Origin of the sequence: Clostridium perfringens ATCC 13124 (assembly GCF_000013285.1) — a bacterium.
GTDB lineage: Bacteria > Bacillota > Clostridia > Clostridiales > Clostridiaceae > Sarcina > Sarcina perfringens.
In genome coordinates this window covers 57,672-519,044 of record NC_008261.1, presented here as the reverse complement: position 1 = coordinate 519,044, position 461,373 = coordinate 57,672, and the positions used below count along the sequence as shown (strand labels likewise).

Sequence of the window (461,373 nt, the reverse complement as noted above, 5' to 3'; positions counted from 1 at the left end):
ATTAAATAAAAAATCACACTTAAAAATAAAAAATTTAATACTCTTTTCTGTAATAGTTTTTTTAGGCTCTTATTTTTTAACCAATTACCTAATTTTCAAAGCTTATATTCCTACTGGTTCTATGAGACCTACAATAATGGAAGAAGATGAAGTAATTGTTAGTAAAATTTACACTAGTATAAATAGAGGGGATATCTTTGTATTCAGTCATGAATCCTCCGAAGAATTGCTTATAAAAAGAGTTGTTGGTCTTCCTGGCGAAAAAGTTGAATTAAAAGATGGGCTTTTATATGTAAATGATGTTTTTATTGATGAACCTTATGTGAAAAATAATGAGTCAATGAATAAAACTTTTTATGTTCCTGAAGGAAACTACCTATTTTTTGGTGATAATAGAGCAAGATCAGAAGATGCAAGAAGATGGGAAAACCCCTATGTTCCTAAAAAAAATTTAGATGGGAAAGCTCTTTTTACTGTATACCCTAAAGACAGAATTGGATTTTTAAAATAAATCTCTATTTTAAGCTATTGTTGATTTTCAATTAATAAAATTAGTTAAAAATCAACAATAACTTAAAACATCTCTAAAACTTTCATCTTACTTTTCATTTATAAAAACAATCGTCATATAAATTGCATATATGCTTAAAACCAGCATTAATGCAGTAAAGACTGACATTAGCATTTTCATCCAATATATATAAGATGAATTTTTCTCTAAATTTTCATTTACTTCCTCTTTTATCTGTTTAACACATTGATTTACTTCTATTTTTTCATCTTCATTAAGTTTCGCTCCATTTTTTTCATTATTTTTGGATAAAACATATTTTTCAACTTCAGGTAAAACTTCTTCTATGTTATATCCCTTAGTATTTGCTAAAACATCTAAAGTCATCATTTCTTCTGGAGTTAAAGAATTATATTTATAATAAATATTAGGAACTCCTGTTAATTTCTTTTCCTTAATATAGTCTCTATATACCTTCCCTCTTTTAACAACTTTAGAATTTATATCCCAACTTGAATTTAAATAATAAAGATCATAAACTCTAAAAGTTATAGGTACCAATATTAAAATTAATAAAAATATTTTTGCTAGTATGCCAAACTTTTCATTCACCATAATAAAGCCTCCATTAATTTTCAATATATAACAAAAAGTCCTATAAGCTAAGGGATACTTATAGGACAAATGCATATATATATGAAATATAGGGAAATTAGGTTTATGCTTTAACCTGTTAATATTATATTAACATACTGTTACTTATTATTCAAGTATTTTTTCAAAAATTAAACATTTTTTGATTCTAATTCCTATAAATAAAGGAAGTTTTTATTTAAGCTTTCTTTTCTATATTTCACAAGTGAACTACTCTCCACTTATAGAAGTGGAAGCTTCTTGGTCAATATACCCAACGGTACAAGTTTTCTCAAGCTAACCCCGTCGCACCAGGGGTTTATACAAAACTAATATATGACTAAAACCATATTTTAATATAGAAGATTATATGTTAGTTTATGTGAGGACTTTGGAATCCTTCTCTCTTTACAGAATGTTTTTTTGCTGTTCTATTATGATTTTTTCCTTCTTCACTAGTTATTGGAGTTTGAAAGTTACATTTCTCCATTCTTGCTACCTTATTATCTGGTTGACTATCCTTTGGCATAAATATATTCCTCCTTAGTTAGTTAAATTCAATTTTATTTTTCTCATAAAAAGAAAATATTATTATGGTAAATAATGAAATAACACTAATATAAATATTCTCTTTTAAATTATAAAATTAAATTTTTTATGTATAATAAAGTTTTTTATCTTTAAATTATTAGTATAATATCTTCATAAAAATCTACAAAATAATTAATGTTTAAGTAGAATATATTTTTCAAACAAATTTTATTTTAAACTATATTTATCTTTATAAAATATATCAGAAGAATCCTTATATACTCCAATTACTAATACTTCATCAAATCTTTTTAATTCCATTGCCTCCTGAGCTTCCATATCTAAATTTTCTCCTTCTTCACATAAGTAAGCTATGGCATAAGCTTCTCTATCATTAAAGTTAACAGTGTCTATTATAACTGGGAATTTAACTATGTCCTCTCCTATTAACATATCTACTGACCTAAAGGCATCAGAAATATCCTTAGCACTTTCACCTCTATCTCTAGCCATATTTATAAACCAATTTTCATATTCCTCTATGGTCTTCTTTGGAACTTCAAAATCTTTTAAGGTTTTATCATTATAAAAATAAGTTTTTAAATCTTCTTTCTTTATTTTCGTATTACTATTTCTAAACTGTTTATACTTATCTTTCGATTGTATTGTTATATCTCTTTTCTCATTTTCTTCAACTTCAATTTCATTATCAATAAAATTTATGGCAATTTCATTTCCTTGTGCTCCACAAGCTATTAAGTTACATACTAAGATTATATTTATTAAAATTAGGCTTACCTTTTTCATAAATTCACCTCAGTATATTTTTACCTTTTTACCCAAACTCTATTCAAATAAAAAAACTCAAAAGAAAAAGCTTTAAAAATAATAAAAAGCTGTATAAAAACAACTATAAAACTTATAAATATATTCCGAGAATTACTGAATTTCGCTAAGAATTTATAGCAATTACTCCGAAGATTTTACTAAAGCGAAAAACTCCCTTCGGTCAAACAGTTTCGCTTCTTAACGTAAAATCTTCTACGTAATAGCTTAAATTCTAAAGCTTATTCAGATATTCTCTTCATACTATTTATAAGTTTTAATGTAAGTTATTTTTTATACAGCTTATTAAAATCTATAAATATATATTTAACTTAATTAGAGGATTATTAAGAGTAATAAAATTTTATATTTTAAACAACACTGGAGATAGTATTAAAGAGTATAACTCTTTAAAATAACCACTAATTAAGTTAAAACAAGCAAATTTATTATTTTTTATTTATAACTTTCTCATAGATAAAGTGTGAGAATAATGAGTTTGACCATGCAAACCAATCTCTTGTAAACTTAGTAGGGTCATCTACATGGAAACCTTCATGCATATATCCAGTCCCTGCATCAGTTTCTTTTAATAATTTAATTAACTGATCTATTTCCTCTTGATTATTTGTTGTTAACCCTTGCATTGATAAAGCTATGTGCCAAATATACTGGTCTGGAGTATGTGGACTTCCAATTCCTTTAGCAGCTTTTCCTTCAAAGAAGAATCTATTATTTTTGCTCAAAATAAATTTTCTAGTATTTTGATAAACTTCATCTTCAATTCCTTTGTACTCTAAGTAAGGAATTGATAGAAGGCTTGGTACATTAGCATCATCCATGAAGTTATAGTTACCCATACCATCAGTTTCATATGCATAAACTTCTCCAAATCCTTCTTTATAAACTTTTCCATGCTTTTCTATAGCATTATCTATTTCTTCTCTTAAACTATCAGCTTTTTCTTTAAGCTCTTCATCCTTATAAACCTTCTCTGCAATTTCTGAAATATATCTTAAGGCAACTACAGCGAACATGTTTGCTGGAATTAAGTATCCATATTCACAAGCATCATCACTTGGTCTAAATCCTGACCATGTCATTCCTGTGTAAGTAACTGGAGTTCCTAATCCTTCATGGCTTAAAGTGTCAGTTACTGAACAATTTAATCTTTGGAAGCTATAATCTGATTTTTCTCTATGATACTGCTCCACTCTCCATAAATCTATTATCATATTGAAAGCTTTTTTAATATCATCATTAAAGAAAGTTTCATCACCAGATTCTTTCCAATACTTATGTATTAATCTAACTGGATAACATAGTGAATCTATTTCATACTTTCTTTCCCAAACCCAAGGGCTATCCTTAGTTATATCATTGTCCCATTTTTGTCCATTAGGCTCTTTATTAAAGGCATTTGCATATGGATCTATGAATATACATTTTACTTGTCTATTTATTAATCCAGTAAAAATAGCCTTTAATTCTGGATATTCCTTAACAAATGGTAAGTAATGCTCTACTTGAGAAGTGGAATCCCTAAGCCACATTGCAGGAATATCACCAGTAATTACAAAGGCATCTCCCTCTGAAACCTCTACAGTTGTATCCATTGTATTTATAAAACAATTATAAAATAATTCTTGTAACTTCTTGTCCTCTATTTTACCTGATAAATCTTTACCAATTTTTCTGACAATCTCTTTTAATTCGTTAGTTGATAAACTCATTTTCTTTACCCCCAAGTTCAAGTATTTATTATTTAGCTATTTTCTAAAGGAAAACTACATTTTTATTTAATGTGATCCTTAAGTGATAATTAAAACTTAAGTAATTTTTTAATCAACACTAATTAAAAACTAAATTTATTTAAATTCTATGCTTTACTATTTAACTAAAAGTTGACTTAATTTTATAGAATTCCTAAGCAACTTCAGATACATTGTATACCATTTCATTCCTGTAATAAATATACTTTTTTAAAGTTCTTTATGTTTCTAAAATTTATCACTTAAATCTAGAAACTAGACAAGTTCAGAATAAACAACTTATAAATAAAACTTATAAATATATTAATTAATTCTGTGAATATATTTATAAGTTTTATATGAAAGTTTTGATACTATCTAGATTAAAACAAAAGAGCTAAAAGATTTGAAAATTTATTTTAAATTCCTAAAAATCTTTTAACTCTCATATTATTAAATTCTCATATTTAATTCTTACGCTCTAATATTCTTAAGTAAAATTATAGCTTTTTAGCTATTAAAAACTTTATTTTTATTCCTTGTTTTGAGAACATTTCTTCATGCTCTGTTACTACATTGTATTCATATCCACTGTTATGTAGATCACGAGTTATGTAAGTTATCTCAAAATTACACTCTTTAAAATACTCTAAAGATTCTTCAAAAAGCTCATCATCATCAGTTTTAAAATGGATTTCTCCACCATCAACTAAGAAATCTCTATATTTTGTTAACTGTCTTGTGTGAGTTAATCTTCTCTTCTTGTGTCTATCTTTAGGCCATGGATTACAGAAGTTTATATAAATTCTTTCTATCTTGTCATTGCTATCTAATATAGTATCTATTAAAGCAATCTCTTGAGGCATTAATTTAACATTATCTAAGGCTTTATTTTTCTCCTCATATGCTTTTTCTATATTTCTTTTAGCTAAAACAAGAACTTCATCTTTTATGTCTATTGCTATATAGTTTATGTTTGGATGATCAGAACCATGTACAGCCATAAATGTTCCTTTTCCACATCCTAATTCTAAATATATTGGGTTTTCTGTATTTTTAAAAGTATTTTTCCAATTACCTTTATTCTCTTTTGGATTAGCTACAAAGAAGTCACATGCTTCTAATTCTGGTCTAGCCCAAGGCTTTCTTCTCATTCTCATCTTAAAATCCACTCCATCCTTTAGTTTCAGAATTATTATACAGATTTATATGAAGTATATCAACCTTAGGCTTTTCCTAATCTTCTAAAATTTATATATAATCCCTAATTACCTCTTAAAATAATCTTTCATCTAAAAAAATCAACAAACCTTTAAACAAAAGTCTATTATAAAAATTATATAATTTTAAAGAACTCCTTTGGAATATAATTTATAAACTGACTTATTTCATTTCTATGTCCATATTTTCCTTGAGAATTATATGTTATAACTAACCTTTTCTTTGCACGAGTTATTGCCACATAAAATACCCTTTTTTCTTCTGATAGATTTCCCTCTTTAATAGACATATAAGAAGGAAATGTATTATTTTGAATACCTGCTAAAAATACAGTATCAAACTCTAAGCCCTTTGCTTGATGCACAGTTATTATTGGTATTCTAGGCTTTTTAGTTCTATTTATTATTAAAGATTCTAGCTCTCCATTAGAAAGACCTGTTATTCTTATAATATCTAACAAGGCATCTCTATTCCCTTTACTCTTATCATCTAAATCTCTAAATAAAGCATATAAATCTCTTAATCTATTTAACTTTTCTTTGTTTTCATCTCCAGCATACATACTCTTAATATTAAAGCCATTCATTACACAGGCAACTAATTCGTAAGGTCTTTTACTTTCTGCTATTTGAAAAAGCTCATTTAACTTTTTACTAATAGCCGTAAATGCTTTTAGATGTTTTGACATTAAGGCCATTCTTTCCATTGAAGTTGGAATTATCTTTTTATTTATTGCCCTAACTAGAAGCTCACCTGTAGCAATAATATCATCCATAGCATCATGGCTAGGCTTATGTTTAGTATCATAAACCTTACTTAGATTTTCTAACTTATAATTTATATTTCCAGGATAAAATCTTCTATATATATCTAAAGTATCATAAAAAGTTTTAAACTTAGGCTTTCCTAAATTATTTCTTTCAAGCTCACTACACAGGATATTTATATCATATTGAACATTGTGACCTACTATTATAGAATCCTTAGAATACTCCACAAATTCCTTTAAAACTTTTTCTTTGTCTTCTCCAATTCTTTGAAGCATTTCATCTGAAAAACCATGAACATAATAGGAATCCTTAACTGGTTTCTTATTCTTTAGAAATTTTTCAAACTTATCTACTACTTCTCCATTTTTATTTAATTTTATGGCTGCTATTTGAATTATCTCATCCTCTGTAACATCAACCCCTGTACTTTCCACATCAAAAACTATTATATTCTCTTTTTCAAACTCATTTATTAGTAGTGAAAATTTTTCTCCATATTTTAATACAAGAGGATCTATATAATCTGCTAATCTTATGCCAACCTCTTTGTACTTATAAGATTCTATAGTCTCTAAGGTTCTCATACCAATTCCTGTTGGAAGTCTATTGACTATTCTCTTTAAACTTAGTGAATCATATCTATTAGCTATTAGTTTTAAAAAGGCTAATATATCTTTAACTTCTTGTCTCCTAAAAAACTTAAATTGATCTACAAGTATAAACTCAAAATCTGATCCCTCATATCCACCAATTTGATAAAGCTCTTCACTAAGTCCTATATTATAGTTATTATCCCTTGTAAGAACACATACTCTTTTTAAATCTTCACCCTTTTCACATAGCTTATTTACATAATCAAAGATAAACCTAGCCTCTTCTCTTAATCCTCTAGTTTCCTTTAATAATATTTTCTCACCATCTTCTTTTGATTCTGCTAAAATACCATCTTTATACATAGTAGAAACTTTACTAGAAAAAGCATTGTTCAAAAATTCTAAGGAAGCTTTATTTAAATTTTTGGTTGCCCTATAATTCTTAGAAAAAACAATTTCTACAGGATTATATTTTTCTTTAAATTTATTAAAAATTATTTCTGGATCAGATCCACGCCAACTATATATGGTTTGAAAGAAATCTCCACATATAAGAACATTGTTTCCTTCAAAAATCTTCTCAATTATTGAATACTCTATAATGCTTGTATCCTGAACCTCATCTATATTTATATACTTAAATTTATTTTTAAGAGCCCTAACAACTTTTTCATCCTTAAATAATTCCTTAGTAAGTATTATTAAATCATTAAAGTCTAAAGCATGGTCCTCTCTAAGCTTAGAATCATATAGTGTTACTAATTCATGGCCATGAAATTTAATATAATTTTTAAGATTTAAATTTAAGTTTCCTTTGTTAGTACAAACTTGATTTATTTTTTCTTCTCTAAATTTAAAAATTTCATCAATTACAGTTTTATATTCATCTAAAACTCTATCCTCTAAAGTTTCTATTCTTGCTCTTTCAACCTTTATAAAATCAATAACCTTTTGAATTTGCATATTAGTAGCCATTAAATTGCTTGTAGCATAGTAATAACTTAATTTACTTATAACTTCTCTACAATCATCTTCATCAAATATTGTGAAATCTGAAAAAATATCTGTATTTCTCTTTGCATAAGTTCTAACTACATCAAAGCAAAAACTATGAAAAGTTCTTATGGTTATATCCTTAGCCTCTCCCCCAACTATTTTCATTACCCTATCACTCATCTCTTTACATGCCTTATTGGTAAAAGTGATACATAAAATTTCTGAAGGCTTTGAATTTCCATTTTTTATTATGGAAGTGACTCTCTCTGCTAAGGTATTAGTTTTTCCTGTTCCAGCAGAGGCAAGCAAAATAATATTATTTTTTTGTTCATTTACAACCTTTTGTTGCTCTTCATTTAAATTAATCATAACAGCCTTCCTTTCCATATAAAATTAGCTAAAAGTTTTATTTATATGTTATTAATTTTAAAATAAAAATCTTTATAAATAAAATTATATTCTTACATATAAAAAGGTTAGTTTATATTTATTATAGGCATAATTATGTATTTATTAAAATCTATGAACAATTGTTATATTTGATATATTTTTAAAAATGTAATAATTCCAAAAATTTCACAACAAATTTTATAAAATGTAAAACCATAATAAAATAAAAAAAAGGCGTGTATCAAAATAATTTTTTATAAAACTTACAAACATTATGAAGAGAATATCTAGATGAGCTTTAGAATTTAAATTATTACGTAGAAAATATCACGTTAAAAAGCTGAGACTGTTCGAAGCGTAGCAAGTTTCGAAGCTTTAGTGATATTTTTGAAGTAATGATTATAAATTCTTAGCGAAATCTAGTAATTCTCGGAATATGTTTGTAAGTTTTATTATATTTTGATACAACCCCTTTTTTATTATGAATTAAGCTTTGCTACTTCAAGCTCCTTTTCTCCTACACTTTCTTTTTTCTTAGAATAAACTAATTTATAAAGGACAATTCCACAAATTAATCCTATTACGCAAAGTGCTATCATTGATAAGAATATAAGATTATATCCCTTTATTCCTGGATGTGAATCAAGAAGTCCTCCATAGTAAGAGTTTATAAACATATCTGGTACATATCCTATAAATGAAACTATACCAGCTGCAATACCTGTATATTCTCTTGGAACTCTAACTTCATCAAGTGGCGCAAAGAACACACCCTTCATTCCAAGTAAAATTATTGATAAGATTAACATATTAATAAGTACAGGTATTATAAATGCACTTTTTCCTGGCATAAATACATATACTAAAGTGAATATTATTGATAAAGTAAGTCCTATTATCATAAATTTAATAGTTGAATGCATTTTATCTGCAATAACCCCTGATATAGGTGGAGCAAGCATCATAATTACATAACTTCTTATTATTCCTATAAATGCTCCTAAGGCTACTGACATACCAAATATTTCAGTTACATAAGGTGTTAAGAATGCAAGTCCTGAAAATGCTGCATAAGTTGTAAATACTAAGGCTGCTACTAACCAAACTTCTGGCATTTTTACAACCTTCTTTATACCATGAACAATATCTCCTCTTGTTTGTTTATTTATTTCCTTTTCTTCTTTAGAATCATCTAATAAGAAATAAGCTATAATTCCAATAACTATAAGTGCTACTGAGTAAAATATTATTATTGATCTAATTCCTAATAAACCTTCTCCAAGTTTTGCAAGCATTCCTAAGGCTATAAATGAAACAACTGTAGAAGCTGCTCCTCTACCCCCTTCTAAAATACCAAATAACTTACCTTGCTCTGAACTATCTCCAAGCATTCTGACAGCCTTAACCATAGTTGGCCAAAATGTAAATACTGTTGTTATTGCCCAAGCTCCATTTATGATTAAACATACTGTGTATGATGGTATTGTTGCATACCAAAATCCTAAAAGCCCTGTGGCTATAAGAGAAAATGGAACTAGTATCTTATAAGAAAATTTATCTGCTATAACTCCACCAGGTATATATAGTAAAAAGTTAACTATTCCATACATACTTGTTAAAAAACCCATTTGAAAATTTGTTAAATGAAAAGCTTGTTGCATTGGTATATAAAAAACCTCTCTTAAATAAGGTAATCTATAAATAATTCCTCCACCAGCACATAAAACTAAAAGAGTAATCCATTTTTTAGCATTATTATTTTTCATCCCTTTCTACCCCCTCTTTTGTTATTTCATCTACCATAGTTAAAATTTTATCTCTTAAATCTCTATAAAAAATAAATTATTAAACCCTTATTATATTTATTTATTTTTATTTTCTAAAACTTCTTTTAAAATATTAGGATAATTGGTTATTATCATATCAACGTTTAAATCTATCATTTTTTCCATATCTTTTTTCTCATTTACTGTGTATACATTTACTTGTTGAAAATCTTCATGGGCATCCCTAACTATTTCTTCTGTTATACTATTAAATTCAGGATGAAGTGCTGAAGAACCAACTACCTTACAATAATTATGTGGTTCAAAAATACAATCCCAATAAAGTATTCCTGTTTTTATATTTTTATTAAGTCTTATACATTTTCTTATTGAATAGTGATCAAAGGATGATATTATAACTCTATCCTCAAATCCATAATTCTCTATTTCTTTATATACCTTTTCTTCTAAACCTTCATAATGTATGATGCTATTTTTAAGCTCTATATTTATAAGTTTGTCATTATCTTTCATAAAATCAAAAAACTCTTTTAGTGTAGGTATTTTTTCTCCCTTAAATTCATCAGAAAATTTTATTCCAGCATCTAAGTTACATAATTGTTCATAAGTAAAGTCCTTTACATACCCACTTCCATTAGTTGTTCTATCAACTTCTTCATCATGAATTACAACTGGAACTCCATCCCTTGTAAGATGAACGTCCATTTCTATACCATCACAGTCTGCTTCTATTGCTTTCCTAAAAGCTATCATAGTATTTTCTGGATATAATCCACTTAATCCTCTGTGTGCTACGTTTAATATTTTTTTCATAGTTATTCCTCCTATACTTTTTCGATTATTACTGGAATTATATTTGAAGTTTATAGTTCCCTAAAAATAAATAAAGCTCAACCTAAATAATTTTAAGTTGAACTTTCTCTCAACATCTCTTAGTCTAACTTAATTTTGTCTTAAATGTTTAGTTACAATTTCATTATAACAGTTATGAAAACATTTACTAAAAATTCAAATTTATTCATATGTTAAAAAAAGGTACTATTTTCTTAAAATTTTACCTCTGAAATTATGTATGATTTTTAAATAATAAAAAATCTTTGTATTTTTTATTAAAATTTGTATTTTTAATACAATTTTCTAAAGAAAACTCATTGTTATAAGGACATAAAATAAATTTTATGAATTAGAAATATTATTTTATCTTTCTTTAATTTCTAAAGTATTCTAGTAATTTTTTTCTTTCCCCTAAAAATTATTCTAAAAAAATAAAAAGTTCCTCTTAAAAACAAAAATAGTACAAGTAACTTTTATTACTTGTACTATCTTTCTTAAAACTATTTTCTAATACAATATTATATAGTTAAAACAGAATTAACAGAAATAATTTAATTTATATTTTCCAACAAAATATTATATTATTATACTAAAATCCAAATTTTACTTTCCACAATTAAAATTTTAAATCACTTTACATAGTTTCTATTTCTAATCCAAAATGATCTGATACAACTTCTTTATTTTTTCCATTAAATATAACCCTACTATCATAAACTTTTGTGTTCCTATTAGTAAAAATTATATCTATTCTTAATTCTCCAGTGTTATCTTCCCATCCAGCTATATTTTTATTAACTGTAACACCAGAATCCTTATTTTCCGCTAAATTATAAGTATCAATTAACCCATTACTCTTAAGAAAATCATATCCTTCATTCTTTAAAAAGGCATTATTATTGAAATCCCCCATAAAGAAGGCTCTATTTTTGCTTTCCTTAGCATGTGCAAGTAAGTTTTCAACCTGAAATGTGAAGCTTTCCTCTTTATCATGCCACCATCCCATGTGACAAGAATAAAAATCTATATTTTCATTTTTAATATCTATTGTTGCTTTTACTATTTTTCTTGATCTCCAAAAAGTTTTACAGTGACTTTTTGATATATAAAAGCTTTCACTATTTACTATTTTATGCTTAGTTAATATGCACAAACCTTCCTCATATATATCATATCCAATATGAGAGTAATCCCAAACTAGGTGGTATTTTTCTCCACCTAGTTTGTTTATTTCTTCAATTAATACTAATCCATAATTATCTTCTTTTAAATTTCCTTCTTTAATACTAGCCTTAATACTTTGACTAGCCTCTTGAAGAGCTATAACATCATATTTCTCTTCAACTATTGTTTTTGCTAAGTATTTTATTTTGTATAATTGTTCTTCCTCTAGCCAAGAATGACAGTTTAAAGTAAGTAATTTCATTTTTAATCTCCTAAATACCTAAGATATCTTGAATATCTGATTTTAATACATCTGCTTTAGGACCATATATAGCTTGAACCCCTTTATCTTTAACTATAAGACCTAAGGCTTTATTATCTTTCCAAGCTTTTTCATCTCCAACCTTTTCAATCTCTTTAACAGTAACACGAAGACGAGTCATACAAGCGTCTACATCTACTATATTTTCTTTTCCACCTAGTAATTCAATAGCTTTAACGGCTAATTCATCCATTGAAGCCTTGCTATTTGATGAAGCTTTGTTTGTATTTTCATCTTCATTATCAATATAATTACCCATACGTCCTGGTGTAGCTATTTTGAATTTCTTAATTAAGAAACTAAATACAAAGTAATTTAAGAAGAAGAATACTACTGCAACTATTATAAAGTTTATTAAATCCTTAGTTAAGCCTGCATTTATCATAAGTGGTGAACGAGTTATAAGCTCTATGAATCCAAAAGCATGAACTCTTAAGTTTATTATATCAGCTATGGCAAATCCTAAACCTGCAATTACTGCATAAACTACATATAATATTGGTGAAATAAACATGAACATAAATTCAATTGGTTCAGTTACACCAGTTAAAAATACTGCTATAGCTGCTGAGAAAAATACTGATTTATATTTTTTCTTCTTATCTGGATCAACATTTTTATACATAGCTAATGCTACACCTATTAATGAAGCACTTGAAAGTATTACTTGTCCTGCTTTGAAACGAGCAGGTACCACTGACCCTATAAGTTGATTGTATGAAGTTATATCTCCTGCTTGCTTAAAGTTATTTAAATCAGTTATCCAAGCAAGCCATAATGGATCTTGTCCTGCAACTACTTGTCCTGCTGTTGGACCTGTAAGTATATGATAAACTCCACCAAGCTCTGTATAGTTTACTGGAACTGTAAGCATATGGTGTAATCCAAATGGTAATAATAAACGCTCTAATGTACCATATAAGAATGGTGCTATTATTGGAGCTGTATCCTTAGATGTAGCTATCCATTGACCAAAAGTATTTAATCCGTATTGTACAAATGGCCATACAAAAGAAAGTATTATTGCTGAAATTGTTGAGCCTATTATAACCATGAAAGGTACAAAACGTTTACCATTGAAGAATGCTAATGCATTAGGTAATTTATTATAATTATAGTACTTATTATATAATGCTGCTCCTAAGAACCCTGAAATAATACCAACAAATACACCCATATTAAGTGCTGGAGCACCTAACACTGAAACAAAGTAATCTTTAACTAAAAGTGTTTGCCCTGTAAAGGATTGAACTGTAGCAGTTGAGTCACCAGCTAACATAGCATTGCTTACGCTAAATATTACACCAGTGATTCTATTAATAAGAACAAATGCTATGGTACCTGCAAAAGCTCCCCCAGCACGTTCTTTAGCCCAAGATCCTCCTATTGCAACGGCAAATAGTAAGTTTAGGTTACCAATTATTGCCCAACCTATATCCTCCATAACTCTCGCTATAGTTTTTATGAAATCTACATCAATGTAAATTCCCATTACTTTACCTATTGAAATCATAAGTCCGGCAGCAGGCATTACAGCAACAACTACTAATAATGCCTTACCAAACTTTTGCCAGAAATCAAAAGACCCTAATTTAAACTTCTTCATTCTCAAAATCCCTCCATTTATTATTCTTATAATATTCATTCCAAGGTTATTGGTTATATAAACTCCAAATATTAAATTTTTTCTTTATATAGATCTAGCTAAAATACAAAACTAAAAATCAATCTTAAGTTTATTTTAATCTTTTTATATTTATTTTTATTTAATATAAAAACCTCTAAAAAAACTTAGATTACATTCATTTCTAAAGTTTTAATTTAAATTTTTAGAATTATTATAAATAAAAATATAATAATCTCTTTAAGAAAGCTTATATACTCTGCATTCATAAGGTTTTAATGTAAACTCTGTTAAGTTTTTATGTTCACAAACCTCATAATTGTTAAGAATTAAATCCTTAGAATTAAGTTTTTCTTTCTCATACATGTACTTGGCATTTTCTCCAGTTAAATTAGCCATTATCAAGAACTTTTCATTATTTAAAGTTCTTGTATAAGCAAAGATATTTTCATCCTCTTCAAGGATTAAATCATATACACCATAGATTAAAGCTTCATTAGACTTTTTAAGTTTTATAAGCTTTTTATAGAAGTTTAAAACTGAATTTTCATCCCTTTCTTCAACTTCTACATTTATTGTTTTATAATTTTCATTAACTCCTATCCAAGGTTTTCCACAAGTAAACCCTGCATTCTCACTTGAATTCCATTGCATAGGTGTTCTTGAATTATCTCTTGAAGTTACCCAAGCTTCTTTTAATGCTATTTCCTCTGAAACACCACTTTCAATTCTTTCATTGTAAGTATTTATAGTTTTAACATCATCATACTCAGATATGCTATGATATTTAACATTTGTCATACCAAGTTCTTGCCCTTGGTATATGAAAGGGGTTCCCTTTTGTAAGAAATAAATTGCTCCAAAAGCTTTTGCACATTCAGTTAAATATTCCTTGTCATTTCCCCAAGTTGAAACAACTCTAGGTATATCATGATTTTCAATGAAAAGTGCATTCCATCCTTTACCTTCTAAAGAATTTTGCCAATTTGTTAAAACATCTTTGTATGCCTTCACATCAAATCCTTGTCCCTCTTCATAATTCCAAAGATTAAGATGCTCAAATTGGAATATCATATTAAATGTCCCCTCATCTTCAGCTACCCAGTGATCAGCTTCATTGGCACTAACTCCATTTGCTTCTCCAACGGTAACTATATCGTACTTTGAAAAAGTTTCTTCTTTTAGTTCCTTAAGATGAGAATTTATTCCCTCTACATTCATATGTTTTTCAAAGGATGAAACATATTTAAGTCCCTCTGGATTATCCATATCCTTAAGACCCTCTTCTTTTTTTATGTGACTTATGGCATCAACTCTAAACCCATCAATACCCTTATCAAGCCACCAGTTTATCATCTTATATAGTTCATTTCTTACCTCTTTATTCTCCCAGTTTAAATCTGGTTGCTCTTTAGCAAATAAATGCAGGTAATACTCTTCACTATTCTCACAGAATTCCCAAGCTGAACCTTTAAATATACTTTCCCAGTTATTTGGTTCCTCATCCCCTTTACCTTCTCTCCAAATATACCAATCTCTTTTAGGATTATCCCTAGAAGCTCTTGATTCTATAAACCATGGATGTTCATGACTAGTATGATTTATTACTAAATCTATAATAAGTTTCATCCCTCTATTATGAACCTCACTAAGCAATTCATTAAAATCATCCATAGTTCCAAATTCATCTAAGATATCTTTATAATCACTAATGTCATAACCATTATCATGATTTGGTGATTTATACATTGGACATAGCCAGATTAAATCAATACCTAAATCTTTTAAATAATCTAATTTAGATATTATCCCTTGAATATCACCTATACCATCACCATTAGAATCCATAAAGCTCTTAGGATAAATCTGGTAAGCAATTAATTCTTTCCACCACTTTTTATTCATATTTTCTCCTTATGTTTACGTATATTGATTGAATTTTAAATTCGAACTATGTGCAAACGTTTGCCCACAATTCAAAAAAATTTGTTTTTTAGAATCACCTAAAAAACAGATTTTAAAATAAGGCTAAAATCCAAAGTTCACTAAGCTCCTTTGAATTAAGTCTCTATTTTTCCTATTGGCTATCAATTCTAAGATTCCAGCTTATTCAAGCTGTCATCAAGAATTGCTAAGCACTAGATAAATTCGGCTAAAATTCAAAGTTCGCTAGGCTCCTTTGAATTAAGTCTCATTTTATATTTTTATAATATCAGATAATTAAACCCTTTACAAAATTGATTTAAGAGAAAATTTATATTATTTTCTCTATTTATCTTTTATTTTCTCTTATATACTTAAATTCTTATGCAAACGTTTGCCCAAATTCCATGAGGAATTCTATCCTCTATCAATTAATTCAGTATCTACTATACAATATTTTTTTCTACCTACTAAATTTCCATTTAAATAATCTATAAGCAGCTTAGTTGCCTCATACCCTAATTCTCTTGCATTAATATCTATAGATGAAATTGGTGGATTTTGATATTTAGTCATAGGTGTATTGTTAAAACCTACTATTTTTACTCCTTCAATTCCATCTTCATTTAAAAATTTATTTGCCCCTAAAGCAAGTAAATCATCTGTTGTAACAACTATCTTAGGAGTTCTTTTTGATATTATCTCCCTCATAGCCAAATACCCACATTCTTCTGAAAAATCTATCCCCTCAATAACCATAGTTTTATCATAATTTAAATTATTTGCCTTAAAAGCATCTTTAAATCCACTTAATCTATCTTTGGAAACATTCCAACTTTTCTTTCCCCCAATAAAAGCTATGTCACTTTGTCCATCTTTTATAAATTTATCAACTAATTTAAACATTGCTTGAAAATTATCATTATCAACCCATAAAATATCCTCTTCATCTGGTCTTCCAATAACTACAAAAGGGAAATTTATGTCTTTTAAATATTTTATAGTCTTGTCCTCTTCCCTGACAGATAATAAACATAATCCTTCTAATAGATTATTACTTGAAAATTCCTTTATAGTCTTTAGTTCGTCCTCATCATTTTTACTAAAAGCATACATGATATAGTATCCATTTTCCTCTGCTGACATACTCATACCTCTCATTGCTTCTACGAAAAAAGGATTTTTAAATGAATCATCTGCCTCATTAGGTAAAACTACACCTAATATTTTTGTTTTATTGTTAACAAGACTTCTAGCTATTGCATTAGGTTTATAATTTAATTTTTTTATAGCCTTATTTACTTTTATTTTAGTTTCTTCACTAATTTTGGGGCTATCAGATAAAACTCTTGAAACAGTTGAAGGGGCTACATTGGCTTCTCTAGCCACATCTTTAATTGTAACTTTCACAAAATCACTCCTTCACACTTTAAAATATACCATAAAATCCTTCTGCAATCTACAAAGTGATTTAATTAAGAAATACCACTAGCTTAGCTAGTGGTATTTTTTCACTATAAGAATATTCATTAATTTAATTTTATTATTAATGAAACTGAATTTATATTTGTACTTAATTTTTATAATAAAAATTATCTACATAAATTTTAAAATGTTACTAAAAAACATATCAGAAATTATAGATCCTACATTTTTGAAAACAAACCACATATTTATTAAAGCAATAACAACCAAAGCTGTTGAATATATATATATAAGTTTTTCCTTTAATATTAATAAACTATTTAATAAACTATACATTAATATTATTAATAATATCATGCTAAATACTTTTAATATCACCCATGGTATTACGCCTAAAAACAAAACTATTGCAGCTATTATCTCTAATAACATATTAAATGTTGAAATTGTAAGCATTATATCCATAGCATTTGTTTTATCAATTTTATCCTTCATGAGGGATTTAAACAAAATATATATTATTCCCAATAAGAGTACATAATTAATAATATAGCTTCCTAAGTTTAAAATGTAAACTTTTTGCATAGGTATAGAATTTATTATATATTTAACCAAACCAGAACCATAGGTTTTAAAAGAAAAGATTGTTATTAATGGTGTAATCAATGAAGTTATTATAATATATATTAATTTATTTTGAGATGATAATTTAATTGCCTCATTTTTCACAGTGCTTATCGGATTACATATTACTTTTGTTATAAGTTCTTTGATTTCTATTGCACTTGTTTCTCTTATTTTATTATCCATATCTGATTTACATTTACATCCACACTCTGGACAAAAAACTGATTCATTTGGTATCTCCTTACCACATTTAGAACAATACATAAAATCACTCCTTATCTCTCATTAAACATAAACAATTTAATTCAATTTATTTAAATACCTCATATTAGTTAATTCATAATTTTTACTTGTATTATTAAACTTAAACTCATAAATTGAATTAAACACCTTTTCTTTTTCTTCATTATTTTGTTTTATATTGTATTTTTCAATAGTCTCAACAGTACCACTTAACTCTTGTTTATCTAGTATATTGATTTTTTCAACACTTACATCTAGCAATTCTTCTTTTATTCCATCATCAAAAAATTGCTTAATTACATTTGGCTGTGATTTATATAACTCCTTTCCTGGATATAAGTATTTTTTTATTGCTCCAAAATCATTATTATTAACTGCAACAGTAAAGTTATAAGTATAATCTTTTACTAAGTTTTCAACACTATAATATAAATCACTATAATCATCATTAAAACTAATTGAATTTTTCTCACTTTGATTTGCTTGTTTGTTATTTTTTACTTCATACTCATATAATTTATTATCTAAATCAATATATAATTCACTTCTTTCTCCTACTTTAATCTCATCAGATTTTAATACACTATCCCCTTGTTTAATTTCAATACTAATTTTTGTATCTTCTAAAATTGGTCCTAAGTTACTCATTTCATCAACTTTTTTTCCAGTATTCTTACCATTAACACATACTATAGCATCTTTTGATTTTTCACTTGTTTTTAAGGTAACGTACTTAAGTTCATTCCCTATTTCATAATTAAATTCATTATTATGAATACTTTTATTTTCTATAAAATCAATAGTTTCAGATTCTTCTAAATTAACAAATTCACTATCAAATTTATATGATAACTCATATTCTCCAGGAACAAACGGTCCCGCCTTGAAACTAAAGTCATCTTTATCTGATTCACATATTTCATTGTTATTTACAAAAAATTTAACTCCTGAAACATTTGAAGTTACATTTATAAATATAGGTTTTACATATACCTTGACCTTATTTAACCCTAAAAAACTCTTTTTTGAATTTTCAATATAAAATATTTTTTTCTTTTCATCACTATTTAAATTAAAAATATTGATTAATGCATCATTTTTATTAATGGATTCAGCATCTTTATTAATGGATTCAGCATCTTTATTTAAACTATTTATTGTTTCATCTAACTCCTTTGGATTTTTATTAAAATAATCAATTATAACTTTTGCGCTTTCTTCATTTATTTGTAAAGCTGAACTTTCTGTCTCTAATGAATCAATTAATTTTTGTTCATCATTCTCTAATATAGCAACTTTAAAATTTTCAATAACATTTTGAGGATTACTCATGTAATTTTTTAATTGATTATACGAAAAAAATAAAATAATTATTAAAATTATAGGAATTAGAATAATCTTATTCCCCCTCTTTTTCTGAGGCTCATTATTATTCTTTTTTGAATTGTCATAAGAATTATTTTCACTTTTTGAATCATTTTCTTGAAGTTCTTTTAATTCTTCTGTTGAAACTTCTAAGTTTTCTTCTTTATGGCTTTTATCATCCGTTGTTGTATTATTATCTAAATTCTCATCAACATCCTCTATTTTTGCTCCACACATTAAGCAAAAACGATTATTTCCTTCAATGGCTCTTCCACAAGATTTACACTTTCGCAAAAAATCCCCTCCAATGTTTTATTAATAAATATATATACTCTCTAGCATTCTATTAGCTTTTATACTTAATTGTTACACTCAACTATAAATCTTTTGAAATCACACTTTTTCATATATATAAGTGAATTTAATAATATTTTTCTATTTGTCTTGGGATTTTTTGAATTTTAAATTAATATTTTTTTCAACAAAAAAAGCTACACCATTATTTGATGTAGCTTTTAAAATTATTTCATTAGTTTACATATATCATTTGTGAAGTCTACAGGATCTTCAATGCTTAAACCTTCAACAAGTAAAGCTTGGTTATAAAGTAATTTTGTATATAGGTTAAATTTATCCTTATCATTTTCAAGGGCATCCTTTAATGAGTTAAATACTTCATGATTTGTATTAACTTCTAATACTTTTTGTGCTTTAACTCCTTGATTATTAGGCATAGCACTTAATATTTTTTCCATTTCTATTGAAACTTCACCTTCTGAAGATAAACATACTGGATAATTCTTTAGTCTACTTGAAGCTTTTACTGCACTTATTTTTTCTCCTAAAGCTTCCTTCATAGCTTCAAATATACCCTTGTTTTCTTCATTTTCCTTTTTGTTTTCTTCTTCTGATTCTATTCCTAAATCACCACTAGATACTGATTTAAATTCTTTTTCTTTGTAGTTCATAAGCATTTTTATTGCAAATTCATCTACATCCTCTGTGAAATAAAGAATTTCATAGCCTTTATCTAATACCATTTCAGTTTGTGGCATTTTCTCTATTCTTTCATTTGATTCACCAACAGCATAATAAATATATTTTTGGTCTTCAGCCATTCTTTCAACATATTCAGCTAGGCTTACCATTTTCTTTTCTTTAGATGAATAGAACATTAATAAATCTTTTAATTCATCTTTATTCATACCAAAATCATCATAAACTCCGTATTTTAACTGTCTACCAAATGATTTATAGAATTTTTCATAACTTTCTCTATCATTTTTCATCATAGATTCTAATTCATTTTTGATTTTAGTTTTTATATTTTTAGCAATACGGCTTAATTGTCTATCATGTTGAAGCATTTCTCTTGAAATATTAAGTGATAAATCTTGAGAATCTACTATACCTTTTACAAATCCAAAGTAATCTGGTAAAAGCTCTGAGCATTTTTCCATTATTAAAACACCATTTGAATATAATTCTAATCCTTTTTCATATTCCTTAGTGTAATAATCATATGGTATATTTTCTGGAATATAAAGAATTGAATTATAGCTTATCATACCATCAACACTTATGTGCATATGTCTTAAAGGTTTATCAAATCCAAATCTTTTTTCAACATAAAAATTATTGTAGTCATCATCAGTAAGTTCATTTTTATTTCTTCTCCATAAAGGAACCATGCTATTTACTGTTTCTTCTTCTACATATTCTTCATGCTCATTTTCTGTTCCCTCTTTAACTCTTGATTTAGTAACATCAAGTTTAATTGGATATCTTATAAAATCTGAATATTTCTTAATTAATGATTTTAATTTATATTCTTCTAAAAATTCATCATAATTTTCATCCTCATCATTTGCTTTTAGGTGTAAAATTATATCAGTTCCAAAAGAATCTTTTTCAGCTTCTGAAATTGTGTATCCATCCACTCCATCTGATTCCCATTTATATGCTTTATCTGCTCCAAAAGCTTTTGTTATTACTGTTATCTTATCTGCAACTAAGAATCCTGAATAGAATCCAACTCCAAACTGTCCTATAATATCAAAACCATCTTTGATTTCATTTTCTTTTTTAAACTGTAAAGAACCACTCTTAGCTATAACCCCTAGATTCTCATCAAGTTCCTTTTCTGTCATACCAATACCTTTATCTGATATTGTAAGAGTTCTTTCTTCTTTATTTGGTTTTATTTTTATATAATAATCATCTTTATTGAAAGTTAATGAACTATCTCCTAAAGTCTTATAATAAACCTTATCTATTGCATCACTAGCATTTGAAATTAATTCTCTTAAAAATATTTCTCTGTTTGTATAAATAGAGTTAATTACAATGTCTAATAGTCTTTTTGATTCTGCTTTAAATTCTCTTTTTTCCATTTTGAACTATTCCCTCCCAAAACAAAAAACTTTTTGTTAGCACTCTAACAACTTGAGTGCTAATCTCTATTTTTATATATAACACTTTTTGAAATTAATGTCAATATTTAATCCAAAATGAGGTTTTAACCTTTTTAATATTATTTTAAATAGCAAAATGGGTGTATAAAATTAACTTTTATCTCCCCTACAAATATTATAAAAATAATATTTCTTCAGGTTTTATAATTAATTTAATACACCCATAAATTTAAAGTCAAACTCCTATATATTTAATTTTCAAATAAAAAGTCTTAAATATTTAAATATGTACTTATCAAATTGATATGCACTTAAATTTCACTTCCACAATAAGGGCAATAATTATAATCTCCCTCTGCAGTTTTTCCACAGTTAGGACAAACTTTTTTCACTGCTCTTTTTCCATAAACTTGCCCCTCTTGAATAAGAGTCATATCTTCTAGATTAACTTCATTAATTTCTCCATTTTCTATGGCTTTTCCCTTTTCCTTTGAAATTTCATATATTGAGTTACATCTTTTACACATAACATAATACTTTTCATTCCATCTAAAAATAGGAATAAAGAATATATGAAAATACTCATAACTCTTTATTAAAGCTCCCATAGTTCTTGTTGAACAAGTTTTGCAATATATATTTTCTAATTGTTTTACTTCTTTTTGTTTATTTTCAATTCCAAATATACCAATAAAAAACATGCCATTCTCCTATAAATTTTATTATTACTTAAATATCATATTAGGATATATTTTTTTCAAAAATTCATCTGTATATTTCTTATCAAGAAATCTATCTAATGCATTTTTAGCTTTTATCCCATTCATCCTTGCTACTTCTCTCCTTACAGCTAAAGATGATATTATGATATCTGGTATTAAAAGTACTAAAAATATTACTGTGATTATTTTTACTGTTTGAAAAGAAAATAATCCCATAAACTTATCAAATAATGGATAAATATCCCTTAAGAAAAATACTCCAAGAATTCCCCAAAAGACAGAATATTCAACGCTTGTTCTTCCATGTATGCTTAGAGCTTTACTATTATACTCCCAAGAAACACTACCAAACACCTTTTCTTGAACCCAGGAGCATAAATATTCAAAGGCTCCTCCAATAATTGCACTTATAAAAAATATTATTATTCCATTATAATCAATAAATCTATAAAGTAATAATGTAAGAGCAACTCCTCCTATGCCATATACAGGACTAATTGGTCCATAAATTAATCCTTTTCTACTTTCAAAGTGTCCATTTCTTACATAACACCAAATCATTTCTACACAATATCCTAAAATAGATCCAATGGTAAATATCCATATTATTTTATAAATATTTATGGTATTACTTATCTCCATACTATCTCCCCCTATATTAATTTATATAATAATATAACTTCCATAAAAAACTTATCTATAAGTGAATATTAAGTATTTTGATTAACCGTCCAAAAAAACACTTGCTTTAAATAAATTAAAGTAAGTGTTTTTTAACTTTTATTTTATTCGTATCCATTTACTATAACCTTAAGTTCTCCTGTGTGTGGATCAATTACAAGTCCATGCACATTTACATCACTAGGCATTAAGGGATGATTTTTTAATGATGTTACACTTTCTTTTACAGATTCCTCTACACATCCAAATCCATGAAGCCATTTTTCCACATCTATTCCACAATGTTTGATAGTTAAGATTGTCTCCTCTGATATCCCCCTATCTTCCATTTTGCTTATCATATCTTTAGAATTTAAATTACTCATACCACAGCCATGATGTCCTACAACTAAAACATCTTCTGCATTAAATTCATAAATAGCAACAAGTATACTTCTAACAATACTTCCAAAGGGATGCATTATTGTAGCCCCAGCATTTTTTATTATCTTTGCATCTCCATTTTTTATATTCATAGCTTTTGGCAATAACTCAGTAAGCCTAGTATCCATACAAGATAAAATTACTAATTTTTTCTCTGGCTTTTTAGTTGCTTTATATTTCTCATATTCCTTATTTTCCACAAAACTCTTGTTAAATTCTAAAATCTCTTCTAGTCTTCTCACATTCTTTTCCATACTAAATACCTCTAAATAATATTTATTATTCTTTTAAATTAATTATTTATACTACTATACCACAAAGATTTAATTATATCCTAAAAAACTTTTTATATAAAAAAATTGATTTAAAGTCTTTACTCTAAACCCACTTAAAAATTCTCTCTTTATCACTTCTTATCTTCATTTAATTATACAAGTTGATATATTAACTTATCTATTATTGTTTAATATTAATAAATAATACCCCAGTCCTCATATCCCTTATTTATTATATCTAGATATCTTTTATCTGGAGTTTTATCTCCTTTTTCATTCATAACATAAGCAAAAGCTTCATATGAAATTCCATTTATATCTTGTACAATAAGATCAATCTTCTCATATAAATCTGGATATTCTTCATACTTATCTAAATTCTTTAAATCATTTAGAGAAATTTCATAAATTGCACCATAAACCTTTTCACCTTCACAAGGTATTATATCTGCATATTTATTATAAACTAATTTATAATTATTAAGATGTACACTTATCATAGGAATAGCTTCTGGACATCTTTTTTTCATTTGATCTAAACATAAATTACTTCCATAAGCAAAATAGACCATATACCCTCCACCTTTTCTTAAATATCACTACATATTATTCCATAATAACTATAATACGTTAATTAATTTTAACATAATATAGCAAATTAACTCTACCAAAATTTAAATTTCAGTAAAGTTAATTTCTTTGTTTTATAAAAATCTATGTAATATTGCCAAATACTACTTCTTGATAGATTTAATATATGATCTATATTCCTATTTTAATATCTTTTAACACATAAAATAGGAATATAATTTTTAACTTATAGTTTTAATAAGCTTTTTACACTCATCTTCAATTTCTTCTATTGATTTGTGAATGTAGATTGCATTTCCACAAGCATATATATTTTTGCTTGAAGTTTCTAAATTTTCATCTACAGCTGGACCAGTTGTACTTGGATTTAATTTAAGTCCACTTCTTAATGCAACTAATCCATCTGAAATCATTGGATAAGCAAAAATTACTGTATCACATTTTATATTTTTCTTTTCATCATCATTTTTTATGGTTACAGAGCTTACTCTTCCTTCTCCATGTATAGAGACAATTTCATATCCAGGGTATAAATTTTCACTTAAATCAAAAACTTCATTTTTATTTTTATCTGTTATGATTCCAGAAACCTTAATATTATGCTTTTTTAAATCCTCTTGAATCATATAAAGAGTGCTATCTCCTACTATGAAGATATTTTTTCCTGGAACCATATTTTTAATTCCAAAAATCTTTTTAGCCATTCCTACAGTTAAAACTCCTGCTGTACGATCCCCTGGAATTTGAACTGCATTTCTACTTTTTTCTTTTCCACCATTAGTAATTATTATGTTTTTACCTTTTATTTTCTCTACACCATATTCACTGCTTGTACAAAGTATTTCATTTGAATCTTCTATTTTTAAAACCATAGTGTTTAATTTAACATCAATATTAAGCTCATTAAATTCTTTTAATAAACTTTCTTTATATTCTATACCTGTTAAATTACCCTTTTCGCTTATATTGTAATCAGCTGAATTTAAAGCTCCACCTAAAATTGGATCTTTCTCTACTAAAAGAATATTTTTTATTCCGTCCTTTTTACCATTAATAGCTAAAAGAAGACCTGATGCTCCTCCACCAATTATAATTAAATCATATTCTCTCATAGTCTTAATCCTCCTTAAAACCAATTACTGGTGAACCTTCACTATTTTTATTTATATCACTTATGTCTATTCCTAGTTCTCTACTTAGTATTTTGCTTATAGGAAGTGTGCATCCAATCCCTTGACATCCTCCCATTGAAGCTCTAGTTCTTCTCTTAATAGCATCAACTGTAAGAGCTTTTATAGGTCTATGAATAGCTTCTACTATTTCACCTTCAGTGACAAACTCACACTTACAAACCATATGTCCATATGCAGGTTTTTCCTTTATTAATTTATTTTTTTCTTTTAAAGAAAGTTCTGCAAATCTAACTATCTTCTCCCTAGTTTTTTTGAAGTTTTTCTTTTCAACTAAATCTAATCTTTCTTTAATCATATTAACCACATATACTCCTATTGCTGGAGCTGCAGTTAATCCTGGTGAATCTATTCCTATAACATTAATAAAGTTTTTAGCATCCTCTACTTCTTCTATTATGAAATCTCCACCTTTAGTCTTAGGTCTTATTCCTGAGAATGTATTTAAAATTCTAGCTACTGGTAATTCTTCAAGGGATTTTTTGCTCTTATCTAAAATTTCATCTATACCCTCTCTAGAGGTTTCTAATGTTTTTCCTTCTACTGCATTAGGACCTACTAAAAGATTTCCTTCTGCCGTTGGAGTTACTAAAACTCCCTTACTTAATTTATTTGGAACTTGAAATAAAGTTTTATTAATCATAGCTCCTGCTACTTTATCAAATAAACAATATTCCCCTTTTACAGGATTTATTTCTCTCTTAGTCATGCTTACAAGATTATTTAAGAAAGCTCCTTCTAATCCTGATGCATTTATTATAAGTTTTCCATTTACTACTTCTTTATTATTTAAAGTTACTTTATATCCTTCAGATATTTTTTCTATACTAGTGACCTTTGAGTTTAATTTAAATTCAACTCCATTTTCTGCAGCATTTTCTGCTAAAGCTATTGTCATTTCATATGGACTAACTATTCCAGAGGTTTTTACATTTAAAACTCCAACTATTTTTTTATTTAAATTAGGTTCAATGTTTAAAGCTTCTTCTCTAGTTAATATTTCAAGGCCTTCAACTCCAAGCTTTTCTCCATTTTCTTTTAAACTTTCTAAAGTCTTCATCTCTTCATCTGAAAAAGCTAAAATAAATGCACCATTTCTTTTAAAAGGAAATTGTAAATCTCTTGATAAATCATCAAAGATTTTATTTCCTTCTATGTTTAATTTAGCTTTTAAAGTACCTATTTTTTCATTATAGCCTGCGTGTACTATACCACTGTTTCCCTTTGATATTCCCTCTGATACATCACTATTTTTTTCAACCACTAAGACATCTAAGTTATATTTTGATAATTCTCTAGCTATAGAGCATCCAACTACTCCAGCCCCTATTACTATAATATCTCTCATACCGTATCTCCTTTTAAAACAAATTTTACTTTAATAAAAGATTATATTTTCCAAGTTAACAACACTTTTACTAATAACTTTATATACCTAAAACTCTCCCTAGCTTTAAACGGAATTTAATAAAATATATTAAGCTTGTCTACAATTTTAAAGTACAAATTTTCTTATAGCCTCTGCAACGCCTCCATGCTTATTGTCTGATGTTACATAGTTTGCAAACTCTTTCACTGAATCTATAGCATTTCCCATGGCAACACCAGTTCCAGCCCAAGTTATCATTGATAAATCATTTTCGCTATCACCTATACACATTACTTCCTCTTGAGAAACACCTAAATATTTTGCAAGCATTTGAACAGCTTCTCCCTTTGAACTTCCCTTTTTCATTATTTCAAAGTTATCATCCCAAGAAGAAACAACTTCTAAATCAGTTGTACAAGCTATTAATTCTTCTTTTGCTTCTTTTAATTTATCTTTAAATTCTTTTTCTACACAAACACCCTTTAATATTTCTCCCTTATACTTTTTGAATGCTTCATCTAAATCCTTAACAACCTCTAATCTCACTTGTTTATCTTTAGGTAAAGTTTTATTTAAAACCTTATAAACATGATTTTCTGGTAATTCTACTGTTGAAACAATTCCCCAGTTTGTAGTTACATATGTAAATAAATTATTTTTCTTAGTTATTATATTAAAATCCTCTAAATCACTTTGTTTAAGAGGATTATTATATATTTCTTCGTCATTTACTCCTCCAATATAAGCTCCATTACTAGCTATAATTGGAGTTTTTAAACCTATTGTGTCTGAGTACATTCTTGCACAATCATAAATTCTTCCTGTGGTTATGGCTACTATTGCTCCCTTTTTTACAGCTTCTTTTATTGCATTTTTATCTTCTTCTGCAATATTTTGCTGATCCATAAGTAAAGTACCATCCATATCAATGCATATTAATTTTATACTCATACTAAACACTTCTTTCTTTTGTATATTATTTCTTTCTGCATTTTTATTATAAATCTATGTCCTAAATAAGTTAAATACTTGTTTTTTATAATTATAATAATATTTTACTTATATATTTAATAATAAAAATAAATTGATTATATAAAAAACATAGAAATTATTGAAAATTCTATGCTTTTAGGCTTTAAATATTTTTATTTTATTTCCACATCTTCAAAAATTGTATTTGCACTTGTCCATTGTTGAAATCTAATCTTTACTACAAGCCCATATAGACCAAAAGTTATTACAATAAGTATCCACCAAAATATCCAATGTCCTATTAATTCCTTAGGATTACCTATAAATTTTAATCTTTTCCCACAAATAACTGTATGTTTACAAGTAGCTTCATACTTCATGCAAATAATCCATGGGTATGCCAATCCTAAAGTTAATATTCCTAATAATAAACATTTCAAATGATGAACAATTGAATTTTTAAATGTATTATCAAAATATGAGTCATATTTTTCTTTATTTAAAATAATTGATGATTTATAGGCCATTTTAATTCTCCTTTCCTTTATTAATATTATTCCTTACCTAAACTTCCAGATTTTCTAAATATATTATAATTTATTTAGAAAACTTATCAATAAAGTCTAATTATCAATATTTCTAAAATAGATTTAAATATAAATCATATGAAAAATATATAATTAAATATTAATCAATATCTTAAAATTAATGCATATATGTAAAAAGCATAGAAAACTTTTTAAGTTCTCTATGCTTCTTTATATAATATTATTTTATTTCTGTACAAATTGGAGTACACTGTCCACAGCTACCCATTTGTCTAATCTTATTTTATTCCCTGCTCAAAGGCAAAGAATTTATTTTCATCATATTTTTTTCTAATCTCTCTTAGCTTGTCCTTATTTTCTCCATAATATTCTTCTTCATAATCCTTAAGGTCTTTAAAAGGAAAGTTTATAAATGATCCAGTAGTTATGCTTTCTATGTATTTAAAATTATTTTTAATCCATTTTATATTTTCTTCTGCAAAGATATCATCTTCCCAAACAGATTGTATTCCCATAATAAACCTTGCATCTCTATAGTAAAAAGCTGATGAATTCTTATGAACATCTTTTACTGCGCCACCTAGGCCATAAAAGGATATGGCAGTATAATATGCTCCCTCTGCTCTATTTGAAACTATATCTATAAGTTTCTCTATTTCACAGTTATCATAATCTCTAAATACAAATCTTCCTGTTGATTTGTATTTTTCATAAGGAGGATGACTATATTCAATCTTTCTATTAGCTTCTAAAACTCTCATATAACTTAAATTAAAATTAACCCTTGTTGGTAACTTAAATGGAAGTAATATTTCATTAGCTTCTTCTTTATGTCCATAAAATAATCCTGTAATCTTAACTCCAATTCCCTTATCCTTTGAATTGTAGATAGCTGTTTTTAAGTTCATTCTCCTATCTAAGTTCTTGAACTTTTTTTGTAATGTTCTTATTACATAAACAAGTTCTTCTTTTTCCGCATTAGGGTAATCTATATCTATTAAAGTTGCCATTTCTATTTTTTGAGGAATTTTAAAGGTCATTGAAATAACTACTCCAAAATTTCCACCTCCACCCCCTTTGGCAGCCCAGAATAAATCAGAATTATCATATTCATTAGCTATAACAATTTTCCCTTTGCTATTTATAAACTTTACTTCTAGAAGATTGTCGCATCCAAGCCCAAGTAATCTACTTGAATATCCCCAACCTCCACCAAGAGCAAAGCCTACAACACCAACTGTAGGGCATCCCCCTCCTGGAAATGGATATCCTAAAACACCTAAGGCTTCATATATTTCTTCATTTTTAACGCCACCTTCTATAGTAACTTTCATATTTTCTTCATCAATGATTATATTATTCATTTTACTTAAATCTATTACTAATACATCATTTCCTATGGAGTATCCTTCATAGTTATGACGTCCAACTCTTATTCTAAATGGAATATTATTTTCTTTAGCCCATTCTAAAGCATTTTTTACATCATCAATATTATTACAAAAAACTATCCCTAAAGGATATTTTTTTATAGCTCTATTCCAAGATTCTATACTTTTTTCATACTCTATATTTTCTCTAGTTACTAAATCACCAGTAAATTTAGAAAAATCAACCTTTTCCATACTCTCACCTTCTATAATAAATACTCTATTTAATGATGATATCATAAGTTCTTTATTTATAAAATAAAAAAAATAAGTGAAAGATTATAACTTTAGTTAATTTAACTAAATTAATCCTTCACAACTTAATTTATATAAGAGAGATTTCATTTGAATATATTTGTTATCTATAACCATGTAATTAAACTTCTTATGTTTTTCTAAGAACTCTTATAGTTAACCTAAAAAATTCTTTCCTTTATCATCATATGTTTATTATTACAAGTTAATCATTCCCACAAATTATAAAATTAATTATAAATCAGTTGATTCTTCCCAGTTTATATTACAATCAAATACCTCTGATTTATAAAAATCATCATTTTCCTCAATCATTTCAATAAGCATTTTAGCAGCATATTTTCCCTCTTCATAAGTTGGTTGATCTATTGTAGTTACAGATGGACTTGCATACATTGTCCAATCCCATTTATCGAATCCAATTATTCCAACATGATTTGGAACATCAAATCCTTCCATTTTTACAGCCTTAAAAACCTTTTGAAGTATTTTACCATTTATAGCAAATATAACAGTTTTCTTATTATTGCTTATATTTATTTTAAGCATCTCAGCAATTTCATCAACCTCTGTATTTTCATTTATAATTTCAATAAAACTTTTGCAATTTATCTTATTTACAGCATCTTCAAAACCAGTTTTTCTTTCCATTCTTGCTGCTAATTTATCTGGAGCTTCTGTTACTAAAATAAACTCTTCATATCCCTTTTCAGCTAACTTTAAAACTGCTTCATAGACTATTTCGTAGTTATTGGTTTTCACCCATTTTCCAGTGTACCTTGAAGAAACACTATCTAATACTACGATTTTCTTACCCTTATTTTTTATTGCTGGATATAACTTGTCAAAATTTTTAGTAGGTTGAACTATAAAGCCATCAACCCCCATATCTAGCATCTTTTTAAAATACTCTTCTTCATTGTAATAATCTAAATTAGTGCTACCTACTAATATTTGATAACCCTTTCTTCTAGTAATCTCCCCAATTCCTTTAACTATATTACTACTAAAAGGATTTGTTATATCTGCAACTACAACACCTATTAAATTTGATTTTTTTAATTTTAAACTTCTTGCCATTATGTTTGGACTATAATTTGTTTCTTCAATAACCTGTTCTATTCTTCTTTTTGTATCCGGGGACATTTTATCAAATTTACCATTTAAATAAAATGATACCGTAGTTTTTGAAGTTTTAGCTTTTTTAGCAATATCATTTATGGTTAACTTAGCGCCTTCATTTACCACAATTTACCTCCTTATAAAAAATAGTTATTTATCTTATGCTTTCAAACGAATTATTTCTCTCTTGTCTTTAACTCTATGCACAACAATAACCTTACCATATAAAGCCAAATCGTCATACATATATACCTTAGCCCCTTTAAATGTTTCTTTATTAAATATTATAACAGTATAACTCTCATTTTCGTTTATTACAAATTCTTTAGTTATTGCCACACTTGTATCAATCTTTTCTTTTGAATTATATTGTACAATACTAGGATCCTTTATTTCTATACTTTTTAAATTCTGCCCTAAAATTATATCATAGTTCACAAAATTATTTTCAAAAGTACCTTGTGTTACTATCTTTTTACTATTATTTATACTATTATAATTTGTTGAAATTAAAGTATTTTCTATATATTTCTTATCTACATTGTTATTATAAATCTTAATTTCACTTTCTTTATTTACACATCTAAAATAACCCTCTTCTTTAATCACCTTAACCTTATAATCTAAATTATAATAATTTTTGCATATATGCTTTCCACTACATCTTATATCATTAACTATTACCCATATATCTGGAGATATAACTAACACCTTTCTAATAACCGTATATGGTGTTCCATCACTTAAAGTTGCTAAATAAGCCATTTCAGCATAAGCTATATTATCTTTTTCATTAAAATAATTTTTCATAACATCTGGATATTTATTATATTTCCATGAATTCTTAGGAATAGCAAAAGGAGAATCATCAATTACAGATACATTATGAGCCTTAACAGATTTTAAATATTCCCTTAAAAGATCACTTTCAACATAGGTATACCTACCTGAATCTATTAAAAATGGTTCTCCACCATAATGAATTGAAAAATGGCATAAATCTGAATGTCCATGTCCACTTCCAAGAGTACCATTTTGTAAATAAGTAAAACTTGCCTCTTTGTCCCATCCACTTCTTATATAAATATTACCAGAGTCTATAAAGGACTTATTAAGCTTTGTAATTTCCTCTGCATCCATATTTGTATATTTTAAAAATCCATCTCTTCCAAACAATAATATACTGGTTAAATCCATAGTTTCATATGCTCTAAATTTTAAATGAGGATCATTAAATAATATAGATGCCCTAAGAAGAACATCTCTAATATCACTTCTGTCACTGTCCCCTTGAGCAACTTGAATTGAATTTGAATCTCCACAGTAAACTAAATATTTAGCCATAGAATGTATTTTTTCTAAGAACTCCTCATCTAAATCAACATTAAAATACTTAACATAGTGTATAGTTGCCATAGAACAATTTAGTACTTCAATATGATACATTACAGACTGCTCCCAATGTGAACCATCTTCTAAAACTTGAAGATTTATTTCCCTGTATAGTTCCTCAAGTGCCCACTTATATAATTCCTCATCCTCAATAAATTCTTTTAACCATAGTGAGCAAGTAATTATTGCTGTTGTCTGTAATACTCCCCAATTGCTAAGAACATATTTATCAATATAAGATTTTTTCAAATACTCTAATTGTTCTTTTATACTAGAAATTATTTTTAATATTTCTTCATCTTCTAATTTATTTTCATGAATCAAGTGTAAAAGAGACTTCATCCAACTAAAACATCTTATTCCAGTATCTATTGTTCTTATTGTTGGTCCTCCACACTCCTTTATTTCATTCTTTTCAATCCAATTAAATATTAATTCCTTTAACTTATCTAAATATTTTTCATCATTACTAAAATAATAGGCTGCAATTAATTTTTCAAAGTATTCATGTCTATTAAGCATAAATACCCATTCCTCATCTCCATTAGGAGTAAAGTTCCAATCTAAATCTCTATTTAAATATGGAATTTTACATTGTTCCATATCCCATTCATCATCAAATATAAAAGAATTATTAAGAATTAAATTAGAACCTATTAACTTTTTATCTACTTCATTCTTACAATTATGATTTATATAATACCTTACAAACTCAGCATCATATACTTGCATATACTCATTAACCTTTGCTTTTAATCCCTCTATTTTATTAGAATAATTACTCATAATATCTCCACCTTATAAATAAAATAAAGACCACTTATATTAAGTAGTCTTCTTTTCAAATTAATATTTTATTATCCATGAAATTCGGCATTTATGCCACTTACTCTAATAAGTATTATTTTTATTAAATATTCTGCTTTTAATTTAAAACGCCCATAATACTTTCTTTATCGATTTCTATTATAACGCCCTTTGAAATTTCTAATTTAACTATATTATTGTTTATTCCTTTAATTATCCCATATATGCCTGATATAATAATAACCTTGTCTCCTGGTTTTAATTTTGATAAATAAATGTCTCTAGCCTTTTCTTGCTCTTTCATTCTTTTTTTGTGTATCATTGGTGAAACAAAAGATATTATAATAGTATATGTAGCCAGTACTAATATTATTAACCAAAGCACTCTATCATTCATAGTTAACCAACTAAGTCCTTTCTACAAATAACTGATGACATTTCAGGTAATTTATTTAAAGCTTCTTCAATAACTCCTCTATGATTTTCATTGTTTTCTAATACTAATGTATTCATAACAACTTCTAAAATACAAGCTACTGAAACTCCACCAACAACATATTGATTTTCTGATTTTTCATTTAATAATATTTCTCTTGATGTTATTTGGAAAGGTGCTCCCCCTGTTATATCTGCAAAAACAATTAGATCATTATTATCTTCTATGTAGTTTTTAACTTTAACAGTAAACTCATCATGAGTTAATTCTCCATTTAAATTTATTGCATCAATATTTTCTTCTACTCCAGTTAGTAATTTTATTACTGATTTTATCCCAGTTGAATATTCTCCATGTCCTACTACTAATATTTTCATCTCTTAATACTCCTAATCTTAATTTATTTTAGAGAGTAGTATTTTAAAATACTACCCTCTACACATTTACTAAGCTAAAATTTTTAAAACTGATCCTAAAATACCTACTACTATTGTTAAGATAACTAAATGGTAAGTTGTCCATTTACGTTTCTTTATAAGGTAGAATATAAGTATTGTATATAATGCTGGTAAAAGAGCTGGTGCTATTTTATCTAACATTTCTTGTATTGATACAACTTTTTCAGCTCCATCTGGCATTTGAGCTGTGTATTTATAAGCAATTTGTATTTTTGTGAAAGAAACTGCTAATCCTGATATAACAGTAACACCGATCATACTAGCTACAGCAGAGATTTGAGCCATTTTTTCACTTAAAACATCTATAATACTAGTTCCTAATTTATAACCATATATACCTGTTAATAATTTAATTGTTAATAATATAGCGTTCATAGCTACAAAGAATAATATTGGTCCAGCTATTAAACCATCTTGAGCTAAACTAGCTGCTATTGTTGAGAATAATGGTGCTAAACAGAATTGTGAAAGTGAATCACCTATTCCTGCTAGAGGTCCCATTAATGCAAGTTTTATTGTTCTAGCCTCTTCAGATGATCTTCCTGAGTCAAGCATTACTAAATGTAAACTTGTGATGAAAGGAAGAAAGTGAGGGTTAGAGTTAAAGAATTCTACGTTTTCACCTAATGCTTTCTTAAAGCCTTCTTCATTATTTCTATAAATTTTCTTTAAAGCAGGATATAGTATATTTGCATATCCTAATCCTTGATAGTTACCATAGTTAAATCCATTCTGTAAAAAGAATGCTCTAAGAGATGTTTTTATATAATCACTTTTGGTTAATACTCTAGATTCCACCTTCAAATACAACCTCCTCATCATTACTATCGCTTGAATTGTTAGAATTATTTCCTCTGAAATGTTCTATTAAAGCGAATATTGCTCCTACAAAAGCTACTCCCATTACTGGTAAGTTTAAGTATCCTATACATACATATCCTAATAATACAAATGGTATAAGTTCTGTTTTTGCCATTATTGATAATATCATTGCAAATCCTATTGCTGGTAACATTTTACCCGCTACTGATAATCCACCTATTAACCAAGCTGGTATCATTTCTACTGCTGCTTGTAATCCAGTTGTACTAAATGCTCCTGCAAATCCAATAATAAATCCTACTATAGCGAATACCCAAATAGTTGCATTAGCACCTATTTTAAATTTAATCCAGTTTCCTTCTTCAATACCCTTATTTGCAAATTGAGTTAAACCTGTTGCAAATGTATAAGTTGCTGTAATTAAGAATTGGAAAGCTACTGCGAATGGAAATGATAAAGCAAGTGCAGTTGCTGGATCCATTCCTTGACCTTTCATAGTAATTGCCATTAATGTACCTATAATTCCTGGTCCCATTGGGTTTGGTGGCACTGTTCCACCAGCTCCTACTCCAAAGCCCATGAAAGCTATTTCTGAAACCGCCCCCATAGCTAATGCAGTTGGAATATCACCTAAAATTATTCCAACTCCAAAAGCTAGGATAATACAACGGTTTGTATAAAGTCCAAGTAACATACCTGCTAAACAAAAGGCTGTCCATAACCCTATTAAAATACATTGAATTAATGTAATTTCCATATAATATTACCTCCGCTTTTTCTAATAACCCTTATTAAATTTATTTACTATAGATATTTAGTTATATCTACTTGCATTGCTCCATCGTCACCTCTAGGTGTTGTTTTTGTATTAAACTTAACATTATACTTTTCTGATAATTCTCTTAATGCATCTTTATCTTCTTTTCCTAAGAAAATTGAACGAGTAACTTGCTCTTTACCTTCAGCATTGTGTATATTTCCTATGTTTATTTCTTTAACTGGTACTCCACCTGCAATTAGTTTTAATGCATCCTCTGGAGTTTTACAAACTAAGAAGATTTTTTGTTGTGGTGATGCTTTGTGTATTAACTCACAAGTTTTTTGTATTGAGAAAAATCTCATAGCTATTGATTTTGGTACAACAGTTTTCATTAATGTTTGTTGTATTTTATCTTCACTAGCAATATCGTTTGCAACTATTACAGTATTAACTCCTAATGAATTTAACCACATTTGTCCTTGTCCATGAATTAATCTTTCATCAATTCTCATCATTTCAATATTTACGCCCATTTTTCAACACTCCTTTTTACCAATAAAGGTTCCAATCTTTATAAAATCTTATTAAGGCTTCTAAGAAGAAATAATCTCCCCATATGTTTCCTTCATCTACACCTTTTCCTGAATGCCATGAATATACTCCATGTAATAAAACCGGTTTTCCAGGTTCTATTTCAGGATTCATATAATTTTCCATTAATGATCTTAAAATATTATGCATTGCATATTTATATACTTCTTTATTTTCGTCAACTTCTGGTAAATATTTATTCATTTCATGCATACCACAAACAGCTATTGCTGCTGCTGAAGAATCCTTTGAATGATCATCACCATCATTGAAAATCAAATCCCAATAACAAACGTTATCCTTAGGTAATCTATTTAAGAAATAATTAGTCATCCCCTCATAAAGATTAAAACAACTTTCATTTCTTGTATATCTATAATTTAATGGAATACCATAAACTCCCCAAGCTTGTCCTCTAGCCCAAGCTGAATCATCACTATATCCTTGTCTAGTAACTCCTCTTAAAGGTTTTCCAGTTTCATTATCCATATAGAATGTATGGAATGCAGATGCATCATCTCTTATAACATTATTACAAGATGTAACAAAATGTTTATTTGCTATGTTTCTATACTTTGCATCTCCTGTTTCATCACTAGCCCAGTATAATAATGGTATATTTAATAAACAATCTATTATAAATCTGTAGTGATCTTTGCTACCTAGCTCTCCCCAAGCTTGAATAAACTCACCTTTTTCTTGGTATCTAGAAATAAGTTTATTTGCAGCTTTTATTGAAGCTTCTCTTGCATCCTCAGAGCCTGTTAATTTATAACCACTTACTGTAGCTAATGAATATAAGAATCCTAAATCATGATGATCTAATTCTATATCTTTTTCCACTCTGTTTTTAAAAGATGCAACATTTTTATCTGCTAACTCTCTATATTTTTCATCTCCTGTGTACTCATAAGCAAGCCATAATAAGCCTGTCCAGAATCCATCAGTCCACTCTATATTTTCTATAATTCCATACTGATTATTTTTTGTTGCTGATGATGGAAATTTTTCTTTGAAATATTCCATATTAGCATCTATTTGTTTTATAACTAAATCAATAGCATTTTTAACCTCAGCTCTAGTTAATAACTTAGTTTTCAGAAATTCATCTTTCTTTGCAATCTCTTCAACTCTTATTTCCTTAATCATAAATACCCCTCTCAAATTATCTTAAGACATCCATTGGAATATTATCCATATCATCAAAAGTTTTATTTTCTCCACACATACCCCATATAAATGTGTAATTGCTTGTACCTACTCCAGAATGTATTGACCAACTTGGTGATATTACACACTCTTCATTCTTAACAACTAAATGTCTTGTTTCTGTAGGTTCTCCCATTAGGTGGAATACTCTTGTGTCTTCGTCCATATCGAAGTAGAAGTAAACTTCCATTCTTCTTTCATGTGTATGGCAAGGCATTGTGTTCCAAGCATTTCCTGGTTCTAACATTGTTAGTCCCATTAATAATTGACAACTTTCACATACATTTGGATGTACATATTGATATATTGTTCTCTTGTTTAATGTTTTGTTGTCTCCTAATCTAACTGGATTAGCCTTTTCTATATCAATCTTAACGGTTTCATATTCCTTATGAGCTGGTACTGAGTTAACATATAACTTTGCTGGTTCTTCTGGATTTACTGATTTAAAGCTTACTTCTTTATTTCCTTTTCCAACATACAAACCATCTTTTTCTTTTAATTCATACTCAGTTCCATCAATAGTTACGATAGCTTTTCCGCCTATATTAATTATTCCTAGCTCTCTTCTTTCTAAGAAATAATCAACACCCATCTCTTTACCAGCTTCTAATTTAAGCTCTTTATAAACCGGTTTTATTCCTCCGAAAATTATTCTATCTACATGACTATATACAAGTTCTATTTGATCATCTTTAAATATGTCTTCAACTAAGTAATTTTCTCTTAATTCCTCAGTATCATATCTTTTTGAGTCCCTTGGATTATTAGCATATCTAGTTCTCATAATTTCCTCCCACCTTTTATTAAAACGTTTTACATAAACTGTTTTACTAACTTATATTTTTATTATATTATCCTAAAATATTATTGTCAACGTTTTCTTTTTCTTTTTATAGTTTTTTTACAACATTTATACTTCAATAATATTTAATTACATTTATAGAAAATTTATCTATTTACACTACCTAAATTCTTATTATTAATTAGATCTAAAACCTCTTCCTTTGAAGAAATACTTACATCTCCAAGCTGAGTTTGTTTTAATACTGCAGCAGCTGTTCCAAACTCTATAACATGGGATAAGTCCTCCCCTTTATTTTCAATTAGAGTTCTTATAACCCCTGCGGCAAAAGCATCTCCTCCACCAATTCTTGAAATCATACTAAAATCATATTTTGAGGATTTATATACTCTTTCCCCATCATAAAACACGCCTTGTAAAGTATGATAATTATATGGTGTTCCAGACCTTAAGGTAGTTACTATATTTTTAACTTTTAAATCTTCAATTGTATATCTAAATCTTTCAATAAAATCCTCATCTGAAAGTTCTGTAGTTGATGCATCTAAAACCTTAAAAGGCTCATCCTCTCTATTTAACCAACCAAAGCATAAATAGGCATCTTGGACTACAGGCTTCATTATTCTAACAAACTCCTCATAACTTTCAAACAATTTTGATCTATAGTTTAAATCAACACTTATCTTTATACCTCTTTTTTTAGCCTCATTAACTAATTTAAGGGCAACTTCACTTACTTCTTCAGATAAACCAAAAGTTATTCCAGATATATGTAATAACTCAACATCTTTAAATAAGCTTTCAACATCTATATCTTCATATTGTAACTCAGTAATTGAAGAATGTTTCCTATCATAAACAACCTTAGCTTTTCTAGCAGAACATCCTTCCTCATAATAGTATAGTCCAAGCCTATCCCCTTTTGAAATTATGAAATCACAATCAACATATTGTGATTTCAAAAAAGATTTCGCAAAGTTTCCAATTTCATTATCAGGTAAAGCTGTTAATACTCTAGTTTCAATTCCTAAATTACTTAATCCTACTGCCACATTTACTTCGGCTCCACCAAAACACACATTAAAGCTATTTGCTTGTCCTATTTTATTGTTGTTTGGAGGAGTTAGCCTCATTAACATTTCTCCCAATACTAAAACTTTCTTCATTCTCTAACCTCGTTGCATACGTAATTTTTTAACACGCTCTATATATTTTCTAGTTTCTGCCTCTATTTTTGCAGGATCTTTTAGTTTTATAATAGCACTTCCAATACTAACTATATCGCAACTATTATTAAACCATTCATCCATATTTTCAAAGCTAACTCCACCAGATGCCATTACTGCAATACCTTTTATAGGAGCCTTTAAATCTTTTACTATAGTTGGCTTGAAAGCTGATCCTGGGAATAATTTTATTACGTCTGATCCACATTCTCTAGCTTCCTTAATTTCTCTTGGTGTAAAACATCCTGGAATATAAGGAATTCCATATCTATTACATAGTGTAGCTGTTTCTTTATCAAAGCTTGGACTAACAATAAATTCTGCACCTGCAAGTATTGCAATTCTAGCTGTTTCAGCATCTAAAACAGTACCTGCTCCAATAACTACTTCTTCATTCTTATCTTTAATAAGCTCTTCAATCACCTTATCTGCATTTGGAATAGTAAATGTAACCTCTATAATATTACATCCTCCCTTTATTGCAGCCTTTGCAGTTTCTATACCTTCATCTTTTGTATTGGTTCTAAGAACCAATACAAAAGCTTCATTTATTAAATTTGTTAATGTTTTTATTTTCTTTATCATCTCACTAACCACCCACCGTCTATAGCTAATATGTGTCCATTTAAGTAATCAGATGCTTTACTTGATAAGAATACAACTGTTCCCATTAAATCTGAAACTTCTCCCCATCTACCTGCTGGTATTCTTGAAAGAATTTCTTGGTTTCTAGCTTTATCTGCTCTAATTGGTGCAGTGTTAGCAGTTTTTATATATCCAGGTGCAATAGCATTTACTTGTATATTTAAATCTGCTAATTCATTAGCAAATGCCTTTGTTATTCCTGCAACTCCATGTTTACTTGCAGTGTATGGAGGAACAAATTTTCCACCTTGGAATGATAACATAGATGCTATGTTTATAATCTTACCATATCCTTGCTTAGCCATTACTTTAGCAACTGCTTGTGATAAATAGTAAACTGAATTTAAGTTTATATCCATTACAGCTTGCCAATCTTCATCTTTGTACTCAAGTAATGGTGCTCTTCTTATTGTTCCTGCATTATTTACTAATATATCTATTTTTCCAAATTCCTCTAAACAAGTTGATACAACCTTATCTCTTGTTTCTTTTTTAGTTAAATCTCCTTGTACAAATACAATTTTTCTTCCTAATGATTCAACAATATTTTTTACCTCTTCAGTATTGTTATCAAAAGTTGTTACTAAAACATCAGCACCTGCTGCTGCAAGAGCTTCTACATAAGCCATTCCTAATCCAGTGTTTCCACCAGTTACTATAGCTACTTTACCATCTAATTTAAAAAAGTCTAAAGAAAATTTCTCCATATTCATCTTAATCCTCTCCTTTTATCTTAAAATATCCATTGAGATATGATCCATATCATCAAAAGTTTTATTTTCTCCACACATACCCCATATAAATGTGTAATTGCTTGTACCTACTCCAGAATGTATTGACCAACTTGGTGATATTACACACTCTTCATTCTTAACAACTAAATGTCTTGTTTCTGTAGGTTCTCCCATTAAGTGGAATACTCTTGTGTCTTCGTCCATATCGAAGTAGAAGTAAACTTCCATTCTTCTTTCATGTGTATGGCAAGGCATTGTGTTCCAAGCATTTCCTGGTTCTAACATTGTTAATCCCATTAATAATTGACAACTTTCACATACATTTGGATGTACATATTGATATATTGTTCTCTTGTTTAATGTTTTGTTGTCTCCTAATCTAACTGGATTAGCCTTTTCTATATCAATCTTAACGGTTTCATATTCCTTATGAGCTGGTACTGAGTTAACATATAACTTTGCTGGTTCTTCTGGATTTACCGATTTAAAGCTTACTTCTTTATTTCCTTTTCCAACATATAAACCATCTTTTTCTTTTAATTCATACTCAGTTCCGTCAATAGTTACGATAGCTTTTCCGCCTATATTGATTATTCCTAGCTCTCTTCTTTCTAAGAAATAATCAACCCCCATCTCTTTGCCGGCTTCTAATTTTAATTCTTTGTAAACCGGTTTTATTCCTCCGAAAATTATTCTATCTACATGACTATATACAAGTTCTATTTGATCATCTTTAAATATGTCTTTAACTAAGTAATTTTCTCTTAATTCCTCAGTATCATATCTTTTTGAATCCTTTGGGTTATTAGCATATCTATTCCTCATAAACTCTCCTCCTATTGTTAAAACGTTTTATATAAACTGGTTTACCAACCTTACGTTAATTATATAATTCCTTACTTATATTGTCAACGCCTTTAATCACTATAAATTATTTTTTTCTTTTCTTAGTAAACATTGTTCCAACAGTAGCTAGAAGAACACCTATTGCTCCAAGGCTTAGATTACTTGCTCCTCCAGTGTTAGGTAGCTTTTCAGTATTATTATTTGCTTGTGGATTTTCCCCTTTATTTTCTTCACTTTCTGGTTTTGTTGATTGATTTTCTTGATCCTCTGGTTTAATCTCTGGTTTATTCTCTTGATTTTCCGGTTTATTTTCTGGCTTGTTCTCTTCCTTTTCTTTAACTAAAACATTAAGCTTTTTCTCTGCTTTTTTCCCATTATTATCACTTACTTCAAAAGTAACTGGATATGTCCCAGGCTTTGTAACTTCAAATTGATCATTTAAAGGAATTTGATTATCCTTAATCTTAATATTTTTAGTTAAATCTCCATCCTCCTTATCTTTAGCCTTAAGTTTGTGAAGAGATTTATCCCACTTATCTCCTACAAATAAATTAGCATCTTCTCCTTCTATTACAGGAGCTTCATTTTTAATTTCATTATTATTTTCATTGTTTCCATTATTTTTGTCGCCTAATTTTACAAGAAGCTCTAAAGGTGCCCCTGAAAGGTTTTCTGTGTTTGCATCAAATTTTATTTTTCCATTTTCTAAATTTATATTTGATATTCTTTTATCTGATTTTATTACTTCCATTGCTGGTTTATTTATTTCTATAGAAAGATTTTTTTCTAAGAAAGTTGGATCTGACACAGCTATGCTTAAGGTATTATCTTTATTTTCTTTTATTATTATAGATGATTTTCCTGTTGATGTTATATTTCCAGCAGTATTTTTTCCCTCTTTCCAGAAGTTAGCTGCTTCAATATTTAATTTTTTATGCTTAACACTATGAGCTACATCATCATTTTGAATAATTTCAACATTTGGATTCTCAGAATATTCTTTTACCTTATCCTCAGTCTTATTTGGTAATAATACATAACTATATTTTTGATCTTTTATAGCTTTTCCATGATCTATATACATAGTTAAGTAATTATCTTTAACCACCTTATCTGCTTCTGGTTTAGAAGAGTTTACATTAATCCAATTACCTTCTCTTTCATCTTTTATTAAATTAATATTTGCTCCCTCTGGGAAATAATATCCTATATTTGATCCACTTACATTTCCTTCTAAGTAAGCCCATTTTGCATTATCAACTTTATCTTTTTCTTTTAATTTACTTACTCTTTCTTTTCCATCTACTATAAATTTATTTGATCCATCACTTTTTATCTTTCTATTTTCAACTATTGTTTCAGTTTCAAAATCTTCTGGATTAGTTATTCCTGAACCTAAGGCAACTATTTCATCATCAAACATAAACCAAGATTTCTTAGCTTTTAAGGAATCGTACTTATTATCTATTTCCATTCCAGCTACTCCGTAAGCTCCTAACTTACTTCCACCAGACCAATTACTCTTTCCTAATTCATAATAAATTTCATTTTGTTGTGATGCTCCTGGATCTAACCCTGGTAATATTTCTTTTGGTTCTCTTTTTCTAGTGTCTACAGTTGTACCTGGCATTCTATATGGATCTACTGTAGCCCAAAAATTTCCTGAGAATTGATTTAAATCATTATTGAATAAATAAGTCATTCCATCCCCTTGGAACCATGGTGTTAAATTTTCCTTGTTCATGAATTCATATTTACTAATTCTACTTGAACTTCTTGATATACCTAAAGCGAAGTTCTCTCTTTTATGAACAGTCTTGTCCATACTATTTAATGCATAATGCTTATCACCTTCTTCTAAAGGTTTTATATTGTCATTATTCATAATTCCATAGAATTCACCTATTACATTAATTGACTTAAATCTTGCTCCAAAATCTAATACACTCTTAGCTTCTGTAGCCCATTTTTTAACTAGAGCATTTATTTCACTAGCCTTATCTCCATCAGAAATCATTCCAATTTTAATCATACCTTCAATAATTCCAGATGCTTGTAAGTATCCATTAGCATTATATCTTGATATTGCTCTTCCTCTAACCATGTCCATAACGTATCCTTTATATATAATTGGATTGAAACTCTCAAAAATCCACTTATAAACGTTATCTTTACTTTCAGATTTTATTGACCATGGAGTTTTTTCTAATAAAAACATTATATTAGATATTTTCTCAATAAGAACATTTCCATATGAACCTGTGTATGCTACCATTCCATGTTGAAGATATGAACCATCCTTATAGAATCCATCCCCACTAGTTACATAATCAAAAACTCCAACTATATCCTCTGATGCTTCTTTAATTTTTTCTGGATCATTCTCATTGACACCTTGCAATAACTTATTCATACATACATCTGCTAAATTTGCTCCTGTATGATATTTACTTCCAGGCTCAATACTTGGTAAGAATTTTTGTATTGCATTCATATAATTTTTAACTTGTTCTTCAGTTAAATCATCATACATTAAAACAACAATATTATTTAATCTTGCTGGTATTCCAATCATCCAATCCCACCAGTTGCCATACTGGTCAATATTCTCATTGTAAGCATTTTTATTGATCCAGTCTAAGGAATATATTATCTTATTTTTCAAATCTTCATTTTTGTAATACTTATTATTAGGTAAGCTATATGCCATAGACATTGTTACTAAGTTATTGAACATAGATGTTATTCTAGCTGGATTTTGTTTATAATCTTTTAAATCTTCCCAAAGCCATTGAGCGTTAGGATCCATATTAAGTTTTGCTACTAATTTGTCTGTATTATTTGTATAACTTATTATCTTCTTAGATATTGTAGCATTACTTGTATCTAAAGAAGAATTACCTACTAAATCCTCCTTCCATCTTAATCTAATGTTTTTAATATACTCAGCTTCGTTGTCATATTTCACTACCTTTTCAGAATTATTTTGACTCTTATTTTCAAGTGCCAAAACATTCTCATAGGAAGCTCCCATAACCATACAACTTACAATTGCCGTTGATATAAGTCTGTTAAGTTTTTTTCTAGATTCTTTCATAAAATCTCCCCCTTATTTTTGTAAACGTTTATAAACGTAACAAGACTATTATATCTTTTTAGTGAATTTTTTGTCAATAAAGTATTTATTTTTATAAATACCTAATTATTTTCAAAAAACACTTAGATATTTCATCTACTTTAATAATAAAGTAATATTAATTTGAGGGTATTTATATTTTAAATTAAGATAATTATTATTTGAGCTTACTAAATTATCGTTCAATTTAAATAAACACTAAAACAAAAAAGAGCCACATAAAAACTAGTAAATAAAGCTTATTTTCTAGTTTTTTATGCAACTCTTTTCCTAATTATATTAATGAATTATCATAAAAGTTTCCCATAACCTCAACAGTTGGTTGTATATTTACAAATGCTTCTGGGTCTATATCCATAACATTTTTCTTAACAATTAATAATTCATGCTTTGAAATTACTGTGGTAATTGAGCTTAATGGTTCATTAGTATATCCACCATAAAGATTTCTACCAATTGTAACTCCTCTCATTTGACTCTTAATTAAACTATCAACAACCTCTTTTTCTTTTTTAGTATAAATTGTTACTGTAAGCTTGTATTGTTGAATGTAAAATAAGTCTATAACCTTAGTAGTTACGTAAATTGAAACTAAGCTATATAAAGCTAATTCCCATCCATAAACTAATCCTGCAACTAATAATATTATTCCATTTACTATAAATCCTAGTTGACCAACTGACTTTCCTGTCATTTTTTGAACAACTAAAACTATAATATCTGTACCTCCAGTAGAGAAGCCTGCTCTAAAGCACATTCCAACTCCAGCTCCCATAAGAACTCCTCCAAATATGGAATTTAAAAGTTGGTTATTAGTAACCGCTCTTGTTGGAATAACCCCTATAAAAAATGATAATGAAATTATAGAAAGAAAACTATAAAGGGTAAATTTCTTTCCTAATTTTCTATAGGATAAATAAGCAAGTGGTAGATTTAAAATTAAAACCCATGTTGAAATATCAATGTTTATATTGAAAAAATCTCCACCGATAGATGATAATAGCTGTGATACTCCTGTAACACCTGATGAATAAATATGTGCAGGTGTTAAGAAAAAGTTAACCCCAATTCCAGCTAAAGCCCCAAAAAGAATTATAGCAGTAATTCTGTAGGCTACCTGATAAATTCTTCCGTTCTTTTTATTCACTGAATTCACTCCGTTCAAAATTATTTTTTCATTGTAAATTATTGCTTGTGATTTTGCTTAATTTATTATATCACCAATAAAATTCTTTTAAAGTGTTTTATTTACTCTTTTTGCAATTTATGATATTTTGTGCTTTTTAATATCTATTTGTTATTTTATATACATTTAAGTTTAAATATTAATATTCGATACTAGTTTATTATTTGTATCTAAAGAAAAAATTTACGAAACAAAGTGAATTATTCTCTATTTTATTTAACTAACTTCTAAAACTTCTTCTTTATTCTTTTCAAGAAATGATTTTAAAACTAGTCCTAATCCTAAACCAAATAGGGCTGGTAATACCCATCCTAACCCCTCTGAATAGAAAGGTAAATTTTCAAAAATTCTATTTAAAAATTCTATATTAATACCTGTACCACTTAAAGCATGAATAACACTAACTATTGTTGTAAATGCTATGGTTGTAGTATAAACCACTGAGTTTCCTTTTATATATTTATCTAACATTGCTAAGACAATAAGCATTATTGCCATAGGATAAATTGCATTTAAAACTGGAACTGATACTGCTAATATTTTATTTAATCCCATATTAGCTAAAACCATACTTGTTAATGTTAATATTCTAACCCAAGAAAGATAATTTATTTTTTTAGTCAAAGTTTGAAAGTATTGGCTACAAGACGTAATAAGACCTACGCAAGTTGTTAAGCAAGCTAATGTAAATATTACTGCTAACAAAATAGCTCCTGGTTTTCCAAAAATATAAGTGATTATATTACTAAGAGTTTGTGCTCCATTTTCAGTTAATCCAAATCTTCCACCACTAGTTGCTCCAAGATGAGCAAGCATTGAATATATTACTATTAATAATCCTCCAGCAATTATTCCTGCTTTTACAGAGGTTTTCACAACAAATTTTTCTTCTTTTACTCCCTTAGACTTTATTACAAGTGCTATTACAATTCCAAAGTTTAAGGCAGCTATTGTATCCATAGTCATATATCCATCTAAAAATCCACTTATAAATGGTGATTCTTTATAAACTCCTGTAACCTCTCCATATGCTCCTAAAGGTTTAAAAATACTTGCTACGAAAATTAATCCTATTAATACAAGTAAACTTGGAGTTAATACTTTCCCCATTCTATCTACTAACTTTGCTGGTGATAAAGATAGCCAATATGCAACTGCGAAAAATACAAAAGTATATATAAATAATGCTAAATTATTAGATATAAGTCCTTCTGGTAAAAATGGCGCAACTGCCATCTCAAAGGGAAGACTTCCTGCTCTAGGTATTCCTAAGCCAGGTCCTATTGAAATATAGATAAGAACTGTGAAAAACGTTGCAAAGACAGGATTTACTCTACTTGCTAATGCATGTAATCCTCCTGATTTTGCCACAGCAATTACCCCTAGTACTGGAAATCCTACTGCCGTAACAAAAAATCCTAAAATAGTAATCCAAGTAGCATTTCCAGCCGCTTGCCCTAAGAATGGTGGAAAAATTAAATTCCCTGCTCCAAAAAATAATGAAAATAACATTAAACTTACTAATAATAAATCTTTTCTTGATAAATCTTTCATAAACAATGACCCCATTTCTTTTTTATTAACTATATTTTTTCCGTAAAAATATAGTTTTTAATTATTTAATCGCTATAAAAAATTATAATTTCTCCTTCTATGTCCATAAAAAAACCTCCTTTAAAAATAAAAAATACCCCGTCCCTATAAAAGGGACGAGGTTTAATCGCGTTACCACCCTAATTCTATAAATATAACCTAAAAAAATAGATTTAATTTATAGCACTCTTAAAATACGTACTAAATAATACGCTTTTCCTATAACGGTGAAAATCCGATAAAACTTACTAAAATATAGCTTCAGCTTTACTTCTCCGAGATGATTTTCAGATATACCTTGAACATTGACTTTCAGCAACTTGTCAACTCTCTGTGGATCAATAAATATGCCCTACTTTTTCTCTTCATAGAATTTAATTTTGAATTTATAAGTATATTATCTCTTATTTTTCCAGCTGTCAACCTTAAGTGTATTTTTTATTTATTTTTTATTTTTTCCCATAATACATTAATAAAAAATAAATTATACCGAATTTTCTTTTTCAATTTAAAATAAAATTTAACTAAAAAATTTTTTCTAAAATTATATTAATACATGAAAATAATAAATATTTTCGTGGAATATTTATTTTAAACTATCCCTTATAAAATATAAAAAATAAAAGGTACTGTATAAAAATAAGTTTATTACTATATTTTCATACATACCTTTTATAATCTTATATTTTAATATATTATTTAAAAAGTTTTTTATATTTACGACCTATTTTTCCTGTTAATAAATTTCTTAATTCATCTACCAATGAATCCTCTAAATCAATCTTTCTTATTATTGAAGCCTGTCTTCTGTTGAAATATATTATAAAATAGTTTTTAGTCTCTATTACCTCATAAAATTTATAATATTTGATTTTGCTTTTACCTTTAAATGCTGTGCTTTTAATAACTAAAATATCCTCAAAAAATTCTAAAGTTTCTATGGATTTTAAAATACCAGATTTATCAGCCTTTTCCCTTTCCCTACTTTGAAATTCAATTTTCACAACTATTGCAAATAAAGTTATGATTAATAATATTAACCAATAAATTAAAAAGCTTTTTAATTCAAAAATCCTATTATTATAAGAAACAAATCCAGCCATTAAAGCTGTAATTACTATAATAGCAGGAATTGTAAATTTCTTTCTTAAGAAAGTTGCTATGTACAAAAATCTACTATAATCTTTTTTATTTATAGATGTCTTTATTGTGAATAATTTTTTGTCACTCATACCTTGCTCCTTACCTCTTCCATTAGTATATGTAGAATATTTTATCAAAATATATAAAAGTAATAAATACAAAAATCATAAAGTCAGATAAAAATATATAAAAAGAAAACCTATAAATATATCTAGAAAATTATATACTCTTTTTTAAATATTCTCTTTATAATATTTATAAGTTTATCTTAAATTTCTTTTAATATAATTATGTATTACCTGCAACAAACATTACATGGATCACTTTTACCACTTTCAGCCTGTGTTCCACTGTATATTGTTTTACTTCTTTTTAAGGTTGTACAATTAGATCTTTTATGATAGCTTTTTCCACCACTTGTCCAATAAACTATTTCTCCTGAACCAGCTGTTTTAGGTGTTGAATCTCCTGAAGAATTAGCTAAATTTGATGGATCACCAGAGGATTTGTTTGTATTCTTACTGTTATTATTTGATGTGCTATTACTATTTTCAACCCCTTTATTTTTAGAGTTTTCTTCTGCTTTTTTTGATTCTTCCTGTGCGATTTTCACTTGTTCCTCTTTTTTAGCTCTTAAATTATCTAACTCTTTTTGTTTATCTTCTACCTCTTTACTTAAGGTATTATTTTCATTTTGTAATTTATCTATTTCTTCCTGAATTGATTTAAGCTCTGTATTATTTTTTAAGGCAGGTATTTTATATTCTAACTCATTAACTTTAGGAGCTACTTCATTAAATTCCTTTGAATAATCTTTAACCATAAGATTAGGCGAAATCCCTAAAATCAATGCTAGTATAAGAGCTATTTTATGAGTTTTTATAAATTTTATAATTTCTTTTATCATATGCTCCTACTCCTAATTCAAACTTTGTATTTCTTTATTTAATGAATTTAATTTATTTTGTAAATCTTCATTACTTTTAGTTAAATCTTCTTTTTTAGAATTTAAAGCATTGGTATCCTTACTTATTTTTTCATTTAAGGAATCATACTCTTTTTGAAGATTATCATACTTCTCTTTAATAAAAATATATTCACTATGTGTTTTATAAACTCGTGGCTGTAAAAAACTAAATACAATAGCAAAAACCATAGTAAAAATAAAGAAAGTTCCTATTTGTTTAAGAGCTCTTATTACAAAATTCTTTTTAACTTTTTCATCTGTAATTTGCATTTTTATCCTCCTCTCAATACCACTAACATTTTATAATAATTTATACATATTTTTATTATAATATACTTTTAAAACTTTTTTGTAATAAAATGGATTGTACAATTTACTTTTTTTATAAAACTTCTTTTATTGTCTATAATATACTAATTATAAAAAAATGAAAAAGGTGCATCTAAAATCTTAATAATGTAAGATTTTATGCACCTTTTTTAATATTATATCTCTTAAGGCTTATAATAATTAACTTCTTCTTTAAGTTTTTCTATTGATTTAACTTTTATTTTACCTGAATTATAATCAAGAATTCCTTCTTCTATTAATTGATTTATTATTCTATTTATACTTCTAATATTAGAACCTACCCCTTCAACTAATAAATCCTTAGTAATTCCTAAATTATTTTTATGAAGTGTATTTAATATTATGTACATTACCCTATATCTTAAATTATAAAAGGCATTAACTCGTTCTCTTTTGCAACATTCATAATTTCTCTCTGCTATAAGCTTACTTATAAATAATGAAAATTTATTATCTAATTCTATCCACTTAATAAAAGATTCTTTGCTTATCTCTAAGGTCTCACATTGTGATAGAGCCTCCACTGTAGTAACTACTTCCTTATTAATTAAGGCTTCTAGTTCACCAAATATTGTAGCTTCACTATCAATATCTTCTAGATATATAGCTCCTGTAAAATCACAATGATATGTTTTAATTTTTCCCTTTAATAAGATATATACAAAATCACAATTCTCATTTTGAACTAATAACTTTTCTCCATATTTAAAACTTCTATTCTTTAATTCTTTTTTAATTTCCTTTGGACAGTTATTTATAAACTCTATTAATTCATAACTCTTCATACATAATCACACCCATAAAAATAGTTTTATCTATTATAGTGTTAATTTATTTTCTCCTTGCTCCTTAAAGCTTGCATACCATTCTAATAAACCTGATATTGATAAGATTAATTGAATAGCAACTAAAATTAACATTACATAGTATCCATTTAGTATATATATAATTATAAATAATATGTTACTTAATATCCATAAAATCCAATTTTCATATAACTTTTTACTTAACCAATATTGGGCTACTAATCCAAGTACTGCAGTTAAACTATCTAGAATTGCATTTTGAGCATGTAATATATTTATTTCTACATATCCCCAAACTGCCCAAGCTGCCAATATAATTATAGTCCATAATATCTGTCCCTTTTTAGTTAACCCTGATGTTACTACATTGTCCTCTTGATCTGAATTTTTAACCCAATAGTACCAACCAAATATGTTGAATCCAACTTGGAAACATGCTAACACAGCTAATGCATATAATCCAGTATTGTAATATATGTATAAATATGCTACTACTGTTATTATCCCAAATATAAAATTGGACACTTTTTCTCTAGATAATAACCAAACATTTATTATTCCTATTACTGAAGCAAAAATTTCTATAATACTTGAGTTTATTGAAAATCCCACTAATAAACATATAGCACATGCTACTACAACGAATATTGGGCTACAAGTATATGAAGTGAATTTTTTCATTAATTCCATAAATAATATCCTCCTAAATTTAAAATATTTCTCTTAAAAATTCTTTATAATCATTTGTTCTTGATAGCAAAATACTAAATATTTTTTATCTAATATCTCTTTAAAAATTCTTTTACTATACTTGTACACTTCTCTGTAATACTCTGGAAATTTACCATAGCTTCTTCATGAGTTATTTCAGCTTCTGAATAAGCGGCAGCTAAACAAGGTACACCAGAAAAACCTAATACTTTTATTCCACAATGATTAGCTACTATAACTTCTGGAACTGTAGACATTCCTACTACATCTGCTCCTAAGGATGCAGCCATTAAGGTTTCCACTGCTGTTTCATAACTTGGACCTGAAAACATTGCATATACTCCCTCTTTTAAATTTATATCTAAATCTTTAGCAATATTTTTAACTTCTTCTCTTAAATCTTTGTCATAAGGATAAGCTAAGTCTGGAAATCTTTCACCAAACTCTAATAAATTCTCTCCTCTCAAAGGATTATCTCCAGTGAAGTTTATATGATTTCTTATTACAACTAAATCTCCAGCTTCAATAGATTCTTTAGCCTGTCCTGAACAATTAGTTACTACAAGAGTTTCAACTCCTAAAAGTTTCATTACTCTAATAGGTAATGTTATCCTTTGCATTGAGTGCCCCTCATAATAATGGCATCTTCCTTTCATAGCAATAACTTCTCTACCATGTAACTTTCCAATTATTAAAGTTCCTTCATGCCCAGCAATAGTAGGTACTGGGAAATTAGGTATATCCATATATCTATAATATTCTGCCTCTTCTATTTCATTTGCCAAATCTCCTAATCCAGTTCCTAAAACTAAGCCTATTTTAGGAGAATATTTACTTTTAGATTTTATATATTCATAAGCTTCTTTAATTTCTTTTGATAAGTTCATTTTAAATTCTCCTCTCAATGTATTTCTTACAAGCTTATTATCAAATATTAAGTAAATGTTTTCAAGGACATTTGTCCAAGACTTTCATATAGGTTTTATACTAAAAAATATACCTTTCAAACTAAAAGTATTTTTAAATTAATAAAAAATCCTTAGAAATAAGAGATATTTCTTTTTTTCTTATACTTATTTTAAAATTTCTTAATACAAAGTAAAATCCTTACATATACTTCCATTAAAAATAATTTAAAAATAAAATAAATTTATTATAGCGAACAATATAAACTATTGATATTTGAATTTTTCGTGATATAATAAGTGTATTAAATTTTAACTCGTATATAATCGGTAATATGGTCCGAAAGTTTCTACCTGCTAACCGTAAAATAGCAGACTACGAGGAGTTGTACTATAAATTCTAGTAATTCTAGTTTTAAAGCAACACCTCTAAAAAGGTGTTGTTTTTTTATTAAGTATAACTTCCTAAAAGTTATAAGAAACCTTTCTTTATATGAGTTTTAAGATTTAAAGTATATTATTCCAATAAAAAATTCTCTTAAAATACTTTTAATAGAACTCATATTTTTTATTTTAAAACTTATAGGGAATTTTTATTTTGGATATAAATTTAAATCTTAATATGTAAATTCTAAAAAACTATAAGGAGATGAAATTATGGAAAAGCAAAACTTAAAAAACACGGAAGTTAACTTAATCTATGGAGTAGATGATGATTTAGATTTGCCCAAAAAAGTTCTCTTTGGACTTCAACATATATTTGCTGCTTTTGGTGGAATTATAGTAGTACCCTTAGTTATTGCAACTTCTCTTGGCTTTGATAGTAAAGTAACAACAGCCTTAATAAGTGCTTCTATACTTGGTTCTGGACTAGCTACCATTATTCAAGCTAAAGGAGTTGGAAAAGTTGGAGCAAGAGTTGCCTGTATTATGGGTACTGATTTTACCTTTGTATCCCCTGCAATTTCAGTTGGTTCAGTTCTTGGATTACCTGGAATAATTGGAGCTACAATACTCGGATCTTTATTTGAAGTTATTTTAAGTTTCTTTATAAAACCTTTAATGAAATTTTTCCCACCACTTGTTACAGGTACCGTAGTTGCCTTAATAGGATTAACTCTACTTCCTGTATCAATTGATTGGGCCGCAGGTGGTGCTGGTTCAGCTAATTATGCTAGTTTAGAAAACTTAGCTGTGGCTATGTTTGTATTAGTAATAACTCTTTTACTTAATAACTACGGAAAAGGTATGATTAGTAGCGCCTCAATACTTATAGGTATAGTTGTAGGATATATAGTTTGTATTCCTCTTGGACTAGTTGACTTTACTCCTGTAAAGGAAGCAAGTTGGCTATCATTCCCTAAGATCCTTGAATTCGGAGTAACTTTTGATGCTAAAGCAGTTATGGCCTTTATACCTGCTTACTTTGTAGCCACAATAGGAACTGTAGGATGTTTAAAGGCTATTGGAGAGACATCTAATATTGATATTGGTGATAAAAGAGTGGCTGCTGGAGTATTATCTGATGGTGTAGGAAGTGCCTTAGGTGGACTAGTAGGTTCTTGTCCTAATACTTCTTTTAGTCAAAATATAGGTATTATTTCTCTAACTAAGGTAGCTAGCCGTCATGTGGCTGTAATGGCTGGGATACTATTAGTTATCCTTGGATTCTTACCTAAAGTGGCTGCCATAATAACAGGGATACCAAATCCAGTTCTAGGTGGCGTAGGTATAATGATGTTTGGAACAGTTGCGGCAGCTGGTATTAGAACACTAAGTAATATAAAACTTACAGAGCGTAATCTTTTAATAATAGCTATTTCTATGGGACTTGGACTAGGAGTTACATTTAGACCTGATGTAATTCATAACCTTCCAGAAGCAATTAGAATGATCTTCTCTTCTGGAATCTCAACTGGAACAATAGCTGCCCTAATCCTAAATGCAGTATTAAAAGAAAGTCCAACATCAATGGAATTTGAAAATATGTATGATGAAGAAACAAAGGCTAGTTAAAAAGTTTTAAAGTTAATAAATATAATAATCTTAACTATTCACTATTAATAAATAAAATCTAATTAAAACTAAATATATTTTTATTACATAATATACAAATAAAACTTATAAATAAATTCCGAGAATTACTGAATTTCGCTAAGAATTTATAGCAATTACTCCGAAGATTTTACTAAAGCGAAAAACTCCCTTCGGTCAAACAGTTTCGCTTCTTAAGGTAAAATCTTCTACGTAATAGCTTAAATTCTAAAGCTCATTCAGATATTCTCTTCATATTATTTATAAGTTTTATTTTAGTTTTAATATAAACAAGTTTTTAATCTATATATCTAAAGTTTTTCATGCTTATGTCTAATACTTTAAAGGAATGGGTAACTGACCCTGTTGATATAAAATCAACTCCTGTTTCAGCTATTTCCATAATGTTATCTAAGGTTACATTTCCTGAAGCTTCTACCTCTGCTCTATTGTCTATTAACTTTACAGCTTCTTTTAAGGTTTTTATGTCCATATTATCTAACATTATTATATCTGCCTTTGCTTCTAAAGCCTCATTTAATTGCTCAATGCTTTCAACTTCAACTTCTATTTTTCTAACAAAAGGAGAATTTTTTCTTGCTAGGGAAACTGCATTCTTTATTCCACCTGCTGCCTCTATGTGATTATCCTTTATCATAACCCCATCATTTAATCCAAATCTATGGTTAGTTCCTCCCCCAACCTTCACTGCATATTTCTCAAAAATCCTCATATTAGGAGTAGTTTTTCTTGTGTCTAAAAGCTTAACTTTTGTTCCTTCTAATCTTTCAACAAATTCTCTAGTAAGGGTTGCTATTCCACACATTCTTTGCATATAGTTTAAAGCTACCCTTTCTCCCATAAGAATTTTTTTTGCATCTCCAGAAACCTGACCAAAGTGCTGCCCTTTTTCAACTTCCTCTCCATCATTTACTGAAAAATCAACTTCTACATCTCCTAAAATCTTAAAGACCATTTTGAAAACTTCTGTACCTGCTATTACCCCTTTTTCCTTAGCTATAATATCAACCTTAGCTATTTTATGATCTAATACTACTGACTCTGTTGTTATATCTCCATATTGTAAATCCTCATTAAGAGCTCTTTTTACATTCTCCTCCACAAGTAACCAATTCATCCTTAATATCTCCTCTCAGCCTACAGATTTCATCAATTAATATTTTCCTGTTTAACAATCTGTATTTATCTAAATCTTCACATTCTCTCTCTTCTATAATAAGCTCTAAATTATCTATATAACTATTAATTTCTAAGGCCCCTCTTCTTGAAAAGACTAAAGCTTCTAATAAAGAATTACTAGCAAGTCTGTTAGCACCATGAACTCCTGTGCAGCTTGTCTCACCAAAAGCATATAAATTTTCCATAGAAGTTTTTCCATTTAAATCAACCTTAATTCCTCCCATGAAATAATGCTGGGCTGGGGCTACAGGTATTGGCTCCTTACTTATATCAATTCCTTCCTCTAAGCACTTATTGTATATGTTAGGGAACCTATTTTGTAAAAAACTCTTTTCCATAAAGGACACATCTAAAAACACATTATTAGAATTTGTTTTTTTCATTTCTTCATATATTTTTTTAGAAACTATATCCCTTGGTAATAACTCATCTACAAATCTTTCTCCATTACAGTTTATGAGTTTTCCTCCTTCTCCCCTAACAGATTCAGAAATTAAAAATCTTTTTTCCTCTGACTTTTTTGAGAAAAATGCAGTAGGGTGAATTTGTATATAAGAAAGGTCCTTAATTTCTATATTATTTCTAATTGCAACCCCTATGCTATCTCCAGTTATGATTCTTTCATTAGTAGATTTTTTGAATAAACCACCAATTCCACCTGTGGCTAAAATCACAACTTTAGCATAAATACTTAAAGTCTCTCCATCTTTATTAAATAAAGCTCCTATACATCTATTATCCCTATGATATATATCAACCATTTCACAATCTTCTATTATTTTTATATTTTTTCTTCTTTTAACATTTTCTAAAAGAATATCTTCAACATGCTTTCCAGTGATGTCTTTGTGATAAACAATTCTATTTATTTCATGTGCCCCTTCTTTTGTAAAAAGAACTCCATTTTCATCCTTTTCAAAATTAGCCCCTAAATCAATAAGTTTATTTATATTATCCATTGATTCTTCAACTAAAACCCTAACAGAATCAATGTTATTTTCATACTTTCCAGCTTTTAAAGTATCTTCAATGAATGACTGGAAATCTTCTTTTCCTCTAGCTACTGCAATCCCCCCCTGAGCTAGGGAAGAATTGCATAAATTAACTGACTTTTTTGAAACCATAATTATTTCTAAATCTTCTCTTAAGTTTAATGAGGCATATAGTCCTGCTACCCCACTTCCAACTATTAATACATCAGCTACCCTTTTCATAGTTTTAGCCCCCAAGTTTATGCATATTTTTTAATGAATTATATGCCTTTAATCTTAAATCCTCATCTATTTCAATTTTATTTTCCATTTTTAAAAGACTTTCATAAAGATCCTTTAAGGTAGTCATTTTCATATTTCTACAAACCATCTTTCCATATGGAATATAAAATTCTTTTTCCTCTCCATTTTTTCTCAACTGATGAAGTACCCCTTCTTCTGTTATTATAATAAATTTTTTATTTGAAGAATTATTTACAAAATTTATTATTTCACTAGTACTTCCTATGAAATCAGAAATATCTCTTATCTCCTTACTACACTCTGGATGAGCTACTGTTAAAATTCCTTCATGCTCACTTTTTAATCTTAAAATTTCTTCTTTTTGAATAGCTTCATGAACTATGCAAAAGCCATTCCATAATATAAACTTTTTATCCGGTGTTTTTTCCTGAATATAAGACCCTAAATTTCTATCAGGTAAAAATATAATTTCTTTTTCTTCTAAATTATTTATTATGTTCTCAGCATTAGATGAAGTACAGCAAACATCAGATAATGCTTTTACTTCAGTTGAAGAATTTATATAGCAAACAACCTTGGCATTTGGATGTTCCTCTTTCAATTTAGCTAGTCCATCTGCTGTAGCCATGTCTGCCATAACACAGCCTGCTTCCATAACTGGTAATATAACCGTTTTTTCTGGTGAAAGTATCTTTGCACTTTCTGCCATAAATTTAACCCCACAAAAAACTATTATATTTTCTTCACAATCCTTTGCTATTTTACTTAAGTAATATGAATCGCCTACATAATCAGCAATTTCCTGTATTTCAGGAATTTGATAATAATGTGCTAATATGATAGCCCCCTTCTCTTTTTTTAACTTTAATATTTCATTCCTTATATCCATTTTGTCTCCCTCAATTTATGTATTTTAATTTATAATATCACCATATTTATACAATTTCAATAAAATACGAATATTCATTAACATTATATATATATTGTTTTCATTTTGTTAATTATAATAAAAAAGACTGTATAAAAACACCTTAAAAATAAAGAAGCTATACCAAAATAATTTTTGATAAAACTTACAAACATTATAAAAACAATATTTAATAATTCTCCAAATATGTTTGTAAGTTTTATTATTATATTTGATACAGGCAATTTATTTCTTAGTTCTTATACAATCCTTATAAATAAACTTAAATTATTTATTATAATGCTTTATTAAAGCTTGAGTTCCTAAGTCCCCGAAACCTTCTCTTTCTAGATCCTCATAATTCTCTAAAACTTTACTTAAAATATCTAAATTCACATTATCAGCTAAAGCTTCCTCCTTAGCTAATTTCATATCTTTGATGAAATGTTTTATAAAGAATCCTGGTGCAAAATCCTCCTCTAAAATTTTAGGAGATACTAATTCTAGTTGCTTACTTCCAGCAGCTCCAGTAGATACTGAATCAAGCATTTTTTTCACATCTAATCCTTTATCCTTGGCATATGCCATAGCTTCACAAACCCCTGATATAGCCCCTGCTATCATTATTTGATTTGCTAACTTAGTATGTTGACCAAAGCCAGCTTTTCCCTCATAGTGAATATTAGTTCCCATTGCTTGAAAAATAGGTAAACAAGCTTTATAATCCTCTTCTTCTCCTCCAACTAAAATAGTTAAAGTCCCATTTTTAGCTCCAATATCTCCACCTGTAACGGGAGCATCTAAGGCTTTTAACCCTTTTTCTTTTGCTTTTTCAAATATTTCAACTGCTAACTTTGGACTTGATGTTGTCATATCAATAACATAAGTTCCTTCTTTAACATTTTCAAGTATTCCATTTTCTTCAAAATAAACTTCTTCAACATCCTTTGGAAAACCTACTATGGTTATTACTGCATCACATCCAGAAACACACTCTTTTATAGTGGGATAAAAATTTGCTCCTTCTGAAATTACATCTAAAACTTTTTCTTTATTTCTAGCAAAAATAGAAACCTCAAAGTAATTTTTCATAAGGTTACGAACCATTGATTTTCCCATTATTCCTACACCAATAAAACCTATTTTCTTCATAAACTCTTTCCTCCTAATATTAAATCCACTTAATTTAGCTATAAAAACTTTATCTATACCATAACAACCTGCATTTAGTCTTTCATAGTAAAATAAATAATTATATTTATTCTAGACCTAAGAGCGTGTATCTAAATAACTTTTTATACAGCTTACAAACAGTATGAAGAGAATATCTAGATGAACTTTAGAATTTAAATTATTACGCAGAAGATATCACGTTAAAAAGCTGAGACTGTTTGAAGCGTAGCAAGTTTCGAAGCTTTAGTGATATCTTCGAAGTAATGATTATTTAAATGACTCCAATGTAACTAAAGTTCCATTGGATAAGTTCAAGTTTCCAAATTAAAATTTGGACTTTCACTTAAAATCTAGTAATTCTCGGAATATGTTTGTAAGCTGTATTATTATATTTCCATACAGCCTATTTCTCTTAAGATTTCAATAAAAACATCTTTAATTAGACTTTATTTATCAAATAAGCCTCCACCATTGTTGCTCTTTCTTCCCCCTTGAGCAAAGCCAATAGTTTTTTGAGCTCTAACATTAGCTTTAGTATTCTTCCCTTTATTCTTTTTTTCTTCTATTAGTTTTTTCATCATTTCCATGTTCTTGTTCATTAAAAACTTCTCCTTTTAATTTCATAATATATAATAAATTTTAATATATTCTTTAAAAGAAATCATCCTAGTTTAAATAGATATGTTGCATATTTTAAACAAAACTTAATTTTTAAATTATCTATTATTTAATCTTAACATTCACTATTTCAGGTCTATTAAATAATCTTGTTATTTTAGTACTGTTTCCAAGACCTCTACTAATAATAAGTTTATTTTTATTTCCATGCATTCCTTCAGTGTATTTAGGAAAGATTCCTTGTCCAGGTGCAATTAATCCTCTTTTTACTATAGGAATTCTAAATTGACCTCCATGTGCATGACCAGAAAACATTATATGAAAATCATATTTTAAATATTCAGCCTCAAAGAGTTCTGGATAATGACTTAAAACAATTTTTAATCCCTCTAAGCCTTCTAATCTTTTAAAAAGTTTATGAGAATCCTCATATGCATAGCTTCCATTAATTTTTTTAAGTGAAGAATGTAAATCTCCCTTTGGCTTTTCAAACATACCTAAAATATTCACTTTAACTCCATTTAAACTTAAAGTTATAATTTCATTTCTTAAAACTATAACTCCCTTTGACTTTAAACTTTCAAAAATATATTCAGCTTTTTTGCACCTCTGTTCATTGTTTCCTGAGATATAAACAACTTTAACACACTTACTTAAGTCACTTAAAAAATCTATTACACCCTCCATATTTTTAAGACTTGAATCTATCATATCTCCAGTGGCAACAACTAAGTCTGGCTTCTCCTTTAATATTGACCTTTTAAGTTTTTCATTATTTTTTCCAAACTCTTTTCCATGAAGATCTGATAAATGAACCACATTTATATCTTTCCCAATTCCACAATCAACTTCATAATTAGTTGTACTTATTCCATTGTTTTCATAATAAAAAAATCCTGTTACTAAGGTTATACCTAATGCGCCTAATAAAATCTCCATAATATCACACCTATACTCTTAATTAATTTCAGAATAATATTTTTATTTATCTTATTAATTTTTATTAAATTTGGCTCTTTATTATTTTTAATTTATAAAATTCTAAGGTTTTATATACTTATAATCTTATAAAATATTTTTATTCTATCACAAATAATTACTTAAGTCTTTAAATATATTTTAGTTAAAATAAGCATAAAATTTTTTCATATAAATACAAATAAATTTATAAACCTTGTATACATTAAATTCATTATTTGTTAATATTTTAAAGTTTAACTCACTTTTATACACAACTAAAAAAATTTCATATGAAAACTTTTAAATACTATAAATGTTAAATTTGTAACAAATATTTAAAGTGCTATAATTTTACATAATGAAAGGTAAATTATTATTTGGCCAAATAATATATTTTTATTCTAAAAATTTAATAGTTAAATTTATATTGTTTAGGAGTGATTTAAATGAATAAAAATCTTGAAGCAAACAGAAACAGGACTCTTTCTGAAGGAATACATAAAAATATAAAGGTAAGAGCACCTAAAATTGATAAAACAGCTATAAGTCCTTATGATCGTTATTGTGATGGCTACGGAATGCCAGGGGCTTATGGTAATGGATATGTATCAGTTCTTAAGGTTTCCGTTGGTACAGTTAAAAAGACTGACGATATATTACTAGATGGTATAGTTTCTTATGATAGAGCTGAAATAAATGATGCTTATGTTGGACAAATTAATATGCTTACAGCTTCATCATTCTGTGGGGTTGCAGGTCAAGTTTGGGGACATGATTTAGCAACACATGATTCAATTGCTAATGATGAAATCAAACCTTTATATGAATTAAAACAATTTGATGGAACTCCACTTAAAGTTTATGATGCTAAACCTTTATTAGAAGCTGGTATAGAACTTTTCGGTACAGAAAAAAATAGACGTTTTACAACTGCTCCAGGTGCCCATGTAATATGTGCAAATAAGAGTGCTACAGCTTATAGACCAAAGGAAAATAGACCTTTAAAAGAAGGAGAAGCTTATGGTGTATGGTCATTTATAGCCTTATCACTATCAAATGATAGAGATCACTGTGCTGATTTATTCATAGAAGATGCAGGACTTTGGACAAAAAATGATAATCCAGAAGACTTAAAGAAATTCCTAGAAGATCATAGAAAAGCTGTAACTTGGTCAGTAGTTGAATGCGGTAGAGATTCTCATGTTGTTTTTGAAAGAACTTACATAGGTTTTGCTTATGTAATAATGAAACCTGGTGAAATTGGAAACGCTTTAACTTGCGCTCCTTATGTAACCTTAGCAAGAGATGCTGTTCCTTCTGAAGGTTTCCCAAGTTTAAATAGAATTTCTCTTTCTCAATGGTTAGATGATATGAATTTTGATTCTTTAGTTAATCCTAGTAAAAAATAATCAATAATAATTTCTTAAAACAAAATTATTCTAGGAGGAGTTATTATGAATGATAATAAAAAATTAGGTGTAATTGCTCTTGCTGGGGTAGTAATTAGTGCTATGCTGGGTGGAGGTGTTTATAACCTTCCCCAAAACATGGCCCAATCCGCTTCTGCAGGTGCAATATTAATATCTTGGATAATAACTGGGATAGGAATTTGGTTCATAGCTAACACCTTTAGAATCCTTGCTGCTGCAAGACCTGATGCCACAACAGGTATATATACCTATGGTGAACTTGGTTTTGGGAAATTTACAGGATTTTTAATGGCCTGGGGATATTGGATATGTAACTCTTTTGCAAATGTTGGCTATGCCGTACTTTTAATGGATTCACTAAACTACTTTTTCCCACCTTACTTTAAAGGGGGTAATAACTGGCTTTCAATAGCATGTGGATCTCTTGTCCTTTGGATTATATTCTTTATAGTATTGGCTGGTGTTAAACAAGCAAGTGCTTTAAATGTAATAGGAACAATAGGAAAATTATTACCTTTAGCAATTTTCTTACTAGTTTTATTATTCTCATTTAGATTTTCTACATTCTTTACTGACTTCTGGGGATTAAAAACAGTTGCAAAAGTTCATGATACAAACTTAGGAGGAATATTGCCTCAAGTAAAAAGCACAATGCTTGTAACCTTATGGGTATTTACTGGTATTGAAGGTGCCGTTGTTGTTTCTGGAAGAGCTAAATCTCAAAAAGATGTTAGTAAAGCAACATTTTTAGGATTTATTACTTGTCTTTTAATTTATACACTACTTTCATTATTACCACTTGGTGTATATTCACAAGGAGAAATTTCTAAAATGGCTCCACCATCAACAGCTGCAGTATTAATGGATTTAATAGGAAACTGGGGAAGTGTAATAATGAACCTTGGTGTAATTATAGCAATATTAAGTTCTTGGCTTATTTGGACTGTAATGCTTTCAGAATTACCTTTTGCAGCAGCCCAAAGCGGAACATTTCCAAAAATATTTGCTAAAGAAAATAAAAATGAATCACCTTCATTTTCTTTATTAGCATCAACAATCATTATGCAAATAATATTAATACTTGTTCACTTTGCAGGTAATGCATGGAATATGATGCTTAGTATAACAAGTGTTATGGCACTTCCTTGTTATCTTGTTTCTACCTTATATTTATTTAAGATAACATATAAAAACGAAAACTATCCAACAGATATATTTGCCAAAAGAAAATATGCAATGATTACTGCCATATTAGGATCAATTTATGGTGTTTGGTTAATTTACGCTGCTGGAATCAACTATATGCTTATAGCTATAGTTATATATGCTTTAGGAATTCCTGTATTCATAAAAGCTAGACGTGAAACTAGTCCTAATGAAAAAGAATTTACTAAAGTTGAACGTTACTTTGCAATAGTTTTGATAATACTTGCCTTAATAGGCTTAGTATATTTATTTAAATTTATGTAAACTACTCACATATCAAAACCCTATCCAAAATTTAAAAGACTTTGGTCCATTTTGAGATATTGATTTATTAATCAAGCTTCAAAATTCACCAAAGTCTTTTTTAACCTTCTTACATTTATAAAAAAGTGATTTGTAAAAATAACTTTTAATAAACCTTACAAACATATTTAGAGAATTACTAGATTTTAAGTGAAAGCCCAAATTTTTAATTTGGAATCTTGAACTTATGCAATCGAACTTTGTGAGATTGTATTCCAAAGAAATTAACAGTCTCAGCTTTTTAACGTAATATCTTCTCCATAATAATTTAAATTCTAAAGCTCATCTAGATATTCTCTTCATATTATTTGTAAGGTTTATTATCTTTATAAGAAAAGCTATATCAAATATAAAATTTGATATAGCTTTCAGATATTCTTACAAATTATTAAACTAATTTATTTAGAACTGATTCACCAATTGTTCCTTCTGGCATTTTTAATCCAAAGTTATCAGCAATTGTTGCTCCAATAGTTGCAAATGTTTTTGGAGTTTCTAATTGTCCATGACCTTTCATTGATGGTGAATAAGCTAAGAATGGTACATACTCACGAGTGTGATCTGTTCCAGTGTATGTTGGGTCATTACCATGGTCAGCTGTTATTATTAATAAATCATCTTCATGTAACTTTTCTAATACTTTTCCTAAGTTAACATCGAATTTTTCTAATTCTTCTGCATAACCTTGAGGATTTCTTCTATGTCCCCATAAAGCATCAAAGTCAACTAAGTTAACAAAGCAGAATCCAGTAAAGTCTCTATCCATTATTTCTAATGTTTGTTCCATACCGTGAACTGAACTCTTAGATTTATTTCCTTCTGTTATTCCTTCTCCATCAAATATATCTTTTATTTTACCAACTGAAATAACATCAAAGTTGTTATCTTTTAATTCATTAAGAACTGTTCTTCCATATGGTTTAAGAGCATAGTCATGTCTATTGCTTGTTCTCTTGAATTCACCTTTTTTAGTTCCTAAGTAAGGTCTTGCTATGATTCTTCCAACTTTCCATTCATCTTTAAGAGTTAATTCTCTTGCGATTTCACAGCATCTATATAATTCTTCTAAGCCGAAAGTTTCTTCTTGACCACAAATTTGTAAAACTGAATCTGCTGATGTATAAACTATCATATCTCCAGTTGCAATTTGGTGTTCTCCTAATTCATCTAGGATTTCTGTTCCACTAGCACTCTTGTTTCCTACTATTTTATGACCAGTTCTTGCTGTTAACTCATCTAATAATTCTTGTGGGAATCCAGTATCTGTGAAAGTTTTAAATGGCTTAGTTATGTGTAAGCCCATCATTTCCCAGTGTCCTGTCATTGTATCTTTACCAACACTTGCTTCAGCCATTTTAGCTTGGTATCCTATTGGATTCTCAACTGGAGCTACGTGTTTTATTGGGTGTAAGTTTGCTATACCCATTTTTTGAAGATTAGGTATATTAAATGTGTCTACTGATTCAGCAATGTGTCCTAATGTATCAACATTAACATCTCCATATTTTTCTGAATCATTCATTGCACCTATTCCTAATGAATCTATTACTATTGTAAAAATTCTTTTATATTTGCTCATTGTTAAAACCCCCTAAGTGTATTTCCGTATCTATTATAATTTTTAAGATTTTATCTTATGCATTAAGCTTTAATTTCCCTAATAACTAGTAATTCTAAAGCTAAATCAAAAAGATTTTACTAAGAATTACTAAGCTATTAGATAAATTTATAGGTCTCTTAAGCTCCTATGCATTATTTTTCATTTTATCTTCTTTAATTAAGTTTCTTATTCCTTCTATTCCTGCTTTTATTGCAAGTTCTGTATCATGTACTTGAGGATTATCAAGTCCTTCTTTTTCTCTTTCTTGGTTAGCTATAGTTAGGAAAACAGCTCCAACTCTTACTCTTAAATAGCTTCCTACTATAAATAATGCTGCACCTTCCATTTCTGATCCTAAACATCCACATCTTTTCCATGCTTCCCATTTGTTTAATAAATCATAGCTTACAGGTTTAGTTTCTGGTGAGTGTTGTCCATAAAAAGAGTCCTTTGATTGAACTACACCAGTATGATAAGGAACTTTTAATTCTTTTGCTCCTTTAACTAAAGCGTTTATTACATCTAAGTTTGCTACTGCTGGGAATTCTATTGGAGCATATTCTCTTGAAGTACCTTCTGCTCTTATAGATCCAGTTGCTATTATAAGATCTCCACCTTTAACGTTTAAATCTATTCCTCCACAAGTCCCTACTCTGATGAAAGTGTCTGCTCCACATTTAACTAATTCTTCTAATGCTATTGCAGCTGATGGGCCACCAATACCAGTTGAGGTAACGCTTACTTTTTCTCCATCTAAATATCCAGTATATGTAACATATTCTCTTTTATCTGCTACTAACTTAGCATTGTCTAAGTATTTTGCTATTTTAGCACATCTTTTTGGATCTCCAGGCATTATTACGTATTTTCCAACTTCTCCTGGTGCTACGTCTATATGAAACTGTTTGTCTGAACCTTGTGTATAAATCATTTACATTTCCTCCTAAATCCTTGTTTCCTTATAACAATTTTAAACTTGTCTACTTAGTTGTCTATTTTATATTTATATAATACTACACTTTCTAGAAATTATCAAACGTTTACAGAAAATTTTTTAAATTATTTGTTGGTTATTAATATAAAATCTTTTATAATTTAAGTAAATAATACTTTGTCCTACCCCAACTTGTTTGTAACTTGTCTATTTTTAGGAAGGTGATTATAAATGGAAATATTAACTGTAAATAAACATAAAGAACTCTTATATGTTACCGTATACGATAAACTTTTTAAGATGATTAACGAAGGAACTTTCCCTGAAAATAGTAGACTTCCTTCTGAACCGGAACTAGCTAAAAGATTAGGTGTTAGTAGAAGTACACTTAGACAAGCTTTAGCCCTGCTTCAAGATGATGGATTAATAAAAAACATTAGAGGTAAAGGAAATTACATAATTAAAGAAAATAAAACTGATACAACAGGTTTAGAAAAAATAGGACATCCAGTATATAAGTGTTTAGATGTAGAGACAAATAATATTGAATTAGATTTTAAAATAGATCCACCCTCAGATTATTATAAAAAGATATTAGGAGATAGTTCTGTTGCAACGGTTTGTATTGATAGATGGTATTTAAATGATAATTTAGCTCTAGCTTATTCTTACACAATAATATCTATTGAGGCAATTTCAAAATTTAATATAGATCTATCAGATAAAAATAATTTATTGAAATTCATTGAAGAAGAATCTTATAAAGAATGCTCAAAGATAAAAAGTACTATTAAATTCACTACATCTGGTAACTTCGTAACTAAGCGTCGCCCAATTCCAGATGAAAGTCAATTTTATTTAATTGAGGAAGCTATATATTCTAATTCAGAACTTCCAGTTATTTTTAATAAGCATTATCTCCCAATGAAACACAGCACCATAAAAGTAAATCCTATGAAATAATATTTCATAGGATTTATTTTTATTAAAATGCTGTAAAACCACCATCTACTGGCATAAATATTCCAGTTACATTACTTGCTTCTGGTGATGATAAGAATAATATGACATCGGCAACTTCTTCTGCTCTTGCCACTCTATTTTGAGGAGAAGTAACTTTTCCTGATACTATTCCCCCTTCAATTTTAACTCCTGCCTTTTCAGCAGATTCCCTTTTATTTTTCAAAAATTCTAAAGCTTCATGATACATTGGAGTATCTGTAGTTCCTGGATTCACTGCATTTACTCTTATACCATATCTAGCATAATCCAATGCCATATTTCTAGTAAGTCCATTTAATCCATGTTTAGATGTTACATAAGCAGAATGTCCTGGAAATCCAGTTAAACCTGCAACAGAAGAAACATTAACAATAGCTCCTCCTTTATTTTGCTTTATCATCTCTTGAATTCCATAATGAGAACAATGAAATGCTATCATTATATTGCAATCTAAAACATTTCTAAACATCTCTTCACTCATCTCGTGTACTGGTGCTGGTGTTCCTGTAATTCCAGCATTATTTATTAAAATATCTAAGCCACCAAATTTTTTAATAGCAGTATCTATTACTTTCTTACAATTTTCTCCTTCTCTTAAATCACATATTAAAAACTCAACATTAGAAGTTATTTCTCTAATTTCTTTTAGAGTTTCTTTACTCATCTCTTCTTTTCTATCTGCTAAAACTAATTTAGCTCCTTCTTTAGCTGCTCTTAAAGCCACAGCCTTTCCTATTCCTCCAGCTGCTCCTGTAATAATCATTACTTTGTCACTAAATCTTCCATCAATTATTTTACTCATAAACTTCTGTTATTAAAAAATATATTTATATTTTTTAATAACAACTCACCTCCAATAAACCCATTATATTATTAAGTAATATATACTCTAATAAATCTAATGTCAACACTTCTTAAAAGGGCTTATTTACTTAGATTTGCACATTTTTATAATAATATTTGTCTCCTAACATATTTAAAAATATAACTCTTTATTAAAGTTCTTTTATTAATGAATATTTCTAATAATTAGACCAATAATAAACTTTAAAATATTTAATTATAAATTTATTAAAATGATGATTTTTTTCAATTATTTGAGAAATACCTAGAGGTTATCGTAATAATAAAGTAACCTAAATTTTACTTTTTTTATGATATACTAAATTATTGTAAACAAAATTTATTAGTAAGGAGATTTAAAAGATGAGAAAAATAAAACACAAAGGATTTCTAATAGCTCTAGTTTCTGCACTAATTATAAGTTCATCTTTCATTGCTTGTGACATGAAAGGTAACAAAAGCAATGTGGAAAGTGAAAAAGCTAATTTAGAAAATAATACTCAAAAAGATGAAGCTTCTAGCAATAAGGAAAATCCTACAGATAATACTAGTGAAAAATCAAATTCCAATGCTGAAGCTACTAATAATAGATTTGAAGGGTTAAAAACTACTTCTGAAGATATGAATATTCCTGTTTTATGTTACCATGATGTAACTCCAAACAATCCAAATAATAATGAACTTTTAGTAAACCCTGAAAAATTCAAAGAACAACTTCAATATTTAAAGGATAATAATTATACACCTATAACTTTAGATGAACTTTATGATTATCTAAGAAATAATAAACCTATTCCTGAAAAATCTGTTGTTATAACTCTTGATGATGGATATAAAGGAAACTATGAATATGCTTATCCTTTACTAAAAGAATTCAAATTTCCTGCTACAATATTTGTAATTTCAAATTATGTTGGAGCACAGGATTATATGACTGCTGATCAATTAAAAGAAATGTCTAATAACGGTATAGAAATAGAAAGCCATACTTTTAAACATGATGACTTATCTACATTAGATGAATCTAAACAACTTGAAACTCTAAAAGATTCTAAAGTAGCTTTAGAAAAAATCATTGGAAAACCTGTAGATTTTGTTGCTTATCCTTTTGGAAGATATAACTCTAGTACTAGAGTTGCAGCAGAAAAAGCTGGATATAAATTAGGTTTTAATTTAAATGGAAACTTTACTGACAGAAAAGACAATAATTTTAACATGGATAGAATTTATGTTAGTAATAATGATTCCTTACAAAAATTTGAAAGTAGATTAACTGGTAGATAATTTTTTAAAGCTGTAACAAAATAACTTAAATATAAAATTTATAAATAATCTAAAATAGTATATTTATAAATTTTATTATTTAAACTTTGTTACAGCTTTTTTATATCCAAATCATTAATTACTTTATATCGAAAAACAATAAATATTTATTGATTATTTTTATTTTTGATGATATACTATGCTAAATTTAATAAGTAATTATTTCTTAAAACAAAAAAATTATTGTTAAATTATATATAATGAAAAGGAAGGAAAATTTTATGAATTCCATGTATGATGTTGCTATTATAGGACTTGGCCCTGCAGGCTCTACATTAGCACGATTACTTTCTAAAGAATTTAATATTATTGCTATAGATAAAAAATATACTATTAACAATGGTTTTCAAAAGCCTTGTGGTGGATTACTTTCCTCCCATGCTCAAGAAGCCTTTGCAAAATTTGATATGACTATCCCTAAAGATATTTTAGTAGATCCTCAAATTTTTGCTGTTAAAACTATAGATTTAGATAGTAACTTAATTCGTCACTATCAAAGATTTTATTTAAATCTTAATCGTCATAAATTTGACTTATGGTTAAAATCCTTAATTCCTAGCAATGTTGAAATCCATAATAATTCTACTTGTTCAAAAATAGAAAAAGTTACTGATGGCTATAAAATTACTTTTTTTGAAGATGGATCTGAACACATAATAAAAGCTAAATATTTAGTTGGAGCTGATGGTGCTAACTCTATAGTTCGCCGTACTATTTATCCAACTAAGAAAATTCGAACTTATATGTCTATCCAACAATGGTTTGCAGAAGAACATGAAAATCCTTTCTACTCCTGTATATTTGATGAAGAAAATACTGATTGTTGTTCTTGGTCAATTTCTAAGGATAATCAATTTATTTTTGGTGGTGCCTATCCTTTAAATAATCCTAGGGAGAAATTTGAAAACCAAAAGAAAAAGTTAGAAAAGCTTGGTTTCAAATTTGGTGAACCATTAAAAACAGAAGCTTGTTTAGTTTTAAGACCTTCTAAATATTCTGATTTCTGTTGTGGAAAAGATAACGCCTTCTTAATTGGTGAATCTGCTGGTTTTATTAGTCCAAGTTCCTTAGAAGGAATAAGTTCAGCAATAAATAGCGCAAATTACCTAAGTGAAATTTTAAATTCCAATAGTAAAAACCCTAATAAAAAATATAGATTTAAAACTTTTAAAATTAGGCTTAAAATATTTTCAAAGTTATTTAAATGTCCTTTTATGTACAATAGATTTTTACGTAAGATTGTTCTAAAAAGTAGATTGCAAAGTATAAGTATAATTTCAAGTAAAAAGTAAAGAAGCTGTATTTATACAGCTTCTAAAAAATAATTTATTTAATATCATTTTTTATTATTTAACTGTTTCAACGCTTGTTTTAATTTTTCAGGTATAGGTACTCCTAAGGCTGCACAATTTTCTAATATACTTATACCCTCATTCATTATATAGAAATAAGCTATAAGTGTTCTAAACATCCAAGTTCCATTATCTAGTAATCTATCTAGCATAACAGCAACTAAAAGAACAACTAATATAAGACCCTTCTTAGTTATTCCCCTTAATCCTATATTCGAACATAATTCCTTACTTTTACACCCCTTAATTACCCCAGTTAAATAATCTAAAAAAATAAATACTAATAAAGTTATTAGTGGAATATCCCATGCACCAAATATCCAAGTGAATAAAGTTCCTAAGGATACAATCCCCCACTTTATATAATTTATTATATTCTCCATAAGAACTATACCTCTTAAACTTAATTTAACTTTTGTTACCTATATCAATATATAATATTTATAATTCTCTTTAATTGTCCTTATTTTTCAAATATACTTTCACTAATAATATTTAATTCATAATCACATTTTAAAATTTTTAAAAGAGTTTAATTAATTCTCACCTTAATAGAACTTATACCAAAAAAATACATAAAATTTATATCAAATTCCCTAAATATTTATTGATTCATCTTCTCTTAATATAAGAACTATAACTAAATCTTTTTAACAAAGTCAGCCTTAACAAAACCGTTTTTACCATACTTAGTTGTTATTCTATACCATCCAATATAATCTGAGTCTACCCAATCAATTCTAAATATTTCTCCATCATCTATAATTGCAACTACTTTTGAATCTGTAGTTCCTCTCTCCCTTACATTTAAGAAATCACTTACATTGTAGGTGGTAGCCATTTGAAATTTTTCTACATATTTAGAACTTACATATCCAGTAATATTTTTGTATTCAATAAGGTACCATCCTAAATAATTAGAATCTACCCACTTTATCATAAATTTCTCTCCGGCTGGTATCTTCCCTATAATCTTAGAGTCTATCTCCCCTTTTTCTCTTGTATTAAGATAAGTTGATACATTCTTAGTGGTTGCATTATACAATTTAAAATTATTTTTTACATCTAATATTTCTTCTTTAAATTCATTCATATCACAATTTCCTGATACACCAGCTACATTCCCTTTATCTGAATATTGAAACCCAATCCAACTACTCCAAACTCTATTATCCTTTGGTGCTTTTACTCCATATTCAGCTATCCAAAGGGGATAAACTCCTAATCTATTATCTAAATTATTATTTGCAAAGCTTGTATAAGTGTAAACAACAACCTCTCTATTTGTTATCTTTCTTACTTCTTCTAAGAATTCTATACACAAGGTGGTTAGTTCATACGCACTTCTACCCTCTGTAGTTTCAACATCTAAGGCTAATTTACAATCATAATCAGTAGCCCCTATCTCATTTAAATAATCAATAAAATATTTAGCTTGTCTTTTTGCATTTTTATTAGGCTTAAAGAAATGATAAAAACCAACCTTTAAGCCCTCAGCTTTTGCTCTTTCATAATTTTGTTTTGCATATGAATCCTTAAAATAGTCTCCCTCTGTTGCCTTAATATAAACTACTTCAATCCCCTCATTTTTTACACTTTTAAAATTTATATTACCTTGCCAATTTGACACATCAATTCCATTTAAATTATTACTATTTCTTCCTTCCATAAATTACTCCTTCTTTTGTATATTTTTTTATATTACATTCTATGATTTTCTTTACTAAAGCTACATAACTTTAATTATTCTTTTTAAGTTTTTATTTATTAAACCCTATCTTCATAATATAAAAAGTGAGTCACTTAAAATTTGTAAACTTATATTTTATTTTTAAAAATTATTTGACAGAAGCTTATAAAAGATATAAAATTAATTTATACAATTTAATTGTATACAATTAAATTTAACAAAACAGATTTAGGAGGATTTTATTATGAAACAAAATGAAAATGAAGTTTTATTAAAATTACAACAAGGAGAATTAGATGCAGTTCTTGTTTATAGAAAACTTGCTGAACTTGCTAGTTCTGAAGAAGAAAAAAATGTTTTATTAAGCATAGCAGCAGATGAAGGAAGACATGCCTCAATAATAAGAGAATATTCAAAAGAGATTTTAAAACCTTGCAATAAATCATCTGAAGAAATAGAAGCTGCTTATAAAAACTTAGGTAAAGAGAAAGTTTTTGAAATGCTTATAAATGCTGAAATTAATGGTGGCCCAGTATATGAAAAACTTGGAGAAGAATTCCCTAGACTTAAAGAAATAGCTAAGGATGAAATAAAACATGGTAATTTATTAAAAGTATTAATAGGAAAAAGCAATCTAAACTAATTTAGATTGCTTTTTCTATAGTGTTAAATATATATCTAGAATAAATATCCCTAAAATACAGCCTAGTATTTAAAGTTTATTTAATTTACTTCTTTACTAGCAAACTGACTATTATAAAGACTTTCGTAATAACCACCTTGCTTCATTAACTCTTCATGAGTTCCCTGTTCAATTATATTACCATCATTCATTACTAATATTAAATCTGCACTTCTTATAGTTGAAAGTCTGTGAGCTATAACAAAGCTAGTTCTATCCTTCATTATATTTCTCATGGCCTTTTGAAGTAATAATTCTAATCTAGTATCAACTGAACTTGTGGCCTCATCTAGTATTAATATAGCTGGATCTTTTAAAATTGCTCTAGCTATAGTTAAAAGTTGCTTTTCTCCCTGAGATACATTTGAAGCCTCTTCATTTAATAACATATTGTATCCGCCAGGTAATGTTTTTATAAAATGATGAACATTTGCAACCTTTGCTGCCTCTATTATTTCTTCTTTAGTGGCATCAAATCTACCATACCTAATATTATCATAAATAGTTCCATTAAATAGCCATGTATCTTGAAGAACCATACCAAACATAGATCTTAAATCTTCACGTTTCATATCTCTAATATCAACACCATCTATTTTAATTGAACCCCCTTGAACATCATAAAATCTCATTAAAAGATTAATAAGAGTAGTTTTACCTGCTCCAGTTTTTCCAACAATGGCAACCATATGACCACTTTTGACATCTACGCTTAAATCTTTTATAAGTGGCTTATCTTCCTTATATCCAAATTTAACATGGTCAAAAGTTACATCTCCCTTTGGCTTCTCAATTTTTATAGCATTATTAGGATCTTTAACCTCTTCTTCTTCCTCTAAGAATTCAAAAACCCTATTAGCGGCAGCCACTGCTGATTGTATTGCTGATGATAATTGAGTTACTTGAGATAAAGGCTGATTTATTTGCCAAATATAACGTATAAATGCTTGAAGATTACCAACGGTAATTCCACCACCTATAGCTATTATAGAACCTACTACCCCTACCACAGCTATTCCTAAATAAGTAACAAGACTTATTAAAGGTGACATTATACCTGATATAAATTGAGCTTTAAACCCTGTTTCTCTTAACTCTTCATTTACCTTTACAAATTCATTTAAGGCATCATCTTCTTTTCCATATAACTTTAATTCATTAAAGCCTGTGTACATTTCTTGTACTTTTCCATTAAGATTTCCTAAGGCCTTTTGTTGACTATTAAATAATTTCTGAGATTTAGAAACTATTATCTTTGTAATTAAAATACTTAAAGGTATTATTAATGTTGCAATTAATGCTAGCTTAATATTTATTGAATACATCATTATCAAAGCTAATCCTACAGATAAAAATGCATTTATTACCTGTACAAAACTTTGCTGCAATGCATTAGAAATGGTATCTACATCATTAGTGATTCTACTTAGTACATCTCCATAACTATTACCATCAAAATATCTTATTGGAAGTCTATTTATTTTTTTCTCAACTTCATTTCTAATATTTTTCATGGTATTTTGAATTGCATTAGTTAATAAGAAACTTGCTATAAGAGTTGATCCTGTACCACCTGCATAAACTAAAAATAATAAGATTAATACCTTAAAAATATAATTAAAGTTAACTGAAGCTCCAGAAACTCCTCTTATAATTCCCTCAAAATCCTTAGTTAATTGAGTTATTATTAATCCTTCTGTTCTTGGTGCTATAGCAGTGAAAACAGCTGCTGAAATTATAAATAAAATAGCTCCTAAAAAAGCCCACTTATACTTACCAACAAAAGGAGAAATCTTTTTTACTACTGATTTAAATTTATTCATTTGCTAACTCCTCCTCTGTAAGTTGTGATGTTGCTATTTCATGATAAATAGGACAATTTTTTATTAATTCCTTGTGAGTTCCTATTCCAACTACTTCCCCTTCATTTAGAACTATAATCTTATCTGCATCCATTATAGAACCTATTCTCTGAGCCACTATTAATACAATGGCATCCTTTGTTTCAGCTCTAAGTTCTTTTCTTAAGATTGCATCTGTTTTGAAGTCTAAAGCTGAGAAACTATCATCAAAAATGTATATATCAGGCTTTCTAACTATTGCCCTAGCTATGGAAAGTCTTTGCTTTTGTCCACCAGATACGTTAGAACCACCCTCTGTTATTATCTCATCAAATTTATTAGGCTTATTTGAAATAAATTCATAAGCCTGTGCAATTTTAGCTGAATCCTCAACCTCTTTATACTCTGCATCTTTCTTACCAAACTTTATATTATTTGCTATGCTACCAGTAAATAAAAGAGTCTTTTGAGGAATGAAACCTATTTTTTTACGTAGATATTTTAAATCATAATCTCTTACATCTACTCCATCTATTTTTATACTTCCCTTAGTAACATCATAAAACCTTGGAATTAAGTTTATAAGTGTACTCTTACCACTACCTGTACTTCCTATAAAGGCAATAACTTCTCCCTTTTTACCACTAAAGGATACATCTTTAATTACAGGCTCCTCTCCATTTGGATAAGTAAAAGATACATTTTCAAACTCTATTGTTCCCTTGTTTTCTGTATCCTTTATTCCATTTTTAGGACTTTTTATTATTGGTTCTGTATTTAAAACTTCCATAATTCTATTAGCAGAAACCTGTGCTTTTGGATACATTACAAAAACCATAGAAAATAGCATTATTGAAAACATTGCATGGAATAGATATTCAATAAAGGCAACTAATTGACCAACTTGAAGTGTTCCTACATTTATCATCTTACTAGATATCCAAAAGATAACTATAATAGCGATATTAAGTAAGAAAAAGAAAAGTGGTTGAGATATTGCCATAAGTTTATTTAACTTTTTAGCCACCTCTGCATAGGATTCATTTGTTTCATCAAATCTCTTCTCCTCATACTTTTCATTTCCAAAGGCTCTTATTACCCTTATACCAGTTAAATTTTCTCTAGATATTCTATTTAACTTATCTAACCTTTTTTGTAACTTTTCTGATAAAGGTTCAGAAGTTTTAGCTATTAATATAACCCCTAAAATTATTATAGGAATTACCACTGCTAAAACTAAAGATAAGGAAAGGCTTGTTTTAAGTATCATTACTAAACTTATAGTAAACATAACTGGTGTGATTAAAGCCATTTTTAGAAGTGTGTTTGTAAATTGTAAAATAACAAAAGGATCGTTTGTAGTTCTTGTTATCATAGAAGAAACTCCAAACTCATCATATTCTGTATGGGAAAACTCTTGAGCTTTTTTAAATATATCATTTCTAATATCCTTAGTTATTCCAGTTGAAATCTTAGATGAACAATATCCAAGTAATATTGTTCCCATAACACCAACTATAGAAATAACTACTATTACTAGGCCCATTTTTTTGATATAAGAAATATCATTATTTATTATTCCAATATCTATAACTTTTGCCATAATAGTTGGAATTCCAAGCTCAACTAAAGCAAACCCAAATACTGATATAACATTTAAGATAAAAATTGATTTGTAGTTCTTTAAATATTTTAGTATTAGTTTCATTTCTATATACCCCTCCCTTTCTCAAAAATTTTATAATGTAATTATTAATTATACCAAAACTAAATCTTTCTCATAAGTGTATTTTTAGTTATTTATATGTTAATTTTGTTCATATCCTTTAATTAATATATTTAATCTTAAGTTTATAAGTTCTATTAAATATTATTATACTAAAAATATATTTTTAATATTTATAGTATAATATTTTAAATTTTATCCATATTGATTTATATTATATTTTAGAAATATTTAAAATACCAAAATAAAAAATAGACCATAATAACTGCCCCCAATTTTTAAGAGGTTGCTATTTATCATGGTCTATTAAATATACTTACTATATTATATTTTTATTTTAATCTAAGATTATTATGCTTATAATCCTAAGCACTTTTTACTTAGATAATTCCATATTCTTTTAATAATTTTTCTATGTCAGTTCCTGCTATTTGTTTCATTACTTTTCTCTTTGCTAAAGGTGGTAAATCAAGTTTTGGTTTTTCACCATCTAATAAACATACTCCAGCATTTAATAAGTAACGAATATCATATCTTGATGCATATACCTCAGGTACTCCCTTTTCAACTCCAGTTAATACATATACTGCTTCCATAGCTGTACGTCCTGAGTATTCAATAGTAAATACTGTATCTCTTCCTGGATCATCTAAAGTTTCTGCAAATTGTCCAAGGAAAGCAAAGTTAACTGCATTCTTAGGAACAACATAAGGTCTGTCTCCAAATTCACGAGGCATAAATTGTGAAGTTATAAATGGCATCATTACAGGAATTGCTGTACAAGACTCAGCAAGTTCTTCAATTTCATCAACTGGAACGCCTATATGGAATAACCATTCCTTTGTAATTTCCTTACCAGTACAATCTCTCATAGGTTTCTTAATATAATCACCATCAACATCTGAGAATAATCCATATACCCAAACTACTACATCTTTTTCTGGTTGGCCATAATATTGTTCTTGACGATTTATAGTCCAACTCATTAGCCATGAGGAATCCACAGCTGTAACTATTCCTCCTGTTACAGTCTTTCCTCCATATGGTGAACGTTTAGTTATTTTTTCAATGTATTTTGGTACACGTTCATCATGACAAGTTACTGTACAAGATTCCCAGTTTGATTTTTCAGTGTCTGTACAGAATTTATCTGGATGTCCAAATTCATCTGATTGTTTAGCAATATTTCTCCATAATTCCCAGCATCCTTGTGGTTCTTTATTAAATGGAGCAGGAGTATTATCATCACCATATCCTGAACCTTCTGTCATAGAACCATTAGTTATGAATACTAAATCATTTTCAGTTAAGTTTACAGAAATATCTTTTCCGTTTTTATCCTTAGCAACTATTTTTTTAGCCACCTTTTTATCATCGCTTATGTCGAATTCTACATTTTCAACATGTACTCCATATTCAAACCTAGCCCCATTTTCTTTTAAGAATTTAACCATTGGTTTTACAAAAGATGTATATTGATCATGTCTTGAGAATTGCAGTGCTGAAAGTGTTGGTAATCCACCAACATGGTGTATAAATCTATTCATATATAATTTCATTTCTAAAGCACTATGCCAGTTTTCAAAGGCAAACATAGTTCTCCATAATGTCCAAAAGTCTGTATTTAAAAGTTCTTCAGAGAATATTTCATCAATTGATTTATCTTGAAGTTCTTCATCTGGTATAAGAACAAACTCTGCTAATTCCTTAGCTAAATCTTGTCCTAAATTAAATTTAGCGTTGTCATATCTTTCTCCATTTTTATGAGTTATACGACAATTACTATAGTTTGGATCATCATAATTTGTGTAGAAGAAATGATCTAATACTGTCATATTTGGATCTTCAGTAGATGGAAGTGAACTAAATAAACCCCATAAAACTTCAAAGTGATGTCCCATTTCACGTCCACCACGAGCTACATAACCTAGATTTTGAAGTACTTCTCCATCTAAAGAGCCTCCTGGAAGATCTAATTGTTCAAAAAATGTTATTTTGCTACCATCCATATGTGCATCTCTAATTAAAAAACATCCTGCTGCTAATGCACCTATTCCAGTACCAATTAAATATGCACTTTTATTTTCAATTCCTTTAGGTTTTCTAGCATGTACTAATGCATGATAGCTTCCATTTGTTAAAGTAAGTCTGTCATCATGTGTTTTAAGTTTCATAAAATCCCCTTCTTTCTTAAAACTAGCTATAAGTTTTCAAAACAAATCTTAGCCTTTTTAAATCAATCCTTGATTAATAAGTTATAATCTTATGAATATAAGATTTTATTTACTAAGTGTAAGTTTTAAAAATAACTCTAACTTCCTTTAAATCTATAATATAACCTTTTACCATATATTTCATTAGATAAATAAGGGGAGTGTTCAAAGTTCAAACACTTAAACACATCTGACTAAAAATTAGGCATAACTCTCTTTGTGCCTAAATTTCTAAAGATTTCTTAAAAGAGTTAAAAGATTTTTATTAATCATTAGGGTATTTCCTGATTAATTTATTAATCCTATAAATTATTTCTCACCAATTTTATTAAACTCTTCACTACGCTGAAGTGATAATTTTATATTTCCATCAAATAATTTTCCTATTCTTCTTATGATGGCATCTGGATCTTCCTTCATTCCAGAAGAAATCCATTGAATTACCATTTCTGTAAGTGCACATTGATAGAAAGTTGCTATTAGTTTCATGTCATATTCAGAAGCATTTATTCCATGGCTTAACTTCTTAACATACCTCTCCATCATGTTTCCTGAAACATTGTAAATATAATTAACTAATTCTTCCCTCTGCATTGAATTATATACATGATAAATTACTTTCTTATTTCCTAAGGCAAACCTTGTTGCTAGTACAAAGCTTTCCTCCCAAGACATAGTGTCATTATATTCATCTATAACATTTTGAAGCTCAGTTTGAAAAAGTTCAGATAAAAGCTCATACATATCTGAATAATAATAGTAGAAAGTATTTCGATTAATTCCACAAGCTGATGCTATATCTTTTACAGTAATCTTATTTAGCGGTCTTTCATTTAACAACTCTATAAATACGCTACGAATCATTTTTTTAGTATATTGCTGAGCCAAAAGAATCTCCCCCTTTTGATTTCTATTAATAAATTATAACATTAACTTTATATTTTTTCATAAAATGGATATTAAAAAAGTACATATCAATTAAGACATGTACTTACTATAAAATTAATTATTTTCTTTTATAAATAATAGGATCATCATATCCAAAGGTTCTTTTTCCATTGACCTCTATAGTTTCAGATACCTCTAATTGTTTTTCTGAAAAACGTTCAAATAAAGTAAATTTCATAATAGGAGAGAAGTTACTAACACTTCCACCTTCCCAGAAATTTTCTTTAAACACATAAAAAGCAGGAGTAAATTTTTCAGATATTTTAAGATCTGAATAATCTATTAAATTCATATTTTCATAATTAAAAGATTTTTTATCATAACCTTCTGGAATTTCATAAGAAGTAAGCTTTATTCCTTTTGTTTCTTCTGTAAACAAAAATAGATGTGGTGATGCATGTGTTTTACCATTAGAAGTATAATAGCTTTCTTCTAAAAGAAATTTCCCTTTAAAATTTTCCGGCAAATTTTTTATCTTATTATTACAAATTGTATTAACATGTTCTGCAAATGGGAAATCCTTAACTCCATTATTTTCAAAATCCTTGAATTGTTCAGAGTTATCAAAATTTCCAATTAATAAGCTTAAAAAACAATCTAAATTACTCATATTTTACCTCCATACAATTTAATAATTTTAAATAACCAATTTAATTAATTATACTATTTTTTTCCCTTACTGTCATTTACTTATAATAACTCTAAACTTCTTTTCTTAACCACCATATTAAATTTTATGGAGAGCAACTTTTATTAATAATATTTCTTAAAAATAATAATTTTCTTACTTTTCCTAGTAAATAAAATAATGCTTACTTAAGATATTTTTTAATATAAAAATAGACATTGAATTTTTGTATTCAATGTCTATTAGTTTAGTAATTAACATTTAAAATTATCGAACTAAATTTCTCATTATTTCTTTAACTTTTTTATTATTCCAATTTTTGAAGCCCCTTAATTGTATAACTTTTTATTTTTATCTTCTTTCTCTTTATCCTTTATAAAATAAAAAATTCTCGTTCTTTATTTCTTATATAATTTTATTATTAAAAAAAACTGTATACTCTACTGCATTACTTTAACCTTTGAAGATTCTTCTTTAAATTGTTCATATGAATTTGCCCAATCAAACTTAACATAGTCTTCACTATTTTTTGATACTACTTTAAAATGCTCTTTTCCACAATGTATTTTGAATTTTTCTACTTCCGATAAATCTGCTTCCTTTTTATCAAATTTTGTTTCAACTATAAAATAAATTTCTGCTTTACCATAATTATTTTTGTAGACTACAGCCCAGTCTGGAGAATAGTTTCCATAAGGAGTTAATATTACAAACCCTCCCTTTTTAATCTTAGTAAAGAGTAATATATTAGGATCATTTTCTAAGGATTGTGCAAATTCTAATTCTTTTTCATTATCAAATTTATAATACTCATTAATAGCCTTTCTTTTTAAGCTATTTGCTTTATAAGTTATAATTTTGGGGTCATTTAATTCTGTTGCATTAATCTCATCTATTGAAAATATAGTCTTACTATCAAACTTATACCCATTTAAAAGTTCATAAGATATTTTATCTTTTACTTGGTGTCTTATGAATATTTCTTTTATTATCATCATTACATCATCTAAATAATCTTGACTATTTAATATTTTTCTATTTTTAATTTCTTTTAATATTTTACTTATAGTCATTCTCGGCAATTCTGTACCAACCATTATATAATTTATGATTTCAAAATCACTTTTAACTTGGATATTTTCAACTACTTCTTCTGTTATAAATTCAGTAGACTTTTCAAATTTAGCTTTATTATTTTCATCAATATAATGCATACCTTCACTATGCTCAACTATATTGCTTATTTCCTTACAATGAAGAGTATTATTTATTTCTTTAATGCAATCTTCTATGAAATTATCTTTATTAATATTAATTTTATATATAGTTTTTTGAGCTAATCTTTCATTAATTCCTTTTAATAGCCTTTTAAAATCAGCTTCCTTAACATATGATTGCATTTTATTTTTAACAGGGGTTAAATCACCATTTTCAATATTAATTTTCTTAGAGCCTTTGCTTTTCATTTGGTTTACAAATTCTTTTCTAATATTAGCTGAGTGTTCTTTTAAAGTTTCATTTTTAAACTGAATTTCACTAAACTTTTCTTCAGCATCCTTTTTAAGAATATCATTTTTATCTATAAGTCCATTTTCTCTTAATTCATTTCTAAAAGCAGTTGTTAATTCTGATGTTATTTTTTCTATTGGAATCCCTGCTTTTTTGAATACTATATTTATAACATCATTAGTTACTTCATCCTTGTTAAATCCTGATTCTTCATCATAGCTTTGTTGAAGTTTTTCACTAAAGTGATCATAACTATCATTAGCCACCACAGTTAGAACATTTAAACTTTCATCCTTGCATCTATTCCCCTCTGTATCAACAGGAAGTCTTAATCCCCTTCCTATTTCTTGCTTCTTAGCTATTGAATTGCTACTATTTTTTAGGGTACAAAGAGTAAATACATTAGGATTATCCCACCCCTCTCTAAGTGCTGAGTGAGAAAATATAAATGCAAGAGGCTCTTCAAAAGAAATTAATCCATCCTTTTTCTCTAAAATCAATTCAATACCTCTTTCAATATATTCTTTATCCTTAGCTTTTAAAGAAATTGAAGAATCATTTCCATCCTCATTCCATCCCTCAATTTCTTTAACTATTGTACTTCCTTTTTTCTTATCAATAGCAAAATATCCTTGTCTTACTTTCTTAGTGTCCTTATATTCTTTAAAATAATCTGGATACTTTTCAAAAATCTTATTGTAAGTAGGGTCAGAAATTACTTCATTATAAACTGAATCAAATATTTTTAAATATTCTCCATCCTCTCCATCTTCTCCTCTTACCTTACTTACCCTATCTATAAAGAATAAACTTAAAGCTTTTATTTTCTGCCCACTTTCAAGAAGATTAAATTGTTGTTCTAAATGAGATTGTATGGCTATTTTCATTTGAATTCTTACATTTTCCTTTTCTGAAAATGGACTTAAACAATCCCCTTCATTTATTTCAACCAGTCTATCTGAAGTTTCTATTTTTAAACTCTTTCCTTTAAAAGGATTCTCAGCTATTCTAAAATTTCTATATTGAGGTAAATCTCCTGATAACTCAAATATATTTCCATTACTATCTTGTCTAACCTTAAAAGTTTTCTTAGTAATTTCTTTTCCCTGCTCAGCATAAAAAATTTCAATTTTTGCATATAAATCCTTGGTAAATTCTAAATATCTTATATAAGGAAAATCTGTTGGAACAAGTTTATTAACAGTTTTAACTTTTATTCTTTTAACAAGCTTGTCTCTATATGCAGCATATGAATCCAATTTATAAGTGGGATTTATAATCTCATTATGAGTAGCTGAATATCTTAGTGTAAATGTAGGTTGAATCTCATCTATAGCTGATAAAGAAGATGTTCTTTTCTTACTATTCTTACCCCCATCAAATTTTTGTGGTTCATCAATTATAACAACTGGATGAAGTTGTCTTATTTCATCCCAAACACTTATATTTTCAGTATTTTTCTCATGATCTGTATTTCTAAGAATATTAGTATCCTTATTAAAAGCTTGAGTATTCATAACTAAAATACTTAAATCCTGACTATCAATAAATTTCCTTCTAACACTTTCTGCAACATCTTTAAGTTTAGAATTATAAATGAAAACATGTTTTGATATATCAAGTCCATCAAATTGTTCTGAAAAATGTTCATTAAGCATTTCTATACTCTTTTCTACTCCCATTCTAATAGGAACAGTAGGAACTACTATAATAAACTTTTTAAACTTTCCATCATACTTCTTATATAACTCTAAAATAGTCTTTAAATAAACATAGGTTTTTCCTGTACCTGTTTCCATTTCTATGGTGAAGGTTAATGTATTATTATCTGTTTCTACCTCATCATTTAAGATTAATCCATTATTAGATTGAATCTTTCTTAGATTATCTCTTAACTTTTTCCCATTAGAAATTTGATTATTTCTTCTATCAACAATTTCTCCTTGCAACTTTTCTCTAATTGCATTTATAGTTCCAGAATAAACAGAATTATCTATACTTTTATCAACATCACTAAAAAGAGAAACTACTGAATCAATTGCTTTATCTTGATGAGGCAAATTCTTTTCAAACTTAAACTTAACACTCTTACTCATAGCTTGTCCCTCCTATATCCAAAGAATCTTTTGATTCTTATTTCTAGGATTCTTCTCTTTAATCAAAGTTCTAAGTAAATTTATAGTATTAGTCTTTAAGTTAATATCATCATCAAAAGCACTATCCCTAAAAACAATCCAAGATAAAGAAGTTTCAATCTCACTTATCTTTCTAACCATTTCCTTAGTTATATTTTCCTCAAGACAAACAAGAATTGTATATCCAACTAAATAAGTCCTATCCCCTATGTAAGCTAACTTCTCTATTCTCTCAGTTAATTCAATATCTTGTCTCTTAAGCATCATTTCATAAACAACATCTAAATCTGTAAACCAAGGATTAAAATCTAATCTATCCTTATAAGATTCATTCTCTCTAAGTTCTTCCTGTGTTATAATATCCTTTTCTTCTACCCCATCATTAGACTTAATAGCCTCACTAATCCACCTAATATTAGTATCAGAAACCCTAAATACCTTAAATCCAATATCTAAACTCTCTATTCCTTCTTTATCTTTATTTTCTTCCTTAATTTTTTCTCCTGCTCTTCTAATTCTTTCTTTACCAATTTCACAAATATTTTTATAACCATTTTTATATGCTTCACTTTTCTCATTACATAACTCAGGTAATTGAACCATTATAAACTTACGATTTCCATTATCCTCTGAATTTAGTTGCATAACTGCATCAGCTGTAGTAGCACTTCCTGAGAAGAAATCAAGAATTATAAATTCTTTTTTTCTATAAGAAGCTATAATTTTCATTATTAGCTTAGTTGGTTTAGGATATTCTATCAAACCTTGAATTCCCATTAGTAATCTCATCTCATCATCAGCATCTTCATTTGAGCTCCATCCACTTTCAAACAAATCTTTTAGATTTAAATTAACTGAATTTTTATCTTTTCCAACTCTAGGCAATAAATCCTTTAATGCTTTATATCTAACTTCACTTACTATTCTTCTTATATATAAATCTTGTGTTAAATACAACTCTCTATTAATAGCATATTCATACATTGCCTCTTGACTATATCTCCAATTACCCTCTATAACTAATTCATTAGCTAACTTTCCATCTTTAATTATTAAATCTGAATGTAAAATTAAATTCATAGTGCCAGATGATATAATACTGCCTTTATTTAATATATAGTCCTTTTCTTTAAATTTACTTATAATACCTTTTGGTATTATTCTTATTTCTCTTTTATTACTTGCATTTACACAAGGATATGTTTCTTGATTATCATTTATTTCTCCAATTAACCCATCAAAATAATCCTTAACCTTCGAAAAAACAAGTATATGCTCTTTTATATTTGTTATAGACTTTGCTAAAAATGACCCTTTTTTCTTTTTCTCCCATACTAAATTAGCTATAAAATTCTCTTCCCCAAAGATTTCATCACATATCTTTTTTAAGTTAACTACTTCATTATCATCAATAGATATAAGTATAACTCCATCATCACTTAATAAGTCCTTAGCAACTTTTAACCTTGGATATATCATATTCATCCAATCAGAATGATATCTTCCACTTCCTTTTTTACTGGCTGTTAATCTTTCATTATATTCATCTATTGAACCTTCTAATTTTTCATATTTTTCTTTATCAATTTTAAAGTTATCTTTATATATAAAGTCATTTTCAGTATTATATGGTGGATCGATATAAATCATCTTTATTTTTCCATAGTAAGAATTTCTTAAAAGCTTTAAAACCTCTAGGTTATCTCCTTCTATATAAAGATTTTGTGTTGTTTCTGAATCTTTGCTATCTTCTGAAACGTATTTTAATGTTTTACCTATTATATCTTCATTAGCAGTTTTTATCGCTTCTTTTTTCCCTACCCAAGTCATGTTATATTTTTCTTTTTCATCTGTTTCTGCATATTTTCCAAACTCATTTAGTAATGCTTCAAAGTCTACTATTCCATCTTTAACTGCTGATGGGAATACTTCTTGAAGCTTGTCTTTAAATTCTGCTATAAATATTTGTTTATTATTCTCTACTTTATTTAATATTCCCACTGGTACTTTTTCAAAATTACTCATTTATTACTCTCTCCATATCCTCATAAGCCCTTTTTAAAATCTGTTATTATTCCATATTTACACTAAATATATATAGTCATACATAGGCTTCGCTTTAACAAATGCTTTAATTTGTTTTTTTCAATTATGTCATAAGAATTAAATAACATATCATTTGGATTAATATCAATTTGGAACTCTCTAGAAATTTCATGATTTGAAGGAATACTCCTAGTATCCCTAATAAGAAAATTAATATCTTTAACATTACTTAGATTCTTCTCAAGAAGAGAAAAAACAGACAAAGTTAATTTATCATTAACTATATTTATAAAAGAATTTTTCTTCTTCTTTAAAACCGTATTTATATTATTTACTAACTCTATATTTGAATTAATAAAAGAACTCATCTCAATATCCTCTCTAAAATAAGTTTAATATAAACTTATTTTACTATTATTACTTATTTAACCATATAAAATTATATCAAAATAAGAATAATTTAACAAATAATAAAACATCTAAGAATCTACACTTTCTTAGATGTTTTTACTTTTTTATCAAAAATAATTATATAATCTCTTATGTGAAACATAAGTAAGCATATCTTTATAATGTTAATTTATATATTTTCGCTTCCTAATAATGGCTATTGATTAAAAATCTAAAAATGAGTTTTTCCACAATGTGCTTTTATCATTAATCTCTTAATATGCTCTAATTCTCTTTCTTTTTTTTCATCAAACTCACCAAAAGTACAATCTTCATAAGAATATCTTAACTTATTTATTGAAAATAATTCTAAATAATATTTAAACCTTGTTATTACATCATCGATATCAAAACTTCTATACTCCTCAAGTGCTCCATCATTATGTCCATAAAATAATATATTGAATGTAGTCCTTATATATCCATTATAATACACATGATAATATTTTAAATCACTTAATAAATTATCACCAAAAGAAAATAATTTATTTTGCTTAGAACTAACTTTATTTCCCACATTAGTACAACTACCAAATATAGTATAAAACTTATCCTTTCCAGTTTTAAATTGAGTATTTATTATACACTCTCGTATAACTTCGAAAATTACCTCATCAAAATTTTCAAAATAAGTTATTTTATCTTCAATAAATATTGTCTTATTTATTGCATAATCTAAAAAATCGCTCATATCTAGATATAGCATACTTTCTCCTGCTAACAATGTTCTTAAGATTAAACTATCTAATTTTTTGAAACTATCTTTCTTATCTTTAGACTTTAAATTGTTTACTTTTTTACAATTTTCACTTAAAAATCTATAGTATTTTGAATCTTCAACTCCATATATAAACAAATTTTTCTTACATCTTGTGATTGCTGTATAAATTAATTCATCGCTTATTTTTTCATCACTATCTTCATCTAAAATTAATACTAAATTGTCTATTTCCAATCCTTTAAAGCTATGAATAGTACTTATTTTAAGTTTTCCACTATTCATTTGAAAATTATATTTTCTCGCTCTTCTTATTTCTATTAACTGTAAATTTGAATTTAAAGAATCTTTTATCTTTAAATATTCTTCCTCTTTTTCAAAAGTAATTTCACTATTTATTAAGTATGTATTTCTTAAATCATACTCTAGTTTTCTTAAACCTTTTATATTTCCACTAATAAAACAAATTTCATTATAACCAATTCTATTTTTTTTAGCATATTCTCTAATATCTTTAAATATTTCAATATATTCTAATTTATTCATACAATTAAATACTATATCTTGTCTTAAATTAACACCTAAATTTTGTTCAATGTTAAAAGCTAATTGTTCATTAGCTACCTCAATTTTATCTAAATTATATTTTTCTTTTAAGAATTCTTTTTGAAATTCACATGCTAATTTTGAAATTTCTTTTCCAATTCTAAAAGATTTATTTAATTCATTCCATCTTCCCGGTATATTAGTTGTAATTTTTTTGTCTTTATCGATTTCTGCCCTATGATATATATTTTGCTTTTCATCAGCAAATATTACAAATTCACCATCTGGTGCTAAAAAATACTTTTTAACTATATCAAACCATTTTTTATCATAATCTTGACCTTCATCTATGAATATAGCGTTATATTTTTTAATTTTATCTTTTATACATTCTAATGAATCTACAACAGAATTATAAAACTTATCTTTATTAAATTGATCTAACTCTGCATCTTCAAAATCATCCCATATTATTTCTCCATTATACTGATTTATTTTTTGATAAATAAAAAGATGAAAATGATTTATTTCAAACTTATTCCAATTAAAATTTTCTCTAATTATACTTATTCTATCTCTAATATAATTTCTTAATGTTATATTAAAAGTTAATATAAGTACCTGTGAGCCAGTCCTTTTCACTGCATTTACAGCTCTTCGAGCTAAAATTAAAGATTTCCCACAACCTGCTACCCCTTTAATCTTACTCTGTTTATTATGTGAACTTTTGCAAAGTTCTAATTGACTCTTGTCAAAAGTTAAATATTGTCCCATATCCTCAGTATGTATTTGAGGCTTCAATAAAATTAATAATTCCTCATAAATATCTTTATCAAAAAGTACATTTTTTATATCTTCAGCCCAAGATTTAATATCTTCTATAATATGTGAATTATTTCCCCATACTTTTATATAATTTAATGTCATTGTGTTTTCAAGACTAAAATACTGTTTTAAATAATTTTCTGAATGCAAATGAAAATATACTCCACATTTAACAACACCATAATAATTTTTATTGTATACTTTCCTTTCTATAAGCTTATTACTATAAAAGCCAAATAAATTTTTCTTATATTTCTCTACTTGTTGAAAAGGAGTTCTTAACCTTGTGCCATTCTTATTAAGATAAATTTCTTCCATTTTATTTGGATATTGTCTTAAATAAGTATAATGTTCTAAATTCCAATCTTTAACTTCAATTATATAAACACCTACATTAGGCTTCATTATAATAATGTCTGGCTTATCTCCATTTAAAAACGGCTGAAAATACACTTCATAGCTATCATCTAAATTTTCTTTAAGGTATTTTATTAAATATATCTCACCATCTTCTGGATAAGGTTTACTATTTTCTATTTCATCTATACTTGGTACTAAATTTGCCATACTTATCTCCCACCCTATTTAATATTTATACATCTAATTATAAAACATTTCCATTTTTTCAACAAATTTAATTATCCATATAAAAAAACTTTTAAAACAAAAAAATTATAAGGTCTCTATATATAATCTAACCTTTTTCATATTAATTCCCTACACATTTTTTTCATGCAAAAACACTCCAAAAGATCTTCTTTTCTTCCTCCAGAGTGTACTTATTTTTTCTTTTTATTTCCTTGTAAGCTATCCTTTAAAAATCTATTCTATTTCAACTTTCTTGGTTCCAGTTAAGCTTTCAGGGTATTTTTTCGAGTTTTATGTCTCTTTACAATTGTACTCCCCCCAAAAAGTCATACCAAAACATCCCCCTCAAACTCGCTTGTCTTGGTACACTCCCCAAATTATCGAACTAATTTTCTCCCCTTTTTCTCGTGGTTTTCATTACCCTTTTTCTTTTTCGACTTTTAGAGATTTCCGTAATTGTCTTACTTCTTCTCCTTTCTTTTCTCTGTCTAACCCTTATATCTTCTAAAATAAAAACCCTCCAAAGGCTCTTTTTTCTGCCTTTAGAGGGTACTATTTTTTTGATTTTTTATTAAGTTTTTTGACTTTTTGTAAATGCAAGCAGTTTTGTGACTGGTTTTAAAAAAGTCCGTCAACTCCAAAACCATTGGTATCACTGAATTATGACTGACCTTGCCGGACTTTATATATTTTCTACTCACTATATATACAATTAAATAAATTTCATTTTTTTATACTATTTTTTTAATTCCCTATATATAAAGAGTAAAAAAAGTTCGTCAATTCTAGCACACCCATTGATATCACTAAAAAAGCTCTGGTTTCAACTCTGTCATTAGTCTGTCACAACTCAGTCACACTAATAAGTTTAAACTTTACAATTATTTTTTTATTAACTTAGCTACATTTTCTACGTGAGATGTATTAGGAAACATATCCACTGGTTGAACTTCTAAAGTTTTATAGCCATTCTCTTCTAATATTGCTAGATCTCTTCCTAAGGTACTTGGATCACAGCTTACATATACTATTTTTTTAGCATTTATATTTGTTATGGCATCTAGTAATTTTTTATCGCATCCTTTTCTTGGTGGATCTACTACTACCACATCAGCTTTTACTCCCTTATTTATTAAGTCTGGAATCACCACTTCTGATTCTCCAACGAAGAATTCTACATTCTCTACTTTATTTTCCTTTGCATTTATCCAAGCGTTATCTATGGCCTGTGGAATTATTTCTACTCCATAAACTTTTTTAGCCTTTTGTGATAGGAATAATGTTATTGTTCCTGTTCCACAGTATGCATCAAATACCTCTTCATTTCCTGTAAGATTTGCATATTCTAAAGCCTTACCATATAAAACCTCTGTTTGAGTAGGATTTACTTGGAAGAATGATAATGGAGATATGTTGAATCTAAAGTCTCCTATGTAATCTGATATTGTATCTTCTCCCCATAGAGTTTTACTTTCTAAACCTAATATTACATTAGTTTTCTTTGAGTTTATATTTTGTATAACACTCTTTATTCCAGGAATATTTTTAACCATTAAGTCTACAAACTCTTCTTTATGAGGAAGTTTTTCTCCATTTGTAACTAAGACAACCATAACCTCATTAGTTGTAAAACCTCTTCTTATCATTATGTGTCTTACTATTCCCTTTTCATCATACTCACCATCTACATTATATGGTCTTATATTAAATTTCTCTATCCACTCTCTAGTAAGTTTAACAACCTTATCTCCTATTTCATCTTGAATTAAGCAAGATTCCATGTCGATAATATCATGACTTCTTGGAGCAAAGAATCCTATTTTAACCTCTCCATTAATTAACCCTATTGGTAACTGAACCTTATTTCTATATCTCCAAGGCTCTTCCATTCCTAAAGGATATTTAACTATGCTAGGATCTAACTTTCCAATCTTGCTAACACAGTCCTTAACTCTATCCCATTTAAAATCTAATTGTGCCTTGTAAGAAGCGTGCTGAAGTTTACATCCACCACATCTTTTATAAATAGCACAAGGGGGATTAACTCTTTCCTCTGAAGCTTCTAATACTTCCATAAGTTTTCCATAGGCAAAATTTTTATTAACCTTAACTATTCTTACTTTAACTTTTTCGCCCTTTAAAGCTCCCTCAATGAAAATTGGGTATTTATTATCAATTTTAGCTATTCCTTCACCCTCATATCCTTGAGAGATTATATCAAAAATATATTCTTTATTCTTTTCAACCATCCACTAAAACTCCCTTATGTATATTTAATCATCTATTCTCTATGGTTTATTTAAAAACCTAAATTTCATTTATATTAGAACAAATCACTTTAATTTCCTCTTAATATAAAAGCTATTTTTTAATACTATCCTAAATTCAGTATTTTTACTAATTATTATTTTAGTTAATTACACTAAAATACAAAACGAACTAAATCATCATATTAAGTTATTATATAAACTTAACTAATAACTAACTTTTAAAGTTTATCATATGAAATTACCTTTTACAACGCACTATTAATAAGCTTTCTCTACTAGATTAAGTTAAAATACTCCTAACTTCCTCACCTATTATCTTTATTCCCTTTTCTATCTCTTCCTCAGAAAGCCTTGTAAAACCAATCCTTAAGGTATCTCTCTTCTCTCGCCCTTTAATATTATGTTCCTCTAAAGAAAATACTCTGTTTTCTTTTTCTAGGTAAAGATCATTATCTATATAAAATAAATCTCCAGGCATAAAGAGAACTCCCCTATCATAGCACCTTTTTAAAAGCTCTCTTGTATCAACACCTTTTATTTTTAAGAACATATAAAGTCCACCTTCGCCCCAAATTTCTGCCTCTTTAATATATTTCTCTATAACCTTCTTAGTAAATTTATATTTTTCCTTATAAACTTTTCTAACTTTCTTAATATACTTTTCAAAGGCTCCACTTATCATGAAATCATAAAGAATTCCTTGATCTAAGAAGGAAGTATGGATATTTCTACATCTTTTTACGCTTTCTAATATCCCTATTATTTTCTTATCTCCATATACCCATCCTATTCTTAAACCTGGAAATAATATTTTAGAAAAACTTCCTATATATATTACACCATTACTTTCCCTATCTAAGGATGCTAAAGGAATAGTTGGAGAACTTTCATATAAAAGCTCCTCATTAAAACCATCTTCTATAATAGGAATACCAGCATTTTTTAAAATATTATAGACCTCTTCTCTCTTTTTAATAGATGCCACAACTCCTGTTGGGTTATGATATGAGGGAATTAAGTAAGAAAATTTAATCTTTTCCCCAAATTTTTTAATTTTTTTATTTAAATCCTCTATGTCCATGCCATCTTTGGTCATTTTAACTCCAATAATATTTAGTTTGTGAGTTTTCATTATTTTTAAAGCTGTATTATGAGTTGGATTTTCACAAAGTATATAATCTCCCTCTTTTGTAAATGCAGAAAGGATCATATCTAGTCCCTCTGTAAATCCATTAGTTACTATTACTTCTTTTTCCTCTGAATAAGCGCCCTTTTCCTTCATATAATCCTTTAAATAATATATAAAAGGTTTATATCCCACAGCATATCCATAATTAACTATTTTATGTTTTTCTAAGGCAATTCTATTAGAAAAGGATCTCTTTAACTCCTCAATATTAAAAAGATTTCCTGGAGGAGCTATACTTTTAAAAGAAATCATTCCCTTTTCCCACTTCTCTTCACTTTTTATAATATCTAAACTTTCAGCTAATACTCCATATTCATTAGTTTTATACTTCCAATCAATATTCCACTTATTATCCTCTTTAATTTCAGAGTTTTCTTTTTTAATTGATGAAACTTTAGTAGACTTTTCATTAGAAAATTCTTTTTTTACAAAGGTTCCCTTACCTTTTATGGTTTCAACAAAGCCTTCACTTTCTAAAATTTCATAAGCAGACATAATAGTATTTCTTCCTATTGATAAAATACTGCTAATCTCTCTTGAGGAAGGCAGTTTACTTCCTTCTATTAAAACGCCCCTATTAATAAGCTCTCTAATATACCTTGCTATTTGTATATATTTTTTCTCATTTTCATTAAAAGTTAAATTTTTAAACATAACTTCCTCCAAAGTAAATTCATAAAAAACCTTTCTTTTAAGATAAAACTTATTTTTAATTACATAATTTTAAAAATTAAATAAAATCTCTTTTTGATCCACGCTTTCAACATTAAACTAAATAAATTCTATCATATATGTTTTTATTCAAACAACTATATCCATTCATAGATTCAACTTCCAGTATAAATAAAAGCATTTTTACACATTATATATACTGTTGGTAGTTCCAACAAAGAGGTTCTTAATTTAAGGAGGAATTTATTATGAAACACAATTCAAGTATCGGATGTACAGTTCATGAATGTAAGTACCATTGTAATGAGGACAATTATTGTACTCTAAACAAAATAGAAGTTGTAAAGCACACTGCTGAAGCATCTTCTACAGAATGTACTGATTGTGGAAGTTTCGAAAGAAAATAATAAATTTTCACTCTAACACTAAAAAGGAGGCTATAATTTAGCCTCCTTTTCCAAATTTTTATGTTGAATTATATTATTTTAAGCATTACTTCATTAAATCTCTCACCCAAATTTTACAACTTAATTTTTTTCTATTTTAATTACATAAATGAAGAAAATAAGCTTTAAATTCTTCTAAAACTTTTTAATTACTATTAATATTTTAATTACATAAGTGGAGCAAATACTCTTATTATAGACCTTAAAATTCTAGTAGGAACTTTAACCTTAGCACAATCTTCTAAAGTTATTCTTTGACATTTTTCTAAAGTTTTTAAGAAATCATCTTTTATCTGTCCTACAGATTTAGTTTTATATAGCCAAACTCCACATTCAAAGTGAAGATATAAACTTCTATAATCCATATTTATAGTACCTACTATTCCTATTTCATCATCAGATACAAAGGTCTTTGAGTGAATAAATCCTGGAGTATATTCATATATCTTAACACCAGATTCTATAAGTTGAGGATAATAGGCCCTTGTAACTATATGAGCATACCATTTGTCCTCAATATGAGGAGTAACTATTCTAACATCTATTCCACTTTTAGCAGCAAGAGTAAGCGCTGTAACAAGTTCATTATCAATAATAAGGTATGGAGTATTTATATAAACATAGTCCTTTGCCTTATTTATAATATTTAAATATACATTTTCCCCTACTATTTCATCATCTAAAGGACTATCTCCATAGGGCTGAACATATCCATCACTTTCAAATTCATCTTCATGATGAAAATATGGGTAATATTTTTCATACTGCTCTTTTCTTTCACTATAGAAATTCCATATTTGAAGAAACATAACTGTTAAATTCCAAACAGCATCCCCCTTTATCATTATGGAGGCATCCTTCCAATGTCCAAATCTAACAATTTCATTTATGTATTCATCAGCTAAGTTTATTCCCCCAGTAAACCCAGTATGCCCATCTATAACAGTTATTTTTCTATGATCACGGTTATTCATTCTTAAGGATAAAAGGGGCACAAAAGGATTAAATACCATACATTTAATTCCCTTAGCCTCTAAAACTTCATTATACTTATATGGTAAAGTTCCTAAGCATCCCATATCATCATAAACGAATCTAACCTCTACACCTTCTTTAACCTTTTCCTCTAATATTTCTAAAATAGAGTTCCACATAACTCCTTCATGTACTATGAAATATTCCATAAATATGTAGTGCTTTGCCTTTTTTAACTCTTCCTTTAACCTTTCAAAAAATACCTCTCCAGGAGATAAATACTCAGTTGTAGTATTTTTATATACTGGAAACTGAGAGTAATCAGCTATGTACCTTGATTGATTAGCTATACTTTTATCTTGTTCTTCTAACTCATCTAAAACTTTTCTATCATTATATAATAAATGTGCTGTTTCATCATAAGAAGCTTTTATTTGTTTTCTAAACTTTTTGCTTGTCTTATTTCCACCAAATATTAAATAAAATAATCCTCCAAAGACAGGAACTAATAATACAGGAACCGCCCATGCTAATTTATAGGATGGATTATCTTTTCTACTAACAATATAAATAAATACTACTATACTAATAAAGATAAACAGAAAATATACATATATGAAATCTTCGCTTACTTTCCATATTGCCCCCATAAGTATAACAAACTGTATGAATATAAGAAATCCAACTATAAATGCTCTACTTAGTAGTTTTTTCAGAAATTTTTCCATTTAATCCTCCTTAACTTTATCAATCCAATTTACCTCTTTAATTTTTTATATTAAAAAAATCTTCTTAATTCTTTTAAGAAATGAGATACTAAATAAATTAATGTCTAATATTAATTTAAACCAGATTTAATTCTAATAGTAAAACTATTATCTCTAATCTCCTACATAATATTAGTCCATTAACTCCCATCCCTTTATAGCTACCTTATAATAGAGCCATCTAGGTGTAAACTTGCTAACAAAATATAAAAATTTATTACAAAATCCAGGAATAACTATTACCTTTAATTTCTTATTTATATTTTTCAAACTTATTTCCACCACTTCTTTTGTACTCATCCATCTTACAAAACCTTTATTTTGCAATTTACTCTCTTCCATGTTTAACTTACTATGAAAATCTGTTCTAGTAAATCCAGGACAAAGGCATTGAACCTTTATATTATTCTCTAAAAGTTCCATGGCTAAACATTGAGTAAAACTTATTAAGAAAGCCTTTGTTGAACAATACATTGCTGAACTTGGAAATACGTTAAATCCAGCCATAGAGCTAACATTTATTATGTATCCCTTATTATTTTCTTTCATCTTCTTGCTTAAGCTATGACAAAGTTTCATAGTAACTAACATATGAACCTTTGCCATATCATACTGCTTACTATACTCATCCCTTGTAAAGGAATCATCAGCTCCATATCCTGCATTATTCACTAAAAATTCTATGTTATCTTTTTTCTCTAATCTTTTTATAAAATCATCAAGTTTATTATCATCAGTTAAATCTAAAATTTCTACATGTGTCTTAACCTTAAAATTATTCTCTATCTCTTCTGCAACAGTTTTAATTTTTTCAACTCTTCTACCTACTAATATTAAATCATATCCTTTTTTAGCTAGTTGAAAAGCATATTCCTTCCCTATTCCACTAGTTGCTCCAGTAATTACAGCAATCTTACCTAACTCATTCATTTTACTCCCCCTTATATTCCACAAATAATTAAACTATTTTTTAATAACCGCCTAACAAATTCTAAATATCAAATTTAAAATAATAATTTATTTTAAATATTTATTTTCTTATACCTTTTTACTTAACACAAGATTTTTATCATCATACTAATAAATATATATAATAGTTCCTTTAAGTACTTACTATAAAATATCATTTATTTAATTAATTTTGAAGTGATTTATATTAATTTCTTAAGAATATATTTTACCATATAATTAAAAAGCTAGAACCTAAAATTTAATATTTTAGTTCTAGCTTTTAATAATTATTTTTTATAAAAAGTTTCACATTCAGTTGAAGTAGATGTTGTAGCTTCTGGTCCAAAAACTTGTATATCAGTAGAAGTACAAGTCATTCCAACATTATATGTACAATTCATAGCATAGCATTTTATTTTATGATCTACATCTTCCTGACTATCTAGTGCTTGCATTATTGTTCCAGCATAATTAGTATTAAATGCACTTTTAATTGCATTAACAAAGGTTCTTGGTGCAAAGGTATTGCAACAGGTTTCTTGTTTATTCTCTGCACTCTCTCCATCAACTTCAATAGTCAAAGCTGAACACATTCCATTAACATAGTTAACACAATTATGAGCTGAACATGCTAATCTTGTCATATTCAAATCCTCCTCAAAATATTATTTGAGGTTATTTTTTGTATTTATATTAAATTTATACTATAAAACTATATTAATCTAATAATTTTAAATAAAAAAAGAAGCACTCGATGGTATCAGTCATCAAGTACTTTTTCATCTTGGAATCAGTTGCCATTTGATTCTACTTATATTATTTCATAAGCACTATCTAATATACACTATTTTCTTTTACTTGTCATAAAAATATTGTTAACTTTTTGTTAACTATATATTTTTATAGATTTTATTTAATATAATTTATTTTTATCTTCATTTTATTTTAAAATATTTACATTTTTAAACTCTCAATCTTTTATTAACATTTTATTAACAATTAAACTTCTTTAAAATCTACTCATTTTTCCATTTAAGATTATAATATTTTATCTAACTTTATAACCTTTCAAAATTTATATTTTTAATTAATAAAAATATAAACCAAAAAATTTTTATATTAAACAACAAAAACATACTCTCATAAATATTTAAGTAATGAGAGTATGTTTTCATAAAAAAATAGGTAGAATAATCTACCTATTTTTATAATCAGTTATAAAATTATTTTACAACTTCAACTTTTACTATGTTAGTGTTTCCTTCGTTAGCTGGTACACCTGCAACAACTACAGCAGTGTCATTAGCTTTAACGAATCCAGCATTTTTAGCTATTTCAACAGCGTTTTCCATTGTAGCATTTTCAGCAACAACTGGGTAAACTCCGAAGCATAAAGCAACTTTCTTAGCAACTCTTTCATTTGGAGTTACAGTAACGATTGGTGCATCTGGTCTGCATTGAGATATTCTCTTAGCAGTAGCTCCTGATTGAGTTAATGAAACTATAGCAGCTGATTTTAACTCGTGTGCAGCATTACAAGCAGCTCTTGAGATAACTCCTGGTACAGCTGGTATATGTTTTTTAGCTTTTGATGAAGCTAATTCGTAGCTTAACATTTCTTCTGATTTAGTAGCTATTTTAACCATAGTTTCAACAGCTTCTACTGGCCAGCTTCCGTTAGCTGACTCACCACTTAACATGATAGCATCAGTACCATCTAAGATAGCGTTAGTTACGTCTGAAACCTCAGCTCTTGTTGGTCTTGGGTTTCTCATCATTGAGTCTAACATTTGAGTAGCAGTTATAACTGGTTTTCCAGCATTGTTACATTTTTCGATGATCATTTTTTGAACTGAAGGAACGTCTTCCATTGGTATTTCAACACCAAGGTCTCCTCTAGCTACCATGATACCGTCTGAAGCTTCGATGATAGCATCTATGTTATCAACACCTTCTTGGTTTTCGATTTTTGAGAATATTTGTATATCAGCTCCACCGTTAGCAATTAATACTTCTCTTATAGCTTTAACGTCTTCTGCTTTTCTTATGAATGAAGCAGCAACCATGTTAACGCCCATTTCACAACCGAATATTAAGTCAGCTCTATCTTTATCAGTCATAGCTGGTAATTTTATTGATACTCCAGGAACGTTAACTCCTTTGTGAGTTCCAACTAATCCAGTGTTTCTTACTACACATTTAACAGCGTTTCCTTCTACAGATACAACTTCTAATCCAACTAAACCGTCGTCTATTAAGATAGTATCTCCAGCTTTAACGTCTTTAGCTAATCCAGCATATGTAACTGAACACTTAGTAGTGTCTCCTATTACGTCTTCTGCTCCAGCATATATAGTAAATTCAGTTCCAGCAGTTAATTCAACTTTGCTTGGCTCGAATTTTCCAGTTCTTATTTCAGGTCCTTTAGTATCTAATAATATAGCTACTTCTTTACCTAATTTTTTTGATATTTCTCTTACTTTAACCATTCTTCCTTTATGTTCTTCATGGTCACCATGTGAGAAATTGTGTCTTGAAGCGTTCATACCTGCTTCGATTATTTTTGTTAAGATTTCTTCGTTTTCACTAGCTGGTCCGATAGTGCATACTAATTTTGTTCTTCTCATTTAAAAAACACTCCCTCGTAAAAAAATTAACCCTAAGTTTAAAATATATAATAAATAATAAATTTAAAAAATTTATTATGTCATTAACTCAAATTATTTGTTTATAGCGTTAGCCATTTCGTAAAGACTTTCGTCAAAGCTTCTTTCTATATCTAAAGCTTCATCTATATCCATATCGAATATTCTATTTTCTTTAATTCCTATAACTTTTGAAGTTTTTCCTTCTAATAAAACTTCTACAGCTTTAGCTCCCATTCTTGATGCTAATACTATATCATCAGCAGTTGGTGATCCACCTCTTTGGATGTGACCTAAAATTGTAGCTCTAGTTTCTATACCAGTTACAGATTCTATTTCTTTAGCTAATTCAGCTGATCCTCCAACTCCTTCAGCAACAACTATTATGCTGTGAGTTTTTCCATTTGTTCTACCTTCTAAGATAGTTTTGATTAATTCATCTTTATCAAATGGCATTTCTGGAACTATTATAGCTTCTGCTCCACCTGCGATACCAGCATATAAAGCAAGGTCTCCACAGTTTCTTCCCATAACTTCTACGATAGATACTCTTTCGTGTGAAGTTGATGTATCTCTTAATTTGTTTATAGCATCTACTACTGTGTTTAATGCAGTATCAAATCCTATAGTGTAATCTGTGTAAGATAAGTCGTTATCGATTGTTCCTGGTAATCCAACAGTCTTAACTCCTAATTTTGAAAGAAGTTTAGCTCCCATGAATGATCCATCTCCACCTATAACTACTAAAGCTTCAACACCGTAAGCTTTTAATATTTGTGCAGCTTTTTCTCTTACTTCTTCTTGTTTGAATTCTAAACATCTAGCAGTTCTTAAGATTGTACCACCTCTGTTTATGATTTCTGAAACAGATTTTCTATCCATTTTGAATAGTTCTCCATTTATTAATCCAGCGTATCCTCTTTGAACTCCCATTACTTCAAGTCCATGGTGTAAAGCCATTCTTGTAACTGCTCTTAAGGCAGCGTTCATTCCTGGTGCATCTCCACCACTTGTTAAAACAGCAATCTTTTTCATAATATTTTCCTCCTCTACACCACTTGGGACAAACTAAGTCCCAACAGTGTCAAATATTACCCACATTTTTAAGATATTATTTATATATGTTAAATGTTTATCAATTTTAAACTATTTTAAATTTTATTCTAATTTAAATTTTATCAAAAATTTAAATACCCTATGCAACTTTATTAATACTATTCTACCACAATTAATTGTACTTAAAGTAGTGCTTATTTTCAACCTTTTTGTGTAGAATTAAAGAAAAAAAACTCGATATATGATAATTTTTTCAATTATTATTATGCTCTAAAATCTTTTTAATATTTAATTAAATATAAAAAATTCTAAGTTAAATTTCACTATATCTCATCCTTAAAACAAATCATAAATTTTAATATAATAAATTTATGCACTTATTTTAAAAAAATTTTATTTTTTTTAATTTTAAGAAAATTTACAAATTAATTTTAGCACTTTTTAAAAAAAAGTCCACTTTTAAAAAGACTGTTACTAGTGCTTCATTTAAAATATCTCCCTCAAACTCAATAAGTAATCGTTAATACCCATTCTATTAAAAAAATATTTTATACTCTAGTTTTCCTTCTAAAGTGGACATTCATTTCCTATTTTATTTAGTTTTAACAAATTTTAAGTTTAATATTATAAGATTAAATTTCAATCTTTATGAAAACACTTAAACTTTTCTTTCATCTCTGAATTATAATATTAACCTTCAACTACTTTTACATTTCCTTCTCCAAATTTGCTAATTAAAAAGTCTATTACATCTGTATCTAAATCAACCCACATATCTCTGTTTAATCTAAAAGATGCTTTTTCCTTTGCTGCAAATATATAAACTGGAGAATCACCTTTATATTGTGATAATAAAACTCTTAAAGGCTTAACTATCATATTAGCTTTTTCTCTATCTTCAACCTTTATATACACCTTTGAAGAATTTATTAATTCTAGTGGTTGTATATCTTCACAAAGTATTTTTGGCTCCTCATCTTCCTTTAGAGAAACTCTTCCTCTTATTAAAACAAAGGAATCCTCATTTACTAGTGCATTACATTTTTCTAAGGTTTTAGGGAATATAACACATTCTAAATAACCAGTTAAGTCCTCTACCTTTGCAAATGCCATAAGAGTATTATTTCTAGTTACCTTTCTAGAAACATTAGTAAGAATTCCCCCTATAATCACTCTAGTTCCATCAGTTAAAGAACTGTCTAAGACTAAATCTTCTAATTCAACATTTTTTTGCTCATTTAAATTCTTTTGAGCTTCTATTATTTTTTCTATAGTTATTGATGTTTGCTCCTTTAAAGGCTTTTCATAATCATCTAGTGGATGACCACTCATATAAAGTCCTGTCATTTCCTTTTCCATAGCAAGCATATATTTCTTGTTGAATTCCTTTATGTTTGGGTATCTTATTTCTAAGTTTGATTCACTCTCCTCTTGAAGTGCTCCAAACAATGACATTTGCCCATCTATGTTTTTCTTTCTCTGAGAATATACTCCATCCATTATTTTTTCAAAAACAGATAGTAATTGTGATCTATAAACCTTTAAGCTATCAAATGTACCAGCTTTTATTAAACTTTCTACTGATCTTTTATTTACAATACTTAAGTCTATCTTGTTGCAAAAATCCATAAGGGAAGTGAATCTACCCTTTTCATCTCTTGATTTAGCTATGTTTTCTACAACATTTACCCCTACATTTTTTATAGCTCCCATACCAAATCTTATAGTATCACCCTTAACTGTAAACTTAGTATAACTCTCGTTTATATCTGGTGGTAATACCTGAATTCCAAGCTTTTCTGCACTTCTTATATATTCAGATACCTTATCACTGTTACCCATAACAGAGTTAAGCATAGCAGCTAAAAACTCTACTGGATAATATCTCATAAGATAAGCTGTCTGGAATCCTATTACGGCATAGGCAGCAGCATGACTTTTGTTAAATGCATAGGATGCAAAGTCCATCATAGAGTCAAATATTTTGTTAGCTGCCTCAGCTGAAATACCATTTCTTAAGCAACCTGGAACCTCTATATTTCCATTTTCATCTTCAATTCCATATATGAAGTTCTTTCTCTCTTCTTCCATGACCTTATGCTTTTTCTTAGACATAGCTCTTCTAACAAGGTCACTTCTCCCCATGGAATATCCTGCTAATTTTCTAACAATCTCCATAACCTGCTCTTGGTAAACCATAACTCCATAGGTTACATTTAATATGTTTTCAAGTTCAGGAACTATATATTCTACTGACTTTGGATCCCTTTTACCACTTATATATCTTGGTATTTCTGCCATAGGACCTGGTCTATATAATGATATTCCCGCTATGATATCCTCTAAACAGTCTGGCTTAAGCTCTTTCATGAAAGAAGTCATTCCTGCTGACTCTAACTGGAATACCCCTACTGTATTTCCTTCACCAATCATTTTATAAACTTCTTTATCATCAAAGTCTAAATTATCTAAATCTATTTCTACTCCTCTGTTATACTTGATCATATCCACAGCATCACGCATAACAGTTAAGGTTCTAAGACCTAAGAAGTCCATTTTTAATAAACCAAGTTCCTCAAGGGTTGTCATATCAAATTGAGTTACAATGGATTCATCATTTTTTTGAAGTGGAACATACTCAACTAAAGGCTGAGAAGCTATAACTACTCCCGCAGCGTGAGTTGATGAATGTCTTGGAAGCCCTTCTAGCCTTCTACTTACATCAATAAGTTCTTTTACTCTCTCTTCAGTATCATATATTGTTTTAAGCTCTGGATTTAAATCTAAAGCCTTATCTATTGTTACCCCAAGAACTGTAGGTATTTGTTTAGCTATTCTATCAACCTCTGCATAAGTGTAATTCATAGCTCTACCTACGTCCCTAATACACGCTCTCGCTGCCATTGTTCCAAAAGTTATAATCTGTGATACATTATCGTGACCATACTTTTCAACAACATAGTCTATAACCCTTTGTCTTCCCTCATAACAGAAGTCAGAATCTATATCTGGCATACTTACTCTCTCTGGATTTAAGAACAATTAGTGTTTATCTACAAGCTCTTTATCTTGTACTCTGGAAGTTTCCTTCATTTTAATCAAGTAGTCATTTCTACTTCAGTTTGGACTATATCATCATATTGAATACATTCTTTTTCCTATGCATATATAATTTAGCATCGGTATACATTAACTTATATAAATTCAAAATCGAATTCTTTTCGTATATTTTAACATACCAACACTCATGAAACTTTCTAGAATCTTTAACTATTTTTGCTTTTATACTTTTTTGATTTAATAAATTTGATAATTGCTTAGCCATGTTTATTGATCCTGTAGATATACTAACATTTAAATATTTATACTCCTTAATATCTCCATTAGACAGTTTATTCTTTGTTGTATTTATATACACACTTCCATCACCATCAAATATTCCTCGTATAAAATCACCAATAAAGCTTTCTTCTACATTCAACAAAAATACATCTTTACTTTTTCTTTCAGTAATACCTATTTTCTGTATAAACTCAACATCATATTTATTTGTGGTTATAAAACTATAGCTTATTTTTGCATCTTTGAATTTTTTACTCTTATATTCATATATCTTTTTATTTAAGCAATAGCTCTTATTTAAAAACTTAATTATCTCTAAGTCTGTTGATGTTATTGTTATTTTGAATCTTTTACAATGTTTATCATAACTTAAACATCCATCTGAAATTATTAAGCCTAATATATAAGCACTAATTTCATTTATACCTTTATCAAATATACTTAAATCTTCAATTTTTCTTAAAGTTGTATTGTGTGAATTTGCACAACTTTTTGAACAAAACCTTTGCCCTTTTTTTCTAGTTAAAAATTCTTTTGAACACTTTTCACATATATACTTATGCATAGATTCCTCCAAAATAAAAGTCTTACTTATATTTTGGTTTGCTAAATATATTTATATTCAATATGTCGGGCACTCGTGGAAAAGATTATTGCTTAGCTACTCACTTTTCTAGTCTCTGAACCTTTCTAGTACTTTTCTGCTATTCCTAGACTCGGCTGCTGATTGGCATATCTTTCGACTTAGCTTCCCAGCAATTCACCCGATTTAAACAGCGCATCTTAATTTACGCTCGAAGAGTAAGCTGTATTTCATAGGGTCTATTTTTGTTATTCCTAAGGTATAGGCAACTAAGGCTCCAGCTGCTGATCCTCTTCCTGGACCAGTTGGTATCCCATTATCATTGGCATACTTAATGAAATCCCAAACTATTAAGAAGTAATCAACATATCCCATTTGCTTGATTACTCCAAGCTCATATTCAAGCCTTTCTATATCTTCTTTTACTTTTTCATTATTCTCACCAATTTCATAAACCTTATCTATATCATATATTCCCTTTTCCTTAAGAGGCTTAAGTTCTTCTAATCTATCTATAAGACCATCAAAGCAAGTCTTTCTTAGATATTCAAAAGGCTCTACCCCTTCTGGAAGTGGGAACTTTGGAAGCTTTGAAACATGGAATTCATAATCAAAATTACATTCTTCTGCAATCTTTAATGTGTTTTCTAAAGCTTCTGGAACGTAATCAAACATATCCCACATTTCCTCTGGTGATTTTAAATAGAATTGATCAGAAGGGTATCTTCTTCTATTTGGATCATCCACAGTTTTTCCAGTTTGTATGCACATAAGTATGTCATGTGCCTTTGAATCTTCCTGATTTATATAGTGAACATCATTAGTTGCAACTAAAGGAATATTAAGTTCTTTAGCTAACTGTATATTTACCTCATTAACCTTTTTTTGCTCTTCTATTCCATGGTTTTGAAGTTCTAAGTAAAATCCATCCTTAAATGTATCTCTATAGAATATTGCAGCTTCTCTCGCTTTATCTATATTTCCATTTAAAATAGCTTTTTGAACTTCTCCTCCAAGACAAGCACTTAGGGCTATTATTCCCTCTGAATGTTCTTTTAAATATTCTCTATCAATTCTTGGTTTATAATAAAAGCCTTCAATAGATGCTACAGAAACAATTTTCATAAGGTTCTCATATCCCTTTTCATTCTTAACAAGAAGAACTAAGTGATATGTTTTATTATCTTCATCATTGCTCTTTATCTTTCTAGACTTAGGCACAACATAAACTTCACATCCTAAGATAGGTTTTATTCCTTCTGCCTTAGCTTCTTTATATAAGTCAACACATCCATACATAACACCATGGTCAGTTAATGCTATACTTTCCATTCCAAGTTCCTTTGCCCTTTTAATAAGTGGCTTTATTTTTCCAGAACCATCAAGCAAACTATACCCAGAGTGTAGATGCAAGTGACAAAACTTCTTATCCTCCATTTCCTTCACATCCTTTCATCTAATATTGTTTCTATAAAATATTTTTAATCATATATAAAATGCTATTTTTTAAGTTTAAATCTTAAAAATAATCTCTATTTTTTTATTAAAGTAAACACTTAAAAATTATGTTTTAAATTAAGTGTAATATATTAATTTTACCATATTAAAGAGAAATACACTAAGAAAACTTTATTGTATTAATTCTAATTATTAACCTCTCAAGGAAAAATAATCTTTTTATACAAACATATCTAAATTACCATATTAATTGATTTATACTAGAACTTTACTTAAATTAATTTCTTAAAATTAATCAATTTAAATAGTTAGCTAAATTAAAATTTAAACTAAATTAAGCCTATATTAAAAATAAAATTTTAATATAGGCTTAATTTCTTATTTAAAACTATTTTTTGCTGAATCTATAGATTCTTGAACTTTAACTCTAGCATCATATGCAGATTTTTCAATGTCTTTCATTGCACCAATAAACTCATCTTTAGGCATTGCTAATATTTTATTTCTGTTAGCGTCTAAATCACTTTTAACAGTGCTTATAGACATTTTTAAATTATCTATGCTTTCAACTATCTTTCTATTTGCATCATTAACTTTTCCATCTGATGGAGAAACTTTGCTGTTAAGTTCATTTTTTAGATTTGTAAGTTCAGTATCTAGGTTTTTATAATATTTTTCATATTCTTCATAAGTTGCTTGCTTAGTATCCTCTGTTACCTTTGAAAAATCATATTCTGTACCTAAATTTACATCACCAATATAAGTTTTTATTTTTTCTTCTAGCATTGTTTTATATTCTGCTGGAGTAGTTGCTGATAGTCCTGAGTTCTCTGTCATTTCATTAGTCTTCTTTGTACATCCAACCATACCTATAATTCCAAAGATCATTACTCCTACTAAAAGCCAAATTGTCTTTTTAAAATTTCTTGCCATATTAATACCTCCACTTAAAATAATATTTTTTCAAAATTATCTTCCCCATAAAAACAAATTAATATTATTCAATTTGGTAGGTATTTTTTTGCATAAAAAAACTTTTAAGTTTTTTAACAGCAAATTTAATATTCGCTGTTAAAATAATTACTTAAAAGATTTTAAAAACTCTGCTAGAAGTTGCCTGTTCTAAGCTCTTCAGCTATTTTTTCAATTTTTCTTAATCTATGATTTACTCCTGATTTTCCAACTGGTGGTTCAAGCATTTCACCAAGCTCCTTTAAGGATTCCTCAGGATAAGTTAATCTAAGCTCTGCAACTTCTCTTAAATTCTTAGGAAGCCTTGCAAGACCTATTTCTCTTTCTATAAGCTTTATACTCTCAACCTGTCTAACCGCTGCATTTACAGTCTTACTAAGGTTTGCAGTTTCACAGTTTACAAGTCTATTTACATTATTCCTCATCTCTTTCATGATTCTAATGTTTTCAAGTTCTAAAAGTGCAGTGTGAGCTCCTATTATATTTAATAAATCTACTATTTGCTCTCCCTCTTTTATATAAACTATATAACTATTTTTTCTTTGTATCACCTTAGCTTTTAAACCAAAAGTATTAATTAGCTTTCCTAGATCCTCTGCATATTCTTGAGAGTGAGTAACAAACTCTAAATGGTAAGTTTTTTCTGGATTACTTATACTTCCTCCACCAATGAAGGCTCCTCTAATATAAGCTTTTTTCTTTTCTTCTGTATCAACTAAATTCTCATCTATATGATAGTCTAGTGACATTATTCCATCTATCTCTCTTAATATACCTGTTATTTCAAGTAATTTTTTTACTCCCATTTCTTCAGTTACAACAACCATATAAATATTATTTTTCTTTAAGGAATTACTTTTTTTAACCATAAGCTTTGCATGTATGTCGAAGTAATCCTTTAATATAGTAAACATCAATCTTGCAGATGCAGGATTTTCTGTTGTCATTTTGAAGCTTATTTGTCTACCACTAAAAGCAAGTGTACCGCATACTTTCATGATAGCTGATATTTGAGCAAGAGCTTCCTCTTTTGATATATCAATATATCTACATATTTCTCCCTTTACTTTTGCTGAAAATGACATGGCTACTCCTTCCTATTTGAACCTTCTCTTTTCTTAATTCTTTGTGATAAATATATATACTCTAAAATTTTCTTTCTATCATATAATAAATGCTTTTCCATTACTGTTTCAATGAGAAGTTGTGCTAAATAATCAGAATTATGTCTTATATAATCCCCTTTAACCTTAGTTAAATCTCCATCAACAACACATAGTCCCATCTTTTTAAGCTTATTAATATCAAGTTCTACAAGCTCAGAATTTTTATCTAAATACTTTTCTTTTAATTCTTCTGAAATATCTTTAGAGTTTGCAATTATACAGTCTACCATATCTTTTCCACAATGATCTAATATAACTTGAACATGGTCAGATACCTTAAATCCATCAGTCTCACCTGGTTGAGTCATTATATTGCAATTATATATTTTAAATGCTTTACTTTTCTTTATAGCTTTACTTATATCTTTTACCAAAAGATTAGGTAATACACTAGTATATAAACTTCCTGGTCCTAAAACTATAGCATCAGCATCTTCTATAGCCTCTAAAGCCCTATCTAAAGCCTTAGCATCCTCTGGTATTATCTTTAATTTTTTTATTGGACTACTTTGGTCTATTACTTCCTCTCCTATTAGAGATTCCCCTCTTACCCTATGTCCATTCATAAGTTCTGCTTCTAAAACCATATTTTCTAAAGTTACAGGTAAAACTTCACCCTTAACGGCAAGTACAGAACTCATTTTTTGGACAGCATCCTCAAAATTTTCAGATATTCCATCCATAGCCGCTAAAAATAAATTACCAAAACTTTGGCCCTTTAGTCTACCATCATTAAATCTATATTGCAATAATTCGTTCATCAAAGGCTCAGTATTAGCTAAGGCTAAAATACAGTTTCTTATATCTCCAGGTGGCAGTATTCCTAAGTCTTCTCTAAAATACCAGATCCGCCCCCATCATCTCCAACTGTTACTATAGCCGTTACATTAGATGTATAGTGTTTTAATCCTCTAAGCATGGTGGAAAGGCCTGTCCCCCCACCTATAACAACAATCTTTGGCCCTTTAATTAAAAGTCTATCATCTTCTATTAGGTCTTCTAAATCATCTTCTTCAATAGATAAATTTATATATCCTTTATTAACTAATGAAACCACTGACTTCACGCACCAAACTATTGATTTATATCCTACTAACCCAGAAAAAATTATTAGTATTATAAATACAGCTTTATCATGAATGGTGGTTAAATGCCTCTCATCAATTAACTTTGCAATGGCAACAGCCATTGTAATTATAGATGCTAAAGCCAAAAAAATGTATCTTTTAACTCTGATACCAGGCTTAAGCATTTTTTTCATCATCATAGTTTTCTATCTCCCCTATTTATATCCTCATTAATATCTCTATGCTCTAAGGTAACATGGAAGTTCTTACATAGAAGGTCTTTATATAAAGCATTAGCTATGGCTACTGATCTATGTCTTCCCCCTGTACATCCAATAGAGATAATAAGTTGTCTCTTTCCTTCTTTTATATAATTAGGGATTAAGAATTCTGCCATATCTGAAAGTCTTGATAAAAATCCTTTTGTTTCTTCTTGAGCAAGAACATAATTTTTAACTGGTTCATCTTCCCCTGAAAATGGCTTTAACTCTGGAATATAAAATGGATTTGGTATAAATCTAACATCAAAAACTAAATCTGAATCTGATGGAATACCATACTTAAATCCAAAGGATAAAACAGTTATTGAAAGATTTTGCTCAACTGGCTTACCATCTCCATATAAAAGATTTATTTTTTCTCTTAAATTTCTTATAGGATAATTTGAAGTGTCTATTATATTATCAGCTCTATCCTTAAGTTCTCTAAGTCTCATTCTTTCTTCACTTATACCAGTTATTATTCTTCCATCTGGTGAAAGCGGATGACTTCTTCTTGTTTCTTTAAATCTCTTAACTAAAACCTCATCAGAAGCCTCTAAGAATAAAATTTCGTAATTAAAATCATTAGCTTTTAAATACTCTATACTTTCAAATAAATCATCAAAGAATATTCCGCCTCTTATATCTATTACTAATGCTATTTTATCTATTTTACCTTCACTTTGAACACAGGCCTCTGCAAACTTAGGTATTAACTTTGGAGGTAAGTTATCTACGCAAAAGTATCCTAAATCTTCTAAACTTCTTGTTGCTTCTGTTTTTCCAGCCCCTGAAAGTCCAGTAACTATTACAAATCTCATATTATCATCTCCTATAAATCTATAATCTGTTTAATAACTTCAAAACATAAGAAATGCTTTAATCACTTAGTAATTAAAGCAAACAAACTAATTTCTTAAATAGATTATAACATAAAATAAGTCAATTATTACTTATTTTATAAACCTCTAATTTTATATATTTTTCTATTTTCTAAGTAAAGAATTTTTATATTATGATACGGCTAAAAAAAGAGTATGCACATGCATACTCCTTCTTACTAATCTCTACCAATTATTCTAACTTCAGTATGAAGTTCAACATCAAAATTTTCTTTAACTGTTTTTTGAACATGAGCTATAACATCTAAGACATCCTTAGCTGTAGCTCCACCTTTGTTTATTACAAAACCTGAATGCTTTTCTGAAACAGCAGCTCCTCCAATTGAGAAACCTTTTAATCCTGAATCTTGAATAAGTTTTCCAGCAAAATATCCTTCTGGTCTTTTAAATGTACTACCTGCTGATGGATATTCTAAAGGTTGCTTACTCTCTCTTCTGTTTGTAAGATCATCAATCTTATCTTTTATACTAGCATACTCTCCGCTTTCTAGTTCAACTGTAGCCTCTATAACTACATATCCCTTTTTCATAACTATTGAACTTCTGTAACCAAGTTCTAATTCCTCTTTAGTTAAATTTTTAATATTACAATTTTCATCAATTACTCTAGCTGATTTTATTACATGTGCCATTTCTCCATCATAAGCTCCAGCATTCATAAATACTGCGCCTCCTATGCTTCCTGGTATTCCACATGCAAATTCAAAGCCTCTTAAATTATTTTCTAAAGCAGCCTTTGATACATCTTTTAATAAAGCTCCACTCTGAGCTGTTACGCAATTTCCCTCTGTTGTGATCTTGTTTAACTTGTTAAATTTAATTACAACTCCAGAAATGCCACCATCTTTAACTAAAATATTAGAACCGTTACCTAATATAAAATAAGGTACATTATATTCCCTACAAAGTTTTAAAGTATTAACTACTTGTTCTTCATTAACAGGAGTTACTAGTATATCTGCTGGTCCTCCTACTCTAAAATAAATATGTTCGCTCATTGGAGAATCCACAGTAATATCTTCTTCATTATAAAATTCACCTAATAATTTATAAAACTCCATGTATTGATTCATACCCAAACTCCTCAATTTTAAATTTAATATCCTAATTTAATAGTATAAATTAATTCTTGACATATTTTCAATATTTAGTACAAATTTTTTTATTTTCCTATGCCATAATATTATATATATTATCCTAAGTCAATTTCTGTTAATAAAATTAACTTGAAAAATATTGTTTTATACTCTCTGCTGCTCTTTTGTCTATCCCTGGTGTATCTAATAATTCTTCCATAGATGCCTTTTTAATATTATCTATACTTCCAAACTTCATAAGAAGATTTCTTCTTCTCTTTTCCCCAATTCTAGGTATATCTTCTAATATGGAATGTAAGGTTCTTTTATCTCTTAAACTCCTATGATATGTTATGGCATATCTATGAACCTCATCCTGAACTCTAGTTATTAGATTCATAAGGCCTGAACCCCTTCTAATGAGGATTTCTTCGTTATTGAATATAATTCCTCTAGTTCTATGTTTATGGTCTTTAACAAGGCCACAGACAGGAATTTCTATACCAAAGTCCTTTAGAACCTCTAAGGCTATGTTTACTTGCCCTTTTCCCCCATCCATCATTATCAAGTCTGGGAAAATACAAAACTTTCCCTTTGAGTATTCTAAATTTCTCTCTTTTATTTTATTTACTTCCTCTAATCCATGAGAAAATCTTCTGCTTAATATTTCTCTCATACTTTCATAATCATTAGGACCTTTAACACTTTTTATCTTAAATCTCCTATAATCTGAATTTTTTGCTTTTCCATTTTCAAAGACTACCATGGTTCCTACTGAGTCTACACCCTGTATATTGGATATATCATAAGCCTCTATTCTAGCAGGCAAAGAATCTAATCCTAAAACATCTGCCAGTTCAGTTAAGGCAGACTTATTTAACTCTTTTTCCTCAACCATTTTTTCTTTAAATTGATCAAGCATTATCTTAGCATTATTTCTAACCATATCTAAAAGATTCTTTTTATCCCCCTTCTTAGGGACTTTTATCCAAACCTTAGATCCTCTTTTTTCTGTAAGAAACTTTTCTATAAGCTCTTGATCCTCTATTTCCTCTGGCACATAGATAGTCTTAGGTATTTGTGCAGTTCCTCCATAAAAGGATGCTATAAAGGAACTTATTACCTCTTTAACTGGATCATCACTAATATTTTCAATCATAAAGTGCTCTCTGCCTGTAACTTTTCCCTCTCTAACAAAGAAAACTTGAGCACATCCATCTTTTTCATCAGTATATAAGTCTATAAAATCCTCATCGCCCTCTTTTACAGTAAACATTTTTTGTTTTTCGCTAATCAATTCTATGGCCAAAATTCTATCTCTAATTTTAGCTGCTTTTTCAAACTCTAATTCTTCTGCAGCTTTTTCCATCTCTAATTTTAATTTTTTTATTATGGATGTGTCTGTACCATTTAAAATGTTTATAATTTCATCTATCATTTCCCAGTACTCAGCCTTAGATATATAGCCAGCACAAGGAGCTTTACAAAGGTTAATATGATAATTTAAACATGCTCTCGTAGGCTCTCCACCTTCCACAATGGCCTTTTTACAGGTTCTTAATGGGAATAACTTCTTTATAAGCCCCATAACCTCATAAACGGCTGTACCATTGGTATATGGTCCAAAATATCTATTTCCATCCTTAGCAAAATTCCTTGTAACATAAACCCTTGGAAAATCCTCATTAGTGGTTATTTTTATAAAGGGATAAAACTTATCATCCTTTAAGGCTATGTTATATCTTGGACTGTATTTCTTGATAAGATTACATTCTAAAATTAATGCTTCCATTTCAGAATCAGTAACTATGTACTCAAATTCAGCTATATTCTTAACCATAGCTCTAACTTTTTCAGAGTGATTCTTAGAGTTTTGAAAATATTGCCTTACTCTATTTTTCAATACCTTTGCTTTTCCTACATAAATAACTTCTCCAAGAGAATTTTTCATTATATAAACTCCTGGTTTATCAGGCAATATCTTTAATTGGTGTTGAAAATCAAACATCATTATCACCTCGCATCTTTTATTATAAAACTTATTTTTATAAATTAAATAACATTTATGTAAAATCACTATAAATTAATACGCCCTAACATACTATTTCTCATAGTAATATTAGGGCGATTATTTTTTTATTAAGTATTTAGTTATATTCTATAATTATTTATTAAAATATGCTTGCATTACCCTAGCTGTAACAGGGGCCGCCACCTTTGAACCTGAGCCACCATTTTCAACTATTGTTGCAACAGCTATTTTAGGATCATCAGCTGGAGCAAAAGCTATTAACCATGCATGAGAATTTCCATCAGGAACCTGTGCTGTACCAGTCTTAGCTGCCACATTCATTCCTTTAAAATATCCCCAGTTATCATTTATTCTATCTTTTGCAACGCCTTGCATATATTCATTTATGATTTGAGCTTGTTCTTTGCTCATAACTGTATCTTTTTTAGTTGAGCTAAACTCTTTTACAGTATCCCCATCTTTATCCACAACTTTACTAACTATATAAGGTTCCATTCTAACCCCATTATTAGCTACTGTTGCTGCAACCATTGCCATTTCAATAGGACTTGATAAAACTTCCCCTTGACCTATAGCATCATAAGCTATAAGTCCTTTGTCAACAGTTTTTCTATCTGGGAAACTTCCAGAATAAGCTTTAAGATTTCCTAAATATAAATCTTTATTAAATCCATACTTTTCTGCTGTCTCTCTTAGTTTTTTGTTTCCAAGCTCTTCTCCAAGAATTCCTCCAAATATTACGTTACTTGAAACTGATAAAGCTTTTCTTAAGCTTATATTTCCATAAGCATTTCCATTTTCATTTGGTAAATCTTTTGTACCAACATTTATAGAACCAGTATCATTAAAAGTTCTTTCAGTTACCCCTGGAAGATTTTCTAAAGCAGATGTTAAAGTTACAACCTTAAATGTAGATCCTGGAGGATATTGACCATTTAAAGCTCTATCAACTAATATGGCATCCTTAGGATTTCCATTAGGGTTATTAGCAATTTCATATGTTTCTTTCATGTTATTAGGATTAAATCCTGGCTTTGAAACACTGGCTAACACCGCTCCAGTCTTAGGATCTAAGGCAACTACAGCCCCTCTATTAGCTCCTAAGGCTGCATAGGCTGCCTTCTGTAAATCAGTATCTAAAGTTGTTACAATACTATTTCCTACTTTTTTATCACTTTCATTTCTTTCTTTAAAATCTTTTTTCAAGTTAAATGATTTTAAGAAAGCTTTTAATGATACATTTTCATAAGTAGTTAACTCTTTTGAATATGCTCCTTCTAATCCTGCATTTCCATATATTCCACTAGCATATCCAATTGGATGAGAATATATTTCTCCATAAGGATATTCTCTTTTTTGAGTTAAATCACCACTTTTAGTACTTTTAGCTAGAACATTTCCATCTCTATCTTTTATTTCTCCTCTTATGACCTCGTTCTGAGCAGCCATAACAGCAGAGTTGCTATCCATCTCAGCTATCTTTGGAACTTGTATTAATTGGAAGTAAGCTATATAACTTATAAGCCCTACTAATAGCACTAAATAGACAAACATAACTTTTTTTATACTTCCTGATAAATCTTTTTTCTTTGCCATCTATCTTAGTCCCTCCTCTGAAATTTTCTGAAGTATTCCTAAGGCGATGAACACTGTAAGCATAGATGTTCCACCATAACTAACTAAAGGTAAAGTTATACCCGTTAATGGAATTACTGCAAATACTCCTCCTATAATTACTAAAACTTGAGCAACTATAAGTGTACTAAATCCAACAGCATTTAATTGTGAAAATGGATCATCTGTATTTAATGCCGCTCTTATTCCTCTATAGAATAATAAGAAATATAATAATAGTAATCCTATACCAAAAACAAGACCTAACTCTTGTGCTATTAATGTAAATATGAAATCCGTAGATGCAAAAGGTACTAATTTAGGATAACCATTATAAAGCCCTGTCCCAAACATTCCACCTAAAGACATGGCATAAAATCCTTGAACTATCTGATAACTTTCATTGCTAGCATATTTCCAAACATCTTTCCAAATCATTACTCTTTTTTTAACATGGCTAAACAAGAAATAACTTACTGTTCCACCTAGTGAAAATAATACTAATCCAGTACCAACATACTTCCAATTACAAGTAGCTATGTAAAGCATAGTTATAGATACAAAGAAGAACATAAGAGCTGATCCTAAGTCTTTTTGTAAAACCATAAATCCTAAAGAGTACATTACAACTAATGCAGGCTCTAAAAGTTGTTTAAATTCATATTTTATATTATCTTTCTTTTCATACTTCATTAAAGCAGATGCTAAATAAAGTATTAAAAATATTTTACCTATTTCAGAAGGTTGAAAACCAAAGCTACCTATATAAACCCAGTTTTTTGAACCATTTACAGTTTTACCAATAATCATAGCCATAGCCATAAAAATTAAAGTACCACCCATATAAATATACTTATACTTAGCAAAACTTTTTAAATCTGGCATAACTATTACAATTCCCATATAAAGGGCTATTCCCAAACTAAACCAAACTAATTGCTTAATTGCTAATTTAGGATCTAATCTATAAAGAACTGCTATTCCAACTACAGCTAAAACCGATGCAAAAATAAGCATATATTTATCCCCATCAGGATAAAACTTTCTTATTATAAAATGTGAAAACCCAATAATAATTATTAATATACCTGCTATTATAAAAGCCATTTTGTCTATAGGAGTTTGCTTAACAGCTATATTAGTAAATAAGGCTAAGCATAAAAGATAGACTAATAGCAACATCCTTTTTTCATACTTTAAAGTAGTATTCATCTTATCACCTCTTTTATCCTATAACCTTAAATACGGTGCTTCCCATTCTTATTTGATCATTTACTTTTAATCTCACTCTTCCCTCTACTTTTGAGTCATTTATAAATGTACCATTTGTACTTGCTAAATCTTCTAAATAAAAATCATTGTTTTTAACATAAATTTTAGCATGATATGATGATACAAACTGATCATTTAGCACAATTGAATTATCTTCTCTTCGCCCAATAGATATAGTACTCGTCACTGGTATAACCGAGCCAATGCCTAGAGTTCCATTAGAGATTGTCTTTAAGACTTCTAATCCATGTGCTTTCTTTCCAGGGGCTTTCTTCTTTTTCCCGCCTTTAACATCTTTATACATTATCTTTAATGCATAATAAATTATGGAATATAGTATTACTATAAATATTATTCCAAAAACCCATGTCATTAGTTTCGAAAACATCACTTCACCTCTACATATTTTATATTTCTTTTATATTTTACTTTATTTAATAACTTGATTATACAATAAAAGATTACAATTTCATAATCATAATTAAAATCCCTAATTATTATATCATCTAAAAAAGGGAAAATTATGATATTTATATTTTTATTTTACTTCTTTTTATATTTTTCTAACATTATTTTAATTTTATAACCATTAACTTACTAAATTAATATAATATCTATGAATAAAATATAGCTATCAGAATTTATAGCCATAAATTCTGGTAGCTATTTAAATTAATCTATTCTTAAATAATATATTTACTTTTTCAAATTATATTCCTTATTAAAGATATTTCTTTAAATATTTACCTGTATAGGATTCCTTAGCCTCAGCTATTTTCTCAGGAGTTCCTGTGGCAATAATAGTTCCACCCTTATCTCCGCCTTCTGGACCTAAATCAACTATATAATCTGCACATTTAATCATATCTAAATTATGTTCTATTACTATTACTGTATTTCCTCCATCAACTAATCTTTGAAGTATTTTTACAAGTCTATTTACATCGTGTATATGAAGGCCTGTTGTAGGTTCATCTAAGATATATAAGGTTTTTCCTGTACTTCTCTTAGATAATTCATAAGCTAATTTAATTCTTTGAGCTTCTCCACCTGATAATTGAGTTGAAGGTTGACCTAATCTTATATATCCTAAACCAACGTCCATTAAGGTTTGAAGCTTATTTTTTATTCTTGGAATATTTTCAAAGAACTCTAAAGCCTCCTCAACAGTCATGTTTAATACATCGGCTATATTTTTCCCCTTATATTTAACTTCTAAGGTCTCTCTATTATATCTTTTTCCCTTACAAACTTCACATGGAACATAAACATCAGATAAAAACTGCATTTCTATCTTTATTATTCCATCTCCACTACAAGCTTCACATCTTCCACCCTTTACATTGAAAGAAAATCTTCCTGGTTTATACCCTCTCATTTTAGCTTCTTGAGTTTGTGAGAAAAGCTCTCTTATTATATCAAAAGTTCCAGTATAAGTAGCTGGATTACTTCTTGGAGTTCTTCCTATAGGACTTTGATCTATATCAATAATCTTATCAATATTTTCATATCCTGTTATTTCTTTAAACTTTCCTGGTAAATCCTTAGCTTTATTTACGATTTTATTTAATCCTTTATAAAGAATTTCATTAACTAAAGTACTCTTTCCTGATCCTGAAACTCCAGTAACCATAGTTAAAGTTCCTAAAGGAAATTTAGCAGTAACATTTTTTAAGTTATTTTCCTTAGCACCCTTAACTGTTATGAAATTTCCATTGCCTTTTCTTCTTTCCTCTGGAAGCTCAACCTTTTTAGCTCCAGTTAAATACTTACCAGTTAAGGAATTTTCATTTGACATTATTTCATCTAAAGTTCCTGAGGCAACTATCTTTCCACCATGTTCTCCAGCTCCTGGCCCTATATCAACTATGTAATCTGCTTCTCTCATAGTATCTTCATCATGTTCTACTACTATAAGGGTATTTCCCACATCTCTAAGTTGTTTTAATGTGGATATAAGTCTATCATTATCTCTTTGATGCAGACCTATTGAAGGCTCATCTAAGATATATAATACTCCCATAAGTTGAGAACCTATTTGAGTAGCCAGTCTTATTCTCTGAGCTTCTCCCCCAGATAAAGTTCCTGCTTTTCTAGCTAAGTCTAAGTAATCTAAGCCAACATTTATTAAGAAACTTAATCTAGATTGAATTTCCTTTATAATTTGACTACTTATTATCTTATCTTTTTCTGAGAAATTTATTGAGTTTATAAAATCTAACTCTTCTCTTATAGCCATGCTTGTGAATTCAAATATATTTTTTCCTCCCACTGTAACGGCTAAAGCTTCTGGCTTAAGCCTTGCACCCTTACATTTAGGACATGGATTATCACTCATATATTTTTCTATTTCAGCCTTCATGGTATCTGAGTTAGTTTCCATATATCTTCTTCTTAAATTGTTTATTTCCCCCTCAAAGGAATGATTATATACAGCCGTTACATTTTCTTTTGTATATGTAACCTTTAATTTTTCTGGCTCTCCATACATTAAAACCTCTTGAACCTTCTTAGGTAAATCCTTATATGGAGTGTCTAAATCAAAGTTGTACTTTTCCATTAAAGCTTTAAGGACGCAATAAGTCCAAGATTCTTCCTTCATTCTTGAGTCTCCCCAAGTAGAAATAGCTCCTCCTCTTATGCTTAAATCCTTATTAGGAACCACTAAATCCTCATCAATTTCCATTAAAGTTCCTAATCCATCACATCTTTCACATTTTCCAAAGGGTGAGTTAAATGAGAACATTCTTGGTGCAAGTTCATCTATACTTATACCACAATCAGCACAAGCAAAATGCTCACTATAAAGTCTATCTTCCTCCCCTATTATATTAACTAAAACTAATCCTTCAGCCATTTTAAGAGATGTTTCTATAGAGTCTGTTAATCTACCTTCTATTCCGTCCTTAACAATTATTCTGTCAACTACAGCTTCTATATTATGCTTTATATTTTTTTCAAGTTTTATCTCATCTTCTGTTAAATCATAAATTTCTCCATCTATTCTAGCCCTAACAAAACCTTGCTTCTTAATATTTTCAAGAACTTTTTCATGAGTTCCTTTTCTTCCTCTTATTATTGGAGCCAAGATCATTATTTTACTTCTCTCTGGCAATTCCATAATTTGATCTACTATTTGATCCACAGATTGCTGAGTGATTTCTTTTCCACACTTAGGACAATGTGGCACTCCCACTCTTGCATATAATAATCTTAAATAATCATATATTTCTGTTACTGTCCCTACAGTAGATCTTGGATTCCTAGAAGTTGTCTTTTGGTCAATAGATATAGCAGGTGAAAGTCCTTCTATGGACTCAACATCTGGCTTATCCATCTGTCCTAAGAATTGTCTTGCATAAGATGATAAAGATTCTACATATCTTCTTTGTCCTTCTGCATAGATTGTATCGAAAGCTAGAGAACTTTTACCTGAACCTGAAAGTCCAGTAAAAACAATAAGCTTATCTCTAGGAATTTCTAAACTTACATTTTTTAAATTATGTACTTTTGCACCTTTTACTATTATCTTATCCTTCATAAAACTCTGCTACTTTAACTCTATCTCAAAATATCCATATTAAGAAATCATATTCTCCATATAATAACTTATTATATGAATCTCTCTTTCATAAAAAGTTATATTTTCACTACTTCAAAAATTATGTTTTAACTTCTTACTTTTAAATATTTTGAGTAGTAGCTTCTCCCTTCTTTTATATTTTTAAAATTTATATTTCCTTTAAAATCTGTCTATCCCACTTAATATATCTCTATAATTTGTGCTTAATATATAGATTATAAATATTTAGTAATATATCCCTTGTACTTTATATTACTATACCTCTTATAAATATTGAGTTTTATATTTCTTTACATAACTCATTATTCTTAAAACTACCTTTATATCTTATAAACCTTTGGTTTATAGTAATAAGATTACGAAAATCTAAATAACTTCATATATTATTATGTCTCTAAAATTCGTGTATTATCTAAGAAAGTACACTAAGATTTCTCTAAAGTTATTTAAGTAAATTCAACATATTACCCCCTCAAACCAAACATAAGTTCGCATAATAATATTTTAATTCTCTATCATTTATATGTCAAATTCTTTTTTTATAATAATTATTATCCTTGATTATTTTCTTAATTTTCAGATAATTCAGAATAAATCTCCATATTTTTCATATTATTATAATAAGAAAACTTTTAAAAGCCATCTCATTTAAACATTAATATTAATTTTTTACTTTTAATAAATACTTCTCCAAAACAAAATCTATTATAAAAAAATAAAGAGTGGTTAGCATGAATTTGCTCACCACTCTTTTATAGAATTTAAAGTATTAAGGCAATTTTATTGTTAATTCAGTAAACATTTTACATATACATCTATTAACAAATTCATTTTATCATGTATACTATAGGTATAGTTATGACATATGTCTTATAATATTTGCTTTTATAGGAGGTAAGCCATTGTTATTAGTAAAAAATGAAGAAAAGCTACTTGAAGTAATAAATAAATACGAACTTAATTCCATATTTTCACAAGAAATTATGCCCTTTTTAGAACTTCATATGTTTAAAAAAAATGAGCATATATGCTTTATGAATGAAGAACTTAATTACCTTTACTTTTTTGTTCATGGCAAAGCAAAAGTATACAAAACCTTACCTAACGGAAAGTCTTTACTTTTGGAATTTTATGAACCTGTCCAATTAATAGGTGATTTAGAATTAATATCTAAGATAAAGGCAAACTGTAATGTTAAAGCATTAAAATCTAGTCTTTGTATAGCTATTCCTATACAAGCTGTAAATTCAATAGCTCTTAAAGACCTTAATTTTCTTATGTACATAACTAAAAACCTTTCAAACAAACTTGCAAAATGCTCTGTAACAAGCTCCATAACTATTACCTATCCACTTGAAACCAAACTTGCTAGTTATCTTTTAGCAATGAATAGTAATAATATAATTATGATTGATAATTATTCAAATTTAGCTGATTTATTAGGTACAAGCTATCGTCACTTAAACAGAGTTTTAAATAAATTAGTTGAAAAGGGAATAATTTTAAAAGATAAAAATGAAATAAAAATTCTTAATAAAGAAGAGTTAGAAAATATTTGTGTAGACTTAAATTAACCATAATAAAGTAAAAGAACCCATTTATATTTAGATAATAACTATTTATCAAAATATAAATGGGTTCTTCTTTTTTATACTGTTTTATTAATTTTTTCAATTTTAATTTTTAATCTATACTTATTAACTATAAAACTTACTATAAATAATACTATTGACACTATTAGATTATTTAAAAATCCAGATATATTAAATCCAATAGTAAATATATCGGCTATATATACTATAAATGCATTTACTAGAAAAAGAAATATTCCAAAAGTAAGAACTGTAATTGGCAAAGATATAATTTGAAGAATCGGTCTTAAAGTAAACCCTAGTATAGTAAAAATTGCTGAAAATAGAACTATATTTAGCACACTTTTTGCTTCTCCAAGATTAAAAAGGTAAATTAATATCAATACCACTACTAGATTAATAAAAAAATTACTAATTATCCTCTTCATTTTTCCTCCTATACTAGTTTAATCTTTATACTTATATTTTCTTTTCCTAAACTTAAATCAAGAATTTCACTTTCTTCACACGCTCTAAATTCCTTTAATGCTTCTAAACCACCATATAGATAATTAATATAATTTTCTAATTTTCTTAATCTAAATATCCACTTTAGAAAACTTAATAAATCTATAATATCATTTAAGATAAGATTAATCACAGCAATAGGAAGGCTAATTCTTAACCAGTTAATACTAGGTAAAGTTATTTTTATATAAACAAAATTTTTCTTAGTCAACATAAATTTTTACTATAACTTTTCCATCATCTTTATTGTTTATATCAACATCACAGATAGTTGGATCATCTAATTCACCATTTTCAATTTCTTCAATTACTTTTTTAAAGTCAATATCCTTTAAATTAACTCCACCTTTTTCAATATTATTCATAGCATCTTCTGGTATAAATTTAGTAAATCCACTAGCAACCTTTATTAAACTTAGAGGAATACTTAAATTAACTTTTACTTCCTCATTTTCAACTTCAACTTTAACTTTAAGTGTTTTGTATATCTTTTTCTTTATAACAAACTCTTCTTTATTTTCCCCTAAGGCATTTAATAATTTCATTCCCTCTTCTGGACTAATCTTACCTTCACTTATCATCTCTAATATTTTTTTCTTTTCATCCATAAAAATTCTCCCCCTTTATTTTAATTTCTCTAATTCCTTTAAAGCTTCACTAGATGTTATTTCTCCTCTATCTAGCTTTCCAAGTATAATCTCTCTCTCCCTTTTTTTATCCTTTTTTTCATCTTCTAATTCTTTATCTTCAAACCCTAAAGCTGTTATTAATTGATTTAATCTACTCTTTACAGTTGGATAGGATATATCTAGTTCTTTTTCTATTTCTTTTATACTTCCTTTGCACTTAACAAATATCTTTAGAAAATATTGCTCTTCTGGAGTTAAATTACAAAAATCACAGCCCTTAAATTCACCTTCAATTTTAGTTTTGCATTTTTCACATTCTAATTTAACTATTTTTAGTTCACTATTACACACTGGACATTTGCTTGGTCTTACGTATCTCAAAAAAACACCTCCTTTTATATACATTATACTATCTTAAATTAATAAAAATCAATATATAAATTAATTTTATTAATTTATATATTGATTTATTTAATATAAATATTAATTATTTTAAGTTTTGTTTTTGTTTGTTTAAAATAAACATTAATTTTCATTGCAATAATAATTCATTGCCTCACTTAAAAAGTTAGTAAATCCTTCTCCATATTTATCTATATTCTTAGTAAACCTTTCATCATAAATATACATATCTGCAAGCCCTTTAAATATCTCAATACTACATTGGTAGAAATTTTTACTTATAAGCATTCTCCACTGATGAACTAAACTCTGAACCTCTTCATCTGAAACCTCTCTATCCATGAGTTCTGCTAAATTTTTATATAAATCATCTATTTCTCCCATTATATTATTCCAGTCTTCTTTTGAATATTTACTTGTTTTTTCCTTTGACTCCTTATAAGCATCACTTTTTCCATACTTATTTTCTACTTCTTCCTCATAAAGTTTATTGTGTTTTTCTATATCAAATCCTTCAAACATCCCTTTTTTGTTCATTATAAATTCCCCTTCCATATCTTTAATTGTGTTTTCTATGGTCTCAACTATTTTATTTAATCTATTTCTCTTATCTATTATGAATTGTTTTTGTGTCCTTAAAGTTTCCTTTAAGTCTAAATTTTCATTACTTAAAATCTCTTTTATTTCTTTTAAAGAAAAATCTAATTCACGGTAAATTAATATCTGTTGAATAAGCTTTAGATCATTGTCATTATATAATCTATATCCAGATTCACTTATAGCTGTAGGTCTTAAAAGTCCTATTTTATCATAATGATGTAGCATTCTAACTGATATTCCTGTTAATTCTGAAACTTCCTTAACTCTATACATATAACCACCTCCTGGAATTTATATTACTCCCTAACACAATGTTAGAGTCAAGGAGAAAATATTAATATTACTAATAAATATATCCTAAAATAAAAAGGTTACACTCACTTAATATGAATGTAACCTCTTAACTAAATTAATATACTTTCTATTTTTTAAATATTATTATCCACTTATTTCTATATCTTTAGTTAAATTAACTACCCAAACCTTTGATAAAACTCTAGGCAATCCAAAGATGGCTTTAACTATTTCTTCTGAATAAGTAAATAATACTAACATATATATTGGAAAGCCATTTATTGCTCCAAAGAATGTTAATGGTATTGATACAAGCCACATACAGCCAAATTCTAGTGCAAAGGCATACTTTGTATCTCCTCCACTTCTTAATATTCCTACAATCACTAGAATATTAAATGATTTTAAGCCCATTAGAACTCCCATTATTACAAAAATTTTGCTTAAATCTCCAGCCATAGTTGAAGATGTACTATAAACTTTAAGTAATATTGGAATACTTAATATTAACATTCCTCCTAAAATACTTCCTACAACAAAAACTATCTTAGAAAACTTATTAGAATAATCTATAGCTCTATCAGTATTATCTGCACCAAGCTCATTTCCAAGCATAATAGCTGCTCCAGTAGCTATACACATAGCTAACATTATAAATAGATTAGCTGTGCTAGTTGCAATCTGACTTGCTGCTATTGCTGATGTACCAACCATTGCATAAGCTACAGAGTATGAAACCGATCCAATAGCCCAAGCAAAGTCATTTATAAATATAGGCATTCCCTTAGACATATAAACTTTGAAAAAGTCTTTATTTATTCCTCTAATATCATTTATATTAAACTTAATAATATAATCTTTATCTTTTAAAATAACATATCCAACTAATAATAAACATTCTATTATTCTAGCAAATACAGTAGAGATAGCTGCTCCCTTAACACCTAACTCTGGGAATATACCTATTCCAAATATTAAGCAATAATTAAATATAATATTTATAATAAGAGAAGCTCCACTACAAAACATTCCTAGTTTAGGATTTCTCACAGCCCTAGCCCCTGCACTTATTACCATGCTCAAGGCTGTTAAAGGATATGAAATAGCAATAACAACTAAATAATTTTTACAAAGTTCAACTACTTTTGGGTCAGTAGAAAAGATTCCTATTATAAGCTCTGGAAAGAAAAATGCTAAAACAAAGAAAATAAAACTAAATCCCACACATAAAATAGTACTTAGTCCCATAACTTTCTTTATACTTTTTCTATCATTACTCCCATAAAATTGAGATATGAAAAGTCCTGTAGCTCCTGTTAATCCTATTAATCCCATATTAAATAAGAAAAACACCTGATTAGCCACGCCAACAGCTGCTATAGATTCCTCACCTAAACTACTTATCATAACTGTATCAATTACATTTACAGAAGTTGATATAAAGTTTTGAACTATTATTGGAATACATAAAACTAATAATACCTTATAAAATTCTCTATCTTTACCCACTAGCTTCTTTTTTAGAAATAAAGTTACTCCTAATATAATCAAAGCTGTAACAAAGAAATAGACTCCAAAATACATTGGTGAAAGTCCAAACAAAAAATCTCCCCCTAATTCATATATTTTATTTAAAAAAATTTATCTAAATGACTAAAGAAATCATTAGATAAAAACACTATATCATAATAACATGATTCTTAATAAGAAATAAATCTCAGTAAAAATTATTCAATATAAAAATATAAAGTACTACATGTAAATCCTCCACCAGCTTTTAAAATCTCTGAATAATCCAAATAAAACACTTCAAAATCAGCCTTTTTTAATATATGAAACACTGTTTTATTTGAAGTTAATATTCTCCCATCACCTAAGGCTACTATATTAGCTCCTAGTTCTTCAGATGTCTTTTTATCAATGTTATAACAAGTTTTTATTCTCTTTTTAATTTTATCTTTATCATATAAATAATCACTAATTATACATTGATTCTTACCTAATATATTAAAAACACAATCTAGATGAAGCATCTTTTCCTTATTAAAATTTATTTCTATAATTTCATATCCCATATTATATTCATTTATATATTCTTTTAGTTCCTTAATCGCTTCTAAGCTAGTTCTTTTGCTTAATCCTACAAAGATGTAATTTTCATATACTATTACATCTCCACCTTCTATTTTATTTTCCATTCTATATACTTTTAAGTTATGATTTTTTATATACTTTTCTAAGGCTTTAGTTTCTTCTATTCTCTCTTTGTTGCTCATACTAGAAATAAACAATGTATCCCCTATAACAAAACCTACATCCCTTGTAAAAACTTGATTCTCCCCATATATAGGTTCTAAAAGTTGAACTTTAACCCCTTCTCCGCTAATTAAATTTATAAAATTATTGTATTGTTCATACATTAAAGGATAATTTATTTGTACCTTCCCCTTAACTTTAAAATTACAAGGATAACACACTATTACAGTTTTAAGTTTTCCATATCCCTTATTATTTCTTATTTCCATACTTTCACCTCATTTTATACAAAATACTTATTACTTATTATTTGAAAATTATTATTCATATATCCTAGTAATTTATTCTTACTAATATTAAATAAAAAACTCCATGAAAAAGTCTTTGCACTCTTAGGTGGATATAAAAACATTGTTGTATTCTTTTTATATATTTAAATAAGGACTATGTCACTCTTGACATAGTCCTCCTTACTTTTCATCACAAACCTAAATTAACATTATTCTTTTCTTAAATTATTTATAGTTAATTTAGTAACTATAAACCTTATTTTTTCATAGGAAACATCCTCTTCTAGATTTTCCTTAATAGGTTTTAACTTGCTATACCCAACCTTATCTATGGCATCTAAAACCAATTCTTCTTCTCTTTTTGAAAATAAGGAATCAAAATCTATTTCAAAGTCTATTTTATTTCCCTCTTCTAAATATTGCTGAATATGAGAAAGCACTGTAGTAATAGAAAGTTCTCTTTCCTTTGCAATAGTATGAAACTTATCCCCTTCTCTAAGCATATCTATAGTAATTTCAAAAGACTTTTTCTTTCCATCTTTACCATTACCTTTTTTAAACTTTTCTTCTAGCTCATCCTTATTAATTTTTAATCCAGATTCCCATTGAACCTCAATATTGTTCACTTTAACATATTCCTTTATTACATTTAAGAACTGCTCTCCATACTTAAGTATTTTCTTTTCACCAACACCACTTATTTCTGAAAGTTGGCTCTCATTTACTGGTATTCTTACACTCATCTCTTTAAGTGTATTATCACCAAATACTATATATGGAGGCACCCCTTCTTCTAAAGCAATTTCTCTTCTTAAGCTTCTTAATAAATCAAACAATTCATTATTTTTAGATACTCTCTTAGCTTTTATCTTTTCCTTAAACATAACTTTTTCATTACCCTTAAGAATATCTATGGAACTTTGATTAAGTCTAACTACAGGGTACTCCCCTATATAATCTATATATCTATGCGAAATTAGAGTGTTTATAAAGTCCTTAAGCCCTTCTTTAGAATAATCCTTCATTATTCCATAAGTACTTAGCTGATCTAAGCCTAATTCAATTATCTTCTTATTTTTTGAGGCCCTTAAAACATCTATTATTACTCCTATTCCAAAGGGTCTTTTCATCCTATAAACACAGGAAATAACTTTTTGAGCATCTATTGTTTTATCAACTAATTCTCCTTCCATTTCACAATTGCTACAATTATGACAGTCTTCCTCTAAGTCTTCTCCAAAATAATTAAGTATAAATCTTCTATAACATCCATTAGAATAAACTAAATCCATCATTGTTTGTAACTTACTTAATTCATTTATCTTTCTTTCAGGATTTAAGGTTCCAGTTTCTATTATATATTTCTGTGTCTGAACATCTCCTGGTGAAAAAATAAGAATACACTCTGATTTCTCTCCATCTCTTCCCGCTCTTCCTATTTCCTGATAATATCCCTCTATGTTTTTAGGCATATTATTGTGAATTACATATCTTATATTTGGCTTATCTATACCCATTCCAAAGGCATTAGTAGCAACCATTACACTTACCTTATCGAAAACAAAATCCTCTTGATTTTTCTTTCTTTCCTCATCTGAAAGTCCAGCATGATATTTTGTGCATCCTATTCCTCTTGAATTTATAAGCTCACATAAGGAATCTACCTCTTTTCTAGTAGCACAATAAATAATTCCAGAAACATCCTTATTTTCTTTTAAATAATCTAATATATAGTGAGCCTTGTTAACTCCCTTTTCTATTATTATTTTTAAATTATCCCTATCAAATCCAGAAACAAAAACCTTTGGATTATTAAGCTCAAGTAATTTTACAATATCTTTTCTAACTTCCTCTGTTGCAGTTGCTGTAAAGGCTGAAACTACAGGTCTTTTTCTTAAAAGATTTATAAACCTTCCAATAAATTTATAACTACTTCTAAAATCATGCCCCCATTGAGAAACGCAATGAGCCTCATCAACAGCCACCTGTGAAATATCTATATTAGAAACTAAATTTAAAAACTCCATAGATTCAAGTCTTTCAGGTGCTACATATAATATTTTTATATGTCCATCTTTAACACTTTGAAATATATTATTTATCTCTTCATTACTAAGAGTTGAATTTATATATGCTGACTCTATTCCCATGCTATTTATGGCATCAACTTGGTCTTTCATAAGAGAAATAAGTGGTGAAATTACAACTGTAACCCCCTCTAAAATCAATGCAGGAATTTGATAACAAATTGATTTTCCTCCACCAGTTGGCATTATAGCTACAACATCATTTCCACTTATAATCTCATTTATTATTTCCTCTTGTCCTTTTCTAAACTCACTATATCCGTAAAAACTTTTTAAAATCTCTTTCGCTCTTTTCAATATTTCTCTCCTTCCAATTTATAAACCAACAAAATTATTTGCTAAATACTACTTATTTTCATTCTCTAAATTAAGTAAACATTCCTTTTTACTTAATCCCCCACCATATCCTGTTAATGATCCATCTTTTCCTATAACTCTATGACAAGGAATTATTATAGGAATAGGATTTTTATTATTTGCTCCTCCTACAGCCCTAACAGCCTTTGGATTTCCTATTTTCTCAGCTATTTCTTTGTATGAAACTGTCTCTCCATAGGGAATATCCCTTAAAGCATTCCATACCTTTCTTTGAAATTCAGTTCCCTTTGCTAAGTCAACCTTTACTGAGAACTCACTTCTTCTACCACTAAAATACTCTTCTAATTCTATTTTACACTTTTCTATCTCTTCACTAATAAATTCTTCTAAACAATTATCATCTTCTACAAAATTAATCTCTACTATATGTCCATCTGACTCTATTATCTCTAAAATTCCTATAGGAGAATTGTAATATCCCTTTTTTATTAAACTTTCCTTCATAAACATCATCTCCTTTTTAATTATTTACACATATTAAACTAAAATTAACATTATAAATATCTAAACATGTATTTATTATCTCTAGATTAATAGTATTCGGCTAAATACATAAATTAATTATACTATATATTTTTCATATAAAATTTTATATATTCTACTAATAATAATTGTTATAACCATAACTCTAATGATTTTAAATAAAACTTCTAAAATATAAAAATAAGGCAAATAATATCTAATATTACTTGCCTTACTTTTATTATTTACCTACTATTAATTTTTAAGCTTGCCTTTTTTTCTATATAACTTATTCTATACTAATTTTGTGATTTATATTGATTATAATATTCAGATAACAATTCTAAAACTTGTTTTGCTATTTTCTTATATGCCTCATCTGGCAAGTTAGCTTCAGATACACGCAATATTCCTGGTGCTGCTCCAAAACCTACTCCCTCCATTAAGACTACTCCATTTATCTCTGCTAAACGTAATAAGAAATCAATAGGTTCAAAGTTTTCCTTTAGATATTCCTTAAATTTATCATCATATAAATCTCCGGCTAACTCATAAATATCTATTAATGAATAGTATTTAGCATTTTCTCTACTATCATCTTCTTTAATTCCTAGGGTATAACATAAATCATGATATCTCTCTCTTACTAATTTTTTAGAGCTTTCTATATATGGATCTCTGCCCTTAGTAATCAATGAAGTTAAAGCAAATAAAGCCATTTGAATTTGTTGAGGTGTTGATAAGCCTGAAGTATGATAAAGGCCAACTGAACGACTATCTGCAACAATCCTCTCAATAAATTTAAACTTTCTTGGTTCAAAAGTTACAAGGCCATATCTTTTATCTAAATCCTGTAATTTTTCCTCTGGTAATTTACTTATTAACTCATCAAAAACATTATTTTCATTAGCAGCTATTAATCCTAATCTCCATCCTGTTACACCATATAATTTAGAGAAGGAATAAACTAATAAGGTATTATACGGTACTACGGAATATATAGTCTTAAAGTTTTCAACAAAGGTTCCATAAACATCATCAGTTATTATCATTAAATCCTTACGTTCTTTAACTATATCAGCTATGTGATTTAAAGCCTCTTCACTTAAAGCCTTAGAAGCTGGATTTGAAGGATTTACAAAAAATAAGGCTTTAATCTCCTTATCTCTTAACTTGTCTAATTCTGAATCCTCTATAACCCAATTATTTTCTTCCTTTGAAATTAAATCTACTTCAACCATCTCATAATCTTTTAATTCTGGTATTTGTAAGTAAGGTGTAAATATTGGAGTGTTTATAGCAATCTTATCTCCAGCTTTTATTAGTCCATTTTCTTTTAATGAATTAAATATATAGCATATAGCTGCTGTTCCCCCCTCTGTTGGGAACACATTGGTTTCCTTGGCTAATTTTACTCCTCCAAAAAGTTCTTTTTCTAAATACAATTTTAAAATCTTTTCTGTATTTACTAAGCATCTATTTGGAACTGGATAATCATTTCCAATTGCTCCATCCACAAATTCTTTAACTAATTCATCTTTATTAACACTTAAAGTTTTAATGCTATAATCTATGGCATCACGTAAAAATTTATCTACTTCATGACCCCCATTTAAGAAATCCATTAATCTTTCATATATACCATCTAAATTGGTGTATCCAGCTAAATTTCCCTCATGTATAGTTCTTCTTGATTCAAAAACACCAAATTCCACTATTCTACCTAAGGCTAGTCTTCCTTCAGTATTTATCCAGTTAGGATTTCCTCTTCCTGCATTCAAAAATTTATTGTGCTTTTCATTGTTTTTAGCTAACTTTAACATCTTGCTACTAATTTCAAAAGCTCCTAATCCTTCTAGCTTTTTTTCAAGATCTTTTGTTATCATGAATAACCACTCCTTATAGTAAATTATCCCCAAATGGTTTATACCTTTATTTTAACACTTTGTTAACTTTTATGGTTAAATTCCCACATTATTTAAGCATAATTTTCCTATAAAGATAAAAGTCAATCCCCTTAATAATTACTATATTCCACTAAGATTTTAGAATTATTACTCTAAACATCCTTCTAAAAATTATATAGATATTCTCTTTATACTATTTGCAAGTTTTATAAAAAGTTGTTTTTATATAGAACCTTATCCTTTACTTTTGGTATAGCCCTATAGTATAAAACTATTAATAAAAAATATTATTCTCCAGCTACAGAAAGTTCCTTAATAATAATACTTGGACTACCGTATCCTGAAGTTACTCCACTTTCCTCTAGGTCATTTCCTACCTCTTCAATATTATTTAGTAAATCAAAGAAGTTTCCTGCAATAGTTATATGTTTTATTGCCCTAGTTAAAACTCCATTTTCTATTTTTATCCCCTCAGCAGCTAAGGAAAAATCTCCTGTTACTGCATTTGCACCTGAATGAAGACCTGCTAAGTCTATTATATAAATTCCATTTTCCACATAACTTAAAAGCTCTTCAAAGGACTTCTCTCCTTCTTTTATATAAAGATTAGTAGGACTTGCTTTTACTGTAGATTTAAATCCTGATTTAAAGCCATTTCCGGTTGGATTAACCTTTGACTTCTTCGCAGTTTTTAAACTGTGTAAAAACCCTTTAAAAACTCCATTTTCAATTATATTTTTAACTCTTGTAGGTACCCCCTCATCATCAAAGGAACAAGTTGAAATTCCTCCCTTTAAGAAAGGATCATCCACAAGGGTAACTTTATTAGACGCAACCTTCTCTCCAATTTTATCCTTTAAAAGTGTTTTATTTTCTTGAGCTATATGACCTAAGAAATTATCTTCCATAGTTCTTATTAAGGAAGCCATAACCTCTCCATCTATAATAACTTTGTATTTACCTGATTTTATGGAAGTAGCTCCTTTTTTTCTTAAAGTATTATTTATTGCTTTCTTCATTAATTCATCTATATTAACATCATTTAACTTAGTTGAAACCCTAGAAACTCCATCTACAATCATATTTTCTCCATCTTTAGCTATAGGAGAAATTGAAGCTTGAACAATAGTTTTCTCTTCTTTTAAATCAATTCCCTCTGAATTAACTATTACTCTCTCTAGCTTAGCTGTATTAAATTTAGTGTACTCACTTTTTATTATTTCAGAATTTATCTTTGATGGCTCAGTACTTAACTTTAAAGCCTTTTCTATTTGCTCCTTTGGAGTTAAATTACTAATATTTTCATCATAGGAATTTACTTCTACATACTTGGCTTTATCCCCCAATATAAACTCCTCATCTTTACTTTCTATAAGTTCAGCACATTCCATTGCTTTTAAAAGTAAGATTTCTATTGATTCCTCATCTAATTTCTCTGTATATGAGTATCCCATTTTTCCATTATATATACCTCTAAAAGAAACTCCTATAGATGTACTTAAGCCGTATCTTTCAACTTCTCCATTAGATGAAGTAATATTTAATGATTCACTTTTACCATAATATAATTCATATTTTTCAAAATTAAGCTCCTTAGCTCTATTAAATAATCTTTCTTTAAAATCCTTAAATTCCATAATAACAAATACCTCCTATCTTCCCCCAACTGTGATTTCTTTAACTCTTAAAAGTGGCTGACCTACGTTAGTTGGGACTGCTCCACTTAAGGAACCACAAACTCCTTGCCCATGATCTAAGTTTTTTCCAACCATATCTATGTTCATTAAGATATCAGCACCATTTCCTATTAGACTAGCTCCTCTTACAGCCCTATCAATCACTCCATTTTTAACTAAGTATCCTTCAAGAACGTTAAAATTAAAATCGCCAGTTATAGGATTTACTGATCCTCCACCCATTTGCTTAGCATATAATCCATTTTCTATAGATTTTATAATTTCCTCATTATCATCTTCACCATTTGCTATAAAGGTATTTGTCATTCTTGAAGTAGGAGCATATTTATAAGATTCTCTTCTTCCACTTCCTGTAGAAGGCATACCCATTCTTCTTCCATTAAACTTATCAATCATATATGATTTAAGTATTCCATTTTCTATTAAAACTTTTCTTCTAGTTGGTTCTCCCTCATCATCTATATTTAATGAACCCCATGCATTAGCTATAGTTCCATCATCTATTGCAGTAACCTTTTTAGAAGCTATTTGCATGCCAAGTTTATCACAGAATATAGAATTTCCTTTAGCAACAGCAGTTGCCTCAAGAGAATGACCACAAGCTTCATGGAATATAACCCCGCCAAATGAATTTTCAATAGCCACAGTCATCTTACCCGCTGGGCAATAATCTGCATGAAGCATTGTTACTGCTGACTTAGAGGCTTCTTTTCCTAAATCACTTAAATCTATAGTATCAAAAAACTCAAATCCCATAGATGCCCCTGGAGATCTTGTTCCGGCTTGATTATCTACTCCATTTGAAGCTATGGAACTTATGGCTATTCTTGATCTTATTCTTCTATCTTCAGTAAATAATCCTTCACTATTAGCAATTAAAACCCTTTGATCCTCATCCTTCATAGTAACTGTAACTTGAGCTATCTCATGACTATATCCCTTTGCCCCCTTATAAGCTTCCTTCATTTTCTCAATTTTCTTAGCTGAACTTATAGATGAAGGAACATATAAAATAGGATGAATATTGGTATTTATTCTTTCAACTAAATTTAAATTAACTGTATGTCCATCTATAACGTCCCCTAAAGCTAAAGCCGCCTTTTTAGCAGTATTAACTAAACTCATAATGGAATCGTCATTGGTATATGCATATATGCACTTTAGCCCTTTAAAAATTCTTATACCAATTCCATAATCTTTTCCTGAAATAATATCCTTAACAGCCCCTGAAGTTAATACAATATTATTATTTAACTTTTCTTCAACAAAAACTTCTGCAAAGTCTCCTCCTGCACTAAGAGCTACAGAAAGTACTTTTTTAATAGTATCTTTACTTAACATAAAATCACTCCCCAAATTAATAAACAATTATCTTTAATAAGATTATGCCTTGTTTTAAATATTTAATTCTATTTTAATTGTATAAACATGAAAATTATATAATTAAAAGAAATATTATCATTATAAAAAATTTTAAATTAATTAGCTTTTTCAATCCATCTTAAAGTTATCATCTATTTACATAAGATTTGAAAAGTGACATACAATGTTAATTAGCTTAAAATATAGGTTATTGAACTTATTTTTAAATTAAAGGAAAAGAGGAATTAATGTGAGTATTACTAAGGAAAGATTCTTTAATGAATTTAAGAAAGATCAAGCTACATATGATGAAATTCATGAAAATATATTAGATGGGGTTAATATAGGTGGGGCTAATTTTATCATATTAATGTGTGCCATAATAATAGCCTCTGTTGGTTTAAATATGAATGCTACTGCTGTTATTATAGGTGCAATGCTTATTTCTCCACTTATGGGACCAATAATAGCCATCGGATATTCAGTAGGAATTTATAATTTAAAACTTTTAAAAAAATCTGCAATTATACTAATAATAGAAATATTCATAAGTATAACTACTGCCACTATTTATTTTTCTTTAAGTCCAATATCCAGTGCAGGAAGTGAGATTTTATCTAGAACCGCTCCTAATATATGGGATGTAATAATAGCTTTTACTGGAGGAATTGCAGGAATAATAGGTATAACTCGTAAAAAATCAGGAAATATTTTACCTGGAGTTGCCATAGCAACTGCCTTAATGCCTCCACTTTGTACAAGCGGTTATGGTTTAGCAACTAAAAACATTCATATATTCTTAGGTGCAGGTTACTTATTTTTTATAAACTCATTTTTCATAGCACTTTCAACCTTACTTGTTGTGAAATTTATGAAAATACCAACTAGAAATACTTTATCAGAAGTAAAACAAAAGAAACTAAAAAAAATGATCATAGTTTCAACTATTTTAGTTACTATACCAAGTTTAATCTCAGCAGCAACTATGGTTAATAGCTTTTTAAACAATGCTAATCTTAGTAACTTTATTGAAAATGAAATGCCTTCTGAATATATTCTTAACAAGGAAATAAACACAAAGAATAAAACAATAGACTTAGTTATAATAGGTAACACCATAGATAATTCAGAGGAAGAAAAATTACAAGAGGCATTAAAATATTATAATTTCAGCGGATATAAACTTATAATTCAACAATCAACTGATAATTTCCCTGAATTAAAAATGTATTTAGATAAAATTAAAGAACAGGATTCTGGTTTTATAGGTGATTTAGAAATAAATAAAGGAAAAAATAACTCTAGTATCAATAATAATGTTACATCAGCATTAAACTCAGTTACTTCATCATTACCAGGAAAGTTTGATGATATAACTAAAGTTTACAGTGGAGTTTTAGATAATGAATTACCTGTGTTTATTATAAATCACTCTAAAGATTACATTGATAAAGATGCTATTAATGCTTATATTCTATCTAATCCTGAATTAAAAAATGCTAAGATTTACTTTGAAAAAGAAGATCCAAATAAGGAAAATACAAAACCTCAATAGCTTTTATATTAAGGAACTTCTAAAAGGTAATTTTAAAAAACAATTTAAAAAATGATTCTAAAAGAAAATAGGAAATTTTAAACTTCATAATATACAACACAAATAAAGAGCTACAAAAGATTTTAAAATAATTTATGAGTTCTAAGGGTTTATAATCCTCTTTAAAAAACTTATAAATTTTAAAAAACTTTTATAGCTCTTTTTATTTATATAACTTAAAAGACTTTATTTCATTTTAAATATAATCAAACTAAAAATAATTAAAAACATACTTTTATTAGCTTTATAACTCTTTTAATTTAATTAATTCTAAAATAAAATCCCTATATTAATTATCATTGTTTTTATTGATTAATGAATGCTTTCTTCCATAAACTAAGTAACTTATGATTAATAAAACTAAAACCACAATAAATATTTTCCATATTTCTTCTGATAAATTACTCATTAAAAATAAGCAACTAAATGCCCCTAGTAAAGGAATAAATGGTACCAATGGAGTTTTAAACCCTCTTTTTACATGAGGATATTTTTTTCTAAAGGCTATTAAAGATATACAAACTAAAGTATATGTTAATAAAAAGGCTATATTAGCAAAGTTAGCTAACTGTCCTAGATTAAAAAATCCTGCTAATAAGGCACCTATTATACCAACAGTCCATAATGCTGTATATGGCACATCTTTTTTATCAACTTTACTAAAGAATTTTGGTAATAATCCATCTCTACTCATGGCTAAAAGTATGTGTGATGTTGTAAAGTTACCTGCAAATATTACGGCAAGGATTCCTATTACAGTTCCTAAGGATACTACAAAGGCAACTCCCCTTTGCCCTACTAATTTTAAAGCATAGGATAATGCATCACCAACATTTAAATTAGTATATGAGGTTACTCCTGTTAAGACTAAGGAGACAGCTATGTATATAATTGTGCATATTACTAAAGAACTTATAAGACCTAATGGTAAAGATTTTTGTGGATTTTTAACCTCTTCAGCAGCTGAGGCCGTTGCATCAAATCCACAATAAGCAAAGAATAAAGAAGCTGTTCCAGTGACTATACCCTTAACTCCAAAGGGAGCAAATGGATGCCAATTACTAGTATTTACATGAAAAACTCCAACTCCTATGAATAAAGCAATAACTGCAATCTTTATAAATACCATAATATCATTAACCTTCTTACTTTCTTTAGTACCTAAAGATATTACAAAAACTATAAATAAAATTGATATCATTGCTGGTAGATTTACTATTCCCCCTTCACTTGGAATAGCTGTAAATGTCTTTGGTAATTTTATTCCTAGAATATCTAAAAGACTTAAAAGATAAGATCCCCATCCCGATGCTACTGTAGCTGTAGATAATGTATATCCAATAACAATGCACAATCCTGATATATATGCAATAATCTCACCTAAGGAGACATAAGTAAATGAATAAGACCCTCCAGCACTTGGAATACTTGAACTAAATTCTGCATAGCATAAAACAATTATAGCCGCCGCAATTCCTCCTCCAATAAATGCTATGGAGGTAGCTGGCCCAGACTGTTTAGCTGCAACAATCCCAGTTAAAACCATAACTCCAGTACCAATTACTGACCCAACACTCATTAGTGTTAAATCCAAAGCACTTAGGGTTCTTTCCTTATTTTCATTTGCTTCGCTAAGTATTCTTTTTAAGCTTTGCTTTTTAAAAATCTCCATAAATTAATCACCCTTTTAAATTTAGTAAATTTTGCTTTATACATTATATGTTAACACTTTATTCATCATTAAGAAATATTTTATTGAATAAAAAAAGGCTGCATCTAAATAGATACAGCCTAATCAATAATTTATAATATTCATTTTAAGTCAGGGATTTTTAAAATTTATATTATAACTTATTAGCTAATTAATTTTGATTTATAAATTTCAACTTAAATACATTGTTTATTCTTTCTTTATCTAATTTCAACTCTAATATTATGGCAGCTATAATTATTAATATAGCACCAACTATTTGCTTACCATTTAATACTTCTCCAAAAATAAAGAAAGCAAATATACTTGATAGTACTGGTTCCATAGAAGCTAATATACTAGTAACACTAGCCTCTATGTATTCAGTTGATTTTATATAGAATGTATTAGATATAAATGTACTTAAAATACCTATAGATAATATATTTAATATGACCACCCCAATATTAGGTGCATTTGCAATTATATCAAATGATTCTTTAAAATCTGTAAATAAACCTATAAATATACTTGCAAATATATAGCCATAAATAAGCAATGTGTCTTTTCTATAACCACTAAAAAATTTAGGAAATATTATTTGAAAAGCAAATAAAAATCCTGTTCCTAATCCAGCAGCTATTCCTATTGCACTCATATTAAAATGTCCTAAAGACATATTTGAAACCATTATGCATCCTACTAAAGTTAATAGGATAACAGATCCCTTTTTCATATTGAACTTTTCACCAAAGAATAATACCCCAAAGATTGTTACCCATATTGAGTTAGTAAACATCAATACTGTAGCTACAGATATAGGTATATATTCTACGGACAAGTTATATCCAATAAAACATAAGGCAAAAGTTCCTATTCCATATAATGCTGAAATAGCTAAGCCTCTTGGATCTATCTTTAAAATTTTTCTATCAGTTATCATTATCCAAATAAAAAAGCAAATAGAAGATAAAAAACTTCTACTAAAAGCTATAAACATTGTGCTTAATCCCGCTTCATATAGGATTCTACTGCTTATGCCCATTATGCCCCAAAAAACTGTCGCTATTAAAACTAGACTTATTCCCTTCTGCTTATTGTTCATTACAATTCCTCTTTTTCTAAGTTTTTAACACAAATTCTATTATATACTTATTAAGAAAATTTAAAAGCTCCAAAAATGACATTTTACTTTTGTTAACTTTCATTTTCTACCCTATTATATAATTTTAGTTGTTATATCTTAAAATTGCTCAAATTAGCTTATAATGTGGTTCTTGATTAAAATTAAAAACTTTTTACTTTCTTAAAAGTTGTCAGTTCTATATCATTTTTGAATGAAAATTTTAATAATTATTCAACACTAAGTTTATAAAATTAATTTTTTTAACACTTTCATAAAATAAATCAAAGCTCTATATTTTTATAAAGAAAAAGAAGCTGCATCAAAACTAATAAATAAAACTTATGAATATATAAAACTTCATATTATTTTTAAGCTTTATTTACATGTTATTTTGATACAACTTCTTTAAACAATATCTTTATATTTATTATGTAACTAACTTATGTGCTAAAAGTTTCTATAAATTATTTAAAGTAAACTTTATTATCTTCTAATTTATCTATTATTGCAAGAGATTCAACTCTTACCCCTAAATCTTCTAAAACTTTTCTTCCGTCTTGGAATCCTTTTTCTATAACTATTCCTATTCCCACTAACTCAGCACCAGCTTGCTCAACTAAGTCTATCATTCCTTTAGTTGCACATCCTTGAGCTAAGAAGTCATCAATTATTAAAACTCTTTCACCTTTATTTAAGAATTGCTTTCCAACTCTAACTTTGTAATCTTTTTTCTTTGTAAATGAATGTACATTTGATTCATAAACATCTTTATCTAAATTTAAACTTTCAGTCTTTTTAGCAAAAACTACTGGAACATAATCAAAGTATTGAGATGCTATCCCTGCAATAGCTATTCCTGAAGCTTCTATTGTAAGTATTTTATCTACTTTTTCACCTTCAAATCTTTTTCTAAATTCCTTACCAACCTCATTAAGGAATTTTATATCCATTTGGTGATTTAAGAAACAATCAACTTTAAGTATGTTTCCCTCTCTAACTTTTCCTTCTTTTAATATCTTTTCTTTTAATGCTTCCATCTTCCTTTTCCCCCTGCTATAAAAATTATTTCATTATAATAAATAACTCTGTTTAGAATTTTCTCATTGAATCTATTAAAGCTCTATGTAGAGGCCTACTTTACTACAAAGATAATTTCTATAAAGCATATTAAAAAGAAAGCTTTATTAAAGCTTTTACATAGTAATTTTATATGAATTAAAAAAATTCCTAAGCCAAAAAGCCTAGGAATATATAATAATCTCACAAAAAAATATAGAAATCACCTATATATTCGTAGTTAGGATGTTTACGGCCTCCTAGTAGAAACACTCAACCCATATCGTCGAGCATATACGATATACTTATATAAGTACATATTAAGTTATTAAATAGTATTATAACTACTTATTCTTTCAATGTAAAGTTTTATCACTAAAAAAATTTTAATGAACATAAGAAACATTAAATAACCTATTTAGTTTATTATATCTTAGAAATGAAACATTACTAATTTTATATTTTCTAAAAATGAAAACTTTAAAACTTACTCTGATAATTTTAAAATAGAGTTATTATATATATAATCTTATTTGAAATCTAGTCTTGGAATAATCGTCCAAACTCTCCTAATACGCTACCTTCCCCAACATCTCTAGATCCTGGAACTTGAGGTGCAGATGAAACAACCTTAGATGCAAGTCTACTAAATGGTAAGCTTTGAATCCAAACTTCTCCTGGCCCTACTAAACTTGCAAAGAAAATCCCTTCTCCTCCAAAGACAGCATTCTTTATTCCCTTAACATACTCTATATCATAATTTACATCCTTTGTCATAGCAACTAAGCATCCTGTATCCACTTTTAATTTTTGTCCTGGTAGAAGTCTCTTTCTAATAATAGTACCACCAGCATGAATAAAGGCCATACCATCCCCTTCAAGTTTTTGAAGTATAAAGCCTTCTCCACCAAAGAACCCAGTTCCTAATTTTCTTCTAAAATCAATTCCTATACTTACTCCCTTAGCTGCACATAAAAAAGCATCCTTTTGGCATATAAGTTTACCACCATAATTTCTTAAATCTACTGGAATTATCTTTCCTGGATATGGTGAAGCAAAGGCAACCTTTTCTCTTCCTACTCCCATATTGGTAAAGGCAGTCATAAATAAGCTTTCACCTGTTAAAACCCTCTTAGCAGCTCCTCCTAACTTTCCAAAAAATCCACCTGATCCACTACTATTGCTTCCATCACCAAAAATAGTTTCCATTTCTATGCTACTATCCATCATCATCATTGCTCCAGCCTCGGCAACAACAGTTTCTCTTGGATCTAATTCAATCTCTACAAATTGCATATCATCTCCAAAAAGTTCAAAGTCAATTTCATGTGAATTCATCATATACACATCCTCCAATAAATACATCTATTCCAACACTAAATCATAATTTTATTTTACATACTATCATAGAATATATAACTTCTACAATAAAAATATTCTAAGAAATAAAGACCTTATTATTCTTTTCGTAATTACTAAAGCCTTTATTCACACATCTTTATATAAGCTCATAGTATTTATTAAGAGGGTTTTCAAAATCTTAATAAAATCATAGTATTTTCGTAATAAAAACTTATTGACAGACAACTCAAAGAGATATAATATGATATTAAACTTAATAATATTTAATATCTATTGTGTTAAGAGGGAGTAGTTGCAAGCTATAATATCAACATCGCGGTTAACGAAAAGTTACCTGGTATTATACACCAATTTGGTTACAAGACTTTTAATATAATCTAAGGAATTTAAGGTATTTTATGTACTATTCCTTAGATTATATTAGGAGTCTTATTTTTTTGCCTCCTATACATAGATATTATTTGTTAGAAATTATCCTTAATCAATAATTTATATTAAAGAAAGGAGACAATAATATGAAGAAAGTTTATTCAAAATCAAAAGAAGAACTTTTTAAAGAACTCGGTGTAAACAAGGACGGTTTAAATGACACTGAGGTTAAAAGCATGGAAGAAAAATATGGTAAAAATGAATTAGTTGAAGGTAAGAAAAAATCTACTTTCCAAGTATTTCTTGATCAATTTAAGGACATGCTAATAATAATTCTTATATGTGCTGCCGCTATTTCAATGTTTTTAGGAGATATTGAAAGTGCCTCTGTTATCATATTCGTATTAATAGTAAATGCTACTCTTGGAACTATTCAGCATCTTAAAGCTGAACAATCATTAAGTAGCTTAAAAGCTCTCTCCTCACCTTCTACTAAGGTGCTTAGAAATGGTGAAAGAATAGAAATAGACTCAAAGGATGTAGTTGTTGGAGATATTATCTTTCTTGAAGCTGGAGACTATGTTCCTGCTGATGGTAGAATTCTTGAAAACTATAGCTTACAAGTTAATGAAAGCTCATTAACAGGAGAATCTGAAAGCATAGTTAAAATGTCTGAAATAATAAAAGGAGAAGAAATTCCTATTGGTGATAGAAAAAATATGGTCTTCTCTGGAAGCTTAGTAACTTATGGTAGAGCTACTATTTTAGCAACAGCCGTTGGTATGGATACTGAAATAGGTAAAATAGCTCAGTTATTAAATGATACTAAGGAAAAGAAGACTCCTCTTCAAGCTAACTTAGATAACTTTGGTAAAAAGCTTGCAATTGGAATACTTGTTATCTGTGCAATAGTATTTGCTCTTAGTCTTTATAGAGGTGAAGCTATTATAGATGCATTCATGTTTGCAGTTGCCTTAGCAGTAGCTGCTATCCCAGAAGCTTTAAGTTCTATAGTAACAATAGTTCTTTCTTTAGGAACTCAAAAAATGGCTAAAGAAAATGCCATCATAAGAAAATTACAAGCAGTTGAAGGCTTAGGTAGTGTATCTATTATATGTTCAGATAAAACTGGTACATTAACTCAAAATAAAATGACCGTTAAAAAGATTTTTGTTGATGGAAAAGTAATAGATTCAAATGAATTAAATTTAGAAAAGAAAATAGATAATGATTTATTAACTATGAGTTTACTTTGTAATGATGCAATTACAGATTGCGAAAAAGAAATAGGTGATCCAACTGAGGTTGCCCTTGTAAACTTAGGTGATTTATACGGAGTAGATGAACTTGTTCAAAGGGATAAATTTAAAAGACTTGGTGAAATTCCTTTTGATTCAGATAGAAAACTTATGAGTGTTGTTTATAACATTCATGGTGAAAATATTATAGCTACTAAGGGAGCTGTTGATGTTCTTCTTAAAAGATCTACTAAGATTGAAACTTCTGAAGGGGTTAGACCTATAACTAAAGAATATATAGCTAAAATAGAAGAAATTAACCAAGAATTCTCAAAAACAGGTCTTAGAGTTTTATCTTTTGCATATAGAAATATTGAAAGTAGAACAGATATAAAACTTGATGATGAAAATGACTTAACCTTCATAGGTCTTATATCAATGATGGACCCACCAAGAGAAGAATCTGCTGAAGCCGTAAGAGCTTGTATAGAAGCTGGAATTAAACCTGTAATGATAACTGGTGACCATAAAATAACAGCTTCTGCCATAGCAAAACAAATAGGTATATTAAAAGATGAAAGTGAAGCTATTGAAGGTTCTGCTTTAGATAAAGTTAGTGACGAAGAACTTAAGAATATGGTAGAACACATTTCAGTATATGCTAGGGTTTCTCCAGAGCATAAAATAAGAATAGTTAGAGCATGGCAAGAAAAAGGCAATGTAGTTGCCATGACTGGTGATGGTGTCAATGACGCCCCTGCTTTAAAACAAGCTGATATAGGTGTTGCAATGGGTATTACAGGATCTGAAGTTGCTAAAGATGCCGCTTCTATGGTCTTAACAGATGATAACTTTGCAACCATAGTAAAAGCTATTGAAAATGGTAGAAATATTTACTCAAATATTAAAAATGCTATTAAATTCTTATTATCTGGTAATACTGCTGGTATATTATCAGTATTATATGCTTCCATATTAGCATTACCAGTTCCATTTGCTGCGGTACACTTATTATTTATAAACCTTTTAACTGATAGTTTACCTGCAATTGCTTTAGGTCTTGAACCTCATAAAAAAGAAGTTATGAAAGAAAAACCAAGAAAAGCTAATGCTTCTATATTAACAAAAGACTTCATTACAGATGTATTATTTGAAGGTGTAGTTATTACTATTGTTACTATGATAGCCTTCCATATTGGATTAAACCAAGGTGGACCTCTATTAGCAAGTACAATGGCCTTTGCTACTTTATGTTTATCAAGACTTGTTCACGGATTTAACAGTAAATCTAAAAAACATGTAGTATCAAAAGAATTATTCTCTAATAAATATTTATGGGCTGCATTTGGTGTAGGATTTGTACTATTAAACATTGTTCTTTTAGTACCTGCATTTGAAGGATTATTCCAAGTTGCTCCACTTACACTTAATAACTTATTAACTATATATGGATTATCATTATGTACTTTCATAGTTGTTCAATTTGTTAAATTTATAAGAGAAAAATTTACTGAAAATAAAACAAACACTGTTCAAGAATCAAATAAAGAAAATAGAGCAGCTTAATTATAGTTTTCTATAGACCATGCCAATTCGGTATTAGCATGGTCTATATTTATATCTAATAATACCAATTAAGAATAGACAGGAGGATTATTTTGCATGGAGTTTTTAGGATCTCTATTAACATTTTTAATTGATATTGTAGGTTCCTTTGGATACTTTGGAATCTTATTAATAGTTGGGTTAGAATATGCTTGTTTCCCATTACCTAGTGAAGTGGTTTTAACCTTCTTTGGTCTTAGTGCATCTCAAGGAGAATTTTCACTTATTGGAGTTATAATATTTAGTATTATAGGTGGATTATTAGGTTCATTAATCTGTTACGCCATTGGCTACTATGGTGGTGTCCCTCTTCAAGAATGGTTAGGACGTAAATTTCCAAGCAGTCAAAAAAGTATGTTAGCATTAAATAAATGGTTTAAAAAATATGGAAAGCCAGCTGTATTGCTAGCTAGGATAGTTCCACTTACTCGTACATATGTATCTTTATTAGCTGGCGCTGAGAAATTCAGCTTAAAATATTTCATCTTATACTCTTCTTTAGGTATAAGTATTTGGAACATTTTTTTAGTTTCCTTAGGATATTTTATAGGTGATAATCTACCACTTATAAATTCAATAATGGAGAAATACACCTTTGTCACTTTAGCTATTTTAATTATTGCTGTGATTATTTTCATTTATCTTAAATTTTTCAAAAAAGAAAAGAACACATCAAAATAATTATAATTAAAAAGACTATGCTAAAATCTTATTTCTTAGTTTTAGCACAGTCTTTTTTTAATTAAATAACAATCTCAACTTTTATTCTAAATTATCTATTTCACTACTTATTATTCATTTAATCTTTCTTTAATTAAATAATAGTTTTATCAATTATGATAAAATTTATTTTTATTCCTTTGTATATTTTTATTAAATAGTAGTGTTAGCACTTCTTATTCCTTTATAGAAAAGATAGTAAGTTAACATCATATATGGTTGTAACCAAAGCATACCTATTCCAAAAGTAAGGAAAGATAATATCATCCATCCTATAAAGCTTAAGTTCATAACTATATACTTCCATCTATATCCCTTAGTTATATTAAAGCTCATTTCTATAGCTTCCATTACTCCAACACCCTCATCTTCTGTCAATATCATAGGTACAGGGAATAATATTGCCTCTATAAAAAATCCTAAAGCAACTAAAATAATAAGAACTACAATAAATACTACGATGCTTTGACTAGCTATAAAAGCAACTGAAAATATCATTGTAAATATAATCCAACCTATTCCTACAACTAATCCAATTAAAATATCACATAATAAAATTTTAAGAGTAGTCTTGAAACTTATTAAGCATTCTAAGTATTTTACTTTTCCCTCTGTTTCATTTAGCTTAATACAATACTTTATAAAGCTTCCAGTTAAAAATGTTGAGATTAGTGCAATTATAATCCACCCGAATACAGGTATTGGAGATAATAAAAAACTTAATAAAAATGTTGAAACAAAAAATAACAAACATGCTCCTACAGCATTTTCCCATCTTCCTCTTAATAATTCTTTGGCTTTTAGTTTACACTCTACTCTATCAGTCACTAAATAGCGCCTCCTAAAAATTGATTGCTTAATTAAATACATCTAATTACTTTTATATTATTCATAACCTTTAAAAATTAACACAAAAACTTAAGGAATATATTAAAATATAAATTTCACTTTATTATCTGATATAATTTAAACAATAGGATTCCTATAAAACTATGATTTAGGTAATAAACCTTTTAAATCTATTACTAATTATAAAGTTTATCTCTTTACTAAACCAAGATTTAAAAGAACCTAATTAAGCTAATCTTAATGAGGATTTCTATAAAGCTTTTTAATAAAATATAATTTAATGAAAGGTATAAATTTATGAGAAAAAAATATTTTATATTAACCATTTTAACCATGATACTTGGTCTTTTATCTAGAAAATTCATGTCCTATGTTCCTAGTTTAATAGCACCATACTTAGGTGATGTCCTTTGGGCAACTATGGTTTATTTTGGCTTTAGATTTCTACTTCCCAAACTAAATACTAATACTTCTTTTTTAATCGCTATTCTTTTCTCCTTTGGAATAGAATTTAGCCAAATATATCAAGCAAAGTGGATTAATAATATTAGAGCTACAACCCTTGGCGGCTTAGTTCTTGGACATGGCTTCCTTTGGAGTGATTTACTTTGTTACACCATAGGGATATTAATTGGATCTTTTATAGACAGACTTGCTTTTATTAAAAAAAAGCTCTAAGGTAAGCAAAAAACCTTAGAGCACAGAAGAGGTATCTACAATAGCAACCACTATGTGATAAATAGCTTTAAGTTTCTATCTTTAAGCTATTTATTATCTTATATTCAAATCTTTCTTAAAATATTCCTATTTATATAATACCTCTCCATTTAACTTCAAAGTGCTTCCTTTAGTTACATACTTATCTTCTCCAACATCAACTTCTACTTTCATATCTGAAATCATCTCATGAATTTCAATATATCCACCATCGCCAATTCCATAATTATATGAAACAATAGAAATTATGTTTTTTCTAACAGATTCCATATATTCAAACTTTAAATCATTATCTAATTGTTCAAATTTATCATTACCCTTTGCTATAACAGTAGAGTTTCTAAATCCCGATAATTTATAACTTGATATATACTGATTTAATCTTGAATCTCTAATAAAAGTTTTTATTTCATATGTATTTTTTACTAAAGGAAATGTAATAATAATTACTATTATAGTAGTAATTAAAATTCCAATTAACCATCTAAAACTTCCCTTTGCCCCTAGTTTATTAATTAGAAATTCTCCTTTAAGCAGATCATAAATCCACCATATAATTAATATTAGAAGAAAGCAATCTATAAATAACCATGTACTCATAAAAACCCCCTTAATGTTATTCTTTAGTTAGCAAAGTTAAACCTATTTAAAGGCCATACTGTTATTTGAGCTTTTCCTAATATATCATCACCATCTATATATTTATCACTCCAATACCTTGCATCTTTGCTGTTATCTCTATTATCTCCTAATAAAAGATATTTGTCTTCTGGAACTTCAAAATTCATATTCACTTTCCCACCTGGGTATTTTATATAAGGCTCATCTAACTTTTCATTATTTACATTCACTGTTCCATCCTCTTTTATTTCCACCTTATCTCCTGGTAATCCTATTAGTCTTTTTATCATTCTTTCATCAAATTCCTTTGAATAAAAAACTATCATATCTCCTCTTTCCATCTTAGATAAATTATGTATTCTTGTAGCAAAAAGTTGATCTCCCGGCTCAATAGTTGGTGCCATGGATGGAGTTGAAACTACTATTTTAAAAAGTAAAAATTTATTTATAAGAAGTGTTAATACTATTGCTGTAAAAATAATAACTACGTACTCTTTTAAATTTTTAGACATTTCTATTCCCCTTTCTAAACCTAATTTTTTATTATAATTAATTACATCTATTATATCATTAAATACATTTTTTTCTTTAATTTCTTTTAAAATACAAATTATTTCCCTAAAAATTAATTTTAATTAGATAAATATGTTAAACTAAAAATAAATTTTATTTTTTAAACAAATTGTAAACAAAACTTTCTCATTAGGTCTATGAATTTTTTGTGAATATGTTATTATTAATATGAACCTAGTCCACAATGAAAATTAATTTTCACATATTAAAGTAAATCCAAACTTTAGATTTCTTTTAATATATGAAAACTTCAACTTAAGGACAGGCTATAAAATTTTATTCTAATTTAAGAAAGAAGGTTTTTTTATGCCTAAATTATTAATTCCAGCTATTATATTTATAACATTAGCACTAATATTTTATACAATTGGTGTTTGGAGCGAGCATAGAGCAGGTATATTAAAGAAAAAACATGTAATAATCTTTTGGTGTGGTTTAGTATGCGATACTCTTGGAACTTATACAATGAGTAGAATCGTTGCTGCAGGAACTGACAAAGGTATTACTCCAACTGATTTATTAATACATCAATCAACAGGTATGCTTGCTATTATTTTAATGCTTATACATGCTGTTTGGGCAACAATTGTTTTAAACAGAGGTAGTGAAAAAGCAAAAGCTATATTCCACAAATTTAGTTTAGTAGTTTGGTTCATATGGCTTATCCCATACTTTGTAGGTATGTATATCGGAATGACATCATAATAAAAAATACTCCTTTTAAACTAAGTTTAAAAGGAGTATTTTTATTGTTAAATTTTATATGCTAATTAAATTTTTAATTTATTTTATTCACAAACCTTACCTGGATTTAAAATATTATTTGGATCAAAGGCTAATTTTATTCCTCTCATAATATCCATTGTGGCCTTATTTAAGGATTCATTTAGATATAGTCTCTTAGCTAAGCCTATTCCATGTTCTCCTGAAACTTGTCCATTAAGTTCTCTTTGTTTTCTATAAAGTATTTCCATGGCTTCATTAAGTTTTTTATGCCATTCATCCTCTGATAATTCATCCTTTAATATATAAATGTGTAAGTTTCCATCACCAGCATGTCCAAAACTTCTTATTCTAACATTAAGTTTTTTCTCTACTTCATTAGTGAATTTTACAAACTCTGCTACCTTATTTCTTGGTACAACAACGTCAACTTCATCTAAATCACTTGTTGATGCCTTTATGGCTTCTAAGAAAGCTCCCCTAGCTGACCATATTGATTCTTGTCTTTCTTCTGTATCTGATATAAATACATCTAAAGCTCCTTCTTTTAAACATATGTCAGCTACTTTTTCATAATATCCTTCAACCTCTTCCTTTGAGTTTCCATCAAAGCTTAATATTAAATAAGCATTTGATGAATTATCAGGAAATTTCTTTCCTAAGAATTCCTCTGCTGAAATTATTAAATCTCTTTGCATAAATTCTATAGCTGTAGGAATATTCTTAGATTTTATTATTTTAGGCACTGTTTCTATGGCACTTTCTAAATCATTAAATGGAACTAAAAGGCTTATTACCTTCTTTGGAAGTGGTAATAGTTTTAATACTATTTTTGTTATTATTCCTAATGTTCCTTCTGATCCAATAATTAAATCTTTTAAGCTATATCCTGAACTATTTTTAACAACTTTTCCACCAAGCTCTAAGACTTCTCCACTAGGAAGAACTACTTCCATTCCTCTTACATAATCCCTTGTTACTCCATATTTAACAGCTCTCATTCCTCCTGCATTTGTACTAACATTACCACCTATGGTTGCTGTTTTTTCTCCTGGATCTGGTGGATAAAATAAATCATGTTCCTCAACAAATTTAGCTATTTCCATAATAAGAACTCCAGGCTCAACTGTAAGAGTTAAGTTATCTTCATCTAACTCTAATATTTTATTCATTCCACTTAAATCTAATAAAATTCCTCCTAGTATTGGAACTGCTGCTCCAACAAGTCCAGTACCAGCCCCTCTTACTGTCACAGGAATATTATTATTATTTGCATATTTCATTATTTCTACAATTTCATCTCTACTCATAGCCTTAACAACAATATCAGGCATATGCTTTTCTGAACCTAACTCATCATGAGAATAATCTTCACTTATTTCTTCTCCAATAAATACTCTTTCATTATCATTTATTATTCCTTTTATAAATTCAATTCCACTTTCATTTATTTTGTTATAACTCATATTAAAGCACCCCTTCCCCTTTTATTTTTTCAATAAGTTTAGGAACAATTTCATAAATATCACCAACTACTCCATAGTGAGCAACCTTGAATATAGGTGCTTTTTCATCTTTATTTATGGCAAATATATAATCTGCATTGTTCATTCCTGCTACAAACTGAATAGCTCCAGAAACTCCACAAGTTATTATAAGTTTTGGTCTTACTGTTCTTCCACTTAATCCCACTTGTCTATTAGCATCAGCCCATCCATTTTCTATAAGAGGTCTTGTAACTGCAAGCTCTCCACCTAATAAATCAGCAAGCTCTTTTATCATTTCTAAATCTTTTTCTGATTTAACTCCTCTACCAGCTACTACTATTATCTCAGCATCTGATATACTGTGTTCTTTAGGTTTCTGTTTAATTTCTTTAACTTCTATATCTGATTTTAATTTATCCTTTTCTATTTCAAAGTACTTAATTTCTCCAGTACATTCCTCATTTCTTTCAGGAGCAGACATAACTTTATATCTAACAGTTGCCATTTGAGGTCTTGAATTTGGAGTTACTATTTGTGCCATAATATTACCACCAAAGGCTGGTCTTATTTGAACTAAATCTGTATTTTCTTTTATATCAAGTATAGTACAATCTGCTGTAAGCCCTGTTCTACATCTAGCAGCTACTCTTGGGGCTAATGATCTACCTAATGTAGTGGCTCCTACTAAAATTGAACAAGGTTTAATCTTGTTTATAAAGTCATAAAAGACAGCTGTATATGGCTCAATTCTAAAGTTTTCAAGCTCTTTATAATCATATACAATAACTTCGTCTACTCCATAGTGTAAAAGCTCTCCAGCCTTATCTTTTATTCCATTCCCCATAAATAAACAATAAACTTTTTGATTAACCTTATCAGCTAATTCTCTAGCTTTTCCTATTAGTTCTAAGGTAACTGGATGAATTTCTCCATTTACATGGTCAACATAAACGGCTATACCTTTCCATTCATCCTTATTTACTAAGACCTTATTCTCATCTTCAACAAACTCAAAGGCTCCCTTAGGTCCTTTTCTAACACATACCTTACACATTCTACAACTTGCATTTATTTCAACTTTCCCATTAACTATTTCCATAGCTCCAAAGGGACAAATTTTTATTACACTATTTACATCCTCTATTTTATCTTGATGAACAACTAATCTTCCCATAACTCTTACCCCCTATATAAATTTAAGCTCTCTTAATTTATCTTCCATTCTTTCACTTAATTCAGATGAATCTCCTGTCCAAATCTCATGGTCATCATTATTGCTTGGTGGAAATATTCTTTCAACTTGAGTTGGTGACCCATTTAAACCATATTTTTTCTCATCTTTATCTTCAAAATCATTTAAAGATATTACATTTATTTCTCTTTCATCTGTTTCAAGTTTCTTTTTATAGGAAGGTAATCTAGGTTGAAAAATATCTTTATCTACAGTTAAAAGACAAGGATATTTTACTTCTAGTACTTCTATTGTATTAGGCATATCCATTTCAACTTTAATAAAATCATCATTAACATCTAATATTCTTCTAACATTAGCAACATGAGGAATTACTAAATATTCAGCCATTTCAGGTCCAACCTGTGCTGTATCTCCATCTGTAGTTTGTTTTCCACAAAGAATAATATCAAAATCTCCACATTTTTTAACCCCTTGTGATAATGTATATGAAGTTGCTAAAACATCAGCCCCAGCAAATTTTCTATCTGAAACTAAGGTTCCTTCATCAGCTCCCATAGAATAAGCCTCTTTTATTACTGCCTTAGCTTGTGGTGGCCCCATACTTATAACTTTTATATGTCCACCTTTCTTTTCTTTTATCCTCAATGCAGTTTCTAAAGCATATAAATCATAAGGGTTCATTTTAGAATCTACTCCGTCTCTCTTTAAAACCCCTGTTTTTTCATCAACCTCAACCTTTGAAGTTCCTGGAACCTGTTTAATACAAACCATAATCTTCATAAAAATCACTCCATTCCCTTTATAAATCCTTTAATTTTTAATACTTTAATAATTGAGACTTTAATTAATAAACATCAACAAACGTTTTCAAAAATTACACAAAAATTAGGCTTCCTAAATAGCTTATTAAACCTAATAAAATTACATATACTATACATACTTTTAATGTTGAATTTAATATCTTTCCTTCTTTACCAGCTAGTCCTGTTGCCGCAGTGGCCACAGCTATGCTTTGAGGAGATATCATTTTACCTGCAGTTGCCCCACAAGTATTTGCTGCCCCTAGCCATGCTGGGCTTATTCCTAAAGAATTTGCCGCCTCAGCTTGAAGAGAGCCAAATAATACATTGGCGGATGTATCACTTCCTGTTACAAAGGTTCCTAAGGCTCCAATAAAAGGTGCTATAAAAGCATAAAATGAACCTGTTATCATAACTAATACTGTTGCTATAGATGCAACCATTCCACTATAACCCATGACCTTAGCTAGAGCTATTATTGCAAGTATGGTTATGGTAGATTTACTCATTTGTTTAATCGTCTTCAATAAAATTTCTACCATTTCTTTAAAAGAAGCTTTTTGTATAAACCCTCCAATAAAAGAAGCTATTAATATTAATATTCCAGGAGTTGTTAACCATACAAAAGTATATGGTTTAGCTCCCACACCAGTATATATACTAACTGATGTCCTTACTTCGCTTAATTTATTATATAAGCCTGGAAATAAAGGACTAATTCCTATTATTATGACTAATATTAATATAAATGGTGAAAAGGCTACTAAGACACTTTTTAATTCAAACTTTTCTTCTCTTTTTGTTTCTTCATTATGTTTATAGAATTTTTTTGCTATAAAAATTGTAACTAATAAAGAAACTATTGATCCTAAAACTGCTGGTAATTCAGGGCCTAAAAATTTTGCTACAAGGACTTGAACTATGCCAAAGGAAAGACCTGAAGCTAAAGTTATACCAAAGACTCCTTTTATCCCCTTTAAACTTTTTTCAGTTAAAGCTACCAAGGCAAATGGAATTAATACCACAAAGAGAAATAATTGTAGTACTACATAATAACTTAAGGATTCTATAGGAATTCCTGATACATTAGCTAAGGTTATAACAGGAAGACCAATTGCTCCAAAGGCTGTGGGAGTTGTATTAGCCACTAAGCATATAACAGAGGCAAAAAAAGGATTAAATCCTAAGGCTGCCATTATTCCAACTGGAATAGCAACGGCCGTTCCAAAGCCTGCCACAGCTTCTAAAAAGCCCCCAAATCCCCATGCTAATATAAGAACTAAAATTCTTTTGTCATCACTAACACTTATTAACATTGATTTGATTACTTCCATGGCCTTTGTGTGAACTACTAAGTTATAAGTAAATACTGCCGCTATAATAACTATCATTATTGGCCATATTCCTAAAGCAATACCTTCTAAAGCTGCCGTTAAGGAGTCTATAGTAGGCATTTTCCAAATAAATATGGAAAGTAAAATGGTAATTATTAAAGCTATGGGACATATTTTATGAGCTGGAATTTTAAGAACTCCTAAGCCTATAATTAGGATTATTATAGGTATAAGAGCAAGAAAAAACATAAGATACGTATTCAATTCTTTCACCCCTCATAATAACTTTTATACCATAAAAAAATTTTGGTATGACCAATTTTCTTTTATAAAATATAGCATATTATTTTAATATGCTATATTGATATTTATTACTAAAAGTCTCTTTTTATACCCTAATTTAACCTTATACCTTTTAGATATTTTAGTCAATTTTTACAGTTATTATATAGGCTTATAATAGGTTAAAATTCACTTTAATTTTAGATAAAGTTTCTATTACTAAATATTTTCCTTTATTAATTGGAAATGCTCTTGCATATGTTTATATGCAGAATAAGCATCTCTATTTTTTATAGCTAAATATATTTTTTCATGAAAATCTAATAGCTTTCCTCTATTTCTCTCATCACTTAAAATAGCTCTTCTTCCTTCACTTATAAACTTATCAACTAACTCAGATACCCCTTCTAACAAATTAGTTATAAGTACATTATTTGCTCCTTTAACAATTATGCTGTGAAATTCGCTATCAATTTTAACATTCTCTTCTTCATCTCTAGATGTCTTAAACCTCTCCACAAGTTCACCAAGCTTTTTTAATTCTTCATCAGATATTCTCATTACAGATAAAAATATAGTAGACAATTCTAAAACTTCTCTTAATTCAAATATATCTTTATTTGTTCCATTTTGAAGCATAAATACTATTGAAAGCGGTTCTAATAATACATCATCAAACTCTTCTCTTATATAATTACCTGCTCCCTGTCTACTTTCTATTAATCCTACAACCTCTAAAGCTCTCATGGCTTCTCTTATAGAAGTTCTACTTACTTGAAGCTCTTCTGCCATAACTCTCTCTGTAGGAAGCTTATCTCCTTTTTTTATCTGTCCTACTCTAACCATTTCTTTTATTTGATCAACAACCTGCTCATAAACTTTCATGTTTTTAACTGGTTTAAACATCCTAACAATCCTTTCTAAATAAAGCCTTCTAGCTTTTCTGATCTTCTATATGACTTGTTTATTATATCTTTTGGATAACCTATATATTCTAGTAATTTTATAGCATTTCTAGTTTTAGATACTCCTCTTTTTAGCTTATAATCAAAGCTTAATCCATTCTTGCTATCAACATTTTCGCTAAAATAATAAAACTCATAACATTCTTTTAATATGTCAACTAATTCTCTATCATGAGTAGCAACTATAGAAATACTGTTTTTATTATTGATATAAGTAAGAATTTCTGCTGAAGCTGATATTCTCTCTATTGGATTTGTCCCTCTAAAAATCTCATCAATTGCACAAAATACTGGTAAATCTTTATCTAAGGCTCTTATTATTCTTAAAATTGATTCTGCTTCAGCCATGTAAAAACTTTTACCAACACTTAAATCATCATTTGGACTAATTGAAGTAACTATATTAAATATTGGCCCTTCATATTTTTCTGCTAAAACAAAATTAAAGGCTTGAGCAAAAAGCATATTTACTCCTAACATCCTTAAAAAAGTTGATTTACCTGACATATTAGTTCCAGTAAGAACAATTCCTCTCTTACTCATGTTTATGGAGTTAGCCACTGGATTTTCTATAATTGGGTGTATTCCATTTTTTATTTCTAATGTTGTTTCTCTTATGAATTTAGGTCTAGTTATCTTATCCTTTTTTTCTTCTTCATAACTTCCAATAGATATTATTGCTTCCATTTCACCTAATGTTTTATAAAGGCTTAAAATTGAATCTTTATTTTTCTCTATTGAATCAGCAATTTTATAATATGCAGTTTCTTCTAGTAAAAATAATACGGATATAAATTCAAATACTCCACCCCACATATTAATAAAGCTAATCATTATAGTATTTCTATCTATTGATTTTAAATCTTTTAAGTTTTCTCTTATCTTTATATTAAAAGACTCTAAATTTTTATCATTAATTTTAACTATCTGCTTAGATGCCTTTATTACTCTTCTTAAATACATAAGCCCATTAGCCTTAATTCTGTCTCTTTCCTTACTATTTATATAAATATTAACGAAGGTTACAGCCATTAAGCCAAGCATTGCACTTACGCTTACAAAGATTGCAGTAAGTATTAATATTAAAGGTAATATCTTTCCTGTAATTGTATAAAAATAATATTTAAACTTATTAGATTCTATTAGCTTTTCATTAATCATATCTAACAAGCTATTCTTTTTATCTCTTCCTAACTCAAAAAATATCCACATAATCTTAAATCTTACTTCTTCGTTTTCTTTAAAGTACTCTATTTCTTCTCTTCTCTTATTTAACTTTTTTTCATCATTTAGTGGATTTCTAAGCATTGAATAAAGGGAAGCTTCTCCTAAACTACTATAATTTCTATCTAATTTTGAATAAACCTTATCTAAATCTAAATCATTCCATGTTTGTTCATCTATATGGTATTCTTCTTTTTCGTTCATATCATATAGTGTTCTTATAGCTTTTAGGTTTCTCTTTTTATCCATTTCTACTGCATAGTCATGCTTTAATACTTTTAACAACCTCTTATCCATATAAAACTCCTTACCCTAAAAAAATTTGATGGTTTTATTATATCTTCTTTTACAATAAAAGTGAAATTTTAACCAATTATGATATAATTTATAAACTTTAATTTAAAAAAACTTATATGATAAGTAGTTATTAAAATATATAAAAATTTAGCTTTCTATTAAAACTTAGTATTAAAAAGTATAAAGTTTAAAACTTTAAACCCAAGTTCAAATACTTCATTTACATCAACTTGAGAAAAATCATGGCCACTATTTTCTAAGGTAAGTATTTGAATATCATTACCCATATCCTTGCTCTTATTATATAAGTTCATTGAATTACTGTATGGAACCAATTTATCTTGACGTCCATGAACTATTAAAGTCTTTGGTAAGTTAGGCTTAACATAATTTATTGGACTATATTTATCCATGTATTCTGTTATACTTTCTTCCCCTCTTAATTGCTTTTCAGTTTTCTCTATTGAATTATTTAAATCCCATGAAGCCATAGTCATGTCTAAGGCACTAAGTTCAGTTGGTCCAAAGAAATCTACAACATATTTAACCTTTGATGGATAGTTAGAGAGTTCCTTATCATCAACAAATTCATCTTCCCCACTATATGTGGCTAACAAGGATAAATGTGCCCCAGCAGAAGCCCCTATAACTCCTATTTCATCAGTGTTAAATCTATAAGTTTCTTTATTTTTATAAACCCATCTTATGGCATCCTTAACATCTGAAGCTTGTTTCTTAAAATCAACCTTATCAGTAGCAAGTTCATACCCTACACTTATTATGGTATATCCTTCTTTTCTAAAGGAATCTAAAAGAGGTGCTATAAGATCTGGTATTTCTTTGTTTCCATAAACCCAACTTCCTCCATGAACATAAAGAATTACTGGTGACCCATGTCTTAACTTCTTTTCTGGTCCATAAATATCTAAAGTCTGAGCTTTTCCATTAGTATCTTTATAAACTACATCCTTAAAATCCATATCCTCACTCATTTTAATGTTCTTTAAATCCTCAATACTAGGTGGATTTTCCTTAAACTCTAAATACTCTTTTCCTATGTTTATATAAAAACCTATTTGTCCTCTAAAATAATAAGCTAAAGCTCCAATCATAATTATTAAACTTAGTAATATAACTCCTACTACTTTTAAAAATTTTTTCATTCTCTCCCTCCTTATAATTTAAATTTTTCCTATACTTCATTTAAATAATAACCTTAAATCAGGGTAAATACACAATTATACTTACATCTATTTTAAATTTTTATATATTTAAAAAGAACAAATTAAAACTTTTAAATTTTAATTTGTTCTTTACTAAAATAATATCAAATATACTTATTTTATTATTTATAAAAAGGTTACGTTTTTATAAATTATTATATTATAACCTTTTATAAGCCTCTAATCCTTTTTTCATAAGAATTTTATATAAAATTAAGCTTACTATTAACAGAATACTTATGTCTATTAAAAATACTATTATTGGACTTTTGGTAACAATTAAACCTATATTAAATCCTCCTATTACTAAGCAAATTAACATTACTAATAAAGGTTTAAAATTTTTACTATATAAATTCTTTGTATCTGTCCATTCTAACTTAGGTGATAAATAATCTAGAATCATTCCCCATAAAGATATTGCGACTATGGTTCCCATTTGTACTAATAAACTCATTACGATAACCAATGGAGATGCCTTTAAATAAATTAATATAGCTATTCCCAATATAAGTGCTAATCCATTTACTATGAAAGAAACTATAAGCTTAGATTGAATCTGTACCTTATAATCTACTGGAATATATTTCGATATAAATATTTCTTTTCCTTCTCTACTTAAGGCTGTTGATGCAACTGAGTTACCTGCTATGGTTAAGGCTGTAACTATAAAAGTCGCTGCCATTATTATTGTATCCTTTGCTAACTGAGTATCCCCTGCTAAAATATTTCCTTTAATAAAGAAAATAAATATAAATATAGGCATATAAACAATCATAACAACACAGTTTATAAAGTTACTGGGATCTCTTAATATTGTTCTAAGCTCTCTTAATACCATTGCTTTTCTTACTGAACTCCTTACAACAACCTTATCCTTATTATTTTCTAGTATATTCTTTCTCTCACTATATACATTTAAATTTCTACTTAGTATCTTTTTATACATTAATTTTCCTAAGAAATATGCAATTATTAAAGCTACTATTGATATAAGAATTAAAAGGCCTAAATTTAATAATCCCTTTAAAGAATTGCTATAAAGTAATGCTTTTACACTAAAGGTAGTAGTTATGAATATTTTGTTAGTTAAATCCACTAATGCTGTCTTATTTTTTAATGCCACTGAAACATTCTCTGAATTTAATCCTGTTGAATTTAAAGAATATACTCCTAAAATTAAGACTATTCCTAATGTACCAAATATTATTTTAAAAGCATTTTGATATTTAGATACATTTATGAAACTCATTAAAATCATAGTTATTAATATGCAAAATATTACTATTATAATTGGAGCAAATAAATAAACTGGAATAATCATAAGAAAATAAGAAAATCCCATTTTAGCATTTAGCCCAAAAGATATTAAGGGAATTATTGTAATACTTAAATAGATATACATATCCACTAAACATGTTATGAATTTTCCTATCATTATTTCACCACTTTTAAATGGTAATGGCATTAAGGGTTCTATATCCTGTGAAAAGAAAAATGAATCTAAAATATCATAAACTCCTAAAACCAATAAAGTTAGTGATCCAATTAAAAATATAATTGAAAGAAGATATCCTTCTTGTCCAATACTAGCAAAGTTAGGGTACATAGAATCTATCATATTAGCTATAGGTGTAGATATTCCTATTATTATTAAGATATACATAACTATAGCTAGATTTCTAGATTTTATGTTACTAGAAGCATTATAAAAAGAGTTTCCTATAAAATATTTTAATAATAATTTAATTCTATTCATTTTCAGTAATCTCCAAGAACATTTTTTCTAGTGATTCATCACCTTTAAATTCTTCTTTTAACTCTTCTAATGTACCTACAAAAATAAGTTTCCCTTTTTTTATTATGCCTACCCTATCACATAACTTTTCTGCAACTTCTAAGACATGTGTAGAAAATAATACAGTATTCCCTTCACTTGCATGTTCTCTCATCATCTCTTTTAATATGTATGAGGATTTTGGATCTAATCCAGTTAAAGGTTCATCTAATATCCAAATACTAGGCTTATGAATTAAAACACCCATTATTATTATTTTTTGTCTCATTCCATGAGAATAACTTTGAATTTTATCTCCCAAAGCATTAGTCATTTCAAACCTCTTAGCTAAGTCTTTAATCCTTTCTTCTCTATCTGATTCACTAACATTATAAACGTCTCCCATAAAATTAAGATACTCTATACCTTTATATCTTAAAAACATATCTGGACTATCAGGAACATATCCAAATTGCATTTTAGCTTCTACAGGATTTTTACTTATATCAATATTATTTATTTTTATTTCTCCCATAGTAGGCTCTGTTATTCCTGTGATCATACTTATTGTAGTAGTCTTTCCAGCTCCATTTGGTCCTAATATACCAAATATCTCACCATCTTTAATTTCTAGATTTAAATTATCTACAGCTTTTACTCCCTGTGTGTACTCCTTATTAATCCCTTTTAAACTAATCAATATTCCAATCCTCCTTAACCTTTTAGTAACATTATTTTAACACAATATATATACATATTATAGTTTTAAATACAATTTTAACCACCTAAATCTTAATGCTTAATAAAGTCTTTAATTTTGATTTATCTTTAGACAAAAATTTCATATAAATATATGCTCTATTTATATGAAATAATAAAAAGAAGCTTGATAAACTTATATAAATTTATCAAGCTTCTTTTTAAATTATATTTAATTAAGATTCTCTAGCGTAAGCTATACCTACACTCTTAACTCCTACATGTACACCTATAACTGCACTTATTTCACCAATCATAGAGTCTAAATCTAATTCTTCTTTAAGTCTCTTAGCTAAATCCTTAGCTTCATCTTCAGCTAATATATGACATACAACTGCTTGTTTTATTCCTTTTTCCTTTAAATCCTGTTTAACAACTTCTACAATCTTATCTATTGCTCTCTTTTTAGTTCTAACTTTATCCATTACAACAACAGCGCCCTCTTTAACTGTTAGAATTGGATTTATCTTAAGCATTTTTCCAAATAAAGCTGCTGCTCCACCTATTCTACCACCTTTTTTAAGGTTCTCTAAAGTACCTGGAACAAATATTATCTCTGATTCTTCTATAGTATTTCTAACTATTTTTGAAACCTGGTCAAAATCTTTTCCCTCTTGAGCCGCCTTAGCTCCTTCTAACACACCAATTCCAAGTGCCATTACTGAAGTTTGAGAGTCTATAAGATCAATCTTAACATCAGGATATTTTTCTAAAATCATATCTTTTATTATATGTGATGTTGTGTATGTTCCACTTAATTTAGATGATATAAACGCTGCGACTATATCATGACCATCCTTAGCAAATTTTTCAAAAGCATTATAAAACTCATCCATTGGTGGTTGAGATGAAGTTGGAAGTTTATCACATTTAGCTAATTCATCATAAAAAGCTTCACTATCTATATCAACTTCCTTATAACTTTCTCCATTCATTATAACGCTTAAAGATACTATCTCTACTCCGTACTTTTCTGCTAAATCTTTTGGTATGCAACTAGTGCTATCTGTAATTACTTTAACAGCCATATATTCCTCCTAAAACTTAAATACATTCTTTCAGCTCTTTTAGATTTCCCTATAAAATTAAACATTACCATCTATTTAATTAACTCTAATAGTGCCTTTAATTATATACTTATGCTTTTTTTATTTGTATTATATTTTATCTCATTTTATGTTTATTTTTATAATCTATTATCCATTTTAACATCTAATTTAAATTTGTAAAACTCTTTTCAATACAATAATTACTTTAATAAACATAATTATGTAAATACATCTAAAAAAATCTTTATTTAGAGTTTTCTTTTAAATCTTTTATTATATCTCTAAGTTCAGCAGCTCTTTCAAATTGAAGATTCTTAGCTGCTTCCTTCATTTCTTCCTCATATTGCTCTATAAGTTTTTCTACTGGAATATCTTTCTTAGCTGCCTTTTTAACTTCATCTTCATAGTTTTCTTTTTCTTCTGAAACCTTAGTAGCTTCAATTATATCCCTAACTCCTTTTATTACAGTAGTAGGGGTAATATTATGTTCTTCATTATACTCCATTTGAATAACTCTTCTTCTTTCAGTTTCCTTAATAGACTTATCCATAGATTTTGTAATATTATCTGCATACATTATTACTTTACTTTCTGAGTTTCTAGCGGCTCTACCTATAGTTTGTATTAAGGAAGTTTCAGATCTTAAAAATCCCTCTTTATCAGCATCCAATATTGCAACTAAAGCAACCTCAGGTATATCTAAACCTTCCCTTAAAAGGTTTATACCTATTAATACATCAACCTCTCCAAGTCTAAGTTCTCTTATTATCTTCATTCTTTCTAAGGTATCTATATCTGAATGCATGTATGTAGCTTTAACATTTAAGTCTTTTAGATACTTTGTTAAATCCTCAGCCATTCTCTTTGTAAGAGTTGTTATAAGAACTCTAAATCCTCTTTGTACAGTTCTTTGAATCTCACCATAAAGATCATCAATTTGTCCCTGTATAGGTCTTATTTCAATTACAGGATCTAAAAGTCCTGTAGGTCTTATTATTTGTTCTGCTACCACTTTAGAATGATCTAGTTCATACTCTCCTGGAGTAGCACTTACAAAGACTACTTGATTTATTTTGCTTTCAAATTCACTAAATTTAAGAGGTCTATTATCAAATGCACAAGGTAGTCTAAATCCAAACTCAACTAAAGATGTCTTTCTAGATCTATCCCCAGCATACATTGCCCTAACTTGAGGTAGTGTAACATGGCTTTCATCTATAAACATTAAGAAATCCTCTGGGAAATAATCAAGTAAAGTTTGAGGTGGAGTTCCTGGCATTCTTCCATCTAATATTCTTGAATAGTTCTCTATTCCTTGGCAATATCCCATTTCTCTAATCATTTCTATATCATAATTTGTTCTCTGCTTTAACCTTTGTGCCTCTAATATTTTATCCTCAGCTGTAAGAACTTTTAATCTATCTTCAAGTTCATCTTCTATTACCCTTATTGATTTTTCTAAGGTTTCCTCAGAGGCAGCAAAGTGAGACGCTGGAGTTATACTAACATGTTGTCTTTCTCCAATTATATTTCCTGTAAGAACATCAAACTCTCTTATTCTATCTATTTCATCTCCAAAGAACTCAATTCTAATACCCTTAGAAGAGGAAGATGAAGGAATTATATCTAAATTATCTCCTCTTACTCTAAATGTTCCCCTTGCAAAGTCTATGTCATTTCTTTCATATTGTATTTCTATAAGTTTCTTAATAACTTCATCCCTATCTTTAATCATACCTGGTCTTAAAGATATTGTAAGCTTTTTATACTCTTCTGGATTACCAAGTCCATATATGCAAGAAACTGAAGCAACTATTATTACATCTCTTCTCTCTAAAAGTGCAGAAGTAGCTGAGTGACGAAGTTTATCAATCTCGTCATTAATAGATGCATCCTTCTCTATAAAAGTATCTGTTTGAGGCACATAAGCCTCTGGTTGATAATAATCATAATATGAAACAAAATATTCTACTATATTGTCGGGAAAGAATTCCTTAAATTCAGCACAAAGTTGAGCTGCCAATGTCTTATTATGAGCTAAAATAAGGGTTGGTTTTTGAGTTCTTTCTATGATATTTGCCATAGTGAATGTTTTTCCTGATCCTGTAACTCCTAAAAGAGTTTGCCCTCTATTACCATTTTCAATAGACTGAACTAAAGTATCTATTGCTTTAGGCTGATCCCCTGTAGGTTTAAATTTTGATTGTATTTTAAATTCTCCCATAATTTTTTCCCTCCTAACTATAAAAGGCTGTATCTTAAAACACTTCTCACCTTAATAGGTGAATCTTAGATACAGCCAAGTTAACCATTATTTATTTTTTACTTCTTCATCCTTACTGGCTTTTTTCAATTTTTCTAAAAATTCATCTATCTCTTTATCAAAGGATATTCCCTTAGGAACTAACACTATGCCAAACTGCTTTCCTCTATCCTCGCCTGTAATTGTATGCTTCTCAATATTTCCATTATTTTTTCTTATTTCAAGATCTAAACCATAAAAATTTCTCTTTATTGCCATAAATACTTCTTTTTCATTCTTAGGGATTTCTTCATTAATTTTAACTATTTTATCTCCACTTCTTAATCCCTTCTTGTATGCAATAGAATTTGGTAAAACATCTAAAATGCATATTTCATCATCATTTGAAAAATATAAAGGCTCTCTAAGAGACTCTAATTTTAGTTCCATTCTTATTCTAAGTTCATATAATAATGGAATTAAAATAATTAGTGCAATAGTAAAAACAAGACTTTCTTTTAATAAATAAGCTAATATTATAACTACTATACCATATGCAATATTAATTAATCCAGATGTTATGGTCTTACTTCTTTTACTTTGAGTAAACGTAGTTCCTTCATATGAAGTTGCTCCATAAGCCGCTAATGTTCCTAAGGCCGCAACACTCATTAGTGCTCTTGCTTTATCTCCATTAAAAAATGGTAACCACTGTGGTAAATCTTTAACTTCATTAATAATTGAATTTCCACTATTAGCTCCTAAAACAACTAATAAGCATAAAGGCAGTGCCCAAAATCTTTTAAAGCCAAATCCACCTACTAACTTTCCATCCTTTTGAGTAAAGATAGGTAAATAACCTTTATCTCCATCTATCATTGCTAAGATACCTTCAACTATTGAAAAAACACCTATTAATACAATAATTGAAGTTAAATTAATAGAAAAACTAAAGCCCCTTCCAAAATATTCAGTATTTTTACTCACTAAAACTCCTATAACCCCTAGCAAGGCTGCTATATAAGGGAATTTAAGAAATCTATTTTTATATAAAACAGAAAATACTGATACTGTTAAAATAACATCTATTAAAGAACTATTTTCAAAGGTTACTCCTAAAATACTTAGTAATAAACTAGCTATTAGCCCTCCTAATATACCAATTAATATCTGAAGTAAAGTCATCTCAAGAGGAGATTGAATACTCCTCCCAAGCATTAACTTTTGCATAAAAGCTATCTTCCTATTTTTAAAATAAAATATTATAGCTATTACTATTAACATTAAAGACAAGGTAGGACTTACTAATGCATAAGATATACCTCTTATATTTTCTATAAGTAAATTCATTTTAAGTCCTCCAAAAATTTATTTATTTTATCTTTTCTTGTATGATTTCTAAGGCTTTTTCAAATTGAGGATCAGTACTTCTTGAATATGTCTTTTCTTTAAGCTCTTTTGAATATTCAACTGTAACATCTGGTCCTATACCCTTTTTGTGAATATTTTCTCCATTTGGAGTATAGTATTTTGAAATAGTTACCTTTAAAGCTGTACCATCTTTTTCTTGACCTATCTTATCTAAAACAACTTGAACTATTCCTTTACCAAAGGATGTTGTTCCAACTAGAGTTCCTAAATCATAATCTCTAATAGCTCCCGCAACTATTTCTGAGGCAGAAGCAGTACCTCCATCAATTAAAACTACTAAAGGCATTCCCTGTGCAATTCCGCCCTTAGATACACTTTCCTCTTTATTACCATACTTATCTATTGTAGACACTATAACCTTATCCTTTGGAACAAAGTTTGATACTAGGTCTACACATTCTTTCATAAATCCTCCTGGATTTCCTCTTAAATCAAGGATTAACCCCTTCATACCTTTCTCTTCTAAAGCTTTTAATTGAGTTTCAAAGTCTTTAGCTGTTCCCTCATCAAAAGCTAAAACTTCTATATATCCAATATCTCCATCAATCATTTCACTTTTAACGTTAACTGTTTTAATTACATCTCTCATAACATCAACGTCAAATTCGCCTTTACCTTCTCTATATAATGTTAATTTTATATTTTCTTTTGTAGTACCCTTCATCATTGAAACGGCTTTATCCAATTCATTTCCTGAAACTGGTTCTCCATTTACTTTTAAGATAATATCTCCAGTTTTTATTCCTGCTTTTTCAGCTGGCCCTCCTTGAATAGGAGAAATTACTACTATCTTACCATCCTTAACAGCTACTTGAATCCCAATTCCCATGTAGTTTCCTTGACTTTTTTCTTTAAAATCTGAAAATTCTTTTTCATTCATATAATATGTGTATTGATCACCTAAAGATGAAACCATACCCTTTATAGCACCTTCAGCTAATTTACTATCATCAATATCTCCATCATACCATCTATAAAGCATTTCCCTTACTTCTAATACCTTTTTAAAATTTTCTGTATCATTTACCTTTTCTAAGGAAGATTGAACTGCACTTACACTAGTTATAGGTAAAATACCAAAGGCAGTTAATCTATTCCCTGCATATACAGAAACACCAATTATTAAAGTTAAGGCAACACCTATGGCTAAAGCTCTGAATCCTTTTTTCTTCTTAAGATTTTTAATAATATTATTATATTTATTTTTTTCATCCTTATTGCGACTCATAAAAACCCACCCTTTCAAAAAAAAGCTTAAAATACGCTATATTTAAATAGTTTACGTATTTTAAGCTTTTTATATTCTATATTAGATATTAAACGTCTAAGAATTTTCTTAAAGCTATTATACTACCTATTGCACCAATAACAATACCTGCTAGTATAAACTGCCATGACATTGTTGTTAAAACATACATTGGTTGTACAAATTGTGGCATATATAGTGATGATGAAGATACAATTTTTCCATATAAGAAGTTATACCCTGCGAATAATAAAAGTGTTGAAAGAATACCACCTACAAGGCCGATTATAACCCCTTCTATTACGAAAGGCCATCTTATGAACCAGTCAGTTGCCCCAACGAATTTCATTATTCCTACTTCTCTTCTTCTTGAGTAAACTGTTATCTTTATTGTATTTACTATTAGGAATAGTGATACACCTACGAATACTACACCTAAAACTAATCCTACTGTATTAATAACTTTTACAAAGGAGTTTATAGTACCTATAAGCTCTTCGTCATTACCTACATCTTCTACACCAGCCATAAATTTATCATTAGTTTTCATAGCGCTTTCAACGCTTGAAGCTACTTCTGGGCTTTCTAATCTTACTATGTATGAAGCTGGTAATGGGTTATTTTCTTTGCTATATCCAGCTAAAATCTCTTTATTATAATCACTTGAACCTTCCATCTTTGCAAAGGCTTGATCTTTAGATTCAAATTCTACTTCTTTTACTCCTTGAACAGTCTTAAGTTTTGCTTCAACTGCATCCCTTTGCTCTTGTGTTACGTCATCTTTAAGGAAAACCTTAACCTCAACTTTGTCTTGAACATCTGTAACCCCATTTTTAACATTTAAAGCAGTTAATAAAAATGCTCCAAATATAAATAATGTAGTAAGAACAGTTGCTATAGAAGCTATACTTATTGTTCTATTTCTCTTTAAACTTTTGAAAGCATCTGATATGAAATATCCTATAGTACTAAACTTCATATTCATATCCTCCTTTCTGAACATCACTAACTACTTCACCTTTATCTATAGCTATAACCCTCTTTTTCATTGAGTTAACTATTTCTTTAGCATGAGTAGCCATAACTACTGTTGTTCCTGCCTTGTTTATATCATCTATTAATTCCATAATTTCTTTAGCTGTTTCTGGGTCTAAGTTACCTGTTGGTTCGTCAGCTATTAAAACTTTTGGATTATTAACGATAGCTCTTGCTATTGAAACCCTTTGTTGCTCTCCTCCTGATAATTCAGTTGGGAACATTTTATATTTATTAGATAATCCAACTAGTGATAATACCATTGGAACTCTCTTTCTTATTTCTTTTGGTGAAGCCCCTACTACCCTCATTGCAAAGGCAACATTTTCATAAACATTAAGAGTTGGTATTAATCTAAAGTCTTGGAATACCATTCCTATTTTTCTTCTATGATAAGGTATTTGTCTTCTTTTTATTTTAGATAAATCTTCGTTTCCCATAACTATGTTTCCAGTTGATGGTTCAACTTCTTTTAATAACATTTTTATGAAAGTTGACTTACCAGCACCACTCGGTCCAACTAAGAATACAAACTCACCTTTATCAATATTTATATTGACATTTGTAAGTGCTTTGACATTCTTATTATAGACCTTGCTAACATTCCTAAATTCTATCATTGTTAACACTCCTTAATAACTTTTTTCTACTCAACAAATTAAAATCTAAACAAATATTTAGAAAATATATATATAAATTTACCCGATTGCTATCAACACTAATCTATTTTACTATTTTACCCTACTTTTCTACATTAATCTACTTAATTTTTGTTAATATTTCATACCTTAATGTAAAGCATCTTAATTATATCATAACAAAGTTCTACATTTCTACTAAATCAAGAAAACCTTCTCCAAAGACTTCTTTAGAATCATTTACTGTTATAAAGGCTCTTGGATCTATTTCCTTAATTTTCTTCTTAAGACTTATAAACTGTCTTCTATTTACTACTACATAAAGTATTGTTACAGGTTCCTTTGAATATCCTCCAGTACCTTCTATTTTAGTACATCCTCTTTCAATTTCTTTCATTATTACCTGAGAAATCTCTTCACTTTTTTCACTAATTATTAAAAGTTGTTTACATGAGTTAAAACCTTCTATTATTTTGTCAATCAATATTCCCATTATAAAAACACCAATTAATCCAAATAAGGCTTTATCAACTCCAAATACTAGAAGTGCACATACTACAACAACACAATCTGCACATAAAAGTGATTTTCCTATTTCAATATGTAAATACTTATTTAATATTTTAGCTACAATAGCTGTTCCCCCTGTTGAGGAATTTTGGCTAAACACTAATGCTATTCCAAAGGCTCCAACTACGCTACCAAAGATAGTAGCTAAAAGCATATTTTCTGTTACTGCAAAAGTTGGTAAGAAGCTTTCTATTAAACTTATTGTTATGGATAATCCAAAGGCTGCATATATACTACGTCCTCCAAAGCTTCCACCTATAAGCCAAAATGCTAAAGCAAATAATATAACGTTAGCAACATTCATAAACATTCCTTGTGATATACCTGTTATCTTATTAACAACTAAAGCTAAACCTGATACTCCACCAGCAGCAATATCATTAGGATAATAAAAGTATTCTAAAGATATAGCTAAAAGAATTACTCCTAAAGTAATTATTCCATACTCTTTTAATGTTTTCATACTAATCTTCATTTTAAAAACCCCCTCTTAAATAGATTTATATTTAATTTGCTCTCCCCATTTTAAATTAATTATTAATTCATCATTTATATTATTGCCCTCAATTTTTAATATTAACATTTATATTCATATTTTGGCAATAAAATTCAAATTAATACTTTTTTTGTATTTTTATGTATAAAGAAAAAAGCAGCATGAGAAAAATTACTCATGCTGCTTCTTTTTTATATCTTATAGATTATCTTTTTAAGCTCATTGCTTTCTTAGCAGCCTTAACTGCTTCTTCTGAAGTTAATCCATAAGCCTTTAATAATTGGTCTGGTTTACCACTTTCTCCGAATGTATCTTTAACACCAACTCTAACTACTGGTACTGGATATTCTCCTCCAACAACCTCAGCTACAGCTGATCCTAATCCTCCGATTATATTATGCTCTTCTAATGTAACTATTGCTCCAGTTTCTTTAGCAGCTTTTAATATAAGCTCTGAATCTATTGGTTTAATAGTATGAATGTTTATTAATCTAGCGTTAATTCCTTCTTTAGCTAAAGCTTCAACAGCTTCTATAGCTACATCAACCATTATACCTGTTGCAAATAATGTTACATCATTACCTTCTTTTAATTCTATACCTTTTCCAATTTCAAATTTGTACTCTGGTCTATCATTTATTACATTAACTCCTGCTCTTCCTAATCTTACATAGCAAGGTCCATTGTATTCAGCAATAGCTCTTATTGCAGCTTCTGTTTCAACTGCATCTGATGGGCATATTACTGTCATGTTTGGTATACTTCTCATTAAAGATAAATCTTCTATAGCTTGGTGTGATGCTCCATCTTCACCAACTGTTAAACCAGCATGAGTAGCACATATTTTTACATTTAATCTTGGGTAACATATTGAGTTTCTTATTTGCTCAAATGCTCTTCCAGCAGCAAACATAGCAAATGTACTAGCAAATGGAATTTTTCCACAAGTTGATAAACCTGCTGCTACTGACATCATATTTCCTTCTGCAATACCCATATTTATGAATCTTTCTGGACATGCTTTTTTGAAATCAGCAGTTTTAGTTGATTTTGAAAGGTCTGCGTCTAAAACTACTATGTTCTTATTTTCGTTAGCTAAAGCAGCTAATGCTTTTCCGTATGCTTCTCTAGTTGCTATTTTTTTCGCCATTAGTTGTCCCCTCCGATCTCTTTTATAGCTTGCTCACATTGCTCTTTAGTTGGAGCTGTTCCATGCCAAGCTGCTTCATTTTCCATAAATGAAACACCTTTACCTTTTACTGTGTTACAAACTATGCAAGTTGGTGCTCCTTTTGTACTCTTAGCTTTTTGTATAGCATTTATTATTTCTTCATAATCATGTCCGTTTATAACTATTACATTCCATCCGAAAGCTTCGAATTTCTTGTCTATTGGACATGGACTCATTACTTCTTTAATGTCACCATCTATTTGTAATCCATTGAAGTCAACGAAAGCAGTTAAGTTGTCTAGTCTGTAGTGAGCTGCTGACATAGCTGCTTCCCAAACTTGACCTTCTTCTAACTCTCCATCTCCTAAAATAGTAAATACTCTGTAATCTTTGTTGTCTAATTTACCAGCTAATGCCATACCTACAGCCGCTGATATACCTTGACCTAAAGAACCAGTTGACATATCGATTCCTGGTAAGTCGTTCATATTTGGATGTCCTTGAAGGTTTGAACCAAATTTTCTTAATGTTGTTAATTCTGCTGGATCAAAATATCCTCTTCTTGCTAAAGCACTATATAATACTGGTGCTGCATGTCCTTTTGATAAAACGAATCTATCTCTATTTGGATCCTTTGGATTTTTTGGATCAATATTCATTTCATCGAAGTATAAAATTGTTACTATATCTGCTATTGATAAAGATCCACCTGGATGTCCTGATGCTGACTCAGTAAGCATAGTTACTATGTCTTTTCTTATAACCTTAGACATGCTTTTTAACTCTTGTATCTTTTTGCTCATAATGACCTCCTGTACATTTATGTAAACTTTTTTAAAATATTGTTTTACCTTTTTGCCAAGTTCATTCTATCACAAAAAATTGATTTTTCATATAGTAATTTTTTATTTATGCTAATCTTTTTGTGCTTTTTGCTTTCATTAAGAGTACTCTAATACCCTATTAGACTACTCTATTTCTCTTTGATTTTTATGGCTTAAACTGATCTTTTTAATATTAAAGACTATAATAGTATATCCTGGATAAATTTTTATATGAAAAAGTTTTAATTAGAGTATCACATTTATAGCTTTAATACTATACAGAAATTATATCGATTACAGTTAATTATTTTTTTAAATTTTATATATTATTAGCTAAAAAGTATTGAAAAATTCCTTTTTAAGAGTAAAAAATTAAGGCTATGATTAAATATTTAATCATAGCCTAAGTTATCTAATTATTGTAAATTCAAACTTATTAACAGAGATTTATTTACTTTTTTCATATCATCCTCTGTCATATGTCCAATTTTCTCTTTTAATCTCTTCTTATCTAAAGTTCTTATTTGTTCTAAAAGAACAACAGAATCTCTATTTAACCCATATTCCTCAGAAGAAATTTCTACATGTGTAGGCAATTTTGCCTTATTTATTTGTGAAGTTATAGCCGCAACGATTACAGTTGGACTATACCTATTTCCTATATCATTTTGTATTATTATGACTGGTCTTATTCCCCCTTGCTCTGATCCAACAACTGGACTAAGGTCAGCATAAAATATATCCCCTCTTTTTACATTCAAACTAGCCATTTATATCACACTCCGCAAAGCCATGTCTCATATTCTATTTGATCAAAGTATTCTACAGAAGTTCCTTCTTCAGCATATTGTGAATTTATTAAAGCCATAGCCTTATATCCTTCCTTCATTGCTTCGTAAAAGTCGTCTTCTTTTTTGTCCTCACTATATGTTATTATATTTCTTCCTTTTAATTGACTAAAATTTTCGATTTTCTTTTCTTTTTTTGAATCTTGTTTATTAATCTTTGATACTGACATGTACATCACTCCTAAATGCAAAAAGAGTTATAAAATTATGTATAGATTATATTACAAAATATGCCACCTTGTCAAAGATTTCATCTTATGCAAATGATATTTTTTGACATAATATTTATTATTAAATTTGTTTACTATTATTTTTTCTTAATAAAATATATTAAATATGTAGAATTATACTTAAATATAAATAATTTACAACATCTAATATTGTGATTGCTAAAAAAAGCAATCACAATATTAATTTTAATTTTTAACTTTACTAAAGTTATTAAACTTTATAGAAACACTTTCTGAATCATCCCTATCATAAATTGTAGCTTCTTTAGGAACTTTTTTCTTTGCATCTATAATCATTACTTCTCTTGAAAAATTTTCATTCCCATTTAAATTTTTAAACTCTAGTATTATTTCAGACTTCTCATTTTCATCATTCCACTTGTAAGTAAATTCATGTTCTTCATTACATAAATCCTTTAATTCATTTATGAACATAAATCTATAGAACTGATCATAGTCTCTTCCAACTTCATAAGTCTTTTCATCTTTAACGTAGTTTATTATTATTTTGTCCTTTTCAAATAATTGTTCTCTATCATCTAAAACAATTTTTGTGCCAACTTCTTCGTCATAATAAATTCTACCTTTTTCTTGGAACTGACCTCTAGAATTTTTAACATCATATATTATTTCTGTTTCATAAGATTCTATAGAAAACATATCTTCCAATATATCTTCTGGTGTTAAATTATAAGTTCTTTGATAGATAGCTAGTCCACCTATAACCCCTAAGATTATAATTAATAGTATTATGAGTATGGCATTTCTTTTACCCTTCATGAAAATCCTCCCAATGAAACCTTATACCTTACATACTATTAATTAGTAATCCTTTTTATTCTAAAAGCTAATCAATTCTTTAATTTTATTAGGAATATTTTTTATAATTTCCATAGCACTTACTGTGAAATTCTCCTTGGATAATTCATCACCTATGTATCCATGTATATATGCTCCTAAAATAGCCGCATCAAAACTATTTACTCCTTGAGATATTAATGAAGTTATAATTCCTGTTAATGTATCTCCCATTCCCCCTGATGCCATAGCACTATTTCCAGTAGGATTCACAAATACTTTATCCCCATCAGTTATTATTGTATTATAGCCTTTTAATAGAACTGTAACTCCATTTTCTTTTGCAAAATCCTTAGCAATTCCAATTCTATCTCTTTCAACATCTTTAATCTCTATACCTAATAATCTTGCCATCTCTCCTGGATGGGGTGTTAATACTATGTCCCCTTTAAATTCTTTTAAAATGGATTTTTTTCTCTTTAACACATTGATTCCATCTGCATCTATGACAAGAGTTCCACTATAAAGATTGCATATATTATTTAACACTTCAAATGTTAAATCATTATTACCCATACCTGGACCAAAAGCAATTACATTTGCCCCACCAATAAATTCTTCGTATTCTTCTTTAGAATTATATGTTCCTGTCATTCCTTCGTTTAACTTAATAGATAATTCACTTTGAACATCTTTATGAGTAAAAACTGTAACCAAACCAGCTCCAGTCTTTATGGATGCTTGCCCTACCATGTAAGCAGCTCCAATAAACCCTTTATGTCCAGCAAATATCAATGATCTTCCATATGTACCTTTATGACCATATTTATTTCTATAAGGAAATTTATTTCTTATGTACTCTCTATCTGTAAATCTCATATTATCTGAGTTTTTATAAACTATACTCTTAGGTATTCCTATATCTACAATTTTTAAATCGCCTAAATATTCAAAGCTTTTGTAATTTAAAAATCCTAATTTATAAACCTGAAAACTTATGGTTTCATTAGCCTTAACAGCTATTTCACAAATACTACCATCATCTGAATTTATCCCTGATGGAACATCTATAGAAACTGTAAATTTACTATTTTCATTTATACATTTTATAGTCTCAAAATATATTCCAGAAATCTCTTTATTAAGTCCAGTTCCAAAAATACCATCAATAAGTATTTCACTATTTATTATGTTATTTTTTAGTATCTCTAAATCCTTATTATTAGAGATACCATTTATATAGCAACCTAGCTTTTCTAATATAGTAAGATTAGTTTTATAATCTACAGACCCCTCTTTTTCTTTCTCTAATATATGTACGTAAACTTTTTTACCTTTATTTAATAGATGTCTTGCAATACCTAAGGCATCACCACCATTATTGCCTCTTCCAGAAATAATAGTAAAACTTTCTTTAGTTAAATCTATATTTTCTAAAAATTTAATTATGGCATTTTCCATTAAAACTATGCTTGGCATATTAAACTTTTCTATATAATCTTTGTCCATATTTCTTATGCTATTAGAACTACATATTTCCATAATATTCACCCTCCAAAACAGAATAGGCAATTGCACTACTATTATTATGAGAGATACTTAAATGTACCCTTAGTGAATTATTATTTTCAACTAATTTATTTCCTATTAAATTTGCACCATTATGCAAAATAACTTCAGGTTTTCCTAATTCATTTCTAAGAATTTCAATATCTTTAAAAGAGAATCCCCTTATACCAGTTCCTAAAGCCTTACTTACAGCTTCCTTAGCAGCAAAATTTCCAGCTATAACCTCACTATTCATGTTTCTACTAATAAAATAATCTATTTCTCTTTCAGTAAATAACTTACTTAAAAAATTTTTATTATTTTGAATAGCTTGTCTAACTCTTTCTATTTCAATGATGTCTACACCAATACCTATTATCATAGAGATCCTCTCCCTTAATCATTAATATATTTATCTACTATGATACTACTAGAAAGCAAAATCAGCCACACAGTTATCAACGTCTTCACCTATAACATCAATTAGATGTATAGGTGATACTTCGTACTTATGCAATTTCTCCACTAAGACTTCTACCTTATCTTTATTTGGAGATATCTTATCAACTGAATCTCTTTCTATATTAATTAAATCTGAATCCTTAAAATCTTTTCTTTCAACTTCTATTCCATACACTGTTGTTCCCTTAAAACAACTTTCTATTAATCTATAACAGAATTTGTAACATTTATCTTCTAAATTTATTTCCTTATACAGATTTTTTACGATTTTCATTTAATTTCCTCCCTATTTCCCCTAATCTTATATAAATGTAAACCTTAATCACCTTTATCTTATCACCTTTATAAAAAAAAACATGTCAAATCATGCACATATAAACATATTTTTTATCGTTATTTAACGACATAAGTCTCTTAATAGAAACCCAAATTTCATTTTTTTTGTATTTTTCTGTGAAAATTTCTTCTTTTTTATCTTTATTTTTTTATCTTTTCATAATTTAGTAATAAATTTTATGAAAACGATGTAAATTCTATAATTTATCCACTTATTATGTAATTAGTTATATTTATGAAAATATCTAATTATGTAATAATTCTTCCTGTAATCGTTATACATAAATTAAATATTAGGGGGATTTTTTATGACTAACAAACAAAAAATGCGTAAGCGTAGAAGGGCTTTACTTTGTGTTTTTGCAGCATTTGCATTTTCTTTTAATCCTTTAGGAAAGATAGCTTACGCAACACCTAAACAAGATACAAGTGTTGTAAATTATGTGAAAACTCAAGAAGAAACTTCAAACTCAATTCAGAATCAACCAATCTCATCTTATTGGTATCCAGAAGATTTATTAAAATGGAGTGCTAACAATGATAAAGATGCAAAATTTAATAAAAGCACAGTTCCATTAGCAAAAAGAGTCGAAAAGGATAAACTTGATACTATTAATGACACTCAAAATAAAGATGTTAAAGTTGTAGCAATTTCAATAATGAATGCTAATACTAGTGGCAATCCATCACAAGGTTCAAATAAATTTAGTGCTAATACATTCTCTTATTGGCAATACATAGATAAATTAGTTTACTGGGGTGGATCAGCTGGAGAAGGATTAATAGTTCCTCCAAGTCCAGATGTTACTGACTCAGCACACAGAAATGGGGTTCCTGTTTTAGGTACTGTATTCTTCCCTATGACAGCTCATGGTGGAAAAATGGAATGGTTAAATAAATTCCTTGAAAAAGATTCTAATGGAAACTTCCCTATAGTAGATAAGTTAATTGAAGTTGCAGAAAACTATGGCTTTGATGGTTGGTTCATAAATCAAGAAACAGAAGGAACTGAACAAGAACCTTTAACGCCTGAACATGCTAAGCTTATGCAAGAATTAATAAAGCAATTTAAAGCTAAGTCTAATGGAAAATTTGAAATTATGTGGTATGATTCCATGACAAAAGATGGGGATATGGATTGGCAAAATGCTTTAACTGATAAAAATGAATATTTCTTATTAGATGGAGATAAAAACAAAGTTGCTGATAGTATGTTCTTAAATTTCTGGTGGACATATAATAGTTTAAAAGATAAAGATTTATTAAGAGTATCTAATGAAAAAGCTAAAGAAATAGGAATAAACCCTTATGACTTATATGCTGGAATAGATGTTCAAGCAAATGGATATAAAACTCCTCTTAGATGGGCTCATTATCAAAGAGATGACCAAGCTCCATTTACTTCATTAGGTTTATATTGTCCAAGCTGGACTTATTTTGATGCTAAAACTCCAGAACAATTTCAAGAAAACGAAAGTAGATTATGGGTTAATGAACATGGTGATCCATCAAAGGCAACTAATGCTCAAGGAGTTGATTGGAGAGGAATTTCAACATACTCTGTTGAAAAAAGTGCTGTAACTAGCCTTCCATTTACAACTAACTTTAATATGGGTAATGGATATGATTTTTATGTTGATGGTAATAAAGTATCTACTCAAGATTGGAATAATAGAAGTTTAAATGATATAATGCCAACTTACAGATGGGTTATTTCAAATGAAGAAAATAATAATGTAAAAGCTGACATAGATTATACTAATGCTTACTATGGTGGTAACTCAATTAAACTTTCTGGTTACCTAGCTGAAGGAAAAGCTTCTACAATAAAACTTTATAGTTCTGATTTGACTTTACCTGAAGGTGTACAATTCACTACTACTGCTAAGGCTAATGGAAATACTGTAGATATGGATTTAGTTCTTACATTCCATGATGGTACAGAAACTACTATTTCTGCTGATAAGAAACTTGGTACTGATTGGACTAAACTTACTTATGATGTTTCACCATATGTAGGAAAATCAATTAAAACTATTTCTTATAAACTTTCAAGCCCAGTATGTGTTGATAACTTCTCTGCAAACTTAGGTAATATAACAATAGAAATTCCTAACTCAAGTTCAAAGGTAAATATATCTAATTCTAAATTAAATGATGTTGACTTTAAAGATGGAATATATGCAGGAGCTAGACTTTCATGGAGTCCTGAAGGAAATTCTTCTGATGTACATCATTATGAAATTTACAGAGTTATGAATGATGGAACTAAAGTTTTACTAGGTGCAACTCCTAATACAAGTTATTATGTTAGTGATTTAAGAAGAAATGATAAAGAAACAAATACTAATTTTGAGGTAATTGCTGTTAACAAAAACTATAACAGAGGAAATAGTCAAAGTATAAATATGGAATGGCCTGCTTACCCTGCTCCAACAGCATCATTTAAGGTTTCAAATACACTAATAGCACCAGGACAATCAGTAACCTTTACTAACACTAGTTCTGAAGTTACAGAAGAAATCCAATGGAAATTCCCAGGTGCTAAAGTTGAAAGTAGTACAGAACAAAATCCAACTGTTACTTATGAAAAGGAAGGTGTTTATCCAGTAACACTTACTGCTAAAAATTCTTCTGGAGAAAATGTGGAAACTAAAACTGAACTTATAACTGTTACAAATGCTGCAAAAGATGGTTTAGTAAACTTATCACTTAATAAATCAGCTACAGCATCAAGCTTTGTAAACGAGAATGAAGCTCCTCAATATGCTTTAGATGGAAATGTTAAAACTAAGTGGTGTGCCGTAGGCTCTGCTCCTCATACATTAACAATAGATTTAGGAGATATTAAAACTATAGGAGAATTAGAAATAAGCCATGCAGAAGCAGGTGGAGAAAGCAGTGGTATGAACACTAAAGCTTACTCTCTTGAAGTTAGTAATGATGGTGAAAACTTTACTCCTGTATTAAATGTAGATGATAATACAAAGGCTATAAGCAATGATGCTTTCCCTGTTACTAAAGCTAGATATGTTAGATTAAATATTATTCAGCCAACTCAAGGTGCAGACTCTGCAGCTAGAATATACGAGGTTGCTGTAAAGGGATTAGATGGAAATGTGGATTTACCACCTGTAATAAACCCTGATGATTCAAATAAACCAGTTGATCCTGATAATCCAAATAATCCAGACAAGCCAAACAATCCTGAAAGCCCAGATAATCCTGGTAATACAGATAAACCTGTTAATCCTGATCAACCTGGCGATTCTGAAAAACCAGAAAATCCAAACAAACCTGGTGATACAGAAAATTCAGGTGAAAAACCTTCTGAGCCATCTGCTTTAGTTAGTAAAGAAATTACTGAAAATAGTGCTTTATTAAGTTGGAAGGCTCCTGAAAAAGTAGACTTAATTAAAGAGTATGTTATTTATCAAGATGGAAAAGAAATTGGTAGAGTTCCTGCTGACAAAACTCCACTTGAGTTCTTAGCTAAAGACTTAAAACCTAATACTAAATATAACTTTCAAGTATCTTCAATTGATAAAAACGGAAAAGAATCAGATAAAATATCATTAGAAGTTACTACAAATAAAAAAGATAATGGAAATTTACCTAATACAGGATCACCTATAGGGGCTGGTGCTTTAGCTACTACTGGAATTGCTTTATCATCTGCTGGTGTTTATTTAACTTTAAAGAAAAAAAGAAAATAAATAATGAATTATAAATAAAAATCAATTTAAAATAGCCATACTTTAGTATGGCTATTTTTACTTCTATCCATATATGTTTTTACAGTTTATACCAAGGGTTTTATGCAATTTTTAACTAAAACTTATTAAATATTCATGCTAATTTTCTGAAAATTCTCAATTGTTTTTTAGTTTAAAAATCAGTTAATAATGCCCAATTTCTATTTACTTTTAACCCTAAAAGTGTATAATTAATAATATCAAATAATAAATTTTATTAATTGATATTATTAATTAATTAAAAGGATAATTACACTTTTTTATATCATTTTATCAAATATTTATAAATTTGTTTAACATAGTGAAATAATTATTGGTAATTCTATATAAAGCTAATTTGTACTTTTAATTAATTTAATATCATTTTAGGTTTATGTATAAAATAATTCTTAATTTATAAAAAATATTACATTTTGAAGGGAGGTAGCTGCATATTATTCTACAAAAAATATGTAGCGTATGTAGTGAAGCACTTAAATATTAAAGACGATTTATTTTGGGTAGGAGCATTAGATCCAAACCTTAGAGTATTTGACATAATAATGTACACACCTTACGGAACAACTTATAATTCATATGTTGTAAAAGGTAGTGAAAAAACAGCAATATTTGAAACTGTAAAAGCTGAATTCTTCGATCAGTATATAGCAAGATTAAAAGACTTAGGTGTAGAACCTTCAGAAATTGACTATATCGTTGTAAGTCATACTGAGCCTGACCATGCTGGTTCTATAGGTAAAATATTAGAATTAGCTCCAAAGGCTAAAATAGTAGCGTCACCTATAGCTATTAACTATATAAAAGAAATAGTTAATGGAGATTTCGAATCAATCCCAGTTAAAGATGGAGATTCAATTTCTTTAGGAAATAAAACTTTAAAATTCATGTCAGTACCATTCTTACACTGGCCTGATACAATCTACACTTACGTAGAAGAAGATAAAACTCTTATCACTTGTGATTCATTCGGAAGCCACTATTCTTGTGAAGAAATGTTTGATGATTTAATTCCTAATGAAGAAGAATATATGGAAGCATTAAAATACTACTTTGATTGTATAATGGGACCATTTAAACCATATGTTTTAAAAGCTCTTGATAAAATAAAAGGATTAGACATAGAAATAATCTGTCCAGGTCATGGTCCAATCTTAAGATCTAACCCATATAAAGTGGTTAATCTTTATAAAGAATGGAGTACTCCAGCTCCAGCTAAGGAAGTTAAAAAAGCTTCAATATTCTATGTTTCTGCATATGGATATACTAAACAATTAGCTGAAAAAATAGCTGAAGGTATTAAATCAACTGGAAACTTAGACATAAATCTATTTAATATAATAGAACATGATATGACAGAATTAGTTGGCGAAGTTGGTTCATCAGATGCTATATTATTTGGTTCTCCAACAATCGTAAATGAACTTGTTGAGCCAGTAAGAGATTTAATGGCAAAACTTAACCCTGTAATTCATGGTGGAAAAATAGCTGGTGCCTTTGGTTCATATGGATGGAGTGGTGAAGCTGTTCCTAGAATAGAAAGTAGATTAAAAGAATTAAGAATGAAAATGCCTGTTGAAGGTTTAAGAATTAAATTTAAGCCATCAGAAGAAGAAGCTCAAAAAGCTTTCGACTTTGGTGTTGAAATAGGAAATGCTTTAAAATAATTCTTAACTTAATTATACTAAATATACATTAACCAAAAAGTAGTAAGTAACTATTTGCTTACTACTTTTTTTATATTAAAAGTTATTATCTACTCTATCATGATTAAAATTAACACATTTAAAATCTTCTACAGATACTTCTACAATATATCTTCTCTTCCCTTCAGTATCTTCAAAGCTTCTTGTTATAAGTCTTCCACTAACACTTAAAAGATCTCCCTTTTTTAGATATTTACAAGCTATCTCTGCTTTTTTCTCCCACATTATTATTGGAATAAAATCTTTTTTTCTTTCTCCTGTGGAAGATTTAAAATTTCTTGCCACAGCAATTGTGAATTTTGTATATACCTTCTCCCCACCCTCTACATATCTTAACTCTGGATCCTTTACTAAACGTCCTAATAAAACTATTTTATTCATTTAATATAACCTCCTAAAAAATTCTTACCTGTTATTTTAACCAAAAAAGTGAAATTTATTCAAAATTCATATTAAATTTCGTTTATTTTAGTAAAACTTTTACTTAAAATAGTATATAATGTTATTAGAATAAAATTTACTGGAGGTATTAACATGGCAATTTTAGTTTGTGGTGGTGCTGGCTATATAGGTAGCCATATGGTTGCAGAATTAATTGAAAACAATAAAGAAGTTGTTATCTTAGATAACTTCGAAAAAGGACATGAAGATGCTATTCTTAGCGGAAAACTTTATAAAGGTGATTTAAGAGATAGAAAAATATTAGACAAGATTTTCACTGAAAATAACATAGAAGCTGTTATTGACTTTGCTGCCTACTCTCTTGTTGGGGAAAGTATGACAGAACCTTTAAAATATTTCAATAATAACGTTTCAGGAACTATAAGTTTATTAGAGGCTATGAGAGATCATAATGTAAAATACATAGTTTTCTCTTCAACAGCTGCTACTTATGGAGAACCTGAAAATATTCCTATATTAGAAACTGATAAAAATCTTCCTACAAATGCTTATGGAGAATCTAAGCTTCTTGTTGAAAAGATTTTAAAATGGTGTGATACTGCTTATGGAATAAAATACACTGCTTTAAGATACTTCAATGCTGCTGGCGCTCATGTTAACGGAAAAATTGGAGAAGATCATGCTCCTGAAACTCATTTAATTCCTTTAATATTACAAGTTGCATTAGGAAAAAGAGATAAAATAATGATGTTTGGAGATGATTATGATACTAAAGATGGTACTTGTGTAAGAGATTATATCCATGTATCAGATTTAGCATCTGCTCACTCATTAGCACTAGAAAGATTAATGAATGGTGGAGAAAGCAGAATATACAATCTTGGTAATGGTACTGGATTTACTGTAAAAGAAGTTGTAGAAGTTGCAAGAAAAGTAACTGGCCATCCAATCCCAGCTGAGGTAGCTCCTAGAAGAGCTGGAGACCCAGCTATATTAATAGCTTCATCAGATAAAGCTATTGAAGAATTAAATTGGAAACCTAAATTCAATTCATTAGAAACAATAATTGAAACCGCTTGGAATTGGCATAAAAACCATCCAAATGGATATGAAAAATAATAAATGATAATTATAAAAAGAGTCATTTAACCCTTAAGGTAATGACTCTTTTTTATTTCTCTATAAATCTTTTAATCTATTTTTTTCAGCTAAAACAGCATTTATTTCTCCACCTAAAATTAATATCATAGAAGTTATAAACATCCATGTCATAAACATAAATACTGCTCCCAAACTTCCATATAATCTTGAGTAATTACTAAAATTATTTACATAATAGGCAAAAATATATGAAATTGATATCCACCCTAATGTTGTTATGACAGCTCCTGGAATTACTTCAAGCCATCCTAGCCTTACACAAGGAGTTGCATTGTATAAAAACATAAAAAATAATATCATTATTAAAATAACTACTACATATCTTAACATATTCCATATATAATATATAAACTCTGGATGCTCTAATACTTTCATAAAGAAATCCCCTATTACATCACCAAATACAAATAAGAATAAAGTAGCTATAACAATTAAAGCTAATAAAATTGTGTATATCATAGAAATTAATTTTAACTTTATATAAGATCTAGTCTCTTTAACTCCATAGGCCTTATTCAGCCCCTTTATTACGGCTTTAAATCCTGAAGATGATACCCATATGGCTAAAGCTATACTTATCCATAATAATCCTGTTTGTTCTCTGTCTACTATTTCAATAACAGTACTTTGAATTAGATTAAAAGCTTCTGTTGGCATTACATTACTCAATAAATTAAGAACTGCATCACTATTTAAATGACTAAATCCTACTAAGGTCATTAAGAACATTAGAAAAGGAATGAATGATAATACCATATAATATGCCAATTGAGCTCCTAATGCAAAAATATCGTCATCTCCTATTTTTTTTATAAACATAACAAGAAATATTACGGTTTTTCTCAGAAAACCTTTTGATTTCTTTTTCATAAATTGCTCCTTATAAATAATACTAATTTTATAATTAACTATAGATATATTAATTATACACATTTATAATTAATATGTATAATTAATAAAAATGTAACTTTTTTGTTAATCTATAGGAATAAAATTATCCTAGTAAATTATGTAAAATTTTAAAGGGCGAAGGTTGGTGAAATTAATGTCGCAAGGCAAACATGCAAAAAAGAATGATTCTAATAGTCAAGGTAATACACCTAAGAAAAAAAGTAAAGTAAAAATAATAGTATTAACATTATTCTTCTTATTACTTATAGGTATAGGACTTGGAGCTACATATGTTTACTCAACATTAAATAAAATGGATATAAAGAAAATAGCTCAAGATGATAAATCTTTAGGTATTGATGAATCAAATAAAGACCTATTCCAAGATGGCATTTTAAATATAGCTCTTTTTGGAGTAGATAGTAGAGAACATGATAATGTTGGACGTTCTGACTCCATAATAATAGCTACAATAGATACTAAACATGATAAAATAAAACTTACATCTCTTATGAGAGATAGTTATGTTGAAGTTGATGGACATGGTAAAACTAAATTAACTCATGCTTATGCTTATGGTGGTCCTACTTTAGCATTAAAAACAATAAACGAAAACTTTGGATTAGATATAAAAGACTATGTAACTGTTAACTTTGATAACTTAGCTGAAATAATAGATGATTTAGGTGGAGTACCAATAAATATAAAACCTTATGAAGTTAAGGAAGTTAATAATTACGCTAAAAATGTTGCAGAAATTGCTGGAAGAGAATATACGCCAGTTAGTGAAGGTGAACAAGTATTAAATGGTGCCCAAGCTGTAGGTTACTCTAGAATTCGTTACGTTGGTGATGGAGACTATGAAAGAACTGAAAGACAAAGAAATGTTCTTGATGCAATCATAAAAAAACTTTCCGCATTAAAGCCTTCTGAATACCCTGAAACAATAAAAAAACTTTTACCTTATGTTGAAACAAACTTAACTCCATCTAAAATACTTAGTATTGCTACTTCTGTAGCCTCAACTGGTATTCCACCAGTTGAAAATATGCGTTTCCCTCTAGATGGATATTGTAAAGGTGAAATGATTGATGGTGTTTGGTATTTAACATTTGATGAAGCTAAAACAAAGGAACAAATACAAGACTATATATATAAGGATGTTAATCCAAAATAATATATTAACTAGCTGGAAAATAATCTTAAAAGATTGTTTTTCAGCTTTTTTACTATAGAGAATTAATGATATAATTATTTTAAAATATACTACTCTGAAAGGATGAGATTATGATTTATACTCTTGAAAATCAACACTTAAAAATCTCTTTAAGTAATCATGGTGGCGAATTACATAGTATAAAGGGAAAAAAAGATAATACTGAATTTTTATGGTCTGGAGACGAAGCTTATTGGAAATATCATGCTCCAATACTTTTCCCTATAGTTGGTAAAGTATTTAATGGTAAATACACAGTTGATGGTAAAACTTATGAACTTCCTCAACATGGATTAGCTAGAGTTCGTGACTTTGAAATGATAGAACAAACTAAAAACTCAATATCTTTTGAACTAAAATACTCTGAAGATACATTAAAAGTTTATCCTTTTAAATTTTCACTTATAATAAAATACACTTTAAATGATATAAATTTAAGCATAGACTATATTGTAAAGAATTTAGATAATAAAGAAATGTATTTCTCAATTGGTGCCCATCCAGCATTTATGTGTCCTATTGAAAATGATAAATTTGATGATTACTACTTCGAATTTAATGAGAAAGAAAATGCAAGCATAATGCAATTAGTTGGTCCTGGTTATTTCTCAAAAGAAGAAAAACCATATTTAAAGGATGAAAATATAATAAATCTATCTACTGATTTATTTAAAAATGATGCTTTAGTTTTTAAAAATCTAAAATCAAATAAAATTTCATTAAAATCAAAAAATCATAAAAAGTACCTAGAATTTGATTTTGGTGAATTTCCTTACTTAGGATTATGGACAAAAGATACTGGTGCTCCATTTGTTTGTATAGAACCTTGGTTTGGACATGCAGACTTTGATGGATTTAATGGAGAATTTAAGGATAAAGCTGCAATCCAGTCACTTATGCCTAATAAAGAATTCCATTGTAACTATAATATATCTTTCTTTGAATAAAAAATAAAAAAGTTGAAGCTTTATCTTCAACTTTTTTATTTTTCTTCTTTATGATATCCATTAACTATTTTTTGCACTACTTTCTTTACTACACTTGCTTGTGCTATTAATGTCATAACAGTTAGGAAAGTCACTATGCAATCTCTATCTTCTTCTTTTATATCAGAAACCTGTATTATTTCTTCTATTTTATCGTTATCAACTAATGGCACCTCTAAGAATCTTTTTATGCTCTCTTCTTGTACTTCTCCGAACATCTTATAAGCCGTTTCCCAAGATATTATATCATCGCTTCTATCATTAATATCATTAAATGCTAAAGCAAATACTTTTTTGATCTCATCGGTTTTTAATAGGGGTCTCATATAACTTAATAAAACCAATTGAGCTAAGTGCACCTTAGTATATCCACGTTTTTTCCCATCTTCCGGCTTTGATATTACCTCACTTTTAATATAGTTTTGCACTATATTATTAGTAAATTTATCTTCCGTAAACTTATCATTTAGATAGTCTATAACCTGTGAAAGAAATAAATCATACTTTGGCAAATCATCATAAGAAACCATACTGTTTTTTGACATCTCTTCTGCCAAAACTTTTATTTGTTCAGAATTAAAATTATTAATATCCATAGCACACCTCAAATTTCGTTTTAAACCCTTATTATGTATTATATAGTATTTATAATCACATTACAAGTTAATACCCTCTATTTTGTTTTACATAACTTAAATTTATAAACAATATATAGAATAAATCATATTTATTACAAAAGTTTTTTATATTTAATACTATATAAGTAAAATATATTCAAATTTTTTTGAAAAACTTTAAATATATTTTATCTATTAATGTATTTTTTTTATTAAAAAGTAAATATTTCATTATAAATTTTTAAATTCATATATTTTACCCTATTTTCTTAAATAATAATAAACAATATATTAATTTAATCATAGAATATTATATAAATTAAATAATTTTCTATACGACATTTTTATTATTTTTTTCCAATTTTATTTTTAAATATATATTTCATAAGTTAATTGTTATTTTCTAAGTATAAATTTATATTAATATATCAATATTTATCCTTTTTTTTAACTTTTTGTCAAACAAAAATTAGTCTATTTATGTAAAATAAATTAATCTTTACCTTGACTTTTCAAAAAAATGGTAGTATATTTAATATATAATTGATTGAGAATAAAAAAATTGTAAACAAACATTTTTTTTGACAAAACATATTGACTTAATATGACAAGTTTGTTAATATTATAATGCGTTTTGTCGAAAGTTGTAAAATGCAAGGAGGAAGTATAATGAAATCAACAGGTGTAGTAAGAAGAGTAGACGAATTAGGAAGAATAGTTATTCCTATAGAGTTAAGAAGAACATTAGATATAGCAGAAAAGGATGCTTTAGAAATCTATGTAGATGGAGAGCAAATCATATTAAAGAAATATGAGCCAGCATGTATATTCTGCGGAGATGCTAGAGATGTTGTTAACTACAAAGGTAAAAACATCTGCCAAAAATGTTTAGATGAATTAAAAAAATAGTAATTAACTTATTTAATATAAATAATTAATTAACATTTTAACCCTAACCAATAATAATTTTTAACACTATATCCCCTATGAAGTGCTTTATTTTTATTTATCTATATTTTAATAAATATTTTCTTTAAATTACAATTCTTTAATTTTAAACTAGTATTCTTTATTTGTTAATCCTAATCAAATAATTATATATGCTAAATTTCCCTTTAGATAAAATATAACTTTATTAAAAGTTACCACATATAAGATTTAAATATTATAATACTTAAATCTTATATGTTAACCCTAAATATCTAATGAAAATTTATATATTTCTGATTTTGCAACTCCTCTATCCTTTGCTACTTGTTTTATAGCATCTTTTTTCTTCATTCCTTCATTATCTATATAATGTATTATATGTTCCTCTATAGACATGCTAATCCATTTTGAAGTATTTTCTTCTTCTATTTCTTTATCTGTTTTTCCTGATATTACACAAACAAACTCACCTTTTGGAGCATTTTCTTCAAAATGAATTTTTGCTTCCTCTAAAGTTCCTCTAAATATTTCTTCATGAAGCTTAGTTAATTCTCTACATATAGCTACTTTTCTATTTCCTAACCCTTCTTTTAAAGTATCTATAGTATCTAATATTCTATATGGTGATTCATATATTATTATTGTTTCTGTTCTATCCTTTATGTCTTCAATAAAAGATCTTTTATCCTTATTTTCTCTTGGGAAAAATCCCTTAAACATAAATTTAGTTGTATCTAATCCAGAATATATTAAAGCAGTTGTAAAAGCTGTTGCTCCTGGTAAAACTTCAAATTCTATACCTTCTTCTATACATTTCTCAACAACTACACTTCCTGGATCTGATATTCCTGGAGTTCCAGCATCACTAACTATAGCAACTGAAGTTCCTTCTTTAACTCTTCTAAGTATTTCTTCACCTTTACCTTGCTCATTATGCTTATGATAACTAATTAAAGGCTTTTTAATCTCAAAATGATTTAAAAGCTTAAGTGTTTGTCTTGTATCCTCAGCAGCTATTAAATCAACATTTTTTAAAACCTCTAAGGCTCTTAAAGTTATATCTCCTAAATTTCCTATTGGAGTCGGTACTAAATAAACTTTACTCATTTTTATTTACTCTCCCTTCCATATATCTTATCTATTTCTTCACTATATCCACCTTCATCTTTATACACATATAAAGGTGCTTCCCATTTTAAGAAAGCTCCGCCGTCTCTTTGACCTTCTACTAAAACTATGTTTGCAGCTTTTTTTGTATTAGGATGAACCATTCTAACCCTTTTAGGCTCTATTTTATATTTTCTCATAAGACAAAATATATCAGCTAACCTTTCAGGTCTATGTACCATATAAAGTCTTCCATTATCCTTTAGAAATCTTCTACTTACTGCTATAACATCCTCTAAATTACACATAATCTCATGTCTAGCTATAGCAAGTTTATCTTCTGGATTTACAATACCTGCATTATTTAACTTATATGGAGGATTTACTGTAACAACATCAAATTTAGGCATTAATTTATTAAGCTCTTTATCCTTTAAATCGCCACATACAAAAGATACTTTATCTTCAATATTATTAATCTTTGCACTTCTATTTGCCATTTCAGCAAATTCTTCTTGTATCTCAATTCCAACTACTTCTTTAGGATTTTTTTTTCCGTAAATAATAAAAGGAATTATTCCTGTACCTGTGCACAAATCTAATACAGAATGTTTTCTGTTAACATTAGCAAAATTAGCTAGTAAAACAGCATCCACTCCAAATCTAAACCCTTCTTTTTTCTGAATTAGATGTAATCCATCTAACTGTAGATCATCAAGAGTTTCATTTTCGTTAACTAAAGTTAAATCCAACTCTTTTAAAGTTTTATTCATACTTCTTCACACTCACCTTTATTGTAATCAGTAGACCTGTAAAATCAGTAAATAAATTAAGGTCTCTTTAATTGTTATAGTCTATATTATAGCATATACTCAAAATTCTTAACCTTTTATAAAAAAATATGCCAAACAGCTATTTCTACTGTTTGGCATAAATATATTTTAAATTATAATATTCTTCTTGCTGATGAGAAATTATATATAGGTCCTACTATTACACCAACACCTGGTCTAGCAGCGTGAATCATTTGTCCACCACCTACATATATTCCAACGTGTCCTACACCATTAGTAAATACTAAATCTCCTGGTTGTAACTGATCTCTTGATACAGGTCTACCTTGATTTATTTGTGTATAAGTAGTTCTAGTAATTTCTCTACCTACTGCATTTCTATAAACATAACTAGTAAATCCTGAACAGTCAAATGAATCTGGACCAGTTGCACCAAATACATATGGTCTTCCTATAAACTGATATGCATATGATACTACTGCTGAAGCTGCCCCTTCACTTGGAGGAGCTACTGTGCTTCCACTATTTGATGATGAACTTCCATTACTAGTTGAAGATGAACTTCCACCAGAATTAACATCTCCACCTCTGTTAGGTGCGCTACTTACTGCTTCTTCTGCTTTTTTAGTTTCGATTAAATCTTTAGCTTTTTCTATAGCTTGAACAGCTTCTGAATCTACCTCTGGAGTTTTTATTTGATTTCTTAAACCTCTTAAGGCTGTCACAGCTTGATTTAAATCATTTACTGAACTATTTGAATTTATTTTAGAAGTCCATGGCTCAATTAACTGTCTTTCTAATGGAGCTAATTCTCCAACAACTTTTTCTTGCTCAGCTTTCATATCTTTTATAGCGCCTTCTTGTTCAGCTTTCATTTTGTTTAACTCATCTATTTTTGATTGAGTTTCTGAATTAAGCTTATTTAATTCGGCAGTCTTATCTTCTAATTCTTTAACTTGGCTATCAAGCTTTTCCTTTTCAGAAGTTAACTCATCAATAACTTGCTTATCCATACCCATTACTTTGCTTATAGCTTGTACTCTTGATAAGAAGTCACCAATTCCATTAGAATCTAATAAAGCAGTTAAGTAGTTTGCTTGTCCACCACTTTTATATGTTGCTCTTATTCTTTGACCTAAAACTTCTTGTTGTTTTTCTATTTTCTTCTTTGATTCCTCAATTTGAACTTTAACTGTTGAAATTGATTCCTCTGTTTTAGATATTTCTTCTTTATTTTTTTCTACTTGAAAAAATAAAGGTTCTATTTTAGCTGATAACCCATCTATCTTATCTTCTAACTCTCTTATCTTACTATTTATATCTGCATATTTATCTTGACTTTGTTCCATTTGTTGCTTTTGATCATCTGTAAGTGGAGTTGCGAATACACTATGTCCTACTCCAAATGTCATTGTAGCAGCAAGAACTGTTGAAATTATTTTTTTCTTCATATCTACTTGCTCCCATTTAATGAAAAATAGGAACTCATCCCTCCCCTATGTTAAAAGTTTTACACTTATACATTATAGCATTTGAAACCTTTTTGTAACAATATAAATTTGTCATTTTTTTGTTAAATAAATATATTTTTTTCACTTTTTTTACACTTTTTTAACTTTTTCTTACATATATATACTATTTTGAGATTTTATTTCCAATTAATTTCTGAACAATTGACCCACCTATTATAATAACTACGAAAGCTATTTTTATTGAATTTCCATTAACAAAGTTATCAAGTACTCCTAAAATAGTTCCTAAAAATCCTATAAAAATATTTCCTATTGCATTGCTTTGTATGTACTTAGCACTATATTTCCCTGCTTGATTTTCTCCTTCAAATCTTTTTTTGTTTGCAAATAATACTATTCCAACAACTATTAATAAAAAACTAGCTGCTAGCATAACAATTGAACTTATCTTCATTTGTTTCACCTCATCTTTTAATTTTTAAATTACTACTTAACATTATAACATCCTCACAGAAATATAATATATTTTAAGTAGAATATAATATTTTTTAATTTTTTAAACTTTTTTTATTTTTTTTGTTGACAACCTTATTATTTTCTCATATAATAATAAATGTCGCCGGGGTGTGGCGCAGATGGGAGCGCGCGTGGTTTGGGACCATGAGGTCGCAGGTTCGATCCCTGTCACCCCGACCAAAAGGAATTGCAACAGCAATTCCTTTTTTATTTTATATAAGATTTTAATATTAATACTCCAGTTAAATCTATTTAGACTTAACTGGAGTATTATTTTTATTAGTAGATAATTTTAATATAAAATATATAATCTACTTTAATCTTATTAATAAATTATATTCTTAAACATATTTTTTATTCTAAATTATCATTTCCCTCTTCTTTAATACTCTTTGCAAATTCTTCTTCAAAGTACCTATCTTCCTTTGCGGCTGCAGTAAATAAAGCCATATAAAACATCCATATAAGTGCTAATATCCCAGTTAATATAATATATTTCATTATATATCTCCCTCTTTTTAAATTAGTATCTACTTAAAATACTTTCCAAAACATAAAAATTTATACACTCCACTAATACAATTTGAATTTTTGTACATAATAATTTTATTAAAATGATTGTAGGAGGATTTATTATGAATAAAAAGTATGACTCTTTATTTAAAGAACTTATCTCTTCATATTATTCAGAAGATAACTTTGATGAAAAATTAAATGATATAGTAAAAAATAATTTTAATAGTAAAGAAGATGCTATTGATGTTCTTTCATCCCTATGTGGAGTTGATATAGATAAAAACTCAGATAATATTGCTTATGACATAAGAAAAGCTATAACAACACACAAAATCAAAAAAAATATAGTTGATAAAGTTTCTGTATGTACAAAAAACTGTTCAAAAGAAAGTAAAGGTAAATGTCAAAGCCTTTGTCCATTTGATGCAATACTGACTGATCCTATAGATAATAGTAAATATATAGATCCAAATCTATGTCAAAATTGTGGTATATGTGTTCAGGTATGCGAAAGTGGTCACTTCTTAGATAGAATTGAACTTCTTCCTATTATTGATTTAATAAAAAATAATGAGACTGTAATTGCCGCAGTAGCTCCTGCTATAGCTGGACAATTTGGTGAAAATGTCTCCTTAGATATGCTAAGAGAAGCATTTATAAAAATAGGCTTCTCAGATATGATTGAAGTTGCATTTGCCGCTGATATGCTTTCAATTAAAGAAGCTGTTGAATTTAATCATCATGTAGAAAAAACTGGAGATATATTAATAACATCTTGCTGTTGCCCTATGTGGGTAGCCATGTTAAGAAAGTGTTATAAGGATTTAGTAAAGGATGTCTCCCCTTCTGTTTCACCTATGATAGCTGCTGGGAGAGTAATAAAAAAATTAAATAAAGATGCTAAGGTAGTTTTTATAGGTCCCTGTATAGCTAAGAAAGCTGAAGCAAGAGAAAAAGACTTAGTTGGTGCCATAGATTATGTCTTAACCTTTGAAGAATTAAAAGGCATATTTGAAGCATTAAAAATAGATCCATCGTCTATGAAAGGTGTTCCCTCTATAGAATACACCTCTAGAGGTGGAAGGCTTTACGCTCGAACTGGAGGGGTATCAGAGGCCATAAATGATGTGGTTAAAGAACTCTATCCTGATAAAGCTAAGATATTTAAGGCAGTTCAAGCTAATGGAGTTAAAGAATGTAAAGAACTCTTAAATAAAGTTCAATCTGGTGAATTAAAAGCAAACTTTATTGAAGGTATGGGATGTGTTGGAGGATGCGTTGGTGGTCCCAAAAGAATAGTAGATCCTAGCATAGGTAAAAAACACGTTGATGAAGTTGCTTATAATTCTCCAATAAAAGTTGCTACTCATAGCCATACTATGGATGAAGTCCTATTAAGATTAGGAATAAATTCATTAAAGTCTTTTGAGGATAAAGAAAAAATATCTATTTTTGAAAGAGAATTCTAAAAAGTATTTACTTATAAGCTTAATATTTAACCTTACCTTCTATATAATTTATATGTTAAACTGTATTGGGGGTGAGGCAACAATGCTTAGCAATATAAAAGGTGTAATCTTTGATTTAGATGGAACTTTAGTTGATTCAATGGGAGTATGGGCTAAAATAGATTCTGATTACCTAACTGATCTTGGTCTTGAAGTTCCTAAAAACCTTAAAGAAGAAATCACTCATTTAGGCTTCAAAGAAGTTGCTAAATATTTTAAGAAAAGATTTAATATAGCAAGTTCAGAAGAAGAAATAATGAAAACTTGGCATGATATGGCCTATGTAGAGTATAAAAATAATATCAAACTTAAATCTGGTGCAAGAGAATTTCTTGAGCAATTAAAAGAATCTAACATAAAAATAGGATTAGCTACTAGTAACTCTTATCCTTTACTAGAAGTTTGCTTAAAATCAAATGATATCTTTCATTTATTTGATTCAATAACAATAACAGGTGAAGTACCTAGAGGAAAGGATTTTCCTGATGTTTACTTGTTAGCTGCTGAAAGATTAGGCTTAGAGCCTAAAGAGTGTGCAGTCTTTGAAGATATCTTACCAGCAGTTAAAGGAGCTCTTAGTGCTGGAATGAAAGTTTTTGCCGTAGAAGAACATACTGTTTCTGAAGAAGAAAAATCACAAATTAAAGAAATTGTACATGAATACATAGATTCATTTAATGATTTACTTGTAAATTAATATTATACTTACATAATAAAACTATAAAAATTAAACTACATAATAAAAAGATAAATTACTTATGTAGTTATAATAATAAAAACTCAATTTAAAACTTAGTAATGTTTTAAATTGAGTTTTTTTGTAAAATCTATTTTATTCTAGGTTTTTAATAGCCTCTTTTATTAATTCAGCTCTATTATCCCAGGTATTTTCTTCAGCTTCTCTTCTTAAGATATTAAAATATTCTTTGTTATCTACTTCTAGCTTTAATGCCTTATCAATATTTCTTATAAATTCATCATAATCCTTTGAAATCAAACAAGATTCATAATTTTTACACTCATTTATATCAGTAGTTACTATGGGCTTTTCTAAAGCCATATACTCAAATATTTTTAATGGTGATGTAGAATCAGTTATATCATTTTTTATAAAAGGTACAATACATACATCAAAATATCTTGAATAGTTTATTAAATCTTTATAATCAATCATACCAAGATAAGATATATTTGAATAATCTTTTAGATTACTTTGATCATAAGACCCATCATAATCCATTCCTATTAAAACTATTTCGTAATCTTCTCTTTCCTTTGCTAATTGCTCAATTAATTTATAATCAAACCACTTAGCTAAAGCTCCATAATAACCTATTATAGGCTTTCTCTTATTAACTATAGGCTGAATTTTTTCACCTATTTCATTTCCATGATTTTTAAAGTCTTCTAAATTAACAGCATTAGGAGCTAAAATATTATTTTCATTTTCTCCCCTAAATTTATTTGCAATATCTTTTAATTTTTTTGCAGTTGAAACAACTAATACATTTTCTTTATCTCTCAAGAGTTTTTCATGATCCTCTATCATTTTAGAAGTTATGTTATATCCACTTATTTCACTAGATAACTCGTCTACAAAATCATATATGACTTTAAAGCCTTTATCCATATATGTTTTTATCTTTTCGTAATCAACTGAGTTTAAACATGTAGCATAAACATGTACAAATTTAGGCTTATTAATTGATTTTATTGCCTCAAAAAATGCCACATTTAAACTATACATATCTAAATTAAGAACATATAAATTGTCCTTTATCTTTTTAATTGAATAAATGTTATCATTTTTTACATCGCTTCTATATATATATAATACTTTCTTTTTACTTAATGCCTCTGCTAAATGTTGAGGTCTTTGCTTCATTTCTATATTCCATCCAAAGGAAGCATGAAAAACAATAATTTCATCAAAGTCTTCTAATTCCAATATGCTTTTAATCTTTTCATAAAAACAATTAAATTGTCCCTCAAATAATATTGAGCTTATAGCATCATCTATATATTTAGATGTCTTAGAACATAATTCATTGAAATTTCCTGATAAAATATCTTCTTCGGTTATTTTATTCTCATAGTATGCTGTTTCTTCCCCATCCTCATTAATAACTTTAGTAAGTTCTAATCCAGAATATATAAGTTCTTTAAGCTTTAAATTTTCTATAAGCCAGTTATTTAATTCCCTTTTCTCTTCATATGTAAAATCTCCAATATTCTTTTTTAACATAACTTCAAAAATATTACTCATAAGAATTCTCCTTATCAAAAGACTTTAATATTTTTCATTATTAACATCTTTTCACATAATTAGTACACAAAAGAGGATATAAGCCATATAAACTATGGTCATATCCTCTATTTTTTATGTCCATGTAGAATCTAAGAATACAAAACCTTCAGACTCTCCTTCATTTTTAACCTCAAATGAAACTACGTCTTCTTGTGTTTCTAAAGCAACAAGATTTTGGCTTTCTGAAAATATAGCATCTAAATAATAAATTCCTTCCTTAACATCTAGAGAATCAATTTTAAAAGTAATTTTATTTCTTCCCTTTTTCCAAGGTATAGTGAATTCATCAACATTACTATTTACTGAGAATATAAACTGATCTGCATTTCTATACTCACAAGGCTCTCTGTATGCCTTTCTCATTTCAATAGTAATACCAGCATTTTTAACTGATGGATTAAACACCTCATATTCAACTAAAAATTCTATAGATTCGCCCTTTTTATAAACTTTTTTATCATCTAATATTTCCACATTGATAAGCTCAACAAACTTACCTGTTTCAAGCTCTTCTTTATCATCACTTTTCATAAGCTTATCATAATATTTTTCAACTATATCAAAGGATGGTCCAATATCAACTACTCTTCCTTTTTCAAGCCATATAGCTCTTTCACAGAAGGTTTGAACAGTTTCAAGGCCATGTGATACATAAAGAACTGTTTTACCAGCCTCTTTAAATTCATTAAACTTATCCATACATTTTTTTTGGAATCCAACATCTCCAACGGATAATATCTCATCTACAATAAGTATATCTGGATTAATATTTATAGCAACGGCAAAGGCTAATCTAGCATACATACCGCTTGAGTAACTTTTTACTGGTTGATTTATAAATTCTCCAATATCAGCAAACTCTATAATATTATCCTTTACCTTATCAATTTCATCTTGAGTTAATCCCATGAGACTTCCATTAAAATATATATTTTCTTCTCCAGTAAGCTCTGGATTAAAACCAGTTCCTAATTCTAAAAGAGAAGATACTCTTCCATTAACATTAACTTCTCCTGATGATGGAAATGAAACTCCTGTTAATATTTTTAACAAAGTAGATTTACCAGCACCATTATTTCCAATGATACCTACTATTTCACCCTTATTTACATGAAAAGAAACATCAGTTAAGGCTTTAAACTCTTTAACTTCTTTTTTTGCAAAAGGATTTATTATGTTTCTTATTCTACTTGATTTTGAATCATAAACTCTGTAATTTTTACAAAGATTTTTTACTTCTATTGCCTTTTCCATGATTTCTCCCCCATTAAGAGTTTAGTATAAGCTCCTTAATGTCCTTTGCCTTTTGTCTCCAAGTATTTTGATTACCTTCTTTTCTAAGTAATTCTATATATTCCTTAGAATTCTCTAACTCAGCAGCTTTCTTAATGTTATTTATGAAATCTTCATGTGAATCACTTACTAAAGGTGATTCATATTTTCTACACTCTGGTAAAGCTGTTGTAACTATAGGCTTACCTAAAGCCATATATTCAAATAATTTTACTGGTGAAGTAGCTTCTGTTATTTCATTTACCACAAAAGGAATTATAGAAACATTAAAGAACTTAGAATATGTTGGAAGTTCATTATAGTTAACAGTTCCTAAATAATGAACATTGTCTAATTTTAATATTCCGCTCTTTCCTAAGGATTGATCATAATCTATTCCTATAAGAACTATTTCATAATCATCCTTAAATTCTTCTGCAAGCTCTTTAATTAAATCATAATCAAACCAACTAGCTAAGGCTCCAAAATATCCTATTATCTTTTTCTTACTATTAACAATATTTTTCATCTTATCAGGAATCTTTTTGCAATCAATATTAGCAAAATGCTCATATTGAACTCCATTAGTTACAAGAGCTAATTTATTTTCTCCTCTTAACTCTTTAGCTTCTTGATAAAGCTTATCTGCAGTAGTTACCACATAAACTTTTTCTGTATCTTCAAGCATTCTCTTATGACTTGCTTTAATTTCATCTGATATTTTAAATCCAGCAATATCATCTGATAAATCATCAACATATTCATATATTATTTTAAAGTTTCTATCTGTAAATTTCTTTAACCAACTGTCATATTCAACAAATGAAGTTGAATATATTTGACCAAAAGCAGGAACTCCACTTTGAGATACTATATCTATTAAACATTCTTGTAACCAATATAGATCTGTGTTAACTAGATAAAGATTTTCTTCCATCTTCTTGTAAGTTTTAATATCCTTATCAACATAAGGTGATGCTTTATAAAAATATAAAACATTTTCCTTAGCTAGGTTTAAAGCTATATGTTGAGGTCTTTGGAACATTTTAACCTCAAATCCAAAGTAAACATCAAATATAACTATAGCATCATAATTTCCATTCTTTATTGCACCAGTTATTTCATCAAAGAATACTTGTTTTTGATCTTCATGTCCTTTTTCTCTATATTTAAGCAACATTGGCTTCAATATAGGTCTTAATAAATTTTTTAAACTTCTTTTTAAACTCATACTATTACCCTCTCACTCTTAAATGTTTTTTTCAATTAATCTATCTAGTATAGCTGCCTTTTCTCTCCAAGTATTTGCTAGAGCTTCTTCTTTTAGATAGTTATAATACTCATCTTTTTTATCAAGAGTTAATGCAAAGTCTAGTTTTTCTATAAAATCTTCATGGCTTTTTCCTATTAATACTGACTTATACTTTCTGCATTCTCTCATATCAGTAGTAACTATAGGATGGCCCATTGCCATATATTCAAAAAGTTTAACTGGACTTGTAGACTCAGTTATATCATTTAATAAAAATGGTATAGTTGATATTGTGAAGTATTGAGAATATTGATTTAATTCCTTATAATCAACAATACCTAAATAATGAACATTTTCAAGTTCATCTATTTTACTATCTTTAAAGCTGTTATCATATAAAAATCCTATTAATACAATCTCATAATTAGGTCTTTCTTTAGCTACTTTTTTAAGTAATTCATAATCAAACCATTTTGCTAAAGCTCCAAAATATCCTATTATAGGATTTCCTTTGCTTACTATATCTTTTAATTTTTCTGGAACCTCATCACTTCTATATTGCCAATGATCATATTGAACTCCATTTGTTATCATTGCAACATTTTCTTTTCCTCTAATCTCTTCTATTTCTTCTATAAGCTTATCTGCTGACCCTACAGCTATATTACTCTTATCTTCTATAATATTCTTATGTCTATCATATACAAAATCAGGTAAGTGTCCTGATATTTCATCTGAAAGTTCATCTATATATTCATATATTATTTTAAAACCATTATCAATGTATTTCTCTTTAATATATTGTTCATCTAAATAAACATCTGTTGAATAAAGAGATAAGAATTTATGACCTTTATACTCCTTAAGAAGATCAAACATAGCATTTTGTAAAGCAAAATTAGCCATGTTAACTAAGTAAAGTCTATCCTTCAGCTTTTCAACAGTCTTTACATGCGGATCAAACTGCTCTGAAGTTCTATAGAAATAAAGATATCCATCATCAGTAAGCTCATTTGCCATATGTTGAGAACGTTGGAATAAAGGAATATTCCATCCAACTCTTGAATCAAAAACTACTACCGCTTTGAATTTCTCTTTTTTTAATATCTTATGAAATATAGCATTAGCCTCTTCATAATTTTTTCTATAGGTTAATGCATTATTATCTAATTTATCTTTAATACGTCTTTTTATATATCTTAAAACTCTCTTTATAACTTCTATTAAACCATCTTCTTTAAGAACTTCCGTTGTTCTCCTAGCAATTCTACCTACGCTCATACTATTCCTCCGATTAATTACCCCAAGAATGCCCCAGTATTAAGAAACCTTCTCCTCTATACTTGTCATTCAAAGTAAAACTATATCCATTTATTTTTCTATATACTTCCTCTTCACCATCTCTTAAAACAAAGTCAATATAATAAACTCCAGCAACTAAGTTAACCTTATTTAAAGACACTTTTAACTTATTAACTCCTAAATTAAAAGGAATATTTTTTATATTATCTTTACTATTTATACCACAAACAAACTGATCATTTCCTCTAGTTGTACCTGGCTCATAGTCAGTTTTTCTAAACTCTAAAACTATGTTAGGGTCTTTTAAGTCATTTGAAATAAGATCATATTCAACCTCTAAATCTAATTTTTCAAGATATTCTACATTTTTTGTATTAGATTTAACTGCTATACTATTTATTATGTCACTTTTATGATCTTTTAATTGTTCTATATTAGCAGGATTAAAATTTAAATTATAGTATCTTTCTACTACAATTACGGAATTCCCATCATCTACAACTTCACCTTTTTGAAGCCAAATTGCTCTGTCACAGAACTTTTTCACTGTTCCAAGTCCATGAGAAACATAAAGTATTGTTTTTCCCTTTTTCTTAAATTCATTGAATTTTTCCATACATTTAACTTGGAAACCAACATCTCCAACGGATAAAATTTCATCAACTATTAATATATCAGGGTCTACATTAATAGCAACGGCAAATGCTAATCTAGCAAACATACCACTTGAATAATTTTTTACTGGTTGCTCTATAAAATTACCTATATCAGCAAACTCAAGTATATCCTTTAATTTTCCATCTATCTCTTCCTTAGTTAAACCATTTAAACTACCATTAAAATAAATATTTTCCATACCAGTAAGCTCAGGATTAAATCCTGACCCCAATTCTAGCATAGATGCTAATCTTCCATTTATCTCAATCTCTCCAGAAGTAGGGAAAGCCACTCCTGTTAGTAATTTTAAAAGTGTTGATTTACCGGCCCCATTATGACCGATAATACCAACACATTCTCCCTTGCTTATCTCAAAAGAAACGCCCTTTAAAGCATAAAATTCTTTTATATTCTTTTCTTTACCAAAAGCATTCGCTAATCTTTCAGATCTCTTTTGATATAACTTATATTTTTTAGTTAAGTCTTTAACTCTTATAGCAACAGACATATTCTGTACCTCTCTTTTTATAAAACATCATCAAATTCTGGTCTAAATTTTTTAAATACTTTAGATCCAAATATGAATAATATTATAGTTACTACCCAGAAATAAACTCCATATGCTAAACTAACTGTATGTGTTCCTAAATATGCGTCCCTAAATAAAACAGCTAAGTAATATAAAGGGTTTAATTTTAGTATTTTCTCAATCCAAGGCATACTAGAACCTACAGGCAATTCTCCTGCTTGCCACATAACTGGACACATCCAGAATAAAAATTGCATAAATACAGATATTCCATGTAATATATCAATTGACATTACTACCCATGTAGATAGTAATCTTGATAAAGCTGCCAAAAATATTATAGTTATGATAATGGCATAAATCAATTTAGGTATATTTATTAGATTTAAGTTACCATTGACTGCAAATATTATAAAACTTATTACTAGCAAAATTAAAAATGTGTAAAAACTAATTACTATTCTTATAGTAGGTAATATTTCTACAGGGAATTTAACCTTTTTAACCAAAAAGGAATTAACCCTTATGGAACCTGCGCCTGACATAATTACATCAGAAATAAATATCCATGGTATGTATGCTGAAACTAGCCAAACTAAATAATTAACCTGTACATTTGAACTAGTTGTTCTCATTCCAGTTGAAAATATCATCCAGAAAACAGTTATCATAGCTAGTGGTCTTATTATCGCCCAAGCCATACCTAACTTAGAACCAGCAAACTCTTTTTTAAATTCTTTCTTGGATATGCTAAATATCATTCTCCAATGAGAAAAAATACTTTTCTCAATCTCAAGCCAATCCTTCAAGTTGTTCACCTCTGCTTATCATCTATTTTTTTGTAAAATAACTAAACCTAATTATACCACAAATACTTAATAAATATTTATACATTTCTCTTACAAAGTAGCAAAATATACTTCTTATTTAAGCCTTTTCTTAAAAGCTACAAATATAGCTAATACTTCTTTCAATAAACTAACTTCATATAAAATCCAAATTCACTAAAAACTATTAAATATAAATACTAGATATATAAATTAATCTTAATTAATAATAAAGTTACTAGGACATTCTTATTATTCTAAATTCTAAAATATAATTTAGAATGTATATTTTTAATACCTTCTAATTTTAAAAATATATAAATTAAGTTTATTAAAAATCTCTAACTTAAGTATTGTCATTTATACATATTACTACACTAAAAACAATAAAAAAAGTTAGATATAGAATAAAATTCTACACCTAACTTTTTAATAGAGTCTTAAATTAAGCTAATTTAACTCCATATTTTTCTCTTAATTCTTTTATTAATTCTAAGTATTTCTTTTGTTGTCTTTCTTGAATTAACATATTAACAACTTGCTCTTTAACATCTTCAAAAGCCTTAGTTTTAGCTTCTGTTTTGTCTTCAACTTTTATTAAGTGATATCCAAATTGAGTTTTAACTGGAGCACTAACTACTCCTAACTCTAAGTTAAATGCAGCTTCTTCAAATTCTGGAACCATCATTCCTTTTGAGAATGAACCTAAGTTACCACCTTGTTCCTTTGAAGGACAGCTTGAGTATTTGTTAGCAGCATCTTCAAAAGTTATTGAACCTGAAGCTATTTCTTCTTCTACTTTTTTAGCTTCTTCTTCTGATGCAACTAAGATGTGCTTAGCTGTTACAGTTTCTAATTCAACGAAGTTTTCTTTATGCTCTTCGTAAAAAGCTTTTGCTTCATCATCTGTTACAGTAACTGATGATAAAGTCTTTTTCATTACCATTTGAGCTAATAATTCTTTAGCAAATTTATTTAATTGATCTTTAAACTCTTCAGTCTTATCTAATCCAGTTTCTTTTGCAAATTCAGACATTAATTCAAAAGCAATAGCTTGCTCTAAAACTTGTCTTTTACCTTCATCACTAGCAAGCATAGCTTGTTGTTGAGCTGGGTATCTTGCTATTATCTCATCTATATAGTCTGAAGTTATTTCTGTATTTCCAACTGTTGCTAGAACTTTCTTTTCCATATATATTATCTCCTTTTTAATTAAAGTTTTATTTTCCTATACTTCATATATTAACATACATTTAATGAATTAAAAAGAAATTCTGAGTATTTTCCTAATCTATAAAATAAGTTTATATTTTAATAATATATAATTAAAAATTTCTTACTTATAAATTTTTTCTCTTAAAAATCAAGCTCAAGTTTAACAAACTAATACTACATATTTTTTATATTCTTAAACCTTAAGATTTTAAATACTAACTTTAAGGTTTCTAACACTTAAAATTCAAGTTAATTTCTAATTTCTAACTTCTAACTTCTAACTTCTAACTTCTAACTTCTAACTTCTAACTTCTAACTTCTAAAAAAATTATAATTCACCCTATAAAGTTAATCACTAAAAACTTACAATTCACACTTTAAATTTAATTATTAAAAACTTTAGTTTATATTCTAAAATTTTTATCAACTAATAAAAACTTATAATTCTTATTTCTATAATTTTCTCCCTAAAGTTCATGTTAATTACTAAAAGACAATAAATTTCTCCTCTAAAATTCTAATTTTTATATTTAAATTTTATACATATGAATATCTCTCTTCCACTTTGTTGATAATGAATAGTAATTATTATATAATATATATAATTTAAAGGAGGGATTCTTATGTCAATTGAAATAAATAAATTAGCTCCAGATTTTAAGCTTATGGGCTCTGATGGAAAAGAACATTCACTAAGTGATTACAAAGGAAAAAATATAGTTTTATATTTTTATCCTAAGGATAACACTGCTGGTTGTACTACAGAAGCTTGTGATTTTAGAGATAACATACAAAACTTTCATGATTTAAATGCAATTATTTTAGGTGTTTCTAGAGATTCCTTAGCATCTCACGATAAATTTATTACTAAATTATCACTTCCATTTGTATTACTTAGTGATCCAGATGAAACAGTTTGTAAATTATATGATGTAATAAAAGAAAAAAATATGTACGGCAAAAAATATATGGGTGTAGAAAGAAGTACTTTCTTAATAAATAAAGAAGGAATATTAATAGAAGAATTTAGAAAAGTAAGAGTTAAAGGACACATAGAAAAAGTTCTAGATAAATTAAAAGAAATAAATTAAAAAATAAAATTAAAAGAGGATCTTAATAAGATCCTCTTTTAATTTTCAACATAAGTTCAAAATATAAATTCAAAGTATAAATTAAAAATATAAATTATATTCTTATTTTACATTTTAATAATCTCATATAAAAATATTTTTTATGCTCTATAAAAAATAGCCTTCTATGTATGTAGAAAATAATTATACTATCACTAAAACTTTTCTATATTTAATAAAAACCAGGTTGTATTGATACCTAGTTTAACCGTTCTACCCTTAAAATATATATTTGTTTAATAAAAACAAATATATATTTTTTTTATTCTTATAGTCTTCTTATTGTAATATAACTATTTTATAGATATTTATGACTTATTCAAATCTCAATATAATATTATAACTTCTTATTTAGAACTCCTTATTTTAAATAAGAGTTTGAAATTTATGTACAAAAAAAGCTTAGTGAATTATTCACTAAGCTTTTGGTGGCTCGAGCAGGAATCGAACCAGCGACACGAGGATTTTCAGTCCTCTGCTCTACCGACTGAGCTATCGAGCCATAAAATAAAAACCTGGCGACCACCTACTCTCCCACACAGTCTCCCGTGCAGTACCATCGGCTTCTAAAGGCTTAACCGTCGTGTTCGGAATGGGAACGGGTGTTACCCTAAAGAACATCATCACCAGATGTTTGAAAAAACTTTGTTCTTTCAAAATTGCACATATTTAATTTACTATATTTGGTCAAGCCCTCGATCTATTAGTATCGGTCAGCTGAACATGTTACCATGCTTACACCCCCGACCTATCAACCTTGTGTTCTTCAAGGGATCTTACTAGCTTACGCTATGGGAAATCTCATCTTGAGGTTGGCTTCACGCTTAGATGCTTTCAGCGTTTATCCATTCCCGACTTAGCTACCCAGCTGTGCTCCTGGCGGAACAACTGGTACACCAGAGGTCAGTCCATCCCGGTCCTCTCGTACTAAGGACAGCTCCTCTCAAATTTCCTACGCCCGCGACGGATAGGGACCGAACTGTCTCACGACGTTCTGAACCCAGCTCGCGTGCCGCTTTAATGGGCGAACAGCCCAACCCTTGGGACCTACTTCAGCCCCAGGATGCGACGAGCCGACATCGAGGTGCCAAACCTCCCCGTCGATGTGGACTCTTGGGGGAGATCAGCCTGTTATCCCCGAGGTAGCTTTTATCCGTTGAGCGATGGCCCTCCCACGAGGTACCACCGGATCACTAAGCCCGACTTTCGTCCCTGCTCCACTTGTGGGTGTCGCAGTCAGGCTCCCTTCTGCCTTTGCACTCTTCGAACGATTTCCGACCGTTCTGAGGGAACCTTTGGGCGCCTCCGTTACTTTTTAGGAGGCGACCGCCCCAGTCAAACTGCCCACCTAACAATGTCCTGTGACCAGATTCATGGCCGCCAGTTAGAATTTCAGTACTGTCAGGGTGGTATCCCAAGGTTGACTCCACCAAGGCTGACGCCCTGGTTTCCTAGTCTCCCACCTATCCTGTACAGACAATACCAAAACTCAATGCTAAGCTACAGTAAAGCTCTACGGGGTCTTTCCGTCCAATCGCGGGTAGCGAGCATCTTCACTCGCACTACAACTTCGCCGGATTTACAGTTGAGACAGTGCCCAAGTCATTACGCCATTCGTGCGGGTCAGAACTTACCTGACAAGGAATTTCGCTACCTTAGGACCGTTATAGTTACGGCCGCCGTTTACTGGGGCTTAAGTTCACACCTTCGCTTGCGCTAAGTGTTCCCCTTAACCTTCCAGCACCGGGCAGGCGTCAGCCCCTATACATCAGCTTACGCTTTAGCAGAGACCTGTGTTTTTGCTAAACAGTTGCTTGGGCCTATTCTCTGCGGCCTACTCTCGTAGGCACCCCTTCTCGCGAACTTACGGGGTCAATTTGCCGAGTTCCTTAACTGTAATTCTTCCGCCGGCCTTAGGATTCTCTCCTCACCTACCTGTGTCGGTTTGCGGTACGGGCACTACTTCTCTCTCTAGACGCTTTTCTTGGCAGCGTGGAATCATGTACTTCGGTTCCGTAGAACCTTCCCCATCACGCCTCAGCATTATGAGAGCGGATTTGCCTACTCTCACTGCCTAAACGCTTAGACTAGCATCCAATAGCTAGCACACACTATCCTCCTGCGTCACGCCATCGATAATAACGATGGTAGTGGTACTGGAATATCAACCAGTTGTCCATCACCTACGCCTTTCGGCCTCGGCTTAGGTCCCGACTAACCCTCAGCGGACGAACCTTCCTGAGGAAACCTTAGGTTTTCGGCCTGTGGGATTCTCACCCACATCTCGCTACTGATGCCAACATTCTCACTCGTAACCAGTCCACCGCTCCTTACGGTACGACTTCAGCCCGGTTACGACGCTCTCCTACCGCTTGAACTAAGTTCAAGCCCGTAGCTTCGGTGGTAAGTTTAGCCCCGTTACATTTTCGGCGCAAGATCTCTCGACTAGTGAGCTATTACGCACTCTTTTAATGAATGGCTGCTTCTAAGCCAACATCCTAGTTGTCTTAGAAATCTCACATCCTTTCCCACTTAACTTACACTTTGGGACCTTAGCTGACGATCTGGGCTGTTTCCCTTTTGACCACGGATCTTATCATTCGTAGTCTGACTGCCGAGCTCAAAGTATGTGGCATTCGGAGTTTGATAAGGTTCGGTAAGCGCTATGCCCCCTAGCCCATTCAGTGCTCTACCTCCACTACTCATACTCGACGCTAGCCCTAAAGCTATTTCGGAGAGAACCAGCTATCTCCGGGTTCGATTGGAATTTCTCCGCTATCCACAGCTCATCCCATGCTTTTTCAACAGCAACGTGGTTCGGTCCTCCACGAGGTTTTACCCTCGCTTCAACCTGGCCATGGATAGGTCACCCGGTTTCGGGTCTACGGCATGCAACTAGTCGCCCTATTCAGACTCGGTTTCCCTTCGGCTCCGTACCTTAAGTACTTAACCTTGCTACATACCGTAACTCGTTGGCTCGTTCTACAAAAAGCACCTCATCACCCTCATAAGGGGCTCTGAGCGGTCGTAGGCACACGGTTTCAGGTTCTATTTCACTCCCCTCCCGGGGTTCTTTTCACCTTTCCCTCACGGTACTGCTTCACTATCGGTCATCAGGTAGTATTTAGCCTTGGGAGGTGGTCCTCCCTGCTTCCCACAAGGTTTCACGTGTCTCGTGGTACTCTGGATCATAACTCGTGGTCTTCTCGTTTCACTTACAGGACTATTACCTTCTACGGTGGAACTTTCCAGTTCTCTTCAGTTACAATAGCCTCCACTTTGATGCTATGTCCACAACCCCGGAAACAAGTTTCCGGTTTGGGCTCTTTCCCTTTCGCTCGCCGCTACTAAGAAAATCGATTTTTCTTTCTCTTCCTCCAGGTACTTAGATGTTTCAGTTCCCTGGGTTACCTTCATTAAGCTATGTATTCACTTAATGATACATGGGGTTTCCCATGTGAGTTTCCTCATTCGGAGATCTTCGGATCTCAGGCTATGTGCGCCTACCCGAAGCTTATCGCAGCTTATCACGTCCTTCATCGGCTCCTGATGCCAAGGCATTCACCATGCGCCCTTTGTAGCTTGACCTATATTAGTTATAGTTCTCATTTTACAAAGAATAGAAATTGGTTTTGCCAATTTGGCTTGTTGTTTCTATAAATTAAATTATGTGCAATTTTCAAAGAACAATTTTGAGAGATAGTCTCTCAAAATTAAACAGAGATATTATCCAGAATTCATTATCATCTTAGTTGTCCTAAGATGTATTCCTTAGAAAGGAGGTGATCCAGCCGCAGGTTCTCCTACGGCTACCTTGTTACGACTTCACCCCAATCGCTGACCCTACCTTCGGCCGCTGCCTCCTTGCGGTTAGCTCACGGACTTCGGGTATTGCCAACTCTCATGGTGTGACGGGCGGTGTGTACAAGACCCGGGAACGTATTCACCGCGACATTCTGATTCGCGATTACTAGTAACTCCAGCTTCATGTAGGCGAGTTTCAGCCTACAATCCGAACTGAGACTGGTTTTTAAGTTTGGCTCCACCTCGCGGTATTGCATCTCTCTGTACCAGCCATTGTAGCACGTGTGTAGCCCTACACATAAGGGGCATGATGATTTGACGTCATCCCCACCTTCCTCCTGGTTAACCCAGGCAGTCTCGCTAGAGTCCTCAACTTAATGGTAGTAACTAACGACAAGGGTTGCGCTCGTTGCGGGACTTAACCCAACATCTCACGACACGAGCTGACGACAACCATGCACCACCTGTCACCTTGTCCCCGAAGGGATTTCCTCGATTAAGAGTAATGCAAGGGATGTCAAGTGTAGGTAAGGTTCTTCGCGTTGCTTCGAATTAAACCACATGCTCCGCTACTTGTGCGGGTCCCCGTCAATTCCTTTGAGTTTTAATCTTGCGACCGTACTCCCCAGGCGGAATACTTAATGCGTTAGCGGCGGCACGGAGGTGTTGAAACCCCCACACCTAGTATTCATCGTTTACGGCGTGGACTACCAGGGTATCTAATCCTGTTTGCTCCCCACGCTTTCGAGCCTCAGCGTCAGTTACAGTCCAGAGAGTCGCCTTCGCCACTGGTGTTCTTCCTAATCTCTACGCATTTCACCGCTACACTAGGAATTCCACTCTCCTCTCCTGCACTCTAGATAACCAGTTTGGAATGCAGCACCCAAGTTGAGCCCGGGTATTTCACATCCCACTTAATCATCCGCCTACGCTCCCTTTACGCCCAGTAAATCCGGATAACGCTCGCCACCTACGTATTACCGCGGCTGCTGGCACGTAGTTAGCCGTGACTTCCTCCTTGGGTACCGTCATTATCTTCCCCAAAGACAGAGCTTTACGATCCGAAAACCTTCATCACTCACGCGGCGTTGCTGCATCAGGGTTTCCCCCATTGTGCAATATTCCCCACTGCTGCCTCCCGTAGGAGTCTGGGCCGTGTCTCAGTCCCAATGTGGCCGATCACCCTCTCAGGTCGGCTACGCATCGTCGCCTTGGTAGGCCGTTACCCCACCAACTAGCTAATGCGCCGCGGGTCCATCTCATAGCGGATTGCTCCTTTGGTTGAATGATGATGCCATCTTTCAACGTTATGCGGTATTAATCTTCCTTTCGGAAGGCTATTCCACTCTATGAGGCAGGTTACCCACGTGTTACTCACCCGTCCGCCGCTAATCCGTTTCCCGAAGGAAACTTCATCGCTCGACTTGCATGTGTTAAGCACGCCGCCAGCGTTCATCCTGAGCCAGGATCAAACTCTCAATTTAAAAGTTTAATCTATACTCATATTACTTATAAAAGAATTGCTGGTTTATGTTAATATCTTCTGTTTAATTTTCAAAGACCATTTCGTCGTCGCCCTCAAGCGACTTTCTTAGTTTAGCATCACTTAGAAACTTTGTCAACAACTTTTTTCAAAACTTTTTATTTATTTTGTTAAGTTGTTTGTGTGTCTCTCAGCGACGAGATTTATCTTACCATGTATATTGATTTAACCGATTTTATAATACACCTTATTTTCATTATTATTCCTATAATTCTTTATTTTCCTTAATTTTTCTATATAATTCTTACATTGATACGCTGGGATAAGTTTTCATATAATTTATTGTATTAATATGTAAAATAAAAGGAATACTGTAAAAAAGCATTCCTTTTAAAAAAATTTATATTGTTTTACTTACTATTTTCTTTTAAATCTTTTGCTTTTTAATCCAATTCCAGCTAAAAGTGATAGAGACCCTAATCCAAAAATGAATTCTTTACCAACACCTGAACCTGTTTGTGGTAATTCATCTTTATTATTATCATCACTATTACCTAAATCCTCATTATTTTCTTCATCTTCTTTATCCTCATCTGGGCTTAGAGGCTTATCCTCTTTATTATCTTCTATCGAAAATTCTGAAATAACATATTTCTGTTTAAAACATCTTCCTTTTTCATCAATAAGTTCTGAACTTGTTATTTCTATGCTAGTTAATTCAGCTTTATCAATTGCCTTAAATTCTAAAATGAAATTAACTTCATTAGCCTTAAGAGAACCCTCTTCTAAATTTATTAAAACTTCTAAAGTATTATTATCTATAATATTAGTTTGTAAATCTCCACTAAACTCTACCTTACCATTAATAAATTCTAATTTTTCTCCTTGAAATTTAATCTTGGCTCTATATTTACCTGCTACTATTTCATTAAAATCACTTAAATTAAACTTTACTTGAAAATTATCACCTAAATTTATTTTTTTATTCATACTAATGTTAACATTTCCCAAGCTATTGATGTTTGTAATGCCATGTCCATAATCGTAATAATTAACTTCAGTATTCATAGTTCCATCATTATTTAAACTTGGAATATCTACTGGTAACTTTCCCTTAGGCTCTACAGCTCCAAAAACAACTCCCATAGATGCTGGTATATTAGGTCCTGAAGATTTAGTTGGAAACAAAGTATCTCCTTCTGTTGGATCCATTCCTTTAAATCCATATGCAACTACCTGTGCCTTAGCGTTATCATAAGCTGCCAAATCATATGGATTTCTTAAACTTATTAATACAGTATCTTTATTCAACTTATTTCCATAATCAATTACTGACCTAGGTAAATCTCTATTCCAAGCCCCAGGCTTTAAGTGGTTAGCATTACTTGACAGAGAAGCCACTATTATATAATCAGAACTTTCTATTTTTTCTTTTAATACATCATCAATTATTCCTATGTTATTGTACTCATAGGTGTCTAACTTAATATTATTTAAACTATTTTCATGTATAAGTCTATTTATACCAAACTTCATACTATGAATTTGACTTTCATTTGGCGCTATTAGTAAAACTTTTTCTCCTTCTTTAGGATTTAGTGGAAGTATATTCTCCTCATTTTTAGTAATAGTAATTGCTTCCTCTGAAATCCTTCTTTCTATATTTCTATTTTCTACAGATCCAACAGTTTTCTTAGCTTTCTTAATCTTTTCCTCTAAAGATGCATTATTATTTTTTAAATCAATTATTCCTCTATCTATTTTTAGTTTAACGATTCTTTCAGCCGAATCAGTTATTTCCTCTTCTTTTATTTCTCCACTTTTAATAGAGTCTAAAATCCCATTTACTATATAATCTAATTTTTTAACATCCTCATTATTTCTTAATATAGTAGGCATAAGAATAATATCTATCCCTGCATTTATAGCCATTTTTGTTGACTCTAATTCTCCAAAATGATCTGATATAGCTTTCATATTCATTGCATCAGTTATTACAACACCATCATACTCCATTTCTTCTCTTAAAATTCCTTTTATAATATCATCTGATAATGTGGCTGGAATTGATATTTGGCTTCCATCTTTTTTTGATATAAAAGTATCTTTCTCTATTTGAGGAAATTGTATATGAGCTGTCATTATCATATCTATACCATTTTCTATAGCTATTTTAAATGGTTTAAGTTCTGTTTCCCTGAGTTCTTCAATAGATTTATCTACCATTGGCAAACCATAATGTGAATCCGTTGCAGTATCACCATGACCTGGAAAATGTTTTGCAGTAGCAGCAACTCCTTGATCCTGAATACCCTTAGCAATATTTTTTCCTAACTTCCCTACAAGTTCTGGATTACTAGAAATTGATCTTACTCCTATAACAGGATTTTCCGGATTATTATTTGTATCTAGAACTGGAGCAAAGTCTACATTTACTCCTAAAGCATTTAATTCTTTTCCTATTACGTAACCAGCATCATATGAAGACTTTTCACTTCTAGTGGCACCTAATGCCATATTACCAGGTAAGTTAGTTCCTTCTCCAAGCCTAGTTACTATTCCACCCTCCTGATCTAAAGTTATAAGTAATGGTAAATTTCCATCTTCATCATTTATAGCTACCTCTTGTAAATCATGTATTAAAGTAGTTGTCTGAGATATCTCCTTAACATTTTCAGCAAAAAGTATAACTCCACCTAAATCATATTTATCTATGACCTCTGCAACTTCACTATTTATTTCTGTTAAATCACTTGGTTCTTTAGCTCCTTCTTCCTGCCACATTCTAAAATCAGGCATTATCATTTGACCAAGCTTTTCTTCTAAAGTCATGTTAGAAACTATTTCTTTTGCCTTACTATAAGAGTCAGTTGCCATAACCTCTTTATTACTAGTAAAAATAGTAGCACCTATTGAGGCTACAGTTAATATTGCAGCTAATTTCTTTAATAACATAAATTCTCCCCCTAAATTAAGCTATTTTTTCGTAGCTATTTAAAATATTCTTATAATTAATTTAATAATTAATTTTCCCCAGTATATGTATACTAAACTTCTCATATAATTATTAATTAAATTTACTAAAATATTCAAAAAAATAATATCTATAAATATACATTTAAATATTTATTACAGTTTACTTTTAATTATGGAATTCTAACCATTTTTTTATTGATTAATTGCAACTATTTCAATTTAAATTATATTTAGCACCCTTGTTATAAGAAATTATTAAGTATAGAATTTAATTATGATTTTGACAAAATTTATTTTTATATAAGGAGGTAATTAAATGGCTGCTGAATTTAATAATGATTGGGATGATTTATTAAAAGATGAGTTTGAAAAGGAATATTACTTAAATCTTAGAAAGTTTCTTATAAATGAATATAAAACTCAAAAAATACATCCAAGCATGTATGATATATTTAACGCATTAAAATTCACACCTTACAAAGATGTTAAAGTTGTTATTTTAGGTCAAGATCCATATCATGGACCAAACCAAGCTCATGGATTTAGCTTTTCTGTTAAACCAGGAGTTCAAACTCCTCCATCTTTGAGAAACATGTTTAAAGAATTAAATTCTGACCTTGGATGTTATATACCTAATAATGGATTTTTGGAATCTTGGGCTAAACAAGGTATCCTTTTATTAAATACTGTTTTAACAGTTAGAGAAGGGCAAGCAAACTCTCACAAAGGTAAGGGTTGGGAAATATTCACTGATAGAGTAATTGAATTATTAAACAAAAGAGAGGAACCTATAGTATTTATTCTTTGGGGAAGAAATGCTATTTCAAAAGAAGCTTTAATAACTAATTCAATACATAAAATAATAAAATCAGTGCATCCAAGTCCCCTATCTGCTACTCGTGGATTCTTTGGTTCAAAACCTTTCTCTAAAACTAATGATTTTTTAGTTTCAATAAATAAAGAGCCTATAGATTGGCAAATACCTAATATATAACCAAAACTTTATACTTAATATTAATGATTATTTTAAGTTTACATTGATTTATATAAAACTCTTTATCAGTACCTAATCTAGCTTTTGAAATTGCAATTTTAAATTTATATTGATTTATATAAAACTAAATTGATTTTTAAGGAAACTTTACACCCCTAACTTAATATACTCTATTAGGAGTATTAATTAAGTTAGGGGTGTAATTTTATGAAAAATTATAAAGATAATGATGAGAATTTTAAATTAGTTCCTATGAACATGAAATGTAATCAAGAATATTCTTTTATGCCTATGAATAAATTCAATTCAAATTCAATGAATCTTAATCCTATGATTAATAAGAATTCAAATCATAGTTGTTGCTGTATGCATAACTACGTAATGAAACCATCACCTTACAATAATAATTATTATGAAAATCAAATGTTTCCTCAAAATCATACAGATAATATGATGGTAAAAACATTAATAACAGTAAAAAAGAAATCAGATCTATTTGATTAATCTATATGTAGTGTATATCTCTACATATATTAAGCCACTACTAGTATATAAATTAATATTATACTAAAGTGGCTTTATTTGTTTCTTTTTTATTACGATTACTGTAATCATCTATTCTTTTAAAGATTTATATTATATAATCTACTTAAATTTATTATTATTTTAAAATATAAAATAAATTAATCTTAAAATATATTTTTATTAAGGAGTGTTGCTATTGTTGAAAAGGTTACCACAAGAATACCTTATACATTCAATTTTATATATTTCTTTTATTATATTTGCCTTTTTTTTAGAAAGCCCTAAAGAAATACTTAATGGACTTTACAATATAATTTCAAATTCAGACATATTAATAACAGATTATATAAGTATAGGTGGTTTTGGAGCAACCTTAATTAATAGTGCTCTTTTAGGCTTAATATTTATATTTTTATTTTATATAACTGATACGAAATCTACAGGAAAAAGCATAATGTCTTTATGGTTTTTAACTGGTTTTGGAATGTTCGGTAAAAATATAATAAATATATGGCCTATAGTTTTAGGTACTTTTATATATTCTAAAGTGAAAAAAAAGCCCTTTAAAGATTACTTAGTTATAGCATCTCTCGGTACTGCTCTAGCCCCTACAGTAAGTCAATTTTCGTTTTTTCCAGAAGTTCATCCTATATCTGGAGCTATTATGGGTGCATTAGTTGGAATAATAGTAGGATTCATTCTTCCTCCAATTGCTAAAAATGCATCTAAGATTCATTCTGGGTTCTCTCTTTATAACGTTGGCTTTGCTGGAGGAATTATAGCTATAGCAGTAATGTCTTTAATGAGAGCCGTTGGACATGACTTTGAGACAAACTCTATATGGCATAAAGGAAATAATATATTATATATGCTATTTTTATTTACTATAAGTGCTTACTTCATAATTTGTAGCCTTATACTAGATAAATCAAAGAAAAGTGTTCTGAAAGATCAAATAGGAATTAATAAAGAACATGGTATTTTCCCTAGTGACTTTTTTTCAATCTATGGTAGTAGTTGTTATTTTAATATGGGAGTACTTTGTATATTCTCAACGCTTTTTGTTTTACTTATAAATGGTGATTTAAATGGTCCAACTATTGGAGCTATTTTTTCCATGGCAGGCTTTGGATGCTACGGAAAAAATTTAGCTAACTCTGTTCCATTAATTATAGGAGCTTCATTAGCATCTTTAATTAGCATATCAGATATAAATTCTCCTGTTACAGTAGTTTGTATATTATTTAGTACGGGATTAGCTCCTATTTCTGGCTACTATGGTTGGCCTTATGGAATAATAGCAGGATTTCTTCACATATTTATGGTTTTTAATATTGGTGAATTACATGGAGGATTAAATTTATATAATAATGGACTTGCAAGTGGCTTTGTAGCCGCAATTATTGTTCCAGTTATAGAATCTCTTCAAGTTACAAATACAAAAAATAATTTAAAAGATTCTTCTAAGAGACATCCTATTAGTTTAGGAATAAAAAAAGAAGCAGATTAATCTGCTTCTTTTTTCTTTACATTTATAAATTTTATATTAAAAGGGGCTTATAGTTTAAGTAGGGGGAAATTAACACTATGTTAATTTTATACTATAAACCCGAACAAACTCATTTATATATTAATTGATTAACTTTTTATCTGATTTAATCTTAGCTCTTTTTACTAAAGTATAAATAAGAGAGGCTACTATTCCAGTTACTCCACCTAAGGCAAAGCCAAACTGAGGATTATTAAAAATAGCTCCTAAAGCAAGTCCTATTAAAACTCCTCCCGCTATACTTTTAGCAAGATATTCACATTCTTTATCACTTAATATCATCTTCTCTAACACCTTTACCACTCCCAACAAATTCCTTTAACTTAATTATACAAACTACTTATTACAAAGTATTTACATTGAATTTAAGCATTGGTTACTTTTGTAAATTAGATTTTATCTTATGTTAGAAAATAGATATTATTTTAAATAATATCCTAATATCATATGACTTAAAGTCTTATATCATTTAATAATATTGTCATTGTAATATACAAATAATATTACAATATTTATAATACACACCATTATTTATTGCTTTGGTTGTTCTATATATAATATTAAGACATTCATCTTACTTTGTAAAGAGTTATTTTTTACTGTTTTAAAAGATTAATTATATATATTAAGAGTTATTTCTAATCATTTCTATTGTTTTTATAAATTTCCTACTATTTTGGTTCCATGTAACTCCCTAGCATTGGTATAATCTTTTAACTCTAAAAAATTATCTTTAGTAACTCCTCCACCTGGAAGTATTATTATTTTATCTTTAGCATGTTCAACTAATTCTTTTAAGGTATCTTTATTTTTAAAAGCATTATCTAAACCACCCTTTGTTAAAACCCTATCTACTCCTAAATCTATAAGCTTACCTAAGGCATCAACCTTATTTTCTATTTCATCAAAGGCCATATGAAATGTAATGCTTAAAGGTTTAGCTAACTCAACAAATTCCTTTGTTGTTTCATAATCTAAAGTATTATCTTCCTTTAGAAATCCAAATACTACTCCTGTTACCCCTATATCCTTACAAAGTTTTATATCATTTTTCATTATGTTCAATTCTTCTTTAGAATAAACAAAATTTCCTCCTCTTGGTCGAATAATTACATTAATATCTATATTAATATCCTTTTTACATTGAAGAATTGTTCCATAGCTTGGTGTTGTTCCCCCTTGAGCCAAGTTATCACAAAGCTCTATTCTATTAGCTCCTAATTCCTCAGCTCTTTTTCCTTCCTTATAATTTCCAACACATGCTTCTAACTTAATTGTCATACTCCTCTCTCCTCCTCAGTAATATTTTTTATTGATTCCAACTCAGTGTTTTCAAGATTACAATTCCCAGATCTTCTCTCAAAACCTTTAAAATCAAAATTTAAAAACATTAAACTAACATTTTCTTCTCTTAATATCTCTAAGATTTTTATATTTATTTCTTCCTTAAGCTTTTCATATTTTAAATATTCAAATTCATCTGTGTAGAAATATATAAAAACTCCAAAACCATAAGTTGAAAGCTCATTAAAACTTACTATTATCAAATTTTTATCTATTTTATCATGTTTCTTTAGCATATTTTCTATTTTATTAACAGAATTTTTTATACTTTCTATTGGTGTCTTACAATCCATAGTAAATTTAAAATGAATTCTCCTTAATTTTCTTTGAGTCCAATTTATTATGTTACTATTAGCAAGTTTTGAATTAGGTACAGTAGCAATTGCCATGGAAAAGGTTCTTATCCTTGTACTTCTAAATGTAATCTCCTCAACAACTCCTTCAACATCTCCAGCTTGTATCCAATCTCCAATAGAAAAAGGTCTATCTAAAACTATTACCATTCCCCCAAACAAATTTGAACAGGTATCCTGTGCAGCTAAAGCAAAGGCAACTCCACTTACACCTAACCCAGCAATAAAGCCAGTTAAGCCAAATTCATTTGCAATTATAATTATTCCAACTAGCAATATTATCAATCTAATAATTATAGAAATAAAAGGAAATACAATAGTATTACCACCATCATTTTTATGTAACTTAGAATAAAGTAATGAATTTTCTAAAGTTAAGTTATAGGCAAAATATATAAATGACACTATTATTCCTACTCTTAGAATCTTATATGTAGATAAAAAATCTATACCTAAGGAATCAAGATTTATAACTTTAAATATTGAATATATTCCAACAAAGGATACAATAAGCTTTAATGGATTTTCTAAAGCTCTAACAATATTATTATCTAAGTAATTTTTAGTCCTTCTTGCCCCTCTCATTAGTAACTTAAATAGATTATTTATTAGTATTTTATTTATGATTAAAACAATTATCATAATAACAAGAATTATAATAATCTCTTTTATATTGATAATTGTTAGCCTTCCTAAAAGTCTTTCTAATTCCTTCATAGCACACCTCAAAAGATATTCTTCTTTTTATCTTTTCCTGAAATGACTAATTTATTTTAAATTTAAATATAAAAATAAACCTAGATAAAATATTTTTTATATTTTATCTAGGTTTATTAATTTCCACTTTTATACTATTTCATCAAAGTATTCACTAACTTCTTGATTACTTTTCTTTATGCTTTATTGAGGTATATGACTTTTTATATAAGACTTTACCTCTTCTGGACGAATATCAAGGATAACTGCAAACTCTTCATTTATTAATTTTTCCGCAGTTTGCATAATCTCATCGTCGCCCTTACATGCCTTTTTACCATCTAATTTTCTTTTCTTTTTATCTAAATATATACTTCTTATTAATACAATTAAATCATCACAATTTCCACTTCTAAGCATTGTTTTGAACTCATCATTTCTTTGTCTATCATTATCTATCCATAAAGTTTCCGTCTCTGGGATACTATTTATAATGGAATTTACATCCTCCTTAGAAAGAAGAGTTCTCATAGAAATTTTCTTATTATCAACTGGAATTTTAATTACTGTCTTCTTAGGATACTTAGAATAGACTGGACTTAATACATAATATTCTTTTTCAATATTATTCATAAGAGTTTCTTTAGTAATATCTATAACCTGACAAACCCCAACGGTTCCATACATTATATAATCATTAATTTTAAACAATAAATTTTCACCTTCCTTAAATTAAAATTTTGCTTTCATCTCATCATTAAGAGATTGCTCTTTTAACTCAAGTAGTTAGCACTATACTTTTCTAAAATAAAAAAAGTAGTTTTAACAACTGGAATTACGTCATTAAAACTACACGCTGTATACTTCTATTTTACCACATTAAAAATATTTAATGTAAGGAAATATTTTATTTTTAAAATATATATGATTTTACTCAATATCAATTTTCATATCTCTATAATAATATTTCATATCATTTTCATTAATTTCTCTTAATACTCTACATGGATTTCCTACAGCAACTACATTAGATGGAATGTCCTTTGTAACAATACTTCCTGCTCCAATTACTGAATTATCTCCAATATTAACGCCTGGAAGTATCACAGAATTTGCACCAATCCAAACATTATTTCCTATATGTATAGGAATATTATATTGAGCTTGTTTACTTCTTAATTCTGGATGTATAGGATGTGTCCCTGCTGATACTGTAACATTTGGGCCAAACATCACATTATTTCCAACAAATATATCGCAGTCATCAACCATTGTTAAATTAAAATTAGCATAAACTCCATTGCCAAAATGTACATTTTTTCCTCCCCAATTAGCATGGAAAGGCGGTTCAATATAACAATCATCTCCTATTTCAGCAAACATCTTCTTTAGTATTTTCTCCCTTTTATCCTGTTCTGAAGGTCTTGTTTTATTAAAATCATAAAGTAACTCTAAAGCCTTCATCTGTTCCCTCATCAAATCTTCATCATTACAATAATAAAGTTTTTGGCCATACATTCTTTCTCTTATTTCTTTCAAGTCCATAATCTTCTCATCCTTTTATAGAATTCGTATTTTTTAAGTTCTTAATATAAATTTTATAAAAAAACTATATAGTATCAACATAAAATTCTAAATTTATTTAAGATATAATGTAAATTTTTATTATGAATTAAAATACAAAATATTAATAAAAAATCTGCCTCTTAATTAAATATAAGAATCAGATTTTACTTAATAGCCTTTTAATTTTTATTAGAAGATATATAAGTTTACTTAAAATATATTTTGCATTTTAATATATTAATTTACATTATCATAGGCATCTACTAAATATTTTTCCAAATCATATAATTCATCTATAGAATTAATATATACCCTTGATTCTCCTATTCCCTTTGGAGCTTGCTCAATCTCCTTATTAGGACAAATATTTTTTGCGTATTCTACAGGTAATTTAGTCATTACATTTTTCTTACTAGCATCTAAATTAAATCTAATAATCCATCTAGTTGTATTCCTTAAATACACAGAAAAATAGTTTGTAGTATCTTTATAATTAATCTCTGAAATATCTCTATTATTTTTCTCTAGTATATCTTTAACTATATTAAAACCTTTAAGTTCATTCTCTGTGGTTATTATCCCCTTCTGAACTTTATTTCCTATTTCAATTTCAGATAAGTCTTCTCTATTAACACTATCATTATTTATATTTTCTTCTTTTTTTATAGTTAATGTCTCTTGTTGATATAACCCCTTACTAACTATATCTAAAACTGCATTTGAAATTGCTTTTTTTACAAGTGGTCTAAATCTCTCAATCACATTGGATGTTATTCTCATTTCACTAAAATCCTTTACTATGAATCTTACAAAATCATCACTTGGATTGCTAAAAAGTCTTCTTAAACTTTCATTTAAAGTAGAAGTATAAACTAATTCTTCAGCATAAGTTATTAATGAATCCTTATCAAAATTTTCTTTTCTTAATTTATTTAAACTTTCTATATCCGATTCTTTAATCTCTAGTAAATTTATATTTAAAAATGGAGTATCATCCATTACATTATTTGCATTTAAATCAGTAAAAAATTTATATTCAATCCCATTAGTTAATATAGCAAGCTTAACTTCTTTTGTTGAATTGAAATATCTCGCTAATTGTGCATCATGATTGTTTAAATTTTCATTTACTGATTTTGCTTCTATAAATATTATTGGTTCATTTTCTTTAAATAAAGCATAATCAACCTTTTCGCCTTTTTTTATTCCAAAGTCAGCACTATATTCTGGTCTAATTTCAATAGGATTAAAAACATCAAATCCTAATATTTGAATAAATGGTATTATTAATGCTTGTTTTGTCATTTCTTCATTAGTGATATATTCTTTTCTCTCTTTTACCTGAACTGATAATTTTTGAATGTCATCTTTAAAAGCCATTTTAAACCTCCCCTTAAATTAACCTCTTTAAATAATATGTATTTGTTACTCTTTTATTACACTAAGCTAGTTCATCATTTTAAAAATTTAAAGCTTTAAATATATTTTTATATAATTTATTTTTATATTTATAAAGCTTAATTTTTCTATCTCTTGGCATATTAAAATTAAGAGTCTTATAATTGAATTATAAATAAATATTTGGAGATGATTTCATGGATGATAAGATAAACAAATTAAAAGAAATAATAAAAAATAGTAATAACATAGTTTTCTTTGGAGGAGCTGGCGTGTCAACTGAGTCTGGAATTCCTGACTTTAGAAGTGCTAATGGCTTATTTAATGAAAAGCTTAATATTACTTTTACCCCTGAACAATTAGTTTCTCATAGTTTTTTTGAAAGATATCCAGAAGAGTTTTTCAACTTTTATAAAGCTAAACTTATTTATCCTAATGCCAAGCCTAATGATGCACATATTGCCTTGGCTAAACTTGAAGAAATGGGAAAATTAAAGGCTATAGTCACTCAAAACATAGATGGACTTCATCAAATGGCAGGGAGCAAAAATGTTTTTGAACTTCATGGTTCAGTTCTTAGAAACTACTGTGTAGATTGCCACACTTTCTATGATGAAAAATTTATTCTTGAATCAAAGGGTGTTCCAAAATGTACTAAGTGTGGTGGAATAGTTAAACCTGATGTGGTTTTATATGAAGAGCCTTTAGATGATAATGTTATTAGAGGTGCTATTGATGCTATTTCTAAAGCAGATACCCTTATAATAGGCGGAACTTCCTTAGTTGTTTATCCTGCTGCAGGGCTTATTAACTATTTTAGAGGAAAGAATTTAGTTTTAATAAACAAAAGTTCAACTCAAGCTGATTCTAAAGCTGACTTAGTTATAAATGACTCCATAGGAAAAGTATTAGGAAAAGTTATTGATTAATTTTTATTGTACTATAAATTTTTTGTTAAAAATATCCAAAAGATTATTGTTTGATATATACTTAATAAAAAGCATTATTATATATTACTTTAAATAAATTTAATTTAGGTATATTAAGGGGTTGGGTATTAAACAAATGTTTATTCAAAAGATTTTAAGTTACAAAAAAATTTTTAAAATTAATATGTTATTTTTAATACTATGCTTAGCTATAAATATTATCTTATTTAAAAATTTACCGAACAAAATTGCTTTACAGATAGTAGAAAGCGGAGAATTAGGTAATTATATTCCAAAATTATTTTTTATATTTTTCACACCAATAGTAATTTCTTTAATAACTTTTTATAATTATATGAAAACTGAACTTAGGGTTTCACGTTCTATAGTACCAGTAATAGTTCTGTTTATTCTTAATATAATTATTTTAATAACAAATTTATTTGCTTAATAAAAAAGAGACTATTAATTTTTTAATAGTCTCTTTCTAAGTTTATTTAACAAATTTCTATGTAGTATTCTTAGTTAGATAATTTTATCCTTGAGAAACTTGTTGTTTTACAGTAGCTACTTCTTCTGGAGTTGCTTGTTGAGCAGGGATATAGTATCCTTTTTCTTTTGCAATTTTGAAAAGAGCATATTGACGTACTTCATCTTGGTTTCTCATGTTTTGTATAGTTTCTCTTAATTCTTGATTCTCACATTGAGAAATTATACCACCATATCCTGCTAAACTTGCATTTATTCCAGCAAGATAATCGCTTATCATTTCTTTTTCTTGCATGTTAATTGCCTCCTATCCTAAAAATGACATTAATTTTTCTTTACTGTTTTTAGCATCTTGTGCATCTTTTTTTAACATATTTTTTAATGTTGGATCAGTACATTGTTCTGAGTAACATTCAAGTTTTTTCTCAATTGTACAATGAGCTCCTATTAAGTGACGAAGATTTTGTAATTCTAATTCATTTAGATTAGCCATAATAATCCCTCCTAACATTTTAAAATTCTCTATTAGTTTAAGCTTTTTTTTTTAATTTATTCATACAAAATTATGTAATTAATCTTATGTTTAAACAATATATTATATTAAACACTAATATAAAGGAGTAATTTAATTTGATCTTTTTATGTATTTTTTTAATACTATTAGGTGTGTGTGCTGTTGCCTTTGTACTATATCAATGCAATATTAAAATTACTGAATATAAAAGGCAAATTTTAACTTTAAATAATCAACTTTCAAAATATAAAGATACAACTTATAAAAAAAGTAACAATGATTCCAAAAAAAATTTAATAATAAATTTTAATAAGCCTGAATTTAAATATGGAATTACACTACCTTATACCTCAATTTTCATAGCTCCCTCTGAGGAATCTATTGCTATTAGTAAAATCAAAGAAAAATCACAAGTAAAAATTATTGATGAAGCTGAAATAAACAATGAAATTTGGTATTATTCATTGTTAAATACAGAATCAAAAATAAATTGTAATGGATGGATTAAAAAAAGCCAATTTTCAATGCTTATGGAAGATACTAATAATATTATTGGAGAATAAATATTTACTTTTTAAACTTAAAACCCCCACTTCATTCTAAAAATGAAATGGGGGTTAAAAATAAATTTTATGTTATTTAAGTTTCTCAGTATCTTCTCCTAATAATATTGTTTTTTCACTTGGAATAAATTCACCGGTATTATTATTTCTACCTTGTAAAAAATATCTTTCATCAGATTTTCCCATAGTTTCAATGGCTTTATCACAAAGCTCACCAATCTTTCCACCTTTACATCTATTTATAATTAAGCTAACCTTTGTATCATCAAAATCTGATAGCATATAATAGTCACCATTACTATCTCCTCCAGTGATTACAGGGCCTTTATTATGAGTTGGAACTAAAAATTTTTTAATAGTTTCTGTCTTACCTTTTCCTTGAGTTTGATAATACTCTGGATTTAGTTCAGCCTTTATTTTACCATCATCTGTTTTTAAAAGTTCCATAGCATATATATTTTTAGATGGTAATTCATATCCGTACTTAGGATTTGTTGCAAATTCCCTAACAACGTCAATGTAAGAAGCTGAGCATACATAAACATCAATACCATTTTTCATTAAAGTTTTATATAAATTTTGTTGTTCTTTAATAGTTCTTAATCCTGTATCAAATGTAACAGAAACAATTCCTGCTTTTCCTGGAATCTCTTCACTACTAGTCCACGTTTCAACACCTAACTTTTCATTTAACCAGTAATCATTAGACTTTTCAGTAAGTTTAGCAACCTCCTCAGAAGTCATTCCTTTAAACAAATAAGTTACCCATGGATAACTTACATCTGAACTAAATGATTCTCCAATTGCACTATAAAGATATCTAAGTTTTGCTTTAAAATCCTCATACTCTTTTTCTTTTTTTATTTCATCCAAGGATTTATTTCCTTTAAAACCTTTATAATTTTCATATAGATATGTATAATCACTAACAATATCCTCTGTAATTAAATCAATATTAACAGGCTTTCCCTCTTTATTATTGCATTTCTCAACAAAGTTATCCTTTGGAATATTAGTTTTCATAACAGTATCCAATTCTTCAGGCGTCATTTTAAATTCTAAATTCATCAACTGATAAGCAAGTAATGCTTCTTCAACATCATTCATTATTGTTGTATTATCCCAATCAAAAACAGCATAAGGCTTTTGATTTTCATCATAATTTTTACTATCCTTTCCATATTCCTTTATAACATTTACTAATGCCTTATAATTATCAGGGTCCCAGTTTAACTCTTCTAATCCATATTGAACTTTTCCATCAGCTTTTTCTTCTAATTTTGTCTTTGAAGCCGTTGAATCCTCCTTTACTGAACTACTTCCACAAGAAACTAAAGAAACTGTAATTAATGATGCTAAAACAATACTTAAACTTATTTTTTTATTATTCTTCATAATATCTCCCCCTTTAAAATTTTTTAATATCCTTACAAACCATAATTTAAATATAAAAATAATCCTGTATATTAATTTTATTAAAAACTTATAACTTATTGATGCTTTTATAAATCTAAACGTTTTCAATAACTTTATAGTTATTATATCAAACTTTTTATTTAATAAATACTCTTTTTTTGAATTTTTATGAATATATTTTATTTTTTATTAACATTTTTAAATATAGTTTTCTTTAAAAGAAAAAGTCTATATCAAAATTTAATAAAATTATCTTGATATAGACCTATATTTAATAGCTTATAAATTAACATCTATCTTTTGAAGAATGAAAATAATCCTTTTTTCTTCTTTTTAACTTTTTGTCCTTGGAATACTATCTTTTCATTATTTAATAAAGCAAGTCCATTAGCTTCAAATCTTCTACTTGCTCCTCTGCTTATACTATTTGCAACTTCACAAGCTTCCTTTAAGCTAGTATTTCTATTTCCATTACTATGAGCATCAGATCCAATAAAGCTATATAGATTATTTTCTAAGAATAGCTCTGCTGTTTTCTTTACTTCTTTTCCAAATAATCCAGTAAGACTTCCTCCATTTAACTGGAATAAGTATCCCTCATCAATAAACTGATTTATTTCCTCTGGATTATTTATGAAATCAACATATCTTTCTGGATGAGCAATCACTGGAGTTATTCCTTTTATTTTAAGTTCATATATTTCATCTATTGCTTTTTGAAAATATATTTTATCCATAGGGAATTCTATAAGCATATATCTTGATTCCCCTAAGGTTCCAATATCTCCAAGCTTAAAATCCTCTAATATGTAATTATTAAAGAATACTTCTTGTCCTGGATAAATTTCAATATTTAAATTATTTTCCTTAGCTAGCTTATTTAATTCTTTAACTTTATCTTTTACACTGTTATAGTTTTCTGTCCAATATCCCTTAAAGAAGTGAGGAGTTGCTATTATTTTCTTAGTTCCTGACTCTTCTGCTCTTTTTAACATTTCTAAGGACATTTCTAAACTTTTTGAACCGTCATCTATATTAGGTATTATATGTGAATGTATATCTATCATTGCTTTCCTCCTTAAAATAAATACCTAAAAGGAAATCTATCTTCCTCTATAGGGTTTAAATAATTTTTACTATAATATAAAACCCTTTACTAATCTACTCTTAACTTTCTATTTTTTACATGAATATTTTACCATAATACAAAACCAAATAATACATTCTACATACATATATTTCACAGGAAATATTATCTTCATAAAAAACAAATAGCTGTATCAAATTATATTCTAAGAAATTTATTTTTTAGAATATATTTAATACAGCTAAATTAATTTATAAACTCAATTTTTCTTTTTTAGTATTTAAAGATTCAATTTCTAAATTCATATTTTTGATTTCTTCATATAAGGATTTTATTTCTTCATTTCTATACTTTAATTCCTCTTCATAAAAAGAGTTTATCCTATAATTCAAAATCATTACCAAATTTAGAATAGACTCAGAAAAAGTTAATTCTTCACTTTCCTCTTTTTCTTCATCCTTTGCTAAATCACATTTTATTTCATTATATATCTCTTTTATCTTATAATTTGATATATCATATGATAAAGCACTTTCTATATTTTTAAAGGCCTTATTTTTCTCATCTATTATCATATATAATAATGCTAATAGAATTTTAACTTCTATTAATTCACTTCTTCCTTTATTAATTTCCTCTAAAACCTCTATTGCTTGTGAATAATTTTTATCTTCTATTAAGTTTAGTGAATATATATATTTTTCACTTATTAGTTTAAAATCATCACTTTCTATATCTTCTATAAATTCAGAAGCCTTATTATCTTCACATGAAACTTTCAAACTCTCATTCCAATATTTCTTAGCTCCATAAAAATCGCAATACATATATTTTATTATCCCTAAAAGATTTAAAATATCTATATTTATATTTCCAGAGCCATAAATTTTTTCTAAGAGCTTTTCTCCCTCTTTCAATTTTTTATTTAAGATTAAATCTAAAGCATTATTATAAGCACCTTCTAAAGCTTCTTTACTATTTTTCATAAGAAATGCTCCCAATATTAATTTACGAAATCAAATAAAAAGTCTGTAAGTTCTTCATCTAATTTCATAAGTGCCATTTTATCATTATCTACTATGGCATCCTTCATATCACTCATAATTTCTTGAAGCTTTTCTCTATCGGCACTTGGTAGCATAGGAATTTTTCTTTCTGCTAATCTAAAGTTAGGTTCTACTAATTTAAATAAATTGGCTGATTTCCAAGGTACAAGTTCATTATTATTTTCATTACTTGAAACTACCTCTTTAAGATCCTGAATCTCTTCTTTTGAAAGGCCTTTAGTAGACATTATTTTAGAAATTTCATCTCCAGTAGAAAGAATTTCTGCTGAAACATTTAAAATTCCATTTAAATCATAGGTAAAGGTAATATCTATTTTTTCTTTACCAGTATCAGCCTTTGGTATTCCTGATAATATAAATTCATCTATTAAGGTATTATCACTAACATATCTACTTTCACCTTCATAAACACTTACTAATACTTCTGTTTGATTATCCATGACTGTACAATATCTCTTTGTTACATTTGCAGGTAATTTTGAATCTCTATCAATTATAGGATCAAATATTCCTCCCTTTAATGCCACTCCTAAAGTATAGTTGCATGTATCAGTAACTATTATTGTACCTGAATCTCCAACTGGAATATCATTTTTAATAGCAGCTTGTACTGAAGCCCCTAAAGCCACAGCCTCATCTGGATTTACTCCCCTTGCTATTTTTCCTTTAAATCTTTTTTCAAGCATATTTCTTACATAAGGTATTCTACTAGAACCACCAACTAATAATACTGTATCTATCTCATTATCAGTAATATTTGCATCCTCTAAAGCCTCATTTACTATATCCTCAGTAGAATCTATTATCTCTTTAACATTAAACTCAAATTCTTCCCTAGTTAATACCATTTCTAAGTTTATTGGATTATTATCTTTGTCAGCACTAATATAAGGAAGTACTATTTCAGCCATCTTAGATGTGGATAATGTTTTTTTAGCTTCCTCTACCCCTTCTTTAAGTCTCGCCAAAATTCTACTATCTGAGGTATCTAATTTTACACCTGTTGATTTATTAAATTCATTTACCACATGGTCTATTAATTTATTATCAATATCTTTTCCACCTAAATAATTATTTCCTCTACTTACCTTTACATCTAAAACTCCATTAAACATTTCTAATATAGTTACGTCAAAGGTTCCCCCTCCAAAGTCATAAACTAGAATATTACCGTTTTTATCTAGGTTGTCTACTCCATAAGCCATGGCAGCCGCAGTAGGTTCATTTATTATTCTTTCTACTTTAAAACCAGCTATTTCCCCAGCATTTTTTGTAGCTTTTCTTTGTATATCATTAAAATTAGCAGGGACAGTTATTACAGCCTCTTCTACTTCTTCTCCTAAAAAATATTCAGCTACTTCTTTTAATTTTTTTAAAATTAGCGCTGAAATTTCTTCTGGTCTGTATTCTTTCCCTTGAATTTGTATAATATTTTCTGTTCCCATAACTCTCTTTACTTCAGCAACTGTTAATTCAGGCTTTAGTAAAATTTGATTTTTAGCTTTCTTTCCAACCTTTATTTCATCTCCTTCTATAGAAACCACTGATGGAATAGCATGTTCATCTCCTTCTTCAATATTTCTTATTATGCATGGCTTACCATCTTTTACATAAGCTATTTCTGAAGTTGTTGTCCCTAAATCAATTCCTATTATTCTTCCCATTCTATATCCTCCTTATTTTTAACTACTACTACTTGAGCTGTCCTCTCAACTTTTCCCTTGTATATGTATCCAAACTTTAAAACCTCGTTTATCTCATAATCTTTTCTTTCGTCATTCCAAATAGTACTAACACACTCATGTAAGCTTTCATCAAAAAAAGTTTCTTTCCCATCAATAAGAAGGATATCTACATTCACCATTGCCCTTTTTACTGTGTTTAATAGATTATTCATAGCCTCATTTAATACTTCATTGTTAGATTTTTGGCTAAAATCATAAATATATTTTATATTGTCCACTATACTTATTATGCTTTTAACTAATCTCTTTTCTCTTATTTCTAATTCTTTGTTTATTCTTTTACTTCTTAGCTCTTCTTCCTCACTCTTTTTACTTATATAGGTTGTAATCCATTCAAGGCTACTAGCTATTTTATAGACCTCTTCAATATATCCTTGATTCATATTTTCATTTTGTATGGCTATTTTTTTTATAAAATTTTTTATTTCTTTTAATCCTCTATCCTCTTCAAATAAATCTATATACTTTTTTTCTTCACAAATATCCTTTAAAGCCTCTTCATAATTCAAATTAGTACCCCCTTATTTTATTTATCTCTAAAACTATTTATTACTTTTCTAAATAAAATTTTTACGGGATTCCCCTCTCTCCTATTAGAATAAAATTCCTTAGGTACATTCTTTTCCTCTTTTATTTTCTGAACTTTGCTATATCTACCCAAGACCTTATCACTTAACTTTCTTGTTTCTAAGTACACATTCCTATAATCATTTTTTAACTTCCCAATTGATTTTACTAATTCATCATTTTCAAAGTTAAAGTTATTAAAAAAGTTTTGATTTATTCTTTCAAAATCCCTATTAAATTCAATATCATCCTTTAAAAATTTGCTTACAGCATTATAAAATACTATCTTTTTAAAATCTTCATTTATACTCTTATCCTCATAAAGCCTAGATAGTTCTAAAAAACTACGCCTTAAATCCATTATCTTTTCTAAGGTTTCCATATCTTTTTTTTCATCTATTAAAACTAAAGCTGTTGATGTAAGTCTAACTCCATTTTTAAAATGAAACTCTTTTAAAATTCTATCTAATAAATTTAATATTGAACTTTTTACTTCTTCATAATTATCCTTTAAAATGATTCCGCTTAAAGCTTCACACCCCTTATTAAAATCATCTTTGCAATCTAATCTATCTGATAAATCTAAAAACTTAAGGTATAACTTATACTTCTTTGAATTTATATTTTTATTTTCTAAGCCATCCTTTAAAACCTTAATAGCCTTTGTATAATCCCTTAATTCGCTTTCATTGTAAATTTCAAATAACTTTAAGTAAAAATCTACTTCTACATTTTTTAAATTCAAGCTCTTTTTAAGGACACTCTCTAAATTTTTAAGATCATAATTATCTCCATAGGCATTTATTAAAAGCTTATAGTATTCTATATTGTTAGGTTCTCTTATAACTAATTCTTTTAATATCTTAGAACTTTTTTTATAATTTCTACCTCTCATTAAACATACAGCTAAGTCCTTTTTAACCTTTGAATTATCAGGGTATTTTTTAAGAACTTTTTCAAAATTCAAAGCTGCTAAATCATATTTTTCACTTTTAGCTAAATCAATACCTTCATTAAGTATATTTTTTATTTCAATATCAAAAGTCTCTAAAATATATGCATCCCTTTTAGACTTGTCTATTAAGGTTTCATAGGCATCCCTTATAACTCTATATTCCTTTGGAAACTTTTCTGGTGGATATTTTTTAGTCATATTAAAATAGGCATTTTTAACTTCATTATCAGAGGCATCTATCTGAATATTTAATTCTTTAAAATAATCTATCATATAATCCTCCTAAAATTAATTAACGATATATCTCTATACCATAACTTTATTTCAGTAAAACTAATAATATTCATTGGTAAGCCTATTTTATTTATAAAACTTAGAATACTCTAGATTAGAACTATTTTTTTACCCATAATTATATTTATTTTAATTTGACATAAATTACTTATATTAATAAAATGTTAATGAATTATTTGATAAAAATAACTAATAATTCAAATATTATATTAAGAAGCTTTCGGAGGTTTATATGACGCATAGACCTATGCTCAATAAGATAAAACTTTTTTTTATAGTTCAAATTATATTAAGTTTTTTAGTTTTGGCAGGAACATTAATTTCTATATTGGTAATACCATCACACTTACCAGACTACTTTATATGGGCCATAGCCTTTTCATTTTGGGTTTTTCAATGTGGCTTTAGTACAATCTTTGCATTTAGATATAGAATTTCTAAAAGTTCTCTAAGCACCATAAAATTAAGCTTTATATTAATTGGAAGCATACAAATTTTAATAACCTTAGCAACAAACTTGTTTGGTATATTTGACCTTCCAATTTTTAATACACTAATAATAAAAAACTTTCAATTTTTAATATTATCATTGATATTTATTGTAATGATTTATAAACTTATAAAAGATATGCTTAAGTATAGGGTTTTAAAGGATTATATTATTCGTGATTCATTTTTTACCTTTATACCTTTTGCTTTTATTATTTATAAAAATTCTAAATACTTTATATCCTCAATATATTTCTTAGATGATTCAGTATATAGTTTGGCTCTATTAAATATAAACAGCTTAAGGATTTTTTTAGAAGGATTTCTTATTATATTGATCTTTGTAAAAACTATTTATTTAAGAGGAAATAAAAAGAGTAGTTTTCTATTATTAATCTACTTTTATGTTTCAAATCTTAACTGCTATATAGTCTCATATTTTAATAGTAAGTTGCTTTTTTCTCATTACTTATATCAAGGTATTGGAATCTACTTTATATGTCCAATATTATTAATGCTTTCTATATATCATTCAATTACAGAACAAGAAAAAGCTCCAGATCAAGTGCTATTTGATGATTCCTATATGAATATAAATAACTCATGGATAAGTATTACTATTGGAATTTTCCCAGTATCCTTTTCGGCTATAGATATAATTTCATCTTCTATAGCAAGTGGTGATTTTAACGGCATAGAAAGCTTAGTAATTATACTTCTTGTTATGATTTTACTAGTATGTAGAGATGTTATATTAAGAAAAGATAATCTAAGATTAATTGCAAGTGTTAAGAGGGCTAATGAAATAGACTTTTTAACTAATATGTATAGTAGAAATTATTTTTTAAAGAAACTTGAAACCATAAATACTGATTATGCACTTTTCTTTATAGATATAAAGAGCTTTAAGGACATTAATAATATTTTTGGACATGTTGTTGGTGATAAGGTATTAGTAGAAGTTGCAAATAAATTTAAAGAACTTAAACTACTTCTAGGTAAAAATGTTTTCTACTGTAGATATAGCGGAAATGAATTTGCCTTAATCTCTAAATTAGATCAAGTTGATCTTATATTAAAATTTTTTAGAGACCTTGAAAATATAAAAATTCAACATAACTCTGATTTAATACATATAAACTTTAATATTGGATATTCATTAAATGATTCAAATATTAACTTAGACTTACTAATTCAAGAAACAGATTATGCTCTAATGAGAGCTAAGAAGCTTAAAGGTCCTAATAACTCTATACTTATGTATGATGATAATTTAAAAACTGATTTAGAACATATGAATATATTAAAAAAGGATTTTAAAAATGATCTTTTAACAGGTAAGTTTCATTTAGTCTTCCAACCTAAAGTTTGCGTAAAAACATTAAAAATAGTTGGTTTTGAAACTCTACTTCGTTGGAAACATGATAAACTAGGTGAAATTTCTCCTTCTAAGTTTGTACCTATAGCTGAAAACTTAGGTGAAATTTCTTCCCTTGACTTATATGTTTTTAAAAAGTCCTGTGAATTTCAAAGATGCTTAATAGATAAAGGAATAAAATTAAAGTGCAGTGTAAATTTATCCTTAAACACTTTAAAATCCTATGAAAAAATCAATGAAATTCTAAATATTTATAAAGAATATAAAATTCCAAAACATTTAATAACAGCAGAAATATTAGAAAATGTATCACTAAATAATAATGCTAAAACAATCTCTTATATTAATCTTCTTAGAGAAAATGGAATTTGTATATCCATAGATGACTTTGGTACAGGCTATTCTTCTCTTAGCCAAATATCTAATCTGTATTTTGATGAATTAAAGATTCCAAGAGAGTTTGTAATAGATGCAAGAACCCCTAGTAAATTAGCTGTTATTGAAGCAATATCTATATTAGCCAAAAAATTAAAGGTAACCTCTGTTATTGAAGGGGTAGAAAATTATGAAGACTTTAAATTATTTAGTAGTTTAGGATTTGATATTGTTCAAGGATATTATTTCTCTAAACCCTTAACTAAATCTGAAATAATAGATTATATAAAAGTTAATATTAATAACAAAATAAGCTAGTAACTAAGTAAGTTTTCACATTTAAATAAGAAGAAAAAGAGGCCGTATCAAAATATAATAAAACTTATTTTGATACACGCCCTTTTTCTTTATTTATATACATATCTTTCATATTTTCCAATGATTTTTATAAGTAAAAAAATTAAATGCATAATTCCTAAAATTAAATTTCATACTAAAATAGCCACTATTTAGAAATTTTCCTAACTTTAATACATCTTGAAATCTCAATTAAATATGGTAAAATTAACAAGAAACTGAAATTATTGTAGTTAATACTATTACTACTATGATATTTTCTTTAATTACAATTATAGAGTGCCACAAGACATTCTTTATATTTTCAAAAATTATAATCATTTAAGCTATATGATTAAATCTTAAATAACTTAGGAGAAATTATATGAATACTACTAAAATAGCTTTATTTGATGTAGATAAAACATTGATACATGGTGATTCCATGTTTTATTTACTTAAATACACAATAAAGAAAAAACCTTATTTATCCTTTCATTTACCTATATTATTTATAAAATTATTAGGATATAAGGCTAAAATAATAACTACTACCAAAGCAAAAGAATCTATGTTTTATACCTTAAATTATCTCTGTGAAGGTGATTTAAGTGACTTTTTTAATACAATGATAAAACCTAAGATTTATAAAGATGCTTTGACTAAAATTAAAGATTTAAAAAGTAAAGGATATTATATATTATTGATTTCAGCATCTCCAGAATGTTACTTAAAATATTTTGAGGATGAAGATTTTATAGATGGTGTAATAGGAACTAAATTCGAATTTATAAATGGCAGATTTATAAACAAAATAAGTGGACTAAATTGTAAGGGTGAAGAAAAGGTCTCAAGAATAAATACATTTTTACAAGAACATGATTTGATAATTGATAAAGAAAATTCCGTTGCTTATTCTGACTCTTTATCAGATGCGCCAATGTTTAGTTTAGTTAAGAATGCATATCTTATTAATAGCAAAAGTTCAAATCATGAATATGAAATATTAAAATGGAAGTAGGTAAGAATTTTGAAGAATAAAAATTTAAATAAAGGGATAATTTTAATATTTTTCTCCGCACTCTGTACTTCTTTCGGACAATTATTTTGGAAAATAGGGGTTGATTCTAATCTCTTTCTATTAATTATAGGTTTTGTCCTATATGGCATAGGAGCTCTTAGTATGATATTAGCCTTAAAATTTGGAGATCTTTCAATAATACACCCTTTAATGTGCACAAGTTATATATTTGCATTAATTAATGGTAGCTTATTTCTAAAAGAACATATATCATTAGTTCAATTATTAGGAATTATAGTTATTATTACTGGAGTTATTTTTATAGCAAGAGGTAAATCTTATGAATAATATATACTTAGTTTTTCCCATAATGACATTCTTCGGTGCATTAGGTGGTTTCTTTTTTAAAAAAGGTGCAGAAAATGTAGATAACTTCTTATCTCTTATATTTAATTTCAAAATTTACATAGGTGGTTTTTTCTATGTAACAGCTGCTATTTTAAATATATTTGTACTTAAATATCTACCTTATAGCATTGTACTACCTCTTACTGCCATGACTTACATATGGACTATGATCTTAGCCAAAATAGCTTTAGGTGAAAAAATAACTAGTAATAAGATTATAGGTACAATATTAATAATTTTAGGTTCTCTACTAATAGCTATATAATAACCTATTTAGAAATTTTCTATAAAAATAAACTTCTTTATCAACCCTTTATTTTTATAGATAATTTCTTTATTTTTTGGTTTTATAAATAATTTATGAGACTAATGAAATTTATAATAAAATATATGGATTGGAGACTTTTTGATGAAAAAAAATGTAGCGCTCAGTAGTTTTTTAAACATATCATTGAAATTTTTATTTCTTTTGATATTAGTAGAAAGCATTGTTCATAGAAATTTATACTATAAATTTTCAATTACTTCATTAGTGCTTTCTATTATAGCAATAAGCTTAGTAATATTTGTGTATTTTTATTTAAAGAAAAATTATAGCAAAAAACTATTATTTATTATTCTTTTATCCGTAGGACTAATATTTAGAGTCTTATGGTTTCTAAATTTAGATAGTATTCCTGTAGGTGATTTTAACAGGATGTTTATATGTGCAGGTGAATTTCTAACTGGAAGTAACTATATGTTTAGAGGAACAAGTTACTTTGCAAGATTTCCACATATGACAGCAACAGTACTTTATTTTGCCATAATAAGAAATTTTTTTAGTAACCCCTTAATAGCTATCCGAATTATAAACATATTACTTTCAATGTTTAACATAATTTTGCTTTATATGATTTCTAAAGAAATTTTTAAAGATGAAAAGAAAAGTTTTTGGGTTTTATTAATAAGTGCCCTGTATCCACCTATGATATTATATAACAATGTTTATTGTTCAGAAAACTTAGCTATGCCACTTTTATTGCTAAGTGTACTTATGTTCTTTAAATCAATAAACAATAAACAAAATTTATTATACTTATGTCTATCTGGAATCTTTTTAAGCTTATCTCATTTATTTAGACCTAATGGATATGTTTTTATAATAGCTTACATAATGTATTTATTTCTTTATTTCAAAGAAAACATTACTGTTAAGCTTAAAAATATTCTAGTAGTATTAGTATCATTTATAGTTCCTTTTGTTTTATTTAGTACACTGCTTATTAAATTAAATATAACTGAATATCCTCTTTGGCATGGTACAGAACCACCAAGTATTTCTATGCTAAAAGGAACAAATATAACTTCTGGTGGAAAGTGGAATGAAGAGGACTTTAAAGTTTTTCATGACTGTGATGAAAACTATGAAAAGGCTGATAAAAAGGCTAAAGAAATAATAAAAGACAGATTAATAAATACTCCTAAATTAGATCTTGCTAAATTCTATGTTTCAAAATTTTCAAACTTCTGGAATAATGGAAGTTTTGCTGGTGATTACTGGTCTGAAGCTGGATTAGATGAAGCTTATAATAAGGAAGATTACCTAAAAATGCTAGGAAAAGAAAATGGAAATATGACTATAAGAATCAGTGAAGAAGGAGTATTCTATATTCAAAGTTTCTACATTATACTTCTTGCATTATCATATGTTGGATTATATAAAAATAAGTCAAAAAGAAAGAACTTAATTGATCTTCTTTATATACTTTTTGGTGGTATGTCACTACAGTTATTACTCATAGAAGCTCAAGACAGATATTCATATCCTTTATCATGGATATTTATAATTCTTGCCATGACTGCTTTTAATCCAAAAGAAAATGAGGAGGCGTTAGATTATGATTAAATACATAATCAAACTACTTAGACCAAATCAATGGATAAAGAATCTATTTATATTTGGCCCAATAATTTTTTCAAATAAATTTTTAAATATTGATATTCTAAAAAATAATATACTTACCTTTATAGCATTTTGCTTTATATCTTCCACAGTCTACATAATGAACGATATTGTAGATGTAGAAAATGATAGAAAGCACCCAAACAAATGTAAAAGACCTATAGCTAGCGGGAAAGTTAGTATTCCAGCAGCAATATTAATTGGCATAATTCTTTGCCTAACCTCTTTAGCTATAGCCTTTAGCTTAAAATTTTCTATATTATTTATAATAATTGTTTATTTAATAAATAATATATTTTACTCATTTAAAATTAAAAATTTAGTTATTATAGATGTCTTCTCAATAGCATTAGGATTTATTTTTAGAGTATTAGCTGGTAGTTTTGCTACTGGTGTCCTTGCATCAGATTGGATAATTTTATGTACATTATTTTTATCTTTATTTTTAGGTTTTGGTAAAAGAAGAAATGAAGTTATTTTTTTAGGTGAAAATGCAAGTACTCATAGAAAAAATTTATCAAAATATAATTTGGAATTTTTAGATAAAGTAATTAATATATCACTAACTTGTACAATAGTCTTTTATTCTATATATTGTATTTTAGGTACATCAATAAGATTTTTTATTTTTACAGACATATTGGTAATCTGGGGAACAATAAGATACTATTATTTAATGTATTCCAGTAGTGAAGGAGAAAGCCCTACTGATTTAGTTCTTAAAGATAAACAATTAATCTATTTAATATTAATATGGGGAATTTTTTGTATAATCTTACTTAACTTAAATAATTATAATTTTTATTATTAATATGAGTATTTAAAAACTATAGGAAGATTTGTTTTACACAAATCTTCCTAAAAAATTTAATTTTTTCTTTCCTTTATTGCTTTTTCTAAATCTTCATTGCTAAATACCATACGCACTTCAATTCTTCTATCTTTCTTGGTTTCTTCTATATTATATTCATCATATCCCCTATCTCTTTCCTCTTTAGAAGCATAGTTTTCAAACTCAGACATCCCTGAAGCTTTAAACTTTTCTCCATGTAAATTTTCAAGTTCACTATCCTCTGGCATCATTTCATTTAAAAAGCTTATTGCTCTTTCAGTGGATAGCTCTCTTCCATGAATTGTGCTTCCTGCAAAATCTGTATGCCCTACAATCTCTATATAATCTATTTTTTCTTTTATATCCTCATTAGATAGTAACTTAAAAAATATATCTCCAAGTTCAGAGGCTAATTTCTTTCCATCTTCCTTTAAAACTGAACTATCACTATCAAAAAAAGTTTCTGTTTTTATATCAATTTTTCCTTCTTCTCTGTTAAAATTCATTACCTCTTCATTAACTGCATATTGATTTAATTCTCCTTGAATTTTATCATATACAGTTTCTCTTTCTACAGCTATATTATCTACAAAAATACTTGAAATTCCTATTGAAGTAAGTAAGATAAAGAAAAAAACTAATGTAACAGTAGTCATTATGTCAACAAAGGAAGGCCAATAAGAAGGTACTTCTTGTTCTGTCTTATACTTTCTTCTCCTAACCTTCATTTTTAACACCTACCAATCTCTTTACTATCTTTTTTCCACCCTGAATCTGCCTTTCCAATTTCTCTATTCCTATTAGTACTTCTACTTAACTCCTCAGTTGCTAGGCTAATATCTCTTAGAGGAACATTTAATTTATCAACTATATTTGATGAAAGTTCTTGAGTTTCTCTTTGAAGAGCATAGTATATACCATTTGCAACTTCATTTTTCATATTTGAAACATTGCTTGAAAATTTATTTATTCCTCTTTCAAATTCTCTATATCCATCATTTAATTTTGAAATTTGATTTGAAATAATTTTATTATTTCTGCTTTGCTCATCTTTTATAATATTAAAGACATCATTAAAGGTATTATATCCTCTTCTCACCTCATTACTTTGAACCTCTAATCTCATACAAAGCTTATTTATTTCTCTCTTATTATCATTTATAGCCTTTGATAGTTCATTTACACTCTCCTCAAGTCTAGTAGATTTATTAAGGAATTTATTATTTGTTGAATTTACAGAATTACAAAACTCTGCACTTACCCTACTAAACTTTTCTAAATCTTCCCCAAAGCTTTTTATAGGTGTTTTTATTCCCATAACTGAAACTCTAAAGTATGATACAATATTCTCTAAATCACTTATATGTTTATTCATTCCATTAAAGGTACTTGTCATATCTACGGTGTTTTTATTTATGCCTTCAACTAAATTATTTATTCCCTTGTTAAATAATTCATCTAACTTTATTGAAAAACTTCCTAAAGCTTTATTCATAAAATCAGTAAGTACATCTTTATCTGATTTTATATAAATAGAAAATAATATGTTATCTAAATAGTCTTCAAAAACATCATAAAAATCCTCTTTAGCTCTCTTTAAATTAATGTTTAGACAATTTAAGATGATAGAACCTATTACCCCTACAATACTTGTCCAAAAGGCACTAGACATACTTCCTAGAGGCATATTCATACTTCTTGAGAAATCAGCCATGCTCTGTGTTCCAGAGGATAATATACCTGTTGTTGTCATAATAGCCACAGTAAGCCCTAAAAATGTACCTATAAGACCTAAAGCTATTGAAATAGATGGCAGTATATTTGCAATATTTTCTTCTTTTAATATTCTCTTTTCTATATTCTTTTGAATTATTACCTCTGTATTAATATTATATGTTCCTTTAATAGCACTCTTTCTAAAATCATCTGCCATTGCCTTTAACTCTGAATTAAGAAATTTAAGTTCCTTTTGATCTTCATTATTTGAAACATTAATCCACTCACTCTCATTAAAAGCATTTAAAAGATTCTCATACTTTTTCTTAACCCTCATATTGTAGATAAATCCTAGGCATATAACTATTAAAATTAATGTAACACCAATATACCCTAAAATATTTTGAGTTAAAAAAGATTTTAATATGTTACTTATTGTACTCATTATAAAAAATTCTCCTCCCCTATTAATTAATCTTTATATGAAATATATGATTACAAATAGGTTTTTATAATGAATTTCCATAATAAATAAAATAAAAAAGCCTTATGAATACTCAAGTTACCCTTGATTTCATAAGACTTAATTTTAAATATTTCTTAAACTATAAACTATCTATATAAAGAATAAAGGCTGAAGAAATTATTCTCCAACCAAATCCAAAATAAATACTAACACGCTATAAGTATTTACTATATGTAGACAGTATCATATTCTGGTTAAAAATTCAATAAAATCTACATATTTTTCTCTATTCTTTAAAAATTTTTATCATTTTATTGAATAAACTGGCTGTAACACCATAAAAAATCATAAAAATCTGCCTATTTCTCTTGTCTTAACTTTAGAAATTAAATAAATTTATATTTCATTAAAGCTCTGTTTCCATAAATCTAATTCTTCTAAATGCTCATCAATTAAAGAATCTTTTATGTACTTAACTCGCTTTCCCTCTGCACTTCTATATTTAGTTTCACATATCTTTACTAAAAACTGCATTATTCCATCATAACATTTCATAACGTTTCCTATTCTATAGCTACGCTTCTCTATATTGCAATCCCCATATATTAGCCTGCTGCTTTGTATCATAGGTATGAAATCTCTAAACCGTTCCTCTATTGCTTCCCCTAAATTAGTTGCAGAACATATTAATTTATAAATTCTTATTAATTTAAGTTTATCATCCTGTGCACATTGTGATATCTTTTTCATTTCATCTCTTGCAGATTGTATTTCCATAGTTTCTTCATCTAAATTTTTATTTATTTTGTTTATCTTAAAGACCTTAATAAAAGGATTCTTTATATTTTTTATAATAGACTTTTCATCATAATCTATCAGTAGCAGTTCTTTAATAGGTCGTATATTATAATCATTTATTATATATTCACTACTGACTTCTTCTCCTAAAGTAGCTTTTATACTTTGTCTTTCTAAAATACTCATATTCTTAGCATATTTAGGTACTAGTGTTTCTAATATATATATTTTTTCTTCGTTTATTTTGTTAACTAAATGCTTTATGTCCCTATTTTCATTCTTTAACTCTTCATTATATTTTTCTTTTTCACCATAAAATAATTTCTGAAGTTCTAAAGCCCTATTATATGCCTCGTCAAAACCTTTGGTAAACATTTCTCCTCCTGAATAAAAAATTAAAACTAATATACGTCCCTATATTTATTATATATCACAAAAGAGAAAGTTCTAAGTACTTATAACAATTTAAATATAATAAATATTTAATTTTCTTGACTTTAATTATATATTAACGTATAGTTAAAGAGTAGTAGATACAATTTAATGACGCGGGATGGAGCAGCTGGTAGCTCGTCGGGCTCATAACCCGAAGGTCGTAGGTTCAAGTCCTGCTCCCGCAACCATAAAAGGTTCTGTAAAACAGAACCTTTTTTTATTTTTATTATAATATATGTTTAAAAAAGCTATATCAAAACAAATTATTAAAATAAAGTTTTGATATAGCTTATTTTTTAAATCTAACTATATTTTATTTTTCTAATCTTTTTAAATCTCTTCTAATATCTTTTTTTAATTCCTTGTATTGTTTTTTGTACTCTATAGCCTCTTTCTTTAACTCTCTTATCCATTTTTCAGCTATTTGTTCTTCATGAGTTTTAAAATGCTCATATTTCTTGTATTCTTTTAAAGCCTCTTTTATTTTTTTATCTAATTCTTTAGAATCAATTAAATCTTCGCATTCCTTACCAGTTAGATCCTCATACTCTCTATAAACTTCATATAAAGCTTTCATAGCTTCTCTTTTAACTTTTTCACCTTTTAAATTATTTAATAATTTTTTTAATATATTTTTATGTTCTGCTAACTCTTCATCCTCACCATCTTCAGCTAAAGCAAGTAACATCTCTAATTTCTTTTTAGTATAATCTAATGTAGTATCCTCTAAGGCATCTTCTATTCCATATTGTTTAAGAAATTTTCTAAATTCTTTCATATCTGCTGCATCATTAAATGGTATAAATTCTTCTACTTCAATATCTATTATTTCTTTACTCATTTGTATTACCTCCTAAGATAAATACAAATACTATAGTTTCAATGTAGACTTTCTCTACACTCAAGCCTTAGTATTTATATAATTATTTATTAATTATAATAATACTAAGACTGTTTCTTTTAAAGGATTATAATCACTAGTTATTAATCTCTCTATTTTAATCATTAAAAATCTTACTTTTTTTATATTTTCAATCCATACCTTTAAAAATAATTTAATAATAAATAAGCTTTCTTAAATTATTTTTAAGTTCTACACATTTGCCTTTACATTTAAATCTACACTTTTAGATTTATTATTAAAAACAACTTTCAATAAAATAGGGGTTACTATAGTTGTAACCACAACCACTATTACTACTGGTGCTAAAAATTCTGGCAGCATAAGTCCCATTGCAATTCCTTTATTTGCAACTATAAGTGCCACCTCACCCCTTGATATCATTCCTGTTCCTATTTGAATAGCTTCCCTATTACTATACTTACATAGTTTAGCTCCTAAGGCACATCCTAAAACCTTGCTTAATATAGCTACTATAAGTAATAATATTGCAAATATGAAAATAGTTTTTGTCATAGCTGTTAATTGAACTTTTATACCTATACTAGCAAAAAATATAGGAGATAATAGCATATATGACAAGGTTTCAAATCTTGAGTTTAAATATTTACTTCTATTTGAATCAGATATTACTAGACCTGCTATAAAAGCTCCTGTTATATCTGCAACCCCAAAGAATTCCTCAGCACAAAAAGATAATAATAAACAAAATACAAAGGCTATTATTACAAATCTTCTTAAATCTCTCTGATATCTTTCATCTAATTTTATAAATGCCCAGTGGAATAGATATCCTGCAAATCCAGCAAAAATAAAGAACATAACTATTTTAGCTAAAACTATTATTACATTAATTGATGGATCTGCTAAGCTAGTTGTTATGGTTAAGGCTATTATTCCTAAAATATCATCAATAATAGCAGCTCCTAGTATTGCATTTCCTGCCCTTGTGTTTAATTTTCCCATTTCCTTTAAAGTTTCTACAGTAATACTAACTGAAGTGGCTGTTAATATAATTCCTATAAATACATTTTGCAATATTGTATTAACATCATTTCCCTTATTAAATATACTTGCAATAAAAAATCCTCCTGCAAGAGGAATTATTACTCCAAGTACAGCTATTATAAATGATGCTTTGCCAGTTTTCTTTAATTGATTAATATCAGTTTCTAAGCCAGCTGTAAACATAAGTACTATAACACCTAATTCTGCAAGCTTTTGAATAAATTCTGTCTCAGATAAAACATTTAAAACAGCAGGTCCCAAAATAACCCCAGCTACCAAAGCCCCAACAACCTGTGGCATTCTAACCTTTTTAGTTATTAATCCAAATAGTTTAGTACTAATAAGAATAAGTGCTAAATCAAATAAAAACTCATAAGATAGCATTACAAATCCTCCTACTCAAAATATACATTAATTTACATTATAGTTTTATTTTGTAATTTTTTCAATCCTATTTATAAGTAAATTCTTTAATATATTGATTTTATATAAGTATTAATACACCCCAAATTATTTATATTATTAATAGGAAAAATTTTACTTTACTTATTCCAATAATCAAAAATATGAAATTTACTCTTTAACAATAAAATTAATATAGTACAATTAATAAGTAACCTTTTATGCTAAAATTAAAATTGCTGCTAAATTCTAATAAAGGGGGAATAAACAGTTATGAAAATTTTAGTTGTAGATGATGAAGTAAGTATTTTACAACTCATAAAAATGAACTTAGAAATAGAAGGTCATGTTCCTATAACGGCTGAGAATGCTTTAGATGCATTAGAATTAGTAATAAAAGAAAAGCCAGATATAATAATTTTAGATGCTATGTTACCTGATATAAGTGGATTTAATTTAATCCCTAAAATAAAAAATATTGATGATATACCTATAATAATGCTAACTGCAAAAAGTGATATAAATGATAAGCTTTTAGGGTTACAATTAGGTGCTGATGATTATATAACAAAACCATTTAATAGCACTGAACTAATTTTAAGAATAAATATAGTTGGCAAACATATTTCAAGTGATTCAAAGAAAAAAGTAAAGGATTTAACCGTTGGAGATTTAACCTTACTATTAGATGAAAGAAAGGCTCTTATTAAATCTGAATATATAAACTTAACCTTTAAAGAATTTGAAGTACTAAGATGCCTTTGCCAAAATAAAAATAAAGTTTTTTCAAGGGAAGAGCTTCTAAATAAAGTTTGGGGATATGATTTTGAAGGAACAACTAGGGCTGTGGATATTCTAATTCAAAGACTTAGAAAAAAATTAGGTCCCTGTCAAAATTACATAAAAACCTTATATAAGGCTGGTTATAAACTAGATGAAAAATAATAAAATACAAATAAATTTAAACTTAAAACAAAAAATTATTTTAACTAATTTATTAATATTAGCTCCTATAATAATTTTTATCTTCATAATAACTTATAACGCTTTAAGTAAAAATTTAATAAATAACTCTATTGAATATTTACTTGATAAAAGTAGAACAACAGAATCATATATACTTAATCTACTTTCATCAAATGATTCTGGAGATAAAGAAGATATTATTAGAGATAATGCTCCATTTATAGCTTCAACACTTAGTGAAAAATATAATGTGAGAATACAAATAATTAGTAATTCAGCCCAAATAATATATGATTCTTCCTCAGATGAAGTCTCATTATTTGGTTCAGATATAAATGAATCCTTAGATGGGCAGACTGCTTACATAGTAGAAAAAATAGATAACGTACCTACTCTCTTCCTTTCTAGTCCAATATTTTATAAAGGAAAGGAATATGGTGCAATTAGGCTTATATTAATAAATACAGAAGCCTATGAGATTTTAAGAAATACCTTAACCATATTTATTATAAGTGGTTTAATAGCCATAGTAATTGCCATCTTTTTAATAAATACTTTTGCTAAAGAACTAGTTAGTCCTTTAATGATTTTAAAGCAAAAGTCTAAAAATATTTCTGAAGGAAAATTCAAAGAGGAATTGCATATAACAAGTGGAGATGAGGTTGAAGACTTGGCAAACACCTTTAACATAATGAGTGAAAACCTTGATAAATATATAAATGAAATAAAGTCAGCTAAGCTTCACCAAAAAAAGTTTTTTGATAATGTATCCCATGAATTCAAAACCCCACTTACTGCCATAATTGGCTTCTCTGAAATAATTCCTAAGTTAAATGATAAGGAAAAAATAGTTCAAAGTTCAGCTCTTATAGAGAAAGAAGGGAAAAGACTTTTAAATTTAGTAGAAGAAATACTTCTTTTAGCTAAAAGTAATAAGAATACCTTTGAAATTGAATACACCTATATAGATGTTAAATCCTTAATAGAAGATTGTCTAAAAATATTAAAAATAAAACTTGATAATTATGATATTAAGGTTTATAGAAATTATGAATCCTTTTTCATATATGGAGACCATGATAAAACAAAACAAGTCTTCATAAATATAATAGATAACGCCATAAAATACAGTGGTTGTGAAACTCTTAGTATATCAACAAAGAGATCTCCAAATAAAATGGAGGTCATTATAGAAGATGATGGTACAGGTTTTATAATTAAAGATGAGTATGTTAATCCTAAAGGAAATGGACTTGGAATAAAAATATGTAAAGATATAATGCAAAGTCAAAACTATGGTTTCAACATAGAAAGCGAATTAGATGTTGGTACCAAGGTTACACTCTCCTTCTCTATTGGTAAAAATAATGAGATTAAGGAGGAGGATTTTAATGAGTAAAAATTTTAAAAACACACTTGCTATTTACTTATTTTTCATAGTAATAATACTTGCTACCTATATCTATTATTCTAGTAATATATATGACTCATTAACAGTTGTTAAAAGTTCACAAGAGAATAAGGGAGATTTAAATATTAAAATACCTGATAAAATAATACTTTCAAACCCTTATTTAGGAACTACAGTAATATCAAATAAATCTGAACTTAATGAATTGCTTCAGTATTTTAATAAAATATGCCTTACTAACTCAACTAAAGAAAATGCTTTACCTTTAGAAAACACCTTATTTATATCTGGTGAAATTCATTATTTAAATGGAGATAAAACTCCCTTTGAAATATCAAACATATTAAAATTAGACGGTGAAAGTTATTCTAATAACTCCTCTTTAATAAATATGCTTAGAAATAATCTAAAGGATGCATTTTATACTGTTAACAACCTTGAATCCATATTATCAAGTCCTGATAATCTAATAACCTATAAAGAGGATGGAACTATGAAAAATCTATCAAAGGATTCTAAATCTCTTTTATTAGAGGACTTTAAGTCCTTAAGACTTATGAATGATAATAAGGATTTTTTAAAAACTGATTTAAGTGAAATACCTAAACATCATTTAACTTTATATAGATATGCTAAAGAAGGAGATATCTCCATTAATACTTTTTATATAGATGTTTATAAGGACTACGTGATCATACAATATCTAGGTGATGAAAATGGTAAAAATATTTATTTAAAGGGGAATTTAAATGAAGAAATTTTTAAATAAAAAAATCACCATAATATTAACTATTATAATTCTACTATTAATAGCCAAATTACATATTATAAAAAAAGAAAAGGCTTTAAGTACATCTAACATGAACCATATAGTTGTTTATGGCTCTCTTAGAGAGGAAGAGGGTAAATATCTTCTTGAAAAATTTAAAAATAAATATGATTGTACTTATGAATATATAAAGCTTCCAACGGAAGAAGCTGTGCAAAGAATATTAGACACCAGGGATAATCCTCAAGGAGATATCTTTATTGGGGGAAGCTGTGATGGATATGAAATTTTGAAAAAGTATGATGCCTTAGAAGAATATAACTCTCCCTGGGCTAATAATATTCCTGCAAAATACAAGGATTTAAGAGGATATTGGACTGGTTTTCAAATAACTCCACTATCAATAGGAATAAATAAATCTCTATGGCAAACACATTTTGGAGGTTCTGTTCCCTACCCTAAGAAAATTGAGGACTTATTAAACCCAGAATTTAAGGATAAAATAATACTTCCTAATCCTCAAACCTCTGGTACAGGATATACCTTAATGGCATCACTTTACCAGGAGCTAGGGAAAGAAAAGTTTGAAACATTTATAGCTAAGCTTAATGACAATGTATCCTCTTCAACCATAAGTGGATTTAACTCAATTCAAAGGGTTGCCTCTGGCGAATATCTTATAACGGTTAACTTTCTAAGTGACCAATTAATAGCTAATAGATCTTCAGACAATATAATTAGCATAGTCCCTGAAAATGCTGGTTGGAATGTAGACTCTATAGCTTTAATCAAAAATTCTAAACATGAAAAAATAGCTAAAAGCTTTATAGACTTTGTATTATCAAAGGAAACCTCAAGTGACTTATCAAAGTTCTCTAAGGCTATTTCTACTAAGAACTTTGACACAAATCAATTTAAAATATATGATAAATATAATTTCTATCTCGCTGCTGAAGATAGGGAAAAAATAATGCAAATACTCTATAAAAATAAAGAGTAATTTAAATAATAATAACTTATATGTAAGTGAAATTTATTTAATAAACATCATAGGATTAAAATTAATTAAAATCTCTTAAATGTTACATTTATGAAACATTTAAGAGATTTTGTTGTTTAATTCTTATTTTATTATTAATAAGTAAACTGTTTTTTGAAAACATTAACACGTATAACACATATAACTAGGAGGATTATAGAATGTTTGGATTTTTTAGCCCAGCTCCAGCAATACCTAGACTTCCAAAAGATAAGGTATCATCAGCATACAAAGCATATCGTATTCGTATGTTCCTTATGATATTTATTGGATATACAGGTTACTACTTAGTTAGAAAAAACTTTGCTGTAGCATCACCATATTTAATTGATAACTATGGATTTTCAAAAACACAAATCGGACTTATAAGTATGGGACTTGCTGTATCTTACGGTTTAAGTAAGTTCATTTTAGGAAATTTATCAGACAAATCAAACGTAAAGAAATTTATATGTTTTGGACTTATTGCATCATCAGTATTAAGTGTTCTAATGGGATTTGCTCGTACAGTTCCAATATTCTTAATACTTATGGTATTTAACGGATTCTTCCAAGGTATGGGAGCTCCACCATGTTCAATAGTATTAGGTAAATGGTTCTCTCAAAAAGAAAGAGGACTTAAAATGGGAATATGGAATACTTCTCATAATATAGGTGGAGGTTTAATCGCCCCTATAGCAACTTTATGTTTATTAATATTTGGACAAAATCATTTCCAATCAATATTCTTTGTACCAGCAATAATATGTACAATAGTAGCTTTATTCTGTTATGTAATTGGAGCTGATACTCCAGCATCTGTTGGATTACCTCCAGTTGAAGAATATAGAAATGATTATCCTGAAGTTAAGGCTGAGGTTAATCCAACAACTTTATCTTCAAAAGAAATAATGGTTAAATATGTTCTTAAAAATAAATATGTTTGGTACTTAGCACTAGCTAATATCTTTGTTTATTTAATAAGACAAGGTGTTGTTAACTGGATTCCTATATACTTAAAAGAATCAAAAGGATTCTCTGCTGCTAATGCAAACTGGGCAATGTTCTTATTTGAATATGCTGCAATACCAGCATCAATATTACTTGGATGGCTTTCAGACGTTGTATTCAAAGGAAAGCGTGCTCCACTTAGTATCTTATGTATGATCGGTGTTATATTTGCTACAGTAGCTTACTGGCAAACAAGCAGTACATTAGTAACAATGATTTCTGTTGCATTTATAGGATGCTTCATATACGGACCTCAATTATTAATAGGAATGAACTTAATAGACGTTGTACCTAACTTCGCTGTTGGTTCTGCTACAGGTTTCTCAGGACTTTGCGGATACCTTCTTGGTGAATTCATGGCTGACTTCGTTTTAGGTATGATAGCTGATAGCTTTGGATGGAACGGTGCATTCATATTTATCATAGTAGGTGCATTCATTGCATTACTTCTTTTAGCTTTAACTTTAAAGATAAAGAAAAATCCACAAGTTGAAGATAAGATAGCTTAATATTTTAATCACAATATAACTAAATATATACATATATAAATCAGATAAAGGAAACTAGGAGGCTCCCCCTTTCTAGTTTCCTTTTTTATTATAGAAATTAAAAATTATAAATATTTTTAGAGAATCACTGATTTTATCTAAAAACATATAAATTTTATTATCTTATATGTTTTAAAGTGCTTACTGGATGTCCTTTTAAAAGTCTATTTCCATCAGTATATCCTTCTTCTCTTCCTTCAAGCTCTTTAATTAATATTTTTCTTAAGTAATCTATTCTCTCTTTATACTCTTCTGAATCTATAAGATTAGTAAGTTCCTTTGGATCATTCTCTAAATCAAAATATTGTTCTTCCCCTCTTTGAGAAAACCACAAAAACTTATCTCTCTTTGTTACAATGTAGTGGTTAGAATCCTCTCCAAATGAATGTTCTCCATGAATATAATCTCTCCAAGTAGAATTTCTTTCCTCTATTAAATTCTTAAGGCTTAATCCTTCTACTGAATCAGGTATAGAAATATGAGCAAAGTCTAATAAAGTTGGCATAATATCTCTTAACTCTAAAACTTCATCAAATACTTTTCCTTTTTTCCCTTTTAATAAGTTTCCTGGGTCATAAATAAAAAATGGAACTCTAGAACTTCCTTCATAAGGAATTCCCTTTCTAAACCAATTATGATCTCCCATCATATCTCCATGGTCAGAAACAAATAAGAATATTGTATTATTTAATTCCCCATACTCTGATAAGGCTATTAAAAATCTCCCTATTTGATGATCAATATGAGTTATTGACCCATAATAAGCAGCTTTAGCTCTTTTTAATGCCTTCTTATTAATTATTCCCTTTACACAATTTATATCTTTTCCTCTATTTTCTTCATCCTCTTTATTAGCCCAATCTCCCATTAAAGGTTCTGGTAAATCCTCATCCTTATACATATCAAAATAAAACTTTGGTGGATCTAAAGGGGAATGTGGTCTAACAAAGGACATCTTTAAAAAGAATGGCTTACTTGGATCTTTTCTTCTTAAAAAATCTATTGATTCATTAACCACCCAATTAGTAGGGTGTAAGTTTTCCTCATATCCCCAAGGTCTAGATACCCACGAATTGCAATCAAGTCCTATATCTATTAAATCAACATTATGCCCTTTCTTTTCTCTAAACCACTTTAAATAATCATCACATTGTTCAATTTGAGTAGATGCTTTTCCTTCTTTATTTCTGGCAAAGTGTAAATACCCATCATGTAACATAATATTATGAAATCCACAAAGATTTCTCTCTGGATAAACATGCATTTTCCCAATACATTGAGTATGATAACCAGCTTTTGAAAATTCTGAAGCTATGGTATTTTCATAATTCCATGAAACTCCATCTTCATACCCAACTCTTCCATGAGATTTTTGGCTCATGCCTGTTAAAATAGATGCCCTAGATGCAATGCAACTTGGAACTGCTGTATAAGCATTTTCAAAGTTATATCCTTCAGTGGCCATCATATCTAAGTTTGGAGTTTCTATAAATTCATTTCCATTAACCCCTAGACAATCTCCTCTCATCTGGTCAACCATGATTAACACAATATTTGGCTTCATATTTAATCTCCTCCCATTTTTCTCTTCATTTATACCAATTTAAATATATTATAACTTTTTCATTCTAAAATGTAGATTATCTATTTTTACATATTTATTTATTATTTTTAGGCTCCTTTAAACAAAGCCTACTTTTAAAATATCTATAATGAATATCTTCCTATTAAAGTTTCCACCAAGCAAAATATACTCATCTTATAATAATTACTCTCTTAAATAAAAAAAGATTATATCAAAACTTAAAATAAAACATATAAACAATATATTTATAAATTTTATTTTAAGTTTTGATACAACCCTTTAATTTTATCCTATTTATTTTCCTCTAATAATTTTTTTATTTCTAATCTACAAGCAAAACAGCCATAAGTATTGGCACCTGTCTCTTTTTTTACTTTTTCATAAGTATCTGCTCCATTTTTTATTGCTTCTATTACTGTTCCTTCTGATACCTTTTTACATCTACATACAATTCTATCTTTATCTATATTACCCATTCTAAAAATCTCCTTAAGTTAAAAATATATTTTTAGCTTACCACATAACTCTTCAATATATAAATAAAAAGATGCATCCAAACAAGAAATATTTTCCCTATTTAGATACATCCCTTTTTTTGCAAAACTATTTAAATATATGTCTTATATATTCCTTTGGATTATATATAAGTATTCTAGGTCCTGAAAACTTCATTACCTCTTTAACTTTTTCTCTCATATCTTTTTTATAACAATGAATAGGGCACTTTTTACAAGAACTTTTTTCATTTCCAAACTTACAATAAGTTAATCTCTTATGAGCATACTCTTCTAACTCTCTACATTCATTACAAAGTTCCCCATTTAAACTTCCATGTTTCTTCTTACAATAAAGCTTTATCATTAATGTTATTATCTCTTTTTCTTTATCTATTCTGTTCAACAACCTCACCTACTTTTACGGTTTTAATTCTAAAGATAAAATAATAGAATTTAAACATCATTAATATTACTATAAATATTTTTAGATGAATACTCTTTGATAGTATCAGTGGAAATAATAACATAATGTCCGCTGTAAGTAGTATAGTTAATTTAGTTTTTAAAGTCATAGCCCTATTTTTCTCAAAGCTTTCTAAATGATTTTTATATATCTTTGTCCCTTTGAACCACTTATCAAACTTGTCTGATCCTTTAACAAAACAGAATGCTGTTAATAATAAAAATGGTGTAGTAGGTAATATAGGTAAGATTATTCCTATTAACCCTAATCCTAAGGAAATAAAACCTAAAATAACATAAAATATCTTAAGCAAGCTCATGTTTCACCTCTTCACATTGAATTAAATTTCCCTTATTAATTCTAAATACCTTTTCACATACCCTAGTTGTAGACTTTCTATGAGTTATAAGTATAAGTGTTTTATCTTTTAAATATGTTCTTATAGACTTTAAGATTATTCCTTCATTTAAAGTATCTAAGTTACTTGTAGGTTCATCTAGAATTACTATTTCACTTTCTCTTAGGAATACTCTAGCTAGTCCAATTCTTTGCTTTTCTCCTGAAGATAAGTTTCCTCCTAATTCTCCTACTTTTGTTTTATATCCATCCTCTAAGCCCATAATAAACTCATGTATTCCCGCTTTCTTTGCAGCTTCTTTTACTTCATCTAAAGTTGCATCTAGCTTTCCTATTTTAATATTGTCTTCAATACTCATATTAAATAGACTTGTTTCTTGTCCCATTAAGGCCATTTTCTTTCTTAACTCTTTTGTCTGAATCTCTTTTACATTCTTATTTCCTAGGCTAATTTCACCCTTTGTAACATCCCAGAATCTCATAAGTAATTTTACAAAAGTACTCTTTCCAGTTCCACTTTCTCCAATTACAGCAATCTTGTCACCTAATTTTATATCTATGTTTACATCTTTTAATACATTTTCTTTTCCCTTATATGCAAAAGAAACATCCTTATACTCTATGTTGTTTCCAACTTTCATTCCTTCTCCTAAAACTTCTTCTACAGAAGGCTTTTCATCTAAAATATTAAAAATTCTTTGAGCTGAAGCAAAAGTTAAAAGAAGATTGTTAGATAGATTACTTAAGGCTACAACAGGTCCAAAGGAAGATGCTATTAAAGTAACCACAATTATTAACCCTCCAATTGTCATAGTTCCTTTTAAAACCTCTAAATAAGCAACATATAAAGCAATAAGTATTGTTAACATTATGATTAAATCACTAAAGGCTCTTATTATTCCCTCATGTTTTTTTATAACCTTTTGCTTCTCATTTAATTCTTCAGAGAATTTTTTTATATTCCCTCTTCTTTCATTACCATTGTTGAAAATTAAAACCTCTTTAATTCCTCTAAGAGAATCTAAAATATAAGAATTTGTTTTTCCGAATGCTTCTCTATATTGAACACCAGCTTCTTTTCCAAAGCTACTACTAATATAAGGAACCCCAAAACCTATTAGTATATAACCAATTATTCCAACTATACCTACCTTTACATTTATACTTAAAAGTATTAATCCCATTATGGTGTTAGTTATAATTGCTATACTGATTGGTGCTATAGTATGAGCATAAAAAACTTCTAAAAGTTCAATATCAGAAGTTATCATAGAAATTAAATTTCCCTTTTCCATTCCTTCTAATTTAGCTGGCGCAAGTTTTCTAAGAGCTGAAAACACTTTGTCTCTTAATATAACTAATATTTTAAAAGCTATATAGTGTCCACTTAATTGTTCTCCATATCTTAAAGGTCCTCTTAATATTCCAAGTACTATCATTAAAATAAGAGCTGTTTTAAATGAAAAACTTATAGTGCTATCTATTAAACTTGATATTGCTACACTTCCAAGTACAGTTATTCCTATAGCTGCTAAAAATCCTAAAACTCCCATAAATACTGTTATAAACATTACAGGGGCAAGAGGCTTAAGCTCTACTATAAGCCTTTTCATTATTGAAAAACCTGATTTTCTCATTTATATAACACCTCCTACTTCTAATTCATTTTGATAATTTACCATGCCATAATATTTGTTCTTTCTTTCCATAAGATCCTTATGACTTCCCTCTTCAACTAGAACTCCTTTATCTAGCATATAAATTCTATCTGCATTTTTAACATTAGCAAGTCTATGAGAAATAACTATTACTGTTTTCTCTTTTGATATTTCATTTATAGATTTCCAAATCATATTTTCACTTTCAACATCAATATTTGAAGTTGCTTCATCAAAGATTATTACTTCTCTATTTGCTAATATAGTTCTAGCTAAAGCAAGTCTTTGCTTTTGTCCTCCTGAAAGCTTTGATCCACCTTCACCAACTTCTAAATCTAATTTTTCCTTTTTAGAATTCACAAAATCTAAAAGGTTAGCCTTTTTTAAGGCGTAATTTATCTCTTCTAAAGTTGCATCCTTCTTAGCTATTAATAAGTTATCCCTAACTGTTCCATTAAATATATAACTGTTAGTTGATATTATGGATACCCTATTATAAAGCTTTGAAAAATCAATATTATTTATATCAGTTCCGTTTAAAGTTATCTTTCCTTTTGAAGCCTTATAGTTATTTAAAATCAATGAAGCTATAGTACTTTTTCCACTTCCACTTTCACCAACTATTGCTACATAGTCTCCTTTATTTATTGATAAAGATATATCCTTTAAAACTTCTCTTTTTCCATCATAAGAGAAACTTACATTCTCAAGAGAGATGTTTGATATTTCATTAAGATTACTATCTGAAGAAACCTTGCTTTCATCAGCTTCTAAAACTTTGAAAATTCTATCTGCAGCAGCTATTCCATTCATAGCAATGTGGAAATATGATCCTAATAATCTAAGAGGTATGAAAAATTCTGCTGATATTAATAAAATTACTATCATTCCTCCAAGGCTTACTGTTCCTGCTCTAAATTGTAATAAAGCCACTATACTTCCAAGGGCAGCTCCTCCAAAAGCAATTAAATCCATAACATTTATTGAGTTTAATTGCATACTTAAAACTTTCATAGTTATCTTTCTAAAGCTTTCAGCCTCTTCATTCATAAGTTCATGTCTTTCATTATCCATATCAAAAACCTTTAATGTTGTAAGCCCTTGAAGGTTTTCTAAGAATGTGTTTCCTAAATCTGAATACTGTCCCCAATATTCCTTTAATATTTTCTTTGCTATTTTCATTATTAATATTATTGATATTGGTATTAAAGGCAGACAAAGTATAAATACTAAAGCTGCTTTAAATGAAATAAATGCTAAAGCACAAAATAAAGTTAAAGGCGCTAAAATAGAATATATTAACTGAGGTAAGTATTTACTAAAATAAACCTCTAAAGCCTCCACCCCTTCAACAGCCATTTGAACAATTGAAGATGTAGAATCTACCTTATCATATCTCATTCCAAGTTTTAAAAGCTTCTCATATATCTTATCTCTAAGGGTAATCTTAACCATCTCTGAAGATTTATATGAGAAGTGTCCACTTAATAAATTCACACAAAATCTTACACCTAAAAGACCAACTAAAATTAATACTTTTTTATTTAAGTTTTCAATATTCCCTAAACTAAAAAGTTCCTGAATGCTAAATCCAATAACTATTATTGTCATCAGATTACAAATTACAGAAATCCAATTCATTAAAACAGTTAAACCTATGTATTTCTTAGATTCCTTACACAAGTTTAAAAGCCTCTTGTCTATCATCATAATTCCTACACCATCTTTCTGAAGTTTATAAAGTTTATTTAACAAATAGTTTTTGGTATAAAATAAGTCTCTCCAGTTTCCTTACATTTGTTAATAACACCATTAACCTTATAAACTTCCTTTAATAAATTTTCATCTATTACATTCTCTGATTTTCCCTCTTTTACAATTTTTCCATCTTTCATGACAACAATATTATGACTATATTTAATTGCTTGATTTATATCATGTAAAACCATAACAACAGTTAGCCCATTATACTTATTTAACTTTTTTACAATCTCTAATATTTCTATTTGATGAAAAATATCTAAATAAGTTGTTGGCTCATCTAAAAATAAAATTTTAGGCTTTTGAGCTAAAGCCATTGATATAAAAGCTCTTTGTCTTTCTCCCCCTGATAAATTCATAACTCCCTTATGTTTTAAATCATCAAGTCCTGTACATTCTAAAGCCCATTTAATTATGTTTTTATCTTCCTTGTTGTTACTTTTAAAATATCCTTTATGAGGATATCTACCATAGGCAACAAGCTCCTCAACCTTTATATCCTTTGGCACACTATTTTGTTGATGAACAGTTGCTAAAATCTTTGCTATATCCTTATATTTAAGATTGTTCATGTTTATATCCCCCAAATAAACATGTCCAGTTTTACTTTTATTTAAAGCACATAATAGACTTAGCAAAGTTGATTTTCCACTTCCATTAGGGCCAATAATAGTTGTTATTTCTCCCTCTTTTATATCTATATTTAAATCATTAATGATATTTTTTTCTCCCTTGTAATTGAATGATAATTTTTCCCCTCTAATCATCTACATATCACTCCTTCTTAGTAGATATAAGAAGAACGGTGCTCCAATAACTGCCATAATTATTCCTGCTGGTATTTCATATGGCTTTACTAGCATTCTTCCTATTGTATCTGCAAGTAAGACTAATGCTCCTCCAACAAATATTGAAAAAGGAATCAAATATCTATGATCAGAGCCAATTAATATTCTACAAATATGTGGTACAACTAATCCAACAAAGGAAATAATACCTACAATAGCCGTTGATACACTCCCTAAAAATACAGCTACCACTGTTATGAGAATCATTTGTAAATCTGAATTAAAACCTAAACTTTTTGCATTTTTATTTCCTAAAACTATAACATTACATGATTTAGCTAAAATTAATGCAAAACCCATTCCTATTATTGAATATAAAAATAAAATTTTAACTTCATCCCATGAAGTGGCAGCTAAGCTTCCACTTATCCAAGATTGTATATTCCCTGCACCTACGCCACTACCTATAGTTAATATTTGTGATAAACCTCCTAAAAGAGCATTTATAGCAGCCCCTGCAAGGACTATTCTCATAGTATCTAACTCTTTTTTATAAGCCATTAAATACACAACTATACAAGAAACAAGCCCTCCAAAGAAACCTACTATTGGTCTTATTGATCCTGAAGCTGGCATAAATATTATGAATATTAATGATACTAAGCATGCTCCAGAAGATATTCCTGTTACTTGAGGATCAGCCAAGGGATTTCTTATTACTGCCTGAAGTAATACCCCTGCCAAGGCAAGATTTCCTCCAACTAAAGCAGCTATAATGACTCTCGGCATCCTTAAATCTTTTATTATTCCTATATTTCCTTCATTACTTCCACTTAAAAGACCTTTTATTAGTTCACCAAAACTTATATCAATACTTCCTAGCTTTAAAGAAACTATCATTAAAATTAAAACTATTAATATTGATAAACCTATATATAAGCTTTTTAACTTATTATTTTTCACCATATATTATTTCACCTAACTTATCTAAAGATTCTATTACTTTTAGGTTTGCACTCATACCAAAGTACCCGTTTTCTAAGTAATAGACCTTTCCTTCTTTAACAGCTTCAATTCTGCTCCAGGCTGGATCTGAAGCAAATTTTTCTTCAGCCATTTTTTTAGCTTGTTCAGGCATTCCATGAGTCATAACTAATACCATATCTGGATTTAGCTTTACTATTTCTTCATTGCTATATGAAACAAATGGCTTTTTATCATCTTTAACTATGTTATTTGCTCCCACCTTATCCACTAAGTTTCCTATGTATGATGAAGGAGTAGCAATCATCATGCTTCCTGGTGCTGCAAATACTAATAAAACATTCTTTTTTTCTTCTTTAGATAAGTTCACAAACTCATCTTCCTTAACTTTAAGCTCATTTAATATTTCATTTGCTTTTTCTGTCTTATTAAATCTTTCACCTAAAGTTGATATACTTGTTTTTAATCCTTCTAATGTAGTTAAATCTATAAATTCACTAGGTATATTGTTATCAGTAAATAGTTTTTTATAATCTTCTCCTAAGGTATCTACAGATACTACAACATCTGGATTTAAAGATTTTATTATTTCTAAATCTGGATTCATGGGATTACCAACTTTAACCGCATCTTTAGTACTTTCAGGCAAATCATAAGAACTAGTTGGAACTCCACTTACCTTTACTCCTAATTCATCTAATATTTCTGTTACAGCAACAGAGGTTGCCACAACAATCTCTTCTCCATTTTCTTTTTTTAAACTTTCCTTTGATTCTCCAGAGTTATTTGAACATCCCATAACTCCAAAGCCTAAAAGGCATATTAAACTTAAAGCTATACCCTTTTTTAAAAACACTATTTTCCCTCCACTAACCTATTAATTTTGCTTTAACTATGTATCTGTCTTTTCCTCTATTTGTACATGTAACTATGGTCATTGTTTTCTCATCTAAATTTTGATTCAAAACATCAGTATCACTAGGTGATGTGACAAAAATCTCATTAATTTCATACTGAAATATATCAGTTAAAGTTGTGATTTTTATTTCATCTCCTACTTGAAGCTTGTCTATATTTCTAAAGACCTCATTATTTATAGTATTTCTATGTCCTGCAATACTAAAATTTCCATTTTCGCCTGGCATAGCAGTATTTTCAAAGTGACCAATGTTATTTTCTAACACATCTAAGGTACTACCCTCAGCAATAACTGTATGTACACCTATTTTTTCTATATCTATTAAAGCTATTCCATCTCCATTTTTTATTTCTTCTAAAGTCTTTTTCTTCTCTTCTTCTGAATAATTAAACTTTTCCTTAAACTCTTCTAAAGTTTTTTTCTCAACACTACTTTTATAAAGTTTTCCTATAAGAACTGTAGAAACTATAACTAAACCTAAAATAAATAATCCTTTAGCTAGTTTATTTCTCATTTTACTTTTTCCTTTTAAATATTACTAAGGAAACTATTAAAGCAACTATTATAATTCCGCCACCAATATAAATGAACATATTCTTATTATTTGCTAAACCTGTTGCTTCGCTTATAGCATCTTCACTTTTTCCAGTTTCATCAGAAAGATTTTCATTGCTACTTTCCTTGTTTTCCACTTTAGGTGCTTCTAACTTCTCAACAAGAGTTAAAGTATCAAACTTTGGAATCACCTTAAATTGAACATCTCTTTCCATAGGTCCTACATATATTTTCGCCTCTAGCTCTGAATCCTTATTAGGAACCTTAACTTTTAGTTTTATAGTTCCATTCTCTTTATCTTCTTCAACAATCTCAGCATTTCCATCATTACCATCTACTAAGATTCTGAAATTTTCCATATATTCTGTTCCTGAAAAACCTATAGTATATTCTGTTTCATCCCCTAAAATTTTAAGCTGCATAGTGTCATTTAAATAGCTTCTAGACATTGACATCCCTATATCTGAATCATGATAAACATCATTTTTAACATCATATATTCCATTTTCTAAGTTTTCATTTGCTAGTACATCAACACTTCCAAAAACTCCTGTTAAAGAAATAAAAATTGTCAACATAACTAATAAAACAGGTTTTAAAAATCTCATCTAATTTCCCTCCATTTGTTTAAAAATAGTTTGAGAGGAAATCCTCTCAAACTAAACTGCTTTTACTCTTCTCTTTTTCTAATAAACATAGAAGCTCCCATCATTGCCATTCCTAATAATGCAACTGAGTTTCCTCCTATTGGTGAACCAGTCTGTGGTAAGCTTGATACAGTAAAGTCTTTTACAAACTTTTTAGTATCTTTTAAAAGTTCTACATTAAACTCAACATTTCTTCCCATTGGTATTACATATAAACTTACTTTAATATCTGCATCTAAATTAGGAATTTCAAATCTTAATTTAATTGAATCACCATTCTTAGATACAACTTTATAGTTAGCATCTTTACCATTTACAGTTATCTTGTGGTCTTTCATAAACTCTTGACCAGTAAATGTTAATGTTAAATAAGTTTTTCCATCAATTTCTTCTAAGTCAGATATTTTGTTTAAATATTTTCTTGCCATATCAACACCAGTCTGACTTTTATGAACAACTTTGTTTTCTATTGTGTAAAGTTTTCCCTTAGTAACTTTATTTTCTGTAACTGTACTGTTTCCTTCGTTAGCTGAGCTTCCATTATTAGAAGAGCTTGTACCGTTACTTTCTTCTGATTTATTCTCTTCTTCTATTGCAGGTTTGTCCTCTCCACTAACTAATTCTAAAGTTCCCTTATTAAGTATTGTTTTAAAGCTTACATCTCTACCCATTACACTTACAAAGGCTGTAACAACTATATCAGCATCAAGACTTGGTATCTCAAAAGATATTGTTCTATCAGCTTCATTTGGCGTTGCTACCACATCTTTACCATTTACAGTTATTCTAAAATCCTTAAAGAATGAGAACTGCTCTTCATTAAACTTTAGTGTAAGAATTTTTTTATCATCTTTTACCTCTAATTTACTATTCTTAGATAGAGCTTTTCTTGCCATATCATTTCCCACATCTTGATTTCCATCACCAATGTATGAAACATCATTTTTTATGTTATAGATACCATTCTTTAATTGATTTGCATCTACTATTTCTCCTGAACTTCCTTCACTTTCATTTTCTTTATCTTCATTTGCACTTCCATTGCTTCCTGAGTTAGTATTTCCTGAATTATCTTGATTTCCACTATTCTCATTTCCACCTGGAATATTCTCACTATCTTCATTACCAGGCTTATTATTATCTTCTAAATTATCTTCTAATTTCTTAGCTGTATCATAATTTAAAGTAGTTTTAAAACTAACTTCTTTCCCCATCATACTAACTAGTGTAGATACAACAATATCTGAATTTAAATCAGGTATATTAAACTTTATAGTTCTATTATCTTTATTTACTTCTGCTTCTACTTTTTCTCCATCAACTGTTACATTGAAGTTCTTTAAGAAAGCATATAATTCACTATTAAAAGTTAATGTAACTGTATTTTTCCCATTTGATATATCAATTCTTGAATCATCTGACAACACTTTTCTAGCCATGGAATTTCCTGTTTCCATGTTTCCTTGTCCAACATATTGAACTGTATTCTTAAGGGTATAGCTTCCATCCCCTAAAGTTGTTTTTTTATTAACTGTAACATTTACTGTTTTTTCATCAAATTGCCCTGATGAATCTGTAACTTTATAAGTTATTGGATATAATCCAGGAATCTCAGCTTTTCCATCTTTTATAAATGATGTATCTCCACTTATCTCAACTTTTAAATTAGAATCTTCCTTATCAGTTCCAATAACTCCAGATAATAAATCAATAGCATCACCTTGAGTAACACTAATATCCTTAGCATTATTTATAGTAGGTGCTTCATCTAATAAATTAACAGTATTCATATCATTAACTAAGAAAAGCTCAACCTTTCTTCCCATCATTGTTATGAATAATCCTATTTTTACCTTTGTATCAGGTGATGGTACTTCAAATGTTATTGATTTATCATCTTTATTTTCTTCTATCTTTAAAGCTTCTCCTCCAGCGCTAACTTCAATATTGTTCATAAATCCATATAAACTACTATTAAAGTAAACAGTCATTAATGTTTTGCCATCTTCAATCCTAAACTTTGTTTTTTCTCCTACAGCATTTCTTGCCATATTTTCGCCTGTAGAATTTCCTTCTTCAACATATGAAGTTACATTATTAGCTTCATATATTCCATCTCTAAGTCCTTCTGAACGCACAATTGCAGTTCCACTATTTATATTAGTGGCTGCATATACAGTATCCGCTCCTACTCCAACTAACATAGATGTTACAAGTGCATAACCTAAAATTTTATTAATTTTCTTTCTTCCCAAAGTTAATCCCCCTTTTGACTTTCTTTTCCTATTGAAAATGATTATCAATAATGTTAACATACTTATATTATCATAGATTTTTATAATTGTTTTTCTCTATATTAAGATTTTTTTTAATATATTAAGTTTAAAAAGGAGGATTTTGTGTGATTTTTTTAAAATCAGTTCTTATAGATTTTTATAACTGCTGTGAAATTCCAATAAGAGCTGTAGATAATAATATGAATATTCTTTCTGAAGTGGGTTACTCTTCTTTTTATGATTATATATTTAATGACTTGAACTTAAATAGCAAGTTTGAGCGCTCATATTTAAAACATGATCATAATGACTCACTAATAATTACCTTTGAAAATAATATATCTTTTTATTCATTGTTTAATTATAAATCAATTGATAAAGACTTAATTTTCATAATAGGTCCCCTATATTTAAAAGAAGATTTAAAAAATTCTAATGATGATTTAGAACTTTATAAAATACCTTTAAAGACTAAAAGTTGTCTTAAGTATTATAATTCTCTATTGAAAATAATCTTAGATGAAAAACTTAAAGATAATTTTTCAATTTCATATTCTCCTTATGTAGGAAGAGCTATAGATTTTATAGAAAAGAATTACGCAGAAGAAATTACTATAGACTCTCTTTGCACAGAATTTAAAATAAATAAGTCCTACTTCTGTAATATATTTAAAAGCGAAACTGGCCAAACATTTATAAACTTTTTAAATAATTATAGAATCGAAAAGAGTAAGGACTTACTTAAGGATCTTGACCTCTCACTTTTGGATATTGCACATAAGGTTGGATTTAGTAATCAAAGTTACTACTGCACAGTATTTAAAAAATTTACTGGTCTAACTCCCTTAAAATACAGAGAGGATAACTATAAAAAAGGTTTGTAAACTCTTTAAAGTTTACAAACCTTTTTATAAAACTATTTACTATAAATTATTTACCTATTAATTCTACAGTTTCCTTAGCTATCATTAATTCCTCATTTGTTGGAACAACATATGCTTTAATTTTTGAATCAGCTTGTGATATTTCTGCAAGTTTTCCTCTAACTTTATTTTTTTCTTTATCTAAAGTTAATCCTAAGAATTCTAGATCTTTTAAACACTCTTCTCTAGTTTCAGGTGAATTTTCACCTACACCAGCAGTAAATACTATTACATCTACACCACCCATATTTACTATAAATGAACCTATTTCAGCTCTTATTCTATAGTGGAATATGTCTAATGCTAATTGTGCACGCTTGTCCCCTGTTGAAGCGGCATCTTCTATATCTCTAAAATCTGAACTAACTCCTGATATTCCTAAAACTCCTGATTTTTTATTTAAGGATTCAGAAACCTCTTCTATAGTATATCCACATTCCTCAACTAAAAAAGGAATTATTGAAGGATCTATATTACCTGATCTAGTTCCCATTGGAATCCCAGCAAGTGGAGTGAATCCCATAGTTGTATCTATACACTCTCCACCTTTTATTGCTGATATACTTGCACCATTTCCTAGGTGGCATGTAATTATTTTTAAATCTTTTATATCTTTTCCCATAGTTTCTGCAACCTTATGAGATACATATTTATGTGAAGTTCCATGGAATCCATATTTTCTAATTTTATGATCTTTATATAAAGCATAATCTATTGCATATATATAAGCTTTTTCTGGTAATGTTCCATGAAAGGCTGTATCAAATACAGCTACCATTTCTTTATTTGGCATAAGACTTTGACATGCTCTTATTCCAATTATATTTGCTGGATTATGTAGTGGAGCTAATTTACTACACTCTTCTAAGTATTTTATAACTTCTTCATTTATGATTATTGAAGAAGAGTATCTTTCTCCCCCATGAACTACTCTATGACCTACTGCTGTAATTTCATCAATAGATTCAATAACTCCAACCTTTGAATCCACTAAAGTGTTTAGAACTATATCTATAGCCTCTTTATGATCTTTTATTTCTTTTTCTAATATATATTTTTCTCTCAATTCATTTTTTTGGACTAATCTAGATTGATCAAGTCCTATTCTCTCAACTATACCCTCTATGATATCCTTTTCATTAGCCATATCAATTAATTTATATTTTAATGATGAACTTCCACAATTAATTATAAGTATTTTCATTTTTATCCCTCTCCTAATCTCAGTTAAATTGATTTAAACCTTTAACCCATGCCAATCTTAAGATAAATTTTATATTCTAATCTAATATATTTCAACCTTAAACATAAAAAGATTTTGTAAATATTTTCGCAAAATTATTTTATTTCAAAGAAAATAATATAATAACTCCAAATTAGGAATTTTATGTAACAAATTACTTCATAATCACTTTATTAATAATAAAAATAACTTCTATTTTTTTATAAATACTTCTATTAATAACCATATAAATAATTTTACAAGATTTATTTTGAAAACCTATTATCTAAAACTAATAATAAATATATAAATCTCTTTTACCAAATTTAAAATCTTTTTAAATATTAAATCAAAAGAGCTTATTTATTAAGCTCTTTTGATTTTAATTTAACTTCTCTCTATTTTAACCTTGCTTCCACCTATTCCTGCCTCTGCCGGTGTTAATATAAGCTTAACTGGAACTCTGTTTTTTATAGATTCAACGTGGCTTATTATACCTACAGATAGTCTTTCGTGATGAAGTCTTTCTAAGGAACTCATAACCACATCTAAAAGATTATCATCTAAAGTTCCAAAGCCCTCATCTAAGAAGAATAATTCTAAAGGGGCTGTTCCTTTTAACTGAATTTGTGATGAAAGTGATAATGCTAAGGCTAAGGAAGCTAGGAAGGTTTCTCCCCCTGAAAGAGTTGAGGCATCTCTCTCTGCACCTCCATTTTTATAATCTCTTATTATAAACTTACCATTTTCATCAACCTCTAATCCATAAACTCCATTAGTTATATCCTTAAGCTTTTTAGAGGCCTCTATGGATATATATTTTAATTGATTTGCTGCAATAAATTCTACAAACTTCTTTCCTTTAAACAATTTTTCTAAATCACTTAAAAGAGCAAGCTTATGTTCTTGTTTAGCTTTAATATGAAGTATATCCCTTTGTTCTTCAAGTTTTTTCTTTATAGACTCACTTTCAGTAACAAGTCTAATTTTTATTTCTTCAACTTCCTTTAATTCTTTTTCAGTATTATTTTTCTCCTGAAGAACCCTTGTCCATTCTTCTTCTGTTAAACTCTTTCCATTTAACTTTTTAATTAATAATTCTATATTTGCCCTAACCTTAATAAAGTTATTATGGTATTCTTCAATTAATATTTTTAATTTTTCCTTTTCATCCTTAAATAAAATCCCCCCTTTAACCTCTAATATTGTCTTAAATCCTTCTTCCTCTAAAGCTAAGTTTACTTTTTTCTCCTCATTTTCTTTTCTAAGATTTAATGAATTTACTCTTTCCTTAGTAACAGCCATCTCTTGATTCATATTATTAAAGGCTTTTTCTAGTTTTTCTTTTTCCTCACTTAGATTTAAATAAGCCTTTTCTATATAATCAATCTCTAATTGTAAATCTTCTAATAAGCCTTTTATATCTATTTTTTCAATAGGTAAAGCTTCATCAATTAAGCCCTTTAAAGCTCCTTTAATCATTCTTTCCTTTTCTCTATAAACTTCTACTTTACCATCTAACAAGGATTTTTGACTTAAGTAATTCTCCTTTAATTCATCTCTTTTTTCTCTTAATTCATCCTTTATCTTATTTGATTCCTCTAACTGAGTTCTTAATATTCTAATCTCTTTCTCTAATAGATTTTTTTCTTTCTCTTTTTTTAATATCAACTCATTTTCTAGTTTAATATCCTCAATCTTTAGTTCATTTTTTATGGAATTAAGCTCAGAAATTTTTAATTTTAACTCCTTATCTAATTCTTTTACCTTTGAAGCTATTTCTTTCTCTCTAACTATTTTTTCACATAAAATAACCTCAGCCTTATTGAAGATATTTTCTAAATTATTTTTCTCTTCCTTTAATTTTTCTAAATTTTTTTCTAGATTTTCTTTTTTAAGATTAAACTCCTCTATTTTATCTTTTAAGGTATTAAACTCTTCTTCTAAGGATTTTAATCTTTCCTCATTAACTTCTCCTACTTCTTCTATGGAAATATTTAATTCCTCAATTTTCTTATTTTCATATTCTAAAGTAGCTTCTATTTTTGAGAACTCTAAAATAAGCTCTTTTAGTTTTTCTTCCTTACTTTCTAATAAAGTTGTTTTTTGATTTGATTCATCTAAATTAATTTTCTCAACCTTATTAAGTTCATGGTGAGTTGATCCACAAACTGGACAACACTCCCCGTCTACTAAATTCTCTCTAAGTTTATGAGCTAATTCTTCAACCTTAACCTTATTTATATACTCCTTAAGCTCTCTTACCTCTTTTTCTAATAATAATTTTTGATTTTCAAAACCTTTAAGTTTTTCTTCAAAGTTATTTTTAGTCTTTAAGGACTCTTCTAAAGAATTTTTTATCTCTTTATATTTATTAAGCTTCTCTCTATACTCTCCAAGTTTTATTTGTTTTTCTAAAATAGAATTACTATCCCCTGGTGTTTCCTTTAAAAGACTTTCTAGTTTGTCCCTTGTCTTACCTAAACTTTCTATCTTAACTTTTAAATCCTTCTCTGACTTTTCTTTATCCTCTGTAAGCTCTTTTATATATCTCTTTAATTCAGCCTCTTCACTCTTTATCTCATTAAATTGTTTATCTAAACTTTCATAAGAATTTAAAATAAATAATCCACTATTAATCTTATTTTTAAATTCTTCATGGACAAAAAGCTCTTCTTTTCTCTCTTCCTTCTCTTTTAATTCTTCATTTAATCTCTTTTCATTTTCTTCTATAGAATTTAATTTAGTATCACATTTACTTCTATCCTCAAAAATCTTCTTGCAAGCTTCCTTTAATTTAACCCCATCAGCCTTTATTTGAAAAAGTATCTCTCTTTCCTTTTGGCTTTCTAATAACTTTTCCTTCTTTAATCTTAAGTCAGGTAATTTTTCTTCCTTCTTTTTAGCAACCTCTTCAAACTTTAGCTTATTTTCTTCTCTTAAATTTATAAGTTCCTCTAATTTCTTATTTAACTCACTAAATTTTAAATCCTCTTTATTTATTTCCTTTAAAATATCTTCAAGATTATTTATAAATACTATTACCTTATCCGCCTTATTTGAAATTTCAACCCTTTCTTTAAAAGATTTTATTTCCTCACTTCTACTTACTAAACTCTCTTCTTCAATTCTTTTGTCATAAAGTTCTTTTTGAGTATTCCAAACTTTTTCCGCTTCCTCAAATTCTTTTTTTATCTTATTTAATAACTCTTCTTTACTTTTAATACTTAAGTTGATTTCCTTAATTTCTTCTTCCTTTGCTTTTAAAGCTTCTTCGCTAATTCCCTCATATCCCTTTAATTGTCCTTCTAAGACATTCATCTTATCTTTTTCTTTTCTTATTTCAAAACTAAGCTTACTAGAAAGATCATCACCATATTTTCTAAGATTAAATAATCTCTCAAGCATATTTCTTCTCTCTTTTCCTTCTAGCTTAAGAAATTCACTAAACTTTCCTTGTGGAAGAACAACAGTCCTCATAAAATCATCTAATTTTAGCCCTATAATCTCCTCACACTTTGAAGTTACAGCCTTTGCCTTTTCCTCTAGTACATTTTCAACTCCGCCTGTTATATCAATTATCTTTGAACTTTTATTTCTTATTCCGCCACTTTTATTATCTCTTTTAAATTCCCTATCAACTCTATACCTTTTTACTTCATTACCTGTTATTTGAAACTCATAACTTACATAGACACCATCACAGTTAGTATTTATATAGTTTGAGCTTTTTCTTGCAATATCACCATATAAAGCAAGGGTTATTCCATCTAGAATTGTAGATTTTCCACTTCCAGTAGGTCCAAAAATACCAAAAAGCCCTCTCTCTGTTAACTTATCAAATTCAACAACTTGCTTATCTATAAAACTATTTAATCCCTTAACCTCTAGCCTAATTGGTTTCATTTTCTTCATCCCCTTCCTCTTTAACTATATTAAGTAAAAGCTCTAATAAATCTTCCTCTGGCTTAACCCCTCTTTCCTTTTCATAAAAGTCAGTGAATAATTCTTCAAAAGATTTTTCTGAAAAACTTCTTTCATCATTCTCCTCTTCATCTAGTGTTATCTTAGGAATAATTTCAATAATATCCCCTTTAAGCTTCTTCATGGCCTTTATTTCATCTTCTCTTATATATCTATCTGTTTTTATTTCTAAATAAACCCAACATTCTCTATCTTTATTTTCTTCACATTTGTAAATGGCTTCATCTATGCTATCACACTTCCAAACTTCTATAGGCTTGTACACATCAAATTTTATTTCATCTATATTTGCTTCCTCATTTGCTTTAACATCTACAATAAAACACTTTTTTTCAAAGCTTATTTCTTTTTTATTATATTGAAGTGGTGAACCTGCATATCTTATCTTTTTATTAGTTCCTGGTAGAATCATAGGCTTGTGTATATGTCCTAAAGCAATATATTGAGCTTCTTCTGGGAAACATTCCTTATCAACAATGAAACTTCCTCCAAGCTCTATATTTCTCTCTGAACCAGTATTTTCTGCTCCCGTTGCAAAAAGATGAGATACCACTAAATTAATTGTATCCTCTTTAAAATTTCCTTTAAGAGAATCAAATAAAAGCTTTATTCTATCACTATAACTTTTTATTCTCTCACAAGTTTCATCCATTGCACCATATAAAACTTCATTTAATCTCTTTTCACTTGGATATGGAACAGTTAATATTACAGACTTTTCTCCATTTATATCTAATTCAATAAATCCTTCTCCTGAATTTAAAACTTTATTTCTTCCATATTCCCCTACTTCAACTATACTCTTAGGAGTTCCAACCATCACTATACCATGTTCTCTTGCTAAGGGACCTGCAGCCACTAATCTTTCTGGATTATCATGGTTCCCTGAAATAACTAAAGTCATCCTCTCTCCATTAGCTGATATCTTTTTTAAGGTATCATAAAACATTTTTTCTGCCCTAGCTGGAGGATTACTAGAATCATATACATCCCCTGCTATAATAACTAAATCTATATTATTATCCTTTACTATGTGAACAAAATCCTCTAAAAATCGTTCTTGCTCATCCATACGACTTAATCCTTCTAAATTTTTTCCTAAATGCCAATCAGCAGTGTGAAGTATCCTCATTCCGCATCTCTCCTAACACCTTTTTAAATTTATAGAAACTTTCCTCTTTACATAAGATTATTTCTAACTTTAATCCTTATAAACATTATACTAAACCCTATTTATATTTAATAAGATTTTGATAAATATTTTATAGCATAAATTGCTATTTTAAATTTATATTTTTTATAAAATTCTAGTATTTTTATTAATAATAATTATTCTCAAATAATTATTAGCTTAACTTTCAAAAAAATATATATTTTATTATCAAATTGTATAAAAAATAATTATTTTATGAACCTAATTCGTAAAATATCTTATTTGATGATGATATTTTTAAGTAGTATATTAAATTTATAAAAGAGATATTAAAACTTTAACATATTAAAATTTTGAATAGATTTACGAGGTGATTTTAATGAACTCATTTATGATGGATATAAAAAACAATAGTAACGATTTACATGCTGTAGCTGAAAAAACAGGATTCTTAAAAAGATTATTAGAAGGAAAAGCTTCTACTGAAAGCTACGCTGAATATCTTTATAATCTTTACGAAGTTTATAACGCAATAGAAGTTAACTTAGAAAAATGCAAAGATAACAAAGTAGTTAAAGACTTTGTACTTCCTGAAATTTATCGTGCTGAAGCTATACTTAAAGATTTAAAATTCTTATTAGGAGAAAACTTAAATACAATGAAACCATTAGCTTCTACAAGAGCTTACGTTGCTAGAATAAATGAAATAGGCGAAACTGCTCCTGAACTTTTAGTAGCACATGCTTATACTAGATATCTTGCAGATTTATTTGGTGGAAGAACAATCTATGGTATGGTAAAAGATTTATATAAAATAGATGAAGAAGGATTAAATTACTACAAATATGAAACTTTAAGTGATGGACCTGAAATGAAAGGTTTCGTTATGAACTATCATAATAAACTTAACAATATTGAATTAAATGAAGAAATGAAAGAAAGATTCATAAATGAAGTTGCTAATTCTTATGTTTATAACATAGCAATTTCAAATGAATTAGACTTTATAAGATTTAATAGATAATTTATACTCCTAAAAATATATTAGAAAAAGGGATTATATCAAAAACTTAAATATAAAACTTATAAACATCTTGAGAATTATTAAATTGAAAATCTATAGTGCTTACTCCCAATGTTATATAATCTATAGAATGGCTTGAATCTCATAATTTCTTAAGATACATTTTAGAAGTTTTGTTAAGAAGTTACTTTGGTATAAGCCCTTTTTTATATGACTTTATCCTTTAATTTCATATTTCTTTTAATATAAATACTATATAAAATTAGAGCTATGGAGTATCCATAGCTCTTTCCCTAGTAATGCCACCCCATAGTTCTGCCCAAAACTATGGTTTTTATAAGGTCTTTTCACCTTATATACTTCCCTAATTTTAAAATTTATAAACATAAATTCATTATTATTTTTAATAGTTAATTTATTTACTAAAGAAATTTAATTTTTAGCATAGTATATGTTACTAAAGCATACCTTATTATCTATGGACATACCTTCTTTTTAGTTGATATTTGTCGAAAGAAAATTTATAATATATTTTGCTTTAGTAATAAGTAATAATTTATAGGAGGTTTATTGATGAAGTTTGATCTTAGTAAGATGTACGAGAAGCTTTTATCTTGGATTACAACTAATGGCTTTAAATTAGTAATTGGTTTAATTCTACTTTATATTGGATGGAAAATTATCAATAAAGTAATTAAGATTTTAGCTAATATAATGAAAAGTAGAAATGTAGATCCTACATTAACATCATTTGCAGAAGCTTTTTCAGAGGTGTCTCTAAAAGTTCTTCTAGTTATAACCCTAATGAGTTATGTTGGATTTGATATAGCTGGACTAGCAGCTCTTATAGCTTCAGCAGGTTTAGCAGTTGGACTTGCCTTACAAGGAAGTTTATCTAATTTTGCTGGTGGAGTAATAATTCTTTTATTAAGACCTTTTAGAGTTAATGATTTTATAGAAGCCTCAGGATATTCTGGAACTGTTGAAAGAATAACTGTGTTCTATACTCATCTAGTAACGCCAGATAACAAGGAAATACTTATTCCAAATGGTACACTAGCTAATGGAAGTCTTATAAACTATTCATCAAAGGATACTAGAAGAGTTGATTTAGTATTTAGCGTTGGATATGATGACGACATAATCAAAGTTAAAAATGTTCTTTGGGATATTATAAATAAAAATGAGTTAATTTTAAAAACACCTGAAGCATTTGTAGGTATAAGCCAACATGCTGCAAGCTCTATAGATTTTACTGTTAGAGTTTGGACTAAACAAGAAGATTATTGGAAGGTTCATTTTAGCTTATTAGAGGAAGTTAAATTAAGATTTGATGAGGAAAACATAACTATTCCATATCCTCAAATGGATGTAACCTTAACTAAATAAAATATAATAAAACAATAAAAAGCCTAAATTAAATGAACAAATAAACACATTTAATTTAGGCTTTTATCAATCCTACCACACTAAATCTTAAATAATTATCTTAATTTTATAATAACGTTTTCAAGTGCTTTTGTCAATATCTTTTTCAAAATATTGACAAAAATTATTTTAAATATTTTTAATATAAATATTCATCTTCTATATAATTAGTTAAATTATAATTGCTTAAAATATTATTATTACTATCTAAAACATCTTTATTATTCATATAAAACTCTAAATTTTCTTTGCTAATTATATTAAAGTTTAAATCAGCAAAGTACCATATCTCTTTGTCATCTTCACCGAAATAACTACTTACAGGCATTTCAACAAATTTATAATATATATTTTTATTTATATAATATGGTTTTTCAACATCAAATATTAAGCAAGTATCTTCAAAAAATCTTTTTGAGGTTCTTATAGGTTTTAAAATATATCCCTTTTTATTGCTAAAATCCTTATTTTTATCTAAAGGAAGCTTTTTAGATTTTCTAAACTGAATATAGTATTCCTTACCTGCTGACTCAATACTACGAACATCTGGTGAAAATTCATTATTTTCTAAATAAATATTTAGAAGCTCTACTTTCTTTTGATCTACACTTAAATCCTCTAAATTCTTTATTGGTTTATCCCTAAAGCTATCCTTATTTGAATCTATGCTATTTTCTATTTCTAATATATCTTCTTGAACATTTTTATCTTTTAAATCAAGGTTTTCTTCTTTTATTATATTAAGCATAATTTCTGCATTTACTAAATCTCCATGATTAATATAAGTTTTTGCCTGAAACACCTTAGCTTCTAATCCCTTAACTCTCTTATGCTTAAATTCCTCTATTCCAAAAACTGATATTCCAGCAACCAAAACACCTATTATTCCTACAGCTAGGAATCTTTTCATCTTTATCCCTCACTTATCTACTTTGTATCTTTCTATATTTTTTATTACTTCTTAATCTCTAATTCTCTTCAAACCTCAAAATTTTATTATAATATCCTAATTGTTCACTTTCAATAGTTCTGTTTATTACAACAAATTGTATATAAAAATAATACAATAACACTTTTCAAAATTAAAATAAAATTATTAAAACACTTATTTAATCCTTAAGATTTTTTCATAATATCTCTAATTATCTATTTGTTATATATCTCTACAAAATTTATTATATTAGAAAAAAAGTTATATTTATATAACTAAATTTGTGTTATAATTAAGTAAAATTTATAGATAATGCTAATTAAACTAAGAACTTTCAAAAATTGTTCTTTTTCACCTTTATGAGAATTGTAACAAAATTTATTTGTCCAAATAATAATATAGTATGTAGAAGTTAGCATAATTTATAAATTTAAAGCTGGTATAAAAATACCAGCTTTTTTATTTAGCAAAATCAAAGTTATCTTCTTTAAACTTTTCCATAAGTTTATTGCTGTTACTTATTAGTCTATTTAACTTTTCATTTTCAACTGAATTTTCTTTTAAATCAACTCTTATGTCTTCTAATCCACTCTCTTTATCTGCTAATATTTTTTCTAATTCTCTTATGGTTAAAAGCTCATTTTCAAAAACTCCAGACTCCTTGGCCTCTTCAATAAGCTTTTCTTCTAAAACTTTTATATTTTTACTTATTTCTAATTTATTTAGTTTATACTTCCATGTATCTAATGAGAAGAAGTTTTTAATAATACCCCTATCCTTAAGACTATGCTCTTCTGACACCTCTATGAGATTTTTTTGGTTAATAGCCCTTATATACTCTTCATAAGAATTAAAGGATTTAATCTCCTCAGACTGAAGAGCCTTCTCTTTAAACATATCCCATTGAGATTTTATAGCATTTTCAGTATTATCTTTTTCAGCTACGAATTTTCTCTCATTTGTTAATAATAACTCCCTTGCCTCTTGCACTTCCTTAAGATTTTTTTCTAAGTTATTTTTTTCTGAAAGTATTTTATCATATTTCTCTTTTTCTTCTAACCAAGCTTGAACTAACTGATTATAGTATATTTTTTCTCTTCTTTCTTTTCTTAATATTTTATTTGATATGCTTATTTCCATTACAAAAATAGGCACTAAATTCTCTCTTGAAATTTTAAACTCCTTTAAAAGAATTACTAATAATAAAGGACCTATATAAGCTCTTAACATATCATGTCTAGTTCTAAATTCATAAAAATCAAAATCTTTTTGAAAGGCTACATAAATTGAAAAAACTGATCTTATAACAAATTCAGAGCTCTCACTTATTCCACAGTCTAAGGCAGCTTTTAAAAACTCCACTTGATTTAATCTTATATTTTCCTTAATTGCTCCCTCAGATATATCTGTAAAATTCATCTTATTTAATATGATTTTTCTCTCATCTAAAGGTATTGTTCTTAAAACTTCATAAATTATATCAGAAACCTTGTCTTTATTATCCTCTTCATGATTTATTTCAGCTGACAAACTATTCATTATTACTATTAAATAGTAATTTATTATAGCCTCTAATTTATCTACCTTCCCATTAAATCCATTACGGCTTTCAATTATAAAATAAGCCTTTTCAACTATACTATCTAAAGATTTATCAAAGGTTTCCTTATCTGCAACTGAGGCCACTGGAGTATTAGTAAGCTTTAATAAAATATAATATAGCTTTAATTTTAAAATCCCGTCAGAATATTTTTTTAAGTCCTCTACCTCTTTTTCAATAAACTTTAAAAATTCTTTCCTTTGAGATTTCAAAAATATACTTTTAGATTTATTTAAGAAAATACTACCTAAACTTAAACTCTTCAAAAAGGCATAGACAACCCTAAGTTCATATCCTTGTAAGGATAAAAACCCCTTATAAAAGTCTGGATATTTATTATTACTTTCTTCAGCAGATTGATCCTTCTCTATATAAGTAGTAAGTTTAACTTGAAGTTCTTTAAAACTATTTAAAACTTCCTGAAGCTCTAACTCTTTCTTCTCTAGTTTTTCTGTAAGCTCCTTCTTTTCTTCCTTAACATTTCTTAAAAGTTCCTCAAGCTCTTCTTGCTTTTTTTCATCATCACTATTAGTTTTTATTTGTTTTTCTAGACTTATAATAAATTTTTCCTTATTTTCAAGGACCTTTTTATCTATTGCTAAGTCACATTCACTCTCTTTTATGCTTTCTGGAGTAATGAAACTATAATCTGCCTCTAAGCTCATCTCTTTAGTTACATTTTTTAAGTACCATATTAAAATTTCATGCACTTTCTTTAATGCTAATAATGTACTATTTTCTTCTAAATTGCTATCTATTTCTTTATTAGCACTTTTCTCCCCTTTAATTCTTATATATTCCCCATACTCAATTATCCAACTTGGAACATATTCTTTTAAATTATTTAAGGTATTCTTAAAATTAGCTTCTTTATCTCTATTTATTTCATATTTTTCTTCAAGCTTAATTAATAGGTCTTCCACAACCATTCTTAAAGCGATATATGTTAAAGCTGCATGGGTCTCCCATGCCTTTTCAGCATTTTTCAATAAATCATAATAGCTTTCAATACTTGTTTTTAATATAAAATCAAAATTTGTACTTTTTTTACTCTCCATACTTTCCCCTCTAAGCATATATATTGTTTAATGCTTGTTATCTTTAAATAAATCAAAAATACCTTTTAATAATACTTGAGCTTTTTTGTCTTCAAGCTTTTTAAATTTATTATTAATGTATTTTTTATTAGCCTCAACTTTAAGATTAACAAAATCTATATCTTTTTTAATCTCTTCAGTAACAGTTTTATGTTTTATTATGTAAATATATTCTTCATAGCATAAATTTAAGTTAGAAAATGATTTTTTAATTATGAGTATTAGAGCTACTATTAACACTACTCCTAATACTGAAATCACTCTAGCCATATTATTATAATGCTGATTATAATTGCTAATTAAACTTACGATAAAATCACTAGACATTATACTGTTTAAATTTTCTATAGCTATTAATATTGCAAATATTATAAAATAAATTATTCCTAAATACTTAACTCTTGTATATACTAACCTTTCAAAGTTACTTTTCTCCTCAATATTAATATTTATGTTATCTATAGATGACATAATTTCTCTTATTCCTGACAATATAAAAATCATAGCTATTATGCACATAACATATACATCTAATGATTTAGAAAGTCCATATGCACTTCCAAAAAATTTATAACTTATTACTCCTAGTGTGGTATATCCTATTATAATTTTAAAGTCACCCAGTATAAATTTCTCTTTTATAATTTTTATCTTTGTTATAACAAATATGACAACTATGGCTATTATAAACTTAACTATAACTTCTCTATATAAAAATATCTCATTAAATATAATTTCAAATAAATTTTTATTATTTATTTTAGAATTCATTCTCCCTAAGGTATCTATTAAAATAAATAACATTGGAATTAACATTATTAATAGGGATACTTCCTTATAATTATTAAAGTTCTTTCTTTCCATTGCCATGGTAACACCTCCATTCACAGTTATTTTATAAATATTTTGTGAATTCCTTATTATATTATATACCTTTAATTTTTAGGTTAAAACATTTAAAATATAAAAAAGTTATGAAATAATTACATATCTCATAACTTTTAAAATATTAATATACAATACTATAATTATTTAAAGTTCCAATTAATATACCATCTAAATAAATATCTCCATTCTTCTTTATAAATCCTCTTCTTCCTTCTATATATATAGCTCCACTTGGTTTTAAAATTCCTGCATACCTACCATCTAAATATACACAACCATTAGTGTCTACTAAGCCTCTTCTATTGTTTAAATAAAACTCCTTAATACACGCTTTTTCTCTCCTTAACATATATAACCTCCATTATATACTTCTTGTTGTAAGATTATATTATTCTTTAAGATTAAATATTACAAAAAAGGCTTAGAAAAACTTTTCTAAGCCTTAATAACTATTTATTATCTATAATTATATCCTTTGGTTCTATATCCTTAATATCTTTAATCTTTCTATAGAAAGTAAGATCTCCATTAAATAAAAATTTGCTGACAATACTTTTATTTATTAATACCATCATAAGAAGTGGTAAACATACTCCAATTATAGTAAACATTATATACCCATAATTAAATACATCCATAAATAAAGTTGCAACTTGTTTATGTAAATACATTATTACAAGAGAGTTAGCTCCAATTATAGTAAATAATTTCTTATACTTAAACTTACTAATCTGATAGCTTAAAGAAAGTATAAAAATTGTTATGGTAACTGGCATTAATATATCAAAAATAGGATCCTTATAGTAAGAGTATTTTATATTTAAGTAATAGTATATTCCAATACTACTATTTAGTATAAACATAGCTACTACCCCTATACTTGATAAAATTAATGTAGAAGTTTCTTTAAACACCCTTTGTATATTTAATTTAGTTATATAGTATCCTAATGCATAGTATGGCAATGTTATTAAAACAGTATCTAAATTCCAAAATACAAATTGATTTTCAGTTATCTCAGTTACACTTGATGGTATAAAACTCATAGAATATATGTGAGCTAATATATAACTTAATATACACACAAAAGCTAACTTCTTAGATGTTAATCTCTTATTTAATTGATCAAATACTACCTTTGTAACAAACATTACAGGTATAAACCAAAATACTCCCCATGTGGCCTTTCCACCATATGCATATTTGATAATTTCATGTATTAAATCACCTAAGGAAAAATTCCCATGATAATACATAATATAATTAAAACTAATATCTATTAATGAAAATATAGCATAAGGAACAAAAAACTTTATTGCTTGCTCCTTTATGTTCATTCCTCTTTTATATAACATTCCACTTATTATAAAAAAGGCTGGCATGTGAAACCAATAAAGATAATAAGCATTTTCAAAAGGCGAATGACATAATACAACACTTATTATAAGAAGTCCCTTTGCAATGTCTAAATAATCTAATCTTTTCCTTTGTTTTAAAACAGTATTCATATTACTTCTCCTAATTTAATCATTAATATAATGTAGCTATTACCCTATATTTATATTTCCCATAATTTATATAAATATGAAGATATCTTAAAAAATTATAATTTTAAAATACTCCATTAATCTTTTATCATATCTAATATAATACTTTTATATTTTAAATATGATTTAAACTCAATATGAATTTATAATTAAATATATAAATTTTATAATTAAAAATAACTTAATATTACACTATTTTTAATTATATTGTATTTTTAATATTATATTTTTAACTTTTTTGTGAATATATGCATATATCTGTGTTAAAATCTAATATATGCTATAAAATATAATTTTAATAACTCTTATATTAAGGAGATTTAAAACATGGATAACCCAATATTTTTTCATATTTTTAATGATGATAAAAATAAATTAGAAACTCAAAGAATAATAAAACTATCCATTTTTATAGTTTTCTCTATATTTTTTATATTGCTAATAGATTTATCCTATAAAGTGCTTATTAGAAAAAATATAGAGTTTATTCCTGGTAATTCTATGCCAAGTTTCTCATTAAGTTTATCATTAATATTAGGAACAATGGCATACATAAGTTCATTAATATACTATTCAAGCACCAAAAAAGATGATTTTTTTATAATCTCTTTAATATATATGAATTTATCTGTAGAACTTTTAATTACTAAAGGACATAACCTAATAATATTCGATAAGTTTATTTTTATACACGCAATATTTAGGATAATTTTGCTTTTTTATGTTGCCTTTAATAAGAAAGGAATATCCCCTCTTATTACTAAACATAAAATAATTACATCAATAGTAGTTTTTTTATTTTCAGTTATAACACCTATGATTAACTATAGAATTTTTTCTAACAATTTATTTGCTAAAGATATTTATTTTTATGCTACTTTAATGACTATGATTATTATCCTATACATAATCGCTTGCATATTCTTATCAAAGAAATCTTTAGATGATTGTGAGTTAATATATTCATTTATAATTGCTAGTATTCTTTTAATAGCCCTTAGAGGATTATATTGGATTTGTGAAGTACTTCTTCCAAATATAACACTTTTAAAAACCAATAATGTTGTTCTTCTACTTACCATACTATCATTTTTATTGGCTATAAGTGGAGTTTTTAATGAAATTACAGCTAAAAACAAAAGAAGCTCTTTACTACAAAATGAACTTCAAGTTTTTTATCACTTAGTTGAATTTAATACTAGTAGTTCTATAATTTTATATGATAATAAAAAGAAGGTTATATATACAAACAAGACAATAAGAGAACGCTACTGCAAATCAACTAAATTAAAAGATCAACTTAAAGAGGTAGAAAAATTATTTGTAGATTCGATTTTTATAGATGACTCTGAAAAAAATGCTACTAAAGCACTTTTTAATAAGGGCAACTGGGAAGGTAAGCTTATTTTAAAAAATGGCAAAATAGTAAGTGCCTACATACAGATATTAAATGTTGAAAATAAAAATTATTTTGCTGTAAATTTAAAAGATATAACCGAAGAATATACCCTAACAAAAAATATTAAAAGAAATGAACAATTATTAAGTTGTATAAATAATAACGTACAGGATTTAATAATAAGTGTTGATAATAATGGTTTAATTACATATGTTAATGATTCTGTATTAAAAACATTAAATTATACCTATGAAGAAATTATAGGAATGCCTATAATAAACCTTTTAGGTAAAAATGATGAGATATTAAATCAATTAAAACTAGAAGATGAGGAAGATAGTATTAAATGTAAACTTGTTGGTAAACATTCCTTTGTATATGTAGAATCTATAATTAGAACTTTAAATGATAATAATGAAATTCCTTATGGAAAAGTTATAGTTGCAAAAAACTTAACCTCTAAAAAACGTCTTGAAAATTTAGCTATAAAATTTAAAGAAGCTAAGGCTTATGAACAAATAAGAAATGAATTTTTCGCCAATATATCACATGAGCTTAGAACACCACTTAATATTATCTATTCTACAATACAGTTATTAAATTCTAAGCATGAAACTGACCCTATGGACTTTAATAACTTCTATGATAAATATAAGCAAGGTCTTAAGATAAATTGTTATAGAATGCTTAGACTTATAAATAACCTTATTGATGTTAGTAAAATTGAAGTTGGATTTTTAAAAGCTGATTTTACTAATAGAGATATAGTATTCCTTGTAGAAAATATAGTATCTTTGGTTATTCCTCATTCTGAAAATAAGGATATTAATATAATCTTTGATACTAATGTTGAAGAAAACATAATAAAATGTGATCCTGTAAAAATTGAAAGATTAATTCTTAACTTACTTTCAAACGCAATAAAATTCACCCAAAATCATGGTGAAATATTTGTAGATTTAAACATCTCAAAGGATTGGGTTAAAATAAGCATAAAAGATAATGGAATTGGTATTCCCAAAGAAATGCAAGCATCAATTTTTGATAGATTTGTACAAGCTGATAAATCCTTAAAAAGAAGAAATGAAGGTAGTGGAATAGGTCTTAGCATTGTAAAGTCTATTGCAGAACTGCATGATGGTAAAATTGAACTTATAAGTGATGGAATAAAAGGTTCAGAATTTATAGTATGGCTACCAAATGTAAAATTAAATTACACAGAAGAAAGCAATAATTTAGTTGATTATATAACAGATGATAAAAATATAGAGTTAGAGCTTTCTGATATTTATGAAGTACATTAAGAAAATACTTATGAAAATACCTTTTTGAAACAACTTATTTTCTTATAAATTTAAAAGCTTTATTATATTAAATTACACCCCGCTAAGTAAACACAGTATAAAATACTGTTTAAAATCTACTTAACGGGGTAATTTTTTTATGCAGTACAATTTTCTTTTATCTTGATTGCACTAACCTCATCCCTAGTTAAAGTTTTTAAATTATTATAATTGATTAAATAAAAATAATTGTATAACTTTCTAAGCTTATTTAAATAATCGTAACTTCTTTCTGGTATATCAAAACTTACTTTTGTCTCATCTCTTTCATCTGCATATTCAATTTTAAAATCATCTACTTGAGGAAATTTTAAAAGCCCCTCAAATGTTATTTGTCCTCTTACAAACTGATGTCCAGAACAAGAATATAAAGTTTTTATATTAGGCTGAGTATTTAAAAAAATTATTAAATCCTTTAACTCAACATCTATAGCTAACCTACTATTAAATCCGCACTTTTCTGTCTCTTCCTCACTTAAAAGAACTGATCCCCTTCTCAATTCTCTCATATAATAATTGTATGCTTGTATTAAATCAAACTCATCTTCAGAAACCTCTGAAACCCTCCCCCTAATAAATTCAGGTAAGTCTCCTTGTTCTCTTTCTAATTTCAACTCAGTTACTATCTTAAGTGCTTTTAAAACCTCTTCATTGGAATAATCCTTTAATAAATTCTCCATTTTAAATCCCCCTAAATTTTAAGAATAGTTACCCTACTTTTAATAACAACTTAGCATATTCCTCATATTATGCATATTTTCAACTTAATTAATAAAACTATAACCTTATAAAAACTGACATATTCTATATATCAAAATATTTTTACTATTTTATTATTTGCAACTATATTCATACTAATATTAATGAATATTTTAGTGCTAATTCTAATGGTACCTAATAAATCTTTTATTTTTCACATATGAATCAAACTTAATTAATATAAAGCTTGTAATTTTAATTATCAACTCTACTTTACTATTTCTTCACTTATATATTATTATATTTTCGACTTCATTTTGTAAATATTTACCATATAATTAGTATATATGTTTTCTTACAAAAAATAAAATCGTATTTTAGCCCATTTATTCAAATTAGATAAAATTAAATCTCATTTTCTTTCATTTTGGATTTAATTGTAAATATTTTACATATCAAACAAAAAGAAAAGTTATATCAAAAATATACACCTTTGATATAACTTCTCTTAATTATTTATCTTAAAATTTATTCTTTGACTTATAATCTTATATTCTAACTTATTAAACTTTCTCTAATCTCTCTTATTTCAACCCTATTAGAATCATAGTTGGATGTAACCTTAAAAAAAATCTAAACTTACATTCTCTACACCACCCATTTTATTTAACATATTCTCAATGGTTGCTGCACAGGATGCACATTCTATTTTTCCTATTATAAGTCAAATATATATTCTTTAAGTCTATGTCCTAATTTATCAAGCTTAAATTCTAATTTATTAACTTTATTATTAATATACTTAAAGAAAAACTCATAAAAATTAAATTTTTAAAAAAATTCATTAATTCTAAATTCGCTTTAAATTGCTCAAAAATCAACTTTTGAACCCTAAAAAACAACAGATCTAAATAACTTTATACTATATACAAAGCTATAAACATCATTAGAATTTCGATTTATTATGATAAAAGCATACATTATTCTAAAATAACCTTAAATTTATTAAAGAATTTTAAAAATATAAACATCAGCTATAAGTAATTTTATATTGTCTATAAAATTACTTATATAGTTAAATGATTAATATATAAAAATTATCTCTTATTGCTCTAAAATCACTTTGAATTGCTTAAAAAAATAAATTTCTTTAAACCCTCCAAAACAATAGATCCAAATAACTTTATATTATTTATAAAATCACTCACATCATTAGATCAATAATATTTTTATTTTAAATAAGCTAAAAATATTACAGTAATTATTCTAAATTCGCTTTAAGCTACTCAAATAAAAAAATTTGAATCTCCAAAAACAACAGATCTAAATAATTTTACCTTAATAAAGTTAAGTAAATCATTAGAATAATTTATTAATATAGAGCATCCTAAATTTGCTTTTAGTGATTCAACTAAACTAAATTGAAACTCTAGAAACAACAGATTTAAAGAACTTTATATTATAATAAAACTAAATACATCATTAGAAATATAATATTTATTTATCTATTAGCTTATTTAGTACACTTAATATCTCTTCAATTTTTTCATCTTTAGATTCATTATTTTCGAAAGCACTCTTAACACAATTATGCATATGTTGTTGCAATATTAATTTATTAGCTTTCTTTAATAATGCTTGGGAAGCCATTACTTGATTTGAAATATCTATACAATATCTCTCATCTTCAATCATTCTGATTATTCCTTCAATTTGCCCTTTTGCTGTCTTCAAGCACTGTAATGCTTTCTTTTTCTCTGCATTCATGTTCATCGCTCCCTATACATTTCACATACAACCCCCACTGGGTGTCTGTAATTATATAATAACTCTCTACTTATTTTATGTCAACATACTTTTGAATATTTTATGAACACAATTAACATTTAATTAATATATTAGATTTTATCAAAAATATTTCTAATAATTTAACAGATTATAAATCTATTTCTAAAATAAATCTTTTTATAAACCTATTTTTCAAAAAGCTCTCCTATTCTATTCTTTCCACTTCTTCAATTTTCTACTTCTTCAATTTTCTACTTCTTCAAATTTCCACATCTTATATTTTTCCACTTATTCTATTCTTTCCAATTATTCTATTCTTTACAATTATTCTATTAATTCAAAGAAAACCATCTATTTAAATATATAGTATATTAATACTTATCTATATTATATAAAAAAATAAAAGAAGATTCACACTATATTTAATATGAACCTTCTAATTTATATATAAAACAAAATAATATCTCTAAAATATAATTATAATTTTAATATAATATTGAACCTTCTTTTATATAAGTATTTTTATCTATATTGCTATTTGCCAGTATTGTAGTATTAGCTTCAATATAAGATCCCTCTTTAACCATTACATTACTATCAATATTACTATTAAAAGATATAAAAGAATAATCTCCTATCTCAATATTATTTCCTAAAGAGCATTTTTGTTTTAAAATAACATGTTTACCTAGCTTAAATCTTCCTACACTAATTAATCCTGGATATATTATAGTTCCCTCACCAACTTCTTGTTTATTAAAAAAAGTAACATCCGGATGAATAATTGTAGCAAATTTTATTTTGTTTTTTAACTTATTTTCTATTTCTTTTTTTAATTTACAGTTGTCTATTGCTATAATCGTAAATAATTCATTTTGGCTTTCTAATTTCTTAAAAAAATAAAACTTATCTTTTTTTCTACCTTCAAAATAATTAAACATTGAATCTATAGATCCAAGAACACTATATCCCTCAATATTACTTCCTGCTTCATCTTTTTTAAGACTTATAAAGCCTAACACATTCCAAGTATTTCTTTTTGAATTTATAGCCTCTATTATTTTAACAACCTCTTTTCCTATGTTTTCAGTTCCAATTATAACAATATCCTTCATTAAAACACCTCACTAAACTAATTGTTTAAAGATCTATATCAAAACGCTCTTATTTATTAATAATATAATATCAATTCAAAATATTAATTAACTTATTAAATCATATTAATTTAAATATTTATTTATTCTCAATTATTTTTACAATTTATGTATATTAATCCATTATTTGTCCATAATTAAAATATCCACGATTAATAAGTAGATTAATTCTTAGTTTTAAAATAATTAATGATACTTCCCCAACAATATATCCTTAATAACTTCCCCTTTTATTGCTATGAACTAAGAAACTACTTATTGTGGATTTAAAATTAAAAAAGGAATATTTATAAAATTTATTTATATAAATAAATTTTATAAATATTCCTTTTACTTTTTTATCTTATTCATATTCATCTTAGTTCATATTAAAAATCAATTTTAATTATGACTTTAACTATAGTATTAATAAATATACAATTAAATTACGATTTAATTGTATAAAAAAAGCTTAGTGAATAATTCACTAAGCTTTTGGTGGCTCGAGCAGGAATCGAACCAGCGACACGAGGATTTTCAGTCCTCTGCTCTACCGACTGAGCTATCGAGCCATAAAATAAAAACCTGGCGACCACCTACTCTCCCACACAGTCTCCCGTGCAGTACCATCGGCTTCTAAAGGCTTAACCGTCGTGTTCGGAATGGGAACGGGTGTTACCCTAAAGAACATCATCACCAGATGTTTGAAAAAACTTTGTTCTTTCAAAATTGCACATATTTAATTTACTATATTTGGTCAAGCCCTCGATCTATTAGTATCGGTCAGCTGAACATGTTACCATGCTTACACCCCCGACCTATCAACCTTGTGTTCTTCAAGGGATCTTACTAGCTTACGCTATGGGAAATCTCATCTTGAGGTTGGCTTCACGCTTAGATGCTTTCAGCGTTTATCCATTCCCGACTTAGCTACCCAGCTGTGCTCCTGGCGGAACAACTGGTACACCAGAGGTCAGTCCATCCCGGTCCTCTCGTACTAAGGACAGCTCCTCTCAAATTTCCTACGCCCGCGACGGATAGGGACCGAACTGTCTCACGACGTTCTGAACCCAGCTCGCGTGCCGCTTTAATGGGCGAACAGCCCAACCCTTGGGACCTACTTCAGCCCCAGGATGCGACGAGCCGACATCGAGGTGCCAAACCTCCCCGTCGATGTGGACTCTTGGGGGAGATCAGCCTGTTATCCCCGAGGTAGCTTTTATCCGTTGAGCGATGGCCCTCCCACGAGGTACCACCGGATCACTAAGCCCGACTTTCGTCCCTGCTCCACTTGTGGGTGTCGCAGTCAGGCTCCCTTCTGCCTTTGCACTCTTCGAACGATTTCCGACCGTTCTGAGGGAACCTTTGGGCGCCTCCGTTACTTTTTAGGAGGCGACCGCCCCAGTCAAACTGCCCACCTAACAATGTCCTGTGACCAGATTCATGGCCGCCAGTTAGAATTTCAGTACTGTCAGGGTGGTATCCCAAGGTTGACTCCACCAAGGCTGACGCCCTGGTTTCCTAGTCTCCCACCTATCCTGTACAGACAATACCAAAACTCAATGCTAAGCTACAGTAAAGCTCTACGGGGTCTTTCCGTCCAATCGCGGGTAGCGAGCATCTTCACTCGCACTACAACTTCGCCGGATTTACAGTTGAGACAGTGCCCAAGTCATTACGCCATTCGTGCGGGTCAGAACTTACCTGACAAGGAATTTCGCTACCTTAGGACCGTTATAGTTACGGCCGCCGTTTACTGGGGCTTAAGTTCACACCTTCGCTTGCGCTAAGTGTTCCCCTTAACCTTCCAGCACCGGGCAGGCGTCAGCCCCTATACATCAGCTTACGCTTTAGCAGAGACCTGTGTTTTTGCTAAACAGTTGCTTGGGCCTATTCTCTGCGGCCTACTCTCGTAGGCACCCCTTCTCGCGAACTTACGGGGTCAATTTGCCGAGTTCCTTAACTGTAATTCTTCCGCCGGCCTTAGGATTCTCTCCTCACCTACCTGTGTCGGTTTGCGGTACGGGCACTACTTCTCTCTCTAGACGCTTTTCTTGGCAGCGTGGAATCATGTACTTCGGTTCCGTAGAACCTTCCCCATCACGCCTCAGCATTATGAGAGCGGATTTGCCTACTCTCACTGCCTAAACGCTTAGACTAGCATCCAATAGCTAGCACACACTATCCTCCTGCGTCACGCCATCGATAATAACGATGGTAGTGGTACTGGAATATCAACCAGTTGTCCATCACCTACGCCTTTCGGCCTCGGCTTAGGTCCCGACTAACCCTCAGCGGACGAACCTTCCTGAGGAAACCTTAGGTTTTCGGCCTGTGGGATTCTCACCCACATCTCGCTACTGATGCCAACATTCTCACTCGTAACCAGTCCACCGCTCCTTACGGTACGACTTCAGCCCGGTTACGACGCTCTCCTACCGCTTGAACTAAGTTCAAGCCCGTAGCTTCGGTGGTAAGTTTAGCCCCGTTACATTTTCGGCGCAAGATCTCTCGACTAGTGAGCTATTACGCACTCTTTTAATGAATGGCTGCTTCTAAGCCAACATCCTAGTTGTCTTAGAAATCTCACATCCTTTCCCACTTAACTTACACTTTGGGACCTTAGCTGACGATCTGGGCTGTTTCCCTTTTGACCACGGATCTTATCATTCGTAGTCTGACTGCCGAGCTCAAAGTATGTGGCATTCGGAGTTTGATAAGGTTCGGTAAGCGCTATGCCCCCTAGCCCATTCAGTGCTCTACCTCCACTACTCATACTCGACGCTAGCCCTAAAGCTATTTCGGAGAGAACCAGCTATCTCCGGGTTCGATTGGAATTTCTCCGCTATCCACAGCTCATCCCATGCTTTTTCAACAGCAACGTGGTTCGGTCCTCCACGAGGTTTTACCCTCGCTTCAACCTGGCCATGGATAGGTCACCCGGTTTCGGGTCTACGGCATGCAACTAGTCGCCCTATTCAGACTCGGTTTCCCTTCGGCTCCGTACCTTAAGTACTTAACCTTGCTACATACCGTAACTCGTTGGCTCGTTCTACAAAAAGCACCTCATCACCCTCATAAGGGGCTCTGAGCGGTTGTAGGCACACGGTTTCAGGTTCTATTTCACTCCCCTCCCGGGGTTCTTTTCACCTTTCCCTCACGGTACTGCTTCACTATCGGTCATCAGGTAGTATTTAGCCTTGGGAGGTGGTCCTCCCTGCTTCCCACAAGGTTTCACGTGTCTCGTGGTACTCTGGATCATAACTCGTGGTCTTCTCGTTTCACTTACAGGACTATTACCTTCTACGGTGGAACTTTCCAGTTCTCTTCAGTTACAATAGCCTCCACTTTTATGTTATGTCCACAACCCCGGAAACAAGTTTCCGGTTTGGGCTCTTTCCCTTTCGCTCGCCGCTACTAAGAAAATCGATTTTTCTTTCTCTTCCTCCAGGTACTTAGATGTTTCAGTTCCCTGGGTTACCTTCATTAAGCTATGTATTCACTTAATGATACATGGGGTTTCCCATGTGAGTTTCCTCATTCGGAGATCTTCGGATCTCAGGCTATGTGCGCCTACCCGAAGCTTATCGCAGCTTATCACGTCCTTCATCGGCTCCTGATGCCAAGGCATTCACCATGCGCCCTTTGTAGCTTGACCTATATTAGTTATAGTTCTCATTTTACAAAGAATAGAAATTGGTTTTGCCAATTTGGCTTGTTGTTTCTATAAATTAAATTATGTGCAATTTTCAAAGAACAATTTTGAGAGATAGTCTCTCAAAATTAAACAGAGATATTATCCAGAATTCATTATCATCTTAGTTGTCCTAAGATGTATTCCTTAGAAAGGAGGTGATCCAGCCGCAGGTTCTCCTACGGCTACCTTGTTACGACTTCACCCCAATCGCTGACCCTACCTTCGGCCGCTGCCTCCTTGCGGTTAGCTCACGGACTTCGGGTATTGCCAACTCTCATGGTGTGACGGGCGGTGTGTACAAGACCCGGGAACGTATTCACCGCGACATTCTGATTCGCGATTACTAGTAACTCCAGCTTCATGTAGGCGAGTTTCAGCCTACAATCCGAACTGAGACTGGTTTTTAAGTTTGGCTCCACCTCGCGGTATTGCATCTCTCTGTACCAGCCATTGTAGCACGTGTGTAGCCCTACACATAAGGGGCATGATGATTTGACGTCATCCCCACCTTCCTCCTGGTTAACCCAGGCAGTCTCGCTAGAGTCCTCAACTTAATGGTAGTAACTAACGACAAGGGTTGCGCTCGTTGCGGGACTTAACCCAACATCTCACGACACGAGCTGACGACAACCATGCACCACCTGTCACCTTGTCCCCGAAGGGATTTCCTCGATTAAGAGTAATGCAAGGGATGTCAAGTGTAGGTAAGGTTCTTCGCGTTGCTTCGAATTAAACCACATGCTCCGCTACTTGTGCGGGTCCCCGTCAATTCCTTTGAGTTTTAATCTTGCGACCGTACTCCCCAGGCGGAATACTTAATGCGTTAGCGGCGGCACGGAGGTGTTGAAACCCCCACACCTAGTATTCATCGTTTACGGCGTGGACTACCAGGGTATCTAATCCTGTTTGCTCCCCACGCTTTCGAGCCTCAGCGTCAGTTACAGTCCAGAGAGTCGCCTTCGCCACTGGTGTTCTTCCTAATCTCTACGCATTTCACCGCTACACTAGGAATTCCACTCTCCTCTCCTGCACTCTAGATAACCAGTTTGGAATGCAGCACCCAAGTTGAGCCCGGGTATTTCACATCCCACTTAATCATCCGCCTACGCTCCCTTTACGCCCAGTAAATCCGGATAACGCTCGCCACCTACGTATTACCGCGGCTGCTGGCACGTAGTTAGCCGTGGCTTCCTCCTTGGGTACCGTCATTATCTTCCCCAAAGACAGAGCTTTACGATCCGAAAACCTTCATCACTCACGCGGCGTTGCTGCATCAGGGTTTCCCCCATTGTGCAATATTCCCCACTGCTGCCTCCCGTAGGAGTCTGGGCCGTGTCTCAGTCCCAATGTGGCCGATCACCCTCTCAGGTCGGCTACGCATCGTCGCCTTGGTAGGCCGTTACCCCACCAACTAGCTAATGCGCCGCGGGTCCATCTCATAGCGGATTGCTCCTTTGGTTAAATGATGATGCCATCTTTCAACATTATGCGGTATTAATCTTCCTTTCGGAAGGCTATTCCACTCTATGAGGCAGGTTACCCACGTGTTACTCACCCGTCCGCCGCTAATCCATTTCCCGAAGGAAACTTCATCGCTCGACTTGCATGTGTTAAGCACGCCGCCAGCGTTCATCCTGAGCCAGGATCAAACTCTCAATTTAAAAGTTTAATCTATACTCATATTACTTATAAAAGAATTGCTGGTTTATGTTAATATCTTCTGTTTAATTTTCAAAGACCATTTCGTTGTCGCCCTCAAGCGACTTTCTTATTTTAACATCTTTAAGAAACTTTGTCAACAACTTTTTTCAAATTTTTATTTGATGTTTTGTTGCCGTGTCTCTTGCTGACGAAATTTATCTTACCATTTTAACCATATTTAATTTAATACTTCTCTCTGTTTTAGATAAAATATATTATTATTTCTATATTTTTCTTTAAAATACTTACTTTTTCCTATATAGATACACTAGGTAAAGTGTTTTAAATAAAATTTACATTCAATATACTTTTCTGTATAATATTGTATTATTTTATACTATATTTTTAGATTATATAAAAAATACGCTTACATTTTGCATACAAAAATAGATTTTCATATTAATTTATATATAATTTTCTCTATGTTTTTTAATTAATAAATAAAAATATATTAAAGTGATTAAATGTAATTTACTAAATAATAAATAGAAAACACTTATTTACTATTAAATATAATCACATAGATCTATTCTCCAACTAAGTTTAAATTATTAGCAAACTCCTCTAGACTATATTGAGCATAGTCTGTGTTAATTGCTTTTTTACCTATATCAGTGTAGTAAGAAGCATAAACTGATATTATTAAAAATGCAAATAAAGAAAAAACTACACTTTTCCTAAAATACTTTATAAAGACTACTCCTACTAATACAGATATGGCTAACCATAAAATTTCTGAAGACACATCTATCTTTAATGAATTTATAACTACCATGCATTGCATTATGCCAAAAAATAAAATTATACCAGCTAATAATAAAAATACTGTTATTATGGCTGAAAATAGATATGCTATGACCATATTAAAATAAGAATTACCTGTAAAGTCTTTTTTAGTTAATATATAAGAAGCAATAAATACATTTATTATTGCAAGCAAAATTATTCCTTTATATGTTTCTAAAATGAAGTTACCAAAAAAATTAACAAGACTCTCTAAAAATAATGTTGCTGTAATATCTCCATTATAAATTCTAGCCTTAGATAATTCATCAAACTCTATTCCTGATATTTCACTCATAAAGTTTAAAACTACCATTCTCATTATTATCATAATTAAAACAAATAATATTATTTGAGCATTTGCCTCTTTTAAATATTTTTTAGATGATTTTCTAGCCATAAGAAATTCCCCCTCTTTTATAATTCACTTTAATTATTGACAAGCAGTATCAATCTTAATCACTAAAACATATAATCCAAAAATATATTTATATTGATTAATAAAACTCTAAATTAATATTTAGGTAACTATTAATAAACATATCCCTAATTTAAAATAGGCATATTAAGATTATTTAAAATTAATCTTAAATATGCCTGTATAAAATAAATTAATATGAGGTAGCTTTTAATCAATTATCTATTTGCTCTTCTTTTTTGTGTTGATATTTAAAATTTCTAATAGTCTAACAATAATTTAATTATATTAGATTAAATTTTATCTTAAACCAAGTCTTAGTTATTCTTCTAAACAATTTAAGAATAAGGTATATACTTAAAAATCATCCATATATTTAAATTTACATTTTGCATTCATCCTTAAAATTTGCAAAAAACTTTACATAAATATTATATTAATTTCTTTAATAATAAAAAATATCTTATTTATACTTATTAATGTATTAATTTTACATATATTATTGTTTTTGTAATATAATAATCTTTTTTTACCATTTATTAACCCTTTATTTAAAAGTTAACTTAAAATTTTCAATTTTTTTGTGGATATTACTAAGGGTTTTAAGGTATAATTTGTTGAAATTACTATAAAACTCTCGAAAAATATATTAAAGATAGGTGATTAAATGAACAAACTTAAAATTGTATCTTTGTTTATGAGTAGCTTTTTAATGATTAGTGCTTTTTCAGCACCATTAATAACTAAAGCAAATCCCGAAGTTAATAAATTACAAGAGGAGAAAAAACAAATTACAGAAGAAAAAGAAATTAAAAAGGGAAAGCTCGATGAAATTAAAGATAGCATTGACGCTAAACAAGCTGAGCTTAATTCAGCTCAAGCAAAAGTTACTGAATATGAAGAGAAGATAAAAACTTTAAATAATGAAATTTCTTCAACTGATTCAGAAATAAGTAAAGTAGAAAAATCAATTGAAGAAAATACTACTGAAATTGAAAAAGCTAAAAAAGAACAAGAGTTAAAGCAAGAAATATTAGGTGAAAGACTTAGAAACGTATATAAATCTAACTTAAACGATAAGTTTTTATATATGATTCTTGAGTCTAAAAACTTTGGAGAATTATTCTCTAATATAGCAAATATAAGAACTCTTGTTAAAACAGATAATAAGCTTATTGAAGAGATTGAAGCTTTAAAAAATGAACTTGAAGTTAGACAAGCTGAACTTGAAACTTCTAAATCTACATTAGCTAGCAAAAAAGCCGAACTTCTTTCTAAAGAAAAAAGTCTTAATGAAGTTAAGGCTGAACATGAAAATACATTAAATACTTATAAATCTCAATTAAACGAATTAGAGGAATTAGAAGCTGAAAAGAATGCTGAACTTAAAGAATTAGCAGATAGGGAAGATGAAATTGAAAAGGAAATTCAATCATATTTTACTAAAACTCCAAGCACAGCATCTCCAACTAGTAATTCATCAAGTGGATTTATAAGACCAGTTGCTTCTTCTACCATAACTAGTTCATATGGTCCAAGAGTTCACCCTGTAACTGGTCAGTATAAAGTTCATACAGGTGTAGACTTTGCAGCTTCAACAGGAACTCCATTTGTAGCTGCTAAAGATGGGGTTGTAACCGCTGCTGAATATCATCCTGCTTACGGAAATATGGTTATAATAGATCACGGTGGTGGATTCAGTACTCTATATGCTCACGCATCTCAATTAAAAGTTTCTGTAGGTCAAAAAGTAAAACAAGGACAAGTAGTTTCTTTAGTTGGTTCTACAGGATATAGTACAGGCCCTCATGCTCATTTTGAAATAAGAATTAATGGACAACATGTAAATCCAATGGATTATATTTAATAGAAAAGATAGTCATTTGACTATCTTTTTTTATTTACATAATTATTAATTAAATTTCTATAAGAATAATTTTACATATCAATTATTGATTATTAAAAGATATATATTATTAATTAAATACTTGATTTTAATGGAAACATAAAATATAATGAAAGCGTTAACACATTGATAACCATTTTAATACTTTGTACATTTTTATGTAACAAATGAAAGGATGAGATTATGAGAAACTCAAAAATTACAGCAATTGTATTATCAGCAATAATAGGTATTGGTGTTGGAACTGGAGGTACTTTAGTTTACGAAAACAACCAAGAAGCAAAACAAATCTCTAAGTTAGAACAAACAACAAAGGCTAATGCAGTGGAAGAGATTGTTAAAGGAAATGTTTTAGCAACTTTATGGCAACAAAATTCTGGAGAGGTAAAGGCTTTAAGATATGAAGCATACAACTCTGGAAAGAGATATGTTGATGAATTAGTGAAAGAACCTACTGCTAAACCATATGCAGTTACCTTAGATATTGATGAAACAATAATAGATAATTCACCTCATGCAGGGTATGAAATAAAGCATAATGAATTATTCTCAAAGGAAAACTTTGGTGAGTGGGTACAAATGGCTGATGCAGCTGCAATAGATGGAGCTAAAGACTTTACTGATTATGCTAAAAGTAAAGGATTTGAAGTTTTCTACGTTTCAAATAGAAGTGAAGAAAAGGAACTTGATGCAACTATAAAAAACATGCAAAAATTAGGTTTTGTAAATTCAGATAAGGATCATATACTTTTAAAAACAGATACAAGTAGTAAAGATGCTAGATGGGATAAGATAAAAGAGAATTATAATCTTGCAATTTATTGTGGAGATAACTTAGGTGACTTCCCTGATGGATATGATAATAAGTCTAATGAACAAAGAAGAGAAATAGTAGATAAAGAAGCTCAATTCTTTGGAACAAAATACATAGTGCTTCCAAATCCAACTTATGGTGATTTTGAAAATGCCGTTTATGGATATGACTTCAAAAAATCTCCAGAACAAAAACTTGAAGATAGATTAAATAGTATAAAGTCATTTAAATAAACTTTAATTAATTTAAAGAAGTTTAATTATACATATTATGAATAAAAAATCTATATTACTAATGTAATATAGATTTTTTTATTATAATATATGTTAACAAAATCCAAGTCTTAAGGCCCTTAAAATTAATTGTAATAATCATAATTCAATTGTTTTTCATAATTTAGAGTTAATAATATTTATATGCTTTATAACTTTTGAAATTAGATATTATTTTTTCTTGATTTATAATATTCTTTTAGTCTTTCTCTTTGCTCTTTAACTATAATTTCATCAATTATATTGCTAAGTTGAAGAACCTCTTGAGTACATCCATATTTCTGATATAAACCTGCTAATAAATCTTTTAACTCATTTGTAAACATTTTATCATACTCTCCCTTTTTAATCTTTAATATCATCTCCTATTAAAACATCATATTTCTTACCTATAAAATTTTAATTACTTAGATAATTTATTAAAATCATTTATATTTAAAGAGAAACCATAACTTAAGATAATAAATCATCCTTTAACTATATTCTAAAATTATTTAACTAATTAGTAAATAATTTTAGAATTACAAAATTCGACCATGAATATTTATTAATTTATTATGAGTTTTTATACTATTTATCCTTTTTTAACCATAACTTATTAATAAAATATTAAATTGCTCTTTTATCTTTTTAATTATATTTCATATTTTACCAATAAAAACCATATTTTTGTCCTATAAAAAATTCTTTATCTCAAAAAGCCACTTGTTTTTGTAAAAAAAATACACTTTTAGTTTAAAATTTTAAAACATTTTCTTTACAATATTAAAATCTATATAAAATTAGTATGAACTTTTAAAAAAATAAATTTTTATATAATTATTCTTATACTAAAATACTATTATAAATTAATAAAAGGCCTATACCAAATCAATTTGGTATAAGCCTTTCTTGCTTAATTTAATCTAACTTAAATATTAATCATTAAAAATTTTGTTTTTCCAAGAATTTATTGTCTTTCTAGCCTGTCCAATAGTTAAATCTAACTCATCAAATACAAATCCATCCTTCTCTTTTAAAATCTCCATAAGATGTCCGATTCTAGGTAATCTTAAGTTAACTTTTCTTATAACTTCTTTTTCAGCGAATACCTCTTTAGGATTTCCTTGTAATATTACTCTTCCTTCTTTCATAACAAAAACATTATCACAATATAAAGGAACAATATCTATATCGTGAGTTGCTATTATTATTGTTATTCCAAGCTCCTTTTGCATTTCTACTAATAATTTCATTATCTCTGAAACGCCCATCGGATCTAAACCTGCCGTTGGTTCATCTAGTATTAAAACTTTTGGCTCCATAACTAGTACCCCTGCAATAGCTACTCTTTTCTTTTGACCAAAGCTTAAACAATGAGTTGGCTTATCTTTTAAGTGTTCTATACCCGTTCTTTTTAATGCATTATCTACTCTTTTTCTTATTTCATCTTCTGGTAGTTTCATATTAACAGCACCAAAGGAAACATCTTGGTAAACACTTGCTGAGAAAAGTTGGTTGTCAGGATCCTGAAAAACAATTCCTATAGATTCTCTAAGCTTCATTATTCCTTTTCTTGAATAATCTATAGGTTTATTGTCAAAAAGTATTCTTCCTGAAGAAGGCTTTAATATACCATTAAAGTTTTGAAACAAAGTTGATTTTCCAACACCATTTCCACCTAATATAGCCGTAACCTCTCCTCTTTTTATATTCATATTTATACCTTTTAGAGCATGAGTTCCATCTGAATAATTATAATTAAGCTCTTCTACTTTTAATATATAGTCTTCCATAAAATCCTCCTACTCTACTTAATAAATATAGCTATTCCTATAAAAATAAGATTAATTATTATAGTTATAATGTAAATGTAATTTCTTTTTTGAACCTGTTCTTCTAGAACTTTAAGTTCTCCATTATATCCTCTGGCTTCTAAGGCAGTATATAAATCATTAGCTCTCTTAAATGAACGTATAAATAGTGTTGATGCAAGAGCACCTAAGGATTTATATGATGTTTTTATATCTCTATATCCAAGTCTTGAATTTTGCGATATAAACATCATTTCTGAAGTTTCTAAAATTATAAATATAAATCTGTACACTAAGCTTATTAACTCAATTAAAAAACTTGGTACTTTAAGCTTAGCTAAAACTGATATTACATCTATCATTGGAGTGGTTAAGGATATAAAGTATAAGCAACTTAAAGATCCCATTACCTTAAGGAACATATTAAGTCCTTGAATAATTCCACTTTTTGAAACTCCAATCCATCCATTAAAAAGTTTAAATGATACTAAAAATGTATCCTGTTTTAATGAATAACTCACAACAATTGTTAGGATACCAATTATTAAAAAAGCTATTGGTACCATCATTAACTTTATAAAAACTCTTATTTTTGTTCTTCCTACTTTTGTTATTAAAAAAGTCATAATACTTATTATAAGCATAGAAACAATAAAATTATTTGCCCAAAGACAAACGCACAAAGTAATTAAGGCAAAAAACATCTTTTCCGCTGGATTAATATTTTTTAACTTAGATGCATAAGCATATTTATCTATGTTTATCATTTACTTCGTCGTTCACTTTCTTTTTGCCTTTTAGATATCCTAATCCAAAGCCAATTACCCCTGCACCTATTGCAGCTTGAAGAGCAAATAATAAACTTTCTATTTCTCCACTAGCTGGTTCAAATAATGGTGAGAACCATGGTTCATAGTTTTCATCAATTTGTGTTATTGCTTCTTCTGCTTGATCATCAGATCCACCAAACTCTCCATTTTTAGCTACAAAGAAAGGTATTATTGTAATAAATACAACTAATAATAGTAATATCACATTAGTTAACACTCTTTTATTTTTCATTATTTTACCCCCTTTGAAAAAATGTTAAGTTCCATTAAATCTTCTTTTGCATAATTTTCTATTGTATTAAAGATTATGACTGTTAATATTCCTTCACTTATAGCTAGAGGAACTTGAGTAACAGCAAATATACCCATGAATTTCATAACTGATGCCATAACTCCTCCAACCTCTGCTGGGAAGGCTAGTCCTAATTGAACTGAAGTAACCATGTAAGTTGCTAAATCTCCAAGAGCAGATGCTAAAAATACACCTAACCATGTTGGTCCATTAAGTTTTTTTACTAATTTATAAAGTCCGTATGATACTAAAGGCCCAACTACAGCCATTGAAAAAGTATTAGCTCCAAGAGTAGTAAGACCACCATGAGCTAAAAGTAATGCTTGGAATAAAAGTACGATAAGTCCTAAAACTGATGCTGCTGTAGGTCCAAATAATATTGCTGCAAGACCAACTCCTGTAGGATGTGAGCAACTACCTGTAACTGATGGAAGCTTTAATGCTGAAAGAACAAAAGCATAAGCTCCTGCCATAGCTAATAAAATCTTTAGTCTTGGATTATTTCCAACCTTATTCTTAATAGAGAATAATCCTAATACTATAAATGGTATAGTTATAACTCCCCATGCTATACACCATTTAGGTTGTAAAAATCCTTCCATGATATGCATAGCTGAAACACTTCTTGGTATTAATAAGAACATTAATAAAAATCCTATAAATACTTGATTCTTTTTTGACATAATAATTCTACTCCTTAAATTATATTTTTATTTTGTATTCCCATTTATCATCTTTTTATTTTAAGATAAAATTTGATTTAACTATTTCCGCATTAAATAAAACAATATGTACTAAAAATATTTCCCTTTATAACACTTAATCTAAATATGAATAACTTTAATTTCTAGTTAAATCAGAACTTTAGTCTTAGAAATAAAAAACCCCTAGACATTGCGTCTAGAGGTTATAAAAATTCTAAAAAAATATAACTTACCAAAGCACAACACCTCCTATTTCCCGTAGGATCTTGATGTTTTAAAAATAGGCAGGTCTTCTGGCTTAAGTATCATCACTTTTTGTGGCCTTCCCAAAATATTATATTCCAGTGGCTTAAAGTACAAAAAGCTCCTCTATTACAGCGGCGGGACCGCGTGGGATTTAAACCCAACTTCCCTTTTAATATATAGTTACAAATGTAACTATTTAACCTATTTCTAAATATTTAATTTTACAATACTTTAACATTATATAGCATATGCATTGCATTTACAATTAAACTCTATAGATTTCTTTAGAAAATATGCTATATATAAGGCTTTCGGTAATTTTTAAACATATACTCTTGTTCATAGATTATTATAAAATATTAATTATTAAGAAACTTATCTGTTTATCATATAAATTTAAGCTTAGAACTTATCTTAAATTAATCTGACTCTAATAATATTTCAAAAAAAATTTTTATTAAGTTATGTTTTAAATTAAAAGGAATCATATTAGATACAAATAATCATTTTAAAATACTAATCTTTAAAATTCTTAGTATTTCAAATTTGATTTTAAGTATCTTTATGATTCCTAAAAAATTATAAATCTAATTTATTCTTATTAAATTATCTTAATTTAGTATTCTATGATTTATAAAACTTATCTCATATTCATCAATAGATCCATCTTTATTTAAATCAAGAGAAGTGTTAGTACTTCCAAAGTTTTTAGATACCATTGCTAAGTCTCCTATATCAATCTTTCCATTGCCATTAAAGTCTCCTGTACTTTCTTCTATTAATAAAGAGTTAAATCTTGCTATTGCACCCTCTAAAGATTCCTTAGATGAATTTATTTCTTCTTCAGTAGCATCTTCCTTGTTAAATACTTCTTCAGCCTTATTAATTTCAACTGTTAATCCATCCTTAGCGCCTTTATGGTATTCACCAACATTAAATCCTTCTACAGCTTCCTCTAGTAAAGATTTACCTTGATTTATTAATTCACCTAAATTTGTCTTATCAACCTCTGGTGTTTCCTTTACTAAAGCTTTTATTGAAGCATCTAAGTCAATTACTATTTGATTTATTTGATCTTGAGTGTAATCAGCTTTATTTTTGTTAGCTTCATTAGCTGCTTCTAAAACTTCACTAAATAAAGCCCATGACTCAGCTGTATATTCTCCTTCAACTAAAGAGTTTCCTAGAGTTAAAACTTTATTGAAATCTTCAAAATCAGTTGCCCTTAAAGCTAATCTTTCTTCTGCTTTATTTAGATTTTCTAAAGCCTTATCTATTTTCTTTTGAGATGAATTAGAATCATCTAAAATATTCCTAGCTTCGTTTAATGCTTCTTTTAAAGTTTCAAAGCTACTTAAAGTGTATTCATCTCCACTTAGATTTATAAGCTCATCATATTTTGCCTTTAAGGAATCATTTACTGGGAATTCAAACTCTTGGTTTAAAGTTATTATTTCATAAATATTTGGTGCAACATCTGTCCATTCAATTTTTATCTCATAGATATTGTTGTAATCACGATTAATAAATTCATTTAAACTATTACTTAATGTTCCTAATTGAATCCATTGATCAGTTACATTTTCACTGCCATCACCAACTCTAGCCATAACCTTAGCATTTGAAATTGAACTTCCACTTTGAACTATTGTAACCTTTCTAACATCTGTTTTTTCTGATAAGCGATAAGTTATACTACCTTCAGAAATTTCACCATTATTGGTATTAGGCTTATATGAAGTTGTTAAATTTCCATCTCTTAAATTACTTGGAGCAAAGCCTCTTTCCTCAATTGGATTTGAAATATAAGTTGGATCATTAACTGTAGGGATATATTCTCCATTGTTTATCATAAGTTCATTTATAACTGTCCAACGATGTCTATATGGTGCAGTAAATAATATTCTTACATATCTAGCCTTTTGATTTAAATTATCTCCTTCAACATAAGCACTATCTATTGGAACTATTCCACCTGATTGGTTTCCATGTTTATATCCATTTTTTAATGGTGTAGAGAACATATCATCTACTCCATTTTCTACTCCATCTCCAATATTAATAGCGTCTGTCCAAGTTTCTCCATCTAAAGATAATTGAATTTTACCATCTCTTACATGGTCAACTTCAGTATCTAATACAACATATTTTAAATTATCCACAAGAATTTCTTGTCCTAAATCATAGACTATAGTATCACCTGTACTAGGTGCACCTAGGAATTTAACTCTTGTTTTTAAATCTCCATCTACAGCTTTTTTAGCTCCATCATCTCCAACATAAGCATCTACTAATGATGGTTCATAAACTTCATTTGAATTAACTTCAAACTTAGTTAAATTAAAATTAACAGCTTCATTACTTGTATTAATTAGCCTTACGTATCTGCCATCTTCTAATGTATTTTTATCTGTTATCTCAGTCCACTCAACACCATTCATAGAGCTTTGAAGTTTTAAGCCTGTGTCATTTGAAATTTCAAGATTAATATTACTTAAATCTTTAATACGATTTAATTTAACCCCAATATATTCTCCATGATTTAAGCTTAAGTCATCTATAGGTATCAACTTAGTTACATCTTCTTTAGCTAAAGATAATAAATCTAATTCTGTATTTGTATATACATTCTCTTTATTTCCCGCACTTTCTAATTCATCACTAACTATTGCAAATTCTGAGAAAGTAAGCCACTTATTGATATTTTCCATATTAGTAAGTCTTATATATTTAGCTGAAATAGGCGTTTCAAAGGATTCTTCTATAACATCTTTTCCTGCTGGAGCACCTGTTTTATCATATTCTTTTATAGTTGTCCAACTTTCATTATCTAATGAATATTCTAGTTTGAACTTATTCCATTTATCAGAGCTTCCTCCTCCATTTTTACCTATTACAAATCTAATTCCATCAAGTTTTATTTCTTTTCCTAAATCTAAACCTATAAATTCTCCTGCTAAAGATGTATCCCCATTAAGAGTTTTATACCATACACCAGTATTATCATCTCCATCTAAAAGATTAGCTTCATTTCCTTCATAAACTTGCCAAGATTCACTTCTTATTAAACTTGGATTAAACTCTACACCTGAGTTTGAATCCTCTTTCTTATTTACATTAATATCTCTAACCCCGAGCCAAGTATTCTCTCTTGCCTCTGTAGCTATTAAACGAACTCCTCTAACCTTTAAATCTAAATTTTCTACTTTTATAGCTCCAGGCATTGTATATTCAACACCCTCTTCTAAATCAATCCATTCTCTTCCGTCAACTGTATATTGAATCTTAGCCTTTTGCATTGTATCGTTAGGATTTGAATTTGCTCCCATTAAGAATTCAACATTATTTAAAGTTATAGGATTACTATATTTAACTCCTACATAAGTTCCAACATCTATTCTATTTGGATTTTTATAAACTAATTCAGTACTAGCATTATTATCAAAAATATTGTCAGGATTTCCTGTTGGGGCATCTTGTCTATTACTTATATAAGTTGCTATTATTCTATTTGGATCAACAATAGAGCCTATAACAACTGATAAGTTTTGACCCATACTCTTTATAAATGGAACGATATGTTGAACTCCAACCTCTGCATACTCAGTATGGTCTACATAATGGAAACCATAAGTTTTTGATTTTTCAAAGGCACTTTGTGCTTCTGAATAATTAGCCCAAGCAGCTTCATCGTCTCCTTCTTCTATTGCAATTGCTGATTTTAAATATCCAATAGCAGCATCCATAGTATCTTCCCAGCAATTTAACCAATAAATTATTTGATCTCTTGTTCTCTCATTTCCTGGATTATTTTTATAATACTCCGCAGCCTTTTGAAGGTTTGTAAATTCTTCTATTAATTCTAAAGCATCTTCTTTAATACTTGCCCCACTATCGTACTTTTGCTTAAAGGCCTCTAATTTTGGTGCTAATTCAACAGACTCTTGTAGAGGTCTAACCCTTCCGTCCATATTTTGATTTATCATATGCTTGCTTATTTCTCTTAAAGCAAGTGAAGAATTTGTTTCCTCAGCAGTTCCATGATCCATATACTTAAATGAATCATTCCAGTTTTCATCGGCTTCTTCTTTATTGTCCCATATATTCCAAGCATAATCTGCTATAGCGAATAAAGCTGACTTATTAGCTTCTGCTTGTTGCATTGGGTTTAAAACTATACCATCTATCTTACTTGGATCAACTCCTGGATGTAAGAATGTATCATTTCCTCCCATTATTAAATGTTGTTTAGAGTTATCTGAACAAGGCCAGTTAATCCAGAAGAATGGAGCTCTTCCTGGGTGACCCTCAGTAGAAATATTATTCATGAAATTATTTGCAAAATTTTCATCTACTTCTCCCCAAATTCTACCTCCAGTCATAACTATACTTACATTATCTTCAGCTTTATTTAACTCTTTTAATTGTGCAGAACTTCCATTTCCATAGTAATCTGATGGACAGAACATTAAATCGGTTTTTAAATCTGGATAAGTTGATTGTTGTTCTTCTAACCATCTTGTTAAATCTGTAAGAAGCTTAACATACATACTAGCACCTTGAGCCGGTGCTGAAGCATCATCAGCTAAAATAGCAAACTGTCTAACATCATTCTCTAAAAGTTGAGTAAACTTTGCCTTTATTACTCCTAAATCATTTTGATAATTTTCTTCAGTATCAAACCTAACTGGATTATTCATAAATGGATGTAAGGCATATACATATCTATTTTTAGTCTCATTCCCCATCTGAGCTAACTTCTTAATTTCAGATAATTTTTCTTCTGGATATAAATCTCTCCACTTGCTATTATGATAAGGATCATCTTTAGGTGCGAATACATATTGATTTAGTTTGTAATCCCCACCAAATTTCATAAGTTCTGCCCTATCTTCATTAGACCAAGGATTCCCATAATATCCTTCTATAAATCCCCTATGAGCAACTTCTGCATAGTCATCAGCTCTGAAATTCTTAATTTCATTTCCCTCTTCTAACTGATTAAATACATGTTTTAAAGTAGTAACTCCATAGAAAGCACTATCTGTATCCTCCGCAATTACTCCAATTACTCCATCCTTAACACTTACTATATTGGCATCCATTTTTTCATCAAAAAAACTCTCATCATGAGGAATATTTTTATTGAAATAATTATCAACAACTCCTCCTGATTCATTAATACCTACTAAAAAATTTGTCTTTCCTGGCACTATTTCATTTGAGACAGTGGCTTCTAAATTACTAGCTTCTAAAACTTCATCAACCCGCTTTTTAGTGTAAGTATCAATTCCATCATCATATACAATATTTATTTCATCACTTATTTGAAATTCTCCGCCACTATAACTTATTTCTTGTGGCTTTGGATATATTTCATAAAAGTTTTCTGTAATACCATCTGTTGCAAAAACAACTAAATTTGATGGTAAAACACTAATTGTCATAGCTGCCAATACTGTAGATGTAATAATCTTTCTAATGTTCTTATTCATAAACCTTCCCCCATAAAGTCATTTTCATATTATAACTAAATTGTAATTGTTTCCCAACAAATAGTACATGTATTTTATTTACTTCTTATGTTAATAAACCAATTTTTTAATAAAAGTAATTAGTATCTTTATTTTTTCTTTAGAAAGATTTTAGGTAAATTTAATGTCTTTGTAACTCACATGTCATCCACTTAAACTATTTAATTGTTAAAATTTTGTGTATAATCATATTATAGGAAAGATTACAACAGGGGGGATTAAATTGAAAAAAGGAAATGTACGTACTTTAGATGGAATCATTTACTCCTTATTTATTTTTATGACTATAGTTACACTCTTCATAATATATAGGGATATTCCAAGCAATGCAGTTCTTAATTTTGTTACAGCTTACGCCATATTTGCAATACTTATTCCTTTATACATATTAGTAAGAGTCCTATTTACAGTTAAACATTTTACTTTTGAAGAGGTAAAAAAAGAAGGAGTTAAATTCTTAATGTTTTTTATAGGAATCATGATGCTTAATTTAGTTGGTGATTTTTTATTACCATTGCCAGACTTAAAATTAAGTAAAATGTTACCTTCCTCATTAGGCTTTGCTTTTGGAATAACTTGTTTTGATATAGTTTTATCTAAAAGAACAAAGTAAAATAGGTCACAGCTTTATTACTGTGACCTATTTTTTATTAAATTAACTTTAATTAATATAAAACTAAACTTTTTATTTAACTTTAAATAAAAAACCTTGTATCTCTTATAAACTATAGATATTACTAATATACTAGCTCTCTTACAAACTTATTTTAAGTTCTTAATTATTTAATAAGATACAATTTTAATCATTAAGAATTGCACTAGTAGTCTTGATTTTCTTTTCAACAGCTTCACTAAACATTTCTTTAATTACCTCTGTATATAATAAATCTAATAAAAATATTTGTGGTATTTTTGATGATATTGATCCTGTCTCAAAGATTGTCTCAGCTGATGTATATGTCAATTCATAATCAGATAACTTTCTTAATGGATTATCACTATCTTCTGTTAAAGTTATTATCTTTGTACCATTTTCTTTAGCTTGTTTTACAGTTTTTATTACTTCTTTAGTAGTACCTGAGTTTGAAATAGCAACTATTACATCATCATCATTTGTTATAGATGACATAATAACCATCGTATGGCTATCAGTTACTGGTACTGTTGTAAATCCAATTCTCATGAATTTATAGTTTATATCTGTGGCAGCTATTCCTGAATAACCTATACCTATGAAATAAACTCTCTTAGCATTCATTATTAAATCTCTGCATTTGCACATTAAATCTAAATCAATCTGCTTAACTGTTTGCTCTAATATATTAATAGATGATTTTAACATCTTATTTGCAGTTTCTGTTACACTCTCATCCCTATGAACATGCAAGTTTATAATACTTGTATTTTTTTTGTTTGAAATCTCTTTTGCTAAAGTAACTTTAAAGTCTTGGAATCCATTAAACCCCAACTTCTTAGTAAACCTTGTTATGGTAGCTTCTCCTACTCCTGATTCCTTAGCTATTATAGATATTGATTTGTATATAATATTGTCTAAATCTGACTTTATATATTCAATTAATGTCTTTTCTGACTTAGTTGCTTTAAATTTTGGATTTTCTAATTGTTCTAATATTCCCATAAAGTACCTCTTACTGTTTTAATATTTTGACTCAATTCTATGGTTATATTAAATACTTATAAATAATTTAAAACACTCTAAAACTAAGTCAAATATAATATTTTAAGTATATCATTCTTGTCATATAAGCTCCATAATTTATATAAATTATATTATTGTCCTTTATTTCAAGTAAAATTACAAAAGATAACTACTTATTAAAATTCTCTTTAAAGTTATAATAAGCGCCCTTCATTCCTGCAGTATTTTTAAGCTTTGCAAAGGCTATTTTAGTGTTATTATAAACTGATTCTATTAAGTATTTTCTTAAGCTATTTTCTATTAAAGGTCTAAACACCTCTTCTCTAGCCATTATTCCTCCACCTAAAACTACCACTTCAGGATTTATTAAATAAACAATATTTGAAATTCCTAAAGCTAGATTATCAGCTAATTTTTCAACTTCCTCCTTGCATATTAAATCACCATTTTCATAGTTATCTAATACATATCTTCCATCTATACTACTAGGTTCAACGCCTTTTCTAAGTGCTACATTTTTAACTAAAGCACTTGCTGATGCAATATCTTGAATATTCTCTCCATTAACCATCATATATCCAATTTCTCCAGCTGAATTGCTAAAACCATGTAGTACTTTACCATCTATTATTAAAGCTCCTCCAATACCTGTTCCTATAGTCAAACAAGCCATTGAATGAGTTCCTTTACCAGCACCCCCAAAGAATTCTCCTAAAGCTGCACAGTTTACGTCATTTTCAACGAAACAAGGCAAATTAAACTCTTCTTCTAATATTTTCTTAACTTCAACACCAGTATAATTAGGTATTGTTGGACCAGCATAAACTATTTTACCTTCTTTAGGACATACCATTCCTGCTGTTGATACACATATTCCACTTATGTCATTATTAATCTTAATCTCATGAATTATATCTTTAACTTTATCTATTATACTAAGTCCACCTTTATACGCTTCAGTGTCTCTATCATTAGTCTCTAATAATGTTCCATCTTCATTTATAACTCCGTATTTTATACTAGTTCCGCCTATATCTATAACTGCAAATAAACCCATACATATCACCTCTAATAAAATTATTATTCTCTAAGTCTATTATAAACAATAAAGGTTGCATCAAAAATAACTTAAAATAAAAATTACAAACCTAAATAATTCTAGCTCCTCGGTTTATTACTTTAAGCTTTGATACAACCTCATAAAATAAAATACTATAAAATTACTTTATAAATAGCTTTCTTTACATCTGAAGGCTCATTATCAGCCTTTAAACAAGTCATGTGTATATCTTCTGGATAACAGATAAGGAAATCTCCTTCTTCTAAAACAACTGTAGAATTTTCTTTGCCATCAAAAGATAAGAAATCATCTTTTTCAACAAACTCTTTAAACTCTAAATTTTCTTTAAAGTTAAGATCTATTCTTTCTCTTCCACTAAAAACCACATGAACATCTATATATTTTTTATGACCTTCCCAAAAACGATCTTCCTTATTTTTTGTAGTGTAATTAACTCTATTAAAGAACAACTCTTCGCCTTTTATTTCATGAGTACCTGGTTCAAACTCTATTACATTATTATTTTTTGCATGTAGTAAAGCTTCCTTAACAAGTTTTGGTAGATAATCATAACTTTCTAAGTTTATTAAATTGCCGAATATCATTTCATTCACCTCTAAAACATTCAATTTTAAAGTAGTGCTGATCTTCAGATAATTTTAAATCTATCTAAAAATCAACACTTACTCTAATTAAACATTATTTTTTATTTATATTAACTATTAGCTATTTCACTTTCATTGTAGTAAACTGTTGCTTCATTTAAAGTTTTCTTATCAACTAATTGAGATTGAGTCATTAGTGAAACTATCATTCCAACTATAACTGAAACACCTATTGATATGATTGAGTATGACCAGATACTTACATCGAATCCGCCATATTTACATACTACAACAGCTATTGCTGATGCTATAAATCCAGCATATGCACCTGCTTTTGTAGCTTTTTTGAAGAATATTCCTAATACGAAGATTCCTGCTAAAACTCCAAGAACAAGTCCCATAAATCCGTTAAACCATTCGTAAGCTGAGTTTACTCCACCATTTGCAAGGATTACTGCCATAATTATTGAAGCTATACCAACACCTAATGATATATATTGAGCAACTTTTGTTTGCTTTTCCATTGACATATCTTTTGTTATAAAGTTTTGGATATCTAAAGTCCAGCTTGTTGCAACTGAGTTTAATCCAGTTGAAAGTGTTGATTGAGCTGCTGCATATATAGCTGCTAAAACTATACCTGTTATACCAACTGGTAATTGGAATGCTATATATGATGCAAAAATTTGGTCTTGTTGAGCAGTTTGTAATAACTGTGGATTTTGATTATAGAAAACATATAAAGCTGTTCCTATTAAATAGAATACAGTTGCTACAAATAATGATAATACTAAGTTACCATAAGTCATTTTCTTTAATTGTTTTATATCTGTAGTAGTAGTAAACCTTTGCACTATATCCTGACTTGAGATATATGATGAGAAAGTATTTAATCCTCCCCCAACTATTAATAGGAATACACTTGTTTTAAATATATTTGCATTGAATATTGGCTCTTGTGAAGATAGGAATTTTCCTCCTTCAGTTAATTCATGCATAATAGCTCCAAATCCACCATTGATTGTTGAAATTAAGAATATTAATGAAAAAACGATACCTGCTATAAGTACACAACCTTGAATGAAGTCTGTCCATAAAACTGACTTTAATCCACCTGTGTATGAGTAAATTATTGCTATTACGCCCATTGCTACTATAAGTAAATAAACATTTATTCCTGTAAGATTTGCTAATACCATTGATGGTAAATACATTATGATTGCCATACGTCCTATTTGATAAATAATGAACATTATAGCTCCAAGAATTCTAAGCCCTTTATCTTTATATCTTATTTCTAGATATTCGTAAGCTGTATCTATATCTAGTCTACTATAAACTGGTAAGAAATATCTTATTGTAAGAGGTACTGCTACAAACATACCAAGTTGAGCAAACCACATTATCCAAGTTCCCTTATAAGAGTTACCAGCTAGTGATAAGAATGAAATTGGACTTAATAAAGTTGCAAATATAGAAACTGAAGTAACCCACCAAGGGATAGTTCCGTCACCTCTGAAGAACTCTTTACCTTTCATTTCCTTCTTAGAGAACTTTAACCCTGCGTAAAGAACAGCTCCTAAGTAAACAACTAGTACAACTAAATCAAACTTCGTAAACCCTTGCATACCAATTCTCCCCTCTTTAATTTTTTATGTAGGCTAACTTTTTTAAGTTAGCCTACTATTTCATTTCTCTTAAAAACTCACTATACTTTAAAACTTTTAATTCTTAGAAATATTTTTTATTAATTTCCTTAGCTTTTGCAATCATTTCTTCAGTAGCTTCTTTCATAGGTTGTCTACAATATCCTGCATCAACACCTTGCTCTTGAAGAATTAATTTTATTGTTTGGTAAAGACCATTATTTAAGATATCAGTTATTAAATCATTAGTTACATGTTGAACTTCTAAAGCAGTTTCAATGTCACCTTTTTGAGCAGCTTCAAAGATTTGTCTTGCTCTAACACCGTTTACGTTGAATGTTGATCCTATAGCTCCATCAACACCAAGTACTGTAGCTGGTAACATCATTTCATCGAATCCAGCAAATATTAATTTATCTGGGAATGCTTTTCTCATACGTTCTAATAAGTAGAAGTCTGCTGCTGTGAATTTAACACCGATAATCTTATCGTTTTCAAAAAGTTCAGCAAATTGCTCTATTGACATATTTACTCCTGTTAAGAAAGGAATTGAGTAAATTATAAGTTTATTGTCAACAGAATTTATTATTGTTTCATAGTAATGTTTTATTTCATTAAAATCGAATTTATAGTAGAATGGTGTAACTGCTGAGATTGCATCATATCCTAAATCTGTAGTAAATTTAGCTAACTCTACAGCTTCTTTTAAATTAACTGATCCTACTTGAGCTATTAATTTAACTTGTCCTTTTGCTTCGTCCATAGCAATTTCAAATATTCTTTTCTTTTCATCAGTTGAAAGCATGAAGTTTTCTCCAGTACTTCCGCCTACATAAAGCCCGTCTATTTTACATACATCAATATTGTGTCTGATTATTTCTCTTAAACCTTTCTCATTGATGTTTCCATCCTTGTCAAATGAAACTAATAATGCTGAATAAATACCTTTCATTGTTTTTCTCCTCCCAAAATCCTTTAAATATTTGATTTATTTTAAAATATCAGTAAATCTCTTAGTTATTTGTTGTGGTCTTGTTATAGCCCCTCCAACCACTGCTGAATATGCACCTAAATCAAGTGCTTTCTTTAGTTCTTCTGGAGTGTTTATTCTTCCCTCACAAATAACTGGAATTTTTACCGTTTTTACTAACTCTTCTAAAAGTTCAAAGTCAACACTGTTGCTTTGCTTAGAATATGGTGTATATCCTGAAAGTGTTGTAGATACACAATCAAATCCTAATTTTTCTGCTTCAATACCTTCTTCTAAAGTTGATATATCAGCCATTGCTAATCTTCCTTTTGCGTGAATAGCATCAACTAAATCCTTTACATTTTCACCATTAGGTCTTTTTCTCTTTGTAGCATCTAATGCTATCATTTCACAATCTGTTTTTAAAAGCTCGTCCACTTCCTTCATAGTTGGAGTTATATAAATTTCTGAATCATCGTAATTTCTTTTTATTATTCCAATGATAGGAAGTTTAGTAACTTCTTTTATTTCATTAATATCATTAACGCCTTGTGCTCTTATGGCCGCTGCTCCACCTTGCTTAGCTGCTATAGCCATCCTTCCCATAATAAAAGAACTATGCAAAGGTTCATCTGATAAAGCTTGGCAAGAAACTATTAAATTTCCTTTTACCACGTCTAACATTTTATCACCTTTTTCTGAAAATTATTTTCTTTATGTTTTTATTGTAATCCTTTTCCCACAGAATTTCAATACTTTTTGAAAATATTTTTCTATTTTATGGTTCTTAGTTTTTCCAAATATGCCTACAACCTATGTTTCAAGCCATTTTTATTCATATTTTTTTCACTTTTATTCCTATAATTTTTGTTTTTGAAAATTTATTTCATAAAAAAAGAGCATGTATCAAAATATTTTTTATTAATATATATTGATACAGCTCATTTTAATTTAGAAAATTATATACTTTATTCTACCCATTGAATTACTTCACTTTTTGGAAGTCTTGATTTCTTTCTGTTAGGATCTTCTTTCCTATATCCAAAGGCTATTAAATATGTTAATTCATATTTTTCTTTATCTAAAATCCCTTTTTTAGCTAATATTTCTTCTACCTTTTCTTTATCAAATCCCTCAATAGCACATGAATCTATTTCTCTCATAGCAGCTGCTGTCATCATATTCCCTAATGCTATATAAGTTTGTCTTTTTGACCATTCAAGTAATTTTTCATTTGTTTCATCAGCTTCTAACTTTCCAACTTGGAAGTTTTTTAATACATCTTTTATTCCTTCAAAAAACTCTTCTGAAACACCTTTTGTATTAATCCAAAGGTTTCTAATATAATCTGAATCATATTTAACTTCACTTCCTGCCTTTGTTAAAGCAATTACAATATGACTTGTTGTTGAAGCTTGTCTTTGAAATCCCCAAGATACTTCTGAAATTTCTTTAATTAATTCTTTATTTTCTACAATAAGAAACTTCCAAGGCTCTAGTCCAAATGAACTTGGAGATAATCTAGCTGTTTCTGCAATCATCTCCATATCCTCTTTAGGTATTATTTCTCCTGTAAATTCCTTTGTAGCAAATCTAAAATTAAAAATATCTATAATATCTTTTCTATCCAATTTCATTATTATATCCTCCTATTCATGTTGATTTATTATTTTTATGTAATATTATTATTTTCTAATTATTAAGATATTATTATTTTATTTATTATACCATAATTCTTATCTATTTACTCAGGTATATAATTAAAAATACAATATCTAAATCATAGTGTATTTCTATTTAAATCTCTTTAAATTTCAATTGTAATTTTATTGAAAAAGAACTAAAATATAATAAGTATCATTGGTTAATCGTATTCAAATGAAAAATATTTTGCTTTTAATCAATATACTAAGGGGAATTATTGAGAACTTTTTAGGAGGTGATTTTTTGATAAAAGTTGAAAATTTAACTAAGGAATTTAAGATTCGTAAAAAAGAAAGTGGACTTAAAGGAGCCTTTAAATCGCTTTTTTCTAGTGATTTTGATTCAAAAACAGCAGTATCAAATATTTCCTTTGAAATTAAAAGTGGAGAAATCGTAGGTTATATAGGCTCTAATGGTGCTGGTAAATCCACAACCATTAAAATGATGACAGGAATACTAACCCCATCCTCTGGTCAGGTGTTAGTAAATGGACGAGTTCCCTATAAGGAAAGAGAAAAAAATGCTAAAGATATTGGTGTTGTTTTTGGTCAAAGGACTCAACTTTGGTGGGACTTAGCTCTATCTGAGACCTTTACAATATTAAAAGACATTTACTCTATTCCAGATGAAGTATATGAAAAAAACATGAACTTCTTAAATAAGGTTTTAGATTTAGAAGAATTCATGACAAGACCTGTTAGAACTCTTTCTCTTGGACAAAGGATGAGAGGAGATTTAGCTGCCTCTTTGATACATAATCCTAAAATACTATATCTAGACGAGCCTACCATTGGACTTGATGTAGTTGTAAAAGAAAAAGTAAGGACAGCCATAAAAGAAATAAATAAAGAATTTGGAACAACTGTCATACTAACTACTCACGATTTAAGTGATATTGAGGAATTATGTAAAAGAATAATTATCATAGACAAAGGTACTAAGATATATGATGGAAGCTTAGATGACATTAAGAAAAAATATGGTTATATGACAACCTTAGAAATTCAAAGTAAGAAAGATTTTAAAACCTTACTAAACATTAAGGAAATTTTAAAATCTGAAAGTAATATACCTATTGAAACCTTCTCTAGTGATGATTTAAGTGAACATATTGAATCTGGAAAGCTTATTATAACCTTTAATAAAAACAAAATAACATCTTCTAAAATTATTTCAAAGGTTATTGAAAGAGTTGATGTTTTAGATTTCTTATTAAAAGAAAGTAGCATTGAAGATATTATTAAGAAAATCTATAGAAATGAGGTGTAGCTATGGATTTCTTTAAAACAATACGAGTTTATAGTTCCTTTGCTAAGGGTACTTTTAAAGCTCTTTCATCTTATAAAGCCAATCTACTTATGGGGCTAATAGGACAATTAATTATGATAAGTGTTACTTATTTTCTTTGGATAGCTATTTACAGTAGCTCTCAAGAAGGAATTATGAATGGATTTACCCTAAAGGAAATGCTTACTTATGTTATGATTACACTTTTAATCGGAATAGTTACCAGTAATGATATAAGCCAAGAGATATCCTTTGAGGTTAGAGATGGATCAATTTCTACAAACCTGATTAAACCTATAAATTATAGACTTAGAATAATCTTTATAGGCATAGGAAACTTTATATTTTTCTTTTTAACACTATTTTTGCCTGGCGCAATTTTAATTAGCACCTACGCAATATTAAATGGAATAAATATTAACTTAGCTTCAATATTAATATTTTCAATTAGTATTATTTTAGGATGTTTAATCAATATTTATTACTCTTATATTTTTGGACTACTATCTTTTAAGTTTTATAACATATGGGGAATAAGTCAAATTGCTAGAGCTATTATAATGCTTGTTTCAGGGGCAATGATCCCCCTTACATTCTTCCCTGAAATAGTTCAAAAGTTATTTAACTTTTTACCTTTTAGTTCAATTATATATACTCCAGCTATGATTTATCTTAACAAATTAAGTTACGCTCAAATAGCTAAATCCCTTGGATTACAACTTATATGGGTAGTAATTCTTATGGTATTATCTAAAATTATGTGGAATAAAGTAATTGATAAATTAACTATTCAAGGAGGTTAGAATTATGAAAAGATACGCTAGAATATATGTGCAATTTTTGAAGCAATACCTAAAGACATTACTTGAATATAAAGAGGATTTCATATATGGTATTTTAGGATTTTTTCTAGTTCAAGCTACCTCTATAATTTTTATTTCTCTTATATTTAATAATGTACCCACCCTTTCTGGATGGAGTTTTTACGAAATAATCTTTATATATGGATTTTCTCAAATTCCAAGGGGAATTGATCACATATTTACTGATTATTTATGGATTTTTTCTGGTAGAAGCATAGTTCGTGGAGAGTTTGATAGATATTTATTAAGACCTTTAAACCCACTATTTCAAGTAATAGCTGAAAGATTTCAACCTGATGGTTTTGGAGAACTTGTAGTTGGATTTATTCTTGTGGTTTATTCTGCAATAAAGCTTAGTGTAAATATTACTCCCCTTTGGATTATAGGCTTTATAATTGCTATTATGGGAGGAACCTTAATCTATACAGGAGTTAAGCTTGCTACAGCCTCCATAGCCTTTTGGACTAAGACAAGCTTTAGACATGTTCAAATGGCCTATGGATTAAGTGATTTCTCTAAGTATCCTATAAGTATTTACCCTGGTGCTATAAAATTTTTATTAACCTTTATAATTCCCTTTGCTTTTACAGGATACTACCCTGGAACATATCTCATTGGTAAGGAAAGCTTCTTCATGGGAGTTATACTAACTTTAATAGTAGGTATTTTATCAATAATTGTATCATACAGAATATGGCTTAAAGGGGTTTCATCTTACGAAAGTTCTGGAAACTAAAGATACTAAGCTATAGTTTAATATATAGTTCTATAACTCTTATAAATAGACTATGAAATAAAGTAAATATACTAAGCTCTAGTGTAATTATACGCTATTTCATGCGGTTAATAACATAGTGTAAAACTTAAAAATAAACTTTAAGATTTTAAAATATAATTTATGTATCATACTTAAATATAAAAAAGTAGCATAAGCTACTATATAAATTAGTTATTTCTCATATGATGCTTAAATAAACATAAAAGTAACTTTCAATAAAATTATCTTTTAGTATTCATATAATAAAAAGAGGCTTACCTTATAGCACATAAAATGCTATAAGGTAAGCCTCCTTTTTATCTCCATCCTAATTAAAATTTAAATCTATATTAAAAGCAAACTTAATTCATACTTTTACTATTATCATTTAAAAATTCAATTACACTTTTAAAGGTTTTTCTAGCTTCTTTAACTGAAAATTTAAATTGATATTCATGCCAAAGTCCTTTATTTTCAAAAAATCTTGAAACAACCTTTACTCCTAAAGCTCTTAAAGAAGATGCTAACTCTTTTCCTTGATCTACAAAGGGGTCAATATCTCCCACAGTTATAAAGGTACTTGGATAATTAGGAGTTATATATTTAATAGTAGCTAGTTCATCTATTCTTTCATAATTTTCAAAATTGCTCTCCCCAGTTAATGCTTCCATATAAGTTTTTATACCTGGAAATTTAGTTGCCCTTAGAGAATCCATATTATATAATCCACAAAATAATATTACTCCCCTTAAAAACTTATTTGTTATACTTGGTTTTAAATTCATTTTATTAGATATTTCCTCATTGCTTATAATTGCAGCTAACTGGCTTGCCATCTGAGCCCCAGCAGAATCTCCTCCAATAAAAATATTCTCTCTATCCCCATTAAACTTTTCTGCATTTTCAAAGACATATTTTAAAGCTTCATTACATTGAAGTATTTGACTTGGATATTTATATTTTGGAGCTAAGGCATAATCTATATTAAATACGACAAAGCCTTTATTAGCCAATGTCATCATATAATTCTTAACAGTCTCCTTACTATTAGCTATATATCCCCCACCATGTATCCACATTAATATTGGCGCCTTTTTATTAAGATTCTTAGGATAATATACATCTAACTTATTCCCCTCTAAAATTGATGATTCATAAGCTATATCTTTCTCTATTACTAGGTTACTAACTATCTTATCAAAGTTCTTCGGCTTTGGAAAAACTCCCAATTGAAAGACTGCTTTATAAATTTTACATGCTAAATTGCATTTAGCTATCTTTTCCACAATGGCTGATAATAAATCTATAGTTCCTACATATAATTTCTTAAACCACATGTTAATCACCTTCTTAAGTCTCTTTTCCCTTATAATATATTTTGCTTACTATATAAAATACATATTTATTGTATTACATAATTAATTAATTTAAAATTTACCTTTTTACTCTTTTATCATCTTAAAGGCAAAATAGCTTTTATTTCTTTAGTAAAAAACTTAAAACATTTCAACTTAATTATAAAAAACTATATGTAACATAAATAATAATAAATAACTTTAGATTATAAATAGTAATTACTTAAATAATTAATTTTTTACTTATAGAAGATTCTAACATTTTTAAAAGGCTATATCAAAACAATTTAGTAGTTTTAATATAGCCCTTTAAATTTAAAAATATTATGTTTACTCTACATAAAATTTATCACTTATTCCATTTTCTAAAACCTGTTTTGCATGACTCTTAGCTAACTCTAGTGAATGTAACTTTGCACTTCCACATTGTAATTCATTTGCTGCTGGTATTTCTTCTTGCTCTAAAACCTTAGATAGTGAATACTCTAAAGCCTCTATAATATCTTTAACATTAATATCTCCAAAACTAGTTAAATAAAAACCTGTTTTGCATCCCATTGGTGATATGTCTATTACATCATCTAATTTTTCTCTCATAAAACCTGCTAAAAAATGTTCTAATGTATGCATTCCCTTATCACTTAAAAGTTCTTTATTAGGTTGTACAAATCTCAAATCAAACTTTGAAACTATATCTCCTTTAGGTCCAATCTTTATTCCTGCTTTTCTTACATATGGTGCCTTAACCTTTGTATGATCTAATTCAAAACTTTCAACTTTAACCACTTAACACATCTCCTTCGAACTATTCTGTTTATATTTTTACTTATTTTATTAAACAATTTAAAATTCTATTTTCTTTAATATCTATTAAAAAAGATCTGTACTAAAATACCTATCTCCTCTATCTGGAAATATTGTTACTATATTGCCCTCCTCTATCTTCTCAGCTAATTTTAATACTGCTGCAAATGCCGCTCCTGAAGAGGAACCAACTATTAATCCTTCTTTTTTAGCTAATAATTTTACCGCATCAAAAGCTTCCTCATCATTTACTTTTATAACATCATCTACTAAGCTCATATCCATAGTTTCTGGAATAAAATTGTTTCCTATTCCTTCTATTTTATAAGTTCCACATTGTCCACCACCAATAATAGAACCTACTGGATCAGCTAATATTCCTTTTACTTCTGAAATATTTTCTTTTAAGAATTTTAATACACCAGAAATTGTTCCTCCGCTTCCTGCTCCAGCAACAAAATAATCAATTTGTCCATCTAATCCATCATATAATTCTCTACCAGTAGTCTCGTAATGAGCTAATGGATTTGCCTCATTTTTAAATTGATTTAATGATAATGAATTAGGAATCTCACTTAATAATGAATTTGCTAAATTTATAGCACCTTCCATCCCCTCTTCTTTAGGAGTATTTATTATTTCAGCACCTAAAGCTTTCATTATCTTTTGCTTCTCTATAGAAAATTTATTAGGAACTATAAATATTATTTTATAACCTTTATTAATAGCTGCCAAAGCTATTCCAATGCCTGTATTTCCAGCCGTAGCCTCTATAATAGTGCTTCCAGATTTAAGTTTTCCTTCTTTCTCAGCTTTTTCTACCATATATATTCCAACTCTATCTTTACAACTTCCCCCTGGACTAGTACCTTCTATTTTGGCATAAATATTTACTCCTTCTTTGGTACTTATATTATTTAGTTTTAATATTGGAGTATTTCCTATTAAATCTCTTATATCATTATAATATTTCATTTTTATCACCAGCCTTTACTAAAGCTTGTTGTATATCTTCTAAAATATCCTCTTTATCTTCTATACCAACTGAAATTCTTATTAACCTATCTGTTATTCCTATACGTTCTCTAAGTTCTAATGGCATAGCTGCATGAGTCATAGAAGCTGGGTGACATGCCAAAGATTCTACTCCACCTAAGCTTTCCCCAAAGGTTATAAGTTCTAAACTATTAAAGAACTTCTCATAATTATATTTCTTATTTAAAGTGAAAGAGATTATTCCTCCAAAGCCTGAAGCTTGTTTCTTTTGTATATCATGTCCAATATGAGTTTTAAGTCCTGGATAATATACATTCTCTATCCCCTCTAAATCACCTAACTTTTCAGCTATAAAATTAGCATTTAATTCATGTCTATCCATTCTTACTGATAAAGTTTTGATTCCTCTTATTAGTAAGAAGCTATCAAAAGGTTGAAGTATTCCACCAGTAGAGTTTTGTATAAAGTGTATTTTCTCTCCAAGCTCTTCATCTTTCACAACTACAAGCCCAGCAACTAAATCACTGTGCCCCCCAAGATATTTAGTTGCTGAATGAATAACTATATCTGCCCCAAGATTTAATGGATTTTGAAAATATGGAGTCATAAATGTGTTATCTACTATTGTTAATAAATTATACTTTTTAGCTCTATCTGATGCTATTTTTATATCTATAACATCTAACAGAGGGTTTGTAGGTGTTTCTATATAAATAGCTTTAACACTATCGTCAATTTTTTCTTCAATATTTGTAAAGTCATCAATTATTTCATATCCTATACCAAAGTTAGAGAATATCTTATCAATTACTCTAAATGTTCCACCGTAAAGATTATTAGTAATTAATAATTTATCTCCACTTTTAAATAAACTTAATACTGCAGTAATTGCTGCAAGACCTGATGCAAAGGCAAACCCTCTTTTTCCATATTCTATATCTGCAATTAACTTTTCTAATGATTCCCTAGTTGGGTTTCCTGTTCTTGAATATTCATATCCACTATTCTCCCCAAAAGATCTTTGCTTGTATGTGGATGTTTGATATATTGGAATATTTACTGCCCCAGTTTTTTCATCTATACTTATACCCCCATGTATTAATAAAGAATTCTTCTTCATAACTACATCTCCTTTTATTTATTGCTCTAAATAATATATTTAAATTAATTTTTTCACATGCTACTATTTTTTAGCTATTGCCATAAAAATACCTGGTTCTATCACTTCCCCAAAGGATGATTCTCCACGGGCAACTAATCCCGTATTTTTTATACTTATATTCTTAAATCCCGCTTTTTCAAACCAATTTATTAATTGATCATAGTTAAAACCTAGCCAAGTATCAAACATTTCCTCTCTAGCCCACTCTCCCTTGTGTTCTAACACATCAGTTATGACCACTTTGCCATTAGACTTCAATACTCTATTCATTTCCTTAATAGCTTTATCAGGATTAGCTACATGGTGTAATGCCATATTCATAAAAATTAAATCTATGGAATCATCAAAGAGTGGAAGATTCTCAAGTTCTCCTTTTATGGGATAAATATTATTTATCTCATTTTCCTTGGCAGAACTATATAATTCTTTTAGCATGTTCTTAGATGAATCCAAAGAAAAAACTATATTAGCTTTCTTTGCAATACCAAGACTTATAAAACCTGTACCTGCTCCTAAATCAGCAATAACTTTATTACTAATATCCACAGACTTTATTGCCATTTCTCTTAATTCATCCTTAAAATAGTCTACTCTCATTTTATTCCATTCTTTAGCTATGGAATTAAAATATTTTACTGAATTCATTTTATTAGCCCCCTAATTAAAATTTAAATAAACTATATTTTTTAAATTGATTAATTTTCAAATAATGTAATAGGATACATTGGCATTAAAACAACTATATAAAGCAAATTTAAAATAAAAAAACCTCGTCTCTATAAAAATCTATAGAGACGAGGTAACTCGCGGTTCCACTCTAATTCAGATATAAAAGATATACCTGCACTCAAAATTTAGCACTAACATGCCTAATCACTATAACGGGTGATCCCGGAGAACCCTACTAAAAATTTCGGATTTCTGCTCCAAAGTGCACTTCACATTTCTTCTAAATAGAAAACTCTCACCATCATTTTCCTCTCTGTGATTTTCCAAAATGCTACTTTACTTTTTCAATGCATTTATATCCTAGTATTTCTATCTGAAAACTAGCAATTTTTATTAAATTTTAATATAATTCATATTAAAAATCAATACCTTTTTGAATTTATTTTTAAAAATTCATTAACTCTCTTAAAATAAAATCTCTTATGCATAGATTTTTTATTACTACACAATATAAAATCTATATTTAATACTTTCTATAATCACTCTTTTAAACTAAGTTAATATAAATTATTAAAAATTGACTTTCTATACCAATATCTGTTACAATTTGTTTATTATTTTAATAAAAATTTTTATTTTTAGATATGGAATATTAATAAATAATTTGTATTAAATTAGTTCTTATAAACTTATATTAAAATTTAAAAGGAGGAAATAAGATGTGGAAAGAATTTAAAGAGTTTGCCATGAAAGGAAATGTAATAGACTTAGCTATTGGTGTTGTTATAGGTGGTGCTTTCGGAAAAATAGTAACTTCATTAGTAAATGATATTATAATGCCTGTAGTTGGTAGCTTAGTTGGAAAAGTTGACTTCTCTAACTTATACATAAACTTAAGTGGACAACAATTTAACTCATTACAAGAAGCTCAAGCTGCTGGTGCTGCTACTATAAATTACGGACTATTTTTAAATAACTTAATTAACTTCTTAATAATAGCATTTTCTATATTTATAGTTATAAAACAAATAAACAAGCTTAAAAACTTCACTAAGAAAAAAGAAGAAGTTAAAGTTGAAGCTACAGAAAAAGATTGTCCTTATTGCTATACTAAAATAGACATAAAAGCTACTAGATGTCCTCATTGTACATCTGTTTTAGAAGAAGCTACTAATTAGTCTTCATAAAAATACATAAAACTTATTTTAAAGAAAATTTAAGGCTGTATCATCCCTCTTAAAACATAGAAATTATAAAAGTATTTTTTATAAATTCGATATTTGAGCTTTGATACAGCCTCTATTTATACTATTTTAACCATTGTTTTATTTGTTTTGTAAGTTTATTGTGTAATTTCCAGTACCTGAGTTTTCAAATTGATAAACACATAAGTAATATTTACCTGGATTTAACTTACAAGTGTTACTTAATTTATTTCCATCTGCGTTAGCGTAATCCACATAGTTACTTAAATCATCAGCTGAATATAATAACCAGTTCATTTTTATATTATCTAAGTTTTCAACTACTATGTTTAAGTCACTTGGATTTTGTATATCTATGCTATAAATATCCTTAAGATCATCATTGCTTAATGTTCCAACTATTTTGCTATTACTATCTACCTTCATAGCTTTATCAAAATCATTGTTATTTTCAACTTCTTTTATAGCATCCTTTTCTGTTTCTTTAACTTCATTTTTAAGTTTTCCTTTTACATTTACTGTGTAAGCTCCTGATTGATTATCATAAGTATATACACTTAAGTAGTATCTTCCAGGCTCTAAAGTCTTTTCACCCTTTAATTCTGTTCCATCATTTCCAGTTGCATATAAAACATAATTGTTTAGGTCTCCCTCTTTATAAAGTGTCCAAGTTATTCCTACTGAATTTAAATTATTAAGAGTGATTTTAACATTGCCTTTTTTAGCTACATCAAAATAATATTTATCTGAATAATCCTCTTCTGATAAAGTACCCTTAACTAACATATTAGATTTAGCTATTTGGTTAGCCTTTTCAAAATCATTGTTAGGCTCGCTTTCATTTATAACTTCAACAGGTTTATCTTCTACTACTTTTATCTTTTTACTTTCAGTATTTATTCCACCGTTATTATCTGTAACTGTTAATTTTACTTCATATTCTCCAGTTTTATTATATTTATGAGCAGCTTTAGCCTCATTAGATTTTTCTCCATCTCCAAAGTCCCATTCATAAGCTTTAATTTCACCATCTTCATCTTTTGACTCTGTTCCATCAAAGTTTATTTCTTCTTCAACTATTACTGAAGAATCAGATTTTATAACAGCCTTAGGCTCTTTATTTACATGAACATCAGTATTTGTATCTGTATTCATTCCATGGAATACAACATCATAAACATAGTTACCATTTTCATCTACTTTATGGTTTACAAAGTATGCAGTAACAGTTTTATACCCATTCCAGCTCTTTTTAGATAATTCTTTTAATATATCATTTAACTTAGAATTCATATCTTTCCAGTCATTTTCTTCCCCTTGGCTTCTTTCCCCTACATATGTTCCTCTCATATCGTAAGTAGTAAAGAATTGAGACTTTTCAACATTACTAGAAAGATCTTTTATATTTGAAACTTCTTTTATATCATTAGTTATTTCATTTATATCCTTAGCTTCATGTCCATTTACATATTCATCTGAAACTAAAGGAACATCTAAGTTGTCAATATTATTTAATAAAGAATCTATATAGTCTTGATATTTATCATTTAATCCGTAATCACTACTCATTGATGCAATATAATCTTTATAACCAGATACATCATTATTCTTTATGTAATTTGTCATCTTATTAAACATTCCAATGTTATTGTTGTACATGTAGTTTGATAAAGCAAATCCATAATTATAGAAATCCCATGAGCCATATTTAGCATGTAATACATCATATAAAGACATCCTATTATTTCTATCGTAAGCTAATCCTTGTGTAACTGATTTTCTTGGTTTTATTCCATCAGTTCTAGTTGAACCTGCAAAGAACTCTGCTGTTCCTTCTTCATACCAAGTTAAAACTCCCTCTTGATAGAATTCTCCTTGTCCCCACATTCCAGGAACTACATATCTACCTTGAAGATAGTGAGTAAATTCATGACGGAATAATTCTTCTAATGTATATATACTTTCCTCTGGTGTTCTTTCATAAGTAAAGAAAGTTCCTATGTTTTCAATATATATACCACCATTATCAGTACTAAATCCATTTATTATACGATTTAACTTATACTCTTCTGGTGAGTTATAAATAACAACAGTTAAAATATCATCTGGATTTCCCTCTTCTAAAGCCTTATCATTTTGAACTACTCTCATAAATTGAGCCTTAACTTCCTTTGAAGCCCAGTATAATCTTTTTATCTTTTCTTCTGTTACTTTATCACCAGCTTTTACTACAAATTTGCCATCATCAAAAGTATATGTTTTTGGAAGATATTTTTCCCTTGCATCTGCTTTTATCTTATTGAAATCTATATCATTTCCTGATGAATTTTTGCCACCAAAATTTAAATCTAAATCATTGGCAGCTTCAATATATTGATATGATAAATAAGGATACTCCTTCATAGCTCTTTCTAAAGCTCTTTGAGATATTGATGGGTCTTCTCTAAACTTACCCATTCTACCTGTGTAATATAAGGCATTATTTACAAACCAAGCATTATCATTATTTAACTTATCACCTATTGTACATAAACTTTCTAATCTTTCCATATATGGATCTATTCTATTATAAAACTCAGTGTTTTTAGCATCATATCCCTTAGTATTGTATATTACTGAATTAGTGTAATAATCAATACCTTTCATAAGGTTGAATACTGCATTTCCCTTGCTATAGTTCGAACCATACTTATCTATATTATCTTTAAAATCACTTAAGACATATATGCAATTATTAATAACTTCTGGATCTGCTGAAGCATTACCTATAAGTCTTCCTAAAGCCTCAACAACTCCATCTTGCGCCTTTGTTCCTAATCTAAAATTACTATTATATTGAATCGCTTTCATAGCTGGTAAACACTCATTTTTTAACTGTGGTGTATTTAGGTATGATAATTGTTTATTGTAAAATCCTAAATAATATCCAGCTCTTAAAAACTCAACTAAAGTTGGAATTCCCTTATCATCATCTGCTGTATAAGTTCTTCCACTATCCTCTAGACCATATATTATAGCTTGTACACGATCTCTATTACTAAAGAAAGTATATGAACCATCATTAAAATTAAATAAGTCTGGTACGTTTTCATAACTTATTGTTTTTATTAATTCAACTAGATCACTATAATTCATTCTGTTAAGTTCATCGAATGTATAGATCTTGTTGTTTCTTGCTCTTGATGGAGCAATACTAGGGCCTAATGGTCTATTATTGTCTGTAGCTACCTCATTATTTAATTCTGTTTTAGAAATCTGATCAGCATTAATCTCTCTAGTAATCTGTCCATTATTACTATTCTCTATTTTTTTATCAGCTGCAAATACTTTAAACGAGCTATTAAATAAAATAAATGCTGCTAAAGTAAAGGTAGCTGACCATCTTTCAACTAACTTTAGTTTCGTTAGCTCTCCCCTTTTTAAGTTTTTCTTCATGTTTAAATGCCTCCTCTATCTTAAATAATATTTATATAAATAAAACTTTGCTTATTTAAGCTGAAGTTTTCTTATATACATAATTTAAAATAACCTTACACATTTAAAAATCATTCACCATTTGTTATTAATTTAGTAACTTTTTTAATTATAACATAAAATTTGTAATTTTTTATATGTCATTTCTAAATAATCCTATTATTTTTTATTTTTATAGTTATTTTTTTAATACATTAATAACTAAAATTAAATGTATTATTATTCCAGTTAATCATACAAAAAAATATTACGGTGATTCAATGTACTTTATTGGCAACTCAGTAAATTACATTCTTCACCGTAATATTAAAAAAGTATTTTTTAGGTAATTGTTTAAGACCTTTTATAAACTAAAATATCTTTGTATTCCTTACTACTGTTAAAGTGTAAAAAATATAAAATATTTTAGTCTATGGATTTTTTGTATAATGATTAATTATACAATGCAACATTTAAGCTATTAATATTTATTCTTAACTCTTTGTAGAGTTAATTGCTTTAATTAAACTCTTAGGGAGTCTAGTTCCTTGAATATTTGCTGAGTAGCATTAACACTTCTACATAAAACTAGAATATGATTTTTTTTAGCTACTGTTCCAGCTATTCTTCCATCACCAAGCCTGTCTATAAACTCTCCAATCAAACTAGCCATACCATCTAAAGTATTAACTGATATGAAATATTCTTGCATAGATATGCTTCTTACAGAACTCTTAAATATATTTTTAAACTTTTTTATAAACTTGTCTTCCTTTGTAACTATATATCTATGCTCATGATTTTCAAAACTTTTTCTAATTATATTCATCTCATGAAGATCTCTTGACAAAGTGGCTTGAGTTACATTTATTCCGCATTCTTTTAACTCAATTATTAATTCTTCTTGTTTACAGATACATTTGCTCTCTATTATATCTAATATTACTTCATGCCTTAAAGATTTCTCTAAATTACTCATAATATCTCCTTTGCTCCCTTTAACCCTGTATGTATGCTATATAAACAATGAAATTAATATATATGGGCAATTTTATTTAACTATTTTTGTTCCTGATTCTCCTCTTAAAGCAGCTTTAGCATTAGTTAAAGATGCAATTATAGCTACCTTTTTGTCTCCGCTTAGTACAAACTTCTTACAAGCTTCAACCTTTGGAAGCATACTTCCTGGTGCAAATTGACCTTCTTCTATATATTTATCTACTTCTTCTAAATTGATTTCTTTTAAAGCCTTTTGATCTGGCTTGTTGAAGTTTACACAAACTCTATCAACTGCTGTTAAGATTAATAATGCATCTGCATCTAATATTTCAGCTAATTTTTCAGCAGCAAAGTCCTTATCTATAACTGCTGGAACTCCTTCTAATCTATCCCCATCTTCTACTACAGGGATTCCACCGCCTCCGCAAGCGATTACAATAAAGCCACTATCTACCATAGTTTTTATAGCTTCTTTTTCTACTATATCTACTGGCTTTGGTGAAGCTACAACTCTTCTGTATCCTCTACCAGCATCTTCTTTCATAGTATATCCTTTATCTTTTTCTAACTTTTCTGCTTCCTCTTTTGTATAGAAAGAACCTATTGGTTTAGTTGGATTTTTAAAACCAGGATCATTTTTGTCAACGATTACTTGAGTTGTAATTGTATCTACTGATTTTTCAATTCCTCTTTTTAATAGTTCCTCTCTAATTGTGTTTTGAAGGTGATAACCGATATAACCTTCTGAAAAAGCACCCACTACATCAAATGGGAATAATGGATTTCCATTATCAACTTGATGAGCTAATTCAATACTTGCTAATATTTGTCCAACTTGAGGACCATTTCCATGAACTATTGATACCTCATGTCCATCTTCTATTAAATCAGCTACAGATATAGCTGTTTGTCTACATGTTTCTAATTGACCTTCTGCACTTTTATCCTTTGAATCCTTTTGTAATGCGTTTCCGCCTAATGCTAAAACAATTTTCATAAGTCTTTTCCTCCTTCATCTTTCTAACTTTACTCTCTAAGTTTCCATTTTATTTTTAATCTAAATAGTTATTGTTCCGTTAAATAACATTACTATTGCTATAATTGCTATAACTAAAACAATTATTGCTAGTATTTTTTCTTTTCCTACAAATACTTCTGCATCTTTATTATTCTGTTTCTTACCAATGTAGAAGAATATAATTCCTACTGCATATAATATGAAACATAATAATAAATATTTAAGTCCTGCTGCATAGCATAGCCATATAGCGTAAACGGTTGCTATTCCACCAAAAATTTTATCTCGAGTTCTTCCTGTAGGATTTTTATCGTAAGTTTCACCTGTTAGTGCTAACTTAAATCCATACATAGCACTTAAAAGATAAGGTACCAATATAGCTGTACTAGCTACAGAGTATAAAGCTTGATAAGTACTGCTTGCTACTAAAGTTAATATTAAAAATGCTTGTACTAATAAATTAGTTATTATTAATGAACCACTTGGTGTTCCCTTTTTATTTAATTTAGCAAAGACTTTAGGTAATACCCCATCCTTAGCTGCTACATAAGGAATTTCTGCTGCAAGTAATGCCCATCCAAGAAGTGATCCAAATAATGAAATTATCAATCCTAAATTTATAAGAACTGCTCCCCATTTACCAACTGCAAATTCAAGAACATATGCCATTGATGGGTTTTCAAGACCTGAAAGTTTAACTCTGTCCATAACTCCAAGTGCCATTAATGTTATTAACATATATATTATTAATGTTCCTATAAGACCAAGTACTGTTGCCTTACCTACGTCGCTTTGTTTCTTAGCTCTTCCTGAAACAACTACAGCTCCCTCAATTCCTATGAAGCACCATAATGTTACTAGCATAGTACTCTTTACCTGTGTTACAATTCCGCCTAAATCACTTGTACCCCAAAATTGGAAAGTAAATTTATCAAAATTAAACATAAATAATGAGATAACTATAAATAAGAATATTGGAACCAACTTAGCTATAGTAGTTATAAGATTTATAAGTGCTGCTCCACTTACCCCATTTAATATTAGTAATGTAAATGCCCAAAGTAATACTGATGCACCAATAATAGATGCTACGTTATTTCCTGCACCAAACATAGGTAGGAAGTAACCTACTGCTCCAAATAGAAGTACTGAATAAGATACATTTCCTATCCATGCACTTAACCAATATCCCCAAGCTGAATTAAATCCTATGTATTCTCCAAACCCTGCTTTCGCATAGCTATAAACACCACCTGTTAATTCAGGCTTTCTGTTAGCTAAAGATTGATAAACAAATGCTAAAGCTATCATACCAATACCTGTTATAATCCATCCTATTATAACTGCTCCAGTACCAGCTCCCCTTGCCATATCTGATGGAAGGTTAAAAGCTCCGCCACCAATCATAGAACCAACTATTAAGGCTGCTAATTGAGCAAATCCTAATTTTTTTGGTTCATTATGTTGCTCTGCCATATAACTTCACCCACTTTCATATTATTAAAAACAGGGCAGCATTTATAATACAATGAAAGGAAAATTCAGTTATTAAAATTAAATAATTTAAATGCTAATTATTCCTTAGATGATATTATAAATACGGCCCCTTAAGAAAATTTATTATCTTCCAGCAGTTGCTACCATTACTGCTTTGATTGTATGCATTCTGTTTTCAGCTTCATCAAATACAACTGAATTTTTACTTCTAAATACTTCATCTTCAACTTCTCTTATATCAAGACCTAATCTATCCATCATATCTTTACATACTTCTGTATCTTCATCATGGAATGATGGTAGGCAGTGCATGAATAAAGTATTCTTATTTCCTGTTTTATTCATCATTTCTCTAGTAACTTTGTATGGAGTTAATAATTTAACTCTTTCTGGATATAAGCTTTCATCTTCACCCATTGATACCCAGATATCAGTGTAGATAACATCTGCACCCTTAACTGCTTCATCAACATTTGAACTAAATTCTATAGTTGCACCAGTTTCTTTTGAGTATTCTTGCATTTCTTTAAGAATATCTTCATCTGGTTTTAAGCTATCTGGTCCAAGAGCTACAAAGTGCATTCCCATTTTAGCTGCACCATACATTAATGCATAACTCATATTGTTTCTTGTATCACCAGTAAATACTAATTTGATTTCACTTAATGGTTTATGTGCATGTTCTTCTATTGTTAAGAAGTCTGCTAATATTTGAGTTGGATGGTCAGCGTCAGTTAATCCATTCCATACTGGAACACCTGCATGTTTAGCTAATTCTTCAACAGTTGATTGTTTGAATCCTCTAAATTCAATACCATCATACATTCTTCCAAGAACCTTAGCAGTGTCTTCTATTGATTCTTTTTTACCCATTTGTGAGTTAGTTAAGAATGTTACATGAGCACCTTCTTCAGCAGCTCCACATTCAAAAGCACATCTTGTTCTAGTTGAAGTTTTTTCAAATAGTAAAACTACATTTTTACCTTTTAAGCTATCTCCTAATATTCCAGCTCTCTTTTTAGCCTTTAAATCATGAGAAAGATCTAATAAATATCTTATTTCTGCTGGTGTAAAGTCTTTTAATGTTAAAAAGCTTCTTCCTTTTAAGTTAACTGCCATTTTTAATTCCTCCTAATATTAAATATTCTTACATACATTATTTTGTAGGTATGAGAATATTAACTTTTTTTTAAATTTCTAATAGTAAATTACTAGTTAAATGTTATTTTATAAATCTTCTCTTATTAGAGGCATTGACATACATCTAGGGCCCCCTCTACCTCTTGATAATTCAGATGAAGGTATAACGTGTAATTTGATTCCTTCTTTTTCTAATATTTCATTAGTTACATAGTTTCTTGAGTAAACTACAACTTCTCCAGGAGCAATAGCAAGTGTATTTGAACCATCATTCCATTGTTCTCTAGCAGCTATTATTTCATCTCCGCCACCACATTTTATTAATTTAATATCTCTATCTAGATATTTCTTTAATATATTTTCTAAAGTATCAACTTCTTCTGTTACAAGTAGTTGTCCATCATTTTCTGGATCTTTAGTTAATGCATAAACTTCTAAAGGTCCTACTATACCAGGGTGAACTGTAAATTTATCATAATCTACTTGAGTAAATACTGTATCTAAATGCATAAATGCTCTTGATACTGGTATTTTAAATGCTAATACAGTTTTAAAACTTGTATCTGGATAGTAAAGTAACTTTTTCGCTAATTTTTCAACTGATGCTGAATCAGTTCTTTGTGATATACCAACTGCTAAAATTTCTTTTGAAAGTATTAATTCATCTCCACCTTCAAGAGAAGTTTTATCATTTCTATTAAACCAGAATGGAATATCCTTTCCTTCAAATCTTGGATGATGTCTAAATATGTATTTAGCAAATATTGTTTCTCTATTTCTTGTATCTGTTCTCATGTGGTTTAATGTAATACCATGTCCAATTGTTGCAAATGGATCTCTTGTAAAATAAAGATTTGGCATTGGATCACATACAAATGGATATACATTATTTACTTGGTCATATAATGATTCTCTGTGGTAATCTTTAAGCTCTTCCTTTCTTACCCCAGCCATCATCTTATCAACCATTGCTTTATTATCACTAAATGAGTTGAAGTATTCTATTAATGCTTCTTTTAATCTTTCGCTTTCAACTCCAGCCTCATCAATAAATTCACTTATAAATTGTTGTTTAACCTCATCACTAGTTTCTATTGCCTCAGCAGCAAGAACTTCTAAATAAAGCACTTCTACTCCTGCTTCTCTTAAAGTTTGTGCAAAAGCGTCATGTTCTTCTCTTGCAACTTTTAAGTATGGAATGTCATCAAATAGTAGTCTATCTAATAGATCTGGTGTTAAGTTTTCAATTTCTTCTCCAGGTCTATGTAATAGAACTGTTTTTAATCTTCCTATTTCAGAAGTAACATTTAATGCTCTGTCATCTCTCATAATATACCCTTCCTCCTTTTAACTTTTATAACTTTGTAGGTCCTTGTCCGTCCCACACCTATATTATACACCCTCAACAAAACGATTACAAACCATAAAATGGGAATTATTGTATATAACTTTTTATTTTTATTCAGAAAAAATATTATTTAATAAACCGGTTAATCAAGCAAATTTTGTAAAATCCATATATTACAATTGATACCAATAATTAATTTTTATTGAATATATGATGTATATTTGATGAATAATATTTTTAAAAAATTTTAATATTAAACCCTTTTCATGATAAATTCTCCCTTAAATTTAATATAAATATTTCAAATTCTTCTTACTTTTTCTATAAATTCTTATCTTAATAAATAATAAAAGTTATATTTTTTTAGTTTAATCTATTCTTAAAAAAACTATTGATAAAAATAAAAACAGGTAAGTTTTCACTTACCTGTCTAATATAAAAAATTCAATTTTGACTAAAAGTATTCAGCATTACTTTTTTCTTATTAATCTATTAAACTAAATACAAATCTTATTTATATATTAATATCTATTTTATTTTCTTCTAACTATTCTAACTCCATAAGGCTCTATTTCCATTTCCTTAGCTACCTTTTCACCAGTTACCATATCTGTTAAATCAAGATCTTTAATGTCTATTGTTTTTTCCTCTGATGAGAAGTTCATAAAGAATACAAACTCGTTCTTTTCATCCATACGAACTTGAGCATTAATTCCCTTTGGTAAGTCAATTTCTATAGCTCTCTTTAAAGTTAACTTCTTAGCTAAGCTTGAGTAGAAATCTGATAAGAACTCATCATTATTTCTAAATGCTATATAGTAAGCTTGTCCTTCTCCAAAGTTGTTGCAAGTTAAAGCTGGCATTCCTTTGTAGAAGTCTGTTTTGTATGTTGCAAGAACTTCAGCTCCTTCTGAGTGAATTAAGTCACAGAATATTCTAGCCTCATATTCACCTTTCATTCCTAAGCTATTGCCTTCTTCAACAGAAACATAGTTTACATCTTCATCATAAAGTGCATCTAATTCTTCTGCCCAGATTCCTGTAACTTTCTTTAATGGGCCAGGGAATCCTCCTAAGAAGCAAAGGTCATTTTCATCAACAATACCACTCCAGTAAGTTGTTACTAAAGTTCCTCCATTTTTAACGAATTCCTCTAATCTTTCTCCAACACCTGGTCTTACCATATAAAGCATTGGTGCTACAACAACCTTATATTTTGAGAAATCGCAATCCATGTTTATAACATCTGTTGGAATTGACATATCCCAGAAAGCTTTGTAGTGCTTTTGACAAGTTTCAAAGTAATCCTTTTGCTCTATTCTAGGACCTTGAGCATCATTTATTGCCCAGTAGTTTTCCCAATCGTAAATAACAGCTACTTGTGGTTCTACAGAAGTTCCTATTACATCATCAAGTTTTGATAGAATTTCTCCAACCTTAGTTACATCTCTAAATACTCTTGTATTTTCATGTCCACAGTGATCAACAACAGCTCCATGGAACTTTTCTGATGATCCTCTACTCTTTCTCCATTGGAAGTATTGAACTGTATCTGAACCATGTGCTACAGCTTGAAGAGAAGATAAAACATGCATTCCTGGACGTCTAAGTTTTGCAACTGGTTGCCAGTTTGTTGAACTTGGAGAACTTTCCATCATCATAAATGGCTTACCATTTAAAATTGCTCTATTTAAGTCATGAACAAATCCAATTCTACTTCCTTCGTGGTCATCTGTTCTTTCACCATGCCAGTAAGGATAGTTATCCCATGATACAACATCTAAGTAAGGAGCAAACTTCCAGTAATCTATTCCTCTAAATAATGAAATATAGTCATGGAAGTTAGTAGTTACAGGAATATCTGGTGTGATTTCCTTTAATATGCTTCTTTCATGCTTGTAATAATCTAAAGTTTGGTGAGTAACAAATCTCATCCAGTCTAAGTTTAATCCATGAAGAGCTGGTTCTCCATGAGGAGCTGGCGCTTCTATTTCATCAAAGGAAGCATATGTATGGCTCCAGAACTTAGTCCACCAAGCTTTATTTAATTTATTTATATCATTATCATATTTCTCTCTTAAGAAATCTCTAAAAGCTTCTTCACATAAAGGACAGTAACATTGACCTTCAAACTCATTTGAAATATGCCATAAAATTAAAGCTGGGTGATCTTTATATCTTTCAGCTAATAATCTGTCTATTATAGCAATTTTCTCTCTATATATAGGAGATGTATAGCAATGGTTATGACGCTCTCCATATAAGTTTCTTACTCTGTTTTGAGCAACTCTTAAAGTTTCTGGATACTTATGAGCCATCCATATTGGCTTAGCTCCACTTGGTGTAGCAAGTATTACATAGTTTCCATTCTTGTGCATTAAATCCATGATTTCATCTAACCATTCAAAGTTAAACTTACCTTCCTCTGGCTCTAACATTGTCCATGAGAATATGCCTACAGCTACAACATTTGTATGAGAAAGCTTCATTAATCTAACATCTTCTCCCCATATGTTAGGCATATCAATCCATTGCTCTGGGTTGTAATCTGCTCCATGAAGCATTTTTGTTACTTTAGAACTTATTGGTCCATAATTTTTCAAAATAATCCCTCCATCTTACCAAGTTAATCATTTTTTTCTCTTATTAATCTATAAAGCAAATTGTGTATTTCTAAATAAATTTATAGTTATAGGAATAAGCTATATTTTTATAGCTTATTCCTTAATTGATATCTTTTATAATTTTGTCATTACTTTAATTAAGCTATTTCTGAAACCTCTTCTTGATCCCATTCATTAGCTACAGCTTTTCCAACTTTCTTTTCATATTTTCTCCAGCATATTTCAGCAAAACCTAAGAAGAATACTAATCCTAATACATTGTATAAAAGTATAAATACAGGATTTGTTGCTCCTTCTGCTAATGTTCCATTAAAGTAAGCTGCAAAGTCTTGTGGAGCTGGAATTGAAGATATTACAAATACGAATACGAATAAAGCAAGTAATAGTACTCCAATTGCTATTCCAAAGTTTTTAGATCCAACTTTAAATGATCTTTCCATATGGTCTTTCTTAGCTCTTAATACAATGTATCCAACTAAGAAGAATAATACTGGAATTAATGAAGTTGAAGCAGTCATGTTTATTAACATTTCAAGTAAGCTATCAACTGAACCTATTCCTAAAGCTGGTACTAATAGTAATACTGTTACTATTACAGCTTGTACATATAAAGCATTTACAGGAGTTCCTTTTTTATCTGTTTTAGCAATCCATTTACCAAAGATTCCTTCAGGAATTTCAGAGAATAATACTTTAACAGGTGCTGCAGTCCATAAAACTAATGAACCTAAAGAAGCAAGCATCATTATGAATCCAACTATGTTAGTTATTATGTTACCTACTCCATAGTTTGCACCTAATATTGCAAAGGCATCAAATAAACCATTTGAGAAATTACCTTGTAATACTTCTGAAGGTACAACTAAACCTACTGAAACAGCTCCAAGTGCATATAGACCACCAACTATAGCAGTTGAAATTACCATTGTTCTTATGAATGTTTTATTTCCACCCTTTACGTCTTTAATATATACACCTATACTTTCAGCACCACCTACTGCTTGTAAAATCCAAGCTAAAACCATGAAATATGACCAGTTAAACTTAGGCATAATAGTTTCTGCTGTGAATTCTTGAGCTGGAGCTTTTCCTAAGAATAAAATAACTCCGAAAGATAATACTATGAATCCTAAACCTAAAATTATTCTAGCTACACCAGATATACTTGTTATTTTTGAAATCCAAGATACACCCTTAGTAGAAATTATAGTTACTGCCCAGAATAATACTATTGATATAACAGAAATTAATACTGTTTTTCCATCAAATACGTTTCTACCAACAAAGGTATAAGATGCATAAATTAATATTTTAGGTAATAATGAAGTAAAGAAGAACAAGTTAACAAAGAAATAAGACCATGATCCTAAGAAAGCCCATCTTGCTCCTAAAGATTTCTTTATCCAACTATTTATACCTGATTCAGAATCTGAACTAGCTGAAGCAAACTCACCAATCATCAAAGCAAATGGTAAAAAGTAAAATACTGTACCAAATATGTATGATGGTATTGTAGCTAGTCCAATATTTACACTACTATCAATTATGTTTCCGAATGAAAATACCGCCGTAAATGTCATAAGCATTAAAGCCCCTGAACTAAGCGACCTTTTTCTCTCACTCATCTTAAAAATCCCCCTCATATTTCATATTTTAAGTATAAAGTTTCCTTAGGAAACGTTTTCTGACATTATAATATCATTTTTTGTAGAAATGTTAATGTACAAAATTTGAATATTTAGTAAAAAAACTATAATTTTACTAAATTATTTTACTAAATCATCCTTAGTTAAAATATTTTTAACATTAAGTATTATGCATAATATTTATAAAAAGCTCTATTTATTAATAAATCACATAAAAATATTGTTATTTTTTAATATTTTATCATTATTTTCTAAATAAATTAACTTATTAATAATCAAATGCAACCACCTCTTTTATTTCTTTAAGTTTTTTAGTTAAAGTTTACTCTTTATTATTTATTAGGGGTTAAACTTGATTTTCTGTGAATTATATTGAAATTTAGTTTTTTATTTATTATTATCCTTAATAATTTATTATAATTTATATTTTTTTGATTTTATTGGAAAATAATTTTGAAGAAACTTTATAATTAATTGTTTTTGAAGAGTTTATGTAGAAGTATAGCCCATTAAACGATCACTAAAATTTTTACTTATTAAGTATTTGCTATAACTAAAGAAGAAAATTCTTTAAAAAGTATTTTTCTACATTTAATTTTAGAAATTATTAGTAAGCTAAAATAAGTTAAAATTAAATTTTTAGAATAGAATTATATAAAAAGATATGTATTAACTTTAATTAGCTTTTATTTACTTTAATTAAAATAACTTTGTAATTTAAAATTAAAAAATAGAGCTATAATTTCCTTAATGAATCATAACTCTATCTTCTTTAAATTGTATCCCCTTACCCCATCCTCGCTTATTATTAATAGTCATATGGTTGTAAATTGTAATTCTTAAATAGTACCCATGTAACTTGTTTGAGCATAAATTATAAAATAAGTATCTGCTCCTAGATACATGTATAATCACCTTTTTCCCCAGGTTAGGATTTATGACCTCCTTAATAAAAGCTACCAACATTTAAACCTCTATTTAATTAATCTATTATCTAGTTTAAACTAGGAATAATTAACTTTATAATTTAGATGCTTTTATTCCATTAAATCTATTGTCCAGTTTAAACCTTGCAGTTTAGTGTCTAGTTCTCTATATTCCTTAGAATATTTATTTATTTCTCTCTGTAATTGATCTACCTTCATTGCAGAAAATATTTTTATTTCAGTTTGAGAGTATCTATTTACTTTTACTGTAGCTTCTTCAGCTATTTCTTTTAATATGCTTATCTTCTTTCCAAGCATATCTCTTTTTACAATCAAATCAGAAATACTTTCATTATTACTAGTTATGTAATTACTATTAGTTTTATTAATCTTTAGAATTAACCCCTCTAATTCACTTACTTTTAACAGTATCTCATCATATAGTGTATATGGGTTCTCAGAGGGTTTCTCACCTTCTTGAACTAGTAAGTTTTGATTTATTCTATTTTTTAAACTCATTAATTCTTTTTGTAAATCTGCTCTTAAAATCAATGCCTCAGCTAATTTCATTTTAATTCCTCCAATAAAAATTTTATTAAACTCGGCTTCATAAACACTTTTTAATTCATATGAATCTAATACATGTAAACCAAATTTATTGTATAGTAATGTCCAAAACAAATCTAATATTTACTTTATTATAACTCTAAAATATGAAATAAAAAACTGATTTTAGACTAGCTAAAATCAGTTTTTACTTTAGTTTAATTGTAAGTAATACTAGATCCAGGGTATAAAGTTGTTCCCCATATTGAAACATTTATATTATTTGTTAATGGAACATCATATTCACTTATAACATCTCTCCACCATTCCCAAGCAAGGCCTGTACACTCTCTTGCTTTTATTCTTATATTTCTTGCATTAGCTTCAAGAGGTATTACTGTTGAATAGTGAGCTGTTTTATCTTGATAATTTCCATCCCATGTTTTATGAGTTAAAACTTCATTTCCTTCTTTGTCATATGAAACTTCATCCCAGGCTACTTCAAACTGTGCAACATAGGCTCCACTATGATCTAAGTTTATTTTTCCCTTAGAATACTCTGTAGAAGTTGTTTCTATATAATCTGTTTTATTGTGAACAGCAGCAACTGAGTTATCTTTTAAGAAAACACTAGTATAAGATATTGGATATGCTGGGTTTTTTGTACTAAAAGTTGCATTGTCTTTAATTACTTTTCTTATTTCATCAAAGTCTTTAGTTACAACTTTGTTATGTTCTTGTGCATCTCCTCCTAAAACTACTGCTGTGAAGGAACTATTTTCATAAATATCTTTATATTGTTGACTATTTTTTATATCAGTGTTCTTTATAAGAGCTTTGAAAGCAGCTTGTACATCTTTACTACTAGAAGTAGTTTCTAACTTAACATATATTGTTCTTCCATAAGCTACATTTGAAACCATAAGTGGAGGTGCTTCATTACTTACTCCCTTTTGTTTTAAATCATTAAATGTAACACTGTCATCAAAAAGATCTGATGGATTCTTAGGTAAATCTGCACTTACTGTATAGAATATTTGTTTATATGCTAAAATCATAACTTTTTTCTCATTGTTTGCTACTGCATTAAAGTCTACTCCAAGTGAGTTTTCAAGGACTTTAGCATTAACATTAAGGGCACTTGATATTTGTGATTTACTATAAACCATAGATTCTGAATATTGAGTTCTTGCTGGTAAAGTATGTGTAGATGAATACTTTTCATTCCACTTAGATACTAATTCATCAATTGCTCCAGAAACTTTTCCATAGGTTGGATCATCAACCTTTATACTATTTTCGCCCTTTAATCCTGGTAAATCTATATTAATGTTAATAGGCTTTCTTTTTACCATTAAGATTGTAGGTCTATTTTCCACAAATGCTTTATCTGCAAGTTGTAATGCTCCTGGATATGTACGGTCATTTACAGAATCAATTATTGATATATCTACTGGTGATGTTGTAAGGGATCTTTTTTGACGTTCTACAACTATAAATTTATTACCAGCTTTTTTACCTTCCTTTGGAACAAAGCTTTCAATTTTATCTCCATTACTAGCTAAAACTTCATTTCTATTGTAACTTAAACTTGATATTCCAGAATCAATACTTTGATTTTTATCTGTTATATCCTTTGAGAAACTGATTACTGGTTGAGAAAACAGACATAAAGCCATTGCAATACTTGCTATTAATTTTGTTTTCTTAAATCTTATCATAATATAAATCCCCCTTTTTTTAATTTTCCCCTCATTTGTTAAGTTCATAAATCCTAAAAACTTTATACTGCTTTTAAGTTTTAAAAACTTAATAGGGTTTAAAAGACTTATTATTTTGAACTTTAAGTAAACATTTTCATCTAACTTTTTAGTAAATCTTAAGAGTTAAGATTATCTTAAGAACATTATTTTTTGAGTAAACATAGCTTAAATAAACTCTAATTTTTTCTTTTCCCTAAACTCTCTCTAAACTTAAAATCAAGTTCAGAAAATATTCACTTAATATTCATTTGTAATAAGTACCCTTAATATATCAGAGGAAATAATCTCATTCAATACTTTGTGCAGAACTGGGCTTTAATCGTGAATAACTGGGATTCCAATTATAATATGAGTTCCATTTATGGAATTTGAATCCACTAAATTTTTTTCTATTAATTAAAAAAACCTTCAATTTTTTTGTTATTTTTATTAACAAAAAAGATTTTAAATTTTATTTTTTTACTAAATTTAAAGATTAAATTAAAAAAGGGGTGCACCAAAATATATAAAGTTATTTTGATACATCCCTAATATTATATTTTTAATTATTCTACCTCTAAATCATTTCCACGTATCTCATCTACTGTATGTATTTTGTAGTTTTTAAATAATAAATACCCTAGGTATCCACTACCTGCACTTACAACTACACAAGCTAGAGAAGCCATTAATACCTTAAATGCTGGGTTATATGCAAACATTACAGCAAAACCAGCAATAGGGGTAGCTGTCCCTGGAGACATATTAGTAAGTCCCATTAAAACTATTATAATCCCACATAAAGCGCCACCAATAAAATTAGTTACATAAATAGGAATAGGGTTAGCTGTTATTATATCCGCCTGCGTTAATGGTTCTATGGCAACTGATATTGTGTCTTTTTTGCTTCCAAACTTCATTTTTTGGAATAAAACAAAATTTAAGAAAGATGAACCAAAAACTGATAATGCTCCTATTGCCATTGGTGCTCCTGTTAGTCCAAGCATAGCTGTTAAAGCCATTGAACTTAAAGGTGCCGTAGCAACTACAGTTATAATTCCTCCAAGTATTATTCCCATTGTTATTGGATTAGAATTTGCTGAAGCTATTAAAACCTGTCCTATTTTTAATAAAGTAGAATCAACTACTGGTGCTGTAAAATCACCTATTATTCTTGTAAGAGGCGTAGCCACAACTATTATTACAATTAAATCTAAACCACTTGGTAATTTTTCTTCTAAGAATTTAACCACAAATGACATTAAATAACCTGCTATAAATCCTGGTAATATTCCTAATCCTGAACATGATAGTCCTATTAAAACTGAATAAACTGGTGAAACTCCTAAAGCTAATGGTACAAGGATTGCTGCTGCAACTCCTCCCAAGCTTCCATTAGCATCTCCAACCTTCTTTAAAAACTCTATATTTAGAACATTTCCAAAGAATGATGAGTGAAATGCCTCAACTAAAAAGCTTGCACAAGCTGCTCCTGCCAATGCTCCCATAGCCTTCATTCCATGTGGTGCCTTATAACTAAATAAGGTAAACAATCCTAAAACTATTAATAAAAGTCCTGCCCCAATTAAAACTTGCATAAATTTTCCTCCTTAGTTTTTAAAAAACTTTTCCTTTAAACGTTTACTAATTGATTTATAATAAAATTTATTATTACCTATTAAATTTTTAAACTTACCTTAATTATTTGCTTTTCATATATAACAATATTAATTTATAAATATTCTTTAAAAGTTTATGTATAAATTATTAAAGTTATTTTATATTTTATACTAATTTTCAAAAAAATCAAACATTTTTTAATAAAAAACAAAAAAAACTGATTTTTACATAAATAAAAACCAGTTTTTTTCAGTTTTAATTTGTAATTAATACCTGATTTAAAATACTTTCTAAGCACTTCATATTAAGCTAATTTTAAATCTTACCCAGTATTCCCTTACGCATATATTTAATGAAACTAATTATGTATTAATAATACTTCATTTTTCTAATATATTAATCTCAACTTTTTTTTACTTTCTGAAAAATTGAGAGTTAATCTTAAAATAATTTTATATATTTTCAACTAATTTTATGTCCCATAAAAATACTTAAGAGATAAAACTTTCTTTATTTTAGTTGAAATGCTAATTTTTTTAAGTTATATTTTAGATGTAACATTTACATATTTTAATAAAAAATATTTTATCTATTTATAAAAATTTGTAAGTAATATATTAAGCAAATTCTAAATGGAAAGGTTTAAACATGTTTAAAGAAGATTTATTAGAAACATCTGAAAAAATTCAATATAACATTTTTAAAAAAGTATATGTAAATAACGGGAAGATTAATAAAAATGATTTATGCTCTGATTTAAATATATCATTACCAACTTTAAAAACTCACTTAAAGAAAATTGAATACTTATTAAATAAATATTATAAATCAAAAGTAAAAATATCCTCTTCAAAGGACTTTATTTTTTTAAAGTATGAAACTGGAGTAAGCCTTCATTCTTTAACAACTTACTACATAGAAAGTTCTCTTAAATATAAACTTTTAAAATTTTTCTTTATTAAGCACACCAAAAAATTTACTGGAATACAAATTTGTAATTACTTTAATATAAGTTTAGCAACTTTAAACAGAAAAATATTAGAATGTAATTCACTTCTAAAAGAGTTTGATATATCTATTAAAAACTATGAACTTACAGGTTCTCAACTTCAAATATCTTATTTTTATTATTTATTATTTTGGAATAACAGAATAGATATATCTTCTGTAGTATCAGCTAACCACAACATAACTGAAGTAATTGAAAAAACTTTTAATATCACCTTAAAAATTAGTGAAAAGTATCCCTTATATACTTGGTTAAAAATCTTAATGATAAGAAAAAAATTTTTTGTTGAAGATTTCTTTAAGGATGAATTCACCAAAAAGAATTTAAGCATATTAGAAAACACTGAAATTTTTATAGAGCTTAAAAATTTCTTTGAAAAAGATTCCTTAAGTAAGTCCTCTAGTACATACTTAGCATACTCTACTCTTTGCTTTATTTTAAGTTTTAATATAATCCCATATGAAGTTATTAAAGAATTTTCTACAGTTAATGAAAGTACTCCCTTTAAGATTTTTTCTTTAATGACTGAGGAAATGAGTAACTTATACACCACTCACCCTAATAACTTCAATAATGAAGTGAAATTGCATTTACTAAGTTTATGCTTTAAAAGTTACTTCTTTAAGGGAATTTTTTATTCAAACAATAAAATTGTTACAAATTATTATTTAAATGAATTCACAAGTGATTCTAGAGAAAAATTTGTTAATGACTTATTATTAAAAATTAACTCTTTATATAAAGTAAAATATTCCTTTGATCCAGATTACTTTAAACTTTGCATAATATTAACATTAAATTATCTTAATGGAGTGTCCAAACATTCCCTTACTATAGGTATTTTATCTAGAATAGATAGTTTGATTCTTAACACTACTATTGACTATTTAAGAAAATTTTTAAGAAGAAAATTTGATGTTATTGTGGAAGTTTATGATGAATATAAAAAAGAAAATTATGATCTTGTAATTACAAACTTCGATCCTAAGTACATACCAAAAAACTATAATAATATTTATATATTTTCAAATTTAGCAGTACAATATGACTTAGGTAATATAGTTAAAATACTAAATGAAATAGAAAAAACTAAATTTGAAGGATAAAAGAAAAAGGGCTATATAAAAACAATAAGAAAAATCACAAAAATATTTAGAGAATCCTTAAACCTCTGTAAGAATTTGTAATTCTTATTTAAAGTTGTTTTGATACATGCCCTTTTTAAAATTAATATATTTTCATAATTTAAAAATACACTATCTAATTTTAATAAAAGAAACATATTAAAATTTTTTCTTTAAAGATTTTTACATTGCATTTAGCAAGCCTCTTACTTCCATAAGAGCAAAACCTAAGAGATTTTCCCCCTTCCAAGCTGTAGGGTCTTCTATATTCTCATCCTTTGCACCCATTCCTATTCCCCAAATAGAGTCATATGGACTTGCTTCAACTATTATTTTATCTCCTGTGCTTAATAAAAACTCCTTAAGATTTTCATCTTGAGAAAACTTAGCTAAGTTTCCACTCTTAACAATTTCATATTTTTCTCTATTCCAAAGCTCTTCATTGAAGTTTTTAATCTTTCTTCCTAAGTCTTTTATTTCTTTTTGATTTTCAACAGATAATATTTCTTCTAAGGTTTCATAATCCTTAAATAACCTTGCCTTTTCAGCCATCATATACTTCTCTGCACAGTTATATAAAACTCCATTAACTGTAAAATCAGAAAGGTACCATTGGCTAAAACAAGCCTTAGTTATTTTTTCATTTTTATTTTTTGTATGTCCCCAGAAAAATAAAAACTCTAGTTTCTCTCCACTTTTAAACTTCTCGCAAACACCTTCTATAGAATATCTCATAATACCTCCCCCTTACCTTACTTATATTCTAAATTAACTATAAAACTTTAAATAGACTTTTTTCTTAAAATAACTTCTACTCAGCACTTATATTAAAGACCTCTGAAGCCTTTCCATTGAACATATTATCATAAAATTCTATTTCTAAATTATTTGATTCATTGTTTAAGGCAAATGACATATTAGCAGTACACTTTTTCCCCTTACTAATAGCTTGAGGATATTTTTCAGCACCAGCTGGGTATGTTTCTAAAACATTTCCTGAAGCATCATAAACTTTAAAATTACTATCAAATACATATAAGTTTTCTTCGTCTGCTATATTTTCGTAAGTATATTCTATTACAACAACCTTTTCTGCTTCTTTTTCAGAAAATTGATTTCTTTCATCTGTAAGTTTTACATTATCTATGGTTATGGCCATTGATTTAACTCCATTTTCATCATTTATATAAGCCGTTTCTCCAATACTTAATGGTCTTTTATCTTCTTCAGTTTTTTCATTTATCTTATTGTCCAAATTTTCTTCAGTTAATTCTTCATTAAGAGTTTCAACTGCCTCACCCTCTTTTTGAAGAGCAACCTTTTCAAACTCTAATAATTGGTCATATCTTTCTTTAGTTAAATTAACTCCTGAATTGCTGTTTCCTAAAGCAATTCCTCCAATAATAAAACAAATTATTCCTATGGCTATTTTACTTGTAAATACTGATTTTAACTTTTCTTTATTCATATTACCTCCAAGATTAAATCATAAATTATATTTTAATATCCATATTTACAATATTAACCATTTAATTTTTCTTTAATACATATAACCCCCCTATCATTAAAATATTTTTATATTTTAAAACTTAATTTCAAATAATACTTGTAATTAATAAACTCTTATAATGTTTCTTAAAAAATAATATTAACTTAAAGTAATATAAAAAAAATGGAGTTATTTAAAAACTCTCATACAAAATTATAAATTTTATATATGAATTTTTATAAATCTCCATTTAAATAAAATATTAAAGTTTTTCCATGTACTTAAAGACATCTTTTCTGAATATAACCCCTAAAGCACAAGCTATTAAGGCTATTACACCAATAATTATTACTCCTACAATATTACCCTCTGCTAAGTTTGCTCCCATAAAAGAAGATGCAACTAAGGCTGGTATTCTTCCTATCATAGAGAATATTATAAAGTGTCCTATTGTTATGTTACTTAAGGCACAAACCATAATAAGTGAATCCTTAGGTGCTCCTGGTAAAAAGAATAGTATTACCAATATAAGCTTAAACTTAGGGCTATTTAAAATCTTTTCTAATTTATCATACATATCCTTAGGTACAAATCTTTGTACTAGCTTCTTTCCAAACTTTTGACATATGTAAAATAATATTGCAGATCCAACTGCTATGCCGAAAAAGGAAAGTAAAGTCCCTCCTAAGGCACCAAATATATATCCCCCAGCAGCTTGTATAACCTCTCCTGGAATAAAGAATATAACAACCTGTAATATTTGAAATACAAAAAATATTACTGCTGCCCAAGGACCAAACCTTTCAAGATAACTCTTTACAACTTCACCATTAGTAATTAATTTATAAAAAACCATTATATGCTCTCTAGTTAAATAAAGAGTTATACATACAAATATTAAAACTATTATACTTAAAATTATTAAACTCTTCTTCTTCATAAATAAACTTAAATCTTAAATTTTCCTCCTTAAATAGTTTTTAAATTCTATTTTAAATAAGTATTTATTCTATCTATTATTTTTCTAAAACAAAGAACTATTTAAAATAAAATTATTTTCTAAAGTTAATATAAATTAAAATTATATATAATCTAACTTTAACCATATTAACTCTTTTTTATGTAAATCACTTGCAATTTTTTACATACATTATAACCTATAATCTTAAACTTATATATTATAATAATCTTAAATTTACATTACATTCTTATTTAATATCAAATTATCATAAAAAAAGAAGATATATCAAAATATCTTTTAATAAAACCTACAAAAATATTTATAGAACCCTATAGCTCAATATTACTGTAAGTTTTATCATTAACTTTTGATACATCTTCTAATAATTCTATTTAAATATATAAAAAACTTTAAATTCTTTAAATTATAAAATTTTACTATAAAAAATCAAGTCTATTTTTCATAGCATCTTAATATTCTAATATAATGATTTGCCTCTCTTAAAACATGATCAGAAAGAAGTGGTAATATTAAGGATTTTATATTGCAATTCATTATTCCCTTTGTACCCTCTTCCTTGAAATCTCTTAACCTAGTTGTTTCCTTTAAGGTTTCATGAGTAACATTATCTATTGTCACATTGGTAACATTATTTAGTTGTTGAATTAATTCATTAAACTCAAAGGCAAATTCATGAGCAGTATTTATTAATTCATACTCACTTGGATCTAATAAACCTCTTATAAATAGTGAATGTTCCATCATAATTTCATTCCAAAAAGCTTCTGTCTTGCTAATATTCACCTCATCTATATCTCTATTGCACTCAATATCATCTATATATGAACGATATAATTTAGCTTCTTCTATGGTATGTTCAACAAGTGATGGATAATTACTTGTGAAAATCTTACAACATAATACATCATCTAAAATTTTCATCTTAAGATCTATTAATTCATCTATTAATTTAATAGCCTTATTGTTAATATCTTTTACACAGCTTGCCACTTTAGAATCAATACCCTTTTTAGGAGCACACATTAAATCCTTTTCCATTGTTGTTATTTTAGAATTAATATTGATTCCTGTATAATGCTCTGTTTTCTTTTCTGTCTCTAAAGTATAATCTGTAAAGACTTCTCCTGAATCTACTATGGATTGTCTAACCCTTCCCTTACTTAGTTTAACTACATCAAATAAAAGTTTTTCAAGATTTCCCTTGCACTTATCAAGTTCCTTAGCTAGTTTTGAATTCTTAGGTCCTAGTCCTGCCTCTAAAAATATGGCATGCTCTTTCATAACCCTCATAAAAAAAAGATGTAATTCTAATGATGAGGTAACATATTTTTCTCTAGATATCATAATATTCTCCAATTTAATTTTTTATATATTATACTCTTAAAGGAATAATTGTGTTCTTAAGTGCATAGTTATCTACTCTTATTTTTCCCTTTAAATTTCATAATTAAAAACAATAAGAAAATAATTATTAGCACTGAAATTAATATTATAACTATTAGTATTAAATTTTCATTTGAATGATTAAAAGTACTTATTTCCTTTTGAACCTGCACTTCAGTCCTTTCACTTAAATCAGTTCTCTCTCCCCTTACTAATAAACGTTCAGTATTAATTCCATAAGGATAACAAGTTAGTAAAGTTACATAGTCCTTATCCTCTGATATTTTTAGGTCATCAATTTCATCTGGGTGAACAACTTTTATTTGATTCACTTTATAAGCAAGATCCTTTTTTAAAATATGTAAATAAAAAACATCTCCATCTTTTAGCTTGTCTATATCAGTAAAAAGTTTTTGATTTGCTAATCCAGTATGAGCTGATAAAACTGAATGAGTATTTTCCCCTCCCACAGGAAGTGATGTCCCCTCTAAAACTCCAACACCTTTTTTTAAAATATCAACTGAACTTCCATAGTATATAGGTAATTTAATATTTATACTAGGAATTTCTATGTACCCTAAGACATCCCCTTCATGAATATTTAAGTAATCTGGCAATTCATTTTCAGCAGTTCCATTAAATAAATCATAATTATACTTATTAATATTTTTTATTAAATCATCAACTTCTTCATCCTTAACATTATTTATCTTCTCTGTATAATCAGAAATTGTAGAAACTGCAAATTTATTATTTATGTAATTAGAAAAACTAGGATATAACAAAAATCCTAGAGCAATAAGTGTAATCAAAATTAAAATAGAAAAATATATTCTTTTTAGCCTTTTCAAAAATCTAGTGCTATATCAAAGTTCATTAATTATAGGTTATTTTGATATGCACCAACTCACCTCCTAAAGTTTAATTAACCTAAAAGACGCAAATCTTCATGTCATAAAAAAACTTCTTTTTATAATTTAAATTAAAAAGAAGTTTTTATTTATATGCTCTGTATCAAAATACTTTTATAAAACTTACAAACATATTCCGAGAATTACTAGATTTCGCTAAGAATTTATAATTATTACTTCGAAGATATTACTAAAGCTTCGAAACTCGCTTCGCTTCGAACAGTCTCAGCTTTTTAACGTAATATCTTCTACGTAATAATTTAAATTCTAAAGCTCATCTAGATATTCTCTTCATACTGTTTGTAAGTTTTGTTATTGTATTTTGGTTTATAGCTCTGTATTTAATTTTTAAGTCTATTTTTAAGTTTAGTTCTTGGTTTTTCTGCTATTTTCAAATTTAGTGTAGCCAAGTCCTAGTATAGATAAAACACAAACTATACTTAATAAGATAATGGCTATTTTTATAAATCCTGTATTTCCTAATCCTCCTGTTGATGGAAGAGAAAATCCAGCGTGGTTTTCTATTTGAACATTAAATAATATATTTCCATCATTCTCTGAAATATCATTTATTATTTGTCCTGCTTTATTTCCATTAGAAATCTCTATAGTTGCAGCTCCTGTGTAATTTCCAGACTCATCTTTATTAGCTGTAATTGTCACTTCTACTGGATTTTTTAATAAGCTATATCCAGATGGAGCTACTTCCTCTGTAATAAGGTACTTTCCTTCTTTTAAGCCTACAAATGTTGTAATTCCCTTTGAGTTAGTTACCCCATTTCCACTTAAAGAAACTACTTGTCCTTTTTCATCATATGTATATTTAGCTACAGTCTTTCCACCTGCATCTTTTACTGAAAACTCAGCACCTTGTAAAAGCTTAGAATTAAGCTCTGAATCAACCTTTGTAATTCCAAATCCAAAAGTATAAGTAGTAACCTTATCAGTTAATTTTTTATAACTATCCTTAACATGTGGGTTATTTGTATAGTCTAATTGTATGTTGTTAGTATTTCCTAAGTTTTCTTTATTACTAATAACTGCATCCTTATTTAATGTAGCTTGGTAATTTAAAGTTATTCCAGTCTCTGCATAAGCTTTTATATTATCATAATTAAAGTTTATTGTAATAACTGTTGATCCATCTCTTTGCTTTTTTACATCTACAGTATAATCATTGTCCTTATCAAAAACTTTATCTCCTGAAGTCACCTTAAAGCCAGTTTTCTCATCATATGTTAATCCCTTGCTCATAGTGTCAGTAAATTTGTACATTATATTCTGTGCATTCTTTTGATAAACTGGTATAGAAGCTTTTACTTCGTATTTAACAACATCTCCAATATTCTCAGATGAAGTTTTAACTCTTTGATTCTCTTTAACTATGTTTTTTTCTAATATAGGAGTGTTATCCTTTGGATTAATAGTTACATCATAATTCCATGAATCTCCTGAAACTTGAGGAACTGAAACTATTATAGGTGTTGAAGCAACTGCTGCCCCCTCTGAATCACTTGAAGTTTCTGTAACTAGGTAATAACCTAAGTCAACAGTATTTTTTTGTCCATCTGTAAGTTCTTGTCCACTCTTTTTGTTATCAAGAATATATTTATGTAAGTTAACAGCAAACTCTTTTACTTCTTCTCCACTTAATTTTTGAATTGATTCTTGGCTATAAGAACCATAATTAGAATTATTAAAGAAGTCTTTTAAATCACTATTTACTGAGTATTCATATGCATCCCCACTTTTAGTTGCATCTAATAACTTATATGCAGTAAAGGTAGCACCTTTTTTTGATATTGTGATACTTCCCTTAATAGGAGCATCTTTAGAAATTGATGGCGTAGCCGCAAATACAGGTATTGATGTTGTAATAAAAACAAATATAAACACCATTATAAAACTAAACTTTTTTAATATATTATTTTTCATTTATTAATTCTCCCTTTCTTTTAAAACAAATTCTGTAGTACTAACTAGGCTTAATACAGCTGCTAAAAGTGTAATTCCAATGAATGAAAATTTAGAAGTTCCACTGCCCCCTGTTTCAGGTAGTATTATTCTTGGAACATTTTCAACTGAAATATCGTATGTATTTGTTTCTGTATTTTTATTTAAAATTATTTTTTCACCTTGTTTTCCAACTCTATAAAAACTTTCTTCAAAATCTAGAGTTATATAAATATCATCACTTAATTTATATCCCTTAGGAGCCTTAACCTCTTTTAATATGTATTTTCCATAAGGCAAATTGTTGATTTTAAAAGAGGCACCATCTTTTGATGGTATTAACTTTCCGCCCCCCATTGGATCTAATTCATAAACTTTTAAATTTTTATTATAAGCAAATTTTATTGGTTTTTTTGGATTTTCCTCTTTAAATAGTTTAAAGTTAGCACCTAAAATAGGCACTCCCTTTTCATTTATTTTATGTATTGCTAAGTTTACAGTAGTCTTTATAGGATTTCCTTCCCATGGCACCTTAACCACCTTACTATCCTCATTTACAATAAACTGAATAGGAGTTTTGTTTAGCTCATATCCCTCTGGCGCTTTTATTTGTTCTAAATTGTACACTCCATCAGGTAATTCAAAGCTTACAGGCTCTCCATTTTCAAATGTAAACGTTTTTATTTCTTCATTGTAAATATCCCTAACAGTTTCCCCTTCTTTAGTTGTTAACTTAAAAACTGCTCCTTCAAGTAAGCTTGGATCATCATACTCAGCAGATAGAATAAATTCCACTATAGGATTCTTTCTAGTTGAAACCTCATTAGTTGGATTTCCATTTACATATGCAATATTTTTTACTACTTCCCCTGGCCCTACATTTTTCATACTTGCTTCTATGGTGATATATGCTGGCTTTTTAGCATCTATATCTCCATTACTATTTTTAATAACTAATTCCTTTGTGTTTTCATCAAAATCAGTTATAAATTGATCTGTAGCCGTAATCTTAATATCACTTAGTCTAGGATCTAATTTATCAATAATATTTAAAGTATCCTTAAAAAAGTATCCATAGGAATCAAACTTAATATCATATTTAATTTTTTGGTCATTAGGATTATTTTTAACTTTTGTCTTATCAACATATTTATAAACATTTAATGCTCCTGCATCCTTTGATAACTTTGAATAATGCTTTGAAGGCAACTCTTTATCATCATCATAATATAATTTAGCATCATTTAAATATCCACTTTCAGTAGAAGTAATACGAGTTTCATAAATAACTGTATATCTCTCATATCTTATGTCACCAAAATTTATTTCTAAATGTTTGGTATCAGCCTTTATTCTATTACTCTCCCAAAAGTCCTTGGTAACATCACTACTTCTTTCATCATAGTAACCCATTCTTTTTATGCATATACTATTTACATCTAAAGCCATGCCCTTTGGAATATTATCAAAAAAATCAGCATTACTTAAATAACTTCTTGTATTTGGATTTACTCCATCACCTAAATTTATTTCCACAAAATATTTTATAGGTTTATTCCTGTCTACTATCTCTCCATAATACTCTCTTCCTTGCTCCTTATCTGTAGCAGCTGTTGGTAAATCAGCAGTCTTATACATAAGAGGGTATTGTCCACCAGAACTAGGATGGGAATATTCTTCTCCTGTTATATAAACAGTGCTTGGCTTTCCATTTAAATCAATACTAATTGGGTAACTTACTCCCTTTCTAATATTGCTATTTCCCACAAATCTTATAATCATATATCCTGTTACAGCTTTTTCTACATTTTCATTAAAGGTTAAAGTTACCACTCCATCCTTAACATCAAAATCCTTAAAATGCTGATCAGGACATTTAGGCTCTATGTCTTTAAATATATCTGGCAAACTGATAACAATTTTATCACCATCTTTAAGCTTATCTTTATTCAAAATCTTATAGTCAATTCTTAAATTATTGCTTATGTCTTTAGCCACAGTATTACTCTCAAAAGTAGTGCTTGTAATTTCAACAGCCCCATCATTTTGAACTGATTTTGATTCTTCTCCTAAAACAATGCTTCCAGGGAAGATCATAATTACTATCATAGAAATAACAACTGACCATAAGGTAAATATATTGAAATTTTTACTATTCTTCATAAAATAAGCCCTCCTCTCTTAAAAAATGGAAAATAAAAAACCGACTATATTTATAACTTTTTATAAATATAGTCGGTTGCATCACTAACTCAGCATATTCCAGATGCCCAAATACAGAATATACATCAACGTTTCTATAACATTTTAATATTTACTAATTATTTCTTAAAATTCATTACTTTTTAACACTTAATTTTCAATTTGTATTTGTATGTTACAGTATTTTAAAAAAACTGTCAAAAAACATTTTTTTACAGCAAATATTATTTGTTAATTATATTAAGTTTTTATTTTTAAAACAATATATTTTGCATATATATTTTATTAATTTAATAAATAAATTTTGATTTTTTTATACTTTTAATATAGGGTTTTATCAAGGTTTTAACGCTAATTTTATATTTTAAATTTAAAATATCCTTAAAAAACTTCCTCTAAATTTAATTCCTTAATATATTTTTTTGGAACATAATTACAAAGCCATACATTATTTTTAGATAAATAAAACTTAATTCCATCATTAAACATACTCTCTGAATCTACTTCTAAAATAACTAAATCACCATGTCTTTTTCCAACAATACTTGCAGTTTCTATATCCTTTGATAAATGAACATAATTTCTTTCCTTCTTTATAAGTCCATTTTTCAAAATTGACTCTAAATATTTTCTTCCAGTACCATGATATAGAACCTTTGGTGGCTTAATAGGCTCTAAGCCTAGATCTACTTTAATTGAATGACCTTGATTAGCTCTTATTTTGCTCTTATCCTCATTGAAAGAATATCTACCCTTTGAATCTTCTCTAACTATTCTTTCTAAATCATCCATGCTAAATCCTTCATAGGACTTATTTAGCCCCTCTATCAAATCTAATACACCTAAATATCCATGCTCATCTAGTTTTAATCCTATTTCTTCTGGCTTATGTCTTAGTATTAAACTTATGTATTTACTTATCTTTGAATCATTATTTTTCATTCCACCAATCCCCTTACTCTCCTATGATATTTCTAACTTATCCTAATAAAGAATAACAAAATTATCTCCAAAAATAAATTTTACATTATTCATAGGATTCTCTTCTTAATAAGAAAATTCTATCATAAATAGAATCTTTTTTACTGCTTAGACCATGTAAATTTAATCTCTAAAAGTATTGTGACAGACTTGTACCAGACTTTTATAAATCCGTCACATGCCTTAAACCCTTGATATAACTTACTTAGAAGGACCTATGACGGACTTTTTTCTATTTCTATGTATACATGTATACTATATATTTTTTTATCTATATATTTTATTATTTTTTTCTGTATACTACAGAAAAGGAAAAAGTCCGTCACTTCCGTCAAAACCATTGATATCACTAGAAAAACTCTGGTTTCAACTCCGTCAAAAATACGTCACAACTCCGTCACTAAAGGATAAAATATTAAAATTTATTTGTATTTTTTCAACTCATCATCTACCTGCTTTTGAACCCTTTCAAAGGAAATTTTTTTATCTTCTCCATCTAAAGTTAAAAAACTCTTAGATAAATCTTCAACAGTAGATTCTAATGTATTCATGAATTGTGTATACGCAAAATCAAATTTAGGATCATTTTCATCTTTTCCAAAAACCAAATACATTAATTGCTCAATCATCTGATCCATTCCCCATAATTTTAGATGAAGTAATTCATGTATAATTACTGGCTCTAAATTATTTTCCTTAGGATTATAATTATTTATCATCACTATAGCCTTTTTATCTGTCATATCAATTTTAATATCACCAGTCTTATTCCATTCTTGATTAATTAATTGAAGTTTTATATCCCAATCTTTTAATCTAAGCCTTTCTTGCCATTTTCTTAAATACTTTTCTATTAAATTCTCATCAAAACCCATTACTAATTCCTCCAATATTTATCTTAAACTTACTCTATTATTCTTTATATTCTCCTATTTTTTGTTATTTACAATATATACTATATTTTTTATTTATATTAGGTTAACATTATTTTTTCTGTATACTATATGAAAAAAAGTACGTCACTTCTGTAAAAACCATTACTATCACTAAAAAATAAAATAATAATATTAAATAAATTTAATAAAAAGCTATGAATTTACTCATAGCTTTTAATATGTTAAAAATTAAAATAATATTTTTATGCTCTTTTTTTAACATTATATTTATTACATAAGTTTTCAAAACCTTTTTCCCCAACTTCTTTAGCTGTTTTCAAATCACATTTTTCCTTAAGTTCCTCAATCATATTTGAATCAGCATAAAATTGCACACATGTTTCTTTTGCTTTAAAATAACTAGAATTATCTTTTATGAATTCTTTTGTTAACTTTTCAATTTCTCTAATGTTTTGAAGTATATAATTTCTATCACCATAAGCCATAACTTCAGCAATACAATTTTTATAGTGATAACCACTTTCAGTAAGTTTATCTAGTTCTTTTCTTTTATAAACAATATAATCATTTATATATAAGTCAAAACCCTTTTTCTCATATTTATCTTTATCATCTTTTTTGTATAAATTTATTATTAAGTTATCGATTTCTTTTTTTGCTATGAATTCTCCGTTAATTAAATATGGTGATATTATCTTCTTATCTTCCCCCTGTTTTATTGTTATTCTTAAATTTGTATTACTTAACTTCTTACTGAATATTTTAGATAAATACTCTATAACTTCATAAAAAACTATCTTGTTAATAATATCGTTCTTAACATCCTCTTCTAAATCTGTTATATAGATAGTAGTTCCAAAAGTGGTTTCAATATTTGCTTTATGTTTTTCACTACTGAAAAAAAGTTCACTTTCATCCATATCAAAATCTAATAATAATCTTCTAAAACCATATTTAGCATTTGATTCTAAATTTATAGCATTTCCAAATTTAAATACAGCTTTTTTAATTCCAATTCCAGAATCCTCTCCAATTCTAAAAATATCCTCATCTGAAATTGATTCTTTAAATCCACCACTATTATCTTTAATAAGTATTAAATTTTCGAAAATTTCTATAGTTATATCACAATAATCACTATTATCATGAATACTTTCATAAGCCTTTATTGAATTATCAACAAGATATGATATAGCTTGTCCATAATTTTCACTTCCAGTTATAGCCTTTCTTAAGTAATGTTTATCTACCTTTACTTTATATTTTTTATTTTTCACGCTATTACCTCTTTTATATTATTCTAATATAAAGTATGCAAAAATTTTTAAACTGTTACTTTTTTTCATGATTTAATTTATATTATATTTTAAGATATAAAAAATTTAATTTCTTAATTTTCTTTAATTAATTTCACAAGTTTTACTGGTATTATATAATTTTTATCTTATAATGACTTTTTATATATAATTCAAAAATTCCTTATAATTTTGATATTTTGAATTATATATAAACAAAAAGCTCAAGAATAATTCTTGAGCTTTTTGTTTTTTATATTTATAAAACAATAATAAAAATATTAAAATTGATGTTTGTTATCTATTTTTTAAATTAGACTTATTTCTTTAAGTTAAAAAAATCTTTCTAAATACTTTAAATACTAAACTTGCTATTAGTACAAATCCACTTAATTCAGCTACAAATCCCATAAATTCAAAAAATGAAGATGTTATAAGTCCTAAAACAAGTAAAAAACCTGAAAACAACATTATCTTTGATGATAAATCATTTGATTCTGCTAATGCTCCAACAACAGCTATAGCTATTACTATTCCAATTATCCACCACATAAAAATCCCCTTTCTTCTTTTGTATTTTGCTATAAAATTATTTATCAAATAATTAATATTCTTTTCATATTTATACTCAAATATATTATCACGTTTGTTTTAAGAAATTTGTCTAAATTTGTCTTATTATTTTTATAATATAATAAATTCAAATCATTTTCTTTAGAAATTTAAAATTTTTATATATTTTCTTCTATAAATTTTTATTAAATTCTAAAAAATACTATTACCCATATCTAAAATATAGGTAATAGTACTGTTAAATTAAACTTATATAAAACTCTTCTGTTGGATTTTCATTCTCTACTAATAGCATTAACTTTTCATATGTATTATTATAGAACCCATTATCTTTAGCATATTTAATTGCTTCTTCATAAGTTAACTCAAAAATATTATCTACTATGTTATAGTAAAAATCATCATTTAACACACCAAAGAAATATTTAACTGCCTCTTTATAGGTCATTCTTGGTTCTTCTTCTAAATGACATTCTTCATCTGTGTAATATCCATTTCTATCATTCCATTGAAGAAATTTTGTTATTTTAATTCTATCCAAATCACTACTCAATATTTCACCTTCTTAACAACTACTAATTAAGTTCATAATTATTATATATATTCATAGTTTTATTTAGATACTATTATTAATCTATTCCTAAATATTCTTTTTTAATTTTATATACATACTCTTCTCCAACTTTATTAAAAATTTCTAATAACTCATCATATGTATCATCATCTTGTCCTATTTTATCCCAAAGTTTTTTGCCAATTAAAACATTACTATCATTATCCATATCAAATAACTTATATGGTATTGAATGTGCTAATTTATAAATTTCTCCTTCACCAGCTGGATTATATGGTAATGCAAAATATGCTTCTGAATTTTCTTCTGCTGTCATTAATCTTAGCATATCTTTTTTAGCTGTTTCAGTTTGGTCTAAATTAGGCTTTACTGTTTTTAATGAATAATATTCTTCCATTCCATTTTCACGTTTAATATATAAATCAAATAAAACACTAACTTCTTGATATCTATCTGTTTCTAGTTCCCTTAAAAATTCTAATTCTTCATTTATAGTCTTTACTTTATTAGAATTATCTTTCACCTTTTTCTTAGATGCATTTCTTTGCTTTCTTTGTTTTTCTAATATATTATCTATCTTTTCTAGTTGCCAAGAATTTAATTTTATTGATTTTGTATATTGATTTTCTGCTATCGCTCCTGAACCCTCTGCTATTATTTTAGCTATTTGCTCAAATATGCCTTGCCCCAAAGATGTAACAAATGAACGTTCAAATTTAGAACCCTTCCAAACTTCTATCGGTACTAATCTATATCCAAAAGGATTTTTATTTTTTATATCTTCCTCATTAAATGGCTCTTGAATTGTTCTTTTTTCTAAGATTCTCTTCATTACTTCTCTCAAATGCTCTTCAACTTTATTTTTAGTTTCAATGTTCATATATATCCCATCCCTGTTATTGATTGTATTTATCTTATATTATACATTAAAACTAAGAAAATAAGAAAAAAAGTAGGAAATTAAATCCTACTCATATAAGATATCTATTAATTTTTCACCTAATACTTTTGCTAATTTTACTGGAACTGCATTTCCTATCTGAGTATATTTATTATTAATTGTTCCATTTATTTTATACCCTTTAGGAAATCCTTGGATAGCGATATATTCCTCTATACTTAAAGGTCTATCTTCATACGGATGCCCTATATTTGTACTTTTTTGTATTGGAGATGTCAGTAATGTAGGACTTGGTTCATTAGCTTTTATTCTTCTAAAATATCCTGTTTTACCTCCACCTGATTTATATGCTCCCCCCATAGCCTTTTCAACTATATCCTCATTTAAATCTCTCCAATTACCTCCACCTTTAGGTATTAACTTCATATATTTTAATCTTTCCTCTGAATACTTAACATAATTATGTTTTATATCTCCTAACTCTTGTATTACATCATTAACTGTAACAAATGGATATTTTCTTCCTACTCCATGAGTAGGATTTGGAAATTCATATACTTTGTTTAAATCTTTTCTTATTCCAACAAAAATTACTCTCTCTCTTTTTTGAGCAACTCCATATTCAGCTGAATTAAGCACTTTATATACAACGTTATAATCTTTGACTTGATTTAATAAATACCTTAATGCACTTCCATTTTCCTCATCTTCATCTAATGGCGGAAAATCTTTTCCCCTTTGATTTAAAGGACGATGTTTTAATGTTGCTGATAATAACCCCTTTACATTTTCTAATAAAAATGCTTTTGGTTTTACCTCTTCAATTAATTCAATGAATTTTAACATAGCCTTTCCTCTTTCATCCGAAAAAGCTTGTCGTTTACCAGCTGTACTAAAACTCTGACATGGGCTACCACCAAATATTAAATCAATCTCATCATTATAATTTAATCCTGCATCACTATATATTTTTTCTTTTGAATAATCCATAATATCTCCATTTACTACATTAAATGTAGGATTATTTTGTTTTAATGTCACACAGTATTTTTCTTCTAATTCTACACTCAATTTTACATCAAACCCAGCTTCATGTATTCCTATATCCAATCCACCAGCGCCTGCAAAAAATGAAATTGCTATTTTACTCATTTTCACACCTCTTGAAATATTATGTCTTTGTAATTATATCATTTTTATTGAAATCGGTCCACTACTTTCTTGAATTCTCTCCAAATAGTTCAATTATATTCATAACGAAAAAACTATACTTTCATTTTCAAAGTATAGTTTTGATTAATTACTTTTTAAAATCCAATTTTAGTAAAAACCTCCGTTATTTATTGTACGGTTCACTTTTAATTATTCTAAAAATCTATAAATTTATATTAATATCCACATCTCCAAACATAGTTAATTTTATGATAAATAATCTACACTTAGCAAGTATAACTATATATAATTAATAATATATTATATTTAAATCATCTTTTCCACCAACAATAATTCTATCAATCTTCTTCAAAAAATTTTCTCTTGTCATTTCTTCAAGAGGTAAGCACTTTATTTTCTCTTCTATATCCTTTATCTCTAACTTATTTCTTATCTTATAACTTTCTATTTCTTCTAAATTTAAAATTTTACTTTTTATTTCTTTTATTTTTTCGTCAATAAGTTTCAAATTATCAGCTAATATCTTAATATCAATTAATTCTTTCCCTTTTATAAATTTATCTAATATTTCATTTTCTTTTAATTTTAAATCAATTAATTCTTTATTTAATCTTTCTTGTTCTTCATTAATTTCTTTTTTGCTTAACCTTTCTTTTTCTTCAAGCTCTTCTTTTAAGTAAACTATTTCTGTCATATATTTAAGTCTTATTTTTTCGTAATAATTTTTTCTTTCTTTTTCTATATAATCATCTAAAATACCTATGTTGATATTTTCAGCATCACAAGACACCTTACCATTCTTCTTTTTATTAGAACATATAAGATATTGGTTCCTTTTAGGCTTTTCACTTATCTTTCTTTCAACAGCTCTACAATAATTTGCACCACATTTTTTGCACTTCACTTTACCTTTAGTGTCATATGTATTGGAATTTATACCTCTATTCCCATGTAAACATCTGCTTTCTAAAGCCCTCTGAACTTCTTCCCAAAGTTCTTCTGAAACAATAGGCTCTATTCTATTATTTTTTTGTATAATCCAATTTTCTTTTTTTACATATTTACTTTTAACACCAGTAAACATATTCTCATTACTATATTTATTTCTAACATTGTATCCTTTGTACTTTGGATTAACTATTAATGTTTTTATTGTACTACTACTCCATAATCTATTTTTCTTAGTTCTATATCCTTTTTCATTAACTATTTTTGCAGTCATTTTTAATCCATTAGTCAATGCTGTTTTAAATATAAATCTAACAATCTCAGCCTCTTTTTTATTTATTTTTAAATAATTCTTTTCTCTATCAAAGTCCCATCCAAATATACTATTATTTCTTATTGTATTATCTAGTATAGAGATTTCATTTCCTCTTTTAGTTCTATTAGATGTTTCCATTGATTCATTTTCTGCCATTGAAAAAAACATCTTTAATACAGTCATATCATTAGGATTATTACTATTTTTGCAGTTATCTAAAAAATGAACATTAATTTTCTTATAATCCCACAGAACTCTTAATATATCTATTATTGCAATATTTCTACTAAATCTTGATGTATTTATAACTACAATTTCATCAAATATAGGTTTTCTAATATTATCAGCTTCAAATGTTATTCTTCCATCATTTAATTTACATATATTTAAACCTGCATCATACATAAGTCTTTTAAAACCTTCTCTATTAAAACTTACCCCTGTTCCAGTATCGCTATAAATTATTAAGTCTTCCTGTTTAAACTTTTCTCTTAATAAAGTTTCCTGTTGAATTAATGAACTCTGTTGGTCATCCTTATTACTTGATACTCTTATATAACAAGCTAATCTTTTCATTAAATTACACACTCCTATATTTTAATTTTTTATAATCTATGTGACATCTATGTTAGTATGTGTCATACTATGACACTATTATTCATGTAAAAAAATTATTTTATAAATTATAAAAGTATATATTTAACATTTAAGGTTATAATAAAATATAAAATTCATTTATATTTTTGGAGGTATTAAATGGGTAATCTCGTAAATAGAGGTAGATTAGCAACTTCAATTGATAAGGATCTTTTAAGAAAATTAAACTTATTAAAAGAACAAACTAGAATTGATAGAAGTAAACTACTTGATGAAGCTATTGAATTGCTTCTTGAAAGACACAATTTTAAAGAAAATTAAAAGCTATGGCTTTTAAACCATAGCTTTAATTTATTTATTATACAATTTTTAAAGTCCAGTCTTCACATGACCATACGTCTGTTACTAAGTCTCTATAGAATTCAGGTTCATGGCAAACTAAAAGTATGCTTCCCTTATATTCTTTTAATGCTCTCTTTAATTCATCCTTAGCTTCAACATCTAAGTGGTTTGTTGGCTCATCTAGGATAAGTATGTTTGTTTCTTTGTTTATTAACTTGCAAAGTCTTACCTTAGCTTGTTCTCCCCCACTTAATACTGCTACTGAGCTTTCTATATGCTTAGTTGTTAATCCACATTTAGCTAGGGCACTTCTTACTTCGTATTGAGTGTATCCAGGGAACTCTTGCCACACTTCTTCTATACATGAATTATAGTTTGCTTCTTTTATTTCTTGTTCAAAGTATCCTATGCTTTGGTAGTCTCCTGTTTCAACCTCTCCACTTATTGGTTTGATTAATCCCATTAAACTTTTTAGAAGTGTTGATTTTCCAAGTCCATTAGCTCCAACTAAGGCTATTTTTTGCCCTCTTTCCATTCTTATGTTAAGCGGCTTACTTAATGGCTCATCATATCCTATAACTAAATCTCTTGCTTCAAAGATTAATTTACCTGAAGTTCTTCCTTGCTTAAAGTTAAACTCTGGTTTTGGTTTCTCAGCAGCAAGTTCAATTCTATCCATTTTATCTAATTTCTTTTGTCTAGCTCTTGCCATACCTGTTGTAGCAACTCTGGCCTTATTTCTAGCAACGAAGTCTTCAAGTTTAGCTATTTCAGCCTGTTGTCTTTCATAAGCAGCCTCTAATTGCTTCTTGTTAGCTTCATATACTCTCATAAAGTTATCATAATCACCTGTGTATCTAGTTAAAGCTCTATTTTCAACATGGTATATTACATTTACTACACTATTTAAGAATGGAATATCATGTGATATTAAAATAAATGCATTCTCATATCCTATTAAATAGTTCTTAAGCCAAGCTATATGTTCCTCATCAAGATAGTTTGTAGGCTCATCTAGAAGTAATATATCTGGTGTTTCTAATAAAAGTTTAGCTAATAAAACCTTAGTTCTTTGTCCTCCACTTAAATCAGTAACATCCTTATCTAATCCTACATCTCTAAGACCTAATCCAGCTGCAACCTCTTCAACCTTTGCATCTATCATATAAAATCCATTATGATCTAACATATCTTGAATTGTAGCTGTTCTTTCTAAGGCTTTAGTCATCTCATCCTCTGACATTTCACCCATTCTCTCATAAAGACCATTCATTTCAACTTCCATATCAAAAAGATATTGGAATGCTTCTCTTAAAACTTCTCTTATAGTTTTACCTTTCTCAAGCTGAGCGTGCTGATCCATGTAACCAACTCTAACCTTGTTACTCCATTGAACATCTCCCTCATCTGGCATAAGTTTACCTGTAATTATGTTCATGAAAGTTGATTTACCTTCTCCATTTGCTCCTATAAGTCCAACGTGCTCCCCCTTTAAAAGTCTGAAAGACACATCTTCAAATATAGCTCTATCTCCAAAGCCATGATTCATATTTTTAACTATTAAAATACTCATTTAACTTCCATCTCTCCTTATCTAAAAATATCTATAAAAATAATCTCATAAAATATATGAACTCAAAATACTATCCCTTAACAAAAAAATTTATTTTCTAAACTAAACCTCATATTATGTAAAATACTAAATATTTTAAGCTGGAATTTTTATTTACACTCACCTTATCCATATAAAGAAAATAATTTGCTTAACTATAAAAAATAACTTCTTTATACAGAACTTATATCGATGCAAATAGCTTCCAACCAAATAATCAATTCTTAAAGAAACATTTGACTACCAACAAATAAAATTAAAGCTAAAAAGCAAATTCCAACTATATTATATAGAACTGACATCTTAGATGATTTTTTCTTATTTAATCTACTTACTCTGCTTTCTACCATTTCCCTATTCCACCTTTCAAAAATTTCAAACTAAAATATATATTAAATAAACTTCTTTTTAAACTCTCTAATATACATTATATATAGTATATTATCTAACTTTAGTTTTTCAAATATATTTTTCTTCCTCTCCATAAAATTTATCTCTTTTTTACTTTCAGTTTACTAAAAGCTTTTTAGATTCCTCATAAATTCCCTCAATAAACTAATATATACATCTTTTTAAAATTTGTTCTTAAAATTTAATATTAACTTAAAATAAAATCAATTATTTTCTTAATAGTCCATTTAAATAAAATCAACCAATTTCTTAAGGGTGTATATCCTATTGTAATAAGGTCTATTTGTAGTCTTCCTAAGTTTCTATATGATATAATAGATTAAATACTTGGTATAAATTGTACAAACTAGTAAGAAAGGGGTTTATCTATGCTATATTACTTAGTGGCACTATTTGATAAGGTTTCCTATGCAATAATAAAGCCATTGCAAGAATCCATTTCAAATGAATATAAACTTTATGAGAACCTTCCTATGCTTCATATTACCTTAGCTGTAATTGAAGATCCTGATATGGATAAATTAAATGAAGTAGTAAAAAACACTTTAAAATCATATAAAAAATTTGAAGTTCATTTAAATGGACTGATTAAATTTGGAGAACCTTATAGGTCTGTAAATTTAAAAGTAGATGAAGAAAGTGGAGTAATAAAGAAACTTTCTAGAGAACTTTATGAGAATTTATCAAAAGAAGGATTTAAATTGACTTCTAACCCAGATACATGGCAGCTTCATGTATCCTTAGCTAACCCATATTTTGCACAGAGAGTATGGGGAGAGGATGAGTTTGAGTCAGCTTATACAAAACTTCAAGATTATAATTTTGATAGAGAGCTTTTAATTGATGAAATTCAATTTTGGAGACCAATAAATGATGAAAACAAAATGGTGGTTTTTAGCTATCCACTACATTAACACTTAAAATTTATAGAGCGTACATCAAAAGTTATTTTGATATACGCTCTTTATTTATAAAAAAAATCAGAGAGAATTTCTTCTCTCTGAAATAAGTTTTAGTTTATTATATTTACATTCAATTGATAAAATTATACGAGTTAAGCATGAATAAATCTATTTTTTAATAAGTTTCTTTGAAAACTTCAAAGTAAGCTTGTGGATGTAAGCATGCAGGGCATTTTAATGGAGCTTCTGCACCTTCCCAAATAAATCCACAGTTTCCACATTTCCAAAGTACTACTTCATCTTTTTTGAATACTTTTCCTTCTTCAATGTTTTTAGCTAATTTCATAAATCTATTATAGTGAGCAGTTTCTGCTTTAGCTATCATTCTGAAAGCAGCAGCTACTTCTGGGAATCCTTCTTCGTCAGCTACATCAGCAAATGATGGATAAAGATTACTTAATTCATCATGTTCTCCGTCAGCAGCAAATTTTAAGTTAGTTAATGTATCTGTAGGTAATTCTACTGGGTAAGCAGCATTTATTTCTACAGCTTCTCCTTGAAGATCGTCTTTTAAGAATTTATAAAATCTCTTAGCGTGTTCTTTTTCATTTTCAGCAGTTTCTAAAAATATATTTGATATTTGAACATAACCTTCTTTTCTAGCTGTACTTGAAAAATAAGTATATCTTGTTCTTGCTTGGCATTCACCAGCGAATGATTTCATTAGATTTTCAGCAGTTTTAGTACCTTTTAAACTTTTCATAATAAAAAACCTCCTACAAATCACTTATTTGAAAAAACACAATTAAAATTATTTTTCCAAATAAATAATTTTTAAGCCATATTAATTAATAATTGTTATTCCTTATATAACTTATAATATCACTTTCAGGTAAAATTTCAAGTACTTTTTGAACATTTTGTTAATAAAACTATTTTATCATATAAATATTCATATTGTTTCTAAATTCATATATTATTATTCAAATATATAAAAAAATCATAACACTATTTTTTTATTCACACTTAAAATTACATACTATAGCTCCCTTTTTAATAAGAGTATATAATTTAATAAATAAAGTTAATTTATATATTAAATTCACTAAAATTTATAAGGAGGTTTTTATTATGAAGGTTAAAATACATCCAAACACTTTAGATAAAGTTAAAGATATGCTTGATAATAGTGATAAAGATGCCATTAGAATAAAAGCTTGTTCCTCTGGCTGAGCAGGCTTAAATATTGAAGTTGTTCTGGATGAACAGCGTGAAAATGATGATGTGGTTATGGATAATGGTATTAAAATAGTTACAGACAAGAAAATTTCTCATTTCTTTACAGATGCAACCTTAGAATATAAAAACACTATTCTAGGCAAAAAATTTAAAATATATTAATTGGTATATTTTTTTAATTATTAGTCAATAATACTAATAGCTTAATACACTCTTAAGTTAACCACACAATTTAATAGAAAAAGGAACTGTTCTCCCAAACAGTTCCTTTTTTAAAGCTTATTTGCTGTTTTTTTAAACTCATACATGCAAAAATAAGCCCATTTTCAAATAATATTACAACGACTTTTTATTACCCCTTCATTATAAAGAAGGTATATACAATAAATACTATTACACTTATTATAAACGGTGCATTTATTACTCTCTCTTCTTTATAAGAAACTCTTGTTGCAACATCTAACTCATCTAAAGTTATATCGAAGTTTCTCTTTTCCATCTTTCTTATTAAGTAACTAATTAAAAATGCAGCTACTATTGCAGCAATTAAATAATATAAGAACACTCCTATTTTTAATTCCATTGGAATATTTTTTATAGAATCCATTGAATGAACTAAATCCTCTGTAGTTATTCCTTGACTAACTATTCTTTGCTGAATTAAATTCCATGAATTAATTAGAAAATGGATTAACATTGATAAAAATATACTTCCTGTAGCTCTTACTACATAAGCTAAAATTATTCCCATGGCTGTAGCATATAAAAATTGATGTGCATTTAAATGAAGAATACCAAACATTATTCCTGTCATTATTGCAGCTACATTTTTACTCTTAAATTCAAATCCTGATAAGGCAATACCTCTTATAGTTATTTCTTCTGTTATGGCAGGTGTTACCCCTACAACTAAAATCATTAACCATAATGGATATGCTCTCATTTGATCTAAAACTAAGGCTACATCATTTGTATAAAAGAAACTTGATGTATATGAGAAGAATGTCATTATTGGAAGCGCTAAAGCTGCTATTAATATAGAAAAGAATACATCTTTTCCCTTTGGTTTTTTAAAGCTAAAAACCTTTTTATAATTACTCTTAGTTACAATTATATATATTATTGCTGGCACTATGAAAAATATTATGTGTATTACCATTAAAACTAATGGCGGCACTAATCCTATCTTATATAGTACTGGCGTCACAAACATTGGCCCTACTATAGATAAAACTAATACTATAAGAAAATATAAACTTACTTTAAATATAGGCTTCATCTTATTTCTCCCTTCTATAAAAAATTAATTTAAAAATTACATAAATCCAAGTTTAATATTTTAAAGCATAATTAATCATTTTAAAATATAACATATTTATCAATTATCTTATATTACTAATTAATTACTTTTTTATTTTACTTACTTTTTATTATATTAATTTTAAAACACATAAATTCTATAAATATTTTAATAAGCTATATCTATCATCTTTAAGTATAATAGACTTAATTTTTTTCTTAAACTTTTTTCTTAAAAATAAAAAATAAATATAAAAAATATTTTGTTTTAACTGTATAAAAAAAATAATACTGTTAATAATATTTACTGAGGCAATAAGCTTCAATCTTATAATAGCCTCTCCCCCATTTTATTTATACTGACAGTTTCGTTAAAGTACGGACTAACGAAACTGTCTCCCCCTTAAAACCCTTATAATGTAATAAATTTTCTTCATGTTTTTCTAGTAGAGAGTATTCATATACTCTCTCAATTTTTAAGTAAGACATATTTAAAAGCTAAGCTTTTTAAAATAAATTATTAGACACTCTAAGCACATATTAATTACCCATTAAGTTTACTTAATGGGTAATTTTTTATTTCTTTTCTATACATAAGGTAAAATAATATTTTTTAAAGCTTAATTTTTTTTAATCAATTTTTTCAAGCTCTCTTCTTAACCAATCTAAAACATTCATCATTGTTCTAGTTCTAACCTTTTGTCTATCAGCTTTAAAATTAAATTTTTTAACCTTTGTAATTCCATCTATACATAATCCAGCATAAACAAGACCTACTGGCTTTTCTTCTGTTCCACCGCCAGGACCTGCTATACCTGTTGTAGAAATTCCTATTCTTGTTCCTGCATTTTTAGCAATACCCTTTGCCATCTCTCTAGCACACTCTTCACTAACTGCGCCAAAGTCCTCTAAAGTTTCTTTTTTTACTCCAAGTCTCTTCATTTTTGCTTCATTAGAATAAGTTACAGCGCCTTCCATAAATACCTCAGATATTCCTGGATAGTTTATTAATGTGCTTGCAACCATGCCACCAGTACAAGATTCAGCTGTTGATACTGTCATTTTTTTATCAACTAATAATTTTCCAACAACCTCTTCTAAAGTTACTTCCCCTTCACCATAGATATTATCTCCAAGTCTCTTTCTAATCTCTTTTTCCATAGGAGAAATAAGCTTTTCTGCCTCTTCTTTATTTTTTCCCTTAGCAGTAATTCTTAAAATAACATCTATATTTTTTGCATAAGGAGCAACTGTTGGATTTTCATTATCTAAAAGATCACATACTAAATCCTCCATCTTGCTTTCTCCAATGCCAAAAACTCTTAAAATTTTAGATACTAAAACACTATCAGTAAATTTACTTAAGTATGGTACTACATGGTTTGTAAACATTGGCTCCATTTCCCTTGGTGGTCCTGGTAAAAGTATTATTCTCTTATTATTTTCCCCTTCTAAAATAGCTCCTGGAGCTGTTCCATTAGGGTTTGGAAGTATTATGGCCTCCTTTGGAAAATAACATTGTTTTTTATTGTTCTCTGTCATTTCAAGGTTATTCTTCTTAAAATAATCCTCCAAATCACAAAGAAGCTCTTCTCTTAAGCACATTTCCATATTGAAATACTTTGCTGCAAGCTCCTTGCTTAAATCATCTTTAGTAGGTCCTAACCCACCTGTAGTAATAATTGTATCGCAATTTTTAAAAGCATTGTCAAAAGCCTCTAAAATCCTTTCAGAATTATCTCCAACTACTGATTGATGATAAACTCCAATTCCTAAGTTAGCTAACTCCTTAGCTAAAAATTGAGCATTGGTATTTACTATGTCTCCTAAAAGTATTTCTGTTCCTATTGCCATTATTTCAGCTTTCAAAAAAATCACCTTCTTAAACTTAATTTATAATTTTATTTCTGCAAAATTATTTATTATCCTCTAACAAATAATTTTACTCTACTTTCTTCTCTATGTCCTAGTTTTTATTTATATTCTTTCTATTATTCATAATTATTATATAAATATTTTTACAATTAAATTTGACCTCTTATTTTCTTAGCTCTATAATAGTCTTTGTTTATTTATAATAATACTTTTAATTTTTATATAGAATATTAAGGGTGTTTTAATAAACAATGAAATGAATACTGACTAGAATAAACTATAATCTGAAGATCTATATAAAAATAAATTAAGGAGAAAAAAAATGAATTCAAAATTTAAAGGAATTATTTTTATGATACTTGCCTCAGCAGCCTTTGCTACTATGAATCTACTTAGTAAGCTAGCTGTAGGAGTTAACTCATATCAAAAAACTTTTTTGACAAATGTTGTAGCAACCTTAATAGTTTGCTTTATAATAGCCTATAAAAAAGGCTCTTTTTTTGGAAAAAAAGAAAGTAGAAAATATTTGCTAGTTAGAGGGGTTACAGGTACTCTATCCATACTAACAAACTATTATGCCTTAGATAAAATGTTTTTATCCGATGCAACAATACTAACTAAATTAGCACCATTCTTTACAATAATTTTTTCTTACTTATTAATTAGCGAAAAAATTACTAAAAAACAATTTACACTTTTAATAGTAGCCTTTGCAGGAAGCTTATTTGTAATAAAACCTCAATTTAGTACTGCTATAATTCCATCCCTTATCGGCGTAGCCTCTGCTGCCTTTGCAGGAATAGCATACACAATGATAAGAGTGATTGGCGATAAAGAAGACTTCTGGACAATAATCTTGTCCTTTACAAGCATAGCTACTATTGTTATGTTACCTTCAATGTTTATGAACACAGATAATTTAACACTACAAAATATACTTCTACTTGTTAGTGCAGGAATAGCTTTCACATTAGGACAAGTTGCCTTAACCATAGCTTACAAAAATGCTCCAGCATCTGAAATATCAATGTATGATTACATTGGGCTTATTATAGCAGCTATATATGGCTTTATGTTCTTTAAAGAAATTCCAGATTTCTTATCATTTACAGGGTATATAATAATAGTTGGCTCTTCACTTTTAAATATTTTAGGAAATAAAAAGACTTCTAATAAAGAAATAAATGAAGATAGCTCTTTAGTTTCTACAGATTAAAAATATTATTTAAAACAAAGAAAAAAGCTGTGATAACTTCACAGCCTTTTTCTTTTTGTCGAAAATAAAAAATTATTATTTTATAATGAAATCAATTAATTATAAATTTTTATCTTATAAAAATCAATGTTATAAGCTCTAAAAAACTAGTGTTTTACACTACTAAAGTATTTGACACTTCTCAAATCAAATTTATTCACAAATATACTTATTAATATAGTTTATTCTTTATTTTTTTATATATTTTTAAGCTATTTGTTCTAACAAACACTTTCAAAGTTTCTTCTAATACAATCTATTTCTTAAATATATTTAATTGATTTGATATAAGCATATAAACTTCTCTCTTAACCTACTAATTAGCTTTGCTTTTACTATTAAAAAGCTTCAATACAATTATGGCTAAAAGCCCAAGATATATAACTAATCCTTCCATTGCTCCAAATCCCATAGCATAACCTAGTTTAGCACATTGATCATATCCAAAACTTAATACCTCTCCTATCATTTTATTCCTCCTAATAAACTCTTCATTTAAGATATATGAATTTATCCAATATAAAATGATGCTTTAATTTATCATATAAGCTTTCAATATATTTTAGAAAAAACTATTTAACTAATAAAACATCATAATCAAAGTACGTAAAAATTAAAAAGTTGAATAAAATACTGTTTAAATATTTTATCCAACTTCTTTGACGATTTTTATTTTATAAATATATTAATCAATGATAGGGCAAATATAATTTGACAAACTCCTACAAGCCCTCCATAAAGCATAGCCTTTGGCCCTTCCTTTACTAAATCTCCAATTTTTACTCTCATTCCTATACCAGCTAAAGCTATGATTTCAAAATTAGAACTAATCCACTTAAATGTTCTTCCAAGTATTCCTGGAATAATTCCAATAGAATTTAAAATACATATAATAAAAAATCCTATTATAAACCATGGAATACGAACCTTATGTGTTGGTTTGTGATGATGAGCTATTTCTTCTTTATTTTCTTCATTAACCTCTATCTTAGCAAAAACTAAAACTACCACAACTAAGAATATTATTCTTATAATCTTAAACACTGTAGCTAGCTCTACAACTGGGTCGCCAATAAATTTAGCAGAACCAATAACTTGTCCTACAGACTGTAATATTCCTCCCATTAATGCAGAGCTCTGCAAAACATCGTTGTTATATAAAATAGATGTGATTAATGGTAAAAGTATCATTAATATTGTACCTGTTACATTTACTATTGTTATGGCAATTACTTTATCTGAATCCTTAGCTTTTATTACTGGAGATACTGATCCTATTGCTGATGAACCACATACAGCATTCCCTGCTGACATGAGTAATGAATACTTTTCTCCAAAGCCTAACTTTCTTCCTATAAAGTAAGTTGTACATATTGTTAATGTCATTAAAATAGCTATATAAAAAACTCCGTTAAATCCTAGAGCCATTATATCAATAATATTTAAAGATGCTCCCATTAAAACAATTGAATAGTTTAAAAGATCTTTTTCTGAAAATTTAGTGCCTTCATCATACTTATCACTTTTAAAAAGTGTATTTCCTAAAAATATTCCCATAAATATTGCAAAGGTAGCTGCTCCTACAGTAGGAAAGCTTTTTCCTAAAAATTCAGCAATAATGCCTATTATTAAGCATATAAAAAGTCCAGGTAATATGGACTTAGATTTTTTTAATATTTTATTCCTCATATGTTACCTTTCTTGTTCTAATATTAAGTAAGCTCCTAAAGTTTTCTCTTTAGTTGCATTACGAAATTATTATACATACCTAAATATATAAATAAAAATACTAAAAAATTATATAAATAATAAGTTTTTAGTTATATAAAAAAGATAAGTGGAATGACTATTAAATCATTCCACTTACCTTTTAGATTTTCCAAAAAAATAGAAAATACAGCATGACACATTATTTTTGGAGCATCTTATAAAAAGATTATGAGTAGAGGCTAAATTTGTTTATTTTATCATTTTATAAAGTCGGTGGGAGTTTGACTTACTATTAAAGAATTACCCATAATCTTTATTATAAAATACTGTAAAGTGATTGAGATTTTTATTATGTTGTTTAACTAAAAGCTTATCTTATAACAATAATAGATATAAGAGTTTGTATCTCTAGAAGTTGAGCCCCATTCTAGAAATTTTCGACTAAAATTCAACTGTGAATCAAGTCTTAAGTTTATATGTAAACTCTATTCAATTATTTTGAATAAAGAGTTCCACCTATTAATTCTTCTTCTTCCTCTACATATTCTCCAAGTTTTGGACTTATAGCTTTGAAGAACATATTTAAGAAGTTAAGTAGCATAAAGAATATTACATATGTTGCTATAAATATTTCAACATCACCTAAGAATTTAAATAAGTTAGCCATTTTAGCATATCCTAAACCAGTAAAATAAGTTGATAACTTAAATGCTGATAAAGTAGCAATTGCTAATGGGAATGTAAATGCTGCGTATGATGGTTTAAAACCTTCTTTAAATAGTTTTAAAATGTATCCATAAACAACAACAAGTAATATTAATCCTGTTATTATTAACCAAGCTAACATGTATGGGTTAGGGTTTGGTTCTATAGTTAATATACCAACTACTCCAAGTGGAGCTGGTGAACAAATTATACCTACTGTTGGTAATTTGTGATCATCTAATATTTCACTTTTAAATACTATATATAAAACTAATGGTAGAAGAATTGTATAGAATATAAATCCAAACATAAGCATAAAATGTGCTATTTGAGGGATTTGAGGAATTACCCCATCCATACCTTTACTTGCTACACTACCTGTTATCATACCTGTATAAACTATGAAACAAGTTGGCATTATGTTTTCAAACTTTCTTTCTTTTATTCTGATTATTGTATAGAAAATAACTATTCCATAATGATATATTACAGCTGCTATCCAAAGCCAACTACATACTACTGGAAAGTAAGGATAAAAGAATCCTGATACTAACCAAACAACCATACCCATTGTAGGATAAAATGTTCCTGTTACTGGGTTTTTAAGTTCCTCATACATAACCTTTGGGAATCTTATCAGCCTTAAAATCATTAAAGATAGCATACAAACTGCTAAAAATATTGCTATTGGTTTAAAATAATTTATTCCTTTTAAATTCCATGAATTACTCAATGTTATAAATGCCAAGCAAGTTCCACTAATTCCTATTGGCATGTTTTGAAGCTTATCTAAATATTTTTTCATCTATCTAATCACCACTTCCTACTCACTTGATGATTTTATTATATACCCTTTCTCTTATAAGTAAAAATACTTATTTTATATAAATATTATAAGCATTCAATTATATATCAAGTGATATTAAGATATTATTTATGTAACAAAATCTATTATATAAAACTTTAAAATATTTAATTTAAGCAAATTAATATATAAAAAAATAAGATTAAGATAAGTATCTTAATCTTATTTTTATACCCTTAAAAACTATACTAAACTTATTTGTTTACTACACAGTTCTTCCTTAAGTTCTTTTAAATTTATAATTACATCAAATATCTTTTCTTTTTCATTATCCATAAAATCTAGGAATTCATTTTTTAATTCATAAACTAAACTTTTATTTAATTCTTTCTTTGTATTATTATACTTAGATAAATCAAATTTTAAATCATCCTCAAAAAACTCTTTTACTAGCCCATCTTCTATTTTGACCAACCTTATATTTAAAACAGAATCTTTTTCTTCAAAATAAATATTATCAAAATTATCTATCTTTAAGAAAACATTCTCATCATAAATATATTTACTCATATTAATTCTCCCCTTCTTTTGCTTAAAGCTAAACATATTATTACTAACATATAAATTAGTAAAGATGTAATCAAATTCTCTTAACTTATAATCAACTTATATACCCTATATTAAAATTTTACCAAAAATTAATGATTTTGTTAATAATTTAACATATAAATTATTCTAATATTTATTAAATTTAAATAATCTATAGATTAATATTTTTAAATTTTAATTATAAAAAACTAAAATTTAAAGTTTTTATTTATAAAAAAAGTACTATTATTTTAATTTAAAATAATAGTACTTTTTCCTAATTTATCGCTAATATCTATTATAGCTTAAATATTTTATTAATTTACTTTTCTATAAAAATAATTAAATTTCTTTTACTCATTAATAATAAATCTCTAAGATTTTATTTAATTATGCTCAATTTTACTTATCAATATTATTTTTTTCCTTTTTTCTTCTTAAAATGAACAAAAAAACAAATAGAAATAGTAAAACAATTATTGTAGTTACTATAATTGTTTTTACTGATCCAAATCTAAAATGATCCTTTTTATCTAAGTTAGGAATTTTACTTGAATTAATATTTTTATTATTACTTAGACTATCATCAACTCTATGCCCACGTACTAATAACCTATGACTATTAACCCCTAAAGGTGTACAAGTAACCAGCGTAATATAATCCTTATCTGGTACTTTGTCAAAATGAGAAGTATCATCTGGAAGAACTGTTTGTATTTTATCAACTTCATAATCATGTACTTCTCCCAAAATATTAATATAGAAATGATCTCCTAACTCTAACTCATGAAGATTTGTAAACATATTTTCTAGTGACAATCCACTATGTCCAGTCAAAACAGAATGATTTCCATTTCCTCCAGTAGGTAATGAAGTACCATCTAAAACACCAATTCCTTCTCTTAATACCATTTCGTTAGTAGTAGGGTATACTTGTACTTTTAAATTAATCTTAGGTATTTCAAGAATAGCAATTACATCTGGTAATTGAACTTTAACTAAGTCAATACTACTTACACTATCAGATTTATTAAATGGATCTTCTGAAGTAACTTCAGTATTATTTCCATTTTGTTCTTCATAAGTTTTTAAAATTTTCTTCTTTTCCTCATCAGACATTTGACTTACTTTTGATTCATACTTTTCGATTTGCATTTTTTGACTTTTTCCAAGTTTATAATCTGAATAAAAAGGGTAAAGCATTAACGCAATTCCTATAACTGCAATGAATAAAAATATATAATCAAAAATTTTGTTTTTTAATTTTCTCTTACTCACCATAAACTCCTAAATAACTACAATATGGAAGGGATTTCTCCCTTCCAATATTTTTAAATTAATTCATTTTACGTTTTCTGTAATAAACACCTGATGAAACTATAAGTACAGCACCAGCTAACACAGTAACAATTAATTGTGTAGAACCAGTAAGTGGCATAGCTGATTTCTTAGTATTTGTAATTGTACTAAATCCACCAGAATAAGTATCTTTGCTAATTTCAAATTCTTGAGTATTGGTTAATAATTGATATCCCTCTGGAGCTTCAATTTCTTTTAATTTATAAGTTCCATAAGCTAATCCTTTTATTAAGAATTGACCATTATCACCTGAAACAAATACACCTTCTCCACTTGTAGGTTGTGTATCTGACCACTTAGCATCTTTTACTCCATCATTATTAGCATCTTCCCATCCATCGAAGTATTTTCCTTCTTTGTTCATTATTACGAACTTCGCTCCTTTTAAAGCTGCCTTACTTGATTTATCTTGTTTAACAAATTTTGCTCCACCAGTAAATACAGGCACTTTTCCAGTTTCATGATTTACTTTACTATCAGGATTTGGACTATTATTCCAAGATAAATCAAAACTATTTTCTACAGGACCATCAATTAAGGCCTTATCGTTTAATATCATTGGATAACTAACTTTTAAGTTTTGTCCTGCTAAACTAGCAACTTTAGCACTTACTTTTCCATTATTCATGATGAAATTAATTTTAAAACCATTTTGTAATCCTTCGTAAGTATAATCTGTGTTTAACTCTAATTTAGTTCCATCTTGAGTAGTAATATTTACATCCTTAGCTTGTCCAAAATAAGATAATCCAGTTCCGGCTATATCTTTGTAATTAAACACTGAATAAGCTGAAGTAGTTTCTGTATTATCACCATTTACAATTTTTCCACCTGCAATATCTTTAGGAACACGAATAGTATTTTCATAGTCTACTGTATCTCCAATTGTAAAACTTGATTCATTAGTACGAGGAGCTGTTCCATTAGTTACCTCTTTATTGCTCTCTGGTTTTAAGTAGTTTATAAACTCAATATGTAAAGAATTTTTATCTACCCCATCATCTCCAATAGAAAATTTTAATTTATTATTGTTATCATTTAATGCATTTGATCCTATAACATAGTTTTTAGGAGCACTTGTTTCCACGAAATAATAATCTCCTTTAGTTAAATTATCTACTGTAATAACACCATCTTTATTAGTTGTTAAAACATCTTTGTTTAACTTAGTTCCACTTCCAGGAACCCCAGAATAAATATCAAATGTGGCATCAGCTAATTTATTAGTATCTGAAATTTCTTCACCATACTTTGTTAATTTAAATGATAATGATTTTACTTTATTTTTAGGATATAAGTTTATTGTATTAAGCCAACCATTTCCAACAACATTTGTCATAGGTAAACTAACAACAATAGGTTGAGCAATTTGTTCAATTAATCCTTTTGCACTTTTTGTTTCTAATATAGCGTAAACATGTCCTGTTCCATCTTTATTAGTGGCTAAAACATTATCGTAATTAACCTTACCCTCAGTATTTACAGAGTGTGTAACCGGTGTAGTATTTGCTTCTTTATGAGTATTTATCCAATCAGAATATTGTTCTGCTGTTAATCCATTTAATTCTTCTTGAATTCCTTTTTCTCCCTTATTATTAAAGTATGATGTTATATCAACTAATGTAAACTTTACATCACCATACTTTTCAGGATTAAATTTTTCTGCTCCAACTGGCAATTGCTTTTCTTCTCCATCATTTGTAATAGATGGCTTTACCCCTTCATACATTACTTTTTGAACAGATAAATTTTGAGTAGTAGGCGCAATTTGTTCTGCAGCATAAACAGTTGAATTTGCAACTGGTAACCCCATAGGTAAAGCCTCTAAAGTAAATATACTAGTTGCTAATCCTATCATTATTAATAATTTTCGCTTTTTCATTAATATACATCCTTTCTTTTTTAAATATATCTTCTACTTTTTTTGAAAAATATAAATAACATAGTAATAGTAATAAATAAACCACTTATTATATAAACTAAAATCAAATTACTTCCTGTGCTTGGCATTACTAAGTTTCTTTTGTTTTTTACTAATATTAAAGATTCTGCTCCTTCTTCTGTTGCTGTCACTTTCAAATACGTATCTAATAACTCATAATTTTTTGGAGCCTTAGTCTCAACTAAATAATAAATATTTCCATTTGATTCGTTTAGTTTTAAATTAGAGAAAGTAGCTAAACCATTTTTATCAGATATAACTTCGTAATTCTTTAATTGATCATTATATCTTTTATCATTAGGGTATACTAATTCTCCATTATTGCTAACTTTAATAAATCTTTTGTTTAAAGCATCTTCCTCACTTGTTGCAATTGCAAATGAAGCTCCTTCTAAAACTTTTTTCGTGTCATCTCTATCAACTTTTTTAATTTTTATGCTTCCTAATAATTCATTATTTTTCATAACTAATGAAATTTCATTTATTTTACTGCTTAATATATTTAAGTTATCATCAATATTATCAACGGTTACTTGTCCATCTTTAGAAATAATAATCTTGTACTTTTTATTATTTAATTTATATCCTAACGGTGCTTTAGTTTCTTCTAAATAATAAGTACCTGAATTTATATTTTTAAATGTCAAATTTCCTTTATCATTTGTTTCAAGTTCTGAAATATTTTCTTTATTTTCATTCAATAACTTAAAATGTGCTCCTGGTAAAACATTTCCATTAGAAGCATCAACTTTATTAAGATTAATAGTAACTTCTGAATCTACAATTACTATTCCTACTCTTTGAGGTTCTACTGCCAATAATCCATTTGTAGTTACTGCAAATGAATTCCATGCAGCACGCTCTAACTCTGGAATATTTTTATCTAATAAAGATTTATCAGGATTAACTGGAGCTTGCATATTAAATGTCATACTTAAATTTTGTCCTGGCACCCAATTTGCTCCTTGATTTAGTTCTATCTTGAAACTATGAATTTCACTCCAATCGCTAACTTGGTTTGCTGTTTTCCATTCAGGGTTTTCAGCATTAGGTGGATTGACTGGTCTTACAGCATTTGCTGGATAATCAACATATTTATATAAATCACTTCTGCTAGGATTTTTCGCAGTACTATAGTAAACTGTTGTCTTTCCCTTCCAAGAATCAGGTACTACTATTTCACCTACAAGTGTAGGGGTAAACATACTACCTCTACTTACATTATCAGTAATACCTAAGTCTCCAACAGATGGTAAAACATCAATAAAACCTAATTTTTGAATATTTTCTCCTGTAGTATTATTTAGTGTTAATCGATATGAAAACTGCTTTCCAATATTTACATGACCAAATTTTGAATAATCTTTATCAAGATTACCTTTTACTTCTTTAGTAATAATTAAATTTTTATTACCTGCAACTTGATAATCTTGTTCTGTTTTTATGCGAATTTGCATTGTATCATTATCTCCATTTATATCATCACTATCATTTTCTTTAATTGAATAATGATCTGATGTAACCGGCGCCTCTAAAACTTGATTTCCACTAGTACCATAAGCAATTACCTTGGATTGTTGTGGCGTATCAACTGTAATATTTACATTTACTGCGAAATTTAAGTATTCATTTGGATGTAATAATTTTTTATCCCAAGTTGCACGAATAAGTTGCTGACCTGTACCATTATAATTGTCTATTACTACATATCTTCCACCATCCTTTACCTCATTTCCTTTTCTATCAAAATAACTCATTTTTTCATCTGGATTTTTTGTATTAACAAATACACCTTTAGGAAGTAGTACACTTACCATTAACGGTTCACTCATATCTGCTTGTGAAGAATAGTCATTAAAGAAGTTTACTTGCAAACGATTTCCCCCTAAGGTAACTACATTTCCAGAAGCCTTTTGAAGATAAGCCTCTAATCTAGCTACAGGATTATATTTTTCTTGTGCAACTACAATAGCTGATCTAGGACCAACAGTAGATTTATCATCTAAATCCGGATTCGGTTTTCTATAAAATAATGTACCATCAGATAAAGTTGCACTAAAATAACTAGTATTTGTTACCTTACCTACATACCCTTGTTTAATACCATAATAATCATTTACATTCACTTGAAAATTCCCTGCTATTACTGAATTATCTTTATTTTCATATTTAACTGTATATGAAAGAACCTTGTCATTAGGACTTAACCCTAACTCTTCTCTAGTTAAATGTTTATATCCATTTCCATTAGATGAAAAGCTAATATTATCATATGATACTTCTTTACTAATAAAATTATCTTTAGAGTTTACCTCCATTACGACAGTAGTATCAGGAATCTTTGAAAAGTATCCCATAGGTTCATCTGTTTGAGCTCTCTTTTTAGGTACATAAAAATCTATTCCTTGTAAATTTAAATTTGTATCAATAATTCTATATAAGGAAATATTTTTATAACCATTTTTTAAGAGAGAAAAAATATTTAATGGATAAAACTTCCCTTTAGAATCAGTAACAATCGAATCATTTTCTGGATTAGGAGGAGATGGCTTAGGCATATTTTTATTAACATTCCAATATCTACCTGGAACAATCCTATATTGAAGTTGGAATCCAAGATTTGCAGTATCAGTTACAACTGGTTCTGGATTTGGTGAAAGTACATTAGCTAATGCACCAAAGCCATTTGCCGGTCCTGTGTTTACTCCTGTATAAAAATTACCATAAACTGGAGAGATATTTACTCCTCCTTTTGCAATTGTTGCATAAGCAACATTTGAACTATTTTGAACAGGTAAATTGCTTATATTTGTTAAAGAAAAATCAACTTTATTTGACACTATTAAATAGTCCTTTACTGTATCTTTTACTTTTGTATAAACAATAAAACTAGTGGTCCATATATCATTTTCTAAATCTGCTAACTTTTTTTGAGATTCAATATCTGGAGCTTTAAAGTTCCAAGTCAAAATATTATTGTTTGATTCTGGATTCACTGAACTTGTTGTACTATTGTATGTTAACTCTGGTTGAATAGCATCAGAAATAGTTATATTAGTACCTGGTTTTATAAAAGCTAATCCTGTCTTTTTATATTTTACTGAAGCATTTACTTTCCACGCTATTATGTCTCCAGGCTTTGGATTATAATCTGGACTTTTATCTTTTACACCAATATAAGATTTGGTGATAGATACAGGTGTTTCTGATTTCACATTAATAACTACATCTCCACTTGATATAGTAGGAGAATCATTTTTAATCAAAGTAGCCTTCGAAACCATTTTAGAATCGTTCCCAACAATACCATTAGTTGTTATAATTTTTACAACTGTACGGTAAGATTGTCCAGACTTTAAACTTGTAAATTCATAAACCAACTTATTTAAATCTTTATCATATCTTGGCTTCACACCTTCTATTTCTAATTCATCCAATGATGATCCTAATGCAGTCTCTCCTCCATTAGTGTTTGGTAAACTAATTTCTAAGGTTGCTTTTCCAATATTTATTGTAGATCCTGTTACTTTGAAATTTAGTTGATAAACCCCAGTCTCTCCTGAATAAATTTCTGAATTCATAGGTTCATAAGTTAAATCCACATTAATTCCTTTTTTTTCTACACTTTTTGATAAATCATTTTCTTTTACTTCATTAGCAATTATGTTATTACTTGAATTGTAAAATGAAGTATTTTCTTTTGTCTCAACATTTATGTCAGCTTTTTTTTCATTTGAAAAATTGTTATTTAAATCTTCACTATTAATCTTTACTGAATAAGACTTATAATATTTTCCATTTTTTCTATGAGTTTGAGCAAAAAACTCAAAACTTCCTGTTTGATTAATGTTTAAAACAAAATTAATCTTTCTTTTTTGTTGATCAAATTTAAATATCAACTTTTCTAGACTATCTTTAGTTGTTTCCTTAACTACAGAGTTGTTGCTAAACTTTATAGTTTCTTTTTCATTAAGAGAAATCCCCTTTGGTAATATAACTTCTACGGTTGAATCTTCTAAATTATCTGAAGATAATTCAAAGTTTAATAAAGAATTAACTTTTACTTTTATTGGACTAGAATTTTGGGATGAAATAATTTTATTATCACTGCTAAAGTATAAATCATCAGTAAAAAAATTAACATCCTTAGCATATACAACAAATAAACTGCTAAACATATTTGTAATAAATGGTAGTATTAAAAATAAAGCAAATACTTGGTACCTAAAATTCTTTTTTATAATATTCAACTTTAAACCTCCTTTTATTTATACTAATTTGTAAAATTAAGTTTAATTAATAGTTTTCAACCATCAAAGTTAATTATTTATTAACAGCATTTTATCATATGTTACTAAATAATAACAGTTATTTTTTAATATAAATAACTGTTATTTAAAAGAAATATATTTTTATTAATAATATATATATATTATTAATAAAATGCTATTTTGTTCATTATTCACTAAATATTTTTTATTAAATCAATAACCGGAACACATAAATATCCAGTATTTATAAATTATAAATTAACTTTTAGAAAACTAAATTTATAATATATATAATTTCCATTTAAAATATATGTATATTTTTCTTAAATCATAAATTTCAAATTAAATTTAATTTTTATCTATTTAATAAAAATAAAAGTAGAACTATAAAATTTTATAGCTCTACTTTTATTAATAAATTTATAATAGTATTGGTTTATAATCTAATATTTTATCTGTAATTTCTTCAGCAGATAATTCAGTATAGAAAATTAAATCACTTGGATTTGGATAAATAACATTTCTTTTTAATTTAAATATTAGTTCATCAATCATAGCTTCCGACCATTCTTCCTTAGGATTTCTAATAATATTTACTAATTCTATTATTTCTTTTCTGTTAAGCTGTTCCATTTTTACTATACCTCCTTTTAATAAAATAATTAATATTCTTATACATCTATGTTACAATATTTTATAATTTATAAGAAAGGGGAGATGTTTCATGGTTAAACAAAAAGAAAAAAATTTAGAATCTAATCGCCCACTTATATTGGCAGTAATGTTTCTTATAAACTTTTTTATATTTATTTTATTTATACATAACTTTAATATATTTATTTATGCTTATATATTCATATTTAATATTTTTTCTTTAATAAATTTAATATTTATGAAAAAACTATATAGTTTCATAGACTTATATACTGCTCTCTCAATATCATCCTTTTCACTTTTTTTATTTTTATCTGGTTTATACAAATTAAATGAAATTCTTTCTATGAATAAATTTATTAATTTATCTATTTTATTCATCATAATATATATTTTAATAATTATTCTATCAATAAATTATATTAAAAATTTTTATAATTCTAAGAGTTATAAAAATAAAATTTTAAGAAACTATCCTAACTATGGTTTAATAGTTGTTGGTAGTTTATTAGGTTTATTTTTATCTAAATTAAATTTAAACCAAGATTTGATAATTGCTTTAGGTATGGTATTACTTAGTTGTGGTTTTGCAGTATGCTATTCCCACTTTTATAAATTTTTTTATAATTCATCACATTAGAACTTATTAGAAAAAATCAAGCTTCAATTTATTTTATATGATATAAAAAGTTATTTCCTTTCAAAATTTAACCCTAATAAATAAAAATGGAGTGTATAAAAATAACTTTTTATAAAACTTACAAACAGTATGAAGAGAATATCTAGATAAGCTTTAGAATTTAAATTATTACGTAGAAAATTTCACGTTAAAAAGCTGAGACTGTTAACTCCTTAGGAATACAATCTCACAAAGTTCGATTGCATAAGTTCAAGACTCCAAATTGAAAATTTGGACTTTTACTTAAGTTTCGGAGCTTTAGTGATATTTTCGAAGTAATGATTATAAATTCTTAGCGTAATCTAGTAATTCTCGGAATATGTTTGTAAGTTTTATTATATTTTGATACACTCCCATAAATTTAATTATCTATGATCTTTCATTTATGTTTTTCTTAGCCCCTAAATATGTTGCTAAGAAGTACCCTCCATAAATTATAACAAAAATTATTGCTGTTATAATTATATTTGGCATTATACTAGCATTTCCAAATACTCCTACTATGGTAGAAGATATCTTTAAACCAACTATTGAATGTACTATAGCAAGTGATAAAGGAAGCATAAAATATACTCCTACTTGAGTGAATATAGCTTTATTTATCATCTTTTGATCCACACCTATTTCTTTTAATAATCTATATCTTTCTACATTATCAGTAGATTCTGTAAGCTGCTGAATAGCAAGTACAACTGCTGATGTAATTATAAATATTAAACCTAGGTATATTCCCAAGTAAGCCATTGTTGCACCTAGACCAGCTGCATTATCATATATTTCTTTTTTTGTTATTGAATAAACCTGACTTTCTACTAGCTGATCTCTTATGCTCTCTAATTCTTCCTTTGTATTAGAGTTATCCTTTAGCATCATATTAAATCTACTAGACACAGGTTTTAATCCTTCAAGGAGAGAATCCTTAACAACAAAAATTAAAATATCACCTTTCATAGTAAAATTATATAGATTAATATTTTCATACTTTTTATTTGCAGGCTCTAAGGTTTTTCCTGAAATATTTATCTTCTTTCCATTTTCTGAGCTCTTATTAACCAACTTTTTCATTTGATCCATATTTCCATTTTCTAAGCTCTCATTAACCCACTTTTTCATTTCATCAATATTTCCAACTGCTAAGTATTGATTTTCCTTTAAATTAACAGGCTCTTTCCCAAGAAGTTTTAATGTATTATTATATCCCTTTTCTCCAATTACTAATATGTCATTATCATTAGCTACTGGAAAATAGTTCTTCATAGCAGTCATTCCCTCTTTTGATAAGAAATTACTGTATTTAACTTCACTATCATACATAACCATGTTTGAATCTTCTTTAGCTATATTAGATATATCAATATTTTTTTCCTTCAAAAGTTTTTCTATATTTTCACCACTATTACTCCAAAAGGTAACATCAAATTTAGTTAAATCTTTTAAGTCAGCATTTATAGCCCTATTTATACCTAACCCTCCTGAAAATGTACAAATAGCTAAAAATAACATTAAACATATAAATGATAAGGATACAAAGGTTGTGTTTATTTTACTGCTTATTTGCTTCATAACAAACATGTTTAAATCTCTTAAATAGAATTTTTTATTTCCTTGAATAACCTTTAAAAAGAATCCTGTTAAAGAGTAAAAGAATATAAATGTTCCAATACATCCTAGTAAAATTGGTAATCCAAGAGCATTAAAACTAGCAAAGGCAATTCCATCATGTATGACCTTATAATAAGCTGTTACTAATATTCCCACACTAACTAAAAATAATATTACTGATACCCATAAGTTTTTAATAGTAGGATTTTCATTTCTCTTTGAAGCTGTTAATAAATCTATTAATTTAATCTTTCTAACACTTATAAAGTTAAAAATTAATACAACAAGATATATTATTGAAAAACAAAGTACTGTTCTCTTAAATCCAAGGGGAGAAAAAACAAATTGAAACTTTGTAAGGTCTACCTGGAACATATAGGCTGTAAGTACTGAAAGTGCTTGAGATAACATTATTCCTAGTACCACTCCTATTCCTAGAGATATAGCCCCTATAAATAGAGTTTCTAAGAATATCATTTTTGATAAGCTTCCATTTTCCATTCCAAGAGTCATATAAATTCCAAACTCTTTTTTTCTTCTTTTTATTAGATAATTATTTGCATAAACTATTAAAAATCCTAAGACAAAAGCTATAAATACAGAGAAATATCCCATTAATTGTTCTGCCATCATAAAGGCTGACTGCTTTTGCTCATTAAGTTCCATCATTACACTTTGTGACTCTATGGAATTAAAAGTATAAAATATACATATTCCAAATATCAAGGTTAAAAAATATATTACATAATTTTTATAACTCTTTTTTATATTTTTAAAGGCTAACTTAAAATACATTATTACTGTCACCTCCAAGAAGAGTTATGACTTCAATTATTCTATTGAAAAATTCTTTTCTAGAATCAGTTCCTTTTATAAGTTCATTAAATATCTTTCCATCCTTAATAAATAAAATTCTATTTGCATAACTTGCTGTAAAAGCATCATGAGTTACCATCATAATTGTTGCATTTAAATTCTTATTTAAATCTTCTAAGCTTTCAAGAAGCATGGTAGCTGCCTTTGAATCTAAGGCTCCTGTTGGTTCATCAGCTAATACTAAAGATGGATTAGTAACTATTGCCCTTGCTGATGCCACCCTTTGCTTTTGTCCTCCTGACATTTCATAAGGATATTTATTAAGCTCATTACTTATATTTAAAGCTTCTGCAACGAGTCTTACTCTTTTATCTATTTCCTTGTTATTCACTCTTTGAATTGTAAGAGCTAAGGCTATATTTTCGTAAGCTGTTAAGGTATCTAAAAGATTAAAATCCTGAAATATAAACCCTATTTTTTCTCTTCTAAACTTAGCTAACTTTTTTGAACTAAAGCTTGTAACATCCTCTCCCTCTAAATATATATGACCACTAGTCACCTTATCTATGGTTGATATACAATTTAAAAGTGTTGTTTTACCACTTCCCGAAGCCCCCATTATTCCAACAAATTCACCTTCTGAAACAGTAAAACTAATATCATTAATTGCCTTTGTAACATTTCCTTTTTTACCATAATACTTTTCTATATTACTTACCTTTAAAACCTCTTTACCCATTAAACTCCACTCCTTATCCTTACTTATATTATCTTAAAACTCTAGCTTAAATCATATTAAAACTTTCCATTTAAGCACTTCTTTCTATACTTTAATTCTATTTCATATAAAAATTTCAATCCATAGAACTATATAACACTAAACTAACAAAAGTGTCACATTGTGATTTTTAAAATATTCTTATGTAAAGATTAGAGTAACCTGCAAAACAATTAGATTTAACCTAAGTCCTTAAGCCTATTTTTTATCCAGCTTCTAAAGGTGCTAGATTCCATTTATTATCTTAACTTTACTATTATAACTTTAGTTTCCATTAAATAATAAACCTAGTCTATACAAACAATTCTAAAACCTTTTTATAAAAAATTTAGCTAACCTATTAAAATATATTATAATGTTATATAAAAAGGTGGATTCATAAATTGAATCCACCTTTTTTCACTACTATTATCAAAACTTAATTTAATACCTCTCCTTAATTTTCATATAAATATTTATATGAAAATCATGAACTAAATTAATCACATTGATTATCTTTCATAATTTTTATAAAGATATATATAATATCCAATAAGAATTATAACTAAAAAAGCATTAACAAATGTCTTAATATAATAAAAATTTATATTCTTTAAAAATTCAATATTTAACATAATAGCTTCTATTAAATTAAGTAAACATCTAATAAAAATACATACTATAACTACAACCAAAAACTTTTTACCCATATATTCTCCCCCTCACTATTTAAATCATAATAAGAATAAATCTAGTATTACCTATTCAAAAATCATCATCCTGTTTATTGGAAAGATAATTGAAACTCTTGTGAACTTACCTTCTTCTGAAATCAATTTTATATCTAACCCAAGTTTCTTACAAAGCTTTTTACATAGGTATAGTCCTATACCTGTAGACTTTCCAAACTTACGTCCATTTTCTCCTGTAAATCCTTTATCAAAAACCCTAGAAATATCTTTTTCACTTATTCCAGCACCATTGTCCTCAATATTTAAAATCACATATTTACTATTTTCATTGCAATATATCTTTAGTTCCTTATGTTCCTTATTCATATATTTAATAGAATTTGATATTATTTGTCCTAAAATAAACTCAATCCACTTGCTATCTGAATAAACCTGTTTTTCTAAATCACCTAAACTTATTTTAACTCTTTTCTTTATTAAAGAATCTGCATTATTGTTTAAAACCTTGTTTACGCAACTACTTAAACTCATTTCTTTTATTATATAATCCTTCTCAAGGGTATTACTTCTAGTGTAAAAGAGAGCTTGATCTATATAATTTTCTAGCTTACAAACCTCTTCTCCTATACTCTCTGTAAGTGGTGATTCATTATTTTCTATTAATAGCTTGCAAGTTGCTATGGGAGTTTTTATTTCATGAACCCATAATTCTATATACTCCCTATAATCATTTATCCCTCTCTTAAACTCTCCTATTTCATCATTCATAGCCTTATTACCCTTGCATATAACATCATATATTAACTTACTCTCTGTAAAAGTTCCCTCTTCTATTACTTCTGATATTAAATATTTCTTATCTAAAGACTCCATATTTTCCTTTATCTCATTATAATATTGCTTCTTTCTTAAATAATCAAAAATATGATAAATTAGAATTCCTGCCTCATTTATAATAACAATAAATAAAATGGCAAAGCTATCAACCTTTAAAACCATAAGCAATAGAGCTGTAAAAAGTAATATTAATGAATTTATAATAATAAAAACTATTCTTTCTTTTATAAAATCTCTTAAATTCATGATAATATATACCCTTGCCCCCTCTTAGTTTGTAAATATCCCTCTGCCCCTATTCCTTCAATCTTTCTTCTAAGTCTATTTACATTAACAGTTAAGGTATTATCATCTATAAACTCATTACTTTGCCATAAAGACTTTATAATATTATCTCTTGATACTATTTTCCCTTTATTTCTTATTAGAATATTTAAAATCTTACTTTCATTTTTAGTAAGCTCCTCAACTTCCCCCTTAAATGAAACCTCGCTAGTAGACATATTATATTTTAATTCTCTGCAATTAAATATTTCTGTTTCACCCTCAATTCCTGAATAGGTTCTTTTCATAATTGATGCAATTCTAGCTAAAAGTATTTGAGTATTATAAGGCTTAGTAACAAAGTCATCAGCCCCTAAATTCATACTCATAAGCTCATCCATCTCACTTTGTCTACTAGTTACAACTATAATTGGAACTTGGCTTTTCTTCCTTATCTCCCTGCAAATATAGTAACCATCATAATAAGGGAGATTTATATCTAGTAAAATCATATTAGGATTACATCTTAATGAAGTATCAACTATATTTTCAAAGTCTTCTGATGACTCTACAATGTAGCCATACTTCTCTAAAAATTTAGTAAGCTCTTCTCTTATCTTTTCTTCATCTTCTATAATAAAAATCTTTTTGCTTTCCATCTAATCTACTCCCATAAAAATTCTTTTAAATTATAAATACATTTAACTCCTATTCATATTCTAAAATATACAATCTATATAATTATTAAAACACAAAAGAGACACTTATAAAAAGAAGTGCCTCTTTATATATACTATATTAAATAAAATATCTCTCTAAATTATAATAAATTTGATAAATTATAGATGATACATTATTAAAAACAAACCATGCGTTTATTGAATAAACAACCATGCAAGTTAAAGAATATATGTATATAAATTTATTTTTTGATTTTATTAAAGTATTAAATAAAGCATACAATAACACAACTGATAATATAGAACTAAATATACTTACTATCATCCAAATAGCTCCTCCTAAAACTAGGGCTATAGAGGATATTATTAATATAAATACATTTATTATAGATACTACAAACATTATGTTTACAAGTGAATCTTTATTTATATCTTCTTTAACTAAAAACTTAAATATAATATAAATTATACCTAATATTAAAGCATAATTAATTATATAGCTTCCTAAATTTAAAAAATAGATATTACCTGTAGGAAATACATTTTCCATAATCATATCAAACTGACTTTTAGCCTTTATCATGTTATTAAAATCCCAGGTATTAATATTTGAGAATTCTAGTATAATGCCTACTACACTTTTTACTAAGTTAAAACTAAAGGCTTTAAATAAAAGAGTTTTAACTAGTGGTATTATTAAAGTTATTATTGCAATATAAATTAATTGTATTTTTGATGATACTCCAAAGACATGTTCCTTAACTGAAGTTATTGGATGACATAAAGATTTTATTATATATCCTTTATGCTCATTTACATCTATAGGTATACTTTTACTAGAACCCTTACACTTATTTCCACACTCTGGACAAAAAACTGATTCATTTGGTATTTCCTTACCACACTTTGAACAAAACATAAAACGCCTCCTATTCTATGTTAAATTATAACGTTTTGTTAACAAATTTGTCAATTGTTCAAAAAAATGTTAAATTATATTTTAGATGTAAAATTATTATTAAGGAGGTTTTAAAATGAATTTTTGTAATAAATGTGGTTCAAAATTAATAAATGGAATTTGCCCTAATTGCTCAAAAATAAAAAAAAACAAGAAAAAATCTAAAATTATAATAATAAGCCTAGTTTTTATTGTTGTAATATTTTCTGGTGTATTCTTTTACTTAAAATCAACAGTTAAATCTGAAAAAGAAATAGCACTTTCATTTTCAAATTCAATTTCCTCTTCAAATCCAGAGGAACTTAGTAAAATACTTTATTGTAATGATAGCTCTCTACCAATAAATAAAAGCAACTCTACTATTCTAATAGATTACTTTAATCAAAATCCATCAAAATTTTCTTCAATAAACGACGATTTTAAAAAGGGAAATTATAAGGACACAGACTCCCCTTTATCTATAGAAGAGGTTAGAAAAGATTTCTTTTTAATACCTGTTTATAAAGTAGTTGTAAAACCAAGCTTTATAAAGGTAAAAACTGATTTAAAAGATGCAAAAGTTCAAATAGGAGATGAAACTTTTGGAGATTTAACAAAAAAAGATGAGTTAGGCCCTTTAATGCCTGGAAATTATACTATTAAATCTGAAATATCAAATTCATATTTAAACAAATCTGAAAATATAGAGGTTAATACTTTTAAATCTTCTAACCAAGAAATAAGTATATTTGATAACTTTATTAAAGTTAATATTACTAGCGATATTCCAGATGCTGAACTATATGTAAATAATAAAGATACTGGAGTAAAAATTAAAGATGCTAAAACCTTTGGTCCAATTGATCCTAATAGTATTATTTATGGAGTATCAACAGATGGAGATAAAAAAATAATAAGTAATAAATATGATGTAAATTCTTCAAGCAATATAAATATAAACTTTGCTGAAGCTAAAGCCTCAGAAGCTAATTTCAAAAAAGATCTTTATGTTCTATTAAGAAATTACTCAAGTGACTTTGCTTATGCTGTTAATACAAATAGTTTTAATTATATAGAAAACTACCTTGAATTTGACAGTCCTATTTATAAAAAGCAAAAGAAGGTTGTCCCTGAAATACATTCTAAAGATATTAGGGAAAACTTTGAAAGCACTGAAATATTAAATTATACATTTAATAATGATACAAATACTGGTGAAGTTACTTGTAATGAAATTTATTCTATAGGTAAAGGAATTAATGTTCCTAAGCGTCAAGAATTTAAAAATACTTATACCTTTAAAAAACTAGCTAATGGTTCATTAGTTCTTACTGATATAAAAGATTAAGGGGTGATTTAATGAAATTTTGTACTAAATGTGGTAATAAACTATCTGATTCAATGAAATTTTGCAATAAGTGTGGTGCTAAGGTAAAATCTGTAGATAAAGATACTAAAAATAACTCAGATACAGAAGATACAAAAGATAAAAAAGATATTCCTAACTCTAAAAATAATATTGATAAAACCATAATCTTAGATGCACCTAAAATAAAAAAAGAAATTAATACTAATATTAATGAAAATATTAAGAATAATTTCAAACCTCTTCATGATTCTAATTTTAATAATAAAGAAGAATATTTAGATGCAAGTTTTGATGATGATTTAGATGAAAATTTCAATGATGAATCTTATCATAATGAAGATATTGATAATTTTAAACATTCTAATACCAAAAAAAAGATTTTAATAAGCATTTTCACCTTAGTAGCTTTTGTAATAATAGGTACTTCTATTTATTTTTTAAGATCACCTTTATTATATAAATACTATTATAACTCTGCACTTAAATCTTCATCAGTTACTGAAAAATTATCTTATTATAACAGTGCTTTAAAATACTCTAAAAATGATGATTTATTAAATTCTATTTATACAACTTTAAAGTCTGACTCTGATTTTGTTGATAATTCTTCAATATTAACAAACTTAAATACATCTGAAAAAGATAATTTAATGTCAAAATTATATGTAAATAAAGCTACTGTAGATTTTAAAAATAAAAATTACACTGACTGTGATTCTGATTTAGATTTAGCTACAAAGTATGGATATAACAAAGAAAACTTTTCACAATATGATGATTTACAAAAAAAGCTTAATGAAAGTAAAAATTCTTCAAGTAATGATAAAGTTGATAACATATATAGTTTCACAAATGAAAACCCATCAAAATTTTCTGGAAACATATATGATTATCCTTATGACTTTATAATGCCATACAGTAATTCTTCTTATTTATCAGCATCAGATCTTTCTAAATATAATAAAAGTACTCTTGCTTTAATGAGAAATGAAATATACGCACGTCATGGATATGTATTTAATACTAATCCATTTAAGGCATATTTTAATTCAAAATCATGGTATCATCCTGATTCATCCTTTAAAGGTGATGACAGTGAATTAAATGATTATGAAGTAAAAAATGTTCAAACTATAAAATCAGTTGAAAACTCCAAATAAAGGGATGATAGTATGAAAAAATTTCTAAGAATTTTATCTATTATAATTATTTCTTCTTTAATGCTATTAGGCTGTGGATTAAATTCCACTAAACCAAATATTAATAAGGATTCTAATAGTATTAATAATTCCAATGAGGAAAATAATGATACAGAAAAAAATAACTCTAATAATGAAAATAATAATACAGAAAAAAATGATTCTAAAGAGGGAAACATAGACCAAGAGAAAGAAAAAAATAAAATTGATTCTAATACTGATAAGGAAGCTGATAAAAAAAATGAAGTAGAACCTTATTGTGAAAATGAACCTAATAAAGCTAATAAAGATATAGCTATAGTTATTGATCCAGGGCATTCTAGTACAATATCTAATGAAACAGAACCTGAATGTCCAGGCTCACAAAAAAGAAAATTAAAAGATACACTAGGTGCTACAGGAGTTCAAAGTAAAATTCCAGAATACACAATAACTCACGGTGTAGCTGAAGAATTAAAAAAACTTCTTATTTCTGAAGGGTATAATGTAATTATGACTAAAGATAGTCCTGACAAGCAGCTTAGCAATATAGAAAGAACCACTATTGGTAATGATAATAATGCAAATTTAATTATAAGAATTCACTGTGACGGAGTTGATTCTCCTAAAGCTTGTGGTGCTTCTATACTAGTTCCTGCCACAAAAGGAAATGTAACAAAAGATATATCAGATATAAGCTATTCATATGGAGAAAAAATACTAACAGCATATACAAAATATACAGGATTAAAAAATAGAGGTGTTGTTGTAAGAGATGATTTAACTGGTTTTAACTGGTCAAAAGTTCCTATTGTACTTATAGAACTAGGGTTTATTTCTAACCCTAATGAAGATTCATATTTAAGTGATCCAGATAATTATATAAAAATTGCAACTGGAATCTCTAACGGAATTAATTACTGTTTTGCAAAATAAAGAAAAGGGGATATTTTCCCCTTTTCTTTATTTTTAATAAATTATTTAATAGCTAAATTAAGACATTTCAAAGCTTTCTGTTGTTTTCTCTACTATTTCACCCTTAACTTTAGAAACTAAATCTCCCCCCTTAGAAACAAATATATTTGCTGTCACTATTTTTTCCATAAGATTTTGAACTTCTTCCTCAGTTACATCTTCCTTAATATTTTTAAGAGTTATTTTTGTTATACTTCCTCCAGCATTTTTAAAAGACAATACAAGATATAATTCCTTCTCCATTTTAAAGTCCCCCTTTTCTTTTTACCATTAATTTATTATGTTACATCTTTTGTTCTTCTACTTCCTCTTCTAAAATGCATATCTTACTCATTAATCTCTTTTAATTCTTTTAATACTTTTTGTTAGCATGTAATTTATCTTTAAAAGTGCCTATCTATAAATTCTAAGATTTCTCTTAGAAAAACTAATACCCTCTCTATTCTTTTGATTATCTTTAATGTAGAATTTAAAAGCATTTTTATTTTTTTAAATACTACAAAATCAGCTGATCACCCCTCTAATTTTTATTAGATTATTGAGTGTCATCAACAAACTTAAAGTCATCTTCTTTTAATACAGAATTAACTCTTGATGATAAAAGATCTGCTAATGCTTTTCCCACCTCATAAAGTTTTTCATCCTCTGCATCAACCTTTATCTTAGAAAACTTTTGTGTTGAAAATTTAGGGCTTCCACTATCATCTACCCCCTTTTGATACTTTAATACTAAGCTTTTCTTTGTTAAGATTGCCTTTGCCATGTTTATCAACTCCTTTCACTATATAAATATTCCTTACCCTTTATTTCTGTTGTAAAATAATAAAAAAAACTGTAATAAAAACATTTTTTTGTTTCTATTACAGTTTTTCTATATTTATAATACTAAGTAAAGTTATTTGACTATTTTTAATTATCATCAGGATCTCCATATCTTCCTGTCTCAGGATTATACTCTCTTCCCTGTTCATCATGAAGTGGAACCTTCTTCCCATCAACTATTATATAATCTATAGTTTGATCAGAATCCTTTCCAGCGTCTTCAGTTTCTTGCATATGTCCATATCCACCAGTAACAGGATTATATTCTTCACCCTTTGAATTATACTTAGGAATTACATTACCATCCTCAAGCTTTATAGTTTCCTTACTTTTATCCTTTGAATTATTACTGCTTCCACTATTATTTTTATTTGAATTATTCTTTGATGAACTTACACTATTTTTATTAGGTTTACTATTTTTTGACTCTTTAGCTCCCTGTGCATCTTTATTTTTAGATTCTTTATTACTTTTGGTATCATTATTTAAAGAACCATTGCCATTACTTTCTTGTTCTCCTTGAGAATTAGAATCCTCTTGATTATTACTATTAGCCTTATCAGTTTCTTTCTCCTTAGAATCACTCTTTTGTGATTTATCTTCTATATTATTTTTACTTTCATTATTACTAGTGTCATTGTCCTCATCACTTATTGAAGTTCCTATATTGTTTAATTGATCCTTGTTTATCATATTACCATCTTTATCATATGTAACTCCATTTATAGTAACTTCTCCATCTCCAAAGTGTGCTACAAACCAATTTTTTATATCAGTACAAACTCCTAGAATTTTATTTAAGATTCTATCTAAAGTTCCACTTTCTTTAAGTTCTTGTCCATTTTCTTTTAAAGCTTCCTGTATATTATTAGAAAGGCTATCAAGTTCTCCTTTTAATTTAGAATAATCTAATCCTAAAGAATTTATATTGGCTAAAAGAGCAACTAATTCTTGCTCTTGTGTTGGAGTTAACTTAATATTATAGTTATTTGTAATATTATTTACTATTTCACCAACCTCTTTGTCATTTTTAGGTTTATCCTTTATAACTTCTTCTTTAGCTTGATTTACTATAGCACTTGCTCCATCTCTTCCAATATCTTGTCCTTCACTATTTTTAGCCTTAGCTAAATTATTTGTTATACTTAACTCTTGTCTTGCTACTTCCTTATTTTCAACAGGTATATTTTCTCCAGTGGCCTTTTCAAAAGCTTGAAGAACTCCTGCCAAAGCAGATGTCCCAGTTACAGGGAATGGCGCTGTAGCAATAACATCAGCATCTGTAACCCCTGATGTTAACAAGGCATTACTTAACATAGTTTTAGTAACCTCTGTTAAGTTATTTGTTTTTACCTTTATTCCATACCCTTTTTCCTCTAGTTTAACAAAAGCACTTGAGTAAGCATTGCCTTTAAATTCTCCTACTATTTTAGGCAATCCAAGTTGCTCTCTTATTTCATTAACATTCATAGTTATAACCTTAACATCATTAGGTTTAACTCCGAATTCCTTAAACATCTCTTGTTTTTGACTTGAATTTAGATTAGCTCCTAAAGTTACTACTTCCTTAGTATCGGCAAAAACTGTTGTAAATGAGCCAATACTTATTGCTCCAGCTAATATCATTGCTGTTATTAATTTATTTTTTTTCATTTGCCTTCTTCCTTTCTAAGCATTCATATCAAAGCTTAATCAAAAATATATTAAATCCTATTACTCTATTTAAAGCCTTTAATTACTATATAAATGACCTCTTGACAGGTCAAATTTAAAATAAAATATTATTCTAAAAATACAATAAATTTAAATCTTACTTAGATTATATCAAAATAAATTTTCAAAAGTTTACAAATTGTTTTAATTTAGCATAAAGCTTATATTTTTCTCTACTAGAAATTTAATCTATATTTTTGAAAATTTTGTAGTATAATTATAATATGTCTTCTTTGTTGCGAGATGATATGTAAAAATACTTCTTTCAACTGAGAAACCAGTCAAAAAAATAATATAAATATACTTTATCCCTAATTGTAAGGAATTCTCTGAACAAAAAGGTAATAAAAAATTTTTAAATCTTAGAAAGGTTTGATGACAGTATGAGTACTAGAATTGCCGTTGTTGGCATTGTTATTGAAAGCCTTGATAATATAAAAGAAGTAAATTCTATCTTAAGTGAATACGACAAATTAATTGTTGGAAGAATGGGGTTACCATACAAAGAAAAGAACATTAGAGTTATATCTATTGTAGTTGATGGAACCACCGATGAAATTTCAGCTATAACAGGAAAAATCGGTAAACTTAAAGGTGTTTCCGTTAAAGCTGCCATATCTAAAACTAGCTTTTAGCTTAATCGCTTTAAGCCTCTTAATCATTGAGTTCCCATAAGTATATTTTAGTTGTTTATATTATTTTTTGACATACCCTAAAAGTAATTTTAAAGGAGATTTGTTATGTTAAAAGATAACGAAAAGTACAATGCTTTAGATTTTATTAAGGATGATGAAATTAATAGTCTTATAGCAAAAGGAAAAGAGCTTGTTTCTGACAAAGAACTAGTTAGAGAAATCATTGAAAAAAGTAAAAGTGCAGAAGGGTTAACACCTGAAGAGACTGCTGTTCTTCTTAATCTTGAAGATAAAGAACTTATTGAAGAAATGTTTAAAGCAGCTAGACAAGTTAAGGAAAAATTATATGGAAAAAGACTTGTTGTATTTGCACCTTTATACGTAAGTAACTATTGCGTAAATAACTGTACTTACTGTGGATATAAACACTGTAATGATGAGTTAAAAAGAAAGAAACTTAACAAAGAGCAACTTATTGAAGAAGTTAAAGTTCTTGAAAGCCTAGGTCATAAGAGAATAGCACTTGAAGCTGGGGAAGATCCAGTTAATGCTCCTCTAGATTATATTTTAGATTGTATAAAATCAATATACTCAATTAAATTTGATAATGGGTCAATAAGAAGAATCAATGTTAATATAGCTGCAACATCAGTTGAAGACTATAAGAGACTTAAAGATGCTGAGATTGGAACATATATCTTATTCCAAGAAACTTACCACAAACCAACTTATGAAAGATTACATGTAAGTGGTCCAAAACATAACTATAATTATCATACAACAGCTATGCATAGAGCAAGAGAAGCTGGTATAGATGATATTGGTATGGGAGTTCTATATGGACTTTATGATTACAAGTATGAAACATTAGCAATGCTTATGCATGCAATGGATTTAGAAGAAACTACAGGGGTTGGCCCTCATACACTATCAGTTCCAAGAATAAGACCAGCTGAAAATGTTAGCTTAGAAAATTATCCTTACTTAGTTGATGATGAAGACTTCAAAAAGATTGTTGCTATCTTAAGATTAGCAGTACCATATGCAGGTCTTATACTTTCAACAAGAGAAGAACCAGGCTTAAGAGATGAAATAATAGCTCTTGGAGTTTCTCAAGTAAGTACAGGTTCATGTACAGGTGTTGGTGGTTATTCAGAATCATACATCGATCCTGAAGAGAAACCACAATTTGAAGTTGGAGATCATAGATCACCAGTTGAAATGATAGAAAGTCTTATGGAAGCTGGATATATACCAAGTTATTGCACAGCTTGTTATAGAGAAGGTAGAACTGGCGAAAGATTTATGGACATCGTTAAGAGTGGTGAACTTTATAAAATATGTGAAGCCAATGCTTTAATAACTTTAAAAGAATTTATTGATGATTACGGCACAGATAGAACAAGAGAAATCGGAGATAAATTAATTAAAAAATCAATAGATGAAATAGATAATGAATCATTTAGAAAATCTGTTGAAGAAAAAATAAATAAGATAAGTAACGGAACTAGAGATTTAAGATTCTAGTTAATTAAATATATTGTAACTTTTTATATCACATTAATTCACTAGCTTTAATTAAAGTTAAGGATTATTTATTCATGCAAAACCTGTATAAAGATTATAACTTTAACTCCACATTAAAATTTATATCTTTCATATAGGTACAAACTAACAATCAAAATCAAAACTAAAAATCAATTTATAATTAATATATAGCCAGCGTAAGCTGGCTTTTTTTGTGAAAATTTTAGCTACCATCTTTTGGCTCCTCCTATACTACTCTTTTTTGTATAGTTTTTATATTATAAACTTTAGGTTAAATTTATATATTTATAATTGTATTCACCTTAAGGTTCAATAAGGAATATATTAAAAAAAGTATTAAATTTGTAGTAACTAGAATGATAATACTTGGAGTTGGTTATTTAATTAAATTCTTCATAATAGACAAGCTAATAGTTGGAGATAAAATTTTTAATTATGCACATTTTACATTTTTAATACTTCCACTACCATTTTCCTTACCTATTTTTTCAGGTAAACATTGTCCAGAATATGAAGAACTCATAAACAACACTGTTATATTATCTACAATGTTGTGCATATCATTCTTTATCATATTCATATTGTTAATTTAAAAAGTTTAATGAAAATTATTTTTTCTTTAAATTTCTCTTGTTTTCTTATTTTTTCAACCTATTCCTAAATATTTTCATAATAATACACCTTAAAATACATTGTTAAAAATTTGACTATTAAATGTAAAGGTTGTAAAATATAATTAAATATTATGTAAATATTAGGAATGATTTGAGAGTTTAACTTATTGTGAGGGAGGTTTTTTTATGGCAGTAGATCAAAATTCATTAGAAAGAAGAACTTGTTGTAATATACACAAGATAGTTTTAACTTTAGAGAAAGGTTTTTCTTCTATGGAGTCTTTAAAATATGCAGTTATAACTCACCTTCAAAATGAAGGCTATAGATGTAATGATACAAAAAACAATATTGGAGATTATCCACTATTAAAAATAAATGCTAATGATTTCTTATTAACTATAAAAGATATAGATGAAAATTCTTTAAACTTCGAAGATTGTAGTGAGGTAGTTTTAGTGCCTCATCACTAAAATTAATAATTTGATTATTATGGACAACTTCTTTCCTTAAGAGTTGTCCTTTTTTAGTTTTATATTATTTGATTAAAATACCCTTCTAATCTCATACTCAAAATTATATAATTATTCTTGAATAATTTTTATAATTTTATTTACTAAAAACATATACCAAATCACAGATTTTATAATAGCTTTTAGTAAAATATTAATTATTCTTTTATTATTTCATACTGTTTTTAAGCTAAAATTTCTATATATTAAGCTTATTTTAAATTAAATTTAAAGAAACAAAGCTTTATTTGTACTAAATATTGTATTTTTATTACTTATATACAAATTTTTATTCATAGTTTTTATATCAAAAATTTTCAATATATTTAATCACATTTTTTTCCTTATCAATATTTAGTATGTATTTAAATATGACACAACTATATATTGTGAATAACCTTAAAGTTATCCACACCCCTATGTGGATAACTTGTTTAGAAATGAAAAAATTATACTATTTTCCTATTATCTTTTAATAAAGTTTACTATTTAAAAAAGTAATTTTTTCAAAAGATAAAAACTCCTGTAAATGGCTATATTAAGCCATTTCCAACTGTAATTTTTTTACTTTTTTCAAGGCTTATTTTCATTATTTAACTAGAATTTGAAAGTAAAAATTCATTAAAAAAGTTATCCACAGGTTTATTCACAGTTGAAAATATTTTCACACAAGAATTAATGCAAGGAGGTGCAATTCTACTATTTACATCTTGCAATAGTAGAAAAATTTATGAGTAATTTTAATGAAACTCCTAGAGGAAGTAGAATTCATATTTCTCTTTTTGGTAAAACAAACTCTGGGAAATCTAGCATAATAAATGCCCTAACAGGGCAAAACATTTCTCTAGTATCAGACTTTAAGGGAACAACAACTGACCCTGTTTATAAGGCAATGGAACTTTTACCACTAGGACCTGTTGTTTTCGTTGATACAGCTGGTTTTGATGATGAAGGAGAAATAGGTAAGCTTAGAGTTGAAAAAACTGAAGAGGTTGTAGGAAAGACTGATGTAGCTCTTATAACCCTTTCCCTTTCTGAAATACTAGAGGCAATAAAATCAAATATAGAATTTAAAGACATGCTTTCTAAGGAAATATTATGGCTTAATAAATTAAAAAAGGCTAAGAAACCAGCTATACTAGTTATTAACAAGTGTGATTTAGTTCCTAATAACCTAATTGAGTCTAAAATTGATTTAAAGGATATTGATAAAACAACTTTATCTAATAAAGATTGCTTTGTTGATAGTAATTTAAATAATTCTTTAAAAGAAATTGGTGAATTATTAGGAATACCTTGTGTTGCCATAAGTGCAAAAAATAATTTAAACATAAATGAATTAAAAAAAGAACTTGTCAATGTATCACCCTCTTCAATAACTGAAAGCCCAATAATAGGTGATAAAATCAAAGCTGGAGATAAAATTCTTTTAGTAGCTCCTCAAGATATACAAGCTCCTAAAGGAAGACTTATACTTCCTCAAGTTCAAGTATTAAGAGATATATTAGATTATGGTGGAATACCAACTATGGTTACATTAGATAAATTAGATGAAGGATTAAAAATCTTTAACGGTAAGCCTGACTTAGTAATAACTGACTCTCAAGTATTTAAACAAGTTAATGCAAAATTAGATAGAAGTGTTCCTCTTACTTCCTTCTCAATACTTATGGCTAGATACAAGGGTGATTTAGATAAGTTCTATTCAGGAGCCAAAGCAATAAAGAATCTTAAAGCAGGTGATAAAGTTTTAATAGCAGAAGCTTGTACTCACCATCAATTAAAAGGTGATATAGCAAGAGAAAAACTACCTACTTGGTTAGAAGAAACTTGTCCTGGAATAATAGTTCATAATTGCTCTGGTAAGGACTTTCCTAAGAATCTTAATGAATATTCCCTTGTAATTCATTGTGGAGGATGCATGTTTAACAAAGCTGAAATAATGAATAGAATAGGAATATGTGATTACGCCTTAGTTCCTATAACAAACTTTGGTACATCAATTGCAGAAATTAATAATATCTTAGACAGAGTAATGGAACCCCTTAAGTAAATATTTTTAATTAGTATTAAGTTAAAATAATTCCTATTAGTAAATTCATTACACTAAAAAATTAAATAGTAATATATTTTTCTAAAATAAAAATGCCTAAGAAACACATTTAATTGTATTTCTTAGGCATTTAAACTAATCTCTAAATTCGAAGTCCTCTTCTTCAACTTCAATATCCTGATTTAACTCATCTTTTCCTATTTCTAATGCTCTTTCTGAAATTGAAAGATAATAAACTCTGTATATAGTATCTCTATATACAAAAAACCATATTAGTCCTATAGAGAAAATAGGTAATATATATACACTTAAGTTCATTAAAACAATAATTATACTTCCTAATACTATAGGTAAAACAGCTAGTATTGCCCATCCTATAAAACTTAAAATTAATACGAAAAGCTCCCATTTATGACCTTTCATCATTTTAAAAGCCTTTCCTACAGCTTCCCATATACCAAGTTCTGGCTCTTCAACTATAATATATTTAACAGGGAAAAAGAATAATGAAACTATAATATTATAAGTAGCTACTATTAATATTATTATAATAAAGATACCTATATATTGACTTAATATATCTTCATAATTCATAGAAGCCATAAATAAATACTCATAAAAATGATTTGATATTATACTAATAAATGATACCACAGCAATTATTGATGCTATAAGTGATATTGGAAGCTCAAATAATATTAAAGCAAGGAACTTCTTAATAAAATTTCTCCATACTTTACATGAAGGAATAGATTCTTTTAATCCAACCTTATCATCTCTATCAACTAATTTAATTACAAAAACTACAAGTAAAGATTCAAGAAAAGGTCCTAATAAAAAGCTATTTCCTAAATTCAAAATTGAACTTAGCCCTATACTTTCTACATTCGATATGAAATACGTAACTAGTCCTTGTACTCCTAAAACTATTAATACAAGTAAAAGAAAGTTTGTCCATCTTCCTCTTAGCTTATCTTGTGATAAACTTTTTATTTCTTTTCTGGTCATAAAATAATCACTTCCTTCTATTTTTAATAAAAGATTAACATCATATCAAATTTATGTCAATTCTGTAAACTCAAAAAAATGACTGTACCCATTGAGGATACAGTCCTAACTTTAATTTATTTCACTTTCTCTTCCTGTAATTGAAAGATAATATATTCTTAAGGTAACTTGGATATATGGTAGAAGCCATAATAATCCTATTCCAAGAGTTAATGCTGATAATATTAACCATCCTAAGAAGCTAAGTCCCATAATAAATAATTCCCATTTATGACCATTCATTATTTTAAAGCTTCTTTTAACAGCTTCCCATATTCCACAGGTATCTTCAGCCATTAAATATGGTAATGGGAATAATAAAATTCCTACTACAGCAGCTAAAATTAATACTAATATAACTATTAAAAATATTACTCCCCAAATTCCTATCATAGGATTCATAGATATTTGGCCATTAAGCATTGCACTATGTAATGATGTTATAGATAACACTAAAAATATATTTCCTAAAAACACAACTAAAAGTATAGGAATACTAAAGATCATAGTAACTATCATACTCATTATAAATCTTCCCCAAGTTTTAACACTTGGAATAGCATAACTTAAAGCTACTACTTCATTACTCTTAACAAATTTAATTGTGTATATAATCCCTGAAGCCGTTATAGCTGGCATTAATAAAAAGTTATTAGCTATGTTTAAAATATTAGAAGTTATTCCTTCAGTTCTTCCAATAATCTCACTTGCTCCAAATTCAATTATTGCTATGATTAAAGTTAATAAGACAATATTAAACCATCTTCCCTTTAACTTAGATTTAGCAATACTTTTTATCTCTTTTCTATTCATACTATCTCCCTCCTTTCTTATGTTAAGCTAATAAGATATTAACCTCATAAGGCTCTTACTGTCAAACTCTTCAAATTGCATTTATAATTTTAAAAAAAGTATTGTATAAAAAAACAAATAATAAAACACTAATCTTTTAAACAACTTGCTTTATTAATAAGCATAAGTTTTATTATCTTATTTTATACAATACTTCTTTAAGTCATACTATTCTTTTCCTAATAAAGAATCTATAGCTTCTTTAAGTTCCTTTTTTAATGTCCAAGTGAAATAATTTTTTTCTTCCTTCTCATCATATATCTTTGATCCATTTAGCATAATAAACCAATGTCTAAATTTATATTTCCAACTTCCTATTTCGCTTTTTTCATCTAAACCTATTCCTAATTCTTCTTCTATTCTTTTACACATCTTTTGAATTCTAGTACTAATATCTCCAAATTCTAAATGCTCTCCTATTAAAGAAGTCTTAAGGGGCTGTCCATTGCTACCATATAAATTAAGCAATATTTTCATATCTCTTAATCCAATTAAATTACTATTTTTCAAAATATCAATCCATTGTTCCTTAGTAATATGATTAGTTAAAACCTTTTCATTGAATTGCTCTTTTTTGTACTCCACTGAAATCACTCCATAAAACAACATTCTGCCTAAAAAAATATACTAAGAACTAAATCTAATTAAATTTGTCCTTAGTATATAAATATTCCTCTTAATATATCATTATGATTTTTTTAATGTTAATTCACATAAAATTTAAAGCTTAATTTATTGTTTTAAGCATCTCTATATTGCATACTTTGTTTTTCTTATGCCCTTTTCCTCTTTCTAACTTCATAAGTGTACTTCTCATATAAGGATTTAATACTCCCTCATATATCTTTACTATTTGGCCCTCCTTAACTAAGGCTAATCTATATACTGGAATATTATTATATAAACACATATAAAATACAGGTTTATTATTTTCTTTATTATTAAATATGATTTTCTCTTTATTTTCAATTAAATTATTTATATTTTCATTAGAATTATCTATTAATATCATATTCTCTTTTTTGATTTCAGAATATAAAGCTCGTCCACTTCTTTGAATATCGTGCTCTTCATTAGCAAAATTAGCTCCTTGAAAATTATTTACTAAAACTAATTTATTTACATCATATTTATCTAATTCATTTGATTTATACTCAAATTTACCTAATATACTTAAAACTAAAATAATTAGTATAATAGATCCTCCAATATATTCTAATAACTTAGTTTTATTTTCTATAATAAACTCTGCTAGAGCCAGCATAATAGCTAAATTAATCCATATTCCATGCTTCACACTTATACTAGATAAATAGCATATATATATTCCAGCTAAAAATATTAAAATATTAATTATAATTCTTTCAACATTATTTCTCTTTCTAATAAATGAAGCACTTCCCATTATTAAAGTTACAAAAGCAATAGCAAGTATGTATGGTGAAAATCTCTTAACAATTAACTTAAAGATATACTTATTTTCAATATTTTTTATTTCTTTATTTACATCTTCATATAATTTCAATCTATCATTTTGTGATAAATTATACTTATCTATGTAGGGTCTTATATAGGGCTCTAAATACCTATTTCTATCTCCACCAAAATATATAGTATTTAAGGCCATGAGCTTATAAACTTCTATATTTTCATTCTTTGAATATGAATCATATATCTCTTGAAGTGATTTATCACTATTTTGTAATTCATACTGAAAAAAATCACTATAGCCCTTTCTAACTAGCTCTGAAATTAATTTCTTCGTTTCTCCTGGATTTATTAAATTACTTACAGTAACTATACAGGAAAAAAGAATAATTAAAACTAAGCCCAAGTACCTATAAAATCTATATTCATATTTTTTTTCGGCATCTTTATTGATATTTTTTTTTATTTTTATCAAAGATGCTCACCCCTTTAAAATAATAATATTTCTCTTTATTACTATTCAATTATATACTATTTTTCCCAAAATATCACTTTATAATTATATATTTTCACTTAAATATTTATTTAAACTAAGAAGTTGCATCAAAACTTTAATATAAAACTTATTTTTTAAAAAAATTAATAAATTAAATTACTAATTTTAAGCTTTATATTATAAATTATTTTGATACAACCTCTTAATTCTTATAAGAGTTAAATAAAAAACTTTAAGCCCCATTTTCTTTTTTAATTTAACTCTTCTTTCCCTATAAATAATATTTCTAATAAAATATATTTAAGTTTTTAAAGATATTTTTCTTTATCCTAAAGCCCACAAATTTATTACTTATTAATTATCAAATCTTTACACTCTTAAATATATTTTCTTCAATACTTATATTCTCTTACAAGTATAAATATCCTTCTATTTAGAAAGAATATTTTTATAAAGATTTTTAGATTATAAGAATAAATACCTACTTAAATACTCTAAACATAGAAAATAATAGAAAAACTACTTGATAATAATAATTATTTGTTATATAATTAACTTATAATTCAGAGTAATTAACTAGGAATTAGTTTAGGAGATGATATATATGATAAGAGAAAAAACTAATAAAATCTCAATAATAGGTGCAGGATTCGTTGGTTCAACAACAGCCTTCGCATTAATGCAAGATGGATTAGCATCCGAAATAGTAATTGTTGATATAAATAAGGATAAGGCACATGCTGAAGCTATGGACCTAGCACAAGGTGCGGCATTTGTTAAATCTGTTGATATAAAATCAGGAGACTATGCAGATACAAAAGACTCTGACATAGTTATAATAACTGCTGGAGTTGGTCCAAAGCCAGGCGAAACAAGATTAGATATTATAAATAAAAACTTAAAGATCTTCCAAAGTATAGTACCTGAGGTTGTTAAATATAGCCCAAACTCAATACTTTTAGTAGTATCAAACCCAGTTGATATTTTAACTTATATAACTTACAAGCTTTCTGGATTCCCTAAAGAACGTGTTATTGGATCTGGAACTGTCTTAGATACTTCAAGATTAAAATATATGCTTTCAGAACATTTTGATATAGACGCTAGAAATGTTCACACATATATAATTGGAGAACATGGAGACTCAGAAATAACAGCTTGGAGCTTAACTAATATCGCTGGAGCAAATGTTGAAGAATATTGTAAAACAGTTTGCGCTAACTGCGATGGCTCCTTTAAAAAGGAACTTCCTGAAAAAGTTAAAAATGCAGCTTATGAAATAATAAATAGTAAAGGATATACAAACTATGCTGTAGCTCTTGCCGTTACAAGAATAGTTGAAGCAATCCTTCGTGATGAAAATGCTATTTTAACTGTTTCTTCTCTATTTGAAGGCCAATACGGAATTGATAATGTTTATTTAGCAATGCCTACTATAGTTGATAGAAGTGGAGCTAGACAAATTCTAGATGTCCCTATATCAAATGAAGAAAAAGAAAACCTAATAAAATCAGCCGAAATTTTAAAAGGTCATATAGCTAATTCTGAATTAGATTAGCATAAACTTCAGGTGTAAGCTTTAATTTACTTACACCTGAAATTTAAAATAAAAATTCAAACTATACTCTAAGCTTTAAGATTAATTAATGTTTAAATAAATATTTTTATTTAAACTTTCCATTACATTTATTAAGTATTTGAAATTAATTAATGTTCAAATAAATTTTGAATATTAATTAGCATCAAAGCTAACAAATTTATATTCCTTAATTACATAACCCTTTTAATAATAAAAAAGAGTATAATGCAATATTTTTATTGTATTATACTTTTTTTATTACTATTTATTAAACTAAAATTAAGCAAAATAAAAAGACTATATGCACTTTCGGGATATTACATACAGTCTTTTTACATCAAAAGTAATGTGAAAATTTTATTTAATTATTTAAAATATTATTCTCTTGATTCTATATCAGCTTTTAATTCTTTAGCAAATTCTTTAGCATTTTCAGCTTCTTCTTTTATTTCTCTATCTAATTCTTTATTGATAGCTTTTCCTAATTTAGCAGCTTCTTTTTCATCTTCTTTGTAAGCTTTGCTATCTTCATCAAGAACTTTTACATCCTCTTCTATTTTATCAATCATATGAGCTTTTATGTCTTCTACGCAAGATTTTTCTACATCAGCCATAACTTCATTTTTTAATTCTTCTACTTTTTTACTCATTTTATAACCCTCCTAAAAACAAACATAATTAATGAACATTTTGTTAACATTGTTTACAATTTAATTATATCACTCTTAGAAAGATAAATAAACACTTCTTTATAATAATTATTATTTTATCAATTTAAGCATTGTCTACTTAAAATTTATCACTATTTTATGGATAAAATTACATAAAACAAACTAATTATTTTTTTATATTATTAAAATAAAAAATAGATTAAAGCTTTTTCTACATAATATTATAAAAATTCCTTCTGTATATATTAATTTAACCTATATATCTTTTCTTCTATATCTAATAAATGCTACTACTGATGCGATTAAACACATTATTGTAGCTGAAAAAAATACACAATCTAATCCATATAAAAATGCCTCTTCATGGCCTGGTATATAATTTGTGACCTTATACCCTAGTCTATAACTCATTCTTCCATATAAGATTGTTGTTGCAAATGTAAACCCATAGGCCATAGCTAAATTTGAAACTAATGAGTTAACACTTCCTGCAATACCTAGTCTATGCTTAGGCACTTTTTCCATAACAAGAGCGTTGTTTGTTGATTTAAATATTCCATTGCCAACCCCCATAATAGCACAGCAAGTTCCTAAATAAATTAAAGTACTATTTATATTTATTCTTCCCATAAAGAAAAGAGCTACTGTTAATAAAGATATTCCTATTAATGAAATCAATCTTCCATTAAATCTATCAGAAAGAGAACTACTAAGTGGAGCAACTATTGATAGACATAGTGGGTAAATCATTAAAAATAATCCTGCATGTAAAGAACTCATTTGTAATGCTTGTTCTAAATAAAGTGGAATTATTATATTCATGCTGCTTATAGCTAAAAATGAAAGTGCTGAACACACTATACTTAGAGAAAATAGTTTAGTCTTAAATAAATTTAAATCTAAAACTGGTGATTCCACTGTCTTTTGCAAATATATAAATACTGTAAAAGAAACTATAGATACTATAAATCCTAACATTATATATTTATCTGTATAACCTAAAACTTCCCCTTTTGTTATAGATAACATGCTTGATACTATAAATATTGCAAATACTATTGTTCCTCTTATATCTATCTTTTCCTTTGAATTTGTCTCCATCTTAGGAAGATAAACCATTGAAAGTAAAAAAGCAATTATTCCAATAGGTACATTAATCCAAAATATAAGATCCCATCTTATAGAGACTAAAATACCACCTAATGCAGGTCCAACCATTACTCCCATAGCTACTGCACTAGCTGATAACCCCATTGCCTTTCCTCTCTCTTTTTCATTAAAGAAAGCTGTTATTATTCCCATACCAGTTGCCATTGCACAGGAGCCTCCAACCCCTTGAATTGCTCTAGACACTATAAGAAGAGGCAATGTCTTTGATAACCCACTAAAGAATGAACCTATTGTAAAAATTAAAACGCCGACTTTAAAAACCTTACATTTACCCTTTATGTCACCAATTCTTCCACAAAGTAATACTAAGGCTGATATAACCATAAGATAAGTAGTTACAATCCATTGAGTATCTAATATAGGCTTATTTAAATCATATGAAATTTTAGGCAAAGCTACATTTACTATGCTACCATCTATGCAAGACATGAAGGTCATAGTAACTACACAAAATAATATAGCCCATTTATTATATTTAACCTCTTGTGCATTTTCGCCCTTTTTTATTACATGTTCCATACACTATTCTCCTCTCATAATTTTACCTATATTATATATCCTTTTATTATTTTTTTTATTAAGTACTTAATTAGCCTGATATATAAAATATTAAAAATACCCTATTAAATAATAAATTACTTAATATAAATATTTTTTTACATAATTTTATTTAAAAATATATATTAAAAATAAATTATCTAATAAATTTATTTTTAATAAAAATTATGAGATTTATCTTACCTACCTTAATAAGAAAATAAAAAAAAGATTGTATTAAAGGCAAATGTGAGATGCTTATCATAACAAGCTTAATCCTTTAATACATTCTTTTACTCTATAAAACTGTTTGAATTATTTAACTATATAACATATCTTAATTTATTTAATATCATTTGATATTTCAGTGAAGATTACACCTAAACCATATGCTCCTGCATCTGGATAACCAATACTTCTTTCACCTACTGTACCAGCTCTACCCATACGAGCTACTATTTCTTCTGTTTTCTTAGCTCCTAAAACTGCTGCTTCTGCACCATTTTTAAATGCTTCTTTGAAACTTAATCCTTCTTCAGCACTGTTTGTCCAAGAATCTGCACAAGGTACTAAAGCATCTATTAATGTTTTATCACCAACTACAGCTCCTCTTCCAAATGAACGCTCTCCAGTTTTTTGAATTCCTAATACTGCTTCTTGCATCATTGCTGCAAAATCTTTAACTGTTAATTCATCTTTGTTTATAACATTTTTACTTGCTGCTCTGAAAGCTGATCCCCATATTGGACCTGATGCTCCACCACAGTGCTCCATTATAACTAATGAACAAGCATTTAAGAACTCTGATATATTTAAGTTTTCTATTTCTAATATATCTTTCCACTCTCTTTTAAGTATTCTAAATCCTTTGGCAACACTCATTCCAAAGTCTCCATCACCTGCATGAGAGTCTAATTCACAGAAAGGTACTTCATTATCAATTATTACTTCACTCATTTTATCTAATATGTAAATCATATTCTCAAGTGAAATCTTTTCGTCCTTTATTTCTTTGAATGATTCACAAGTTTCAACTTTATATGATACTGGAATTTCTTTTTCTTCAATTACTACTTCTTCATATTCATTCATATCCATATGATTACTAACTTTAAATGCTGGAGTATCACACTCATCTTTCATTAACTCTTTTAACTCATCATCAAGTTTCATTATTGATAATGAAGCTCCAGCCATATCTATACTTGTCATATAGTTGCCAACGAAGTTTTTACAAACCTTAATTCCTCTTTTATGTAATTCTCTAAATACTGAGTTGTTTAATAAATATAACTCTTGAAGAGGAGTAGCTCCAAATCCATTTACAAGTACAACTAATTCTTCATCTTTATAATCTAATTCATTTATAAGTTGATTAACCATTCTTTCAGCTAATTCATCTGCTGTAGCTATTTTTTCTCTACGAATTCCAGGCTCTCCATGTATTCCAACTCCATATTCCATTTCATCTTCACCTAATTCAAATGTTGGAGTTCCTTTAGCTGGAACAGTACAAGATGTGAAAGCAAATCCTATACTTTTTACACTGCTAGCAGCTTTCTCAGCTATTCTTTTAACTTCTTCTAAGCTATTTCCTCTTTCAGCAGCTGCTCCTGCTATCTTATGTACTAAAACAGTCCCTGCAACCCCTCTACGGCCTACAGTATAAAGACTATCTTCAACAGCTATGTCATCATCAACCTTTATGTAATCAACTTTTATTCCATCTTCTGTAGCAAGGTGAGCTGCATTTTTAAAGTTCATCATATCACCACTATAATTCTTGATTATAAGAAGTGTACCTTTATTGCTCTTAGATGCTTTTATCGCTTGATAAATTTGTATTTGTGAAGGTGAAGCAAATACATCTCCACATACAGCTACATCTAACATACCTTTTCCTATAAACCCTGCATGTGCTGGTTCATGACCACTTCCACCACCACTTATAAGTGTTACCTTATCTTCATTAATATCTTTCTTTTTAACAACCTTATACTTGTTTAAAAATTCTAACTCTGGGTGTGCCATAACCATTCCGTTACACATTTCTCTTACTAGTGTTTCTGCTGAATTCATTATTTTCTTCATGTTAAACTCTCCCTTGCTATTAAAATTATTTTCTATTTTTGTAGTCTTTACCTATCTTATCTGCTAATTTAATTGCTGATACTACTTCTGAAACTTCTATTCCAAATGGCATTGAGTAAATTGACTCTTCTGGTATACAAGCTTTTTCTGCAACTTCAAATAATTCTTCATCTGAAACTTCTGTTACACCTATATCTTCAAGACATACTGGAAGACCTATTTCTAAACAGAAATCTAAAACTTCATATAATTCTTCTTTTGGTGCATTTTCAAGAACTAATTGAGCTATTGTTCCAAAAGCAACCTTTTCTCCATGGAAATATCCATGTGTTCCTTCTAATATTGTTAAACCATCATGTATAGCATGAGCTGCAGCTAATCCACCACTCTCAAATCCTAAACCTGATAATAATATGTTTGTTTCTACTATATTTTCTAAAGATTTAGTAACACAGTTACAATCACAAGCATCTTTAGCTTTCTTTCCGTCTTCTAATAATGTTTCATAGCAAAGCTTAGCAAGTGCTAATGAAGCATTTGTTCCAATTGCTGGTCTACATTTTTCTTCTCTTACCCCACATGGTAATCCCGCATTGACTTTAGTAAATGAACTTGATGTTGCTCTTGCTTCAAAGTAAGTTGATAAAGCATCTCCCATACCTGCTACTAAGAAACGAGTTGGAGCTTTTGCTATTACCTCTGTGTCTACTAAAACAACACTTGGGCTTGCTTTAAAGTATGCATAATCATCAAATGATCCATCTTCTGTATATAAAACTGCTGAGTGACTAGTTGGAGCATCTGTAGCTGCTATTGTTGGTACTACTATAAGTTTTTCACCTTCAGCAACACATTTAGCTGTGTCTAAAGCTTTTCCTCCACCAAGACCTACTGTACAATCACATTTCATTTCCTTTGCAAGATCTTGAAGTCTTTTAACTTCTTGACGTGAACATTCACCTTTAAATCCGCCTTCTACAAATTCAATGTTAAATTTCTTTGCTGTTGCATCTAATTTATCTTTAACTCTCTTTATATCTTCTGGATGAGCTATTAAAAGTGCTGACTTTCCGTAAGTCTCTACAAAGTAACCTAAATTAAGTAATTCATTTTCTCCTTGAACATATTTTGTTGGGCATATAAAAGCCTTTCTCATAAAATCATCTCCTCAATAAAATCATTTACTAAATGTTATGATGCTATTATAAACTTAACTGCAAACTATTACATTGAAGTTTATTGATATGATATCGGACAATCATAACTTATTCGCAAACATTTTCACAAAAACATAGGACTTTTGAAACTTTTACAGCAAACGTATTCAAAAAGTCCTATCCTCTCACAATCTAACTTCTTTTATATTCTAATCATTACAAAAATACACATATTTAAGTTTTAAATACAAATTATTAAAAACTATGATTATAAAATTGTAATAAACCTAAATATTATCAAAATAAATCTATTATTTTAAAAATCTTATTTTTACCTTATTTGATTATTTATTTTTAAAGTAATATATTAAAGACAAGGTTGTTGATGTTAGAAATTTTGTTCAGAGTACTGTTAAAAATTCGCTTAGTAAATTTAAACAAAACAATCTATTTACTAAGAAGTAGTCCACTTCTGTAAGTGGTTATAGAACAAAGAAATAACATCAGCAACTTTAAAATCTTATTTAATATTTATATAATACCTTAGAAATTAATCTAAGTTTGGAAGTGGTTAAGTTGAAAATTATATTTCATATTGATGAGCCTAATAAATGGCCTATGGTTTTAGAAAACTTAAAAAATGTATTAAACAATGCTAAGGAGACCAATAGAAAATATGAATTAGAAGTGTTAGCAAACTCTATGGCTGTATTTCAGTTAAGAGAATTGATAGCTAGAAATACTCATCTAATAGATAAAATTATTGAACCGGCTGAACAAGGAGTAGTTTTTGCAGTATGTAATAACTCACTTAATAAGTTCAATATATCTAAAGATGAATTGTTCTCTTTTTGTAAGGTAGTTCCTGCTGGAATTATTGAACTTGCTGAAAAGCAATCAGAAGGATATCTATACATCAAACCATAAAATTTAACATAACTCACTACCCTTTAAAAATTTCTAAAACTCTATGCTATAAGGCATAGAGTTTTTTGCTTATATAAGACAAATTTTTATTTTTCCTAAAACTTAAGTTTTAAACCATAAAAAAATCACCCCTTGGGTAATAGGGATGATTTATTTATTAATTAGTTGTTGTTTATTTTTGTTGTTAGTTGTTATTAGTTGTTTTTAGTTATTTTAAAATTACAAACCTAAGGTTTTAATTTGGAATTTAAATAAAGTTCTTTAAGGGTTAATTAAAGCTTACTAAAATTCCTAAGTATTAATATATATTTTACTATATAAAATGAATTGATTTTTAACTTTTAGTTATTATAGTTGTGTATTTTTTAATTACAGTTAATTAAAACTGCAGATAATGTAAGTTTATTTCCTTATCTAAATAAGCTTCCACTTATTATTAATTTTTGAATTTCATTTGTACCTTCATAAATTTGAGTGATCTTAGCATCTCTCATCATTCTTTCTAATTGGTACTCTCTCATATATCCATTACCACCAAGCATTTGAATAGCTTCAGTAGTAACATGCATTGCTGCATCTGTACAAACTAGTTTAGCCTTAGCAGCTGATACTGAATAAGGTTTTCCTTCTTGTTTGTCCATTGCTGCCTTATATAACATATACTTAGCTTGTTCAATTTCAACTGCTAATTCAGCCATTTTGAAAGCTAAATATTGTTGTTTAAATAAAGGTTTACCAAATTGTTTTCTTTCCTTCATGTATTCTTTAGCTATTTCAAAAGCTCCTTCTGCTATTCCTAAGCCTTGGGCAGCAACCCCAATTCTTCCTCCATCTAGAGTTTTCATAGCTATTTTGAATCCATCATCTTCTTTACCAACTAAATTGCTAGCTGGTACAACACAGTCATTAAATAGAACTTCTGAAACCTGTGCTGATTTAATACCACATTTATCTTCTATTTTTCCTATTGATATTCCTGGGAAATCTTTTTCTACAATAAATGCTGATAATCCTTTAGGTCCCTTTGTTCTATCTGTTAGAGCAAAAACTATAAATGTTCCTGATAAAGGTGCATTTGTTATGAAGCATTTAGCCCCATTTAATATATAATTATCTCCTTTTTTCTCAGCTACAGTAATAACTCCACCAGCATCTGAGCCAGCATTAGGTTCAGTTAATCCAAAAGATCCAAGCTTTTTACCTGAAAGTATATCTGGTAGATATTTTTTCTTAAGCTCTTCTGATGCATTACTAATTCCACCAGCACATAATGAAGTAGTTACTGATACTGCTATCCCCATAGATGCATCAACCTTTGAAATTTCTTCTATAGCTAAGACATATGAAAGATAATCTCCACCTGTTCCGCCGTATTCAGTTGAATATGGAAGTCCTATGACACCTAATTCACCTAACTTTTTATAAGCTTCTATTGGGAATGTACTATTTTCATCATTTTCAATAGCAAATGGTTTTAATTCCCTTTCTGCAAATTCTTTTACTGCTCTTTGTACGTCTAATTGTTTCTGTGTTAAACTGAAATCCATACCTTAATTCCTCCCAAAATTCTGTAATTATATCTAGAGTTACAACTCTTTAAATCATTTAATTCTAGATTAATTTCATTAATAATCTAAGATCTTACTATTTTTATTTAAGTCCCATAAGCTTATCGTAGAATATTCTTTCATCCATAAGCTTAAGTGGTTCATCTATATTAGGAACAAAGTCCATGTGAGCTAAAATATCTTCTTCAAGATTAACTCCTGGAGCAATTTCTGTTAAATGTAATCCATCATTCCTTAATTCAAATACAGCTCTTTCAGTTATATACATAACTGGCTGATTAGTTTTATTAGCATACTCTCCACTGAAAGTTATCTGCTCAACATCTTCAAGGAATTTATTTGATTTACCTTCTTGAATTATATGAAGCTTTCCATCTCCAGTTTCTACTTTTAATCCTGAAGCTGTGAAAGTACCACAGAATATAACCTTTTTAGCATTTTGTGTTATGTTTATAAATCCTCCACATCCTGCTATACGAGGTCCAAATTTACTTACGTTTATATTTCCATTTCTATCAGCTTGAGCTAATCCTAAAAATGCTAAATCAACTCCACCCCCATCATAAAAATCAAATTGATAAGGCTGATCTAAAATAGCATCTGGATTTATACAAGCTCCAAAGGCAGCTCCCCCTTGAGGTACTCCTCCAACAGGACCAGATTCAACTGTAAGTGTCATATAATCTCCAATACCTTCTTCATTGGCAACAAGTGATATAACTTCTGGTATACCAATTCCTAAGTTAACTATTGTATCCTTCTTAAGCTCCATAGCTGCTCTTCTTGCAATTATTTTTCTTGCATTTAAAGGTGCTTTTTCTATGCTGCTTAATGGAATTCTAACTTCTCCTGTATAAGCTGGATTAAATTTCATTCCTAAACATTGTTCATGATCACATGGCTCAGCTAAAACAATTCCATCAACATATATTCCTGGAATCTTAACAAGTCTAGGGTCTAAACATCCCCCTGATACCACTCTCTCAACTTGTACAAAAACTTTTCCTCCGTTGTTTTTACAAGCTTGAGCAATTGAAGTAACATCTAATGTTGCCACCTCTCTATCTAAAGTTACATTTCCACATTCGTCTGCTGATGAACCTCTTAGGAAGCAAACATCTATTGGAAAAGATTTATAAAGAAGCTTTTCTTCTCCCTCAATCTCAATAAGCTTAACTATATCCTCTTTAGTAACTTCGTTTAACTTTCCTCCACTTATTCTAGGATCAACAAAGGTATTTAATCCTACATGAGTTATAGTTCCAACTCTCTTACCAGCTATATCTCTAAATAATTGAGCTAAAGTTCCCTGCGGCAAATTATATGCCTCTATTTCATTTTCAACAGCCATTTTCCCAAGCTTTGGAGCCATGTTCCAATGACCTGCTATTACTCTTTTTGTCATTCCTTTGTGAGCAAAATGATCTGCTCCACTTCCATCTCTATTTCCTTGTGCTGCAGAATACATCAAAGTTAAATTTCTTGGATGACCAGTTTCTAAAAAACGTTTTTCTAAAGCCTTAGTCAAGGATTCAGGGCAACAGCTAGCAACAAATCCTTCTGTCACTATAGTATCTCCATCTTTAACAAATTCCGCTACTTCACATGGTTTTAAAAAACTAACTCTTACCATACATAACAATCCTTTCGTGGGTAGATTAATATAAGTTACATAAACTTAATTGCTGTTTTAATTCTTATAAACTTATTAGAATTTTATATATTCAAAGTAGTCTTATTTATCTTTAAAATCAGCTTTTCTCTTATCAACAAAGGCATTCATACCTTCTAATTGATCTTCTGTTGAGAAACATAAAGCAAATAAATCTGCCTCATAGTTATATGCTGATTCAGTATCCATGTTTAAGCCATTGTTTATTGCTGCCTTAGCTAATCTAACTCCTACTGGACTCTTACTCATTATCTTATTAGCTAATTCTCTTGCCTTATCCATTAACTCTTCTGACTCATAAACCTTATTAGCAAGTCCTATTCTATGTGCTTCTTCAGCATCAATCATATCTGTTGAGAATATAAGCTCTTTAGCTATTCCTTTCCCAACTAATCTTGGAAGTCTTTGAGTTCCTGCAAAACCTGGAAGAATTCCTAAATTAACTTCTGGTTGTCCAAATTTAGCTTTCTTAGAAGCTAATCTTATATCACAAGCCATTGAAAGCTCACATCCACCTCCTAATGCATATCCATTAACAGCAGCTATTACAATTTGTGGCATATTTTCTATATCTGAAAATACCTTCTGAGCTAATCTTGAAAAATCTCTTGCTTCCATTGAATTTAAATCTTTCATTTCAACAATATCTGCACCAGCTACAAAAGCCTTTTCCCCTGCTCCTGTTATAATTACAGTTTTTATATCTTTTCTTTTTGAAATTTCATTTATAACTTCACCAAGTTCAGTTATAGTTTGATTGTTTAAGGCATTTAATGCTTTAGGTCTATTTATAATTACCTCAGCAATTCCATTTGATTCATTAAAAATAATATTTTCCATAAAAACTCTACTTCCTTTCAACCCTATATATATTTTTTTAGATTTTTCCTGTTAATATAAATTTCTAAGTTTTAAATTTATATATTAAAGTAAATTAGGTATTTAATTTTCAGTGTAATAATTTATTAAAATCAATAATTTTAAAAGGTGGTAATTTTTAAAAATCATTGTTTTTATATGCTAAATAAAAATTATAATTAACAGGTAAGGAAGTTAGTTAATCCATAAAAGTTATTCCATGCTCATAAATTTAAGTGGCAATGCTAATAACACTCCCCCTCCTACCATATTTCCCAATGTAACCCAAAATAAATTACGGAAAACAAGTGGTAAACTTACATCACCTGAGGCGAAATAAGTTATAGAGAATATTCCCATATTAGCAATGCTGTGTTCAAAACCAGCGATAACAAATGCAAATATACACCAGAACATAATTATTAATTTGCCTGTTTCAGATTTCATTTTTATTGTGCTTAGAAATGCTATACAAACCATGAAGTTACAAAGCATACCTCTTAAAAAGAGTTCAAGAGCAGGTAAATTAAGTTTTATATCAACTATACCTTTAGCATAATCCTTAATTAAATCCATAGATGCTCCACTCTTAACAAATAAAAACCCTAATAATATAGATCCTATAAAATTTCCTAAATAACTCATAAACCAAACTTTTAATGCCATAGTTAAGGTACACTCATTGTTGTATATCCCAATTGACATGACTAAGTTATTTCCTGTAAAGAGCTCTCCTCCAATAAAAGCAATAAGCCCTAATGCTAAAGAGAAGGTTGCAGCTACCATTATTCTTGCTATCTCTGGATATGAATTATTTAAAACCGCTCCAGTAGTATATGAAAGAATTATGGCTACTACTAGGAAAAATCCTGCAACTATAGCTCTAAAAAAATACTTTATAGGAGCTCTATCTGCAAACTTAAACTTATTAACTGCCATGTCTGAAATTAAATTTATATCTTTTTTTTGCATTTATTCTCCTTTATTTATATATATTATGTTTTTATTTGGCTGATTTTTATTTATTAGTTTAAATCACTAAAGTGCTAAGTAAAACTTAACTTCCTCAATGATAAATAACCATCTTTTAATTTAAAGTTATTAGATTTTTAATTTAAAAATGTAGGATGTAACCTTTAGACAATATTCCAAGTTTACCATGCTAAGGAGAAGGTTGAATTTTTACATTGATAAAAAACTATGAAACATCCTACATTAATAAGCAATTTATATAAAATACTCTTTAATCATATATATTAGGAAGCTCTTTAAAGTAATTGAACTTTATATTCAATATATTCTAAAGCTTCCTAATACAAAGATATTTATTGAGTATTAGGCGGCTATTTTATTAATTTATCATAACCTTCGTAATTAACCTTTACTAATTCTCCAGTCTCAAAAGACTCTTTACAAGCGTATCCAACAATAGTAGATAAAACGCCATCTTCAACAGTTACTGCTGGCTTTCTATTTTCTAATACGCAGTCAACAAATTCTTTAACTTCAGCTAAATATGCATCTTCGAATCTTTCTAAGAATCCCCCTGCACATTCCTTATTAACTCCTCTACTATCAAATACTGTAACTAAGTTTTTATCTGGAGTTGTTCCAATTCTTAATGTACCTTCAGTTCCTATGATCTCAGTTTCTATGTGATAACCATGAGCACAGTTTCTTCCAGCAACAAGTAATGCCATTGTTCCATTTTTAAATTTAACCATGGCTGCCCCAGTTTCAGCATCATTTATTTCATCAAACTCCTTATGTCCATAAGCTCCACCTATAGCCCACAATTCATCTGCTTCTGAATCTAGATACCATCTAGCTAAATCTATATCATGAATTGCCATATCTAAGAATAATCCACCACTATAGCTATCTTTTGCAAACTTTAAGAAGCTTGGTAAAGCCTTAGCTGGATCTAATCCATAACATCTAACTAGTACAGGTTTACCTATAGCACCTTCTTCTATTTTTTTCTTAGCGTAGGCATATGATTTATCATATCTTCTCATAAAACCTAACATAAATATTTGATTTGGATGTGAGTTAACTGCCTTCATAGCTCTAACTGCATCATCTAAATACAGTCCAAGAGGTTTTTCACTAAATACATGGAAACCTGCATCTAAAGCTTTTTCTATTTGTTCACAATGGAATCCTGATGGTGATGCTATAAATATAGCATCTAACTCTTTATTTTTTAACATTTCATCAAAGTCAGTATATCCATATGGAATATTCCATGCCTTTTGAACTTCATCAACTTGACTCTTATCTATTGAACAAACTGCTAAAAGATTAGCATTTGGAATTTTAAAAGCTAGGTTTTCAGCATGAGCTCTTCCTAATCTTCCTAAACCAACAATACCAAAATTTATCTTTTTCATTTTATCCCCTCCAAAACCATAATATCTAACAAAATTTTATTGCATTAAGGTTCATTCTTAACCCTTTATACCTTATATTTATTAACTTTAAGCTAATCCTATAGGTGAGAATAATAGATATATAAATGCCATAACAAGAACTACAGCTAATGATGCTGGTTTTGCATATTTCCAAGGAGTCATATCTATTAATGCCTTATCAGCTTGAACAAAATCTGTTTCTCTTGGTTTTATCTTACCTATTATAAGCATTACAATTACACCTATTGGTAGTAACACACCTAGTACGTATAAGAAGTGTATATCTGATAAGAAGAATTTTGATAACGTATACAAAACAATGTGCACTACGAATACTGCTTTAGCAGCAAGACTTGGAACTCTCTTTGTAAAGAATCCAACTATTACACACGCTAATATCGGAACGTTAAAGTATCCATTACACTCTTGTAAGAAGTTATATAATCCAGATGGAGCATATAGGATAAATGGAGCAACTATAACTGATATAACTGATACCACTATAATAAATTTTTGTCCTACTTTTACAAGTTGTTTATCTGAAGCCTCTGGATTTATGATAGGTTTGTATAAATCTAAAGTAAATAGTGTTGATGAACTGTTCATAGCACCATTTAATGAACTCATGGCAGCTCCAAATAAAATTGCTGCAAATATTCCTAATAAAGGTTTTGGTAATACATCAAGCAATAATGTTGGATATGCCATATCCGCATTTGGTAATGCATCTCCATATTTAGCAAAAGCTATGATTCCAGGGAATACAAGTATTGCTGGAGTTAAAACCTTAATTAATCCTGCAAGTATAGCACCTTTTTGAGCTTCTTTTAAACTACTAGCTCCTAATGCTTTTTGTACTATTGATTGGTTTGTACACCAATAGAATAAGTTATTAAATAATAATCCAGTGAATAATACAGGCCATGGAATTAATGGTGATTGTGCATTTGCTGGGTTAATAGCATTAAGCTTTTCTGGAGTTGCAATTATTATTTCAAATCCTCCAACAAAATCTCCATTTCCAAGTAATAATATTCCTAATATAGGTACTAAAAGACCTCCGATTAATAAGCCAATTCCATTTACAGTATCAGAGAATGCTGCTAGTTTCATACCTCCAAGAACTGTATATATAGCACCTACTACCCCTAATAAAAATCCAGTTAATGCTACAGCTTGGAATGTACTTATTCCTAATAAATCTGATATACCAAAAATCTGATTTAAAACTAGTCCACCTGAATATAAAACTGTAGGTATGTAAGTTACAACATAACTAACTAAGAATAAAATTGAAACTATTCTTTTAGTTGTGCTATCAAATCTCTCTTCTAAATAATCTGGGATTGTTGTGATTCCACCTTTTAAATATCTTGGTAAGAATATAAGAGCTAGTGTTATAAGTGCTACGCATGATGTAACTTCCCATGCCATTGGTCCCATATTGGTAGCATAACTTTGACCATTAAGACCTATGATCTGTTCAGTTGAAAGATTTGTAAGTATCATTGTTGCAGCGATTACAGGACCGCTTAATCCTCTTCCTGCTAAGAAATATCCTGTTGCTGTTTCTGTATTATCAGTGCCTTTAGCTTTATACCAAGCAATAGCGAATACAGCTACTAAGAATATTGCAAAACTCAAAAATATGAACATAAATTCTCCCCCTACCCTATTTTGTGGTAACAGCATAATTTAATTATGCTGTTACCTAAAATTCATTATTGACCAAATTTATTAAAGGTTAGTTTTTTCTTTTATATATTTTCTTGCTTTTATTGCATATTCTAATGGATTTGCTATTGCTGGATCTTGTTCTGCTTCTACTAATAAATATCCTTCATAGTTATTATCATCAAGAACTTTGAATATTGGTTCAAAATCTATATCTCCATCTCCAGGAACTGTGAATGCTCCTTTTCTTACTCCTTGTAAGAAGCTTAACTTGTCTCTTTTAACTTCTTCTACTTTTTCTTTTCTTATATCTTTTAAGTGAACATGTTTTACTCTATTTACGTATTTCTTTAATACTTCTAAAGCATCTTCACCTGAGTAAACTAAATGACCTGAATCAAATAATAAGTAAACTAAATTTTCATCTGTTAAGTCCATTAATTTATCTATTTCTTCAGTTGTTTGTACTACTGTACCCATATGATGGTGGTAAACAAGCTTCATTCCTTTTTCTTTTGCTAAAGCTCCTAATTTATTTAAACCTTCAGCAAGTGTTTTCCACTCTTCTTCATTTAAAACATATTTTCCATCAAATATTGGTGTTTCCATTTGACCTTGTATGCTATGTCCTTGTTCTGATACTACGATTACCTTTGCTCCCATAGCATTAAGGAAATCCCTATGTTCTATAAATGCTTTTTCAGTTTCTTCATATGGTTTAGTTGTTAAAAATGCACTGAACCAAGCACTTGCTATTTCCATATCTCTTAATTCTAAAGCTTTTTTAAGAACTTTAACATCTCTTGGATATTTGTTTCCAACTTCTGATCCTTTAAATCCTGCTAAAGCCATTTCACTTATACATTGTTCGAAAGTATTTTCTTTTCCTAAGTCTGGCATGTCATCATTTGTCCATGCTATTGGTGCTATTCCTAATTTTACATTTGAATTAAACATTCTCTATTCCCCCATTACCTTTGTATTTGTCAGAAAAGCTAACTCCCATTTAGCTCTTCTGACCAAAACTTATTTATACCTTTAATTTTTTATACCATTTTAATTCTCATTTTTAATATTAGTATTCTATTTTAACTGGTCTACCTTCTTTTAATGATTTAGTAGCAGCTAGTCCAACTAAAACTGAATATAATCCTTCATTAGCTCCAACTGGAACTTCAGTATCATTAACTAAGCAGTTTATAAACTGTTGCATTTCATTAACATAGGCATCCATGTATCTTTCTAAGAAGAAATATTTTGGTTTTTCTCCAACGATACCATCAACTGAAGCTATTGTAACTGTTGTATCTGAGTCATTATCAGCCATTACATATCCTTTTCCACCAAATACTTCAACACGTTGGTCATATCCATAAGCAGCTTCTCTACTATTATCTATTACACCTATGCATCCGTTTTCAAATTTTAAAGATATAATTGCTGTATCAACATCTCCAGCTTCTCCTATTTCAGGATTTACCATACATGCACCTTGTACATATACTTCTGAAATTCTACTTCCACTTAAGAATGCAGCCATATCAAAATCATGAATTGTCATATCTAAGAACATACCACCTGAAACTTTTACGTATTCTATTGGTGGAGCTTGTGGATCTCTTGAAGTAATTTTTATTATGTGTGGATTTCCTATTTTACCTTCTTCTATAAGTTCTTTTAATTTAGCAAAGTTGTGGTCAAATCTTCTATTGAATCCAACTTGATATTTTACTCCAGCTTTTTTAACAGCTTCTAAAGTTTTTTCAATTTTAGCAACATCGTAATCTATAGGTTTTTCACAGAATATGTGTTTACCTCTTTCAGCAGCTTCAATTGATATTTTTGAGTGAGTATCTGTTGATGAACATATTATTACAGCATCAATTTCTGGATCGTTTAAGATTTCCATGTAATCTCCTGTATAGTTTGGAATTTTAAATTCCTCAGCAGCTTTTTTAGCTGATTCTTCAAATACATCTGCTATAGTTTTAACTTGAGCTCCTTGTACTTTTTCTTGAATAGATTGAGCATGAATTCTTCCTATTCTTCCTGCTCCAATAACACCAATATTAATCATGACCATTTCCTCCATCATCTTTTAAAATTTAAATTTATTTTCAAAATAATATAAAGTAAAATTGCTTTAAATATTTTAATATCTTCTAGCGGCTTTTAAATTTTTCTCTTTGTTCTCAAACGCCTTATTTACACCATCAATTTTTGATTCTCCAGCTATTCCAACATGCCACCATGCATCATAGCCATCTGTCATTGTTTTTGGTAACACCTTTATGTCTATTAAAGTTGAAACCTTTTGCTTTTTAGCATCTTCTAAAGCTTCTTTTAATTGAGCTAAAGTTTTTACTGAATATGTTTTCAATCCATACCCACTAGCTACCTTAGCAAAATCTATAGGGATTAATCCCCCTTCTAACTTACCATTTTCATCTCTATATCTAAACTCTGTAGCAAGGCTTCCTATACCATTTGACATTTGTAGATTGTTTATACATCCAAATCCACAGTTATCAAATAAAAGTATATTTATCTTCTTTTGCTCTTGCATAGCTGTTACCATCTCTGAATGAAGCATTAAGTAACTTCCATCACCAACCATTGAGTAAACTTCTCTTTCTGGCTCTGCTAACTTAGCTCCTAATGTAGCTGCTATTTCATATCCCATACATGAATATCCATATTCCATGTGGTATGAATCTCTAACATCTGTTTCCCACATTCTTTGAAGATCTCCTGGTAAACTTCCAGCAGCTCCAACTACTATGGCATCATCATCTATTGTTTCTCTAATAACTCCTAAAGCAGCTGTTTGAGTGATTAAACCTCCTGTTAATACACTAAACTCTTCTATGCATCCTTCTCTCTTAGGTTTTATTAAAGCTTCAAAGTTTTCATCATATTTAATATTTGTTAATCTCTTCATCTCTTCTTTCCAAGCTTTTTTAGCATTTACTATTTCATCTTCATAAGATGATTCATAGTTATTTGCTTCTAACATAGCTTGTAATTCTTCTATACATACCTTTGCATCACCTATTATCTTGTGAGCATCCATTTTTTCACCATGGAATTTTGATACGTTTACAGTTATAAAATCAACTTCTGGATTCTTAAATAATGATTTTGATGAAGTTGTGAAGTCTGAGAATCTTGTTCCAACACCAATTACTAAATCAGCATCTTTAGCAATCATATTTGCAGCAAGGTTACCAGTAACCCCTATACCACCTAAATTTAATGGGTGACTTGATTTAATAGCACTCTTACCTGCTTGTGTTTCGCATATTGGAATATTAAACTCCTCTGCAAAATCAACTAAAGCTTCCCCTGCTTCTGAGTATCTAACTCCACCACCACAAATTATTATAGGTTTCTTTTTATTCATTATTATATCTAATGCCTCTTCAAACTCTTCTTGTACAGCTAGAGGTCTAGTTATCCTATGAACCCTTTTCTTAAAGAAATATTCTGGGAAGTCATAAGCTTCTCCTTGAACATCTTGTGGTAATGCTATACAAACAGCACCTGTTTCAGCAGGATCTGTTAATACTCTCATAGCATTTATCATTGCTGACATAAGTTGCTCTGGTCTATTTATTCTATCCCAATACTTACAAACTGGCTTAAATGCGTCATTTGTTGTTATTCCTAAATTATAGGACTGTTCTATCTGTTGAAGTACAGGATCTGGTTGTCTTGTAGCAAATGAATCTCCTGGTAATAATAATAATGGTATATTATTCACTGTTGCTGTAGCTGCTGCAGTAACCATATTAGCAGCTCCAGGGCCAACTGAACTTGAACAAGCTATTATTTTTCTACGATTGTTTTGTTTTGCGAAAGCTGTTGAAACATGAGCCATACCTTGCTCATTTCTTCCTTGATAAACTTTAAGTTCACCTGGATTTTCATATAAAGCTTCTCCCAATCCAACTACAATACCATGTCCAAATATAGTGAATATCCCATCAACAAATTTTTCTTCTTTACCATCAAAAGAAACGTATTGATTATCTAAAAATTTTACTAGCGCTTGGCCTGTAGTCATTCTCATAAACTTCTCATCCTTCCTATTTTTCATCTAATAACCAAACATGAGCTGGATCATCAATTCTATCTGTCCAAGGGTTTCCATCTAAATGTCTTATCATCCAACAATAATACATTCTATATCCTGGAGCAGTAGCTTGTGGGTGTGTATATCCACCTTCTATTATTGCATATCCACCATCTTTAACTTTGTAAGCTTCATCGCCTATAAAGCAAGCTCCAAATCCTTGTGGCTTATCAAATTTATAATAATAAACTTCTGGTTGTGGATGTTCATGTGGAATATAGCTTGACCATCTTCCTGGATAAGAAACTATTTCCCCATTAACCATATTTGAATATGGTGCATTACTGTAATCAAAGAATGTTTTTATCTTACGAGCTGCAGTTCCATCCCATTTATCTAAAGATGATTCTTGGATTATTACATCCTCAGGTCTATACAGCTTAGCTAAGAATTCTTTATCATTTTCAGCTTTTTGAATTAATATCTCAGCCTCTTCTAATGCCTCAACTTTAACTTCTACATTCTTGCAAACATGTAGACAAAATCCCTCTTCTTCAAATACATTTTTTCTGCTAGCTTCAACCTCTTTATTTTCCCAAAGGTATTTTATTTTACCTTCCATAAGAAGTACTGCAACTTCCTTTTTAGGTTCTAAAATTACTATTTTATTACCTTTTTTCATTTTTATAACTTCTATATCCATTAGCATACTGCTATGCTTACCATTAATCTCTGTAACAATCTTTTTCCCATCTTCTGAAAAACCTATATTTTCTACCATAGTTATAACCTCCTTAGCTTCTAGCTACCATTTCTCCATACTCTTCTTTTTCTTTCTTTATGAATTCTTTAATAGCTTCTACTGTTGGCATGTCTTCTGAGCAACTATGACTTGCAACTAACATTGCTGCTGAGGCACTTCCAAACTCAAGAGCATCCATCATGTCCCATCCTTCTAAGATTCCATATATAAATGCTGATGCATAAGCATCTCCACCTCCAAAGGATTTTAAAAGTTTTACTGGGAAAGGTTTTATTCTATATGCTTTTCCATCTCTAGTATAAGCTGTAGAACCATCTTTACCATGTTTGATTACTACTATCTTATTACCATAATCTAGCCATCTTTTAGCAGTTTCTTCATCAGTGCTATCCTTAGCTATTAAGCCTTCCATTAGATCAAACTCTTCTCTTGATCCCATTATGATATCACTTTCTTTTCCTACTATTGAATAGTAAATTGCTATTTCATCTTTATTTTTCCAATTATATTCTCTGTAATCAACGTCAAATATAACAACTGTTCCATTCTTTTTAGCAAGTCTTAAAGCTTTTAATGCAGCCTCTCTTGAAGGACTCATTGCTAAAGCAGTTCCTGAAATAACTATAGCCTTTGTATTTTTAATATAGTCTTCGTCAATATCATCAACGTCTAATTGTAAATCAGCTATACCATTTCTATACATTAAAATACTACTTTCTGTAGGACTTAATATTTCTGTAAATGTTAATCCTAAAGATTCACCATTTTTAGCCTTACTTATTTCAGATACATCTATTCCCTCTTTTTTGAAGTAATTTACTACAAACTCTCCAAATCTATCATCTGAAACTTTTCCTATAAATCCAACCTTTTTTCCTAATCTAGCAAGTCCAACTGCTATATTTGCAGGAGAACCCCCTAGGTACTTATTGAAATTCCTACTTTCTGATAATGGTTTGTGAATATCTGTAGGATTAAAATCTATTGCTACTCTCCCTACTGGGACAATATCAAATTTTCTTTTCTCATCAAATTCTATATATCTCATACTAACCCATCTCCTAAGCCTTATTTACACTTTCAAAAATATCCATATGCTTCTTTACATTCTCGTAAGCTCCCTGAACCTCTGTAGCTTGAAGTGTGAAATAGTCTTTCTTTTCATTATCTACGTATAATTTTCTTACAGACTCTTCAACAGAATTGAAGGTTGCAGTTGCAATGTTTATTTTTCTTATTCCTTTATTTTTACACTCTTTAAAGTCCTCTGGTGTTATTCCTGATCCACCATGTAGAACTAATGGTGTTTCGATGTTTTCTCTCAAATTCTCTAATACATCAAATCTAAGTTTTGGAGTTCCTTTATATACTCCATGAGCATTTCCTATAGCTACTGCTAAAGCATCAACTTTAGTCTCTTGAACAAACCTTTTAGCGTCTTCTACGTTAGTTACTTTCATCTTTATATCTTCACTACCATCTTCACTTCCGCCAACTTGTCCAATTTCAGCTTCTATAGCCGCTCCATATTTATCTGCTAATTCTTTTACCCTCTTAGTTATCTTAACGTTTTCATCAAAACTTAAATGAGATCCATCTATCATTACTGATGTAAACCCAATCTTTAAAGCCTTTTCTATATTCTCTAAGGTCAAGCCATGATCAAAATGAACTGCTACTGGCACCTTAGCATTTTTTGCAGCGCTTACCATTAAAGGTCCGATTAATTCTAATGGGGAATTAGTTAATCTAACCTCAGCAATCTGAAGAATCATCGGGGAATGCATTTCTTCAGCTGCTTTTAAAGCACCTTTAACCATTTCCATGTTTGCTATACTGAAACTTCCCACTGCATAATTTTCTTCTCTTGCAGCATCTAAAAGCTCAGTCATCTTTACTAATGCCATAATTTATTACCTCCAAAGATTATTGTAGATTTTTATCACATCATCAACTTCAATAATCTTTCTTGTATTACTTGGACTTCCGCTTTCCATAGCGTCAGCTGCCATTTTTTCTATATTATCAAAGAACTTAGTTTTATCTACTCCAAACTCTTCTAAAGTTGGTATTTCTAATTTAACCATTAATTTAACCACTTCATCTATAAATGCTTTTGCGGCCTCTTCATTACTCATATTATCATTAGCTATATTTATTTCTTTAGCTAGCTGAGCAAATCTATCATAAGCACCATCTACTACATATGTGAAACAAGCTTCTAAAAGCATTGCATTTGATAATCCGTGTGGTACATGGAATAAAGCTCCTATTGGTCTACTCATTCCATGAACTATTGTAACTGAAGAGTTATTAAATGCTATTCCAGCTTCTAAAGCTGCAATTGACATCTCTTCTCTTGCTTTTAAATCCTTTGGAGTATCAAAAGCTATAGGTAAGTACTTAAATATTCTTTTTACAGCTGAAACTGCAAAACTATCTGAAAGTGGCTGTGCCTTTCTAGATGTATAAGCCTCTATAGCATGGGTTAAAGCATCTAATCCTGTAGCTGCTGTTATCTTAGCAGGTGCTGTCATTGTAAATCTTGGATCTACTATTGCTAAGTTTGGTAATAAGTTAGCTCCTTTTAAAAGCATCTTAACATCATTTTTAGTATCTGTAATTATTGTAAATTGAGTAGCTTCTGAACCTGTTCCAGCTGTAGTTGGTATTACAGCAAATGGTGGAAGTTCTTTTTCTATTTCTCTCCCCATATAATCAGATATCTTACCTTCGTTTGTTATCATAGCTCCAATGGCTTTAGTGGAATCTATTGGACTCCCTCCACCTAAACCAATTAGAAAATCACATTGATTTTCTTTATAAAGCTTAATTCCTTTTTCTATCATAGTATCTGTAGGTTCACTATTTATTTCATTGTATAAAACGTGCTCAATATTCTCACTATCTAATACCTCTGTCAAAACCTTTACATTACCTAGATCAGTCATTACTTTATCAGTAACTATTAAAACCCTCTTACCAAAACTCTTTAAATACGCTTTACTTTCATTTAAAGCATTTTCACCTGAAATAATACGTTTTGGCATAATAAATTGATTCGCCATTTAATCACCTCTCATGAGTTAACGTTTACTATTTGTTTTCTGTTTGTTTTCTTTATGTTTTAATAATACCAACTTAACCATAACATGCCAATAACTTTTTCATATATTTACTACAAATATAATCATAATTTACGAAAAATATAACCAAAAGTTACTCATATATTTTCACAATTGCTCTTCCTTTTACTGAAAAATTCGTTTATAATAGAATCACAAAGCCTATGAAAGGAGATGAACACTTGTTGCAGTAGGTATCATTACAATAAATTGCTGTACTAAATCCAGATTAATCACATATAATATTTTGAGTTAATTTTAGTTTATATTGATTATCTTCTTAGTATTTTTTATTTGTTAATCATGAAATTAAAGCAATACCTTTAGTATAAACTCTATATATTATAAATAGATTAAATTTTATACTCACTAATTAACTAAACTTAATATTATTGATAGAATATTACGGGCAACAGGGAAAGATATGCGTTCAAAAAGAATAGACCTAGTAGAAAATTACATTATTAATCACAAAACCGTATCAATTGACAAACTATGTGAAGTGTTTGATGTATCAAAAAATACCATAAGAAGGGATTTAAGTGTTCTAGTTGAAAAAGGAACCATAAAAAAAGTCTATGGTGGAGTGACGGTTAATGAAAATCAAGAGTTAGTATCTTTTGAAGAAAGAAATGTTAAAAATAGCAATTCAAAATTAGCTTTAGGAAAGGCTGCTGCTGAATTTATTGAAGATGGATATAGCATCTTTTTAGATTCTGGTACAACAACAGTTAATATTATCGATTTCCTAAAAGATAAAAAAGATATAACTATTTTCACTAATAGCGTTACAGCTATATGCAAAGGAATTCACTACAATAACTTAAATATAATTTGTTTATCAGGAATTCTTAACAGAAAAACTCAATCTTTTACAGGCTTACATAGCACAGATATATTAAAAAGTTATAATATAAATAAATGCTTCATGGCTTGTACTGGTATTTCACTAAAAAGAGGAGTTACTAATTCTACTAAAGAAGAATTTAAAATAAAGAAAACTGCAATCTCTAGAAGTGCTGAATGTTTCCTTTTAGCTGATCAATCAAAATTTGATCATGTTTCTTTAATGACTTTCTGTGAAATTAATGATTTAAATTGTGTTATAACAGATGCAAAACCTAGTGATGAATATATTGAATACTTTAATGATAATAATGTAGATTTAAAAATTTGTGAAAAAGTAATTTACTAAAAAAATAGGGATACATAATTGTATCCCTATTTTTAATGTGCTCATAAATTATCTAAAAGCATAATTTTCTATAACTTTATTGCTACTTTCTAAGCTACAGTAAGCTAAATATCCATTTTACATTAAACTTTTAAGCTAATATTTTGATTTAGCTATAACTTTTAGATTAGGGAGGTGCTACTTAAAGCACCTCAATATTTAAAAATCTTACTTCTAAAATCTATTCCCCTCTTCCCAAGAATCGAAGAAGGTAGATTTAAAAATCACTAGATTTTAGATTTAAGATTGTAGCACAAGTCTACTATTAAGTTGTGTAATTTTAGAATTTTTATTCATTAAATTATTTAAACTTCTTATATTATTTATCATATTCATAATGGTCAATATTGTTCAAAGTAATTACTTCAAAATTTTCTCCATTCCATTCAACCTCATTATAACTAGCTTGATGAAATATAGGATAATCTATTATTTTGCTTTCCTCAAATTCATTTTTAAAGTATCCTATTAAATATCTTACACACATTCCATGAGTAACTATTAAAATGTCCTTATCTTCATTATTTTTTACTATATCATCTACAGTTTTAAATAGTCTTTCTGTAAAATCTTTTATATTTTCTCCTTCAAAACTCTTATAAGAAAATGGTTTATTGAATAGATTATCTAATTCATTTACGTATTCATCATGACTTTTTATCTCTTCAGTGGTCATTCCTTCCCACTTTCCAAAACTTATTTCTTTTAATCCTTCAACTTCTTCAACCTCAATATCCTTATCACCTTTTATTAAGTATGCAGTTCTCTTTGCTCTTTTTATAGGACTTGTAAAAATCTTATCTATTTTAATATCATTAAATTTCTTTCCTAATAACTCTGCTCTTTTAACTCCATTTTCAGTTAACTCAGAATCCTTCCATCCTTGAAATCTATGCTCAAGATTCCATAAAGTTTCCCCATGTCTTGTGAAATATATTTTCATATTAAAAATACTTCTCCCTTCTATTCCTCTTGTTTATACATAAATTTTATCTATGCTTAAAAATCCTTTAAGACAATCATCTTTAACCAATAACCATCTATTATCTTTGCAAAATAAAAATAGTTATTTACTTATTTGTATTAAGAAAATTATACTTAAAAAGATTATTTAAAATCATAAGCAGTTAACTCTGTAATAATTATATACCTTATATTAAAAATATCATAATAAAAAACTTTTTATTCATAAGTAAAAAGAGATACCTTTACGGCATCTCTTCTAATAAGGAAGTAATTAAATTTTTAATTTATAAAGCGTGTAATTTTTATATCTTATTTAAAGTATCTGTTTAATAATCCAGCGAAAGCTTTTCCGTGTCTAGCTTCGTCTTTACACATTTCGTGAACTGTGTCGTGGATTGCATCTAAGTTTAATTGTTTAGCTAAAGTAGCTAAATCTTTTTTACCTTGGCAAGCTCCATGCTCTGCATTTACTCTTGCTTGTAAGTTAGCTTTTGTATCAGCTTCTACAACTTCTCCTAACATTTCTGCGAATTTAGCAGCGTGTTCTGCTTCTTCGAAAGCTATTCTTTGGTAAGCTTCTGCAACTTCTGGGAATCCTTCTCTATCAGCTTGTCTTGACATAGCTAAGTACATTCCTACTTCTGTACATTCTCCTACAAAGTTAGCTTGTAATCCTTCGATTATTCTTTCATCTACACCTTTAGCAACTCCGATTCTGTGCTCATCTGCAAATGCTAAGTCTTCTCCTTGTTCTACGAATTTGTCAGCTCCAACTCCACATACTGGGCATTTTTCTGGTGCTTTTTCTCCTTCATAAACATATCCACATACTGTACAAACAAATTTTTTCATAATCTTATTCCTCCTACAAAACAAACAATTTATCTAATTTCAATTTATATCATAATTTAAAAGTCTTTATTTAAGTGTTTCTTTGTTGATGTATTTCCTCATCAACCTTATGTCATTATTATATAATAATAATTATTATTTAGCAATAGTTATTTTTAAATTTCTAAAATTTTTTTATTTTCTACAAATGAAACCTTAATACTTTTTAAAATCTTACTTTTACCTATATAGTCATAATTATCTAAAACATTGTGTTTTATAGTATAGAAGTTATTTATAGTATAAAAGACATTATATAATGAACTTATATAATGTCTTTATAATAATCACAATATGTGGTTATGACCTAACTTCATACTTAATTTACCATTTTCAATATAGTTTTATCACAAAATAACCTTTTTTTCTAGTATTTAATTATTTAAATTTGCGAGTTTATAAATTTATAACATTTTACTATGTAAACATTATATTTGTCTAGCAAAATATATAAAAAAATAAAGTTAGAAGTAAAAACTTCTAACTTATTTATATAAATTTATTATTTGCACTCTAATAATGCTAAAGCTACTGCTCCAATAACTCCTGCATCAGTTCCTAATCCAGCAGGAACTATTTTACAATGCTCAGCCATAGCTTTAAAACATCTTTCATTAACAACTTCTTGAACTGTTTCAAAAACAACTTCTCCAGCTTTTGAAACTCCTCCACCTATAACAACCATGTCTGGGTCAAAAGTTGCTATTGCATTTGCAACACCAATTCCTAAGTAGTTTAAAGCTTCATCTATTATTGATTTTGCAACTCTATCACCTTTAGCTGCTTCAACAAATACTTCATATGAAGTTACATTGTCGTAATCTTTTAAGCTTGTTTCTACATTTGTAGCAACTGCCTCTCTTCCTCTTTTACCAATAGCTGTTCCTGATGATACAGCTTCTAGACATCCCATGTTACCACAATTACATCTTACAGTTCCAGGTGCAACAGTTGAATGTCCAATTTCTAATGCGTTTGAAGTACTTCCTCTGTAAATTTTACCGTTAAGGATTGCTCCTCCACCTACACCAGTACTTACAGTTATATAAATCATATTTTCAGTACCTTTTCCAGCACCTAACATAAATTCACCTATAGCAGCTACGTTAGCATCATTATCTAAGTAAACAGGAATACCAAACTTAGCTTTTAATGGTGAAACTAAGTTGAAGTTTTTGAAAGGTAAATTTGGAGTTGTTATTATTATACCAGTTCTAGCATCTAGTGGTCCTGGTGATCCAATACCTATTGCTTCTACTTCATCAATAGTTACTTTTCCTTCACATATTACAGTTTCAACACAGCCTATAATTCTATCTAAAACTGCTTGCTCTCCTTCATGAGCATTAGTTGGAGTTGTATGTTGAGCTTTAACATTTCCTTCTAGATCAGCAAGAGCACAGCTAATTTTTGTTCCCCCTAGATCTATTCCAACAACGTAATTCTTCATTTAAAAAATCCTCCCCCATGTTCCTTATGGATTAATTCAACTATAAGTGCTTCTTACAAGTTGCCCTTTAGAATTCACTTCGTTAAATTATTATATGACAACTTAAATTATAGCTTATTAATAATTTTATTTAACACAAAGTACATTATAACATAAATGTACGTACCTTTACACATTTAAAGTTATACCATTTTTAAATTATATACTTTTACAATTATTTATATAAAAAATACTATTATGGCTTGCTTTCACTAACCTATTTTTTTAGCATTTATATAGTAAATCCCCTGATTGTCGTATCCTTGATTTTTTATATTAAAATTATTGTCCTTAAGCATAGAACAAATAATACCTATATTATCATCATCTAAAGACTCCATATAAATCATAAATCTATCACATACATCAACAATATTTATATAATCAAAGATGTTGCTATAATCACTTAAACTTATTTTACCCTTTATATCCATTCTATAATTGCACATGAATTACACCTCATTTAAGATATTATCTCTAAATATATAATTAGATATATAAATATAAAAACCCTCTCATATTTCAAAAGATTTAATTATTTTTAATCTTTGCATTATTTCACTTTAATTTAAGATATTTTTCAGTTACTAATAATTTTAATTAAATTAAAGCCTTGAACTTTTAGAAAGTACCTCTTAACTTTTAATTATAATAAGATAAAATACTCCTAAAAGATTTATATTCTATTATATATTTTTTTATTCATCAGTTTTATATCATCAATATATTCTTTCTAAATTATTTTTTTAAACAAATTTTAATAATACCTTTAACATTATTAATTTAACCACATTTTTTTCCTTGTATACATAAAAAGTACCATCTTTTTAAATTTTAAGATGGTACTCCCCAAATTTCTACATATAATTCTTTAAGCTTCCTTAGCTTCTTTTATTTTCTTTGCATCTTCTATTATTTTATCTACCTCTGTACTTGGAACTTCCTCATATTTTTCAAATTCCATGCTAAAGCTTCCTCTTCCTTGAGTCATTGAACGTAAATCAGTAGCATACTTAAACATTTCTGATAAAGGAATATCAGCTATAACTTTTTCATTATTACCTTCTGGTTCCATTCCAATTACTCTTCCTCTTTTCTTATTTATATCACTAATTATATCACCCATGTATTCATCTGGAATTATTATTTCTACCTTCATAATAGGCTCTAATATAACAGGTTTTGCATTCTCCATACCTTTCTTATATGCTAATGAAGCAGCTACCTTAAATGCCATTTCTGATGAATCTACAGGGTGATATGATCCATCATGTAATGTAGCCTTAATTCCTATTACAGGATAACCTGCTAAAACCCCTTTCTTTAAACAGTCTCTTAATCCCTTTTCTACTGCTGGTATATAATTTCTAGGCACAACTCCTCCAACAACCTTATCCACAAATTCTAAATCAAGCTCACCATCTCTTCTAGGCTCAAATTTAATTTTTACATCTCCATATTGTCCATGGCCTCCAGATTGTTTTTTATGCTTTCCTTGTACATCAGAACTACCTTTTATAGTTTCTCTATAAGGAATCTTAGGATCTTGAAGAATTACATCAATTCCAAATTTACTTTTTAATTTACTAGCTAAAACCTCTATATGTGTCTCTCCAATACCAGAAACTAGAGTTTCTGCATTTTCTTGATCTCTAGAAACCTTAAATGTTGGATCTTCATCTAGAAGTTTAGAAAGTCCTTGAGAAATTTTTTCTTCATCACCTTTACTTTTTGGTAATACTGCCATAGTCATAACTGCCTCTGGGAACTCAAATCCTTCATAAGCAATCTTAAAGTTACTTTCACAAAGAGTATCACCAGTTGAAGTATATTGAAGTTTTGTAACAGCTCCTATGTCTCCTGCGCCTATTTTACTTGTTTGTATTTGACTTTTACCTCTTAAAAAGCATAATGAACTAACTTTTTCTACCTTATTATTTTTTGAATTTATAATTATCTTATCAGTTGTTAGCTCTCCTGTTTGCACCTTAAATATTGAAAGCTTTCCTACAAAAGGATCAGCAATTGTTTTAAATACAAATGCAGAAAATGGCATATCCTTATTTGACTTAACTAATATTTCTTTATTATTGCTATCAATAGCAACTTTAGCTTTGCTTATATCTGGTGATGGGAAATATCCTTTAATTGAATCTAATAGGCTTTTCATACCAACTATTGATACTGAACTTCCACACATAACTGGAGCTATATCTCCTTCTTCAAATCCAATAGAAAGTCCTTTATAGATTTCATCAACTGTAAGCTCTCCTTCAGATAAATATTTATCAAGTAATTCCTCATCAGTTTCAGCTACAGATTCCATTAAATAAGTTCTATACTCATTAACCTTATCTTTTACTTCATTAGGTATTTCTATCTTATTTATTTTTCCTGATTTTTTATCATACTTAAAAGCTTCCTCAGTTATAAGATTTACAATTCCCTTAAACTCCTTTTCTTTTCCTAATGGATATTGAGTAGGAATTACTTTGTTTCCAAAAATATTTCTTATATTTTCTAATACCTTATCAAAATTTGAATTTTCTCTATCTAATTTATTTATAAAAAAGGCTCTTGGTAATTTTTCTTTTTCACAGCATTCCCAGGCTTTTTCAGTTCCAACTTGAACGCCAGTAACTCCACATACAGTTATAATTGCAGAGTCAGCAGCCTTAACCCCTTCTATTTGCTCTCCAACAAAATCAAAATAACCTGGAGTATCCAATATATTAATCTTAGTTCCATCATATTCAAAAGGAATAATAGATAAGGCTAGTGATATCTTTCTTTTTTTCTCTTCTTGATCATAATCACTTATTGTATTTCCATCTTCACAAGTTCCTAATCTATCAGTAGTCTTTGTATAATAAAGTAAAGCTTCTGATAATGCAGTTTTACCTGAATCACTATGTCCTATAATACCTATATTTCTTAAATTCTCAATTTTATGCTCCTTCATAATCTTCTGCTACACCGTTGATATTGTTTACATATCAACATATAAGTAGCATTCACCACCTTTCTAGAAAAATTAGTATTAGTAATCTGTTTAAAGTATGCATACACTTTGTATTTAATAACTTAATTATATAAAAGCATGTACTACTTTCTACTTTTATCAAATCCCCTTATGCAATAACTAAAAATTAAATTTAAATATAATGTTTACTTAAATATACTCTTTTAGTTAAATATCAAAATATATAAAAACTCTTAACTTTATTTTTATATATAAGATAAACTTAAACTCACTTTATACTCATTTGCTTTCTAAAAGTGTTTTTGAATATGTCTAATATTGATTTTGGGTAATAAAAATTTTATAAAAAACTTATATACCTAAGTATATTCCTTTCAAATAAAAAATATTATATTTAGTATTTTTTATATATTAAGATTAATGATTTTTCCTAAAAATTCCCCATACTTTAAAAGAAAAATATCAACTATATTAAACTTAGATTTTAAGTTTCTACTATTAATAACTATATGTTAACACTTTCTTTATACTTTAATAATTCAACATAAATTATTAAATTCCTTTGAGAAATACAAAAAGAGTTATTAAAAAAGACATTTATATCTTCTTTAATAACTCTTTTTAAATAAAAAAAATGGCTCCTCGGAGAGGACTCGAACCTCCAACCTATCGGTTAACAGCCGAGTGCTCCACCATTGAGCTACCGAGGAACATTTTGAACCTGGCGACCACCTACTCTCCCACACAGTCTCCCGTGCAGTACCATCGGCTTCTAAAGGCTTAACCGTCGTGTTCGGAATGGGAACGGGTGTTACCCTAAAGAACATCATCACCAGATGTTTGAAAGTTTTTGTTCTTTCAAAATTGCACATATTTAATTTACTATATTTGGTCAAGCCCTCGATCTATTAGTATCGGTCAGCTGAACATGTTACCATGCTTACACCCCCGACCTATCAACCTTGTGTTCTTCAAGGGATCTTACTAGCTTACGCTATGGGAAATCTCATCTTGAGGTTGGCTTCACGCTTAGATGCTTTCAGCGTTTATCCATTCCCGACTTAGCTACCCAGCTGTGCTCCTGGCGGAACAACTGGTACACCAGAGGTCAGTCCATCCCGGTCCTCTCGTACTAAGGACAGCTCCTCTCAAATTTCCTACGCCCGCGACGGATAGGGACCGAACTGTCTCACGACGTTCTGAACCCAGCTCGCGTGCCGCTTTAATGGGCGAACAGCCCAACCCTTGGGACCTACTTCAGCCCCAGGATGCGACGAGCCGACATCGAGGTGCCAAACCTCCCCGTCGATGTGGACTCTTGGGGGAGATCAGCCTGTTATCCCCGAGGTAGCTTTTATCCGTTGAGCGATGGCCCTCCCACGAGGTACCACCGGATCACTAAGCCCGACTTTCGTCCCTGCTCCACTTGTGGGTGTCGCAGTCAGGCTCCCTTCTGCCTTTGCACTCTTCGAACGATTTCCGACCGTTCTGAGGGAACCTTTGGGCGCCTCCGTTACTTTTTAGGAGGCGACCGCCCCAGTCAAACTGCCCACCTAACAATGTCCTGTGACCAGATTCATGGCCGCCAGTTAGAATTTCAGTACTGTCAGGGTGGTATCCCAAGGTTGACTCCACCAAGGCTGACGCCCTGGTTTCCTAGTCTCCCACCTATCCTGTACAGACAATACCAAAACTCAATGCTAAGCTACAGTAAAGCTCTACGGGGTCTTTCCGTCCAATCGCGGGTAGCGAGCATCTTCACTCGCACTACAACTTCGCCGGATTTACAGTTGAGACAGTGCCCAAGTCATTACGCCATTCGTGCGGGTCAGAACTTACCTGACAAGGAATTTCGCTACCTTAGGACCGTTATAGTTACGGCCGCCGTTTACTGGGGCTTAAGTTCACACCTTCGCTTGCGCTAAGTGTTCCCCTTAACCTTCCAGCACCGGGCAGGCGTCAGCCCCTATACATCAGCTTACGCTTTAGCAGAGACCTGTGTTTTTGCTAAACAGTTGCTTGGGCCTATTCTCTGCGGCCTACTCTCGTAGGCACCCCTTCTCGCGAACTTACGGGGTCAATTTGCCGAGTTCCTTAACTGTAATTCTTCCGCCGGCCTTAGGATTCTCTCCTCACCTACCTGTGTCGGTTTGCGGTACGGGCACTACTTCTCTCTCTAGACGCTTTTCTTGGCAGCGTGGAATCATGTACTTCGGTTCCGTAGAACCTTCCCCATCACGCCTCAGCATTATGAGAGCGGATTTGCCTACTCTCACTGCCTAAACGCTTAGACTAGCATCCAATAGCTAGCACACACTATCCTCCTGCGTCACGCCATCGATAATAACGATTATAGTGGTACTGGAATATCAACCAGTTGTCCATCACCTACGCCTTTCGGCCTCGGCTTAGGTCCCGACTAACCCTCAGCGGACGAACCTTCCTGAGGAAACCTTAGGTTTTCGGCCTGTGGGATTCTCACCCACATCTCGCTACTGATGCCAACATTCTCACTCGTAACCAGTCCACCGCTCCTTACGGTACGACTTCAGCCCGGTTACGACGCTCTCCTACCGCTTGAACTAAGTTCAAGCCCGTAGCTTCGGTGGTAAGTTTAGCCCCGTTACATTTTCGGCGCAAGATCTCTCGACTAGTGAGCTATTACGCACTCTTTTAATGAATGGCTGCTTCTAAGCCAACATCCTAGTTGTCTTAGAAATCTCACATCCTTTCCCACTTAACTTACACTTTGGGACCTTAGCTGACGATCTGGGCTGTTTCCCTTTTGACCACGGATCTTATCATTCGTAGTCTGACTGCCGAGCTCAAAGTATGTGGCATTCGGAGTTTGATAAGGTTCGGTAAGCGCTATGCCCCCTAGCCCATTCAGTGCTCTACCTCCACTACTCATACTCGACGCTAGCCCTAAAGCTATTTCGGAGAGAACCAGCTATCTCCGGGTTCGATTGGAATTTCTCCGCTATCCACAGCTCATCCCATGCTTTTTCAACAGCAACGTGGTTCGGTCCTCCACGAGGTTTTACCCTCGCTTCAACCTGGCCATGGATAGGTCACCCGGTTTCGGGTCTACGGCATGCAACTAGTCGCCCTATTCAGACTCGGTTTCCCTTCGGCTCCGTACCTTAAGTACTTAACCTTGCTACATACCGTAACTCGTTGGCTCGTTCTACAAAAAGCACCTCATCACCCTCATAAGGGGCTCTGAGCGGTTGTAGGCACACGGTTTCAGGTTCTATTTCACTCCCCTCCCGGGGTTCTTTTCACCTTTCCCTCACGGTACTGCTTCACTATCGGTCATCAGGTAGTATTTAGCCTTGGGAGGTGGTCCTCCCTGCTTCCCACAAGGTTTCACGTGTCTCGTGGTACTCTGGATCATAACTCGTGGTCTTCTCGTTTCACTTACAGGACTATTACCTTCTACGGTGGAACTTTCCAGTTCTCTTCAGTTACAATAGCCTCCACTTTTATGCTATGTCCACAACCCCGGAAACAAGTTTCCGGTTTGGGCTCTTTCCCTTTCGCTCGCCGCTACTAAGAAAATCGATTTTTCTTTCTCTTCCTCCAGGTACTTAGATGTTTCAGTTCCCTGGGTTACCTTCATTAAGCTATGTATTCACTTAATGATACATGGGGTTTCCCATGTGAGTTTCCTCATTCGGAGATCTTCGGATCTCAGGCTATGTGCGCCTACCCGAAGCTTATCGCAGCTTATCACGTCCTTCATCGGCTCCTGATGCCAAGGCATTCACCATGCGCCCTTTGTAGCTTGACCTATATTAGTTATAGTTCTCATTTTACAAAGAATAGAAATTGGTTTTGCCAATTTGGCTTGTTGTTTCTATAAATTAAATTATGTGCAATTTTCAAAGAACAATTTTGAGAGATAGTCTCTCAAAATTAAACAGAGATATTATCCAGAATTCATTATCATCTTAGTTGTCCTAAGATGTATTCCTTAGAAAGGAGGTGATCCAGCCGCAGGTTCTCCTACGGCTACCTTGTTACGACTTCACCCCAATCGCTGACCCTACCTTCGGCCGCTGCCTCCTTGCGGTTAGCTCACGGACTTCGGGTATTGCCAACTCTCATGGTGTGACGGGCGGTGTGTACAAGACCCGGGAACGTATTCACCGCGACATTCTGATTCGCGATTACTAGTAACTCCAGCTTCATGTAGGCGAGTTTCAGCCTACAATCCGAACTGAGACTGGTTTTTAAGTTTGGCTCCACCTCGCGGTATTGCATCTCTCTGTACCAGCCATTGTAGCACGTGTGTAGCCCTACACATAAGGGGCATGATGATTTGACGTCATCCCCACCTTCCTCCTGGTTAACCCAGGCAGTCTCGCTAGAGTCCTCAACTTAATGGTAGTAACTAACGACAAGGGTTGCGCTCGTTGCGGGACTTAACCCAACATCTCACGACACGAGCTGACGACAACCATGCACCACCTGTCACCTTGTCCCCGAAGGGATTTCCTCGATTAAGAGTAATGCAAGGGATGTCAAGTGTAGGTAAGGTTCTTCGCGTTGCTTCGAATTAAACCACATGCTCCGCTACTTGTGCGGGTCCCCGTCAATTCCTTTGAGTTTTAATCTTGCGACCGTACTCCCCAGGCGGAATACTTAATGCGTTAGCGGCGGCACGGAGGTGTTGAAACCCCCACACCTAGTATTCATCGTTTACGGCGTGGACTACCAGGGTATCTAATCCTGTTTGCTCCCCACGCTTTCGAGCCTCAGCGTCAGTTACAGTCCAGAGAGTCGCCTTCGCCACTGGTGTTCTTCCTAATCTCTACGCATTTCACCGCTACACTAGGAATTCCACTCTCCTCTCCTGCACTCTAGATAACCAGTTTGGAATGCAGCACCCAAGTTGAGCCCGGGTATTTCACATCCCACTTAATCATCCGCCTACGCTCCCTTTACGCCCAGTAAATCCGGATAACGCTCGCCACCTACGTATTACCGCGGCTGCTGGCACGTAGTTAGCCGTGGCTTCCTCCTTGGGTACCGTCATTATCTTCCCCAAAGACAGAGCTTTACGATCCGAAAACCTTCATCACTCACGCGGCGTTGCTGCATCAGGGTTTCCCCCATTGTGCAATATTCCCCACTGCTGCCTCCCGTAGGAGTCTGGGCCGTGTCTCAGTCCCAATGTGGCCGATCACCCTCTCAGGTCGGCTACGCATCGTCGCCTTGGTAGGCCGTTACCCCACCAACTAGCTAATGCGCCGCGGGTCCATCTCATAGCGGATTGCTCCTTTGGTTGAATGATGATGCCATCTTTCAACATTATGCGGTATTAATCTTCCTTTCGGAAGGCTATTCCACTCTATGAGGCAGGTTACCCACGTGTTACTCACCCGTCCGCCGCTAATCCATTTCCCGAAGGAAACTTCATCGCTCGACTTGCATGTGTTAAGCACGCCGCCAGCGTTCATCCTGAGCCAGGATCAAACTCTCAATTTAAAAGTTTAATCTATACTTATATTACTTATAAAAGAATTGCTGGTTTATGTTAATATCTTCTGTTTAATTTTCAAAGACCATTTCGTTGTCGCCCTCAAGCGACTTTCTTAGTTTAACATCACTTTGAAACTTTGTCAACAACTTTTTTCAAAACTTTTAATTTATTTTGTTGAGTTGTTTCTGTGTCTCTCAGCGACGAGATTTATCTTACCACGTTACATAACTTATTCTAATTACATAGATGTTTATTTTACATAATTATTGTTAATATTCTTTATTTTTCATTAAAATACTATGTAATTCTTATATTGATACACCTGGTAAAGTTTAAATTGAAATTCCCCTTAATATTCCTATAAATACTCTTATTCTAAGTATAATATTTACTATATTATTCTTATACTAAATAAAAAAACTCTTTTTTTATTTAAATTTATCTAAATATATACACCAATATAATAATTTATAGATATTACTTAGATAAAATTATACTTATATTTTCTCTATATTTAATTCAATCTTTTCTTTAAAACACTTTAAATTTGAATTTAATAATCTTAAATACTATAATTTCTATATAGTTCTTTAATGAAGGAGGCCTTCTTATGCCTAAAATTATAAAAAATGTAAAAGAAGATTTATTAACTGAAGGAAAAAAACAATTGCTGTCTAATGGATATTTAAATTTAAATATAAGAAATATAACTAAGGAATGTAATATAGGTACTGGAACCTTCTATAACTATTTTAAAAACAAGGAACAACTTGTTATTGATATACTATCTAATGATTGGACTTCTATTTTAAAGATATCTAATGAAATAATAGAAGAAGATATTTCATTTAAAGAAAAACTAATTTTTATTTCTAATAATATAAATGATTTCTTAAAAAACTATAGACTTATATTTTCAGAGATGGCTAAGCATACCTCTAAAAATCACTATGTTATAGAGCCAATGTATGAAACTTTAGAAAAGCTAATTGAAATTCATATAGAAAAGGGAGAAATTAATCCCCCTATATCCTCAGATAAGTTTGCTTATTTTCTACTAAATAATCTTATATTAACATCTCGTTCTGAATTAACTATAGACGACCTTTTACTATTATTAAATATATAAATAAAAAGCCATAAACCACTAAATGGTTTATAGCTTTTATTTTATAAGTATAATTTTTTATTTAATTATTAAAGTAATTTTTTCATTTGGCTAGCTAAAGGATCTGCTAAAGTTCCCATAATTACTTGAACATTCTTTCCATCTAATTTCATTATTCCGCTAGCTCCAGCCTTTTTTAAAGTAACTTCATCTATTTTAGAAGCATCTTTTAAAGTTAATCTTAATCTTGTTATACAGTTGTCTAGAACTTCTATATTTTCTTTTCCTCCAAGAGCTTCTAAAACAACTTCTGCCTTTTCAGCTAAAGTACCACCCTTAGATGGATTGTCTTCTGATTTTGATACTGTTTTTGAATTAGTTTCTGTATCTTCATTTTCATCATCAAAATCATCTTCTCTACCAGGTGTTTTAAGATTAAACTTCTTAATAAAGAACATAAATAAGAAATAATAAACTACAAATGCAACAAGTCCCATTAATAATATTATTAATTGATTTTGACCTTTTCCAAAGTATAAAATATAGTCAATTAATCCACCTGAGAAACTAAATGCTAGATGTACATTAAGAGCATATGCCACTGCTAATGATATACCTGTTAATATTGCATGTATAACATAAAGTATTGGTGATAAGAACATAAAAGCAAATTCTATTGGTTCTGTAATACCTGTTATTATAGCTGTTAATGCTAATGATAAGAACATTCCCCCAACCACTGCCTTGTTTTTCTTCTTAGCACAAACATACATTGCTAAACATGCAGCTGGTAAACCAAACATCATTATTGGATAAAAGCCTGCTGTGTAAACCCCAGCTGTTGGATCTCCAGCTAAAAATCTTGCAATATCTCCAGTTGCAATTTGACCTGAAACTGGATCTGTAAAGCTTCCTAATTGGAACCAAATTACTGTGTTCATTACATGGTGTAATCCAATTGGTATTAATAATCTATTTAATATTCCATATATTCCAGCCCCAATAGCACCTGCCGCTACCATTATATTAGCAAATCCGTCTAATCCAGCTTGGAATGTTGGCCAAGTATATCCAAAGAATACCCCTAAAATAAGACATACCGCTGATGTTATTATTGGAACAAATCTTTTTCCACCAAAGAATCCTAAAAATTGAGGAACTTTAATATCTTTAAATTTATTATATAAAAGTCCTCCAACAACTCCGGCTACAACTCCACCAAAAGCTCCCATATTTATACTTGGATCAAATGAAGTTGCAACATTTTTCATAACTAAAAATCCTAAAAGACCTGCTAATCCTCCAACTCCATTATTTTCATCTGAAAGTCCAAATCCTATACCTACAGCAAAAAGCATTGCCATATTATCTCCAAAGGCAGCTCCACCAGCAGCGCTGATCCAAGGGATATTTAATAAGTCTTTATCTCCAAGTCTTAATAATAATCCTAAAGCTGGCATTACTGCTATAGGAACCATTAAAGATTTACCTATTCTTTGAAGAAAGCCTAAAACTTTTGAACCTTTTTTACTCATTTGTTCATTCCTCCTTATAAGTTTTTTTCATTTAGTTTAAGTTTGTGTAATACTTTAAAAAATTTAACTTCTTTAAAGCATTAGGTATTCTAAAAATAAAATATAAAAGTTATCTATTCCTATTGAATACCTATATAAGCATTTTATAATCTATATTTTTAATCATAAAATGCTTATATAGAAATTCCTTTTGAAATCCTTTCCCCTTTAGCTAAAAATTGTCCTATTAATACAATTATATTCACACATAAAAAAAGCTGAAAAGAACATAGTAATTCTTTTCAGCTAATGCCCAAAATTTATGGTTACACGCTTAAAATAATCTCTTAAACATTACATCTGTAATGTTTGCATTTAAATATTACTATATCTTTTTTAGGGTGTCAACTTTAAGATAAACATATTTTTTATAATCACTATAATATTATCTTTCTCACGCTTCCTAAATTTATTACATATAAATACAAATCTTCAAATGATATTGTATAAATATAGTGTTGACTTATAAAAATAAAGAATATATAATGTAATCATAACATGTTACTGTTAAATCAGGCATAAGTTCTAATAGACTTATGCCTGTTTTTTTATATTTGATTCTATATATAGAAAGGAAGTGAATTTCTTAACTTAATATAATAAGTTGAGAAAATAAATATGTTTGGATTATTTAAAAAAGAATTAAAATTAATTGCTCCTGCAACTGGAAAAACTATTGATTTATCACAAGTACCAGATCAAGTTTTCGCTGAAAAAATGGCTGGAGATGGAGTTGCTATTGAAGTAACTGGAGATACTATTGTTGCTCCTGCTGATGGAGAATTATCATTAGTATTCAAAACTAACCATGCTTTCGCTATGACTTTAAGTAATGGTATTGAATTATTAGTTCACGTTGGTATAGATACAGTTTCTCTAGAAGGAGAAGGATTCGAAAGATTAACTGAACCAGGACAACAAGTTAAAGCTGGTACACCAATATTAAAAATAGATAGAGATTTTATATTAGGAAAAGGCTTAAAATTACACACTCCTGTATTAATCACAAATCCTGATATGGTAAAAGATATGAAACCTGTTATAGGTGAAACAGTTACTGCTGGAAATGATACTGTTTTAACTTATAAAGTTAAATAATAAAAAGCTGACTTAAAAGTCAGCTTTTTTATTTATTCATTTTTTCTTATTCTCTCTACATGCAAGGCTAAATACCCTATCTCATCTTCTGCAACTTCTAGAGAAAAATCTTCATTTATAGCTTTTCCTATTTCTTCAGCAACCTTAAAGGATTCTGGATACTTTAGTTTTATAATAGAAAGTAATTCATTTTTTACCGGAGTATTATTTATAAGTCTTTCAATAGCAAATCTTAAGTGACTTATAAATCTAGCATAAGATAATGAAGTTCTATCTACTTCAATATTAAAAGCATCTTCAATATATTCTACAGCAGTATTTGCTATATAGGTAAATTTTATTGTATGAGAAATCTTTCCTGTTGTTCTTGCCGAATGTATATGCATAGCAATAAATCCAATCTCATCATCAACTATACTTACCCCTGTAAAATCCTCAAGCTTTTTAACCATTTTAGTTGCAGCCTCAAACTCTTTAGGATATAGAGTTTCTATTTCTACTAAAAAAGGATTTCTTAAAATCTCTCCTTTTTTCATTCTCTCAATAGCAAAAGAAATATGATCTATTAAACCTATATGTATAATCTCGTTTAATTCCTCACTAAAATCTCTTGAAATCTCTAATATTAATTCTTCACAAAAAGCAATAAACTTCTCATCATTACTTCCAACCACTCTTCTAAAGTTAGCAATATTATTCTCATCTTGTATAGTAAATATTTTTTCTATATTAGTATTCTCAGGTATTATTGAACCTTTTTTACAATTAAAGCCTATACCTTTAGCAAATAATATAATTTCTTTTTCATCATCATCAACCAAAACTATATTATTGTTGAAGGCTCTTTTTACCTCATATGCTTTTTCCGTTTTTTTTATCATAATATTCTCCTCTATACCACACTATTACTGCTAACTAAATTTATATTAACTCTTATTTAAAGTCATTCCATATTTATAAAAAAGTAACTTAAAAATATATACTTTTTTATTCATTACATATAATTATATATTAAAACTTTTATTTTTACTAATATATAAAGTCGACTAGAATCCTGTTAAATATTAATATATTCTGAACTCTAGTCGAATTTATATGAAACTTTATTAAATTATGATTTATTTTACTATAATTATTTTTATATTAATTTACATAATATATTTTTATATACAAAAAAACCTCTCTAATTAAGAGAGGTTTTTGGTGATCTGCCAGGGAATCGAACCCTGGACACCGTGATTAAAAGTCACGTGCTCTACCGACTGAGCTAGCAAATCATAAGACCTGGCGACCACCTACTCTCCCACACAGTCTCCCGTGCAGTACCATCGGCTTCTAAAGGCTTAACCGTCGTGTTCGGAATGGGAACGGGTGTTACCCTAAAGAACATCATCACCAGATGTTTGAAAGTTTTTGTTCTTTCAAAATTGCACATATTTAATTTACTATATTTGGTCAAGCCCTCGATCTATTAGTATCGGTCAGCTGAACATGTTACCATGCTTACACCCCCGACCTATCAACCTTGTGTTCTTCAAGGGATCTTACTAGCTTATGCTATGGGAAATCTCATCTTGAGGTTGGCTTCACGCTTAGATGCTTTCAGCGTTTATCCATTCCCGACTTAGCTACCCAGCTGTGCTCCTGGCGGAACAACTGGTACACCAGAGGTCAGTCCATCCCGGTCCTCTCGTACTAAGGACAGCTCCTCTCAAATTTCCTACGCCCGCGACGGATAGGGACCGAACTGTCTCACGACGTTCTGAACCCAGCTCGCGTGCCGCTTTAATGGGCGAACAGCCCAACCCTTGGGACCTACTTCAGCCCCAGGATGCGACGAGCCGACATCGAGGTGCCAAACCTCCCCGTCGATGTGGACTCTTGGGGGAGATCAGCCTGTTATCCCCGAGGTAGCTTTTATCCGTTGAGCGATGGCCCTCCCACGAGGTACCACCGGATCACTAAGCCCGACTTTCGTCCCTGCTCCACTTGTGGGTGTCGCAGTCAGGCTCCCTTCTGCCTTTGCACTCTTCGAACGATTTCCGACCGTTCTGAGGGAACCTTTGGGCGCCTCCGTTACTTTTTAGGAGGCGACCGCCCCAGTCAAACTGCCCACCTAACAATGTCCTGTGACCAGATTCATGGCCGCCAGTTAGAATTTCAGTACTGTCAGGGTGGTATCCCAAGGTTGACTCCACCAAGGCTGACGCCCTGGTTTCCTAGTCTCCCACCTATCCTGTACAGACAATACCAAAACTCAATGCTAAGCTACAGTAAAGCTCTACGGGGTCTTTCCGTCCAATCGCGGGTAGCGAGCATCTTCACTCGCACTACAACTTCGCCGGATTTACAGTTGAGACAGTGCCCAAGTCATTACGCCATTCGTGCGGGTCAGAACTTACCTGACAAGGAATTTCGCTACCTTAGGACCGTTATAGTTACGGCCGCCGTTTACTGGGGCTTAAGTTCACACCTTCGCTTGCGCTAAGTGTTCCCCTTAACCTTCCAGCACCGGGCAGGCGTCAGCCCCTATACATCAGCTTACGCTTTAGCAGAGACCTGTGTTTTTGCTAAACAGTTGCTTGGGCCTATTCTCTGCGGCCTACTCTCGTAGGCACCCCTTCTCGCGAACTTACGGGGTCAATTTGCCGAGTTCCTTAACTGTAATTCTTCCGCCGGCCTTAGGATTCTCTCCTCACCTACCTGTGTCGGTTTGCGGTACGGGCACTACTTCTCTCTCTAGACGCTTTTCTTGGCAGCGTGGAATCATGTACTTCGGTTCCGTGGAACCTTCCCCATCACGCCTCAGCATTATGAGAGCGGATTTGCCTACTCTCACTGCCTAAACGCTTAGACTAGCATCCAATAGCTAGCACACACTATCCTCCTGCGTCACGCCATCGATAATAACGATGGTAGTGGTACTGGAATATCAACCAGTTGTCCATCACCTACGCCTTTCGGCCTCGGCTTAGGTCCCGACTAACCCTCAGCGGACGAACCTTCCTGAGGAAACCTTAGGTTTTCGGCCTGTGGGATTCTCACCCACATCTCGCTACTGATGCCAACATTCTCACTCGTAACCAGTCCACCGCTCCTTACGGTACGACTTCAGCCCGGTTACGACGCTCTCCTACCGCTTGAACTAAGTTCAAGCCCGTAGCTTCGGTGGTAAGTTTAGCCCCGTTACATTTTCGGCGCAAGATCTCTCGACTAGTGAGCTATTACGCACTCTTTTAATGAATGGCTGCTTCTAAGCCAACATCCTAGTTGTCTTAGAAATCTCACATCCTTTCCCACTTAACTTACACTTTGGGACCTTAGCTGACGATCTGGGCTGTTTCCCTTTTGACCACGGATCTTATCATTCGTAGTCTGACTGCCGAGCTCAAAGTATGTGGCATTCGGAGTTTGATAAGGTTCGGTAAGCGCTATGCCCCCTAGCCCATTCAGTGCTCTACCTCCACTACTCATACTCGACGCTAGCCCTAAAGCTATTTCGGAGAGAACCAGCTATCTCCGGGTTCGATTGGAATTTCTCCGCTATCCACAGCTCATCCCATGCTTTTTCAACAGCAACGTGGTTCGGTCCTCCACGAGGTTTTACCCTCGCTTCAACCTGGCCATGGATAGGTCACCCGGTTTCGGGTCTACGGCATGCAACTAGTCGCCCTATTCAGACTCGGTTTCCCTTCGGCTCCGTACCTTAAGTACTTAACCTTGCTACATACCGTAACTCGTTGGCTCGTTCTACAAAAAGCACCTCATCACCCTCATAAGGGGCTCTGAGCGGTTGTAGGCACACGGTTTCAGGTTCTATTTCACTCCCCTCCCGGGGTTCTTTTCACCTTTCCCTCACGGTACTGCTTCACTATCGGTCATCAGGTAGTATTTAGCCTTGGGAGGTGGTCCTCCCTGCTTCCCACAAGGTTTCACGTGTCTCGTGGTACTCTGGATCATAACTCGTGGTCTTCTCGTTTCACTTACAGGACTATTACCTTCTACGGTGGAACTTTCCAGTTCTCTTCAGTTACAATAGCCTCCACTTTGATGCTATGTCCACAACCCCGGAAACAAGTTTCCGGTTTGGGCTCTTTCCCTTTCGCTCGCCGCTACTAAGAAAATCGATTTTTCTTTCTCTTCCTCCAGGTACTTAGATGTTTCAGTTCCCTGGGTTACCTTCATTAAGCTATGTATTCACTTAATGATACATGGGGTTTCCCATGTGAGTTTCCTCATTCGGAGATCTTCGGATCTCAGGCTATGTGCGCCTACCCGAAGCTTATCGCAGCTTATCACGTCCTTCATCGGCTCCTGATGCCAAGGCATTCACCATGCGCCCTTTGTAGCTTGACCTATATTAGTTATAGTTCTCATTTTACAAAGAATAGAAATTGGTTTTGCCAATTTGGCTTGTTGTTTCTATAAATTAAATTATGTGCAATTTTCAAAGAACAATTTTGAGAGATAGTCTCTCAAAATTAAACAGAGATATTATCCAGAATTCATTATCATCTTAGTTATCCTAAGATGTATTCCTTAGAAAGGAGGTGATCCAGCCGCAGGTTCTCCTACGGCTACCTTGTTACGACTTCACCCCAATCGCTGACCCTACCTTCGGCCGCTGCCTCCTTGCGGTTAGCTCACGGACTTCGGGTATTGCCAACTCTCATGGTGTGACGGGCGGTGTGTACAAGACCCGGGAACGTATTCACCGCGACATTCTGATTCGCGATTACTAGTAACTCCAGCTTCATGTAGGCGAGTTTCAGCCTACAATCCGAACTGAGACTGGTTTTTAAGTTTGGCTCCACCTCGCGGTATTGCATCTCTCTGTACCAGCCATTGTAGCACGTGTGTAGCCCTACACATAAGGGGCATGATGATTTGACGTCATCCCCACCTTCCTCCTGGTTAACCCAGGCAGTCTCGCTAGAGTCCTCAACTTAATGGTAGTAACTAACGACAAGGGTTGCGCTCGTTGCGGGACTTAACCCAACATCTCACGACACGAGCTGACGACAACCATGCACCACCTGTCACCTTGTCCCCGAAGGGATTTCCTCGATTAAGAGTAATGCAAGGGATGTCAAGTGTAGGTAAGGTTCTTCGCGTTGCTTCGAATTAAACCACATGCTCCGCTACTTGTGCGGGTCCCCGTCAATTCCTTTGAGTTTTAATCTTGCGACCGTACTCCCCAGGCGGAATACTTAATGCGTTAGCGGCGGCACGGAGGTGTTGAAACCCCCACACCTAGTATTCATCGTTTACGGCGTGGACTACCAGGGTATCTAATCCTGTTTGCTCCCCACGCTTTCGAGCCTCAGCGTCAGTTACAGTCCAGAGAGTCGCCTTCGCCACTGGTGTTCTTCCTAATCTCTACGCATTTCACCGCTACACTAGGAATTCCACTCTCCTCTCCTGCACTCTAGATAACCAGTTTGGAATGCAGCACCCAAGTTGAGCCCGGGTATTTCACATCCCACTTAATCATCCGCCTACGCTCCCTTTACGCCCAGTAAATCCGGATAACGCTCGCCACCTACGTATTACCGCGGCTGCTGGCACGTAGTTAGCCGTGGCTTCCTCCTTGGGTACCGTCATTATCTTCCCCAAAGACAGAGCTTTACGATCCGAAAACCTTCATCACTCACGCGGCGTTGCTGCATCAGGGTTTCCCCCATTGTGCAATATTCCCCACTGCTGCCTCCCGTAGGAGTCTGGGCCGTGTCTCAGTCCCAATGTGGCCGATCACCCTCTCAGGTCGGCTACGCATCGTCGCCTTGGTAGGCCGTTACCCCACCAACTAGCTAATGCGCCGCGGGTCCATCTCATAGCAGATTGCTCCTTTGGTTGAATGATGATGCCATCTTTCAACATTATGCGGTATTAATCTTCCTTTCGGAAGGCTATTCCACTCTATGAGGCAGGTTACCCACGTGTTACTCACCCGTCCGCCGCTAATCCGTTTCCCGAAGGAAACTTCATCGCTCGACTTGCATGTGTTAAGCACGCCGCCAGCGTTCATCCTGAGCCAGGATCAAACTCTCAATTTAAAAGTTTAATCTATACTCATATTACTTATAAAAGAATTGCTGGTTTATGTTAATATCTTCTGTTTAATTTTCAAAGACCATTTCTTTGTCGCCCTCAAGCGACTTCTTTATTTTATCATCACCTTCGAACTTTGTCAACACTTTTTTTAAAAAACTTTTTAAGTTGTTTTCTTTCAACTTATTGTCTTTTTTTGTTGCCCGTCCTTAGTGACAGGTATTATCTTAACACCATTTCTTTAATTTAATTTAAATTTTGCTTTAGTTTTTGAAAAACATCCAAACTAATCTTTTAAATCCTTTCATTTTCTCTGTATATCATATATTGACACACTAGGAAAAGTTTATAGATATTATATTCAATTACTATTCATTTATGGATAGTTTTGTATGTTTAACCCTTGTAAAAACCTAAATTAATAATAAATCATTTATCATAATCACCCTTTTTTCTTTAAAATATTCATATAATTACTCAACTTAAATAAAAAAATACTTTAATAATATACAAAAGAAGAGAATAACTAAATATCCTCTTCTTTTAAATAAACTTATTTATTATTTTCTAATTCGCTTAGTTTCTCATCTATAAGATTTAAAACATATTCTCTATCTTCTGGTACATTTTCAAAATCTAACTCATCAACATTTATTCTTAATATAGGAGAGACATTATAGTTTTCAAAATACTCTCTATACTCATTATTAAGCTTTTCCCAATATTCTCTTTCAACTACTTGCTCGTAATCTCTACCTCTTTTTTGAATTCTCTTCATAGCTTCATCTACTGATATTTCTAGATATACCATTAACTTTGGTGCTTTAACATGCTCTAGCATATTTTCTAAAAGCTCCTTATATAATTCAAACTCTTCAACTGTCATTTCGCCCTTTTCACATAGCATCTTAGCAAATATAACATCTCCATATATACTTCTATCCATAACTGAATTCTCTACAAGTCCAGCTTCTTTTATATGCTTGAATCTTTTATTTAAAAAGAATACTTGAAGTGGAAAAGAATATCTATTCCTATCATAATAGAATTTTTCTAATATAGGATTGTCCACCACAGGTTCCTCATAAGCTATTAACCCTCTCTCTGCTAAGATGTTCATTAAAGTACTCTTACCTACTCCAACAACTCCATCTACAACTATCATTTCCCAATTTCCTCCTCTATCTATCCTATCTAGTATCTCTCTGTAAAGATTATTTTTCGTATTTAGAGACAATATTGTTCCTCCTTAAACCTTATAAGTCATCGTTCACCTTATAAAATATTTTATGATCTCTCCATTCACCATTAATGTATAAATATTTTTCACTAATACCTAATTCATTAAATCCACAAGCCTTTAATACTCCTTGAGATCTAGAATTCTCAATTAAGGTTGAAGCCTCTAGTCTATGTAAACCCATTTCTTCAAAAGCGTAACTACATACTGTATTAAGTGCTTCTTTCATATAGCCCTTTCCTTGATGCTCCTTATCTATGGAGTATCCAACAAAGGCATTTCTTAATATTCCATAGACTATATTAGATAATTTTATTTTTCCTATTAGTTTTTCATCTTTAAATATACCTAAATCAATTGAAGTTCCATCTATAAACTGTCTAAAACTTTCTGTTAAAATTTCTTTTTGTCCTTCATAAGTATAAAAACCGCTATCTCTAGTAGGTTCATACTGTCTTAAATGCTCTTCATTTCTTATATAATAATCAAGCATTTCTTCTGTATTCTCTGGAGTTAAATTTCTAAAGGCTAATCTTTCAGTATTTAATTGAAACTGAACTAATTTAACCTTATCATTAAAGTCATTTATATTTATCCCCATAATATATTCATCTTTCTGAATACCATTATTACATACATTATCTGATAATATACCCTCAAGCATAAAACCTAAATCTAAATAAGCATTAAAGTTTTTTATATCCGAAACAAAAAGATTAATTTTATATATGTCTTTTTCAGCAAATAAAACCTTTAAAATCTTTCTTAAAGTCTCTTTCATAAGTTTATAGTTATCTTCTTTGTAAAATTTAAATTTAACATCAACTTTTTTATTTTTACTATCTAAATCCTTCAAGAAAAATCTACCTAGTATTATGCCAACTTTATCTTTTACAACGTATTCCCTATCATTTCCTCTTATTGCTTCTATAAATACATTCTTATCAAAAGACATACTCTACTCTCCAATTTACATTTTTTACTTTACTAGCCTCTTCTTAGTATTTAAGTATAAGTAGAACATTAAAATGGCAGATAAAATTGCACTTGCAGGTATAATATAAAATGCCTTATCTGGTCCAACACTTTCATTTAACAATCCAATAGCCTTGTTAAGAATCATACCAACTAAACTAGCTGATGTTATTACAATACCTGTAATATATGCAACATTCTTATCAAAAACCTTACTAATAGTTAAAACTGTAGTTGGGAATGTTATTGAGAAGAATAATCCTGATACAGATATTATCACCATACCGTTTCTACCTAAAAGTAAACCTAAGATACAAAGTGCAGCTCCTATTATTAATGTTTTATATAATATATTGAAATATCCTCTTTTTTCTACTACAAATCCACCAAATAATCTTCCTATGGTGAATATAGCAAAAAATAGTGATAAATACATTCCTGCCTTTTGCTCATTTATATTATAACCGTACTTCATGTAATTTACGAACCAATTTGATATACCCTGCTCTGTAAATACATATAATCCTAAGGCAAGCATATAGGCAACTATTACCTTATTTGATAAAGCTTCTATTATAGTCATCTTATCTTTTTCTTTAACTATTTCTGTTCTAGGTATTTTAACGAATATAAAGCATATGAATACTGCTAAGTAAACTAAACCTACAAAGAAATACATAGTTCTCCAGTTAACTCCTCTTGCAGTTAATGAACCAAACAATCCTTGTCCAACTGAAGAGCCTAACCCGTAGCAAGCATGCATAACATTCATTATTACGTTTTGTGCCGTTAATGCTAATATAGGAAGAACTGTATTACATGATATTGCAACCATTGCTATACCAGCACTACTTATTACCATTCCTGTATATAACATTAAATAGTTTTTTGTAAAAGATAAAAATATAAGTGATAAAAATATCACCATCAATCCAGCTAAAAATACCTTTTTCTGTCCAAACTTTTCGCAAAGCATTCCACCTATAAATGTTAATACCATATAAGCAGCTGAAGTAGAAATAAGTAAGTTACTTATAGTATTATCGTTAACTCCAAATTCCTGTTTAAATACTGGTATGAATATACCCTTAGTATTTTCAACTATAGCTGCTAAAATCATCATTATAAATAGAAAAGCTAATGCAACATAATTTTGCTTTTTACTGTTCATTATTACTTCTCCTTATTATTTAAAATAAATAAAACTTTATTAGATCTATATTATTAAAATATACTACTTTAAACCATAAAAAACATAAAATTTAGAGTAGTTATTTATAAAAAACAAAAACATAAAAATTATACCATAAAAACATTGAATAGTGCTTAATTATGTATACTTACTCTACATAATTAAAAACTTCTTTATATTTTAAAATTAAAAGCTTTATAAATAGAAAAAGAGCTTATATCAAAATAATTTTTATTATCATATTTTGATAAAGCCCAAATTTCTCTATATTAAATATATTCTTTTATTAAATCTTTAACCACTTCTGATGCTATTATCATACCAGCTACTGGAGGTACGAAAGATACACTTCCTGGTATTTGTCTTTTAGCTGAACATTTTTTAGTTCCACCAGTACAAACACATCCTGTTTTGCAAGTAACTACATCTTCAACCTTTGGTTTTCTAGGCATTTCTTCTGAATAAACAACCTTTAATTTCTTAACCCCTCTTTTTCTTAGTTCATATCTCATAACCTTAGCTAGCGGACATACCTTTGTATTATATATATCAGCTACTTTAAACTCTGCTGGATTTAATTTGTTTCCAGTTCCCATTGAACTCATAAGTTTTATTCCTTTTTGTTCACAATAAACAGCAAGAGCTATCTTAGCTGAAACAGTATCAATGGCATCTACCACATAATCTACATCATCTGGTATTATTTCTTCTAAGTTATCTGGAGTAACAAAAACTTGTATAGTCTCCACATTACAATTTCTATTTACTGAAAGAACTCTTTCCTTCATAACCTCTACTTTGTTTTTACTTATAGTTTTATATGTAGCATGTATTTGTCTGTTTAAATTTGTTAAACAAACAGTATCATCATCAACTAAAATTAAGTTTCCTACTCCTGCTCTAGCTAAAGCTTCTACAGTAAAGCTTCCTACTCCACCAACTCCAAATACCATAACTTTGCTCTTTGCTAATTTATCTAAAGCATCTTTACCTATTAGTAATTCTGTTCTTGACAATGAATGTTGTAACATAAACTTTCTCTCCTTCTTAAGTTAATAAAATTTCCCCTATGTTAATCCTCTATAATATGTTCTAAAATAAATATCTCAAACTTATAATGTTTATTCTTATACTTAATAAACACACAAATTCATTAATATTATATACATTCTACTTAATATAAATAAAGTTTTTCATTTATATTAACATATAATTCTTTTAAAAACTTACTTCCCTCTAGAAAATTCATATAAAATTTCTTGGATTAAGCCCTAATTTAAGTAAATTCTAATCAATAATAAAAGGCTAAAGTGTGCTTTTATTATTGATTTACTTTCTAAATTTCTATGATATGATCTTTTTTTAATATATAATAACTTTATGAATTTAATTTGAGGAGGAATTTAAAATGACTTTAGGAATAATCGCCGCTATGAGCGAAGAATTAGAAATTCTTTTAAAAGACATGGAAGTAAAATCTAAAGAAACTAAGGCTAATATGACTTTCCACCAAGGTACGCTTTGGGGTCAAGAGGTTGTAGCCGTTGTATGTGGTATAGGTAAGGTTAATGCTGCCGTTTGTACTCAAATATTAATAAGTGAATACAAAGTTAATAAGGTTATAAACGTTGGTGTTGCTGGTGGTATAGGCATGGAAATATATCCTGGTGATGTTGTTATAGGTAACTCATTAGTTCAATATGATATGGACACATCTGCCTTTGGAGATCCTATAGGACAAATACCAAGATTAGATACCTTTGATTTTAAATGTTCACAAGAATTAGTTGACCTTTGCGAAGAAGCTTGTAAAGAAAATGAAGAAATAAAGAGCTTCACTGGAAGAATAGTTACTGGTGACCAATTTGTTGCTAGTGTAGAAAAGGTTAAATGGTTAGAAGAGGAATTTGGAGCTTCTGCTTGTGAAATGGAAGGTGGAAGTATAGCTCACGTTTGTTACTTAAACAATATTCCATTCCTTGTTATAAGATCAATATCTGATAATGCAAATAATGGAGCACATATGGACTTCGCTGAGTTTACAGCTATAGGAGTTAAAAACTCTACTTCAATATTAAAATCAATGATTTTAAAAATGGCTTAATATAAAAGGATATTATCCAAAATAAGTTTTATTATATTTCGGATAATATCCCTTTTTATATTTTATGAATGAATATTCCACTTCTAAGCTTAGGCTCAAACCATGTTGATTTTGGTGGCATTATTAACCCCTTATCAGAAATTTTCATTACCTCTTCTATACTTGTTGGATAAAGAGCAAAAGCAACTTTCATATCCTCTGATACTCTTCTTTCTAATTCTTTAAGCCCTCTTATACCTCCAACAAAATCTATTCTCTCATCATTTCTTACATCTTTTATTCCTAATATAGGCTCTAAAATATTATCTTGAAGTATAGAAACATCTAAATTTTTCACTAAATCAATTTTTGTTTTTTCTATTAGTGAACTTTCATTTTTCTCTTTATACTCTAATTTGAACCAATCTCCATTAATATACATTCCAAACTCACCTTTATGTTTAGGTTTTGGATTATCTTCCTTATTTAATTTAGTTATTTGAAATTTTTCTTCTAATTTCAATAAAAATTCCTCTTCACTTAATCCATTTAAATCTTTAACTACTCTGTTATAATCTATAACTGTAAGTTCTGTTTTGGGAAATAAAACTCCTAAGAAATAATTACATTCATCCTCAGGTAAACATTCTCCCTTTTCTCTTCTTTCTAAACATACTTTTACAGCTGCTTCTGACCTATGATGTCCATCTGCTATATATATTGAATTAATTTCTTTAAACTCTTTTATTATTTCATCTATAATAGATTTATCATCTATCTTCCAAACTCTGTGCAAAACTCCATCATCAGAAATAAAATCATATAAAGGCTTTTCTAAAACTATTTTTGAAACTATATTACTTATTTTTTCTGAATCTCTATAGGTTAAAAATATTGGTCCTGTTTGAGCATTACAAGCTTTTATATGTTTTACTCTATCTTCTTCTTTTTTAGCTCTAGTAAATTCATGTTTTTTTATTGTGTTATTTAAATAATCATCAACAGATAAGCATGAAACAATTCCTCTTTGTGATTTTCCATCTAAATCTAGCTCATAAATATATAAACAATCTTTTTCTTCTTTTATAAAAATATTATTTTGAATAAATCTTTCCAAATTCTCTCCCGCTTTTTTATAAACCTCTTCAGAATACTCACTAATATTTTCTGGAAAATAAGTTTCAGCTTTATCAATATTTAAAAAGGAAAACTCATTGTTTTTTACTTCCTCTTTTGCTTCATCCCTACTCAAAACATCATATGGTAATGCAGCAACTTTTTCTACTAAGTCCTTTCTTGGTCTTAAAGCTTTAAAAGCTTTTATATTAACCATATTCCTCACTCTCCCTCTAAAAATTAACCCCTATTTTAATTATTATTAGATTACATTCATATATAAAATCAGTAATATTTAAAATAAGGCTTTTTTCTTTTTTATCTAAAGTTTAATCTTTAAATCTACAGAGTTATACATTTTAAATTTTACTTATAAATCTCTTCTTTTATTATATTTATAACTTCCTCACCTATTTTCATCTGAGCCTCTTTTGTTGAAGCTCCAATATGAGGTGTTAAACTTACTTTAGGATGATTTATTAATTCTAAATTTTTACTTGGCTCTTCTAAGAATACATCTAGTCCAACGCCACCTAAAGTTCCATCATTTAAACTAGTTATTATTGCGTCTTCATCTAGTGCTTTTCCCCTAGAAGTATTTATTATAAATACTCCCTTTTTAACCTTCTTTAATTCTTCACTTCCAATTATACTCTTAGTTCCAGAAATATTTATAGAAATAAAATCTGATTTTCTTAATAACTCATCAAATTCTACTTTTCTATAATTATTGTCTATATTCTTAATATCAATTAGATCAAAGTATATTATTTTCATACCTAAAGCTGTACATTTCTTAGCTAATTCAGATCCTATTCTTCCCATACCTATAATTCCAAGAGTTTTTCCTTCAAGCTCAACACCAACATAATCTTTCTTTTTCCAAAGACCATCTTTCATAGTTATATTAGATTGATTTAAAAATCTTGCTAAAGAGAACATATGGGCTAATATAATCTCTGCAACTGATGAAGAACTTGCATTAGGAGTATTTCTTACTTTAATTCCATTTTGTTCAGCATATTGAACATCTATATTATCAAGTCCTACTCCACCTCTTATAATTAATTTTAACTTTCCACCTTTAATCGCTTCATCTATTAATTCTCTTGTAATTTTTGTGGCAGACCTTATAACTATACAGTCTACTTCTTTTATTTTTTCTTTTAAATCCTCTATATCATAATGATTAGTATCAACATCAAAACCTAGCAATTCCAAATTGCTAATAGCTTTTTTATCTAATCCATCATTTAAAAGTATTCTTAACATATCAAAATAGCCCCCTTATAAATTATTTAGTATAAAAGAAACCCACACTGATCAGTGTGGGCTTAAATTTATTCCAATTCTAAAATTTCATTTATATTGCTTAATAATTCTTTTATATCTTTAACTTGGCAGTCAGCCATGTGTGCTATTCTAAATGTCTTATCCTTTAGCTTTCCATACCCATTAGATATTTGAAATCCTCTTTTCCCAAGTTCCTTATTTAAAGCCCCAATATCTATATTTTTATTATTTTTTATAGTTGTAAGAGTATTTGAATAGTACTCCTTTTCAGGATAAATTTCAAAATATTTTTCTGCCCATTCTCTAACTATTTTAGCCATTTCAATATGTCTATTGAATCTATTTTCTAGCCCTTCTACATTTAATATATAATCTAATTGGTAATCTAAAGCATACATATGTGAAATAGAAGGAGTTGATGGATATTGATAATCCTTCTTTTTAATATATTTATATAAAGCTAATAAATCTAAATACGTTCCTCTAAACTTAACTTTTTCTGCTCTTTCCCTAGCTCTTTCTGAAAATGTACATATTGCTATTCCTGGAGGAAGCCCTAAAGCTTTTTGTGAAGAAGTAATACATATATCTATATTAAGTTTATCCACCTCTATTTTACTTCCACCTGCAGAACTAACTGCATCAACACAGAATATAACCTCTGGATATTTCCTTATAACTTTGCTTATTGCTTCTAAATCATTCATAACCCCTGTAGATGTTTCATTATGAGTTACTGTTATTAAATCATACTGTCCAGTTTTAAGAACTGAATCAATTAAATCTACATTAATACTTTTTCCCCAAGGAACTTCAAATTTATCCACAGGAACATTATTACTTATCCCCATTTCATACCATCTATCCCCAAAAGCCCCCACAGAAAATACAGCAGCCTTCTTTAAAGTACAACTTCTTATAGCTCCCTCCATTAATCCACTTCCTGAAGTTGTTGATAAAAGTATTTCATTATTAGTAAAAAATAATTTCCTTAAATTATCGCTTATTCTTCTTTGTAATTGAGATGCCTCTTTACTTCTATGCCCAATCATAGGAGTAGCCATTTTTTCTAATACTTCCTCTCTCACCTCCACAGGTCCTGGTATAAATAGCTTTTTATGCATGTAATCCCCTCCTTTACTTGAACAATTATTTTATTTATTAGTATATAATAAATTTTCTTCATTGGTGATACAAAAATAAATAAAAATAATTATAAATTGCCTTTTTAGAAATAAAAAAAGACCTATATCAAAAAAATATTGATTAAGGTCTTTCAAATATAAATTAAATCATATCCTGTAAAATGTTGAATTTATTCTCCATTTCCTTTTCACAAGTTCCACTATGAAACTCATTGCAATTTAAACAGCTTTTACAAGAATTCATTGAAGATACTGCTTCTCTATGTCTAGCTGAATAATCAACACAATTTTCTGCTATATCTATAAATTCTTCACTAATAGCCATACAAATTCTCCTTTCTCAGAACAATACTATATGCTTAGTATTTTCTAAGAAAGTTTTTTTATACTAATTTATTCCTCTTCATCATTCCAAAATAAAACTGACTCTGTTTCTCTACAGTATTTTACACATATACATTGTCCTAAATTTCTAGGGCAAAGTCTACAGAGACAATTTTTTTCTGTTCCATCACATCTATCATTCTTAAAATCTATACAATACTTACAATTTATACTTGTTCCAACAGCCATAACAAACCTCCTGTTCCTCTCTTACATACAGTTAAAAGTATATCACTTTTAATCTTTTCTTTAAAACAAAAAGATTCTTATAAATATTATATTTATTTAAATTGTAAGTTTAAAAGGAAGACTACTCTATTTGTTTAATTCTCATTTATCTTATAAACTATTATTAAAATTTTCTTCCTTATCAATTGTCTTATTATTATCTAAAAACCCTGTAGTTTCATCAAATTCAATATAATCACCTATACAAGGTTGAATCTCATTGCATACTTCAATATTATCTTCTACTAAATCCTTATTTAATATCTTTCTTCTATATAAAATCTCTAAAAAAACAAATAATAAAACCATAGAAATTAAAGATGCAATGTTAACCATAAAGGTTCCCTTAACATAACTTACACTTGGAATAAACATTATAATTAAATATCCTATGGCATTTACAAATACAAATCCAATTAATATACTCATAGAAATATAAATAAAATATCTAGGTATTTCAAAGAAATATGGTCTATCTAAATATTTTAAATTCATTATTTTTAAAATTAAGCTTGAAATATAAATAAGCAGTACTGAAATTGATGATAAAATTATTATAAATGTAAGCTGTTTCCCTAAAGAAAAAGAATTTATCTGAAAATCTAAATTTAATAAATTAAAAATTAATAAGACTTTCTCACCAATAAAATTTAGGAAGTTTCTTACCCAAATAAGTTTATCACTAATTAAAAGCTCACTTACTGAAAAGATTAAAATTAAACCCTCCATAAAAAATATTGGAAAGATTCCTGCAAACATTCTATCCTTAACAATTAAATTCATAGTAAAAATTATTGAAGTAAATAATAATCCTAATGCTATGAAATAAAGAAAACTTATACTAAGCTTATCTAAACTAAAAAAATTTCTATATGGTATATAAAAAATTAATTTTATAAATATGTTAATTAGCATAGGCATTAGAGAAACTCCATAAATTAAAATAACTTTAGAAAAGAAATATTTCTTTGTATTCTCCTCTCCCACAGCTAAATTTTCCTTTAGCTCCTTTTCCTTATCCTGAAATAAAAATCCAACACTCCAAACTAAAAATAAAAATAATAAAAATTTATCTACACTCCCAATTGAAAAACATTTATTTATTATGGAAATATCTAAATTCCCTTGCCTTGCCTGAAAAAAGTATCTTATCATACTGTAATTTCCCATTAAAAAGAAATAGGTTATTCCTAAGACTATTAATCCTCTAATCCCTCTAGACTTGTATTTGTCTAGAATTAAGTTATTACTCTTCATAAAATTCTCCATTCACTAAAGTATAAATTCTCTATAAATATACTTTTATAAATATATTTTTATGATTTTTATTTCTTTAAGTAGCAAATTTTATTTAAAAACATATATTAATATAAAGAGTGATTAATTGCTTCTTCATTTTTTGACTACTCCTCTCCTTAGAAAAGGAAGAAGTGCTTAATACATTCCTTGCTTACTTTGCAAGTTTCCTCCCATCTAAAAATAAAAAAACAGGTGATTTCACCTGTTTTTTTATTTATATAAATTCTTATATTTATCTAACAAAAACTTGGAATAATATCATTAAAACTACTCCAGGTATCCCTAAAATACCTGCTATTAAAGCAGTTAATAAGTTTATTCCTATAGTTATGCCAAAATAAGCTCCAAAGTAATTAACAATCATAAGTAGTATAGCCCCAAAGACACTATTAATAACCAAGCCTATTATTTTCCCTATTGATCCAAATATTAATCTTAAAATTAATATTGCAACAAGCACTCCTACAATTAGAAGAATTATATCATCTAAGGATAACGCTCCTATATCCATAAATCTACCACCTTTTTAAATTATACTTATCCTAGCATTCTTAAATATATGTTCCATACTAACTTTTATACCTCTTTTTTTAGCTTCTCTTATTAGGTATTCATATCTAGCGTTAATATCTTGCTCTTTATATATTAAAGATTCTATAAGTTTATCATCACAAGCATTTTGAAAAGCTGATCTTGCAACCTCCATTTCTAGTATGGTTTGCTCAATAGCTTTTAATATTTCCTCATCTTGATTTGAATAATCTATCTTTTTTATTAAGTAATCAGAAATTTTCTTTTTATCCATAACTAACACCTCCAACTTATTCCTTTGGAATTATTTCCAAAATGTCCAAGTTATATTCAGGTGTTATAAAGATTTAACTTTGTATTTTAACTTTTTTAATTAGTTAATTCCCTTGTGTTTATATTGTTTAATTACCATTATAAAGATTTAATACTGTATTTTAAGCTCAATTTGTATTATAAAATAATTTAGCTCTTATTTATAATTACAAGGCCTAAATAATCTTTATATAACAGTTCTACCTTCTAAGGCTTTAGATAAAGTTACTTCATCTGCATACTCTAAATCTCCCCCAACTGGGATTCCTGCTGCAATTCTAGTAACCTTAACATCTAATGGCTTTAATATCTTTGAAATATACATAGCTGTAGCTTCCCCTTCAATAGTAGGGTTTGTAGCTACAATAACCTCTTTTACATCTCCGCTCATTCTTGCTACTAATTCTCTTATTCTTATATCCTGTGGTCCTCTTCCTTGCATTGGAGAAATAGTTCCATGTAAAACATGATATAAACCATTAAATTCTTTAACTTTTTCCATTGTCATAATATCCTTAGGTTGTTCAACCACACATATTATATCTTTTTCTCTATTAGGATTTGAACATATTGCACATGGATCTGTATCTGTAAAATTACCACATACAGAACAATATTTAATAGTTCCTCTTGCTTTTACTAAGGCATTTGCAAATTCCTCTACCTCATCCTTTGGCAAATTTAAAATATGTAAAGTTAATCTTTGAGCTGATTTTTTTCCTATACTAGGTAATTTAGCAAACTCTTCAATTAACTTTTCTATAGCTACTGGATAAAATTCCATCCTTTTTCCTCCTATTATTTAAACTAAATTCTCTCTATTTATAAAAAACTCCGCTGAGAAGTTTCAGCAGAGTTTTCAAATTTAATAAGTATTTCTATTAGAATAATCCTGGCATTCCCATTCCACCAGTTAATTTACCCATCTTTTCTGAAGTTTCTTCAGAAGCTTTTTCTAAAGCTTGCTTAACAGCTGAGAAAACTAGATCTTCTAACATTTCAACATCATCTGGATCTACAACTTCTGGCTTTATATTAAGTGCGATTAATTCTTTCTTTCCGTTAACTTTTGCAACAACTGCACCGCCGCCAGCTGAGCCTTCGAATTCTGATGCTTCGATTTCCTCTTGCATTGATTGCATTTGTTTTTGAAGCATTTGTGCTTGCTTCATTAAATTATTCATGTTTCCCATTCCGCCTGGAAATCCACCTCTTGCCATACTTACATCCTCCTTAAAAATTAACTCCTTAATATTATATAGTATTTTTGAAAAATTTACTATAATATTAGATTATATGCTTAACCATTATTATTTGGTTACAATTTTATTCTATTCTTCAACTATTTCTAGACCATCACCCATAATGCCTGAAAGTCTAGCTTCTAAATCAGCTTCCTCAGCTTTTTCCTCTTCTGTTCCTTGTTCTACACTATATACAACTCTTACAGGTTCCTTTAAAACTTCTGAAAATATATCATTTACTATTTTAGAGAAATCATGTTTTTCAAGTCTTTCTTTATTATGTCTATATTCATAAGTATATCTAAATTCAACAACACCTTTATTACAAGAAACTTTGCTTATACCCTTTGCTAAGGCTATATAAACCATATACTTTCCTCTACTCTTAAAGGTTTCAAGTATATCTTTCCAAACCTTTCTTAAATACTCTGGTGTTAGGGTTGAATTTTCATTTACTACCTCATAATTATTTGAACTTTGAGTAACATTCTGTTGTTTATTATTTAAAGTTTTATTATTTGAAGCTTCATTTGAAACTTGTGATTTAACCTCTTCTAAATTAGTATTAACCTGTATATTTCCACTTCTTATTGCTTGTTCTAACTTATTTATTCTTGCTAGCATAACTTCCTTAGATGTATCATACTCTATTTTGCACATTTTTATTACTGCAAGCTCTAAATAAACTCTAGCCTGTTTACTAAGTTTAGCCTCTTCATCACATTCTTGCACAATTCTTATGCATCTCATGATTTCTTCAACCTTTAACTTAGCACCTTGCACTTTAAGTTTTTCTATATTTTCCTCAGCAGTATCTAAAACTTCCTCTGGATTTGAAGTTACCTTTATCATAAGCAAGTTTCTATAATGAACTATTAAGTCCTTTATGAAAAGAGTCATATCCTTTCCTGTAAGAACTAATTCTTCTATTATTTCCATAGCACTTTCTATATCTCTTTTTATTATAGAATCTACTATTTTAAATAAATTATCATTAGTTACAAGACCTAACATAGAAACTAATTCATCATAATCTACCTTACCATCCCCTATAGAAATAGCTTGATCTAATATACTTAAAGAGTCTCTCATAGCTCCATCAGATACTCTTGCAACAAGATCTAAGCTTTTATCATCACAGAATATACCTTGCTCAGTAACTATTTTTCTTAGTCTTCCTGTTATATCTTTTCTACTAATCCTTTTGAAGTCAAACCTTTGACATCTTGATAATATAGTTATAGGTAATTTTTGAGGATCTGTTGTAGCCAAAATAAAGACCACATTCTTTGGTGGCTCTTCTAAAGTCTTTAAAAAAGCATTAACTGCCCCAATAGAAAGCATGTGAACCTCATCCATTATGTAAACTTTAAACCTAGCTTCTTGGGGTGGATATTGAACATCATCAATTATATCCCTTATGTTATCTACACCATTGTTTGAAGCTGCATCAAGTTCAGTTATATCTATTGCTAATCCTTCATTTATTTTTTTACACATCTCACACTGATTACAAGGCTCTCCGTCTTTTAAATCTAGACAGTTTAAAGCCTTAGCCATTACCTTAGCTGTAGAGGTTTTACCAGTTCCTCTAGTACCACAAAATAAATATGCATGAGCTGTTCTTTCATTTATTATCTGATTTTTTAATGTAGTGGTTATATGCTCTTGACCTACAACATCATTAAAGGTTTGTGGTCTCCACTCTCTATACAAAGCTTTATATGCCAAATTATTCACCTCTCTAAGCCTGTATTAACATATAATTATTATACATCAAAACAAGCCATAATACCTATCACACTTATTTTATATTTTTCTTAGTTAAACCATTATATCATG

General features: G+C 28.7%; 364 protein-coding genes, 6 tRNA genes, 12 rRNA genes, 3 pseudogenes, 4 riboswitches and 2 other annotated features (1 of these 391 cut by a window edge). Of the genes and pseudogenes, 70 read left to right on the top strand and 315 right to left on the bottom strand.

The genetic code is table 11. The features are described 5' to 3' along the window. Positions 1-511, top strand: partial view of a signal peptidase I gene (lepB, locus tag CPF_RS02165; protein WP_011009806.1) — the 3' portion only. Its footprint begins 32 nt before the window's first position; 511 of the gene's 543 nt are visible here — the last part of the coding sequence; the start codon falls outside the window, past its left edge; its stop codon occupies positions 509-511. A gap of 87 nt (positions 512-598) precedes the next feature. Here the strand turns inward: lepB (CPF_RS02165) and CPF_RS02160 are convergent, their stop codons facing one another. The 46 genes from CPF_RS02160 to CPF_RS01940 form a co-directional block, all read right to left on the bottom strand. Beyond that, positions 599-1,126, bottom strand: a complete 528-nt coding sequence (locus tag CPF_RS02160) for a hypothetical protein (protein WP_003450157.1) — start codon at positions 1,124-1,126, stop codon at positions 599-601. Positions 1,127-1,517: 391 nt separating this feature from the next. After that, positions 1,518-1,673 carry a hypothetical protein gene (locus CPF_RS14935; protein ID WP_003450198.1) on the bottom strand — a complete coding sequence of 52 codons (156 nt, stop codon included), beginning with the start codon at positions 1,671-1,673 and terminating at the stop codon, positions 1,518-1,520. A 230-nt stretch (positions 1,674-1,903) separates the two neighbouring features. Next, positions 1,904-2,482 carry a hypothetical protein gene (locus CPF_RS02155; RefSeq protein WP_011009804.1) on the bottom strand — a complete coding sequence of 193 codons (579 nt, stop codon included), beginning with the start codon at positions 2,480-2,482 and terminating at the stop codon, positions 1,904-1,906. 467 nt (positions 2,483-2,949) lie between these two features. After that, positions 2,950-4,233 (bottom strand): glycoside hydrolase family 125 protein, encoded by a 1,284-nt coding sequence (locus tag CPF_RS02150; RefSeq protein ID WP_011009803.1) that lies wholly within the window; start codon positions 4,231-4,233, stop codon positions 2,950-2,952. A 518-nt stretch (positions 4,234-4,751) separates the two neighbouring features. After that, positions 4,752-5,411, bottom strand: a complete 660-nt coding sequence (gene trmB, locus CPF_RS02145; RefSeq protein ID WP_003450220.1) for a tRNA (guanosine(46)-N7)-methyltransferase TrmB — start codon at positions 5,409-5,411, stop codon at positions 4,752-4,754. 176 nt (positions 5,412-5,587) lie between these two features. After that, positions 5,588-8,200 carry a 3'-5' exonuclease gene (locus tag CPF_RS02140; protein ID WP_011590191.1) on the bottom strand — a complete coding sequence of 871 codons (2,613 nt, stop codon included), beginning with the start codon at positions 8,198-8,200 and terminating at the stop codon, positions 5,588-5,590. Positions 8,201-8,700: 500 nt separating this feature from the next. Then, entirely contained in the window at positions 8,701-9,987 is a 1,287-nt protein-coding gene (locus tag CPF_RS02135; RefSeq protein ID WP_011009800.1) for an MFS transporter, read from the bottom strand. A gap of 96 nt (positions 9,988-10,083) precedes the next feature. After that, the gene (locus CPF_RS02130; RefSeq protein ID WP_011590190.1) at positions 10,084-10,821 is read right to left on the bottom strand and encodes a glycerophosphodiester phosphodiesterase; all 738 of its coding nucleotides are present in this window, start codon (positions 10,819-10,821) and stop codon (positions 10,084-10,086) included. Positions 10,822-11,476: 655 nt separating this feature from the next. Further along, a complete protein-coding gene (locus tag CPF_RS02125) occupies positions 11,477-12,268 on the bottom strand; it encodes an endonuclease/exonuclease/phosphatase family protein (protein ID WP_011590189.1) in 792 nt (263 codons plus the stop codon). Positions 12,269-12,278: 10 nt separating this feature from the next. Continuing rightward, a complete protein-coding gene (locus CPF_RS02120; protein WP_011009797.1) occupies positions 12,279-13,934 on the bottom strand; it encodes a PTS transporter subunit IIBC in 1,656 nt (551 codons plus the stop codon). A gap of 258 nt (positions 13,935-14,192) precedes the next feature. Next, entirely contained in the window at positions 14,193-15,857 is a 1,665-nt protein-coding gene (locus tag CPF_RS02115; RefSeq protein WP_011590188.1) for a glycoside hydrolase family 13 protein, read from the bottom strand. A gap of 435 nt (positions 15,858-16,292) precedes the next feature. Then, complete coding sequence (locus tag CPF_RS02110; RefSeq protein ID WP_011590187.1) at positions 16,293-17,285, bottom strand: LacI family DNA-binding transcriptional regulator; 993 nt, start codon at positions 17,283-17,285, stop codon at positions 16,293-16,295. A 186-nt stretch (positions 17,286-17,471) separates the two neighbouring features. After that, positions 17,472-18,191 carry a zinc ribbon domain-containing protein gene (locus CPF_RS02105; protein ID WP_011590186.1) on the bottom strand — a complete coding sequence of 240 codons (720 nt, stop codon included), beginning with the start codon at positions 18,189-18,191 and terminating at the stop codon, positions 17,472-17,474. Positions 18,192-18,227: 36 nt separating this feature from the next. Then, a complete protein-coding gene (locus CPF_RS02100) occupies positions 18,228-19,829 on the bottom strand; it encodes a zinc ribbon domain-containing protein (protein WP_011590185.1) in 1,602 nt (533 codons plus the stop codon). A 227-nt stretch (positions 19,830-20,056) separates the two neighbouring features. Beyond that, the gene (htpG, locus tag CPF_RS02095; protein WP_003455303.1) at positions 20,057-21,928 is read right to left on the bottom strand and encodes a molecular chaperone HtpG; all 1,872 of its coding nucleotides are present in this window, start codon (positions 21,926-21,928) and stop codon (positions 20,057-20,059) included. 332 nt (positions 21,929-22,260) lie between these two features. After that, positions 22,261-22,650: a zinc ribbon domain-containing protein gene (locus tag CPF_RS02090; protein WP_011590184.1), complete on the bottom strand. Its 390-nt coding sequence runs from the start codon at positions 22,648-22,650 to the stop codon at positions 22,261-22,263. Positions 22,651-22,674: 24 nt separating this feature from the next. After that, complete coding sequence (locus tag CPF_RS02085; protein ID WP_011590183.1) at positions 22,675-23,313, bottom strand: putative ABC transporter permease; 639 nt, start codon at positions 23,311-23,313, stop codon at positions 22,675-22,677. Positions 23,314-23,456: 143 nt separating this feature from the next. Beyond that, a complete protein-coding gene (locus tag CPF_RS02080; RefSeq protein WP_011009793.1) occupies positions 23,457-24,029 on the bottom strand; it encodes a beta-class carbonic anhydrase in 573 nt (190 codons plus the stop codon). Between the two features lie 215 nt (positions 24,030-24,244). Further along, complete coding sequence (locus CPF_RS02075) at positions 24,245-24,622, bottom strand: gamma-glutamylcyclotransferase family protein (protein ID WP_011590182.1); 378 nt, start codon at positions 24,620-24,622, stop codon at positions 24,245-24,247. Between the two features lie 240 nt (positions 24,623-24,862). Beyond that, positions 24,863-25,753 (bottom strand): NAD(P)/FAD-dependent oxidoreductase, encoded by an 891-nt coding sequence (locus tag CPF_RS02070; RefSeq protein WP_003461122.1) that lies wholly within the window; start codon positions 25,751-25,753, stop codon positions 24,863-24,865. Between the two features lie 4 nt (positions 25,754-25,757). Then, positions 25,758-27,179, bottom strand: coding sequence for an NAD(P)/FAD-dependent oxidoreductase (locus tag CPF_RS02065; protein WP_011590181.1), 1,422 nt, complete (start codon positions 27,177-27,179; stop codon positions 25,758-25,760). A gap of 147 nt (positions 27,180-27,326) precedes the next feature. Beyond that, positions 27,327-28,151, bottom strand: coding sequence for a Cof-type HAD-IIB family hydrolase (locus tag CPF_RS02060; protein ID WP_011590180.1), 825 nt, complete (start codon positions 28,149-28,151; stop codon positions 27,327-27,329). 194 nt (positions 28,152-28,345) lie between these two features. Beyond that, entirely contained in the window at positions 28,346-28,699 is a 354-nt protein-coding gene (locus CPF_RS02055) for a hypothetical protein (RefSeq protein WP_003455446.1), read from the bottom strand. A gap of 299 nt (positions 28,700-28,998) precedes the next feature. Continuing rightward, positions 28,999-30,345: an FAD-dependent oxidoreductase gene (locus tag CPF_RS02050; RefSeq protein ID WP_011590179.1), complete on the bottom strand. Its 1,347-nt coding sequence runs from the start codon at positions 30,343-30,345 to the stop codon at positions 28,999-29,001. A gap of 294 nt (positions 30,346-30,639) precedes the next feature. Beyond that, the gene (locus tag CPF_RS02045; RefSeq protein WP_003455628.1) at positions 30,640-31,653 is read right to left on the bottom strand and encodes a LacI family DNA-binding transcriptional regulator; all 1,014 of its coding nucleotides are present in this window, start codon (positions 31,651-31,653) and stop codon (positions 30,640-30,642) included. Positions 31,654-31,686: 33 nt separating this feature from the next. Continuing rightward, a complete protein-coding gene (locus tag CPF_RS02040) occupies positions 31,687-33,705 on the bottom strand; it encodes a heparinase II/III family protein (RefSeq protein ID WP_003455377.1) in 2,019 nt (672 codons plus the stop codon). Positions 33,706-33,844: 139 nt separating this feature from the next. After that, positions 33,845-34,123 carry a preprotein translocase subunit YajC gene (gene yajC / locus CPF_RS02035; RefSeq protein WP_003455254.1) on the bottom strand — a complete coding sequence of 93 codons (279 nt, stop codon included), beginning with the start codon at positions 34,121-34,123 and terminating at the stop codon, positions 33,845-33,847. Between the two features lie 2 nt (positions 34,124-34,125). Then, a complete protein-coding gene (locus CPF_RS02030; protein ID WP_003455482.1) occupies positions 34,126-34,539 on the bottom strand; it encodes a PTS sugar transporter subunit IIA in 414 nt (137 codons plus the stop codon). Positions 34,540-34,608: 69 nt separating this feature from the next. Further along, a complete protein-coding gene (locus CPF_RS02025; protein ID WP_011590178.1) occupies positions 34,609-35,418 on the bottom strand; it encodes a PTS system mannose/fructose/sorbose family transporter subunit IID in 810 nt (269 codons plus the stop codon). Next, positions 35,408-36,199, bottom strand: coding sequence for a PTS mannose/fructose/sorbose/N-acetylgalactosamine transporter subunit IIC (locus CPF_RS02020; protein ID WP_003455334.1), 792 nt, complete (start codon positions 36,197-36,199; stop codon positions 35,408-35,410). The genes CPF_RS02025 and CPF_RS02020 overlap by 11 nt, the downstream gene beginning before the upstream one ends. A gap of 47 nt (positions 36,200-36,246) precedes the next feature. Beyond that, complete coding sequence (locus CPF_RS02015; protein WP_003455664.1) at positions 36,247-36,735, bottom strand: PTS sugar transporter subunit IIB; 489 nt, start codon at positions 36,733-36,735, stop codon at positions 36,247-36,249. Positions 36,736-36,751: 16 nt separating this feature from the next. After that, a complete protein-coding gene (locus CPF_RS02010) occupies positions 36,752-37,942 on the bottom strand; it encodes a glycoside hydrolase family 88 protein (protein WP_003455311.1) in 1,191 nt (396 codons plus the stop codon). 16 nt (positions 37,943-37,958) lie between these two features. Next, positions 37,959-38,789 (bottom strand): 5-dehydro-4-deoxy-D-glucuronate isomerase, encoded by an 831-nt coding sequence (kduI, locus tag CPF_RS02005; protein ID WP_003455313.1) that lies wholly within the window; start codon positions 38,787-38,789, stop codon positions 37,959-37,961. Positions 38,790-38,953: 164 nt separating this feature from the next. Beyond that, a complete protein-coding gene (locus tag CPF_RS02000; RefSeq protein WP_003455275.1) occupies positions 38,954-39,973 on the bottom strand; it encodes a sugar kinase in 1,020 nt (339 codons plus the stop codon). 3 nt (positions 39,974-39,976) lie between these two features. Further along, positions 39,977-40,618, bottom strand: coding sequence for a bifunctional 2-keto-4-hydroxyglutarate aldolase/2-keto-3-deoxy-6-phosphogluconate aldolase (locus tag CPF_RS01995; RefSeq protein ID WP_011590177.1), 642 nt, complete (start codon positions 40,616-40,618; stop codon positions 39,977-39,979). Next, a complete protein-coding gene (gene kduD / locus CPF_RS01990) occupies positions 40,615-41,391 on the bottom strand; it encodes a 2-dehydro-3-deoxy-D-gluconate 5-dehydrogenase KduD (RefSeq protein ID WP_003455308.1) in 777 nt (258 codons plus the stop codon). The genes CPF_RS01995 and kduD overlap by 4 nt, the downstream gene beginning before the upstream one ends. A gap of 15 nt (positions 41,392-41,406) precedes the next feature. Then, a complete protein-coding gene (kduI, locus tag CPF_RS01985; RefSeq protein WP_003455501.1) occupies positions 41,407-42,237 on the bottom strand; it encodes a 5-dehydro-4-deoxy-D-glucuronate isomerase in 831 nt (276 codons plus the stop codon). 106 nt (positions 42,238-42,343) lie between these two features. Continuing rightward, positions 42,344-45,355, bottom strand: a complete 3,012-nt coding sequence (locus CPF_RS01980) for a polysaccharide lyase 8 family protein (RefSeq protein ID WP_003455341.1) — start codon at positions 45,353-45,355, stop codon at positions 42,344-42,346. Between the two features lie 313 nt (positions 45,356-45,668). After that, positions 45,669-46,541 carry a YitT family protein gene (locus CPF_RS01975; protein ID WP_003455426.1) on the bottom strand — a complete coding sequence of 291 codons (873 nt, stop codon included), beginning with the start codon at positions 46,539-46,541 and terminating at the stop codon, positions 45,669-45,671. A 255-nt stretch (positions 46,542-46,796) separates the two neighbouring features. After that, entirely contained in the window at positions 46,797-48,134 is a 1,338-nt protein-coding gene (brnQ, locus tag CPF_RS01970) for a branched-chain amino acid transport system II carrier protein (protein WP_003478897.1), read from the bottom strand. 148 nt (positions 48,135-48,282) lie between these two features. Continuing rightward, positions 48,283-48,551: a binding site (T-box leader), on the bottom strand. A 317-nt stretch (positions 48,552-48,868) separates the two neighbouring features. Continuing rightward, entirely contained in the window at positions 48,869-49,405 is a 537-nt protein-coding gene (locus CPF_RS01965; RefSeq protein WP_011590176.1) for a YcxB family protein, read from the bottom strand. A gap of 206 nt (positions 49,406-49,611) precedes the next feature. Continuing rightward, complete coding sequence (locus CPF_RS01960) at positions 49,612-50,223, bottom strand: coiled-coil domain-containing protein (RefSeq protein ID WP_011590175.1); 612 nt, start codon at positions 50,221-50,223, stop codon at positions 49,612-49,614. A 12-nt stretch (positions 50,224-50,235) separates the two neighbouring features. Then, entirely contained in the window at positions 50,236-50,553 is a 318-nt protein-coding gene (locus CPF_RS01955) for a coiled-coil domain-containing protein (RefSeq protein WP_011590174.1), read from the bottom strand. Positions 50,554-50,777: 224 nt separating this feature from the next. After that, positions 50,778-51,419, bottom strand: coding sequence for a Crp/Fnr family transcriptional regulator (locus tag CPF_RS01950; RefSeq protein WP_003455357.1), 642 nt, complete (start codon positions 51,417-51,419; stop codon positions 50,778-50,780). A gap of 33 nt (positions 51,420-51,452) precedes the next feature. Then, complete coding sequence (gene pnuC, locus CPF_RS01945; protein WP_011590173.1) at positions 51,453-52,130, bottom strand: nicotinamide riboside transporter PnuC; 678 nt, start codon at positions 52,128-52,130, stop codon at positions 51,453-51,455. 89 nt (positions 52,131-52,219) lie between these two features. Further along, complete coding sequence (locus tag CPF_RS01940) at positions 52,220-53,038, bottom strand: purine-nucleoside phosphorylase (RefSeq protein WP_011590172.1); 819 nt, start codon at positions 53,036-53,038, stop codon at positions 52,220-52,222. Between the two features lie 315 nt (positions 53,039-53,353). Then, positions 53,354-53,455: riboswitch (purine riboswitch) on the top strand. Positions 53,456-53,713: 258 nt separating this feature from the next. On the opposite strand from CPF_RS01940, the gene CPF_RS01935 reads away from it, so the two are divergent. Beyond that, positions 53,714-55,072 (top strand): uracil-xanthine permease family protein, encoded by a 1,359-nt coding sequence (locus CPF_RS01935; RefSeq protein WP_003455285.1) that lies wholly within the window; start codon positions 53,714-53,716, stop codon positions 55,070-55,072. A 316-nt stretch (positions 55,073-55,388) separates the two neighbouring features. Here CPF_RS01935 and nadC read toward each other — a convergent pair whose 3' ends face one another. From nadC to CPF_RS01910, 6 genes are all read right to left on the bottom strand, one after another. Continuing rightward, a complete protein-coding gene (nadC, locus tag CPF_RS01930; RefSeq protein WP_011590171.1) occupies positions 55,389-56,228 on the bottom strand; it encodes a carboxylating nicotinate-nucleotide diphosphorylase in 840 nt (279 codons plus the stop codon). Further along, the gene (locus CPF_RS01925; protein ID WP_011590170.1) at positions 56,185-57,504 is read right to left on the bottom strand and encodes an L-aspartate oxidase; all 1,320 of its coding nucleotides are present in this window, start codon (positions 57,502-57,504) and stop codon (positions 56,185-56,187) included. Before CPF_RS01925 ends, nadC begins: the two co-directional genes overlap by 44 nt. Before the next feature lie 4 nt (positions 57,505-57,508). Next, positions 57,509-58,414: a quinolinate synthase NadA gene (gene nadA, locus CPF_RS01920; protein ID WP_004457430.1), complete on the bottom strand. Its 906-nt coding sequence runs from the start codon at positions 58,412-58,414 to the stop codon at positions 57,509-57,511. A gap of 306 nt (positions 58,415-58,720) precedes the next feature. Beyond that, complete coding sequence (locus CPF_RS01915; RefSeq protein ID WP_011590169.1) at positions 58,721-59,584, bottom strand: NAD(P)-dependent oxidoreductase; 864 nt, start codon at positions 59,582-59,584, stop codon at positions 58,721-58,723. Positions 59,585-60,051: 467 nt separating this feature from the next. Then, on the bottom strand, positions 60,052-60,204 hold the full coding sequence (locus CPF_RS14930; protein ID WP_003473917.1) for a hypothetical protein: 153 nt from the start codon (positions 60,202-60,204) through the stop codon (positions 60,052-60,054). Positions 60,205-60,328: 124 nt separating this feature from the next. Then, positions 60,329-61,162 carry a metallophosphoesterase gene (locus tag CPF_RS01910; protein WP_011590168.1) on the bottom strand — a complete coding sequence of 278 codons (834 nt, stop codon included), beginning with the start codon at positions 61,160-61,162 and terminating at the stop codon, positions 60,329-60,331. Positions 61,163-61,629: 467 nt separating this feature from the next. Here CPF_RS01910 and hdcA point away from each other — a divergent pair, with 467 nt between their 5' ends. Both hdcA and CPF_RS01900 read left to right on the top strand, forming a co-directional pair. Continuing rightward, the gene (gene hdcA / locus CPF_RS01905; protein ID WP_003450230.1) at positions 61,630-62,592 is read left to right on the top strand and encodes a histidine decarboxylase, pyruvoyl type; all 963 of its coding nucleotides are present in this window, start codon (positions 61,630-61,632) and stop codon (positions 62,590-62,592) included. Between the two features lie 45 nt (positions 62,593-62,637). Next, complete coding sequence (locus CPF_RS01900) at positions 62,638-64,083, top strand: basic amino acid/polyamine antiporter (RefSeq protein ID WP_003455623.1); 1,446 nt, start codon at positions 62,638-62,640, stop codon at positions 64,081-64,083. A 427-nt stretch (positions 64,084-64,510) separates the two neighbouring features. Here CPF_RS01900 and CPF_RS01895 read toward each other — a convergent pair whose 3' ends face one another. Both CPF_RS01895 and udp read right to left on the bottom strand, forming a co-directional pair. Beyond that, on the bottom strand, positions 64,511-65,701 hold the full coding sequence (locus CPF_RS01895; protein ID WP_003450068.1) for a phosphopentomutase: 1,191 nt from the start codon (positions 65,699-65,701) through the stop codon (positions 64,511-64,513). 166 nt (positions 65,702-65,867) lie between these two features. Beyond that, the gene (gene udp, locus CPF_RS01890; protein WP_003461217.1) at positions 65,868-66,653 is read right to left on the bottom strand and encodes a uridine phosphorylase; all 786 of its coding nucleotides are present in this window, start codon (positions 66,651-66,653) and stop codon (positions 65,868-65,870) included. Between the two features lie 234 nt (positions 66,654-66,887). Between udp and CPF_RS01885 the strand changes: the two genes are divergently transcribed. Continuing rightward, entirely contained in the window at positions 66,888-67,619 is a 732-nt protein-coding gene (locus CPF_RS01885) for a GntR family transcriptional regulator (protein ID WP_003471236.1), read from the top strand. A 22-nt stretch (positions 67,620-67,641) separates the two neighbouring features. Here the strand turns inward: CPF_RS01885 and CPF_RS01880 are convergent, their stop codons facing one another. After that, positions 67,642-68,460: an SDR family NAD(P)-dependent oxidoreductase gene (locus CPF_RS01880; RefSeq protein ID WP_003455277.1), complete on the bottom strand. Its 819-nt coding sequence runs from the start codon at positions 68,458-68,460 to the stop codon at positions 67,642-67,644. Between the two features lie 404 nt (positions 68,461-68,864). Here CPF_RS01880 and CPF_RS01875 point away from each other — a divergent pair, with 404 nt between their 5' ends. Together CPF_RS01875 and CPF_RS01870 are read left to right on the top strand one after the other, a co-directional pair. Beyond that, positions 68,865-69,785, top strand: a complete 921-nt coding sequence (locus CPF_RS01875) for a polysaccharide deacetylase family protein (protein WP_011590167.1) — start codon at positions 68,865-68,867, stop codon at positions 69,783-69,785. Positions 69,786-70,045: 260 nt separating this feature from the next. Further along, positions 70,046-71,116 (top strand): FAD-binding protein, encoded by a 1,071-nt coding sequence (locus CPF_RS01870; protein ID WP_011590166.1) that lies wholly within the window; start codon positions 70,046-70,048, stop codon positions 71,114-71,116. Positions 71,117-71,160: 44 nt separating this feature from the next. Here CPF_RS01870 and CPF_RS01865 read toward each other — a convergent pair whose 3' ends face one another. Together CPF_RS01865 and CPF_RS01860 are read right to left on the bottom strand one after the other, a co-directional pair. Further along, the gene (locus CPF_RS01865) at positions 71,161-71,559 is read right to left on the bottom strand and encodes a phage holin family protein (protein WP_011590165.1); all 399 of its coding nucleotides are present in this window, start codon (positions 71,557-71,559) and stop codon (positions 71,161-71,163) included. Positions 71,560-71,816: 257 nt separating this feature from the next. Continuing rightward, on the bottom strand, positions 71,817-72,845 hold the full coding sequence (locus CPF_RS01860) for a GH25 family lysozyme (RefSeq protein ID WP_011590164.1): 1,029 nt from the start codon (positions 72,843-72,845) through the stop codon (positions 71,817-71,819). Between the two features lie 265 nt (positions 72,846-73,110). Here CPF_RS01860 and CPF_RS01855 point away from each other — a divergent pair, with 265 nt between their 5' ends. Beyond that, positions 73,111-73,509: a ferritin family protein gene (locus CPF_RS01855; protein ID WP_011590163.1), complete on the top strand. Its 399-nt coding sequence runs from the start codon at positions 73,111-73,113 to the stop codon at positions 73,507-73,509. 80 nt (positions 73,510-73,589) lie between these two features. Here the strand turns inward: CPF_RS01855 and CPF_RS01850 are convergent, their stop codons facing one another. The 11 genes from CPF_RS01850 to CPF_RS01800 all read right to left on the bottom strand — a co-directional run bounded on the left by CPF_RS01850 (position 73,590) and on the right by CPF_RS01800 (position 93,834). Continuing rightward, positions 73,590-75,371, bottom strand: coding sequence for an ABC transporter ATP-binding protein (locus tag CPF_RS01850; protein ID WP_011590162.1), 1,782 nt, complete (start codon positions 75,369-75,371; stop codon positions 73,590-73,592). Continuing rightward, positions 75,364-77,097 (bottom strand): ABC transporter ATP-binding protein, encoded by a 1,734-nt coding sequence (locus tag CPF_RS01845; RefSeq protein ID WP_011590161.1) that lies wholly within the window; start codon positions 77,095-77,097, stop codon positions 75,364-75,366. The genes CPF_RS01850 and CPF_RS01845 overlap by 8 nt, the downstream gene beginning before the upstream one ends. A gap of 398 nt (positions 77,098-77,495) precedes the next feature. Next, positions 77,496-79,289 carry an oleate hydratase gene (locus CPF_RS01840; RefSeq protein ID WP_003461039.1) on the bottom strand — a complete coding sequence of 598 codons (1,794 nt, stop codon included), beginning with the start codon at positions 79,287-79,289 and terminating at the stop codon, positions 77,496-77,498. Positions 79,290-79,637: 348 nt separating this feature from the next. Further along, positions 79,638-80,216: a TetR/AcrR family transcriptional regulator gene (locus tag CPF_RS01835; protein ID WP_003455253.1), complete on the bottom strand. Its 579-nt coding sequence runs from the start codon at positions 80,214-80,216 to the stop codon at positions 79,638-79,640. Between the two features lie 118 nt (positions 80,217-80,334). Next, positions 80,335-80,886, bottom strand: coding sequence for a hypothetical protein (locus tag CPF_RS01830; RefSeq protein WP_004457634.1), 552 nt, complete (start codon positions 80,884-80,886; stop codon positions 80,335-80,337). Positions 80,887-81,344: 458 nt separating this feature from the next. Then, on the bottom strand, positions 81,345-84,509 hold the full coding sequence (locus CPF_RS01825; protein ID WP_011590160.1) for a DEAD/DEAH box helicase family protein: 3,165 nt from the start codon (positions 84,507-84,509) through the stop codon (positions 81,345-81,347). A 12-nt stretch (positions 84,510-84,521) separates the two neighbouring features. Next, complete coding sequence (locus CPF_RS01820) at positions 84,522-86,573, bottom strand: site-specific DNA-methyltransferase (RefSeq protein WP_011590159.1); 2,052 nt, start codon at positions 86,571-86,573, stop codon at positions 84,522-84,524. A 62-nt stretch (positions 86,574-86,635) separates the two neighbouring features. Then, positions 86,636-86,962: a hypothetical protein gene (locus CPF_RS01815; protein WP_011590158.1), complete on the bottom strand. Its 327-nt coding sequence runs from the start codon at positions 86,960-86,962 to the stop codon at positions 86,636-86,638. A gap of 254 nt (positions 86,963-87,216) precedes the next feature. Beyond that, entirely contained in the window at positions 87,217-89,700 is a 2,484-nt protein-coding gene (locus CPF_RS01810; protein WP_011590157.1) for a nuclease-related domain-containing DEAD/DEAH box helicase, read from the bottom strand. Positions 89,701-90,602: 902 nt separating this feature from the next. Continuing rightward, on the bottom strand, positions 90,603-91,970 hold the full coding sequence (gene rlmD, locus CPF_RS01805; protein ID WP_011590155.1) for a 23S rRNA (uracil(1939)-C(5))-methyltransferase RlmD: 1,368 nt from the start codon (positions 91,968-91,970) through the stop codon (positions 90,603-90,605). 301 nt (positions 91,971-92,271) lie between these two features. Next, the gene (locus tag CPF_RS01800) at positions 92,272-93,834 is read right to left on the bottom strand and encodes a PLP-dependent aminotransferase family protein (protein ID WP_011590154.1); all 1,563 of its coding nucleotides are present in this window, start codon (positions 93,832-93,834) and stop codon (positions 92,272-92,274) included. Between the two features lie 266 nt (positions 93,835-94,100). On the opposite strand from CPF_RS01800, the gene CPF_RS14720 reads away from it, so the two are divergent. Next, complete coding sequence (locus CPF_RS14720) at positions 94,101-94,259, top strand: DUF1540 domain-containing protein (protein ID WP_003479004.1); 159 nt, start codon at positions 94,101-94,103, stop codon at positions 94,257-94,259. Between the two features lie 206 nt (positions 94,260-94,465). Here the strand turns inward: CPF_RS14720 and cls are convergent, their stop codons facing one another. The 18 genes and pseudogenes from cls to uvrA all read right to left on the bottom strand — a co-directional run bounded on the left by cls (position 94,466) and on the right by uvrA (position 119,977). Then, on the bottom strand, positions 94,466-96,001 hold the full coding sequence (gene cls, locus CPF_RS01795; RefSeq protein WP_011590153.1) for a cardiolipin synthase: 1,536 nt from the start codon (positions 95,999-96,001) through the stop codon (positions 94,466-94,468). Positions 96,002-96,172: 171 nt separating this feature from the next. Beyond that, positions 96,173-96,970 (bottom strand): SDR family NAD(P)-dependent oxidoreductase, encoded by a 798-nt coding sequence (locus tag CPF_RS01790; RefSeq protein ID WP_011590152.1) that lies wholly within the window; start codon positions 96,968-96,970, stop codon positions 96,173-96,175. A gap of 308 nt (positions 96,971-97,278) precedes the next feature. Beyond that, positions 97,279-97,635 carry a DUF1540 domain-containing protein gene (locus CPF_RS01785; RefSeq protein ID WP_003479007.1) on the bottom strand — a complete coding sequence of 119 codons (357 nt, stop codon included), beginning with the start codon at positions 97,633-97,635 and terminating at the stop codon, positions 97,279-97,281. Between the two features lie 579 nt (positions 97,636-98,214). Beyond that, positions 98,215-99,618 (bottom strand): pyruvate kinase, encoded by a 1,404-nt coding sequence (gene pyk / locus CPF_RS01780; RefSeq protein WP_011590151.1) that lies wholly within the window; start codon positions 99,616-99,618, stop codon positions 98,215-98,217. A 93-nt stretch (positions 99,619-99,711) separates the two neighbouring features. Further along, positions 99,712-100,671, bottom strand: coding sequence for a 6-phosphofructokinase (gene pfkA / locus CPF_RS01775; RefSeq protein WP_003455617.1), 960 nt, complete (start codon positions 100,669-100,671; stop codon positions 99,712-99,714). A 711-nt stretch (positions 100,672-101,382) separates the two neighbouring features. Then, positions 101,383-103,731: pseudogene (gene dnaE / locus CPF_RS01770) on the bottom strand (DNA polymerase III subunit alpha); the annotation flags it as partial. 88 nt (positions 103,732-103,819) lie between these two features. Then, positions 103,820-104,599: an LAGLIDADG family homing endonuclease gene (locus CPF_RS01765; RefSeq protein WP_004457554.1), complete on the bottom strand. Its 780-nt coding sequence runs from the start codon at positions 104,597-104,599 to the stop codon at positions 103,820-103,822. A gap of 219 nt (positions 104,600-104,818) precedes the next feature. After that, positions 104,819-106,054: pseudogene (dnaE, locus tag CPF_RS01760) on the bottom strand (DNA polymerase III subunit alpha); the annotation flags it as partial. Between the two features lie 399 nt (positions 106,055-106,453). Beyond that, a complete protein-coding gene (locus tag CPF_RS01755; protein ID WP_011590150.1) occupies positions 106,454-107,008 on the bottom strand; it encodes a hypothetical protein in 555 nt (184 codons plus the stop codon). Between the two features lie 173 nt (positions 107,009-107,181). Beyond that, positions 107,182-108,132 (bottom strand): DNA-binding protein WhiA, encoded by a 951-nt coding sequence (whiA, locus tag CPF_RS01750; protein WP_003457993.1) that lies wholly within the window; start codon positions 108,130-108,132, stop codon positions 107,182-107,184. A gap of 2 nt (positions 108,133-108,134) precedes the next feature. Further along, positions 108,135-109,480, bottom strand: a pseudogene (gene yvcK / locus CPF_RS01745) (uridine diphosphate-N-acetylglucosamine-binding protein YvcK). After that, positions 109,477-110,361 (bottom strand): RNase adapter RapZ, encoded by an 885-nt coding sequence (gene rapZ / locus CPF_RS01740; protein ID WP_003457961.1) that lies wholly within the window; start codon positions 110,359-110,361, stop codon positions 109,477-109,479. Before rapZ ends, yvcK begins: the two are co-directional and overlap by 4 nt. A 239-nt stretch (positions 110,362-110,600) precedes the next feature. Then, a complete protein-coding gene (murB, locus tag CPF_RS01735; protein WP_003457971.1) occupies positions 110,601-111,515 on the bottom strand; it encodes a UDP-N-acetylmuramate dehydrogenase in 915 nt (304 codons plus the stop codon). Between the two features lie 148 nt (positions 111,516-111,663). After that, a complete protein-coding gene (gene uvrC, locus CPF_RS01730; protein WP_003458095.1) occupies positions 111,664-113,526 on the bottom strand; it encodes an excinuclease ABC subunit UvrC in 1,863 nt (620 codons plus the stop codon). Positions 113,527-113,682: 156 nt separating this feature from the next. Continuing rightward, the gene (locus tag CPF_RS01725; RefSeq protein WP_003452191.1) at positions 113,683-115,146 is read right to left on the bottom strand and encodes a peptidoglycan D,D-transpeptidase FtsI family protein; all 1,464 of its coding nucleotides are present in this window, start codon (positions 115,144-115,146) and stop codon (positions 113,683-113,685) included. Next, the gene (locus tag CPF_RS01720) at positions 115,147-116,376 is read right to left on the bottom strand and encodes an FtsW/RodA/SpoVE family cell cycle protein (protein WP_003457997.1); all 1,230 of its coding nucleotides are present in this window, start codon (positions 116,374-116,376) and stop codon (positions 115,147-115,149) included. It abuts the gene before it with no gap. Between the two features lie 13 nt (positions 116,377-116,389). Then, a complete protein-coding gene (locus CPF_RS01715) occupies positions 116,390-116,824 on the bottom strand; it encodes an FHA domain-containing protein (RefSeq protein ID WP_003473867.1) in 435 nt (144 codons plus the stop codon). Positions 116,825-117,157: 333 nt separating this feature from the next. Next, on the bottom strand, positions 117,158-119,977 hold the full coding sequence (gene uvrA / locus CPF_RS01710; protein ID WP_011590149.1) for an excinuclease ABC subunit UvrA: 2,820 nt from the start codon (positions 119,975-119,977) through the stop codon (positions 117,158-117,160). Positions 119,978-120,921: 944 nt separating this feature from the next. Between uvrA and CPF_RS01705 the strand changes: the two genes are divergently transcribed. Beyond that, positions 120,922-121,593, top strand: coding sequence for a cyclic nucleotide-binding domain-containing protein (locus CPF_RS01705; protein ID WP_003458068.1), 672 nt, complete (start codon positions 120,922-120,924; stop codon positions 121,591-121,593). Between the two features lie 74 nt (positions 121,594-121,667). On the opposite strand, the gene CPF_RS01700 is transcribed toward CPF_RS01705, so the two are convergent. From CPF_RS01700 to CPF_RS01645, 12 genes are all read right to left on the bottom strand, one after another. Further along, on the bottom strand, positions 121,668-122,039 hold the full coding sequence (locus CPF_RS01700) for a phage holin family protein (RefSeq protein WP_003458048.1): 372 nt from the start codon (positions 122,037-122,039) through the stop codon (positions 121,668-121,670). 8 nt (positions 122,040-122,047) lie between these two features. Then, entirely contained in the window at positions 122,048-122,332 is a 285-nt protein-coding gene (locus tag CPF_RS01695; protein WP_003479024.1) for a hypothetical protein, read from the bottom strand. Then, a complete protein-coding gene (locus CPF_RS01690; protein ID WP_003458015.1) occupies positions 122,322-122,726 on the bottom strand; it encodes an SHOCT-like domain-containing protein in 405 nt (134 codons plus the stop codon). Before CPF_RS01690 ends, CPF_RS01695 begins: the two co-directional genes overlap by 11 nt. A gap of 15 nt (positions 122,727-122,741) precedes the next feature. Continuing rightward, positions 122,742-123,128, bottom strand: coding sequence for a DUF2089 domain-containing protein (locus CPF_RS01685; protein WP_003458031.1), 387 nt, complete (start codon positions 123,126-123,128; stop codon positions 122,742-122,744). A 144-nt stretch (positions 123,129-123,272) separates the two neighbouring features. Then, positions 123,273-124,022 carry a MerR family transcriptional regulator gene (locus CPF_RS01680; protein ID WP_003457974.1) on the bottom strand — a complete coding sequence of 250 codons (750 nt, stop codon included), beginning with the start codon at positions 124,020-124,022 and terminating at the stop codon, positions 123,273-123,275. Between the two features lie 165 nt (positions 124,023-124,187). After that, positions 124,188-125,645 carry an MATE family efflux transporter gene (locus tag CPF_RS01675; protein WP_041702578.1) on the bottom strand — a complete coding sequence of 486 codons (1,458 nt, stop codon included), beginning with the start codon at positions 125,643-125,645 and terminating at the stop codon, positions 124,188-124,190. Positions 125,646-125,770: 125 nt separating this feature from the next. Then, positions 125,771-126,568 carry a dimethylarginine dimethylaminohydrolase family protein gene (locus CPF_RS01670; protein ID WP_011590146.1) on the bottom strand — a complete coding sequence of 266 codons (798 nt, stop codon included), beginning with the start codon at positions 126,566-126,568 and terminating at the stop codon, positions 125,771-125,773. Positions 126,569-126,798: 230 nt separating this feature from the next. Continuing rightward, positions 126,799-128,973 (bottom strand): DNA helicase RecQ, encoded by a 2,175-nt coding sequence (gene recQ, locus CPF_RS01665; RefSeq protein ID WP_011590145.1) that lies wholly within the window; start codon positions 128,971-128,973, stop codon positions 126,799-126,801. Positions 128,974-129,021: 48 nt separating this feature from the next. Then, positions 129,022-129,498 (bottom strand): methylated-DNA--[protein]-cysteine S-methyltransferase, encoded by a 477-nt coding sequence (locus CPF_RS01660; protein WP_011590144.1) that lies wholly within the window; start codon positions 129,496-129,498, stop codon positions 129,022-129,024. A gap of 317 nt (positions 129,499-129,815) precedes the next feature. Further along, a complete protein-coding gene (locus CPF_RS01655; RefSeq protein WP_011590143.1) occupies positions 129,816-131,402 on the bottom strand; it encodes a bifunctional aspartate transaminase/aspartate 4-decarboxylase in 1,587 nt (528 codons plus the stop codon). Between the two features lie 308 nt (positions 131,403-131,710). Then, complete coding sequence (locus CPF_RS01650) at positions 131,711-133,060, bottom strand: TldD/PmbA family protein (RefSeq protein ID WP_003467066.1); 1,350 nt, start codon at positions 133,058-133,060, stop codon at positions 131,711-131,713. 15 nt (positions 133,061-133,075) lie between these two features. Then, positions 133,076-134,461, bottom strand: coding sequence for a TldD/PmbA family protein (locus tag CPF_RS01645; RefSeq protein WP_011590142.1), 1,386 nt, complete (start codon positions 134,459-134,461; stop codon positions 133,076-133,078). Between the two features lie 271 nt (positions 134,462-134,732). Here CPF_RS01645 and CPF_RS01640 point away from each other — a divergent pair, with 271 nt between their 5' ends. Continuing rightward, positions 134,733-136,037, top strand: coding sequence for a TIGR00341 family protein (locus CPF_RS01640; RefSeq protein WP_011590141.1), 1,305 nt, complete (start codon positions 134,733-134,735; stop codon positions 136,035-136,037). A 328-nt stretch (positions 136,038-136,365) separates the two neighbouring features. Here CPF_RS01640 and CPF_RS01635 read toward each other — a convergent pair whose 3' ends face one another. The 4 genes from CPF_RS01635 to CPF_RS01620 form a co-directional block, all read right to left on the bottom strand. Further along, entirely contained in the window at positions 136,366-137,748 is a 1,383-nt protein-coding gene (locus CPF_RS01635) for an APC family permease (protein ID WP_011590140.1), read from the bottom strand. A gap of 190 nt (positions 137,749-137,938) precedes the next feature. Further along, positions 137,939-138,871, bottom strand: a complete 933-nt coding sequence (locus tag CPF_RS01630; RefSeq protein WP_003458020.1) for a DMT family transporter — start codon at positions 138,869-138,871, stop codon at positions 137,939-137,941. Between the two features lie 485 nt (positions 138,872-139,356). Next, on the bottom strand, positions 139,357-139,929 hold the full coding sequence (locus tag CPF_RS01625; RefSeq protein WP_003458080.1) for a xanthine phosphoribosyltransferase: 573 nt from the start codon (positions 139,927-139,929) through the stop codon (positions 139,357-139,359). Positions 139,930-140,166: 237 nt separating this feature from the next. Further along, a riboswitch (purine riboswitch) is annotated at positions 140,167-140,269 on the bottom strand. A gap of 219 nt (positions 140,270-140,488) precedes the next feature. Next, a complete protein-coding gene (locus CPF_RS01620) occupies positions 140,489-141,289 on the bottom strand; it encodes a TIGR00266 family protein (protein WP_003458097.1) in 801 nt (266 codons plus the stop codon). Positions 141,290-141,825: 536 nt separating this feature from the next. Here CPF_RS01620 and CPF_RS01615 point away from each other — a divergent pair. After that, a complete protein-coding gene (locus CPF_RS01615; RefSeq protein ID WP_003458074.1) occupies positions 141,826-144,483 on the top strand; it encodes a cation-translocating P-type ATPase in 2,658 nt (885 codons plus the stop codon). Positions 144,484-144,579: 96 nt separating this feature from the next. Further along, positions 144,580-145,203: a DedA family protein gene (locus CPF_RS01610; RefSeq protein ID WP_003458062.1), complete on the top strand. Its 624-nt coding sequence runs from the start codon at positions 144,580-144,582 to the stop codon at positions 145,201-145,203. A 192-nt stretch (positions 145,204-145,395) separates the two neighbouring features. Here the strand turns inward: CPF_RS01610 and CPF_RS01605 are convergent, their stop codons facing one another. Then, complete coding sequence (locus tag CPF_RS01605) at positions 145,396-146,070, bottom strand: DUF975 family protein (protein ID WP_003457977.1); 675 nt, start codon at positions 146,068-146,070, stop codon at positions 145,396-145,398. A 318-nt stretch (positions 146,071-146,388) separates the two neighbouring features. Between CPF_RS01605 and CPF_RS01600 the strand changes: the two genes are divergently transcribed. Continuing rightward, the gene (locus CPF_RS01600; protein WP_011590138.1) at positions 146,389-146,769 is read left to right on the top strand and encodes a DUF2809 domain-containing protein; all 381 of its coding nucleotides are present in this window, start codon (positions 146,389-146,391) and stop codon (positions 146,767-146,769) included. 126 nt (positions 146,770-146,895) lie between these two features. On the opposite strand, the gene CPF_RS01595 is transcribed toward CPF_RS01600, so the two are convergent. Then, the gene (locus CPF_RS01595) at positions 146,896-147,408 is read right to left on the bottom strand and encodes a hypothetical protein (RefSeq protein WP_011590137.1); all 513 of its coding nucleotides are present in this window, start codon (positions 147,406-147,408) and stop codon (positions 146,896-146,898) included. Positions 147,409-147,431: 23 nt separating this feature from the next. Continuing rightward, positions 147,432-147,941 carry a signal peptidase I gene (lepB, locus tag CPF_RS01590; protein WP_011590136.1) on the bottom strand — a complete coding sequence of 170 codons (510 nt, stop codon included), beginning with the start codon at positions 147,939-147,941 and terminating at the stop codon, positions 147,432-147,434. Positions 147,942-148,308: 367 nt separating this feature from the next. Here lepB (CPF_RS01590) and CPF_RS01585 point away from each other — a divergent pair, with 367 nt between their 5' ends. After that, entirely contained in the window at positions 148,309-148,707 is a 399-nt protein-coding gene (locus CPF_RS01585; RefSeq protein WP_003457995.1) for an HsmA family protein, read from the top strand. An 83-nt stretch (positions 148,708-148,790) separates the two neighbouring features. Here CPF_RS01585 and CPF_RS01580 read toward each other — a convergent pair whose 3' ends face one another. The 24 genes from CPF_RS01580 to CPF_RS01465 all read right to left on the bottom strand — a co-directional run bounded on the left by CPF_RS01580 (position 148,791) and on the right by CPF_RS01465 (position 174,930). Beyond that, positions 148,791-150,191, bottom strand: a complete 1,401-nt coding sequence (locus CPF_RS01580; RefSeq protein WP_011590135.1) for an FAD-binding oxidoreductase — start codon at positions 150,189-150,191, stop codon at positions 148,791-148,793. 1 nt (position 150,192) lies between these two features. Continuing rightward, entirely contained in the window at positions 150,193-151,386 is a 1,194-nt protein-coding gene (locus CPF_RS01575; RefSeq protein ID WP_011590134.1) for an electron transfer flavoprotein subunit alpha/FixB family protein, read from the bottom strand. A gap of 12 nt (positions 151,387-151,398) precedes the next feature. After that, complete coding sequence (locus tag CPF_RS01570) at positions 151,399-152,187, bottom strand: electron transfer flavoprotein subunit beta/FixA family protein (RefSeq protein WP_011590133.1); 789 nt, start codon at positions 152,185-152,187, stop codon at positions 151,399-151,401. A 94-nt stretch (positions 152,188-152,281) separates the two neighbouring features. Next, the gene (locus CPF_RS01565) at positions 152,282-153,805 is read right to left on the bottom strand and encodes an L-lactate permease (protein WP_003479050.1); all 1,524 of its coding nucleotides are present in this window, start codon (positions 153,803-153,805) and stop codon (positions 152,282-152,284) included. Positions 153,806-154,042: 237 nt separating this feature from the next. Further along, positions 154,043-154,729 (bottom strand): FadR/GntR family transcriptional regulator, encoded by a 687-nt coding sequence (locus CPF_RS01560; RefSeq protein ID WP_003458079.1) that lies wholly within the window; start codon positions 154,727-154,729, stop codon positions 154,043-154,045. A gap of 14 nt (positions 154,730-154,743) precedes the next feature. Continuing rightward, positions 154,744-156,309, bottom strand: a complete 1,566-nt coding sequence (locus tag CPF_RS01555) for a MutS family DNA mismatch repair protein (RefSeq protein WP_011590131.1) — start codon at positions 156,307-156,309, stop codon at positions 154,744-154,746. Between the two features lie 158 nt (positions 156,310-156,467). Continuing rightward, positions 156,468-157,472, bottom strand: coding sequence for an alpha/beta hydrolase (locus CPF_RS01550; protein ID WP_011590130.1), 1,005 nt, complete (start codon positions 157,470-157,472; stop codon positions 156,468-156,470). A 220-nt stretch (positions 157,473-157,692) separates the two neighbouring features. After that, positions 157,693-159,291, bottom strand: coding sequence for a putative ABC transporter permease subunit (locus CPF_RS01545; protein WP_011590129.1), 1,599 nt, complete (start codon positions 159,289-159,291; stop codon positions 157,693-157,695). Continuing rightward, positions 159,284-160,009, bottom strand: a complete 726-nt coding sequence (locus tag CPF_RS01540) for an ABC transporter ATP-binding protein (RefSeq protein ID WP_011590128.1) — start codon at positions 160,007-160,009, stop codon at positions 159,284-159,286. The genes CPF_RS01545 and CPF_RS01540 overlap by 8 nt, the downstream gene beginning before the upstream one ends. 235 nt (positions 160,010-160,244) lie before the next feature. Then, positions 160,245-161,096 carry a DegV family protein gene (locus CPF_RS01535; RefSeq protein WP_003465642.1) on the bottom strand — a complete coding sequence of 284 codons (852 nt, stop codon included), beginning with the start codon at positions 161,094-161,096 and terminating at the stop codon, positions 160,245-160,247. A gap of 265 nt (positions 161,097-161,361) precedes the next feature. After that, positions 161,362-163,341, bottom strand: coding sequence for an excinuclease ABC subunit UvrB (gene uvrB, locus CPF_RS01530; RefSeq protein ID WP_004457492.1), 1,980 nt, complete (start codon positions 163,339-163,341; stop codon positions 161,362-161,364). 87 nt (positions 163,342-163,428) lie between these two features. Continuing rightward, positions 163,429-164,709, bottom strand: a complete 1,281-nt coding sequence (locus CPF_RS01525; RefSeq protein ID WP_011590127.1) for a site-2 protease family protein — start codon at positions 164,707-164,709, stop codon at positions 163,429-163,431. 22 nt (positions 164,710-164,731) lie between these two features. After that, positions 164,732-166,018 (bottom strand): S41 family peptidase, encoded by a 1,287-nt coding sequence (locus tag CPF_RS01520; RefSeq protein ID WP_011590126.1) that lies wholly within the window; start codon positions 166,016-166,018, stop codon positions 164,732-164,734. An 88-nt stretch (positions 166,019-166,106) separates the two neighbouring features. Continuing rightward, positions 166,107-167,015 (bottom strand): permease-like cell division protein FtsX, encoded by a 909-nt coding sequence (gene ftsX, locus CPF_RS01515; RefSeq protein WP_003457959.1) that lies wholly within the window; start codon positions 167,013-167,015, stop codon positions 166,107-166,109. Beyond that, positions 167,005-167,691, bottom strand: coding sequence for a cell division ATP-binding protein FtsE (ftsE, locus tag CPF_RS01510; RefSeq protein ID WP_003458050.1), 687 nt, complete (start codon positions 167,689-167,691; stop codon positions 167,005-167,007). The genes ftsX and ftsE overlap by 11 nt, the downstream gene beginning before the upstream one ends. 205 nt (positions 167,692-167,896) lie before the next feature. Further along, positions 167,897-168,754, bottom strand: coding sequence for a YitT family protein (locus CPF_RS01505; RefSeq protein ID WP_003458017.1), 858 nt, complete (start codon positions 168,752-168,754; stop codon positions 167,897-167,899). A gap of 226 nt (positions 168,755-168,980) precedes the next feature. After that, positions 168,981-169,925, bottom strand: coding sequence for a transketolase family protein (locus tag CPF_RS01500; protein WP_003458019.1), 945 nt, complete (start codon positions 169,923-169,925; stop codon positions 168,981-168,983). Then, the gene (locus tag CPF_RS01495; RefSeq protein WP_011590124.1) at positions 169,925-170,749 is read right to left on the bottom strand and encodes a transketolase; all 825 of its coding nucleotides are present in this window, start codon (positions 170,747-170,749) and stop codon (positions 169,925-169,927) included. Before CPF_RS01495 ends, CPF_RS01500 begins: the two co-directional genes overlap by 1 nt. A 437-nt stretch (positions 170,750-171,186) precedes the next feature. Next, on the bottom strand, positions 171,187-171,540 hold the full coding sequence (locus CPF_RS01490; protein WP_003458025.1) for a type II toxin-antitoxin system PemK/MazF family toxin: 354 nt from the start codon (positions 171,538-171,540) through the stop codon (positions 171,187-171,189). A 5-nt stretch (positions 171,541-171,545) separates the two neighbouring features. Continuing rightward, positions 171,546-171,788: a hypothetical protein gene (locus CPF_RS01485; RefSeq protein ID WP_003465652.1), complete on the bottom strand. Its 243-nt coding sequence runs from the start codon at positions 171,786-171,788 to the stop codon at positions 171,546-171,548. 246 nt (positions 171,789-172,034) lie between these two features. Further along, a complete protein-coding gene (locus CPF_RS01480; protein WP_003458078.1) occupies positions 172,035-172,628 on the bottom strand; it encodes a germination lipoprotein GerS-related protein in 594 nt (197 codons plus the stop codon). 60 nt (positions 172,629-172,688) lie between these two features. Beyond that, a complete protein-coding gene (locus CPF_RS01475) occupies positions 172,689-174,188 on the bottom strand; it encodes a bifunctional ADP-dependent NAD(P)H-hydrate dehydratase/NAD(P)H-hydrate epimerase (RefSeq protein WP_011590123.1) in 1,500 nt (499 codons plus the stop codon). After that, entirely contained in the window at positions 174,175-174,576 is a 402-nt protein-coding gene (gene acpS, locus CPF_RS01470; protein WP_004457509.1) for a holo-ACP synthase, read from the bottom strand. Before acpS ends, CPF_RS01475 begins: the two co-directional genes overlap by 14 nt. A gap of 48 nt (positions 174,577-174,624) precedes the next feature. Beyond that, complete coding sequence (locus tag CPF_RS01465) at positions 174,625-174,930, bottom strand: DUF6514 family protein (RefSeq protein WP_003458000.1); 306 nt, start codon at positions 174,928-174,930, stop codon at positions 174,625-174,627. 370 nt (positions 174,931-175,300) lie between these two features. On the opposite strand from CPF_RS01465, the gene CPF_RS01460 reads away from it, so the two are divergent. Together CPF_RS01460 and CPF_RS01455 are read left to right on the top strand one after the other, a co-directional pair. Continuing rightward, positions 175,301-178,708: an endo-beta-N-acetylglucosaminidase gene (locus tag CPF_RS01460; protein ID WP_011590122.1), complete on the top strand. Its 3,408-nt coding sequence runs from the start codon at positions 175,301-175,303 to the stop codon at positions 178,706-178,708. A 503-nt stretch (positions 178,709-179,211) separates the two neighbouring features. Next, on the top strand, positions 179,212-180,411 hold the full coding sequence (locus CPF_RS01455; protein WP_003458024.1) for an FprA family A-type flavoprotein: 1,200 nt from the start codon (positions 179,212-179,214) through the stop codon (positions 180,409-180,411). A 75-nt stretch (positions 180,412-180,486) separates the two neighbouring features. Here CPF_RS01455 and CPF_RS01450 read toward each other — a convergent pair whose 3' ends face one another. Beyond that, positions 180,487-180,831: a single-stranded DNA-binding protein gene (locus CPF_RS01450; RefSeq protein WP_003457980.1), complete on the bottom strand. Its 345-nt coding sequence runs from the start codon at positions 180,829-180,831 to the stop codon at positions 180,487-180,489. A gap of 153 nt (positions 180,832-180,984) precedes the next feature. Here CPF_RS01450 and galE point away from each other — a divergent pair, with 153 nt between their 5' ends. Then, entirely contained in the window at positions 180,985-181,971 is a 987-nt protein-coding gene (gene galE / locus CPF_RS01445) for a UDP-glucose 4-epimerase GalE (protein WP_011590121.1), read from the top strand. A 60-nt stretch (positions 181,972-182,031) separates the two neighbouring features. On the opposite strand, the gene CPF_RS01440 is transcribed toward galE, so the two are convergent. Further along, on the bottom strand, positions 182,032-182,883 hold the full coding sequence (locus CPF_RS01440; protein ID WP_003457966.1) for a YihY/virulence factor BrkB family protein: 852 nt from the start codon (positions 182,881-182,883) through the stop codon (positions 182,032-182,034). Between the two features lie 175 nt (positions 182,884-183,058). On the opposite strand from CPF_RS01440, the gene CPF_RS01435 reads away from it, so the two are divergent. Together CPF_RS01435 and CPF_RS01430 are read left to right on the top strand one after the other, a co-directional pair. Beyond that, a complete protein-coding gene (locus tag CPF_RS01435) occupies positions 183,059-184,081 on the top strand; it encodes an LCP family protein (RefSeq protein WP_011590120.1) in 1,023 nt (340 codons plus the stop codon). Between the two features lie 110 nt (positions 184,082-184,191). Then, positions 184,192-185,067: an aldose 1-epimerase family protein gene (locus CPF_RS01430; protein ID WP_003458008.1), complete on the top strand. Its 876-nt coding sequence runs from the start codon at positions 184,192-184,194 to the stop codon at positions 185,065-185,067. A gap of 35 nt (positions 185,068-185,102) precedes the next feature. Here CPF_RS01430 and CPF_RS01425 read toward each other — a convergent pair whose 3' ends face one another. Next, complete coding sequence (locus CPF_RS01425; RefSeq protein WP_003458091.1) at positions 185,103-185,702, bottom strand: DUF1836 domain-containing protein; 600 nt, start codon at positions 185,700-185,702, stop codon at positions 185,103-185,105. Between the two features lie 690 nt (positions 185,703-186,392). On the opposite strand from CPF_RS01425, the gene CPF_RS01420 reads away from it, so the two are divergent. Beyond that, positions 186,393-186,632, top strand: coding sequence for an AbrB/MazE/SpoVT family DNA-binding domain-containing protein (locus tag CPF_RS01420; protein ID WP_003476163.1), 240 nt, complete (start codon positions 186,393-186,395; stop codon positions 186,630-186,632). A 285-nt stretch (positions 186,633-186,917) separates the two neighbouring features. Here the strand turns inward: CPF_RS01420 and rsmI are convergent, their stop codons facing one another. From rsmI to CPF_RS01400, 4 genes are all read right to left on the bottom strand, one after another. Beyond that, positions 186,918-187,760: a 16S rRNA (cytidine(1402)-2'-O)-methyltransferase gene (gene rsmI / locus CPF_RS01415; protein WP_003453470.1), complete on the bottom strand. Its 843-nt coding sequence runs from the start codon at positions 187,758-187,760 to the stop codon at positions 186,918-186,920. A gap of 2 nt (positions 187,761-187,762) precedes the next feature. Then, on the bottom strand, positions 187,763-188,533 hold the full coding sequence (locus tag CPF_RS01410; RefSeq protein ID WP_041702538.1) for a tRNA1(Val) (adenine(37)-N6)-methyltransferase: 771 nt from the start codon (positions 188,531-188,533) through the stop codon (positions 187,763-187,765). A 173-nt stretch (positions 188,534-188,706) separates the two neighbouring features. Continuing rightward, complete coding sequence (locus tag CPF_RS01405; RefSeq protein ID WP_011590118.1) at positions 188,707-190,005, bottom strand: NlpC/P60 family protein; 1,299 nt, start codon at positions 190,003-190,005, stop codon at positions 188,707-188,709. Between the two features lie 184 nt (positions 190,006-190,189). Continuing rightward, complete coding sequence (locus CPF_RS01400; RefSeq protein WP_003479074.1) at positions 190,190-190,480, bottom strand: hypothetical protein; 291 nt, start codon at positions 190,478-190,480, stop codon at positions 190,190-190,192. Positions 190,481-190,646: 166 nt separating this feature from the next. Here CPF_RS01400 and CPF_RS01395 point away from each other — a divergent pair. Continuing rightward, a tRNA-Pro gene (locus CPF_RS01395) sits at positions 190,647-190,722 on the top strand. 174 nt (positions 190,723-190,896) lie between these two features. On the opposite strand, the gene CPF_RS14925 is transcribed toward CPF_RS01395, so the two are convergent. Next, on the bottom strand, positions 190,897-191,043 hold the full coding sequence (locus CPF_RS14925) for a hypothetical protein (protein WP_003453473.1): 147 nt from the start codon (positions 191,041-191,043) through the stop codon (positions 190,897-190,899). 134 nt (positions 191,044-191,177) lie between these two features. Between CPF_RS14925 and CPF_RS01390 the strand changes: the two genes are divergently transcribed. Both CPF_RS01390 and CPF_RS01385 read left to right on the top strand, forming a co-directional pair. Then, the gene (locus tag CPF_RS01390) at positions 191,178-192,527 is read left to right on the top strand and encodes a [Fe-Fe] hydrogenase large subunit C-terminal domain-containing protein (protein WP_003476170.1); all 1,350 of its coding nucleotides are present in this window, start codon (positions 191,178-191,180) and stop codon (positions 192,525-192,527) included. An 82-nt stretch (positions 192,528-192,609) separates the two neighbouring features. After that, on the top strand, positions 192,610-193,263 hold the full coding sequence (locus CPF_RS01385; RefSeq protein ID WP_003476169.1) for an HAD family hydrolase: 654 nt from the start codon (positions 192,610-192,612) through the stop codon (positions 193,261-193,263). Between the two features lie 135 nt (positions 193,264-193,398). On the opposite strand, the gene CPF_RS01380 is transcribed toward CPF_RS01385, so the two are convergent. The 7 genes from CPF_RS01380 to CPF_RS01350 all read right to left on the bottom strand — a co-directional run bounded on the left by CPF_RS01380 (position 193,399) and on the right by CPF_RS01350 (position 201,905). After that, positions 193,399-194,832, bottom strand: coding sequence for a glycosyltransferase (locus tag CPF_RS01380; RefSeq protein ID WP_003476167.1), 1,434 nt, complete (start codon positions 194,830-194,832; stop codon positions 193,399-193,401). Between the two features lie 114 nt (positions 194,833-194,946). Continuing rightward, positions 194,947-196,128 (bottom strand): ABC transporter ATP-binding protein, encoded by a 1,182-nt coding sequence (locus tag CPF_RS01375; protein WP_003460432.1) that lies wholly within the window; start codon positions 196,126-196,128, stop codon positions 194,947-194,949. 13 nt (positions 196,129-196,141) lie between these two features. Continuing rightward, positions 196,142-197,377: a glycosyltransferase gene (locus CPF_RS01370; RefSeq protein WP_003453477.1), complete on the bottom strand. Its 1,236-nt coding sequence runs from the start codon at positions 197,375-197,377 to the stop codon at positions 196,142-196,144. Between the two features lie 18 nt (positions 197,378-197,395). Continuing rightward, positions 197,396-198,679 carry a glycosyltransferase gene (locus tag CPF_RS01365; protein WP_003453483.1) on the bottom strand — a complete coding sequence of 428 codons (1,284 nt, stop codon included), beginning with the start codon at positions 198,677-198,679 and terminating at the stop codon, positions 197,396-197,398. Positions 198,680-198,692: 13 nt separating this feature from the next. Continuing rightward, entirely contained in the window at positions 198,693-199,865 is a 1,173-nt protein-coding gene (locus CPF_RS01360; protein WP_003453458.1) for an ABC transporter ATP-binding protein, read from the bottom strand. A 17-nt stretch (positions 199,866-199,882) separates the two neighbouring features. After that, on the bottom strand, positions 199,883-200,704 hold the full coding sequence (locus CPF_RS01355) for an ABC transporter permease (protein ID WP_003476165.1): 822 nt from the start codon (positions 200,702-200,704) through the stop codon (positions 199,883-199,885). A gap of 454 nt (positions 200,705-201,158) precedes the next feature. Next, positions 201,159-201,905, bottom strand: coding sequence for a peptidylprolyl isomerase (locus tag CPF_RS01350; RefSeq protein ID WP_003453475.1), 747 nt, complete (start codon positions 201,903-201,905; stop codon positions 201,159-201,161). Positions 201,906-202,551: 646 nt separating this feature from the next. On the opposite strand from CPF_RS01350, the gene CPF_RS01345 reads away from it, so the two are divergent. Then, the gene (locus tag CPF_RS01345) at positions 202,552-203,019 is read left to right on the top strand and encodes a peroxiredoxin (RefSeq protein ID WP_003470229.1); all 468 of its coding nucleotides are present in this window, start codon (positions 202,552-202,554) and stop codon (positions 203,017-203,019) included. 465 nt (positions 203,020-203,484) lie between these two features. On the opposite strand, the gene CPF_RS01340 is transcribed toward CPF_RS01345, so the two are convergent. The 5 genes from CPF_RS01340 to CPF_RS01320 all read right to left on the bottom strand — a co-directional run bounded on the left by CPF_RS01340 (position 203,485) and on the right by CPF_RS01320 (position 211,300). Then, positions 203,485-203,560 (bottom strand) — tRNA-Phe (locus tag CPF_RS01340). 11 nt (positions 203,561-203,571) lie between these two features. Further along, positions 203,572-203,689 (bottom strand): 5S ribosomal RNA (gene rrf / locus CPF_RS01335). Positions 203,690-203,741: 52 nt separating this feature from the next. Continuing rightward, positions 203,742-206,646 (bottom strand): 23S ribosomal RNA (locus CPF_RS01330). Positions 206,647-206,833: 187 nt separating this feature from the next. Then, positions 206,834-208,346: ribosomal RNA gene (locus tag CPF_RS01325) — 16S ribosomal RNA — on the bottom strand. Together the 16S, 23S and 5S rRNA genes with 1 tRNA gene alongside form the textbook arrangement of a ribosomal RNA operon. A 416-nt stretch (positions 208,347-208,762) precedes the next feature. Beyond that, positions 208,763-211,300 carry a glycoside hydrolase family 3 protein gene (locus CPF_RS01320; RefSeq protein ID WP_003468707.1) on the bottom strand — a complete coding sequence of 846 codons (2,538 nt, stop codon included), beginning with the start codon at positions 211,298-211,300 and terminating at the stop codon, positions 208,763-208,765. A gap of 337 nt (positions 211,301-211,637) precedes the next feature. Here CPF_RS01320 and CPF_RS01315 point away from each other — a divergent pair, with 337 nt between their 5' ends. The 3 genes from CPF_RS01315 (at position 211,638) to CPF_RS01305 (ending at position 214,350) form a co-directional block, all read left to right on the top strand. After that, entirely contained in the window at positions 211,638-212,315 is a 678-nt protein-coding gene (locus CPF_RS01315) for a uracil-DNA glycosylase (protein WP_004458079.1), read from the top strand. 207 nt (positions 212,316-212,522) lie between these two features. Beyond that, on the top strand, positions 212,523-212,819 hold the full coding sequence (locus tag CPF_RS01310) for a hypothetical protein (protein ID WP_003464244.1): 297 nt from the start codon (positions 212,523-212,525) through the stop codon (positions 212,817-212,819). A gap of 220 nt (positions 212,820-213,039) precedes the next feature. Beyond that, positions 213,040-214,350, top strand: a complete 1,311-nt coding sequence (locus CPF_RS01305) for a DUF1576 domain-containing protein (protein ID WP_004458058.1) — start codon at positions 213,040-213,042, stop codon at positions 214,348-214,350. A 120-nt stretch (positions 214,351-214,470) separates the two neighbouring features. Here CPF_RS01305 and CPF_RS01300 read toward each other — a convergent pair whose 3' ends face one another. The 6 genes from CPF_RS01300 to CPF_RS01275 all read right to left on the bottom strand — a co-directional run bounded on the left by CPF_RS01300 (position 214,471) and on the right by CPF_RS01275 (position 219,728). Continuing rightward, positions 214,471-214,683, bottom strand: coding sequence for a hypothetical protein (locus CPF_RS01300; protein ID WP_003464293.1), 213 nt, complete (start codon positions 214,681-214,683; stop codon positions 214,471-214,473). A 363-nt stretch (positions 214,684-215,046) separates the two neighbouring features. After that, positions 215,047-215,670: a copper homeostasis protein CutC gene (locus CPF_RS01295; RefSeq protein WP_011590116.1), complete on the bottom strand. Its 624-nt coding sequence runs from the start codon at positions 215,668-215,670 to the stop codon at positions 215,047-215,049. Continuing rightward, on the bottom strand, positions 215,667-216,803 hold the full coding sequence (locus tag CPF_RS01290; protein ID WP_011590115.1) for a mechanosensitive ion channel family protein: 1,137 nt from the start codon (positions 216,801-216,803) through the stop codon (positions 215,667-215,669). Before CPF_RS01290 ends, CPF_RS01295 begins: the two co-directional genes overlap by 4 nt. Positions 216,804-216,986: 183 nt before the next feature. Continuing rightward, on the bottom strand, positions 216,987-217,493 hold the full coding sequence (locus CPF_RS01285) for a CarD family transcriptional regulator (RefSeq protein ID WP_003464290.1): 507 nt from the start codon (positions 217,491-217,493) through the stop codon (positions 216,987-216,989). Between the two features lie 219 nt (positions 217,494-217,712). Then, entirely contained in the window at positions 217,713-218,327 is a 615-nt protein-coding gene (locus CPF_RS01280) for a sugar O-acetyltransferase (RefSeq protein WP_011590113.1), read from the bottom strand. Positions 218,328-218,585: 258 nt separating this feature from the next. Beyond that, positions 218,586-219,728 (bottom strand): type I restriction endonuclease, encoded by a 1,143-nt coding sequence (locus CPF_RS01275; RefSeq protein WP_003479536.1) that lies wholly within the window; start codon positions 219,726-219,728, stop codon positions 218,586-218,588. Positions 219,729-219,943: 215 nt separating this feature from the next. On the opposite strand from CPF_RS01275, the gene CPF_RS01270 reads away from it, so the two are divergent. After that, a complete protein-coding gene (locus CPF_RS01270) occupies positions 219,944-220,675 on the top strand; it encodes an NAD-dependent protein deacylase (protein WP_003472385.1) in 732 nt (243 codons plus the stop codon). A 535-nt stretch (positions 220,676-221,210) separates the two neighbouring features. Here CPF_RS01270 and CPF_RS01260 read toward each other — a convergent pair. Both CPF_RS01260 and CPF_RS01255 read right to left on the bottom strand, forming a co-directional pair. Beyond that, the gene (locus tag CPF_RS01260) at positions 221,211-221,459 is read right to left on the bottom strand and encodes a spore coat protein (protein ID WP_003458352.1); all 249 of its coding nucleotides are present in this window, start codon (positions 221,457-221,459) and stop codon (positions 221,211-221,213) included. Between the two features lie 12 nt (positions 221,460-221,471). Next, a complete protein-coding gene (locus CPF_RS01255; RefSeq protein WP_003458368.1) occupies positions 221,472-221,657 on the bottom strand; it encodes a hypothetical protein in 186 nt (61 codons plus the stop codon). A gap of 137 nt (positions 221,658-221,794) precedes the next feature. Here CPF_RS01255 and CPF_RS01250 point away from each other — a divergent pair, with 137 nt between their 5' ends. Beyond that, positions 221,795-222,241: a hypothetical protein gene (locus CPF_RS01250; protein ID WP_041702525.1), complete on the top strand. Its 447-nt coding sequence runs from the start codon at positions 221,795-221,797 to the stop codon at positions 222,239-222,241. Between the two features lie 72 nt (positions 222,242-222,313). On the opposite strand, the gene CPF_RS01245 is transcribed toward CPF_RS01250, so the two are convergent. The 6 genes from CPF_RS01245 to CPF_RS01220 all read right to left on the bottom strand — a co-directional run bounded on the left by CPF_RS01245 (position 222,314) and on the right by CPF_RS01220 (position 229,351). Then, positions 222,314-223,636 carry a phosphoserine phosphatase gene (locus CPF_RS01245; protein WP_011590111.1) on the bottom strand — a complete coding sequence of 441 codons (1,323 nt, stop codon included), beginning with the start codon at positions 223,634-223,636 and terminating at the stop codon, positions 222,314-222,316. A gap of 314 nt (positions 223,637-223,950) precedes the next feature. Next, entirely contained in the window at positions 223,951-224,724 is a 774-nt protein-coding gene (locus CPF_RS01240) for a tyrosine-protein phosphatase (protein WP_003458363.1), read from the bottom strand. A 271-nt stretch (positions 224,725-224,995) separates the two neighbouring features. Further along, positions 224,996-225,730, bottom strand: coding sequence for a tetratricopeptide repeat protein (locus tag CPF_RS01235; RefSeq protein ID WP_003458339.1), 735 nt, complete (start codon positions 225,728-225,730; stop codon positions 224,996-224,998). A 17-nt stretch (positions 225,731-225,747) separates the two neighbouring features. Next, complete coding sequence (locus CPF_RS01230; RefSeq protein WP_003458288.1) at positions 225,748-227,475, bottom strand: Hsp70 family protein; 1,728 nt, start codon at positions 227,473-227,475, stop codon at positions 225,748-225,750. Continuing rightward, positions 227,463-228,065 (bottom strand): nucleotide exchange factor GrpE, encoded by a 603-nt coding sequence (gene grpE / locus CPF_RS01225; RefSeq protein ID WP_003458364.1) that lies wholly within the window; start codon positions 228,063-228,065, stop codon positions 227,463-227,465. The genes CPF_RS01230 and grpE overlap by 13 nt, the downstream gene beginning before the upstream one ends. Positions 228,066-228,082: 17 nt before the next feature. After that, entirely contained in the window at positions 228,083-229,351 is a 1,269-nt protein-coding gene (locus CPF_RS01220; protein ID WP_003458361.1) for a tetratricopeptide repeat protein, read from the bottom strand. Between the two features lie 253 nt (positions 229,352-229,604). On the opposite strand from CPF_RS01220, the gene CPF_RS01215 reads away from it, so the two are divergent. From CPF_RS01215 to CPF_RS01190, 6 genes are all read left to right on the top strand, one after another. Beyond that, entirely contained in the window at positions 229,605-231,932 is a 2,328-nt protein-coding gene (locus tag CPF_RS01215) for a putative bifunctional diguanylate cyclase/phosphodiesterase (RefSeq protein ID WP_011590110.1), read from the top strand. A gap of 403 nt (positions 231,933-232,335) precedes the next feature. Beyond that, positions 232,336-232,971: an HAD family hydrolase gene (locus tag CPF_RS01210; RefSeq protein WP_003458365.1), complete on the top strand. Its 636-nt coding sequence runs from the start codon at positions 232,336-232,338 to the stop codon at positions 232,969-232,971. A gap of 9 nt (positions 232,972-232,980) precedes the next feature. Continuing rightward, on the top strand, positions 232,981-233,319 hold the full coding sequence (locus CPF_RS01205; protein ID WP_003479574.1) for an EamA family transporter: 339 nt from the start codon (positions 232,981-232,983) through the stop codon (positions 233,317-233,319). Continuing rightward, complete coding sequence (locus tag CPF_RS01200; RefSeq protein ID WP_003458293.1) at positions 233,312-233,644, top strand: EamA family transporter; 333 nt, start codon at positions 233,312-233,314, stop codon at positions 233,642-233,644. Before CPF_RS01205 ends, CPF_RS01200 begins: the two co-directional genes overlap by 8 nt. Positions 233,645-234,076: 432 nt before the next feature. Continuing rightward, positions 234,077-235,267 carry a glycosyltransferase family 39 protein gene (locus CPF_RS01195; RefSeq protein ID WP_041702522.1) on the top strand — a complete coding sequence of 397 codons (1,191 nt, stop codon included), beginning with the start codon at positions 234,077-234,079 and terminating at the stop codon, positions 235,265-235,267. After that, on the top strand, positions 235,260-236,135 hold the full coding sequence (locus CPF_RS01190) for a decaprenyl-phosphate phosphoribosyltransferase (RefSeq protein WP_011590108.1): 876 nt from the start codon (positions 235,260-235,262) through the stop codon (positions 236,133-236,135). Before CPF_RS01195 ends, CPF_RS01190 begins: the two co-directional genes overlap by 8 nt. 56 nt (positions 236,136-236,191) lie before the next feature. Here the strand turns inward: CPF_RS01190 and CPF_RS01185 are convergent, their stop codons facing one another. The 3 genes from CPF_RS01185 to CPF_RS01175 form a co-directional block, all read right to left on the bottom strand. Next, entirely contained in the window at positions 236,192-236,884 is a 693-nt protein-coding gene (locus tag CPF_RS01185) for an OmpA/MotB family protein (protein WP_003458366.1), read from the bottom strand. A gap of 2 nt (positions 236,885-236,886) precedes the next feature. After that, entirely contained in the window at positions 236,887-238,317 is a 1,431-nt protein-coding gene (locus CPF_RS01180) for a hypothetical protein (RefSeq protein ID WP_011590107.1), read from the bottom strand. Positions 238,318-238,734: 417 nt separating this feature from the next. Continuing rightward, positions 238,735-239,511 carry a hypothetical protein gene (locus CPF_RS01175; RefSeq protein ID WP_003458253.1) on the bottom strand — a complete coding sequence of 259 codons (777 nt, stop codon included), beginning with the start codon at positions 239,509-239,511 and terminating at the stop codon, positions 238,735-238,737. A 172-nt stretch (positions 239,512-239,683) separates the two neighbouring features. On the opposite strand from CPF_RS01175, the gene CPF_RS01170 reads away from it, so the two are divergent. After that, a tRNA-Met gene (locus CPF_RS01170) sits at positions 239,684-239,759 on the top strand. Between the two features lie 125 nt (positions 239,760-239,884). Here the strand turns inward: CPF_RS01170 and CPF_RS01165 are convergent. Further along, entirely contained in the window at positions 239,885-240,412 is a 528-nt protein-coding gene (locus CPF_RS01165; RefSeq protein WP_003458267.1) for a hypothetical protein, read from the bottom strand. Between the two features lie 252 nt (positions 240,413-240,664). After that, positions 240,665-241,864, bottom strand: a complete 1,200-nt coding sequence (locus CPF_RS01160) for a cation:proton antiporter (RefSeq protein ID WP_003458362.1) — start codon at positions 241,862-241,864, stop codon at positions 240,665-240,667. Positions 241,865-242,155: 291 nt separating this feature from the next. Here CPF_RS01160 and CPF_RS01155 point away from each other — a divergent pair, with 291 nt between their 5' ends. The 5 genes from CPF_RS01155 (at position 242,156) to CPF_RS01135 (ending at position 247,566) form a co-directional block, all read left to right on the top strand. Then, positions 242,156-242,827 carry a response regulator transcription factor gene (locus CPF_RS01155; protein ID WP_003458350.1) on the top strand — a complete coding sequence of 224 codons (672 nt, stop codon included), beginning with the start codon at positions 242,156-242,158 and terminating at the stop codon, positions 242,825-242,827. Further along, on the top strand, positions 242,817-244,247 hold the full coding sequence (locus CPF_RS01150) for a HAMP domain-containing sensor histidine kinase (protein WP_003458297.1): 1,431 nt from the start codon (positions 242,817-242,819) through the stop codon (positions 244,245-244,247). Before CPF_RS01155 ends, CPF_RS01150 begins: the two co-directional genes overlap by 11 nt. Beyond that, on the top strand, positions 244,240-245,028 hold the full coding sequence (locus CPF_RS01145) for a DUF3919 family protein (protein ID WP_003458381.1): 789 nt from the start codon (positions 244,240-244,242) through the stop codon (positions 245,026-245,028). The genes CPF_RS01150 and CPF_RS01145 overlap by 8 nt, the downstream gene beginning before the upstream one ends. Then, a complete protein-coding gene (locus tag CPF_RS01140) occupies positions 245,009-246,028 on the top strand; it encodes an ABC transporter substrate-binding protein (RefSeq protein ID WP_011590106.1) in 1,020 nt (339 codons plus the stop codon). Before CPF_RS01145 ends, CPF_RS01140 begins: the two co-directional genes overlap by 20 nt. A 200-nt stretch (positions 246,029-246,228) precedes the next feature. Next, positions 246,229-247,566, top strand: a complete 1,338-nt coding sequence (locus CPF_RS01135; protein WP_003458294.1) for an MFS transporter — start codon at positions 246,229-246,231, stop codon at positions 247,564-247,566. Between the two features lie 157 nt (positions 247,567-247,723). On the opposite strand, the gene CPF_RS01130 is transcribed toward CPF_RS01135, so the two are convergent. From CPF_RS01130 to CPF_RS01075, 12 genes are all read right to left on the bottom strand, one after another. After that, positions 247,724-249,169: an arylsulfatase gene (locus CPF_RS01130; RefSeq protein ID WP_011590105.1), complete on the bottom strand. Its 1,446-nt coding sequence runs from the start codon at positions 249,167-249,169 to the stop codon at positions 247,724-247,726. A gap of 311 nt (positions 249,170-249,480) precedes the next feature. Next, entirely contained in the window at positions 249,481-249,666 is a 186-nt protein-coding gene (locus CPF_RS01125) for a (2Fe-2S)-binding protein (RefSeq protein ID WP_003458360.1), read from the bottom strand. A gap of 127 nt (positions 249,667-249,793) precedes the next feature. After that, entirely contained in the window at positions 249,794-250,090 is a 297-nt protein-coding gene (locus CPF_RS01120; protein WP_003458317.1) for a nitrous oxide-stimulated promoter family protein, read from the bottom strand. Then, positions 250,074-250,469, bottom strand: coding sequence for a YbaN family protein (locus tag CPF_RS01115; protein WP_003458262.1), 396 nt, complete (start codon positions 250,467-250,469; stop codon positions 250,074-250,076). The genes CPF_RS01120 and CPF_RS01115 overlap by 17 nt, the downstream gene beginning before the upstream one ends. Continuing rightward, positions 250,456-252,144 carry an ABC transporter ATP-binding protein gene (locus tag CPF_RS01110; protein WP_011009685.1) on the bottom strand — a complete coding sequence of 563 codons (1,689 nt, stop codon included), beginning with the start codon at positions 252,142-252,144 and terminating at the stop codon, positions 250,456-250,458. Before CPF_RS01110 ends, CPF_RS01115 begins: the two co-directional genes overlap by 14 nt. Continuing rightward, a complete protein-coding gene (locus tag CPF_RS01105) occupies positions 252,145-253,872 on the bottom strand; it encodes an ABC transporter ATP-binding protein/permease (RefSeq protein ID WP_011590103.1) in 1,728 nt (575 codons plus the stop codon). It abuts the gene before it with no gap. 41 nt (positions 253,873-253,913) lie between these two features. Further along, the gene (locus CPF_RS01100; RefSeq protein ID WP_011009683.1) at positions 253,914-254,693 is read right to left on the bottom strand and encodes an ABC transporter ATP-binding protein; all 780 of its coding nucleotides are present in this window, start codon (positions 254,691-254,693) and stop codon (positions 253,914-253,916) included. Further along, the gene (locus CPF_RS01095) at positions 254,694-255,680 is read right to left on the bottom strand and encodes a FecCD family ABC transporter permease (RefSeq protein WP_003458270.1); all 987 of its coding nucleotides are present in this window, start codon (positions 255,678-255,680) and stop codon (positions 254,694-254,696) included. Next, entirely contained in the window at positions 255,667-256,554 is an 888-nt protein-coding gene (gene isdE / locus CPF_RS01090; protein WP_003458265.1) for a heme ABC transporter substrate-binding protein IsdE, read from the bottom strand. Before isdE ends, CPF_RS01095 begins: the two co-directional genes overlap by 14 nt. A 13-nt stretch (positions 256,555-256,567) precedes the next feature. Further along, entirely contained in the window at positions 256,568-257,131 is a 564-nt protein-coding gene (locus tag CPF_RS01085) for a class D sortase (protein WP_003458327.1), read from the bottom strand. Between the two features lies 1 nt (position 257,132). Beyond that, positions 257,133-257,780, bottom strand: coding sequence for an NEAT domain-containing protein (locus tag CPF_RS01080; protein ID WP_003458334.1), 648 nt, complete (start codon positions 257,778-257,780; stop codon positions 257,133-257,135). 62 nt (positions 257,781-257,842) lie between these two features. Then, positions 257,843-260,074, bottom strand: a complete 2,232-nt coding sequence (locus CPF_RS01075; RefSeq protein WP_011590102.1) for an NEAT domain-containing protein — start codon at positions 260,072-260,074, stop codon at positions 257,843-257,845. A 146-nt stretch (positions 260,075-260,220) separates the two neighbouring features. Between CPF_RS01075 and CPF_RS01070 the strand changes: the two genes are divergently transcribed. Then, positions 260,221-260,979 carry a helix-turn-helix transcriptional regulator gene (locus CPF_RS01070; protein WP_003464291.1) on the top strand — a complete coding sequence of 253 codons (759 nt, stop codon included), beginning with the start codon at positions 260,221-260,223 and terminating at the stop codon, positions 260,977-260,979. Positions 260,980-261,025: 46 nt separating this feature from the next. Here CPF_RS01070 and CPF_RS01065 read toward each other — a convergent pair whose 3' ends face one another. The 3 genes from CPF_RS01065 to CPF_RS01055 form a co-directional block, all read right to left on the bottom strand. Further along, entirely contained in the window at positions 261,026-262,222 is a 1,197-nt protein-coding gene (locus tag CPF_RS01065; protein ID WP_003458278.1) for an acetate kinase, read from the bottom strand. Positions 262,223-262,627: 405 nt separating this feature from the next. After that, a complete protein-coding gene (locus CPF_RS01060) occupies positions 262,628-266,146 on the bottom strand; it encodes an AAA family ATPase (RefSeq protein ID WP_011590101.1) in 3,519 nt (1,172 codons plus the stop codon). After that, entirely contained in the window at positions 266,133-267,356 is a 1,224-nt protein-coding gene (locus CPF_RS01055; protein WP_003458260.1) for an exonuclease SbcCD subunit D, read from the bottom strand. The genes CPF_RS01060 and CPF_RS01055 overlap by 14 nt, the downstream gene beginning before the upstream one ends. 400 nt (positions 267,357-267,756) lie before the next feature. On the opposite strand from CPF_RS01055, the gene CPF_RS01050 reads away from it, so the two are divergent. Continuing rightward, a complete protein-coding gene (locus tag CPF_RS01050) occupies positions 267,757-268,401 on the top strand; it encodes a heme oxygenase (biliverdin-producing) (RefSeq protein ID WP_003458341.1) in 645 nt (214 codons plus the stop codon). A 573-nt stretch (positions 268,402-268,974) separates the two neighbouring features. Beyond that, positions 268,975-269,790 carry a mechanosensitive ion channel family protein gene (locus tag CPF_RS01045; RefSeq protein ID WP_003458319.1) on the top strand — a complete coding sequence of 272 codons (816 nt, stop codon included), beginning with the start codon at positions 268,975-268,977 and terminating at the stop codon, positions 269,788-269,790. A 178-nt stretch (positions 269,791-269,968) separates the two neighbouring features. On the opposite strand, the gene CPF_RS01040 is transcribed toward CPF_RS01045, so the two are convergent. The 5 genes from CPF_RS01040 to CPF_RS01020 form a co-directional block, all read right to left on the bottom strand. Further along, a complete protein-coding gene (locus CPF_RS01040) occupies positions 269,969-270,739 on the bottom strand; it encodes a hypothetical protein (RefSeq protein WP_003458282.1) in 771 nt (256 codons plus the stop codon). Positions 270,740-271,219: 480 nt separating this feature from the next. Further along, positions 271,220-273,418 carry a hypothetical protein gene (locus tag CPF_RS01035; protein WP_041702516.1) on the bottom strand — a complete coding sequence of 733 codons (2,199 nt, stop codon included), beginning with the start codon at positions 273,416-273,418 and terminating at the stop codon, positions 271,220-271,222. Between the two features lie 27 nt (positions 273,419-273,445). Beyond that, entirely contained in the window at positions 273,446-274,327 is an 882-nt protein-coding gene (locus CPF_RS01030; protein WP_011590099.1) for a hypothetical protein, read from the bottom strand. 139 nt (positions 274,328-274,466) lie between these two features. Further along, positions 274,467-274,694 (bottom strand): hypothetical protein, encoded by a 228-nt coding sequence (locus CPF_RS01025; protein WP_003458280.1) that lies wholly within the window; start codon positions 274,692-274,694, stop codon positions 274,467-274,469. A 100-nt stretch (positions 274,695-274,794) separates the two neighbouring features. Continuing rightward, positions 274,795-275,853, bottom strand: coding sequence for an acyltransferase family protein (locus tag CPF_RS01020; RefSeq protein ID WP_003458257.1), 1,059 nt, complete (start codon positions 275,851-275,853; stop codon positions 274,795-274,797). 366 nt (positions 275,854-276,219) lie between these two features. Between CPF_RS01020 and CPF_RS01015 the strand changes: the two genes are divergently transcribed. Further along, on the top strand, positions 276,220-278,595 hold the full coding sequence (locus tag CPF_RS01015; protein WP_003458291.1) for a sensor histidine kinase: 2,376 nt from the start codon (positions 276,220-276,222) through the stop codon (positions 278,593-278,595). 137 nt (positions 278,596-278,732) lie between these two features. On the opposite strand, the gene CPF_RS01010 is transcribed toward CPF_RS01015, so the two are convergent. The 9 genes from CPF_RS01010 to CPF_RS00975 form a co-directional block, all read right to left on the bottom strand. Beyond that, positions 278,733-279,314, bottom strand: a complete 582-nt coding sequence (locus CPF_RS01010) for a hypothetical protein (protein ID WP_003458357.1) — start codon at positions 279,312-279,314, stop codon at positions 278,733-278,735. Positions 279,315-279,955: 641 nt separating this feature from the next. Beyond that, on the bottom strand, positions 279,956-280,042 hold the full coding sequence (locus CPF_RS15245; protein WP_223932484.1) for a cation transporter: 87 nt from the start codon (positions 280,040-280,042) through the stop codon (positions 279,956-279,958). Positions 280,043-280,830: 788 nt separating this feature from the next. Then, positions 280,831-281,100, bottom strand: a complete 270-nt coding sequence (locus CPF_RS01005; protein WP_003458296.1) for a metal-sensing transcriptional repressor — start codon at positions 281,098-281,100, stop codon at positions 280,831-280,833. A gap of 506 nt (positions 281,101-281,606) precedes the next feature. Next, positions 281,607-282,236, bottom strand: coding sequence for a hypothetical protein (locus CPF_RS01000; RefSeq protein ID WP_003458283.1), 630 nt, complete (start codon positions 282,234-282,236; stop codon positions 281,607-281,609). A 514-nt stretch (positions 282,237-282,750) separates the two neighbouring features. Beyond that, positions 282,751-282,826 (bottom strand) — tRNA-Phe (locus CPF_RS00995). An 11-nt stretch (positions 282,827-282,837) separates the two neighbouring features. Further along, positions 282,838-282,955: ribosomal RNA gene (gene rrf, locus CPF_RS00990) — 5S ribosomal RNA — on the bottom strand. Between the two features lie 52 nt (positions 282,956-283,007). Further along, positions 283,008-285,912 (bottom strand): 23S ribosomal RNA (locus tag CPF_RS00985). Positions 285,913-286,099: 187 nt separating this feature from the next. Next, positions 286,100-287,612 (bottom strand): 16S ribosomal RNA (locus CPF_RS00980). Between the two features lie 566 nt (positions 287,613-288,178). After that, positions 288,179-288,835, bottom strand: a complete 657-nt coding sequence (locus CPF_RS00975) for a hypothetical protein (protein ID WP_003457542.1) — start codon at positions 288,833-288,835, stop codon at positions 288,179-288,181. A gap of 685 nt (positions 288,836-289,520) precedes the next feature. Between CPF_RS00975 and CPF_RS00970 the strand changes: the two genes are divergently transcribed. Both CPF_RS00970 and CPF_RS00965 read left to right on the top strand, forming a co-directional pair. After that, positions 289,521-290,720 (top strand): murein hydrolase activator EnvC family protein, encoded by a 1,200-nt coding sequence (locus tag CPF_RS00970; RefSeq protein ID WP_011590097.1) that lies wholly within the window; start codon positions 289,521-289,523, stop codon positions 290,718-290,720. 222 nt (positions 290,721-290,942) lie between these two features. Continuing rightward, positions 290,943-291,806, top strand: a complete 864-nt coding sequence (locus CPF_RS00965) for a 5'-nucleotidase, lipoprotein e(P4) family (RefSeq protein ID WP_003457483.1) — start codon at positions 290,943-290,945, stop codon at positions 291,804-291,806. Between the two features lie 203 nt (positions 291,807-292,009). Here the strand turns inward: CPF_RS00965 and CPF_RS00960 are convergent, their stop codons facing one another. The 6 genes from CPF_RS00960 to nagH all read right to left on the bottom strand — a co-directional run bounded on the left by CPF_RS00960 (position 292,010) and on the right by nagH (position 301,205). Next, positions 292,010-292,207, bottom strand: a complete 198-nt coding sequence (locus tag CPF_RS00960) for a hypothetical protein (protein ID WP_003457595.1) — start codon at positions 292,205-292,207, stop codon at positions 292,010-292,012. A 555-nt stretch (positions 292,208-292,762) separates the two neighbouring features. Further along, complete coding sequence (locus tag CPF_RS00955) at positions 292,763-293,620, bottom strand: ATP-binding cassette domain-containing protein (protein WP_003457507.1); 858 nt, start codon at positions 293,618-293,620, stop codon at positions 292,763-292,765. 14 nt (positions 293,621-293,634) lie between these two features. Then, the gene (gene cbiQ / locus CPF_RS00950) at positions 293,635-294,405 is read right to left on the bottom strand and encodes a cobalt ECF transporter T component CbiQ (protein ID WP_003457600.1); all 771 of its coding nucleotides are present in this window, start codon (positions 294,403-294,405) and stop codon (positions 293,635-293,637) included. Continuing rightward, positions 294,389-294,700, bottom strand: a complete 312-nt coding sequence (locus tag CPF_RS00945) for an energy-coupling factor ABC transporter substrate-binding protein (protein ID WP_003452599.1) — start codon at positions 294,698-294,700, stop codon at positions 294,389-294,391. Before CPF_RS00945 ends, cbiQ begins: the two co-directional genes overlap by 17 nt. Further along, positions 294,700-295,443 (bottom strand): energy-coupling factor ABC transporter permease, encoded by a 744-nt coding sequence (locus tag CPF_RS00940; RefSeq protein ID WP_003457455.1) that lies wholly within the window; start codon positions 295,441-295,443, stop codon positions 294,700-294,702. Before CPF_RS00940 ends, CPF_RS00945 begins: the two co-directional genes overlap by 1 nt. 286 nt (positions 295,444-295,729) lie before the next feature. Next, positions 295,730-295,930: riboswitch (cobalamin riboswitch) on the bottom strand. A gap of 391 nt (positions 295,931-296,321) precedes the next feature. Further along, positions 296,322-301,205 (bottom strand): hyaluronoglucosaminidase, encoded by a 4,884-nt coding sequence (gene nagH / locus CPF_RS00935; protein WP_011590096.1) that lies wholly within the window; start codon positions 301,203-301,205, stop codon positions 296,322-296,324. A 262-nt stretch (positions 301,206-301,467) separates the two neighbouring features. Between nagH and CPF_RS00930 the strand changes: the two genes are divergently transcribed. Further along, positions 301,468-301,857: a hypothetical protein gene (locus CPF_RS00930; RefSeq protein WP_003479965.1), complete on the top strand. Its 390-nt coding sequence runs from the start codon at positions 301,468-301,470 to the stop codon at positions 301,855-301,857. A gap of 186 nt (positions 301,858-302,043) precedes the next feature. Here the strand turns inward: CPF_RS00930 and CPF_RS00925 are convergent, their stop codons facing one another. The 7 genes from CPF_RS00925 to CPF_RS00895 all read right to left on the bottom strand — a co-directional run bounded on the left by CPF_RS00925 (position 302,044) and on the right by CPF_RS00895 (position 308,822). Next, on the bottom strand, positions 302,044-302,883 hold the full coding sequence (locus CPF_RS00925) for a MurR/RpiR family transcriptional regulator (RefSeq protein ID WP_003457572.1): 840 nt from the start codon (positions 302,881-302,883) through the stop codon (positions 302,044-302,046). A 190-nt stretch (positions 302,884-303,073) separates the two neighbouring features. Further along, positions 303,074-303,961 (bottom strand): ROK family protein, encoded by an 888-nt coding sequence (locus CPF_RS00920; RefSeq protein ID WP_003457583.1) that lies wholly within the window; start codon positions 303,959-303,961, stop codon positions 303,074-303,076. A gap of 155 nt (positions 303,962-304,116) precedes the next feature. Further along, positions 304,117-304,569, bottom strand: coding sequence for a YhcH/YjgK/YiaL family protein (locus tag CPF_RS00915; protein WP_003457506.1), 453 nt, complete (start codon positions 304,567-304,569; stop codon positions 304,117-304,119). A gap of 110 nt (positions 304,570-304,679) precedes the next feature. Next, complete coding sequence (locus CPF_RS00910; RefSeq protein WP_003457485.1) at positions 304,680-306,197, bottom strand: sodium:solute symporter; 1,518 nt, start codon at positions 306,195-306,197, stop codon at positions 304,680-304,682. Positions 306,198-306,300: 103 nt separating this feature from the next. Continuing rightward, positions 306,301-307,167: an N-acetylneuraminate lyase gene (locus CPF_RS00905; protein ID WP_003457546.1), complete on the bottom strand. Its 867-nt coding sequence runs from the start codon at positions 307,165-307,167 to the stop codon at positions 306,301-306,303. 36 nt (positions 307,168-307,203) lie between these two features. Beyond that, on the bottom strand, positions 307,204-307,869 hold the full coding sequence (locus CPF_RS00900) for an N-acetylmannosamine-6-phosphate 2-epimerase (protein WP_003452659.1): 666 nt from the start codon (positions 307,867-307,869) through the stop codon (positions 307,204-307,206). A gap of 284 nt (positions 307,870-308,153) precedes the next feature. Beyond that, positions 308,154-308,822 (bottom strand): NAD(P)H-dependent oxidoreductase, encoded by a 669-nt coding sequence (locus CPF_RS00895; RefSeq protein ID WP_003457494.1) that lies wholly within the window; start codon positions 308,820-308,822, stop codon positions 308,154-308,156. 310 nt (positions 308,823-309,132) lie between these two features. Between CPF_RS00895 and CPF_RS00890 the strand changes: the two genes are divergently transcribed. The 3 genes from CPF_RS00890 to CPF_RS00880 are packed head-to-tail and all read left to right on the top strand — an operon-like array spanning position 309,133 to position 311,775. Then, positions 309,133-310,158, top strand: coding sequence for an ABC transporter ATP-binding protein (locus CPF_RS00890; RefSeq protein ID WP_003457575.1), 1,026 nt, complete (start codon positions 309,133-309,135; stop codon positions 310,156-310,158). Positions 310,159-310,160: 2 nt separating this feature from the next. Then, positions 310,161-310,979 carry an ABC transporter permease gene (locus tag CPF_RS00885; RefSeq protein ID WP_003457462.1) on the top strand — a complete coding sequence of 273 codons (819 nt, stop codon included), beginning with the start codon at positions 310,161-310,163 and terminating at the stop codon, positions 310,977-310,979. Between the two features lie 4 nt (positions 310,980-310,983). Further along, positions 310,984-311,775: an ABC transporter permease gene (locus CPF_RS00880; protein ID WP_003457473.1), complete on the top strand. Its 792-nt coding sequence runs from the start codon at positions 310,984-310,986 to the stop codon at positions 311,773-311,775. A 383-nt stretch (positions 311,776-312,158) separates the two neighbouring features. On the opposite strand, the gene CPF_RS00875 is transcribed toward CPF_RS00880, so the two are convergent. From CPF_RS00875 to CPF_RS00855, 5 genes are all read right to left on the bottom strand, one after another. Then, positions 312,159-313,133, bottom strand: coding sequence for an alpha/beta hydrolase (locus tag CPF_RS00875; RefSeq protein ID WP_003457505.1), 975 nt, complete (start codon positions 313,131-313,133; stop codon positions 312,159-312,161). A 348-nt stretch (positions 313,134-313,481) separates the two neighbouring features. Next, positions 313,482-313,937, bottom strand: coding sequence for an S-ribosylhomocysteine lyase (locus CPF_RS00870; protein ID WP_011590095.1), 456 nt, complete (start codon positions 313,935-313,937; stop codon positions 313,482-313,484). An 84-nt stretch (positions 313,938-314,021) separates the two neighbouring features. Then, positions 314,022-314,930 (bottom strand): PLP-dependent cysteine synthase family protein, encoded by a 909-nt coding sequence (locus CPF_RS00865; RefSeq protein WP_003467727.1) that lies wholly within the window; start codon positions 314,928-314,930, stop codon positions 314,022-314,024. After that, positions 314,917-316,071, bottom strand: coding sequence for a trans-sulfuration enzyme family protein (locus CPF_RS00860; RefSeq protein WP_011590094.1), 1,155 nt, complete (start codon positions 316,069-316,071; stop codon positions 314,917-314,919). Before CPF_RS00860 ends, CPF_RS00865 begins: the two co-directional genes overlap by 14 nt. Positions 316,072-316,134: 63 nt before the next feature. Beyond that, a complete protein-coding gene (locus tag CPF_RS00855; protein ID WP_011590093.1) occupies positions 316,135-316,758 on the bottom strand; it encodes a class I SAM-dependent methyltransferase in 624 nt (207 codons plus the stop codon). Between the two features lie 142 nt (positions 316,759-316,900). Beyond that, positions 316,901-317,139: a binding site (T-box leader), on the bottom strand. Positions 317,140-317,501: 362 nt separating this feature from the next. On the opposite strand from CPF_RS00855, the gene mscL reads away from it, so the two are divergent. Beyond that, positions 317,502-317,960, top strand: coding sequence for a large conductance mechanosensitive channel protein MscL (gene mscL / locus CPF_RS00850; protein ID WP_003471963.1), 459 nt, complete (start codon positions 317,502-317,504; stop codon positions 317,958-317,960). A 147-nt stretch (positions 317,961-318,107) separates the two neighbouring features. Here the strand turns inward: mscL and colA are convergent, their stop codons facing one another. The 11 genes from colA to CPF_RS00795 form a co-directional block, all read right to left on the bottom strand. After that, the gene (gene colA / locus CPF_RS00845; protein WP_011590092.1) at positions 318,108-321,422 is read right to left on the bottom strand and encodes a collagenase ColA; all 3,315 of its coding nucleotides are present in this window, start codon (positions 321,420-321,422) and stop codon (positions 318,108-318,110) included. Positions 321,423-321,963: 541 nt separating this feature from the next. Continuing rightward, complete coding sequence (locus tag CPF_RS00840) at positions 321,964-322,419, bottom strand: arginine repressor (protein WP_003457490.1); 456 nt, start codon at positions 322,417-322,419, stop codon at positions 321,964-321,966. Positions 322,420-322,491: 72 nt separating this feature from the next. After that, complete coding sequence (arcC, locus tag CPF_RS00835) at positions 322,492-323,436, bottom strand: carbamate kinase (protein ID WP_003462795.1); 945 nt, start codon at positions 323,434-323,436, stop codon at positions 322,492-322,494. 60 nt (positions 323,437-323,496) lie between these two features. Then, entirely contained in the window at positions 323,497-324,933 is a 1,437-nt protein-coding gene (gene arcD / locus CPF_RS00830) for an arginine-ornithine antiporter (protein WP_011009652.1), read from the bottom strand. A 144-nt stretch (positions 324,934-325,077) separates the two neighbouring features. After that, positions 325,078-326,073 (bottom strand): ornithine carbamoyltransferase, encoded by a 996-nt coding sequence (gene argF / locus CPF_RS00825; RefSeq protein ID WP_003462779.1) that lies wholly within the window; start codon positions 326,071-326,073, stop codon positions 325,078-325,080. A gap of 108 nt (positions 326,074-326,181) precedes the next feature. Continuing rightward, positions 326,182-327,423, bottom strand: a complete 1,242-nt coding sequence (arcA, locus tag CPF_RS00820) for an arginine deiminase (protein ID WP_003462829.1) — start codon at positions 327,421-327,423, stop codon at positions 326,182-326,184. Between the two features lie 552 nt (positions 327,424-327,975). Further along, a complete protein-coding gene (locus CPF_RS00815; protein WP_011590091.1) occupies positions 327,976-330,045 on the bottom strand; it encodes a beta-galactosidase in 2,070 nt (689 codons plus the stop codon). 158 nt (positions 330,046-330,203) lie between these two features. Then, entirely contained in the window at positions 330,204-331,691 is a 1,488-nt protein-coding gene (locus CPF_RS00810; RefSeq protein ID WP_011590090.1) for an amino acid permease, read from the bottom strand. 1,058 nt (positions 331,692-332,749) lie between these two features. Continuing rightward, on the bottom strand, positions 332,750-333,208 hold the full coding sequence (locus CPF_RS00805; protein WP_003452597.1) for a DIP1984 family protein: 459 nt from the start codon (positions 333,206-333,208) through the stop codon (positions 332,750-332,752). A gap of 194 nt (positions 333,209-333,402) precedes the next feature. Further along, positions 333,403-334,905 carry a cholesterol-dependent cytolysin perfringolysin O gene (pfoA, locus tag CPF_RS00800; RefSeq protein ID WP_003462918.1) on the bottom strand — a complete coding sequence of 501 codons (1,503 nt, stop codon included), beginning with the start codon at positions 334,903-334,905 and terminating at the stop codon, positions 333,403-333,405. Positions 334,906-335,492: 587 nt separating this feature from the next. Next, positions 335,493-336,524, bottom strand: a complete 1,032-nt coding sequence (locus CPF_RS00795) for a PTS sugar transporter subunit IIC (RefSeq protein ID WP_003471996.1) — start codon at positions 336,522-336,524, stop codon at positions 335,493-335,495. Between the two features lie 670 nt (positions 336,525-337,194). On the opposite strand from CPF_RS00795, the gene CPF_RS00790 reads away from it, so the two are divergent. Continuing rightward, complete coding sequence (locus tag CPF_RS00790; protein WP_003467662.1) at positions 337,195-338,661, top strand: helix-turn-helix domain-containing protein; 1,467 nt, start codon at positions 337,195-337,197, stop codon at positions 338,659-338,661. 201 nt (positions 338,662-338,862) lie between these two features. On the opposite strand, the gene CPF_RS00785 is transcribed toward CPF_RS00790, so the two are convergent. From CPF_RS00785 to CPF_RS00715, 15 genes are all read right to left on the bottom strand, one after another. Then, the gene (locus CPF_RS00785) at positions 338,863-339,414 is read right to left on the bottom strand and encodes an NADAR family protein (RefSeq protein ID WP_003467749.1); all 552 of its coding nucleotides are present in this window, start codon (positions 339,412-339,414) and stop codon (positions 338,863-338,865) included. A 76-nt stretch (positions 339,415-339,490) separates the two neighbouring features. After that, positions 339,491-340,147 carry a DUF4352 domain-containing protein gene (locus CPF_RS00780; RefSeq protein ID WP_011590087.1) on the bottom strand — a complete coding sequence of 219 codons (657 nt, stop codon included), beginning with the start codon at positions 340,145-340,147 and terminating at the stop codon, positions 339,491-339,493. 283 nt (positions 340,148-340,430) lie between these two features. Next, positions 340,431-341,108, bottom strand: coding sequence for a TVP38/TMEM64 family protein (locus CPF_RS00775; RefSeq protein WP_003452651.1), 678 nt, complete (start codon positions 341,106-341,108; stop codon positions 340,431-340,433). A gap of 474 nt (positions 341,109-341,582) precedes the next feature. Beyond that, positions 341,583-342,494 (bottom strand): DUF2935 domain-containing protein, encoded by a 912-nt coding sequence (locus CPF_RS00770; protein WP_003457567.1) that lies wholly within the window; start codon positions 342,492-342,494, stop codon positions 341,583-341,585. A 68-nt stretch (positions 342,495-342,562) separates the two neighbouring features. Beyond that, on the bottom strand, positions 342,563-343,345 hold the full coding sequence (locus CPF_RS00765) for a class C sortase (RefSeq protein ID WP_242122182.1): 783 nt from the start codon (positions 343,343-343,345) through the stop codon (positions 342,563-342,565). A 465-nt stretch (positions 343,346-343,810) separates the two neighbouring features. Then, positions 343,811-345,379, bottom strand: a complete 1,569-nt coding sequence (locus CPF_RS00760; RefSeq protein ID WP_011590085.1) for a SpaH/EbpB family LPXTG-anchored major pilin — start codon at positions 345,377-345,379, stop codon at positions 343,811-343,813. Positions 345,380-345,382: 3 nt separating this feature from the next. After that, positions 345,383-347,560: a SpaA isopeptide-forming pilin-related protein gene (locus CPF_RS00755; protein WP_011590084.1), complete on the bottom strand. Its 2,178-nt coding sequence runs from the start codon at positions 347,558-347,560 to the stop codon at positions 345,383-345,385. Between the two features lie 61 nt (positions 347,561-347,621). Next, a riboswitch (cyclic di-GMP riboswitch) is annotated at positions 347,622-347,705 on the bottom strand. 275 nt (positions 347,706-347,980) lie between these two features. Further along, on the bottom strand, positions 347,981-348,541 hold the full coding sequence (locus CPF_RS00750; protein ID WP_011590083.1) for an RNA 2'-phosphotransferase: 561 nt from the start codon (positions 348,539-348,541) through the stop codon (positions 347,981-347,983). Between the two features lie 461 nt (positions 348,542-349,002). Next, positions 349,003-349,455 (bottom strand): hypothetical protein, encoded by a 453-nt coding sequence (locus tag CPF_RS00745; protein ID WP_011590082.1) that lies wholly within the window; start codon positions 349,453-349,455, stop codon positions 349,003-349,005. Positions 349,456-349,718: 263 nt separating this feature from the next. Then, positions 349,719-350,753, bottom strand: a complete 1,035-nt coding sequence (locus tag CPF_RS00740) for an ATP-binding protein (RefSeq protein WP_011590081.1) — start codon at positions 350,751-350,753, stop codon at positions 349,719-349,721. A gap of 345 nt (positions 350,754-351,098) precedes the next feature. Beyond that, positions 351,099-351,323, bottom strand: a complete 225-nt coding sequence (locus CPF_RS00735; protein ID WP_041702502.1) for a hypothetical protein — start codon at positions 351,321-351,323, stop codon at positions 351,099-351,101. 259 nt (positions 351,324-351,582) lie between these two features. Beyond that, a complete protein-coding gene (locus tag CPF_RS00730) occupies positions 351,583-351,897 on the bottom strand; it encodes a hypothetical protein (protein WP_011590079.1) in 315 nt (104 codons plus the stop codon). A 76-nt stretch (positions 351,898-351,973) separates the two neighbouring features. Further along, positions 351,974-352,798 carry a TdeIII family type II restriction endonuclease gene (locus CPF_RS00725; protein ID WP_011590078.1) on the bottom strand — a complete coding sequence of 275 codons (825 nt, stop codon included), beginning with the start codon at positions 352,796-352,798 and terminating at the stop codon, positions 351,974-351,976. A gap of 87 nt (positions 352,799-352,885) precedes the next feature. Next, a complete protein-coding gene (locus tag CPF_RS00720) occupies positions 352,886-353,971 on the bottom strand; it encodes a DNA cytosine methyltransferase (RefSeq protein WP_011590077.1) in 1,086 nt (361 codons plus the stop codon). A gap of 310 nt (positions 353,972-354,281) precedes the next feature. After that, on the bottom strand, positions 354,282-355,832 hold the full coding sequence (locus CPF_RS00715) for a recombinase family protein (protein ID WP_011590076.1): 1,551 nt from the start codon (positions 355,830-355,832) through the stop codon (positions 354,282-354,284). A gap of 180 nt (positions 355,833-356,012) precedes the next feature. Here CPF_RS00715 and CPF_RS00710 point away from each other — a divergent pair, with 180 nt between their 5' ends. Next, a complete protein-coding gene (locus tag CPF_RS00710) occupies positions 356,013-356,174 on the top strand; it encodes a ribbon-helix-helix domain-containing protein (protein ID WP_011590075.1) in 162 nt (53 codons plus the stop codon). 37 nt (positions 356,175-356,211) lie between these two features. Here the strand turns inward: CPF_RS00710 and CPF_RS00705 are convergent, their stop codons facing one another. Then, on the bottom strand, positions 356,212-357,768 hold the full coding sequence (locus CPF_RS00705) for an ABC-F family ATP-binding cassette domain-containing protein (RefSeq protein WP_011590074.1): 1,557 nt from the start codon (positions 357,766-357,768) through the stop codon (positions 356,212-356,214). Positions 357,769-358,031: 263 nt separating this feature from the next. Then, positions 358,032-358,157, bottom strand: coding sequence for a hypothetical protein (locus CPF_RS15185; RefSeq protein ID WP_003448566.1), 126 nt, complete (start codon positions 358,155-358,157; stop codon positions 358,032-358,034). A 429-nt stretch (positions 358,158-358,586) separates the two neighbouring features. Between CPF_RS15185 and CPF_RS00700 the strand changes: the two genes are divergently transcribed. Continuing rightward, positions 358,587-359,132 (top strand): 2'-5' RNA ligase family protein, encoded by a 546-nt coding sequence (locus CPF_RS00700; protein WP_003457557.1) that lies wholly within the window; start codon positions 358,587-358,589, stop codon positions 359,130-359,132. A 163-nt stretch (positions 359,133-359,295) separates the two neighbouring features. Here CPF_RS00700 and rbr read toward each other — a convergent pair whose 3' ends face one another. From rbr to CPF_RS00685, 3 genes are all read right to left on the bottom strand, one after another. Next, complete coding sequence (gene rbr, locus CPF_RS00695; protein ID WP_003448599.1) at positions 359,296-359,883, bottom strand: rubrerythrin; 588 nt, start codon at positions 359,881-359,883, stop codon at positions 359,296-359,298. Between the two features lie 828 nt (positions 359,884-360,711). Further along, positions 360,712-361,638, bottom strand: coding sequence for a CPBP family intramembrane glutamic endopeptidase (locus CPF_RS00690; protein WP_003457488.1), 927 nt, complete (start codon positions 361,636-361,638; stop codon positions 360,712-360,714). 650 nt (positions 361,639-362,288) lie between these two features. Then, entirely contained in the window at positions 362,289-363,527 is a 1,239-nt protein-coding gene (locus CPF_RS00685) for a competence/damage-inducible protein A (protein ID WP_004459640.1), read from the bottom strand. A gap of 328 nt (positions 363,528-363,855) precedes the next feature. Here CPF_RS00685 and CPF_RS00680 point away from each other — a divergent pair, with 328 nt between their 5' ends. Continuing rightward, entirely contained in the window at positions 363,856-364,749 is an 894-nt protein-coding gene (locus tag CPF_RS00680; protein ID WP_003467780.1) for a DMT family transporter, read from the top strand. A 355-nt stretch (positions 364,750-365,104) separates the two neighbouring features. Here the strand turns inward: CPF_RS00680 and CPF_RS14920 are convergent, their stop codons facing one another. The 14 genes from CPF_RS14920 to CPF_RS00610 form a co-directional block, all read right to left on the bottom strand. Then, entirely contained in the window at positions 365,105-365,257 is a 153-nt protein-coding gene (locus tag CPF_RS14920) for a hypothetical protein (RefSeq protein WP_003457587.1), read from the bottom strand. Positions 365,258-365,457: 200 nt separating this feature from the next. After that, complete coding sequence (locus CPF_RS00675) at positions 365,458-366,477, bottom strand: YeiH family protein (RefSeq protein ID WP_003472801.1); 1,020 nt, start codon at positions 366,475-366,477, stop codon at positions 365,458-365,460. Between the two features lie 514 nt (positions 366,478-366,991). Further along, positions 366,992-368,008 (bottom strand): TDT family transporter, encoded by a 1,017-nt coding sequence (locus CPF_RS00670; protein WP_003479478.1) that lies wholly within the window; start codon positions 368,006-368,008, stop codon positions 366,992-366,994. Positions 368,009-368,251: 243 nt separating this feature from the next. After that, positions 368,252-368,578, bottom strand: a complete 327-nt coding sequence (locus tag CPF_RS00665) for a hypothetical protein (protein ID WP_003448594.1) — start codon at positions 368,576-368,578, stop codon at positions 368,252-368,254. A gap of 420 nt (positions 368,579-368,998) precedes the next feature. Further along, positions 368,999-369,877 carry a class C sortase gene (locus CPF_RS00660; RefSeq protein WP_011590072.1) on the bottom strand — a complete coding sequence of 293 codons (879 nt, stop codon included), beginning with the start codon at positions 369,875-369,877 and terminating at the stop codon, positions 368,999-369,001. 55 nt (positions 369,878-369,932) lie between these two features. Next, positions 369,933-371,837: a SpaA isopeptide-forming pilin-related protein gene (locus tag CPF_RS00655; RefSeq protein ID WP_011590071.1), complete on the bottom strand. Its 1,905-nt coding sequence runs from the start codon at positions 371,835-371,837 to the stop codon at positions 369,933-369,935. 20 nt (positions 371,838-371,857) lie between these two features. After that, entirely contained in the window at positions 371,858-376,147 is a 4,290-nt protein-coding gene (locus CPF_RS00650) for an MSCRAMM family protein (protein WP_011590070.1), read from the bottom strand. Between the two features lie 441 nt (positions 376,148-376,588). Further along, positions 376,589-376,801 (bottom strand): bacteriocin immunity protein, encoded by a 213-nt coding sequence (locus CPF_RS00645; protein ID WP_011590069.1) that lies wholly within the window; start codon positions 376,799-376,801, stop codon positions 376,589-376,591. 1,069 nt (positions 376,802-377,870) lie between these two features. Beyond that, positions 377,871-379,898 (bottom strand): ABC transporter permease, encoded by a 2,028-nt coding sequence (locus CPF_RS00635; protein ID WP_011590067.1) that lies wholly within the window; start codon positions 379,896-379,898, stop codon positions 377,871-377,873. Continuing rightward, positions 379,888-380,658, bottom strand: a complete 771-nt coding sequence (locus tag CPF_RS00630) for an ABC transporter ATP-binding protein (RefSeq protein WP_003448577.1) — start codon at positions 380,656-380,658, stop codon at positions 379,888-379,890. Before CPF_RS00630 ends, CPF_RS00635 begins: the two co-directional genes overlap by 11 nt. A gap of 530 nt (positions 380,659-381,188) precedes the next feature. Then, on the bottom strand, positions 381,189-381,386 hold the full coding sequence (locus CPF_RS00625; RefSeq protein WP_011590066.1) for a hypothetical protein: 198 nt from the start codon (positions 381,384-381,386) through the stop codon (positions 381,189-381,191). A gap of 51 nt (positions 381,387-381,437) precedes the next feature. Continuing rightward, complete coding sequence (locus CPF_RS00620) at positions 381,438-382,451, bottom strand: sensor histidine kinase (RefSeq protein ID WP_011590065.1); 1,014 nt, start codon at positions 382,449-382,451, stop codon at positions 381,438-381,440. After that, entirely contained in the window at positions 382,448-383,128 is a 681-nt protein-coding gene (locus CPF_RS00615; RefSeq protein ID WP_011590064.1) for a response regulator transcription factor, read from the bottom strand. Before CPF_RS00615 ends, CPF_RS00620 begins: the two co-directional genes overlap by 4 nt. A gap of 139 nt (positions 383,129-383,267) precedes the next feature. Beyond that, positions 383,268-384,068: a zinc ribbon domain-containing protein gene (locus CPF_RS00610; protein WP_003479487.1), complete on the bottom strand. Its 801-nt coding sequence runs from the start codon at positions 384,066-384,068 to the stop codon at positions 383,268-383,270. Positions 384,069-384,183: 115 nt separating this feature from the next. Between CPF_RS00610 and CPF_RS00605 the strand changes: the two genes are divergently transcribed. Genes CPF_RS00605 through CPF_RS00595 form a run of 3 tightly spaced genes read left to right on the top strand, consistent with a single transcriptional unit; the run spans position 384,184 to position 387,569 of the window. Further along, positions 384,184-385,434, top strand: a complete 1,251-nt coding sequence (locus CPF_RS00605; protein ID WP_003475319.1) for a zinc ribbon domain-containing protein — start codon at positions 384,184-384,186, stop codon at positions 385,432-385,434. Positions 385,435-385,445: 11 nt separating this feature from the next. Continuing rightward, positions 385,446-386,615: a YARHG domain-containing protein gene (locus tag CPF_RS00600; RefSeq protein ID WP_011590063.1), complete on the top strand. Its 1,170-nt coding sequence runs from the start codon at positions 385,446-385,448 to the stop codon at positions 386,613-386,615. A 12-nt stretch (positions 386,616-386,627) separates the two neighbouring features. Next, on the top strand, positions 386,628-387,569 hold the full coding sequence (locus CPF_RS00595) for an N-acetylmuramoyl-L-alanine amidase (protein WP_041702494.1): 942 nt from the start codon (positions 386,628-386,630) through the stop codon (positions 387,567-387,569). Between the two features lie 57 nt (positions 387,570-387,626). Here the strand turns inward: CPF_RS00595 and CPF_RS00590 are convergent, their stop codons facing one another. From CPF_RS00590 to CPF_RS00580, 3 genes are all read right to left on the bottom strand, one after another. Next, positions 387,627-387,851, bottom strand: a complete 225-nt coding sequence (locus CPF_RS00590) for a DUF2922 domain-containing protein (RefSeq protein ID WP_003448590.1) — start codon at positions 387,849-387,851, stop codon at positions 387,627-387,629. A 292-nt stretch (positions 387,852-388,143) separates the two neighbouring features. Further along, positions 388,144-388,371, bottom strand: coding sequence for a DUF1659 domain-containing protein (locus CPF_RS00585; protein WP_003448542.1), 228 nt, complete (start codon positions 388,369-388,371; stop codon positions 388,144-388,146). Positions 388,372-388,517: 146 nt separating this feature from the next. Then, complete coding sequence (locus tag CPF_RS00580; protein WP_011590061.1) at positions 388,518-390,083, bottom strand: DUF1002 domain-containing protein; 1,566 nt, start codon at positions 390,081-390,083, stop codon at positions 388,518-388,520. A 443-nt stretch (positions 390,084-390,526) separates the two neighbouring features. Between CPF_RS00580 and CPF_RS00575 the strand changes: the two genes are divergently transcribed. Then, the gene (locus CPF_RS00575) at positions 390,527-390,778 is read left to right on the top strand and encodes a TM1266 family iron-only hydrogenase system putative regulator (protein ID WP_003448558.1); all 252 of its coding nucleotides are present in this window, start codon (positions 390,527-390,529) and stop codon (positions 390,776-390,778) included. Positions 390,779-390,883: 105 nt separating this feature from the next. Further along, the gene (gene hydG / locus CPF_RS00570) at positions 390,884-392,305 is read left to right on the top strand and encodes a [FeFe] hydrogenase H-cluster radical SAM maturase HydG (protein ID WP_011590060.1); all 1,422 of its coding nucleotides are present in this window, start codon (positions 390,884-390,886) and stop codon (positions 392,303-392,305) included. A gap of 454 nt (positions 392,306-392,759) precedes the next feature. Here hydG and CPF_RS14910 read toward each other — a convergent pair whose 3' ends face one another. Continuing rightward, entirely contained in the window at positions 392,760-392,900 is a 141-nt protein-coding gene (locus tag CPF_RS14910; RefSeq protein ID WP_162467387.1) for a hypothetical protein, read from the bottom strand. Positions 392,901-393,126: 226 nt separating this feature from the next. Here CPF_RS14910 and CPF_RS00565 point away from each other — a divergent pair, with 226 nt between their 5' ends. Together CPF_RS00565 and CPF_RS00560 are read left to right on the top strand one after the other, a co-directional pair. After that, complete coding sequence (locus CPF_RS00565; RefSeq protein ID WP_003448604.1) at positions 393,127-393,411, top strand: hypothetical protein; 285 nt, start codon at positions 393,127-393,129, stop codon at positions 393,409-393,411. A gap of 769 nt (positions 393,412-394,180) precedes the next feature. Continuing rightward, on the top strand, positions 394,181-395,503 hold the full coding sequence (locus CPF_RS00560) for a GTP-binding protein (RefSeq protein ID WP_011590058.1): 1,323 nt from the start codon (positions 394,181-394,183) through the stop codon (positions 395,501-395,503). Positions 395,504-395,638: 135 nt separating this feature from the next. Here the strand turns inward: CPF_RS00560 and CPF_RS00555 are convergent, their stop codons facing one another. The 4 genes from CPF_RS00555 to CPF_RS00540 all read right to left on the bottom strand — a co-directional run bounded on the left by CPF_RS00555 (position 395,639) and on the right by CPF_RS00540 (position 399,305). Then, positions 395,639-396,511, bottom strand: a complete 873-nt coding sequence (locus tag CPF_RS00555) for a DUF975 family protein (RefSeq protein ID WP_003479507.1) — start codon at positions 396,509-396,511, stop codon at positions 395,639-395,641. Between the two features lie 111 nt (positions 396,512-396,622). Further along, positions 396,623-397,363 (bottom strand): DUF975 family protein, encoded by a 741-nt coding sequence (locus CPF_RS00550; protein ID WP_011590057.1) that lies wholly within the window; start codon positions 397,361-397,363, stop codon positions 396,623-396,625. 207 nt (positions 397,364-397,570) lie between these two features. Beyond that, positions 397,571-397,987 (bottom strand): hypothetical protein, encoded by a 417-nt coding sequence (locus CPF_RS00545; RefSeq protein ID WP_003459948.1) that lies wholly within the window; start codon positions 397,985-397,987, stop codon positions 397,571-397,573. A 142-nt stretch (positions 397,988-398,129) separates the two neighbouring features. After that, on the bottom strand, positions 398,130-399,305 hold the full coding sequence (locus CPF_RS00540) for a hypothetical protein (protein ID WP_003459938.1): 1,176 nt from the start codon (positions 399,303-399,305) through the stop codon (positions 398,130-398,132). Between the two features lie 625 nt (positions 399,306-399,930). Here CPF_RS00540 and CPF_RS00535 point away from each other — a divergent pair. Further along, complete coding sequence (locus CPF_RS00535) at positions 399,931-400,884, top strand: L-lactate dehydrogenase (protein ID WP_003448546.1); 954 nt, start codon at positions 399,931-399,933, stop codon at positions 400,882-400,884. Positions 400,885-401,282: 398 nt separating this feature from the next. Here the strand turns inward: CPF_RS00535 and CPF_RS00530 are convergent, their stop codons facing one another. The 4 genes from CPF_RS00530 to CPF_RS00515 all read right to left on the bottom strand — a co-directional run bounded on the left by CPF_RS00530 (position 401,283) and on the right by CPF_RS00515 (position 406,530). Next, positions 401,283-401,555: a hypothetical protein gene (locus CPF_RS00530; protein WP_003448587.1), complete on the bottom strand. Its 273-nt coding sequence runs from the start codon at positions 401,553-401,555 to the stop codon at positions 401,283-401,285. Positions 401,556-401,831: 276 nt separating this feature from the next. Next, positions 401,832-403,265, bottom strand: coding sequence for an MFS transporter (locus tag CPF_RS00525; RefSeq protein WP_011590055.1), 1,434 nt, complete (start codon positions 403,263-403,265; stop codon positions 401,832-401,834). Between the two features lie 360 nt (positions 403,266-403,625). Further along, positions 403,626-405,374 (bottom strand): dihydroxyacetone kinase subunit DhaK, encoded by a 1,749-nt coding sequence (gene dhaK, locus CPF_RS14705; RefSeq protein WP_011590054.1) that lies wholly within the window; start codon positions 405,372-405,374, stop codon positions 403,626-403,628. A 25-nt stretch (positions 405,375-405,399) separates the two neighbouring features. Continuing rightward, positions 405,400-406,530 carry a glycerol dehydrogenase gene (locus CPF_RS00515; protein ID WP_003448555.1) on the bottom strand — a complete coding sequence of 377 codons (1,131 nt, stop codon included), beginning with the start codon at positions 406,528-406,530 and terminating at the stop codon, positions 405,400-405,402. Positions 406,531-407,107: 577 nt separating this feature from the next. Here CPF_RS00515 and CPF_RS00510 point away from each other — a divergent pair. Beyond that, positions 407,108-407,458, top strand: a complete 351-nt coding sequence (locus CPF_RS00510) for a DsrE family protein (protein ID WP_003459957.1) — start codon at positions 407,108-407,110, stop codon at positions 407,456-407,458. Positions 407,459-407,868: 410 nt separating this feature from the next. Here CPF_RS00510 and CPF_RS00505 read toward each other — a convergent pair whose 3' ends face one another. The 13 genes from CPF_RS00505 to CPF_RS00445 form a co-directional block, all read right to left on the bottom strand. Beyond that, positions 407,869-409,005: an acyl-CoA dehydrogenase family protein gene (locus CPF_RS00505; RefSeq protein WP_011590053.1), complete on the bottom strand. Its 1,137-nt coding sequence runs from the start codon at positions 409,003-409,005 to the stop codon at positions 407,869-407,871. A gap of 103 nt (positions 409,006-409,108) precedes the next feature. Beyond that, positions 409,109-410,659: an acyl CoA:acetate/3-ketoacid CoA transferase gene (locus tag CPF_RS00500; RefSeq protein WP_003459955.1), complete on the bottom strand. Its 1,551-nt coding sequence runs from the start codon at positions 410,657-410,659 to the stop codon at positions 409,109-409,111. A gap of 102 nt (positions 410,660-410,761) precedes the next feature. Beyond that, positions 410,762-411,538 (bottom strand): short-chain-enoyl-CoA hydratase, encoded by a 777-nt coding sequence (locus CPF_RS00495; protein ID WP_003448562.1) that lies wholly within the window; start codon positions 411,536-411,538, stop codon positions 410,762-410,764. 231 nt (positions 411,539-411,769) lie between these two features. After that, the gene (locus CPF_RS00490; protein ID WP_003459947.1) at positions 411,770-412,528 is read right to left on the bottom strand and encodes a formate/nitrite transporter family protein; all 759 of its coding nucleotides are present in this window, start codon (positions 412,526-412,528) and stop codon (positions 411,770-411,772) included. A gap of 371 nt (positions 412,529-412,899) precedes the next feature. Beyond that, positions 412,900-413,949, bottom strand: coding sequence for a Gfo/Idh/MocA family oxidoreductase (locus CPF_RS00485; protein ID WP_003459929.1), 1,050 nt, complete (start codon positions 413,947-413,949; stop codon positions 412,900-412,902). 87 nt (positions 413,950-414,036) lie between these two features. Further along, positions 414,037-415,626 (bottom strand): solute:sodium symporter family transporter, encoded by a 1,590-nt coding sequence (locus CPF_RS00480; RefSeq protein ID WP_003448574.1) that lies wholly within the window; start codon positions 415,624-415,626, stop codon positions 414,037-414,039. An 81-nt stretch (positions 415,627-415,707) separates the two neighbouring features. Further along, positions 415,708-416,601 (bottom strand): myo-inosose-2 dehydratase, encoded by an 894-nt coding sequence (gene iolE, locus CPF_RS00475; RefSeq protein WP_003459953.1) that lies wholly within the window; start codon positions 416,599-416,601, stop codon positions 415,708-415,710. A gap of 118 nt (positions 416,602-416,719) precedes the next feature. After that, positions 416,720-417,721, bottom strand: coding sequence for an inositol 2-dehydrogenase (gene iolG, locus CPF_RS00470; RefSeq protein ID WP_003459931.1), 1,002 nt, complete (start codon positions 417,719-417,721; stop codon positions 416,720-416,722). A gap of 75 nt (positions 417,722-417,796) precedes the next feature. Then, positions 417,797-419,716 carry a 3D-(3,5/4)-trihydroxycyclohexane-1,2-dione acylhydrolase (decyclizing) gene (gene iolD / locus CPF_RS00465; protein WP_003459928.1) on the bottom strand — a complete coding sequence of 640 codons (1,920 nt, stop codon included), beginning with the start codon at positions 419,714-419,716 and terminating at the stop codon, positions 417,797-417,799. Positions 419,717-419,732: 16 nt separating this feature from the next. Continuing rightward, a complete protein-coding gene (locus CPF_RS00460; RefSeq protein ID WP_011590052.1) occupies positions 419,733-420,500 on the bottom strand; it encodes a 5-deoxy-glucuronate isomerase in 768 nt (255 codons plus the stop codon). Positions 420,501-420,513: 13 nt separating this feature from the next. After that, a complete protein-coding gene (gene iolC, locus CPF_RS00455) occupies positions 420,514-421,530 on the bottom strand; it encodes a 5-dehydro-2-deoxygluconokinase (RefSeq protein ID WP_003448561.1) in 1,017 nt (338 codons plus the stop codon). 13 nt (positions 421,531-421,543) lie between these two features. After that, positions 421,544-422,389, bottom strand: coding sequence for a class II fructose-bisphosphate aldolase (locus tag CPF_RS00450; protein ID WP_011590051.1), 846 nt, complete (start codon positions 422,387-422,389; stop codon positions 421,544-421,546). A 6-nt stretch (positions 422,390-422,395) separates the two neighbouring features. Next, a complete protein-coding gene (locus tag CPF_RS00445) occupies positions 422,396-423,550 on the bottom strand; it encodes an iron-containing alcohol dehydrogenase (RefSeq protein WP_003459942.1) in 1,155 nt (384 codons plus the stop codon). A 481-nt stretch (positions 423,551-424,031) separates the two neighbouring features. Between CPF_RS00445 and CPF_RS00440 the strand changes: the two genes are divergently transcribed. After that, entirely contained in the window at positions 424,032-424,802 is a 771-nt protein-coding gene (locus CPF_RS00440) for a DeoR/GlpR family DNA-binding transcription regulator (protein ID WP_011590050.1), read from the top strand. Positions 424,803-425,160: 358 nt separating this feature from the next. Here CPF_RS00440 and CPF_RS00435 read toward each other — a convergent pair whose 3' ends face one another. From CPF_RS00435 to CPF_RS00395, 9 genes are all read right to left on the bottom strand, one after another. Further along, positions 425,161-425,784: a histidine phosphatase family protein gene (locus CPF_RS00435; RefSeq protein ID WP_003459940.1), complete on the bottom strand. Its 624-nt coding sequence runs from the start codon at positions 425,782-425,784 to the stop codon at positions 425,161-425,163. A gap of 332 nt (positions 425,785-426,116) precedes the next feature. Next, the gene (locus CPF_RS00430; RefSeq protein WP_003472992.1) at positions 426,117-426,659 is read right to left on the bottom strand and encodes an NADH peroxidase; all 543 of its coding nucleotides are present in this window, start codon (positions 426,657-426,659) and stop codon (positions 426,117-426,119) included. Between the two features lie 541 nt (positions 426,660-427,200). After that, positions 427,201-428,148 carry an ROK family protein gene (locus tag CPF_RS00425; RefSeq protein WP_003459920.1) on the bottom strand — a complete coding sequence of 316 codons (948 nt, stop codon included), beginning with the start codon at positions 428,146-428,148 and terminating at the stop codon, positions 427,201-427,203. Between the two features lie 251 nt (positions 428,149-428,399). Further along, the gene (locus CPF_RS00420) at positions 428,400-428,636 is read right to left on the bottom strand and encodes a hypothetical protein (RefSeq protein WP_003449485.1); all 237 of its coding nucleotides are present in this window, start codon (positions 428,634-428,636) and stop codon (positions 428,400-428,402) included. Between the two features lie 422 nt (positions 428,637-429,058). Beyond that, positions 429,059-431,149 (bottom strand): elongation factor G, encoded by a 2,091-nt coding sequence (fusA, locus tag CPF_RS00415; RefSeq protein ID WP_011590049.1) that lies wholly within the window; start codon positions 431,147-431,149, stop codon positions 429,059-429,061. Positions 431,150-431,805: 656 nt separating this feature from the next. Continuing rightward, a tRNA-Asn gene (locus CPF_RS00410) sits at positions 431,806-431,880 on the bottom strand. Between the two features lie 9 nt (positions 431,881-431,889). Beyond that, positions 431,890-432,007: ribosomal RNA gene (gene rrf, locus CPF_RS00405) — 5S ribosomal RNA — on the bottom strand. Positions 432,008-432,058: 51 nt separating this feature from the next. Further along, positions 432,059-434,963, bottom strand: a 23S ribosomal RNA gene (locus CPF_RS00400). A gap of 187 nt (positions 434,964-435,150) precedes the next feature. After that, a 16S ribosomal RNA gene (locus tag CPF_RS00395) occupies positions 435,151-436,663 on the bottom strand. Positions 436,664-437,268: 605 nt separating this feature from the next. Here CPF_RS00395 and CPF_RS00390 point away from each other — a divergent pair. Next, the gene (locus CPF_RS00390) at positions 437,269-437,787 is read left to right on the top strand and encodes a TetR/AcrR family transcriptional regulator (RefSeq protein WP_003449320.1); all 519 of its coding nucleotides are present in this window, start codon (positions 437,269-437,271) and stop codon (positions 437,785-437,787) included. Positions 437,788-437,855: 68 nt separating this feature from the next. On the opposite strand, the gene nagE is transcribed toward CPF_RS00390, so the two are convergent. Further along, positions 437,856-439,301, bottom strand: coding sequence for an N-acetylglucosamine-specific PTS transporter subunit IIBC (nagE, locus tag CPF_RS00385; RefSeq protein ID WP_003460623.1), 1,446 nt, complete (start codon positions 439,299-439,301; stop codon positions 437,856-437,858). A gap of 657 nt (positions 439,302-439,958) precedes the next feature. On the opposite strand from nagE, the gene CPF_RS00380 reads away from it, so the two are divergent. After that, positions 439,959-440,438, top strand: a complete 480-nt coding sequence (locus CPF_RS00380) for a PTS sugar transporter subunit IIA (RefSeq protein ID WP_003460618.1) — start codon at positions 439,959-439,961, stop codon at positions 440,436-440,438. Positions 440,439-440,470: 32 nt separating this feature from the next. Here CPF_RS00380 and CPF_RS00375 read toward each other — a convergent pair whose 3' ends face one another. The 9 genes from CPF_RS00375 to CPF_RS00335 form a co-directional block, all read right to left on the bottom strand. Beyond that, the gene (locus CPF_RS00375) at positions 440,471-441,319 is read right to left on the bottom strand and encodes a PRD domain-containing protein (protein ID WP_003460620.1); all 849 of its coding nucleotides are present in this window, start codon (positions 441,317-441,319) and stop codon (positions 440,471-440,473) included. Between the two features lie 320 nt (positions 441,320-441,639). Further along, positions 441,640-441,715: transfer RNA gene (locus tag CPF_RS00370), tRNA-Lys, on the bottom strand. 5 nt (positions 441,716-441,720) lie between these two features. Then, a 5S ribosomal RNA gene (rrf, locus tag CPF_RS00365) occupies positions 441,721-441,838 on the bottom strand. Positions 441,839-441,889: 51 nt separating this feature from the next. Then, positions 441,890-444,794 (bottom strand): 23S ribosomal RNA (locus CPF_RS00360). Between the two features lie 187 nt (positions 444,795-444,981). Beyond that, a 16S ribosomal RNA gene (locus tag CPF_RS00355) occupies positions 444,982-446,494 on the bottom strand. Between the two features lie 548 nt (positions 446,495-447,042). Continuing rightward, the gene (locus CPF_RS00350; protein WP_003458147.1) at positions 447,043-447,726 is read right to left on the bottom strand and encodes a deoxynucleoside kinase; all 684 of its coding nucleotides are present in this window, start codon (positions 447,724-447,726) and stop codon (positions 447,043-447,045) included. 19 nt (positions 447,727-447,745) lie between these two features. Then, positions 447,746-448,684 (bottom strand): GNAT family N-acetyltransferase, encoded by a 939-nt coding sequence (locus CPF_RS00345; RefSeq protein WP_041702482.1) that lies wholly within the window; start codon positions 448,682-448,684, stop codon positions 447,746-447,748. A 24-nt stretch (positions 448,685-448,708) separates the two neighbouring features. Then, positions 448,709-449,875, bottom strand: coding sequence for an MFS transporter (locus CPF_RS00340; protein WP_003472591.1), 1,167 nt, complete (start codon positions 449,873-449,875; stop codon positions 448,709-448,711). Positions 449,876-450,165: 290 nt separating this feature from the next. Further along, on the bottom strand, positions 450,166-450,927 hold the full coding sequence (locus CPF_RS00335) for a tRNA threonylcarbamoyladenosine dehydratase (RefSeq protein WP_003450981.1): 762 nt from the start codon (positions 450,925-450,927) through the stop codon (positions 450,166-450,168). A 377-nt stretch (positions 450,928-451,304) separates the two neighbouring features. On the opposite strand from CPF_RS00335, the gene CPF_RS00330 reads away from it, so the two are divergent. After that, positions 451,305-452,000, top strand: a complete 696-nt coding sequence (locus CPF_RS00330; protein WP_003458181.1) for a 5'-methylthioadenosine/adenosylhomocysteine nucleosidase — start codon at positions 451,305-451,307, stop codon at positions 451,998-452,000. Between the two features lie 55 nt (positions 452,001-452,055). Here CPF_RS00330 and CPF_RS00325 read toward each other — a convergent pair whose 3' ends face one another. The 11 genes from CPF_RS00325 to dnaX form a co-directional block, all read right to left on the bottom strand. Continuing rightward, the gene (locus CPF_RS00325) at positions 452,056-453,312 is read right to left on the bottom strand and encodes a DUF1015 domain-containing protein (protein WP_011590047.1); all 1,257 of its coding nucleotides are present in this window, start codon (positions 453,310-453,312) and stop codon (positions 452,056-452,058) included. A 149-nt stretch (positions 453,313-453,461) separates the two neighbouring features. After that, positions 453,462-454,367, bottom strand: coding sequence for a D-2-hydroxyacid dehydrogenase (locus CPF_RS00320; protein ID WP_011590046.1), 906 nt, complete (start codon positions 454,365-454,367; stop codon positions 453,462-453,464). A gap of 68 nt (positions 454,368-454,435) precedes the next feature. Next, on the bottom strand, positions 454,436-455,512 hold the full coding sequence (locus CPF_RS00315) for a pyridoxal-phosphate-dependent aminotransferase family protein (protein ID WP_011590045.1): 1,077 nt from the start codon (positions 455,510-455,512) through the stop codon (positions 454,436-454,438). Positions 455,513-455,675: 163 nt separating this feature from the next. Continuing rightward, positions 455,676-455,858 (bottom strand): hypothetical protein, encoded by a 183-nt coding sequence (locus tag CPF_RS00310; RefSeq protein WP_003450908.1) that lies wholly within the window; start codon positions 455,856-455,858, stop codon positions 455,676-455,678. 68 nt (positions 455,859-455,926) lie between these two features. After that, entirely contained in the window at positions 455,927-456,106 is a 180-nt protein-coding gene (locus CPF_RS00305; protein ID WP_003450880.1) for a hypothetical protein, read from the bottom strand. Positions 456,107-456,256: 150 nt separating this feature from the next. Beyond that, positions 456,257-457,402 carry a hypothetical protein gene (locus CPF_RS00300; RefSeq protein ID WP_011590044.1) on the bottom strand — a complete coding sequence of 382 codons (1,146 nt, stop codon included), beginning with the start codon at positions 457,400-457,402 and terminating at the stop codon, positions 456,257-456,259. Between the two features lie 274 nt (positions 457,403-457,676). Next, positions 457,677-457,955, bottom strand: coding sequence for a pro-sigmaK processing inhibitor BofA family protein (locus CPF_RS00295; RefSeq protein WP_003450885.1), 279 nt, complete (start codon positions 457,953-457,955; stop codon positions 457,677-457,679). A 15-nt stretch (positions 457,956-457,970) separates the two neighbouring features. Beyond that, positions 457,971-458,249: a YaaL family protein gene (locus CPF_RS00290; protein ID WP_003450842.1), complete on the bottom strand. Its 279-nt coding sequence runs from the start codon at positions 458,247-458,249 to the stop codon at positions 457,971-457,973. 225 nt (positions 458,250-458,474) lie between these two features. Further along, on the bottom strand, positions 458,475-459,071 hold the full coding sequence (gene recR / locus CPF_RS00285; RefSeq protein ID WP_003450875.1) for a recombination mediator RecR: 597 nt from the start codon (positions 459,069-459,071) through the stop codon (positions 458,475-458,477). Between the two features lie 97 nt (positions 459,072-459,168). After that, entirely contained in the window at positions 459,169-459,507 is a 339-nt protein-coding gene (locus CPF_RS00280; RefSeq protein ID WP_003458189.1) for a YbaB/EbfC family nucleoid-associated protein, read from the bottom strand. A 111-nt stretch (positions 459,508-459,618) separates the two neighbouring features. Continuing rightward, a complete protein-coding gene (gene dnaX / locus CPF_RS00275) occupies positions 459,619-461,262 on the bottom strand; it encodes a DNA polymerase III subunit gamma/tau (RefSeq protein ID WP_003479629.1) in 1,644 nt (547 codons plus the stop codon). Positions 461,263-461,373: the final 111 nt, after the last annotated feature.

Bases quoted from the DNA above. Each gene is read 5' to 3' on its own strand.
- CPF_RS02160 (WP_003450157.1), bottom strand. From the start codon at position 1,126: ATGGTGAATGAAAAGTTTGGCATACTAGCAAAAATATTTTTATTAATT.
- CPF_RS14935 (WP_003450198.1), bottom strand. From the start codon at position 1,673: ATGCCAAAGGATAGTCAACCAGATAATAAGGTAGCAAGAATGGAGAAA.
- CPF_RS02155 (WP_011009804.1), bottom strand. From the start codon at position 2,482: ATGAAAAAGGTAAGCCTAATTTTAATAAATATAATCTTAGTATGTAAC.
- CPF_RS02150 (WP_011009803.1), bottom strand. From the start codon at position 4,233: ATGAGTTTATCAACTAACGAATTAAAAGAGATTGTCAGAAAAATTGGT.
- trmB (WP_003450220.1), bottom strand. From the start codon at position 5,411: ATGAGAATGAGAAGAAAGCCTTGGGCTAGACCAGAATTAGAAGCATGT.
- CPF_RS02140 (WP_011590191.1), bottom strand. From the start codon at position 8,200: ATGATTAATTTAAATGAAGAGCAACAAAAGGTTGTAAATGAACAAAAA.
- CPF_RS02135 (WP_011009800.1), bottom strand. From the start codon at position 9,987: ATGAAAAATAATAATGCTAAAAAATGGATTACTCTTTTAGTTTTATGT.
- CPF_RS02130 (WP_011590190.1), bottom strand. From the start codon at position 10,821: ATGAAAAAAATATTAAACGTAGCACACAGAGGATTAAGTGGATTATAT.
- CPF_RS02125 (WP_011590189.1), bottom strand. From the start codon at position 12,268: ATGAAATTACTTACTTTAAACTGTCATTCTTGGCTAGAGGAAGAACAA.
- CPF_RS02120 (WP_011009797.1), bottom strand. From the start codon at position 13,934: ATGAAGAAGTTTAAATTAGGGTCTTTTGATTTCTGGCAAAAGTTTGGT.
- CPF_RS02115 (WP_011590188.1), bottom strand. From the start codon at position 15,857: ATGAATAAAAAGTGGTGGAAAGAATTAATTGCTTACCAGATTTATCCT.
- CPF_RS02105 (WP_011590186.1), bottom strand. From the start codon at position 18,191: ATGTATTGTTCTAAATGTGGTAAGGAGATACCAAATGAATCAGTTTTT.
- htpG (WP_003455303.1), bottom strand. From the start codon at position 21,928: ATGGAAAAAAGAGAATTTAAAGCAGAATCAAAAAGACTATTAGACATT.
- CPF_RS02090 (WP_011590184.1), bottom strand. From the start codon at position 22,650: ATGTTTTTTATTGGTATATTTGGAATTGAAAATAAACAAAAAGAAGTA.
- CPF_RS02085 (WP_011590183.1), bottom strand. From the start codon at position 23,313: ATGGAGATAAGTAATACCATAAATATTTATAAAATAATATGGATATTT.
- CPF_RS02080 (WP_011009793.1), bottom strand. From the start codon at position 24,029: ATGGAAAAGAATGTGAGAAGACTAGAAGAGATTTTAGAATTTAACAAG.
- CPF_RS02075 (WP_011590182.1), bottom strand. From the start codon at position 24,622: ATGGTCTATTTTGCTTATGGAAGTAATTTATGTTTAGATCAAATGAAA.
- CPF_RS02070 (WP_003461122.1), bottom strand. From the start codon at position 25,753: ATGAGAGAATATGATTTAATTATAATTGGTGGAGGAGCATCAGGTCTT.
- CPF_RS02065 (WP_011590181.1), bottom strand. From the start codon at position 27,179: ATGAGAGATATTATAGTAATAGGGGCTGGAGTAGTTGGATGCTCTATA.
- CPF_RS02060 (WP_011590180.1), bottom strand. From the start codon at position 28,151: ATGAGTATAAAATTAATATGCATTGATATGGATGGTACTTTACTTATG.
- CPF_RS02055 (WP_003455446.1), bottom strand. From the start codon at position 28,699: ATGGCCTATAAATCATCAATTATTTTAAATAAAGAAAAATATGACTCA.
- CPF_RS02050 (WP_011590179.1), bottom strand. From the start codon at position 30,345: ATGGAAAAGGTTGATTTTTCTAAATTTACTGGTGATTTAGTAACTAGA.
- CPF_RS02040 (WP_003455377.1), bottom strand. From the start codon at position 33,705: ATGAGTAATTATTCTAATAAAATAGAGGGATTAAAAGCAAAGGTTAAT.
- yajC (WP_003455254.1), bottom strand. From the start codon at position 34,123: ATGAATGATAGAGTGCTTTGGTTAATAATATTAGTACTGGCTACATAT.
- CPF_RS02030 (WP_003455482.1), bottom strand. From the start codon at position 34,539: ATGAAAATATTAGTAGTAGGACATGGAGAATATTCAACTGGGATAAAA.
- CPF_RS02020 (WP_003455334.1), bottom strand. From the start codon at position 36,199: ATGGAAATTACATTAATTCAATGTATTTTAATAGGGTTATGGACAGCC.
- CPF_RS02015 (WP_003455664.1), bottom strand. From the start codon at position 36,735: ATGGGCGTAAATATTGAAATGATGAGAATTGATGAAAGATTAATTCAT.
- CPF_RS02010 (WP_003455311.1), bottom strand. From the start codon at position 37,942: ATGATTAAGGAAATAAGAGTTGAAGAGATTGCAAAGAAAGATGAATTT.
- kduI (WP_003455313.1), bottom strand. From the start codon at position 38,789: ATGAGAACTAGATATGCTAATAATCCAAGGGACTCAAAAAGATATGAT.
- CPF_RS02000 (WP_003455275.1), bottom strand. From the start codon at position 39,973: ATGAAGAAAGTTTTAGTATTGGGAGAAATGTTAATGAGGCTAACTCCT.
- CPF_RS01995 (WP_011590177.1), bottom strand. From the start codon at position 40,618: ATGATAAAGAAAATAAAAACATTAACAAATTTAATAAATGAAGCTTTT.
- kduD (WP_003455308.1), bottom strand. From the start codon at position 41,391: ATGAATATGGAGAAATTTTCTTTAGACTTTTTTAAATTAGATGGTAAA.
- kduI (WP_003455501.1), bottom strand. From the start codon at position 42,237: ATGAGGAATAGATATGCTAATAACCCAAAGGATTCAAAAAGATATGAT.
- CPF_RS01980 (WP_003455341.1), bottom strand. From the start codon at position 45,355: ATGAAAGAATCTAGAAAAAAACTTAACAGACTTATATCAACGGCAATT.
- brnQ (WP_003478897.1), bottom strand. From the start codon at position 48,134: ATGAAAGATTTATCAAGAAAAGATTTATTATTAGTAAGTTTAATGTTA.
- CPF_RS01965 (WP_011590176.1), bottom strand. From the start codon at position 49,405: ATGAGTGACAAAAAATTATTCACAATAAAGACATCTATAAATAAAAAA.
- CPF_RS01960 (WP_011590175.1), bottom strand. From the start codon at position 50,223: ATGATAAAAGAAATTATAAAATTTATAAAAACTCATAAAATAGCTCTT.
- CPF_RS01955 (WP_011590174.1), bottom strand. From the start codon at position 50,553: ATGCAAATTACAGATGAAAAAGTTAAAAAGAATTTTGTAATAAGAGCT.
- CPF_RS01950 (WP_003455357.1), bottom strand. From the start codon at position 51,419: ATGAAGAGTTATGAATTAATAGAGTTTATAAATAACTGTCCAAAGGAA.
- pnuC (WP_011590173.1), bottom strand. From the start codon at position 52,130: ATGGAATTAATGAAAAAATTCACTTCATATACTTGTAGCCCAATATTC.
- CPF_RS01940 (WP_011590172.1), bottom strand. From the start codon at position 53,038: ATGAACTTATCAAAAGAAATTAAAGAAGCTTATGAATATATAAAATCT.
- CPF_RS01935 (WP_003455285.1), top strand. From the start codon at position 53,714: ATGGAAAAGCAAAACTTAAAAAACACGGAAGTTAACTTAATCTATGGA.
- nadC (WP_011590171.1), bottom strand. From the start codon at position 56,228: ATGAATTGGTTACTTGTGGAGGAGAATGTAAAAAGAGCTCTTAATGAG.
- CPF_RS01925 (WP_011590170.1), bottom strand. From the start codon at position 57,504: ATGAAAAGGGTAGCTGATGTATTAATAGTTGGAAGTGGGGTAGCAGGA.
- nadA (WP_004457430.1), bottom strand. From the start codon at position 58,414: ATGGATATAAGGAATGAAATATTAAAGTTAAAAAAAGAGAAGGGGGCT.
- CPF_RS01915 (WP_011590169.1), bottom strand. From the start codon at position 59,584: ATGAAGAAAATAGGTTTTATTGGTGTAGGAATAATGGGAAAATCAATG.
- CPF_RS14930 (WP_003473917.1), bottom strand. From the start codon at position 60,204: ATGAACAAGAACATGGAAATGATGAAAAAACTAATAGAAGAAAAAAAG.
- CPF_RS01910 (WP_011590168.1), bottom strand. From the start codon at position 61,162: ATGGAGATTTTATTAGGCGCATTAGGTATAACCTTAGTAACAGGATTT.
- hdcA (WP_003450230.1), top strand. From the start codon at position 61,630: ATGAATAAAAATCTTGAAGCAAACAGAAACAGGACTCTTTCTGAAGGA.
- CPF_RS01900 (WP_003455623.1), top strand. From the start codon at position 62,638: ATGAATGATAATAAAAAATTAGGTGTAATTGCTCTTGCTGGGGTAGTA.
- CPF_RS01895 (WP_003450068.1), bottom strand. From the start codon at position 65,701: ATGAGCAAATATAAAAGAATTTTTACAATAGTAATAGATTCATTAGGA.
- udp (WP_003461217.1), bottom strand. From the start codon at position 66,653: ATGATTTATACACAAGGTTCAGACAAACAGTTTCATATAGACGTAGCA.
- CPF_RS01885 (WP_003471236.1), top strand. From the start codon at position 66,888: ATGGAAATATTAACTGTAAATAAACATAAAGAACTCTTATATGTTACC.
- CPF_RS01880 (WP_003455277.1), bottom strand. From the start codon at position 68,460: ATGAGTAAAATAATTGATGGAAGATTTAGTGACAAAGTAATGATTATT.
- CPF_RS01875 (WP_011590167.1), top strand. From the start codon at position 68,865: ATGAGAAAAATAAAACACAAAGGATTTCTAATAGCTCTAGTTTCTGCA.
- CPF_RS01870 (WP_011590166.1), top strand. From the start codon at position 70,046: ATGAATTCCATGTATGATGTTGCTATTATAGGACTTGGCCCTGCAGGC.
- CPF_RS01865 (WP_011590165.1), bottom strand. From the start codon at position 71,559: ATGGAGAATATAATAAATTATATAAAGTGGGGGATTGTATCCTTAGGA.
- CPF_RS01860 (WP_011590164.1), bottom strand. From the start codon at position 72,845: ATGGAAGGAAGAAATAGTAATAATTTAAATGGAATTGATGTGTCAAAT.
- CPF_RS01855 (WP_011590163.1), top strand. From the start codon at position 73,111: ATGAAACAAAATGAAAATGAAGTTTTATTAAAATTACAACAAGGAGAA.
- CPF_RS01850 (WP_011590162.1), bottom strand. From the start codon at position 75,371: ATGAATAAATTTAAATCAGTAGTAAAAAAGATTTCTCCTTTTGTTGGT.
- CPF_RS01845 (WP_011590161.1), bottom strand. From the start codon at position 77,097: ATGAAACTAATACTAAAATATTTAAAGAACTACAAATCAATTTTTATC.
- CPF_RS01840 (WP_003461039.1), bottom strand. From the start codon at position 79,289: ATGAAACTTAAAACACATGATGACAGACTTACTTTAACAAATGGAAGC.
- CPF_RS01830 (WP_004457634.1), bottom strand. From the start codon at position 80,886: ATGAGTAATTTAGATTGTTTTTTAAGCTTATTAATTGGAAATTTTGAT.
- CPF_RS01825 (WP_011590160.1), bottom strand. From the start codon at position 84,509: ATGAGTAAGAGTGTTAAGTTTAAGTTTGAAAAGAATTTGCCTCATCAA.
- CPF_RS01820 (WP_011590159.1), bottom strand. From the start codon at position 86,573: ATGAGTAATTTTGAAAAAGTACCAGTGGGAATATTAAATAAAGTAGAG.
- CPF_RS01815 (WP_011590158.1), bottom strand. From the start codon at position 86,962: ATGAGTTCTTTTATTAATTCAAATATAGAGTTAGTAAATAATATAAAT.
- CPF_RS01810 (WP_011590157.1), bottom strand. From the start codon at position 89,700: ATGGCAAATTTAGTACCAAGTATAGATGAAATAGAAAATAGTAAACCT.
- rlmD (WP_011590155.1), bottom strand. From the start codon at position 91,970: ATGGTTGAAAAGAATAAAGAATATATTTTTGATATAATCTCTCAAGGA.
- CPF_RS01800 (WP_011590154.1), bottom strand. From the start codon at position 93,834: ATGTTTAAAAATTTAACTTTTAATGAAAATGAGAAAAAATATATACAA.
- CPF_RS14720 (WP_003479004.1), top strand. From the start codon at position 94,101: ATGAAACACAATTCAAGTATCGGATGTACAGTTCATGAATGTAAGTAC.
- cls (WP_011590153.1), bottom strand. From the start codon at position 96,001: ATGGAAAAATTTCTGAAAAAACTACTAAGTAGAGCATTTATAGTTGGA.
- CPF_RS01790 (WP_011590152.1), bottom strand. From the start codon at position 96,970: ATGAATGAGTTAGGTAAGATTGCTGTAATTACTGGAGCAACTAGTGGA.
- CPF_RS01785 (WP_003479007.1), bottom strand. From the start codon at position 97,635: ATGACAAGATTAGCATGTTCAGCTCATAATTGTGTTAACTATGTTAAT.
- pyk (WP_011590151.1), bottom strand. From the start codon at position 99,618: ATGAGAAGAACAAAATTAGTATGCACTATCGGACCAGCTAGTGAAAAC.
- pfkA (WP_003455617.1), bottom strand. From the start codon at position 100,671: ATGAAAAAGATTGCTGTTTTAACAAGTGGTGGAGATGCACCAGGAATG.
- CPF_RS01765 (WP_004457554.1), bottom strand. From the start codon at position 104,599: ATGCATAAGTATATATGTGAAAAGTGTTCAAAAGAATTTTTAACTAGA.
- CPF_RS01755 (WP_011590150.1), bottom strand. From the start codon at position 107,008: ATGGCAAGAAATTTTAAAAAGACAATTTGGCTTTTAGTAGGAGTAATG.
- whiA (WP_003457993.1), bottom strand. From the start codon at position 108,132: ATGTCATTTTCAGCAAAAGTAAAGGGAGAAATATGTAGATATATTGAT.
- rapZ (WP_003457961.1), bottom strand. From the start codon at position 110,361: ATGAGATTTGTAATAGTTACTGGACTTTCAGGGGCTGGAAAAACAGAA.
- murB (WP_003457971.1), bottom strand. From the start codon at position 111,515: ATGAATCAATACATGGAGTTTTATAAATTATTAGGTGAATTTTATAAT.
- uvrC (WP_003458095.1), bottom strand. From the start codon at position 113,526: ATGTTTGATTTTCAACACCAATTAAAGATATTGCCTGATAAACCAGGA.
- CPF_RS01725 (WP_003452191.1), bottom strand. From the start codon at position 115,146: ATGGCAAAGAAAAAAGATTTATCAGGAAGTATAAAAAAAGTTATGTTT.
- CPF_RS01720 (WP_003457997.1), bottom strand. From the start codon at position 116,376: ATGAATACTACTTTAAAGTATGAAAAAAGGATGTTGCTATTAGTCTAT.
- CPF_RS01715 (WP_003473867.1), bottom strand. From the start codon at position 116,824: ATGTTTTCGAAACTAATGACATGGGTTTTTGGAATAATATTTATAGTA.
- uvrA (WP_011590149.1), bottom strand. From the start codon at position 119,977: ATGAAGGATAAGATAATAGTAAAAGGTGCAAAAGTACATAATTTAAAA.
- CPF_RS01700 (WP_003458048.1), bottom strand. From the start codon at position 122,039: ATGAAGAGGATAATTAGTAATTTTTTTATTAATCTAGTAGTGGTATTG.
- CPF_RS01695 (WP_003479024.1), bottom strand. From the start codon at position 122,332: ATGTTGACTAAGAAAAATTTTGTTTATATAAAAATAACTTTACCTAGT.
- CPF_RS01690 (WP_003458015.1), bottom strand. From the start codon at position 122,726: ATGGATGAAAAGAAAAAAATATTAGAGATGATAAGTGAAGGTAAGATT.
- CPF_RS01680 (WP_003457974.1), bottom strand. From the start codon at position 124,022: ATGTATAGAGTTAAGGAAGTTTCAGAATTAACAGGAATATCAGTTAGA.
- CPF_RS01670 (WP_011590146.1), bottom strand. From the start codon at position 126,568: ATGGAAATAAGAAATAATAAGGGATATGGAAAACTTAAAACTGTAATA.
- CPF_RS01660 (WP_011590144.1), bottom strand. From the start codon at position 129,498: ATGAAGGAAAGTTTAATAAAAAAGGGATATTACAATTCTCCTATAGGA.
- CPF_RS01655 (WP_011590143.1), bottom strand. From the start codon at position 131,402: ATGATAACAAAAGATCTTGAAAAAAAGCTAGAAGGATTAGGAGCTTTT.
- CPF_RS01650 (WP_003467066.1), bottom strand. From the start codon at position 133,060: ATGGAATTTAAGGATTTTAAAGAAAGATTATTTAATAGAGCTAAGGAG.
- CPF_RS01645 (WP_011590142.1), bottom strand. From the start codon at position 134,461: ATGTTAAGTAAAGATACTATTAAAAAAGTACTTTCTGTAGCTCTTAGT.
- CPF_RS01635 (WP_011590140.1), bottom strand. From the start codon at position 137,748: ATGGAGATTTTTAAAAAGCAAAGCTTAAAAAGAATACTTAGCGAAGCA.
- CPF_RS01630 (WP_003458020.1), bottom strand. From the start codon at position 138,871: ATGAACAATAAGCAGAAGGGAATAAGTCTAGTTTTAATAGCGACAGTT.
- CPF_RS01625 (WP_003458080.1), bottom strand. From the start codon at position 139,929: ATGGAAGCATTAAAAGAAAAGATATTAAAAGAAGGAAAAGTTAGAGAG.
- CPF_RS01620 (WP_003458097.1), bottom strand. From the start codon at position 141,289: ATGATGAATTCACATGAAATTGACTTTGAACTTTTTGGAGATGATATG.
- CPF_RS01615 (WP_003458074.1), top strand. From the start codon at position 141,826: ATGAAGAAAGTTTATTCAAAATCAAAAGAAGAACTTTTTAAAGAACTC.
- CPF_RS01610 (WP_003458062.1), top strand. From the start codon at position 144,580: ATGGAGTTTTTAGGATCTCTATTAACATTTTTAATTGATATTGTAGGT.
- CPF_RS01600 (WP_011590138.1), top strand. From the start codon at position 146,389: ATGAGAAAAAAATATTTTATATTAACCATTTTAACCATGATACTTGGT.
- CPF_RS01595 (WP_011590137.1), bottom strand. From the start codon at position 147,408: ATGAGTACATGGTTATTTATAGATTGCTTTCTTCTAATATTAATTATA.
- lepB (WP_011590136.1), bottom strand. From the start codon at position 147,941: ATGTCTAAAAATTTAAAAGAGTACGTAGTTATTATTTTTACAGCAATA.
- CPF_RS01585 (WP_003457995.1), top strand. From the start codon at position 148,309: ATGCCTAAATTATTAATTCCAGCTATTATATTTATAACATTAGCACTA.
- CPF_RS01580 (WP_011590135.1), bottom strand. From the start codon at position 150,191: ATGAGTTATAACAAAATAAATGAAAGTGGAATTGAATTTATAAAAGGA.
- CPF_RS01575 (WP_011590134.1), bottom strand. From the start codon at position 151,386: ATGGGAAGATTAGTTGTTCATCAAGATAAAATAGAGGATGTAAATAGT.
- CPF_RS01570 (WP_011590133.1), bottom strand. From the start codon at position 152,187: ATGAAGATTATGGTTTGTATTAAACAGGTTCCAGGAACTTCAAAGGTT.
- CPF_RS01560 (WP_003458079.1), bottom strand. From the start codon at position 154,729: ATGTTTAAACCAGTTAAAAACATGAAAGTTTATGAGCAGGTTGTTGAT.
- CPF_RS01555 (WP_011590131.1), bottom strand. From the start codon at position 156,309: ATGGATAAGAGGTTGTTAAAAGTATTAAAGCATGACTATGCAGTAGAA.
- CPF_RS01550 (WP_011590130.1), bottom strand. From the start codon at position 157,472: ATGAAAAAATTTTTAAAAGTAGTAGGAGTTATATTACTAAGTTTAATA.
- CPF_RS01545 (WP_011590129.1), bottom strand. From the start codon at position 159,291: ATGAATAGAATTAAATTATTATTAAAATATTTTATAGGAAACTCTTTT.
- CPF_RS01535 (WP_003465642.1), bottom strand. From the start codon at position 161,096: ATGGCTGTTAAAGTAATTACAGATAGCACTAGTTGCATACCAAAAGAT.
- uvrB (WP_004457492.1), bottom strand. From the start codon at position 163,341: ATGGGAGAATTTAAAATACAATCAAAATTTAAACCTACAGGGGATCAG.
- CPF_RS01525 (WP_011590127.1), bottom strand. From the start codon at position 164,709: ATGAATTTACTTATAGAAAATATAAGAGGTATATCTTATGCATTAGTA.
- CPF_RS01520 (WP_011590126.1), bottom strand. From the start codon at position 166,018: ATGAGTCGCAATAAGGATGAAAAAAATAAATATAATAATATTATTAAA.
- ftsX (WP_003457959.1), bottom strand. From the start codon at position 167,015: ATGAAGTTTAGTACTATAGGATATTTCATATCAGATGCTTTCAAAAGT.
- ftsE (WP_003458050.1), bottom strand. From the start codon at position 167,691: ATGATAGAATTTAGGAATGTTAGCAAGGTCTATAATAAGAATGTCAAA.
- CPF_RS01505 (WP_003458017.1), bottom strand. From the start codon at position 168,754: ATGAAGATTAGTATGAAAACATTAAAAGAGTATGGAATAATTACTTTA.
- CPF_RS01500 (WP_003458019.1), bottom strand. From the start codon at position 169,925: ATGGCGAAAAAAATAGCAACTAGAGAAGCATACGGAAAAGCATTAGCT.
- CPF_RS01495 (WP_011590124.1), bottom strand. From the start codon at position 170,749: ATGAGCAAAAAGATACAAGAGTTAAAAAGCATGTCTAAGGTTATAAGA.
- CPF_RS01490 (WP_003458025.1), bottom strand. From the start codon at position 171,540: ATGGCTAGTTTGAATGTAAAAAGAGGGGATATATTTTATGCTGACCTT.
- CPF_RS01485 (WP_003465652.1), bottom strand. From the start codon at position 171,788: ATGTCAGTATCAAAGATTAATAAACAAGATTCAAAAAAAGAAAAGAAA.
- CPF_RS01480 (WP_003458078.1), bottom strand. From the start codon at position 172,628: ATGAAGGGTAAAAGAAATGCCATACTCATAATACTATTAATTATAATC.
- CPF_RS01475 (WP_011590123.1), bottom strand. From the start codon at position 174,188: ATGGAAATATGTAGTTCTAATAGCATAAGAAATATGGACAAAGATTAT.
- acpS (WP_004457509.1), bottom strand. From the start codon at position 174,576: ATGATAATAGGTATTGGTGTAGACATCATTGAAATAGAAAGAGTTAGA.
- CPF_RS01465 (WP_003458000.1), bottom strand. From the start codon at position 174,930: ATGAAAATCGTAAAAAATCTGTATAAGGAAATAAATTTAGAAGATAAA.
- CPF_RS01460 (WP_011590122.1), top strand. From the start codon at position 175,301: ATGACTAACAAACAAAAAATGCGTAAGCGTAGAAGGGCTTTACTTTGT.
- CPF_RS01450 (WP_003457980.1), bottom strand. From the start codon at position 180,831: ATGAATAAAATAGTTTTATTAGGACGTTTAGTAAAGGATCCAGAGTTA.
- galE (WP_011590121.1), top strand. From the start codon at position 180,985: ATGGCAATTTTAGTTTGTGGTGGTGCTGGCTATATAGGTAGCCATATG.
- CPF_RS01440 (WP_003457966.1), bottom strand. From the start codon at position 182,883: ATGAAAAAGAAATCAAAAGGTTTTCTGAGAAAAACCGTAATATTTCTT.
- CPF_RS01435 (WP_011590120.1), top strand. From the start codon at position 183,059: ATGTCGCAAGGCAAACATGCAAAAAAGAATGATTCTAATAGTCAAGGT.
- CPF_RS01430 (WP_003458008.1), top strand. From the start codon at position 184,192: ATGATTTATACTCTTGAAAATCAACACTTAAAAATCTCTTTAAGTAAT.
- CPF_RS01425 (WP_003458091.1), bottom strand. From the start codon at position 185,702: ATGGATATTAATAATTTTAATTCTGAACAAATAAAAGTTTTGGCAGAA.
- CPF_RS01420 (WP_003476163.1), top strand. From the start codon at position 186,393: ATGAAATCAACAGGTGTAGTAAGAAGAGTAGACGAATTAGGAAGAATA.
- rsmI (WP_003453470.1), bottom strand. From the start codon at position 187,760: ATGAGTAAAGTTTATTTAGTACCGACTCCAATAGGAAATTTAGGAGAT.
- CPF_RS01410 (WP_041702538.1), bottom strand. From the start codon at position 188,533: ATGAATAAAACTTTAAAAGAGTTGGATTTAACTTTAGTTAACGAAAAT.
- CPF_RS01405 (WP_011590118.1), bottom strand. From the start codon at position 190,005: ATGAAGAAAAAAATAATTTCAACAGTTCTTGCTGCTACAATGACATTT.
- CPF_RS01400 (WP_003479074.1), bottom strand. From the start codon at position 190,480: ATGAAGATAAGTTCAATTGTTATGCTAGCAGCTAGTTTTTTATTAATA.
- CPF_RS14925 (WP_003453473.1), bottom strand. From the start codon at position 191,043: ATGAAATATATTATATTAACTGGGATATTAGCACTTATATGGATGTTT.
- CPF_RS01390 (WP_003476170.1), top strand. From the start codon at position 191,178: ATGAATAAAAAGTATGACTCTTTATTTAAAGAACTTATCTCTTCATAT.
- CPF_RS01385 (WP_003476169.1), top strand. From the start codon at position 192,610: ATGCTTAGCAATATAAAAGGTGTAATCTTTGATTTAGATGGAACTTTA.
- CPF_RS01380 (WP_003476167.1), bottom strand. From the start codon at position 194,832: ATGAGTAATATTTTTGAAGTTATGTTAAAAAAGAATATTGGAGATTTT.
- CPF_RS01375 (WP_003460432.1), bottom strand. From the start codon at position 196,128: ATGGAAAAGGCAATAGAAGTAAAAAATCTTTGTAAAAATTACAGAGTT.
- CPF_RS01370 (WP_003453477.1), bottom strand. From the start codon at position 197,377: ATGAGTTTAAAAAGAAGTTTAAAAAATTTATTAAGACCTATATTGAAG.
- CPF_RS01365 (WP_003453483.1), bottom strand. From the start codon at position 198,679: ATGAGCGTAGGTAGAATTGCTAGGAGAACAACGGAAGTTCTTAAAGAA.
- CPF_RS01360 (WP_003453458.1), bottom strand. From the start codon at position 199,865: ATGTCTGTTGCTATAAGAGTTAAAGACTTAACTAAAAAATATAAGTTA.
- CPF_RS01350 (WP_003453475.1), bottom strand. From the start codon at position 201,905: ATGGAAAAGAAAGTTCTAGCAACAGTTGGAAATACAGAAATAACTTCA.
- CPF_RS01345 (WP_003470229.1), top strand. From the start codon at position 202,552: ATGTCAATTGAAATAAATAAATTAGCTCCAGATTTTAAGCTTATGGGC.
- CPF_RS01320 (WP_003468707.1), bottom strand. From the start codon at position 211,300: ATGTTATTAAAGAAATTAGCTGCAATATTAACTGTAGCCTCAATAGGT.
- CPF_RS01315 (WP_004458079.1), top strand. From the start codon at position 211,638: ATGGCTGCTGAATTTAATAATGATTGGGATGATTTATTAAAAGATGAG.
- CPF_RS01310 (WP_003464244.1), top strand. From the start codon at position 212,523: ATGAAAAATTATAAAGATAATGATGAGAATTTTAAATTAGTTCCTATG.
- CPF_RS01295 (WP_011590116.1), bottom strand. From the start codon at position 215,670: ATGACAATTAAGTTAGAAGCATGTGTTGGAAATTATAAGGAAGGAAAA.
- CPF_RS01290 (WP_011590115.1), bottom strand. From the start codon at position 216,803: ATGAAGGAATTAGAAAGACTTTTAGGAAGGCTAACAATTATCAATATA.
- CPF_RS01280 (WP_011590113.1), bottom strand. From the start codon at position 218,327: ATGGACTTGAAAGAAATAAGAGAAAGAATGTATGGCCAAAAACTTTAT.
- CPF_RS01275 (WP_003479536.1), bottom strand. From the start codon at position 219,728: ATGGCTTTTAAAGATGACATTCAAAAATTATCAGTTCAGGTAAAAGAG.
- CPF_RS01270 (WP_003472385.1), top strand. From the start codon at position 219,944: ATGGATGATAAGATAAACAAATTAAAAGAAATAATAAAAAATAGTAAT.
- CPF_RS01260 (WP_003458352.1), bottom strand. From the start codon at position 221,459: ATGCAAGAAAAAGAAATGATAAGCGATTATCTTGCTGGAATAAATGCA.
- CPF_RS01255 (WP_003458368.1), bottom strand. From the start codon at position 221,657: ATGGCTAATCTAAATGAATTAGAATTACAAAATCTTCGTCACTTAATA.
- CPF_RS01245 (WP_011590111.1), bottom strand. From the start codon at position 223,636: ATGAAGAATAATAAAAAAATAAGTTTAAGTATTGTTTTAGCATCATTA.
- CPF_RS01240 (WP_003458363.1), bottom strand. From the start codon at position 224,724: ATGATAGATATACATTCACATATAATACCTAATATAGATGACGGTTCA.
- CPF_RS01235 (WP_003458339.1), bottom strand. From the start codon at position 225,730: ATGAAAAATAGTAAAGAAGCTTTAGAAGGTGCTTATAATAATGCTTTA.
- CPF_RS01230 (WP_003458288.1), bottom strand. From the start codon at position 227,475: ATGGGAAGAATAATAGGAATTGATTTAGGGACAACAACTTCAGAAATA.
- CPF_RS01220 (WP_003458361.1), bottom strand. From the start codon at position 229,351: ATGATAGATTATTTTAAAGAATTAAATATTCAGATAGATGCCTCTGAT.
- CPF_RS01215 (WP_011590110.1), top strand. From the start codon at position 229,605: ATGACGCATAGACCTATGCTCAATAAGATAAAACTTTTTTTTATAGTT.
- CPF_RS01210 (WP_003458365.1), top strand. From the start codon at position 232,336: ATGAATACTACTAAAATAGCTTTATTTGATGTAGATAAAACATTGATA.
- CPF_RS01200 (WP_003458293.1), top strand. From the start codon at position 233,312: ATGAATAATATATACTTAGTTTTTCCCATAATGACATTCTTCGGTGCA.
- CPF_RS01195 (WP_041702522.1), top strand. From the start codon at position 234,077: ATGTTTATATGTGCAGGTGAATTTCTAACTGGAAGTAACTATATGTTT.
- CPF_RS01190 (WP_011590108.1), top strand. From the start codon at position 235,260: ATGATTAAATACATAATCAAACTACTTAGACCAAATCAATGGATAAAG.
- CPF_RS01185 (WP_003458366.1), bottom strand. From the start codon at position 236,884: ATGAAGGTTAGGAGAAGAAAGTATAAGACAGAACAAGAAGTACCTTCT.
- CPF_RS01180 (WP_011590107.1), bottom strand. From the start codon at position 238,317: ATGAGTACAATAAGTAACATATTAAAATCTTTTTTAACTCAAAATATT.
- CPF_RS01175 (WP_003458253.1), bottom strand. From the start codon at position 239,511: ATGTTTACCAAAGGTTTTGACGAGGCATATAATAGGGCTTTAGAACTT.
- CPF_RS01165 (WP_003458267.1), bottom strand. From the start codon at position 240,412: ATGAGTAAAGAAATAATAGATATTGAAGTAGAAGAATTTATACCATTT.
- CPF_RS01160 (WP_003458362.1), bottom strand. From the start codon at position 241,864: ATGCTATCTTATGAGTTTTTATTTGATTTAGCACTTATTCTTATTAGT.
- CPF_RS01155 (WP_003458350.1), top strand. From the start codon at position 242,156: ATGAAAATTTTAGTTGTAGATGATGAAGTAAGTATTTTACAACTCATA.
- CPF_RS01150 (WP_003458297.1), top strand. From the start codon at position 242,817: ATGAAAAATAATAAAATACAAATAAATTTAAACTTAAAACAAAAAATT.
- CPF_RS01145 (WP_003458381.1), top strand. From the start codon at position 244,240: ATGAGTAAAAATTTTAAAAACACACTTGCTATTTACTTATTTTTCATA.
- CPF_RS01140 (WP_011590106.1), top strand. From the start codon at position 245,009: ATGAAGAAATTTTTAAATAAAAAAATCACCATAATATTAACTATTATA.
- CPF_RS01135 (WP_003458294.1), top strand. From the start codon at position 246,229: ATGTTTGGATTTTTTAGCCCAGCTCCAGCAATACCTAGACTTCCAAAA.
- CPF_RS01130 (WP_011590105.1), bottom strand. From the start codon at position 249,169: ATGAAGCCAAATATTGTGTTAATCATGGTTGACCAGATGAGAGGAGAT.
- CPF_RS01125 (WP_003458360.1), bottom strand. From the start codon at position 249,666: ATGGGTAATATAGATAAAGATAGAATTGTATGTAGATGTAAAAAGGTA.
- CPF_RS01115 (WP_003458262.1), bottom strand. From the start codon at position 250,469: ATGAGCTTGCTTAAGATATTTTATGTTATTTTAGGTTTTATTTCCTTA.
- CPF_RS01110 (WP_011009685.1), bottom strand. From the start codon at position 252,144: ATGAGAAAATCAGGTTTTTCAATAATGAAAAGGCTTATAGTAGAGCTT.
- CPF_RS01105 (WP_011590103.1), bottom strand. From the start codon at position 253,872: ATGATAGACAAGAGGCTTTTAAACTTGTGTAAGGAATCTAAGAAATAC.
- CPF_RS01100 (WP_011009683.1), bottom strand. From the start codon at position 254,693: ATGATTAGAGGGGAAAAATTATCATTCAATTACAAGGGAGAAAAAAAT.
- CPF_RS01095 (WP_003458270.1), bottom strand. From the start codon at position 255,680: ATGGTGAAAAATAATAAGTTAAAAAGCTTATATATAGGTTTATCAATA.
- CPF_RS01085 (WP_003458327.1), bottom strand. From the start codon at position 257,131: ATGAGAAATAAACTAGCTAAAGGATTATTTATTTTAGGTTTAGTTATA.
- CPF_RS01080 (WP_003458334.1), bottom strand. From the start codon at position 257,780: ATGAGATTTTTAAAACCTGTTTTATTAGTTATGTTGACAATTTTTATT.
- CPF_RS01065 (WP_003458278.1), bottom strand. From the start codon at position 262,222: ATGAAAATACTTATAATTAATTGTGGAAGTTCATCATTAAAATATAAA.
- CPF_RS01060 (WP_011590101.1), bottom strand. From the start codon at position 266,146: ATGAAACCAATTAGGCTAGAGGTTAAGGGATTAAATAGTTTTATAGAT.
- CPF_RS01055 (WP_003458260.1), bottom strand. From the start codon at position 267,356: ATGAGGATACTTCACACTGCTGATTGGCATTTAGGAAAAAATTTAGAA.
- CPF_RS01050 (WP_003458341.1), top strand. From the start codon at position 267,757: ATGAACTCATTTATGATGGATATAAAAAACAATAGTAACGATTTACAT.
- CPF_RS01045 (WP_003458319.1), top strand. From the start codon at position 268,975: ATGAAGTTTGATCTTAGTAAGATGTACGAGAAGCTTTTATCTTGGATT.
- CPF_RS01040 (WP_003458282.1), bottom strand. From the start codon at position 270,739: ATGAAAAGATTCCTAGCTGTAGGAATAATAGGTGTTTTGGTTGCTGGA.
- CPF_RS01035 (WP_041702516.1), bottom strand. From the start codon at position 273,418: ATGGAGAGTAAAAAAAGTACAAATTTTGATTTTATATTAAAAACAAGT.
- CPF_RS01030 (WP_011590099.1), bottom strand. From the start codon at position 274,327: ATGGCAATGGAAAGAAAGAACTTTAATAATTATAAGGAAGTATCCCTA.
- CPF_RS01025 (WP_003458280.1), bottom strand. From the start codon at position 274,694: ATGTTAAGGAGAGAAAAAGCGTGTATTAAGGAGTTTTATTTAAACAAT.
- CPF_RS01020 (WP_003458257.1), bottom strand. From the start codon at position 275,853: ATGAATACTGTTTTAAAACAAAGGAAAAGATTAGATTATTTAGACATT.
- CPF_RS01015 (WP_003458291.1), top strand. From the start codon at position 276,220: ATGGATAACCCAATATTTTTTCATATTTTTAATGATGATAAAAATAAA.
- CPF_RS01010 (WP_003458357.1), bottom strand. From the start codon at position 279,314: ATGGAGAATTTATTAAAGGATTATTCCAATGAAGAGGTTTTAAAAGCA.
- CPF_RS01005 (WP_003458296.1), bottom strand. From the start codon at position 281,100: ATGAATGCAGAGAAAAAGAAAGCATTACAGTGCTTGAAGACAGCAAAA.
- CPF_RS01000 (WP_003458283.1), bottom strand. From the start codon at position 282,236: ATGAAGGATATTGTTATAATTGGAACTGAAAACATAGGAAAAGAGGTT.
- CPF_RS00975 (WP_003457542.1), bottom strand. From the start codon at position 288,835: ATGGCTAGAAAATCATCTAAAAAATATTTAAAAGAGGCAAATGCTCAA.
- CPF_RS00970 (WP_011590097.1), top strand. From the start codon at position 289,521: ATGAACAAACTTAAAATTGTATCTTTGTTTATGAGTAGCTTTTTAATG.
- CPF_RS00965 (WP_003457483.1), top strand. From the start codon at position 290,943: ATGAGAAACTCAAAAATTACAGCAATTGTATTATCAGCAATAATAGGT.
- CPF_RS00960 (WP_003457595.1), bottom strand. From the start codon at position 292,207: ATGATATTAAAGATTAAAAAGGGAGAGTATGATAAAATGTTTACAAAT.
- CPF_RS00955 (WP_003457507.1), bottom strand. From the start codon at position 293,620: ATGGAAGACTATATATTAAAAGTAGAAGAGCTTAATTATAATTATTCA.
- cbiQ (WP_003457600.1), bottom strand. From the start codon at position 294,405: ATGATAAACATAGATAAATATGCTTATGCATCTAAGTTAAAAAATATT.
- CPF_RS00945 (WP_003452599.1), bottom strand. From the start codon at position 294,700: ATGAAAAATAAAAGAGTGTTAACTAATGTGATATTACTATTATTAGTT.
- CPF_RS00940 (WP_003457455.1), bottom strand. From the start codon at position 295,443: ATGTCAAAAAAGAATCAAGTATTTATAGGATTTTTATTAATGTTCTTA.
- nagH (WP_011590096.1), bottom strand. From the start codon at position 301,205: ATGAATAAGAACATTAGAAAGATTATTACATCTACAGTATTGGCAGCT.
- CPF_RS00925 (WP_003457572.1), bottom strand. From the start codon at position 302,883: ATGGGAATATTAGAACAATTAGAAAATCCAAAATTTAAAGCAACTAAG.
- CPF_RS00920 (WP_003457583.1), bottom strand. From the start codon at position 303,961: ATGGGTTTATTTGCAGTTATAGATATAGGCGGAACTAGTATAAAATAC.
- CPF_RS00915 (WP_003457506.1), bottom strand. From the start codon at position 304,569: ATGATATTCGGCAATTTAATAAACTTAGAAAGTTATGATTATCTACCA.
- CPF_RS00910 (WP_003457485.1), bottom strand. From the start codon at position 306,197: ATGCAAGGGTTTACGAAGTTTGATTTAGTTGTACTAGTTGTTTACTTA.
- CPF_RS00905 (WP_003457546.1), bottom strand. From the start codon at position 307,167: ATGAAAGGTATTTATTCAGCATTATTAGTTTCATTTGACAAGGATGGA.
- CPF_RS00900 (WP_003452659.1), bottom strand. From the start codon at position 307,869: ATGTTAGACGTGGTAAAAGGAAATTTAATAGTTTCTTGCCAAGCTTTA.
- CPF_RS00895 (WP_003457494.1), bottom strand. From the start codon at position 308,822: ATGAAATTGGATAGAAAAGATATTATAGATATTTTTAATTTTAGATTT.
- CPF_RS00885 (WP_003457462.1), top strand. From the start codon at position 310,161: ATGGATTTCTTTAAAACAATACGAGTTTATAGTTCCTTTGCTAAGGGT.
- CPF_RS00880 (WP_003457473.1), top strand. From the start codon at position 310,984: ATGAAAAGATACGCTAGAATATATGTGCAATTTTTGAAGCAATACCTA.
- CPF_RS00875 (WP_003457505.1), bottom strand. From the start codon at position 313,133: ATGTGGTTTAAGAAATTATATGTAGGAACTATAGATTTATTATCAGCC.
- CPF_RS00865 (WP_003467727.1), bottom strand. From the start codon at position 314,930: ATGAAATATTATAATGATATAAGAGATTTAATAGGAAATACTCCAATA.
- CPF_RS00860 (WP_011590094.1), bottom strand. From the start codon at position 316,071: ATGAAGAAGAATTCTTTATTAATACATGGGGGTATAAGTATAGATGAA.
- CPF_RS00855 (WP_011590093.1), bottom strand. From the start codon at position 316,758: ATGAATTCAGTAAAATATTTTAATTCCATAGCTAAAGAATGGAATAAA.
- mscL (WP_003471963.1), top strand. From the start codon at position 317,502: ATGTGGAAAGAATTTAAAGAGTTTGCCATGAAAGGAAATGTAATAGAC.
- colA (WP_011590092.1), bottom strand. From the start codon at position 321,422: ATGAAGAAAAACTTAAAAAGGGGAGAGCTAACGAAACTAAAGTTAGTT.
- CPF_RS00840 (WP_003457490.1), bottom strand. From the start codon at position 322,419: ATGAGTAATTTAGAGAAATCTTTAAGGCATGAAGTAATATTAGATATA.
- arcC (WP_003462795.1), bottom strand. From the start codon at position 323,436: ATGAAAATTGTTTTAGCATTAGGCGGAAACGCATTACAAAAGGATTCA.
- arcD (WP_011009652.1), bottom strand. From the start codon at position 324,933: ATGGCAGAGCAACATAATGAACCAAAAAAATTAGGATTTGCTCAATTA.
- argF (WP_003462779.1), bottom strand. From the start codon at position 326,073: ATGGCAGTTAACTTAAAAGGAAGAAGCTTTTTAACATTAAAAGACTTT.
- arcA (WP_003462829.1), bottom strand. From the start codon at position 327,423: ATGAGAGATGACAGAGCATTAAATGTTACTTCTGAAATAGGAAGATTA.
- CPF_RS00810 (WP_011590090.1), bottom strand. From the start codon at position 331,691: ATGAGTGAGAGAAAAAGGTCGCTTAGTTCAGGGGCTTTAATGCTTATG.
- CPF_RS00805 (WP_003452597.1), bottom strand. From the start codon at position 333,208: ATGAAATTAGCTGAGGCATTGATTTTAAGAGCAGATTTACAAAAAGAA.
- pfoA (WP_003462918.1), bottom strand. From the start codon at position 334,905: ATGATAAGATTTAAGAAAACAAAATTAATAGCAAGTATTGCAATGGCT.
- CPF_RS00795 (WP_003471996.1), bottom strand. From the start codon at position 336,524: ATGCAAGTTTTAATTGGGGCAGGACTTTTATTAATAGTTTTAGGATTG.
- CPF_RS00790 (WP_003467662.1), top strand. From the start codon at position 337,195: ATGTTTAAAGAAGATTTATTAGAAACATCTGAAAAAATTCAATATAAC.
- CPF_RS00785 (WP_003467749.1), bottom strand. From the start codon at position 339,414: ATGAGATATTCTATAGAAGGTGTTTGCGAGAAGTTTAAAAGTGGAGAG.
- CPF_RS00780 (WP_011590087.1), bottom strand. From the start codon at position 340,147: ATGAATAAAGAAAAGTTAAAATCAGTATTTACAAGTAAAATAGCCATA.
- CPF_RS00775 (WP_003452651.1), bottom strand. From the start codon at position 341,108: ATGAAGAAGAAGAGTTTAATAATTTTAAGTATAATAGTTTTAATATTT.
- CPF_RS00770 (WP_003457567.1), bottom strand. From the start codon at position 342,494: ATGATATCTAGAGAAAAATATGTTACCTCATCATTAGAATTACATCTT.
- CPF_RS00760 (WP_011590085.1), bottom strand. From the start codon at position 345,379: ATGAAAAATAATATATTAAAAAAGTTTAGTTTTATAATGGTGTTTATA.
- CPF_RS00755 (WP_011590084.1), bottom strand. From the start codon at position 347,560: ATGAAGAATAGTAAAAATTTCAATATATTTACCTTATGGTCAGTTGTT.
- CPF_RS00750 (WP_011590083.1), bottom strand. From the start codon at position 348,541: ATGAAAAATAATGATTCAAAGATAAGTAAATACATAAGTTTAATACTA.
- CPF_RS00745 (WP_011590082.1), bottom strand. From the start codon at position 349,455: ATGGGTTTTGATGAGAATTTAATAGAAAAGTATTTAAGAAAATGGCAA.
- CPF_RS00735 (WP_041702502.1), bottom strand. From the start codon at position 351,323: ATGTGGTGGATAATTGGAATAGTAATAGCTATAGCTGTTGTTGGAGCA.
- CPF_RS00725 (WP_011590078.1), bottom strand. From the start codon at position 352,798: ATGAACATTGAAACTAAAAATAAAGTTGAAGAGCATTTGAGAGAAGTA.
- CPF_RS00720 (WP_011590077.1), bottom strand. From the start codon at position 353,971: ATGAGTAAAATAGCAATTTCATTTTTTGCAGGCGCTGGTGGATTGGAT.
- CPF_RS00715 (WP_011590076.1), bottom strand. From the start codon at position 355,832: ATGAAAAGATTAGCTTGTTATATAAGAGTATCAAGTAATAAGGATGAC.
- CPF_RS00710 (WP_011590075.1), top strand. From the start codon at position 356,013: ATGGGTAATCTCGTAAATAGAGGTAGATTAGCAACTTCAATTGATAAG.
- CPF_RS00705 (WP_011590074.1), bottom strand. From the start codon at position 357,768: ATGAGTATTTTAATAGTTAAAAATATGAATCATGGCTTTGGAGATAGA.
- CPF_RS15185 (WP_003448566.1), bottom strand. From the start codon at position 358,157: ATGGTAGAAAGCAGAGTAAGTAGATTAAATAAGAAAAAATCATCTAAG.
- CPF_RS00700 (WP_003457557.1), top strand. From the start codon at position 358,587: ATGCTATATTACTTAGTGGCACTATTTGATAAGGTTTCCTATGCAATA.
- rbr (WP_003448599.1), bottom strand. From the start codon at position 359,883: ATGAAAAGTTTAAAAGGTACTAAAACTGCTGAAAATCTAATGAAATCA.
- CPF_RS00690 (WP_003457488.1), bottom strand. From the start codon at position 361,638: ATGAAGCCTATATTTAAAGTAAGTTTATATTTTCTTATAGTATTAGTT.
- CPF_RS00680 (WP_003467780.1), top strand. From the start codon at position 363,856: ATGAATTCAAAATTTAAAGGAATTATTTTTATGATACTTGCCTCAGCA.
- CPF_RS14920 (WP_003457587.1), bottom strand. From the start codon at position 365,257: ATGATAGGAGAGGTATTAAGTTTTGGATATGATCAATGTGCTAAACTA.
- CPF_RS00675 (WP_003472801.1), bottom strand. From the start codon at position 366,477: ATGAGGAATAAAATATTAAAAAAATCTAAGTCCATATTACCTGGACTT.
- CPF_RS00670 (WP_003479478.1), bottom strand. From the start codon at position 368,008: ATGAAAAAATATTTAGATAAGCTTCAAAACATGCCAATAGGAATTAGT.
- CPF_RS00665 (WP_003448594.1), bottom strand. From the start codon at position 368,578: ATGAGTAAATATATTTATGATGAGAATGTTTTCTTAAAGATAGATAAT.
- CPF_RS00660 (WP_011590072.1), bottom strand. From the start codon at position 369,877: ATGGTGAGTAAGAGAAAATTAAAAAACAAAATTTTTGATTATATATTT.
- CPF_RS00655 (WP_011590071.1), bottom strand. From the start codon at position 371,837: ATGAAAAAGCGAAAATTATTAATAATGATAGGATTAGCAACTAGTATA.
- CPF_RS00645 (WP_011590069.1), bottom strand. From the start codon at position 376,801: ATGGAACAGCTTAACAGAAAAGAAATAATAGAATTAGTAAATATTATT.
- CPF_RS00635 (WP_011590067.1), bottom strand. From the start codon at position 379,898: ATGTATTTTAAGTTAGCCTTTAAAAATATAAAAAAGAGTTATAAAAAT.
- CPF_RS00630 (WP_003448577.1), bottom strand. From the start codon at position 380,658: ATGGGTAAAGAGGTTTTAAAGGTAAGTAATATAGAAAAGTATTATGGT.
- CPF_RS00625 (WP_011590066.1), bottom strand. From the start codon at position 381,386: ATGGGTAAAAAGTTTTTGGTTGTAGTTATAGTATGTATTTTTATTAGA.
- CPF_RS00620 (WP_011590065.1), bottom strand. From the start codon at position 382,451: ATGAATTTAAGAGATTTTATAAAAGAAAGAATAGTTTTTATTATTATA.
- CPF_RS00615 (WP_011590064.1), bottom strand. From the start codon at position 383,128: ATGGAAAGCAAAAAGATTTTTATTATAGAAGATGAAGAAAAGATAAGA.
- CPF_RS00610 (WP_003479487.1), bottom strand. From the start codon at position 384,068: ATGTTTTGTTCAAAGTGTGGTAAGGAAATACCAAATGAATCAGTTTTT.
- CPF_RS00605 (WP_003475319.1), top strand. From the start codon at position 384,184: ATGAATTTTTGTAATAAATGTGGTTCAAAATTAATAAATGGAATTTGC.
- CPF_RS00600 (WP_011590063.1), top strand. From the start codon at position 385,446: ATGAAATTTTGTACTAAATGTGGTAATAAACTATCTGATTCAATGAAA.
- CPF_RS00595 (WP_041702494.1), top strand. From the start codon at position 386,628: ATGAAAAAATTTCTAAGAATTTTATCTATTATAATTATTTCTTCTTTA.
- CPF_RS00590 (WP_003448590.1), bottom strand. From the start codon at position 387,851: ATGGAGAAGGAATTATATCTTGTATTGTCTTTTAAAAATGCTGGAGGA.
- CPF_RS00585 (WP_003448542.1), bottom strand. From the start codon at position 388,371: ATGGCAAAGGCAATCTTAACAAAGAAAAGCTTAGTATTAAAGTATCAA.
- CPF_RS00580 (WP_011590061.1), bottom strand. From the start codon at position 390,083: ATGAAAAAAAATAAATTAATAACAGCAATGATATTAGCTGGAGCAATA.
- CPF_RS00575 (WP_003448558.1), top strand. From the start codon at position 390,527: ATGAGTACTAGAATTGCCGTTGTTGGCATTGTTATTGAAAGCCTTGAT.
- hydG (WP_011590060.1), top strand. From the start codon at position 390,884: ATGTTAAAAGATAACGAAAAGTACAATGCTTTAGATTTTATTAAGGAT.
- CPF_RS14910 (WP_162467387.1), bottom strand. From the start codon at position 392,900: ATGATAAAGAATGATATGCACAACATTGTAGATAATATAACAGTGTTG.
- CPF_RS00565 (WP_003448604.1), top strand. From the start codon at position 393,127: ATGGCAGTAGATCAAAATTCATTAGAAAGAAGAACTTGTTGTAATATA.
- CPF_RS00560 (WP_011590058.1), top strand. From the start codon at position 394,181: ATGAGTAATTTTAATGAAACTCCTAGAGGAAGTAGAATTCATATTTCT.
- CPF_RS00555 (WP_003479507.1), bottom strand. From the start codon at position 396,511: ATGACCAGAAAAGAAATAAAAAGTTTATCACAAGATAAGCTAAGAGGA.
- CPF_RS00550 (WP_011590057.1), bottom strand. From the start codon at position 397,363: ATGAATAGAAAAGAGATAAAAAGTATTGCTAAATCTAAGTTAAAGGGA.
- CPF_RS00535 (WP_003448546.1), top strand. From the start codon at position 399,931: ATGATAAGAGAAAAAACTAATAAAATCTCAATAATAGGTGCAGGATTC.
- CPF_RS00530 (WP_003448587.1), bottom strand. From the start codon at position 401,555: ATGAGTAAAAAAGTAGAAGAATTAAAAAATGAAGTTATGGCTGATGTA.
- CPF_RS00525 (WP_011590055.1), bottom strand. From the start codon at position 403,265: ATGGAACATGTAATAAAAAAGGGCGAAAATGCACAAGAGGTTAAATAT.
- dhaK (WP_011590054.1), bottom strand. From the start codon at position 405,374: ATGAAGAAAATAATGAATTCAGCAGAAACACTAGTAAGAGAAATGTGT.
- CPF_RS00515 (WP_003448555.1), bottom strand. From the start codon at position 406,530: ATGAGAAAGGCTTTTATATGCCCAACAAAATATGTTCAAGGAGAAAAT.
- CPF_RS00505 (WP_011590053.1), bottom strand. From the start codon at position 409,005: ATGGATTTCAGTTTAACACAGAAACAATTAGACGTACAAAGAGCAGTA.
- CPF_RS00500 (WP_003459955.1), bottom strand. From the start codon at position 410,659: ATGGTAAGAGTTAGTTTTTTAAAACCATGTGAAGTAGCGGAATTTGTT.
- CPF_RS00495 (WP_003448562.1), bottom strand. From the start codon at position 411,538: ATGGAAAATATTATTTTTAATGAATCAAATGGAATTGCTGAGGTAATT.
- CPF_RS00490 (WP_003459947.1), bottom strand. From the start codon at position 412,528: ATGCAAAAAAAAGATATAAATTTAATTTCAGACATGGCAGTTAATAAG.
- CPF_RS00485 (WP_003459929.1), bottom strand. From the start codon at position 413,949: ATGAAAAAGATAAATTTTGGTATTGTTGGTTTAGGAAGATTAGGAAGA.
- CPF_RS00480 (WP_003448574.1), bottom strand. From the start codon at position 415,626: ATGTTCATATTTTTGAGTTTTGCAATATTCTTAGTAGCTGTATTCGCT.
- iolE (WP_003459953.1), bottom strand. From the start codon at position 416,601: ATGTTTAATTCAAATGTAAAATTAGGAATAGCACCAATAGCATGGACA.
- iolG (WP_003459931.1), bottom strand. From the start codon at position 417,721: ATGATTAATATTGGTGTTATTGGAGCAGGAAGAATAGGAAGAATTCAT.
- iolD (WP_003459928.1), bottom strand. From the start codon at position 419,716: ATGAGAATGACTACAGGCCAAGCGCTAGTAAAATTTTTAGATAATCAA.
- CPF_RS00460 (WP_011590052.1), bottom strand. From the start codon at position 420,500: ATGGTAGAAAATATAGGTTTTTCAGAAGATGGGAAAAAGATTGTTACA.
- iolC (WP_003448561.1), bottom strand. From the start codon at position 421,530: ATGAGATATATAGAATTTGATGAGAAAAGAAAATTTGATATTGTCCCA.
- CPF_RS00450 (WP_011590051.1), bottom strand. From the start codon at position 422,389: ATGGCATTAGTAAAGATGACTGAGCTTTTAGATGCTGCAAGAGAAGAA.
- CPF_RS00445 (WP_003459942.1), bottom strand. From the start codon at position 423,550: ATGGCGAATCAATTTATTATGCCAAAACGTATTATTTCAGGTGAAAAT.
- CPF_RS00440 (WP_011590050.1), top strand. From the start codon at position 424,032: ATGCGTTCAAAAAGAATAGACCTAGTAGAAAATTACATTATTAATCAC.
- CPF_RS00435 (WP_003459940.1), bottom strand. From the start codon at position 425,784: ATGAAAATATATTTCACAAGACATGGGGAAACTTTATGGAATCTTGAG.
- CPF_RS00430 (WP_003472992.1), bottom strand. From the start codon at position 426,659: ATGAAAAAATTTGTTTGTACAGTATGTGGATATGTTTATGAAGGAGAA.
- CPF_RS00425 (WP_003459920.1), bottom strand. From the start codon at position 428,148: ATGAAGAATTACGTTGTTGGAATAGATCTAGGGGGAACAAAAATTAGC.
- CPF_RS00420 (WP_003449485.1), bottom strand. From the start codon at position 428,636: ATGTGCAATTATAGAATGGATATAAAGGGTAAAATAAGTTTAAGTGAT.
- fusA (WP_011590049.1), bottom strand. From the start codon at position 431,149: ATGAAGGAGCATAAAATTGAGAATTTAAGAAATATAGGTATTATAGGA.
- CPF_RS00390 (WP_003449320.1), top strand. From the start codon at position 437,269: ATGCCTAAAATTATAAAAAATGTAAAAGAAGATTTATTAACTGAAGGA.
- nagE (WP_003460623.1), bottom strand. From the start codon at position 439,301: ATGAGTAAAAAAGGTTCAAAAGTTTTAGGCTTTCTTCAAAGAATAGGT.
- CPF_RS00380 (WP_003460618.1), top strand. From the start codon at position 439,959: ATGTTTGGATTATTTAAAAAAGAATTAAAATTAATTGCTCCTGCAACT.
- CPF_RS00375 (WP_003460620.1), bottom strand. From the start codon at position 441,319: ATGATAAAAAAAACGGAAAAAGCATATGAGGTAAAAAGAGCCTTCAAC.
- CPF_RS00345 (WP_041702482.1), bottom strand. From the start codon at position 448,684: ATGTCTTTTGATAAGAATGTATTTATAGAAGCAATAAGAGGAAATGAT.
- CPF_RS00340 (WP_003472591.1), bottom strand. From the start codon at position 449,875: ATGAACAGTAAAAAGCAAAATTATGTTGCATTAGCTTTTCTATTTATA.
- CPF_RS00335 (WP_003450981.1), bottom strand. From the start codon at position 450,927: ATGTTACAACATTCATTGTCAAGAACAGAATTACTAATAGGTAAAGAT.
- CPF_RS00330 (WP_003458181.1), top strand. From the start codon at position 451,305: ATGACTTTAGGAATAATCGCCGCTATGAGCGAAGAATTAGAAATTCTT.
- CPF_RS00325 (WP_011590047.1), bottom strand. From the start codon at position 453,312: ATGGTTAATATAAAAGCTTTTAAAGCTTTAAGACCAAGAAAGGACTTA.
- CPF_RS00320 (WP_011590046.1), bottom strand. From the start codon at position 454,367: ATGTTAAGAATACTTTTAAATGATGGATTAGATAAAAAAGCTATTAGC.
- CPF_RS00315 (WP_011590045.1), bottom strand. From the start codon at position 455,512: ATGCATAAAAAGCTATTTATACCAGGACCTGTGGAGGTGAGAGAGGAA.
- CPF_RS00310 (WP_003450908.1), bottom strand. From the start codon at position 455,858: ATGGCTATTAGTGAAGAATTTATAGATATAGCAGAAAATTGTGTTGAT.
- CPF_RS00305 (WP_003450880.1), bottom strand. From the start codon at position 456,106: ATGGCTGTTGGAACAAGTATAAATTGTAAGTATTGTATAGATTTTAAG.
- CPF_RS00300 (WP_011590044.1), bottom strand. From the start codon at position 457,402: ATGAAGAGTAATAACTTAATTCTAGACAAATACAAGTCTAGAGGGATT.
- CPF_RS00295 (WP_003450885.1), bottom strand. From the start codon at position 457,955: ATGGATATAGGAGCGTTATCCTTAGATGATATAATTCTTCTAATTGTA.
- CPF_RS00290 (WP_003450842.1), bottom strand. From the start codon at position 458,249: ATGGATAAAAAGAAAATTTCTGATTACTTAATAAAAAAGATAGATTAT.
- recR (WP_003450875.1), bottom strand. From the start codon at position 459,071: ATGGAATTTTATCCAGTAGCTATAGAAAAGTTAATTGAAGAGTTTGCT.
- CPF_RS00280 (WP_003458189.1), bottom strand. From the start codon at position 459,507: ATGGCAAGAGGTGGATTTCCAGGCGGAATGGGAAACATGAATAATTTA.